Origin of the sequence: Pseudoroseomonas sp. WGS1072 (assembly GCF_049340465.1) — a bacterium.
GTDB lineage: Bacteria > Pseudomonadota > Alphaproteobacteria > Acetobacterales > Acetobacteraceae > Pseudoroseomonas.
The window spans coordinates 3,492,441-3,883,227 of sequence record NZ_JBMPSU010000001.1 but is presented as its reverse complement, the minus strand read 5'-3'; the positions used below and the strand labels follow the sequence as shown (position 1 = coordinate 3,883,227).

General features: G+C 71.6%; 356 protein-coding genes, 6 tRNA genes and 1 riboswitch (1 of these 363 running past the window's edge). Of the genes, 204 read left to right on the top strand and 158 right to left on the bottom strand.

Features of this window, described 5'->3' with window-relative positions; all coding sequences use genetic code 11:
• On the bottom strand, positions 1 to 147 hold a 147-nt coding region (locus ACF3NH_RS18210; protein WP_422924843.1), incomplete at its 3' end, for an S-adenosylmethionine:tRNA ribosyltransferase-isomerase.
• A 148-nt stretch (positions 148 to 295) separates the two neighbouring features.
• Here ACF3NH_RS18210 and ACF3NH_RS18205 point away from each other — a divergent pair.
• From ACF3NH_RS18205 to ACF3NH_RS18195, 3 genes are read left to right on the top strand one after another with little or no spacing between them, the layout of a single operon-like run.
• The gene (locus ACF3NH_RS18205; protein WP_422924685.1) at positions 296 to 1,966 is read left to right on the top strand and encodes a thiamine pyrophosphate-binding protein; all 1,671 of its coding nucleotides are present in this window, start codon (positions 296 to 298) and stop codon (positions 1,964 to 1,966) included.
• A 19-nt stretch (positions 1,967 to 1,985) separates the two neighbouring features.
• Positions 1,986 to 2,948: a 3-hydroxyacyl-CoA dehydrogenase family protein gene (locus ACF3NH_RS18200; protein ID WP_422924683.1), complete on the top strand. Its 963-nt coding sequence runs from the start codon at positions 1,986 to 1,988 to the stop codon at positions 2,946 to 2,948.
• A complete protein-coding gene (locus ACF3NH_RS18195) occupies positions 2,945 to 3,730 on the top strand; it encodes an SDR family NAD(P)-dependent oxidoreductase (RefSeq protein ID WP_422924681.1) in 786 nt (261 codons plus the stop codon). The genes ACF3NH_RS18200 and ACF3NH_RS18195 overlap by 4 nt, the downstream gene beginning before the upstream one ends.
• Positions 3,731 to 3,780: 50 nt before the next feature.
• On the opposite strand, the gene ACF3NH_RS18190 is transcribed toward ACF3NH_RS18195, so the two are convergent.
• Positions 3,781 to 4,161, bottom strand: a complete 381-nt coding sequence (locus tag ACF3NH_RS18190) for a RidA family protein (RefSeq protein WP_422924679.1) — start codon at positions 4,159 to 4,161, stop codon at positions 3,781 to 3,783.
• 116 nt (positions 4,162 to 4,277) lie between these two features.
• On the opposite strand from ACF3NH_RS18190, the gene ACF3NH_RS18185 reads away from it, so the two are divergent.
• Together ACF3NH_RS18185 and ACF3NH_RS18180 are read left to right on the top strand one after the other, a co-directional pair.
• On the top strand, positions 4,278 to 5,486 hold the full coding sequence (locus ACF3NH_RS18185; RefSeq protein ID WP_422924677.1) for a Zn-dependent hydrolase: 1,209 nt from the start codon (positions 4,278 to 4,280) through the stop codon (positions 5,484 to 5,486).
• A gap of 77 nt (positions 5,487 to 5,563) precedes the next feature.
• Entirely contained in the window at positions 5,564 to 7,345 is a 1,782-nt protein-coding gene (locus tag ACF3NH_RS18180; RefSeq protein ID WP_422924675.1) for a glycosyltransferase family 2 protein, read from the top strand.
• A 58-nt stretch (positions 7,346 to 7,403) separates the two neighbouring features.
• Here ACF3NH_RS18180 and ACF3NH_RS18175 read toward each other — a convergent pair whose 3' ends face one another.
• From ACF3NH_RS18175 to ACF3NH_RS18150, 6 genes are all read right to left on the bottom strand, one after another.
• Positions 7,404 to 8,270 (bottom strand): SGNH/GDSL hydrolase family protein, encoded by an 867-nt coding sequence (locus ACF3NH_RS18175; protein ID WP_422924673.1) that lies wholly within the window; start codon positions 8,268 to 8,270, stop codon positions 7,404 to 7,406.
• A complete protein-coding gene (locus ACF3NH_RS18170) occupies positions 8,270 to 9,424 on the bottom strand; it encodes an OpgC family protein (RefSeq protein ID WP_422924671.1) in 1,155 nt (384 codons plus the stop codon). Before ACF3NH_RS18170 ends, ACF3NH_RS18175 begins: the two co-directional genes overlap by 1 nt.
• 138 nt (positions 9,425 to 9,562) lie before the next feature.
• Positions 9,563 to 10,453 (bottom strand): transglutaminase family protein, encoded by an 891-nt coding sequence (locus tag ACF3NH_RS18165; protein ID WP_422924669.1) that lies wholly within the window; start codon positions 10,451 to 10,453, stop codon positions 9,563 to 9,565.
• Complete coding sequence (locus ACF3NH_RS18160) at positions 10,450 to 12,972, bottom strand: circularly permuted type 2 ATP-grasp protein (RefSeq protein ID WP_198364545.1); 2,523 nt, start codon at positions 12,970 to 12,972, stop codon at positions 10,450 to 10,452. Before ACF3NH_RS18160 ends, ACF3NH_RS18165 begins: the two co-directional genes overlap by 4 nt.
• A gap of 13 nt (positions 12,973 to 12,985) precedes the next feature.
• Positions 12,986 to 16,423 carry a transglutaminase family protein gene (locus ACF3NH_RS18155; protein WP_422924667.1) on the bottom strand — a complete coding sequence of 1,146 codons (3,438 nt, stop codon included), beginning with the start codon at positions 16,421 to 16,423 and terminating at the stop codon, positions 12,986 to 12,988.
• 102 nt (positions 16,424 to 16,525) lie between these two features.
• Positions 16,526 to 17,080 (bottom strand): hypothetical protein, encoded by a 555-nt coding sequence (locus ACF3NH_RS18150; RefSeq protein ID WP_198364547.1) that lies wholly within the window; start codon positions 17,078 to 17,080, stop codon positions 16,526 to 16,528.
• A 263-nt stretch (positions 17,081 to 17,343) separates the two neighbouring features.
• On the opposite strand from ACF3NH_RS18150, the gene ACF3NH_RS18145 reads away from it, so the two are divergent.
• From ACF3NH_RS18145 to ACF3NH_RS18135, 3 genes are all read left to right on the top strand, one after another.
• Positions 17,344 to 18,489 (top strand): ATP phosphoribosyltransferase regulatory subunit, encoded by a 1,146-nt coding sequence (locus tag ACF3NH_RS18145; protein WP_198364548.1) that lies wholly within the window; start codon positions 17,344 to 17,346, stop codon positions 18,487 to 18,489.
• Between the two features lie 2 nt (positions 18,490 to 18,491).
• A complete protein-coding gene (locus ACF3NH_RS18140) occupies positions 18,492 to 19,781 on the top strand; it encodes an adenylosuccinate synthase (RefSeq protein ID WP_422924664.1) in 1,290 nt (429 codons plus the stop codon).
• Between the two features lie 197 nt (positions 19,782 to 19,978).
• Entirely contained in the window at positions 19,979 to 20,692 is a 714-nt protein-coding gene (locus ACF3NH_RS18135) for a calcium-binding protein (protein ID WP_422924662.1), read from the top strand.
• 19 nt (positions 20,693 to 20,711) lie between these two features.
• Here ACF3NH_RS18135 and ACF3NH_RS18130 read toward each other — a convergent pair whose 3' ends face one another.
• From ACF3NH_RS18130 to ACF3NH_RS18110, 5 genes are all read right to left on the bottom strand, one after another.
• Positions 20,712 to 21,953: a c-type cytochrome gene (locus ACF3NH_RS18130; RefSeq protein ID WP_232476791.1), complete on the bottom strand. Its 1,242-nt coding sequence runs from the start codon at positions 21,951 to 21,953 to the stop codon at positions 20,712 to 20,714.
• A gap of 2 nt (positions 21,954 to 21,955) precedes the next feature.
• Positions 21,956 to 23,722 carry a GMC family oxidoreductase gene (locus ACF3NH_RS18125; RefSeq protein ID WP_422924660.1) on the bottom strand — a complete coding sequence of 589 codons (1,767 nt, stop codon included), beginning with the start codon at positions 23,720 to 23,722 and terminating at the stop codon, positions 21,956 to 21,958.
• 4 nt (positions 23,723 to 23,726) lie between these two features.
• Positions 23,727 to 24,473, bottom strand: a complete 747-nt coding sequence (locus ACF3NH_RS18120) for a gluconate 2-dehydrogenase subunit 3 family protein (protein ID WP_422924658.1) — start codon at positions 24,471 to 24,473, stop codon at positions 23,727 to 23,729.
• Between the two features lie 151 nt (positions 24,474 to 24,624).
• Positions 24,625 to 25,515: an RNA polymerase sigma factor RpoH gene (gene rpoH, locus ACF3NH_RS18115; protein WP_198364554.1), complete on the bottom strand. Its 891-nt coding sequence runs from the start codon at positions 25,513 to 25,515 to the stop codon at positions 24,625 to 24,627.
• A 243-nt stretch (positions 25,516 to 25,758) separates the two neighbouring features.
• On the bottom strand, positions 25,759 to 26,784 hold the full coding sequence (locus ACF3NH_RS18110; RefSeq protein WP_422924655.1) for an RluA family pseudouridine synthase: 1,026 nt from the start codon (positions 26,782 to 26,784) through the stop codon (positions 25,759 to 25,761).
• On the opposite strand from ACF3NH_RS18110, the gene ACF3NH_RS18105 reads away from it, so the two are divergent.
• Together ACF3NH_RS18105 and ACF3NH_RS18100 are read left to right on the top strand one after the other, a co-directional pair.
• Positions 26,771 to 27,100: a DUF6476 family protein gene (locus tag ACF3NH_RS18105; protein WP_422924653.1), complete on the top strand. Its 330-nt coding sequence runs from the start codon at positions 26,771 to 26,773 to the stop codon at positions 27,098 to 27,100. The genes ACF3NH_RS18110 and ACF3NH_RS18105 overlap by 14 nt on opposite strands.
• Before the next feature lie 75 nt (positions 27,101 to 27,175).
• Positions 27,176 to 27,251: transfer RNA gene (locus tag ACF3NH_RS18100), tRNA-Glu, on the top strand.
• Positions 27,252 to 27,359: 108 nt separating this feature from the next.
• Here the strand turns inward: ACF3NH_RS18100 and ACF3NH_RS18095 are convergent.
• Both ACF3NH_RS18095 and ACF3NH_RS18090 read right to left on the bottom strand, forming a co-directional pair.
• The gene (locus ACF3NH_RS18095) at positions 27,360 to 28,925 is read right to left on the bottom strand and encodes a GMC family oxidoreductase (RefSeq protein WP_422924651.1); all 1,566 of its coding nucleotides are present in this window, start codon (positions 28,923 to 28,925) and stop codon (positions 27,360 to 27,362) included.
• A gap of 1 nt (position 28,926) precedes the next feature.
• On the bottom strand, positions 28,927 to 30,525 hold the full coding sequence (locus ACF3NH_RS18090; RefSeq protein WP_422924649.1) for an ABC transporter substrate-binding protein: 1,599 nt from the start codon (positions 30,523 to 30,525) through the stop codon (positions 28,927 to 28,929).
• A gap of 164 nt (positions 30,526 to 30,689) precedes the next feature.
• Here ACF3NH_RS18090 and ACF3NH_RS18085 point away from each other — a divergent pair, with 164 nt between their 5' ends.
• Positions 30,690 to 31,652, top strand: a complete 963-nt coding sequence (locus ACF3NH_RS18085; RefSeq protein ID WP_198364559.1) for a Bug family tripartite tricarboxylate transporter substrate binding protein — start codon at positions 30,690 to 30,692, stop codon at positions 31,650 to 31,652.
• Positions 31,653 to 31,691: 39 nt separating this feature from the next.
• Here the strand turns inward: ACF3NH_RS18085 and parC are convergent, their stop codons facing one another.
• Entirely contained in the window at positions 31,692 to 33,929 is a 2,238-nt protein-coding gene (gene parC, locus ACF3NH_RS18080) for a DNA topoisomerase IV subunit A (RefSeq protein ID WP_198364560.1), read from the bottom strand.
• A gap of 263 nt (positions 33,930 to 34,192) precedes the next feature.
• Between parC and ACF3NH_RS18075 the strand changes: the two genes are divergently transcribed.
• A complete protein-coding gene (locus ACF3NH_RS18075) occupies positions 34,193 to 35,611 on the top strand; it encodes an Nramp family divalent metal transporter (protein ID WP_232476793.1) in 1,419 nt (472 codons plus the stop codon).
• Positions 35,612 to 35,626: 15 nt separating this feature from the next.
• Here the strand turns inward: ACF3NH_RS18075 and ACF3NH_RS18070 are convergent, their stop codons facing one another.
• The 7 genes from ACF3NH_RS18070 to ACF3NH_RS18040 form a co-directional block, all read right to left on the bottom strand.
• Positions 35,627 to 36,193 carry a DUF1003 domain-containing protein gene (locus tag ACF3NH_RS18070; RefSeq protein ID WP_422924646.1) on the bottom strand — a complete coding sequence of 189 codons (567 nt, stop codon included), beginning with the start codon at positions 36,191 to 36,193 and terminating at the stop codon, positions 35,627 to 35,629.
• Between the two features lie 70 nt (positions 36,194 to 36,263).
• Positions 36,264 to 36,800, bottom strand: a complete 537-nt coding sequence (locus ACF3NH_RS18065) for a mismatch-specific DNA-glycosylase (protein WP_422924644.1) — start codon at positions 36,798 to 36,800, stop codon at positions 36,264 to 36,266.
• Positions 36,784 to 37,545: a DNA repair protein RecO gene (gene recO, locus ACF3NH_RS18060; RefSeq protein WP_198364563.1), complete on the bottom strand. Its 762-nt coding sequence runs from the start codon at positions 37,543 to 37,545 to the stop codon at positions 36,784 to 36,786. Before recO ends, ACF3NH_RS18065 begins: the two co-directional genes overlap by 17 nt.
• A gap of 57 nt (positions 37,546 to 37,602) precedes the next feature.
• Entirely contained in the window at positions 37,603 to 38,610 is a 1,008-nt protein-coding gene (era, locus tag ACF3NH_RS18055; RefSeq protein ID WP_422924641.1) for a GTPase Era, read from the bottom strand.
• Positions 38,607 to 39,332 (bottom strand): ribonuclease III, encoded by a 726-nt coding sequence (gene rnc, locus ACF3NH_RS18050; RefSeq protein WP_198364564.1) that lies wholly within the window; start codon positions 39,330 to 39,332, stop codon positions 38,607 to 38,609. Before rnc ends, era begins: the two co-directional genes overlap by 4 nt.
• A 6-nt stretch (positions 39,333 to 39,338) precedes the next feature.
• A complete protein-coding gene (gene lepB / locus ACF3NH_RS18045) occupies positions 39,339 to 40,082 on the bottom strand; it encodes a signal peptidase I (RefSeq protein WP_422924639.1) in 744 nt (247 codons plus the stop codon).
• A 105-nt stretch (positions 40,083 to 40,187) separates the two neighbouring features.
• Positions 40,188 to 41,273, bottom strand: a complete 1,086-nt coding sequence (locus tag ACF3NH_RS18040; RefSeq protein WP_422924637.1) for an LLM class flavin-dependent oxidoreductase — start codon at positions 41,271 to 41,273, stop codon at positions 40,188 to 40,190.
• A 23-nt stretch (positions 41,274 to 41,296) separates the two neighbouring features.
• Here ACF3NH_RS18040 and ACF3NH_RS18035 point away from each other — a divergent pair, with 23 nt between their 5' ends.
• Entirely contained in the window at positions 41,297 to 41,770 is a 474-nt protein-coding gene (locus ACF3NH_RS18035; protein WP_422924635.1) for a hypothetical protein, read from the top strand.
• Here ACF3NH_RS18035 and ACF3NH_RS18030 read toward each other — a convergent pair.
• Entirely contained in the window at positions 41,767 to 42,837 is a 1,071-nt protein-coding gene (locus tag ACF3NH_RS18030) for a lysine-2,3-aminomutase-like protein (protein ID WP_422924633.1), read from the bottom strand. The two genes, ACF3NH_RS18035 and ACF3NH_RS18030, sit on opposite strands and share 4 nt — an antisense overlap.
• Positions 42,838 to 42,874: 37 nt before the next feature.
• On the opposite strand from ACF3NH_RS18030, the gene epmA reads away from it, so the two are divergent.
• The gene (epmA, locus tag ACF3NH_RS18025; RefSeq protein WP_422924631.1) at positions 42,875 to 43,975 is read left to right on the top strand and encodes an EF-P lysine aminoacylase EpmA; all 1,101 of its coding nucleotides are present in this window, start codon (positions 42,875 to 42,877) and stop codon (positions 43,973 to 43,975) included.
• Here the strand turns inward: epmA and pcaB are convergent.
• The 8 genes from pcaB to ACF3NH_RS17985 form a co-directional block, all read right to left on the bottom strand.
• Positions 43,957 to 45,345 carry a 3-carboxy-cis,cis-muconate cycloisomerase gene (gene pcaB, locus ACF3NH_RS18020; protein WP_422924629.1) on the bottom strand — a complete coding sequence of 463 codons (1,389 nt, stop codon included), beginning with the start codon at positions 45,343 to 45,345 and terminating at the stop codon, positions 43,957 to 43,959. The genes epmA and pcaB overlap by 19 nt on opposite strands.
• Before the next feature lie 31 nt (positions 45,346 to 45,376).
• Positions 45,377 to 46,543, bottom strand: a complete 1,167-nt coding sequence (gene pcaDC / locus ACF3NH_RS18015) for a bifunctional 3-oxoadipate enol-lactonase/4-carboxymuconolactone decarboxylase PcaDC (RefSeq protein ID WP_422924627.1) — start codon at positions 46,541 to 46,543, stop codon at positions 45,377 to 45,379.
• A 71-nt stretch (positions 46,544 to 46,614) separates the two neighbouring features.
• Entirely contained in the window at positions 46,615 to 47,940 is a 1,326-nt protein-coding gene (locus ACF3NH_RS18010) for a TRAP transporter large permease (protein WP_422924625.1), read from the bottom strand.
• Positions 47,941 to 47,950: 10 nt separating this feature from the next.
• On the bottom strand, positions 47,951 to 48,409 hold the full coding sequence (locus ACF3NH_RS18005) for a TRAP transporter small permease (RefSeq protein WP_198364573.1): 459 nt from the start codon (positions 48,407 to 48,409) through the stop codon (positions 47,951 to 47,953).
• 75 nt (positions 48,410 to 48,484) lie between these two features.
• On the bottom strand, positions 48,485 to 49,528 hold the full coding sequence (locus ACF3NH_RS18000) for a TRAP transporter substrate-binding protein (RefSeq protein ID WP_198364574.1): 1,044 nt from the start codon (positions 49,526 to 49,528) through the stop codon (positions 48,485 to 48,487).
• Positions 49,529 to 49,631: 103 nt separating this feature from the next.
• Complete coding sequence (locus ACF3NH_RS17995) at positions 49,632 to 50,210, bottom strand: NMCC_0638 family (lipo)protein (RefSeq protein ID WP_422924622.1); 579 nt, start codon at positions 50,208 to 50,210, stop codon at positions 49,632 to 49,634.
• A gap of 90 nt (positions 50,211 to 50,300) precedes the next feature.
• On the bottom strand, positions 50,301 to 51,170 hold the full coding sequence (locus ACF3NH_RS17990; protein ID WP_198364576.1) for an ABC transporter permease: 870 nt from the start codon (positions 51,168 to 51,170) through the stop codon (positions 50,301 to 50,303).
• On the bottom strand, positions 51,160 to 51,969 hold the full coding sequence (locus tag ACF3NH_RS17985) for an ABC transporter ATP-binding protein (RefSeq protein WP_255528544.1): 810 nt from the start codon (positions 51,967 to 51,969) through the stop codon (positions 51,160 to 51,162). The genes ACF3NH_RS17990 and ACF3NH_RS17985 overlap by 11 nt, the downstream gene beginning before the upstream one ends.
• Before the next feature lie 221 nt (positions 51,970 to 52,190).
• On the opposite strand from ACF3NH_RS17985, the gene ACF3NH_RS17980 reads away from it, so the two are divergent.
• Together ACF3NH_RS17980 and ACF3NH_RS17975 are read left to right on the top strand one after the other, a co-directional pair.
• On the top strand, positions 52,191 to 53,666 hold the full coding sequence (locus ACF3NH_RS17980; RefSeq protein ID WP_422924619.1) for an NAD(P)H-hydrate dehydratase: 1,476 nt from the start codon (positions 52,191 to 52,193) through the stop codon (positions 53,664 to 53,666).
• A 47-nt stretch (positions 53,667 to 53,713) separates the two neighbouring features.
• Positions 53,714 to 55,108 carry a malonyl-CoA decarboxylase gene (locus ACF3NH_RS17975; RefSeq protein WP_422924617.1) on the top strand — a complete coding sequence of 465 codons (1,395 nt, stop codon included), beginning with the start codon at positions 53,714 to 53,716 and terminating at the stop codon, positions 55,106 to 55,108.
• Between the two features lie 16 nt (positions 55,109 to 55,124).
• On the opposite strand, the gene ACF3NH_RS17970 is transcribed toward ACF3NH_RS17975, so the two are convergent.
• Positions 55,125 to 55,886, bottom strand: coding sequence for an EAL domain-containing protein (locus ACF3NH_RS17970; RefSeq protein ID WP_422924615.1), 762 nt, complete (start codon positions 55,884 to 55,886; stop codon positions 55,125 to 55,127).
• A gap of 143 nt (positions 55,887 to 56,029) precedes the next feature.
• Here ACF3NH_RS17970 and ACF3NH_RS17965 point away from each other — a divergent pair, with 143 nt between their 5' ends.
• Positions 56,030 to 58,420: a 1-deoxy-D-xylulose-5-phosphate synthase N-terminal domain-containing protein gene (locus ACF3NH_RS17965; protein WP_422924613.1), complete on the top strand. Its 2,391-nt coding sequence runs from the start codon at positions 56,030 to 56,032 to the stop codon at positions 58,418 to 58,420.
• Positions 58,421 to 58,425: 5 nt separating this feature from the next.
• On the opposite strand, the gene ACF3NH_RS17960 is transcribed toward ACF3NH_RS17965, so the two are convergent.
• Complete coding sequence (locus ACF3NH_RS17960; RefSeq protein WP_198364580.1) at positions 58,426 to 59,382, bottom strand: hypothetical protein; 957 nt, start codon at positions 59,380 to 59,382, stop codon at positions 58,426 to 58,428.
• A 73-nt stretch (positions 59,383 to 59,455) separates the two neighbouring features.
• Positions 59,456 to 60,649: a pyridoxal phosphate-dependent aminotransferase gene (locus tag ACF3NH_RS17955; RefSeq protein ID WP_198364581.1), complete on the bottom strand. Its 1,194-nt coding sequence runs from the start codon at positions 60,647 to 60,649 to the stop codon at positions 59,456 to 59,458.
• A gap of 150 nt (positions 60,650 to 60,799) precedes the next feature.
• Between ACF3NH_RS17955 and ACF3NH_RS17950 the strand changes: the two genes are divergently transcribed.
• The 24 genes from ACF3NH_RS17950 to ACF3NH_RS17835 all read left to right on the top strand — a co-directional run bounded on the left by ACF3NH_RS17950 (position 60,800) and on the right by ACF3NH_RS17835 (position 85,401).
• Positions 60,800 to 60,884, top strand: a tRNA-Leu gene (locus ACF3NH_RS17950).
• A gap of 46 nt (positions 60,885 to 60,930) precedes the next feature.
• Positions 60,931 to 62,268 (top strand): trigger factor, encoded by a 1,338-nt coding sequence (gene tig, locus ACF3NH_RS17945; protein ID WP_198364582.1) that lies wholly within the window; start codon positions 60,931 to 60,933, stop codon positions 62,266 to 62,268.
• A 238-nt stretch (positions 62,269 to 62,506) separates the two neighbouring features.
• Positions 62,507 to 63,148: an ATP-dependent Clp endopeptidase proteolytic subunit ClpP gene (gene clpP, locus ACF3NH_RS17940; RefSeq protein ID WP_198364583.1), complete on the top strand. Its 642-nt coding sequence runs from the start codon at positions 62,507 to 62,509 to the stop codon at positions 63,146 to 63,148.
• Positions 63,149 to 63,353: 205 nt separating this feature from the next.
• Positions 63,354 to 64,610 (top strand): ATP-dependent Clp protease ATP-binding subunit ClpX, encoded by a 1,257-nt coding sequence (gene clpX, locus ACF3NH_RS17935; RefSeq protein ID WP_198364584.1) that lies wholly within the window; start codon positions 63,354 to 63,356, stop codon positions 64,608 to 64,610.
• Positions 64,611 to 64,749: 139 nt separating this feature from the next.
• Positions 64,750 to 67,161, top strand: coding sequence for an endopeptidase La (gene lon / locus ACF3NH_RS17930; RefSeq protein WP_422924610.1), 2,412 nt, complete (start codon positions 64,750 to 64,752; stop codon positions 67,159 to 67,161).
• Positions 67,162 to 67,347: 186 nt separating this feature from the next.
• Complete coding sequence (locus ACF3NH_RS17925) at positions 67,348 to 67,620, top strand: HU family DNA-binding protein (protein ID WP_198364586.1); 273 nt, start codon at positions 67,348 to 67,350, stop codon at positions 67,618 to 67,620.
• A 118-nt stretch (positions 67,621 to 67,738) separates the two neighbouring features.
• Positions 67,739 to 67,810, top strand: a tRNA-Val gene (locus tag ACF3NH_RS17920).
• Positions 67,811 to 67,958: 148 nt separating this feature from the next.
• A tRNA-Asp gene (locus tag ACF3NH_RS17915) sits at positions 67,959 to 68,035 on the top strand.
• 228 nt (positions 68,036 to 68,263) lie between these two features.
• A complete protein-coding gene (locus tag ACF3NH_RS17910) occupies positions 68,264 to 68,632 on the top strand; it encodes an NADH-quinone oxidoreductase subunit A (RefSeq protein WP_198364587.1) in 369 nt (122 codons plus the stop codon).
• 7 nt (positions 68,633 to 68,639) lie between these two features.
• Positions 68,640 to 69,194: a NuoB/complex I 20 kDa subunit family protein gene (locus tag ACF3NH_RS17905; protein WP_422924607.1), complete on the top strand. Its 555-nt coding sequence runs from the start codon at positions 68,640 to 68,642 to the stop codon at positions 69,192 to 69,194.
• The gene (locus ACF3NH_RS17900) at positions 69,187 to 69,855 is read left to right on the top strand and encodes an NADH-quinone oxidoreductase subunit C (protein WP_198364589.1); all 669 of its coding nucleotides are present in this window, start codon (positions 69,187 to 69,189) and stop codon (positions 69,853 to 69,855) included. Before ACF3NH_RS17905 ends, ACF3NH_RS17900 begins: the two co-directional genes overlap by 8 nt.
• Positions 69,852 to 71,069: an NADH-quinone oxidoreductase subunit D gene (locus ACF3NH_RS17895; protein WP_422924604.1), complete on the top strand. Its 1,218-nt coding sequence runs from the start codon at positions 69,852 to 69,854 to the stop codon at positions 71,067 to 71,069. Before ACF3NH_RS17900 ends, ACF3NH_RS17895 begins: the two co-directional genes overlap by 4 nt.
• A complete protein-coding gene (locus tag ACF3NH_RS17890; RefSeq protein ID WP_198364591.1) occupies positions 71,066 to 71,695 on the top strand; it encodes a complex I 24 kDa subunit family protein in 630 nt (209 codons plus the stop codon). Before ACF3NH_RS17895 ends, ACF3NH_RS17890 begins: the two co-directional genes overlap by 4 nt.
• A gap of 4 nt (positions 71,696 to 71,699) precedes the next feature.
• Positions 71,700 to 73,010 carry an NADH-quinone oxidoreductase subunit NuoF gene (nuoF, locus tag ACF3NH_RS17885; protein ID WP_422924602.1) on the top strand — a complete coding sequence of 437 codons (1,311 nt, stop codon included), beginning with the start codon at positions 71,700 to 71,702 and terminating at the stop codon, positions 73,008 to 73,010.
• 6 nt (positions 73,011 to 73,016) lie between these two features.
• Positions 73,017 to 75,083 carry an NADH-quinone oxidoreductase subunit NuoG gene (gene nuoG / locus ACF3NH_RS17880; RefSeq protein WP_198364593.1) on the top strand — a complete coding sequence of 689 codons (2,067 nt, stop codon included), beginning with the start codon at positions 73,017 to 73,019 and terminating at the stop codon, positions 75,081 to 75,083.
• 6 nt (positions 75,084 to 75,089) lie between these two features.
• Positions 75,090 to 76,100 (top strand): NADH-quinone oxidoreductase subunit NuoH, encoded by a 1,011-nt coding sequence (gene nuoH / locus ACF3NH_RS17875; RefSeq protein WP_198364594.1) that lies wholly within the window; start codon positions 75,090 to 75,092, stop codon positions 76,098 to 76,100.
• 53 nt (positions 76,101 to 76,153) lie between these two features.
• Positions 76,154 to 76,642: an NADH-quinone oxidoreductase subunit NuoI gene (nuoI, locus tag ACF3NH_RS17870; protein ID WP_198364595.1), complete on the top strand. Its 489-nt coding sequence runs from the start codon at positions 76,154 to 76,156 to the stop codon at positions 76,640 to 76,642.
• A gap of 127 nt (positions 76,643 to 76,769) precedes the next feature.
• Entirely contained in the window at positions 76,770 to 77,495 is a 726-nt protein-coding gene (locus ACF3NH_RS17865; RefSeq protein WP_422924599.1) for an NADH-quinone oxidoreductase subunit J, read from the top strand.
• 1 nt (position 77,496) lies between these two features.
• Positions 77,497 to 77,808 (top strand): NADH-quinone oxidoreductase subunit NuoK, encoded by a 312-nt coding sequence (gene nuoK / locus ACF3NH_RS17860; protein ID WP_198364997.1) that lies wholly within the window; start codon positions 77,497 to 77,499, stop codon positions 77,806 to 77,808.
• Positions 77,809 to 77,812: 4 nt separating this feature from the next.
• The gene (gene nuoL / locus ACF3NH_RS17855; protein ID WP_422924597.1) at positions 77,813 to 79,729 is read left to right on the top strand and encodes an NADH-quinone oxidoreductase subunit L; all 1,917 of its coding nucleotides are present in this window, start codon (positions 77,813 to 77,815) and stop codon (positions 79,727 to 79,729) included.
• Entirely contained in the window at positions 79,726 to 81,237 is a 1,512-nt protein-coding gene (locus tag ACF3NH_RS17850) for an NADH-quinone oxidoreductase subunit M (protein ID WP_198364598.1), read from the top strand. Before nuoL ends, ACF3NH_RS17850 begins: the two co-directional genes overlap by 4 nt.
• Before the next feature lie 5 nt (positions 81,238 to 81,242).
• The gene (gene nuoN / locus ACF3NH_RS17845; protein ID WP_198364599.1) at positions 81,243 to 82,661 is read left to right on the top strand and encodes an NADH-quinone oxidoreductase subunit NuoN; all 1,419 of its coding nucleotides are present in this window, start codon (positions 81,243 to 81,245) and stop codon (positions 82,659 to 82,661) included.
• A complete protein-coding gene (locus ACF3NH_RS17840) occupies positions 82,658 to 83,425 on the top strand; it encodes a biotin--[acetyl-CoA-carboxylase] ligase (RefSeq protein WP_422924594.1) in 768 nt (255 codons plus the stop codon). The genes nuoN and ACF3NH_RS17840 overlap by 4 nt, the downstream gene beginning before the upstream one ends.
• A gap of 317 nt (positions 83,426 to 83,742) precedes the next feature.
• Positions 83,743 to 85,401, top strand: a complete 1,659-nt coding sequence (locus tag ACF3NH_RS17835; RefSeq protein WP_422924592.1) for a ribonuclease J — start codon at positions 83,743 to 83,745, stop codon at positions 85,399 to 85,401.
• Between the two features lie 24 nt (positions 85,402 to 85,425).
• On the opposite strand, the gene ACF3NH_RS17830 is transcribed toward ACF3NH_RS17835, so the two are convergent.
• Positions 85,426 to 86,544, bottom strand: coding sequence for an acyltransferase family protein (locus ACF3NH_RS17830; RefSeq protein WP_422924590.1), 1,119 nt, complete (start codon positions 86,542 to 86,544; stop codon positions 85,426 to 85,428).
• Between the two features lie 272 nt (positions 86,545 to 86,816).
• Between ACF3NH_RS17830 and ACF3NH_RS17825 the strand changes: the two genes are divergently transcribed.
• The 20 genes from ACF3NH_RS17825 to gloA all read left to right on the top strand — a co-directional run bounded on the left by ACF3NH_RS17825 (position 86,817) and on the right by gloA (position 108,872).
• Positions 86,817 to 87,080 carry a DUF1467 family protein gene (locus ACF3NH_RS17825; RefSeq protein ID WP_198364603.1) on the top strand — a complete coding sequence of 88 codons (264 nt, stop codon included), beginning with the start codon at positions 86,817 to 86,819 and terminating at the stop codon, positions 87,078 to 87,080.
• Between the two features lie 402 nt (positions 87,081 to 87,482).
• On the top strand, positions 87,483 to 88,793 hold the full coding sequence (proS, locus tag ACF3NH_RS17820; protein ID WP_422924587.1) for a proline--tRNA ligase: 1,311 nt from the start codon (positions 87,483 to 87,485) through the stop codon (positions 88,791 to 88,793).
• Between the two features lie 8 nt (positions 88,794 to 88,801).
• Positions 88,802 to 90,055, top strand: coding sequence for a lipoprotein-releasing ABC transporter permease subunit (locus ACF3NH_RS17815; protein ID WP_198364605.1), 1,254 nt, complete (start codon positions 88,802 to 88,804; stop codon positions 90,053 to 90,055).
• Positions 90,048 to 90,728: an ABC transporter ATP-binding protein gene (locus ACF3NH_RS17810; RefSeq protein WP_422924585.1), complete on the top strand. Its 681-nt coding sequence runs from the start codon at positions 90,048 to 90,050 to the stop codon at positions 90,726 to 90,728. The genes ACF3NH_RS17815 and ACF3NH_RS17810 overlap by 8 nt, the downstream gene beginning before the upstream one ends.
• 58 nt (positions 90,729 to 90,786) lie before the next feature.
• Positions 90,787 to 94,236 (top strand): DNA polymerase III subunit alpha, encoded by a 3,450-nt coding sequence (gene dnaE / locus ACF3NH_RS17805; RefSeq protein ID WP_422924583.1) that lies wholly within the window; start codon positions 90,787 to 90,789, stop codon positions 94,234 to 94,236.
• 211 nt (positions 94,237 to 94,447) lie between these two features.
• Positions 94,448 to 95,281 (top strand): 30S ribosomal protein S2, encoded by an 834-nt coding sequence (gene rpsB, locus ACF3NH_RS17800; RefSeq protein ID WP_198364608.1) that lies wholly within the window; start codon positions 94,448 to 94,450, stop codon positions 95,279 to 95,281.
• Positions 95,282 to 95,312: 31 nt separating this feature from the next.
• Entirely contained in the window at positions 95,313 to 96,227 is a 915-nt protein-coding gene (gene tsf, locus ACF3NH_RS17795; protein ID WP_198364609.1) for a translation elongation factor Ts, read from the top strand.
• A 169-nt stretch (positions 96,228 to 96,396) separates the two neighbouring features.
• Positions 96,397 to 97,116: a UMP kinase gene (pyrH, locus tag ACF3NH_RS17790; RefSeq protein ID WP_422924580.1), complete on the top strand. Its 720-nt coding sequence runs from the start codon at positions 96,397 to 96,399 to the stop codon at positions 97,114 to 97,116.
• Between the two features lie 25 nt (positions 97,117 to 97,141).
• Complete coding sequence (frr, locus tag ACF3NH_RS17785) at positions 97,142 to 97,714, top strand: ribosome recycling factor (protein WP_198364611.1); 573 nt, start codon at positions 97,142 to 97,144, stop codon at positions 97,712 to 97,714.
• A gap of 8 nt (positions 97,715 to 97,722) precedes the next feature.
• The gene (locus tag ACF3NH_RS17780; protein ID WP_422924577.1) at positions 97,723 to 98,490 is read left to right on the top strand and encodes an isoprenyl transferase; all 768 of its coding nucleotides are present in this window, start codon (positions 97,723 to 97,725) and stop codon (positions 98,488 to 98,490) included.
• A gap of 3 nt (positions 98,491 to 98,493) precedes the next feature.
• Positions 98,494 to 99,351, top strand: coding sequence for a phosphatidate cytidylyltransferase (locus ACF3NH_RS17775; RefSeq protein WP_198364613.1), 858 nt, complete (start codon positions 98,494 to 98,496; stop codon positions 99,349 to 99,351).
• Positions 99,348 to 100,514 carry a 1-deoxy-D-xylulose-5-phosphate reductoisomerase gene (dxr, locus tag ACF3NH_RS17770; protein WP_422924840.1) on the top strand — a complete coding sequence of 389 codons (1,167 nt, stop codon included), beginning with the start codon at positions 99,348 to 99,350 and terminating at the stop codon, positions 100,512 to 100,514. The genes ACF3NH_RS17775 and dxr overlap by 4 nt, the downstream gene beginning before the upstream one ends.
• A 42-nt stretch (positions 100,515 to 100,556) precedes the next feature.
• Positions 100,557 to 101,666 (top strand): RIP metalloprotease RseP, encoded by a 1,110-nt coding sequence (rseP, locus tag ACF3NH_RS17765; RefSeq protein ID WP_370591907.1) that lies wholly within the window; start codon positions 100,557 to 100,559, stop codon positions 101,664 to 101,666.
• A gap of 199 nt (positions 101,667 to 101,865) precedes the next feature.
• The gene (bamA, locus tag ACF3NH_RS17760) at positions 101,866 to 104,184 is read left to right on the top strand and encodes an outer membrane protein assembly factor BamA (protein WP_422924575.1); all 2,319 of its coding nucleotides are present in this window, start codon (positions 101,866 to 101,868) and stop codon (positions 104,182 to 104,184) included.
• Positions 104,185 to 104,204: 20 nt separating this feature from the next.
• Positions 104,205 to 104,966, top strand: coding sequence for an OmpH/Skp family outer membrane protein (locus ACF3NH_RS17755; RefSeq protein ID WP_422924573.1), 762 nt, complete (start codon positions 104,205 to 104,207; stop codon positions 104,964 to 104,966).
• A 4-nt stretch (positions 104,967 to 104,970) separates the two neighbouring features.
• Positions 104,971 to 106,008, top strand: a complete 1,038-nt coding sequence (lpxD, locus tag ACF3NH_RS17750; protein WP_198364617.1) for a UDP-3-O-(3-hydroxymyristoyl)glucosamine N-acyltransferase — start codon at positions 104,971 to 104,973, stop codon at positions 106,006 to 106,008.
• Positions 106,009 to 106,147: 139 nt separating this feature from the next.
• The gene (fabZ, locus tag ACF3NH_RS17745; RefSeq protein WP_370591908.1) at positions 106,148 to 106,654 is read left to right on the top strand and encodes a 3-hydroxyacyl-ACP dehydratase FabZ; all 507 of its coding nucleotides are present in this window, start codon (positions 106,148 to 106,150) and stop codon (positions 106,652 to 106,654) included.
• Positions 106,655 to 106,659: 5 nt separating this feature from the next.
• Entirely contained in the window at positions 106,660 to 107,523 is an 864-nt protein-coding gene (lpxA, locus tag ACF3NH_RS17740; RefSeq protein WP_422924570.1) for an acyl-ACP--UDP-N-acetylglucosamine O-acyltransferase, read from the top strand.
• Positions 107,524 to 107,584: 61 nt separating this feature from the next.
• A complete protein-coding gene (locus ACF3NH_RS17735) occupies positions 107,585 to 108,445 on the top strand; it encodes an LpxI family protein (RefSeq protein WP_198365000.1) in 861 nt (286 codons plus the stop codon).
• 13 nt (positions 108,446 to 108,458) lie between these two features.
• Complete coding sequence (gene gloA / locus ACF3NH_RS17730; protein ID WP_198364619.1) at positions 108,459 to 108,872, top strand: lactoylglutathione lyase; 414 nt, start codon at positions 108,459 to 108,461, stop codon at positions 108,870 to 108,872.
• 13 nt (positions 108,873 to 108,885) lie between these two features.
• Here gloA and ACF3NH_RS17725 read toward each other — a convergent pair whose 3' ends face one another.
• Positions 108,886 to 109,716, bottom strand: a complete 831-nt coding sequence (locus ACF3NH_RS17725) for an alpha/beta hydrolase (RefSeq protein WP_422924567.1) — start codon at positions 109,714 to 109,716, stop codon at positions 108,886 to 108,888.
• Between the two features lie 142 nt (positions 109,717 to 109,858).
• A complete protein-coding gene (locus ACF3NH_RS17720) occupies positions 109,859 to 110,311 on the bottom strand; it encodes an acyl-CoA thioesterase (protein WP_422924565.1) in 453 nt (150 codons plus the stop codon).
• Positions 110,312 to 110,547: 236 nt separating this feature from the next.
• Between ACF3NH_RS17720 and minC the strand changes: the two genes are divergently transcribed.
• From minC to minE, 3 genes are read left to right on the top strand one after another with little or no spacing between them, the layout of a single operon-like run.
• Positions 110,548 to 111,300: a septum site-determining protein MinC gene (gene minC, locus ACF3NH_RS17715; RefSeq protein WP_422924563.1), complete on the top strand. Its 753-nt coding sequence runs from the start codon at positions 110,548 to 110,550 to the stop codon at positions 111,298 to 111,300.
• A 45-nt stretch (positions 111,301 to 111,345) separates the two neighbouring features.
• The gene (gene minD / locus ACF3NH_RS17710; protein WP_422924561.1) at positions 111,346 to 112,164 is read left to right on the top strand and encodes a septum site-determining protein MinD; all 819 of its coding nucleotides are present in this window, start codon (positions 111,346 to 111,348) and stop codon (positions 112,162 to 112,164) included.
• Positions 112,161 to 112,508 (top strand): cell division topological specificity factor MinE, encoded by a 348-nt coding sequence (gene minE, locus ACF3NH_RS17705; RefSeq protein WP_198364624.1) that lies wholly within the window; start codon positions 112,161 to 112,163, stop codon positions 112,506 to 112,508. The genes minD and minE overlap by 4 nt, the downstream gene beginning before the upstream one ends.
• A 43-nt stretch (positions 112,509 to 112,551) precedes the next feature.
• Here the strand turns inward: minE and ACF3NH_RS17700 are convergent, their stop codons facing one another.
• The 5 genes from ACF3NH_RS17700 to ACF3NH_RS17680 all read right to left on the bottom strand — a co-directional run bounded on the left by ACF3NH_RS17700 (position 112,552) and on the right by ACF3NH_RS17680 (position 120,422).
• On the bottom strand, positions 112,552 to 113,433 hold the full coding sequence (locus tag ACF3NH_RS17700; RefSeq protein WP_198364625.1) for a DMT family transporter: 882 nt from the start codon (positions 113,431 to 113,433) through the stop codon (positions 112,552 to 112,554).
• Between the two features lie 15 nt (positions 113,434 to 113,448).
• Complete coding sequence (locus ACF3NH_RS17695) at positions 113,449 to 113,637, bottom strand: hypothetical protein (RefSeq protein ID WP_198364626.1); 189 nt, start codon at positions 113,635 to 113,637, stop codon at positions 113,449 to 113,451.
• Between the two features lie 467 nt (positions 113,638 to 114,104).
• Positions 114,105 to 114,518 (bottom strand): MarR family winged helix-turn-helix transcriptional regulator, encoded by a 414-nt coding sequence (locus ACF3NH_RS17690; protein ID WP_198364627.1) that lies wholly within the window; start codon positions 114,516 to 114,518, stop codon positions 114,105 to 114,107.
• A gap of 176 nt (positions 114,519 to 114,694) precedes the next feature.
• Positions 114,695 to 118,444 carry a translocation/assembly module TamB domain-containing protein gene (locus ACF3NH_RS17685; protein WP_422924557.1) on the bottom strand — a complete coding sequence of 1,250 codons (3,750 nt, stop codon included), beginning with the start codon at positions 118,442 to 118,444 and terminating at the stop codon, positions 114,695 to 114,697.
• A gap of 67 nt (positions 118,445 to 118,511) precedes the next feature.
• Entirely contained in the window at positions 118,512 to 120,422 is a 1,911-nt protein-coding gene (locus ACF3NH_RS17680; protein ID WP_422924555.1) for an autotransporter assembly complex protein TamA, read from the bottom strand.
• Positions 120,423 to 120,447: 25 nt separating this feature from the next.
• On the opposite strand from ACF3NH_RS17680, the gene ACF3NH_RS17675 reads away from it, so the two are divergent.
• Together ACF3NH_RS17675 and ACF3NH_RS17670 are read left to right on the top strand one after the other, a co-directional pair.
• Positions 120,448 to 121,614, top strand: coding sequence for an amidohydrolase (locus tag ACF3NH_RS17675; protein WP_198364630.1), 1,167 nt, complete (start codon positions 120,448 to 120,450; stop codon positions 121,612 to 121,614).
• Positions 121,615 to 121,746: 132 nt separating this feature from the next.
• Entirely contained in the window at positions 121,747 to 122,601 is an 855-nt protein-coding gene (locus ACF3NH_RS17670) for an aldo/keto reductase (RefSeq protein WP_422924553.1), read from the top strand.
• Between the two features lie 24 nt (positions 122,602 to 122,625).
• On the opposite strand, the gene dnaQ is transcribed toward ACF3NH_RS17670, so the two are convergent.
• Genes dnaQ through ACF3NH_RS17655 form a run of 3 tightly spaced genes read right to left on the bottom strand, consistent with a single transcriptional unit; the run spans position 122,626 to position 124,753 of the window.
• A complete protein-coding gene (dnaQ, locus tag ACF3NH_RS17665) occupies positions 122,626 to 123,333 on the bottom strand; it encodes a DNA polymerase III subunit epsilon (RefSeq protein WP_198364632.1) in 708 nt (235 codons plus the stop codon).
• Positions 123,330 to 123,914: a dephospho-CoA kinase gene (coaE, locus tag ACF3NH_RS17660; RefSeq protein WP_198364633.1), complete on the bottom strand. Its 585-nt coding sequence runs from the start codon at positions 123,912 to 123,914 to the stop codon at positions 123,330 to 123,332. The genes dnaQ and coaE overlap by 4 nt, the downstream gene beginning before the upstream one ends.
• On the bottom strand, positions 123,911 to 124,753 hold the full coding sequence (locus tag ACF3NH_RS17655) for a shikimate dehydrogenase (RefSeq protein WP_422924551.1): 843 nt from the start codon (positions 124,751 to 124,753) through the stop codon (positions 123,911 to 123,913). Before ACF3NH_RS17655 ends, coaE begins: the two co-directional genes overlap by 4 nt.
• A gap of 148 nt (positions 124,754 to 124,901) precedes the next feature.
• Here ACF3NH_RS17655 and gshB point away from each other — a divergent pair, with 148 nt between their 5' ends.
• A complete protein-coding gene (gshB, locus tag ACF3NH_RS17650; RefSeq protein ID WP_422924549.1) occupies positions 124,902 to 125,849 on the top strand; it encodes a glutathione synthase in 948 nt (315 codons plus the stop codon).
• A gap of 33 nt (positions 125,850 to 125,882) precedes the next feature.
• Here the strand turns inward: gshB and ACF3NH_RS17645 are convergent, their stop codons facing one another.
• Complete coding sequence (locus ACF3NH_RS17645; RefSeq protein ID WP_422924547.1) at positions 125,883 to 126,911, bottom strand: YeiH family protein; 1,029 nt, start codon at positions 126,909 to 126,911, stop codon at positions 125,883 to 125,885.
• A gap of 104 nt (positions 126,912 to 127,015) precedes the next feature.
• Here ACF3NH_RS17645 and ACF3NH_RS17640 point away from each other — a divergent pair, with 104 nt between their 5' ends.
• Positions 127,016 to 127,909 (top strand): LysR family transcriptional regulator, encoded by an 894-nt coding sequence (locus tag ACF3NH_RS17640; RefSeq protein WP_422924545.1) that lies wholly within the window; start codon positions 127,016 to 127,018, stop codon positions 127,907 to 127,909.
• On the opposite strand, the gene ACF3NH_RS17635 is transcribed toward ACF3NH_RS17640, so the two are convergent.
• From ACF3NH_RS17635 to ACF3NH_RS17600, 8 genes are all read right to left on the bottom strand, one after another.
• Positions 127,903 to 128,226 carry an FtsB family cell division protein gene (locus tag ACF3NH_RS17635; protein ID WP_198364637.1) on the bottom strand — a complete coding sequence of 108 codons (324 nt, stop codon included), beginning with the start codon at positions 128,224 to 128,226 and terminating at the stop codon, positions 127,903 to 127,905. The genes ACF3NH_RS17640 and ACF3NH_RS17635 overlap by 7 nt on opposite strands.
• 165 nt (positions 128,227 to 128,391) lie before the next feature.
• Positions 128,392 to 129,669, bottom strand: a complete 1,278-nt coding sequence (eno, locus tag ACF3NH_RS17630) for a phosphopyruvate hydratase (protein ID WP_422924533.1) — start codon at positions 129,667 to 129,669, stop codon at positions 128,392 to 128,394.
• A gap of 180 nt (positions 129,670 to 129,849) precedes the next feature.
• The gene (locus ACF3NH_RS17625; RefSeq protein WP_422924531.1) at positions 129,850 to 131,478 is read right to left on the bottom strand and encodes a CTP synthase; all 1,629 of its coding nucleotides are present in this window, start codon (positions 131,476 to 131,478) and stop codon (positions 129,850 to 129,852) included.
• 200 nt (positions 131,479 to 131,678) lie between these two features.
• The gene (gene secG / locus ACF3NH_RS17620; protein ID WP_422924529.1) at positions 131,679 to 132,137 is read right to left on the bottom strand and encodes a preprotein translocase subunit SecG; all 459 of its coding nucleotides are present in this window, start codon (positions 132,135 to 132,137) and stop codon (positions 131,679 to 131,681) included.
• Between the two features lie 75 nt (positions 132,138 to 132,212).
• Positions 132,213 to 133,421 (bottom strand): sensor histidine kinase, encoded by a 1,209-nt coding sequence (locus ACF3NH_RS17615; RefSeq protein WP_422924527.1) that lies wholly within the window; start codon positions 133,419 to 133,421, stop codon positions 132,213 to 132,215.
• Between the two features lie 82 nt (positions 133,422 to 133,503).
• Positions 133,504 to 134,007, bottom strand: a complete 504-nt coding sequence (locus ACF3NH_RS17610) for a CinA family protein (protein WP_422924838.1) — start codon at positions 134,005 to 134,007, stop codon at positions 133,504 to 133,506.
• 5 nt (positions 134,008 to 134,012) lie between these two features.
• Positions 134,013 to 134,531, bottom strand: coding sequence for a phosphatidylglycerophosphatase A family protein (locus tag ACF3NH_RS17605; RefSeq protein WP_422924525.1), 519 nt, complete (start codon positions 134,529 to 134,531; stop codon positions 134,013 to 134,015).
• Position 134,532: 1 nt separating this feature from the next.
• Entirely contained in the window at positions 134,533 to 136,593 is a 2,061-nt protein-coding gene (locus ACF3NH_RS17600; protein WP_422924523.1) for a lytic transglycosylase domain-containing protein, read from the bottom strand.
• 150 nt (positions 136,594 to 136,743) lie between these two features.
• On the opposite strand from ACF3NH_RS17600, the gene dapA reads away from it, so the two are divergent.
• The 3 genes from dapA to ACF3NH_RS17585 all read left to right on the top strand — a co-directional run bounded on the left by dapA (position 136,744) and on the right by ACF3NH_RS17585 (position 138,613).
• A complete protein-coding gene (dapA, locus tag ACF3NH_RS17595) occupies positions 136,744 to 137,622 on the top strand; it encodes a 4-hydroxy-tetrahydrodipicolinate synthase (RefSeq protein ID WP_198364644.1) in 879 nt (292 codons plus the stop codon).
• Positions 137,623 to 137,745: 123 nt separating this feature from the next.
• Positions 137,746 to 138,231, top strand: coding sequence for an SsrA-binding protein SmpB (gene smpB, locus ACF3NH_RS17590; RefSeq protein WP_198364645.1), 486 nt, complete (start codon positions 137,746 to 137,748; stop codon positions 138,229 to 138,231).
• Between the two features lie 118 nt (positions 138,232 to 138,349).
• The gene (locus tag ACF3NH_RS17585; RefSeq protein WP_198364646.1) at positions 138,350 to 138,613 is read left to right on the top strand and encodes a DksA/TraR family C4-type zinc finger protein; all 264 of its coding nucleotides are present in this window, start codon (positions 138,350 to 138,352) and stop codon (positions 138,611 to 138,613) included.
• A 30-nt stretch (positions 138,614 to 138,643) separates the two neighbouring features.
• Here ACF3NH_RS17585 and ACF3NH_RS17580 read toward each other — a convergent pair whose 3' ends face one another.
• Positions 138,644 to 139,936: an AmpG family muropeptide MFS transporter gene (locus ACF3NH_RS17580; protein WP_422924519.1), complete on the bottom strand. Its 1,293-nt coding sequence runs from the start codon at positions 139,934 to 139,936 to the stop codon at positions 138,644 to 138,646.
• 135 nt (positions 139,937 to 140,071) lie between these two features.
• Here ACF3NH_RS17580 and ACF3NH_RS17575 point away from each other — a divergent pair, with 135 nt between their 5' ends.
• Positions 140,072 to 141,289, top strand: coding sequence for an OprO/OprP family phosphate-selective porin (locus ACF3NH_RS17575; RefSeq protein WP_422924517.1), 1,218 nt, complete (start codon positions 140,072 to 140,074; stop codon positions 141,287 to 141,289).
• 39 nt (positions 141,290 to 141,328) lie between these two features.
• Here the strand turns inward: ACF3NH_RS17575 and ACF3NH_RS17570 are convergent, their stop codons facing one another.
• The gene (locus ACF3NH_RS17570) at positions 141,329 to 142,840 is read right to left on the bottom strand and encodes an aldehyde dehydrogenase family protein (RefSeq protein WP_422924515.1); all 1,512 of its coding nucleotides are present in this window, start codon (positions 142,838 to 142,840) and stop codon (positions 141,329 to 141,331) included.
• Positions 142,841 to 143,003: 163 nt separating this feature from the next.
• Between ACF3NH_RS17570 and ACF3NH_RS17565 the strand changes: the two genes are divergently transcribed.
• Positions 143,004 to 144,137 (top strand): alpha/beta hydrolase, encoded by a 1,134-nt coding sequence (locus ACF3NH_RS17565; RefSeq protein ID WP_422924513.1) that lies wholly within the window; start codon positions 143,004 to 143,006, stop codon positions 144,135 to 144,137.
• 72 nt (positions 144,138 to 144,209) lie between these two features.
• On the opposite strand, the gene hemB is transcribed toward ACF3NH_RS17565, so the two are convergent.
• A complete protein-coding gene (gene hemB, locus ACF3NH_RS17560) occupies positions 144,210 to 145,295 on the bottom strand; it encodes a porphobilinogen synthase (RefSeq protein WP_422924511.1) in 1,086 nt (361 codons plus the stop codon).
• Positions 145,296 to 145,512: 217 nt separating this feature from the next.
• Here hemB and rpiB point away from each other — a divergent pair, with 217 nt between their 5' ends.
• The 10 genes from rpiB to thiL all read left to right on the top strand — a co-directional run bounded on the left by rpiB (position 145,513) and on the right by thiL (position 153,258).
• Complete coding sequence (rpiB, locus tag ACF3NH_RS17555) at positions 145,513 to 145,998, top strand: ribose 5-phosphate isomerase B (RefSeq protein WP_198364652.1); 486 nt, start codon at positions 145,513 to 145,515, stop codon at positions 145,996 to 145,998.
• 5 nt (positions 145,999 to 146,003) lie between these two features.
• Complete coding sequence (glyA, locus tag ACF3NH_RS17550) at positions 146,004 to 147,299, top strand: serine hydroxymethyltransferase (protein ID WP_422924509.1); 1,296 nt, start codon at positions 146,004 to 146,006, stop codon at positions 147,297 to 147,299.
• A 24-nt stretch (positions 147,300 to 147,323) separates the two neighbouring features.
• Positions 147,324 to 147,782 (top strand): transcriptional regulator NrdR, encoded by a 459-nt coding sequence (nrdR, locus tag ACF3NH_RS17545; RefSeq protein ID WP_198364654.1) that lies wholly within the window; start codon positions 147,324 to 147,326, stop codon positions 147,780 to 147,782.
• A gap of 7 nt (positions 147,783 to 147,789) precedes the next feature.
• Positions 147,790 to 148,365: a GNAT family N-acetyltransferase gene (locus ACF3NH_RS17540; RefSeq protein WP_198364655.1), complete on the top strand. Its 576-nt coding sequence runs from the start codon at positions 147,790 to 147,792 to the stop codon at positions 148,363 to 148,365.
• Entirely contained in the window at positions 148,362 to 149,489 is a 1,128-nt protein-coding gene (gene ribD / locus ACF3NH_RS17535; protein WP_232476800.1) for a bifunctional diaminohydroxyphosphoribosylaminopyrimidine deaminase/5-amino-6-(5-phosphoribosylamino)uracil reductase RibD, read from the top strand. Before ACF3NH_RS17540 ends, ribD begins: the two co-directional genes overlap by 4 nt.
• Entirely contained in the window at positions 149,490 to 150,107 is a 618-nt protein-coding gene (locus ACF3NH_RS17530; protein ID WP_422924506.1) for a riboflavin synthase, read from the top strand.
• Positions 150,104 to 151,231 carry a 3,4-dihydroxy-2-butanone-4-phosphate synthase gene (gene ribB / locus ACF3NH_RS17525; RefSeq protein ID WP_198364657.1) on the top strand — a complete coding sequence of 376 codons (1,128 nt, stop codon included), beginning with the start codon at positions 150,104 to 150,106 and terminating at the stop codon, positions 151,229 to 151,231. The genes ACF3NH_RS17530 and ribB overlap by 4 nt, the downstream gene beginning before the upstream one ends.
• Positions 151,228 to 151,707, top strand: a complete 480-nt coding sequence (ribH, locus tag ACF3NH_RS17520; RefSeq protein ID WP_422924503.1) for a 6,7-dimethyl-8-ribityllumazine synthase — start codon at positions 151,228 to 151,230, stop codon at positions 151,705 to 151,707. The genes ribB and ribH overlap by 4 nt, the downstream gene beginning before the upstream one ends.
• The gene (gene nusB, locus ACF3NH_RS17515; RefSeq protein ID WP_198364659.1) at positions 151,704 to 152,216 is read left to right on the top strand and encodes a transcription antitermination factor NusB; all 513 of its coding nucleotides are present in this window, start codon (positions 151,704 to 151,706) and stop codon (positions 152,214 to 152,216) included. Before ribH ends, nusB begins: the two co-directional genes overlap by 4 nt.
• A 73-nt stretch (positions 152,217 to 152,289) precedes the next feature.
• Positions 152,290 to 153,258: a thiamine-phosphate kinase gene (gene thiL, locus ACF3NH_RS17510; protein WP_422924501.1), complete on the top strand. Its 969-nt coding sequence runs from the start codon at positions 152,290 to 152,292 to the stop codon at positions 153,256 to 153,258.
• Between the two features lie 33 nt (positions 153,259 to 153,291).
• Here the strand turns inward: thiL and ACF3NH_RS17505 are convergent, their stop codons facing one another.
• Both ACF3NH_RS17505 and ACF3NH_RS17500 read right to left on the bottom strand, forming a co-directional pair.
• A complete protein-coding gene (locus tag ACF3NH_RS17505) occupies positions 153,292 to 154,503 on the bottom strand; it encodes an MFS transporter (protein WP_422924499.1) in 1,212 nt (403 codons plus the stop codon).
• A 118-nt stretch (positions 154,504 to 154,621) separates the two neighbouring features.
• Positions 154,622 to 155,146: an outer membrane protein assembly factor BamE gene (locus tag ACF3NH_RS17500; RefSeq protein WP_198364662.1), complete on the bottom strand. Its 525-nt coding sequence runs from the start codon at positions 155,144 to 155,146 to the stop codon at positions 154,622 to 154,624.
• Positions 155,147 to 155,310: 164 nt separating this feature from the next.
• Between ACF3NH_RS17500 and ACF3NH_RS17495 the strand changes: the two genes are divergently transcribed.
• Positions 155,311 to 155,877 (top strand): ubiquinol-cytochrome C chaperone family protein, encoded by a 567-nt coding sequence (locus ACF3NH_RS17495; RefSeq protein WP_198364663.1) that lies wholly within the window; start codon positions 155,311 to 155,313, stop codon positions 155,875 to 155,877.
• Positions 155,874 to 156,386 carry a YceD family protein gene (locus tag ACF3NH_RS17490; RefSeq protein WP_422924496.1) on the top strand — a complete coding sequence of 171 codons (513 nt, stop codon included), beginning with the start codon at positions 155,874 to 155,876 and terminating at the stop codon, positions 156,384 to 156,386. The genes ACF3NH_RS17495 and ACF3NH_RS17490 overlap by 4 nt, the downstream gene beginning before the upstream one ends.
• Positions 156,387 to 156,584: 198 nt before the next feature.
• On the opposite strand, the gene ACF3NH_RS17485 is transcribed toward ACF3NH_RS17490, so the two are convergent.
• On the bottom strand, positions 156,585 to 157,439 hold the full coding sequence (locus tag ACF3NH_RS17485; protein WP_422924494.1) for a transglutaminase-like domain-containing protein: 855 nt from the start codon (positions 157,437 to 157,439) through the stop codon (positions 156,585 to 156,587).
• Positions 157,440 to 157,635: 196 nt separating this feature from the next.
• On the opposite strand from ACF3NH_RS17485, the gene ACF3NH_RS17480 reads away from it, so the two are divergent.
• From ACF3NH_RS17480 to ACF3NH_RS17470, 3 genes are all read left to right on the top strand, one after another.
• Positions 157,636 to 157,866: a hypothetical protein gene (locus tag ACF3NH_RS17480; protein WP_198364666.1), complete on the top strand. Its 231-nt coding sequence runs from the start codon at positions 157,636 to 157,638 to the stop codon at positions 157,864 to 157,866.
• Positions 157,867 to 157,950: 84 nt separating this feature from the next.
• A complete protein-coding gene (ftsH, locus tag ACF3NH_RS17475) occupies positions 157,951 to 159,771 on the top strand; it encodes an ATP-dependent zinc metalloprotease FtsH (protein WP_422924491.1) in 1,821 nt (606 codons plus the stop codon).
• Positions 159,772 to 159,978: 207 nt separating this feature from the next.
• A complete protein-coding gene (locus ACF3NH_RS17470) occupies positions 159,979 to 161,073 on the top strand; it encodes a hypothetical protein (protein ID WP_422924489.1) in 1,095 nt (364 codons plus the stop codon).
• Positions 161,074 to 161,123: 50 nt separating this feature from the next.
• Here the strand turns inward: ACF3NH_RS17470 and ACF3NH_RS17465 are convergent, their stop codons facing one another.
• From ACF3NH_RS17465 to ACF3NH_RS17445, 5 genes are all read right to left on the bottom strand, one after another.
• A complete protein-coding gene (locus tag ACF3NH_RS17465; RefSeq protein WP_422924487.1) occupies positions 161,124 to 161,804 on the bottom strand; it encodes a hypothetical protein in 681 nt (226 codons plus the stop codon).
• Positions 161,805 to 162,094: 290 nt separating this feature from the next.
• The gene (gene gltA, locus ACF3NH_RS17460) at positions 162,095 to 163,402 is read right to left on the bottom strand and encodes a citrate synthase (RefSeq protein ID WP_198364670.1); all 1,308 of its coding nucleotides are present in this window, start codon (positions 163,400 to 163,402) and stop codon (positions 162,095 to 162,097) included.
• Between the two features lie 188 nt (positions 163,403 to 163,590).
• Entirely contained in the window at positions 163,591 to 164,157 is a 567-nt protein-coding gene (locus ACF3NH_RS17455) for a thermonuclease family protein (protein WP_422924485.1), read from the bottom strand.
• A gap of 63 nt (positions 164,158 to 164,220) precedes the next feature.
• Complete coding sequence (locus ACF3NH_RS17450; RefSeq protein ID WP_422924483.1) at positions 164,221 to 165,711, bottom strand: CYTH and CHAD domain-containing protein; 1,491 nt, start codon at positions 165,709 to 165,711, stop codon at positions 164,221 to 164,223.
• Positions 165,708 to 166,241, bottom strand: coding sequence for a SixA phosphatase family protein (locus ACF3NH_RS17445; RefSeq protein WP_198364673.1), 534 nt, complete (start codon positions 166,239 to 166,241; stop codon positions 165,708 to 165,710). The genes ACF3NH_RS17450 and ACF3NH_RS17445 overlap by 4 nt, the downstream gene beginning before the upstream one ends.
• A 108-nt stretch (positions 166,242 to 166,349) precedes the next feature.
• On the opposite strand from ACF3NH_RS17445, the gene ACF3NH_RS17440 reads away from it, so the two are divergent.
• From ACF3NH_RS17440 to ACF3NH_RS17430, 3 genes are all read left to right on the top strand, one after another.
• The gene (locus ACF3NH_RS17440) at positions 166,350 to 166,973 is read left to right on the top strand and encodes a DUF6134 family protein (protein ID WP_422924481.1); all 624 of its coding nucleotides are present in this window, start codon (positions 166,350 to 166,352) and stop codon (positions 166,971 to 166,973) included.
• 147 nt (positions 166,974 to 167,120) lie between these two features.
• Positions 167,121 to 168,809 carry an aspartate-alanine antiporter gene (gene aspT, locus ACF3NH_RS17435; RefSeq protein WP_422924479.1) on the top strand — a complete coding sequence of 563 codons (1,689 nt, stop codon included), beginning with the start codon at positions 167,121 to 167,123 and terminating at the stop codon, positions 168,807 to 168,809.
• A 24-nt stretch (positions 168,810 to 168,833) separates the two neighbouring features.
• Positions 168,834 to 170,435: a bifunctional aspartate transaminase/aspartate 4-decarboxylase gene (locus ACF3NH_RS17430; protein ID WP_198364676.1), complete on the top strand. Its 1,602-nt coding sequence runs from the start codon at positions 168,834 to 168,836 to the stop codon at positions 170,433 to 170,435.
• Between the two features lie 21 nt (positions 170,436 to 170,456).
• Here ACF3NH_RS17430 and ACF3NH_RS17425 read toward each other — a convergent pair whose 3' ends face one another.
• A complete protein-coding gene (locus ACF3NH_RS17425) occupies positions 170,457 to 171,644 on the bottom strand; it encodes an alpha-hydroxy acid oxidase (RefSeq protein WP_198364677.1) in 1,188 nt (395 codons plus the stop codon).
• 86 nt (positions 171,645 to 171,730) lie between these two features.
• Here ACF3NH_RS17425 and ACF3NH_RS17420 point away from each other — a divergent pair, with 86 nt between their 5' ends.
• The 4 genes from ACF3NH_RS17420 (at position 171,731) to ACF3NH_RS17405 (ending at position 174,889) form a co-directional block, all read left to right on the top strand.
• Positions 171,731 to 172,513 (top strand): FadR/GntR family transcriptional regulator, encoded by a 783-nt coding sequence (locus tag ACF3NH_RS17420; protein ID WP_422924476.1) that lies wholly within the window; start codon positions 171,731 to 171,733, stop codon positions 172,511 to 172,513.
• A gap of 115 nt (positions 172,514 to 172,628) precedes the next feature.
• Complete coding sequence (locus ACF3NH_RS17415; RefSeq protein ID WP_422924474.1) at positions 172,629 to 173,591, top strand: tyrosine-type recombinase/integrase; 963 nt, start codon at positions 172,629 to 172,631, stop codon at positions 173,589 to 173,591.
• A 10-nt stretch (positions 173,592 to 173,601) separates the two neighbouring features.
• The gene (locus tag ACF3NH_RS17410; RefSeq protein ID WP_422924472.1) at positions 173,602 to 174,174 is read left to right on the top strand and encodes a hypothetical protein; all 573 of its coding nucleotides are present in this window, start codon (positions 173,602 to 173,604) and stop codon (positions 174,172 to 174,174) included.
• Positions 174,164 to 174,889: a hypothetical protein gene (locus tag ACF3NH_RS17405; protein WP_422924470.1), complete on the top strand. Its 726-nt coding sequence runs from the start codon at positions 174,164 to 174,166 to the stop codon at positions 174,887 to 174,889. The genes ACF3NH_RS17410 and ACF3NH_RS17405 overlap by 11 nt, the downstream gene beginning before the upstream one ends.
• A 35-nt stretch (positions 174,890 to 174,924) precedes the next feature.
• Here the strand turns inward: ACF3NH_RS17405 and catC are convergent, their stop codons facing one another.
• A complete protein-coding gene (catC, locus tag ACF3NH_RS17400; protein WP_422924468.1) occupies positions 174,925 to 175,203 on the bottom strand; it encodes a muconolactone Delta-isomerase in 279 nt (92 codons plus the stop codon).
• A gap of 156 nt (positions 175,204 to 175,359) precedes the next feature.
• On the opposite strand from catC, the gene ACF3NH_RS17395 reads away from it, so the two are divergent.
• The 13 genes from ACF3NH_RS17395 (at position 175,360) to ACF3NH_RS17335 (ending at position 189,905) form a co-directional block, all read left to right on the top strand.
• Positions 175,360 to 176,592 carry an MFS transporter gene (locus ACF3NH_RS17395; protein ID WP_422924466.1) on the top strand — a complete coding sequence of 411 codons (1,233 nt, stop codon included), beginning with the start codon at positions 175,360 to 175,362 and terminating at the stop codon, positions 176,590 to 176,592.
• Positions 176,589 to 177,896, top strand: a complete 1,308-nt coding sequence (locus ACF3NH_RS17390) for an HdeD family acid-resistance protein (protein ID WP_422924464.1) — start codon at positions 176,589 to 176,591, stop codon at positions 177,894 to 177,896. Before ACF3NH_RS17395 ends, ACF3NH_RS17390 begins: the two co-directional genes overlap by 4 nt.
• A gap of 95 nt (positions 177,897 to 177,991) precedes the next feature.
• Entirely contained in the window at positions 177,992 to 179,020 is a 1,029-nt protein-coding gene (locus ACF3NH_RS17385) for an Lnb N-terminal periplasmic domain-containing protein (protein WP_198364685.1), read from the top strand.
• Positions 179,021 to 179,449: 429 nt separating this feature from the next.
• Entirely contained in the window at positions 179,450 to 180,679 is a 1,230-nt protein-coding gene (locus ACF3NH_RS17380) for an ABC transporter substrate-binding protein (RefSeq protein WP_422924461.1), read from the top strand.
• A gap of 6 nt (positions 180,680 to 180,685) precedes the next feature.
• A complete protein-coding gene (locus ACF3NH_RS17375) occupies positions 180,686 to 181,639 on the top strand; it encodes a branched-chain amino acid ABC transporter permease (protein ID WP_198364687.1) in 954 nt (317 codons plus the stop codon).
• Positions 181,639 to 183,405, top strand: coding sequence for a branched-chain amino acid ABC transporter ATP-binding protein/permease (locus tag ACF3NH_RS17370; protein ID WP_422924459.1), 1,767 nt, complete (start codon positions 181,639 to 181,641; stop codon positions 183,403 to 183,405). The genes ACF3NH_RS17375 and ACF3NH_RS17370 overlap by 1 nt, the downstream gene beginning before the upstream one ends.
• Positions 183,392 to 184,099, top strand: a complete 708-nt coding sequence (locus tag ACF3NH_RS17365; protein WP_422924457.1) for an ABC transporter ATP-binding protein — start codon at positions 183,392 to 183,394, stop codon at positions 184,097 to 184,099. Before ACF3NH_RS17370 ends, ACF3NH_RS17365 begins: the two co-directional genes overlap by 14 nt.
• 9 nt (positions 184,100 to 184,108) lie before the next feature.
• Positions 184,109 to 184,918: an N-acyl homoserine lactonase family protein gene (locus ACF3NH_RS17360; RefSeq protein WP_422924455.1), complete on the top strand. Its 810-nt coding sequence runs from the start codon at positions 184,109 to 184,111 to the stop codon at positions 184,916 to 184,918.
• Positions 184,915 to 185,634, top strand: coding sequence for an SDR family NAD(P)-dependent oxidoreductase (locus tag ACF3NH_RS17355; RefSeq protein WP_422924453.1), 720 nt, complete (start codon positions 184,915 to 184,917; stop codon positions 185,632 to 185,634). The genes ACF3NH_RS17360 and ACF3NH_RS17355 overlap by 4 nt, the downstream gene beginning before the upstream one ends.
• Complete coding sequence (locus ACF3NH_RS17350) at positions 185,634 to 186,995, top strand: MmgE/PrpD family protein (RefSeq protein ID WP_422924451.1); 1,362 nt, start codon at positions 185,634 to 185,636, stop codon at positions 186,993 to 186,995. The genes ACF3NH_RS17355 and ACF3NH_RS17350 overlap by 1 nt, the downstream gene beginning before the upstream one ends.
• Positions 186,996 to 187,278: 283 nt before the next feature.
• Positions 187,279 to 188,808 carry an IS21 family transposase gene (istA, locus tag ACF3NH_RS17345; RefSeq protein ID WP_419900794.1) on the top strand — a complete coding sequence of 510 codons (1,530 nt, stop codon included), beginning with the start codon at positions 187,279 to 187,281 and terminating at the stop codon, positions 188,806 to 188,808.
• Positions 188,798 to 189,580, top strand: coding sequence for an IS21-like element helper ATPase IstB (gene istB / locus ACF3NH_RS17340; protein WP_419900795.1), 783 nt, complete (start codon positions 188,798 to 188,800; stop codon positions 189,578 to 189,580). The genes istA and istB overlap by 11 nt, the downstream gene beginning before the upstream one ends.
• Positions 189,581 to 189,647: 67 nt before the next feature.
• Entirely contained in the window at positions 189,648 to 189,905 is a 258-nt protein-coding gene (locus tag ACF3NH_RS17335; RefSeq protein WP_422924449.1) for an NIPSNAP family protein, read from the top strand.
• 4 nt (positions 189,906 to 189,909) lie between these two features.
• Here the strand turns inward: ACF3NH_RS17335 and ACF3NH_RS17330 are convergent, their stop codons facing one another.
• Positions 189,910 to 190,656, bottom strand: coding sequence for a GntR family transcriptional regulator (locus ACF3NH_RS17330; RefSeq protein ID WP_422924447.1), 747 nt, complete (start codon positions 190,654 to 190,656; stop codon positions 189,910 to 189,912).
• Between the two features lie 164 nt (positions 190,657 to 190,820).
• Here ACF3NH_RS17330 and ACF3NH_RS17325 point away from each other — a divergent pair, with 164 nt between their 5' ends.
• Both ACF3NH_RS17325 and ACF3NH_RS17320 read left to right on the top strand, forming a co-directional pair.
• A complete protein-coding gene (locus tag ACF3NH_RS17325) occupies positions 190,821 to 191,225 on the top strand; it encodes a carboxymuconolactone decarboxylase family protein (RefSeq protein ID WP_198364694.1) in 405 nt (134 codons plus the stop codon).
• Positions 191,222 to 192,148 carry an NAD(P)-dependent oxidoreductase gene (locus ACF3NH_RS17320; RefSeq protein ID WP_422924445.1) on the top strand — a complete coding sequence of 309 codons (927 nt, stop codon included), beginning with the start codon at positions 191,222 to 191,224 and terminating at the stop codon, positions 192,146 to 192,148. The genes ACF3NH_RS17325 and ACF3NH_RS17320 overlap by 4 nt, the downstream gene beginning before the upstream one ends.
• A 69-nt stretch (positions 192,149 to 192,217) precedes the next feature.
• Here ACF3NH_RS17320 and ACF3NH_RS17315 read toward each other — a convergent pair whose 3' ends face one another.
• Together ACF3NH_RS17315 and ACF3NH_RS17310 are read right to left on the bottom strand one after the other, a co-directional pair.
• A complete protein-coding gene (locus ACF3NH_RS17315; RefSeq protein ID WP_198364695.1) occupies positions 192,218 to 193,159 on the bottom strand; it encodes an NAD(P)-dependent oxidoreductase in 942 nt (313 codons plus the stop codon).
• Positions 193,156 to 193,497, bottom strand: coding sequence for a carboxymuconolactone decarboxylase family protein (locus ACF3NH_RS17310; protein WP_198364696.1), 342 nt, complete (start codon positions 193,495 to 193,497; stop codon positions 193,156 to 193,158). The genes ACF3NH_RS17315 and ACF3NH_RS17310 overlap by 4 nt, the downstream gene beginning before the upstream one ends.
• A 209-nt stretch (positions 193,498 to 193,706) precedes the next feature.
• Between ACF3NH_RS17310 and ACF3NH_RS17305 the strand changes: the two genes are divergently transcribed.
• Entirely contained in the window at positions 193,707 to 194,681 is a 975-nt protein-coding gene (locus ACF3NH_RS17305; RefSeq protein ID WP_422924442.1) for a Bug family tripartite tricarboxylate transporter substrate binding protein, read from the top strand.
• 116 nt (positions 194,682 to 194,797) lie between these two features.
• Here ACF3NH_RS17305 and ACF3NH_RS17300 read toward each other — a convergent pair whose 3' ends face one another.
• From ACF3NH_RS17300 to ACF3NH_RS17225, 16 genes are all read right to left on the bottom strand, one after another.
• Positions 194,798 to 195,535, bottom strand: a complete 738-nt coding sequence (locus ACF3NH_RS17300) for a metallophosphoesterase (RefSeq protein WP_198364698.1) — start codon at positions 195,533 to 195,535, stop codon at positions 194,798 to 194,800.
• Positions 195,532 to 196,968, bottom strand: coding sequence for a cryptochrome/photolyase family protein (locus ACF3NH_RS17295; RefSeq protein ID WP_422924439.1), 1,437 nt, complete (start codon positions 196,966 to 196,968; stop codon positions 195,532 to 195,534). Before ACF3NH_RS17295 ends, ACF3NH_RS17300 begins: the two co-directional genes overlap by 4 nt.
• Entirely contained in the window at positions 196,965 to 197,693 is a 729-nt protein-coding gene (gene pdeM / locus ACF3NH_RS17290) for a ligase-associated DNA damage response endonuclease PdeM (protein ID WP_198364700.1), read from the bottom strand. Before pdeM ends, ACF3NH_RS17295 begins: the two co-directional genes overlap by 4 nt.
• 48 nt (positions 197,694 to 197,741) lie before the next feature.
• Positions 197,742 to 200,279: a ligase-associated DNA damage response DEXH box helicase gene (locus ACF3NH_RS17285; RefSeq protein WP_422924437.1), complete on the bottom strand. Its 2,538-nt coding sequence runs from the start codon at positions 200,277 to 200,279 to the stop codon at positions 197,742 to 197,744.
• Between the two features lie 58 nt (positions 200,280 to 200,337).
• On the bottom strand, positions 200,338 to 200,841 hold the full coding sequence (locus ACF3NH_RS17280; protein WP_198364702.1) for a hypothetical protein: 504 nt from the start codon (positions 200,839 to 200,841) through the stop codon (positions 200,338 to 200,340).
• Positions 200,838 to 201,413 carry a hypothetical protein gene (locus ACF3NH_RS17275; RefSeq protein WP_370591910.1) on the bottom strand — a complete coding sequence of 192 codons (576 nt, stop codon included), beginning with the start codon at positions 201,411 to 201,413 and terminating at the stop codon, positions 200,838 to 200,840. Before ACF3NH_RS17275 ends, ACF3NH_RS17280 begins: the two co-directional genes overlap by 4 nt.
• An 85-nt stretch (positions 201,414 to 201,498) precedes the next feature.
• Entirely contained in the window at positions 201,499 to 201,912 is a 414-nt protein-coding gene (acpS, locus tag ACF3NH_RS17270; protein WP_422924434.1) for a holo-ACP synthase, read from the bottom strand.
• A 31-nt stretch (positions 201,913 to 201,943) separates the two neighbouring features.
• Complete coding sequence (locus tag ACF3NH_RS17265; protein WP_422924432.1) at positions 201,944 to 204,235, bottom strand: RelA/SpoT family protein; 2,292 nt, start codon at positions 204,233 to 204,235, stop codon at positions 201,944 to 201,946.
• A gap of 82 nt (positions 204,236 to 204,317) precedes the next feature.
• Complete coding sequence (gene rpoZ, locus ACF3NH_RS17260) at positions 204,318 to 204,713, bottom strand: DNA-directed RNA polymerase subunit omega (RefSeq protein WP_198364705.1); 396 nt, start codon at positions 204,711 to 204,713, stop codon at positions 204,318 to 204,320.
• A 79-nt stretch (positions 204,714 to 204,792) separates the two neighbouring features.
• A complete protein-coding gene (folK, locus tag ACF3NH_RS17255; RefSeq protein WP_422924430.1) occupies positions 204,793 to 205,284 on the bottom strand; it encodes a 2-amino-4-hydroxy-6-hydroxymethyldihydropteridine diphosphokinase in 492 nt (163 codons plus the stop codon).
• Positions 205,281 to 206,969, bottom strand: a complete 1,689-nt coding sequence (locus ACF3NH_RS17250; RefSeq protein ID WP_422924428.1) for an NTP transferase domain-containing protein — start codon at positions 206,967 to 206,969, stop codon at positions 205,281 to 205,283. The genes folK and ACF3NH_RS17250 overlap by 4 nt, the downstream gene beginning before the upstream one ends.
• Positions 206,966 to 207,679, bottom strand: a complete 714-nt coding sequence (locus tag ACF3NH_RS17245; RefSeq protein WP_422924426.1) for an XdhC family protein — start codon at positions 207,677 to 207,679, stop codon at positions 206,966 to 206,968. The genes ACF3NH_RS17250 and ACF3NH_RS17245 overlap by 4 nt, the downstream gene beginning before the upstream one ends.
• Positions 207,676 to 208,005, bottom strand: a complete 330-nt coding sequence (locus tag ACF3NH_RS17240; RefSeq protein WP_198364709.1) for an XdhC family protein — start codon at positions 208,003 to 208,005, stop codon at positions 207,676 to 207,678. Before ACF3NH_RS17240 ends, ACF3NH_RS17245 begins: the two co-directional genes overlap by 4 nt.
• Before the next feature lie 206 nt (positions 208,006 to 208,211).
• Complete coding sequence (locus ACF3NH_RS17235) at positions 208,212 to 209,375, bottom strand: vWA domain-containing protein (RefSeq protein ID WP_422924424.1); 1,164 nt, start codon at positions 209,373 to 209,375, stop codon at positions 208,212 to 208,214.
• A gap of 9 nt (positions 209,376 to 209,384) precedes the next feature.
• Positions 209,385 to 210,335, bottom strand: a complete 951-nt coding sequence (locus ACF3NH_RS17230) for an AAA family ATPase (protein WP_422924422.1) — start codon at positions 210,333 to 210,335, stop codon at positions 209,385 to 209,387.
• A gap of 3 nt (positions 210,336 to 210,338) precedes the next feature.
• On the bottom strand, positions 210,339 to 211,181 hold the full coding sequence (locus ACF3NH_RS17225) for a CoxG family protein (RefSeq protein WP_422924420.1): 843 nt from the start codon (positions 211,179 to 211,181) through the stop codon (positions 210,339 to 210,341).
• 176 nt (positions 211,182 to 211,357) lie between these two features.
• Here ACF3NH_RS17225 and ACF3NH_RS17220 point away from each other — a divergent pair, with 176 nt between their 5' ends.
• The 3 genes from ACF3NH_RS17220 to ACF3NH_RS17210 all read left to right on the top strand — a co-directional run bounded on the left by ACF3NH_RS17220 (position 211,358) and on the right by ACF3NH_RS17210 (position 214,189).
• Complete coding sequence (locus tag ACF3NH_RS17220) at positions 211,358 to 212,713, top strand: O-acetylhomoserine aminocarboxypropyltransferase/cysteine synthase family protein (RefSeq protein WP_422924418.1); 1,356 nt, start codon at positions 211,358 to 211,360, stop codon at positions 212,711 to 212,713.
• Positions 212,714 to 212,730: 17 nt separating this feature from the next.
• A complete protein-coding gene (locus tag ACF3NH_RS17215) occupies positions 212,731 to 213,774 on the top strand; it encodes an isopenicillin N synthase family dioxygenase (protein WP_422924416.1) in 1,044 nt (347 codons plus the stop codon).
• A 109-nt stretch (positions 213,775 to 213,883) separates the two neighbouring features.
• Complete coding sequence (locus tag ACF3NH_RS17210) at positions 213,884 to 214,189, top strand: alkylphosphonate utilization protein (RefSeq protein WP_198364714.1); 306 nt, start codon at positions 213,884 to 213,886, stop codon at positions 214,187 to 214,189.
• Between the two features lie 4 nt (positions 214,190 to 214,193).
• On the opposite strand, the gene ACF3NH_RS17205 is transcribed toward ACF3NH_RS17210, so the two are convergent.
• The 4 genes from ACF3NH_RS17205 to ACF3NH_RS17190 all read right to left on the bottom strand — a co-directional run bounded on the left by ACF3NH_RS17205 (position 214,194) and on the right by ACF3NH_RS17190 (position 217,622).
• The gene (locus ACF3NH_RS17205) at positions 214,194 to 215,006 is read right to left on the bottom strand and encodes a hypothetical protein (protein ID WP_422924414.1); all 813 of its coding nucleotides are present in this window, start codon (positions 215,004 to 215,006) and stop codon (positions 214,194 to 214,196) included.
• Between the two features lie 92 nt (positions 215,007 to 215,098).
• A complete protein-coding gene (locus tag ACF3NH_RS17200) occupies positions 215,099 to 216,121 on the bottom strand; it encodes an ABC transporter substrate-binding protein (protein WP_422924412.1) in 1,023 nt (340 codons plus the stop codon).
• Positions 216,118 to 216,882 (bottom strand): ABC transporter permease, encoded by a 765-nt coding sequence (locus ACF3NH_RS17195; protein WP_198364717.1) that lies wholly within the window; start codon positions 216,880 to 216,882, stop codon positions 216,118 to 216,120. Before ACF3NH_RS17195 ends, ACF3NH_RS17200 begins: the two co-directional genes overlap by 4 nt.
• Positions 216,879 to 217,622, bottom strand: coding sequence for an ABC transporter ATP-binding protein (locus tag ACF3NH_RS17190; protein ID WP_422924410.1), 744 nt, complete (start codon positions 217,620 to 217,622; stop codon positions 216,879 to 216,881). The genes ACF3NH_RS17195 and ACF3NH_RS17190 overlap by 4 nt, the downstream gene beginning before the upstream one ends.
• Positions 217,618 to 217,729, bottom strand: a riboswitch (TPP riboswitch). (Overlaps the previous gene by 5 nt.)
• 107 nt (positions 217,730 to 217,836) lie before the next feature.
• Here ACF3NH_RS17190 and ACF3NH_RS17185 point away from each other — a divergent pair.
• The 3 genes from ACF3NH_RS17185 to ACF3NH_RS17175 are packed head-to-tail and all read left to right on the top strand — an operon-like array spanning position 217,837 to position 219,995.
• Positions 217,837 to 218,976, top strand: a complete 1,140-nt coding sequence (locus ACF3NH_RS17185; protein ID WP_422924408.1) for an acetoin utilization protein AcuC — start codon at positions 217,837 to 217,839, stop codon at positions 218,974 to 218,976.
• Positions 218,977 to 218,983: 7 nt separating this feature from the next.
• Entirely contained in the window at positions 218,984 to 219,472 is a 489-nt protein-coding gene (locus ACF3NH_RS17180; RefSeq protein ID WP_198364720.1) for a DUF192 domain-containing protein, read from the top strand.
• Positions 219,462 to 219,995 (top strand): lysozyme inhibitor LprI family protein, encoded by a 534-nt coding sequence (locus ACF3NH_RS17175; RefSeq protein WP_422924406.1) that lies wholly within the window; start codon positions 219,462 to 219,464, stop codon positions 219,993 to 219,995. The genes ACF3NH_RS17180 and ACF3NH_RS17175 overlap by 11 nt, the downstream gene beginning before the upstream one ends.
• 11 nt (positions 219,996 to 220,006) lie before the next feature.
• Here the strand turns inward: ACF3NH_RS17175 and ACF3NH_RS17170 are convergent, their stop codons facing one another.
• Together ACF3NH_RS17170 and ACF3NH_RS17165 are read right to left on the bottom strand one after the other, a co-directional pair.
• Entirely contained in the window at positions 220,007 to 220,999 is a 993-nt protein-coding gene (locus tag ACF3NH_RS17170; RefSeq protein WP_422924404.1) for an MBL fold metallo-hydrolase, read from the bottom strand.
• Complete coding sequence (locus ACF3NH_RS17165) at positions 220,996 to 221,889, bottom strand: ATP-binding protein (RefSeq protein ID WP_198364722.1); 894 nt, start codon at positions 221,887 to 221,889, stop codon at positions 220,996 to 220,998. The genes ACF3NH_RS17170 and ACF3NH_RS17165 overlap by 4 nt, the downstream gene beginning before the upstream one ends.
• Positions 221,890 to 221,994: 105 nt before the next feature.
• On the opposite strand from ACF3NH_RS17165, the gene yajC reads away from it, so the two are divergent.
• The gene (gene yajC / locus ACF3NH_RS17160; protein ID WP_422924402.1) at positions 221,995 to 222,333 is read left to right on the top strand and encodes a preprotein translocase subunit YajC; all 339 of its coding nucleotides are present in this window, start codon (positions 221,995 to 221,997) and stop codon (positions 222,331 to 222,333) included.
• An 86-nt stretch (positions 222,334 to 222,419) separates the two neighbouring features.
• On the opposite strand, the gene ACF3NH_RS17155 is transcribed toward yajC, so the two are convergent.
• The gene (locus ACF3NH_RS17155; RefSeq protein WP_198364724.1) at positions 222,420 to 223,058 is read right to left on the bottom strand and encodes a superoxide dismutase; all 639 of its coding nucleotides are present in this window, start codon (positions 223,056 to 223,058) and stop codon (positions 222,420 to 222,422) included.
• 200 nt (positions 223,059 to 223,258) lie between these two features.
• Between ACF3NH_RS17155 and ACF3NH_RS17150 the strand changes: the two genes are divergently transcribed.
• A complete protein-coding gene (locus ACF3NH_RS17150; protein WP_422924399.1) occupies positions 223,259 to 224,131 on the top strand; it encodes a phytoene/squalene synthase family protein in 873 nt (290 codons plus the stop codon).
• A gap of 25 nt (positions 224,132 to 224,156) precedes the next feature.
• On the opposite strand, the gene ACF3NH_RS17145 is transcribed toward ACF3NH_RS17150, so the two are convergent.
• The 4 genes from ACF3NH_RS17145 to ACF3NH_RS17130 all read right to left on the bottom strand — a co-directional run bounded on the left by ACF3NH_RS17145 (position 224,157) and on the right by ACF3NH_RS17130 (position 227,917).
• Positions 224,157 to 224,342 carry a hypothetical protein gene (locus tag ACF3NH_RS17145; RefSeq protein WP_422924397.1) on the bottom strand — a complete coding sequence of 62 codons (186 nt, stop codon included), beginning with the start codon at positions 224,340 to 224,342 and terminating at the stop codon, positions 224,157 to 224,159.
• Complete coding sequence (locus ACF3NH_RS17140; protein ID WP_422924395.1) at positions 224,339 to 225,766, bottom strand: amidase; 1,428 nt, start codon at positions 225,764 to 225,766, stop codon at positions 224,339 to 224,341. Before ACF3NH_RS17140 ends, ACF3NH_RS17145 begins: the two co-directional genes overlap by 4 nt.
• Positions 225,763 to 227,373: an ABC transporter substrate-binding protein gene (locus ACF3NH_RS17135; RefSeq protein ID WP_198364728.1), complete on the bottom strand. Its 1,611-nt coding sequence runs from the start codon at positions 227,371 to 227,373 to the stop codon at positions 225,763 to 225,765. Before ACF3NH_RS17135 ends, ACF3NH_RS17140 begins: the two co-directional genes overlap by 4 nt.
• 67 nt (positions 227,374 to 227,440) lie before the next feature.
• Positions 227,441 to 227,917 (bottom strand): Lrp/AsnC family transcriptional regulator, encoded by a 477-nt coding sequence (locus ACF3NH_RS17130; protein ID WP_232476803.1) that lies wholly within the window; start codon positions 227,915 to 227,917, stop codon positions 227,441 to 227,443.
• A 152-nt stretch (positions 227,918 to 228,069) separates the two neighbouring features.
• Between ACF3NH_RS17130 and ACF3NH_RS17125 the strand changes: the two genes are divergently transcribed.
• The 3 genes from ACF3NH_RS17125 to ACF3NH_RS17115 all read left to right on the top strand — a co-directional run bounded on the left by ACF3NH_RS17125 (position 228,070) and on the right by ACF3NH_RS17115 (position 233,205).
• Entirely contained in the window at positions 228,070 to 229,326 is a 1,257-nt protein-coding gene (locus ACF3NH_RS17125; protein WP_198365008.1) for a D-amino acid dehydrogenase, read from the top strand.
• A gap of 163 nt (positions 229,327 to 229,489) precedes the next feature.
• Entirely contained in the window at positions 229,490 to 231,724 is a 2,235-nt protein-coding gene (locus tag ACF3NH_RS17120) for a TonB-dependent siderophore receptor (RefSeq protein ID WP_370591913.1), read from the top strand.
• 59 nt (positions 231,725 to 231,783) lie between these two features.
• Entirely contained in the window at positions 231,784 to 233,205 is a 1,422-nt protein-coding gene (locus ACF3NH_RS17115; RefSeq protein ID WP_422924392.1) for a class I SAM-dependent methyltransferase, read from the top strand.
• Positions 233,206 to 233,211: 6 nt separating this feature from the next.
• Here ACF3NH_RS17115 and ACF3NH_RS17110 read toward each other — a convergent pair whose 3' ends face one another.
• From ACF3NH_RS17110 to ACF3NH_RS17095, 4 genes are all read right to left on the bottom strand, one after another.
• Positions 233,212 to 234,048 (bottom strand): MetQ/NlpA family ABC transporter substrate-binding protein, encoded by an 837-nt coding sequence (locus ACF3NH_RS17110; RefSeq protein ID WP_422924390.1) that lies wholly within the window; start codon positions 234,046 to 234,048, stop codon positions 233,212 to 233,214.
• Between the two features lie 29 nt (positions 234,049 to 234,077).
• On the bottom strand, positions 234,078 to 234,911 hold the full coding sequence (locus tag ACF3NH_RS17105) for a MetQ/NlpA family ABC transporter substrate-binding protein (RefSeq protein ID WP_198364733.1): 834 nt from the start codon (positions 234,909 to 234,911) through the stop codon (positions 234,078 to 234,080).
• 64 nt (positions 234,912 to 234,975) lie between these two features.
• Positions 234,976 to 235,641, bottom strand: coding sequence for a methionine ABC transporter permease (locus ACF3NH_RS17100; protein ID WP_198364734.1), 666 nt, complete (start codon positions 235,639 to 235,641; stop codon positions 234,976 to 234,978).
• Position 235,642: 1 nt separating this feature from the next.
• The gene (locus ACF3NH_RS17095) at positions 235,643 to 236,719 is read right to left on the bottom strand and encodes a methionine ABC transporter ATP-binding protein (RefSeq protein WP_198364735.1); all 1,077 of its coding nucleotides are present in this window, start codon (positions 236,717 to 236,719) and stop codon (positions 235,643 to 235,645) included.
• A gap of 489 nt (positions 236,720 to 237,208) precedes the next feature.
• Here ACF3NH_RS17095 and ACF3NH_RS17090 point away from each other — a divergent pair, with 489 nt between their 5' ends.
• Positions 237,209 to 238,876, top strand: coding sequence for a DEAD/DEAH box helicase (locus tag ACF3NH_RS17090; RefSeq protein ID WP_422924387.1), 1,668 nt, complete (start codon positions 237,209 to 237,211; stop codon positions 238,874 to 238,876).
• 178 nt (positions 238,877 to 239,054) lie between these two features.
• Positions 239,055 to 240,353, top strand: coding sequence for a M20/M25/M40 family metallo-hydrolase (locus ACF3NH_RS17085; protein ID WP_422924385.1), 1,299 nt, complete (start codon positions 239,055 to 239,057; stop codon positions 240,351 to 240,353).
• Positions 240,354 to 240,364: 11 nt separating this feature from the next.
• Here the strand turns inward: ACF3NH_RS17085 and ACF3NH_RS17080 are convergent, their stop codons facing one another.
• The 3 genes from ACF3NH_RS17080 to ACF3NH_RS17070 form a co-directional block, all read right to left on the bottom strand.
• Entirely contained in the window at positions 240,365 to 241,135 is a 771-nt protein-coding gene (locus ACF3NH_RS17080) for a FadR/GntR family transcriptional regulator (RefSeq protein ID WP_422924383.1), read from the bottom strand.
• Positions 241,136 to 241,236: 101 nt separating this feature from the next.
• Positions 241,237 to 242,508: an Nramp family divalent metal transporter gene (locus tag ACF3NH_RS17075; RefSeq protein ID WP_422924381.1), complete on the bottom strand. Its 1,272-nt coding sequence runs from the start codon at positions 242,506 to 242,508 to the stop codon at positions 241,237 to 241,239.
• A gap of 139 nt (positions 242,509 to 242,647) precedes the next feature.
• Positions 242,648 to 244,219 carry an ABC transporter substrate-binding protein gene (locus ACF3NH_RS17070; protein ID WP_422924379.1) on the bottom strand — a complete coding sequence of 524 codons (1,572 nt, stop codon included), beginning with the start codon at positions 244,217 to 244,219 and terminating at the stop codon, positions 242,648 to 242,650.
• Between the two features lie 206 nt (positions 244,220 to 244,425).
• Between ACF3NH_RS17070 and ACF3NH_RS17065 the strand changes: the two genes are divergently transcribed.
• The gene (locus tag ACF3NH_RS17065; protein ID WP_422924377.1) at positions 244,426 to 245,349 is read left to right on the top strand and encodes a nucleoside hydrolase; all 924 of its coding nucleotides are present in this window, start codon (positions 244,426 to 244,428) and stop codon (positions 245,347 to 245,349) included.
• A 13-nt stretch (positions 245,350 to 245,362) separates the two neighbouring features.
• On the opposite strand, the gene ACF3NH_RS17060 is transcribed toward ACF3NH_RS17065, so the two are convergent.
• The 3 genes from ACF3NH_RS17060 to ACF3NH_RS17050 are packed head-to-tail and all read right to left on the bottom strand — an operon-like array spanning position 245,363 to position 249,674.
• A complete protein-coding gene (locus ACF3NH_RS17060; RefSeq protein WP_422924375.1) occupies positions 245,363 to 248,278 on the bottom strand; it encodes an ATP-binding protein in 2,916 nt (971 codons plus the stop codon).
• Position 248,279: 1 nt separating this feature from the next.
• On the bottom strand, positions 248,280 to 249,365 hold the full coding sequence (locus ACF3NH_RS17055) for a TRAP transporter substrate-binding protein (protein WP_422924373.1): 1,086 nt from the start codon (positions 249,363 to 249,365) through the stop codon (positions 248,280 to 248,282).
• Between the two features lie 36 nt (positions 249,366 to 249,401).
• Positions 249,402 to 249,674 carry a hypothetical protein gene (locus ACF3NH_RS17050; protein WP_198364744.1) on the bottom strand — a complete coding sequence of 91 codons (273 nt, stop codon included), beginning with the start codon at positions 249,672 to 249,674 and terminating at the stop codon, positions 249,402 to 249,404.
• 108 nt (positions 249,675 to 249,782) lie between these two features.
• On the opposite strand from ACF3NH_RS17050, the gene ACF3NH_RS17045 reads away from it, so the two are divergent.
• The gene (locus ACF3NH_RS17045) at positions 249,783 to 250,514 is read left to right on the top strand and encodes a glycerophosphodiester phosphodiesterase (RefSeq protein WP_198364745.1); all 732 of its coding nucleotides are present in this window, start codon (positions 249,783 to 249,785) and stop codon (positions 250,512 to 250,514) included.
• A gap of 16 nt (positions 250,515 to 250,530) precedes the next feature.
• On the opposite strand, the gene mepA is transcribed toward ACF3NH_RS17045, so the two are convergent.
• The 5 genes from mepA to ACF3NH_RS17020 form a co-directional block, all read right to left on the bottom strand.
• On the bottom strand, positions 250,531 to 251,397 hold the full coding sequence (gene mepA, locus ACF3NH_RS17040) for a penicillin-insensitive murein endopeptidase (RefSeq protein WP_198364746.1): 867 nt from the start codon (positions 251,395 to 251,397) through the stop codon (positions 250,531 to 250,533).
• A gap of 10 nt (positions 251,398 to 251,407) precedes the next feature.
• Positions 251,408 to 251,695, bottom strand: coding sequence for a hypothetical protein (locus tag ACF3NH_RS17035; protein WP_198364747.1), 288 nt, complete (start codon positions 251,693 to 251,695; stop codon positions 251,408 to 251,410).
• Positions 251,696 to 251,831: 136 nt separating this feature from the next.
• The gene (locus ACF3NH_RS17030; RefSeq protein ID WP_198364748.1) at positions 251,832 to 253,229 is read right to left on the bottom strand and encodes an HlyD family type I secretion periplasmic adaptor subunit; all 1,398 of its coding nucleotides are present in this window, start codon (positions 253,227 to 253,229) and stop codon (positions 251,832 to 251,834) included.
• Entirely contained in the window at positions 253,226 to 255,004 is a 1,779-nt protein-coding gene (locus tag ACF3NH_RS17025; protein WP_198364749.1) for a type I secretion system permease/ATPase, read from the bottom strand. Before ACF3NH_RS17025 ends, ACF3NH_RS17030 begins: the two co-directional genes overlap by 4 nt.
• Before the next feature lie 408 nt (positions 255,005 to 255,412).
• Positions 255,413 to 255,877: a GtrA family protein gene (locus tag ACF3NH_RS17020; RefSeq protein WP_422924370.1), complete on the bottom strand. Its 465-nt coding sequence runs from the start codon at positions 255,875 to 255,877 to the stop codon at positions 255,413 to 255,415.
• A gap of 135 nt (positions 255,878 to 256,012) precedes the next feature.
• On the opposite strand from ACF3NH_RS17020, the gene ACF3NH_RS17015 reads away from it, so the two are divergent.
• The 14 genes from ACF3NH_RS17015 (at position 256,013) to ACF3NH_RS16950 (ending at position 272,976) form a co-directional block, all read left to right on the top strand.
• The gene (locus ACF3NH_RS17015) at positions 256,013 to 257,617 is read left to right on the top strand and encodes an ABC transporter substrate-binding protein (protein ID WP_422924368.1); all 1,605 of its coding nucleotides are present in this window, start codon (positions 256,013 to 256,015) and stop codon (positions 257,615 to 257,617) included.
• 293 nt (positions 257,618 to 257,910) lie between these two features.
• Entirely contained in the window at positions 257,911 to 259,491 is a 1,581-nt protein-coding gene (locus tag ACF3NH_RS17010; RefSeq protein ID WP_422924366.1) for an ABC transporter substrate-binding protein, read from the top strand.
• 129 nt (positions 259,492 to 259,620) lie between these two features.
• A complete protein-coding gene (locus tag ACF3NH_RS17005) occupies positions 259,621 to 261,225 on the top strand; it encodes an ABC transporter substrate-binding protein (RefSeq protein ID WP_198364753.1) in 1,605 nt (534 codons plus the stop codon).
• A 9-nt stretch (positions 261,226 to 261,234) separates the two neighbouring features.
• Complete coding sequence (locus ACF3NH_RS17000) at positions 261,235 to 262,176, top strand: ABC transporter permease (protein WP_198364754.1); 942 nt, start codon at positions 261,235 to 261,237, stop codon at positions 262,174 to 262,176.
• Positions 262,173 to 263,084, top strand: a complete 912-nt coding sequence (locus tag ACF3NH_RS16995) for an ABC transporter permease (protein WP_422924363.1) — start codon at positions 262,173 to 262,175, stop codon at positions 263,082 to 263,084. The genes ACF3NH_RS17000 and ACF3NH_RS16995 overlap by 4 nt, the downstream gene beginning before the upstream one ends.
• Positions 263,085 to 263,088: 4 nt before the next feature.
• Entirely contained in the window at positions 263,089 to 264,081 is a 993-nt protein-coding gene (locus tag ACF3NH_RS16990) for an ABC transporter ATP-binding protein (protein WP_198364755.1), read from the top strand.
• Entirely contained in the window at positions 264,078 to 265,145 is a 1,068-nt protein-coding gene (locus tag ACF3NH_RS16985; RefSeq protein ID WP_198364756.1) for an ABC transporter ATP-binding protein, read from the top strand. The genes ACF3NH_RS16990 and ACF3NH_RS16985 overlap by 4 nt, the downstream gene beginning before the upstream one ends.
• A gap of 192 nt (positions 265,146 to 265,337) precedes the next feature.
• Positions 265,338 to 265,841: a (2Fe-2S)-binding protein gene (locus ACF3NH_RS16980; RefSeq protein ID WP_198364757.1), complete on the top strand. Its 504-nt coding sequence runs from the start codon at positions 265,338 to 265,340 to the stop codon at positions 265,839 to 265,841.
• Between the two features lie 91 nt (positions 265,842 to 265,932).
• Positions 265,933 to 268,356 carry a xanthine dehydrogenase family protein molybdopterin-binding subunit gene (locus tag ACF3NH_RS16975; protein ID WP_422924360.1) on the top strand — a complete coding sequence of 808 codons (2,424 nt, stop codon included), beginning with the start codon at positions 265,933 to 265,935 and terminating at the stop codon, positions 268,354 to 268,356.
• A gap of 14 nt (positions 268,357 to 268,370) precedes the next feature.
• Entirely contained in the window at positions 268,371 to 269,165 is a 795-nt protein-coding gene (locus tag ACF3NH_RS16970; protein ID WP_198364759.1) for an FAD binding domain-containing protein, read from the top strand.
• 86 nt (positions 269,166 to 269,251) lie between these two features.
• On the top strand, positions 269,252 to 269,662 hold the full coding sequence (locus ACF3NH_RS16965; RefSeq protein ID WP_422924358.1) for an AtzH-like domain-containing protein: 411 nt from the start codon (positions 269,252 to 269,254) through the stop codon (positions 269,660 to 269,662).
• A complete protein-coding gene (locus ACF3NH_RS16960) occupies positions 269,659 to 270,924 on the top strand; it encodes an NAD(P)/FAD-dependent oxidoreductase (protein WP_422924356.1) in 1,266 nt (421 codons plus the stop codon). The genes ACF3NH_RS16965 and ACF3NH_RS16960 overlap by 4 nt, the downstream gene beginning before the upstream one ends.
• An 86-nt stretch (positions 270,925 to 271,010) precedes the next feature.
• Positions 271,011 to 271,790, top strand: coding sequence for a cold-shock protein (locus tag ACF3NH_RS16955; protein ID WP_370591915.1), 780 nt, complete (start codon positions 271,011 to 271,013; stop codon positions 271,788 to 271,790).
• Positions 271,791 to 271,983: 193 nt separating this feature from the next.
• Entirely contained in the window at positions 271,984 to 272,976 is a 993-nt protein-coding gene (locus tag ACF3NH_RS16950; protein ID WP_422924354.1) for a Bug family tripartite tricarboxylate transporter substrate binding protein, read from the top strand.
• A gap of 54 nt (positions 272,977 to 273,030) precedes the next feature.
• On the opposite strand, the gene ACF3NH_RS16945 is transcribed toward ACF3NH_RS16950, so the two are convergent.
• Positions 273,031 to 273,780 (bottom strand): SDR family oxidoreductase, encoded by a 750-nt coding sequence (locus ACF3NH_RS16945; RefSeq protein WP_422924352.1) that lies wholly within the window; start codon positions 273,778 to 273,780, stop codon positions 273,031 to 273,033.
• Positions 273,781 to 273,925: 145 nt separating this feature from the next.
• Here ACF3NH_RS16945 and ACF3NH_RS16940 point away from each other — a divergent pair, with 145 nt between their 5' ends.
• The gene (locus ACF3NH_RS16940; RefSeq protein WP_422924350.1) at positions 273,926 to 274,546 is read left to right on the top strand and encodes a hypothetical protein; all 621 of its coding nucleotides are present in this window, start codon (positions 273,926 to 273,928) and stop codon (positions 274,544 to 274,546) included.
• Between the two features lie 22 nt (positions 274,547 to 274,568).
• Here ACF3NH_RS16940 and ACF3NH_RS16935 read toward each other — a convergent pair whose 3' ends face one another.
• From ACF3NH_RS16935 to ACF3NH_RS16910, 6 genes are all read right to left on the bottom strand, one after another.
• Positions 274,569 to 275,312, bottom strand: a complete 744-nt coding sequence (locus ACF3NH_RS16935; RefSeq protein ID WP_422924348.1) for an HD-GYP domain-containing protein — start codon at positions 275,310 to 275,312, stop codon at positions 274,569 to 274,571.
• Between the two features lie 29 nt (positions 275,313 to 275,341).
• Positions 275,342 to 276,028 (bottom strand): response regulator transcription factor, encoded by a 687-nt coding sequence (locus ACF3NH_RS16930; protein ID WP_198364766.1) that lies wholly within the window; start codon positions 276,026 to 276,028, stop codon positions 275,342 to 275,344.
• Between the two features lie 106 nt (positions 276,029 to 276,134).
• Positions 276,135 to 279,011 carry a PAS domain-containing protein gene (locus tag ACF3NH_RS16925; protein ID WP_422924345.1) on the bottom strand — a complete coding sequence of 959 codons (2,877 nt, stop codon included), beginning with the start codon at positions 279,009 to 279,011 and terminating at the stop codon, positions 276,135 to 276,137.
• A gap of 134 nt (positions 279,012 to 279,145) precedes the next feature.
• Positions 279,146 to 280,216, bottom strand: a complete 1,071-nt coding sequence (locus ACF3NH_RS16920) for a glycosyl hydrolase family 8 (RefSeq protein WP_422924835.1) — start codon at positions 280,214 to 280,216, stop codon at positions 279,146 to 279,148.
• 111 nt (positions 280,217 to 280,327) lie between these two features.
• Entirely contained in the window at positions 280,328 to 281,608 is a 1,281-nt protein-coding gene (locus tag ACF3NH_RS16915) for an O-antigen ligase family protein (RefSeq protein WP_422924343.1), read from the bottom strand.
• A gap of 117 nt (positions 281,609 to 281,725) precedes the next feature.
• Entirely contained in the window at positions 281,726 to 282,490 is a 765-nt protein-coding gene (locus tag ACF3NH_RS16910; protein ID WP_422924341.1) for a class II aldolase/adducin family protein, read from the bottom strand.
• Between the two features lie 236 nt (positions 282,491 to 282,726).
• Between ACF3NH_RS16910 and ACF3NH_RS16905 the strand changes: the two genes are divergently transcribed.
• The 9 genes from ACF3NH_RS16905 to ACF3NH_RS16865 all read left to right on the top strand — a co-directional run bounded on the left by ACF3NH_RS16905 (position 282,727) and on the right by ACF3NH_RS16865 (position 293,591).
• The gene (locus ACF3NH_RS16905; RefSeq protein WP_422924339.1) at positions 282,727 to 284,913 is read left to right on the top strand and encodes a N,N-dimethylformamidase beta subunit family domain-containing protein; all 2,187 of its coding nucleotides are present in this window, start codon (positions 282,727 to 282,729) and stop codon (positions 284,911 to 284,913) included.
• Between the two features lie 151 nt (positions 284,914 to 285,064).
• On the top strand, positions 285,065 to 286,639 hold the full coding sequence (locus tag ACF3NH_RS16900) for an ABC transporter substrate-binding protein (RefSeq protein WP_422924337.1): 1,575 nt from the start codon (positions 285,065 to 285,067) through the stop codon (positions 286,637 to 286,639).
• A 37-nt stretch (positions 286,640 to 286,676) separates the two neighbouring features.
• On the top strand, positions 286,677 to 287,621 hold the full coding sequence (locus ACF3NH_RS16895; protein WP_198364773.1) for an ABC transporter permease: 945 nt from the start codon (positions 286,677 to 286,679) through the stop codon (positions 287,619 to 287,621).
• Complete coding sequence (locus tag ACF3NH_RS16890; RefSeq protein ID WP_422924335.1) at positions 287,614 to 288,522, top strand: ABC transporter permease; 909 nt, start codon at positions 287,614 to 287,616, stop codon at positions 288,520 to 288,522. Before ACF3NH_RS16895 ends, ACF3NH_RS16890 begins: the two co-directional genes overlap by 8 nt.
• Complete coding sequence (locus tag ACF3NH_RS16885) at positions 288,519 to 289,496, top strand: ABC transporter ATP-binding protein (RefSeq protein WP_422924333.1); 978 nt, start codon at positions 288,519 to 288,521, stop codon at positions 289,494 to 289,496. The genes ACF3NH_RS16890 and ACF3NH_RS16885 overlap by 4 nt, the downstream gene beginning before the upstream one ends.
• Complete coding sequence (locus ACF3NH_RS16880; RefSeq protein ID WP_198364776.1) at positions 289,493 to 290,509, top strand: ABC transporter ATP-binding protein; 1,017 nt, start codon at positions 289,493 to 289,495, stop codon at positions 290,507 to 290,509. Before ACF3NH_RS16885 ends, ACF3NH_RS16880 begins: the two co-directional genes overlap by 4 nt.
• A 15-nt stretch (positions 290,510 to 290,524) precedes the next feature.
• Positions 290,525 to 291,550 carry a succinylglutamate desuccinylase/aspartoacylase family protein gene (locus tag ACF3NH_RS16875; RefSeq protein ID WP_422924331.1) on the top strand — a complete coding sequence of 342 codons (1,026 nt, stop codon included), beginning with the start codon at positions 290,525 to 290,527 and terminating at the stop codon, positions 291,548 to 291,550.
• A 159-nt stretch (positions 291,551 to 291,709) separates the two neighbouring features.
• Positions 291,710 to 292,573 (top strand): UDP-2,3-diacylglucosamine diphosphatase, encoded by an 864-nt coding sequence (locus tag ACF3NH_RS16870; protein WP_198364778.1) that lies wholly within the window; start codon positions 291,710 to 291,712, stop codon positions 292,571 to 292,573.
• 1 nt (position 292,574) lies between these two features.
• A complete protein-coding gene (locus ACF3NH_RS16865) occupies positions 292,575 to 293,591 on the top strand; it encodes a glycosyltransferase family 4 protein (protein WP_198364779.1) in 1,017 nt (338 codons plus the stop codon).
• Here ACF3NH_RS16865 and ACF3NH_RS16860 read toward each other — a convergent pair.
• On the bottom strand, positions 293,576 to 294,202 hold the full coding sequence (locus ACF3NH_RS16860) for a class I SAM-dependent methyltransferase (protein ID WP_422924328.1): 627 nt from the start codon (positions 294,200 to 294,202) through the stop codon (positions 293,576 to 293,578). The two genes, ACF3NH_RS16865 and ACF3NH_RS16860, sit on opposite strands and share 16 nt — an antisense overlap.
• A gap of 97 nt (positions 294,203 to 294,299) precedes the next feature.
• Positions 294,300 to 294,752, bottom strand: a complete 453-nt coding sequence (locus ACF3NH_RS16855; protein ID WP_422924326.1) for a VOC family protein — start codon at positions 294,750 to 294,752, stop codon at positions 294,300 to 294,302.
• Positions 294,753 to 294,889: 137 nt separating this feature from the next.
• Between ACF3NH_RS16855 and ACF3NH_RS16850 the strand changes: the two genes are divergently transcribed.
• A complete protein-coding gene (locus ACF3NH_RS16850) occupies positions 294,890 to 295,114 on the top strand; it encodes a hypothetical protein (protein ID WP_198364782.1) in 225 nt (74 codons plus the stop codon).
• A 49-nt stretch (positions 295,115 to 295,163) separates the two neighbouring features.
• On the opposite strand, the gene ACF3NH_RS16845 is transcribed toward ACF3NH_RS16850, so the two are convergent.
• Positions 295,164 to 296,495 carry a sensor histidine kinase gene (locus tag ACF3NH_RS16845; RefSeq protein WP_422924324.1) on the bottom strand — a complete coding sequence of 444 codons (1,332 nt, stop codon included), beginning with the start codon at positions 296,493 to 296,495 and terminating at the stop codon, positions 295,164 to 295,166.
• 334 nt (positions 296,496 to 296,829) lie between these two features.
• Here ACF3NH_RS16845 and pstS point away from each other — a divergent pair, with 334 nt between their 5' ends.
• The 6 genes from pstS to phoB all read left to right on the top strand — a co-directional run bounded on the left by pstS (position 296,830) and on the right by phoB (position 302,193).
• Positions 296,830 to 297,879, top strand: coding sequence for a phosphate ABC transporter substrate-binding protein PstS (pstS, locus tag ACF3NH_RS16840; RefSeq protein WP_422924322.1), 1,050 nt, complete (start codon positions 296,830 to 296,832; stop codon positions 297,877 to 297,879).
• 109 nt (positions 297,880 to 297,988) lie between these two features.
• Positions 297,989 to 298,984 (top strand): phosphate ABC transporter permease subunit PstC, encoded by a 996-nt coding sequence (gene pstC, locus ACF3NH_RS16835; protein WP_422924320.1) that lies wholly within the window; start codon positions 297,989 to 297,991, stop codon positions 298,982 to 298,984.
• Between the two features lie 4 nt (positions 298,985 to 298,988).
• Positions 298,989 to 299,888 (top strand): phosphate ABC transporter permease PstA, encoded by a 900-nt coding sequence (gene pstA, locus ACF3NH_RS16830; protein WP_198364786.1) that lies wholly within the window; start codon positions 298,989 to 298,991, stop codon positions 299,886 to 299,888.
• 22 nt (positions 299,889 to 299,910) lie between these two features.
• The gene (pstB, locus tag ACF3NH_RS16825; protein ID WP_422924318.1) at positions 299,911 to 300,723 is read left to right on the top strand and encodes a phosphate ABC transporter ATP-binding protein PstB; all 813 of its coding nucleotides are present in this window, start codon (positions 299,911 to 299,913) and stop codon (positions 300,721 to 300,723) included.
• A gap of 17 nt (positions 300,724 to 300,740) precedes the next feature.
• Complete coding sequence (gene phoU, locus ACF3NH_RS16820) at positions 300,741 to 301,454, top strand: phosphate signaling complex protein PhoU (RefSeq protein WP_198364787.1); 714 nt, start codon at positions 300,741 to 300,743, stop codon at positions 301,452 to 301,454.
• A gap of 22 nt (positions 301,455 to 301,476) precedes the next feature.
• Positions 301,477 to 302,193 (top strand): phosphate regulon transcriptional regulator PhoB, encoded by a 717-nt coding sequence (gene phoB, locus ACF3NH_RS16815; protein ID WP_198364788.1) that lies wholly within the window; start codon positions 301,477 to 301,479, stop codon positions 302,191 to 302,193.
• Positions 302,194 to 302,236: 43 nt separating this feature from the next.
• On the opposite strand, the gene ACF3NH_RS16810 is transcribed toward phoB, so the two are convergent.
• From ACF3NH_RS16810 to ACF3NH_RS16800, 3 genes are all read right to left on the bottom strand, one after another.
• The gene (locus ACF3NH_RS16810) at positions 302,237 to 302,632 is read right to left on the bottom strand and encodes a DoxX family protein (protein WP_198364789.1); all 396 of its coding nucleotides are present in this window, start codon (positions 302,630 to 302,632) and stop codon (positions 302,237 to 302,239) included.
• Positions 302,633 to 302,695: 63 nt separating this feature from the next.
• On the bottom strand, positions 302,696 to 304,354 hold the full coding sequence (locus ACF3NH_RS16805) for an ABC transporter permease (protein WP_422924315.1): 1,659 nt from the start codon (positions 304,352 to 304,354) through the stop codon (positions 302,696 to 302,698).
• Between the two features lie 18 nt (positions 304,355 to 304,372).
• Positions 304,373 to 305,368: an ABC transporter substrate-binding protein gene (locus ACF3NH_RS16800; RefSeq protein ID WP_422924313.1), complete on the bottom strand. Its 996-nt coding sequence runs from the start codon at positions 305,366 to 305,368 to the stop codon at positions 304,373 to 304,375.
• A 203-nt stretch (positions 305,369 to 305,571) separates the two neighbouring features.
• On the opposite strand from ACF3NH_RS16800, the gene ACF3NH_RS16795 reads away from it, so the two are divergent.
• Together ACF3NH_RS16795 and ydiJ are read left to right on the top strand one after the other, a co-directional pair.
• Positions 305,572 to 306,360, top strand: a complete 789-nt coding sequence (locus tag ACF3NH_RS16795) for an enoyl-CoA hydratase/isomerase family protein (RefSeq protein ID WP_198364791.1) — start codon at positions 305,572 to 305,574, stop codon at positions 306,358 to 306,360.
• A gap of 106 nt (positions 306,361 to 306,466) precedes the next feature.
• On the top strand, positions 306,467 to 309,532 hold the full coding sequence (ydiJ, locus tag ACF3NH_RS16790) for a D-2-hydroxyglutarate dehydrogenase YdiJ (RefSeq protein WP_422924311.1): 3,066 nt from the start codon (positions 306,467 to 306,469) through the stop codon (positions 309,530 to 309,532).
• 57 nt (positions 309,533 to 309,589) lie between these two features.
• Here ydiJ and ACF3NH_RS16785 read toward each other — a convergent pair whose 3' ends face one another.
• Together ACF3NH_RS16785 and ACF3NH_RS16780 are read right to left on the bottom strand one after the other, a co-directional pair.
• Positions 309,590 to 310,831, bottom strand: coding sequence for an NAD(P)/FAD-dependent oxidoreductase (locus ACF3NH_RS16785; RefSeq protein ID WP_422924309.1), 1,242 nt, complete (start codon positions 310,829 to 310,831; stop codon positions 309,590 to 309,592).
• A gap of 174 nt (positions 310,832 to 311,005) precedes the next feature.
• Entirely contained in the window at positions 311,006 to 311,872 is an 867-nt protein-coding gene (locus ACF3NH_RS16780; RefSeq protein WP_422924307.1) for a LysR family transcriptional regulator, read from the bottom strand.
• 110 nt (positions 311,873 to 311,982) lie between these two features.
• Here ACF3NH_RS16780 and ACF3NH_RS16775 point away from each other — a divergent pair, with 110 nt between their 5' ends.
• The 3 genes from ACF3NH_RS16775 to ACF3NH_RS16765 are packed head-to-tail and all read left to right on the top strand — an operon-like array spanning position 311,983 to position 314,584.
• Positions 311,983 to 312,771: an SDR family oxidoreductase gene (locus ACF3NH_RS16775; RefSeq protein ID WP_198364795.1), complete on the top strand. Its 789-nt coding sequence runs from the start codon at positions 311,983 to 311,985 to the stop codon at positions 312,769 to 312,771.
• An 11-nt stretch (positions 312,772 to 312,782) separates the two neighbouring features.
• A complete protein-coding gene (locus tag ACF3NH_RS16770; protein WP_422924305.1) occupies positions 312,783 to 313,598 on the top strand; it encodes a ribonuclease activity regulator RraA in 816 nt (271 codons plus the stop codon).
• A complete protein-coding gene (locus tag ACF3NH_RS16765; protein ID WP_422924303.1) occupies positions 313,595 to 314,584 on the top strand; it encodes a tripartite tricarboxylate transporter substrate binding protein in 990 nt (329 codons plus the stop codon). Before ACF3NH_RS16770 ends, ACF3NH_RS16765 begins: the two co-directional genes overlap by 4 nt.
• 34 nt (positions 314,585 to 314,618) lie before the next feature.
• Here the strand turns inward: ACF3NH_RS16765 and ACF3NH_RS16760 are convergent, their stop codons facing one another.
• The gene (locus ACF3NH_RS16760) at positions 314,619 to 315,803 is read right to left on the bottom strand and encodes an aminotransferase (protein ID WP_422924301.1); all 1,185 of its coding nucleotides are present in this window, start codon (positions 315,801 to 315,803) and stop codon (positions 314,619 to 314,621) included.
• A 339-nt stretch (positions 315,804 to 316,142) separates the two neighbouring features.
• On the opposite strand from ACF3NH_RS16760, the gene ACF3NH_RS16755 reads away from it, so the two are divergent.
• Together ACF3NH_RS16755 and glnA are read left to right on the top strand one after the other, a co-directional pair.
• On the top strand, positions 316,143 to 316,481 hold the full coding sequence (locus tag ACF3NH_RS16755; RefSeq protein WP_422924299.1) for a P-II family nitrogen regulator: 339 nt from the start codon (positions 316,143 to 316,145) through the stop codon (positions 316,479 to 316,481).
• Between the two features lie 157 nt (positions 316,482 to 316,638).
• Positions 316,639 to 318,075 (top strand): type I glutamate--ammonia ligase, encoded by a 1,437-nt coding sequence (gene glnA / locus ACF3NH_RS16750; RefSeq protein ID WP_422924297.1) that lies wholly within the window; start codon positions 316,639 to 316,641, stop codon positions 318,073 to 318,075.
• 66 nt (positions 318,076 to 318,141) lie between these two features.
• On the opposite strand, the gene ACF3NH_RS16745 is transcribed toward glnA, so the two are convergent.
• From ACF3NH_RS16745 to ACF3NH_RS16725, 5 genes are all read right to left on the bottom strand, one after another.
• Complete coding sequence (locus tag ACF3NH_RS16745; protein ID WP_198364801.1) at positions 318,142 to 318,543, bottom strand: host attachment family protein; 402 nt, start codon at positions 318,541 to 318,543, stop codon at positions 318,142 to 318,144.
• A gap of 117 nt (positions 318,544 to 318,660) precedes the next feature.
• On the bottom strand, positions 318,661 to 319,788 hold the full coding sequence (locus ACF3NH_RS16740) for an enolase C-terminal domain-like protein (RefSeq protein WP_422924295.1): 1,128 nt from the start codon (positions 319,786 to 319,788) through the stop codon (positions 318,661 to 318,663).
• 6 nt (positions 319,789 to 319,794) lie between these two features.
• Positions 319,795 to 320,565: an amino acid ABC transporter ATP-binding protein gene (locus ACF3NH_RS16735; protein WP_459077146.1), complete on the bottom strand. Its 771-nt coding sequence runs from the start codon at positions 320,563 to 320,565 to the stop codon at positions 319,795 to 319,797.
• Between the two features lie 10 nt (positions 320,566 to 320,575).
• Positions 320,576 to 321,238: an ectoine/hydroxyectoine ABC transporter permease subunit EhuC gene (gene ehuC / locus ACF3NH_RS16730; protein ID WP_198364803.1), complete on the bottom strand. Its 663-nt coding sequence runs from the start codon at positions 321,236 to 321,238 to the stop codon at positions 320,576 to 320,578.
• A 66-nt stretch (positions 321,239 to 321,304) separates the two neighbouring features.
• Positions 321,305 to 322,144, bottom strand: a complete 840-nt coding sequence (locus ACF3NH_RS16725; protein WP_422924293.1) for a transporter substrate-binding domain-containing protein — start codon at positions 322,142 to 322,144, stop codon at positions 321,305 to 321,307.
• A 216-nt stretch (positions 322,145 to 322,360) separates the two neighbouring features.
• On the opposite strand from ACF3NH_RS16725, the gene ACF3NH_RS16720 reads away from it, so the two are divergent.
• Complete coding sequence (locus ACF3NH_RS16720; protein WP_459077145.1) at positions 322,361 to 323,650, top strand: NCS2 family permease; 1,290 nt, start codon at positions 322,361 to 322,363, stop codon at positions 323,648 to 323,650.
• A gap of 56 nt (positions 323,651 to 323,706) precedes the next feature.
• On the opposite strand, the gene ACF3NH_RS16715 is transcribed toward ACF3NH_RS16720, so the two are convergent.
• Positions 323,707 to 324,237, bottom strand: coding sequence for a transglycosylase SLT domain-containing protein (locus ACF3NH_RS16715; RefSeq protein ID WP_370591918.1), 531 nt, complete (start codon positions 324,235 to 324,237; stop codon positions 323,707 to 323,709).
• Positions 324,238 to 324,541: 304 nt separating this feature from the next.
• The gene (locus tag ACF3NH_RS16710) at positions 324,542 to 325,234 is read right to left on the bottom strand and encodes a DUF1194 domain-containing protein (RefSeq protein ID WP_422924291.1); all 693 of its coding nucleotides are present in this window, start codon (positions 325,232 to 325,234) and stop codon (positions 324,542 to 324,544) included.
• A 316-nt stretch (positions 325,235 to 325,550) separates the two neighbouring features.
• Here ACF3NH_RS16710 and ACF3NH_RS16705 point away from each other — a divergent pair, with 316 nt between their 5' ends.
• The 8 genes from ACF3NH_RS16705 to ACF3NH_RS16670 all read left to right on the top strand — a co-directional run bounded on the left by ACF3NH_RS16705 (position 325,551) and on the right by ACF3NH_RS16670 (position 332,753).
• Complete coding sequence (locus ACF3NH_RS16705; RefSeq protein WP_422924829.1) at positions 325,551 to 327,050, top strand: circularly permuted type 2 ATP-grasp protein; 1,500 nt, start codon at positions 325,551 to 325,553, stop codon at positions 327,048 to 327,050.
• Positions 327,051 to 327,053: 3 nt separating this feature from the next.
• On the top strand, positions 327,054 to 328,016 hold the full coding sequence (locus tag ACF3NH_RS16700) for an alpha-E domain-containing protein (protein ID WP_198364807.1): 963 nt from the start codon (positions 327,054 to 327,056) through the stop codon (positions 328,014 to 328,016).
• A 10-nt stretch (positions 328,017 to 328,026) separates the two neighbouring features.
• A complete protein-coding gene (locus ACF3NH_RS16695) occupies positions 328,027 to 328,779 on the top strand; it encodes a proteasome-type protease (RefSeq protein WP_198364808.1) in 753 nt (250 codons plus the stop codon).
• A gap of 62 nt (positions 328,780 to 328,841) precedes the next feature.
• A complete protein-coding gene (locus tag ACF3NH_RS16690) occupies positions 328,842 to 329,900 on the top strand; it encodes a ligase-associated DNA damage response exonuclease (RefSeq protein ID WP_422924288.1) in 1,059 nt (352 codons plus the stop codon).
• Positions 329,897 to 331,501 carry a cisplatin damage response ATP-dependent DNA ligase gene (locus ACF3NH_RS16685; RefSeq protein WP_422924286.1) on the top strand — a complete coding sequence of 535 codons (1,605 nt, stop codon included), beginning with the start codon at positions 329,897 to 329,899 and terminating at the stop codon, positions 331,499 to 331,501. The genes ACF3NH_RS16690 and ACF3NH_RS16685 overlap by 4 nt, the downstream gene beginning before the upstream one ends.
• A 118-nt stretch (positions 331,502 to 331,619) precedes the next feature.
• Complete coding sequence (locus tag ACF3NH_RS16680; RefSeq protein WP_198364811.1) at positions 331,620 to 331,793, top strand: DUF1328 domain-containing protein; 174 nt, start codon at positions 331,620 to 331,622, stop codon at positions 331,791 to 331,793.
• A gap of 94 nt (positions 331,794 to 331,887) precedes the next feature.
• Positions 331,888 to 331,963: transfer RNA gene (locus ACF3NH_RS16675), tRNA-His, on the top strand.
• A 25-nt stretch (positions 331,964 to 331,988) separates the two neighbouring features.
• A complete protein-coding gene (locus ACF3NH_RS16670; protein WP_422924284.1) occupies positions 331,989 to 332,753 on the top strand; it encodes an SDR family oxidoreductase in 765 nt (254 codons plus the stop codon).
• 10 nt (positions 332,754 to 332,763) lie between these two features.
• Here ACF3NH_RS16670 and ACF3NH_RS16665 read toward each other — a convergent pair whose 3' ends face one another.
• A complete protein-coding gene (locus ACF3NH_RS16665; protein ID WP_422924282.1) occupies positions 332,764 to 333,447 on the bottom strand; it encodes a hypothetical protein in 684 nt (227 codons plus the stop codon).
• A 215-nt stretch (positions 333,448 to 333,662) separates the two neighbouring features.
• Complete coding sequence (locus tag ACF3NH_RS16660; RefSeq protein ID WP_422924280.1) at positions 333,663 to 334,841, bottom strand: benzoate/H(+) symporter BenE family transporter; 1,179 nt, start codon at positions 334,839 to 334,841, stop codon at positions 333,663 to 333,665.
• Positions 334,842 to 334,930: 89 nt separating this feature from the next.
• Here ACF3NH_RS16660 and ACF3NH_RS16655 point away from each other — a divergent pair, with 89 nt between their 5' ends.
• From ACF3NH_RS16655 to ACF3NH_RS16635, 5 genes are all read left to right on the top strand, one after another.
• On the top strand, positions 334,931 to 335,635 hold the full coding sequence (locus ACF3NH_RS16655; protein ID WP_232476809.1) for a GntR family transcriptional regulator: 705 nt from the start codon (positions 334,931 to 334,933) through the stop codon (positions 335,633 to 335,635).
• A gap of 82 nt (positions 335,636 to 335,717) precedes the next feature.
• The gene (locus ACF3NH_RS16650; RefSeq protein ID WP_422924278.1) at positions 335,718 to 337,715 is read left to right on the top strand and encodes a PhoX family protein; all 1,998 of its coding nucleotides are present in this window, start codon (positions 335,718 to 335,720) and stop codon (positions 337,713 to 337,715) included.
• 45 nt (positions 337,716 to 337,760) lie between these two features.
• Complete coding sequence (locus ACF3NH_RS16645) at positions 337,761 to 337,949, top strand: hypothetical protein (RefSeq protein WP_198364817.1); 189 nt, start codon at positions 337,761 to 337,763, stop codon at positions 337,947 to 337,949.
• Entirely contained in the window at positions 337,946 to 338,671 is a 726-nt protein-coding gene (locus ACF3NH_RS16640; protein WP_422924276.1) for a hypothetical protein, read from the top strand. Before ACF3NH_RS16645 ends, ACF3NH_RS16640 begins: the two co-directional genes overlap by 4 nt.
• Positions 338,668 to 339,771 carry a toxic anion resistance protein gene (locus tag ACF3NH_RS16635; RefSeq protein ID WP_198364819.1) on the top strand — a complete coding sequence of 368 codons (1,104 nt, stop codon included), beginning with the start codon at positions 338,668 to 338,670 and terminating at the stop codon, positions 339,769 to 339,771. Before ACF3NH_RS16640 ends, ACF3NH_RS16635 begins: the two co-directional genes overlap by 4 nt.
• Positions 339,772 to 339,776: 5 nt before the next feature.
• On the opposite strand, the gene ACF3NH_RS16630 is transcribed toward ACF3NH_RS16635, so the two are convergent.
• The gene (locus ACF3NH_RS16630; RefSeq protein WP_198364820.1) at positions 339,777 to 340,673 is read right to left on the bottom strand and encodes a LysR family transcriptional regulator; all 897 of its coding nucleotides are present in this window, start codon (positions 340,671 to 340,673) and stop codon (positions 339,777 to 339,779) included.
• 170 nt (positions 340,674 to 340,843) lie between these two features.
• On the opposite strand from ACF3NH_RS16630, the gene ACF3NH_RS16625 reads away from it, so the two are divergent.
• From ACF3NH_RS16625 to ACF3NH_RS16590, 8 genes are all read left to right on the top strand, one after another.
• The gene (locus ACF3NH_RS16625) at positions 340,844 to 342,490 is read left to right on the top strand and encodes a flavin-containing monooxygenase (protein ID WP_422924274.1); all 1,647 of its coding nucleotides are present in this window, start codon (positions 340,844 to 340,846) and stop codon (positions 342,488 to 342,490) included.
• Positions 342,491 to 342,564: 74 nt separating this feature from the next.
• Positions 342,565 to 343,509 carry an alpha/beta hydrolase gene (locus ACF3NH_RS16620; RefSeq protein ID WP_422924272.1) on the top strand — a complete coding sequence of 315 codons (945 nt, stop codon included), beginning with the start codon at positions 342,565 to 342,567 and terminating at the stop codon, positions 343,507 to 343,509.
• Positions 343,510 to 343,622: 113 nt separating this feature from the next.
• On the top strand, positions 343,623 to 344,882 hold the full coding sequence (locus ACF3NH_RS16615; RefSeq protein WP_422924270.1) for an ABC transporter substrate-binding protein: 1,260 nt from the start codon (positions 343,623 to 343,625) through the stop codon (positions 344,880 to 344,882).
• A gap of 24 nt (positions 344,883 to 344,906) precedes the next feature.
• Entirely contained in the window at positions 344,907 to 345,809 is a 903-nt protein-coding gene (locus ACF3NH_RS16610; protein ID WP_422924268.1) for a branched-chain amino acid ABC transporter permease, read from the top strand.
• 1 nt (position 345,810) lies between these two features.
• The gene (locus tag ACF3NH_RS16605) at positions 345,811 to 346,839 is read left to right on the top strand and encodes a branched-chain amino acid ABC transporter permease (RefSeq protein ID WP_422924266.1); all 1,029 of its coding nucleotides are present in this window, start codon (positions 345,811 to 345,813) and stop codon (positions 346,837 to 346,839) included.
• 4 nt (positions 346,840 to 346,843) lie between these two features.
• Positions 346,844 to 347,605 carry an ABC transporter ATP-binding protein gene (locus ACF3NH_RS16600; RefSeq protein WP_198364826.1) on the top strand — a complete coding sequence of 254 codons (762 nt, stop codon included), beginning with the start codon at positions 346,844 to 346,846 and terminating at the stop codon, positions 347,603 to 347,605.
• A gap of 3 nt (positions 347,606 to 347,608) precedes the next feature.
• A complete protein-coding gene (locus ACF3NH_RS16595; protein WP_422924263.1) occupies positions 347,609 to 348,322 on the top strand; it encodes an ABC transporter ATP-binding protein in 714 nt (237 codons plus the stop codon).
• A 41-nt stretch (positions 348,323 to 348,363) separates the two neighbouring features.
• Complete coding sequence (locus ACF3NH_RS16590) at positions 348,364 to 349,149, top strand: SDR family NAD(P)-dependent oxidoreductase (RefSeq protein ID WP_422924261.1); 786 nt, start codon at positions 348,364 to 348,366, stop codon at positions 349,147 to 349,149.
• A 15-nt stretch (positions 349,150 to 349,164) separates the two neighbouring features.
• Here ACF3NH_RS16590 and ACF3NH_RS16585 read toward each other — a convergent pair whose 3' ends face one another.
• Together ACF3NH_RS16585 and ACF3NH_RS16580 are read right to left on the bottom strand one after the other, a co-directional pair.
• Positions 349,165 to 349,908 (bottom strand): SDR family NAD(P)-dependent oxidoreductase, encoded by a 744-nt coding sequence (locus ACF3NH_RS16585; RefSeq protein WP_422924259.1) that lies wholly within the window; start codon positions 349,906 to 349,908, stop codon positions 349,165 to 349,167.
• A 187-nt stretch (positions 349,909 to 350,095) separates the two neighbouring features.
• Positions 350,096 to 350,186: transfer RNA gene (locus ACF3NH_RS16580), tRNA-Ser, on the bottom strand.
• 297 nt (positions 350,187 to 350,483) lie between these two features.
• On the opposite strand from ACF3NH_RS16580, the gene speD reads away from it, so the two are divergent.
• Entirely contained in the window at positions 350,484 to 350,942 is a 459-nt protein-coding gene (speD, locus tag ACF3NH_RS16575) for an adenosylmethionine decarboxylase (RefSeq protein WP_198364830.1), read from the top strand.
• 79 nt (positions 350,943 to 351,021) lie between these two features.
• Positions 351,022 to 351,891, top strand: a complete 870-nt coding sequence (speE, locus tag ACF3NH_RS16570) for a polyamine aminopropyltransferase (RefSeq protein ID WP_422924257.1) — start codon at positions 351,022 to 351,024, stop codon at positions 351,889 to 351,891.
• Between the two features lie 6 nt (positions 351,892 to 351,897).
• Here speE and ACF3NH_RS16565 read toward each other — a convergent pair whose 3' ends face one another.
• Positions 351,898 to 352,134, bottom strand: coding sequence for a hypothetical protein (locus ACF3NH_RS16565; RefSeq protein ID WP_422924255.1), 237 nt, complete (start codon positions 352,132 to 352,134; stop codon positions 351,898 to 351,900).
• Between the two features lie 117 nt (positions 352,135 to 352,251).
• Here ACF3NH_RS16565 and ACF3NH_RS16560 point away from each other — a divergent pair, with 117 nt between their 5' ends.
• The 3 genes from ACF3NH_RS16560 to recA all read left to right on the top strand — a co-directional run bounded on the left by ACF3NH_RS16560 (position 352,252) and on the right by recA (position 355,305).
• Positions 352,252 to 352,482, top strand: coding sequence for a hypothetical protein (locus ACF3NH_RS16560; RefSeq protein WP_422924253.1), 231 nt, complete (start codon positions 352,252 to 352,254; stop codon positions 352,480 to 352,482).
• Between the two features lie 31 nt (positions 352,483 to 352,513).
• A complete protein-coding gene (locus ACF3NH_RS16555; protein WP_422924251.1) occupies positions 352,514 to 354,046 on the top strand; it encodes an ATP-binding response regulator in 1,533 nt (510 codons plus the stop codon).
• 218 nt (positions 354,047 to 354,264) lie between these two features.
• A complete protein-coding gene (gene recA / locus ACF3NH_RS16550; RefSeq protein ID WP_198364835.1) occupies positions 354,265 to 355,305 on the top strand; it encodes a recombinase RecA in 1,041 nt (346 codons plus the stop codon).
• 69 nt (positions 355,306 to 355,374) lie between these two features.
• Here the strand turns inward: recA and ACF3NH_RS16545 are convergent, their stop codons facing one another.
• Together ACF3NH_RS16545 and ACF3NH_RS16540 are read right to left on the bottom strand one after the other, a co-directional pair.
• On the bottom strand, positions 355,375 to 357,924 hold the full coding sequence (locus ACF3NH_RS16545) for an AsmA family protein (protein WP_422924248.1): 2,550 nt from the start codon (positions 357,922 to 357,924) through the stop codon (positions 355,375 to 355,377).
• A 3-nt stretch (positions 357,925 to 357,927) separates the two neighbouring features.
• Positions 357,928 to 358,905 carry an RluA family pseudouridine synthase gene (locus ACF3NH_RS16540; RefSeq protein ID WP_422924246.1) on the bottom strand — a complete coding sequence of 326 codons (978 nt, stop codon included), beginning with the start codon at positions 358,903 to 358,905 and terminating at the stop codon, positions 357,928 to 357,930.
• Positions 358,906 to 359,017: 112 nt separating this feature from the next.
• Between ACF3NH_RS16540 and ACF3NH_RS16535 the strand changes: the two genes are divergently transcribed.
• Entirely contained in the window at positions 359,018 to 359,203 is a 186-nt protein-coding gene (locus ACF3NH_RS16535; protein ID WP_422924244.1) for a hypothetical protein, read from the top strand.
• Between the two features lie 136 nt (positions 359,204 to 359,339).
• Here ACF3NH_RS16535 and ACF3NH_RS16530 read toward each other — a convergent pair whose 3' ends face one another.
• Together ACF3NH_RS16530 and ACF3NH_RS16525 are read right to left on the bottom strand one after the other, a co-directional pair.
• Positions 359,340 to 359,744 (bottom strand): fluoride efflux transporter FluC, encoded by a 405-nt coding sequence (locus ACF3NH_RS16530; protein ID WP_422924242.1) that lies wholly within the window; start codon positions 359,742 to 359,744, stop codon positions 359,340 to 359,342.
• 197 nt (positions 359,745 to 359,941) lie between these two features.
• Positions 359,942 to 361,285, bottom strand: coding sequence for a replication-associated recombination protein A (locus ACF3NH_RS16525; protein ID WP_422924240.1), 1,344 nt, complete (start codon positions 361,283 to 361,285; stop codon positions 359,942 to 359,944).
• Positions 361,286 to 361,412: 127 nt separating this feature from the next.
• Here ACF3NH_RS16525 and alaS point away from each other — a divergent pair, with 127 nt between their 5' ends.
• Positions 361,413 to 364,061, top strand: a complete 2,649-nt coding sequence (gene alaS / locus ACF3NH_RS16520; protein WP_422924238.1) for an alanine--tRNA ligase — start codon at positions 361,413 to 361,415, stop codon at positions 364,059 to 364,061.
• A 7-nt stretch (positions 364,062 to 364,068) separates the two neighbouring features.
• The gene (locus ACF3NH_RS16515) at positions 364,069 to 365,145 is read left to right on the top strand and encodes a DmpA family aminopeptidase (protein WP_198364842.1); all 1,077 of its coding nucleotides are present in this window, start codon (positions 364,069 to 364,071) and stop codon (positions 365,143 to 365,145) included.
• A 27-nt stretch (positions 365,146 to 365,172) separates the two neighbouring features.
• Here ACF3NH_RS16515 and ACF3NH_RS16510 read toward each other — a convergent pair whose 3' ends face one another.
• From ACF3NH_RS16510 to ACF3NH_RS16500, 3 genes are read right to left on the bottom strand one after another with little or no spacing between them, the layout of a single operon-like run.
• Positions 365,173 to 367,401, bottom strand: a complete 2,229-nt coding sequence (locus ACF3NH_RS16510) for a glycosyltransferase family 4 protein (RefSeq protein ID WP_422924236.1) — start codon at positions 367,399 to 367,401, stop codon at positions 365,173 to 365,175.
• A gap of 44 nt (positions 367,402 to 367,445) precedes the next feature.
• Positions 367,446 to 368,189 (bottom strand): tRNA1(Val) (adenine(37)-N6)-methyltransferase, encoded by a 744-nt coding sequence (locus ACF3NH_RS16505; protein ID WP_422924234.1) that lies wholly within the window; start codon positions 368,187 to 368,189, stop codon positions 367,446 to 367,448.
• Positions 368,190 to 368,194: 5 nt separating this feature from the next.
• Complete coding sequence (locus ACF3NH_RS16500; RefSeq protein ID WP_198364845.1) at positions 368,195 to 368,410, bottom strand: putative signal transducing protein; 216 nt, start codon at positions 368,408 to 368,410, stop codon at positions 368,195 to 368,197.
• Between the two features lie 157 nt (positions 368,411 to 368,567).
• On the opposite strand from ACF3NH_RS16500, the gene ACF3NH_RS16495 reads away from it, so the two are divergent.
• From ACF3NH_RS16495 to ACF3NH_RS16485, 3 genes are all read left to right on the top strand, one after another.
• Positions 368,568 to 369,593 (top strand): polyprenyl synthetase family protein, encoded by a 1,026-nt coding sequence (locus ACF3NH_RS16495; RefSeq protein WP_198364846.1) that lies wholly within the window; start codon positions 368,568 to 368,570, stop codon positions 369,591 to 369,593.
• 81 nt (positions 369,594 to 369,674) lie between these two features.
• Positions 369,675 to 370,358, top strand: a complete 684-nt coding sequence (locus tag ACF3NH_RS16490; protein WP_198364847.1) for a GntR family transcriptional regulator — start codon at positions 369,675 to 369,677, stop codon at positions 370,356 to 370,358.
• A gap of 13 nt (positions 370,359 to 370,371) precedes the next feature.
• Positions 370,372 to 370,890, top strand: coding sequence for a cysteine dioxygenase family protein (locus ACF3NH_RS16485; protein WP_422924231.1), 519 nt, complete (start codon positions 370,372 to 370,374; stop codon positions 370,888 to 370,890).
• A 36-nt stretch (positions 370,891 to 370,926) separates the two neighbouring features.
• Here ACF3NH_RS16485 and bfr read toward each other — a convergent pair whose 3' ends face one another.
• The 3 genes from bfr to recQ all read right to left on the bottom strand — a co-directional run bounded on the left by bfr (position 370,927) and on the right by recQ (position 373,578).
• Complete coding sequence (gene bfr / locus ACF3NH_RS16480; RefSeq protein ID WP_198364849.1) at positions 370,927 to 371,418, bottom strand: bacterioferritin; 492 nt, start codon at positions 371,416 to 371,418, stop codon at positions 370,927 to 370,929.
• A 102-nt stretch (positions 371,419 to 371,520) separates the two neighbouring features.
• Complete coding sequence (locus ACF3NH_RS16475) at positions 371,521 to 371,709, bottom strand: (2Fe-2S)-binding protein (protein WP_198365014.1); 189 nt, start codon at positions 371,707 to 371,709, stop codon at positions 371,521 to 371,523.
• A gap of 60 nt (positions 371,710 to 371,769) precedes the next feature.
• A complete protein-coding gene (gene recQ / locus ACF3NH_RS16470; RefSeq protein WP_422924228.1) occupies positions 371,770 to 373,578 on the bottom strand; it encodes a DNA helicase RecQ in 1,809 nt (602 codons plus the stop codon).
• A 243-nt stretch (positions 373,579 to 373,821) separates the two neighbouring features.
• Here recQ and ACF3NH_RS16465 point away from each other — a divergent pair, with 243 nt between their 5' ends.
• The 4 genes from ACF3NH_RS16465 (at position 373,822) to ACF3NH_RS16450 (ending at position 378,717) form a co-directional block, all read left to right on the top strand.
• A complete protein-coding gene (locus tag ACF3NH_RS16465; protein ID WP_422924226.1) occupies positions 373,822 to 374,796 on the top strand; it encodes a Gfo/Idh/MocA family protein in 975 nt (324 codons plus the stop codon).
• A gap of 482 nt (positions 374,797 to 375,278) precedes the next feature.
• Positions 375,279 to 375,680, top strand: coding sequence for a MarR family transcriptional regulator (locus ACF3NH_RS16460; protein ID WP_198364852.1), 402 nt, complete (start codon positions 375,279 to 375,281; stop codon positions 375,678 to 375,680).
• Between the two features lie 185 nt (positions 375,681 to 375,865).
• Positions 375,866 to 378,220 (top strand): xanthine dehydrogenase family protein molybdopterin-binding subunit, encoded by a 2,355-nt coding sequence (locus ACF3NH_RS16455; protein WP_422924224.1) that lies wholly within the window; start codon positions 375,866 to 375,868, stop codon positions 378,218 to 378,220.
• Between the two features lie 32 nt (positions 378,221 to 378,252).
• Positions 378,253 to 378,717: a GlcG/HbpS family heme-binding protein gene (locus tag ACF3NH_RS16450; protein ID WP_198364854.1), complete on the top strand. Its 465-nt coding sequence runs from the start codon at positions 378,253 to 378,255 to the stop codon at positions 378,715 to 378,717.
• A gap of 61 nt (positions 378,718 to 378,778) precedes the next feature.
• Here the strand turns inward: ACF3NH_RS16450 and ACF3NH_RS16445 are convergent, their stop codons facing one another.
• The 4 genes from ACF3NH_RS16445 to ACF3NH_RS16430 all read right to left on the bottom strand — a co-directional run bounded on the left by ACF3NH_RS16445 (position 378,779) and on the right by ACF3NH_RS16430 (position 383,893).
• Complete coding sequence (locus tag ACF3NH_RS16445) at positions 378,779 to 379,114, bottom strand: NIPSNAP family protein (RefSeq protein WP_198364855.1); 336 nt, start codon at positions 379,112 to 379,114, stop codon at positions 378,779 to 378,781.
• A 45-nt stretch (positions 379,115 to 379,159) separates the two neighbouring features.
• The gene (locus tag ACF3NH_RS16440) at positions 379,160 to 380,395 is read right to left on the bottom strand and encodes an MFS transporter (RefSeq protein ID WP_422924221.1); all 1,236 of its coding nucleotides are present in this window, start codon (positions 380,393 to 380,395) and stop codon (positions 379,160 to 379,162) included.
• Between the two features lie 79 nt (positions 380,396 to 380,474).
• The gene (locus tag ACF3NH_RS16435) at positions 380,475 to 380,948 is read right to left on the bottom strand and encodes a peroxiredoxin (protein WP_422924219.1); all 474 of its coding nucleotides are present in this window, start codon (positions 380,946 to 380,948) and stop codon (positions 380,475 to 380,477) included.
• Positions 380,945 to 383,893 (bottom strand): bifunctional [glutamine synthetase] adenylyltransferase/[glutamine synthetase]-adenylyl-L-tyrosine phosphorylase, encoded by a 2,949-nt coding sequence (locus tag ACF3NH_RS16430; RefSeq protein WP_198364858.1) that lies wholly within the window; start codon positions 383,891 to 383,893, stop codon positions 380,945 to 380,947. Before ACF3NH_RS16430 ends, ACF3NH_RS16435 begins: the two co-directional genes overlap by 4 nt.
• A gap of 17 nt (positions 383,894 to 383,910) precedes the next feature.
• On the opposite strand from ACF3NH_RS16430, the gene ACF3NH_RS16425 reads away from it, so the two are divergent.
• The gene (locus ACF3NH_RS16425; RefSeq protein WP_422924217.1) at positions 383,911 to 387,135 is read left to right on the top strand and encodes a YhdP family protein; all 3,225 of its coding nucleotides are present in this window, start codon (positions 383,911 to 383,913) and stop codon (positions 387,133 to 387,135) included.
• A 20-nt stretch (positions 387,136 to 387,155) separates the two neighbouring features.
• On the opposite strand, the gene tyrS is transcribed toward ACF3NH_RS16425, so the two are convergent.
• Positions 387,156 to 388,382, bottom strand: coding sequence for a tyrosine--tRNA ligase (gene tyrS / locus ACF3NH_RS16420; protein WP_422924215.1), 1,227 nt, complete (start codon positions 388,380 to 388,382; stop codon positions 387,156 to 387,158).
• A gap of 71 nt (positions 388,383 to 388,453) precedes the next feature.
• Between tyrS and ACF3NH_RS16415 the strand changes: the two genes are divergently transcribed.
• A complete protein-coding gene (locus tag ACF3NH_RS16415; protein WP_422924827.1) occupies positions 388,454 to 389,542 on the top strand; it encodes an anhydro-N-acetylmuramic acid kinase in 1,089 nt (362 codons plus the stop codon).
• Positions 389,543 to 389,602: 60 nt separating this feature from the next.
• On the opposite strand, the gene ACF3NH_RS16410 is transcribed toward ACF3NH_RS16415, so the two are convergent.
• Positions 389,603 to 390,271 (bottom strand): alpha/beta hydrolase, encoded by a 669-nt coding sequence (locus ACF3NH_RS16410; RefSeq protein WP_198364861.1) that lies wholly within the window; start codon positions 390,269 to 390,271, stop codon positions 389,603 to 389,605.
• Between the two features lie 383 nt (positions 390,272 to 390,654).
• Between ACF3NH_RS16410 and ACF3NH_RS16405 the strand changes: the two genes are divergently transcribed.
• A protein-coding gene (locus ACF3NH_RS16405; protein WP_198364862.1) for an Rrf2 family transcriptional regulator crosses the window boundary here: on the top strand, positions 390,655 to 390,787 show its start. The gene runs 368 nt beyond the window's last position; 133 of the gene's 501 nt are visible here — the first part of the coding sequence; its start codon is at positions 390,655 to 390,657; the stop codon falls past the right edge of the window.

Below are 390,787 nucleotides of genomic sequence, written 5' to 3'. Positions count from 1 at the left end.
GCTCCCGTCGCGCAGCCCGTCGGGTGAGGCCACCAGCAGGCGGGCGGCATCGCGCGGGCGGGCGGGGGATTGGGCGATCAGCGCCTCGGGCAGGGCGAAATCGAAATCCTCGGCCCGGAGGGGGGGCAGGGCAGGGTCTGGGGTCATGGCGCTTGCGCGGCGGGCGGTAGCGGAGGGGGGAGGGGAAGGCAAGCGCGGCCTCGACATTTCCACCCCCCGGCCTGCTTCGCCGAGGGTTGCCGGGCCGCCCGGCCAAGGGCAGGCTTGCGCCCAACATGCGAGAGGGAAACGATCCATGAGCCTCAAGGGCGCGGACTGGCTGGCGCGCAGCATCGCGCGATCGGGCCAGAGCCATGTCTTCTTCATCGACGCGGTGTTGCGGCCGACGCTGATGGCGCTGCTGGCCGAGGGCGTGCAGCCGGTGCTGGCGCACTCCGAGAAGGGCGCGGCCTATATGGCCGACGGCTATGCCCGCGTCTCCGGCCGGCCCGGCATCGTCGCCGCCCAGTCGGTCGGCGCGGCGAACCTCGCGGCCGCCCTGCAGGACGCCTATCTCGGCCGCGCGCCGATGATCGCGCTGACCGGCCGCAAGCCCCCCTCCGCCCAGCACCGCAACGCCTATCAGGAGGTGGCGCACGCGCCGCTCTTCGCCCCCGTGACCAAGTGGGCGGCGGCGGTCGAGGAGGCGGCGGACCTGTCGCGCCTGTTCCGCCAGGCCTGGGCGGCGGCCACCAGCGCCCCGCCGCGCCCCGTGCATCTCGACCTGAACGGGCTGATGGGCGAGTTCGTCGAGCAGAGCGTGACCCCGGCCGAGCCCGCGGAGCTGACCGCCTGGACGGCGCCACGCCACCGGCCGGTGGCGGATGCGGCGGAGGTGGAGCGCGCCGCCGCCCGGCTGCGGCAGGCCGGACGCGTCCTCCTCCTCGCCGGCGACGGCGCGGCGCTCTCGGGCTGCGGCGCGGAGATCCTGGCGCTGGCCGAGGCGCTCCGGGCCCCCATCGCCACCAGCCTCGGCGCGCGCGACCTGGTGCCCTCGCGCCATCCGCTGAATGTCGGCGTCGTCGGCAGCTATTCCGCTCCGCCGGCCAACCAGGTGGTGCACGCCGCGGAGCTCGTGCTGATGGTGGGCGCCGATGGCGGCGACCAGCTCACCCATGGCTGGCGCGTGCCGCGCCCCGGCACGCCGGTCATCCAGATCGACGCCGACGCGCTGGAGCTGGACCGGATGCCGGCCGAGATCTCGCTGCACGGCGATCCGCGCGGCACGCTGCGGGCGCTGCTGGAGGCGCTGGGGACCGCGCCGCGCGACGACGGCTTCGCCCGCGAGGCGGCGGCGCTGATGGAGGAGTGGCGCGGCGCCATGGCCGGACGCCTGGCCAGCGGCGAGGCGCCGATCGACCCCGCCCGGCTCTGCGCCGAAATCTCCGCCGCCCTGCCGGAGGATGGCATCCTGGTGGCCGACACCGGCTATTCCGGCATCTGGACCGGCACGCTGGTGGAGTTCAACGGGGCCGGGCAGCGCTATCTGCGCGCCGCCGGCTCGCTCGGCTGGGCCTTCCCGGCCGCGCTCGGCGCCAAATGCGCGGCCGGGGCGCGCAAGGTGGTCTGCTACAGCGGCGACGGCGCGCTCTACTACCACCTGCCGGAGCTGGAGACGGCGAAGCGGCGCGGCATCGCCGTGACGCTGGTGGTCAACAACAACCGCGGCTTCGGCCAGGGCTGGCCGAACCTGCTGCGCGCCACCGGCAACCGGCCGGAGGTGGCGAACACCCTGCTGCGCTTCGGCGAGCACACCGATTTCTGCGCCATCGCGCGCGGCTTCGGCCTGCACGCCATCCGCGTCGAGCACCCCGACCGGATCGGCCCGGCGCTCCGCGAGGCCATGGCGAGCGACGAGACGGTGGTGGTGGAGGTGATGACCGGCATCGAGCACCGCGCGCCCGAGCCCTGGACCCCAGATGCGTGAACCCGGAGGGTTGAGTTCCATGAAGATCGCGATCATCGGCGCCGGGCTGATGGGCCATGCCCTGGCCCTGGTCTTCGCCATCGGCGGCCACCGCGTCAGGCTGACCGACACCAATGCCGAGACCCTGGCCCGCGCGCCGGGCCTCATGGAGACGGCGCGGGCGACGCTGGAGGCGGCGGGCGAGGCGCAGGGCCTGACCGGGGCCGGGCTGCGCGAACGGGTGACGACGCATGGCGCCCTGGCCGAGACGGTGGCCGATGCCGAGCTGGTCATCGAGGCCATCGTCGAGAAGCCGGAGCCGAAGCGGGCGCTCTATGCCGAGCTCGACGCGCTGATGCCGAAGGACTCGATCCTGGCCAGCAACACCTCCTATCTCGACGTCTTCCCGCTGATGCCGCCCGCCCGCCTGCCGCGCGCCATCATCATGCACTGGTATACGCCACCCTATCTGGTCGATCTCGTCGACCTGGTGGGCAGCGAGCAGTGCCCGCCGGCGCTGGTCGAGGAGGGGGCGGCGATGCTGCGCGCCATGGGCAAGGTGCCGCTCGTCATGCGCCGCTTCCTGCCGGGCTACATCGCCAACCGGCTGCAGTCGGCGCTCAGCCTGGAATGCTACCGGCTGATGGACGAGGGCTACGCCACGCCGCAGGAGATCGACGAGGCGATCATCCATGGCCTGGCGCTGCGCCTGCTGCTGCTGGGGCAGATGGCGAAGGGCGACTTCACCGGCCTGCCGCTCTCGGCCCATGCGCTGGCCAACCGGATGTACCAGCCGCCGGAGCCGAAGGGGCATAGCGAGACGCTCGACCGGCTGCTGGCCGAGGGCCGCACCGGCGTCATGTCCGGGCACGGCTTCTATGACTGGGAAGGCTCGCCCGAGGCGCTGTTCGCCGAGCGCGACAACCGCCTCTTCGCCCTGAAGCGCGCCCTGCGCCAGACCGGCCCCATGGCGGGCCTCGCCGCCGACACGAAGAAAGGATGACCGAGCGCATGATCCGCTACGACCTCACCGGCCGCACCGCCCTCGTCACGGGCGGCGCCTCCGGCATCGGCCTCGCGACCGTGAAGCTGCTGGCCGGTGGCGGCGCCCGCGTCGCCATCAACCATCTGGCCGACGATGCGCGCGGCGCGGCGGTGGTGGCCGAGCTGAAGGCGGCCGGGCATGACGTGATCGCCGCGCCCGGCAATGTCGGCGACGCCACGGACGGGCCGCGCATGGTGGAGCAGGCGGTGGCCGACCTCGAGGGCCGGCTCGACTACCTGGTCAACAACGCCGGCACGCCGGGCACCACCAGCCTGATCCCGCCGACAGCGATCGACCGCATCACCGAGGAGCTGTGGCAGACCGTGCTGCAGGTCAACCTGCTCGGCGTCTTCCGCTGCGCCAAGGCGGCGGCCCCGGCCCTGAAGGCGGCGCGTGGCGCCATCGTCAATGTCGCCTCCATCGCCGGGCTCGACAGCCCCGGCAGCTCGATGGCCTATGGCGCCACCAAGGCGGGCGTCGTCAGCCTGACCAAGAACCTGGCGCGCGGCCTGGCGCCGGAGGTGCGGGTCAATGCCGTGGCGCCGGGCGCGGTCGACTCCTCCTGGATGGTGGAATGGACCGAGGAGCGCCGCGCCGCCTCGGCCAGCAAGGCGTTGCTGAAGCGTCGTTGCCAGCCGGAGGATCTGGCCGAGGTGATCGGCTTCCTGCTCGCCGGTGCCGCCATGGTGACGGGACAGACCGTGGTGGTGGACGGTGGGCTGACGCTGGAATCGCGCTGAGGCGCCGCCGGGTCCCGGCCGGGTGACTCGCCTGGCCGGATGCTGCTTCCTCAGTCGATCTCGGCCACGCATTCGATCTCCAGCAGGAATTGCGGCACGGGCAGGGCCGTGACGACCGCGGTGGTGCGGGCCGGCCAGGGCGGGCCGCCGAGCCATTCGGCGTAGAGGCTGTTCATCAGCGGAATGTCCCGCTCCCGCGTCAGCAGGACGTTCACCTTCACGATGCGGTCGCGCGTGGTGCCGGCCTCCGCCAGGACCTTGTCCAACGTGTTCAGCACCGCCCGCATCTGCAGGCCGAAATCCTCCGCCGCCACCTGGAAGTTCTCGTCATGCGGGCCGACACCCGAGACGAAGAGGAGATTTCCGGTGCGCACCGCCATGGACAGCGGCGGCATGCGGCCGGGCTCGGCGGGCGGATAGTGTCGCGGCATGGCGGATTCTCCTCGGTCGATGCCGGAGGGTGGCTTGCCGGCATGCGCCTTGCAAAGCAGGATCGGCGATCCATCAGACACCGCGCCCACGCCACCTCTTCAGCCGGACCATGACGATGATCAAAGCCGATAGCCAGGCCTTCCTCCGCGACCTCCACGAGCTGCGCAAGATCGGCGCCTTCAGGACCGGCGTGCATCGCCCGACCTATTCGCCGCAGGACATGGAATCGCGCCGCTGGCTGATGCGGAAGATGGAGGAGGTCGGCCTGGAGGCCTCGATCGACGGCATCGGCAACGTCTTCGGGCGTCACCGGGGCGAGGGGCCGCACCTGCTGGCCGGCAGCCATATCGAAAGCCAGAACGAGGCCGGCTGGCTGGACGGCGCGCTCGGCGTGGTCGGCGCGCTGGCCATGGCGCGCGCCGGCCTGCCCGTCGATGTCTGCGCCTTCGCCGATGAGGAGGGGCATTTCGAGGGCGGCTTCCTGGGCAGCCGCTCGATCATCGGCGAGCTGTCCGAGGAGGAGATCGACCGCAGCCGCAACCGCACCGACGGCACCCCGCTGCGCGAGGCCCTGAAGGCCGCCGGCCTCGAGGGCCTGCCGCGGACGCGGATCGATCCCGCCCGCTACAAGGGCTTCTTCGAGATGCATATCGAGCAGGGCACGCAGCTCGAGCAGGCCGGCCTGCAGATCGGCGTCGTCACCGGCATCGTGGCCATCTGGCAGTGGCGCCTGGTGATCGAGGGGCAGCAGGACCACGCGGGCGGCACCACCATGGCCGAGCGCCGCGATGCCGGCCTGACGGCGGTGCGCCTGCTGGCGGCCATCGACGCCGAGTTCCCGCGCTTCTGCGGCGAGCGCAGCACCTGGACCACCGGCCGCATCACGCTGGAGCCGGGCGCGCCGAGCATCATTCCCGGCCGGGCGGAGGTGCTGTTCCAGTTCCGCGACGTGTCGATGGACAAGCTGCGCGAGATGGAGGCGGGGCTGCGCCGTCTGGTGCAGGAGAGCAACCGCCGCGAGCGCTGCCGGACGGAGCTCGTCGCTGTCGCCCAGGCCACCCCGGCGCTCTGCGACCCGGCGACCATGCGCGCCCTGCGGGGCGCGGCCGAGGCGCTGGCGCCCGGGAATTGGCAGGACATGCCGAGCGGCGCCGGGCATGACGCGCAGTACATCGCCAAGGTGATGCCGGCCTCGATGCTCTTCGTGCCCTCGATCGGCGGCATCAGCCACCACTGGGCCGAGAACACCTCGGACGAGGACCTGGCGATGGGCGTCTCGGTGCTGGTGGAAGGCGCGCGGCGCTACCTCGCCGGCTCTAACTGATAGGACGGGCGCGCACGGTTGTTGCCTGGCGCCGTTGTGATATGCCCAGGCCCGGATATTCATGAAGGGAGCAGCGCATGGTGCTGGAGCGGCTGATCAGGGCGTTCCGGCGCCCCGCGCCCGAGACGCCCGTCGTGCCCCCCGCGATCGCCTCCGGGCCGCGGCCGCGCATCATGGGCCTCGCGATGGTGAAGAACGAGCAGGACATCATCGAGCCGTTCCTGCGCCACAACGCGCCGCTGCTGGATGCCCTGGTGCTGCTGGACAACGCCTCGCTCGACGAGACCCGGTCCATCGCCCTGGCCTGCGCGCGGGAGTTGGGGAATGTCATCCTCGGCGACAGCGAGGCCTTCGATTACCGCCAGGCGGAGCGGATGACCCGCCTGCTGCACTTCGCGCAGGGCGCCTTCTTCGCCGATTACATCCTTCTGCTGGACGCCGACGAGTTCCTCTCCTGTCCGGATCGCGCGGCGCTGGAAGCCGCCCTGGCCGGCATTCCGCCCGGCGGGGTAGGCTATCTGCCCTGGCGCAGCTTCGTCATCCGCCCGGGTGAGGAGGCGGCCGTGGCGGCCGACCCGCCGCGCGGCTTCACGCATCGCCGCACCGCCGAGGTGCCGCAATTCTTCAAGGTGGTGCTGAGGCTGGACGGCCGCCTGCCGCATGGCCTGCGGCTGGCGCAGGGCAATCATGATGCCCTGCTGGGCGACACGCCGCTGCCGGGCCATCAGATCATGGAATGGCCGCTGCTGCACTTTCCGGTCCGCAGTGGCGCGCAGATCGCCGCCAAGGGCGTGGTGGGCTGGGCCGCCTATCTGGCGCGCAATCCGGCCGCCCGGCAGGAGGATCTCGGCTTCCAATGGCGCGAGGTCTTCGACCGCGTCGCCGCACGGGGCCAGGCCGGGCTGGCGGAGGAACTGGCCGAGACCTCGATGCGCTATGCCCAGACACGGGCGGCCATCGACTGGACGGCCGATGCCGTGCCGGAAGCCGCGCCGGCCGGCTACCGGCGCCGTCATTCCACAGGCGCCTTCGCCGATCCGCTGGCTTTGCTGGCCCGGTCCTGGGAACGCTCGCTGACCGGCGGCGCGCCGCCCGTGCGGCTGGAGCGGCCCGAGGGCCTCTCCGCCACCGAAGGCGTCACCACGACGGCCTTCGACGCCGCCTGGCACTGGGACCATCTCTTCATGGATGTGGCGCCGTTTCGCTACATCGCCGAGAAGTACCAGCCCAGCGCGGTGCTCGATATCGGCTGCGGCATCGGCCAGTATCTGGCCCTGTTCCGCCGCTTCGGCACGGCGGAGGTGTATGGTATCGACGGCGTGCCGCCCGAGGCGGTCCGGGGCGTGCTGGCTCCGGCCGATTATGCCGCCCTCGATCTGGCGGTACCGCTCGATCTCGGCCGGCGCTTCGATCTGGTGGTTTGCGTGGAGGTGGCGGAGCATATGGCGGCGCCGGATGCGCTCGTGCTGCTCGACAGCATCGAACGGCATGCCACGGGCCGCATCGTCTTCTCGGCTGCGGAACCAGGGCAGCCCGGCCATGGCCACATCAACTGCCAGCCGCTTCGCTATTGGCTGGAACATTGGGCGGCCCGCGGCTGGGTGCCGCATCTCGTGGACTCGCTCGGCATGCGCGCCATGGCCACGCTGTCCTGGTTCCGGCGCAACCTCGTGGTGCTGGTCCCTGGTACGCGGGAAGCGGGGGCCGAAGCCATCCAGGCGCTCACCGCCATCGCTGAGCGACCTTACGGATGGTATGGCCAGGCACCCGGCATCCGGGATTTCCCTTTGGGTGAGGAGCCACCGGGGTCGGACGAGGCCTGCTATACTGTCTTGCCCGTTCCGGAAGACGCCGGGTGAAGCGTATCAGGACCGAAGGGCCGGGGCGGCCTGCCGTGCCAGCGGAAAGCCTCCGGCGCTACCTCACCGGTTCCAACTGACGCGCGGCGGCATTGACGGGGCGCGTCACCAGCCGGGCGATGCCGCTGGCCAGCACCTCGGCCATGCACTGGTAGCCGAGGTCGTTCATGTGGAAGCCGTCCTCCGAGAGCATCGGCACCGGCTGCGGCAGGGCCGCCCAGTAGCGCATGATGGCGTAGCGCCGCATCAGCGGCGCGCGCCTCTCCACCGCCACCCGGTCCACGCTCTGCACGAAGGTCATGTAGAGGTCCTGGTGCGGGATGTTCGGGAAGAACTGCGGGTCGATGATCAGCAGATCCCGGCCGCGCTCCTGCACGAAGCCGATCCCGTCCCGCATGACGCGGGAGAAGGCCTCGGCGGTGATGCCCTGCAGGGCATCGTTGGTGCCGAGCTGCCAGATCACGACATCCGGGGCCCAGCTGTCCACGGCACTGCGCAGGCGGAGCAGGGTGGTCGAGGCCACCTCCCCACCGATGCCGTCGTTGCGCACGGTGACGTCAGCGCCGGGCAGCAGCCGCTTCAGCGCCGTCTCCAGCCGCGGCGGATAGGCGCGCTGTGGCGCGCTGGCGCCGATCCCGGCGGTGGAGGAGGAGCCGATGGCCAGGATGCGGACCGGCTGCTTCTCGCGCAGCAGCATCGACAGGCGCGGCATGGCGAAGGCGAGGTCACGCAACTCGTCCGGCACGGTGCAGGCCGTGGGCACGTTGTCGGTGCGCACTTTCGGGAGGTCGGGCGGTTCCGGCGCGGGGGACAGGCGCGGCGGCGGCCCGGCGGGGCGCGTCTCGGTCGGCACCTGCGCGTTGGAGGCGGCCGGGACAGCCAGCAGGGCCAGGCCCAGCAGCAGCGGCGGGAACGGGCGGCGCATCAGCCCGGCCGCATCCGTGCCGGCAGCGCGGCGGGGTTCGGCCCGCGCCGCTTCGCCTTGCTGAGCATCCAGGCCACGGCGACCTGCACCATCACGCCGGCCCCCACATAGGCGAGGTCGAAGGCCATGCCGCCGAAACCGGTCTGTCGCAGCGCCACCCCGGTGATGCTGACCACCAGCCCAGTGCAGAAGACCGGCAGGGAATGGCGGCCCAGCAGCGCCAGCGGATGGTGGGGGGCCAGCCGCTGCGCCCAGCCCTGCAGCGGCGAATGCGCGACGACATAGCAGAGCGCCAGGACGTGCAGCAGCCGGGGCAGGGTCTGAAACTGCTTCTCCGGCACCGTGAGGAAGTCGGGCAGCGGCGCGAGCCATCCGGGCTGCGGCAAGCCGGTGCTGCGCATCGCCACCAGCCCCAGGACCAGATAGGCGAGCGCCGCGTACCAGAGCAGACGGTGATACGGGAAGGCGTGACCGAGCCGGCTGCGGCGCTCGCCCAGCGCGAAGCCGAGCACGAAGAGGAACTGCCAGCAGAGCGGGTTGAAGAACCAGCCGCCCGGCAGCGGGTCCGAGGGCAGGTTGGTGGCGGTGAGCCCGGCCGCGACATAGAGCGCGGCGGACAGGCCGACGGCGGTGGACAGGCTGCGCGCCGCCACCGCCAGCAGCAGTGGCAGGATGCCCACCAGGACGAAGTAGAGCGGCAGGATGTTCAGGAAGCCGGGCTGGTAGCGCAGGGTGACGGCCGCGACCAGGGCCGTCGCCGGGTCCAGGATCAGCGGCTCGAGCGCGATCACCGTGAACAATCCGGCGTCACCGGTGCGGATGACCCCCAGGGAGAACACGGCAGCGCCCATCACCACCAGCGCCAGGTGGGTGATGTAGAGTTTCACCGACCGGCTCATCAGCGCCATCGACACACCGAGGCGGTCGCCATCCGCGTACCTGCGGAAATACGCCGCAGCGGCGGCATAGCCGGCGAAGAGCACGAACAGGTCGGCGGCGTCGGAGAAGCCGAAGTTCTTGTGCGTGAACTGCTCGAGGACATTGCCGGAGACGTGGTTGACGAAGATCGTGACGAGGGCGAGGCCGCGCCAGACATCGACGGCGGTATCGCGCCTGCCGCCGCCTCCCGCCCCTTCGCCCTCGAATGGCGCCATGCCTGCCCCTTGTGCCCTTCCGCCAGAACGCCGCCGGGGATCGCTCCCTGGGGGCGCCCTCGGGGCAGTCGCCTGCGCCTATACACCTTCAACGCCGCAACCGGCGGCGGGTTATCGTGACGAAAGGTTGCCGAAAGTTCAGGAACGGGCCAGCAGGGCGGCCGCCTCATCCGGCGGCAGCAGATCCACGCCGACCTCCAGGCTGTGCCGCCCGCCGCCCAGGATGATGCCGCGGAGCGGCGAGATGTCGCTGAAGTCCCGGCCCCATCCGAGCACGACATGCTCGTCCCGCACGATCAGGTCGTTCGTCGGGTCGAGGTCCACCCAGCCCAGGCCCGGCCCCATCCAGGCGCCGACCCAGGCATGCGACTGGTCCGATCCCAGCCGGCGTTGCTGGCCGGGGGGCGTGAAGGTGCGGATATAGCCCGAGACGTAGCGCGCCGGTAGGCCGAGGCCGCGCAGGCCGCAGATCATCAGATGGGTGAAGTCCTGGCAGACGCCGGCGCGCTGCGCCAGGATCTGCGTCACCGTCGTCGAGATGCCGGTCACGCCGGCGCGGAAGCTGAACTCGCGGCGGATGCGGGCGTTCAGCTCCAGCAGCCCCTCCAGCACCGGCCGGCCAGGCGGGAAGGAAGGGGCGACATAGTCCCGTGCCCCGCCATGCTCCGGCAGCATGGGCGAGGGGTAGGTGAACTCCGCCGCCTCAGGATCGCCCCCCGCCGCCGCCACGACCGCTTCCCAGGCGGGGGTATCGGCCGCCGCCGGCGGGGGCGGGAACTCCACCGCCACCTCGGATTCGGCCACCACCTCGAAGCGGGTATGCGGCCGGTCCAGGAACAGCCAGGTGACGCGGTTGCCGAAATGGTCCGTGGCAGTGGAGATCCGCGTCGGCTCCGGCGTGCAGGCCAGGCTGTCCCAGAGGATGCGCTGGTGCGGCAGCGGGCGCGGCGAGAGATGCAGCTGCTGCGTCGCCAGATCCACCGGCTCGGTATAGCGGTAGAGGGTGGAGTGCCGGACGCGCCAGTTCATGCGGTGCCCCAGAACTGCATGACCGGCTCGGGCTCGGCCATCTCGGGCCCCAGCGTCTGGGCGGGAGGCAGCAGGGCGAAGTAGCGGCGGTAGATGGTGTCGGAGAGGCCGGCGATCTCGCCCTCCATGGCGGCGAGCCGGGGCGCCAGGGCGACGGCCGCGCCGGCACCGTCGCGCGCCGCCAGGATGGCGGGCGGCATGGCCTCGGTCTCGGCCATCAGGGCGCGCACCTGGGGCAGCAGGCTGTCCTCCGGCTCGCCGCCCAGATCCTGCACGAGATGCAGCATGGCCTGGAGCTGGAAGGCCAGGCCGCGCGGATTGCCCGGATCGGCCAGCACCAGGTCGAGCGCCGGGGCAGCCTGCAGCACGCCCATGTAGCGGTTGCGGTAGGTGATGACGGAATCGCAGAGCTCGAGCGCCAGCCGCAGGCCGGTCTCGGCCCGCGCGGCCGGCTGGTCGAGCGCGATGCCGAGCTGCAGGACGATGCCGCGGGCCCGCTCGATGCGGCGGCCGAGGTCGAGGAAGGCATAGCCGCCGGCCCGCACCATGTTCTCGGCGGCGACCCCGGCGACGCCGGCGGAATAGCGCACCGCGCCGCCCAGCGCCTCCTCCAGCCCCTGCAGCCCGCGATGCTGCGCCGCCGCCTGGACCTGGACGGCGCGCAGCGGCAGGGTGAAGAGGCTGTGCATGTCCCCCGTCATGCGGTCGCGCACCGCCTCGACCAGCCGGCTGATCTCCTCGAACAGGTTGCCCAGCGCGCCGCCCTTCTGCAGGGCGCGCCACAGGGCCGGCTGCAGCGCGGCGGGGGCGGCGCCGTTGGGCATGTCCTCGGGCCGGACGAGGCGGGCATGGCGCAGCATGGCGGCGAGGGCGGACAGCTCGGCCATCTCGCGCGGCAGCAGGGGGCCGCGATCCAGCCGCGCCAGGGCGGCGCGCATCAGCCGCGCGCCGCTCTCCATCCGCTCGACATAGCGGCCGAGCCAGAACAGGTTGTCGGCCACCCGGCTGGGCAGGTCGCCGGTGGCGCGGCGGATCGCCAGCGGCGGGTGCGGCAGGGCGGAGGGGCCGAGGATCTGCGCCCCCTCCTCGCTGAGCACCCAGACATCCTTGGCCAGGCCACGCACCGGCAGCGGCGCGGAAAGACTCTCGCCCGGCGCCATCACCCGGGCCAGCCCGCCCGGCATGACCTGCCACTCCTGCCCGTCCTGGATCAGGTAGAGGCGCAACATGACGGGCTGCGGCACCAGCCGCCCCTCCTCGGCCACCGGAGCCTGGGAGGGCTGCACGTCGCGCGAGGCGGCGAAGTCCCGCGGCTGGCGGGCGATCCGCTCGAGCAGGGCCTCGCGCGCGGCGGGCTCCATCCGGTCGGGGTTGCGGCCGGGCCGGGTGGCGTCATGCGCCGAGCGGATCACCCACTCGCCCGGCTCGCGCAGCACCATCGCCCGGGCCTCCCCGTCGATCAGCCAGTGGGTCTCGACCGAGGGCAGCAGCAGCGGTTCGCCGAGCAGCCGCCGGCAGAGGGCGGGCATCAGCGCGGCCAGCGCGGGCGCCTCGGCCAGGCCGCAGCCGGGGGCGTTGAAGACACGCACGGCGCCATGCCGCATGGCGTCCATCAGCCCGGGAACGCCCGGCGCGTGGCCGCCGAATTCCAGCGGATCGAGGTCGCGGCCATCCATGCGGCGCAGCAGGACATCGACCGGCTGCAGGCCCTTCAGGGTCTTGAGGCAGACGCTGCCGCCCCGCAGGGCGAGGTCGCCCGGCTCGGCCAGGGCGCAGGACAGCTCGCGCGCCAGCAGCACATGCTCGAACCACAGCGGATGCCGGACCCCGGGGGTCAGCAGGGCGATATTGGCGTTCTCCCGCCCCGACGGGGCCAGGCGTTGCAGCGCGTCCTGCCAGCGGTCGAAGAAGGGCTGCAACGGCTGCACCTGCTGGGCGCGGAAGAGCTGCGGCAGCACCCGGCCCAGCATGCGCCGGTTCTCCTGCGCGTGGCCGAGGCCGGCGGCCCGGCTGGTGCGGTCCGCCACCACCTGCCAGCCGCCCGCGCCGTCGCGCACCAGGTCGGCGGCATAGGATTGCAGCAGCGGCAGCCGCGGCGGATGCGTGGCGCTGCGGCAGGGGCGCAGGAAATTGGCGTTGGCGAAGACCAGGCCCGGCGGCACCAGGCCCTCGGCCAGCAGATGCTGCGGCCCGTAGAGATCGGCCAGCACCAGTTCCAGCAGGCGGGCCCGCTGGGTCAGGCCGGCGGCCAGCCGGTCGAACTCGGCGGCGGGCAACGGCAGCGGCACCGGATCGCACCGCCAGGACCGGGCGGGCGCCTCGCCGGAGATGCCCGGCAGCATCGAGGTGATGCCCTCATCCTCGGAGGCGCGGTCCAGCCGCCGCCTCGCCTCGATCAGGCCGTTTCCGGCCTGGTCCTGGGGCAGGTCGGCCAGGGCCGAGAGCACGCCGCGCCAGTGCGGGCGGACACGACCATGGCCATCGACCATCTCGTCCGGCGAGGGCGGCAGGGCATTCACCCTGCGGGCGCTATCACGCGAAACGCCGCAGGTCGAGCGTCCTGCGCAGCTCCGGCGAGTCGATCACCACCGGGGCCGGGCTGGTGCCGGCGCTGTGGCCGAAGGGGAAGAAGCGGGCGCGGCGCCGGGCCTCGGCCTCGTTGGCATTGACCGGGAAGCGCTCGTAGTTGCGCCCGCCCGGATGCGCCACATGGTGGGTGAAGCCGCCGAGGGAGCGGCCCGTCCAGCTGTCCCAGAGGTCGAAGATCAGCGGTGTCTGCGCGCCGATCGCCGGATGCAGCGCCGAGGGCGGCGCCCAGGCCTTGAAGCGCACCCCGGCGACGAACTCGCCCGCCCTGCCGGTGGGTGCCATGGGCAGGGCGCGGCCGTTCACCGCCAGCGTGAACCGCTCCGGGGCGAAGCCGGTGGCGCGCAACTGCAGGCGCTCCGTGCTGCTGTCCACGTAGCGCGCCGTGCCGGAGCCGGTGCTCTCCTCGCCCAGCACGTGCCAGGGCTCCAGGGCGTGCCGCAGCTCCAGCCCGACCCCATGCAGCGCGACCTCGCCGACCTGCGGGAAGCGGAAGGCGAAATGCGGGTCGAACCAGGCGGCCTCCAGAGGGGCGCCGAGGCCCCGCAACTCCTCGATGGCATCGGCGAAGTCCTGCCAGGCGTAGTGCGGCAGCATGAAGTCGTCGTGCAGCCGGGTGCCCCAGCGGACCAGCCGCCGCTCATAGGGGTGCTGCCAGAAGGCGGCCACGGCGGCGCGCATCAACAGCATCTGGGCGGCCGACATCTGCGGGGCGGGCGGCATCTCGAAGGCGCGGAACTCGACCAGACCGCGCCGCCCCGCGCTCGAATCCGGTGAATACATCTTGTCGATGCAGAACTCGGTGCGGTGCGTGTTGCCGGTCATGTCGGCCAGGATGTTGCGGAACAGCCGGTCGGTCAGCCAGGGCGGCACCGGCTGGAAAGGCCTGATCTGCTGGAAGGCGATCTCGAGGTCGTTCAGCGAATCCTGCCGCGCCTCGTCGATGCGGGGATGCTGGCTGGTCGGACCGATGAACAGGCCGGAGAAGAGGAAGCTCAGGCTCGGATGGTTGTGCCAGAAGCCGAGCAGGGACTTCAGCAGGTCCGGCCGGCGCAGGAAGGGGCTCTCCGCCGCCGTCTCGCCGCCCATCACCACATGGTTGCCGCCGCCGGTGCCGACATGGCGGCCGTCCAGCATGAACTTCTCGGCCGCCAGCCCTTCCTCGCGCGCCAGGGCATAGAGCTGCTCGGTGCGGGCGACGTGTTCGGGCCAGCTTGTCGAGGGGTGGATGTTCACCTCGATCACGCCGGGATCGGGGGTGACCGAGAAGCTGTTGAGCCGCGGGTCGGAGGGCGGGCCATAGCCCTCCAGGATGACGCGGCGCCGCAGGGCGGCGGCGGTGTCCTCGATGGCGGCGCAGAGGTCGAGCCAGTCCTCCAGCGCGTAGAGCGGCGGGAAGAAGACATGCATCCGCCCCTCCCGCGCCTCGACCGCGAGCGCGGTGCGGACCAGGTCCGGTTCCGGCCGGCCGGCCAGCGGGCGGGCCTCCGGGTAGGGCGCGCGGACGCCGCCCGGCAGCGGGGTGGGGCGGCCCTGGCGCAGGCTGGCGGCGGAGGGCAGGGGGCCGGGCGGCGGGCCGCGCTCGAAGCCCATGCCGGTGTGGCTGACGCGGTCCGCCTCGGTGTCGTGCACCCCCTGGCCGTGCATCGGCACGCCGCCTGCCTCCGTGGCGCGCTGGCGGAAGGACTGCGCCGGCGGCAGGGCCTGGCGCGGCGCGAAGGGATCGACCTCGAACTGCGCCGGGATGCTGGCCGCATCGGCCCAGGGCAGGCTGTCGAGCGGCAGGCGGAAGCCGAGCGGACTGTCGCCGGGGATCAGGAAGATCGGGTCGTCCTCGCGGAAGAACCAGCGGCCCGTCTCCCAGGCCCGGCCGTCGGCGCGGCGGCGCAACGGCAGCACCGAGCCGACGCTGGCCGCCAACCCCTGGCCGAAGACGCGCGCCAGCCGGGCGCGCTCCAGCGGGTCCCGCAGCCTGGAATCCTCGGCGATGACATTCGCCGGGAGCCGGTTCTCCTTCCAGAGATGATAGTGGATGTCCTCATGCGCCGGATGCACGTGGCGCGGATCGAGGCCGAGGCGCAGCGCCAGGGCGGCGGCGAACTCCGCCGCGTCGGCCGCCGTGGCGTCGTCCACATGGTCGTCATCGGCGAGCCAGGCGGGGTCGGTCCAGACCGGCTCGCCATCCTTGCGCCAGAAGGCGTTCAGCGCCCAGCGCGGCAGCTGCTCGCCGGGGTAGTGCTTGCCCATGGCGTATTGCACCACGCCGCCCGGCGCCCAGAGTGGCATCAGCCGGTCGAGCAGCCGCCCGGCCAGCCGGCGCTTGGTCGGGCCGAGGGCGGCGGTGTTCCACTCCTCCCCCTCCTGGTCGGAGGCGGAGACGAAGGTCGGCTCGCCCCCCATGGTGAGGCGGATGCCGCCCCGCTGCAGCTGCGCGTCCACCGTCTCGCCGGCCTGCAGGATCGCCTGCCAGGTCGCATCGGAATAGGGCTTGGTGACGCGCGGCGTCTCGCGCACCCGGGCCACCTCCATGGCGAAGTCGAAGCTGACCTCCGCCTTGGTCATCAGGCCGCTGATCGGCGCGGCGGATTGCGGCTCCGGCGTCGCGGCCAGCGGGATGTGGCCCTCGCCGGCCATCAGCCCCGAGGTGGCATCGAGCCCGACCCAGCCGGCGCCGGGCAGGTAGACCTCGGCCCAGGCGTGCAGGTCGGTGAAATCGGCGGCGGGGCCTTCCGGCCCTTCCAGCGGCTTCTGGTCGGCGACAAGCTGGATCAGGTAGCCGGAGACGAAGCGGGCCGCGAAGCCGAGGTTGCGCAGCAGCTGCACCAGGAGCCAGGCGCTGTCGCGGCAGGAGCCCTTGCCGTTGCCGAGCGTCTCCTCCGCCTCCCAGACGCCGGGCTCCATGCGGACGATGTAGGAGACGCGCTCGCCGATGCGCCGGTTCAGGTCCATCAGCAGGCCGACCGTGCCCTGCTCGCCGCGCGGCACCTCGTCGAGCAGGGCCCGCAGCAGCGGCCCCGGCGCCGGGACCCTGCGGAACGGCGCCAGCTCCTGCTCCAGCACCGGGTCGTAGCTGAAGGGCCAGGTCTCGGCCTCGGGCTCGAGGAAGAAGTCGAAGGGATTGATCGTGGCCATGTCGGCCACGAGGTCCACCGTCACGTCGAAATGCGTCACCGGCTCCGGGAAGACCACGCGGGCCAGGAAGTTGCCCTGCGGGTCCTGCTGCCAGTTCAGGAAATGCGGCTTCGGCGCGATCGTCAGCGCATAGGAGAGGATCGGCGTTCGGGCGTGCGGGGCGGGCCGCAGCCGGATGGTCTGCGGCCCGAGCGTGACCGGACGGTCATAGCGGTAGCTGGTGCGATGGGTCAGCGCGACGTGGATGGACATGCAGGCTCCCGGCAGGACTTCCTGCGATGCAGCATAGGCATGGCCTTGGCGGCGGTGGAACGGTTCCTGTTCCGGAATTCGCCCGGGCGCGCCGATTCCGGCTCAGCGGCGGGGCGAACCGTCCATGCGGCGCAACTCCGCGTTGACCGCGCCTGCCGCCTCCGAGGCACGCGGCAGGCGCGGCAGGGCGGACAGGCGGCGCAGGGTGGCGGCGCCGCCGAGGGTGAAGTCGGGGCCGGAGAGGGCGGCCTCGGCGCTGGCCATGCGGCCGTCGCGCACCGCAGCGGCGGCCTGCCGCAGCGCCGCCATCACCGCCTCCGGCGCCGCGTCGCGTCGGATGCCGAGGTGATCGCGCGCCTGGTCCCGCGCCTGTTGGAGCTGGATCACGACGGTGGGGGAGACCTGGGCGGTGTAGAAGGGGTCGGTCGCCAGCGCCTGGGCCAGGAACTCGATCTGCACCAGGGCCAGCGCCGCCTGGTCCGGCTGGCCCTGCCAACGCGAGAGGTCGCCGAACTGCCGCGGCGCATTGAGCGCGGCGCCGCGGACCGGGTCGCCGAAGCCCCAGAGGTGGCTCCGCGCCGCGTCGTCGGCGCAGGCGGCGAGCAGGGCCAGGGGAAAGGCCAGGGGAAGGGCGGAGAGCAGGGCGCGGCGCTTCATGCCCGCAGGATAGGCCTTTCCACCCTCCGATCCCAACCATGCTTGCGTGACCGCCCGCGCCGGCTGCGGTGCTTCCCTGCGCGATCCGCCCTTGCCCGGCGCGCCCGCCGCTGCCACACAGCCGCCGCCCGTGCATTGCGGCGTGCCGCCCGCGCGGCGCGGTGCTAAAGCCGGGCAGCCGCTCCGGCCGCCGTGCTCCGCGCCCCGGATGCGGCACCTCGCGCAGACCCTCACGGACCCACGGTGCATCCGGCCCAGGACCCATGACCGAAGACCCGCCCAACCCCGCCCTGCTGCCCTCCGGCCTGAACGACCTGCTGCCCCCCGAGGCGGCGCAGGAGGCCACGCTGGTGGAGGCGATGCTCGCGGTCTTCGCCGGCCATGGCTACGAGCGGGTGAAGCCGCCCCTGCTGGAGTTCGAGGATTCCCTCCTGGCCGGATCCGGCGCCGCGATGGCCGAGCAGACCTTCCGGCTGATGGACCCGGCGAGCCACCGCATGATGGGGCTGCGCGCCGACATCACGCCGCAGGTGGCGCGCATCGCCGCCACCCGGCTGGGCGACGTGCCCCGGCCGCTGCGGCTCTCCTATTCCGGGCAGGCGCTGCGGGTCAGCGGCAGCCAGCTCGCGCCGGAGCGGCAGATCCCGCAGGCGGGGATCGAGCTGATCGGCGCCGACAGCGCCGAGGCCGATGCCGAGGTGGCGCTGCTCGGAGTCGAGGCGCTGGCCGCCATCGGCATCGCCGCGCCCAGCCTCGACATCACCCTGCCCACCATGGCGCCCGCCCTGCTGGACGCCGCCGGGGTGGAGGGCGAGGCGCGCCGCCGCCTGGCCCGGGCGCTGGACCGCAAGGACGCCGCCGCCGTCACCGAGCTGGCCGCCATCGCGGGGCCGCCGGCCAATGGCCTGACCGCGCTGCTGACCGCGGCCGGCCCGGCCGACCGCGCGCTCCAGGCCCTGGCCGATGCCGAGCTGCCGCCCGCCGCCCGCGCCATCGCCGACAATGCCGCCGCCATCGTCACCGCCATCCGCGCCCGCGCGCCGGGGCTGCGCATCACCCTCGATCCGGTCGAGTTCCGCGGGCTGCGCTACCATGTCGGCGTCGCCTTCACCCTCTACGGCCCGGGCCGCACCGGCGAGCTGGCGCGCGGCGGCCGCTACCGCAGCGGCGAGGAGCCGGCGACCGGCCTGACCCTCTATCCCGACGCGGTGCGCCGCGCGGCCCCGGCCGCTCCGCCGCCGCCGCGCGTCTTCCTGCCGCTCGGCGCCGATCCGGTTGCGGCGGCGCGGCTCCGGACCCAAGGTTTCATCACGGTGGCGGCGCTGTCGGCCGCCGACACGCCGCAACGTCTGCGCTGCGGCCACATCCTGCGCGGCGGCAGCGCCGCGCCGATCGAGGAGAACGCGTAGCCATGGCCAATGTCGCCATTATCGGCGCCCAGTGGGGTGACGAGGGCAAGGGCAAGGTCGTCGACTGGCTGGCCAGCCGGGCCGATATCGTCGTGCGTTTCCAGGGCGGCCATAACGCCGGCCATACCCTGGTCGTCGGCAACCAGACCTACAAGCTCTCGCTGCTGCCCTCGGGCGTGGTGCGCGGCAAGCTGGGCGTCATCGGCAATGGCGTGGTGCTGGACCCGGAGGCGCTGCTCTCCGAGATCTCCAGGGTGCGCGGCCAGGGCCTCGATGTCGGCCCGCACAACCTGCGCATCGCCGAGAACGTGCCGCTGATCCTGCCGCTGCACCCCGCCATCGACAAGGCGCGCGAGGAGGCCCGCGGCGAGGCCAAGATCGGCACCACCGGGCGGGGCATCGGTCCCGCCTATGAGGACAAGGTGGCGCGCCGCGCCATCCGCCTCTGCGACCTGGCCGAGCCGGAGACGCTGTCGCGGAAGCTCGACGAGCTTCTGCTGCACCACAACACGCTGCTGAAGGGTCTGGGCGCGGCCACCTTCGAGAAGCAGGCGCTGCTGGATGGGCTGGTGGCGCTGGCGCCGAAGCTGCTGCCCTATGCCGAGGCGGTGTGGGAGCGGCTGGACGGGGCGCGCCATGCCAACAAGCGCGTGCTGTTCGAGGGCGCGCAGGCGGTGATGCTGGACGTCGATCACGGCACCTATCCCTTCGTCACCTCCTCCAACACCGTCGCCGGCAATGCCGCCGCGGGGTCGGGCATCGGGCCGCACGGCATCGGCACGGTGCTGGGCATCGCCAAGGCCTATACCACCCGTGTCGGCTCGGGCCCGTTCCCGACCGAGCTGTTCGACGATGTTGGCAAGCGCCTGGGCGAGCGGGGCCGCGAGTTCGGCACCGTCACCGGCCGGCCGCGCCGCTGCGGCTGGTTCGATGCCTGCCTGGTGCGGCAGGCGGTCAAGGTCGGCGGCGTGCAGGGCCTGGCGCTGACCAAGCTCGACGTGCTCGACGGCCTGACGGAGCTGAAGATCTGCACCGGCTATGACATCGACGGCGAGGTGGTGAAGCGCCTGCCGGCCGCGCTCGGCGCCCAGGCCAAGGCGAAGCCGATCTACGAGGTGCTGGAAGGCTGGAGCCAGTCCACCATGGGGGCGCGCTCCTGGGCGGAACTGCCGGCCACCGCCATCAAGTACGTCAAGCGCATCGAGGAGCTGGTGGAGGCGCCGGTGACGCTGCTGTCCACCTCGCCGGAGCGCGACGACACCATCCTGGTGAGCGACCCCTTCGCGGGCTAGGGGAGAGGCCGGCCGGGAAAGAGCCTCCGTCCGGAATCCCGCCAGCGGAACATCTCAATATCGGAACGAAAAAGCACCTCCGGAGATTCTGACAATCTCCGGAGGACACGCCCATGTCACTCCCGATTTGTGAGATTCTGTCGCCCCATGCCGGGCCCTTCCCCATTCGGGGGGAGGCGAAACGGCATGAGGCCCGTATGGCGATCTATCGCGGCACCCTGGGGAACGACGTCATCAACCTGTTCTGGCACCGGGAGGGGGACACCATCTTCGGTGACGACGACGCCGATCCGAACGCTCCGCCGGGCGACAATGTCATCATCGCGGGCCACGGCGCCGATACCATCCATGCCGGCTACGGGCGTGACAGGGTGTCCGGCGGCGCGGGCGACGACCTGATCCATGGCTATGGCCCGGCCGGGCCCAGCGCCGGGGCCGTGGACGCCTTCGCCGCGCGGGACCTGGGCGACCACCTCGACGGAGGTCCGGGCCAGGACGTCATCCTGGGCGGCGGCGGGGCCGATCTCCTCCTGGGCGGCAGCGGCGACGACCAGCTTCGCGGCGGCAGCGGCGACGACATCATCCTGGGCGGCGAGGGGAACGACCTCATCGGCAGCGGCAGCGGCGCCGACCGGCTCTGGGGCGGCGTCGGCGGCGACATCTTCGTCTATGCCTACAGCAGCTTCAGCGAGGAAGCGGCGGATGCCAATGGCGGCATCGACACCATCATGGACTTCCAGCCCGGCGAGGATCGCATCGACCTGCGCGGCTATGGGCTGAGTGAGGCGGCGGTGGCGGTGACGCCGCAGCCCTGGGGGCTGTCCCTCGACTTCACCGCCGTCTACGAGCCCGCCGGGATCCATCTGTATGGTGTCGCCGCCCTGCAGGCGGGGGACATCCTCTTCGCCTGACGGGCGCGGGCGCGCTCCCTCAGCCGCCCGCCGCCGACCGCAGGCCCTCCCGCGTCCGGCGCACCTGCTCGGGCGTCACCGGCGGGGCGGCATTGCCCCAGCTGTTGCGAATGTAGCTCAGCACATCCGCCACCTGCCGGTCGCTCAGCCGCCAGCCCAGGGAGGGCATGGCCGGCGCCGTCGGCGCGCCCGGCGTCGCCACGGGGCGGGAGCCCTCGACCACCATCCGGATCAGGCTGGTCGGATCGGGCGCCTGCACATGGGCGCTGCCGGCCAGCCGCGGGAAGAGCATGGTCACGCCCTGGCCCTGACTGACATGGCAGGCGGAGCAGGTGTCGGCGTAGATGGCGCCGCCGGTGCGCAGGCGTGGGTCCTCCGCCGCCAGCGGCGCGGGCTTGGCGGCGGGGTCGGGCACCTCGCGCAGATAGGCCGCGATGGCGCGCAGATCCTCCTCCCTCATGTGCATGGTGGAGTTCTCCACCACCTCCGCCATCGGGCCCGAGGCCATGGCGTGGCGGTTGGCGCCGGTGCGGAGGTACTGCACGATCTCCTCCGCGCTCCAGCCGCCCAGGCCCTGCCAGGGGTTGCCGGTGATCGGCGGCGCGTACCAGCCCTGCAGCACCGCGCCGCGTAGCGCCTCGTCCGACCTGTCGGCGCCCAGGAAGGTCTTCGGCGTGTGGCAGGTGCCGCAATGGCCGGCGCCCTCCACCAGATAGGCGCCGCGATTCCACTGCTCGGACCGGTTCGGGTCGGGCCGGAAGCGGCCGGGCGAGAAGTTCAGCGTGTTCCACACCCACATCACCGCGCGGATGTTGAACGGGAAGGGAAGCTGATTGGGCTCGATCGCGTTCCGCACCGGCTCGACCGTGCGCAGATAGGCCCAGATGTCGCGCACGTCGCGCTCCGACATCCTGGTGTAGGCGGTGTAGGGCATGGCCGGGTAGAGCCGCTTGCCGCCGGCGGCGATGCCCTCATGCATGGAGCGGAGGAACTCCTCCTCGCTCCAGGCGCCGATGCCGGTCTCGCGATCGGGGGTGATGTTGGGCGCGACCAGCGTGCCGAAGGGCGTCTGCAGTGCCACGCCGCCGGCGAAGGGCGGGCCGCCCCGCAGCGTGTGGCAGCCGGTGCAGTCGCCCTGCGCCGCCAGGTCGCGGCCGCGCTCGATGCGCTCGAAGGAGGGCATCTGCGCGGCGGCCGTGCCGGCCAGGCCGAGGATCAGGCCGAAGGCGAGTCCGGCGAGGCGCCGGGCGGAGGCGTTCATCCTCATGCCGGCACCAGCGGTCCCGGGGCCGCGAGATAGCGCGTCCGGATGGCATCGGCGGCCTTGAAGGCCAGGGCGCCCACCGTGCCGGTCGGATTGTAGCCGGAGTTCTGCGGGAAGGCCGAGGCGCCGACGACGAAGAGGTTCGGCACGTCCCAGCTCTGCAGGTACTTGTTGACCGCGCTGGTCGTCGGATCGGCGCCCATGATCATGCCGCCCACCACATGGGTCGACTGGTAGGGCACGCTGGACCAGTGCCCGTCGCGCACCGTCTCCACCACCTGGCTGGCGCCCATGGCGCGGCCGATCTCCGCCGCCCGTGCGGTGACGTAGCGCGACATGCGCCGGTCGTTCTCCGGGAAGTCGAAGGTGATGCGCAGCAGGGGGCGGCCCAGCCTGTCGGTATAGGTCGGGTCGAGATCGAGGTGGTTGGCCGGGCTGGAATAGGAGCTGGACTCGGCGCTGACGTTCAGGTTGGCCTGGTAGTACTTCACCGTCGCCCGCTTCCAGGCCGAGCCCCAGCGCGGCGTGCCCGGCGGCACCGGCCGCTGCGCGATGGGCGTGGCGCCGACCGGGATGCAGCGCACGCTGCCGCCGCCGAAGAAGCCGAGCCCCCCATGGTCGAAGTTGTCGTTGTTCAGGTCGTCGATGGCCATGCCGATGGCGCCGCCGCCGATGAAGGTGTTGAACACCTTGTCCTCGAAGTAGCACTGCGCGCCATTGCCCATCTGGTACGAGAAGTTGCGCCCGATGGTGCCCCGCCGCGTGCGCGGGTCGTAGGTCTCGCCCACGCCGGAGAGCAGCATCAGCCGCACATTGTCGAGCGTGAAGGCGGTGACGACGACGAGGTCGGCGGGCTGCTCCCATTCCTCTCCGTCGCTGTCGAGGTAGATGACGCTCCGCACCTGTCGGCGGCTGGGGTCGAGACGCAGGCGCAGCACCTCGCAGAGCGTGCGGAGCTCGAAGTTCGGCTTGCGCATCAGCACGGGCAGCACGGCGGTCTGGGCGCTGGCCTTGGAATAGTTGGCACAGCCGTAATTGGTGCAGAAGCCGCAATAGGTGCAGGGCCCCATGGCGATCCCGAGCGTGTTCACATAGCCCTGCGAGAGCAGCGCCGAGGGCGCGGGGAAGACATGGTAGCCCAGGCCGCGCGCCGCCTCGGCGAACAGCGTTGGGCCGTAGGGCTGGCGCATCGGGGGCAGGGGATAGTCCCGCGCGCGCGGCCCCTCGAAGGGGTTGCCCCCCTCCTCGATGCGGCCCTGGATGTTGCCCGCCTTGCCGGAGATGCCGGCCAGATAGTCGAACCTGTCATAGAAGGGCTCCATCTCCTCCCAGTCGGTGCCCCAGTCCTGCACCGAAAGCTCCTCCGGGATGGCGGCGGCCCCGTAGCGTTCCGTCAGGTGGCTGCGCAGGCGGAAATCCGTGGGATGGAAGCGATAGGTGATGCCGGCCCAGTGGATGCCCGCGCCGCCCACCCCGTTGCCGGGATGGAAGCTGCCCCATTCGCGCATCGGCAGCGCGGTCTGGCTGGCGTTGTTGCGGGTGGTGACCGTGACCTGGGCGGGGGAGACCATCAGCTCGCGGCGGCGGGCGAAACGCAGCTCGTCCGGCGCCACCCCGATGTTGAAATCCGCTGCCGTGTCGCGCCAGGGGCCGCGTTCCAGCGCCACCACGTCCAGCCCTTCCTCGGTCAGCTCATTGGCGATGATGGAGCCGGACCAGCCAAGCCCGACCACCACGACATCCCGGCGGGGAAGCAGGCGCGCCACCGCCTCAGCCTTCCCGGATCCAGCCGGCGCGGCCGGCGATGCTGACGGGCGGCAGGTCGAGCTTCTGATTGTGCCGATCGACGAAGTCGCGGAAGTCGTAGCGGGTGCCGGGAAAGCCCAGCATCTTCCAGCTCACCATGTCGCGGTTGCCGCCATGGATCGGGTCGGCGAAGAAGCCCTCCATGGTGTTGCCGAGAAGCTGGTCGAAGAAGAGCTTCTCGTCCACACCCCTGAGGCCGGCCTCGCCCTTCTCCATGGCGGCGAGGAGACGGTCGCGCTCCTCCGGCGGCAATTCGGCGAAGCCACGGCCGCCCAGTCGTTCGCGGCAATGGGTGTCGAGCGACGCCAGGCCGCGGCGATAGGTCATCGCGGGGGTGGTGTTCTGCTGGAAGCCCTGTTCCGGCGTTCCGGCCTGGAACGGCGCGCGCATATAGGCCCGCTCGGCACGGCCATAGGGACCGGCGAGCTGACGGTCGATGAACTCGGCGCAGCCCGCCTCCTTGCCGCTCATGCTGAGCTCGTCGCGCGGGATCAGCCGCTCCACCGCCGCTTCCACGGCCTGCGCCTCCTCCAGGGTGAAGTACTGCCAGGGGCCGGGGCGGAAGGGGCGGGGCGGATCCGCGGCGAAAGGGGTCCAGGGCAGGCCACCCTGGATGCTGCGGCCGAGGGCGCCGCCGGAGGCACCCAGAAGCAGCGCGGCGGAGGCGAGGAGAAAGCGTCGCCTCCCGGGCGACGGAAGCAAGGCGGTCATGGCGGCACCTTGGGCAGGGGCTGCTACCGGAATACCAAGTTGAGGTAAGCCGTTGCGCTACAAGGTGGCCATGATTCTCGCATTCCGGTGAAAACGGAAAAGGCGCGGCCAGCCGGCCGCGCCCCAGTGCAGCGTCGGAAGGGACGGGCGGTCAGTCCACCGCCAGGCGCCGCTCCATGATCTGCGTCTTCATGCTCTTCTGCAGCTTCTCGAAGGCCCGCACCTCGATCTGGCGCACGCGCTCGCGGCTGATGCTGTACTGCTGCGAAAGCTCCTCGAGCGTCGTCGGCTCGTCCTTCAGCCGCCGCTCGATCAGGATGTGGCGCTCGCGCTCGTTCAGCGTCTTCAGCGCCTCGCCCAGAAGCTGGCGGCGGTTGGACATGTCCTGCCGCTCGGCGATCTCGGTTTCCTGGCTCTCGCTGTCATCGACCAGCCAGTCCTGCCACTCGCCCTCGCTGTCGGCGCGGACGGGCGCGTTCAGCGAATTGTCCGGCGAGGCGAGGCGGCGGTTCATCGAGATCACGTCCTGCTCCGGAACCTGGAGCGTGTGCGCGATCTTCTCCACCTGCTCGGGCTTGAGATCGCCCTCCTCGAGCGCGGCCATCTGTCCCTTCAGCCGGCGCAGGTTGAAGAACAGCTTCTTCTGCGCGGCCGTGGTGCCCATCTTCACGAGCGACCAGGAATGCAGGATGTACTCTTGGATCGCGGCGCGGATCCACCACATGGCGTAGGTGGCCAGACGGAAGCCACGGTCGGGATCGAAGCGGCGGACCGCCTGCATCATGCCGACATTGCCTTCGCTGATCAGCTCGCCCACGGGCAGGCCATAGCCGCGATAGCCCATGGCGATCTTGGCGACGAGGCGGAGATGCGACGTGACAAGGCGGTGGGCGGCCTGCTGGTCGCCTTCGTCCTTCCACTTCTTGGCAAGGCGAAACTCCTCCTCGGGGGAGAGCATCGGGAACTTGCGGATCTCCTGCAGATAGCGGGAGAGATTGCCCTCGGGGGCCATGGTCAACATCGAAGAAGTCGTGGAAGCCATAACTGCTTTGCCTCCTGCACCGGCCGGGAGCCCCTGTGACAGCGAACCCCTGGAATGTCCCGCACGGTCGGCGTGCGGTCCGGGTCGTCCTCCGCTCGGGCCCTGACGCGCCCTCCCGCCTGGCGTCACGGGCCAGACAGGTTCGGCGGCCGCGCCATGGCGATGGCACCCGGCGTTGGCGACAGATGAACGCTACCGCGCTGCGAAGAGTTGCGCAAGGAAATCCCGACTGTAATAGTCGGGTTACTCCGGGTTACCGTCCAGCAACGTGATCAGCGCCGCCATGTCGGGCGGCAGGGGGGCGGAGAAGCGCAGCGTCTCGCCCGTCACAGGATGCTGGAATCCCAGCGTTTCCGCATGCAGGGCCTGACGCGGAAAGGCCAGCAGCGTGTCCCGCGCCGGCTGCGGCACCGCCCGCGCGGCGGCCGGAAGCCGGCGGAGATAGACCGGGTCCCCGACAAGGGGATGCCCGATATGCGACAGATGCACGCGAATCTGATGCGTCCGCCCCGTCGCCAGGCGACAGCGCAGGAGGGAACAGCCGGTGCCCCAGGCCCGTTCGGTCTGGTAGCGCGTCAGGGCGGTCTTGCCGCCGCGCGTGACCACCGCCATCCGCTTGCGGTCCATGGGGTGACGGCCGACGGAAGCCTCCACTTCGCCGCGCGGCACGGCGGGCACGCCCCAGGCCAGGGCCAGGTAGGACCGCTCCAGGTCGCGGCTGGCAAAGGCCTCGGATAGGATCTGGTGCGCCCGTTCGCTCTTCGCAACCACCATGACGCCGGAGGTGTCCTTGTCCAGCCGGTGGACGATGCCGGGTCGCCGCTCGCCGCCGATGCCGGTTAGCTCCTCCCCGGCATGGGCAAGCAGGGCGTTGACCAGCGTGCCGTCCTGATTGCCCGGTGCCGGATGGACGACCAGCCCGGCGGGCTTGTCCAGCACGATCAGGTGGCGGTCCTCGAAGAGAATAGTCAGCGGGATCGCCTGGGCTTCCGGCACCGCCGGCGCGGCGGGCGGCGGCGCCACCAGGTAGCGCGCCCTCGGCCGCACGGCCTCGGAGGGATTGTCGACCGGGGCGCCGTCCCGCGTCACGTGCCCGCCCTCGATCAGCGCCTTGACGCGCGAGCGCGAGACGGCGCCTATCGCGCCCGCCAGGAAGCGGTCGAGGCGGAGACCCGCATCCTCCGCCGTGGCGATGACGGGGAAGGGGCCCTCCGGCGTGCTGCCGGCGGGGTCCGTGGTGTTGGGAGGAGGATCGGTGCGCTGGCTCAAGATACTGGTTGGGGTGATGGGGGTCATGATCATCGTCGGCACGGTGGCGCTGGTCGTGGCGCTGGTCCAGCGCATGGGCGAGGCCACCACACGCCTCTCAGCCCCGGAGGTGACCTCCCAGGGCTCCCGCGAGGGCGGCCTGCCCTGGACTAGCACGGATCTCTCCCTGCGGCAGCCGCCAGGAACGCGGATCGGCCAGATCGCCGCGCTGGAGGGGCGGCTCGCGGTCTGGGTCGAACGGCCGGACGGCGCGCGCATCCTGCTGGTCGATCCGCGCTCCGGCCGCATGGCGGGGGAGATCCGTCTGGGCGAGTAGGTTTTTCGCGTTTTTCCGCGGAAGCCCCCTTGCGGAGCCCCGGCCGGGCGGATAGAAGCCCGCCCACGCCATCTAGTCCCCTTCGTCTAGAGGCCTAGGACACCGCCCTCTCACGGCGGCAACAGGGGTTCGAATCCCCTAGGGGACGCCAGGCGCGCTCTTGACCGCGCGCCATGGCCTTGGCTTTTCCGGACATTTCTGCATCCGCCGGCACGAGCCGGAGCGACCGCCGCGAGGGCGGGCGCTCGCGGCCACGCCGTCAGGCCCGCCGCATGCGTCGGGCGAGGTTCTCACCGATCATCACGCAGGTGAAGTGCAGGTTGGCGCGGCAGTCGGTCGGCATGATCGAGGCGTCGGCCACGCGCAGCCCGGCGATCCCCTTCACCGTCAGATCCGGGTTCACCACCCCGCGCGGGTCCTCGAAGGCGGCCATTCGGCAGGTGCCGGCGGCGTGCTGGATGTCGCCGGCCTCCCGCAGCATCAGCGCGTCCAGTTCGTCGTCGGGCAGCGCCGCGGCCTCCGTCATGCCGATCCCGCTGTCGCCGAAGGTGACGGCCTCGCAGAGCCCGGCCACCGCCGGCTGCCGCACGATCCGCGCCAGCCGGCGTACCGCATCGCGCAGGCGCAGCCGGTCGCCCGGGTGGTCGAGCATGTTCTCCTCGACGATCGGATGGGCCTCGGGATCGGCCGAGGTCAGCTCCAGCTGCCCGCGGGAATACGCATCGTAGAGCGCGGCGCCGATCGCCCCTTCCGGCGCCGGACCGGCCTCCGACAGGCCGCGATGGTTGTAGGCGATCATGATCATGTCGCGCTCGCCGCCGCCGGCCAGGCCGCTGCTGTAGGTCAGGCAGCAATTGGTGTGGCGCGCATCCGCGCCGCGCGCCCGATGCTCCGGCCTCAGCTTCAGCGTGGCGCGGAGGATCGGGTGGTCCATCAGGTTCCGCCCGACCATCGGCAGGTCCAGCGCCACCGGGATGCCGAGCGCGCGGAGCGGCGCCGCGGGGCCGATGCCCGAACGCAGCAGGATGGCCGGGCTGTGGATGGCGCCGGCGGAGAGCACGATCTCCCTCGCGCGGATCTCCTCCCAGCCCCCGTCACCGAACCGCACCCGGACACCGACGGCGCGGCCGCCCTCGAGCAGGACGCGGTCCACCAGGGCCTCGCCGCGGATCTCAAGGTTGGGCCGGCCGCGCGCCGGCTCCAGGTAGCCGTCATTGGTGGTGACGCGCCGGCCGTCGCGGCTGTTGATCGGGTTGCAGGAGATGCCCTCCCCGGTGGGCGCGTTGAGATCGGCCTTCCAGGGATAGCCCTCGGCCAGCGCCGCCTCGCGCAGCGCCAGATCGACCGCGCCCCATTCGGCGAGGGGCGCGCGATGGACCGGCAGCGGCCCGCCCCGGCGGATGCCGGGTGCCGTGCCGGTCTCCGCGTCGTCCTCGATCCGGTCGAAGAGCGGCAGCACATCCTCGGCCGACCAGCCCTCGCAGCCGGCCTCGGCCCAGGCGTCGAAGGCGGCCGGCACGCCGCGGATGGCGATCTGCGCGTTCACCGTCGAGGAGCCGCCCATGGTCCTGCCGCGCCAGTAGAACTTCGGTGCCTGGGCGGCGGTGCGGCGGGCCATCAGGCCGGGCCACTGCCACTTCGCCTGGTGCGCCGGGTCATGCATGAAGGGGACGATATTGGCGCTGCGAAGCTCCTGCGGCGCCTCGGCCGAGCGCCAGTCGCGCCCCGCCTCCAGCAGCAGCACACGGCACCGGGGATCCTCGGAAAGGCGGGCTGCGAGGGCGGCGCCGGACGAGCCGGCACCCACCACGATCACGTCGTGCATCTTACTTCTTCTCGATGTTCCAGAACAGGGGAATGGCGGAGGGGATCACGCCCGACAGCACGGCGCGATAGGCCGCCGGCTGGGCGAACTGGCCGAAGGGGATGCCGAGCCCCTGCTCGTAGACGATGGACTGGATCTGGCCCGCCACCTCGCGCTGGGCCTCGCGCGTCGGCGCGCGGGCGAAGGCGTCGAAGAGCGGGACCATCCGCTCATCGCACATGAAGCCGGCGGTGGCGGCGCTGGTGCAGTTGAAGTTGATGACGGAGTTGGTCAGCGGCGAGGCGAGGTCGAGGCCCAGGGCGTGCACGCCATAGACGCTCCAGCCCTGGCGGTTGGTGCGGCGCGCCAGCAGCGTGGCCCAGTCGGTCATCTGCAGGTCGACCTTGAAGCCGGCGCGGGCGAGGCGGTCGGCCAGGATGGTCGAGGCGACGCGCGGTGCCTCCAGGTCGCTCGCCGCCATGACCACCACCGGCGTGCCATCGTAGTTCGTGGCCTTCAGCGCGGCGGCGGCGGCCTCGATCGAGGGATCCTTCAGCGGCGCCGTGCCGGCGGCACTCTCATAGGGCGAGCCGCAGATGAAGAAGGCGGCGCAGCTCTGGCCGTAGCGACTGTCGAGGCCGAGGCCGGCGACCACCTCCTCCTGGTTCACCAGCCGCAACAGCACGCGGCGGATGGCGGGGTCGTTGAAGGGCGGGGAGGCGGTGTTGATGCGGTAGTGGCCGGTGAACATGTGGGCGCCGGCGAAGTTCAGCACCTTGAGGCGCCGGTCCTTCTCCATCGCCGGCAGCAGGTCGAAGGGGGCGTATTGCATGTAGTCGATCTCGCCCTGCTGCAGGGCCGCCGCCGCGGTGGCGCCATCCGGCACGACCCGGATGTCGAGCGCGTCGGCCTTGACCACATGGCCGCCCGCCAGGAAGTCGGCGGGCTCGGGGCGCGGCACATAGGCGGCATTCCTCCGCAGCAGCATGCGGTCGCCGGGCCGGTGATCCGCACGGCTGTAGACGAAGGGCCCGGAACCCATGATCTCGGACACCTGCGTGCTGCCTGGCGTGGTCGCCGCGATGCGCGCCGGCATGATGAACGGCGTCGGCGAGGAGGTGGTGCCGAGTGTGTCGAGCACCAGGCCGTAGGGCTCCTTCAGCTGCAGGCGGAAGCTCTTCGCGCCGGTGGCCTCCAGCGAGGCCGCGACCTTCATCAGCCGGCCGCCGAGCGCGCTGCGCGTGCTCCAGCGCTTCAGCGACGCGACGGCATCCTCGCCGGTGACGGGGGCGCCGTCATGGAAGGCCAGCCCGTCGCGCAGCGTGAAGTCCCAGGTGAGCTGGTCGTCCGAGACGGTCCAGGACTGCACCATCTGCGGTTTCGTGTTGCCCTCGCTGTCCGGAGCGAAGAGCGTGTCGAACACCATGTAGCCGAAGGTGCGCGTGATATAGGCACCGATGTAATGGGGATCGAGCGTGACGATCTCCGCTTCCAGCACCGCGGTGATGGTCTCCGCGCGAGCCTCGCCGGCTCGCGAAGACCCTCCCGCGGGCCATGTGGGCGGCATCCAGGCGGCCAGCATCGCCACGCTGGCCAGGACGCCTCGCCTGATCGTCTTCATCCTCGTGCTTCCCTTTCCGGACAGCCTGCTCTGAGAGCCGCGCCGGAGCCAGTCCGGCGCCGCGGTCGGGCGGACTCTGCAAAGCCTGGGCCAGAGCGGCCGCGCGCCGTGGCACGCGGCTTGCACAGGGCATCGCACCGTCTCCCTGTCGAAGGACCGAATGGATGCGTCGTCGCCCGCTCCTGGCCCTGGGTGGCCTTCTGGCCATGCCCGCCCTCGCGCAACCCTCGGGCTGGAGACCGGCGGCGCCCATCCGCTATGTCGTGCCCTTCCCGCCGGGCTCGGCCATCGATCTCGTCGGCCGCCTGACGGCGGACGCGGCCGGCCCTCTGCTCGGGCAGAGCTTCGTCGTGGAGAACCGGCCGGGCGCCGGCACGCTGCTGGCGGTGCAGGCGGTGAAGGTCCTGCCGCCTGACGGGCAGACCCTGCTGATGGTCGCCAACAGCTTCACCGTGAACCAGACCCTGCACCGGCCCCGGCCCTATGACGCCTCAGCGGACTTCGATCCGTTGGCGCTGCTGGTCGGCACGCCGCATGTGCTGGTCTGCCATCCCTCGGTGGCGCCGGACTTCGCGAGCTTCCTCGCCAAGGCGCGGCAGCCGGGCGCCGGCCTCTCCTTCGGCAGCAATGGCAACGGCACCAGCCAGCACATGGGCCTCGAGCATCTCAAGCAACTCGCGGAGTTGAATGCCGAGCATGTCCCCTATCGCGGCGTCGCGCCCATGCTGACGGACCTGCTGAGCGGCCGCGTGGACTACACCTTCGGCAACCTGCCCGACGTGCTGGAGGCGGTGCGTGACGGCAGGCTGGTGGCGCTGGGCGTCGTGTCCCCTGGTCGGCACCCCTTGCTCGCCGACCTGCCGACCATGGCCGAGCTCGGCTGGCCGCAGCTGGTGAACGACACCTTCTACGGCGTGGTGATGCCGGCCGGGGCCAACCCGGAGACCAGGGCGGCGCTGTCCGACGCGCTGCTGCGGAGCATCGGGCGGCCCGAGGCGCGCGAACGCATGAGGGCGATCGGGCTGGACGTGCTGGCCCAGGGCGGCGCCGATCTGGCGGCCCGCATCCGGCGCGACACGGCGATCTATGCCGAGGTCATCCGCCAGGCCAACCTCACCCCCTCCTGAGCGCGCGCGGCGGTAGGCGCCGGAGCGGGCGGGGCGGGCCTACCCGCCGAAGCGGTTGTTGCGCGGGAAGCCGTTCGGCGGCTGCTTGCCGGCCCCGGCGCGGTTGCCGCGCCAGGTGGTCAGGTCGGTCTCCAGCCGCACCCGCTCGCCGATGCGCCATGTCAGGCCGGCCGTGGCGGTGAAGACCTTCACGTCGGCCAGGCCGCCATCGCGATAGCCCTGCAGCGCCACGCCGCGTCCGCGCATCATCTCCGGCACCTGCTCCAGCGGGAAGACCAGCAGCTTGCGGTTCTCGCCGATGATGGCGACGCTGTCGCCCTCGGCCGGCACGCAGGCGGCGGCCTCGGCCGGCGGATCGACCAGCAGCACCTGCTTGCCGGTGCGCTTCTCGGCCAGCAGGTCGTCGCTGCGGACCACGAAGCCGCGCCCGTCCGTCGCCGCCAGCAGGAACTTCCGTCCCTCCTTCCAGACGAACAGGTCGACCACGTCATCCTCGTTCGTCAGGTCCACCATCAGCCGCACCGGCTGGCCGTCGCCGCGTCCGCGCGGCAGCGCGTCGGCCTTCAGCGTGAAGCACTTGCCATTGGTGGCGAAGAGGCAGAGCCGGTCGGTGGTCTCGGCATGCAGCGCGATGCGCAGCCCGTCGCCCTCCTTGAACTTGTGCTCCGTCTCCATCGGCACATGGCCCTTCAGCGCGCGGATCCAGCCTTTCTGCGACAGGATGACGGTGATCGGCTCGCGCTCGACGAAGGCGCGCTCGTCGATGACCACGGCGGCGGGGGCGGCGTCGATGGCGGTGCGGCGGCGGCCCGCCTCGGTCTCCTCGCCGAAGCGGCGGCGCGTCTCGGCGATCTCGTCGGCGATCCGCTTCCAGCGCAGCTTCTCGCTGCCCAGCAGGGACTGGAGCGACTTCTGCTCGGCGGTGAGCTTCTTGTGCTCCTTGCGGATCTCCATCTCCTCCAGCTTGCGCAGGCTGCGCAGCCGCATGTTGAGGATCGCCTCGGCCTGCACGTCGGTCAGGCCGAAGGTCGAGATCAGCACCGGCTTCGGATGGTCCTCCTCACGGATGATGCGGATCACCTCGTCGAGGTTCAGATAGGCGATGAGGTAGCCGTCGAGGATCTCCAGCCGGCGGGCGATGGCGTCCAGCCGGTGCTGGCTGCGCCGCACCAGCACCTCGTGCCGGTGGTCGAGCCAGCAGCGCAGCACCTCGCGCAGGCCCATGACGCGCGGCGTGCGGCTCGCATCCAGCACGTTCATGTTGAGCGAGACGCGGGATTCCAGCGGCGTCGCGCGGAACAGCGTCTCCATCAGCACGGCGGGATCGACCGCGCGGCTCTTGGGCTCCAGCACGATGCGGACGATATCGGTGCTCTCGTCGCGGATGTCGCCGAGCAGGGGGAGCTTCTTCTCCTCCATGAGCTGCGCGATCTGCTCGATCAGCCGCGACTTCGCCACCTGGTAGGGGATCTCGCTGACGACGATCTGCCAAGCGCCGTTCCTCAGCGCCTCGCGCTCCCAGCGGGCACGGACGCGGAAGCCGCCGCGGCCGGTGGCATAGGCCTCGCGCACCGCCTCTGCGCTCTCGACCAGCACGCCGCCGGTGGGAAAATCCGGGCCCGGCATGTGCCGCAGCAGCTCGTCCACCCCGGCCGCCGGATCGGCGATCAGCGCCAGCGCGGCGGCGCAGAGCTCGCCCGCATTGTGCGGCGGGATCGAGGTCGCCATGCCGACGGCGATGCCATTGGCGCCATTGGCCAGCAGGTTGGGGAAGGCGGCGGGCAGCACGACCGGCTCCCGCTCCTCGCCGTCATAGGTGGCGCGGAAGTCGACCGCGTTCTCCTCGATGCCCTCCAGCATGGCGCTGGCGATGGCGGTGAGGCGGGCCTCGGTGTAGCGCATGGCCGCGGCGTTATCGCCGTCGATATTGCCGAAATTCCCCTGGCCCTCGACCAGTGGGTAGCGGGCCGCGAATTCCTGCGCCAGCCGGACCATGGCGTCGTAGATCGCGGCGTCGCCATGCGGGTGGTACTTGCCCATGACGTCGCCGACGATGCGGGCGCATTTCTTGAAGCCCGCCGCGGGGTCCAGCTTCAATTGGTGCATGGCCCAGAGCAGCCTGCGGTGCACCGGCTTCAGCCCGTCCCGCACATCCGGCAGGGAGCGCGCCGTGATGGTGGACATGGCATAGGCCAGGTAGCGCTCGGAGAGGGCGGCGGAGAGGTTGGTGGGCCGGACGTCGCCGCCTTCGGGCAAGGTGTTCAGGTCGTCGGGCATGGGCAATCCTCCGGGCGGTCGCGGCCGCCCCGGGCTAGCGCAGTGCGCGGTCTGGCGGAAGGGGCGAATGGCCGGCACAGAACATAAGCCGAACATATGCCGGCCACCAGACGCGATCCTCCTCGCCGCCCGCCGCTCACAAACACGGGAGCGAGGGTTCGGGTGGGGCTGACCGGTGGCGTGCTTCCGGCCATAGGGAAGAAGAGGGGTCCAAGACCACGAACAGGCCGTCCCTCGTCTGAATGATCCGGGAGGATGCGCCTTTGAATGCCGACAACCCCGTAGCCACCCCTCGCGACCGGGTGGATGCCGAGGACCCCTATTGCCTGACACCCGAAGGCATTCGTGAACCACCGGTTGGCTGGAAGCACTCGCTGCGGCATCTCGGCCCCGGCCTGATCCTGAGTGCCTCCATCGTCGGATCGGGCGAGCTGATCGTCACCACCACGCTCGGCGCCACGGTCGGTTTCGCGCTGCTTTGGATGGTGATCTTCTCCACCTTCGTGAAGGTGGCGGTGCAGATCGAGCTGGCGCGCTGGACCATCTCCACCGGCCAGCCGGCGCTGACGGGCTACAACAAGGTCGGCCCGCATCTCGGGAAGCTGAGCTGGATCAACCTGCTCTGGGCGCTCATGGCGCTGTCCAAGGTCCTGCAGATGGGCGGCGTGGTCGGCGGCGTGGCGCTGGCGATGAGCATCATGCTGCCGATCGGCGGCGATCCGATGAGCGGGACGTCCCTCGGCCTCTGGACGGTGATCATCGTCCTCGGCAGCATCGCGCTGCTCTATTCCAGCAAGTACAGCCGCATCGAGCACGGCGCCGGGCTGCTGGTGGTGGTCTTCTCCTTCATCACCATCGGCATCGCCCTGGGCCTGCCCTTCACGCCTTACGCCTATTCGATGGAGGACATCGCCAGCGGCCTGTCCCTGGCCATCCCGGCGGGCGCGATCGGCGCCGCCATCGCCATGTTCGGCATCACCGGCGTGGGCGCGGATGAGCTGACCTTCTACACCTACTGGTGCGTCGAGAAGGGCTATGCCCGCTATGTCGGCCCGAACGACGGCAGCGAGGCTTGGCGCCGCCGCGCCCGGGGCTGGATCGCGGTGATGTACAAGGATGCCTTCCTCTCCTGGGTCATCTACACCTTCGGCACCATCGCCTTCTTCGTCATGGGCGCCGCGGTGCTGCATCCGCAGGGGATCGTGCCGCGGGGCAACGAGATGATCACCGCGCTCACCCGCATGTATACCGACACGCTGGGCGAATGGGCGGGGCTGCTCTTCCTGGTCGGCGCCGTGGTGGTGCTGGGCTCCACCCTCTGGGCCGCCATCCCGAGCTGGGCCCGGATGTACACCAACCTGCTGGCGGTGATGGACGTGCTGGACTGGCAGGACAGCCGGCAGCGGCTGCGCTGGATCCGCGGCTTCACCATCGGCCTGCCGGTGGTCTGGGGACTCGCCTATCTCTTCATGCGCTCGCCGGTGCTGATGGTGCAGATCGGCGGCGTCGCCACCGGCATCTTCCTGCTGGCCGTGGTGGTCGCCGTCTGGCACCTGCGGCGGACCGAGACCGACCCGGCGCTCTACGGCAGCCCGGTCTTCAACGCCCTGCTGGTGGTCAGCAGCATCGCCATCGTGCTGCTCGGCCTCTACACCATGCTGAACGTCTTCGGCGCGTTCTGAGCCGGCGCGCGCGCCTCAGCCGGGCGCGCCGCCCCCGCGCTCGGCCAGCAGGCGTGTCAGCAACGCGATCTGCCGCTCCTGCTGGGCCAGCAGGGCGGTGATCTGCTCGGACCGCATGCGGTCGAGCTTCTCGTGCAGCGCCATGATCTCGATCTCAGCCTTGAGATTGACCTCGTAATCATGCGTGGCGTCCAGCCGGTCCTTCGCGGCCTGCCGGTTCTGGCTCATCATGATGATCGGCGCCTGCAGCGCGGCCACCATCGAGAGCAGCAGGTTCAGGAAGATGAAGGGGTAGGGGTCGAAGGGGTGGACCAGCGCCCAGCCATTCACCACGACCCAGCACGCCAGCGCCGCCGTGCAGCCCAGGATGAAGCTCCAGGAACCGCCGAAGGCCGCCACCCGGTCCGCCAGCCGGTCGCCCAGGCTGAGCCGGCCGGAGAAGGCCTCGTTGGTGTCGCGGCTGACCGGCCGCCGCGCCAGCGCATGGCTCAGCGCGCGCTGCTCCGCGTCGCCCAGGGTGTGGCTGGCGCCGAACCAGCGCCGGGCGGCGGTGGCGAAGTCGGGATGCGGCTGGTTCTGCATGGGCGGGGGATCTCGGCTACGGCGGCGCGGGCCTGGGAGCGGCTCGTGGGCCGGACAGTATGGGCCGTGGTCAGGGGGCTGCGCCACCCGGCGGCCGCTCCCGGAACCAGGCCCCGAGCGCCATCCAGGGCCGCACATCCCAGAAGCGGCTGGCCTGGCCGGAGGTGGAGGGCAGGACCCAGACCGGCGGGAAGTCGGCCGGCCCTTCCACCCGCCCATAGGCCAGGGCGGCGGTCGGGCGGCGCAGGAAGGCGGCCGCCGGCGCCTTGGCGGTGAAGGCCAGCATGGCCGGGCGGACGGCGCGGATGCGCGCCGCGAAGCCCTCGGGGTCATAGGCATCGCGCGGCAGCTCGGCATCGTTGCCGGCGGCGTGCTTGGCCATGTCCGTCAGGCCGATGCCGTAGTCCAGCAGCAGCGGATACTCCGCCGGCGCCAGGCGGCGCGGCGTCAGCCCGGCCGCCTGCAGCACCGGCCAGAAACGGTTGCCCGGATGCGCGTAATAGGCGCCGCGGGCCGCCGAGACCGCGCCGGGCGCCGAGCCGCAGAAGACCAGTCGCAGGCCGGGCCGCAACAGATCCGGCAGGATCGGCTCAGCCGGGCGGGGCATCGTCCGGGGGGCCGGGCGGCAGCAGGGTGGCGATGCGCGCCTCCAGCCGCTGTCGCGCCGGGGGCAGGGGGCGGTGCCGGGCGCCGAAGGCGTCGCGGGCCAGGAAATGGCCGGTCAGGCGCAGCCCGGCCAGCCATTGCGCCGGGTCGCGCTCATCCTGCCCGCCGCGCAGGAAGAGCGGCAGGGGCAGCAGCCGGTCGCGATACGGCCCGGCCGCCCCGGCGCTCACCGCCCGGCCGCTGCGGGGCGAGACGAAGGCCAGATCCTCCGCCCCGCCGGTCACGGCGCAGGCGTCGAGGTCGAGGCCATAGCCCAGCGCGTCCAGCAGCAGGGCCTCCCAGCGGATGTAGTCGGCGACCGAGGCCGCCGCGCCGCGGCCGAGATGGGCCATCAGGGTCAGCAGGCCGGAGAAGACGCGCGGCTGCGGCTCGCGTTCCGGCAGGGCCTCGGCGGCCAGCGCGCAGGCGGAATTCAGCAGGGCCAGGGCGAGCGGATCGTCCAGCGCCAGGGCGGCGGTGGGGTGCACCATCTCGCCGCTGAGGGCGCCCAGCTGCTCGGCCAGCCGCCCGACCCAGCGCACCTCGACCAGGTTGCCCGGCTGCCACAGCCCGGCCTGGGCCCGCGAGGTGCCGCCCTTGGCCAGGCCGGCATGGCGCCCGTGTCGCTCGGTCAGCACCGAGACGACGGCGCCACCCTCGCCATGCGGGCGGGCTTCCAGCACGATGGCGGGCGCCTGCCATTCCATGGCCTAGAGGGGGGTGGCCGGTAGCCCCGGCCCGGCGCCCGAGATCACGCCGCCGCCTCAGCCGGCGTCGTCCAGGCCGATGGCGCGCAGTCGGGCGCGCTCCTCGTCCCAGCCCTGGCGCTCCTTGACGTTCAGGAAGAGATGGACCCGGCGCTCCAGCAGCCGCTCCAGCTCGGCGCGGGCCCGCTGGCCGATATCCTTCACCTTGGTCCCGCCGTCGCCGATCAGGATGGCCTTCTGCGAGGCGCGGCCGACATAGATGGTGCAGTCGATCCGGACCGAGCCGTCGCGCCGCTCCTGCCACTGCTCGGTCTCGACCGTGGCATGGTGCGGCACCTCCTCATGCGTCAGCCGCAGGATCTGCTCGCGCACGATCTCGGCCGCCAGCATGCGTTCCGGCAGATCGGAAAGCTCGTCCTCGGGGAAGAGCCAGGGGCCGTAGGGCAGGCGGGAAGCGAGCATCTCCAGCAGACGGTCCAGCCCGTCGCCGCTCTCGGCGCTGACCATCAGCGTCTCCTCGAAGGAGAGCTGCTCGTTCAGGCTGGCCGTCAGCGGCAGCAGGCGCTTGGTGTCGATCAGGTCGGACTTGTTCAGCACCAGCCAGATCGGCACGCGCGAGCGCTTGAGGACCGAGACGATCGACTGCACCGCCTCGGTCATGCCGGCGCGGCTGTCGACGATCAGCAGGGCCAGATCGGCGTCCTGGGCGCCCTCCCAGGCGGCGGCGACCATGGCGCGGTCGAGCCGGCGGCGCGGGGCGAAGATGCCCGGCGTGTCGGTCAGCACGATCTGCGTCTGGCCGCGCATCACCACCGCCCGGATGCGGAAGCGCGTGGTCTGCGGCTTGGGGGAGACGATGCTCACCTTGGTGCCGGCCAGCCGGTTGACCAGGGTGGACTTGCCGGCATTCGGCGCGCCCACCACGGCGACCAGGCCGCAGCGCGTCTGCCCCGGCTCTGGCTGCGTCCGCTCTGGCTGCGTCTGCCCTGGCTGCGTCTGCCCTGGCTGCGTCCGCTCTGGGGCGGCGTCCTGCGGGGGAGGGCCGTGCTCGCTGCTGTCGCTCATGCCTTGCCGCCGGGCTTGCCGGCCTCCGACCTGTCCAGCCGGGCCAGCCAGGCCTCGGCGGCGGCCTGCTCGGCCGCGCGTTTCGATTCGCCCACCCCCTCGGCCACACGCCCGCCGGCGGTCACGGAGACGGTGAAGACCGGCATATGGGAGGGCCCGGCGGTGCTGACCAGCCGGTACTCCGGCAGGCCCTCGGCGCGGCCCAGCGTATGCTCCTGCAGGCGGCTCTTGGCCGACATCGGCGGCGTGGGGTCGGCCTCCATGAAGGCGGCCCATTCACGGCGGACGAAGTCGCGCGCCGGCGGCAGGCCGCCATCCAGGTAGAGCGCGCCGATCAGCGCCTCGGTGGCATCGGCGATGACGGTGTGGCGGCCGCGCAAGCCGGTGCGCCCCTCGGCGGGGGGGATGCGCAGCGCGGCGGGCAGGCCGATGGCCTCGCCCACCTTGGCCAGGCTCTCCGCCGCCACCAGGACGGAGAGGCGCTTGCCGAGCGCGCCCTCGCGCTCGCGGGGGAAGCGCTCGGCCAGCCATTCCGCCATGACGAGGGCCAGCACCCGGTCGCCGAGGAATTCGAGGCGCTCGTTGGAATCGAGCATGCCGCGCCGCGGATCGGCGGCCGAGCGATGCGTCAGCGCCTGTTCCAGCAGGCGGGGATCGGCGAAGCGATGCCCGATCCGCGCCATGAAGCCGGCCTTGGCCCCCTGTCCCGCAGCCTGGGTCATGCGCCGTCAGTTCACTCCCGAGAAGAGCCGCGACCAGCGGATGGCGGAGGGCCAGTTCCAGACCTCGTACCAGGCGGCCGAGCCGTCGACGCTGAAGAAGATCATCTCGGCGCGGCCGACCAGGTTCTCCAGCGGCACGAAGCCCACGGCGTTCATCTCGCGGCTGTCGAGGCTGTTGTCGCGATTGTCGCCAATGGCGAAGACATGCCCGGGGGGGACGAGAAACTCCTGCGTGTTGTCGTAGGGTCCGTCATCCATGGCCTCCAGGATCTCGTGCTGCCGGGTGCCGCCATTGCGCGGCAGGGTCTCCCGGTAGCGCCGCACCGTCATGCGCGGGCCGTCGCCCTCGACCGTGTAGGGGCCGAGGGACTCGCGCGGCACCTCCTGCCCGTTCAGGAACAGCCGGCCGCCGCGCATCTGGATGCGGTCGCCCGGCAGCCCGACGATGCGCTTGATGTAATCGGTGCTGTTGTCGCGCGGGTACTTGAAGACGGCGACATCGCCGCGCTTCGGCAGGGCGCCGAGGATGCGGCCCTCGAAGAGGTTCGGGCTGAACGGGATCGAGTGCCTGGAATAGCCGTAGGCGTATTTCGAGACGAAAAGGTAGTCGCCCACCTGCAGCGTCGGGATCATGCTGCCGGAGGGAATGTTGAAGGGCTCGAAGGCCACGGTACGGATGCCGACGGCGATGAGGACCGCGTAGACCACGGTCTTGATGCTTTCGAGCCAGCCGCCCGTCGTCTTCGTCATCACTGCTCTTCGGTCGTCCGGGAGGGTTGCGAGAGGTCGCACGACATCCGCCACGCCCTCCGCCGCGGCGGCGTGCAGGGGTAGAGCCCGGCGCGGGGCGGGCTGTCAAGGAACGGCCGGCGCGGAGGGGGCAGGGGGGGCGGCGCCGGCTTCCCGCCGGGGCAGGCCGAAGGCCTCGGCCAGCAGCGTGACCGACCGGCGCCGCGCCTCGGGATCGTGCACCGGCGTCAGCACCGCGACCTCGGCGGCGCCGAGCTCCGCCGCCAGCGCCTCGAGCCGCGCCCGCACCCGCTCCGGCGTGCCGATGATCGCGCTCTCGCGCATGCGCGAGAGCTTCTCCCGCTCGGCGGGCGTGTAGGGATGCGCCACCGCCGCCTCCGGGCTCGGCAGGGCGGGGTAGATGCCGCGGTCCCGCGACAGGCGCCAGAGGGCGCGGGAGGAGAAGAGCCGCTCCGCCTCCGCCTCGGTCCCGGCGCAGAGGGCGACCACGGCGAGGGCGGCGTGCGGCGCCGGCAGCCGGCCCGATTCGGGGCGGAAGCTCTCGCGGTAGAGCGCCATCGCCTCGGCGGCGCCGGCCCCGTCGGTGATGAAATATGCGAAACAATAAGGCAGGCCCAGCCAGGCCGCGAGCTGCGCGCCATAGCCCGAACTGCCCAGCATCCAGACCTCCGGCCGGGTCGGGCCCCGGGGCTGGGCGATGACGCTCGCGAAAGGGTGCCCCTCCGGCAGCCCTTCGCCCAGCCATCCCATAAGCTCCTGAACCTGGGCTGGAAAACGGTCGGACTGGGACTGCGCGGCGGCGGGATTCAGGGCATAGGCGGTGCGCCCGTCGCTGCCGGGCGCGCGGCCGACGCCAAGATCGATGCGGCCGGGAGAGATGGCTTCCAGGACACGAAACTGCTCGGCCACTTTCAGCGCGGAATAATGCGGTAGCATTACGCCAGCGGAACCAATACGGATGCGTTGTGTTGTGGCTGCGATGGCGGCGATCAGGATCTCGGGGGCGGCGCCCGCATGGCTGCGGCTGTTGTGATGCTCGGCCAGCCAGTAGCGCGCATAGCCGAGCCGGTCCGCCAGGGCGGCCAGGGCGAGGGTTTCACGGATCGCCTCGTCGGCGCCGCGGCCGGAGGCGATGGTGGACTGATCCAGGATCGAGACAGCGAGCGCCATGCCGGCAGCGTAGCGCGCCATCGGCGAGAAGGAAGGAGCATCTGATGGGGCGGCGCGTGGAGGCCGTTCACGGCCCGGGTGAGACCGGCGGAGGCGCCGCCGGGGATCGCGGCGCGCCAGCCCCCCCCGATGCCGCGAGCGAGGCGGCGGTGGCGGCGCATGTCGCGGTGCTGCGCCGCCAGTACGCCCTGCTCGCCCAGGCGGGGCGGGGCGGCCCGGTGGTGCGCGGCCCGGAGATGCTCTGGTGCTTCCTGGAGGCGGCGCTGGCGCAGAGTCGCGGGGAGCGGCTGACGCACAAGGACCTGCAGGCCCATTGCGCCGGCGCCCTGAGCCCGGCGACCCTCTCCCGCGCCCTGGCCGATGCGGTGGCGCGCGGCTACCTGCTGCAGAGCCCGGCGCCCGAGGACAGCCGCGTGAAGCTCATCACCCCCTCGGAAGGCGGGATGCGCTTCCTGGCCGAGCAGGCGCCGGCCGCCGTCGAGGAACTGCGGCAGATTCTGTCGCCCGCGCGGCGCTAGTCCGAACCGCCGGCCGGATGGCGCCGCGGGCGGCCGTCCAGCGGGCCGTCGACCAGCCAGTCCTCGCCCTCGGCCCGCGCGAAGTCCGGGCCGAGCGGCGCCTTGCCGGCACCCCCCGGCAGGTCCAGCACATAGGCGGGCCAGGCCAGGCCGGTCAGCCGGCCCCGCAGCGCCCGCAGCAGGGCGCGGCCCTCGGCGATCGGCACCTCGAAGCGCGCCGTGCCGGGAGCACGGTCGAGCTGGTGCAGGTAATAGGGCTTGACCCGAGCCGCCAGCATGGCGCGGAACAGGGCCTCCAGCGCCGCCGCGCTGTCGTTCACCCCGCGCAGCAGGACGCTCTGCCCGAGCAGCGCGACACCGCCCAGCGCCAGCCGGCGCAGGGCCGCGCGCGCCGGCGGAGCGAATTCCCGCGCGTGGTTGGCGTGCACGCAGAGGAACAGCGCCTTCTCCGTCTGCAGCGCGGCGACCAGCGCCTCGCCCACCCGCTCCGGCGCCGCCACGGGCACGCGGGAATGCAGGCGGATGATGTCGAGATGCGGGATCGCCGAGAGCCGCGCCACGATATGCGCCAGGCGCCGGGGCGACAGCATCAGGGGGTCGCCGCCGGTGAGCACGGCCTCGCGCACCTGCGGCGTCGCGGCGAACCAGTCCAGCGCCGCCTCCAGCTCCGCCTCCGACAGCAGCCCGCCCTCCGGTCCCACCACCTCGCGCCGGAAGCAGAAGCGGCAATAGACCGGGCAGGCCAGCAGGGGCTTCAGCAGGGCGCGGTCCGGATAGCGGTGCACCACGCCCTTGACCGGCGTGAAGGGCGCGTCGCTGGTCGGGTCGCTCCGCTCGGAGGGGAGGGTGACGGCCTCGGCGGCGTCGGGCACGTATTGCCGGGCGATCGGGTCCGCCGGATCCGCGGGGTCGATCAGCGCCCGCGCCGCCGGCGTGACCGAGATGGCATAGGTCCCGGCCAGGGCGGCGATGCCGGGCAGCTGCGCGGGCGTGATCAGCCCGGCCTCGAGCAGGGCCTGGGCGTCGCGCAGCGTGCGCGGCTTCAAAGGGGGCGTCCCGTCAGGCATGGTCGCGCCGCTTACGCCCGGAGGAGGCCCGCCCGCAATGCCCGAAGACGCGTCCCAGCCCCGCGCCGGCAGGACCGGCCCGCCGCCCCCACCTCATCCCTTCTGGCATCCGGACAGCCTGGCCGCGCGGCTGCCGGCGCTGCGCCGCCGCGCCCGGCTGGTGGCGGAGACGCGCGCCTTCTTCGCCGCGCGCGGCTACTGGGAGGTGGAGACGCCCGCCCTGGTGCCGGCGCCGGGGATGGAGGTGCACCTGGCCGCCTTCCGCAGCGAGTTCCGGCCGATCCTGGACGAGGGGGGCTATCCCCTCTGGCTCCGCACCTCGCCCGAACTGGCCATCAAGCGCCTTCTGGTGGCCGGGAGCGGGCCGGTCTTCGAGCTGGCGCGGGTCTGGCGCAACGGCGAGGTCGGACCGCGCCACGCGCCGGAATTCACCATGCTGGAATGGTACCGCCCCGGCTTCGGCCTGGAGCCGCTGATGGCGGAGACCGGGGCCTATCTGCGGGCGGTGCTGCCGCCCACGGTATCCCATGGCGGCGTGACCACCGACCTGTCCCTTCCCTTCGAGCGGCTGAGCCTGGCCGAGGCCTTCCGCCGCCATTGCGGCGGGCTCGACCTGCTGGCCACGCTCGATGCGGCGGGCGAGGGGGATGCCGCCGCCCTGCGCGCCGCCGCCGCCGCCATCGGCGTCGCCCCGCGCGGCGAGGAAGGCTGGGAGGACCTGTTCTTCCGCCTGCTGCTGGAGCGGGTGGAGCCGCATCTCGGGCGCGGCCGCGCCACCTTCCTGACCCACTGGCCGGCGCCGCAGGCGGCGCTGGCGCGGCGCGACCCGGCCGATCCGCGCGTCGCCCTGCGCTTCGAGCTTTTCGTCGCCGGCCTCGAACTGGCCAATGCCTTCGACGAGCTGACCGACCCGACCGAGCAGGCCGCGCGTTTCGCCCGCGACGTCGCCGAGCGTCGGCGGCTCTATGGCGAGGGCTGGCCGGTGGACGAGGACTTCCTGGCGGCGCTGCGCCACGGCATGCCACCCACCGCCGGCATCGCCCTGGGCTTCGACCGGCTGGCGATGCTGGCGGCGGGCGTCGGGCGGGTCAGCGACACGCTGGCGCTCGGGGGGTGGCCCTACGAGGCGGCCGGCTGAGCCTCGCCGCCGCCAGCGCCCCGTTCCAGCCGCGCCAGCACGCGGTCGATGAAGGCATCGGCGCTGCCGAGGTAGTTCGCCGGGTTCGTCAGCCGGTCGATGCTGGCGCGGCTGAGGGCGGCGCTGACGCAGGCATCGCGTGACAGGGCCTCGGCCAGCGGGATGCGCTCGGCCAGCGCCAGGTCGCAGGCCTGGTGCACCGCGTCATGCGCCGCCCCGCGCCCGATGGCCGGCGCCAGGCCCATCATCACCGCCTCGGCGACGATCAGGCCGCCGGTGGAATCGAGATTGGCGCCCATCCGCTCCGCATCCACCGTCAGCCCCTCGGCGATGGTGATGGCCTGAACCAGCGCGCCATGCGCCAGGGTGAAGGCCTGGGGCAGGACCAGCGGCTCGGTCTGCCAGGGGCCGGTGCCGCGCTCCTGGTCGATCGCCATGGCGCCGAGCATCTGCGGCACCAGCGCCTGCACGCCGCGCGTCTGGGCGAGGATGTACTCACAGGCGATCGGGTTGCGCTTCTGCGGCATGGTGGAGGAGCCGCCGCGGCCCGGCGCGTGCGGCTCGAAGACCTCGGCCACCTCCGTCTGCATCAGCAGCACGATGTCGGTGGCGAACTTGGACAGCGCGCCGGTCAGCAGGCCGAGGAAGCAGACCGCCTCGGCCATGCCGTCCCGCGCCGCGTGCCAGGGCGCGTCGGGCAGGGCGAGGCGGAGCTGCGCGGCCAGCGCCCCGGCCACCGGGATGCCGTCCTCGCCGAGCGAGGCCAGCGTGCCGGCGGCACCGCCGAACTGCACCTTCAGCACGCGCGGCAGCAACTGCTCCAACCGCTCGCGCATCGAGATCAGCGGCGAGAGCCAGATGGCGCATTTGTAGCCGAAGGTGACGGGAAGTGCGTGCTGCAGGTGCGTGCGCCCGGCCATCACCAGGCCGCGGTGCCGCTCCGCCTGCCCGGCCAGGGCGCGGATCAGCCGGTCCAGGTCGGCGCCGATCAGCGCGAAGGCCTCGCGCAGCTGCAGCACGACGGCGGTGTCCATGATGTCCTGGGTGGTGGCGCCCCAGTGCGTCCAGCGCCCGGCCTCGGCACCGGCCAGGGCGGAGAGCTGCTTCACCAGCCCGACCACGGGATAGCCGGTGTTCTGCGTGGCGCGGGCCAGGGCGGGGAGATCGAAGCGGGAGAGGTCGGCCGCCGCCTCGATCGCCGCGGCGGCCTCGGCGGGAATGATGCCGAGCCCGGCCTGCGCCCGGGCCAGCGCCGCCTCTACCTCCAGCATCCTGGCCAGGAAGGCGCGCTCGCCGATGATGTCGCGCATGGCATCGGTGCCGTAGAGCACGGAGAGCACCACGCCGTCGGCGGGATTGACCGAGAGCATCAGCGGCGGCCCCTCGGCGCGGCGGATATCGTCATGGCACGTCCTCCATCTGGCGATAGGTCTCCTTGGCCAGCTTCAGCGCGTGGTTCGCCGCCGGCACGCCGGCATAGGCGCCGAGTTGCAGCAGGACCTCCGCCAGCTCCTCCGGCGTGACGCCGGTCTGCCGCGTCGCGCGGACATGCAGCGCGAACTCGTCGTCGCGGCCGAGGGCCGCCATCATGGCGAGCGTCAGCAGGCTGCGCGTGTGGCGCGGCAGGCCGGGCCGGGTCCAGATCTGCCCCCAGACATTGCGGGCGATGTAGTCCTGGAAGGGTGCGTCGAGCGCCGTGGCGGCGGCGGTGGCGCGGGCGACATGCGCCTCCCCCAGCACCGCCCGGCGCACCGCCATGCCGGCCTCCAGCGGATCGGCGGCGGCGGCGGCTTCCGGCGGCTGCGCCGCGAGATGCGCCAGCATGGCCGCCGTCAGTCCCTCGGCCGCCTCGTAATTCGGGATGTGGCTGGCCGCCGGCAGCACGACCAGCCGCGCGCCCGGAATGCTGTCGCGCAGCGCCTCGGCGGCCGGCAGGGGCGAGGCAGGGTCGTGCTCGCCCATGATCACCGTGGCCGGCGCGCGGATGCGGCCGCGCACATCCTCCGCCCGCGCGTCGCGCAGCGCCGCCGCCGCCGCGGCATAGCCGATCCGGTCGGTGCGCAGCAGCATCCGGCGCAGGCCCTGGGCCGAGGGTGTCGTGGGGTCCACCACCCAGCGCGGCATGACGGCCTCGACCAGCGCCTCGGTGCCATGCTGGCGCACGGCGTCGATCCGCTGCTGCCAGAGCGAGGGCTCGGGGAATTCCAGCGCGGTGTCGATGAGCAGCAGCGACTGCACGCGCTCCGGCGCGTCCGCCGCCAGCTGCTGCGCGATGCGGCCGCCGATCGACAGGCCGGCGACATGCGCGCGCTCGATGCCGAGGGCGTCGAGCAGCGCCACGAGATCCCCCGCCAGCCCCGCCATGGTGTAGTCGCCCGGCGTGACCCCGCTCAGCCCATGGCCGCGCATGTCGGGGCGGATGACGCGGAAGCGGCGCGCCAGGGCCGGGGCCTGCGGGTCCCAGACATGCTGCGTCGTGCCGATGGAATGCAGCAGCAGCAGCGGCGGCGCCTCCGCCTCGCCCTCCACCACGCAATGCACCAGATGGTCCCCGATCTGGACGAACATGCCTCAATCCTGTCCCGATGAAAAAGGTTGGCGGTGGCGCATGGTCACGGCCTGACTCGCCTGGAGCGCGATCATCCTCCGAGCCAGCGCACCAGCGCCAGGGAAACTCCAGGGAAAGCGACGCACAGCAGGAGACGGAGCAGATCCGTCGCCAGGAAGGGCAGCACTCCGCGATAGATGCGAAGGATCGGCACGTCCCGCGCCAGGCCCGAGACCACGAAGACATTCAGCCCGATGGGCGGCGCGGTGAGGCCGATGCCGACCACGGCCAGCACCAGGATGCCGAACCAGAGCGCCGTCTCCTCCGCCGTCAGGCCGAAATCGAGCGCGGTGACGATGGGGAAGAACACCGGCAGGGTGAGCAGGATCATCGCCATCTCGTCCATCACCGCGCCGAGCACGATATAGGCCAGCAGCAGCAGGGCCAGCACGCCATGCGGCGGCAGCGCCAGCGCGACGATCCATTCCGCCAGCAGGTCGGGCGCCTGGGTCAGCGCCAGGAAGGCGTTGAAGACCTCGGCCCCCAGCAGGATGGCGAAGATCATCGCCGTGGTCTCCGCCGTGCCGCGCAGCGCGCCAAGCAGCTCGGCCGGCGCGAGGCTGCGGCGCAGCAGCGCGACCGCCAGGGTGGCGACGACGCCGATGGCGGCGCTCTCGGTGGGCGTGAAGATGCCGCCATAGATGCCGCCCACCACCACCACGGCGATGCTCAGCACCGGCAGGACGCGAAGCATCGCGGCCCGTCGCTCGCCCGGCGCCAGGCGCGGCGCCACCGGCATGACGGCGGGCCTGAACCGCGCCACCAGCGCCGCCGCCAGGATATAGAACAGCGTCGCCATCAGTCCCGGCAGCAGCGCCGCCATGAACAGCTTGGCGATGTTCTGCTCGGTGCTGATGGCATAGATCACCAGGATCACGCTGGGCGGGATCAGGATGCCCATGGTGCCGCCCACGGCGATGGTGCCGCAGGCGAGGCCGGGGTCGTAGCCGTAGCGCCGGAGCTCGGGCAGGGCGGCGCGGCCGAAGGTGGCGGTGGTGGCGACCGAGGAGCCGCAGACCGCACCGAAGGCGGCGCAGGCGCCGATGACGCCGATGGCCAGCCCGCCACGCCGGCCGCCGACCAGCGCCTGGGCGGCGATGAAGAGATCGCGCGCCAGCCCGCCCCGCTCGGCGATCGCTCCCATCAGGATGAAGAGCGGGATCACCGAGAGGGTGTAGCTGGAGAAGAGGTGGTAGGGTGTGGCCTTGAGGTAGTTGCCGAGCGCGCCCCAGCCCAGGATATGCTGATAGCCGAGCGCGCCGGTCAGCAGCATCGCCAGGCCGACCGGCGCGCGCAGCGCGATCAGCAGCAGCAGGACGCCGAAGCCGGCGCCGGCCTGCAGGATCTCCTCGCTCATGGGGTGGGGCTCACAGGGCTGGGCTCACGGGGGCGGAGGTCCGGCCGGCCGGTCCGAGGGCGGCGAGCAGGGCGGCGAGGGCGGTGACGCCGAAGCCCAGCGCGCCGAGCGCGATGGCCCACCAGATCGGCAGGGAGAGCACCATGCTTCGGGTGTCGCTGGCCCAGGCGTCGGCGGCGCCGAGCGCCATGCGCCAGGCCAGCAGTCCGGCGACCAGCGCCCAGACCAGGTTCCAGAAGCTGTCGATGGCGGCCTGCAGCCGGGCCGGCAGCCAGCCGGTGAGGCTGTCCACCATGATGTGGCTGCGGCGCAGCGTGCCCCAGGCGAGGAAGCCGGCGACGGCCAGGCCGCTGCCCATCTGCACCAGCTCGAAATCGCCCGGAATGGGCAGGCCCGCCACCCACCGGCGCAGCACGCTGGCGGTGGTCAGCAGGGCGGTGGCGATCAGCAGCAGGCTGCCCGCCAGCATCAGGGACCCGGCCGCCGCGTCGATCTGGCGCGCCGCGCGGGGCGCTTCGGAGGAGGTGGACAGGAGCGGCGGCCCCTAGCTGGCGAACTGGCGGAACAGGGCCTGCGCGTCGGCGAGCAGCGCCTCGCCGTCGATGCCGCGTCCGCGCATCTGCGCGAGCCAGGCCTCGACCACCGGCTTCGTTGCCTCCCGCCAGCGCGCCGCCTCGGCCGGTTCCAGCTCGATCAGCGTGTTGCCGCGCTTGCGCGCCAGCTCGGAGACGGTGACGGCCTGCTCGTCCAGCGTGGCGCCGACCATGGCGGCGGCCGCGTCGCCCGACTGCGCGTCAAGCGCGCGCCGCAACTCGGCCGGCAGACCCTCGTAGCGCGCCTTGTTCATGGCCAGCACGTTGGTCGCGGTATAGAAGGTCGGGCTGCCAGGGAAGGCGGTGTGGTTCCTCACCAGCTCCTGGAGCTTGATCGACGGCACCACCTCCCACGGCACCACGGCGCCGTCCAGCACACCCTGGGTCAGCGCCTCCGGCACCTGCGGCACCGGCATGCCGATCGGCGCGGCGCCGAGGACGCGCAGCGCCTCGCCGGCCTGCCGCGTCGGGAAGCGCAGCTTCAGCCCGCGCAGATCCTCCAGGGTGCGGACCGGCGTGCGGGAATGGATCAGCCCGGCGTCATGCGCCCAGAAGCAGAGCGGATGCACCTCGCCGAATTCCTGCGCCAGATGCCGCGCGGCGAAAGCCTGGGCGGCGCGGGCATTCGCCACCCCGCCGCGGTCCGCGACGAAGGGCAGCTCCAGCGCCTCGATGCGCGGGAAACGCCCGGCCGTGTAGCCCGGCAGGGTCCAGACGATATCAGCGACGCCATCGCGCGCCTGGTCATAGAGCTGCGGCGGCGCGCCGCCGAGCTGCATGGCGGGAAAGAGCCGGATGCGGAGCTGGCCGTCGGTCGCCGCCTCGACCTTCCTGGCCCATGGCGCCAGGAAGTTGCGGTGGATGTTGGAGCCCGGCGGCAGGAAATGGTGCAGCCGCAGGGTTTCGCCCTGCGCCCGGGCCGGCCGCGGGAGCGCCGGTGCCGCCAGCAGGCCGGCGGCCGCGAGCGAAAGCCGGCGGCGCGAGATCTTGGACATGCTTTCCCTCCTGGCCTTGTGGCCGTGTCGCGGCGCGGCCGCTTCTGCCGCGACTGTAGCAGAGTTCCCGCCGGCGCCATGACGCTTCGCCATGCGAGGCGCCTCAGCCGGGGTGATCCAGCGCGATGAGCAGCGCCGGGCGCCCCTCCGCCACCGGCCGGGCCGAGAGCTCGATGCGGGCCGCCGGCGCCCCGGCCCCGGCCGGCGGGATGCGATAGCTGCGCTGGAGCAGGATGCCCTCCGCCGCCGTCTCTTCCCGCGTCGCGGCGCCGGCGATGCGGGCGAGGTGGCGCGACATCATGGCATCGAAGGCCTGCCCGGCCGCCGCGGCGTCACCGAGCGGGGAGAGCACGGCGCAATCGGCCTGGCCGGGCCGCAGCGTCACGGCGAGCGGCTGTGCCGGATCGGGGCCGATCCAGACCTGCCGGCCCGGCGTGGCGACCTCCTGGCCCTTCCGCACCGCCAGGGCGGCCCGGTAGCCCGCGGCGGTCAGCCAGGCCTCCCGGCGCGCGGCATCCTCCGCCGCCAGGCAGGCCGCCTCGAAGATGGCGATCGCAGTCTCCGCGGCCTGGCGCGCCTGGGCGGGCGAGGGTGGCGGAGGCGTCGGCGCCGGGTCCGGCGCCGTCGCGCAGCCCGCCATCAGCGCCAGCGGCGCGGCCAGGAGCACGGTCGAACGGGGCATGGCATCTCCTGCGATGACGGGGCGGGGGCAGAGGAGGCCCCGATTCGCCGCCGCCGTCCAGTCCGCGCCTCGCCTCAGCCGCCCCGCATCTCAGCCTCCGGGGACGGAGGCAACGCCCTGGTCCGCCTGCCCGCGCATCGCCCATCCGGTGGTGCGCTCCTCGATCGCCACGGCGACGGCGTACATGGCGACGCCCATGATGGCCGTGACCATCAGCCCGGCGAAGACCAGCGGCACGTCGAAGCGGCTGCTGGCCAGCATCATCAACTGGCCGATGCCGCTGTTGGAGCCGACCGTCTCGGCCAGGATCGAGCCGACGAAGGCGACCGTGATGGCGATCTTCAGCGAGGCGAAGAAGTAGGGCATCGCGCGCGGCAGGCCGACCTTGCGGATGATGTCGGTCCGCCGCGCGCCGAGCGCCCGCAGCACGTCGCGCAGCTCCGGCTCGACGGTGGCGATGCCGGTCGCGACATTCACCACGATCGGGAAGAAGCTGATCAGGAAGGCGGTGATGATGGCCGGCACGGTGCCGATGCCGAACCAGATCACCAGGATCGGCACCACCGCCACCTTGGGCACCGAGTTGAAGCCGATCAGCAGCGGGTAGAGCCCATGATAGAGCAGCGCCGAGCTGCCGATGGCGACACCGAGCAGCAGGCCGAAGACGATGGCGAGGCCGAAGCCGATCAGCGTCGTCATCAGCGTCTGCCAGGCGTTCTCCAGCAGCGGCTGCCACCACTGGATCATGCTGGCCAGGATGGCGGAGGGCGCCGGCAGGATGAAGGCGTCGATGGCGAAGCCGCGCACCACCGCCTCCCAGAGCAGGAAGCTGCCCAGGATGACGAGCCAGGGCAGCAGCCGCTGCAGCCGGCGGCGGCGGCGCGCGGCGGTGGCCATGGCCTCGACGCGACGGGCATTGGCCGCGCCGCGCGCCGCCGAGGGTCCGGTCTCAGGCGGCATCCGGTCGTTCCTCCCCCTTGCGGGCGGTGTTGATGTGGTCGCGCAACTCGTGCACCAGGTCCTGGAAGTCCTGCCTGTAGCTATCGTCCAGGCTGCGCGGACGCGGGAAGGGGATGCGCCGCTCGACCAGGATGCGGCCCGGCCGGCCGGACATGACCAGCACGCGGTCGGCCAGGTAGACGGCTTCCTTCAGATCGTGCGTGACCAGGATCACGGTGGGCTTCAGCGTCAGGCAGACCCCCTGCAACTGGCTCCAGAGATCCTCGCGGGTGAAGATGTCGAGGGCGCCGAAGGGCTCGTCCAGCATCAGCAGCTGCGGATCGTGGATCAGCGCGCGGCAGAGGCTGGCGCGCTGCTGCATGCCGCCGGAAAGCTGATAGGGGTGCTTCGCCTCGAAGCCGGCGAGGCCGACCATGGCCAGCAGCCGGCGCGCCTTCTCCTCATAGGCGGCGCGCTCGCCGCGGAGGCGGCGGCGGTGCGGCTCGACCACCTCCAGCGGCAGCATCACATTGGCCAGGATGCTGCGCCACGGCAGCAGGGTCGGGTTCTGGAAGGCCATGCCGACGAGCGGGAGCGGCCGGTCCACCTCGCGCCCGCCGACGATGACGCTGCCGGCGCTGGAGGGCCAGAGGCCGGAGACCAGCTTCATCAGCGTCGACTTGCCACAGCCCGAGGGGCCGACCACGGCGACGAACTCGCCCCGCCCCACGGTGAGCGAGACATCCCGCAGCGCCAGCGTCCCCTCCGCGCCGCCATAGCGCAGGGAGACCCCATCAATCTCGACAAATGGGCGTTCCATCGCCGCCATCCCGCCTCCATCCTCGGGGACCTTCAGCCCGGCCCCCGGGGGACCCTGGAAGCAAGCCCCGGGCCATGCCGGCGCGCCGGGCGGGCGGGCGGGCACGCCCTGGTCTGCCCGGGCCCGGGGCAGGGCGCCCGCGATCCGGGCATCGCGGTCCCTCTCGCGGAGACGGGCGGGGCGGGCGACATTCCCTCCCCATGGCGCCGAGGAGCGTGGAGATGAACGAGTTGCTGACCCCGGAGGAGATGGCACGGGCCGATGCGGCGGCGATCGCCGGGGGCCTGTCCGGCCTAGCCCTGATGCAGGCGGCGGGGCAGGCGGTCGCCCAGGCCATCCGCGCCCGCTTCCGGCCCTGCCGCACCCTGGTCCTGGCCGGGCCGGGCAACAATGGCGGCGATGGCTATGTCGTGGCCCGGCGGCTGGAGCAGGCCGGCTGGCCGGTGGCGGTGGCCGCGCTCGCGCCACCCCGACCAGGCAGCGACGCGGCGCTCGCCGCCGCCGCATGGCGCGGGCCGGTGCTGCCCTTCGCGCCCGGCGAGGCGGCGCGCGCGGCGCTGGTGGTGGATGCCGTGCTCGGCGCCGGCCTGACGCGCGATCTGCCGGCGGAGGTCGCGGCGGTCCTGGGCGCGGCCGGCGGGCCGGTGGTCGCGGTGGATGTGCCCTCGGGCCTGGATGGCGCCACCGGCCAGCCACGCGGCCCCGTGACGCCGGCCGCGCTCACCGTCACCTTCTTCCGCCGCAAGCCGGGCCACCTGCTGCTGCCGGGGCGCGACCTCTGCGGCGAGACGGTGCTGGCGCCGATCGGCCTGCCGGAGGCGGTGCTGCCGGGCCTGGGCGTGCATTGCTTCCACAACGGGCCCTGGCTGTGGACGCTGCCGCGCCGCACATCGGAGAGCCACAAGTTCGCCCAGGGCCATCTGACGATTCCCGCCGGGGCGGAGATGCCGGGGGCGGCGCGGCTGGCGGCGGCGGCGGCGCGGCGCGCGGGGGCCGGGCTGGTCAGCCTCGCCACCGCGGATGCCACCACCGCCGCGCTGTTCCGCGCCGATGAGCCGGGCCATCTGGTAACGGAGTCGCCGCTCCAGGCGCTGTTGGCGGACACGCGGCGCCATGCCTGGCTGGTCGGGCCCGGCCTGCCGCCCTCGGCGGAGACGCTGGCGGTGCTGGCGCGTCTCCTGGCGGCCGGGCGCGCCGTGGTGGCGGATGGCGGGGCGCTCAGCGCGGCCGCCGGCGCGCCGGACCGGCTGCGTGGCGCCGCCATTCTCACGCCGCATGCGGGCGAGTTCGCCCGGGTCTTCGGCCCGCCCGGCGCGGATCGCCTGTCCGCCGCCCGTGGCGCGGCGGCGGCGACCGGCGCCGTGGTGGTCCTGAAGGGCTCCGACAGCATCATCGCAGCCCCCGACGGCCGCGCCGCCATCAACGACAACGCCCCGCCCGCCCTGGCCACCGCCGGCAGCGGCGACGTGCTGGCCGGTCTCGCGGCGGGGCTGTTGGCACAGGGCCTGCCGGCCTTCGAGGCCGCCTGCGCCGCCGTCTGGCTGCACGGCGAGGCGGCCCGCCGCGCGCTCGGGGGGCGCCCTCCGGGGAGCCCGCTGATCGCCGAGGACCTGCTGCCCCACATCGCCGAGAGCTTCGCCTTCGCGCTTTCCCGGCGGGCTGGGATAGGGCAACCTCCTCACCATATATTTCGTTGAATTACAAAGCCCGGCCTGCCGCCGGGCCCGCTACCGAGGAACCCCCCATGTCCGATGTCGCCGTCGCGGAACCAGGCCTTTTTGACCGGGCGCTGAAGCGTGTCGCCCTGCTCTGGCGTGACATGGCCTCCTCCGTCTCGGCCCCGGCGGAGGATGCCTCCTGGGAGACGCGCCTGCGCGCCAGCCTGGAGGCGCCGGGCGGCGAGATCTCGGCGCGGAACCGCGCGGCGAGCCTGGCGCAATCCTACCTGGCCCTCGACCCGGCCGGGCGCATGGCCTTCTTCCGAGCGCTGGCGGGCTTCGATTCCGATCCGGTGGCGGTCGAGGCGGCGATGCGCGAGGTCAGCGCCGCCCGCGACGGCGCCGCGCGGGCGGCCGCCAAGGCGAAGCTGCGCCGCGTGCTGGAGCCGCCGCGCCTGCGCCTGCTGACCCAGTTCACCACCATCCCCGACGGCATGAAGTTCCTGGTCGATCTGCGGGCCGATCTGCTGCGGGTCATGGGCCAGGACCCGATGCTGCTGGCGCTGGACGCCGACCTGCGCGGCCTCTTCGCCAGCTGGTTCGACCTCGGCTTCCTGGAGCTGCGCAGCATCGACTGGCACTCGCCCGCCGCGCTGCTGGAGAAGCTGGTGGGCTATGAGGCGGTGCATCGCATCCGCACCTGGCGCGACCTCAAGAACCGGCTGGATTCCGACCGCCGCTGCTACGCCTTCTTCCACCCCCGCATGCCCGAGGAGCCGCTGATCTTCGTCGAGGTGGCGCTGGTGCAGGGCCTGTCCGGCTCGGTGCAGAAGCTGCTGGACGAGAAGGCGCCGGTGCAGGACCCGCGCAAGGCGGATACCGCGATCTTCTACTCGATCAACAACTGCCAGCGCGGGCTGGATGGCATTTCCTTCGGCAATTTCCTGATCAAGCGGGTGGTCGCGCTGCTGTCCCAGGACCTGCCGAACATCAAGGCCTTCTCGACCCTCTCGCCGATCCCGGGCTTCCGGCGCTGGCTGGAGGAGAGGCTGGCGGCGGAGGAGCCGAAGCTGCTCAGCGAGGAGGAAGCCCGGCAACTGGCGGAGGTTTCCGGCCTGGAGAGCGGCGAGGCCGCGCTGCGCGCCCTGCTGGCCTCGCCGAGGACGCTGCCGGCGCGCTGGGCGCCGAAGGCGGAAGCCATCCTCACCCGGCTCTGCGCCCGCTACCTGGTGCTGGAGACGGGACGGGGCGGCCGCCGGGCGCGCGATCCGGTCGGGCACTTCCATCTCTCGAACGGCGCGCGGGTCGAGCGGATCTGCTGGCGCGGCGACACCTCCGAGAAGGGCATGCGTGAAAGCCTCGGCTTCATGGTGAACTATCTCTACGACCCGGCGAAGATCGAGGACTATCACGAGGCCTATGTCGGCGAGGGCAGCCGGGCGGCGGCGACCAGTCTGCGCAAGCTGGCGCGCAGCGTCTGAGCCGGCCCCGCCCCCGTCAGGCCGCCAGGCCGGGCAGGTGCTCGAAGCCGGGGCGGCCGAAGTAGTAGCCCTGGAAGAGCTGGATGCCGAGGTCGCGCAGGGCCTCGAATTCCGGCCGGGTCTCCACCCCTTCGGCAACCACGGCGATGCCGAGCTCGGCGCACATGGCGGCGAGGTGGCGCAGGATGACGCGGCGCGCCGGATCGGCGTCCACGCCGCGCAGCAGTTCCATGTCGAGCTTCACGATGTCGGGGCGGAAGCGGGTCAGCAGCACCAGGCCCGAGTAGCCGGCGCCGAAATCGTCGATGGCGATGCGGAAGCCCAGGGCGCGGCAGCCGTCCATCAGGGCCTGCAGCTGGGCCGGATGCAGCATCGCCTCCTGCTCGGTCATCTCCAGGATCAGGTGCCGCCGGGACAGGCCGGCGCGCCGCGCGGCGGCCAGGGTGGCGCGGATGCAGGCCTCGGACGCCGTCGCGGCGCCGGGCAGGATGTTCAGCGACAGGGCCGCCCCGGTCCCCGCCAGGCCGAGTTCCGCCGCCAGCTCGATGGCGCGGAGGCGGCAGCACCGGTCGAAGGCAAAGCGGTTGCGGTGGTTCACTTGTGCCATGACGCTGCCGGCGCCCTCCCCGGCGGGGCCGCGCACCAGCGCCTCGAAGCCGAAAAGCTCCCGTCCCGCGCCGCTCCAGCGCAGGATCGGCTGGAAGGCCATGGACAGCGGCGGCAGGGCCGGGCGCGGCTTCTGGCCGCCCCGGCAGGCGAGGGAGAGGTGGTCGGGCACGGGGACGGTCCCTTGGCGCAGGCAGGAGGGAAGTCTGCCTCCACCTGTCCTGCCGGGGCGTTAATGCCGCGACGCTTGGTGGATCGCCGGCCCGTCTGTAGCCTGTTCCGACAAGGTCCCAGGAAGGACGGAAGGGGAGATCCATGAACGCCACGCCCGACCCCCGCGCGCTGCGCCCCGAGCAGGACCCTTCCCGGCGGCTGAAGCTGCTGCAGGCGCTGGAGCGCAAGCTGCTCTGGCTCTCGGCCTGGACCATCCACAACGCCAACCACATCCGCCCCAACCGGGACGGGCTGAAGGTCGGCGGCCACCAGGCCTCCTCGGCCTCGGTCGCCGCCATCATGACGGCGCTCTATTTCGACATCCTGCGGCCGCAGGACCGCATCGCGGTGAAGCCGCATGCCGGGCCGGTGTTCCATGCCGTCAACTATCTGCTCGGCCGGCAGGAGCGGGAGAAGCTCGCGACGCTGCGGCAGTTCGGCGGCATCCAGCCCTATCCGAGCCGGGTGAAGGACGGGGCGGAGGTGGACTTCTCCACCGGCTCGGTCGGGCTCGGCGTGGCGCTGACCAGCTTCGCCGCGCTGGTGCAGGACTATGTCCACCTGCATGGCCTGGCGCGGCCGGGCATGCCCAAGGGCCGCCATGTCGCCATCGTGGGTGATGCGGAGCTGGACGAGGGCAATATCTACGAGGCCCTGCTGGAGGGCTGGAAGCACGACGTCCGCGATGTCTGGTGGGTGATCGACTACAACCGGCAAAGCCTCGATTCCGTGGTGCCGGACCGGCTCTTCGGGCGCATCGAGGGGCTGTTCCGCGACATGGGCTGGAACGTCGTCACGCTGAAGTACGGGCGCAGGCTGGAGGCCGCCTTCGCCCGCGAGGAGGGCGAGCATCTCCGCCGCTGGATCGACGACTGCCCGAACAGCCTCTATGCCGCGCTCACCTTCCAGGGCGGCGCCGCCTGGCGCGCCGCCATCCTGGCCGAGCTCGGCCGCCTCCCCGGCATCCGCGCCATCATCGACCCCCTCACCGACGAGGAGCTGGGCGCGCTGATGACCAATCTCGGCGGGCACGACATCGAGACCCTGACCGAGGCCTTCCGCGCGCAGGAGGCGGCGGGCGACCAGCCGACCTGCTTCATCGCCTATACCGTCAAGGGCATGGGCCTGCCCTTCGCCGGGCACAAGGACAACCACGCCGGGCTGATGACCCGGGAGCAGATGCTCGCCTTCCGCGACGGGATGGGCATCCGGCCGGGCCATGAATGGGACCGTTTCGAGGGGCTCGACATCCCGGAGGCCGAGCTGGAGGCCTTCCTGGCCTCGGTGCCCTTCGCCAGACCCCTGGCGGAGGAGGGGCGCAGCCTGACGGCGCCCGAGGTTCCGGTGCCGGCGGCGCTGGCGCCGCCGCGCCTGCCGCCCAACCGCATGCTCTCGACCCAGGCGGGCTTCGGCGAGATGATGGCCGAGATCGGCCGCGGCGGGCGGGAGCTGGCGCCGATGGCGTCGCGCATCGTCACCACCAGCCCGGACGTCACCGTCTCCACCAGCCTCGGCCCCTGGGTGAACCGGCGCGGTATCTTCGACCGCCACCTGAAGAACGATGTCTTCCGCGACTCCAAGCTGGCCTCGGCGCAGCGCTGGGGGATGTCGCCCAAGGGGCAGCACGTGGAACTCGGCATCGCCGAGCAGAACCTCTTCCTCGTGCTGGGCGCGCTGGGCCTGGCGGACCGGATGCACGGGGCGCGGCTGCTGCCGGTGGGCACGGTCTACGATCCCTTCGTCAACCGCGGCCTCGATGCGCTGATCTATGCCTGCTACCAGGATGCCCGCTTCCTGCTGGTCTCCACCCCCTCGGGCCTGACCCTGGCGCCGGAGGGCGGGCAGCACCAGAGCATCAACACGCCGCTGATCGGCATGGCGCAGGACCGGCTGGCCGCCTACGAGCCGGCGCATACCGACGAGCTGGCCATCCTGCTGCGACATGCCTTCCACCACATGCAGCAGCCGGAGGGCTCGGCGGTCTGGCTGCGGCTCTCCACCCGCGGCATCGTCCAGCCGCAGCGCGACCTCGACCCTGCGGCGGTGATCGCCGGCGGCCACTGGGCCGTGCCGCCGGCGGAGGGGGCGGGGATCGCCATCGCCTATCAGGGGCCGGTGGCGCCGGAGGCGCTCGCCGCCTTCGAGGCGCTGCGCGAGGAGGAGCCGGGGGCCGGGCTGCTCGCCATCACCAGCCCCGACCGGCTGCATGCCGGCTGGCTGGCGGCCCGGCGCGCCGCGCGCCGCGCGCCGGGCGCGGCACCCTCGCATGTGGAACGGCTGCTGGCGCCGCTGGCACCGGATGCGGCCCTGGTCACGGTGCTGGATGGCCATCCCTCCGCCCATGCCTGGCTGGGCGCGGTGCGCGGGCAGCGGGTGGTGCCGCTCGGCGTCGACCATTTCGGGCAGGCGGGCGATATCCCGGACCTCTACCGGGAGTATGGGCTCGACACCGATGCCATCCTGGACGCCTGCGCCCAGGCATTGCTCGGCTGAGGGCTTCAGCCCCGCGCGGGATGCGCGGCGAGGATGGCGTCGAACCGTTCGCGCCGCAGCCGCTCGTAATGCCGGCGGTGATGCGCGTCCACCGCCTCCAGCCGCGCCGGGTCCAGCGGATGGAAGGCGAAGGCCTCCGCCGCGACGATGCGGTGGCGGTCGAAGCCCATGGCGCGGAAATGCGCCGGCGAGAAGGAATTGCCGCGCTCCCCGATGTAGCGTCCGAAGCTGACCGTGGTCAGCACGCGGGAGAGGCCGAGCTCCAGGCAGGCGATGCTCTTGGCCGCGTCCTGGGAGGAGGCCTCGCTGGCAATGCTCAGCCCCTCCCACAGGCGGAAGATCCGCCCGTGGTCACGGTCGTTGTAGTCGCGGCCCTCCAGCAGCGCGTAGTAGGGGGCGAGCCAGTCGGCCATGCGTCGCCAGGCCCGGCGGTAGAGGCCGAAGCCCCAATGGTGCTCCAGAGGGATGTACTTCACCTCCGGCCCCGGATAGTCGCGCCGGTGATCGCCATAGGCGCCGAAATAGGCGATGCGCGGCTCGGCCTCGCTGCGGCGACGGAGCTGCTCCAGCGCCCAGAGGTAATGCGGGCCGGGCTCCAGATCGTCCTCGAAGAAGTAGGCCAGGGGCGCGTCGAGCGTCTCGAAGGCCAGGCGCTCGCCGCGCAGGATGTTGTGGGCCACGCCCAGATTATGCGCGCTGTCCAGCACCTGCCCCGCCGGGAAGGCCTCGCGGAAGACGGCGATGCTGGCCGCGATGGCGGCCGGATCGCCGCGCCGGCGCCCGGTGTGCGGCGAGACGGCGCCGTCCTGCAGCAGCCAGATCCCGGCCGGATCGAGCCGCACGCCCCGCTGCGCCCGCAGGCCGGCGCAGACCCGCCGCAGATAGTCCGGGCGGTCGAAGGAATAGAGGATGACCGGCGCCGCGACTTCGACGGGCTCGTCCTCCGGGCGGATCGCGCGCATGACACCTCCAGACTCGCGACTTCCGGCTGCGGAGGGGCCAGGATAGACAATCGCCGGCCCGGCGCCAGGGAACTCAGCGGCGGCGGAAGAACCCGTCCAGGCGGCGCATCGCCTCCCGCGCCAGCTCGGCATCGATGGCGAAGCAGAGGCGCAGCCGGCCCTGGCCGGCGGGGCCGAAGGCGGTCCCGGGCGCCAGCCCCACCTTGGCCTCGGTCAGCACCCGGCGCGCCAGGGCGCGGGCATCCGCCTCCCCGTCGACGCCGAACATCAGGTAGAAGGCCCCCTCCGGCGGCTGCAGCCGGATGCCGGGGAGGGCGCCCAGCCCCTCGCAGAAGATGCGCCGGCTCTCGGCGCAGCGGCCGACCATGGTGCGGATGAAGTCGTCGCCCTGCTCGAGCGCGGCGATGCAGGCATGCTGCACGAAGGTCGGGATCGAGGTGGTGTTGTACTGGCCGAGATTGTCGAAGACGGGGGCCAGCCCCTCGGGGAAGATCAGCCAGCCGGCGCGCCAGCCGGTCATCGCCCAGTTCTTCGAGAAGGTGTTGCTGACCAGCAGCTTGTCCGTGCCGTCGCAGATCTCCAGGAAGGAGGGGGCGATGGCGTTGCCATAGGTGTAGTGGTTGTAGACCTCGTCCGAGAGCAGCCAGAGGTCCTTCTCGCGCGCCAGGTCGCGGAGCGCCACCATCTCCGCCTTCGGCATCACCCAGCCGGTCGGGTTGGAGGGGGAGTTGATGGCGATGAGGCGGGTGCGCGGGGTGAGGGCGGCGGCGATGTCCTCGAGCGCCAGGGTGAAGCCGCCGCCCTCGCGCTCGCGCAGCGGCACGTCCACCGGCACGCCGCCCAGCAGCTTCACGGTCTCGCCCAAGTTGGGCCAGTGCGGGCCCGGGATGATGACCTCGTCGCCAGGGCGCAGGATGGCCTGCAGTCCCTGCATGATGGCGTTCATGCCGCCGGCGGTGACGGTGAAGCGCCCGGCCGGCACCTCCACCCCCCAGTGGCGGCGGTGATAGTCGGACAGCGCCTGGCGCAGCCGCGGCAGGCCGAGGGCGTAGGTATAGCGGGTCTGGCCGGCCCGCATGGCGGCGGCGGCGGCCTCGGTGACGAAGGCGGGGGTCGGCAGGTCGCCCTCGCCGATCCAGAGCTTGATGACCTCGGGATCCTCCCGCGCCAGATCGGCGATCTCGGCGATCTGGTTGATCTCGATGCCCCGCACGCGCTCCGGGAGGCTTTCCAGGGGCGGGAGGGTGGCGGTGCTGGCCAGGCTCATACGGGTTCTCCGCGTCGTCGCCCTACTCTCTGCCGCCCCGGCGGGCGGGGCGCAAGCCGGCCTCCGGCGGGCGCCGCGACGGCCGCCCTTTCAATAAGGGCGCCGCTGCGCTAAACGCGCCGGCTCATGACAACGCCGGCCTTTGCGTCCGCGGGCGTGGTGGAATTGGCAGACACGCTGGATTTAGGTTCCAGTGGCGCAAGCCGTGGGGGTTCAAGTCCCTCCGCCCGCACCACCGGACCGCCGGCACGGAACTGATCTCAGGAGCGGGTAGAGCGACGATGCAGGTGACCGAGCTGGCAGCCGACGGGCTGAAGCGGGCCTTTACGGTGGTGGTTCCGGCGGCGGATATCGCCGCGGCGCGGGACCAGCGCCTGGCGTCGCTGGCCAAGGACATCCGCCTTCCGGGCTTCCGCCCGGGCAAGGTGCCCCTTGGCGTGGTGAAGCAGCGCTATGGCTCCGCCGTCATGGGCGAGGTGCTGGAGGAGCAGGTGCAGTCCGTCACCAAGACGGTGGTGGACGAGCGCGGCCTGCGCCCGGCCATGCAGCCCAGGATCGAGCTGGTGAAGTTCGAGGACGGCGCCGATCTGGAGTTCAAGATCGAGCTGGAGCAGCTGCCCGAGATCCCGCTGCCCGACTTCTCCGGCATCAGCCTGGAGAAGCCCGTCGCCAAGGTCGGCGACGAGGAGGTGACCAAGGCGCTGGAGGGCATCGCCGCCCGCAACCGCAGCCTGGAGGATGTCACCGAGGAGCGTCCGGCCGCCCAGGGCGACGTGGTGGTGACGGATTTCGTCGGCCGCCTGGTCGAGGGCGACACGGCGGGCGAACCCTTCCAGGGTGGCTCGGGCCAGGACATGCCGGTCGAGATCGGCGGCGCCGGCTTCATCCCGGGCTTCGCCGAGGGCCTCGAGGGCATCAAGGTCGGCGAGACCCGGAATGTCGACGTGACCTTCCCGGCCGAGTACGGGGCGGCCGAGCTGGCCGGCAAGCCGGCGCGCTTCGAGATCACCGCCAAGGCGCTGAAGAAGCCGGTCAGCCCCGCGCTCGACGAGGACTTCGCCAAGAAGCTCGGCCTGGAGAGCCTGGACGAGCTGAAGACGCGGATCACGGAGAGCCTCCAGGGCGAGTACGACCAGCTCTCCCGCCTCAACGTGAAGCGCAAGCTGCTCGACGCCCTGTCGGAGCAGGCCAGCTTCGAGGTGCCGCCCTCCATGGTCGAGGCCGAGTTCGCCCAGATCTGGCAGCGCGTCGAGGCCGACCTGAAGGCGGGCCGCCTGGACGACGAGGACAAGGGCAAGGACGAGGAGACGCTCAAGGCCGACTACCGGGCCATCGCCGAGCGCCGCATCCGCCTCGGCCTGCTGCTCTCCGAGATCGGCCGCAGCAACAACATCCAGGTCTCCAATGACGAGCTGACCCGCGCCATGCGCACCGAGGCCCAGCGTTACCCGGGCCAGGAGCGGCAGGTGCTGGAGTTCTTCCAGAAGAATCCGCAGGCGATCGAGAATCTGCGGGCGCCCCTCTTCGAGGAGAAGGTGGTCGATTTCATGCTGGAACTGGCCCAGGTCAGCGAGAAGGAAGTTCCGGCGGGCGAGCTCTCGGCCGATCCGACGGCCTGATTAACGACTGTTTTTGCTGCTGTTCGGCGGAAATGCGGGGGCTGGGCGCGGGGAGGGTTCCCCGCCCCGGCCCCTGGCCGTTTCGGGCGCCGGGGGGACCCCCTCTTTCCCGCCGCCGCCGGCTGCCCCATGTTAACCTGGAAGCTTTAGGGTGACGGCGGCGGCCAGCAGCCGGAAGGCCATGGACAGGGGGTCCATGGCAGGTCCGGCCGGCTCCGCCACCGCGAGAGGATGCACAATGCGGGACCGCGATCCGGTCGAAATCTACAACAACCTCGTCCCGATGGTCGTCGAGCAGACCGCCCGGGGCGAGCGCGCCTTCGATATCTATTCGCGCCTGCTGAAGGAGCGGATCATCTTCCTGACGGGGCCGATCTACGATCAGATGTCCTCGCTGATCTGCGCCCAGTTGCTGTTCCTGGAGAGCGAGAACCCGAACAAGGACATCGCCTTCTACATTAACAGCCCGGGCGGGGTGGTGACGGCGGGCCTCGCCATGTACGACACCATGCAGTACATCCGCGCCCCCGTCTCGACGGTCTGCCTCGGAATCGCCGCCTCGGCGGGGTCGCTGCTGCTGATGGCGGGCGAGAAGGGCAAGCGCTTCGCGTTGCCGAACAGCCAGGTGATGATCCACCAGCCGTCCGGCGGCGCCCAGGGCCAGGCCACGGACATCGCCATCCAGGCGCGCGAGATCCTCAAGACGCGCGAGCGGCTGAACAAGATCTATGCCCATCACACCGGCCAGTCTCTCGAGGAGATCGAGCGGAAGATGGAGCGCGACACCTATCTGACCGCCGAGGAGGCCCGCGAGTTCGGCCTGATCGACCAGGTGGTGGAGCAGCGCCCGGCCGCGCCGACCGAGGCGCCCAAGGGGTGATCCCCAGCGGGGAGGGCCCGTTCCCGCGGCACCGCCCGGCCCTGGCCGGTGCCGGCTGTGGGAATGTTTCACGGGTCATCCCCCGAATGGCGGGGAAGGAGGGGGGTCAAGCCGCTCCTTTTCCGTTCCGCTTCCCCCTGGATGACAGGGGGGCTACAGTCCCGAAAGATCCGCCGGCCCGATGCCGGGGGGTCCAGGAGCGCTCATGAGCAAGTCCGGCGACTCGAAGAACACCCTTTACTGCTCGTTCTGCGGCAAGTCCCAGCACGAGGTCCGCAAACTCATCGCCGGCCCGACGGTCTTCATCTGCGACGAGTGCGTCGAACTCTGCATGGATATTATCCGCGAGGAGCACAAGACGCATCTGGTGAAGTCCCGCGACGGGGTGCCGACCCCTCGCGAGATCTGCAAGGTGCTGGATGATTACGTGATCGGGCAGGAGCACGCCAAGAAGGTGCTCTCCGTCGCGGTGCACAATCATTACAAGCGCCTGGCCCATGGCGCGAAGGGCGGCGAGGTCGAGATCGCCAAGTCCAATATCATGCTGGTGGGGCCGACCGGCTCGGGCAAGACCCTGCTGGCCCAGACGCTCGCCCGCATCCTGGACGTGCCCTTCACCATGGCCGACGCCACGACGCTGACCGAGGCGGGCTATGTCGGCGAGGATGTGGAGAACATCATCCTCAAGCTGCTGCAGGCGGCCGACTACAACGTCGAGCGGGCGCAGCGCGGCATCGTCTATATCGACGAGGTCGACAAGATCAGCCGCAAGTCCGACAACCCCTCGATCACGCGCGACGTGAGCGGCGAGGGCGTGCAGCAGGCGCTGCTGAAGATCATGGAAGGCACCGTGGCCTCCGTCCCGCCCCAGGGCGGCCGGAAGCACCCGCAGCAGGAATTCCTCCAGGTCGACACCTCCAATATCCTGTTCATCTGCGGCGGCGCCTTCGCCGGGCTGGACAAGATCATCGCCGCCAAGGGCAAGGGCTCCGGCATGGGCTTCGGCGCCGAGGTGCGCGGCCCCGACGAGCGGCGGATGGGGGCCATCCTGCGCGAGGTCGAGCCGGAGGATCTGCTGAAGTTCGGCCTGATCCCCGAGTTCATCGGCCGCCTGCCGGTCGTCGCCACCCTGGAGGATCTGGACGAGAAGGCCCTGGTCGAGATCCTGACCAAGCCGAAGAATGCCCTGGTCAAGCAGTACCAGCGCCTGTTCGAGATGGAGGCCACCAAGCTGACCTTCACCGACGACGCGCTGAAGTCGGTGGCCAACCGCGCCATCCAGCGCAAGACCGGCGCCCGCGGATTGCGCTCCATCATGGAGGGCATCCTGCTCGGCACCATGTTCGACCTTCCCGGCCTCGAGGAGGTCGAGGAGGTCGTGGTCAACAAGGAAGTGGCGGAAGGCCGCGCCGCCCCGCTCTTCATCTATGGTGAACGGGCGGCGGAGCAGTCTTCCGCATGAGGGGGCCGGCCTGGAGTCGGGGCGGCCCCACGGCTTGCCCCGCGACCAGGCCGGTACCATCTCATGGGAGAACCCCGTGGCGTGGGTCCGTGCCGATACGCGGGCGGGCCAGCGCCGACTGTCCTGAGTGAGGTCCCCGATGGCGGATGAGAAACCCGAATTGCTGACTGGCGAACTGCTCCCCGTACTGCCGCTGCGGGACATCGTCGTTTTCCCCCATATGATCGTTCCCCTCTTCGTGGGGCGCGAGAAGAGCGTCCGCGCGCTTGAGGCGGTGATGCGGGAGGACAAGCAGATCCTGCTCGTCGCCCAGCGCAATGCCGCCCAGGACGATCCCGGCGCGGAGGATCTCTATGATGTCGGCACCGTCTCGACGGTGCTGCAGCTGCTGAAGCTCCCCGACGGCACGGTGAAGGTGCTGGTCGAAGGCGGCAAGCGCGCCCGCGTGCTCGGCTTCAAGGAGACCGACCAGTATTTCGAGGCCTATACCGCCCCGATCGAGGAGGCGCCCGCCGAGGCGCCCGAGGTCGAGGCCCTGGCCCGCACGGTCGTTTCCCAGTTCGAGCAGTACATCAAGCTCAACAAGAAGATCGCGCCCGAGGTCCTGGTTTCGATCAACCAGATCGAGGACCCGGCGAAGCTCGCCGACACGGTCGCCAGCCACCTCAACCTGAAGATCAGCGAGAAGCAGGAGCTGCTCGAGATCGCCGGGGTGGCGCAGCGGCTGGAACGGGTCTTCGCTCACATGGAGAGCGAGATCGGCGTCCTGCAGGTGGAGAAGCGCATCCGCAACCGCGTCAAGCGGCAGATGGAGAAGACCCAGCGCGAGTACTACCTGAACGAGCAGCTCAAGGCGATCCAGAAGGAACTGGGCGAGGGCGAGGACGGCAAGGATGAGTCCGCCGAGCTGGAGGCCAAGATCAAGGCCACCAAGCTCTCCTCCGAGGCGCGCGACAAGGCCATGGCCGAGCTGAAGAAGCTCCGTTCCATGTCGCCGATGAGCGCCGAGGCGACGGTGGTCCGCAACTACCTCGACTGGATCCTCTCCATCCCCTGGAAGAAGAAGTCCAAGATCCGCAACGACCTGGCCAAGGCCGAGGAGGTGCTGGACGCGGACCATTACGGGCTGGAGAAGATCAAGGAGCGGATCCTCGAATACCTGGCGGTGCAGTCGCGCAGCCCGAAGATCCGCGGCCCGATCCTCTGCCTCGTCGGACCGCCGGGTGTCGGCAAGACCTCGCTGGGCAAGTCCATCGCCCGGGCGACCAACCGCAACTTCGTCCGCATGTCGCTGGGTGGCGTGCGGGACGAGGCCGAGATCCGTGGCCACCGGCGGACCTATATCGGCTCCATGCCGGGCAAGGTCATCCAGGGCATGAAGAAGGCCAAGACCAGCAATCCGCTGTTCCTGCTGGACGAGATCGACAAGCTCGGCGCCGACTGGCGCGGCGATCCCTCCTCGGCGCTGCTCGAGGTGCTGGATCCCGAGCAGAACGCGACCTTCGCCGATCACTATCTGGAGGTGGACTACGACCTCTCGGACGTGATGTTCGTCACCACCGCCAACAGCCTGCGGATGCCGCAGCCGCTGCTGGATCGCATGGAGATCATCCGCATCCCCGGTTACACCGAGGATGAGAAGGTGCAGATCGCCAAGCGCCACCTGATGCCGAAGGTCACCGAGGCCAACGGGCTGAAGGAGGGCGAGTGGAGCGTGACGGACGAGGCCCTGCTGGACCTGATCCGCTACTACACGCGCGAGGCCGGCGTCCGGAATCTCGAGCGTGAGGTGGGGGGCCTGGCGCGCAAGGCGGTGAAGGAGATCGTCTCCAAGAAGGCCCGGAAGGTCACGATCAACCGGAAGAACCTGGACAAGTACGCCGGCGTCCGGAAGTTCCGCTATGGCGAGGCCGAGGCCGAGGACATGGTGGGTGTCGTCACCGGCCTGGCCTGGACCGAGGTGGGTGGCGAGATCCTGACCATCGAATCCGTCATGGTGCCCGGCAAGGGCAAGGTCCAGACCACCGGCAAGCTCGGCGATGTCATGCAGGAGAGCGTCTCGGCGGCGATCTCCTATGTGCGGAGCCGCTCGGCCAGCTTCGGCATCAAGCCGACCCTGTACGAGCGGCGGGACATCCATGTGCACGTGCCGGAGGGCGCGACGCCGAAGGATGGCCCCTCGGCCGGTATCGCCATGGCGACCAGCATTGTCTCGATCCTGACCGGTATCCCGGTGCGCAAGGATGTCGCCATGACCGGCGAAGTCACGCTGCGCGGCCGTGTGCTGCCGATCGGCGGGCTGAAGGAAAAGCTGCTGGCGGCGCTGCGCGCCGGCATCAAGACGGTCTTCATCCCGAAGGACAACGAGAAGGATCTGGCGGAGATCCCGGACAACGTGAAGCGGGGGCTGAGCATCATCCCCGTGGCGCATGTGGACGAGGTCATCGCCCAGGCGCTGGTGCGCAAGCCCGAGCCGATCGACTGGTCCGAGGAGGAGCCGCCGCCGGCCCCGGACGGCAAGGCGTCACAGCCCGCCACCCTGCCGCACTGAGACTTTCCACGGCCGGAACCCGCGGGTTCCGGCCGTGGCCTTCCGGCATCACTCCGGCAAATAGCCGCCGCCGGGGAAGCTGGCCTGGGCGTAACATTGACGCCGGGACCCCCCCTTGTCTTAGTGTCCTTCCGATGGAGCCGCCGCCGGCGGCTTCCTCGTTCCTGGAACCGGGGGCTTAACCACGTGAATAAGCAAGATCTCGTGACGATTGTCGCGGAGTCCGGCGAACTCTCCAAGGCCAAGGCGGGAGAGGTGCTCGACGCCGTGTTCGATGCCATCAGCCAGTCGCTGAAGAACAAGCAGGAAGTCCGCCTGGTCGGCTTTGGAACCTTCTCCACCTCCCGCCGCAAGGCCGGCAAGGGACGCAATCCGCGCACCGGGGAGGAGATCGAGATCGCCGCCACCACGACCGTCCGCTTCAAGGCCGGCAAGGCGCTGCGCGACGACCTGAACTGACCGCGTGCCGGGGAGAGGGGGTCCATCCGGGTCCCCCGACGCTCCTGGCCAGCTTTCCCCTCCAGTCTCCTTTTGCCGCTGGTCCGGGCGTCGGGGGCAGGGTAAGTCCCGTCGCGACGGGCACTTAGCTCAGCGGTAGAGCGCCTCGCTTACACCGAGGATGCCGGCGGTTCGAATCCGTCAGTGCCCATGTCCCCCTTCAAGACTGTCCATCCCACCAGCGTCATCTGCCGGCCTTACGGGCCTGTTCGGTGCGAGGCCGAATCTATCTCGCGGGAGGCGATTTTCGTCGATTGACAGGGGGCGGCCCGGGCCCTATTTCCCCGCCCACGCCGCAAGCGGGTGTAGCTCAGTTGGTTAGAGCGCCGGCCTGTCACGCCGGAGGTCGCGGGTTCGAGCCCCGTCACTCGCGCCAAGCGCGCTGTCCGAAAACGCCGCCCGGGAGCTTCCCGCGCGGCGTTTTGGCTTTCTGACCTTTTGGTTTTTCAATCTCCTTACGCGGCATCCGGCCTATGGCGATCCTCGGCCTGCGGGGGTAATGTCCGGCCCAGCGTTGCGCTGCGGTAGTTTCGCGGCGTGACGATCCACGCGCTCCCCTGTGCGTGGCGGTGTAGGGCCTTGGGCCCCAAGGGACGGATGCATCATGACCCAGCCCCTGCTGGCGGACTATTTCCCGATCCTGGTCTTCCTGGCCATCGCGGGTGGCATTGCCATCGCCATGGTGGGGGGGAGTGTACTGGCGGCCCGTCAGAAGCCCTATGCGGAGAAGATCTCCGCCTATGAATGCGGCTTCGAGCCCTTCGACGACACGCGGCGGCGCTTCGATGTGCGATTCTACCTGGTCGCCATCCTGTTCATCATCTTCGACCTCGAGGTCGCCTTCCTCTTCCCCTGGGCGGTGGCGCTGGGCGACATCGGCTGGCTGGGCTTCCTCTCGATGATGGCCTTCCTCGCCGTGCTGACGGTCGGCTTCATCTATGAATGGCGCAAGGGCGCCCTGGACTGGGAGTGAGCGGCGAATGAGCGCGAGCAACCAACTGGCCTGGAACAAGCAGGCCCTGCCGCCGGGCGCCGAGCAGGACGCCGTGATGAAGGGCGTGAACGGCGAGATCGAGGACAAGGGCTTCGTCGTCGCCAATCTCGACAAGGTGGTGAACTGGGCGCGCACCGGCAGCCTCTGGCCGATGACCTTCGGTCTCGCCTGCTGCGCGGTGCCGATGATTCACGCCTACATGCCGCGCTACGACCTGGACCGCTTCGGCGTCATCCCGCGCGGCTCGCCGCGGCAGTCGGATGTGATGATCGTCGCCGGCACCCTGACCAACAAGATGGCGCCGGCGCTGCGCAAGGTCTACGACCAGATGGCCGAGCCGCGCTACGTCGTCAGCATGGGCAGCTGCGCCAATGGGGGCGGCTACTACCATTACAGCTATAGCGTGGTGCGCGGCTGCGACCGTGTCGTGCCCGTGGACATCTATGTTCCCGGCTGTCCGCCGACGGCGGAGGCGCTGGTCTACGGTATCCTGCAACTGCAGAAGAAGATCCGCCGGACGGGGAGCATCCTCCGTGGCTGATACGACCCCGACCGAACTGACCGCCGAGGCGCCGCGCGAGCCCACGCCGCAGGAGGCGCTCCTCTCCGCCGTGCTGTCCGGCCTGCCCGCCGGCGTGTCGCTCGAATCCCGTGTGGCGCGCGGCGTCGAGGTGGAGATCCGGGTGCGGCGCGAGGCGCTGCATGCCGTGATGCTGATGCTGCGGGACGACCCGCGCTTCGCCTTCGAGCAGTGCATGGACATCTGCGGTGTCGACTGGCCGGGACGTGCCGAGCGCTTCGACGTGGTCTACAACCTGCTGTCGCTGACGCAGAACCATCGCATCCGCGTCATCATCGCGACCGACGCCGAGCGGCCGGTCGCCAGCGTGCACGACATCTGGCCGAGCGCCACCTGGTTCGAGCGCGAGACCTGGGACATGTACGGCGTCGTCTTCGAGAACCAGCCGGATCTGCGCCGCATCCTGACGGATTACGGCTTCCAGGGGCATCCGCTGCGCAAGGACTTCCCGCTGACCGGCTTCGTCGAGGTCCGTTACGACGCCGAGCGGCAGGCGGTTGTCTACGAGCCGGTGCAGCTGACGCAGGAATTCCGCAACTTCGACTTCCTCTCGCCCTGGGAAGGCATGACCACCCTGCCGGGCGACGAGAAGGTGCACCTCAACCGGATTGGCCGCGAATGAGCCTCAGCACCGAAGACACCCCGGCCGCCGGCGGCACGCGCACGGTCGAGATCGACAGCCACACCATCAACTTCGGCCCGCAGCATCCGGCGGCGCATGGCGTGCTCCGCCTCATCCTGGAGATGCAGGGCGAGGTGGTGGAGCGCGCCGATCCGCATATCGGCCTGCTGCATCGCGGCACCGAGAAGCTGATCGAGTACAAGACCTATCTCCAGGCGCTGCCCTATTTCGACCGCCTGGACTATGTGGCGCCGATGGCGCAGGAGCACGCCTTCGCCCTGGCCACCGAGCGGCTGCTCGGCATCCAGGCGCCGCTGCGCGCCCAGTACATCCGCGTGATGTTCGCCGAGATCAGCCGCGTGCTGAACCACATCCTCAACATCACCACCTACGCGCTCGATGTCGGCGCGACGACGCCCTCGCTCTGGGGCTTCGAGCAGCGCGAGGTGCTGCTGGAGTTCTACGAGGCGGCCTCGGGCTCGCATTACCATGCCAACTACGTGCGGCCGGGCGGCGTCGCCAAGGACATTCCGGCCGGGCTGACCGATCGCATCGCGGCCTGGGCCGAACAGTTCCCGAAGTTCGTCGACGATATCGAGCGGCTGCTGACCGGCAACCGCATCTTCAAGCAGCGGACCGTCGACGTCGGCATCATGATCGCCGAGGAGGCGATGGCCTGGGGCTTCAGCGGCCCCTGCATCCGCGCCTCGGGCTGTGCCTGGGATCTGCGGCGCAGCCAGCCCTACGACATCTACGACCAGCTCGATTTCGAGATCCCGGTCGGCAGCCATGGCGACTGCTACGAGCGCTACCTCGTCCGCATCGCCGAGATGCGCGAGAGCCTCAAGATCATCAAGCAGTGCCTGGCGGCGATGCCGGGCGGCCCGATCAAGGTGCAGGACAGCAAGATCGCGCCGCCGAAGCGGGGCGAGATGAAGCGCTCGATGGAAGCGCTGATCCACCATTTCAAGCTCTATTCCGAGGGCTATCACGTGCCGGCCGGCGCGACCTATACGGCGGTCGAGGCGCCCAAGGGCGAGTTCGGCGTCTATCTCGTGGCCGATGGCGGCAACAAGCCCTATCGCTGCAAGATCCGTGCGCCGGGCTTCGCGCATCTGCAGGCGATGGAGAAGCTGTCCAAGGGCCACATGCTGGCCGATGCGGTGTCCGTCATCGGCAGCCTGGATATCGTGTTCGGAGAGATCGACCGGTGAGCGCGCATCATCACGAGGAGCCGTCGAGCTTCGCCTTCGACGCCGAGAGCGAGGCGCAGATCGCGAAGATCCTGGCGCGGTATCCCGAAGGGAAGCAGGCGAGCGGCGTGATCCCGCTGCTCTATGTCGTGCAGAAGCAGATGGGCCGGCAGACCGGCAGCGCCTGGGTGCCGCGCGTGGCGATGGATCAGGTGGCGCTGCGCCTTAGCATGGCGCCGATCCGCGTCTACGAGGTCGCCACCTTCTACTTCATGTTCAACACCAAGCCGATCGGACGCTTCCACCTGCAGGTCTGCGGCACCACGCCCTGCTGGCTGCGCGGCTCGGACGAGGTGTTGCGCGCCTGCAAGGATGCCGGGCACCTGGCGGGCTATGGCGACACCAGCGAGGACGGGCTGTTCACGCTGAGCGAGGTCGAGTGCCTGGGCGGCTGCGTCAACGCGCCGATCCTGCAGGTCGATGACGACTACTACGAGGATCTCGACTACGACAGCACCGTCCGGTTGATCGAGGCGCTGAAGCGTGGCGAGCGGCCGCGGCCGGGCAGCGCCAAGGGGCGGCTGTGCAGCGCGCCGGAGGGCGGGCCCGAGACCCTGCTCGACATCCCGCTGGTGGAGGAGAAGTGACGCCATGGCGCTGAGCGACAAGGACCGCATCTTCACCAACCTCTACGGCCTGCATCCCTGGGGCCTCAAGGAGGCGCGGCGGCGCGGCAACTGGGACGGCACGGCAGCGATCATCGCCAAGGGGCGCGACTGGATCATCGAGGAGATGAAGCAGTCCGGCCTGCGCGGCCGCGGCGGCGCCGGCTTCCCGACCGGCATGAAGTGGAGCTTCATGCCGAAGGAGAGCCCGGACGGGCGCCCGTCCTATCTCGTGGTCAACTGCGACGAGTCCGAGCCGGGCACCTGCAAGGACCGCGACATCATCCGCAACGATCCGCACACGCTGATCGAGGGCTGCCTGATCGCCGGCGTCGGCATGGGCGCGCATGCGGGCTACATCTACGTGCGCGGCGAGTACTACAACGAGCACGTCGTCCTGCAGGCGGCCATCGACGAGGCCTATGAGGCCGGGCTGCTGGGAAGGAACGCGGCGGGCTCGGGCTGGGACTTCGATCTCTACGTGCATCGCGGCGCGGGTGCCTATATCTGCGGCGAAGAGACGGCGCTGATCGAGAGCCTCGAGGGCAAGAAGGGCATGCCCCGCCTGAAGCCGCCCTTCCCGGCGGCGGTGGGCCTCTATGGCTGCCCGACGACGGTCAACAACGTCGAGACGATCGCGGTGGTGCCGACGATCCTGCGGCGCGGCGCGGCGTGGTTCGCCAGCTTCGGCCGGCCGCGCAATTCCGGCACCAAGGTCTTCTGCATCCAGGGCCATGTGAACAAGCCCTGCAATGTCGAGGCCGAGATGAGCATCCCGATGCGGGAGCTGATCGAGCGCTATGCCGGCGGCGTGCGCGGCGGCTGGGACAACCTTCTCGCCGTCATTCCCGGCGGCTCGTCGACGCCGCTGCTGCCCAAGCACATCTGCGACGACGTGCTGATGGATTTCGACGCGCTGCGCGAGCACAAGTCCGGCCTGGGCACGGCGGGCGTGATCGTGATGGACAAGTCCACCGACATCATCAAAGCGATCGCGCGGCTCGCGGCCTTCTACAAGCATGAGAGCTGCGGCCAATGCACCCCCTGCCGCGAGGGCATGGGCTGGCAGAAGCGCCTGATGGACCGCATGGTCGAGGGGCGCGCCGAGATCGCCGAGATCGATGTGCTGGAAAGCGTCACGCGGCAGATCGAGGGGCATACCATCTGCGCCCTCGCCGATGGCGGCGTCTGGCCGGTGCAGGGGCTGATCCGGCACTTCCGTCCGCTGATGGAAGAGCGCATCGCGGCCTACAAGCAGAAGAAGAGCGGCGGCGCGATGCCGCTGGCGGCGGAGTAAGACGCCATGGCGAAGGTCACGGTTGACGGGATCGAGGTCGAAGTCCCGAACGGCGCCACCGTGCTGCAGGCCTGCGAGGCCGCGGCCAAGGAAATTCCGCGCTTCTGCTACCACGAGCGGCTGAGCGTGGCCGGCAATTGCCGCATGTGCCTGGTCGAGGTGGAGAAGGCGCCGAAGCCGGTGGCCTCCTGCGCCTATCCGGTCGCGGACGGTATGAAGGTGTTCACGGACAGCACCATGGTCCGCAACGCCCGCCGCAACGTCATGGAATTCCTGCTGATCAACCATCCGCTGGACTGCCCGATCTGCGACCAGGGCGGCGAGTGCGATCTGCAGGACCAGGCCACCGCCTATGGCGGCCAGGGCGGCCGCTACGTCGAGGAGAAGCGGGCGGTCAAGGACAAGTACATGGGGCCGCTGGTCAAGACGATCATGACCCGCTGCATCCAGTGCACCCGCTGCATCCGCTTCGCGACCGAGGTGGCCGGTGTGCCGGAGCTCGGCGCCACCGGACGCGGCGAGAACATGCAGATCGGCACCTATGTCGAGAAGGCGCTGACCACCGAGCTTTCCGGCAACCTGATCGACATCTGCCCGGTCGGCGCGCTGACCAGCCGGCCCTATGCCTATGTCTCGCGCCCCTGGGAGCTGCGGAAGACCGACAGCGTCGACGTGCTGGACGCCGTCGGCGCCGCCATCCGCATCGACACGCGCGGGCCCGAGGTGCTGCGCATCCTGCCGCGCGTCAATGAGGACGTGAACGAGGAGTGGATGGCCGATCGCGGTCGCTTCTCCTTCGACGGGCTGAAGCGCAAGCGGCTCGACCGCCCCTGGGTGCGGAAGGACGGCAAGCTGCGCCAGGCCTCCTGGGAGGAGGCGCTGGCCGTGGTGACCGACCGCCTGAAGGCCATCCCCGGTGGCCGCATCGGCGCGGTTGCCGGAGACCTGGTCGATGCGGAGAGCGCCTTCGCCCTGCGCGAGCTGATGATCGGCCTCGGCTCGGCCAATCTCGACTGCCGCCAGGATGGCGCGCGGCTCGATCTGTCGCGGCGCGACTACTACCTGTTCAATTCCGGCATCGCCGGGATCGACGAGGCCGACGCGCTGCTGATCATCGGCAGCGATCCGCGCCGCGAGGCGCCGGTGCTGAACGCCCGCATCCGCAAGCGCTGGTCGAGCGGGGCGCTGAAGGTGGCGACGATCGGCCCGGCCGGGCTGGATCTCACCTACAATGCCGAGCATCTGGGGGAGGGGGCCTCCCTCATCGCCGATCTGGCGGCCGGGCGCGGCGATTTCGCCGAAGTGCTCAAGACGGCGAAGAAGCCGATGATCCTGCTCGGGCGCGCGGCGACGGCCCGGGCGGATGGCGCGGCCGTGCTGGCCGCGGCCTGGGATCTGGCCCGCTCGGTCGGCGCGCTGACCCCGGAATGGCATGGTTTCAACCTGCTGCACCTCTATGGCGGACAGGTCGGCGCCCTGGATGCCGGCTTCTTCCCCGGGCCCGGCGGGCTCGACCTGGCGGCGATGCTGGGCGGCGGGGTGGACGCGCTCTGGCTGCTGGGCGCGGATGGCTTCGAGCCGGGGCTGATCCCGGCCGGCACCTTCGTCATCTACCAGGGCCACCACGGCGACCGCGCCGCATCCCGGGCCGATGTCATCCTGCCGGGCGCCGCCTATCCCGAGAAGGACGGCACCTACGTCAACACCGAGGGGCGGGTGCAGCGCGGCTACAAGGCGATCTTCCCGCCGGGCGAGGCGAAGGAGGACTGGCGCATCATCCGCGCCGCCGGCGCCGCGCTGGAGGTACCGATGGCCTTCGACACGCTGGAGGCGCTGCGTGCCCGCATGGTCGAGGCCAACCCGGTCTTCGGGCTGGTCGAGGGCCGTGTCGAGGGCGGCTGCGGCGACACCGCCGGCCCCGCCGCCGGCGAGGTGGCGCTGGCCGGCGAGGGCTTCACCCTGCCGATCACCAACTACTGGCAGGCGGACACGATCAGCCGGGCCTCGGACACCATGGCCGAATGCGCCCGGATCTACCTGGGCGACACCACGCCCAAGCTGGCGGCGGAGTAACCGGGGATGGAAGCCTTTCTCACCTCGCCGCTCGGCGTGCTGATCATCACGGTGGCGCAGACCCTGGCGATCCTGGTGCCGCTGCTGATCGCGGTCGCCTACATGACCTATGCCGAGCGCAAGATCATGGCCGCCATGCAGATGCGTGTCGGCCCCAACATGGTCGGGCCGCTCGGCCTGCTGCAGCCCTTCGCCGACGCGGCGAAGATGCTGTTGAAGGAGACCATCATCCCGGCCGGCGCCAACCGGGCGCTGTTCATCGTCGGGCCGGTGCTGACCTTCATCCTGGCGATGATCGCCTGGGCGGTGATCCCGGTGAACGAGGGCTGGGCGATCGCCGACATCAATGTGGGCGTGCTGTACCTGCTGGCGATCAGCTCGCTCGGCGTCTATGGCATCGTCATCGCCGGCTGGGCCTCCAACTCCAAGTACGCCTTCCTGGGCGCGCTCCGCTCGGCGGCGCAGATGGTCTCCTACGAGGTCTCGATGGGCCTTGTGATCGTGACCGTGCTGCTCTGCGTCGGCAGCCTGAACCTGACCCAGATCGTTCTGGCGCAGAAGACGGTGTGGTTCTTCATCCCGCTCTTCCCGATGTTCGTCATCTTCTTCATCTCGACCCTGGCCGAGACGAACCGCCCACCCTTCGATCTGGCGGAGGGCGAGTCGGAACTGGTGGCGGGCTTCATGGTGGAATACTCCTCCATGACCTACGCCCTGTTCTTCCTGGGCGAATACGCCAACATGTTCCTGATGTCGGCGATGACCTCCCTGCTCTTCCTGGGAGGGTGGCTGCCGCCGATGGATATCGCGCCCTTCAACTGGGTGCCGGGGCCGCTCTGGTTCATCCTGAAGATCTGCCTGGTCATGTTCACCTTCGTCTGGGTGCGCGCGACCTTTCCCCGCTACCGCTATGACCAGCTGATGCGGCTGGGCTGGAAGGTCTTCCTGCCCTTCAGCCTGGGCTGGCTGATCCTGACGGCTTTCGTGCTCAAGGTGATGGGATGGCTGCCGGCATGAGCGGGCTTGTCGAAATGTTCGGCGCGGGCTACCCCCGCGCGGCGAGGTGAGAGATGGCGACGCTGGACCGCATGGCGCGCACCTTCCTGCTGGCCGAGCTGGCCTCGGGCATGGCGCTGACGCTGAAGTACTTCTTCAGTCCGAAGAGCACGATCAGCTATCCCTTTGAGAAGACCGCGCTCTCGCCGCGCTTCAAGGGCGAGCACGCGCTGCGCCGCTATCCGAACGGCGAGGAGCGCTGCATCGCCTGCAAGCTCTGCGAGGCGGTCTGCCCGGCGCTGGCCATCACCATCGAGGCCGAGCCGCGCGAGGACGGGTCGCGGCGCACCACGCGCTACGACATCGACATGACCAAGTGCATCTATTGCGGCATGTGCGAGGAAGCCTGCCCGGTGGATGCCATCGTCGAGGGGCCGAACTTCGAGTTCGCCACCGAGACGCATGAGGAACTGATCTACGACAAGGCCCGGCTGCTCTCGAATGGCGACCGCTGGGAGCCGGAGATCGCCAAGCGCCTCGAACTCGACGCGCCCTACCGTTGACGACCGCCGCGGGGATGGATCTGGCCGTGACCTCCCCGCTGCCTGACCCTCACGGCCCCGCCCTCCTGCCAGGGCGGCTCTCCCGGAACGGTGCCATGACGCTGCATCAGCACGAGGGCGGGCTGCGATGATCGCCGCACTCGCCTTCTACGTCTTCGCGGCCATCCTGATCGCCTCGGCGGCCATGGTGGTGACCAGCCGCAACCCCGTGCACAGCGTGCTGTTCCTGATCCTGGCGTTCTTCAACGCCGCGGCGCTGTTCCTGATCGCGGGGGCCGAGTTCCTGGCGATGATCCTGGTCATCGTCTATGTGGGCGCGGTCGCGGTCCTGTTCCTGTTCATCGTGATGATGCTGGACATCGACTTCACCCAGCTGCGCGAGGGCTTCCAGCGCTACGCGCCGGTGGGCGCGGTGATCGGCGGCATCCTCTTCCTGGAGCTGCTCTTCGTCTTCGGCAGCTGGCAGTTCGCGCCCGAGGCGACGGCGCTGCGGATCAACCCGATGCCGGCCGATCCGACGCTGACCAACACCGAGGCGCTGGGGCGGCTGCTCTACACGGATTATATCCTGCTCTTCCAGATCGCCGGGCTGATCCTGCTGGTCGCCATGATCGGCGCCATCGTGCTGACGCTGCGCGACAAGCAGCCGAACAGCCGGCGGCAGGACATCGCCGTTCAGGTGGCCCGCGCCGAGGCGGTCAGCCTGACCTCGGTGCCGCCGCGCACCGGCCTCGGCGTGCTGGGCATCCAGCGCCGCAAGCTGCCGGAGCCGCCGAAGCCCAAGTCGCTCGGCCATGCGGGGCATGGCCACGGCCATGACGAGGACGGCCATCATGGCGGGGGGCACCACTGAGATGCTGACCATCGGTCTCGGCCACTACCTGACGGTGGGGGCCATCCTGTTCCTGCTGGGCGTGCTCGGCATCTTCCTGAACCGGAAGAACGTCATCGTCATCCTGATGTCGATCGAGCTGATCCTGCTCTCGGTGAACCTGAACATGGTGGCCTTCTCCGCCGCGTTGCAGGACCTCACCGGCCAGATCTTCACCCTCTTCATCCTGACCGTGGCGGCGGCCGAGGCCGCCATCGGCCTGGCCATCGTTGTCATCTACTTCCGCAACCGCGGCAGCATTGAGGTGGAGGATATCTCCACCCTGAAGGGCTGAACCCATGTATGTCGGTGCGGTTTTCTTCCCCCTGCTCGGAGCCTGCATCTCCGGCTTCTTCGGCCGCTGGATCGGCGACAAGGCGGCGCAGTGGTCGACCGTGGTCTGCATGGCGCTGGCCGCGGCCTGCGGCCTGACCGCCTTCGTCCAGGTGGCGCTGGGCCATGTGCCCGTCACCCTCGAGATCGTCACCTGGCTCGATGTCGGCGGCCTGCAGCTCTCCTGGGCGCTGCGCTACGACACGCTGGCGGCGATGATGGTCGGCATGGTCACGCTGATCTCGACCATGATCCACCTCTACAGCGTCGGCTACATGTCGCATGACGAGACGCAGCCGCGCTTCTTCGCCTATCTCTCGCTCTTCACCTTCATGATGCTGATGCTGGTGACCGCGGACAACCTGCTCCAGCTCTTCTTCGGCTGGGAAGGCGTCGGCCTCGCGAGCTATCTGCTGATCGGCTACTGGTACGAGCGCGAGAGCGCCAACCGCGCCGCGATGAAGGCCTTCATCGTCAATCGCGTGGGCGACCTCTTCTTCATGCTCGGCATGGCGCTGACCTTCTGGACCTTCGGCAGCATCGAGTTCAACACCATCTTCCAGGGTGTCGAGGCGGCGCGTCAGCTCACCTTCGCCGGCCTGCCGGTGCTCGAGGTCATCGCGCTGCTGTTCTTCCTGGGCGCGATGGGCAAGTCGGCGCAGATCGGCCTGCACACCTGGCTGCCGGACGCGATGGAGGGCCCGACCCCGGTCTCGGCCCTGATCCACGCGGCCACCATGGTCACCGCCGGCGTCTTCCTGATGGCGCGCATGTCGCCCCTGGTGGAATACGCGCCGAACGTGCTGGGCTTCGTCACCGTGATCGGCGCGACGACGGCGCTCTTCGCCGCCTCGGTCGGCATGGTGCAGAACGACATCAAGCGGGTCATCGCCTATTCGACCTGCTCGCAGCTCGGCTACATGTTCTTCGCGGTCGGCGTCGGCGCCTATCAGGCGGCGGTGTTCCACCTCTTCACCCATGCCTTCTTCAAGGCGCTGCTCTTCCTGGGCGCGGGCTCGGTGATCCACGCCATGTCGGACGAGCAGGATGTCCGCCGGATGGGCGGGATCTGGAAGAAGATCCCGGTGACCTACGCGATGTTCTGGATCGGCTCCCTGGCGCTGGCGGGCGTGCCCTACTTCGCCGGCTACTACTCCAAGGACATGATCCTCGAGGCGGCCTTCGCCGGTCATGGCTGGACCGCGACCTATGCCTTCGTCTGCGGCATCCTGGCCGCCTTCCTGACCGCCTTCTACTCCTGGCGCCTGATCATCCTGACCTTCCACGGCACGCCGCGCGCGGACCATCACACGATGGAGCATGTGCACGAGAGCCCGCTGGTCATGCTGGTGCCGCTCCTCGTCCTGGCGCTGGGCGCGCTGTTCACCGGCGCCTATTTCTACGACGACTTCGTCGGCCACCACTGGGCCGAGTTCTGGAACGGCGCCATCGTCAACGCGCCGCACAACCACATCATGCACGAGGCGCACGAGGTTCCCTCCTGGGTGCCGCTGGCGCCGACGGTGGTGGGACTGGCCGGCATCGCCCTGGCCTATGCCTTCTACATGTTCATGCCGCAGATGCCGGGGCGGATCGCCGCTGCGGTGCCGGGCCTGTACCGCTTCCTGCTCAACAAGTGGTATTTCGACGAGCTCTATGACCGGATCTTCGTGCGGCCGGCGCGCCGCCTCGCCGTCATGCTGTGGAAGGTCGGGGATGTGAAGATCATCGATGGCATGCCGAACGGCGCGGCGGCGTTGACCGCCCAGGCGTCCGGTCGCGTGGTGCGGCTGCAGTCCGGGCGGGTGGCGAGCTACGCCTTCGCCATGATCATCGGGCTTGTCCTCTTCGTCAGTATCTTCCTGTTCGGGATCGGCCGATGAACGCCGCGGGCTTCCCCCTGCTCTCGCTGCTCACCTTCCTGCCGCTGGTGGGCGCGGGCATCATCCTCTTCATCCGTGGCGAGGAGGCGGTCGTCGCCTCCAACGCCCGCTGGACGGCGCTCTGGACCAGCCTGATCGTCTTCGGCCTGTCGCTGATCCTGTGGTTCCAGTTCGACAAGACGACGGCGGATTTCCAGTTCGTCGAGCAGATCGAGTGGATGCCCGAGTTCGGCCTCGGATACCGCATGGGCGTGGACGGCATCTCCGTCCTCTTCGTCCTGCTCTCCGCCGTGCTGACCCCGCTCTGCATCCTCGCCTCCTGGGAGGCGGTGGAGAAGCGGGTGCGGGAGTACATGATCGCCTTCCTGGTCCTCGAGACCATGATGATCGGCATGTTCTCCGCCCTCGACATCGTCATCTTCTACGTCTTCTTCGAGGGCGTGCTGATCCCGATGTTCCTCATCATCGGCATCTGGGGTGGCGCGCGCCGGGTCTATGCCGCCTACAAGCTCTTCCTCTACACCCTGCTCGGCTCGCTGCTGATGCTGCTGGCGGTCTTCACCTTGTGGTTCGAGGCCGGCACCTCCAGCATCCCGGCGCTGTTCGAGCTGACCATCGCGCCCAATGTCCAGGTCTGGCTGTTCCTGGCCTTCTTCGCCTCCTTCGCGGTGAAGGTGCCGATGTGGCCGGTGCACACCTGGCTGCCGGACGCCCATGTCGAGGCGCCCACGGCGGGCTCGGTCATCCTGGCCGGCGTGCTGCTCAAGATGGGCGCCTATGGCTTCCTGCGCTTCTCCCTGCCGCTGCTGCCGCAGGCGACCGAGTGGTTCGCGCCGCTGATCTTCGCGCTCTCCGTCATCGCCGTGGTCTACACCTCGCTGGTGGCGCTGGCGCAGGAGGACATGAAGAAGCTGATCGCCTATTCCTCGGTCGCCCATATGGGCATCGTGACGATCGGCATCTTCACCCTGAACCACCAGGGCATCTCGGGCGCCATCTTCCAGATGCTGAGCCATGGCGTGGTCTCGGGCGCGCTCTTCCTCTGCGTCGGCGTGCTCTACGACCGGGTGCATTCCCGCGAGATCGCCCGCTATGGCGGCGTCGCCAAGATCATGCCGAGCTACGCCATGGTCTTCATGCTCTTCACCATGGGCTCGATCGCGCTGCCCGGCACCGCGGGTTTCCCTGGCGAGTTCCTGGTGATCGTCGGCGCCTGGCACGCCAACCCCTGGGTCGCCTTCGGGGCCGGCCTCGGCATGATCCTGGGCGCGGGCTACATGCTCTACCTCTATCGCCGCGTCGTCTTCAGCAAGATCACGCGCGAGGACCTGCGGGCGCTGCTCGACCTCAGCCCGCGCGAGTACATCACCTTCGCGCCGCTGATCCTGCTGACCCTCTGGATGGGCGTCTATCCTTCCTCCTTCCTTTCCTTCTTCGAGGCCAGCGTCGCGGCCCTCGTCACGCGGCATGAAGCCGCGATGGCGCTGCCGCGCATGGCCGGGATGTGACCGGCATGAACTGGACCCTCATCCTCCCCGAGCTGGTGCTGGCCCTGGTGGGCCTCGCCGCCCTGGCCGGTGGCGTGCTGCCGAAGCGCGACACGCATTTCGCCGTCAACATGGCGGTGCTGGGCGGGCTCCTGCTCACCGCTGTCCTGGTCGTGGCGCAGCCGGAGGGCGACGCCTTCAACGGGCAGTACGTCGCCGATGCCTTCACCCGCTTCATGAAGCTGCTGGTCCTGGCCGGCGCCGCGCTCGGCCTCCTCCTGGCGATGGACTGGAACGAGAAGGAGGGGTTGGGCAAGTTCGAGTTCCCGGTGCTGCTGCTGTTCAGCAGCCTCGGCATGATGGTCATGGTCTCGGCCAATGACCTCATCGCGCTCTATCTCGGCCTCGAGCTGCTCTCCCTCTCGCTCTATGTCATCGCCGCCTTCAACCGCGACAGCGAGCGCTCGGCCGAGGCCGGGCTGAAGTACTTCATCCTGGGCTCGCTGGCCTCGGGCCTGCTGCTCTACGGCTCCAGCCTGATCTATGGCTTCAGCGGCTCGACCAATTTCGACGCCATCGCCGATGCCCTGACCGGGATGGAGAGCGTTCCTTTCGGCGTGGTGGTGGGTCTGGTCTTCGTGCTCGCGGCCCTGGTCTTCAAGGTCTCGGCCGTGCCCTTCCACATGTGGACGCCGGATGTCTACGAGGGGGCGCCCACCCCGGTGACGGCCTTCTTCGCCTCGGCGCCGAAGGTCGCCGCCGTCGCCCTTCTGACCCGTGTGGCCGCGGGCCCCTTCGGCGACCTGGTCGGCCAGTGGCAGCAGGTGATCATCCTCTGCTCGCTGGGCTCGATGATCCTTGGCGCGCTCGCCGCCATCGGGCAGAAGAACATCAAGCGCCTGATGGCCTATTCCTCGATCGGCCATGTCGGCTATGCCCTGCTGGGCCTCGCCGCCGGCACCGAGTTCGGCGTTCGCGCGCTGCTGCTCTATATGGCGATCTACCTCTTCACCAATGTCGGCGCCTTCGCCGTGCTGGTGGCGATGCGCCGCAACGGCCGCGCGCTGGAGGGGGTGGACGACCTCGCGGGCCTGGGCAAGGCGGACCCGGCCATGGCGCTCGCGATGACCTGCTTCATGCTCTCCATGGCGGGCATTCCGCCGCTGGCCGGCTTCTTCGGCAAGCTCTACGCCATCGGCGCGGTGTGGCAGGAAGGCTTCGTCACCCTCGGCGTGGTCGCGGTGCTCAGCTCCGCCGTCTCGGCCTACTACTACCTGCGCGTCATCAAGGTCATGTACTTCGATGCCGGAGAGGCGCTCGATCCACGCCCGACGAGCCTGTCGGTGGTGCTGACCGGGACCGGCCTCTTCACCGTCTTCTTCTTCGCCTTCCCGGCGCCCTTCATGGCGGCCGCGCAGGCGGCGGTGCTGGCCCTGCTGGGGTGAACCGTCCCGACGCCTCGTGGCGCCTCGCCGTCCATGAGGAACTGGCCAGCACGCAGGATATCGTGCTGGCCGCCGCGGCGGCGGGCGAGCCGGCGGGGTTCGCCGTCCTCGCCCGGCGGCAGACCGCCGGTCGCGGCACCCAGGGGCGCGCCTGGAACTCCTCCGAGGGCAATCTCCACCTCTCCCTGCTGCTGCGCCCCGATGGGCCGCTGCGGAGCGTGCCGCACTGGTCGCTGCTGGCCGCGGTCGCCCTGGCTGAGGCCGTGGCCGCCCATCTGCCTGAGCCGGCTGCGCTGCGGCTGAAATGGCCGAACGACCTGCTGCTGGATGGGGCGAAATGCGCCGGTATCCTGACCCAGGCGGCGCCGGACGGGGCGGGGGGCGCCGGCTGGGTGGTCGTCGGGATAGGGGTGAACCTCCGCCACGCCCCGCATCTCGGGGACCGCGCCGCCATCAGCCTCGCGGCGCGGGGCGGCGCGGTGCCGGAGCCGGTTTCCTTCGCCTGGGAACTTCTCGGCAGGCTCGATCTCTGGCGTGCACGGTATGCCGCCGAGGGCTTCGGTCCGGTGCGGCGGGCCTGGATGGCGAGGGGCCCGCGGCCCGGCAGCACCCTGCGGCTGCGCCAGGCCGGCCGGCTGGTCGAGGGACGCTATGGCGGCCTGGATGGCGACGGGCGGTTGCTGCTGGAACGGGAGGAAGGGCCGCTGGCAATCTCCTCGGGCGAGATCGAGACGCAGGACCCGTCGCCCGTCCGCAATCCGTGATCGCGGGCGGTCTCGTTCCGTCGGTGCAATCGGCTGGCAAGTAAGGCTATGTGGACGGTGTGAGAGGGTATGACGTCCGACTCCGCGCGGGACGGCGCGGCGACATCCAGCGATTCCCGCTGCCTGGGGCCGCGCCGCGGTGGCCCGTGGGCACTGGCGATATTGGCACGGGCCCGTGCCACCCCATCTTTCTTCCACGGAATTCGCCTGACGCGCGCCACGCTCCCGCTGGAGCGGCGCTGACGAAGGCTCTCGAATCTGCCCCCGGATCACCCCTGGGAGTATGACTGCATGAACATCACGACTGGTCAGGATACATGAATCTTTACAATAGCGATCTGGCCTTCATCCCGCTCGGCGGGACGGGGGAGATCGGCCTCAACCTGAATGTCTACCGCTGCGACGGGCAGTTGCTGGCTGTCGACTGCGGCATCGGCTTCGGCGGCGCCGAGCAGCCCGAGGCCGAGGTGATGGTGCCGGACCCGGCCTGGCTGGCCGAGCGGCGCGACAAGCTGCTGGGCCTGGTGATCACCCATGCGCATGAGGACCATATCGGCGCGGTGGCGCCGCTGTGGCCGCAGCTGCGCTGCCCGGTCTATGCCAGCCCCTTCGCCGCCTCCGTGCTCCGGCGCAAGCTGGGCGAGGCCGGCCTGCTCAACCAGGTGAAGATCGTCACCGTCCCGCTCGGGGGCAGCCTGGAGCTTGGCCCTTTCCAGCTGCGCTTCATCCGCGTCACGCATTCGGTGCCGGAGCCGCAGTCCCTGGCCATCCGCACCCCCTACGGCACCGTGCTTCACACCGGGGACTGGAAGCTCGACCCCGATCCGCTGATCGGCGAGGCGGCCGATGAGGCGGCCTTCGCCGAGCTCGGCCGGGAAGGGGTGCTGGCCATGGTCTGCGACAGCACCAATGCGCTGGTCGAGGGGCATTCCGGCAGCGAGGCGGAGGTGCGGCGCAATCTCACCGCGCTGATCCGCCAGCTGAAGGGCCGCGTCGCCGTGACCTGCTTCGCCACCAATGTGGCGCGGGTCGAATCCATCGCCCTGGCGGCCCGGGCGGCCGGGCGTCAGGTGGCGCTGTTCGGGCGCAGCCTGCGCAACGCGGAGGCCTCGGCGCGGGAATGCGGCTATCTCCGGGAGGTGCCGCCCTTCATCCATGAGGATGACGCCGACGACGTGCCGGACGATCAGCTGCTGATCATCTGCACCGGCAGCCAGGGCGAGCCGCGCTCGGCCATGGCCAAGATCGCCGCCGATACCCATCCGCGCATCTCGCTGGGCGAGGGGGACACGGTCATCTTCTCCTCCCGCATGATCCCGGGCAACGAGCGGGCCATCCTGCGGCTGCAGGACGATCTGGCGCGCGGCGGTTGCCGGGTGATGACGGCGGATGACCACATGGTGCATGTCTCCGGCCATCCGGCGCGGGACGAGCTGAAGCGCCTCTATTCCCTGGTGAAGCCGCGCTTCGCCGTGCCGGTGCATGGCGAGTGGCGCCACCTCCAGGAGCACGCCGCCCTGGCGCGGGAGATGGGCTCGACCCCCGTTCTGGTCGAGGATGGCGATGTCCTGCGCCTCGGGCCGCTGTCGGGCAACGCCGTCCCCGACGTGGTGGAAGGCGTGCCGACCGGCCAGCTGGTGCTCGATGGCGACAGGCTGCTCCCCCTGGAGGGCGGCGTGCTGGGCGCCCGGCGCAGGATGCTGTTCAACGGCATCGTCGTGGCGTCGCTGGCGGTGGACCGGGGCGGACGCGTGCTCGGCACGCCCCAGGTTTCGGCGCCGGGCCTCTTCGACATGGCCGACGTCGCTCCGGGACAGATCGCCGAGGAACTGGCGCGCGCGGTGGGCGACCTGCCACCGGCCCTGAAGCAGGAGGACGACATGCTGCGGGACGCCGCCCGCACGGTGCTGCGCAAGGCGCTCGGCCGGCGCCTGCGCAAGCGGCCGAGCGTCGAGGTGCATCTGCTGCGCGTCTGAGAGCGGCGGCGTCCGGCCGGTGGCTTATCCCGGTTGGGTCCGCAGGGCCCCGCCGCGCGGTGGCGGAAGCGTGCGGGCCAGCCGGTGCGCCGGCTGTTCCACGCCATGGTGCAGCGCCAGGGCGAGCGGGAAGGAGAGCGGAACGGCGAGGGCGGCAATGGCCAGCGGCCCCGCCTGATCCCGCAGCGCATGCGTCAGGGTCAGCAGCACCGGCATGTGCGCCAGATACAGGCTGAAGGAGATGCGGCCGAGCCGGAGCAGGCCTGGCCGCCTCAGGATCCGCGCCAGCGCGCCCTCGTGCTGCGCCAGCAGGATGAGCAGAACCGAGCCGGCGATGACACCATAGTCATGCGCCGCCGCCGCCATGACGACCACGGCGATGCCGGCGGCAAGGCGTTGCGTGCCGTCCAGCGAGAGAGGGGGCCGGAGCGCCAGGGCGGCGCCGGCGGCGAAGGCCGGCAGGAAGCCGGCGGAGGCCGCGAAGGTGCGCCCCAGGCTCTCGCCGAGGGAAATATGGCCTTCCGGCATCCCGGCCATTCGCGCCACCGCCGCGCCGAGCATCGCGAGGGCCATCAGCAGGGCGAGCCTGCCGTGGAACAGCAGGGCGAGCGGCAGCAGGAGGGCGATGCGCCACTCATGCACCAGGGACCAGAGGACGGGGTTGAGCTGGAAGCCATCGCCGTGGCTGAGCAGCATCCCCTGCTCCAGGAGGCCGCCCCAGGACCAGGGGGCGCTCCAGGCGGCACCGGCCAGGAGATGCGGCGTCCCTTCCGGCAGCGGGCCATGCCAGACCAGCCTTTGCAACAGTGCCGAGAGCAGCAGCGAGGCCATCACCGGCAGGCCGAGGCGGAAGGCCCGCTGCAAGGCGAAGTGCCACCAGCCGGCGACGCTCAGCACCGAGCCGGGCTGTCGCGCCTCCTGCGCGGCCAGCGCCCGGGTGAGGACAAAGCCGCTGAGCACGAAGAAGAACACCACCGCCTGCCGCCCCGTGGCGAGGGGCCGCAAGGGCGTCTCGGCCAGCAGCCAGGCCAGGGCGGGGGGCACCGAGGGGAGGGTCAGATAGGCATGGTGCAGGACCACGACGAGCGCGGCGAGGCCGCGCAGGGAGTCGAGTTCAACCAGTCTTGCGTTGGAAGCCGTCATGCGTGTCCCGGTTCAGGAGAAGGCCGGGACGCCGGGGCGGAGCCGGGCCATGGACCGCGCCGTGACGCGGATCCGAGGAGGGGCGAAGCGCGGAAGCGGCGCCGGCGCAGGCAAGCGCCAGGATGTGGCAGGCTTGTGGCAGGCGTTTCACAAGGCCGTGGGCCCGCTCCGTCCTGGCCCCTGGTCCCGGCCCCTGGCCGGCGCGCGGCGGCTGGCCTATGTCCCGCGCCAGGTGCCAGCCCACGGCGGCGCCCGGAGGAGGAGTGGCTGGCATGAACCTGTTCACCGGCTTCGTGGTCTATTTCCTGGTCTGGTGGACGGTGCTGTTCGCGGTGCTGCCCATCGGAGTCCGGCCCGAGCCCGAGGGCGATCCCGCCATCGGTGGGTGGCGCGGCACCCCCCGATCGCCAGGGCTGCTGAAGAAGGCTTTGCTGACGACCCTGCTGGCGACCCTCATCTGGCTGGGGATCGAGCTGCTGGTGAGCAGCTCCTGGCTCAGCTTCCGCGAGGGATGGCTGGCGATGCCTACGGAATAGGCTTCTTGGCGGGATTTGAGCAGAAAAAGCTCATCATTCGAGCGCATACGCCTCGGACGCCCGTTTTTTCAACAGGCATCCGAGGTTTTTGCATTGCAGCGTGAAGCCTGGCCAGACACCATGGGTTCAGGAAGAGAGCTGGTTCTCTTCCTGCCGTGTGACTGGCGTTTCCTCCCTAAACTCGGGCCGCACTTCGGTGTGGCCCTTTTTTTTCGTTGTATCCGGCGACACTGCGGGAGTGAAGGAGGTTTGTTCGTCATTCGATGGGGAATTGACGTATTATTTCTATTTCTTGCAGTGCAGCATAATTTTATTGCGGCGCATCATGGCTGGCGGCGGCCTCTGGCATAACGCGCCGCCGGCCCTTACCTTCCGCCGGCCTGATGCTCCGGAGTTCCGACCTTGCGCCTGTCCCGCGCCTTCCTGCCGACCCTGAAGGAAATTCCCGCCGAGGCGGCGATCGCCTCGCACAAGCTGATGCTGCGCGCCGGGATGATCCGGCAGACCAGTGCCGGCCTCTACGCCTGGTTGCCGCTCGGCCTGCGCGTCCTGCAGAAGGTCAGCCAGATCGTGCGCGAGGAGCAGGATGCCGCCGGGGCGCAGGAGATCCTGATGCCGACGATCCAGAGCGCCGACCTCTGGAAGCAGTCCGGCCGCTACGAGGATTACGGCAAGGAGATGCTGCGCATCACCGATCGCCACGAGCGGGAGATGCTCTACGGCCCGACCAATGAGGAGATGGTGACCGACATCTTCCGGTCCTATGCGCGCTCCTACCGCGATCTGCCGCGCAATCTCTATCAGATCCAGTGGAAGTTCCGCGACGAAATCCGCCCCCGCTTCGGCGTCATGCGCGGCCGCGAGTTCCTGATGAAGGACGCCTATTCCTTCGACCTCGACCAGGAGGCGGCGCGGCTCTCCTACAGGAAGATGTTCGTGGCCTATCTGCGCACCTTCGCGCGGATGGGGCTCAAGGCCATCCCGATGCGCGCCGACACCGGCCCGATCGGCGGCGATCTCAGCCATGAGTTCATCATCCTGGCCGAGACCGGCGAGAGCCAGGTCTATCTGCACCGCGACCTGCTGGAGTTCGACGTGCTGGCGCAGACGCCGGACTACGACGGCGACCTCAGCCCGATCGTCGACTTCTGGACCAGCCGCTACGCCGCGACCGAGGAGATGCACGACGAGGCCGCCTGGAACGCCGTGGAGGGCGATGCCCAGGTTTCGGCCCGCGGCATCGAGGTCGGCCACATCTTCTATTTCGGCGAGAAGTACGCGAAGCCCATGGGCCTGACCGTGGCCGGGCCGGACGGCCAGCCGGTGGTGCCGCATATGGGCAGCTACGGCATCGGCGTCTCCCGCCTGCTCGGCGCCATCATCGAGGCCAATCACGATGAGGCCGGCATCAAGTGGCCCGAGCCGGTGGCGCCCTTCCGCTGCGCCATCCTCAACCTCAAGCCTGGCGATCTGGCGACCGACGCGCTCTCCGAGAAGCTCTTTGCCTCGCTGCCGGGCGACGCCGTCTATGACGACCGCAACGAGCGGGCGGGCGTCAAGTTCAACGACGCCGACCTGGCCGGCTACCCCTGGCAGGCCATCATCGGCCCGCGCGGCGCGGCCAATGGCGTCATCGAGCTGAAGCGCCGCGCGACCGGAGAGCGGCAGGAGGTCTCGATCGAGGCGGCCCTGGCGCAGATCCTCGGCCGCTGAGCCGCCACGTGTTCGGAGCCTTCGAGCGCAAGGTCGCGTTCCGCTATCTGCGGGCGCGCAAGGGCGAGCGCTTCGTCTCGGTGATCGCCACCTTCTCCCTGGTCGGCATCGCGCTCGGCGTCGCCACGCTGATCATCGTGATGAGCGTGATGAACGGCTTCCGGCAGGAACTGCTGGGCCGCATCCTCGGGCTGAACGGGCATCTCGGGGTCTATGCCGCCGGGCCGGGCGGCCTGCGCGACTACGACGACATCACCGCGCGCATCCGCCAGCTCGCCGGCATCGATTCCGCCGCGCCCATCGTCGAGGGGCAGGTGCTGCTGACCAGCGAGGCCGGCGGCGCCACCGGTGGCCTGGCGCGCGGCATCCGGCCCGAGGACCTGCGCGCCCGGCCGCTGCTCGCCGGCAATATCCGCGCCGGCAGCCTGGAGGCCTTCCAGGGCGAGGACGCCATCCTGATCGGCACCCGGCTGGCGCAGAAGCTCGGGGTCGGCATCGGCGACAGGGTCACGCTGGTCTCGCCGCAGGGCCGCACCACCGTCATCGGCACCGTGCCGCGACTGCGGGCCTATACGGTGGTGGCGATGTTCGAGGCGGGGATGAACGAATACGATTCGTCCTATGTCTTCCTGCCTCTGCCGGCGGCCCAGATCTACTTCCAGATGCGCGACGCCGCCTCGCAGATCGAGGTCTTCGTGCGCGACCCCGACCGGGTACGGCAGGCGAGCCGGGAGATCGTCGACGCGCTCTCGCCCCGCCCGGTGCGGGTGCTGGACTGGCAGGCCAGCAACAGCAGCTTCTTCGCCGCCGTCCAGGTCGAGCGCAACGTGATGTTCCTGATCCTGACGCTGATCATCATCGTCGCCGCCTTCAACATCGTCTCCTCGCTGATCATGCTGGTGAAGGATAAGGGACGGGATATCGCCATCCTGCGCACCATGGGCGCGACGCGCGGCGCGGTGATGCGGGTCTTCCTGATCTGCGGCACCTCGATCGGCGTGCTCGGCACCGGCATCGGCTTCGCCCTCGGCCTGGTCTTCTGCCTGAACATCGAGAGCATCCGCCAGGCGCTGCAGGCGCTGACCGGCACGCAGCTGTTCAGCCCGGAGGTCTATTTCCTGACCCGGCTGCCGGCGGTGGTGAACCCGCATGAGGTGGCGCAGGTGGTGCTGATGGGCCTCGGCCTGTCGCTGCTGGCGACGCTCTACCCGTCCTGGCGCGCCGCGCGCACCGATCCGGTGGAGGCCCTGCGCAATGAGTGAGGTCCGCCTGCGCCTCGAGCGCGTCGAGCGCCGCTTCCGCACCGAGGCGGGTGAGCTGCCCGTGCTGCGCGGCGCCGAGCTGACCCTGCATGCGGGGGAGATCGTCGCCCTGGTCGCGCCCTCGGGCACCGGCAAGTCCACCCTGCTGCACCTGGCCGGGCTGCTGGAGCGGCCCGATGCGGGGGAGGTGGTGATCGGCGGCCGGCCGGCCGGCACCCTGTCCGACGACGCGCGCAGCGCGCTGCGCGGCCGGGCCATCGGCTTCGTCTACCAGTTCCACCACCTGCTGCCGGAATTCACCGCGCTGGAGAATGTCGTGCTGCCGCAGATGGCGATCGGGACCGGCGAGAAGGAGGCCGCCCGCCGGGCGCGCGAGCTGCTGGCGGGCTTCGGGCTGGAAGGGCGGGAGGCGCACCGGCCCGGTCGCCTCTCGGGCGGCGAGCAGCAGCGCGTGGCCATCGCCCGGGCCCTGGCCAACCGGCCCGGCCTGCTGCTGGCCGATGAACCCACCGGCAACCTCGATGTCGCCACCGCCGAGCAGGTCTTCGCGCAGCTTCTGGCGGCGGTGCGGGGCGCCGGGCTGGCGGCGCTGATCGCGACGCACAATCCCGAGCTGGCGGCGCGGATGGACCGGGTGGTCACCTTGCGGGACGGACAGGTGGTGGTGGCCTGACCGCGCCGACTCCGCGGCGCGGCCTGCCTTCGGCGGCGGCTTCTGCTAAACTGCCGGGATGACCGCCAGCTTCGTCCATCTCCACGCCCACTCCGCCTATTCCCTCGCCGAGGGGGCGATCAAGACGGAGAAGCTGGCCGAGCTGGCCAGGGCACAGGACATGCCGGCCCTGGCGCTGACCGACACCGCCAACATGTTCGGCGCGCTGGAATTCGCCAAGGCCTGCTCGGGCAAGGGCGTGCAGCCCATCATGGGCTGCCAGCTCTTCCTCTCGCGCGGCGCGGCGGACGAGCGGCCCGAGGTGCTGCGCCTGCCGCCCGATCCGGTGGTGGCGCTGGCCATGAACGCGGAAGGGCTGGAGAACGTGCAGCGGCTCTCCTCCCAGGGCTTCCTGCGCGACGATCCCAGCGGCCGGCCGGCGGTCACGCTCGAGCTGCTGAAGCAGCATGCCGCGGGCGTCATCCTGCTCACCGGGCCCAGCACCACCGGTCCGCTGGGCCGCCTCCTGCAGGAAGGGCGGCGGGACGCGGCGCTGCGGCTGCTGCATGCCCTGCGGGAGAGCTTCACGGACGACCGCCTGGTGGTGGAGATGACGCGCCACGGGCTGGAGATCGAGCGCGTTCTCGACCCCGCCCTGCTGGCGCTCGCCGATGCCGCGGACCTGCCGGTCGCCGCCGCCAACGACATCTACTTCGCCCGGCCCGAGATGTACGAGGCGCATGACGCGCTGCTCTGCATCGCCGAGGGGCGCACCCTGGCCGAGACGGACCGCCGCCGCGTGACGCCGGAGCATCACTTCAAGTCCGCCGAGGCGATGCGGGCCCTGTTCCGCGACCTGCCCGAGGCCTGCGACAACACCCTAGCGATCGCGCGGCGCTGCACGGTCATGGCGGAGACGCGCAAGCCCGAGCTGCCGGTCTGCCCCAAGGTCCAGCCCGGCATGACCGAGGCCGAGACGGTGCGCGACATGGCGCGGCGCGGCCTGGAGGTGCGGCTCGATGCGCAGGGCACGCCGCCGGGGGAGAAGGACCGCGCCGCCTATCGCGAGCGGCTGAACTTCGAGCTCGACGTCATCGAGAAGATGGGCTTCTCGGGGTACTTCCTGATCGTCGCCGACTTCATCCAGTGGGCCAAGCAGAACGACATTCCGGTCGGGCCGGGGCGTGGCTCGGGCGCCGGCTCGGTGGCCGCCTGGGCGCTGCTGATCACCGACCTCGACCCGCTGCGCTTCGGCCTGCTCTTCGAGCGCTTCCTGAACCCCGAGCGCGTCTCGATGCCGGATTTCGACATCGACTTCTGCCAGGACCGCCGCGACGAGGTGATCCAGTACGTCCGCCGCGAGTATGGCGAGGACCGGGTGGCGCAGATCATCACCTTCGGCCGGTTGCAGGCCAAGGCGGTGGTGCGGGATGTCGGCCGGGTCATGGGCATGCCCTACGGGCAGGTCAACAAGATCGCCGAGCTGATCCCCTTCAACCCGGCCAAGCCGGTGACGCTGCAGCAGGCCATCGACGGCGAGCCGCGCCTGCAGGAGATGCGCGAGGCGGACGAGACGGTCGCCCGTCTGATGGAGACCGCCCTGGTGCTGGAGGGGCTGTACCGCAACGCCTCCACCCACGCGGCGGGCGTCGTCATCGGGCGCAAGCCGCTGATCGACACCGTGGCGCTCTACCGCGATCCGCGGTCGGACATGCTGGTGACGCAGTACTCGATGAAGTACGTCGAGAATGCGAGCCTGGTGAAGTTCGACTTCCTCGGCCTCAAGACGCTGACGGTGCTCGAGCGCGCGGTGGGGATCCTGCGCGAGGAGGGCGAGACGATCGACCTCGCGAAGATCCCGCTCGACGACCGGAAGACCTACGAGATGCTGGCGCGGGGCGATTCCGCCGGCGTGTTCCAGTTCGAGGGCCAGGGCATGCGCGACTGCCTCCGCATGATGCGCCCCGACCGCTTCGAGGACCTGATCGCCGCCGTCTCGCTCTATCGGCCGGGCCCGATGGCCAATATCCCGGCCTACTGCGCCCGCAAGCATGGCGAGCCCTGGGAGCCGGTGCACCCCTCCATGCGCCATCTGGTGGAGGAGACTTACGGCATCCTGGTCTATCAGGAGCAGGTCATGCAGATCAGCCAGGACGTGGCCGGCTATTCGCTGGGCGGCGCCGACCTGCTGCGCCGCGCCATGGGCAAGAAGATCCGCTCCGAGATGGAGGCCCAGCGCAGGATCTTCGTCGAGGGCGCGGTGCGGAACGGCGTGCCGGAAGGCAAGGCCGGCGAGATCTTCGACCTGATGGAGAAGTTCGCGGAATACGGCTTCAACAAGTCGCACGCGGCCGCCTATGCGCTGGTCGCCTACCAGACCGCATGGCTGAAGGCGAATTATCCGGTCGCCTTCCTGGCCGCCTCCATGACGCTCGACATGGACAAGACCGAGAAGCTCGCCAACCACATGCAGGAGGCCTCGCGGCTCGGCATCCCCGTGCTGCCGCCGGACGTGAACCGCTCGGCGGCCGAGTTCCGCGTCGAGCGCCGGGAGGATGGCGGGCAGGCGATCCGCTTCGCGCTCGCCGCCGTCAAGCGCGTCGGGCTGCAGGCGATGCGGGATCTGGTGCGGGCGCGCGACGCCCGGGGGTCCTTCGCCTCGGTGGCGGAGTTCGCCGGCCGGGTCGATCCCAAGCTGCTCAACAAGATGCAGCTGGAGAATCTGGCGCGGGCCGGCGCCTTCGACAGTCTGGAGAAGAACCGGGCGCGGATGGCGGCCAGCGCCGAGGTCATCCTGCGCCGCGCCCAGGCCAGCGCCGAGGAGCGGGTCTCGAGCCAGATCGGCCTGTTCGGCGGCGGCGACTCCCGGCCCGAGCCGCTGCGCCTGCCGGAGGTGCAGGACTGGCCGGAGCTGGAACGGCTCAGCCAGGAGGCCGAGGCGGTCGGCTTCCACCTCTCGGCCCATCCGCTCGACACCTACCGGGATGTGCTGAGGAAGCTGCGCGCCGTGCCGATCGCCCAGCTGCAGCAGCGCGCCGAGGCGGGGGCGGGGGTCCTCAGGATCGCCGGCACCGTGGTCAACAGCAAGGAGCGCACCACCCGGACCGGCAGTCGCATGGCCTGGCTGCGCCTCTCGGATGCCAGCGGCAGCACCGAGGTGACGCTCTTCTCCGAGGTGCTGCTGAAGAACCGGGCGCTGCTCTCCGAGGGCAACGCCCTTCTGGTCACCGCCGAGGCGCGCATGGAGGGCGAGACGCTGCGCCTGACCGCCCAGGGCCTCGAATCCCTGGATAAGGCGGCGGCGGGGGTGGGGCAGATGCTGCGCCTCAGGATCGAGGCGGCCGAGGCCGTGGCGCCGATCCGCGCCATGCTGGAGAAGGAGGGGCCCGGCCGGGGCCGCGTCGTGCTGGTGCCGCGCCTGGGCCCGGCGCAGGAGGTCGAGGTCGCCCTGCCGGGGCACTGGAACGTCTCGCCCCGCCTGGCCCAGGCGATGAAGGTGGTCCCCGGCGTCGAGGTGCTGCCGGCCTGACGCCGCTATCCGCTGGCGCCCGCGGACCAGGGATTTCTTGCCAGCGGCGGCCCATCCGCCTATATCGCCCCCGCCGGCGCGGGACGTCCCCGCGCCGGCAAATCCGCACGCGGCGCGCCCTTCCACCGGCAGGTGACAGGGTCCGGTCCCCGAAAGGGGCGAAGCGCCGCGGAGGCTCAACCGGACGTGACCTGAAGGAAGGACCGCCACCATGGCGATGCCAGAAGTTTCCCTGCGCCAGCTGCTCGAGGCCGGTGTCCATTTCGGCCACCACACCCGCCGCTGGAACCCGCGCATGGCGCCCTACATCTTCGGCGTGCGCAACCAGGTGCATATCCTGGACCTGCAGCAGACCGTGCCGATGCTGGACCGCGCGCTGCGCACGATCCGCGACGTGGTGGCGGGCGGCGGCCGCGTGCTCTTCGTCGGCACCAAGAAGGCGGCGGCGGAGTATGTGGCGGACGCGGCGACCCGCTGCGGCCAGTACTACGTCAACCACCGCTGGCTCGGCGGCATGCTGACCAACTGGAAGACCATCACCGGCTCCATCAAGCGCCTGAAGCAGATGGACGAGCAGCTCGCCGGCAACACCCAGGGCCTGACCAAGAAGGAGGTCCTGATGCTGACCCGCGAGCGCGAGAAGCTCGACCGCGCGCTGGGCGGCATCCGCGAGATGGGCGGCCTGCCGGACATCATCTTCGTCATCGACGTGGTGAAGGAGAAGCTGGCGATCGAGGAGGCCAACAAGCTCGGCATCCCCGTCGTGGCCGTGGTCGACTCCAACGCCGATCCCGAGGGCGTGGCCTTCCCGATCCCGGGCAATGACGACGCCATCCGCGCCATCAACCTGTATTGCGACCTGGTCGCCGGCGCCGTCTTCGACGGCATCAGCGCCGAGCTGCAGGCCTCCGGCGTCGATCTCGGCGCGTCCGAGGACCTGGGTGCCGAGGAGCTGCCGGTGGTCGAGGGCGTCGAGGGTGCCGCCGTGGCGGAGGCCGAGGCCGCCGTGGGCGGTCCCGATGCTCCGGTCGCGCCGCAGGCCTGACTGATCGATCCGTCCGACAGGAGCGAGTGATATGGCTGAAGTGACGGCCCTGATGGTCCGCGACCTGCGCGAGAAGACCGGCGCGGGCATGATGGACTGCAAGAAGGCCCTGGTCGAGAACAACGGCGACGCCGAGGCGGCCATCGACTGGCTGCGCAAGAAGGGCCTCGCCGCCGCGGCGAAGAAGTCCGGCCGCGTGGCCGCCGAGGGGCTGATCGGCACCGCGACGGGCCCGCAGGTGGCGGGCATGGTCGAGGTCAATGCCGAGACCGACTTCGTGGCGCGCAACGAGATGTTCCAGAACTTCGTCGCCGAGGTGGCCGGGCTGGTCCTCTCGGTGGGCGAGGATGTCGAGCAGCTCAAGGCGGCGACCTATCCCGGCACCACCCATTCGGTGCAGGACGAGCTGACCCGGCTGATCGCCACCATCGGCGAGAACATGTCCATCCGCCGCGCCCGGCGCCTGACGGTGCCCTCGGGCACGGTGGCGACCTATGTCCACTCGGCGGTGAAGCCGGGCCTGGGCAAGATCGGCGTGGTCGTGGCGCTGGAGGCCGCCTCCGAGCTGGAGGCGCTGGAGACGCTGGGTCGCCAGATCGGCATGCATGTCGCGGCCGCCCGCCCGGATGCGCTCGACGTCTCGGCGGTCGATCCCTCGGCGCTGGAGCGAGAGAAGGCGGTGCTGACCGAGCAGGCGCGCGCCTCCGGCAAGCCCGACAACATCATCGAGAAGATGGTCGAGGGCCGGGTCCGCAAGTACTACGAGGAAGTGGTGCTGCTGGAGCAGGTCTGGGTGCATGATGGCGAGAGCCGCGTGAAGTCCATCGTCCAGAAGGCCGGCGCCAAGCTGACGGGCTTCGCCCGCTTCCAGCTCGGCGAGGGCATCGAGAAGGAAAGCAGCGACTTCGCCGCCGAGGTCGCCGCCGCTGCCGGGACCGCTGGCTGAAATGTGAAGGGCGGGAGGGTTCGCCCTCCCGCGCCTCGTCTTATTCGCGTCATATTGTCTGATTTTAAAGGCTGTACCTCCACCGGGCCGGTTCATGGCCTTGCTGCGGGAGTGGCGGCTGCCTATCGTGCCGCGCCCCTTCATGACTCTTGTGCCCGGAACCAGACCCATGTCCGCCCCGACCTACAAGCGCGTCCTCCTCAAGCTGTCGGGTGAGGCTCTGATGGGAGAGCGGGATTACGGGCTGGACACCGGCACCGTCCGGGCGATCGCCGACGACATCAAGGACGTGGTCGATCTCGGCGTCGAGGTCTGCGTCGTGGTGGGCGGCGGCAATATCTTCCGGGGCGTCGCCGGCGCCTCCTCCGGCATGGACCGCACCCAGGCTGATAGCATGGGCATGCTGGCCACCGTGATGAACGCCCTGGCCATGCAGAACGCGCTGGAGAAGATCGGCGTGCCGACGCGGGTGCAGTCGGCGATTCCGATGAGCAGCGTCTGCGAGCCCTTCATCCGCCGCCGCGCCGAGCGGCACATGGAGAAGGGGCGGGTAGTGATCTTCGCCGCCGGCACCGGCAATCCCTTCTTCACGACCGACACCGCCGCCGCCCTCCGCGCCGCCGAGATGGGCTGCCAGGCGCTGCTGAAGGGCACGCAGGTGGACGGGGTCTATTCCGCCGATCCGCGCAAGAATCCGCAGGCCGAGCGCTACACCACCCTGACCTATCTCGACATGCTGGCGCGCGATCTCGCGGTGATGGATGCCGCGGCCATCAGCCTGGCGCGCGAGAACAAGCTGCCGATCGTCGTCTTCAACATCCACGAGCCGGGCGCCTTCACCGCCGTGATGCAGGGCGAGGGCCGCTTCACCACGGTGGTGGACCAATAAGAGCAGAGAGAAGGAGGCACTGGCCATGGCCGCACCTGCCGATCTGAACACGCTGAAGCAGGATCTGACCCGCCGCATGGAGGGTGCCCTGGAGTCGCTGCGCAAGGAGTTCTCCGGCCTGCGCACCGGCCGCGCCTCCCCGGCGCTGCTGGAGCCGATCCGGGTCGAGGTCTATGGCGCCAACCAGCCGCTGGCCCAGGTGGCGAATGTCTCGGTCTCGGGGCCGAGCATGTTGTCCGTCCAGGTCTGGGACCGTTCGGCGGTGAAGGCGGTCGAGATCGCCATTCGTGACTCGGGCCTCGGCCTCAACCCCCAGGCCGAGGGCCAGACCATCCGCGTGCCGCTGCCGCCGCTGAGCCAGGAGCGCCGCAACGATCTCGCCAAGCAGGCGGCGAAGTACGCCGAGGCCGCCAAGGTGGCCGTGCGGGGCGTCCGCCGCGATGGCATGGAACAGATCAAGGGCTGGGAGAAGAAGTCCGAGATCGGCAAGGATGACGCCAAGACCTGGTCCGACGAGGTGCAGAAGCTGACCGACCTGAACATCAAGAAGGTCGATGAGCTGCTCGCCGAGAAGGAAAAGGACATCAAGGCGGTCTGACCAGCAGAATGAGCGCCGCGCCCCTCAATGCCGGCGTCGCCCTGGCGGCGCTGCCGGTGCCGGCGGAGCCTCAGCAGGGCCCGCTGCATATCGGCCTGATCATGGACGGCAACCGCCGCTGGGCGAAGGCCCGCGGCCTGCCGCGCGCGATCGGCCACAAGGCCGGGGTGGACGCGGTGCGCCGGGCCATCCAGGCCACGGCCGATGCCGGCATCCCCTGGCTGACGCTCTTCGCCTTCTCCTCGGAGAACTGGCGCCGCTCGGCCGACGAGGTGCGCGACCTCACCGGCCTGCTGCGCGTCTATCTGCGGCGGGAAGTGGGATCGCTGGCGAAGAATGGCGTGCGCCTTCGGGTCATCGGCGAGCGTGACCGCTTCGGGCCGGAGACGGTCTCAGCGATCGAGGCGGCCGAGGCCGCGACGGCGCACAATACCCGCCTCAACCTCACGGTCGCGCTCTCCTACGGCGCCCGGGCGGAAATCGCCGCCGCCGCCCGCGCCCTGGCGCGCGAGGTCGCCGCCGGGCGGCTCGATCCGGACCAGGTGGACGAGGGGGCCCTGGCGCGGCATCTGGCGACGCGCGACATGCCGGACCCCGACCTGATCATCCGCACCTCGGGCGAGCAGCGCCTGTCCAACTTCCTGCTCTGGCAGGCGGCCTATGCCGAGTTCGTGTTCCTCGACGTGCTCTGGCCGGATTTCGACGCCCCGCATCTGCAACAGGCCCTGGCGGAGTATCGCAGCCGCAACCGCCGCTTCGGCGTCGGCGCCGGCTGAGGCATGACGCCGGAAAGTCCCGCCGCGGCGAAGCGGTGGCGCGACCTGCGCAAGCGCGCCCTCTCGGCCCTGGTGCTCGGCCCCGGGGCCCTGCTCTGCATCTGGCTCGGCGCGCTGGCCTGGACCGGGCTGATGACCATCGCGGTGGCGGTGCTCACCTGGGAATGGGTGCGGCTCTGCGGATTGCGGAGCCATCTCTGGCCCGGCATGGCGGTGCCGGCGGTGGTCTTTCTCGCCTGCGCGCTGGCGGTGTTCCAGTTCAGCCACCTGGCCCTGGCGGTGCTCGTCCTCGGCTCCCTGGCGGTCTGGCTGACGGCGCCGCGGCTGCGCCGCCGGACGGGGCCGCCGCCGCCGGCGAGCTGGCTGGCGCTGGGTGTCCTGTATATCGGCCTGGCCGGCATCGCGCTGATCGAGCTGCGGCACGACAACGAGGCCGGGCGCGGCAATGTCTTCTTCCTCTTCCTGGTGGTCTGGGCGAGCGACATCGGCGCCTATCTCGTCGGCCGGCTTCTCGGGGGGCCGAAGCTCGCCCCGGCGATCTCGCCCGGCAAGACCTGGTCCGGCGCCGCCGGCGGGCTGGCCTCGTCGATGGCGGTCGGCTGGCTGGCGGCCGACTGGCTGGCGCCGGGCAATCCGGATGCCGTCAAGGTGCTGGCCGTGGCCGCCCTGCTCGGCGTCGCGACCCAGTTGGGCGACCTGCTGGAAAGCGCGGTGAAGCGCCGCTTCAAGGTGAAGGATTCCTCGATGCTGATCCCTGGGCATGGCGGGCTGCTCGACCGGCTGGACGGGTTGCTGGCCGCGGCGCCGGTCGCCGCCCTGCTGGCCTTCGGGGTCGGCTATGGCGTGCCGCTGTGGCGATGAGCCCGCGCAGCGTCACCATCCTGGGCAGCACGGGCTCGGTGGGGCGCAGCACCGTCGCCCTGCTCGATGCCGCCGCGCCGGGCCGCTTCACCGTCACCGCCCTGGTCGCCGGCCGTGATGCCGCCGGCCTGGCGGAGCAGGCCCTGCGGCTGCGCCCACGCCTGGCCGTGCTGGCCGATCCGGCCTCTGGCGCCGAACTGGCCGAGCGCCTGAAGGGCAGCGGCATCGCGCATGACTGCGGCCCCGCCGCCGTGGCGGCCGCCGCCTCCCTGCCGGCCGACTGGACCATGGCGGCCATCGTGGGCGCCGCCGGACTGCAGCCGGCCCTGGCGGCGCTGCGGCGCGGCGGCACCCTGGCCCTGGCCAACAAGGAGGCACTGGTCTGTGCCGGCGAGCTGGTGCTGGCCGCCGCGCGGCAGGCCGGCGCCACGCTGCTGCCGGTGGATTCGGAGCACAACGCGATCTTCCAGGCCTTCGACGCCGCCCGGCCCGGCGCGGTGGAGAAGATCATCCTGACCGCCTCGGGCGGCCCCTTCCGCGAGATGGCGCCGGAGCAGATGGCGCGGGTCACGCCGGAGCAGGCGGTCCGGCACCCGGTCTGGTCGATGGGCGCCAAGATCAGCGTCGATTCCGCCAGCATGATGAACAAGGGCCTCGAGCTGATCGAGGCGGCGCGGCTCTTCCCCATCCCGGAGCCGCGCATCGAGGTGCTGGTGCATCCGCAATCGGCGGTGCACGGCCTGGTGCAGTACACGGACGGCTCGCTGCTGGCCCAGCTCGGCACGCCGGACATGCGGACACCGATCGCCCATGCCCTGGCCTGGCCGGAGCGCATGGCGGTGGAGGTGCCCCGGCTGGACCTGGCGGCGCTGGCACGGCTCGATTTCTTCCCGCCCGACCCCGGGCGCTTCCCCTGCCTGCGCCTGGCGCGCGAGGCCTTGCGGGCGGGGGCGGGGGCCACCACCATTCTGAATGCCGCGAACGAGGTCGCCGTCGGCCTTTTCCTGCAGCGCCGGCTCGGCTTCCTCGACATCGCCGTGGTGGTCGAGGAGGCGCTGGAGGCGCTGGGCGCGCCGCAGACACCGGATCTCGATGCCGTGCTGGCGCTGGACGGGCTGGCGCGGCAGGATGCCCTGGCGCGTGCGGCCCGACGCGCCGCCTGAACAGACGCCCGCCGGAGCTTGCCGCGGGCTGGAGACGTGACCTTGGACTTCCTGCCTGAGCCGCTGCGCTCGATCCTCGCCTTCATCGTGGTGCTGGGCGTGCTCGTCTTCATCCATGAGCTCGGCCACTACCTGGCCGCCCGCTGGCGCGGGGTGCATGTGGAGGTCTTCTCGGTCGGCTTCGGCAGGCGCATCCGCAGCTGGACCGACCGTCACGGCACGGAGTGGCGGGTCTCCTGGCTGCCGCTCGGCGGCTTCGTGAAGCTGCACGGGCAGGAAGGGCCGGACGACGCGACGCCGGAGCAGCGCGCCGGATGGAAGCCCGGCCGCACCTTCCACGACAAGCCGGTGAAGGACCGGGCGATCGTCGTCGCCGCCGGGCCCGTGGCCAACTTCCTGCTCGCCGCCGTGCTGTTCGGTGGCCTCTACATGACGGTCGGGCAGCCGCAGCCCAGCGCCATCGTGGGCACGGTGGTCGCCGGCAGCGCCGCCGAGCGGGCCGGCCTCCTGCCGGGCGACCGCATCCTCAGCCTGGACGGCGCGCCGGTGCGCCGCTTCGAGGAGTTGCAGCGCCACATCCAACCGCGCCCGGGGCAGCCGGTGGCGGTGCGAATCCAGCGTGGGGACGAGGAGCGCACCCTGACCGCCATCCCGGAACCGCGGGAGGTGAATGGCGCCAGTGTCGGGATGCTCGGTGTCTCGGGCGGGGCGGCGGAGTTCCGCCGCCTGAACCCGTTCAGCGCCATGGCGGCCGGCGTGACCCAGACCTGGGACGTGACGGTGCAGACCCTGGCGGGGCTCTGGCAGATGATCGCGGGCCAGCGCGGCACGGAGGAGTTGGGCGGCCCCCTGCGCATCGCCCAGCTCTCCGGTCAGGTGGCCGAGCTGGGCCTGCCCAGCCTGATCTCCTTCATGGCCGTGCTGTCGGTGAACCTGGCGCTGATCAACCTCTTCCCGATCCCCATGCTGGATGGCGGCCATCTGCTGTTCTACGCCGCCGAGGCGATCCGCGGCCGGCCTCTGCCGCCGCGCGCCATCGAGTACGGCTTCCGCGCCGGATTCGCCCTGCTGATCGCGTTGTTCATCTTCGCCACCTGGAACGACCTCTCGGGGATGGGCGTGGTCCGCTGGGTCAGCAGCCTGGGCGGCTAGCGGCGCGCCTGGCGGGATATTCAACCCCCGCGCGAGCGGCGGCGGGCCGGATCATGGCAACCGATCAGGCGGGGGTGGCGGGCCACGGTTTTCCCCGCTAGTCTCCCGCCGCCCGAGACGCCTTGTTTTCGGTTGTTTTCCCTTCGCCTATCCGGGGGCCTTTCCATGGGCTCCCATCCACCGGCTCCGGATTCGACCTTTGAACGCTACCCGCGCTCTTCTGCTTGCCGCCACCTGCCTGGTGCCCGCCCTGCTGCCGCCGACGGCCATGGCCCAGCCACGCCGGCCCGGTCCGCCCGCGGCCCAGCCCGCTGGCGGCGTGATCAGCCAGATCGAGATCCAGGGCAATCAGCGCATCGAGGCGGACACGATCCGCTCCTATATGCTGCTGCAGCCGGGCGATGCCTTCGACGGCGAGCGCCAGGATCGCAGCCTGCGCACCCTCTTCGCCACCGGCCTGTTCCGCGACGTGCAGATCAGCCGCGAGGGGGGCCGCATGATCGTGCGGGTTCAGGAGAATCCGAGCGTCAATCAGGTGGCCTTCGAGGGGAACAGCAAGCTCTCCGACGACACGCTGCGCGGCGAGATCCAGCTGCGGCCGCGCGCCGTCTTCACCCCCGCCGCCGCCCAGGCCGACCGGCAGAAGCTGCTCGACCTCTATGCGCGCCGGGGCCGTTTCGCCGCCCGGGTCGAGCCGAAGATCATCGAGCGGGACCAGAACCGCGTCGATGTGGTCTTCGAGATCACCGAGGGCGATGTGGCCCTGATCAGCCGCATCAACTTCGTCGGCAACGAATCCTTTTCGGACAGCCGTCTGAAGGAAGTCGTCTCCTCGCGCGAAGCGGCCTGGTACCGGCCCTTCTCATCCTCCGACACCTATGAGCCGGAGCGGCTGAACTTCGATCGCGAATTGCTGCGCCGCTACTACGAGCGGCAGGGCTATGCCGACGTGAACGTCACCGGCGCCGCCGCCGAGCTCGCGCCCGACCGCAGCGGCTTCTTCGTCACCTTCACCCTGACCGAGGGGCCGCGCTACCGCTTCGGCAAGGTGGAGATCCAGTCCAGCCTGCGCAACGTGACCGCCGAGCGGCTGCAGCGCGTGCTGGAGATCTATTCCGGCGACTGGTACGACGGCAGCGCCGTCGAGCGCATGCAGCAGACGCTGATCGACGAGGCCAACCTGGCCGGCGCGCCTTTCGTCGACGTCGAGCCCCGGATCACCCGCGACCGTGCCGCCAACACCATCGACGTGGTGTTCGACGTCACCGAGGGGCAGCGGGCCTATGTCGAGCGGATCGACATCACCGGCAACACCCGCACCCAGGACCGCGTGATCCGCCGCGAGATGCGCCTCGCCGAGGGCGACGCCTTCAACGCCGCGCAGGTCCGGCGCTCGCGCCAGCGCATCCAGGATCTGGGCTACTTCTCGGCCGTCACCATCACCCCCGTCCCCTCCGGACAGGACCGGGTGGTTCTCGACACCAGGATCGCCGAGCGCGCCACCGGCGAGATCTCGCTGGGCGGCGGCTATTCGACGGATGCCGGCGCGCTGGCCGATGTCGGGTTGCGCGAGCGCAACCTGATGGGCACCGGCATCGACGCACGGATCAACACCACCATCGCCCAGCGCCGCAGCCAGGTCGACCTCTCGGTCACCGACCCGTCCTTCCTGGACCGCAACCTCTCGGTCGGCGGGGATGTCTTCTTCATCCAGCGCGATCTGACCGACTATTCGGGCTATGAGGAGCGCCGCGCCGGCTTCAGCGTGCGCGCCGGCTACGAGTTCAATGAGCGGCTGCGCCAGTCCTGGGCCTATACCCTGTCGCGCCGCAACGTCTTCAACGTGAACGATGACGCCTCGATCTACATCCAGGAGCAGCGGGGCGTCACCTGGCTGTCGCAGATCAGCCAGACGCTGACCTATGACACGCGCGACTCCCGCCTCGATCCGCGCAGCGGCTACGTTGTCCGCCTCGCGACCGATCTCGCCGGCCTTGGCGGCGACGTGAACTACGTCCGCGGCCGCCTGGACGGCACCTATTACATCCCCTTCGAGCGGCTGCTGGGCGATCCCGACTATGTCCTGGCGGTGTCCGGCGGCGTCGCCGGCATGGCCAGCTATGGCGGCAAGGATGAGCGCATCATCGACCGCTTCTTCCTGGGCGGCGAGAACCTGCGCGGCTTCTCCGTCGCGGGCGTCGGCCCGCGCGACATCAACACGCGCGATTCGCTCGGCGGCCGCACCATGTGGACGCAGAGCACGGAGATGCGCTTCCCGCTGCCCGTGCCCTCCGAGCTGGGCCTGATCGGCCGGGCTTTCGTCGATGTCGGCGCGCTGACCGGCATCGACTCCGCCCCCAACATCGTCGACGATTCCGCGCCCCGCGTCGGCGCCGGCGTCGGCATTTCCTGGCGCAGCCCCTTCGGGCTGATCAACATCGACGTGGCCCAGGCCGTGGTGAAGAAGTCCTACGACGAGACGCAGGTCTTCCGCTTCGGCTTCGGGACGCGCTTCTGAGTTTCCACGGAGTTTCCACCATGGCGCGACGCGCATCCTCGGCGCTGGCCGCGGTCCTGTTCTCCTCGAGCCTGATGGCCGGCGGCTCGGCCGTGGCGCAGCAGCAGCAGGAGTGGTTCGTTCCCAACCAGCAGCAGCAACAGCGCCCGGCCCAGGCGCAGCCGCAGCAGCAGCAACGTCCGCCGCAGCAGCGCCCAGCGCAGCCGCCGCGCGCTGTGCAGGCCAATCCCGCGCCGCTGCCTCCGGGCGAGCCGCCGCCGGCCGCCGTCATCGGCATCGTCGATGTGCCGGAGGTGCAGCGCAACTCGACCGCCTTCAACCAGGTGCGGGAGGAGATCGAGAAGCGGCGGCAGAAGCTGAACGACGATCTGCAGCGCGAGCAGAACCGCTGGCGTGAGGAGCAGCAGCAGCTCGCCAATCAGCGCAGCACGCTCTCGCCCGAGGAACTGCGCAACAAGGAGCGTGACCTGCAGGAGAGGGTGACGGACGCGCAGCGCGTCTTCCGCGACCGCAGCCGCAACATCGAGCAGGCGGCGCAGCAGAGCCTGCAGGAGATCGAGCAGGCGCTGGCCATCGTCATCCGGCAGGTCTCGGCCAGCCGCAAGGTCAACCTGGTGCTGCCGCGCCCGCTGGTGATCTTCAACGAGCCGCCCTTCGATCTGACCGGCGAGGTGTCGGCCCAGCTCAACAAGGTCATCAAGAGCGTCAATATCGCGCCGGAGGAGCCGACCCCGGCCTCCACGCCCGCGGCCCGCCAGGGCCAGCCGCAGCGCCGGAACTGACCGCGTGACGGCGGATCCGCGCTTCCACCCGGCAACGGGGCCCCAGCCGCTGTCGCGGCTGGCGGAGGTCGCGGGTCTGCGGTTCGAGGGCGATGGCGGGCGCCTGTTCCAGGGGGTCGCGCCGCTCGCCGAGGCGGGGCCGCGGGATGTCACCTTCCTGGACGGCCGCCGCCACCTGGATGCCCTGCGGGCGAGCGGGGCGGGGGCGGTGATCCTGCCCCAGGATCTCGCCGGCGCCGTGCCCGCGGGCATGGTGGCTCTTGTCACCCCGGCGCCGCATCTGGCCTTCGCCCGAATCGCGGCGCTGTTCCATCCCCGCCCCGCCCCGGCCCCCGGGATCCACCCGACCGCAAGCGTGGCGGCCGATGCGGTGCTGGAGGAGGGGTGCGAGGTCGGCCCCTATGCCGTGATCGGTGCCGGCGCCCGGCTCGGGCCGGGCTGCGTGGTCGGTCCGCATGCGGTGATCGGGCCGGGCTGTGTCTTCGGCGCGGGCGGGCGCATCGGCGCTCATGCCAGCGCCTACTATTGCCTGGCGGGGGATCGGGTGACCCTGCACCAGGGCGCGCGGGTCGGCCAGGAGGGCTTCGGCTTCACGCCGACGCCCGAGGGCCGCTTCGTGACCATCCCGCAGCTGGGCCGCGTGGTCCTGGAGGATGAGGTGGAGATCGGCGCCAATGCCTGCGTCGATCGCGGCGCCATGGGCGACACCGTGCTGGGGCGCGGTACGCGGCTCGACAACCTGGTGCAGATCGGACACAACGTCGTGACCGGGCGGGGCTGCGTGATCGTCGCCCAGGTGGGCATCTCCGGCTCCACGCGGCTGGGCGACTATGTCACCATCGCCGGCCAGGCCGGCTTGACCGGGCATCTGAAGATTGGCAGCAAGGCCCGCATCGGCGCCCAGGCCGGGGTGCAAAGCGACATCCCCGCCGGACAGGACGTGACGGGATCGCCGGCCATGCCGGTCAAGGATGCCTTGCGGGCCGCCCTGTATCTGCGGAAGCTCGGCGCCCGGAAACGGAAGGACGCCGAGGGGAGTTGAGACGTGCGGCGGGGGCGTGCCCGCCGTCAGGTTTCCAGGAGACTCGGAGTGACCGGGATGGCGACGCCATCCCGCGATTTTGGCTTTTGGCAGAACAGAAGGGGCCGCGGATCGCGGCCGGGACAACGGACTGATCGGCATGGACCAGCAAGAACAGGCGGCCCGGGAACAGGGCGTCCCTGGTGACGGTGAGGCGCGGACCGTGATGGAAAGCTGCGACATCGCCCGCATCATGCGGGCCATCCCGCACCGCTATCCCTTCCTGCTGGTCGACCGCATGGTGGACATGGTGCTGGGCGAGAGCGCCATCGGCATCAAGAACGTGACGATCAACGAGCCATTCTTCCAGGGCCATTTCCCCAGTCATCCGGTCATGCCGGGGGTGCTGATCATCGAGGCGATGGCGCAGACCGCCGCTGTCCTCGTGGTGGAGACGCTGGGCCCAAGCGCGCATGGCAAGATCGTCTACTTCATGAGCGTCGAGAACGCCAAGTTCCGCCGCCCCGTTGGCCCGGGGGATCAGCTCCGCATCCACATCGTCAAGGAGCGCCAGCGCGGCGCGGTCTGGAAGTTCAAGGCCGTGGCCCGTGTGGACGGTGTCGCGGTGGCCGAGGCGAGCTATGCCGCCATGATCATGGACCATTGAGCGGGATGCTCGATCGCGTGTTGCAGAAAACCGGCCGGATCGATCCGGCAGCCGAAATCCACCCCACCGCCCTCGTCGCGGAAGGCGCCAGCATCGGGCCGGGCTGCCGCATCGGGCCCTGGTGCCTGGTTGGCGCCGATGCGGTGCTGGGCGAAGGGGTCGTGCTGGCCTCGAATGTCGTGGTCGAGGGCCATGCCGAGATCGGCGACGGCGTGCAGGTCAGCCCCTTCGCCACCATCGGGCTGGCCCCGCAGGACCTGAAGTACAAGGGCGAGCCGACCCGCGTCGTCATCGGGCCGCGGACGTTGATCCGCGAGCATGCCACCATCCACCGCGGCAGCGTCGGCGGCCATGGCGTGACCACCGTGGGTGCCGACTGCCTCATCATGTGCACCGCCCATGTCGGTCATGACTGCACGCTGGATCACCACGTCATCCTGGCCAACAACGTCATGCTCGGCGGCCATGTGCAGATCGCCGACACGGTGTTCGTCGGCGGCGGCGTGGCGATCCACCAGTTCGTCCGCATCGGGCGGCAGGTGGTGATCGGCGGCATGAGCGGCGTCGAGGCGGACGTGATCCCCTTCGGTGCCGTTCTGGGCAACCGCGCGCGGCTGACCGGGCTGAACCTGATCGGGCTGAAGCGGCGCGGCTTCCAGCGGTCGCAGATCCATACGCTGCGCGCCGCCTATCGCAGCCTGTTCCGCACGGCGGGCGTCTTCCAGGACCGTGTCGCGGCCACCGAGAAGGCCTTCGGCGCGGAGCCGGCGGTGCGCGAGATCCTGGCCTTCATCCGGGCCGACAGCCGTCGCGGCCTGTGCCGGGCCGGGCGCGAGCTGCTGGAGGATGAGGACAGCGAGGCCAATTGAGCCGATGGCCGGCCGGATGAACGAAGGCGTGCCGGCGGGCCTCGCGGCCCCGTCACCGCTGATGGCGCCGGGCCAGGGGCCGATCGGCATGATCGTGGGCGGCGGCCAGATGCCGCAGCGCGCCGCGGCTTCCGCCGCCGCGGCGGGGCGCCCGCCGCATGTCGTGGTGCTGGAGGGCTTCGCCCGGCCGGACGACTACGCGACCTATCCGCATATCGTCTGCCGCCTGGGGGCCGCCGGGCGCATGCTGGACTGGCTGAGGGCCGCCGGGGTGCGCGATCTGGTGCTGGCGGGGCAGGTGACGCGCCCGAGCCTGCTTTCCCTGCGCCCCGATTCCGGTGCCGCCCGCCTGCTGCCCCGGATCGGCATGCGGGCCTTCAGCGGGGATGATTCCCTGCTGCGCGCCGTGCTTCAGGTCCTGGTGGAGGAGGGGTTCCGGCCCATGGCGGCGCAAAGCGTGCTCGGCGCCCTGCTGGTGCCGGAACCGGCGGTGCTCACCCACGTGCAGCCGGATGAGGTGGCGCGCCGGGATATCCGCCGCGGGATCGCCGTGGTCCGCGCCCTGGGTGCCGTCGATGTCGGCCAGGGCTGCGTCGTGCAGCAGGGTCTGGTGCTGGCGGTCGAGGCCATCGAGGGCACCGACGCCATGCTGGCTCGGGCCGGGGCCTTGCGGCGCGAGGGGGAGGCCGGGGTCCTGGTCAAGATCCTCAAGCCGGGCCAGGACCGGCGGATCGACCTGCCGACCATCGGCCCCTCCACCGTCGCCGCCGCCGCCGCCGCCGGCCTGCGCGGCATCGCCATCGAGGCCAATGGCACCATCGTGGTGGACCGCGCCGAAACCGTCTCCGCCGCCGACGCCGCCGGACTTTTCCTGTTGGCGATCGATGTCAACGATCCCATCTGGACCGCGCCGCAACCCTGAAGGACATCCGCGCATGAGCAGCTTCCTGCACACCATGATCCGTGTCGGCGACCTGGAGCGCAGCGTCGATTTCTACACCCGCCTGCTGGGCATGAAGGAGTTGCGCCGCAACGACGTGCCGGAGGGCAAGTACACGCTGGTCTTCGTGGGCTATGCGCCGGAGAGCAGCGGCGCCGGCGTGATCGAGCTGACCTACAACTACGGCGTTAATAACTATGAGTTGGGCAACGCTTTTGGCCATTTGGCCATTGGCGTGCCCGATGTTTATGCAACCTGCGAAGCCCTCCGCGCCGCCGGCGCCCGCATCACGCGCGAGCCGGGGCCGGTGAAGTTCGGCACCACCGTGATCGCCTTCGTGGAGGACCCGGACGGCTACAAGATCGAGCTGATCGAGCGCAAGAGCGCCGAGGCCGGCACGCGCGGCTGAGGCGGGCGGCGCCTCAACGCGCGCTTTCCTCGATCAGCACCTGGGCGGTGTGGCAGAGCAGCCCGTCCGGGGCGCAGAGGCTGTCGAGCAGCCCTTCCTGATCGGTGCCCGGCAGGGCGAGCAGCGGGCCGACCCCGCCCTCCGCCCGCCGCCGGGCATGGAAGGCGCGCGACTGCCGCCGCGCCGCCGCCGGCTCCTCCTCGCCGTAGGCGATGGCGAAGGGCTTGCGGACCACCGGCCGGTGCTGCGGCGACAGCACGGCCATTTCCAGCCCGTCCAGTTGCAGCGTCTCTTCCAGCCGCGGGTCGCCCATCGCCGTCAGGTCATAGAGGCCGGAGAGGCCGAGGCCCGCCACCACGCGCGGATGTTCGAGCAGCAGCGCCGCCAGATGCGCGCCGGAGCCCCAGCCGCACACCAGCACCGGCCCCGAGATGCCGTGCTGCGGGCCCTGTGCCATCAGCCAGTCCAGCGCCCGCTGTCCCTGCCGCACGATGCGCGCCAGGCTGGCCTGGGGCGCCGGCGTGTGGCCGGGCAGGGCGGCCGACCAGCCATGGGCCATCACGCCATGTGCCACCGCGCCGGCCTGCGGCCGCCCGTCGGCCTCCCAGCCGCCGCCGTTCAGCAGCACCAGGCAGGGCGCGGAAGGCTCGATGGCTGGGAAGAGATCCCATCGGCACTCCGCCGTCGCGGCATAGGGCAGATCGAGCTTGGAAGGCCGCGCGGCCCGGAGCGCGGCCGAGGCCTCGCGCCGCCGGGCGACGCGCTCCACCAGGGGGAGCGTCCCGCCGGCCGGCCGTGAGCGGGGCAGGGGGGAGGTGCCGCGCGCGGCGTCGGGGCGGATCACCGCCGGGCCGCCATGGGCGACATGCGGAGGCCGTGGTGACGGCACCGGCAGACGAAGGCGGTCGGGGCTGGAGGCATCGGGCGGCTCCCACGGGACGACGTCCCATCGCCTTGCAACCGCCGTGCCGCCGCGCGGCGGGCTGTCAGACCCGCCTGGCGTCCGGCGCCATCAGCGGCGCCAGCGCCTCGCGAAGTTCCGGCGCCACGGGCAGGGGGCGCGCCTGGGTGGCGGCATCGACCTGCACATGGATGAAGTGCCCCTCGGCGCAGGCCGTCTCCTGGCCGGGCCGGAACAGGCCGATCTCGTAGCGGATGGAGCTCTGCCCGATCCGGGCCACGCGCAGCCCGCCGCTCAGCACGTCCGGGAAGAAGGCGGGGGCGTGATGCCGGCAGAGGGTTTCCACCACCACGAAGGTCTCGGCGCGCCCGCCCGCGCCCAGGCGGCCCAGGCCGTGCAGGAACCGCGCCACCAGCGTGTCGAAATAGAAGTAGTAGGCCGCGTTGTTGACGTGGCCCTGGCTGTCCTGGTCGCCCCAGCGGGTGGGCATGTCGAGGAACCAGCGGTACGCGCTGCGGCGGGGCGGGGTCTGGGCCATGGCGGATCTCCTTCAGGAAGGGGCGTCGGCCTGTGGCGAATGGCCCACGCGTGCGGCAAAACCAGGGGACCGGGCGGCGCTTCCTGCGCTATGGGGCTTCGCCCGGAGGGGATGCGCCTGTATAGGTTAAGAATTCCTGGCGAACAGGGTGTGGTCCGATGGCAGAATGACCGGCCGGCCGCGCCTGCCCTGCCGGATTTCCGCAACGCCCGATAGCAGGATGGCCGCCGCCCCCCATGTCAGCCCCCGCCGCAAATCCCCGCCTGGAGCCGTTCCGGCTGCGCGGCGCGAACTTCAACCTGCTGGTGCTCCGGCTGCTGGACCCGAGGCCGGAGGTGATCGTTCCGGCGCTCGCCGATCAGTTCCGCCGTGCGCCCGGCTTCCTGCGTTTCGCGCCGCTGGTGCTGGGGCTGGATGATCTGGACGTGCCGCCGCACGCGGTGGATTTCGGCCGCCTGGCCGCCGAGCTGCGCGCCATCGAGATCATGCCGATCGGCACCACGGGGGGCACGCCGGAGCTGCGCGCCGCCGCCCAGTCCGCCGGCCTGCCGCCGCTGCGCACCGCCGGGGGCAAGGAGGAGGCGGTGAACCTCGCGCCGCCGCCCCCGGAGCCCGCCGCGGCCGCGGAGCCGCCGGCTCCCCTGTCGCCGGGCGGGTCCCGGCCGACCATGGTGATAGATCACGCGGTCCGGGCGGGGCAGCGCATCTGGGCGCAGGGCGCCGATCTGATCGTCAATGGCACGGTCAATCCCGGCGCCGAGGTCATTGCGGACGGCAATGTGCACGTCTATGGCGCGCTGCGGGGGCGGGCGATCGCTGGCGGGGCCGATAATACCGATGCGCGCGTCTTCGCGTTGAATTTCGAGCCGGAGTTGGTTTCCATCGCGGGATACTACGCGGTGCGGGAAGGACTTACGGATGCTCCGATCGGCAAGCCCGTCCAGGTGCGGCTGATCGGCGAGAATATGCGATTCGACCGGCTGGGCTGAACAGGCTGGAACGAACAGGCCCGGGCGGCAGAGAGGAGAGACCTAATGGCGCAAGTGATCGTGGTGACGTCGGGCAAGGGAGGGGTCGGCAAGACCACAAGCTCCGCCGCCTTCGCCACGGGCCTGGCTCAGAGCGGCAAGAAGACGGTGGTCATCGACTTCGACGTCGGTCTGCGCAACCTCGACCTGATCATGGGCGTCGAGCGCCGCGTGGTGTTCGACATTGTCAACGTGATCAGCGGCGAGGCCAAGCTGAGCCAGGCGCTGATCCGCGACAAGCGGATCGACAACCTGTCGATCCTGCCGGCCAGCCAGACCCGTGACAAGGACGCGCTGACCAAGGACGGCGTGGCGACGATCATCGAGGAGCTGTCGAAGGATTTCGACTACATCCTCTGCGACAGCCCGGCGGGCATCGAGAAGGGCGCGCTGCTGGCGCTCTACTTCGCGGACCAGGCCATCGTCGTCACCAATCCGGAAGTCTCCTCCGTCCGGGACAGCGACCGCATCCTCGGCGTGCTGCAGTCGAAGTCGAAGCGGGCCGAGGAGAAGCGGGACCCGGTGAAGGAGCACCTCGTCGTCACGCGCTACGACCCGAACCGGGTCGAGAAGGGCGAGATGCTGAAGCTCGAGGATATCCGCGAGATCCTGGCCATTCCGCTGCTCGGCGTCATCCCCGAGAGCGAGAGCGTGCTGAAGGCCTCCAACACCGGCAATCCGGTGATCCTGGACGAGGCCTCGAATGCCGGCCGGGCCTACAAGGATGCCGTCGCCCGCTTCCTCGGCGAGGACCGCCCGCACCGCTTCCTCGATCCGGAGAAGCGCGGCTTCCTGTCGCGCCTGTTCGGGGGGAGGGCCGCATGAGCTGGCTCGACGTCTTTCGCGGCAAGAGCAAGCCGCCACCCAGCAGTGCCGGCGCGGCCAAGGAGCGGTTGCAGATCGTCCTGGCGCATGAACGCATCAGCCGCAACGGCAACGACTTCCTGCCGCGGCTGCAGAAGGAGTTGATCGAGGTGGTGGCGCGCTATGTCGCCATCGATCCGAAGGCGGTGAACGTCTCGCTCGACCGTGGCGGCGATATGAGCACCCTCGCCATCGAGGTCGAACTGCCGCCCCCGGGCCCGCAGGACCGGGTCAAGACCGCCCAGGGTGCCGCGTCCGCCAGCCCCAAGGCCGATCCGGCGCCCGGCGAGGGCAAGCCCGCCTGAGGCGGCAGATGGGGCCCTGGGGCGGCCGCCGGGCCCGCCGCCCTCAGCCGCCGGGGCGGGCCCGGGCGCGGTCCGAGCGGACTAGGTAGAGCGTGGCGGCCAGCATGGTCAGCGTGCCGGCCACCAGCCCCCAGCCGGGCTGCTCCGAGAAGACGGCCCAGCCGATCATGGCGCTGGCCGGGATCTGCGCATACTCCATCGGCGCCAGGAGCCCGACATCCGCACGCCGCGCCGCGGCCGAGGCGGCCAGGTCGCAGATCAGCGCGAAGAGCGAGCCGAGCACCAGCATGGCCAGGGCCAGGAGGCTCGGCATGCGCCAGACGAACAGGCAGACCGGCCCCCAGAACAGCACCGAGAGCAGCGAGTACCAGGCCACGACACGGGCTGGCGGCTCGGTGCTGGACAGCGCCTTGAAGCAGATCAGTACCAGGGCGCTGCACAGGCCGGCGACCAGCGCCGCCGGCGTGCCCGGCGAGAGATCTCCGCCCGGCTGGGCGATGACCAGCACGCCGAGAAAGCCGATGCCGGCGGCCAGCGCGCGGTCGCGCCGGACCCTCTCGTGCAGCAGCAGGGCGGCCAGCGGCAGCACCCAGAGCGGCCTGGCGCTGACTAGCGCCACCGCATCGGCAAGGGGCAGCCAGAGAATCGCCAGAAGGCTGAGCAGGAAGGAGGTGATGCCGGCCGCGCCACGCGCCAGATGCAGCAACGGGCGCCGGGTGGCGAGCGAATTCAGCCCGCCGCGCAGCATCCAGGGCAGCAGGAAGGCCAGGGTGAGCAGACCGCGAGCGAACGGCACCAGCGGCACGGGCAGGCCATCGCGCAGGGCGGCGCGGTAGCAGGCATTCACCCCGGCGCCGCTGAGCGCGGCGAGCAGCATCAGCCCCAGCCCCGCCAGGGGCGTGGCTGGCAGGCGGAAGGGAGGCATGGGCGGCGGCCCGGCTCAGCGGCGCGGCGCCAGCTCCGTCTCCAGGGCCTTGATCTTGGCGGTCAGGGACTGCCGCAACGTGGCGGCGGCATGCGGCTTCAGCGCGGCCAGGGCTTCCTTCAGCTCCCGGAGCTGACGCTTCTTCTCCTCCTGATTGCGGGAGATCGGACGATTGCCGGAAAGCTGGCCGTCGAAGGCACGCATGTCGTTCATCCTCGAGTCGAAACGTCGCCCGGCTGTCAGGGGCAGGAGAGGCTTTAGAGCGGATCAGCGGGCGGCGATATCGGGCTGGCAAGAAATTCCCGCCATGGGCGACAGGGGAGGGCGGAACTCGCGGCGCCAAGGCTCACCGCCGAGCAGGGTGGGAGCCCTCCTCCCCTCCGGCGGGTCAGCCAGATTGCCCAGCTTTATCCAGACCAGAGGTGTGGTGATCGCGACCGTGGCCCTGGTGTTCGCCATCCTCCGCTTCAGCGCCTAGTCCACCCTCAACCCCCGGCCCCATTGCCTCGGGGCCTTCCCCGCCACGCACCCGGCCGTGCTGCCGTCGCCCGCCCCGCCCTGTGTCCGCAGAACCCGCGCTTCCCAAGGCAGGCTCTCCATGCGCGACGAATTCGCCAAGAACAAAGATTGGCAGGCCAGCCGGGCGCCAGGGCCGCCCACAAATCAACCGATCACACTACTTCCTGCCGCCCGCCTTCAGTAAAGCGGCATGAAGCCGGCGGTGACAGCCGGTTCAGCTTCCGCAGGAGTTGCATCAGGCAATCCCGCTCCGCCGCGGTGAGCGGCGCCGCCAGCCGGCTCTCCATCTCCGCAACCCGTCGCTTGAGGGGGGCCAGAACCTGCTGTCCGGCCTCGCTCAGTTCCAGCGCCTGGGCGCGCCGGTCGCCGCTCACGGCGTGGCGCTCCACCAGACCCCGTTCAGTTAAGCGCTGCATGGCCGGGCTCAGAGTCGACTTGTCCAGCCCGGCGGCGCTGGCCAGAAGGCCCAGCGTGATGCCGGGATTGGCTTCGACCAGGCAGAGCAGGGTGAATTCGCCCGCGGTCACGCCGACATCGGCTGTGTTCTCGGAAAAGTCCAGCAGCATCCTTGTATGGGCTCGCCGCAGCAGATGCCCCAGGAGGTCCGGTAGAGGACCCAGATCAACCCTATCCGACCGGATGCGCATGCTCTCCATGACCGGAGACTAGCGCAGGCGATTCATTTTCGAAACGGTATAGCGGCCGCCCGATGCAGGCCGCCATGTCGCGGGCCCTCCAAGCCTCAGTACTCGAACTCGTAGCTGAGCCCCAGCCGCTCCCCGGACTCGCCGCCGGTGCTGCTCTCGAGCTTCAGGCGTGGCGTCAGCTCCACCTCCACGCCGACGCGCGGCCCCCCCTCGGTGCCCTGCTCGACCCCGACATAGACGCCCGGGCTGCTATAGCCGCCGGCCTGGACGGAAGGGTTGTTGGCGTTGCTGCTGTCCGTGTCGGTGCCGCTGCCGCCGCCGCCCACGCCAAGCCGGTCGAGGCCCAGCCGGTCGGCCAGCCGCCCGAGGAAACCGCGGCCGCCCGTGGGCCCGACGCCCGCCAGGCTGGCGGCGCCGCCGGCCAGCTGCGCGATCTCGAAGGGCGAGAGCCGGTCGACCGAACGGTTGAAGAGCAGCCGCGCCAGCACCTCGTCCTGCGGCAGTTCCGGCTCGGAGCTGAAGGTGATGGTCGGATTGCTCGGCTGTCCGGTGACGGTGATCGTGATGGTGATGGATTGCGAGCGGGTGGTGGCCAGGAAGTCCAGCGCCGGCGTCATCGCGCCATCGAAGGTCAGGTTGCCGCGGTCGAAGGTGATGCGCCGGTCCAGCAGCTGGAAGGTGCCGCGCCGCATGCTGAAGGCGCCGTCGGGCTGCACATTGGCCGCGGTGCCGCCGATATGGAGGTTGCCGCCCAGCTCGGCATCCAGCCCCCGGCCGCGGATCAGCAGCGATTGCGGGGCCTCGATCCGGATGTCGAGGGCGATCGGCGGCGGCGGGCTGGAGGGGGCGGGCGGCGGCGGGGCGTCGCGCCCGCGCTCGTACACCTGGCCCAGCGTGGCGACGCCACCCCCCGGCAGGCTCTGCGGAATGTTCACCGCCACGCGCCGCAACCGCACCGTGCCGCCCAGGGCGGGGCTGGTCTGCAGCGGGCCGGTGAAGCGGAGGTCGGCATCGAGCAGGGCGGTGACCAGCTCGCTCTGCACCGGCGTGGCGTCGCGCGCCGTGATGGCGATGTCCAGCGGGATGCCCGGGGCGAGGGGCTGCGCCGTGCCACTGGCGCTGATGCGGCCTTCGCCGGCGCGGGCGACGAAGTTCTCCAGCACGACCTGGTCGCCGGCGGCGCGCACCCGGCCGGTGATGTTCGTCAGACGCAGGCCGTAGAGCGGGTTGCGCACCTCGCCGCCGGTGAGCGTCGCGGTGCCGTTCAGCACCGGGGCCGCGAGGGTGCCGGTGGCGCCGCCATCGAGGGCGATGCGGCCGACCACGCGATTGGCCCCGCCGCCCAGGCTGGGCGCCAGCAGCGGCTGCAGATTGGCGTTGCCGGTGACGCGGGCCGAAAGCGGCGCCTCGGCGCCCGGACCCTGCGGCAGCCGCGCCTCGGCGTCGAGGGTGAGGAGGTTGCCCATCCGCACCGCGGCGGTGGCCTGGACGGCGCCGGCGCCGCTGCGCCGCGCCTCGACGCGCAAGGTGGCGGCCGGCCAGCCGCGCGACCAGTCGGCCTCGGCGCGGAGGTCGGTGCCGTTCAGCGTCGCCTGCACCTCGGGCGCGCTGGTGGGGCCGGTGACGCGCGCCTCGCCCACCACCGTGCCGGAGAGGCGTGGTTCGGGGGCGAACATATTGACCAGGGAGGCAGGCAGGGCGGCCAGGGCGAGGCGCAGGTCCGCGGTGTCCGGCCCCCAGCGGCCGCTGAGGGTCAGGTTGCCGGCCGGGCGCGCGGCGAGACGCAGGCCGGGGATCTCCACGGCACCCGAGGGCGGCAGCAGGATCGCGCCCGGCGCCGCGAGGCGGATCCCCATATTGCCCTGGGTGACGTCGAAGGCGGCGATATCGAGGCGCTTGCCGGCCTCGCCGCTGCTGAAGCGGCCATGGCCGCTGACATTGGCCTGCGGAAGCTGGCCCCGCGCCGCCCAGTCCAGGGCGGCATCGGTGCCCTTCAGGGTCATCTCGGCGGCGTAGGCCTGGCCTCCCAGCTCGACGCGGCGGATATCGGCGCGGGCATCCACGGCCTGCCGGCCCTCCGGCGTGGCGTTCAGCTCCGCGGTGATGCTGAGCTGGCCGGCGATGGGCTGTCCGGCCAGCTCCGAAAGCGGCCGCAGATCCGGCGCGGCGACATTGGCGCTGCCGTCGAACAGGCCGGTCGCCGTGTTGAAGGCGCCGTCGGCCGTGGCACGGATCGGGCCGAAGGTCGCCTCGCCCTCCGCCAGCCGCACCAGATCGCCCTCCCGGGCGGCGCGCAGCGCCACCGAGATCGGCTGGCCCTCGGCCCGGCCGGTCAGGTGCAGCCGCCCCGCCATGCCGCTGATTGCCGGCACCTCGGCCGAGAGTCGGGGTGCCTCGACCTTGCGGCCCGAAACCACCAGCCCGGGGCTTTCCGCCTGCAGAGTGAAGCCGGGATCGGTGACCGGCCCGGTGACATGCGCGTCGACGGCGATGGGGCCGGAGAGCTCCGGACGGATGACGCCGAGTTCCGGCACCTCCAGCCGCGCCGTGAGGTCCAGCACGTCCCAGCCGGTGCCCTGTGCGGTGAGCCGGGCGCCCGCGCCGCGCAGTTCCAGCCTGTCGATGCGGGTCGGCGTGCCGGTGAAGTCGATCTCCGGCGCCGGACCCAAGGCGCCGCCCAGCGGATCGGGGCCGCGCAGGCCGCGCGGCCGCAGGCTCGCCTCGATCCGCTCGGCCTCGGCGATACGCGCGGTGAGCGAGAGGGCCTCCCAGCCGAAGCCCTCGGGCACCAGCGCGCCGAGCCGGGCGGAATCGGCGACCTCGGCCTGGACGTTCAGCAGCGCCATGTCGCCCTGCGCGGTGACGGTGGCGGCCTGGGTGGCGAGGCGCAGGGCGCGCAGTTCCGGCCGGCCATCCGCCAGCCGCCCGCCCTCCACCGCGAAGTCGATCTGCCGCACCGGCTCCGGCGCCAGCTGGGCCGGCGCGTCCAGCCGTCCCTGCAGCCGCAGGTTGGCGGCGCCGTCCTCCGCCAGCCCGACCCGGCCATCGGCGGTCAGCGCGGCCTCCGTCCCGAGCGAGGCGCGCAGGGCGAGCTCGGCGTCCTGCGCCGGCCCATCGAGCCGCAGGCTGATATCGGCGGGGGCCTGGGGCAGGCCCAGGGCGCTGGCCAGCACGCCACCCGGCGGCTCCTGCCCACGCAGGTCGGCCAGCAGACGGCCCTTGGGGTCCAGCCCCAGATCGAGGTCGAGCTGCCCGGGCGCGTCCAGCCGCCGCACGGCCAGCTTCGCGCGCAGGGCGGCGGCGATCAGGCTGGCCTCGCCGTCCAGCGACAGGGCGACGGGCTGCCCCTCGGCGCCCGCCTCGGCCGGCAGGCCGACAAGGGCGCGGGGCAGCTCGATGCGAGCGGCGTGCAGGCGGTCGAGATGCAGCGAGACCGGCAGGTCCGGCAGGCTGGGAATGGTGGTGGGACCGCTCTCGGGTTCCGCTTCGGGCTCAGGCGCCGGCTCGGGCAGGCGGAGCAGGGCGATGCGCTCGGCGGCAATCTCCTCGATGCGGAACTCGCGCCGCACCAGATCGGCCAGGGCGAGGCCGATGCGGCCGCGCTCGATCTCCAGCCAGGGGCCGGCGGAATCGGCCATCACCAGCCGTTCGAAGCCGGGCGCGCCGGGAATCGGCCCGTGCAGCCCCTGCAGCGTCAGGCCGGGCACGAAGCGTTCCGCGAGGCTGGTGATCATCCTCTGCCCCGGCCCGGTGTTCGCCGCCAGCAGGGCGCCCCCGATCAGGAGGGGAGGCAGGAGAACGAGAACGAGAAGAATGATGAGGAGCCAGCGCAGGAGACGACGCATCAAACCGACAGCCTGTCCTTTCTGGAAGCGTCTGCCAGGGACAGGGCCCTGGAGAGGCGAAGCGGCCTCAGAAGGCCTGTCCGATGCCGATATAGACACCGAAGGCCGAATCCCCCCGTTCCTTGTTCAGCGGAACGGCGATATCGGCGCGGATGGGCCCGATCCCGGTGAGATAACGCAGGCCAAGCCCCGCGCCCACCTTCACATTGTCGAAATCCGGCGTGGGATCCTCGGTGACCGAGCCGGCATCGACGAAGGCGGCCAGGCCCCAGGGGCCGCTGACCCTTTGCCGCAGCTCGATGGACCCTTCCACCAGGGACAGGCCGCCCGCCGGCTCGTTGATCGCCGTGCGCGGGCCGATCGACTGGTAGGTGTAGCCGCGTACCGAGCCGCCGCCGCCGGAATAGAAGCGCTTGTCTGGCGGCACGCCGCCATAGGAGGCGCCGACGATGCTGCCGACCACGCCGCGCACGGCCAGGATGCTGCCCTTGTCGCCCAGCATGTCGAAGTAGGTGCTGCCCTGGGCGCGCAGCCGCGTGAAGACGTTGCTCTCGCCCATGCTGTAGATCGGGTTGACCAGCAGCGAGGCGCGGGTCCCGCGCGAGGGGTTCAGCGGATTGTCCACATCCGCCCAGCGCAACTGGCCCAGAAGGCCGAGCAGCTGGTAATCGGTGGTCACGCCATCCTGGGTGACGCGGCTGAACTCGATCTGCGGGCCGAAGCCGTAGCTCAGCCGGGGCGACCAGGTGCGCTCGAGCAGAGCGCCCAGCGTGAAGGCATCGCGGTCATAGGCATCGGGCCGCTCGCGCAGGGCGGCGATGTCGAAGGTCAGCGTCTGGTTGCGGCCCAGGAACCATGGGGTGCGCAGGCTGGCGCCGATCTTGCCGCCGGTGTCGCTCGTGTCGCCGGTGGTGCCGAGGCGGTTGACCTCCGCCTCCAGGCGCAGGCGCTCGGCGCCGCCGAAGAGGTTGCGGTGCTCCCAGTAGGCGCTCACCGTGGGGCCGTAGCGGGTCTCGTAGGCGGCGCCGAAGCCCACCGCGTGCAGCGGCCGCTCCACCACCGTGAAGGTCATCGGCAGGCGCCCCTCCTCGTCCAGCCGGTCTCCGGCGCGGGCGCGGACGGTGCCGAAGACGCCGAGGCTGAGCAGGTCCTGCCGTGTCTTCTCGATACGTTCCTGGCTGAAGACCTGCCCTTCCAGCGGCTGGACCATGCGGGCGAGCAGCTCGCTGCGGGTCCGTTCCTCCCCGGTGACGCCGGGGCGGGCGAACAGGGCGCGCGGACCCGGCGTCACCAGGAAGGTCACCTCGAGCTTGCGCGTGTCGTGATCGGCGATGACGCGGCGGCCGAGTTCGGCGAAGGGATGGCCGGCATCGCGCAGCGCCTGGTTGATCCGCCCCTGGGCGTCCAGGATCGGCTGCGCCCGGGCCGGCTGCCCCTCGGCGAGCCCGGTCTCGCCCATCGCGCCGAGCGGGAAGCCGGGCGGATCGGTGCGCAGCAGCACCGGGGCCAGGGTGTATTGCGGCCCCTTCTCCACCGTGATGACGACGGGGACCGGCTGGTCCGAGGCGCCGCGCGCCGCCAGCCGGTCGGCCAGGCCGGGCGTGTCCGCCGGGGCGCCATCCACCGTCACGCGGCTGCTGCCGTTGTAGTAGCCCTCCGAACGCAGCGCGTCGCGCATGTTGTTGGCCTCGGCCAGGGCGCGGCTGACCAGGCCGAAGGCGTCGACCGGAGCCCGCTCGCGCAGCTGCTCCAGCGCCGAGGCCCGCGAGATGGCGTCGTCGAGCGCCGAGTCGCCGGTTTCGGGCAGGCTCACGCTGTAGGCCAGGCCCGGCTCCTCGGCATTCTCCTCCGGCGCGGCGCCGGCGGGAGGGGGCTGGGCGGCGGCGTGCAGCATCGCCGCCAGGGGCAGCGCGACGGCCAGGGTGCCAGCCAGCGGCAGGGAGACGGCGAGGGGGAGAAGGCGGGATTTGAGGCGCATGGCTTTAGGGGGTATGCCCTAGCACATGGACGCGACCCTTGCCGAAACACTGACGCGTTGGCGCAGGCATCTCCACGCCAACCCGAGCCTCACCCTTCACGAAGGCCCGACCGCGAGCTTCGTCGTCGAGAAGCTGAGGGAGCTCGGCGTGACGGAGATCGCCACCGGCGTCGGCGGCCATGGCGTCGTCGCCACGCTGCACCGGCCCGGCAGCAACCGCAGCGTCGGCCTGCGCGCCGACATGGATGCGCTGCCGATCGAGGAGGCGGCGCAGGACCTGGAATGGCGCAGCACCAATCCGGGCGTCATGCATGCCTGCGGTCATGACGGCCATACCACGGCCCTGCTCGGCGCCGCGGCCATGCTCCTGCGGGACGAGAGCTGGAGCGGCACGGTGCGGCTGGTGTTCCAGCCGGCCGAGGAGGGCGGCGGCGGCGCCGCCGCCATGGTGAAGGACGGGCTGTTCCGGCGCTTCCCGATGGACCGCATCTTCGGCTGGCACAACTGGCCCGGGCTCGCCGCCGGAACCATCGCCGTGCATGACGGCGCGGTGATGGCCGCCGGGCGGCGCTTCGAGATCGCCATCGAGGGCCATGCGGGCCATGCCGCCCTGCCGCATCTGACGCGCGATCCCATCGTCGCGGCCGGCCATGCCATCGTCGCCTGCCAGTCGATCGTGGCCCGCACCCTGGACCCGATCGATACCGGCGTGGTCAGCCTGACCATGGTGAAGGGTGGCGAGGCGGAGAACCAGATCGCGGCCCGTGTCTCGATCAAGGGCAGCATGCGCTTCCTGCGCCCGGAGGTCGGCCGGCAGATCGAGGAGGGCCTGCGCCGCGTCGCGGAGGGCGTCTCCGCCACCTTCGGCGTGCAGGCCACCAGCCGGATCTGGGGCGGCGTGCCGGTGACCAGCAATCACCCCGAGGAGCGCGATCTGGCCGCCGAGGCCGCGGCCGCCGTGACCGAGCTGCGGCGCGACATCCCGCCGGCGATGACGGGGGAGGACTTCTCGCACTTCCTCAACGAGGTGCCGGGCGCCTTCGTCTGGATCGGCAACGGCTCCTCGGAAGGGGGGCGGGAGCTGCACAACCCGCATTACGACTTCAACGACGCCGTCCTGCCGGTGGCCAGCGGCTTCCTGGCCGAGACGGCGCGGCGCGCCCTGGCACCGGAGGCCGTTTCGAAGGGCTGAGGCGGGACGGAACTCCGGGCGCATGGCGGTGCAACGCCTGCGGCCAAGCCCAAGTTGCAGCAGCCCAGGTTGCAGGGGTCACGCGGGGCGGCATGGTGCCGCCCCGCGGTCGTTCCGCCACGGAGCCGAGACATGACACAGCCCGCCGAGACCCCTGTCGCCATCCCGCTGGCCGAATCCTCGCGCATCGCCATCCCCAAGCTGGGGCTGGGCACCTGGAAGCTGGCGGGGGCGGAAGGGCAGGCGGCGGTGGAGAGCGCCCTGGCGCTCGGCTACCGGCATGTCGACACGGCGGACCGCTACGGCAACGAGGTCGAGGTCGGCGCCGGCCTGGCCGCCGCGGGCGTGGCGCGCGGCGAGATCTTCCTGACCAGCAAGGTCTGGTACGACAATCTCGCCCCGGAGGCGCTGCGCCGCTCGCTGGAAGGCTCACTGCGCAAGCTGACCACACCCTACCTGGATCTTTTCCTGGTGCACTGGCCGGCGCCGGACATGGACCTGCCCGCCGTCGTCGCGGCGCTGGAGGCGGCGCGGTCGGAGGGGCTGATCCGCCGCTGGGGCGTCTCCAACTTCCCCCTCGGCCTGATGCGCCGGCTGGAGGAGATCGGCGCCGCGCCGGCCTGCCTGCAGGTCGAATACCATGCCCTGCTGTCGCAGCGGGCGCTGCTCGAATGGTGCGTGCCGCGCGGCATCGCGCTCACCGCCTATTCGCCGCTCGGCCAGGGCGCGCTGGCGGAGCAGCCGGTGCTGCAGGAGATCGGCCGCAAGCACGGCGCCTCGCCCCTGCAGGTGGCGCTGGCCTGGCTGCTGCGGCAGGAGATGGTGGTGGCCATTCCCAAGGCCGGGCGGCGCGAGAGCCAGCAGGCCAATCTGCGGGCCGTACCACTGGCCGCGAAGCTGGACGCGGCGGATGTCGCGCGGATCGACGCCCTGCCCAAGGACCGGCGGCGGGTGAACCCGGACTTCGCCCCTGATTGGAACGCCTGAGTCGAAGTGGCCGGCGGAGGCGCCTCAGCCGCCTTCCTCGGCCACCGCGATCCGCGACCAGATCGGGTCCTTGATCTTCTTCAGGAACTCCGCATGCGCCTCCAGCTCGGCCGCGGCGGGGCGGATCGGCCGGGGGGCGCGGGTCACCGGCGCGGCATCGAGCGCGATCATCACCGGGGCGGCGACCCGGGGCGCCGAGGCCAGGGCGAGGTCGGGCTGCTTGCCGCCCATCAGCTCCAGATAGACCTGGGCCAGCAGCTGCACGTCGAGCAGGGCGTTGTGCGCGGTGCGCATGGAGTTGTCGATGCCGTAGCGGCGGCAGAGCGCGTCCAGGCTGTTCGGCAGGCCGGGGAAGCGCTTCTTGGCGAGCACCAGGCTGTCCACCATGCGCGCGCGGTCGAGCACCGGATGGCCCGCCTTGCGCAGCTCGAAGTCGAGGAAGCCGAAGTCGAAGGGCGCGTTGTGCGCGACGATCGGGTCATCGCCCAGGAAATCGAGCATGGCCGGGGCGATCTCGGCGAATTTCGGCTTGCCGCGCAGCATGTCCCAGGTGAAGCCGTGCACCTTCGCGGCCTCCTCCGGCACCTCCCGCTCCGGATCGATCAGCACGTGGAAGTGCCGCCCCGTGGGCACCAGGTTGACCAGCTCCACCGCCGCCACCTCCAGCACGCGGTCGCCGGTCTGCGGGTCGAAGCCGGTGGTCTCGGTGTCCAGCACCAGGGTTCGGCTCATCGGTAGTGCTCCAGCAGGCGGCGGATCGAGCGGCGGGCATGGGCCAGGGACAGGCCGGTGCGGATGACATGGTCGGCACGGCGGCGCTTGACGGCGTCGGGGGTCTGGCGGGCCAGGATCGCCTCCAGCCGCTCCGGTGTCATGCCCTTCCGCCGCAGCACGCGGGCGCGCTGAACGGCGGCGGGGGCGGAGACCACCACGACGGCATCGACGCGCGCCTCGCCGCCGGTCTCGAAGAGCAGCGGGATGTCGAGCACCGCCAGGCGCCGGCCCTGGCGGCGGGCGGCCGCGAGGAAGCGTCGCTCCTCCTCGCGCACCAGCGGGTGCACGATGCGCTCCAGCCGGGTCAGCGCCGCCGGATCGCCGAGCACGGCGCGGCGCAGCGCCTCGCGCTCCACGGCGCCGTCGCGGACCGTGCCGGGAAAGGCGGCGCCGATCGCCCTCACCGCGCGGCCGCCGCGGCCCTGCAGCCGGTGCACCGCGGCATCGGCGTCGAAGACCGGCACGCCATGGCGTCGGAAGGTGCTGGCCGCCGTGGACTTGCCCATGCCGATGCCGCCGGTGAGGCCGAGGATCCTCATGCGTGGCGCGGGATGTCGTCGGCCACGAATTCGCGCAGCGCGGCATCGACCGTGGGCGCGGCGCCGAACCACGCCGCGAAGCCCGGCCGCGCCTGATGCAGCAGCATGCCGAGCCCGTCCACGCCGCGCAGGCCGCGGGCCCGGGCGGCGGCCAGCAGCGGCGTCTCCAGCGGGACATAGACGGCATCCGCCACCACAGCATGGGCGGGCAGGGGGGCGAGGTCGATCTCCAGCGGCGGCGCGCCCGTCATGCCGAGGCTGGTGGAATTGACCAGCAGGGCGGCGCCTTCCAGCGGCGGCGCCTCGGCCACGGCGACCGGGCCGCCCAGCGCCCCGGCCAGGGCCTCGGCGCGGGCAGGGCTGCGATTGACCAGCGTGAGGCGCGGGCAGCCGGCATCGAGCAGCGCGGCGGCGATGGCCCGCGCCGCGCCGCCGGCGCCGAGCAGCACCGCCGGACCATCCGCCGCGCACCAGCCCGGCGCCTGCTCGCGCACGCTCTCGAGGAAGCCGAAGCCGTCCGTGTTGCTGCCGTGGATGCGGTCCTGGTCGAAGACCAGCGTGTTCACCGCCCCCGCGCGGTGCGCCGAGGCATCGACTTCGTCGCACAGGGCGAAGGCGGCCTCCTTGTGCGGGATGGTGACATTGGCGCCGCGGAAGCCGAGCGCGACCAGGGCGCGGACGGCGGCGGCGAAATCCTCCGGCCGCACCTGCAGGGGGATGTAGGTGCCGTCGATGCCATGCTGGCGCAGCCAGTAGCCATGCAGCCGCGGGGAGCGGGAATGCGAGGCCGGCCAGCCCAGCACGCCGGCCAGCCTGGCCTTGCCGGAGAGGATCGTCATGCCGCCATCCATCCCCCGCGCGGGCGGGACGGTCAAGGCGCTGCCCGCCGCCCCGCTCCCCCCCCCCCCGGGGTCATCTGACCCCTGGCGTTCCGCCGTCCGCGATGCCACCACTGGCGCCGAGCGAACCGACGGAGTGGAGCACCCCATGACGCGTGCCTTGAAGGTCGCGGTCCAGATGGACCCGATCCAGAGCATCAACATCGACGGCGACAGCACCTTCGTCCTGATGCTGGAGGCCCAGGAGCGGGGCCACCAGCTCTGGCACTACCATGTCCGGGACCTGACGCTGGCCGGCGGCCGGGTGCTGGCCCGGATGCAGCCGGTGACGGTGCGGCGGGAGAAGGGCAACCACCACACGCTGGGCGAGGCGGCGGAGCACGACCTCTCCGCCATGGACGTGGTGCTGATGCGCCAGGACCCGCCCTTCGACATGGCCTATATCACCGCCACCCACATCCTGGAGATGATCCACCCCAAGACCCTGGTGGTGAACGACCCGGCGAGCGTGCGCAACGCGCCGGAGAAGCTCTTCGTCATGCAGTTCCCGGAGCTGATGCCGGACACCATCATCACGCATGATCCGATCGTGGTGCGGAAGTTCCGGCAGAAGCATGGCGACATCATCGTCAAGCCGCTGTTCGGCAATGGCGGCGCCGGCGTCTTCCACCTGCGGCCCGAGGACGGCAACCTCAACGCCCTGCTGGAGCTCTATGCCGAGAAGTCCCGCGAACCGCTGATGATCCAGCAATACGTCCCCGCCGTGCGCTTCGGCGACAAGCGCATCATCCTGGTCGACGGCGAGCCGCTGGGCGCCATCAACCGCGTGCCCGCCGAGGGCGAGAGCCGCAGCAACATGCATGTCGGCGGCCGGCCCGAGGCGGTGGCGCTGACCGAGCGGGACCGCGAGATCTGCGCCCGCATCGGGCCGGAGCTGAAGCGGCGCGGGCTGATCTTCGTCGGCATCGACGTGATCGGGGATTACCTCACCGAGATCAACGTCACCTCGCCGACCGGGCTGCAGGAGCTGGCGCGCTTCGACGGGGTGCATCTGGAGAAGGCCATCTGGGACGCCATCGAGGCGCGTCGCGCCTGACGCGGAGGCCGCCCAGGGGCCTCACCAGGGCCCTTACCCCGGCGGCAGCACCGCGATCAGCCCCAGCGCCGCCAGGCCGAGCAGCAGCAGGGAGAGCACCACGGTCAGCGAGACGCGCAGCCCGGCCCTGGCCACCACCCGCACATCCACACCGAGGCCGAGCGCCGCCATGGCGAGCAGCGTCAGGGCGCCGGTCACGGTGGCGATCGGCCCGAGCAGAACGGGGGGAAGCAGGCCGAGCGACCGCAGCAGGGCCAGGCCGAGGAAGCCCAGGATGAACCAGGGCACCAGCCGCGCCAGGCCGGGCCGCTGGCCCGCCCGCGTGCCGGCCAGCAGGGAGAAGCCGAGCACCACCGGCCCCAGCATCAGCACCCGCACCAGCTTGACCAGCGTGCCCATCTGCACCGCCAGGGCCGAGACCGGCGCCGTCGCCGCCAGGACCTGCGGCACGGCATAGACCGTCAGCCCCGCCAGGGTGCCGTACTGCAGGTCGTTCAGCCCGAGCAGCGGCGCCGCGAGCGGCAGCGCCAGCACCAGGCCAACGCCGAGCACCGCGGTGAAGGCGATGGCCGCCGTCACGTCGCGCGCCTGGGCGCCGATCACCGGCGCCACGGCGGCGATGGCCGAGTTGCCGCAGATCGAATTGCCGCAGGCGACCAGGACGGCCATGCGGCGCGGCAGGCCGAGACCCCGCCCGATGGCATAGCCGCAGAGGATGGACAGCCCCACCACCACGGCGATGCCGAGCGGCAGCCATGGCCCGGCCGCCATCAGCGTGGTGAGGCTGAGCGAGGCGCCCAGCAGCATCACCGCGATCTCCAACAGCGTCCGGGCGCTGAAGGCGATGCCGGGGGCGGTGGCGGCGGGCAGCGGGCGCAGGCTGCGCAGCCCGGTGCCGAGCAGGATGGCCAGCACCAGCGCGTCCAGCCAGGCGCGGCCGAACAGCGCCTGCTGCGCCAGGGCGAGCAGGGCCGCCGCGCCGGCGACGGCGCCGCAGAGCAGCAGGCCGGGTAGCAGGGGCAGGGCGATGCGGGGGCCGGGAAGGGCCGCGGACTGGGACATAGGCACCGGAGCGATGACAGTGGGATGACAGCGATTGTGCCGCCAGCCAATCCATCGATCCAACGCGTTGTTCTTGTGGTTTCGTTCGATTAGACCGAACGGTCATGACCCTGGAGCAACTGCGCATCTTCCTCGCCGTGGCCGAGCGGGAGCATGTCACCCGCGCCGCCGCTGCCCTGCACCTGACGCAATCCGCGGTCAGCGCCGCCATCCGCGCCCTGGAGGCCCGGCATGGCATCACCCTGTTCCATCGCGTCGGCCGCCGGATCGAACTGACCGGGGAGGGCGAGATCTTTCGCGCCGAGGCGGCCGCCGTGCTGGCGCGGGCCGAGGCGGCGGAGCTCGTGCTGTCGGAGCTGGGCGGCAGCCTGCGCGGCACGCTGCGCATCCAGGCCAGCCAGACGGTGGCGAGCTACTGGCTGCCGCCGCTGCTGGTCCGCTTCCGGGCCGCCTGCCCGGAGGTCCGGGTCGAGGTCGGCGCCGGCAACACCACCAGCGTGGCGCTCTCCGTGCTGCAGGGGGTGGCGGAGCTGGGCTTCGTCGAGGGGGAGGTGGAGGAGCCGGCGCTCAGCCAGACCCCGCTGGCGACGGACCAGCTGGTGGTGGTGGTGGGGCCGCGCCATCCCTGGGCCAAGGTCGGACCCATCGCCACGGCGCGGTTGTCCGAGACGCCCTGGATCATGCGGGAGGCCGGCTCCGGCACCCGCGCCGCCTTCGAGGCCCTGCTACGGGGCTGGAACCTGGCGCCCGAGGCGCTGGAGGTGGCGCTGAAGCTGCCCTCGAACGAGGCGGTGCTGGCGGCGGTGGAGGCGGATGGGGGGGCGACGGTGGTCTCCGAGCGGGCCGCGGGACCGCATCTGGCGGCCGGGCTGCTGGTGCGGGCGGGCCTGGACCTGCCGCCCCGCAGCTTCAAGGCCCTGCGGCACCGGGAGCGCTACCAGAGCCGCGCCTCGCGGGCGCTGGTCGCTCTGGCGCTGGACGGCGGAGCCGCTCAGTAGAGGCGCTTGCCCGGCCCGTAGGGCACCACGAGCTCGTCCTTGCCCACCATGTTGAGCAGGGCGCGGGCGCGCTCGTCGAGCTGGTCGCGGTCGATGCGGTCGCCCCGCAGGCCGGCGACGCGCCGTTCCAGCGCGTCCCGCTCGGCTTCCGCCTCGGCCAGGGTGATGCGCGCGGTGGCGATCTCCTGGGCCTTGGCCTCGCGGGCGAGGGAGCCGACGCGCGGGCCATGCACGGCATACCACGAGAAGTGCCAGATCATCCCGGCGAAGACGAGCGGCAGCCAGAGAACCTGGATCGTCCGCTTGATGGCGCGCATGGCCGGAATCCCCCTCGCACGGCGTTTGCTGCGCCAGCTAACCGCAGCACAAAGCCGTTTCGCAAGAGGGGTTTAGCCGAGGCCGTGACATTCGGCCCATAGCGTGACATTCGGACCACAAGCGGCCGGGGCACGACACCCCCCGGCCGCTTCCGGCCCCGGCCCTCAGCGCCGCAGGATGGTGCGGCCGGCATAGCGGCCGGCCGGGCCCAGACCCTGCTCGATGCGGATCAGCTGGTTGTACTTGGCCAGGCGGTCGGAGCGGGAGAGGGAGCCGGTCTTGATCTGCCCGCAATTGGTGGCGACGGCGAGGTCGGCGATGGTGCTGTCCTCGGTCTCGCCCGAACGGTGCGACATGACGGCGGTGTAGCCGGCGCGATGCGCCATCTCGACCGCCTCCAGCGTCTCCGTCAGGGAGCCGATCTGGTTCACCTTCACCAGGATGGAGTTGGCGGTCTTCTTCTCGATGCCCTGGCGCAGGCGCTCGGGATTGGTGACGAAGAGGTCGTCGCCCACCAGCTGCACCTTGTCGCCCAGCTTCTCGGTCAGCAGCTTCCAGCCGTCCCAGTCGTCCTCGGCGCAGCCATCCTCGATCGAGATGATCGGGAACTTGGCGCAGAGCCCGGCCAGGTAGTCCACCATGCCGGCGGCGTCGAGCTTCTTGCCCTCGCCCTCCATGTCGTAGACGCCGCTCTTGAAGAACTCGGTGGAGGCGCAGTCGAGGGCGAACATGATGTCCTCGCCGACGCGGTGACCGGCGGCCTCGCAGGCCTTGCTGATGAAGGCCAGCGCCTCCTCGGCCGACTTCAGGTCGGGGGCGAAGCCGCCCTCGTCGCCGACATTGGTGTTGTGCCCGGCATCGTGCAGCGCCTTCTTGAGGCTGGCGAAGACCTCGGAGCCGATGCGGACCGCATCCGCCTCGGTGCCGGCGGCGACCGGCATGATCATGAATTCCTGGATGTCGATCGGGTTGTCCGCGTGCTGGCCGCCATTGATGATGTTCATCATCGGCACCGGCAGGGTGCGGGCGAAGACGCCGCCGACATAGCGGTAGAGCGGCACGCCGAAATGCTCGGCCGAGGCCTTGGCGGTGGCCAGGCTGACGGCGAGGATGGCGTTGGCGCCGAGGCGCGACTTGTTCGGCGTGCCGTCGAGCGCGATCATCGTCTCGTCGATCTTGACCTGCTCGGTGGCGTCCATGCCGCTGAGCGCGTCGAAGATCTCGCCCTCGACATTGGCCACCGCCTTCTGCACGCCCTTGCCATGGAAGCGCGACTTGTCGCCGTCGCGCAGCTCCACCGCCTCATGCGCGCCGGTGGAGGCGCCGGAGGGGACGATGGCGCGGCCCATGGCGCCGCTCTCCAGGACCACATCCACCTCGACGGTCGGGTTGCCCCGCGAATCGAGGACCTCGCGGGCGATGATGTCGGCGATGGCGGTCATTCCGGAAATCCCTCGTCGTTACGGCCTGGATGCGCCGCGGGCGGCCCACGGTCTGTGGGTCGCCGGCGCGGGCGGCCCTGCGCGGATAGGACGCCGGCGGCGCCAGGGCAAGGCCCCGGCTTCTCCCCCCGGGCCGCGCGCGAAAACGTCAGGATATCGTCACGCGGCGGGGGGCGGGGCTCAGACCAGCCGGGCCTGCTTCACCGCCGCGCCGACGAAGCCCGCGAAGAGCGGATGCGGCTGGAAGGGCTTCGACTTCAGCTCGGGGTGGTACTGCACGCCGATGAACCAGGGATGGTCGGGATACTCGACGATCTCCGGCAGCAGCCCGTCCGGCGACAGGCCGGAGAAGCGCAGTCCCGCCGCCTCCAGCCGCTCGCGGTAGCCGATGTTCACCTCGTAGCGGTGGCGGTGGCGCTCGCTGATCTCGGCCTGGCCATAGACCTGCCGCACCAGGGAGCCCTCGACCAGCTGGGCCGGATAGGCGCCGAGGCGCATGGTGCCGCCGAGATCGCCCTCGGCCGAGCGCTTCTCGCGCTCGTTGCCGCGCAGCCACTCGGTCAGCAGCCCGACCACCGGCTCCTCGGTGGGGCCGAACTCGGTGGAGGAGGCGCGCTCCAGCCCGACCAGGTTCCGCGCCGCCTCGATTACCGCCATCTGCATGCCGAAGCAGATGCCGAGGAAGGGAACCTTGCGCTCACGGGCGAAGCGCACCGCCTCGATCTTGCCCTCGGCGCCGCGCTCGCCGAAGCCGCCGGGCACCAGGATGCCGTGCACCCCCTCCAGCCGCTCCAGCGCGTTCGGCGTCTCGAAGATCTGGCTGTCCACCCAGTCCAGCTTCACCTGCACGCCGTGCTGGATGCCGCCATGGGTCAGCGCCTCGGCCAGCGACTTGTAGGCGTCGAGCAGCGTGATGTACTTGCCGACGACGGCGATCCGCACCTCGCCCTCGGGATGCTCCAGCCGGTGCACGATGCGCTTCCAGTTGGAGAGGTCGGGCTCGCCATAGATCGACAGGCCGAAATGCCGCAGCACCTCGCGGTCCAGGCCTTCCTGGTGATACTGCAGCGGCACGGCATAGATGCTCGAGGCATCCAGCGCCGGGATGACGCTCTCGGGGCGGACATTGCAGAACAGCGCGATCTTGCGCCGCTCGTTCTCGGGAATCGGCCGGTCGCAGCGGCAGAGCAGGATCTGCGGCTGGATGCCGAGGCCCAGCAGTTCCTTGACGCTGTGCTGCGTCGGCTTGGTCTTCAGCTCGCCGGCGGAGGGGATGTAGGGCACCAGGGTCAGGTGCATGAAGAGGCTGTTCTGCGGGCCCAGCTCGTTGTTGAGCTGGCGCAGCGCCTCGAGGAAGGGCAGCGACTCGATGTCACCCACCGTGCCGCCGACCTCGACCAGCACGAAGTCTAGCCCGTCCGTGTCGGCGGTGGCGGCTTCCTTGATGGCGTCGGTGATGTGCGGGATGACCTGGACGGTGCCGCCGAGATAATCGCCCCGCCGCTCCTTGGCGATCACCTCGGCATAGATCCGGCCCGAGGTGTGGCTGTCACCGCGCGTGGCATGCACGCCGGTGAAGCGCTCGTAATGGCCGAGGTCGAGATCGGCCTCGGCGCCGTCGTCGGTGACGAAGACCTCGCCATGCTGATACGGGCTCATCGTGCCCGGATCGACGTTCAGGTAGGGGTCGAGCTTACGGATGCGGACCTTGTAGCCCCGCGCCTGCAGGAGCGCGCCGAGGCTGGCCGCCGCGATGCCCTTGCCGAGGGAGGAAACCACGCCGCCGGTGATGAAAACGAACCGCGTCATGGGCCACCTTTCTAACGCGCCGCGCCGCCGGCGGGAAGCGGCGGCGGGGCAAAGCTGCTGTCTGCTGGAAGCGTGGGTCGCTGTGGCCCGCGCCGGGGTCGCGGGCGCGGCGGATGCCGGCCCTCATAAAAACGGCGTGGGCGCCGCGGGGTCTTCCCGGGCGCCCGTCTCGGCGGAGGCACGGCCCGGAGGCCGGCGGCTCAGTTGGTCGGCACGCCGGCGGGGGGCGGCGGCGCCGGCTGGGCGGGCGCGGCGGGCAGGCCGGCCGGCGCTCCCTGGCTGGACGTCCCTGGGCCGGATGTCCCTGGGCTGGACGTCCCTGGGCCAGATGTCCCCTGGCCGGGCACCGGGGCGGCCGGCCGCGGCTGCAAGGGCTGCTCGCCGGTGACCGAGGGCGGCGGCGGCACGTCCAGGATCGAGCCGCGCTGCGCCGCGCCGCGCCCGAGAAGCGCCATCGCCATGGCCAGGACCATGAACAGCGTGGCCAGCACGGCCGTGCTGCGCGTCAGCAGGTTGGCGGTGCCGCGCCCGCTCATGAAGGAACCCATGCCCTGCGAGGAGCCGATGCCGAGCCCGCCCCCCTCGCTGCGCTGCAGCAGCACGACGCCGATCAGCGCGAGGGTGACGAAGAGATGCAGGACGAGCAGGACGGTCATCATGGCGCAGCGCTCTTAGCCGCATCCCCGGCGGGATGCCAGGGCCAAGCGCGGCATGGCCGGCGATATCGCATGGGCTCATCCGCCGGGCAGGGGCTGTCCGGGCAGGGTGAGCGCGAAGATCAGACCGGGATCGCCGGCCGCCGGGCCCCAGACGAAACTGCCGTTCAGCTTCTGGCTCATGCTCTGGATGATCGTCACGCCCAGGCTGGAGCCGGGATCGAAATCCGGCGGCAGGCCGTCGTCCCGCAGCTCAAGGCTCAGCGCGCCCTGGGCGCCGGGCCCGAAGCGCAGCTGAAGGTCGCCCCCGCCGGCGCGCGCGGCGATGGTCACCAGCTCGGTGACGATCAGCCCGATCGGCACCGCGTCGTCCGCCGGCCAGTCCCGGGAGGCGACGTCGCAATGCAGGCTTCGTCCGCCATCGGTCAGGCCCGAGGCCGCGCGCAATTCGCCGCAGAGCTCGCCCAGGTAATCCGAGACCTCGACCACGCCGATGCGGGCGCTGCGGTGCAGGCGGTCATGCGCCCGGGCGATGGTGGCGACACGCTGCGCCGCCTCCTCGAGCGCCTGGCGGGCGGTGTCCTCGGTGCTGGCGCGAGCCTGGATGGAGAGCATCGAGCGGGTCATGGTCAGGCTGTTCTTCACCCGGTGGTCGATCTCCCGCATCAGCAGGTCCTTCTCGGCCAGCAGGGCGTCGCGCGCCGCCAGGGCCTCCTCCGCCTCGCGGGCGCGCCGCTCGGCCAGGCGGTGCAGCCGCTCCATCTCGCGGCCCGACAGCTCGCGGTCCACCGCGACGCCCAGGGTATTGGCCAGGGCCTGGAGGAAGTGGACGTCGTCGGTGGTGAAATCCTCCCGGTCGCGGCCATCGACCTCCAGCACGCCGAACGGCTCGCCGCTGCCCCGGATGATGACGTTGATCGCCCGCCGCACCCCGTGCTCGGCCAGCAGGCGCGGCGTGCGGAAGCGGGTCTCGTTCTCCAGGTGGTTCGAGATCACCGGCTTGCCGGTGCGGTAGGCGTAGCCGGCGGGGCTTTCCAGGTCGCTGCCGATCCGCGCCCGGCCGACCTCGCCCTCGCGCCAGCCATGACCCGCGCGCAGCAGGAAGTTCCCCTCCTCGGGCAGGTATTGCAGCACCTTGGTGAAATCGCTGCTCAGCCCCCGCCCCGCCAGGCTGGCCGCCATCTCGAGCAGGGGTTGCAGCCCCTCCAGTCGCAGCGCGCTCAGGCCCAGCTCCGCGATGATGGCCTGCTGGTGCAGGCGAAGGGTCAGCTCCCGCGTCTTGTCCATCCTGACCCCTTCTCCTCTGGCAGTCCCGGCATGGATATCGCGCCGCGGGGCCGGGCGCTAATCCCGCGTCCCCGCGGGCCCGTCATGCCCCGCCGCCGAGGCCGGCCTGCGCGCCCAGCAGCCGCAGCGCCAGGACGACGCTGGCGGCGCGCACCGCGTCGCGGTCCCCGGGGAACACCTCGTGCCGCAGCAGGGTGGGCGCGCCCCGCCGGGCGGCGGCGAAATGCACCAGCCCGACCGGCTTGCCCGGCCTGCCGCCGCCGGGACCGGCGATGCCGGTGATGGCCACGGCGAGATCCGCCTCGCAGCCGCGCAGCGCGCCCTCGGCCATGGCCTGGGCCACCGGAGCGCTGACCGCGCCGTGCTCGGCCAGCATCGCCTCCGGCACGCCCAGGATGCGCGCCTTGGCGGTGTTGGAATAGGTGATGAAGCCGGCCAGCAGCGTGGCCGAGGAGCCGGGGATGGCGGTCAGCGTGGCGCCCACCAGCCCGCCGGTGCAGCTCTCCGCGGTGGCCACGGTGAGGCCCCGGGCCTGCAGCTCGCGCAGCAGCGTGGCGGCCTGCTCGCGGGTGCCGGGCAACAGCATCTCGGTCATGGCAGCAGGCCTCCGGCTCGCAGGGCGAGGATGATGGCGCCGGCCAGGGCGCCGGCCAGGATGTCGTCCAGCATCACGCCCGCGGCGCCCTTGCGGCGGTCGGCCCAGCCCACCGGGCCCGGCTTGGTGATGTCGAACAGGCGGAACAGCAGGAAGGCCAGGATGATGCCGGGCGCGCCGGCGCCGGCCGGCAGGGCGGCGAGCGCCAGGGCCTGTCCGGCGCCCTCGTCGATCACCACCCAGGACGGGTCCTGCCGCGCCGCCGGCAGCCGTTCCAGCACCCACCAGCCGAGCAGGCCCAGCAGCGCGGCCAGGATCAGGCAGGCCTCGGGTCCGAGCAGCACGGCGGGCAGCACCGCGGCCGAGCCCCAGGTGCCGGGCGCCGGGCGCAGATGGCCGATGCCGCCCAGGCTGACGACCAGCCGCGGCAGCGGGGCCGCCGACAGGCCCGGAGCGAGGGCGGGGGGCAGGCCGGCCGGGGGGAGCGCCGGTGAGGGCGGAGCAGGCTCGCCCATCTCAGCGCGCCGCGCCGGCCGGCGCCTGGGGCAGCCAGGGCTTCAGCGGATGGTCCAGCTCGCCCTGGCCGCCGAGCGCGCGGTAGATCACCGCGTTCTCGACCACGCGCTGAGCGTAGTTGCGGGTCTCGGAGAAGGGGATCTGCTCCATCCAGTCGATCAGGTCGGTGCCGGGCTGGCGCGGGTCGCCATAGGTGGCGATCCATTCCTCGACGCGGCGGGGGCCGGCGTTGTAGGCGGCGGCGGCCATGGCCAGGTTGCCGAAGCGGCCGAGCTGGTCCGCCAGGTAGCGCGCGCCGAGGCGCAGATTGTGCTCGGGCTGGCTGGTCAGCCAGCCGGTCTGGTGCGCAACGCCCATCTGGCGCGCCACCAGGGTCGCGGTGCCGGGCAGCAGTTGCATCAGCCCGCGCGCATTGGCCGAGGAGACGGCGGCCGGGTCGAAGTTGCTCTCCTGCCGCGCCACGGCGTGCACGAAGGCGGGCTCGATCCCGGCGGCTTCGGGCGGGCTGTAGGGCATGGGCCAGCCCTCGGGCAGCATCATCACCCCGTCGATCCCGGCGCGGCGGGAGACCCAGACGGCATGGTCCTGCCGGCCGATGCTGTTGGCGAGCCGCGCCGCCAGAACCTGTTCGGCCGGGTCCGGCGCGGTCTCCTCCAGCCGCAGCAGGAAGAGGCGGGCCCGGTCGGTGTCGCCGAGGTCGGCCAGCGTCAGCACCGCCTGCGCCAGCTCCTTGTCGAGAAAGGCCGCCGCGGCGTCGGGGGTGGGCTGGGGCGGGCGGGTGGCGAGGATGCGGGCGGCGAGCTGGGGCGCGGTCTCGCCGAGGGCGAGGGCGCCGAGCTGGCCGTAGAAGGCGGTGGGGAAGCCGGCGGCCTCGGCGAAGCCGGCGCGTGCCTCGGCCGCCCGGCCACGCGCCGCCGCCGCCCGGCCCCGCCAATAGGCGCCGCGCGCCTGGGTGATGATGCTGGTGCTGTCGCGCCCCACCCGTTCGAAGTGCGGCGCGGCGCGGGCGGCGTCGTTCAGGGCCCGGAGCGCGATGAAGCCGGCCAGGAACTCGGCCTCCTGCAGATCCGCGCCGCTCCCCTGGCCATTCCCCTGGCCATTCCCCTGGCCATTCCCTTGGCCGTGCCGCGCCGCGACGCGGTAGGCGGCCTCGGCCTGGCCGAGCCGCAGCAGCTTGCGCGCCAGCACCTGCCGCTCGGCCCAGACGGCGCGCGCCGCCTCGGGCGGCAGGTCGCGCTGCAGCGGCTCGGCCTTGCGCCACACCGCCGCCGCCTCCTGGTCGCGCTCCTGGCGGCGGAGGAAGCGGGCCAGCTCCAGGGCCAGGCCGAGATCCTCGCCCAGCCGCGCCTGTGTCCCCGCCTCGGCGCCGGCCTGGTCCGCCGCCATGGCCAGGCGAAGCTCGGCGGCGAGGCGCGTCTCCGGCGGCAGCAGCGGCAGCAGGCGGGCCGCGGCGGCGCCCTGTCGCGCCCAGGCCAGGCGCTGATAGCGCGCCAGATGGTCGGCCGGCGTCAGCACCGTGCCGAAGGCGGCCAGGAAGCCGGCCTCCGCACCGGCGTCCGGCGCGGCGTCCCGCCAGCCCTCGCGCAGCGTGCGGCGGGCGGCCTCCGCCTGGCCCTGGCGCTGCCGCGCCTCCGCGAGCTGGCGCACCGCCACCAGCCCGCGCGGCGGGATGCGGGCGAAGAGCCGCAGCACGATAAAATCCTCCGCCAGCACGGGCAGCGCCTCCTCGCCGCGCAGCGTCAGGGTCTGCAGCGACGGCCAGTGCGGATTGGCCTCGGTGAAGGCCGCCACCTCCGGGGCGGTGGCGAGGCCGCGCACCTGCAGCCGCATCCAGGTGAAGAGCTTGGCGGCCAGCGGGTCCGCGCCCTCCCGGGCGATCGCCTCGGCCTCGCTCCAGCGGCCGGCCTGCGCGGCAACCATGGCGGCGCGGCCGGCGGCACGGGCGGCCTCCGGCGCCCAGGGTTGCGCGGCCGCGGGCGTCGCCGGCAGCAGCAGCAGGGCGGGCAGCAGCGCCAGCGCGAGGGCGCGGCGGCGGGGCGGGCGGGGTGGCGCGGAGCACATGGCCGTGACCCTAGCCGATCGGCGAAACCTCTCCCAGGGGTTGCGCCCCCGCGTCGCCCCTCCGGCGCCGCACCGCTTGTGCCGCGCGGTCGGCGGCCCTAGCTTCCGGCCTTCACGGCAAGCGTCCCCCGGGAAGGAAAGTCAGGGCCGATGTTCAAGGGTTCCCTCGTTGCGTTGATCACGCCGATGACCGAGGACGGCGCGCTGGACCCGAAAGCGTTCCAGGACTTCGTCGCCTGGCAGATCGCCGAGGGCACCCAGGGGCTGGTTCCGGTCGGCACCACGGGCGAGAGCCCGACCCTGTCGCATGACGAGCATCGCCGCGTCGTCGAGCTCTGCGTCGAGGCGGCGGCGGGGCGCGTGCCGGTGATCGCCGGCACCGGCTCCAACAGCACGGCCGAGGCGATCGAGCTGACGCGCCATGCCAAGGAGGCCGGCGCCGACGCCGCCCTGGTGGTGACGCCCTACTACAACAAGCCGACGCAGGAGGGCCTCTACCTCCACTTCACCGCCATCGCCGATGCGGTGGATCTGCCGATCATCATCTACAACATCCCCCCCCGCAGCGTGATCGACATGTCGGTCGAGACCATGGCGCGGCTGGCGAAGCACCCGAACATCGTCGGCGTGAAGGATGCCACCGCCAACCTGACCCGGCCGCTGCACACGCGGCTCAGCTGCGGCACGGAATTCTGCCAGCTCTCCGGCGAGGACCACACGGCGCTCGCCTTCCGCGCCGCCGGCGGGGTGGGCTGCATCAGCGTCAGCGGCAATGTCGCGCCGCGCCTCTGCGCCGAGATGCACGCGGCCTGGGAGGCCGGGCGCATCGAGGAGGCGATGGCGATCCAGGACCGTCTGACGCCGCTGCACGATGCCATGTTCTGCGAGACCTCGCCGGGTCCGGTGAAGTACGCCGCCAGCCTGCTCGCCAAGTCCAGCGCGCATTGCCGCCTGCCGATGGCGCCGGTGGCCGAGAGCACCCGCGCCCGGGTGAAGGCGGCCATGGTGCAGGCCGGCCTGCTGAACTGAGCCGCCGGCCGCGCCCCCGCCCGGGTGGCGCTTCCTGAAACCGCCGCGGGGGAGGGGTGTTTCCCCGGTCCCGCGGGACCGCCGGCAGCGCCAGGCCGCTGCGGGCCGAGAAATGAGACGACCATGGCCGAGCCCCGCAAGAAAGCGCTGATCTCGCACGGCACCGCCGCGCAGAACCGCAAGGCGCGCTTCGACTACAAGATCGGCGAGACCTTCGAGGCCGGCCTGGTCCTGGTGGGGCCGGAGGTGAAGTCGCTGCGCGCCGGCCGCGCCGCCCTGGCCGATGCCTGGGCCGGCGAGCGGGACGGCGAGATCTGGCTGTTCAACAGCTACATCCCGGAATGGCAGGCCGGCAGCTACGTCGCCAAGTTCGAGCCGCGCCGGCCGCGCAAGCTGCTGCTGAAGAAGAAGCAGGTGCGGCAGCTGACCGGGGCGGTGACGCGCGAGGGCGTCACCCTGGTGCCACTCGAGATCCTGTTCAACGAACGCGGCATCGCCAAGGTCGTGATCGGCCTCGGCGAGGGCAAGAACAAGGCCGACAAGCGGCAGAGCATCGCCGCGCGGGACTGGCAGCGCGACAAGGCGCGGCTGATGCGCGAGAAGGGCTAGGCCCCGCCACCCGGCACGCCTTCCTGGACCGACGTGCCTGGACTGGCGCGCCTTCCTTGAAAGGCCCGCGCGCTTCCCCATCTGCACGGCCTTCCCGAGGTCTACCGGAGGCAAGCGGATGGCGAACGGATGGGCTCCGGATGGCGGCGTCCAGGACCAGATCGAGGACACCGTCACGGAGGGCGTGCTGCGGGCCCGGGCGCGCATTCCGGCCGGCCCGGCCCTCGAGCACTGCCTGGAATGCGGCGAGGAGATCCCGGAGGCGCGGCGCCGCGCGCTGCCCGGCGCGCGCACCTGCATCGCCTGCCAGTCGGCGCTGGACCGGCGGCCGCAGAGCTTCGGCATCAACCGTCGCGGCAGCAAGGACAGCCAGCTCCGCTGAGCCTTCTTCCGGGTGGCCTGCAGGGGGAGATCAGGCGGGGTGCCGCTCCGCCACCTCCACCTCCGCCGCGCCGGAGGGGCGCGGTGGCAGCCGCCGCAGCAGGAAGAGCATGATGCCCATGGCCGGCAGGGCCGCCGCCGTGGTCAGCAGGAAGAAGCCGGGCCAGCCCAGCCGCTCGGCCAGGTAGCCGCTGAACACGCCGACCGTCTTGCTCGCCACCGCCGCGAGCGAGGAGAGCAGGGCATACTGCGTGGCGGTGAAGGCGCGGTTGGTCAGCGTCGCCAGATAGGCCAGGAAGGCGCTGTCGGCCATGCCGTCGGTGAAGTTCTCGACGCCGGTCTGCAGATAGAACATCGGCATGTCGTGTCCGGCATAGGCGAGCGCCACATACATGAGGTTGGAGAGCATCTGCGCCAGCCCGGTCAGCACCAGGGCGCGGGCGGTGCCGATCCGCGCCACGATCCAGCCGCCGGCCAGCGCGCCGGCCAGGGTGGCGACCAGCCCGAAGACGCTGCCGACCTGCGCCACCTCGCTCCGGGTGAAGCCGAGCTCCGCCTGGAAGGACGGCACCATGACGCCGGCCAGGGCCTCGCCCAGCTTGAACAGCGCGACGAAGAGCAGGATCGGCAGCCAGTACCGCCGCCGCGTGAAATCGGCGAAGGGATCGATCACGGCCGAGCGCAGGCGCGCCCGCAGGCTGGCGCTGGCGGAGCGGATCCGCTCCTCCGCCCGCGGCCCCAGCCAGGTGGCCAGGAAGCCGACGCCGATCAGCGCCGCCGCATAGGCGAAGCCGCCGCTCCAGCCCCAGTGCTCGGAGAGGGTCAGCACCCCCGCGCCGGTCGCCAGCATGGCCAGGCGATAGCCCCAGACATAGAAGGCGAGGCCGAGGCCCTGGCTGCGCTCGTCGAGCACCTCGATGCGATAGGCATCGACCACGATGTCCTGGCTGGCCGAGAGGAAGGCCACGGCGATGGCCGCCAGCACGGTGGCGGTGGGCGCCACCGCGGGGTCGGTCAGCCCCATCAGCAGGATGGCGGCGGCCAGCAGCGGCTGGATCGTGGCCAGCCAGCCGCGCCGCAATCCCCAGCCGCGGAACAGCGGCGGCGCCGCGTGGTCCAGCAGCGGCGACCAGAGGAACTTCAGCGAGTAGGGCAGGCCGATCAGCGCCGTCAGGCCGATCTCGGTCAGCGAGACGCCGGATTCCGTCATCCAGCGGCGCAGGATGGCCAGGGTGAGCGGCAGCGGGGCGCCGGAGGAGAAGCCGAGCGCCAGCATGATCAGGAAGCGGCGGTCGTGGAGGATCGAGGAGAGGGTCGGGCGCATCGGCGCGCAACCTGACATGCCGGCGCCCGGCTTGAACAGCGGCGCCGGTGGGCCAGGGCCGTCAGATGGATGTCACGCAACCTTTCCGCCACCTGGCGAGCTTCTGCGCCGGATGCGGCGGAGCAGGGGGCGCGGATGATCCGGGGTGGGATGAAGGGCATGGCGGCCGGGCTGGCCTTGCTGGCGGCATCGCCGGCGATGGCGGAGGACGGGCTGGGCTGGCAGGACGGCCTGCCGCGCCTGTCCGCCTTCGGGGGAGGCTTCACGATGCGGCCGAGCCTGCGGCTCGATGCCGATGCGGGCTCCTTTTTCGGCCAGGACGAGCCGGAGGGCTTCCGCAGCGGCGTCAACCTGCGCCGCGCCCGGCTCGGCCTGCGCGGCGCGCTGGGCCAGGCGGTCGAGTACCGCTTCACCTGGGATTTCGGCGGCTCCAGCCCGAACGACTACAGCCAGGTCTATGAGGCACAGCTCGCCTGGAAGGCGCTGGACAGGATGACGGTCCGGGCCGGCGCCTTCCAGCTCCGGCACCTGCCGGAATATGCCGGCAGCTCCTTCGAGACCCTGTTCCTGGAACGGGCGGCGATCAGCAACATCGCCGCTTCCGTGGCCTCCGGCGACACCCGCACCGCCCTCGGGCTGGAGGCGCATGGCGAGCGCTGGGTGGCCTCGGCCTATGGCACGGGCGGCGTGCTCTCGACCCGCAACGACGGGCGCCAGCGCGGGCTGGTGGGACGGGCGGCGTGGCTGGCCTTCGATGCCCCTGTGGGGGCGCTGCAGCTGGGCATGAACGGCGCGCACCAGTTCGAGCCGGGCACCTCGCCCGGGCGCAACAGCATCGGCCTCGACGACTACCCGGAGCTGCGCGTGGACAGCCGTGTCTTTCTCGACACCGGCACCATCCCCGCCGACTCCGCCTCCGCCTGGGGGCCGGAGGCCGCCGGCCGGGCGGGGCCGCTCTATGTCGAGGCGCTGTACCAGCGCGTCACGGTCGATGCCCTGTCCGGCGGTCGGCGCGACTTCTCCGGCTGGTATGTGCAGGCGGCCCTGCCGCTGCTGGGGCCGCCGCGCGAGCGGGAGGCGGACAGCGGAAGCTGGGGCCTCGGGACGGTGCCGGACTTCAACCCCGCCGCCGGAGGGTTCGGCGCGCTGGAACTGGCCGGCCGCTACAGCGAGGCCGACCTGCGGGACGGCGAGACGCGCGGCGGCCGGCAGCGGATCTGGTCGGTCGGGCTGAACTGGTTCCCGGCCGCCTGGCTGCGCCTCTCGGCACAGTACCAGAACGGCCGGATCGGGCTGGACGGGCCGGACCGCGACTTCCAGGCCATCGGCCTGCGGGCGGCCTTCGAGATGTGAGGGCCGCGCCCCGGTCCCTCCCGGCTCAGTTCATGGTCCTCAGGCCATGTTCACCATGATGGTCTTCTTGTGGGTGAAGTGCTCGAGCATGGATTCCAGGCTCGCCTCCTTGCCCAGCCCCGAGGCCTTGACGCCGCCATAGGACAGGTTGGGCTGCACCACGAGGTTCTGGTTCACCTGCACCAGGCCGCTCTCGATGCGGTGGGCGAAATCCAGCGCGATCCTGAGGTTGTTGGTCCAGACGCTGGCGGCCAGGCCGAACTCGGTGTCGTTCGCCGCGGCGAGCACGGCCTCCGCCTCGTCGAAGGGGAACACCACGGTGACGGGGCCGAAGATCTCCTCGCGCACCAGCCGGCTTTCCGTGTCGAGGCCGGTGAAGATGTGCGGCTGGATGAACAGGCCCTTGCGCAGCGCCGGGTCGGAGGGCATGGCGGAGCAGGCGCGGCCGGTGGCGCCGGCCGTGGCCTTCCCCTCCTCGATGAAGCCGCGGACCTTCTCGAACTGGCCGGGGGAGATGATGGTGCCGATATCGGTCTTCTCGTCCAGCGGGTCGCCCATCACCATGGCGTCCACGCGCTTGGCCATCTCGGCGACGAACCTCTCGTAGATCGGCCGCTCGACGAAGATGCGGCTGGCCGCCGTGCAGCTCTGGCCCTGGCGGGTGAAGCGCATCGAGGTCAGCGCGCCCTGCACGGTCTTCTCGAAGTCGCAGTCGGCGAAGACGATCATCGGCGACTTGCCGCCGAGCTCCAGCGTCACCGGGATCAGCTTCTCGGCCGCCGCGCGATAGATGATCTTGCCGGTCTCGACCGAACCGGTGAAGGTCACCTTCTTCACGAGCTTATGCTCGACCAGCGGGGCGCCGCATTCCGGCCCCTGGCCGCTCAGGATGTTGAACACGCCCGCCGGCAGCACGCGGTTCATCAGCTCGACGATGCGCAGCACCGCCAGCGGCGCCTCCTCGGCCGACTTCACGACGATGGTGTTGCCGGCGACGAGGGCGGGGGCCGCCTTCAGCGCCATCAGCATCATCGGGATGTTCCAGGGGATGATGGCGCCGACCACGCCGAGCGGCTCGCGCACGGTGATGTTCAGCACATCCGGCGCGAAGGGCACGGTCTCGCCCTTCAGCTCGCCGCCGAGGCCGCCGAAGAACTCGAAGATATCGGCGACGTTGTTGGCCTCGACCCGGCTCTCGGTGCGCAGCGCCTTGCCGGTCTCGAGCGCCACCAGCCGCGCCAGCTCCTCGACATGCTCGCGGATCAGCGCCGCCGCCTTGTGCACCAGCGCGCCGCGCTTGCGGGCGGGAACCTTCGCCCACTCCTTCTGCGCGCGCGCCGCGTCGGTCACGGCGGCCTCGACATCGGCCGCATCGCCATCGGCCGCGCGCGCCACTTCCTCGCCCGTCGCCGGATTGACCACGGCGAAGGTCCGGCCGGAGCGCGCGGGTGTATAGCGGCCGCCGATGAAGTGGTGGCCGGACAGCGCCTTGGCCAGGGCGAAGGGATCGAGCTGCGGCGCCTCGGGGGCGGTGCTGGGCTTGTCGAGCATGGCGTTGTCTCCCGCGATGGCCGGCTCCCGGGCCGGCGGAGGCCGAGACCATGGGGCGGCGGGACAAGGAGGGCAAGCCCGCCCGGCGAGGCAACCGGGCCGCGATACCCACGTTCCAGCTTCTGAGCCGAGGCCCGGAGGCGTCGGCACGAGGAGATGCCTGATGCCCCTTCTGTCCCGCCGAGCCAGCCTGGCGCTGCCCCTCGGCCTCGCCGGCCTGCTGGCCGCCTGCGCCACCCCGTCCGAACCGCTGCCGCCCGCCGACCCGACCGGCCTGGCCGACCCGGAGATGAGGGCGCTGCTCGAGAGCCTGCAGGCACTGCGGCCGAAGCCGATCGAGACCCTGAACGCGCAGGAGGCGCGGTTGCAGCCGGGCATGGCGGATGCGGTGAAGCACCGGCTTCGCGCCATCGGCCAGACCGCCATGCCGCGGCCGCTGCCGGAGGTGCGCGAGCTGCAGATCCCCGGCCCCGGCGGTCCCCTGCCGGCCCGTCTCTACGTCCCCCTGGAGGCGGCGCGCGCGGGCCAGCCGGCCCGTGGCCCGCTGCCGCTGATCGTCTACTACCACGGCGGCGGCTTCGTCATCGCCGATCTCGACACCTACGACGCCTCGGCGCGCGCCCTGGCGGCGGAGGCCCAGGCGCTGGTCCTGGCCGTGCATTACCGGCAGGGGCCGGAGCACCGGTTCCCCGCCGCGCATGACGACGCCTATGCGGCCTATGCCTGGGCGCTGTCGCATGCCGGGGAGCTGGGCGCCGATCTCTCCCGCGTCGCGGTGGTGGGCGAGAGCGCCGGCGGCAACCTGGCGATCACCACCACCATGGCGGCGCGCGAGGCCCGCATGCCGTTGCCGGTGGCCATGGGCCTGATCTACCCGGTCGCCGGCACCGACCTGACCACGCCCTCCTATCGCGAGATGGCGAACGCAAAGCCGCTGAACGCGGCGATGATGCAGTGGTTCATCCAGCAGTACACCAGCAGCCCGTCCGAGCTGCAGGACACGCGCCTGAACGTCTATGGCCGGGCCGAGCTGCGCGGCCTGCCCAAGGCCGTGATCATCACCGCCGAGATCGACCCGCTGCGCAGCGACGGGCAGATCCTGGGCGAGCGCCTCACCGCGAACAGCGTGCAGGTGGTGGCGCGGGACTATGCGGGCGTGACGCACGAGTTCTTCGGTGCCGACCCGCGGGTGCTGGCCAAGGCCGGGGATGCGCAGCGCTTCATGGCGGGTGAGCTGCGCTCCGCCTTCGCCCTGCCGGCGCCGGCGGTGGTGGTGCCGGTGCGCCGCCGGTCCTGAGGCAAGCGTTCCTGAGGCGAGCGTTCCTGAGGCGGGCGTTCCTGAAGGCGGGGAGGGGGCCGGCGGGTCCCCTCAGCCGGCCCGCAGCCGCCGCGCCGCCTCGACGGCGAAGTAACTCAGCACGCCATTGGCGCCGGCGCGGCGGAAGGCCAGCAGGCTCTCCATCATGGCCTTGTCATGGTCCAGCCAGCCGTTGCGGACGGCCGCCATGATCATCGCGTACTCGCCGCTGACCTGATAGGCGAAGGTGGGCACCGCGAAGCGCTCCTTCACCCGCCGGACGATGTCCAGATAGGGCATGCCGGGCTTCACCATGACCATGTCGGCGCCCTCGGCCAGGTCGAGCGCGACCTCGCGCAGCGCCTCGTCCGAGTTGGCCGGGTCCATCTGGTAGGTCTTCTTGTCGCCCTTCAGCGCCCCGCCGGAGCCCACCGCGTCGCGGAAGGGGCCGTAGAAGGCGGAGGCATACTTGGCGGCGTAGGACATGATGCGGGTGTGGATCAGGCCGGCCTGGTCGAGCCGGGCGCGGATCGCCGCCACCCGGCCATCCATCATGTCCGAGGGGGCGATGACGTCGATCCCGGCCTCGGCCTGGACCAGCGCCTGCCGCGCCAGGATCCCGAGCGAGGCGTCATTGTCCACGTAGCCCTCGCGGATCACGCCATCATGGCCATGGTCGGTATAGGGGTCGAGCGCCACGTCGCCGATCAGGCCGAGATCCGGGAAATCCCGCTTCAGCCGCCGGGCGGCGCGGCACATCAGGTTCTCCGGATTGCCCGACTCCGTGCCTTCCGCGTCCTTCCGCTCCGGCGGCGTCATCGGGAAGAGGGCGACGGCCGGGATGCCGAGCTCGGCGGCGGGCCCGACGTGATCGGCCAGGCGGTCCAGCGTCACCCGCCGGACGCCGGGCATGGAGGCGACCTCCGAGACGCCGCCCTCGCCCTCCATGACGAAGATCGGCCAGATCAGGTTGTCCACCGAGAGCAGGTTCTCGGCCACCAGCCGGCGGGTCCAGGCGTCGTGCCGGTTGCGGCGGGGACGCAGCGCGGGGAAGCCGCCGCCGGGGGAGAAGGGGCCAGGGGAGGACGGACCAGGGGAGGCGGGGCCGGCGTGGTCCTGCTGGGCCGGATCGTACCGGGTGGGATCATGAAGGGCCATGCGCCGTCTCCGCTTCCGCGCCGCCCAGCGTCACGCGGCGGCATCGGCGCAATGAAGCACCAAGGACCCCGGGGGGCCAAGGGCAAGCCGGGACCGGGAGCCGGCCCTGGTGCGGGCGGGGCCGCCTTTCACGTCCCCTTGCGCACATGACCGGGTTGCAGCGGCGCCAGGGCGTTGCGAGTTTTCCTGTTCAACAAGCCGTGGTAACGAGCCCGCCATGAATCCGGCCGAGACCCCCATCGCCATCGGCGCCGACCATGCCGGCGTCGCCCTGAAGGACAGCCTGCGCGCCCGGCTCGAGGCGGCGGGTCATCCCGTGCTGGATTTCGGCACGCAGGGTGAGGCCAGCGTGGACTATCCGGACTTCGCCCGGCAGGTGGCCGAGGCCGTGGCCCAGAACCGCGCCGTCTTCGGCGTGCTGGTCTGCGGCACCGGCATCGGCATGGCGATCGCCGCCAACCGCCACCCCTCGGTCCGCGCCGTGGTGGTGCACGACACGACCGAGGCGCGCCTGACCCGCGCCCACAACAACGCGAACATCGCCTGCTTCGGTGCCCGCACCATGGGGCCCGAGGTGGTCGCCGACGCGCTGCAGGCCTTTCTCACCACCGCCTATGAGGGTGGCCGGCACGACCGCCGCGTCGCCAAGCTCTCCCTTCAGCCGGCCAGTTCCCTGGCCGCCCCCGGGGCCGAGGAGGCCTGACGCCGATGACCGACCTCGCCGCCGCCAGCCGCTTCTTCGCCGCCCCGCTCGCCGAGGCCGATCCCGAGATCGCCGGGCTGATCGGGCGTGAGCTGACCCGCCAGCAGGACGGGATCGAGCTGATCGCTTCCGAGAACATCGTCTCCCGCGCGGTGCTGGAGGCCCAGGGCTCGATCCTCACCAACAAGTACGCCGAGGGCCTGCCCGGCCGCCGCTACTATGGCGGCTGCGAGTTCGTCGACGAGATCGAGACCCTTGCCATCGAGCGCGCGAAGCGGCTGTTCGGCTGCGGCTTCGCCAATGTGCAGCCGCATTCCGGCGCCCAGGCGAACATGGCGGTGTTCTTCGCCCTGATGCAGCCGGGCGACACCTTCATGGGCCTCGACCTCGCCGCCGGCGGCCATCTGACGCATGGCTCGCACGTCAACTATTCGGGCAAGTGGTTCAAGGTCGCCCCCTATACGGTGAACCGCGAGAGCGGCCGCATCGAGATGGAGGAGGTGGCGCGCATCGCGCGCGAAAGCCGGCCGAAGCTGATCGTCGCCGGCGGCTCCGCCTATGCCCGCGCCTGGGATTTCGCCCGCTTCCGCCAGATCGCGGACGAGGTGGGCGCGCTCTTCATGGTGGACATGGCGCATTTCGCCGGCCTGGTGGCCGGCGGCGCGCATGACAGCCCCTTCCCGCATGCCCATGTGGTGACCACCACCACCCACAAGACGCTGCGCGGGCCCCGTGGCGGCATGATCCTGACCAATGACGAGGCGCTGGCGAAGAAGCTGAACAGCGCCGTCTTTCCCGGGCTGCAGGGCGGGCCGCTGGAGCATGTCGTCGCCGCCAAGGCGGTGGCCTTCGGCGAGGCGCTGCGCCCCGATTTCCGCGCCTATGCCAAGGCGGTGGTGGCCAATGCGCGGGCGCTGGCGGAGGAGCTGATGGCGCAGGGCGCCGGCATCGTCACCGGCGGCACCGACAACCACCTGATGCTGGTCGATCTCCGCCCGCTGGCGCTGACCGGCCGCGCGGCCGAGGCGGCGCTGGGCCGCGCCCACCTGACCTGCAACAAGAACGCCATCCCCTTCGACCCCGAGAAGCCGGCGGTCACCTCCGGCATCCGCCTCGGCAGCCCGGCCGGCACCACGCGCGGCCTCGGCGAGGCGGAGTTCCGCGAGATCGGCCGGCTGATCGGCAAGGTGCTGACGGGCCTCTCCCGCAGCAACGATCCCGAGGGCAATACCGCGATCGAGCGCGAGGTGGGCGAGCAGGTGCGCGCGCTCTGCGAGCGCTTCCCGATCTACCGAGGCTGAGCGGGCGGGGCGGGGAGCCGGGCCATGCGCTGTCCCTTCTGCGGCAGCGAGGACACGCAGGTGAAGGACAGCCGCCCGGCCGATGACGGCGCGGCGATCCGGCGCCGCCGCTCCTGCCCCTCCTGCGGTGCCCGCTTCACCACCTTCGAGCGCGTGACGCTGCGCGAGCTGACGGTGGTGAAGTCCGATCAGCGCCGCGCTCCCTTCGACCGGGACAAGCTCGCCCGCTCCATCCGGGTCGCGCTGCGCAAGCGCCCCGTGGACGAGGACCGGGTGGAGAAGATTGTCAACGGCATCCAGCGCCGCCTGGAAGCGGAGGGCGAGAGCGAGATCACCAGCCGCGCCATCGGCGAGATGGTGATGGACACGCTCAAGGAACTCGACCAGGTGGCCTATGTGCGCTTCGCCTCGGTCTATCGCAATTTCGGCGAGGCGAAGGACTTCCAGGCCTTCCTGGGCTCGCTGGACGACAAGAAGGGTTAAGCCGCCAATGGTCAGGCTGTTTCATCCCGCGGCGCTGGCCGCCGGGGCCGGCACGCCGTTCCCGGCGACGCGCGCGCCGGTCCGCATGGCGGGCATCGCCGACCGCCCGGCCCTGGCCGCGCTGGCCTTCGCCGCCTTCAGCCAGGGGCCGGCGCTGCTGCCGGCCGGCGCGCGCGGCCAGATCGACGCGGCCCGCTTCTCGGCCCTGTTCTCCGCCACCGGCCCGTTGCTGGTGGCCGAGATCGGCGATGTGCCCCTGGGCTGCGCCCTGGCCGAGGAGCCGCCGGAGGGCGGCGATGCGGGCGCGGTCGCGCGGCTGACCGGCCTCTGGGTGGCGCCGCAGGCCATGGGGCAGGGGGTCGGCTCCACCCTGCTGGCGGCGATGGAGGAGCTGCTGGCCCTGGAGGGTGCGGCGACGTTGCGCGTGCGGGTGCCGAGCGGGCATCTGCGCGCCCTCGGCCTGTTCCGCCGCCGTGGTTATGTCATGCAGGCGGCCGGCCAGCGGGCCGAGGCGGTCTCGGGCATGCCGCTGCCGCACACCATGATGGCGAAGCGGCTGCCCGCCCTCGCCCAGGTGGCATGAGCCACGCCGGGCCCCCATCCGCGGCGCAGGACGTGGCGCAGATGCGCGCCGCGCTGGCGCTCGCCGCCCGGGGCCTGGGCAACACCTGGCCGAATCCCGCCGTCGGCTGCGTCATCGTGAAGGAGGGCGTGGTGGTCGGCCGGGGCTGGACCGCGCCGGGAGGCCGCCCGCATGCCGAGACCGAGGCGTTGCGCCGGGCCGGCGCGGCGGCGCGCGGCGCCACCGCCTATGTCACGCTGGAGCCCTGCTGCCACTGGGGCCGCACCCCGCCCTGCGCCGATGCACTGATCGCCGCCGGGGTGGCGCGCGTCGTCGTCGCCATGCAGGACCCTGACCCGCGCGTTGATGGCGCCGGGCTGCGGCGGCTGCGCGAGGCCGGCATCGCCGTCGCGTCCGGGGTGCTGGAGGCCGAGGCGCGGGCGCTGAACGCCGGTTTCCTGAAGCGCCTGGCGAGCGGACTGCCGCTGCTGACGCTGAAGCTCGCCACGACGCTGGATGGCCGTATCGCCACGCGGGCGGGCGAGAGCCAGTGGATCACCGGCCCGGCGGCGCGGCGCGCCGCCCATGCGCTGCGCGGCCGGCACGACGCGGTGCTGGTCGGCAGCGGCACGGCGCTCGCCGACGATCCCGATCTGACCTGCCGCCTGCCGGGCTTCGCGCCGGTGCCGACGGTGCGCGTGGTGGCCGATGCGCGGCTGCGGCTCGCCCCCTCGGCGCGGCTGTTCCGCAACCCCGCCCCGGTCTGGATCGCCACGCGGCCCGGCCATGACGAGGCGCGGCTGGCGCCGCTGCGTCAGGCGGGCGCCGCGATCCTGGAGGTTCCGGCGGCCGGGGCGGGGGAGGGGCTCGACGCCGCGGCCCTGCTGCGCGCCCTGGCGGCGCAGGGGCTGACCCGCGTGCTGTCCGAGGGCGGCGCCGGCCTCGCCGCCGCCCTGCTGCGCGCCGGGCTGGTGGACCGGCTGGCCTGGTTCCACGCCCCCGCCATCCTGGGCGGCGACGGCCGCCCGGCCGCGGAGGCGCTGCCATTGGCGCGGCTGGCCGAGATGCCCAGATACCGCCGCATCGCCCTGGAGGAGCTGGGGCCGGATCTGTTGAGCGAGTTCACCAGCGCGGGAGCGGCCTGAATGTTCACCGGCATCATCACCGCCGTCGGCACCGTCGCGGGCCTGGAGCCGATCGGCGCCGGCCAGGACATGCGCCTCCTGATCGAGACGCCGGGGGGCTGGCTGGAGGGGGCGGCGATCGGCGCCTCGATCGCCTGCTCGGGCTGCTGCCTGACCGTTGTGGCGCTGGCGGCCGACCGTTTCACCGTCGAGGTCTCGGGCGAGACCCTGTCGCGGACCACGCTCGGAAGCTGGGCCGAGGGCAGCCGGATCAACCTGGAGCGGGCGCTGCGCATGGGCGACGAGATGGGCGGCCACGTCGTCTCCGGCCATGTCGATGGCGTGGCCGAGATGCTCTCCGTCACGCCGGAGAACGGCTCGCTGCGATGCCTGTTCCAGTTGCCGCCGGAGCTGGCCCGCTTCGTCGCGCCCAAGGGCAGCGTGACCGTGGAGGGCGTCTCCCTCACCGTCAACGAGGTCGAGGGCGCGCGCTTCGGCGTCAACCTGATCCCGCACACCGCCGCCGTCACCACGCTGGGCGACCGCCGGCCGGGAGATGCGGTGAATATCGAGATCGACATGCTGGCCCGCTACGTGGCGCGGCTCAGGCAGTTCAATGTGGCGGAGTTCGAGGCATGACCGTCCTGACCAACCGGACCTCCTACGCGGAGTTTCTCAGCCCGACCGAGGAGCTGCTGGAGGAGGCCCGGCGCGGCCGCATGTTCATCCTGGTCGATGACGAGGATCGCGAGAACGAGGGCGACCTCGTCATCCCCGCCCAGTTCGCCACGCCGGATGCGATCAACTTCATGGCCCGCCACGCGCGCGGCCTGATCTGTCTCGCCATGACCAAGGCACGGGTCGAGCAGCTCGGCCTGCCGCTGATGGCGCAGAGCAACGGCACGCGGCACCAGACCGCCTTCACCGTCTCGATCGAGGCGCGGGAGGGGGTCACCACCGGCATCTCCGCCGCCGACCGCGCCCGCACCGTCGCCGTCGCCATCAACCCGGAATCGCGGCAGGAGGATATCGTCACGCCGGGGCACGTCTTCCCGCTGGTCGCGCGCGAGGGCGGCACGCTGGTGCGCGCCGGCCATACCGAGGCGGCGGTGGACTTCGCCCGCATGGCCGGGCTCAACCCCTCGGGCGTGATCTGCGAGATCATGAACGAGGACGGCACCATGGCCCGGCTGCCGGACCTGGTCAGCTTCGCCCAGCATCACGGCCTCAAGCTCGGCACCATCGCCGACCTGATCGCGCATCGCCGCCGCACCGAGCGGCTGGTGACGCGGATCGAGGAGGGCGTGCTGCCGGACGCCTCCGGCCGGGGCGAGTGGCGTCTGCACGTCTATGCGAACAAGCTCGAATACGGCGAGCATATCGCGCTGGTGAAGGGCGATGTCGCGCGCGGCGGCCCGGTTCTGGTGCGCATGCATGCCGTCAACGTGCTGTCCGACCTGCTCGGCACCGCCGGTCCGCATGACCTGCAACGCTCCATGGCCGAGATCGCCGCCGCCGGACGGGGCGTCGTGGTGATGATCCGCGACGTCAAGCCGACGGCGATCTCGGAGCGCGTCCGCGCCGGGCGCGACCGCACCGCGCCGCCGGAGCTGCGCGACTATGGCATCGGCGCGCAGATCCTGGCCGATCTCGGCGTCCGCGAGATGATCCTGCTCTCCAACCATCCGCGGCCCATCGTCGGTCTCGAAGGCTATGGCCTGACCGTGGCCGAGACCCGCCGCATCGAGGACAGCGTCCCATGAGCACCGTCGACGCGCCGGAGCGCGCCACCCCCGTCATTCCCGGCCCGGCGCCGCGGATCCTGCTGATCCAGGCGCCCTATTACGCCGGCGTCTGCGCCGGCATGCGGCGCGGCGCCGAGCGGGTGCTGGCCGAGGCCGCCGCCTCGCTGCAGGTGGTCGATGTGGCCGGCTCCTTCGAACTGCCCGCCGCGCTGCGCATGGCCATCCGCCAGGGCGGCTGGGACGGCTATCTGCTGCATGGCTGCGTGGTGAAGGGCGAGACCGACCACTATCAGTTCATCTGCGAGGCCGTGTGCCAGGGCGTGATGGACATCGGCGGCGAGACCGGGGTGCCGCTCGGCTTCGGCCTCCTGACGGTCGAGACCCTGGCCCAGGCCGAGGCGCGCAGCGCCGATGACCGGCACAACAAGGGCGCCGAGGCGGCGCAGGCCCTGCTGGGCCAGATCGCCCTGGCGCGGAAGTGGAACACGCGATGACGGCCTCCCCCCCCACGGCCCGCCCCGCCGGCCGGCGCCCCGCCACCCAGGGGCGCCCGCGCACCGGCTCGCGCGTCGCCGCCATCCAGGCCCTGTTCCAGAGCGAGCAGAGCGGCGAATCGGCCGAGACGGTGCTGGACCAGTTCATCCGCCACCGCATCGGCCCCGATGCGGGAGGCTTCGAGGATGGCCGCGTGCCGCTGGCCGACGTGCCGCTCTTCGCCCAGCTGGTGCGCGGCGTGGCCCGCCAGGGCGAGACGCTGGACGGCATCGTCGCGGGGCACCTGGCGGGCGAATGGACGGTGGCGCGGCTCGATCCCGTGCTGCGCGCCCTGCTGCGCGCCGCCGCCTTCGAGCTCTCCTCCGGCGCCGAGCCGCCGGCGCGCGTGGTGATCAACGAGTACATGGACATCGCGCACGGCTTCTTCAGCGGCGAGGAGCCGCGCTTCGCCAATGGCGTGCTCGATGCCATGGCGCGGCACCTGCGCGCCGGCGAGTTCCAGCGCTGAGACGGCGGGCGGGGTCGCCGGCCCCGCCCGCACGGGTCTTTCCCCGGAGGGGCGGCGGGGCGAGAATGGCCGCATGACCCTGCCGCCCGAATTCTCCCTCATCGCCCGGCATTTCCGGCCGCTGGCCGGGCCGGGGGCGCTCGACCTCCTCGACGATGCCGCCGTGCTGGCGCCGCCGCCCGGGCGCGAGCTGGTGCTGGCGGCCGATGCCATGGTCGAGGGCGTGCACTACCTGCCCGACGATCCGCCCGCGACGCTGGGGCGCAAGCTGCTGCGCACCAACCTCTCCGACCTCGCCGCCATGGGCGCGGCGCCGCTCGGCTACCTGATGACCCTGGCGCTGCCGAAGGCGCTGCCGGAGGGCTGGCTGGCCGGCTTCTGCGCTGGGCTGGCGGAGGATCAGGAGACCTTTGCCCTCTCGCTGCTCGGCGGCGATACGGTCTCCATCCCCGGCCCGGCCTGCCTCTCGCTGACCATCCTGGGCCATGTGGCGCCAGGGCGCGCCCTGCGCCGGACGGGCGCGGCCCCGGGGCAGGAGATCTGGGTCTCGGGCAGCATCGGCGACGGGACGCTGGGGCTCGGCGTGCTGCGCGGGGAGTTCCCCGCCGATCCCGGCGGCGTCCTCGCCGGACGCTACAGGCTGCCGCGGCCGCGCCTGGCGCTTGGCCGGTCCCTGGCCGGCCTGGCCAGCGCGGCGATGGATGTCTCGGACGGGCTGGTGCAGGATCTCGGCCATCTCTGCCGGGCGGCGGGCTGCGGCGCGACGATCGAGGCGGCCGCCGTGCCGCTGTCGCCGGAGGCCTCGGCGCTGCTGGCGGCGGAGGCCGTGCTCCTGCCGCGCCTGCTGACCGGGGGCGACGACTACGAGCTGCTGTTCGCCGCGCCGGCCGGGGCGGCGCCGGCCATCCTGGCGGCGGCGGCCGCCGCCGGCACGGCCGTCACGCGCATCGGCCGCTTCCAGGCGGGGGAGGCCAGGGTGGTCGTGCGGGGCGCGGATGGCGGCGTCCTGCCGCTCGGGCAGGGCGGCTGGAGCCACTTCTGAGCGGCCAGCCTCCCTGGAGCCGCGCCGGCCGCCTCAGGCGGGGCGGCGGGCCGGCGCCTCGCGGGCCAGCCAGAGCGTCGCGGCGGCCAGCAGCAGGGGCGGGATCGAGACCCAGCAGACCATGGCCCAGCCGTACCGGTTGAGCAGGCCGCCCGAGGCCAGCGAACCCACCACCATCACGCCGAACACCAGGAAATCGTTCAGGCTCTGGACCTTGGCCCGTTCCTCCGGACGGTGGCTGTCGACCACCATGGTGGAGGCGCCGACGAAGCCGAAGTTCCAGCCGAGGCCAAGCAGGATCAGGCTGAGCCAGAAATGGCCGACGGAGAGCCCGCTCAGCCCGGCCACCGCCGCCAGGGCGGAGAGGAACAGGCCGGCCAGCACCACGCGCGGGGCACCGAAGCGGGCGATCAGGCCACCGGTGAAGAAGGCCGGCCCATACATGGCGATGACATGCCATTGCAGGCCGAGATTGGCATCCCCCTGCGTCAGGCCGCACAGCCGCATGGCCAGCGGCGCCGAGGTCATCAGGAAGTTCATGATCAGGTAGGAGACGGCGCCGGCGGCGACGGCGGCGATGAAGCGCGGCTGCCGCGCGATCTCGGCGAGCGGCCGGCCGCGCGCGGCGCCCGACATCCGCGGCGAGGGCACGCGCACGCTCATCAGCACCAGGGCGCAGAGCACGGCGAGCCCCGCCTGCGCGAGATAGGTGACGGCGAAGAGGTAGGGCGGCCAGAGGTCCATGGTGTGGGTGACGAGCTGCGGGCCCAGCACGCCGGCGAAGACCCCGCCCGCCATGACCAGGGAAATGGCGCGGGCGCGGCGCTGCGGCGGCGCGCAATCAGCCGCGGCGAAACGCAGGCTCATGGCGACCGAGGCATAGGCGCCGCCGAAGAAGGTGGCGCCGCAGAACAGCCAGAAGGAGCCGATCAGCACCGCATAGGCCGAGAGCAGGCCGACCAGCACGCCGCAGGCGGCGCCGAAGAGGAAGCTGGCCCGCCGGCCATAGCGGCTCGCCAGCGCCCCCGAAGGGATGGTGCCGCTGGCCATGCCCAGCACGAAGAGGGTGATGGGCAGGGTGGCGAGGCTCTTGTCCGGCGCCAGCGTGTTCCCCATCACCGCGCCGGTGGCGAAGATGATCGTGGCGTTCGCCCCCGCCAGGGCCTGGGCTATGGCGAGGCGGGTGACGTTCCTCCGCTCTCCCGGCATGGTGGCCGGTGAGGCGTGTTCTTCTGGTTCTGACATGTCACCAGAAGACAGAAAGCCGCCTTTTCCGACAAGTTGCATCCCGCGCAGTGCTGGACTGCGGCGCGGGCATCGCACCCGCGGCCCGGCCAGCGGCGGGCCGCCGGGCGATGGTGGATCAGCGGCCCGGGCCGGTGCCGGGGCCCTGCTCGGCGCCCAGGTTGCCCGCGCCGACGCGGCCGATATTGCCGAAGAGCGATTGCAGCAGCGTGCGTTCCGTGCCGGGCACCGGTGTGGTGCGCTCCACCATGCCGACATCGCGCATGTCGTCCTCGCCCATCTGCCGGATGGTGCGGATAACGCCCTGCTCGTTGAAGTCGATGGCGACCACCCGTTCCCGCTCGCGCCCGTCATGGCTGGCCGGGCGCATCCGCGTGACCGAGCTGATGTAGTACCAGCTGTTGCGGTCGAAGGTGCCGGTGGCGCTCGGCGAGCCCAGCAGCGCCTGGACATCCGCCTGGGTCTGCACGCCCGGCTGAAGCTGCGCCAGCAGGTCCGGGTCGGCGCGGTTGCCGCGCATCACGGGTGCCGCCTGGAAGAAGGAACAGCCGGCCAGGGTCAGGCTGAGCGCCAGGGCGAGGCCGGGCAGGCGGCGCGGGGCGCGGCTGGGCGTCTTGCTGCGGAAGGTGTCGCTGCTGCTCACGGGTGTCCCGATTCCTGTCGGCCAGAAGGTGCGCCCGTCTTCCGGGCGGGCGGCGCCGCATTGACCGGCGCTGGGTTGCGGTCCATCTGCACGGTCGATTGCCACCGCCCCGCACCGGGGTCAACCGGCCTGCCGCCCGGCGGGGCCGAGGAGACGCCACGACCATGGCCCTGTTCGGCCTGTTCCGCCGCAAGCCTCATGAGCGGCAGGGCTTCGAGCTCTATGGCGCCGCCGTGCGCGCGGCGCGGCATCCGGTCTTCTTCGAGGCGCTGGGCGTGCCGGACACTCTCGACGGACGCTTCGACCTGATCGGCCTCCAGACGGCCCTGCTGATCCGCCGCCTGCACCGGGACAGCGACCCCCGCGGCGCGGCCCTGGCGCAGGCCGTGTTCGATGCCATGTTCGCCGACATGGATTTCAACCTGCGGGAAATGGGCGTGGGCGACATGTCCATCGCGCGGCGGGTGAAGAACATGTGGGAAGCCTTCCATGGCCGCGCGCAGGCCTATGAGGCGCCGCTCGCCGCCGGCGACGCCGCGGCCCTGGCCGAGGCGCTGGCCCGCAATGTCTGGCGGGGCGCGGTGCCGGCCACGGCGCCGGGACCGGCACGGCTGGCCGCACTCGCGCTCGAGACGGATGCCCTCCTGGCAGGCCAGGCCATGGAAACCTTGTTGAAGGGGGAGGCGCGCTTTCCTGATCCCGGACACCGGCTGGAGGACCCCCTGGCATGAGCGACGAGAACAGGCTGGAATTTCCCCGCTCCCTGCCCTGGGCGGCGGTGGGCCCGGAGGGGCGGCACCGGCGGCTGGAGGCCACCCCCGCGGAATGCGCCGCCCTGGCGCTGCGCTTCGGCATTCCCGCCATCGAGTCCCTAATCGCAGAGCTCGACCTGAGCAATGAGCCTGGCGGCACCGTGCGGGCGCGCGGCACCCTCGAGGCGCGGGTGGTGCAGACCTGCGTCATCACGCTCGAGCCCTTCGGGGAGCTGGTGCGGGATGAGGTGGACCTCCGTTTCCTCCCCGCCGGGCGGGAGCCCGCGGATGACGCGGAGGGGCCGGACGAGATCCCCACCGAGCATGGCGTCATGGAACTGGGCGAGGCGCTTGCGGAGCAGCTTTCCCTGGCCCTCGACCCCTATCCGCGCGCGCCCGGCGCCAGCCTGCCGGAGGTCGGCGACGACGTGGTGGAGGAACCCCGGAGGCGCAATCCCTTCGCGGTTCTGAAGGGCGGCAAGGCGTAGCGGGGCGGTCCGGGCGGCGGCAAGGGAAGGCGAGCCTGGTTCAGAGAAACCAGGCCCAGGCCATCAGCCCGACCGACGTGCCGAAAAGCAGCGTGGCCGCCGCATATCCCGCGATTTCGCTCATGCGCGGGGGAGTAGACCAGCCGGTCCCGACCGTCATCAAAACAGGGCGTGAAGTCGGGCGCCCCGGGCGCGTCCTCAGAGGGAGGCGAGGCTGATCGCGGCGGTGGTCGAGGGTGCGTCGTCGGATCGGTCGAGGGCGCTGATCCAGACCTTGGGGCTGCCGCAGTCCACCGACCCATAGGGCGAGCAGAAGGCGACCTCCGCGGCGTCCCGCCCGATACCGATGCGCACCAGCCCGTCCGGCGCCGCCATGCGGGTGGCGTCGAAGAGATACCAGGCGCCGCCCTCCGGCCCTTCCAGCCAGGCCTCCATCACGGCATGGAAATCCGGCGGCGACAGCCGCCAGGCATAGGCGCTGACGAAGCGCGCCGGAATGCCGAGGGCGCGGCAGAACGCCATGGAGAGATGCGAGAAGTCCCGGCAGACCCCCTGGCGCTGCAGCAGCGTGTCGCGGGCCGAGGTGTGCTCGTCGCTGCTGCCGGGCACGTAGTCGAGCCGGTCACGGACCCAGTTGCAGATCGCCGTCACCCGCTGATGACCGGGCGGCAGGGCGCCGAACTCCTTCCGGGCGAAGGGTTCCAGCAGGTCCGATTCGACGTAGCGGCTCGGATAGAGGTGGGTCAGCACCTCGAGGGGCAGGCGAGCGGCCGGCATCTCGCCCACCGCCGCCGGGTCGACGCTCTCGGGCGCCAGCTCCACCACCGCCTCGTAGCGGAGGGTCAGGGGGCCGCGCGGGGCCTGAACCCGCAGATAGCGGTTGCCGCTCTCGGGCATCAGGAAGCGGTCCTGCGGCGCCTCGGCCGAGAGCGTCAGCCGCTCCTCCACCACCGCCTGGCGGGCGGTGCGCTGCGCCTCGATATTGAACACCAGCGGCGCGCCTTCCGCCTCCTGGACCTCGTAGCCCAACTCGCATCCCAACCTGTAGCGCATGATGATGTCCCGGCGCCTGTGATCGGCCCCGTTTGGCCGGTGCCGGCGCGAACCTTTCGCGGAGGACTAACCGTTCCGCGACCGGTTGGTTGCTGCGATGCATCATGGCAGCCCTGGAGGCCCGGCAGCCCGGGTCTTAACCATGACGAAACCTGCCGCGTCCTAGGCTGGGCCCAGCAGAAAGCGGACCCTCCCGATGACGCCAAAATGGCTGCACACCCTCACCATGTTCTGCGCCGCCGGCGCCATGCTGGCCGGCATCGCCCTGTTGGACTGGCCGGGGATCGGCCGCCTGGCCGGCGTCCTGCATCTGGAGGAACCCTTGCCGGGGTTCCTGAACACCTCCCGTCTCGCCACGGAGTGCGGGCACCCCGCCTGCCTCGGCCTCACGGCGCAGGGCGGCGTGGCCCGGCTGGGCGGCTCCTGACCGGCCGGGAGCTTTCGCGCCCGCGCCGGACGCGGCATCCTCGCGCCGGAGCCGCGGCAGGCGGCGGAACGGCAAGGTGACAGGATGAAGCCTCAGGCCCGGTTCAATATCAGCTACTGGCTGGCCGCCCTGCTGGGCATCGCCATCATCCAGTACGTGATCGCCGCCCAGCAGGCGGTGGCGCCGATTCCCTACAGCCAGTTCGAGCAGCTGCTGCGCGACGGCAAGGTGGCGCAGATCGGCATCTCGGACCGCTTCATCCAGGGCCGGCTGAAGGAACCGCTGGAGGGCGGGCAGACACGGTTCACCACGACCCGAGTCGACCCGGATTTCGCGCAGGAACTGCAGCGTTACAATGTCGAGTTCACCGGGCAGGTGGAGAGCACCTTCCTGCGCGACCTGCTCTCCTGGATCATCCCCATGGCGTTGTTCATCGGCGTCTGGATGTTCCTGTTGCGCCGCATGGGCCGCGGCATGGGCGGGCTGATGCAGGTCGGCCGCAGCAAGGCCAAGGTCTATGTCGAGACCGACACCCGCGTCCGATTCGAGGATGTGGCGGGGGTGGACGAGGCGAAGGACGAGCTGCGCGAGATCGTCGACTTCCTGCGCAATCCCCAGGAATACGGGCGCCTGGGCGGGCGGATGCCCAAGGGCGTGCTGCTGGTCGGGCCGCCCGGCACCGGCAAGACCCTGCTCGCCAAGGCCGTGGCGGGAGAGGCGAGGGTGCCCTTCTTCTCGATCTCGGGCTCCGAGTTCGTTGAGATGTTCGTGGGCGTCGGCGCCGCCCGGGTGCGCGATCTCTTCACCCAGGCCCGGGAGAAGGCGCCGGCCATCATCTTCATCGACGAGCTGGACGCCATGGGCCGTGCCCGCGGCGTCGGCGGCTTCGGCGGCGGCAATGACGAGAAGGAGCAGACGCTGAACCAGCTCCTGGTGGAACTGGACGGCTTCGATTCCTCGACTGGCCTGGTTCTGCTCGGCGCGACCAACCGGCCGGAGATCCTGGACCCGGCCCTGCTGCGCGCCGGGCGCTTCGACCGGCAGGTGCTGGTGGACCGTCCGGACAAGAAGGGGCGGATCGACATCCTGGCGGTGCATCTTCGCAAGGTGCAACTGGCGCCGGATGTGAGGCCGGAGGAGATTGCCGCGCTGACACCCGGTTTCACCGGGGCCGACCTCGCCAATCTGGTCAACGAGGCGGCGCTGCTGGCGACGCGCAGGCAGGCCGAGGCGGTCGCCATGCAGGACTTCAACAACGCCGTCGAGCGCATCATCGCCGGCCTCGAGAAGCGCAACCGCCTGCTGAACCCGCGCGAGCGGGAGATCGTCGCCTATCACGAGATGGGCCATGCCCTGGTCGCCATGGCGGTGCCGGGCTCCGACCCGGTGCACAAGGTCTCGATCATCCCGCGCGGCGTCGGCGCCCTCGGCTACACCATCCAGCGCCCGACTGAGGACCGCTTCCTGATGACGCGCGAGGAACTGGAAGGGAAGATGGCGGTGCTGCTCGGTGGCCGGGCGGCGGAGTGGATCGTCTTCGGGCACCTCTCCACCGGCGCGGCCGACGACCTGGCGCGCGTGACCGACATCGCCCGCTCGATGGTGACGCGCTACGGCATGACGGATCGCATCGGCCATGTCTCGCTGGAGAAGGACAGCCGCTCCTACCTCGCCCCCACCCTGCCCGGCATGGGCGGGACCGAGCGGAACTACTCGGACGAGACGGCGGCGGCGGTCGATGAGGAGGTGCGCGGCATCGTGCAGCAGGCCTTCGAGAAGACCCTCGCCCTGCTGGGCGAGCGCCGGGAGGTGCTCGAGCGCAGCGCGCGCCAGCTGCTGGAGAAGGAGACGCTGGACGAGGCCGACCTCCGCCGCGTCGCCGGCCCCTCGTCGCCGCCGGGGTGAGGACTGGATGCGGCGGAAGATTGCTCACTATTCAGCAATCGGGAACCCGCGGCGGCCATTTGAAGCGGAAAATCGAGTATTTATCGGAATGATTAATTATTAAGAATTAATCCAAATTATGATCCCGAGCCTCATGGCGGCGGCTATAACCTTCTAGCGGAGGTGGTGCGGTCCTTCGTCAGCACCAGCAAAAGCCGGGAAAATGCAATGTCGCCAGTCGTGGACGTCTCCGAGGACAGGATCTCTCCGGACGAATGGGATGACTTCGCCATGGCGTGCGGAGCATCGTTCCGTTGCGCCTGGCATGCCCTGTGGGCCTGGCAGCTGGATCATCATCGCCTCTTCCGCCTGCGCCGGCTGGAGATCCTGCTCGTCGAGGACGGGCGGCGGACCAAGATCGCGCAATGCGCGGTGGGGATCGGCCGGCGGCGGAGCGTCTTCGCCGATTCCCTGCAGCTCCTGCCCGGCCATGCCCAACGCTGGAGCGAGGTCATGCAGGCGGTCCTGCGGCATCTCGGCCCTGGTGCATACCATTACGGCTCGCAGTGGAATCTGGAGGCTCCGCGCGAGCCGTTGCTGCAGGCGCTGCCCGGCGTCGTCATCACGCAGGTGGAGCCCATCACCCTCGATGTGGTCGACTTCCGCCAGTGGCCGCATTGGGACGGCTATCTGCGCGAGGTCAGCAGCAATGCCAAGCGCAACGCCAAGCGGGCCCGCGAGACGCATCCCGACCTGGCGGTGAGCCTGCGGCATGGCCTGGCGTCGCTGGCCGACTGGGGCGCGCTGAACGGCCTGCGGGCGCAGCTCTCCAGCCGCAAGGCTCTGGGCCTCACGCTCCGGCGCACCCTGCCGCGCTTCCTGCTGCGCCTCGCGGCCCTTGGTCCGCGCAACTTCATCGCCATCGCCCGCGCGGGGGAGAACGGATTGGCCGGCTTCTCCGGCATCGACTTCGGCGCCAACACCTATTTCCTGGAAGCCGGTTCCGGCGCGGTCAATCAGGGGGCGTCCTGGTACCTGATGCTGGGCATGCTGGAGCGCGCCTGGCGCCGTTCGCCCCAGGGCGCCTTCATCATGGGCGCCCAGTACGAGCGGCAGGTCCGCGACGAAGGACTGGCTTTCTCCCGCCGCCAATGCCGGGTGCAACGCCTGCCGACGAGCGAGATCCTGTTCGAGTATGACGGCAGCACGAGGCTCCCGGCCCCGGTCCCGGCCCGTCCCGCCGAATCCCTGCGCGAGGTGGTGGAGGAACTGGCCCTGGCCGCCCGGATCGGGCTGGAGGGTAGCAACAACCTCCCCGCCTGAACCGGGGTCGGCGCCTCCCCGGCGGCAGGGCCGGGGGCGCTGGCCGCCGTTCACGGCAGCCGCATGAAGTTGGCCGCGCCGGAGGCCCGGGCGATCAGCGCCTGCATGGCGGGATTGCTGGCGCCATCGGCATCCGTCAGCGCATCCATCGGGCAGAAGTACTCGTGCGCCTGTGGCATCTGCGTGCGCGCGAAACCGTCATACTGCCGCGTCTTCAGGCCATAGAGCACCCGCACATCGCGTACCGGCAGCACCAGCGGCTCCTCGGGCGCCTGGCGCAACAGCTTGATGCGGCGCCAGCGCGGCAGCGGATCGTCCGCCTGCAAAGGCGCGGTCAGCCAGGCCACCGGGCAGACGGCCAGCAGGGACGTGGTGGACGGCGCAAAGCGCGAGCGCTTGTCCAGCAGATTCTGCAAGGTGGAGCAGGCCTCGATGCAAAGGATGTCGACATAGGCATCCGCCGGATCGGGGCTGAAGTGCAGCCACAACCCATCCGGCACCGTACGAAGGCGATTGGAGCCGGGCAGGCGCAGGAAGGGATGCGTCACCGTGTCAGGCTCGCCGGGACGGGCCCGCATCCAGATGCCCTTTTGCTTCAGCGAATCCAAAGCTCCTGGCGGCTTCTGGGGCCAGCCGCGCAGGCGTCGGCGCACAAGGTCATCCAGCGAGCGATGCTGGAGATCCGCCGTCATCATATCGCCCATTTCAGTAGTTCCACCCGAGATTTTCAACCTACAGGCGTATATCAGCCAATCGCGGTATTGTGATCAAGGTAAATTCATCAAAAATAAAGAGATCCCGGGAGAAAAGGTCTCAGGGAGTTCCGCCTCCAGAGGCTGGCGGCAGACCCAGTACTTCAATGATACTTCCCGTGGCGCGCGGCGGGACAATGGTTTGCCACAAGTTCTTGATATTCTACTTCATGTTGTCCTGCGGCACGAAAAAGCCCGCCACGGCGCTGCCGGGCGGGCTTATTCTGGTCATGGGCGAAGGCGGGCGGCGGGATGCCGCATCCGCGGGTTCAGCCGCGCTGTTCGACCGACACGACGTCGCGCTGCGCGGGGCCGGTGTAGATCTGCCGCGGCCGGCCGATGCGCTGCGCCGGATCCTCGATCATCTCCTTCCACTGGCTCACCCAGCCCACGGTGCGCGCCACCGCGAAGAGGACGGTGAACATGTGGGTGGGGATGCCCATCGCCTTCAGGATGATGCCCGAATAGAAATCGACGTTCGGATAGAGCTTGCGGGAGACGAAATAGTCGTCTTCCAGCGCGATCTTCTCCAGCGCCATGGCGAGATCCAGCAGCGGCTCGTCCTTGATGCCAAGCTCGGCCAGGACCTCATGGCAGGTCGCCTGCATGATCTTCGCGCGCGGGTCGAAGTTCTTGTACACGCGATGGCCGAAGCCCATCAGCTTCACGCCGGAATTCTTGTCCTTCACCTTCTCGATGAAGTCCGGGATGTTCTCGACGCTGCCGATCTCGCCCAGCATCTTGAGCACCGCCTCGTTGGCGCCGCCATGCGCGGGGCCCCAGAGCGCGGCGATGCCGGCGGCGACGCAGGCGAAGGGATTGGCGCCGGTCGAGCCCGCCAGCCGGACGGTGGAGGTGGAGGCGTTCTGCTCGTGATCGGCGTGCAGGACCAGGATGCGGTCCATCGCGCGGCTGAGGATCGGGTTCGGCTTCCATTCCTCGGCCGGCACGGCGTTCAGCATGTAGAGGAAGTTCTCCGCGTAGGAGAGATCGTTCCTCGGATACATGAAGGGCTGGCCGATCGAGTACTTGTAGGCCCAGGCGGCGATGGTCGGCACCTTGGCGATCAGGCGGAAGGCGCTGATCTCGCGCTGCGCCGGATCGTTGATGTCCAGGCTGTCGTGGTAGAAGGCGGAGAGGGCGCCGACCACGCCACAGAGGATCGCCATCGGGTGGGCGTCGCGGCGGAAGCCGTCGAAGAAGCGCCGCAGCTGCTCGTGCACCATGGTGTGCAGCGTCACGCCACGGTCGAAGTCCTTCAGCTGCTGCGCCGTCGGCAGCTCGCCGTTCAGCAGCAGGTAGGAGACCTCGAGGAAGTTCGACTTCTCGGCGAGCTGCTCGATGGGGTAGCCGCGATACAGCAGCACGCCCTCGTCGCCGTCGATGTAGGTGATCTTGCTCTCGCAGGCGGCGGTTCCGCCATAGCCCGGGTCGAAGGTGAAGACGCCCAGTTCACTGTAGAGCTTGCGGATATCGAAAACGTCCGGGCCGATCGAGCCCTGGATCAGCGGCAGGGTGGCGGACTTGTTGGATCCGTCCAGCGCGACGGTGACGGACCCTTTGGCCGTGCTGCTCATGGCGTCTTCCTCATATCGGGGGGCGCGCCGGACCGGCCGGCGGCGTCGATGGTGCGTTGCGACATTAGGCGTCGTGGTGCCGGATTGTCCATCCGGCCGGGGGCCTTGTCGCGGGTATCGCAGGCCCTCGCCGGGCGGGAGGCGGCCCTCCGCCGGCGAAGGGCCGCCGGGCCGCCCGAGGGCCGTCGTCAGGGCCGCTCGCGCCAGGCCCTGGGCGCGCCGGGCAGGTGGGACCAGAGGCCGAGCCGCGCCTGCCGCGCCGCCGCCTCCGCCGCGACCAGCCGGGTGTCGGCCCCGTCCGCCGCCAGGGCCCAGCCGGCGGCGATCAGCGTCGCGTTGGCCTCAGCGCCGCCGGCCTGGCAGACACCCAGCGCCCGCCCGAAACGGTCGCCGCCCCGCACCTGGCACGACACGTCGCGGCCGCGCAGCAGGCGGGCGAGGGCCTCGGCGGCCGCGGCGCCGCAATCGAAGCCGATACCGGCGGCCGTGCCGCAGCTTTCGCCCCGGGCCGGCGAGAGCACGCCCCGCAGCCGGAGGGCACGGTCGCCGAGGAGCAACGTGTCGCCATCGACGATCCGCAGCCGGGCCGCCGTGGCCTGCCACTGCTGCTCGCGGGGCGCGGATCCCAGGAGATGGGCGGGCAGGCCAAGTCCGGCCAGCACGAGCATGGCCAGGGCGCCCCCGCAGGCGAGTAGCGCGCCGCGCCAGCGCCGGGGCTGACGGGCGGGTCGGAAGAGGCGGCGGCGACGGGGCACGGGAGGAATCGTTAAACCACCGATAGGCGCTGTTTCAAGCGCCACACGCAGGCGTGGTCGTGTTTAGCCGCCCTGCCAGAAAGTGTCCTGCCGCTCGAAGCGGCGCCAGGCCTCCAGCGCCGCCGCCCGGCTGTCGCGGGCCGCGGCCAGGGCCCAGCCCTCCGCCAGGCCGCCGGCCCAGGCCGAAGCACCGCCGCCCTCGGCCAGCCCGGCGATCAGATGCCGTGCCGTCACGCTGTCATTCGACAGGCCCAGCGCCTCCTGGAGTTCCGAGAGCCGCTTGAGGAAGCGGCGCGCCGCCTTGCCGGGCCAGAGCGGGGCGAAGAGCTCCGCGGTGTAGCGCAGGCGCTTGGCCTCCAGCCGCAACTCATGCAGCTCGGTGTCGGACAGGGTGTCGATGTGGCGGGCGCGCCGGATCATCTTCCGGCGGCGCCGGTGCAGCAGGTGGCGCGCCTCCGGCCGCAACGGCCGTGCCGGCGCGGCATCGCTCCAGGGCGGCAGCAGGGCGAGACGCGTGGCCTGCCACATCATCCGCCGGAAGGGCGCGTCCTCCAGCATCGTCCGCAGCCTGGCATAGGCGTCCAGGCGGCGGCCCTCGGCCACGCGCAGCAGGCGGGCCCAGCGGCGATCCTGGCCCACCGCCCGGGACAGATCCGAGGCCAGGCCACGCAGGAACACGTCCATCTCCCGCGCGTCGCCGAGCGCGCGGGCGAAGTCGCGCAGGGCGGTGTCGAGCGCGCGCAATTCGGGCCCGTCCAGCAGGGGCCGGAAGGTCTTCAGGCAGGAGCGCAGCCGGCGGGCGGCGACGCGCGACTGATGCACCCCCTCCGGCCCGAGATCGGGGCGGCAGAGCGGCGCCTGCGCCAGGATGGCCTCGGCCAGATGGCCGATGGCGAGCGGCAGGGCGGCCTCGACGGTCTCCACCGCGCCCAGATCCGGCGCGCCGCGCCGTCGCGGCCGGGCCGGGCCGCCCCGGGCGAGGGCGAAGGCCTGCTCGTCCAGACTGGCGCCCGCCGGCAGCAGCGGGAGCGTTTCGGCCAGGGCCTCGACGAGGTCCAGCACCGCCGGCGCCGGCCCGGAGAAGGTCACGCCGCAGAAGGGCGCCTCGGGCGCGGTGGCGGTCGCGGCGCGCAGCCGGCCCTGGCGGAACCGCAGGGCGATGCCGCCCAGGCTGCCGCGCCCGGTGCGCCCGGCATAGCTGGCGCGGGGCAGGAGGATCGCGCCCTCCAGCGCATCCGGCACGGCCTCGGCGGGGAGGGGGTGGGGGGCACCGGCACTCAGGCCGGGGGCCGAGGGGCCTTCCGGCGGCATGAGGGGGCAGAGGTCCCGCGGGCCCCGGAGGCTGGCGCGCAAGGCCAGGCCGGCCTCCGCCAGCCGGCCCTCGGCACTGTCCAGCCAGAGCCATTCCTCCGGCACGGTGCGGGGGCGCCGCAGCCCGGCCAGGGCGGGGTGCCGCCACAAGGCCGCCGCCTGCCCGGCCGGCAGCGTGGCCTCCAGGGTCAGGGAGGGCTGGGCCGGGGGGGAGGCGGGCGCCGGCGCCGGATCGCTGGTCATCCCGCCATCTCTGGAAGGTCGTTGGGAGCGACGAAGCGCACGAGCCGCCCGCCGCCCGCCTCCAGCAGCCGCCAGGGCGCGGCGATGGCGAACTCCGCCAGCGCGCCGGTCGGATATCCTCCCGCCAGCCGCTGCGTGCCGGGAGCCTTGCCCGCCATGCCGGCCGGACCCGCCAGGGCCAGTGCCAGGTCGTGCAGGCCGGGATTGTGGCCGATCAGCAGCAGGCTGCGCGCCGTCTCCGGTGCCTCCCGCAGGGTCTCCATCAGCCGGGGCCAGGGCGCCAGGTAGAGATCGTCCATCGGCTCGACCAGCGGGCTGTCCGGCAGCGGCGAGAGGGCCTCGAGCGTCTGCAGCGTGCGCCGCGCGGAGGAGACGAGCACGATGTCCGGCGCCAGGCCGAGTTCGCGCATCACGCCGGCCATGATGGTGGCGGCGCGTCTGCCCCGCGTGTTCAGGGGCCGGGCGTGGTCCGGCAGGCTTGGATCGTCCCAGGACGACTTCGCATGCCGCAGCAGGAGCAATTGCCGCATGCGGCCAGTTTGGCACGGCACGGCCCGTCTGTCTCGGGGGGGACGGAGGACAGGCTTCCGCTTTCCGCTGGCGGTCCCATCTCTGTCCGCGGGAACGAGGGGCGAAGCATGGCGACAGGGCGACGGATGAGCGGCGGATCGGTGGGCCGGCGGGGCCTTCTGGCGGCCCTGCTGGCGCTGCCCGGCCTTTCCGCCCGCGCCGCCATCCCGCCGGCGGGCTACCGCTTCCGGGTCCTGCGGGGCGACAGCGAGATCGGCACGCATCTCGTCCGCGCCGAGCCGGACGGCACCATCCGGACCGAGGTCGCCCTCGCGGTGACGATGCTCGGCATCACCGTCTACCGCCACGCGCATGACTATTCCGAGCGCTGGCAGGGCGAACGCCTGCTGGGCTTCGCCTCCCGGACGCTGCGGAATGGCCGGGAGACGCGGCTGCGGCTGGTGGCCACGGCGGAGGGCCTCGCCGGCGAGGGGCCGGAGGGCGCGCTGCGGCTGCCGGCGGAGGCCGCGCCACTGTCCTGGTGGGAACCCGGCCGCATGGGGCGGCCCCTGTTCAACGCCCATACCGGCCGCATGCTGGACGGCGCCCCCCGGCGCGACCAGCTCGGGGCGCTGATGCGGTGGCGCTGGCCGGAGGGCGACATGGCCGCGCTCTATGATGCCGCGGGACGCTGGGTCGGTTTCACCATGCGCGGCGATGACGGCAGCGCCATCCGCTACGAGGCGTTCTGATCCGGCCATCCTGCAATCGTGATGACGTCCTCGCGGGGAGAGGGCGCATTAAACCTCGGAGCGGACAGGGCCGGCGGATCGCGCTCCCCTTGTGATGCCCGACGCGGACAGCCCACCGGCTAGACAATTTCTCCTGGAAGCATCGGCATGGCGTCCTGGCTCCACGGCCTTCTGGCCCAGTCCCCCGAGATCGCCATCTTCCTTTCGCTGGCCGGCGGCTACTGGATCGGCAAGTTCCGCTTCGGCAAGTTCCAGCTCGGCGGCGTCGCCGGCTCGCTGCTGGTGGCGGTGCTGATCAGCCAGCTCGGCGTGCATGTCGACAACGGCATCAAGGCGGTGCTCTTCGCGCTGTTCATCTACGCGGTGGGCTTCGAGAGCGGACCGCAGTTCTTCCGCTCCCTCGGCCGCCACTCGGTACGGGAAATCATCCTCGCCGCGGTGCTGGCGATCAGCGGCCTCGTCACCGTCGTCATCCTGGCGCGGATCTTCGGACTGGACAAAGGCATGGCGGCCGGACTCGCCGCCGGCGGGCTGACCCAGTCGGCGATCATCGGCACCGCCGGCGCGGCGATCGAGAAGCTGGGCCTCGCCGCCGATGAAACCCAGCGCCTGCAGGCCAATGTAGCCATCGGCTACGCCGTGACCTACATCTTCGGCTCCTTCGGCGCCATCCTGATCTGCGTCAACGCCCTCGAATGGCTGATGGGCCGCAGCATCCGCGACGACGCCATCAAGGCCGAAACCGCGTTGCTGGCGGGCGCGCCGGTCTATGGGCCAGGGGAGCAGCCCGCCATGCCGCCGCTCGTCGGGCGGCTCTATCGCATCGGCGCCTCGGCCGGGCGGAGCGTCGCCGAGCTGGAGGGCATGGCGGATGACACGGTGAGCGTCGAGCGCGTGCGGCGCGGCAATGCCCTGATCGGCCTGCAGCCGGACCTGCGGCTGGAGAAGGACGACATCGTGCTGATCGTCGGACGGAGGCCCGGCGTGGTCAGCCTGGCATCGCAGGCGGGCGACGAGGTGCAATCGGCCGAGGGCATGGATGTCATCATGCTGACGCGGGACGTCGCCGTGGCGAACCGAGCGTTCATCGGCCATACGGTGGCGGAGATCCGCGATCAGGTGGACGAGGCGGTGCGGCATGGTGTCTATGTCACCGGCCTGACGCGGGCCGGGAAGCCCGTTCCGGTGACGAAGGAGACGCGCGTCGAGGCGGGGGACGTGGCCACCCTCTATGGCTCCGCCAAGGATGTGGAACGGGCCGTGCAACTCGCCGGCACCGCCGTGGTGCCAAGCGACAAGACCGATTTCGTCTTCCACGGTCTCGGCCTCGTCGTCGGCCTGCTGATCGGCCTCCTGGTGCTGCGGATCGGCGCCGTGCCGCTGACGCTTGGCAGCGGCGGCGGCGCGCTGCTCTCGGGCCTCATCTTCGGCTGGTACCGCAGCCGGCACCTGGCCATCGGCAACATGCCCACCGCCGCGTCCACCCTGCTGCGCGACCTGGGCCTGGCCGGCTTCGTCGCCGTGGTCGGGCTGCAATCCGGGCTGCAGGCCGTCAGCACCATAGCCAGCAGCGGGCTCTCGATCTTTCTCCTGGGTGTCGTCGTCACCGTGGTGCCGCTGGTCGTCACCATGCTCGTCGGGCGCTACCTGCTGCGCTACGACAATGCGGCGATCTTCGCCGGCGCGCTGTCAGGGTCGCGCAGCGCCAATCCGGCCTTCGGCGAGGTGCTGGACAAGGCCGGCAACGCCATCCCGACCACGCCCTTCGCCATCACCTATGCCCTGGCCAATGTCTTCCTCACCCTTCTCGGGCCGCTCGTCGTCGCCTTCGCCTGAACCGCCAGCAAGGACAAGACGCCCATGACCGACTACAGCCAGTACGCCAAGCTCAGCCCGTTCGAGCTGAAGGACGAACTCATCCGGCTGGCCTCCGGGCGGGAGAACCGGCTGATGCTGAACGCCGGTCGCGGCAATCCGAACTTCCTGGCCACCCTGCCGCGGCGCGCCTTCTTCCGCCTCGGCCTCTTCGCGACGAACGAGGCGGAGCTTTCCTTCTCCTACATGCCGGATGGCGTCGGCGGCCTGCCGCAGCTGGAGGGGATCGAGGGCCGCTTCGAGCGCTTCACGGCCGAGCATCGCGACCAGCCGGGCGTGCTCTTCCTCAGCCGCGCGCTCAGCTATGTGCGCGATCAGCTCGGGCTTTCGGCCTCGGACTTCCTGCATGAGATGGTCGAGGGCGTTCTCGGCTGCAACTACCCGGTGCCGCCGCGCATGCTGCGCGTCAGCGAGGAGATCGTGCGCAACTACATCGTCAAGGAGATGGTCGGCGGCTATCTCTCGACAGGCGGCGTCGACCTCTTCGCCGTGGAGGGCGGCACCGCCGCCATGGCCTATGTCTTCCACACCCTGCAGCAGAACGGCCTGGTGCGGCGTGGCGACAAGGTGGCGATCGGCCTGCCGGTCTTCACGCCCTATATCGAGATCCCCGAACTCGCGGAGTACGGTCTCGAGGAGGTGGCGATCCACGCCGATCCCGCGCAGAACTGGCAGTATCCGGATTCCGAGCTGGAGAAGCTGAAGGACCCGGCGGTCAAGATCTTCTTCTGCGTCAACCCGAGCAATCCGCCCTCGGTGAAGATGGATGACCGCAGCCTGCAGACCGTGGCGCGCATCGTGGCGCAGGACCGGCCGGACCTCTTCATCCTGACCGATGACGTCTACGGCACCTTCGCCGACGACTTCCGCTCGCTCTTCGCGGTCTGCCCGCGCAACACCATGCTCGTCTATTCCTTCTCCAAGTATTTCGGCGCGACAGGCTGGCGGCTCGGCGTCATCGCCACGCATCGGGACAATGCGCTGGACGCGGCGCTGGCGGCCCTGCCGGAGGCCGAGAAGGCCGATCTCGTCACGCGCTATTCCTCCCTCGTGCCGGATGTCGCGGCACTCCGCTTCATCGACCGGCTCGTCGCCGATAGCCGCGCCGTGGCATTGAACCACACGGCCGGGCTCTCGACGCCGCAGCAGGTGCAGATGGTCCTCTTCTCGCTCTTCGCCCTGATGGATGAGAACGAGGGCTACAAGGCGCAGCTCAAGAAGCTGATCCGCCGCCGCGAGGCGACGCTCTACCGCGAGCTGGGGATGCCGCCGCAATCCGATCCGAACGAGGTAGGCTACTACACCCTGCTCGATCTGGAGCGTATCGCGCGGCACCTCTATGGTGAGGAGTTCGCCGCCTGGATCAAGGAGAAGGCCGGTGCCGGGGACATGCTGTTCCGCATCGCCGACCAGACGGGCATCGTGCTGCTGCCCGGACGCGGCTTCGGCGCCGACCAGCCGGCCGGTCGCGTCTCCCTCGCCAATCTCAACGAATACGAGTATGCGCGGATCGGGCGTGCCCTGCGCGGCATGGCGGAGGAGTACCACGCCGCCTTCGAGAAGGAGAAGGGCGCGCCTCCGGGCTGAAGGCGCGCCGCCGCGGCCGGTTCAGGCGTGCTCCAGCCGCGATCCGGCCGGCCGCACCACATCGCCATGGCGCGCCGCGTGCAGCACCTCCGGCGTGACGTCGCGGACATCCCGGGTGCCGGTCAGCGCCATGCTGACATCCAGCTCCTTGCGGATGATCTGCAGGGCCTGCGTCACGCCCGCCTCGCCACCCGCCGCCAGACCATAGAGCCAGGCCTTGCCGATCATGCAGCCCCTGGCGCCGAGCGCCAGCGCCTTCAGCACGTCCTGGCCCGAGCGCACGCCGCCGTCGAAGAGGATCTCGGTCTTGTCGCCCACCGCCTCGGCGATCGCCGGCAGCACGGAGATCGAGGAGGGCGCGCCGTCGAGCTGCCGTCCGCCGTGGTTGGAGACGACGATAGCATCCGCCCCGGTATCGGCGGCGATCCGCGCGTCATCGATGTCCAGCACGCCCTTCAGGATGAGCTTCCCCGGCCAGATGCTGCGGATCCAGGCGACGTCCTTCCAGGACAGCGAGGGATCGAACTGCCCGGCGATCCAGTGCGACAGGGTGGCCAGGCCCTCCTTCGCGCCCGGCGCCTCGGTCAGGTTGCCGAAGGTCTTGCGCCGGCCGCGCAGCACCTTGAGCGCCCAGGAGGGTTTCGTCATCACGTCGAGCGCGTTCCGCAGCGTCAGCTTGGGCGGCACGGCCAGGCCGTTCTTGATGTCGTTGTGCCGCTGGCCCTGGATCTGCAGGTCGAGCGTCAGCACCAGCGCCGAGCAGTTCGCGGCGATGGCGCGCTCCACCAGGGAGCGGCTGAAGCCCCGGTCGCGCATGACGTAGAGCTGGAACCAGAAGGGCAGCTTGGTCGCCTCCCAGACATCCTCGATCGAGCAGATCGACATGGTCGAGAGGGTGAAGGGGACGCCGAAGGCATGCGCCGCGCGGCGGCCGAGGATCTCGCCATCGGCGTGGAACAGCCCGGTCAGCCCGGTCGGCGCGATGGCCACCGGCATGGAGACCGGCTCGCCCAGCATGGTCGAGGCCAGGTTGCGCTCGGAGACATCGATCATGACCCGCTGGCGCAGCTTCAGCGCCGCCAGATCCTCGCGGTTGGCGCGGTAGGTCGCCTCGTCGTAGGAGCCGCGGTCGGCGTAGTCGAAGATGGCGCGCGGGATGCGGCGGCGGGCGATCCGGCGCAGATCCTCGATATTGGTGACGGTCGGCATGGCGCATCCTCCGGCGGCGGGTCGGTGGCCGGCATTGTCACCCGCACCGCGCTCTTGGTAAAGTCTTTTGACCAGGAGGAGGGAGCATGCCCGACCCGACCCGACCGCCGCCCATCCGACCACAGCCCCTGGCCGGCGCCGTGGCCAGCCATCTGGAGACGCTGATCCTGGAGGGCGTGCTGCGTCCCGGCGAGCGCCTGGCACCGGAGCGCGAGCTGGCGGAGGCCCTCGGCGTCTCGCGCCCTTCGCTGCGCGAGGCGCTGGCGCAGCTGGAGAACAGGGGCCTGCTGACCGGCTCGCGCGCCGGCACGCAGGTGGCGGATTTCCTGGCGCCGCTGAGCGGACCCCTGGCCACGCTCTTCGGCCAGAGCCCGCGGATCGCCCGGGACTACTTCGAGTATCGCAGGCTGATGGAGCCGGAGGCGGCGGCCCTGGCGGCGCGGCGCATTACGGACCCCGAGCGCGTGGCGCTGCGCGAGGCCCTGGCCGCGATGGAGGCGGCGCACCGGCGCGCCGTGCCGGCGGAGGAGGCGGAGGCCGATCTGCGGCTGCACCGGCTGTTGCACGAGGCCAGCCACAACCTGGTGCTGCTGCATGTCCTGCGCGTCCTGGCCGATCTGCTGCGGCGGGGCATCCTGGTCAGCCACGAGCAGTACTGGCGGCGCGACGATCTGCGCGGCGCGATCCTGGCGCAGCATCTGGGAATCGGGGAGGCGGTGCTGGCCGGAGACGCGGCGGCGGCGGCGGAGGCCATGCGCGGCCATATCGACTTCACCGAATCGGCCTTCCAGGCCTTCCGCGCCGGTGAGGAGAGGCTGGCGGAGAGCCTTCGCATGCGGGATCGGCGCGGGCTGGTGGCGGAGGATTAGCCAAGGCCGCCGCCGCTTTGTTCCGGCGCCGGCTGACCCTACACTGCGAGACCGCGTCATCGGTCGGGCGGAGGTGGGGGATATGGCGGAACGACGGCCGGGTGGAGCGGAGGTGATGGACGAGGCCACCGCGCGGCTGCTGGTCGGGCCGGTCGGCGAGGCCATGGCCGAGGCGGCCCGCTATGCCGGGCAGGCCCTCTCCGCCAACACCCTCCGGGCCTATGCCAGCGACTGGCGCGCCTTCCAGGCCTGGTGCGAGGCCGGCGGCGCTCGCGCCCTGCCGGCGGCGCCGGTGGTGGTGGCCGGCCATCTCGCCAGCCTGGCCGGCCGCGTCGGGCGCAGCGCGCTCTGGCGTCGGCTGGCCGCGATCGGTCACATGCACCGCCAGGCCGGCGAGCCCTGGGACCAGCGGCATCCGGCCATCCGCGCCACGCTGCGCGGCATCCTCGGCCAGCATGGCGTGGCGGCGCGGCCGGCGGCGGCGCTGACCTCGGCCGAGGTGAAGCGCCTGCTGAACGCCTGCGGCACCGACATGGCGGGCCTGCGCGACCGGGCGCTGCTGCTGGTCGGTTTCGCCGGCGCGCTGCGCCGCTCCGAGATCACCGGCATCGACCGCGAGCATCTTCGCTTCACCGCCGAGGGCATGACGGTCGGGATTCCACGCGCCAAGGGGGACCAGGAAGGCGAGGGGGCGCGCGTCGGCATCCCGCGCGGGCTCAACCCGCTCACCTGCCCGGTGCGGGCGATGGAGACCTGGCTGCAGCGGGCGCGCATCGAATGGGGGGCGGTGTTTCCCAGCCTGACGCGGGGCGGGCGGCCGCGCGGCCGGCTGAGGCCCGCCGGGGTCTGGTTCATCCTGCGCCGCCGGGCCGAGCGCGCCGGACTGGCCGTGGATGCCGCCGAGCGCCTGTCGCCGCACGGGCTGCGCGCCGGCTGCATCACCGAGGCCTATCTGCGCGGCGCGCTGGACGAGCAGGTGATGCACCATGCCCGGCAGAAGAGCATCGCCACCACCCAGGCCTATCGCCGCCGCGCCCGCATCACCCGCGACAGCCCCGCCCGCCTGCTCGACCTGTGAGGGCCGCCGCATGATCCCGGAGCGGACCGACTGGCTGCGCCACAGCCTCACCGTCACCGGCGCCACGGCGGAGGTGGCGCGGTTCCGTGCCGCGGCGGCAGGGCCGGGGATCATTCCCTGGCGGCGCGACCTGGCGCGGCTGGAGGAGGAATGGTTCCTCGGCCTGGCCGCGCCGCCGGAGGGCGAGCGGGCCATCAGCCTGCGGGGAGCGCGGCTGCTGGCGCGCCGGCTGCGCGACGCCGTGGCCCTGCACGAGGCCCGGGCGCAGGCGCGCGCCATGGCGGAGGATCGTGCCTGTCCCTTCGACCTGCACCGCCTTCTGCCGGTGCCGGCGTCGCTGCTGGCTCTCGGCCCGGACGAGGCGGAGAGCCGGGACTGGCTCTGGCGGCACTGGGGCACCGGCCGCGCCGTGCGGCAGGTGCACGAACTGCCCGTGACGCGGGACCGCCGGTTGCGGCGGACGGACCGTTGGGTCGTGGCCTTCTGGTCGGCCGACTGGTCGCCCTGGCCGGCCCTGCTGCGGCTGCGGCGCGGCTGGCCGGCCCTGCGCCTCGATCTGGCGCCGCATTACGATGACGGCTGACACCGCCCCGCCGCCCGCCATGCCCTGGACTGAGGAGGCGGATCCGGCGGAGCGGCCGGAGCTTCTCACCGAGCTGGGGCGGCTGCCGCTGCTGCCGCTGCTGGAGGCGCTGGCCTCGGCCCTGGCGGCGCGGCGAGCGCCGCTGGAACGCCAGGGCGACTGGGTGTTGCTGGCGAGCGAGCTGGTGCTGCTGCGGTCGCGGCCTCCGCCACCCCGTCGGGCCGGCGGGGCGGCGGAGGCCGCGGCGCGGCACCGGCTGGAACGGCGCGGGGCGCTGCCCCCGGCCCGGGCCGCCGCGGACTGGCTGGCCGCCCGGCCGCAGCTCGGGCAGGCGGTCTGGGGCCACGGGGCACCGCCGCGCGAGGCGGCGGCCGAGAGCCCGGCGGAGCGGCAGCTCGCCTTCTGGGAGGCGTTGCTGGCCGTGCTGGAGCCGCGCCCTGCCGAAGTCATGCCGGACGCCGGACCGCCGGCGGCCCCTCCCGTCCGGCGGGCGTCACGGGCCCTGGCCCGGCTGCGGCGGAGGATGGCCGGTGCCCCGGTGCCCTGCCAGCTCCAGGACGCCCTGCCGCCGCTCGGGGAAGGCGCGGGCGCACGGTCCGTCCGCCTGGCGCTGGCCGACACCTTCCTGGCCGGCCTCGAGCTGGGCCGGGAAGGGGTGCTGCGGCTGGAGCAGTCCACCCCCTTCGGGCCGATCCTGCTGCATCCGGCGGGCTGAACGGCCCAGGCCTCCGCCTCGCCCCCTCCGGGCGTTCAGTCGATGGCCGAAGGGTGCCGCGCGAGGGGCGTGACGGTGATCTCCATGAAGGGAAAGAGCGGCAGGGCGGAGAGGATGCCGTGCAGCTCGTCATGATCCGCCACGTCGAAGACGCTGATATTGGCGTAGCGGCCGGCGACGCGCCAGAGATGCCGCCACCTGCCATCGCGTTGCAACGCCTGCGCCACGGTCTTCTCCTCGGCCTTCAGCCGCTCGAAGGCCTCGCGGTCCATATCCGGCGGAACGCGCACATCCATCTGCACACAATAGAGCATGTCCAGTCCTTTCTCCCTGTTCGCCGCCCGGGCGTCGTCCCGGGTTCCGCCCGGAAACGGCGCGGTCCTGCAATCGGAGGTGGCATTCCGCTTGCCGGACACCGCGCTTCCATCTAGCTCGGAAACTGTCGCCCTGCAGCTTCGGAGCAATGCGGAATGGCCGTCGGACCGCCAGATTGTCCCAGTTCGCCGGCCGCCGGAAGGCAGGCCCGGACAGCGGCGGGGGAGGCCGGCCCGGCGGGGTCCCGCCGCCGCTCCCTCATCGCCGTCATCGGCGCCGCCACCATCTTCGGCCTGACCTACAGCCTGACCGCGCCGCTGGTGGCGCTGAACCTGGCCGAGCGGGGGCTGGGCGAGACGATGATCGGGCTGAACGCCGCCATGCACGCCGTGGGGGTGCTGCTGGTGGCGCCCATCCTGCCGCGGCTCGCCGGGCGGTTCGGGGCGCGGCCGCTGATCCTCTTCGCGCTGCTGCTGACGGCGGTCCTGCTGCCGCTGTTTCCCGCGCTGCCGCTCGTGGCGGTGTGGTTCCTGCTGCGCATCGGCCTCGGCATCGGCGCCGAGATCCTGTTCGTGCTGACCGAGAGCTGGACCAGCGAACTGGCCGACGACGCCACGCGCGGGCGCGTCATGGCGACCTATACCGCGCTGCTGTCGCTGGGCTTCGCCGGCGGGCCGCTGATCCTCTCCGTCACCGGGCCGGACGGGGTGCTGCCCTTCGCGGCCGGCGCCGCGGTGGCGCTGCTGGCGCTGCTGCTGATGCTGCTGCCCGGACTGCGGCAGCCGGCGATGCGGGCGCATGGGCATGGCAATCTGTGGCGCGCCATGCGGCTCGCGCCCGTGGCGATGTCCACCACCGCGCTGAATGCCGGGGTGGAGACCGCCGGCCTCTCCTTCCTCACCCTCTATGCCGTGCGGCTGGGCTGGGAGGAGCAGGCGGGGACGCATCTGATCACGACGCTGATGGTGGGCGCCATCCTGCTGCAACTGCCGGTCGGCTGGCTGTGCGACAAGATGGACCGGCGGCGGCTGATGCTCGGCCTCGGCGCCGTGTCGGCCGCCGGCGCCCTCGCCTGGCCGCTGATGCTGAGCCATGACTGGGTGGCCTATCCGGCGCTGTTCCTGTGGGGTGGGGCGTTCGTCGGCATCTACACCACCATGCTGGCGGTCATCGGCGCGCGCTTCCGCGGCACCGATCTCGTCGGGGTCTATGCCGCGATGGGGCTGCTCTGGGGCGGCGGAGCGCTGCTGGGGCCAAGCCTGGCCGGGCTCGCGCTCGACCTCACCCGGCACGGGCTGCCCCTGTTCGTGGCGCTCGCCTGCGGCCTGTTCACCCTGTTCCTGCTGTTCTGCCGCGAGCCCGGCCGGCCGGAGCGCGGCGCGCCATGATCCGCATCATGCTGCTGCTGCTGGGGCAGGAGGTGATCCGGCGGCGCTGGTGGGTCCTGCTGGCCACCGGGCTGCTCTGGGGCGGTGTCGGGACCTTCCTGCTGATCGATGCGCTGGACGGGCGGACCCTCATCCCGCCGCGCTTCTTCGGCTGGTTCATCCTGCCCGAGGCCGCGCTCAGCCTGCTCGCCGCCCTCGGCAGCCATGGAACGGCGCGGCGGCTGCGTTTGGTCAAAGGGCTGGCGCTGCTCGGCATCGCCCTGCTGCTGCTCAGCGGGTATCACCGTGCCAACTTCATCCTGGCGCTGATCCTCGGCGCCGGCTTCCTCATCGACGGCGGGCTGCGCATCGCCAGCGCGCATGTGGTGCGCTTCAGCGGCTGGCGCGGGGCGCTGGCCGTCGGCGTGTTCGAGATCCTGCTCGCCATCTGGACGCTGCAGCCCTGGCCCACCTGGTACGAGGCGACGGTGGGCTGCAATGTCGGTCTGATCATGGCGGTGACCGGCTTCGGCATGGTGCATCTCGCCCTGCGGCTGCGGCGGCTGCCGCCGGGGGCCTCGATCACCGCCCTGTTCTCGCGCAATCCGCTGGCGCGGATGCTCCTGCCGCTGGCCCCGGAAGGGACAGGGACAGGGACAGGGACAGGGGACATCCCGCCCGGCAGCCTGGTCGTGCATGTCTGGACGCCGACCGGCACGGTCAGCACGCCGCTGCGCCAGCGCGCCGTCAACCGCTACATCGCCGCCGTGGACGCGCAGGGCGTCATCTCCACCGGCCACGCGGCGCTGGAACTGGCACCCGATCTCTACATCAGCCACTACCCGGCGGTGGAGATCGACCGCTCCGGCGCCGACTTCGCCCGCGTCCTGCGGGCCACCGCCGACAATGACGTGCCGGGCCGCTTCCAGCCCAGCTATGCCGAGGAGGCGGCCGGCTGGTGCCCCTCCACCGTGCAGGTGGCGTTCCGGGATTTCGATGCGCGGCGGCTGCGCGGCTTCTGGGCGCGGTACCGGCAGGACCCGACCTACAACCTGACCAGCCGCAACTGTTCCAGCGCCGTCGCCGCCGCGCTGGATGCCGCGCTGGAGGGCGCCTTCGTCAGGCGGCGCCGACCGGTGCTCTCGGCGCTCGGTGCCATCACCAACCCCGAACTCTGGGCCGCCGGGCTGATCCGCCAGCGGGCCGAGAGCATGGCCTGGACGCCGGGGCTGGTGCTCGACTACGCCCGCGCCATGAGCGCGGTGGTGCACCCGCCCGAGACGCTCTGGCACCGGCTGCTGCGGCCGAAGGGACAGGCCCTGTGAGGCGGGGGCCGGGCCTCCGCCGCGCCGGTCCTGCGGGGCTCCCGGCGGGCCCGCCCCTCGCCGGGCGGCTGCGCTGAGGGCGGCGGGGAGGGGGCATGGTCCTCGCGGGCTGCCTGCTGGCCCTGCTGTCGCTGGTCTGGGCCTGCCCGGCGCTGGCCATCCGCGGCCCCGCCGCCGCGCCAGGCTGGCGCCGGGCGATGGCGCTGGGCTGGCTCGGGCTGGGGCTGACCGCGGTGGCCGCCGCCTGGGCCGGCGTGCCCGGGCCCGCGCTCGGCGGCTATGCGCTGGGCTTCGCCGCGCTGCTGCTCTGGTGGTTCACGCTGCGCCCGAGCCATGACCGTGTCTGGGCCGAAGACGTGGCGCGGCTGCTCCGCGCCGAGCGGGCGGGCGAGAGGGTGACACTGCACAACCTGCGCAACTTCACCTGGCGCTCGGCCGCGGATTTCACGCCCCGCTGGGAGAGCCGGAGCTACGATCTCGACGGGCTGGTCAGCGTCGATGCCGTCCTGTCCTACTGGATGGGTCCGGCCATCGCGCACACCCTGGTCTCCTTCGGCTTCCGGGACGGGCGGCACGTCGTTTTCTCCATCGAGATCCGGCGCAAGCGGGGCGAGGCCTTCCATGCGCTGGGCGGGCTGTTCCGGCAGTTCGAGGCCTGCCTGGTGGCGGCCGATGAGCGGGATATCCTGGCGCTCAGGACCAATGCGCGGGGCGAGGACGTTTATCTCTACCGCGTCCTGATGCCACGCGCGGCGATGCGCTCGCTGTTCCTCGCCTATCTCGACACGGCGCGGGCGATCGAGGCGCGGCCGCGCTTCTACAACACGCTGACCGCCAACTGCACGACCATGGTGTATGAGATGGTCCGCCGCATCATCCGGGGCCTGCCGCTCGACTGGCGGCTGCTGTGCTCCGGCTATCTGCCGGACTACCTGCACGCGGTGGGCGGATTGACGCCGGGCCACACGGTGGCGGAGCTGCGGCGCCGCGGGTGCATCACCAGGCGGGCGCGGCGGGCCGGGGAAGCGGAGGATTTCTCCGCCCGCATCCGGCAGGACGTGCCGGGCTATGACGCGGCGGGTACCCCGCTGCCCCTCGGAACGGAAGCCCCCTCAGGGCACTGAGGCCCGGCCGGAAATCGCCCGACAATCTTCCATTTCTTTTGTCAGGAATCCGGGCTGATAACCCCGAATTTAATCTAGGAAATTGATAAAGTTGAATTTCTTATGCGGCAACATTGTCCGATCATGGCTGATGGCGCAAATATTGTCATATTGACGGTCTTCAGGGTGGCGGACTAGGCTCGCCGCAATCCGGAAGGAAGACACCATGTCCAGGCACACGGCCTGGCCGGAGCCATGCTCTCCGGCCCGTTCAGCGGATTTCCCGTCCGCCTGAACCCCGCCTTTCATGTCCGGACCGCGCCGTTGCGCCGGCCGCGTCGGGCAGGGGAAGAGGTCGGGACGCCCTGGACAGCGGGCTCTCTTCACTGAGGATCAGCAGCGCGTGTGATGCAGGAACCGGCGCCAAGTCCGGTCTGGAGGAAGACGTCCATGACGACCATCACCCGGCGGGGCCTGCTCGGCACCGCCCTGGCCATGCCCGCCATCGTTCATGGCACGGCGCGGGCTCAATCGGCGCCCATCAGGCTCGCCCTGCTGGCGCCGCTCTCCGGCCCCTTCGCGCGGCAGGGCGAGCTGATGCGCACCGGCGCCACCCTGGCCGTCGAGGACGTGAACCGCAATGGCGGCATCAAGGCGCTGGGCGGCGCGACGCTGGAGCTGGTGATCGCCGATGCCGGCGCCAACGTCGAGCAGGTGACCTCGGCGGCGCAGCGCCTGGCGGCGGACCGCGAGCTGCTGGCCGGCATGGGCGCCTGGGCCTCCTCCTTCACCCTGGCCGCGACCGAGGTGACGGAGCGCGCCAAGCTGCCCTGGATCACCCTCTCCTGGGCGGACACCATCACCGCCCGCGGTTTCCACTACGTCCTCGCCTCCTCGCCGCCGTCCAGCCGGATCATCCCGGCGGCGCTGGAGCCGCTGCTGGCCCTGGCCGGCAAGGTCGCCGGCAAGAAGCCGTCGACCATCGCCTGCATCAATGACGACACGGCGGTCAACCAGGCCAACATGAAGCCGCTGCGCGAGGGCGGCTTCGAGAAGCTCGGCCTGAAGACGGTGATGGACGAGAACTTCAGCGTTCCGCTCTCGGACGCCACGCCGCTGATCCAGCGCCTGCGCCGCGCGCGGCCGGACCTCGTGCTGCTCGGCACCACCGCCACCTCGGATTCCCGCCTGCTGCTGCAGACGCTGACCGAGTTCGGCCTCGGCCAGGGCAAGGTGCCGGTGATCGCGCCCTCGGCCAATTTCGGTACGCCCGAGATGCTGAAGAACATGGGCGCCAACTACCTGGAAGGCGTCATCGGCGTCGCCGGCAACTGGACCTCGAAGCGGCAGGCGGCGCTCAACGCCGACCTGATGAAGCGCTCGGGCGAGCCCTGGCTGATCCAGGACACGCTCTCGCTCTACGGCCATGTGGCGCTCATCGCCGATGCGCTGGAGCGCGCCGGCAAGGCGGACCGCGACGCGCTGATGGCGGCGCTGCTGGCGACCGACACGACCGGGGGCCCGGCGAGGTTCTTCCTGGGCGAGCGGCTGCGCTTCGAGAAGAACGGTCGCCGCGCCGATGCCGTGCCGGCCGTCTTCCAGTGGAAGAACGGCAAGCCTCTGACCGTGCTGCCCGAGGCGGATGCCGAGGCGGAACTGTCCTGGCCGCGGCCGGGCTGAGCGACGATGGGCTACACGGGTGAGATCGAGGCCCTGCTGCAGATCCTCGCGGCGGGGCTGCTGCTCGGCTGCCTCTACGGGCTGATGTGCGCCGGGCTGGGACTGATCTTCGGCATCATGCGGGTGATCAACTTCGCCCAGGGCGACTTCATGATGCTGGCCATGTATTTCGGCCTGACCGGCGTCGCGCTGTTCGCGCCGGGCCGGTCCTGGGCCTTCGCCACGGCCATGGCGGTGGCCTGCGCGGCGGCGCTGGTCTTCTACGGCCTGGGCGCGCTGACGCACTGGGCGCTGGTCAGCCGCGTCTCCGGCGCGCGCGCGGTGGACACCGCCGATGCCGGCCATACCGGGCAGCTCATCCTGACGCTCGGCCTCTCGCTGGTGCTGCAGAATGGCGGGCTGATGCTGTTCGGCTCCTCCCCCGTCTCGATCCCGAGCGACGCCGGCACGCAGTCCTGGACGCTGGAGCTGCTCGGCGGGGACATCATGCTCTTCATCAACCAGGCGCGCGCGTTCTCGGCGCTGATGGCGGTCGCGGCCGTGCTGCTCGCCATCCTGCTGATGACGCGCACCGGCATCGGGCGGCAGCTGCGCGCCGTGGCCAGCAACCCGATCGCCGCCCTCTACATGGGCGTCAATGTCGACCGCGCCTTCCGCACCGCCTTCGGCATCGGCCTGGCGCTGACCGCCATCGCCGGCGTCTGCGTCGCCACCTTCTATCCGTTCCAGGCCTATAGCGGCTTCGACTTCGTCATCATCATGTATGCCGGGGTGGTGCTGGGCGGCATGGGCAGCGTCGGCGGCGCCTTCCTGGGCGGGCTGATCATCGGGCTGGTGCAGCAGCTCTCGACCCTGGTGCTGCCGGCGCAGCTGCAGAACACGGCGGTGTTCGTCGTCTTCCTGGCGGTGCTGCTGATCCGGCCGCAGGGCCTGTTCGGCCGCAGCGTGGAGCGCGCCTGATGCAGTTCCTGAGCCCTCCCGGCCGCCAGCTCGCGGCGCTGGCCGTGCTGCTGCTCTGCGGCGTGGCCGTGACCTTCACCATCCATGGCTACGAGCTGCTGCTGGTCTGCTTCGTCGGCATCTGGGCCATGCTCGGCCTGTCCTGGAACATCCTGGGCGGCTATGCCGGGCTGGTCAGCTTCGGCCATGCCGCCTTCTTCGGCGGCGGCGCCTACACCGTCGCCATCCTGTCGCACGATCTCGGCATCACGCCCTGGATCGGCATCCCGCTCGGGGCGGTGGTCGGCGCGGCGCTCGGCCTGCTGATCGGCGCCGTCACCTTCCGCCTCAAGGGTCATTACTTCAGCCTGGCCATGCTGGCCTATCCTCTGGCGTTGATCCCGCTCTTCACCTGGGCCGGCTGGTCGGAGGTGGCGCTGCCGCTGGAGCGGGAGCATCCGCTGCGCTACATGCAGTTCTCCGACCCCCGCATCATGCCGCTGATCGTGCTGGCCGCGCTCGGCGCCGCACTCTGGATCTGCCTGCGCATCGAGCGGACGCGGCTCGGGCTGCAGCTCTTCGCCATTCGCCAGAACGAGCTGGCGGCGCAATGCGCGGGCATCGCGACCCTGCGCGTCAAGCTCATCGCCATCGCCATCTCGGGCGGCATGGCGGGGCTGGCGGGCGGGCTCTACGCGACCACGGTGCTGGTGGTCACGCCGCTCTCCGTCTTCGGCATGCTGGCCTCGGCGCAGGCGCTGATCGTCTCCATGTTCGGCGGGCTCGGGGCCGCCTGGGGGCCGCTGATCGGCGCCATCATCCTGGTGCCGGCGGCCGAGCTGCTGAACGCCACCTTCGGCGGCCGCCTGCCGGGCATGCAGGGCGTCATCTTCGGCCTGGCCATCATGGCGGTCATCCTGTTCCGGCCGCAGGGCATCTACTGGGCGGTGCGCGACCATCTCGCGCCCCGCGGGCGCGTCCCGGCCGACCACGGCGCGCCGTCCGAGGAAGCGGCGGTGCCGCATCCCGAGTACAGGGAGGCGCCGGGCGAGCCGCTCCTCGTCGTGCGCGGCATCGACGTCCGCTTCGGCGGCCTGCACGCGCTGTCCGACGTGTCGCTGGAGGTGCGGCGCGGCGAGATCCTCGGCATCATCGGCCCGAACGGCGCCGGCAAGACGACGCTGTTCAACGTGCTGAACGGCATCGTCCGCGCCGCCGCCACGGGTTCGGCGAAGCTGGAGGGCGTGGAGCTGATCGGCCGCGCGCCGCAGGAGGTCAGCGCGCTGGGCGTCGCCCGCACCTTCCAGACGGTGCGTGCCTTCCCGCGCCTCACCCTGTTGGAGAATGTCGTCGTCGGCGCCTTCGGCGCGCATGCCGATGACCGCGCGGCGCTAGAGGCGGCGCGGGCCATGCTGGGTCGAGTCGGCCTCGCCGACCGCGCGCTGGTGCCGGCCTCGCAGCTCACCAACCGCGAGCTGCGGCTGATGGAGCTGGCGCGCGCCCTGGCCTCGAGCCCGAAGCTGATCCTGATGGATGAGAGCTTCGCCGGCCTGTCCAGCGCCGATGTGGAGGTGATGATGCGGCAGATCCGGCGGCTCGCCGCCGAGGGCATGACGGTGGTGATCATCGAGCACACCATGACCGCCATGGTGCGGCTGGCCACGCGCTTCGTCGTGCTGGACCGGGGCCGCAACCTGGCCATGGGGGTGCCGGCGGAGGTGGTGCGCGACCCGGAGGTGGTCTCGGCCTATCTCGGGAAAAGGTGGGTCGAGCATGCTGGCGCTTGAGGGGATCGAGGTCCGGTACGGCGGGCTGGTCGCGCTGCGCGACGTGTCGTTGGAGGTGGCGGCGGGCGAGGTGGTGGCCGTCATCGGCCCGAACGGCGCCGGCAAGACCACGCTGTTCAAGGCGATCTCCGGCGTCGTGCCGCTGGCCGCCGGCAGCATCCGCCTGGAGGGTCAGCCGATCGAGCGTCTCTCCCCGGCCAGGCGCCCGCATCTCGGCCTCGCGCATGTGCCGGAAGGGCGGCAGGTGTTCGGCGACCTGACGGTCGAGGAGAACCTGCAGCTCGGCACCACGGCGCTGCGCGACGGGCGCGAGGCGGGGCGTAGCCTGGAGCGGTGCTACGCGCTGTTTCCCGTGCTGGCGGAGCGGCGGCAGCAGCTCGCCGGATCGCTCTCGGGCGGGCAGCAGCAGATGCTGGCCATCGGGCGCGGCATCGCCTCGCGCCCGCGGCTGCTGATGCTGGACGAGCCCTCGATGGGCCTGGCGCCCACCATCGTCGACACGATCTTCGAATCCGTCCAGCGCCTGAACCGCGAGGAAGGGCTGACGGTGCTGATCGTCGAGCAGCGCGCCATCGAGGCGATCGAGATCTGCGACCGCGGCTATGTGCTCTCCACCGGCGAGGTTGTGATGCGCGGCACGCGCGCCGAGCTGCTGGCCGACAAGACCCTGCGCGAAGCCTATCTGGGGGCATGAGGACAGAGGATGACCGAGCAACCGACCTATGAGGTCTTCGCGCTCCGCTACGCCATGCGCGAGGCGAAGCGCTCCGAGCATTTCATCGGCGGCGATCCGCATGACGGGCCGATGCCGATGGATTACTTCCTGTGGCTGATCCGCGGCGATGGCCGCACCATCGTCGTCGATTCCGGCTTCACCGCCGAGGTGGCGGCCCGTCGCGGGCGCACCCTCCTGCGCGACCCGATCGACAGCCTGAGGCTGCTCGATGTCGAGGTGGACAGCGTGCGCGACGTGGTGCTGACGCATCTGCACTACGACCATGTCGGCAATTTCCACCGCTTTCCCGCCGCGCAGTTCCATCTGCAGGAGGATGAGCTGCACTTCACCTGCGGCCGGCACATGCGCTTCGGCCATCTGCGGCATTCCTTCGAGGTGGAGGACGTGGTCGGCATCGTCCGGCTGAACTTCGCCGAGCGGGTGCGGCTGTACAGGGGGCCGGTGGATCTGGCACCCGGCATCACCCTGCATCCGGCGCCGGGGCATTCGGCGGGGCTGCAGTTCGTCCGCGTCAACACGGCGCGCGGGCCGGTGGTGCTCGCCTCCGACGTCACGCATTTCTATGAGAACATGGAGAAGGGCCGGCCCTTCCCCACCTGCGTCAACGTGGCCGACATGCTGGAGAGCCAGCAGCTGCTCTACGCCGCGGCGCCGAGCCCGGCACATATCGTCCCCGGCCACGACCCGGAGGTGATGCGGCGCTACCCGGCGGTCTCGCCGGCGCTGGAGGGCATCGCCGTCCGGCTTGACGTGCCGCCGAAGGAGAGTGCGGCGTGAGCGGTCGCGCCATCGTCACCGGCGCCGGCAGCGGCATCGGCGCCGCCACGGTCCGCTGCCTCGTCGCCGAGGGCTGGCGCGTCGCCTGCCTCGACCGCAATGCCGAGGCCGCGCGCGCCGTCGCCGGGGACCAGCCCGTCATCGGCGTGGATGTGGCGGACGAGGCGGCGGTGATCCGCGCCATCGCCGAGGCCGAGGCGGCGCTCGGCGGCATCGACGCGCTCGCCACCTGCGCCGGCATCTACGAGACCACCTCCTTCTTCGACAGCACCGCCGAGACCTTCCGCCGGGTCAACGAGGTCAATGTCATCGGCACCTTCCTCTGCCTGCGCGAGGCGGCGAAGCGGATGGTGCGCGGTGCGCGGATCTGCACCGTGGGCAGCGTCGCCGGGATTCGCGGCGGCGGGCTGGCCGGCACCGCCCCCTATGCCACCAGCAAGGGCGCGGTCATCACCCTGACTAAATCCGCCGCGCGCGAGCTGGGTCCGCGCGGCATCGCGGTGAACACCGTGGCGCCGGGCATGATCGACACGCCCTTCGCCGCCGCTCCGCTGGCCGACCCGGCGATCCGGACGCGCATCGAGGGCATGACCAGCCTCGGCCGTCTGGGCACGCCGGAGGAGATCGGCGAGGTCATCGCCTGGCTGCTCTCGCCCCGCGCCTCCTACCTGCATGGCGCGACCATCGTCGCCGATGCCGGCATGGTGATGTACTGATGCGCCCGCCGCTGACCCCGGGCCTCGCCCGCGACCTTCTCGCCGCCCGCCCGCCCGGCGGCGCCACGCCGGCGGTGGAGCTGTGCCTGCTGGATTTCCTGGCCTGCGCCTTCGCGGCGCGCGACAGCCGGCCCAGCCGCGCCGCCCAGGCCATGGCCCTGGCCGAGCCCGGAGAGGCCACGATCCTGGGCCTGTCCCGCCGCGCCGCCCCGGGCGCCGCCGCCTTCGCCAATGCCGCCGCCGGCCACGGGCTGGTGCGGGAGGACATGCATGCCGGCGCCAACAGCCATTTCGGCGTGGTGCTGCTGCCCACCCTGCTGGCCCTGGCGCAGCAGCGCCGGGTGAGCGGCACCGCCTTCATCGAGGCGGCGGCGGTCGGCTACGAGGTCGGTGCCCGGCTGGGCCGGGTGATGGTCAATCCGCGCTTCAGCCGGCAATGGCGGCCGACCGGCTGGACCGGCCCCCTGGCCGCCGTGGCAGCGGGGGCGCGGCTGCTCGGCCTGGCGCCGGAGCAGGCGGCCTCGGCCCTCTCGCTCGCCGCCAACATCGCCGGCGGGCTGAATGAATGGCCGCGTGACGGTGGCGACGAGATGTTCTTCCACCCCGGCTTCGGAGCGCGCAACGCGCTGGTGGTGCTCGCCCTGGCGGCAGGCGGGGCGGAGGGCTCGGCCATGGCGCTGGACGGCCCCGCCGGGCTGATCGCCGCCGCCGGCGCCGAGCCGCCGGCCGGGCTGCCGCTCTTCGACGGCGCCACGGCCGAGGTGGAGCTGGTGTTCCGCAAGGCGCTGCCGCTGTGCAACTTCGCGCAGACCCCGGCCCAGGCGGCGCTGTGCCTGCTGCGGCAGGCGGGGGCTCTCGACCCGGCCTCGATCGCCGGCATCACCGTTCGCGCCTCGGAGGCGGCGGTGCGCTATCCGGGCTGCGACGGCCAGGGGCCGTTCCAGCGCGTGCTGCAGGCCAAGATGAGCATCGCCTTCTGCGTGGCCGCCGCGCTGCTGCACGGTGCCGTGGAGGAGCAACACTTCGCCCTGCCGGCCTCGCCCGAGCTGATGCGCCTCGTCGCGCTGGTCCGGCTCGAGATCGATCCGGCCGCCACGGCCGCCTTCCCGGCCTGCCAGCCCGCGGAGGTGATCGTGACGCTGGCCGATGGCCGCCGCCTCGCCGCCGCCATGCCGGACCTGGAGCCGGCGGATGAGGTCACGGTCCGCCGCCGCTTCGCGGAGGCGGCCGGCGCGGCGCTGGGGGAGGGGCGGGGCGGGCAGCTCGGCGAAGCCCTGGCCGGGCTGCCCGATGTGGCCGATCTCGGCGCGGCGCTGCGGCTGGCTGAGGCGCCTGGCGGCGAGGCCGCGCCGCGCTCATGACCGCGAAGGCGGCGCGGGGGCTGGACGTCCCCTTCATCACGCGGCCCAATGCCCGACCGACATCACGAGGACACGTTCCATGATCCATGAACTGCGAATCTACCACTGCGTCTCGGGCCGTCTGCCGGCCCTGCTGAAGCGCTTCGAGACCATCACCCTCGGCATCTGGCTGTTGATTGCCACTGAGAGCTGACCCGGTTTGGGGTGAAATTGCCACTGAGAGTTGACCCATGTTCGGACGCTAGCCTCAGCCTTTTGGGCGGGGGCAGCGGGAGTGTTGGACATGGCGTTGTTGAGCGTGATCCGGCGCTGGCATTTCCGGGAGCACCTGTCGATCCGCGCGATCGCCCGCCGGACCGGCCTGTCGCGGAACACCATCCGCAAGTACCTGCGGTCCGAGGCGGTGGAGCCTGTGTTCAGGACCCCCGATCGGCCCAGCAAGCTGGATCCTTTTGCCGAGCGGCTGGCCGCCTGGCTGCGGACGGATGGCCGGAGGCCACGTAAACAGAAACGCACCGCGCGGCAGTTCCACACCGAGCTGGCCGGGCTCGGCTACGACGGCTCGTACCGGCGGGTCGCCGCCTTCGTGCGGGCCTGGCGCGACGACTGGCTTCGCCAGCAGCAGACTTCCGGCCGCGGTGTCTTCGTGCCGCTGGCCTTTGGCCCAGGCGAGGCGTTTCAGTTCGACTGGAGCGAGGAGCATGCCGTCATCGGCGGCGAGCGCACCAAGCTGCAGGTCGCCCACCTCAAGCTCTGCCACAGCCGGGCCTTCCTGGTACGAGCCTACCTGCTGCAGACGCACGAGATGCTGTTCGACGCCCACAACCACGGCTTCCGCGTGCTGGGCGGCGTGCCGCAGCGCGGCATCTACGACAACATGCGCACCGCCGTGGACCGGATCGGCCAGAGCCGGGAACGGCAGATCAACGCCCGCTTCCTGGCGATGGCCAGCCACTATCTGTTCGAGCCCGAGTTCTGCAATCCAGCTTCGGGCTGGGAGAAAGGTCAGGTCGAGAAAAACGTTCAGGACACCCGGCACCGGCTGTGGCAGCCGATGCCGCAGGTCGCCAGCCTGGCGGCGCTGAATGCCTGGCTGGAGCAGCGATGCCTTACCCTCTGGCAGGAGATGCCGCACGGGGTGGAGCCCGGCAGCGTCGCTGCAGCTTGGCGGCAGGAGGTGGACTGCCTGATGCCGGTCCGGCGGGTGTTCGACGGCTTCGTCGATGAGACCAAGCGGGTTTCGCCCACCTGCCTCGTGCACTTTGATCGCAACCGCTACAGCGTGCCCGCCTCCTTCGCCAACCGGCCGGTCAGCCTGCGGATCTACCCCGACCGCATCCTGGTGGTGGCCGAGGGGGCCGTCGTCTGCGAGCACCAGCGGATCATCGAGCGGTCGCACCACGGGCAAGGCCGAACCGTCTACGACTGGCGCCACTACCTGGCGGTGGTCCAGCGCAAACCCGGTGCTTTGCGGAACGGCGCCCCCTTCGCCGAACTGCCGGAGGCGTTCCGGCAGCTCCAGCGTCAGCTGCACGGCAGGTCCGGCGGCGACCGGGAGATGGTCGAGATCCTCTCCCTGGTGCTGCAGCACGACGAGCAGGCCGTTCTGGTCGCCGTGGAGATGGCGCTGCAGGCCGGGGTCGCCAGCAAGACCCATATCCTGAACCTGCTGCACCGGCTGACCGATGGCACCGCGTCCCAGGCGCCGCCGATCGAGGCGCCCCAGGCCCTGGTGCTGGAACAGGAGCCCAAGGCCAATGTGGCCCGCTACGACAGCCTGCGCCCGAGGCAGGGAGGCCGCCATGCGTCATGACCCGGCGGCCGCCGCCATCGCCATCATGCTGCGCAGCCTCAAGATGCACGGCATGGCCCAGGCCGCGGCCGAACTGACCGAGCAGGGCGCGCCTGCCTTCCAGAGCGCGATCCCCATCCTGTCGCAGCTGCTCAAGGCCGAGATCGCCGAGCGCGAGGTCCGCTCCATCGCCTACCAGCTCAAGGCTGCCCGGTTCCCTACCTACAAGGACCTGACAGGCTTCGACTTCGCCAGCAGCCACCTCGACGAGGCCCTGGTGCGCCAGCTCCACGCCGGTGCCTTCATGGACAGCGCCGACAATATCGTGCTGGTCGGCGGACCGGGCACCGGCAAGACCCACGTGGCCACCGCGCTCGGCGTCCAGGCGGTCGAGCACCACCGCAAGCGGGTGCGGTTCTTCTCCACGGTGGAGCTGGTCAACATGCTGGAGCAGGAGAAAGCCGCCGGAAGGGCCGGACAGATCGCGGCCCGCCTGCTCCATGCCGACCTGCTGATCCTCGACGAGCTGGGCTACCTGCCGTTCAGCGCCTCAGGCGGTGCCCTGCTGTTTCATCTGCTCAGCAAGCTCTACGAGCAGACCAGCGTCATCATCACCACCAACCTCAGTTTCAGTGAGTGGGCGGCGATCTTCGGAGATGCCAAAATGACCACCGCACTCCTCGACCGGCTCACCCACCACTGCCACATCCTGGAGACCGGCAACGACAGCTTCCGCTTCAGGAACAGCTCCGCCACCCAGGCCCAGCCTGAAAGGAAACCACAGCCGACCTGACGAGATCTGAAAACCCCGCATCCACAACCCGGGTCAGATCTCCGTGGCAACCCCGGGTCAGCTCTCAGTGGCAATCAACAGCATCTGGCAGAAGCACGGCATCCGCCAGGCGGGGTTCTGGACGGTGGCCATCGGCGATTCCAACCAGGATCTCTACTACCTGCTCGAGTGGGAATCCCTGGCGGAGCGGGAGGCGAAGTGGAACGCCTTCCAGGCCGACCCGGAATGGATCGCGAAGCGGGCCGAGACGGAGCGCGACGGCGCCATCGTCGCCAGCATCAGCAACCTGATCCTGCAGCCGACGGGCTTCTCCTCGGTGCGGTGAGGGTTCAGAGGGACCGGCGGCGCGGGATTGGGGCCGGGTGTGGGGCCGGTCCTGGCGCCGGGGCCGGCCGGCTGGTGGCCGCCGCGGCGTGCTCGTTGAGGATGCGGAGCGCGACCTGCGCCGCCTGCATCACATGCTCGCGGCAGGCCTGCCAGGTGCCCTCGCGGTCCCGCCGCTCGACGGCCTCGACGATGCGGCGGATCTCCGCGACGGTGTGCGGCAGGCGCGATGGATCGGACAGGGTGGTGGCCCTGAGCTGCGAATTGCGGTTCAGCAGTTGATCCAGCATCCGCGCCACGTAGGTGTTGCGGCAGCCGCGCAGCAGCACGTCGTAGAAGCGGCGCTTCAGGCCGAGCAGGACCATCCGGTCCGCGCCCGGCGGCGTGGCGGCGATCTCCTCGAAGACGGCGCGCAGCTCGGCGATCTCCTCGGTGGAGGCGCGCTCGGCGAAGCCCTGTCCCGCCAGCGCCTCCAGCACCGAGCGGACCTCGTAGACCTGGGTCGCCTCGGCGGCCGAGAGATAGGCGACGAAGGGGCCGCGGTTGGGCACGACGACGATCAGCCCCTCCGCCTCCAGCAGCCGGACCGCCTCGCGGATCACGCCGCGGCTGACGCCGAAGAGGTCGCAGAGCTTGCGGTCGGAGAGATGCTCGCCCGGCATGAAGCGGCTGGTGATGATGGCGTCGCGCAGGCGCTCCTCCACCTGGCGCCGCACCGGCTGTGGCGTGATCTGCAAAGAATCGTCCGGCATTCCAGTCCCGTATCCTTGCGGAAGCTCCCGCCGCCTCCGCCTTCCGCAATCTGGCGACGCGGGTGCGTGGCGTCCAGCGAAAGACCGGCGGCCGGATAGTATTCTCCATTATTGACAGACAATCATACAGCTATCTACATTCAGGTCATTGAAGGGAGATCACGATGTCCGAGAAAGATCTGTTCGAACGGGGCCTTGAGGTCCGCCGCGCCGTGCTCGGCGCCGAGTATGTCGATGGCAGCATCGCCCGCGCCGACGACTTCATGATGGCGTTCCAGAACATCACCACGGAGTGGTGTTGGGGCTATGCCTGGACCCGGCCCGGCCTCGACCGCAAGCAGCGCTCGATGCTGAACCTCGCCATGCTGACCGCGCTCGGCAAGACGCCGGAGATCAAACTGCATGTGAAGGGCGCGCTGGCCAATGGCCTGACCGTCGAGGAGATCAAGGAGATCCTGCTGCACGCCACGGTCTACTGCGGCATCCCGGCCGGGCTCGATGCCTTCAAGGCGGCGCATGAGGTGCTGGTCAAGGAAGGCGCGCTGACCGGCGAGCCGGCGAAGAAGTGAGCACCCCCGTGCAGGGCGGCGCGCCGCATCGCGTCGCCTTCATCGGCATCGGCAATATGGGCTGGCCGATGGCCGCCCGGCTGGTGGGCGCCGGCTTCCAGGTCGTCGCCTGCGACGTGGCGGCGGAGCGCGCGGCGCGCTTCGCCCAGGAGGTCGGCGGCGAGGCGGCGGCGGACGCGGCGGCCGCCGTGCGCGGCGCCGATGCCGTCATCACCATCCTCCCCACCTCGAAGCATGTCGGCGAGGCCGTCGCGGCGATGCGCGACGCGCTCGCGCCCGGCGCGCTGGTGATCGAGATGAGTTCCGGCGTGCCGACGGCGACGCGCGGCTTCGCCGAGGCGCTGGCGGGGCAGGGCGTCGCGATGATCGACGCCCCGGTCTCGGGCGGCGTGCCACGTGCCGTCAGCGGCGAGCTGGCCATCATGATCGGCGGCGCGGAGGCCGAGGTGAAGCGCGCGGAGCCGTTGCTGCGTGCCATGGGCACGACGCTGACCCATGTCGGCGGCGTCGGCGCCGGCCAGGCGATGAAGGCGCTGAACAACCTGATGGGCGCGGCGGGCTTCCTGATCGGCGTCGAGGCGCTGCTGATCGGCCAGCGCTTCGGCCTCGACCCGGCGCAGATGGTCGATGTGCTGAACAACTCCACCGGCATGAACAACAGCACGCAGAAGAAGTTCAAGCAGTTCGTGCTGTCGCGCCGCTTCGATGCCGGCTTCGGGCTGGAACTGATGGCGAAGGATGTCTCCGTGGCGCTGGAAGTGGCGCGCGACACGGCGACGCCGGCGCCCTTCTCGGCGCTGTGCCGGGAGATGTGGGCCAGCGCGGTGAAGCTGCTGGGGCCGGGGATGGACCACACGGCCATGGCGCAGTTCTCCGAGCGCCTGGCCGGCGAGGCCCTGGGCGGCGGCAACCGCCCGGGCTGAGGCGGCGGAGTCGGGAGGGCGATCCCCCCGCCTCCCTCCCGTCACTGGCCTCCCGTCACTAGCCTCCCGTCACCGGCGCGGCGGCTCCGCGCCATCGGCGTCGATGACCGCCTGCATCTCCGCGCGGTCGACGGCGATCCGCACGCCGGCACGCTCCAGCTCCAGCAGCATGGCGGAGCGGGAATCCCGGTGGCCCCAGCCCCGGTTCAGCGCCTCCGTCATCTCCTCCAGCGTCAGCGCGGCGAAGCGCATCGGCACGCCGACCTCGCGCCCCAGCGCGCAGGCCAGAGACACGTCCTTGTGCGCGAGCCGCAGCTGGAAGGCGGGCGGGTCGTAGCTGTTGGGCAGGAACTGCTCGGTGACGCCGTCATAGGTGCGGCGGCGGCCGTGCACGCCCTGGCGGATGGCGGCGTAGAGCGCCAGCGGCTCCAGCCCGGCCTTGGCACCCATGGCGAAGACCTCGGCCATGATGGCGTTCAGCGCATAGCCGGAGAGGTTGTGCGCCAGCTTGGCGATGCTGCCGGCGCCGATGTCGCCGACCAGGATGGCGCGGTCGCCCATCGCGTCCAGCAGCGGGCGCACGCGGTCAAAAACGTCCCTGTCGCCACCGACGAAGAAGGCGAGCTTGCGGGTGGCGGCGCCGCGCGGGCCGCCGCTGATCGGCGCGTCGAGCACATGCAGCCCGCGCGCCGCCGCCGCCGCGTGCAGCGCCCGCACGGCGGACACGGCGTTGGTGGAGATATCGACGATGACGCCATCCGGCGCCATCGTGGCGATCAGCTCGGCTCCCACCGCCTCGACCTCCTTCGGGCCGGGCAGGGAGGTGAAGACGACCTCGCAGGCGGCGCCGAGGTCGCGCGCCGTCGCGGCCCAGCCCGCGCCGCCTTCCTCCAGCTTCGCCGCCGCCTCGCGCCGCATGTCGTGGACGACAAGCTCGACGCCCGGCGCGCGGGCGAGATTGGCGGCCATGCTGGCACCCATGGTGCCAAGCCCGATGAACCCGACCTTCATGCCGTGGGTCCGCCGCGCTTCTCCAGCACCTCGGTCAGCACCTGCGCCGCCGACATCGCCGCGGGCCAGCCGGCATAGAAGGCGAGATGCGTGATGGCGCCGGCGATCTCCTCCTGTGTCACGCCGTTGTCGAGGGCGCGGCCGATATGCACGCTGAGCTGCTCGGGCCGGTAGGTGGCGGCGAGGGCCGCCACCGTCACCAGGCTGCGGTCGCGCTTGGAGAGATCGGTGCGTTCCCAGAGATCGCTGTAGACCACGCCCTCCGTGTAGGCGACCAGCGCCGGCACCGTCTTACGCACGCGGTCGCGCTGCGCGGATTGCGGGATGGGCTTGCTCATTCCTGGCACTCCTGGCGTCGCCGGCCGCCTTCCGCGTCCGGTCGGTTTCGTCCCGGACCGGAGCTTATGGCCCCTGGAGGCGTCCGGCAATGCTTCGTAAGATTGACAGACAAAATCGGGGTGGGCTACCGGCAATGCACCGGCCGAGGCGGGCGGCCCTCGGGCTTGCCCGACGAAGAAGCCTCGACGACACAGGAAGGAGATTGTCCATGCGACGCAGGTTCTGGATCGCGACGGTCCTGGCGCTGTGCTGCGGCGACGGCGCCGTGGCGCAGGAATTCCCGGCCCGCACCGTCACCATGATCGTGCCCTCCGCCCCCGGCGGCACGCTCGACGCGCTGGGCCGGCTGATGGCGCAGGGCATGGCGGAGACCCTCGGCCAGAACGTGGTCGTCGAGAATGTCAGCGGCGCCGGCAGCATCGTCGGCATGCAGCGCCTGGTGCGCTCGGCGCCCGATGGCTATACCATCGGCTTCGGCAACCTGGGCTCGCTGGCCGCGAATGTCGCGATCACGAAGGAGCTGGGCTTCGACCCCCGCAAGGACCTGACGCCGATCGGCATCGTCGCCAATGTGCCGATGGTGATCGCGGCCAGCAACAAGTCGGGCGCGCGGGATCTCGGCACGCTGCTGGCGCGCATCCGCGAGCGCGGGGACGGCGTGACCTTCGGCACGCCCGGCACCGGCACCACCGGCCATCTGGCGCCCGCCTATCTGCTGTCGCTGACCCGGCTGCAGGCGACCCTGGTGCCCTATCGCGGCGCCGGCCCGGCGATGAGCGACCTGGCCTCCGGCACGGTGGACGCGGTGATCGACCAGACAGTGACGATGATCCCCGCCCATCGGGGCGGCACCGCCCGGGCCCTGGCCGTGACCGGCAGCCAGCGCCTGGCGCAGCTGCCCGATGTGCCCACCTTCGCCGAGGCCGGCGTGCCCGAGTTCGACATGGTGATCTGGAACGCCATCGTCGGGCCCAGGGACATCCCGGCTCCGGCGGCGCGGCGCCTGGGGGAGGCCGTCGAGGCGGCGCTGGCCAGCCCGGCCGTGGCCAGCCGCTTCGCCGAGCTGGCGACGACCGCCCCGGCGCCGGAGGAGCGGGGTCCCGAGGTGCTGCGGCGGCGCATCGCGGCCGATGTCGAGCGCTGGATCCAGGTGGTGAAGGACGCCGGCATCACGCCGCAGTAGAGCGTGATCGCCTGAGGTGGCTTCACCGAAAGGCGTGACTCACGCGATCGAGCTCATGACACAGCGCGTTTGCCGTGAGCCGGTGCGAACGGAGAACGCGATGGGCGCCGGGCTTCCTACCAGGGCAGGTCGATCCAGGAGAGGTGGCCGCCCTTGCCGGCGCCGGTGTCGAGGAAGACGGCGCGCCCCCCCGCGGCGGAGACGGCGACGAAGGGGCGGCCGTTCAGGCTGCGAAGCTCGTGGCCGCAATAGACGGTGATGCCCGAGGGGATGCGGTGCACCCAATTGTGCAGCCGCTCGGGATAGCCGTCCTCCCGCGTCCGGCTTGTCACCTGGCCGAACAGGGCGCGCGGGACCAGCCCTTCCGGCTTCGCCGAGCCGGCATCGGGTGGCGAGGGCTCGCGCAGCATGCGCGGATGAAAGCCACCATGGACGAAGAGCCAGGGGCCGAGACGGATCCAGGCCGGGGCGGCGGCGATGGCCGCGAGCGCCCGCTGCTTCAGCGCCGCGCCGTCCGGGGCCGCCTCGAGCTGCGCCAGGGTGACGCCGAGCCCCTCGGGGTCGGGCCGGACCATGGCGCCGGCCAGCGCGCGGCGCAGCTTGTGGTCGTGATTGCCGAGGATGAAGAGACCCTGCCCGCTGTCCAGCAGGTCGAAGGCCATGCGCAGGGTGGCGGGATTGTCCGGCCCTCGGTCGGTCAGGTCGCCGAGCTGCAGCACGAAGAGCCGCTTCTCGGCCGCGCCCTCGATGGCGCTGGCGAAGGCGCGGGCGTCGCCATGCACGTCGCCCACCACGCGCAGCCCCCTGAAGTCGTGCTTGAGCCGGGTCAGCAGGGCGAAGGACGGTCCGGTCATCTCCCCGCCTTCAACGAACGAAGCGCCGCCAGGGCGCGCGCGCGCCCGCTCTCGTGATCCACCACCGGCGCCGGATAGGTCTCGCCCAGGCGCAGCCCGGCCTGCTCCAGCACCGCCGCCGGGGCCTGCCAGGGGCGGTGCAGCCACCGTGACGGCAGCTTCGCCAGTTCCGGGACGAAGTCCCGCACATAGCTGCCCTCGGGGTCGAACTTCTCGCCCTGCAGCACGGGGTTGAAGACGCGGAAATAGGGCGAGGCATCGCTGCCGCAGCCGGCGATCCACTGCCAGTTGGCGCTGTTGTTGGCGAGGTCGGCATCGACCAGCGTGTCCCAGAACCACGCCTCGCCCTCCCACCAGGGCTGCAGCAGGTGCTTCACCAGCAGGCTGCCGGCGATCATCCGCACGCGGTTGTGCATCCAGCCATGCTTCCAGAGCTGGCGCATCCCGGCATCGACGATGGGATAGCCGGTCAGCCCCCGTTGCCAGGCGCGCAGCAGGCGGCGGTCGGGCTCGTAGGGGAAGTCGCGGTAGGCCGCACGCAACGGCTGCTCCGGCATCTCGGGGCGGTGCCAGAGCAGGCTGTGGTTGAAGTCCCGCCAGAGGATCTCGCGCAGGAAGGTGTCGGCCGCTCCGGCGGGGGCGCCGCCGCCGCGCGTGGCGTGCCAGAGCCGGCGGGGCGAGATCTCGCCCCAGTGCAGGTGGGGGGAGAGGCGGGAGGAGCCGTCCTCGCCCGGCCGGTCGCGGCCCCGGGCGTAGTCGGGCAGGCCGTCCTCCAGGAACTCGCGCAGCCGTGCCTCGGCGCCGGCCTCGCCCGGCGTCCAGTATTCGGGAAAGGCGGCGGCCCAGTCGCCCTCGCGCCGCGGCGGCAGCAGGCCGAGCCGCTCCAGCGCCAGGCCCTTTGGTGGCCGGGCGGGACCGCGCAGCCGGTCCGGGGCCGGCAGGGGCGGCGGCGGCTCGCCCAGGGCCAGGGCCGCGCGGGCGAAGGGGGTGTAGACGGAATAGGGCCTGCCCTGGCCGGTGCGCAGCCGATCGGGCGGCAGCAGGGTGGCGCCGGGATGCCGGTTCAGGCTCCGGCCCTGCCGGGCCAGGGCCGCCTCCACCGCCGCCTCCTGTGCGCGCGCCCAGGGGGCGATGCCGGCACTCACCGCGATGGAGGCGGCGCCGGTTTCCTCGGCCAGCCGGGGCAGGAGCCGCGCCGCCTCGCCCTGGAGCAGCAGCAGCGGCACGCCACGGTCGCGGTAGGCGGCGGAGAGCGCGGCCAGGGAGTGGTGCAGCCACCAGCGCGCCGCGCCACCCGGCGCCCAGCGGCCGGCCGCCGCCTCGTCCAAAACATAAACCGGCAGCACCTGCCCTTCCGCGGCGGCGGCTAGGGCCGGATGGTCGGCCAGCCGCAGGTCGTGCCGCAGCCACAGGAGGGAAAGGGGCTCGCTCATGCGATGGATGTGGGTTCGGGCGCCGGCATGGCCATGGCCGCCGCCAGATGCCGCATCGGCCCCACCGCCGCGCTGAACAGCCGTTCGCGCCCCAGCAGGAAGGCGCGGCCGCCGCGCGGGAAGAGCGCGGCGATGGGCGGGGCGGTGATGGCGAGCCCGCCGGTATAGGCGCCGAAGGCCGGCAGCAGCACGCGCCGCGCATCGGCCAGGAAGCAGGGCCGCGTCACCGGGCCGCAGCGCGTCGGCATGCTGGCCTTGGGGTGGAAATGGCCGCTCAGCTCGAAGCCGGCGCCGCTGCCCGGCACGCCCTGGTGGCGAAACACCAGCGGGCCGAGCCGGAATTCCTCCACCGCCTCGCCCGGCAGGCCGGCCGGCGCCACGGGATCGTGGTTGCCCAGCACCCAGCACACCTGCCGCCCGGCCAGCAGGGCGCCGAGCGCCGCGCGGTCGGCCGTGGCCAGGCGGCCGGCGCCGGCCGCGTCATGGAAGGAATCGCCCAGGAAGACGATCTGCTCCGGCGCGTAGCGGCGCAACGGCGCGGCCAGCCGCGCCAGGGTCTCGCGCGTGTCATAGGGCGGCAGCATCTGGCCCCGCATGGCGAAGTGGCTGCCCTTCTCGAGGTGCAGATCGGCGACGGCGAGCAGCTTGCGGGCGGGCCAGAACAGCACCCCGGCGGGATCGAGGGCCAGGCGCTCGCCGGCGAGGTGGAAGGGCGCGGAAATCATTGCTTCAACTGCGTTACCGGAGGGCGGGGCGGGCGGGAAGGGGGTTCTTCACACGGCGCCGTGGCGCAGGCGGTGGCTGGCGCGGCGCGCCGGGCGGGGGCGGCGCGTGCGGGGCGGGCGCGGTTCCGGCGCTGGCGGATAGAGCATCTCCAGGCCCAGGCTGCCGGTGAAGTGGTCGGCGCCGTCGGTGGCCTCCTCGACCAGCGCCTCGGCCTCGGCCAGCAGCGCGTCCTCGGCGCTGCCGGAGACCCATTCGCGACCCTCCTCGATCAGCGCCGGCACCGCCAGCGGCGAGACGCGGTCGAGCGCGACGTGGCGGATGCGCCCGCGCACCCGCGCCAGCAGCGCGCCGATGCGGCCGACATCGGTCAGGCCCGCCGCCGCCTCGGCGCGCGTGGCGCGCAGCAGGATGTGGTCGGGCTCGTGCCGGCGCAGCACGTCGTAGATCAGGTCGGCCGACATGGTCATCTGCCGGCCGGACTTCTCCTGCCCGGGATGGTTCTTCTCCAGCAGCCCGGCGATGGTGGCGATGTTGCGGAAGGTCCGGCGCAGCATGGAGCTGTCGGCCATCCATTCCTCCAGCTCCTCGCCCAGCAGATCCTCGGCGAAGAGATGGTCGAGGTCGGTGGGCGGGAAGGCCGACCAGGTGGCGATGACATAGTCGGTGGCCAGGAAGCCGAGCGGCGCCTGGCCCATCCGTTCCATCCGCCGGGTCAGCAGCATGCCGAGCGTCTGATGCGCCAGCCGCCCCTCGAAGGCATAGGCGACGAGGAACCAGCGCCCCTCGCGCGGGAAGGTCTCGACCAGCAGCCCCTCGCGATCCGGCAGCTCGGAGGCATGGCGCTGCAGCCGCAGCCACTCCCGCACCGGCTCGGGCAGGGCGCGCCATTGCCGCGGATCGGCCAGGATGGCGCGCACGCGCCGGGCCAGATGGGTCGAGAGCGGCATCCGGCTGCCGGCATAGGCGGGCACGCGCGGCTCGCCCTCGCCACCCGGCGAGACGACGACGGCCATGGGCTCCAGCCGCTCGTAGCGCAGCAGCCGGCCGGCGAAGACGAAGCACTGGCCCGGCTCCAGGGTCGAGACGAACCATTCCTCCACCTCGCCCAGGACCGGGCCGCCGCGCAGCTTCACCTTCATCAGCGGCGTCTCGACGATGGTGCCGAGGTTCATGCGGAACTGCCGCACCACATGGCCGTTGCGCGGGTGCAGCCGGCCCTCGCTGTCGCGGAACAGCTTGCGGAACCGCTCATAGCCGGCGAGCGCGTAGCCGCCATCCTCCACGAAGCGCAGCGTGTCGTCGAAATCGCGGCGGGAGAGGGCGGCATAGGGCGCGGCGCGCGTCACCTCGGCGAAGAGCTCGTCCGGGTGGAAGGGGCCGTGGCAGGCCATGGCCAGCATGTGCTGCGCCAGCACGTCGAGCCCCCCGGGGCGCGGCGGATCGCCATCCACCTCGCCCGCCGCCACGGCCTGGATGGCGGCGCGGCATTCGATCACCTCGAACCGGTTGGCCGGCACCAGCAGGGCGGAGGAGGCCTCGTCCATGCGGTGATTGGCGCGGCCGACCCGTTGCAGCAGCCGCGCCACGCCCTTGGGCGCGCCGACCTGGATCACCTGGTCCACCGCGCCCCAGTCGATGCCGAGATCGAGCGAGGCGGTGGCGACCACGGCGCGCAGCCGCCCCGAGGCCATGGCGGCCTCGACCTTGCGGCGCTGCTCGATGGTGAGCGAGCCGTGGTGGAGCGCGATCGGCAGGTTGTCGTCGTTCAGCTTCCACAGCGCCTGGAAACAAAGTTCGGCCTGGGCGCGGGTGTTGACGAAGACGATGCTGACCGCCGCCCGGCGCAGCCGCTCATAGACATCGGGCATCGAGGCCAGGCCCATATGCCCGCCCCAGGGCAGCTTGCCGGCGGGCAGGATGACATCGAGCGCCGGCGCCGCGCCGCCCGTGGCGCGGACCTGCGCCACGGACCCCGCGCGCGCATCCGGCGCCAGCCAGGCGGCGATGGCCTCCGGATGCGCCACCGTGGCGGAGAGGCCGACACGGCAGGAGCCGGGCGCCAGGGCCGAGAGGCGGGAGAGGCAGAGGGCCAGCTGGTCGCCCCGCTTGGTGCCGGCCAGCGCGTGCACCTCATCCACCACCACCCGCCTGAGCCCGCCGAAGAAGGCCGCCGCATCCGGCAGGGATAGCAGCAGGGTCAGGCTTTCGGGCGTGGTCAGCAGGATCTGCGGCGGGGCCTGCCGCTGCCGGGCGCGGCGATTGGCCGGGGTGTCGCCGGTCCGGGTCTCGACCGTGATGGTGAGGCCCATCTCCTCGATCGGCGCCAGGAGGTTGCGCGCGATGTCCACCGCCAGCGCCTTCAGCGGCGAGATGTAGAGGGTGTGCAGCCGCTCCCCCGCATCGGCCCCGGCCAGTTCGATCAGGCTGGGCAGGAAGCCGGCCAGCGTCTTGCCGCCGCCGGTCGGCGCGACCAGCAGGGCGGAGCGGCCCTGGCGCGCCGCCTCCAGCATCGCCAGCTGGTGCGGGCGGGGCCGCCAGCCGCGGGCGGTGAACCAGCGGGCGAAGGGTTCCGGCAATGTTCCCATGGAGACGCCCGGTATGGCGCCACGGCGCGGCTCTGCCAAGCTTGGCCGTTCAGCGGGGCTACTGCAACGCGCCCCAGCGCTCCACGGCCGGTTCGGCGATGGCCCATTTCCAGCCCTCCGACTGCCGGCAGACGGTGGTGACGAAGATCCCGGCGGGCGGGCCCTCGGGGGTTTCGCCCGCCAGGGTGAACAGCGCCTCGCGGCATTGCGCCAGGGGCGTGTCGAGCAGCCGGACCAGCCGCACCGTTCCCTCGGCGTCCTTGTAGCCGAAGGGCAGGCCATGCCCGGCCTTCCAAGGCCGGACCTCCTCCGGCCCGAGGTCGCCGATGACGGCGGCGATGGCGTCCTGCTCGTCCTGCTGGAGGCCGCGCATCCAGCTCGCCACCATGGCGTCCGTCGCCACCCGCACGCCGAGGCCGACCGCGTAGCCGACGGCCACATTGGTGGTCACGGCGCCGGTCACCAGGCCGCTGGCGCCACCGGCGATGCCGCCGGCGATCTCGCAGCCGCCGAGCAGCGGCAGGGCGAGCAGCAGGGCGCCGGCGCGGAGCGCCAGCCTCATTGCAGGGAGCCCCACCGCTCCGTGGCAGGCTCGGCGCTGGCCCATTTCCAGCGTTCGCCCTGGCGGCAGATGATGGCGGTGTAGAAGTCCTTCTCCGGCGACGGCGCGGCGGCCACTCCGGGGCCGGCCGGCGGTTGCGGCGCGATGGGAGGCACGGCGCTGGCCTGCACCTCGGCCGGCGGCGGCTGGCGCTGGACGGAGAAGACGATCTCGCGGCAGGCCAGCCCCAGGGCGCCGATCTCGCGGCTGACCGTGACCTCGCCCTGGTGGTTGTCGGCGATCGGGATGGCGTGGCTGACCGACCAGCTCGCCACCGCCCCCATGCGGAGCGGCCCGGCCGCCGCCGCGATGCTGTCCTGCTCGGCACGCTGCATCCGCCGCTGCGTGTACTGCAGCCCGGCCCGCGCCACGGTCTGCACGCCGAGGCCGATACCGGCGGCGACCGCGCCATTGTCGGTCACGGCCTTGGAGATCCCGGCGCCGGCAAGACCGGCGAGATCGGCCGTGCCTTCCGTCAGCAGGGCATTGCAACCGGGCAGCAGAAGCAGCCCCAACAGCAGCACGCGCTTCACGGCCCGGCGCCTCCGTGGATTCCCGATCGTTCCGGCATAGCCGTTCGGCCTTCGCGGGTCGAGCCGCCGGCTCCGAAGGCCCGGCTCAGACCGGCGCGATGCGCACCGCGGCGATGATCACCACGGCCTGGGCATAGGGGTATTCGTCCGTCATGGTCAGGCTGATCTGGGCACCGAAGCCGTGCGGCGTGATGGCGTCCAGCCGCTTCGCCGCGCCGCCGGTCAGGCGCAGCGAGGGCTGCCCGGAGGAGAGGTTGACCACGCCGAGGTCGCGCCAGAAGACGCCCTGGCGGAATCCGGTGCCGAGCGCCTTGGCGGCCGCCTCCTTGGCCGCGAAGCGCTTGGCGTAGGTGGCGGCGCGCAGCTTCTCGGTGCGGCTCTCGGCCTTCCGCCGCTCCAGCGGGGTGAAGACGCGCTCCAGGAAGCGCGCGCCGTAGCGTTCGATGGACCGCTCGATGCGGCGGATATCGACGATGTCGTTGCCGAGGCCGATGATCATCCCGGTGGCTTACCGCCGGCGGCGCGCGGCGTCATCCCTTGCTGCGCTCGACCTGGATGATGCCCGGGCAGGCGCGCAGGGAGGCGACGATGTTGGACAGGTGCCGCAGGTCGCTGACCTCCAGATCCACCACCAGCTCGGCGAAGTCGGTGCCGCGATGGGTGAAGCGCAGGTTGTGCAGCTTGCCGCTCTGCTTGGCGATGGCCACCGTCATGGCGGCCACGGCCGCGTCCTCATTGGCGGTGACGACATCGATGCGGCCGAGATGCCCGCCCCCCGAGCCCGCCTCGTAGTCCCAGTCCACGTCGATGAAGCGCTCCGGCGTCGCCGCCAAGGCCTCGAGGTTGTGGCAGTCGCTCTTGTGGATGGTCACGCCCTTGCCGGTGGAGACGATGCCGACGATGCGGTCGCCCGGCACCGGATGGCAGCAGCCCGCGAACTGCACCGCCATGCCGGCGATCAGCCCGGTGATGCCCGAGGCGGCCTCGCGCCGCCGCTCGGTGCGCATGACGGTGGCGCCGGGCTTGCCGCGGGCGCGGGCCAGCGGCAGGTGGTCCATCGGCCGGGGCGGGCCGCGCAGCTCGGGGATGGCGGCGTGCAGCACCTCCCGCGCGCCGAGATTGCCGTTGCCGACGGCGGCGCAGAGATCCTCGAAGCTGGTGTATTTCAGCGCCTTCAGCGCCGGCTCCACCAGCTTCTCGGCGAAGTCGAGGCCCTCCTGGCGGAAGGCCTTGGCGATGGCGCTGCGGCCCTGCTCCTGGAACTCGCTGCGCTGCCGGGCGAGGGCGAAGCGCTTGATCCGCGCCTTGGCCTTGCCGGTGACGACAAAGCGCTCCCAGGCCGGGTTGGGCGTGCCGCCGCGCGCGGTGATGATCTCGACCTGGTCGCCATTCTCGAGCTGGTGCCGGAGCGGCACGATGCGGCCGTTGATCTTGGCGCCGACGCAGGCGTCGCCCACCTGGCTGTGCACCTGGTAGGCGAAGTCGATCGGCGTCGCGCCGCGCGGCAGGGCGATCAGGTCACCCTTGGGCGTGAAGCAGAAGACCTGGTCCTGGTGCAGGGCGAGCTTGGTATGCTCCAGAAAGTCCTGCGGCTCGGCGGCCGTCTCCAGGATCTCCAGCAGCTCCTTGACCCAGGGGTAGCGCCGGCGCTTCGGCCCCTCCGACGCCCCGCCGCCGCCCTGCTTGTACATCCAGTGCGCGGCCACGCCGTACTCGGCGATCTCGTGCATCTCCGGCGTGCGGATCTGCACCTCGATCTTGGCGTTGCGCCGCTCCGGCACGGTGACGCCGGTGTGCAGCGACTGGTAGCCATTGGGCTTGGGTGTCGAGATGTAGTCCTTGAACCGCCCGGGGACCACGCGATAGGCCGAGTGGATGGCGCCCAGCGCGGCGTAGCAGTTCGCCTTGTCCGTCGTGACGATGCGGAAGGCCATGATGTCCGAGAGCTGCTCGAACTCGACCTTCTTCTCGTGCATCTTCAGCCAGATCGAGTAGGGCGACTTCTCGCGCCCCGTCACCTCGATGACCGGGATGCCGGCCTCCTTCAGCTTCGCCCGCAGGTCGGCCGCGACATCGTCGATCAGGTCGGCGCCCTGGCCGCGCAGGAAGGCGAGGCGGGCGGTGATGGTCTGGTAGGCATCGGGCTGCAATTCGCGGAAGGAGAGGGACTGCAGCTCGGTCTTGACCGCGTCCATGCCGATCCGCTCGGCCAGCGGCGCGTAGATCTCCATCGTCTCGCGGGCGATGCGGGCGCGGCTCTCGGGCTTCGGCTTGAAGTGCAGCGTCCGCATGTTGTGCAGGCGGTCGGCGAGCTTGACCAGCAGCACGCGGATATCCTCGCTCATGGCGAGGACGAGCTTGCGGAAGTTCTCGGCCTGCTTGGTGCGCTCGGATTGCAGCTCCAGGCGGGTCAGCTTGGTGACGCCGTCCACCAGCCGGGCGATGTCGCCGCCAAAGCGCCGCTCCAGCTCGGCGAGCGAGATGGTGGTATCCTCCACCACGTCATGCAGCAGGGCGGTGGCGATGGTGGCGGTGTCGAGCCGGTAGCTGGCCAGGATGCCGGCAACGGCGAGAGGATGGGTGATATAGGGCTCGCCATTCTCCCGCGCCTGCGAGGCATGGGCGGTGGCGGCCATGTTGTAGGCCGCCTCCAGCAGCGCCACATCGGCGCGCGGGTCATAGGCCGCGACGCGGCGGGCGAGCTCGGATCCCGGCGTCTCGATGACCGGCTCGGCGGGAGGTGCCACCGTTCCGTTCGGAACCGGGGCAGACGGCACCGGGGCAGACGGCACCGGGGCAGACGGCACCGGGGCGACGCCCATGGCGGGGCCCGGCAACCCCTCGGGTGCGCGCGGCGACGGGTCGTGCGGGAGCCCGTCCGCCGGTTTCAAGCGCGCCCCCGGCTCAGCGGCGCCCGCCGCCCAGCTCGGCGGCGATGGCCGCCTCGATGTCATCCGGCGAGAGATCCTCGCCGCCGGCCTCCGGCAGGGGCTCGTCGTTCACATCCATGACGCCGAAGATGTTCTCGTCGGTGGCGATGAGGTCGATCACCTCCTCCTCCACCGGCTCCGGCTCCGGCGCCCGCAGCAGGGACTTCACCAGGTCCTCGTGCAGCGAGTCGAGCGGCACGGTCTCGTCGGCGATCTCGCGCAGCGCGACGACGGGGTTCTTGTCGTTGTCGCGATCGAGCGTCAGCTCCTCGCCCCGGCTGATGTTGCGGGCGCGCTGGGCGGCGAGCAGAACCAGCTCGAAGCGGTTCGGAATCTTCAGGATGCAGTCTTCGACCGTGACGCGGGCCATGGGGCGGCCTCCAACTCAATACTGTGCTGAACCCCCGAGATAACCACCGCACCCGCGAAAGGCAAGTGTTCCGGCGGACCTACAGCCGGCGCATGCCGGCCTCCGGCAGGCCGGAGAGCAGGGCCGCGACGCCTTGGCCGAGCGCCGGATGCACCCATTCCGGCGCCACCTCCGCGAGCGGTTGCAGCACGAAGCGGCGCAGATGCGCGCGCGGATGCGGCAGGAGCGGGTCCGGCCCCCGCCGCACCGTCCCGTTCAGGTCGATGATGTCGAGATCGAGCGTGCGGGGCGCGTTGGGATAGGGCCGCTCCCGCCCCGCTTCCCGCTCCAGCCCCTGCAGCGCGCGCAGCAGGGCGTCCGGCTCCGGCGCCCCCTCGCAGCGGGCGACGCCGTTCACGTACCACGGCGCGCCCGGCAGCGGCGGCTCCGGCGCGGTCTCCCACCAGCCGGAGAGGGCGACGAGGCGGAGGCCCGCCAGCCCGTCCAGCGCCGCGGCGGCGGCGCGGCAGGTGGCGAGCGGCGCCGCGCCGTCCGGGCCGGGCAGGTTGGCGCCGAGCGCGATCAGGATCATGGGACCTGTCCGGCGGGGTCGGCGGGCGCGAAGTCGGGCGCGGCGCGCAGCGCCTCCGGCGTGTCGAAGTCGCGCAGCACGGCGTCCTCCAGCTCCACCTCGGCGACCTGCTCGGCATGCGCGATCAGCAGGCGGCGGGCGCCCGCGTCGCCGGTCAGGCGCTGCATCTCGGGCAGGAAGCGGCGGGCCCAGAGCACCGGGTTGCCCTGCTGCCCGGCATGGGTCGGCAGCACGATGGCGCGGCCCTCCTCGGGATCGAAGGCCTCGATCAGCCGGTCGAGCATGGCGGTGGTGACCAGCGGCATGTCGCCCAGGCAGACCAGCACGCCCTCCGCCGCCTCCGGCACGGCGGCGAGTCCGGCCCTGAGCGAGGCGGAAAGTCCCGCGGCATAGTCCGGCGCCGCCACCAGGCGCACCGCGCAGCCCGCCAGCGCCGCTTCCACCCGCTCCCGCTCATGGCCGGTGACGACGATCACCGGCCCGGCCCGGCTGGCCAGCAGGGCCTCGACCACCCGCCGCAGCATCGGCTGCCCCTGACGGTCCGGCACCAGCAGCTTGTTGCGCGGCGCCATGCGGCGGGAGAGGCCGGCCGCCAGCACCAGCCCCGCCACCGGCCGCGCCCGCCGCGCCGCCGCCGGAGCGGGGCCCGGAGCGGCGCCGTTTGCGGGCGCGCCGCCGCGCGAGGCGGCCTCGCGCGGCAGCGGACGCAGCTCGATCTCCTTCAGCAGGCCGCCCACCCCCATGCCGGCGATCTCTGCGCGGCCCACCGGCAGGCCGGCGAACAGCCGCTGCAGCACCCAGTCGAAGCCGTTCAGCTTCGGGCTGCGGGCGCAGCCGGGCAGGACCATGGCGGGAACCTCGCCGATCCGGCCGAGGCAGAGCAGGTTGCCCGGATCGACCGGCATGCCGAAATGCAGGATCTCGCCCCCGGCCAGGACGATGCCCGCCGGCCCCACATCGCGCCGGTCCACCACCGCCGAGGCGCCGGCCACCAGCAGCATCTCCGCCCCCCGCTCGCCCAGGCGCCGCAGCGCCGCGGCGATCGCGCCCGCCTCATGCGCGCAGCGCTCGGGCGGCAGCAGCCTGCCGCTCAGGCCGGCGACGCGCTCCGCCGTGGCCTCCACCGCGCCCTCCATGACGCTCTCCTTGAGCCCCGGCAGCTCCGTGAGCACCAGCCCGACCGTGAGCGGCCGGAACGGATGCAGCGCCAGCAGCGGCGCCTCGCGCGCCAGCGCCTCCGCCGCCTCCAGCACCGCGCCCGGCACGGCGAAGGGAATGATCTTGGCGGTCGCCAGCATCTCCCGCGGCGAGACCGGCACATGGCCCGGCAGGGTGGCGAGCGTCAGCCCCTCGTCCAGGGCGTTCAGCCGGTCCACCCGCGCGCGGTCCACCACCAGCAGCCCGGCCGCCCCGGCCAGCAGGTTGACCCGGCCGGTAGCGGCGCGCGTGCGGGTGAGGTGCGGCCCGAGCAGGGCCTCGCCGAGGCGGTGCGCCGCCGCGTCCTCGGCCACGTCGCCCTCCTCCAGTCGGGCGGCGATCACCGCCTCCTCGCCGGCCTCGCAGAGCGCCGCGATGGCGGTGGCGTCCAGCACGGTCCCCTTCTTCAGCACGCGGCCCGGCAGGCGCCGGGTATGCGCCAGCACCGCGCCGAGCGCCTGGTCGAGGCGGGTGGGGCCGAAGATCATGGCGCCGGCGCCGCTTCGCGTGGCTTCCCGATCTCCGCTCCACGGCGGCGGGCCACGATCTCGGCCATGATGGACAGCGCGATCTCCGGCGCCGTCACCGCGCCGATGGCCAGTCCCACGGGGGCGGCGATGCGCGCCGTCTCCGCCTCGCTCAGCCCCGCCTCGGCCAGCCGCGCCAGGCGCTTCGCATGGGTGCGGCGGCTGCCCAGCGCGCCGACATAGAAGGCGGGGGAGCGCAGCGCCACCTCCAGCGCCGGGTCGTCCAGCTTGGGGTCATGGGTCAGGGTGACGACGGCGGTGCGGCTGTCGGGCGCCAGGCCCTGCATGGCCTCGTCCGGCCAGTCGCCGACCAGCGTCACGGCGGCGCCGAAGCGCTCCTCGGTGGCGAAGGCGCGGCGGGGGTCGACCACCGTCACGGCATAGCCGAGCCCGGCCGCCATCGGCACCAGCGCCTGGGCGATGTGCACCGCGCCGACCACGATGAGCCGAAGCGGCGGATTGTAGGGCTGGACGAACCAGGAGACGCCCTCCTCGGTCAGGCTGCGCGCGGCGTCATTGGCCAGGGCCTCGCGCGCTGCCTCGGCCAGGGCAGCGGGCAGCTCGTCCTCGGGGTGGAGGTGCTGGGCGCCATCGCTCAGCCGGGTCAGCACGGCGACCGGGCGGCCCGCCGTCCGCGCCGCCCGCAGGCGCGCCAGGAAGCCGGCCTTCATGCCGCGGCGTCCAGCTTCTCGACGAAGACCTTGAGCTTGCCGCCGCAGGCCAGCCCGACCTCCCAGGCGCGCTCGTCGCTGATGCCGAAGTCGAGCAGCTGCGGCTGGCCGTCGGCCATGCTGCGCCGCGCCGCCTCGGCCACCGCGCCCTCGATGCAGCCGCCGGAGACGCTGCCCGCCAGCCGGCCCGAGGCGGTCACGGCGAGTTGCGAGCCCGCGGGGCGGGGGGAACTCCCCCAGGTCTCCACCACGGTGGCCAGCGCCACCGTCTCCCCGGCCGCCAGCCAGTCCGCGGCGGTCGAGAGAATGTCTTCCTGGTCGCTCATGCCGGTCCTCCGTCCCTGGAGAGTCTCGATCTCGGAAGGCCTGGCGCCCGGCCCGCCGGCTGTCCGGCGTGGGGAGGGGCGGGGCGGCAGGCCCTGGATTCGACTCGGGCAGATCCCGATCCGGCGGAATCACCGGATCGGGTGAAGATGCTCGCAAGACAAGTGGCTGGAGCGTTTGCCGTGAGCCAATGCGAACGGAAAACGCTCTAGCGCCGCGGCGCCGGGGCGGAGAGGGTCCGCACCAGCGCGCGCAGGCTCTCCAGATTGTGGACAGGACGGTGCTCATGCACCAGGGGCAGCATGGTGCGGATGCCCTGGGAGCGTGGCTGGAAGCCCGAGAAGCGCAGCAGCGGGTTCAGCCAGATCAGCCGCCGGCAGGAGTTGCGCAGCCGCTCGGTGGCGGCGGCGAGCTTCGCCAGATCCGCCTCGCCGCCGCGCTCCAGCCCGTCGGTGATCAGCAGCACCACCGCGCCCTGGCCCAGCACGCGGCGCGACCACTGGCGGTTGAACAGCTCCAGCGCCTCGCCGATGCGGGTGCCGCCGGACCAGTCCGGCACCATGTGGCTGACCATCTGGAAGGCGGCCTCGGGGTCCCGGTGGCGCAGCGCGCGGGTGATGTTGGTCAGCCGGGTGCCGAAGAGGAAGCTCGCCACCCGGTCGCGGTCCGAGGTGACGGCGTGCTGGAAATGCATCAGCACCTGGGCGTAGCGCGCCATGCTGCCGGAAATGTCGCAGATGACGACGAGGGGCGGCGGCCGCACCACCCGGCGGATGCGGCGCAGCTCCAGGATCTCGCCCCCCTGGCGCAGGCTGGCGCGGATGGTGGCGCGCAGATCGGCCCGGCGCCCGGCGGGGTCGGGGCGGAAGCGGCGCGTCGGGCGGGCGTCGAGCGGCAGGGTGAGGCGGCGGATCTCCTGCCGGGCGGCGGCGATCTCGGCCGCGCCCATCGCCTCGAAATCCATGGTCTGCAAGGCCTCGCTGGCGCTGACCGTCAGGCTGGCGTCGATCCGCCGCTCCGCCGGCGGGGGCGGCTGCGCCGGGGGCGCGGCGCTGCCCAGCGCCTCGGCCAGGCGGCGGCCGCCCGGCGGCGGCTTCGGCGGTTCCCGGCCCTGCTGCAGCGCCTCCATGGCGGCGGCGTGCCGCCCCGCCTCAGGGTCGCGCCACCAGAGTCGGAAGGCGTGGTCGAAGATCTCGGCATGCTCGTGCCGGTGCACGAGGGTCGCCTGCAGCGCCGCCTGCACCTGGTACCGGTCGCCGATCTCGACGCGCCGCAGCGCCTCCGCCCCGGCCAGCATCTCGCCCGGCCCGATCGGCAGGCCGGCGCGGCGCAGCAGGCGGCCGAAGCCGAGCAGGTTGGCGGCGAGCGACACCGTCCCGCCTCAGAAGGGGATGACGGGCTTGGGCCGGCTGGCCTCCTTCGCCGCCTCGACCAGCCTGGCCGCCTCGGCGCCGCGCAGCTTGGCGATGTCGTCCTGGTACTTGAGCAGGGCGCCGACCGTCTCCTCGACCAGCACCGGCTCCAGCTCCCGCGCGTCCAGGGCGCGCAGCGCGGCGGCCCAGTCGATGGTCTCGGCGACGCCGGGATACTTGAAGAAGTCGCCCGAGCGCAGCGCCTGCACGAAGGCGACGATCTGCGCCGAGAGGGCCACCGGGAGGTCCGGCTGGCGGCTGGCCAGGATGGCGCGCTCCCGTGCCGCGTCCGGGTAGTCCACCCACTGGTAGAGGCAGCGGCGGCGGATGGCGTCGTGCACCTCCCGCGTGCGGTTGCTGGTCAGCACCACGATGGGCGGCGTCTCGGCGCGGATGGTGCCGAGTTCGGGGATGCTCAGCTGGAAATCGGCCAGGATCTCCAGCAGGAAGGCCTCGAAGGGCTCGTCGGCGCGGTCCAGCTCGTCGATCAGCAGCACCGCCGGGCTGCCCGAGAGGGCCGAGAGCAGCGGGCGTTCCTGCAGGAAGCGCCGGTCGTAGATGCCGGCCTCCAGCGCCGCGCGGCCCTCCGTGCTGTGCGCCGCGCCGGAGGCCTCCGCGAGGCGGATCGCCATCAGCTGCCGCGCGTGGTTCCACTCATAGGCGGCGGCCTGGAGGTCGAGCCCGTCATAGCATTGCAGCCGCACCAGCCGCCGGCCGAGGCCGGAGGCCAGCACCTTGGCGATCTCGGTCTTGCCGGTGCCGGGCTCGCCCTCCAGGAACAGCGGCCGGCCCATGGCCAGCGCCAGATGCACGGTGGTGGCCAGCGCCCGGTCGGCGACATAGCCGCCGGCCGCCAGCAGGCGCTCGGTCTCGGCGACCGAGGCGGGAAGGGCCGCCGCCGGCGTGGCGCTGGCGCTCATGCCTCAGCCCAGCACGAAGAGCAGGAAGAGGATCACCACGAAGATCGCCGAACCGCCCCAGAACAGCAGCGGCAGGCCGAAGATCTCGTCCGGCAACAGGGAGAAGATGGAGATCCCGGCGGGCGCGGGGGGTGGCGCGGGCCGCGTCGCCGGCGGCGTCGCGGCGGCGCCGGGCTGCCCGGCATGCGCCTGGCCGCCGGGCGGGGTGCCGCCGGCATGCTCGGTCAGCCCGGCGCCGATGCCGGTCGCGGCACCGAGCCGCTCCACCGGCGAGGCGTCGCCGACCGGCGTGCCCGGCGCGGGGGTCGGGACGGTGCCGGGGGGCAGGGCGGCCTCGGCGGAGGGGCGCGGCGCCGGCGCCTCCGCCGATGCCCCTGCCTCCGCCCTGGCCTCCGCCCCCTGGGGGGCGTTCATCTGGGCGGCGAAGCGGGTGAAGAACTGGTCGGCCATCTGCTTGGCGGTGCTGTCGATCAGCCGCGCGCCGAGCTGCGCCATCTTGCCGCCCACCTGCGCCTTCACGGCATAGCTGAGCAGGGTGACGGCCGGCGCCTCCTCCTTCAGCGAGACATCGGCCCCGCCCTTGGCGAAGCCCATGGCGCCGCCATTGCCCTCGCCCGAGATGGTGTAGGATTCCGGCGGGTTGATGTTGCTGAGCTGCACCTTGCCGGTGAACCTGGCGGCCATCGGGCCGATCTTGATCGAGACGCGCGCCTGGAAGGAATCCTCGCCGGTGCGCTCCACCGATTCGCAGCCGGGGATCGAGGCGCGCAGCACCTCCGGGTCGTTCAGCCCCTCCCAGACGGTCTGGCGCGGCGCCTCGATGCGGCGTTCACCGGTCATTTCCATCGTCAACTCTCCCTGTAACCCGATACGCGAAGCTAGGCCGGGCCGGGGCCGGGGGAAAGGGTGGCTCCGCCGCCTCCGTCACCGAGCCGGCCAGAGGGGGCGGCCGCTTTCTTATTGACTTTATGATTTCGCTGTTTCTGTAATTACCAAAGATAGAATGTGATTTGGGGGACGGCATGAGCCAAGCAGCGGGGGATGGCGAAGTGCAGCAGGGCGCAGCCGCGGCCATTGGGCCGCAGAAGCCGGAGACCCTGGCGCTGCACGCCGGATGGCGGGCCGATCCCGCCACGGGGGCCGTCGCCGTGCCGATCTTCCAGACCACCTCCTACCAGTTTCCCGATGCGGCGCATGCCCAGCAGCTGTTCGCGCTGGAGAAGCTCGGATTTACCTACACCCGGACGGGAAATCCCACCACCGACGTGCTGGAGAAGCGTGTGGCGGCGCTGGAGGGGGGCGTCGGCGCGCTGGCCCTGGCCTCCGGCCAGGCGGCCTTGGCCTTCGCCCTGCTGGCCCTGGCGCGGGCGGGGGACAATGTCGTCGCCAGCACCGACCTCTACGGCGGGACCTGGAACCTGCTGGCGAACACGCTTGGCCGCCAGGGCATCGAGGTCCGCTTCGCCGATCCGGCCGATCCGGAGAATTTCCGCCGCCTGACCGACGAGCGCACCCGGGCCTATTACGGCGAGACCCTGCCGAATCCGAAGCTGACCGTCTTTCCCATCGCCGAGGTCGCGGCGATCGGCCGGCCGCTCGGCATTCCCCTGATCCTGGACAACACCGCCGCGCCGCTGCTGGCCCGGCCGCTCCGGGATGGCGCCGCCGTGGTGGTCTATTCGGCCACCAAGTATCTCGGCGGCCACGGCACCAGCATCGGCGGCATCATCGTCGATGGCGGGCATTTCGACTGGACGGCGCATCCGGCCCGGCAGCCGGCGCTCAACACCCCCGATCCGAGCTATCACGGCGCGGTCTGGACCGAGGTGGCGGCGCGGCACGGCATCGGTGCGTATGTGGCCCTGGTGCGCAGCACGGTGCAGCGCGACCTCGGCGCGCCGATCTCGCCCTTCAACGCCTTCCAGATCCTGCAGGGCATCGAGACCCTGGCGCTGCGCATCGAGCGGCACTCGGCCAATGCCGCCGCCGTGGCCGAGTGGCTGTCCCGGCACCCGCGCGTCAGCCGGGTGATCCACCCGACGCGGCAATCCGGCGCGGCGCGGGCGCGGGCCGAGCGCTACCTTTCCGGCGGCTATGGCGGGCTGGTCGGCTTCGAGCTGGCCGGCGGCGCGGCCGAGGGCGCGCGCTTCATCGACCGGCTGAAGCTGTTCTACCACGTGGCCAATATCGGCGACGCGCGCAGCCTGGCGATCCATCCCGCCACCACCACCCACAGCCAGCTCTCGCCCGAGGAGCAGGCGGCCAGCGGCGTCACGCCGGGCTATGTCCGCCTGTCCATCGGCATCGAGCACATCGACGACATCCTGGCCGATCTGGACCAGGCCCTGGCCGGCGCGCGCCTCGCCGCCGCCGCCTGAACGACGAGGAAACCCGCATGACCGCCCCTGTCGCCGCCGGTATCACCGAACTCCCGCTGCTCGATCTCAGCCGCCTCGACGCCGGCCCGGAGGAGCGCGCCGCCTTTCTCGCCGAACTCCGCGCCACGGCGCGCGACGTCGGCTTCTTCTACCTCGGCGGCCATGGCGTCACCCAGGCCGAGATGGAGGCGGTGCTGGCCATCTCGCGCCGCTTCTTCGCCCTGCCGGAGCCGGACAAGCTCGCCGTCGAGATGATCCATTCGCCGCATTTCCGCGGCTACAACCGCGTCGGCCGCGAGCTGACGCGCGGCCGGCAGGACCAGCGCGAGCAGTTCGACGTGCATGCCGAGCGGGAGGCGCTGGACTGGCGGCCGGGCGATCCGGGCTGGAAGCGGCTGCAGGGGCCGAACCAGTGGCCGGAGGCGCTGCCGGAGCTGAAGCCCGCCCTGCTGCACTGGCAGGCGCGGCTCACCGAGGTCGGCATCCGCCTGCTCCGCGCCTTCTCCGAGGCGCTGGTCGGCCAGCCGGATGCGCTGGAGGCGATCTATGCCGGCCAGCCGAACCAGACGATGAAGATCATCCGCTATCCCGGCCAGGACGGCGCCGGCGACCAGGGCGTCGGCGCGCACAAGGACAGCGGTCTGCTGACCTTCGTGCTGCAGGACAGCCGGCGCGGCCTGCAGGTGCAGAACGAGGCGGGCGCGTGGATCGACGCCGAGCCGCGCCCCGGCACCTTCGTGGTGAATATCGGCGAGCTGCTGGAACTGGCCTCGAACGGCTACCTCAAGGCGACACTGCACCGTGTGGTCAGCCCGGAGGCGGGGGCGGAGCGGATCTCGGTCGCGTTCTTCCTCGGCGCGCGGCTCGATGCCGAGGTGCCGCTGCTCGACCTGCCGCCCCATCTGGCCTCCGAGGCCAAGGGGCCGGCGAGCGACCCGCAGAACCCGCTCTTCCGCTCGGTCGGCCAGAACTACCTGAAGGGCCGGCTGCGCTCGCACCCCGACGTGGCCGAGAAGTACCACGCCGACCTGCTGGCGCAGCCCGCGGCCGTCCCCGCCTGAGCGGAGCCCGCGCGCGCCCTGCCATGCGCCCCCTTGCCATGCGCATCAGGGCGCTTGCGCGAAGCCCGGCCCGGGCGGAGAACCGCCGCGTTCCAGCAGGGAGGCGGCGATGTCCGGCGATGAGGACTATGTCTATGACGAGGCCAGCGGCGAGTGGCGCCCGGCCTCGGAGGTCGCGGCGGCCACCGCCGCGGCGGCCCGGGTGGAGGTGCGCGACGCGGCGGGCAACCTCCTGGCCGATGGCGATTCCGTCACGCTCATCAAGGACCTCAAGGTCAAGGGCGCGAACCAGACCCTGAAGCAGGGGACGGTGATCCGCTCGATCCGCCTGACCGCCGATCCCGAGGAGATCGACTGCCGCCACGACAGCATCAAGGGCCTGGTGCTGCGCACGGAGTTCGTGCGCAAGCGCTGAGGCCTCAGGCGGCGAGCGCGGCCAGCAGCGGCGCGTCCAACCCCTCGCCGGGGAGGCCGAGCTCGGCCCGCAGCGTGGCGATGGCGGCGAGGCTGCGGCGGCCGATGATGCCGTCGATCGAGCCGTCATAGAAGCCGCGCGCCTTCAGCGCCCGCTGCACCGCCCGGAGCCGGGGCAGCGGCAGCGCCTCCGATCCCGCCTCCGGCCAGGGGATGCAGCGCTGCGCCCGTTCCAGCCAGCCGTAGCGGTCCTGCAGTCCGGTCAGGCCGCCATTGATGCGGCGGGTCAGCCCGGCATAGTCGCCGGCATCGCAAAGCGGGTTGAGCCGCTTCCAGGACCAGTAGGCGCAGGCGATGGTCACGGCATGCGCGGGGTCGTCGGCGAGGCCCGGCTCCTCCTCCAGCGGCAGGCCGCAGAGCCGGCCGAGGGCGCGGTAGGTCTCCCGCCCGGTGATCTGGATATAGCCGCGCCCGCGGTAGCGGTAGCCATCGCCCGGCCGGTCGTTGCCCATGCGCCCGCCATAGACGGCCTCGGCCAACGCCTCGGGCGAGAAGGCGAGGCGACGGGCCGCCTCGGGCGTCGGGAAGCGGGAGGGCCAGACCTGCATCAGCCGGGCGGCGGAATAGGCGAGGTTCTCCGTCCGCAACTGCAGCCCGCCCGATTCGTGACCGAGCTGCGCCAGGAAGAAGTGGCAGCGCTGCCGGTTGGCGGCCAGCCCGTGCGCGGGGAGAAGCCGGGCCGCCTCCGCCGCGAAGGCGGTGAGATGGGCGGCCGGGGCCTCCGGGTACAGGGCGCGCAGTTGCGGCAGCGTGAGCATACGGGAACTCCTTCCTGGCCCGATCGGGCATTCGGAAGAAATTCCTATATCAAACGCGACGCTCGCACAAGGGAATTAGGATTTAATTCTCCTCAGGCAGCGGGAAGCTCCACGGCGTACCGCTCCACCGGCGGCACCGCGCCGATCATCGCCTTGTCGTGCAGGAAGCGGGCGAAGCGCTGGTAGCGGTTCGCGTCGAGCGCCGCCGGGGCCAGGGCGAAGCGGTTCAGCGTGTCGCGGAAGGCGCGGCGGTTGAGCTCGTTGTCCAGCTCCTTGCGCGGCCCGGCGATGAACATCTTCCAGGACTCGTCGGGATTGTTGATGAGGAAGGTGGTGGCGCCCTCCAGCGCGTCCATGAAGCGGCGCAGCGCCGGGTCCCGCGCCCGGTCGCGGTGCGCGACATAGATCAGCTCGTCATAGATCGGCATGCCGTGCTGCTCGGGATAGAAGGCGCGGCCGGGCCGGCCCTCGATCTCCAGCTGGTGCAGTTCGAAGTTGCGGAAGCCGCCGAGGATGGCCTCCACCTGCCCGGACATCAGCGCCGAGGACAGGCCGAAATTGACGTTGACCAGCTGCACGTCCCGCACGCCGAGCCCGACCGTGCCCAGGATGGTGCCCACCGCCACCTCCTCGAATCCGGCCGTGCTGAAGCCGATGCGCTTGCCCCTGAGGTCGGCGAGCGAGCGGATGGGGCCGTCGCGCAGCACCGAGAGGGTGGAGAGCGGCGTCGCCACCAGCGTGCCGACGCGGACCAGCGGCAGGCCCTGGTCCACCGCCAGATGCAGGTTCTTCTGGTAATAGACGCCAAGGTCGGCCTGCCGCGCCGCCACCATGCGGGGCGGGTCGTTCGGATCGGCCGGGGCGATGGTCCGCACGGCGAGCCCGGCGCGGCCGAAGAAGCCGGCCTCCTGCGCCACCACGATCGGCGCATGGTCCGGATTGACGAACCAGTCGAGCAGCAGGGTCAGCGAGGCCGGCGCGGCGGTCGGTGCCGGGGACTGAGCCGGCGCCTGGGCCGGCGCCTGGGCCGCGGCGGGGCCGGCGAGCGGCAGGGCCAGGGGCAGTGCCAAACCGGGCAGCGCCCGGCGGGTGATCCCAGGGGTCGTCCCGGTCATGACGGTCTTCCTTTCTCGGTGTCCTCGGAGAGCTGGTCCGGCTGCCAGGGCAGCAGGGCCCGCAGCAGCCGGTCGGTCGCGAACCACAGCGCCATGGCCATGCCGGCCAGGAGGGTCAGGGCGGCGAACATCACGTCGGTCTGGCTGCGGCCATTGGCCTGCAGCATGACGTAGCCAAGCCCCGCCGAGGCGCCGACCCACTCGCCGACCACGGCGCCGATCGGCGCCACGGCGGCGGCGACGCGCAGGCCGGAGGCCAGGCCGGGCAGGGCGGCGGGCACGCGGATGCGCCACAGCGCCGCGCGGCGGGAGGCACCCATGGTGGCGGCAAGGTCGAGCCAGCCAGGCTCCGTCCGGCGCAGCCCGTCATAGAAGGCGGTGGCGACGGGGAAGAAGATGATGATGGTCGCCATGGCGATCTTGCTGCCCAGGCCGAAGCCGAGCCAGAGCGTCAGCAGCGGCGCGATGGCGAAGACCGGGATGGCCTGGCTGGCGACCAGCAGGGGCAGCAGCCAGCGCCGCCCGCCACGCCAGGCGGCGAGCAGCAGCGCCGTCGCGCAGCCGAGCAGCGTGCCGAGGGCGAGGCCGAGCAGGATCTCCGTGCCGGTCGTCACTGCATGCGGCCAGAGGATCTCCCAGCGCCGCCAGAGCACATCCGCGACGCGCAGCGGGGAGGGCAGCAGGAAGGGCGGCACCTCGCTCCAGCGCACGAAGCCTTCCCAGATCAGCAGCAGCCCGAGGGCCGCGAGCAGCGGCCTCACGCCGCCTCCGCCAGCCGCTCGAGCAGCGCCGCCTGCGCGGCCAGCACCGCGGGCTCGTGCGCGGGGCGCAGCGGTTCGCCGGGGGGCATCGGCTGCTCCTCCGCCACGGCGCCATCCGGGGCCGGGCGCAGCACCAGGATGCGGTGCGCCAGGCGCAGCGCCTCCAGCGGGTCGTGCGTCACCAGCAGCACGGTGCGGCCGCGCAGCAGGCCGGCGGCCAACCCCTGCAGCCGGTGCCGGGTGGGGGCGTCCACGGCGCTGAAGGGCTCGTCCATCAGCACGATCGGCCGGTCCTCCATCAGCGTGCGGGCGAGGGCGGCGCGCTGCCGCATGCCGCCGGACAGCTGGGCCGGCCGGGCGCCCTCCCGCCCGGCCAGCCCGACGGCGGCGATGAGCGCGCGGGCGCGGTCGAGATCGGGGCGCTCGCCGCGCAGCCGCGCGCCGAGCGCGACATTGCCGATCAGGTCGAGCCAGGGCAGCAGCAGATCCTGCTGGCCCATCCAGGCGACGCGCCCCTGCAGCGGCCTGCCGTCCCCGGTCGTGACCCGCGCGCCCGGCGGCAACGGCAGCAGGCCGGCGAGCAGACGCAGCAGGGTGGATTTGCCGACGCCGGAAGGGCCGAGCAGGGCGGTCAGCCGCCCGGCGGCGACATCGAGCCGCGCCGCGCCCAGGATCGCGCGGCCGCCCAGCCGGATGGCGGGCAGGGACATATGCAGGGCAAGTCCATCCGAGGATGCCATGGCAGACCACCGATCCCTTCGCCGGCATGACCCGGATCAGGTTCAAGGGGTCGCAGGGCCCATCCCTGCCTCTCAGCCCGCGCGATCGGGCTCCCCCCGGAAGATGACGTCTCTATGCGACAGGCGCGGGCGGGGCGCAAGCCCGGGCGGCCGGAGGCTTCCCATCCGCCGCCGCGGCCCCATCTCCAGGAGCCTCCCTCTCCGCCGTGACCGGATGCCCGCCCCCTCGCCACGCCTCATCGGTTCCGAGATCTACCGGAAGTCCACCTACGGGCCGAAGCACCCGCTGGCCATCCCGCGCGTCTCCACCGCGCTGGACCTGATCCGCGCGCTGCGCTGGCTGCCCGGGGATCGCTACCTCGACAGCCCGCGCGCCACGCCGGCCGAGCTCGCGCGCTTCCATCACCCGGACTACATCGCCGCCCTGATGCGGGCCGAGGCGGAGCAGGCGGTGCCCGCCGAGGTGCGCGAGCGCTTCCACATCGGCGCGCGGGGCAACCCGGTCTATCCCGAGATCTTCCGCCGCCCCGCGACCAGCGCCGGCGGCGTCCTCCTCGCCGCCAGCCTGACGGCGGCGGAGGGCGGCACCCTCCATGTCCCCGGCGGCGGCACGCATCACGGCCGGCCGGACCGCGCCAGCGGCTTCTGCTACCTGAACGACGCGGTGCTCGGCCTGCTGCGCTGGTGCGATCTCGGCCTGACCAACATCCTCTACATCGACATCGACGCCCATCACGGCGACGGTGTGCAGGACGCCTTCCAGGACGACCCGCGCGTCTTCACCCTGTCGATCCACGAGGGCGGGCGCTGGCCCTTCACCGGGGCGCTGGAGGACCGCGCCGGCGGGTATGCCCGCAACATCCCGGTGCCGCCGGGACTGAACGACAACGAGTTCCTCCACCTGCTGCGCCAGGCGGTGCTGCCGGTGGCGCGCCACCTGCGGCCGCAGGCGATCATGCTGCAATGCGGCGCCGATGCGCTGGAGGAGGACCCGCTCGCGCGGCTCTCGCTCTCGAACAACGCCTACTGGGAGGCGGTGCGCGCCATCCGGGGGATGGCGCCGCGGCTGATCGTGCTGGGGGGCGGGGGCTACAATCCCTGGTCGGTGGCGCGCTGCTGGGCCGGGATCTGGGGCGTGCTGGATGGGCGCGAGCCGCCGGAGCGCCTGCCGCCCGAGGCGGAGGCGGTGCTGCGGGCGCTGAGCTTCCATCGCGCCGCCGGCCGCAACCCGCCGGAGCACTGGTTCACCACCCTGCGCGATCCGCCACGGCCGGGACCGGTGCGGGGCGAGATCCGGCATCTGGCCGCCGCCACGCTGGAGGGGCTGCCGGACCCCCTGCGCGGCGTGGCATAAGGGCGTCATGCATCGCCGCTCCCTGCTGGCCCTCGCCGGGCTGGCCGCACTCGCCAACCGCTCCGCCCCGGCCCAGGGCTCCTCCCCCGAGGGGCCGCAGCCGCGCCTGCCCACCGAGCCGCTCGTCATCGTCACGCGCGACGGCCAGCGTCATGCCTTCAACGTCGAGATGGCGCTGACGCCGGAGCAGCAGACGGTGGGGCTGATGTTCCGGCCCGAGGTGAGGCCGGACGAGGGCATGCTCTTCGACTGGGGCCAGCCGCGCGAGAGCGCCATGTGGATGCGCAACACCATCGCCTCGCTCGACATGCTGTTCATCGCCGCCGACGGCCGCATCCACCGTATCGCCGAGCGCACCGTGCCGCGCAGCCTGGCCACCATCGAGAGCCGGGGCGCGGTGCGGGCGGTGCTGGAACTGGCCGCCGGCACGGCGGAGCGGCTGAACCTGCGCCCCGGGGACCGGGTGCTGCAGCGGATCTTCGGCAATGCCGGCTGAGGCCGGCGGCACCGGACCGCGCCGGAGGGCGCCGCTCGCCATCCTCGCCCTGTCGCTCGTGGCGATGCCGCCGGGCGTCGCCGCCGGCGCCAGCTTCGACTGCGGCAAGGCGCGCGGCGCGGTGGAGCGGATGATCTGCGCCGACGACGAACTCTCCGGCCTGGACGAGCGCATGGCCGCCGCCTTCCGCGCCGCCGGCGGACCGGCATCCGGCGCCGCGCTGCGCCAGGAGCAGCGGGCCTGGCTCACCGCCCGCGACCGCTGCGGCGACGCCGCCTGCCTGCGGCGGGCCTATCGCGACCGCATCGCCGCGCTCGAGGCCGCGCCGGCGCCGCCGGTGGGAGCCTGCCGCGCCGAGCGCGGGGCCGCCGCCGCCCGGGAGCTGGTGCGGCGCTGCATCCAGGTCTCGCCCGCCACGCGCCCGCCCTGCCACGACTCCAATCCCTGCGCCATGATCGAGGATGAGATCGCGCGCGGCTGCGGCTTCCTGCCCACGCCGCGGCCGGCCTTCTGCCCGCGCTGAGCCGCCCCGCCTCAGGCCAGCGCGAGCGGCACCAGCACCGTCTCGCCGCAGCCGGGCGCGCGGAAGGCGCTCTCGGGGATTCCCATCGCGGCGCGCGCCGCGGCCAGCCGCCGCTCGGGTTCGTCGATCGGCTCCCGCGTCAGCTGGAAGGTGCCGAAATGCATCGCCAGCGCCCGCCGGGCGCGGAGGTCGCGGAAGGCCCGCACCGCCTCCTCCGGGTCGATATGCACGACGTCCATGAACCAGCGCGGCTCGTAGGCGCCGATCGGGATCAGGGCGAGGTCGAAGGGGCCGAGGCGGCGGCCGATCTCGGCGAAATGCGCGCCCCAGCCGGAATCGCCCATGAAGTAGAGCCGGCCGCCGGCTGCCGTCTCCAGGGCGAAGCCGCCCCAGAGCGTCCGGGCCCGGTCGTGCAGCCCGCGCGCGGCGAAGTGCCGGGCCGGGGTGAAGCGCGCGCCGACGCCGCCGGGCAGGGGCGCCGCCTGCCACCAGTCCAGCTCCACCACGTCGCGCAGGCCGTGCCGGCGCAGGAGCCCGGCATTGCTGAGCCCGGTCAGGATGCGCGGCGTGTCGCGGCGCTGCAGGCGCTTCAGCGTCGGGATGTCGCAATGGTCGTAGTGGTTGTGGCTGAGCAGGACGGCGTCGATGCGCGGGAGTGCCTCGAAGGCGAGGCCGGGCGGCCGCACCCGCTTCGGCCCGAGGAAGGGCAGCGGGCTGCAACGCTCGCTCCAGATCGGGTCGGTGATCAGCGTCGGTCCGCCATGCAGGCGGATCAGGAAGCTGGCATGGCCGAGGAAGGTCACCGCCGCATGACCGGGCGGCGGCGGCTCCGGCGGCGCGAAGGCCGAGCCGGGCGCGGGGCGTGCCCAGCGCGGCGCGCGGGCCTCGCGCATCAGCCGCCAGAGGGCGCGGAAGCTCTGCCCGGCCACGGAGCCGTCGGGGTTGAGGAAGGCCCGCCCCTTCCGCGACGCGCCCCGGGCGCCTTCGAGGTCCGGTGCCGTCACGCCGGGATGGCGACGCCGAGCCGGCCGGCCAGGTCCAGGATGAACTGCCAGGCGACGCGGCCCGAGCGGCCGCCGCGCGTCACCGACCATTCGACCGCCGCGCGGCGCAGATCCTCCGGCGCGATCTCCAGGCCGAGCGCGGCGGCATAGCCCTCCACCATGGCGAAGAAGGTCTGCTGGTCGGCGTTGTGGAAGCCGATCCAGAGGCCGAAGCGGTCGGAGAGCGAGACCTTCTCCTCCACCGCCTCGCCGGGATTGATGGCGGTGCTGCGCTCGTTCTCGATCATGTCGCGCGGCATCAGGTGGCGGCGGTTGCTGGTGGCATAGAACAGCACATTCGCCGGCCGGCCCTCGATGCCGCCATCCAGCACCGACTTCAGCGCCTTGTAGTCCTGGTCCTCGCGCTCGAAGGAGAGGTCGTCGCAGAAGACCAGGCAGCGGCGGGGGCTCTGGCGCAGCAGGTTCAGCAATTCGGGCAGGGTGCGGATGTCCTCGCGCTGGATCTCGATCAGCGCCAGCGCCCCGGACCGGCCCCCGCCGCCCTCCGCGTTGGCGGCGGCATGCGCGGCCTTGACCAGGGAGGACTTGCCCATGCCGCGCGCGCCCCAGAGCATGGCATTGTTGGCCGGCAGGCCGCGCGCGAAGCGCCGGGTGTTCTCCAGCAGCAGGGATTTCTGCCGCTCCACCCCCTGCAGCAGCCCGATCTCCACCGCCGCGACGCGCGGGACGGGCGCCAGCCGGGCCGGGCGGCCCTCCTGCGCCGGGTGCCAGACGAAGGCATCGGCGGCGGAGAGGTCCGGCGCGGCGGCGGGCGGCGGGGCCAGGCGCTCCAGCGCCTCGGCGATGCGGGTCAGGGCGGGCAGCAGGGCGGTGTCGTCGAGGCTGGACAAGCGAAGGCTCCGGGCGGCGGGCCGCGTTACAGGACGGACAGGTTGACGGGCGGCCCAGCGAGGCTAGTTTCGCGCGCCACACACGGCAAGACGGAAGCCCCTTCGATGCTCATCTCCCCCGCCTATGCCCAGGATGCCGCGGCCGCCGGCGCCGCCGGCATCGTCATGCAGCTCGCGCCGCTGATCCTGATCTTCGTCGTCTTCTACTTCCTGCTGATCCGCCCCCAGCAGAAGCGGGCCAAGGAGCACCGCACCATGCTGACGGCGCTCAAGCGTGGCGATCGCATCATCACCGGGGGCGGCCTGATCGGCAGCGTGACCCGGGTGAAGGACGGTTCGGACGAGGTCGAGGTCGAGCTGGCGCCGAATGTGCGGGTGACCGTGGTGCGCAGCACCATCGCCAGCCTGGTGCGCGCCCCGGCGGCGGCGAACGACAGCAAGTAGAACCGCGCCATCGGACGGAAAGCGAGAAGGGCGCCGGGGGGATACCCCGGCGCCCTTTCGCAGTCAGTGTACCGGATGCGCCCGGTTCAGGCGCTCTGGCCGGACTTCAGGCCGCCATTCAGCAGCAGCTCCTCGACCTTCTCCCAGTTCACCAGCTTGTTCAGGAAGTTGTCCAGGTAGCCGGGGCGGACGTTGCGGAAGTCCAGGTAGTAGGCGTGCTCCCACACATCGGCGCCGAGGATCGGCGTGCCCTCGCCGGTGGAGAGCGGGTTGGCGCCGTTCGGCGTCTTGGTGACCTTGAGCTTGCCCGAGCCATCGACGATCAGCCAGGCCCAGCCGGAGCCGAACTGCGTCACGCCGGCCTGCTTGAAGGCCTCCTTGAACTGGGCGAGGCCACCGAAATCCTCGTCGATCTTGGCGCCGATCTTGCCCGGCAGGCTGTCCCCGCCGCCATTCGGCTTCATCACCTGCCAGAACAGGATGTGGTTCCAGTGCTGGCCGGCCTGGTTCAGCACCGGCAGGCCCTCGGCGCCGGCCTTGCCGGCCTCGGCGACGATCTGCTCCAGCGACTTGCCGGCCAGGCCCTTGCTCTCCACCAGGCCGTTCAGCGCGGTGACATAGGCCTGGTGGTGCTTGCCGTGGTGCAGCTCCAGTGTCTCCTGGCACATGCCGGAGCCGGCGAGGGCGGAGGCGTCGTAGGGAAGCGGCGGAAGGCTGAAGGCCATGGTGGCTGAACTCCCGATGAATGACAGGAACCGAGTGGACGATTCCCGGGGCGCCGGGGTTCCGGCGCCGCGGCCCGTCAGAGCTAGGCGTGCCCCCCCTGTGCGTCAACCGGGCCGCCGTTACAATGCCGGTTCCATGAACACCGCACGCCGGCCGCCATCGCCCTTGTGCGGCCCGCTTCCGTGTCCATAACCCCCGCATGGCCGAACCTGCCCCGCCCCCCATCCCTGCCGCCGCCTCTCCGGACGGCCTCTCCCCGCTGGCGGCACTGGCCCGCCAGCACGATCCGGACCGGTTTCTCTGCGCGCTCTTCGCGCCCGCCGCGCGGCGGGAGGAGCTGTTCCTGCTGACCGCCTTCAACCATGAGCTGGCCCGCGCCCGGCTCGCGACCAGCAACCCCATGACGGCGCTGATCCGCCTGCAGTGGTGGCGCGACGCGGTGGCCGAGGCGGTCGAGGGGCGGCCCGCGCGCCGCCACGAGGTGGCCGCGCCGCTGGCCGGGGCGATCCGCGCCGGCCGGCTCGACGCCGCCGATCTCAACGGCATGATCGATGCGCGGGAGGCGGAGACGGAGGAGGAGATGCCGAGCCGGGGCGCGCTGTTCGCCTATCTGCGCGGCACCGCCGGCGGCTTCGCGGTGGCGGCCGGGCGGGCGCTCGGCGCCCCGGCCGAAAGCCTGCCCGGCCTGCAGGCGGTCGGCGCCGCCTATGGCCTGGCGGGGGTGCTGCGCGGCATCCCGGCGCAGGCCCGGCACGGCCGCAGCCTGCTGCCCGCCGATCTCCTGGCCGAGCATGGCCTGACCCCCGCCGACGTGGCGCGCGATCCGCGCCAAGCGGGCGTCGCCGCGGCGGGGCGGGTGCTGGCCGGGGAGGGCCTCGGCCTGCTGCGGGAAGGGCGGTCCCGCCTCTCTGCCCTGCCGCGTGCGGCGGTGGCGGCCGCCCTGCCGGGGCGGCTCGCGGCACGCGACCTGCGGCGGATGCTGGCGCCGGGCTGGGACCCGGCGCAACCGCCGCCGCCGCGCGGGCTGGGCGACCGCCTGGCGGTGATCTGGGGCGGCCTGCGGCGGGGCTAGGGCGAGGCCCCCTCCGCCCGCCCTTTCAGCCGTGGGGCGGCAGGCGGAAGCAGCAGGCCGGCTCCTCGGCATGGTCGCGCGCGACGCGGAGGGTGCGGGCGGCGGCCTCGAGCTCGACGATGGTCTGCATCATCGCCGGCAGCTCCGCCTCCGGCAGCCGCAGGCCGAGCGCCGCGAGGCGCTGACGGAAAGCCTCGATGTCCCGTGTCATGCCACGACCTCCATGCCGCCCATGGCCAGGGCCGGGCGCCGGCCTCGCGTGCCCAGGGCGCGCTCCAGCGCGTCGCCCACCTTCAGCACGAGGTGATCCTCGAAGGGCCGGCCGCCGATCTGGAAGCCGATCGGCAGGCCTTCCGCCGAGAAGCCGTTGCAGACGGAGACGGCGGGGAAGCCGGTGAGATTGAAGGGCCGCGCATAGAACGGCGCGGTGCCGTGCAGCATGCTCTCCTCGCCGAGCGGGCCGGCGGTCTGGCGGGAGGAGGGCATGACCAGAACGTCCACATCCCGCATCGCCGCCGTCATCTCGGCCAGCAGCCGGCCGCGCTGGCGCTGGGCGTTGATGTAGTCCGCCGCCGAGAGGAAGGCGCCGGCCATCAGCCGCCGGCGGCCGTACTCGCCGTAGAGCTCCGGCGTGGCGCGCAGCCATTCGGCATGCAGGGCGAAGGATTCGGCGCGCGAGATCACCATCCCCGCCACGGCATAGTCGCCGAACGGCGAGAGGGTGACGTCGCGCACCGAGGCGCCCAGCGCCCGCAGGGCGGCGAGCGAGGCTTCCGTCGCCGCGTGGACCTCCGGCTCGCAGGGCAGGTCGGTCTCGTAGAAGTGCCGCACCACGCCGACGCGCAGCCCGGCCAGGCCCCGGTCCCGCCCCTCGGCGATGGCGCCGCGGAAATCCGGCGCCGGCACCGCGGCGCTGGCCGGGTCGCGCGGGTCGTGGCCGCAGAGCGCCTCCATCATCAGCGCGCAGTCCTCGGCGGTCCAGGCCATCGGCCCGGCATGGTCGAGGGAGACGGCGAGCGGCAGCACCCCGGCGCGGCTGACCAGCCCGTAGGTCGGCTTGTGCCCGGCGATGCCGCACCAGGCGGCCGGCATGCGGATCGAGCCGCCGGTGTCGGTGCCCATCGTGCCCGGCATCAGCCCGGCGGCGACGGCGACGGCCGAGCCGGTGGAGGAGCCGGTGGGGTCGCGCGAAGGGTCCCAGGGATTGCGCGCCGGCGGCCAGGGGAGGTCGAAGGAGGAGCCGCCGATGGCGAACTCCCAGGTGGCCAGCTTGGCCAGGATGGTGGCGCCGGCCGCGCGCAGCCTGGCCACCGCGGTCGCGTCCCGCGCCGGCACGTGCTCGCGGAACAGCGCGGAATGGCCGGTGGTGGGTATGCCGGCGGTCTCGTAGAGATCCTTCAGCCCGATCGGGATGCCGTGCAGCGCCCCGCGCCGGCGGCCGGCGGCGATCTCCGCCTCGGCGGCGCGGGCCTCGGCCAGCGCCTGCTCCTCCAGCAGCAGGAGGGTGCTGTTGAGCTGCCCGTCCAGCGCCCTGACGCGGGCGATGCAGTGCCGGGCCAGCTCGACCGGTGAGAGCCGCCCGGCCTCGATCAGCCCCGACAGCCCGGCCAGGGTCTCGAAATGCAGCGCGGTCACTTCACGTCGACCCGGGCCAGGTCCTGGAACCAGGATTGCGCGGAGACGAAGCCGGTCACCTTGCCCGACATGGCGCGGGGGTTGAGGTCGTGCACGATGAAGAGCCAGGGCGCGTCGTCGACGATGCGCTCATGCGCCTGTGTCAGCGCCGCCGCGGCCCGCGCCGGATCGGTGGCGGTCTCGACCTCGGCGAAGGCCTTCTCGAAGCCCGGATCGTTCCAGCGCCCGGCATTGGAGCCGTTCGGCGCGGCATTGGCGGCCAGGAACCAGCGCGCCATGGCCGAGGGATCGGAGGAGACGAGCGAGATGTTCAGGGCGTCGGCCCCGAGCCAGGCGGGGCTCTCCGGCGGGTTGCGCAATCCGGCCAGGAGCGTGTTCCACTCGACGGTGCGGAACTCGACCTGCACGCCGCAATGCTCGCGGAGCGACTCCTGCACCAGCTCGTTCATCGGCAGGGGCAGCATCTGGCCCGAGCCGGAGGTGGAGATGCCGACGGTGAGCTTCAGCGGCTTCTGCGCCGTGTATCCGGCATCGGCCAGCAACGCCCTGCCGCGCTCCGGGTCCAGGCGATAGGCGTTGCCCGGCTTGCCGAAGAGCGGGTTGGAGGCGTTGTAGAAGCCCACCGCCGGCTCCGCCGTGCCGTTCAGCAGGGCCACCAGCGCCTCGCGGTCCACGCAGTAGTTCAGCGCCTGCCGCACGCGGACATCGGCGACCGGCGTGCCCTGCTTGCCGGCGGCGAAGACCCAGGGCCAGACATGCGGATAGGAGTTGGTGACGACCTTGAAGCCGGCCTGCTTCAGCGAGGGGATGCCATCCGAGGGCGGCACCTCGATCCAGTCCACCTGCCCGCTGCGCAGGGCGGCGAGGCGGGTGTTCGCCTCCGGAATGGGCAACAGCAGGATGCGGTCGAGCTTCGGCGCGTTCGCCTTGTCCCAGTAGTCCGGGTTGCGCTCCAGCTCGACGCTCTGGCGCGGCGTGAAGCGGGCGATGCGGAAGGGGCCGGTACCGGCGGCGCCGCTCTGCGCCACCTTCGCCCAGTCGCGCCCGGCATCCTCCCAGGACTTCGGCGAGGCGAAGAGGAAGAGCGTGGAGAGATAGGGAAAATAGGAGAGGGGGCGGACCGTCTCGAACTCCACGGTGCGGTCGTCGATCTTGCGGTAGCCCGCCATGCCGGAGACGCGCCCGCGCACGATGGCGGCGCCGGCCGCCTCCATCTGCGGCGCGCCGTCCCGGAAGAAGCGGTCCATGTTCCAGATGACGGCATCGGCATCGAAGGGCGTGCCGTCATGGAAGCGGACACCCTGGCGCAGGGTGAAGCGCCATTTGCGGCCATCCGCCGGGTCCTGCCGCCAGCTCTCGGCCAGGCCCGGGCGCAGCGTGGCCGGCCGGTCGGCGCTGGCGAGATCCCACAGCACCAGCGCCTCGAAGATCGGGTAGCCGAGGAAGCGCAGCCCCTCGAAGCCGTTGTTCGGCATGCCGGTGGTGGTCGGTACGTCGGAGGCGGTCATGGCGATGCGCAGCACCTTCTGGGGTGCCTGCGCCAGGGCGCCGCCGGTTCCGGTCACAACCGATGCCGCCAGGATGACGGCCGCGAGGCGATGCTTCATCACGGAGCTTGAATCCCCTGCCTTGGATGCAACGGAGCTTAAGCAACGGCCGTGCCAGCGCTGGTCCTCAGCCTTCCACCCAGGCCGGGGCGGCGCCATGCACCACGGTGCGGATGGCGAAGGCCGACTGGATACGCGCGACGCCCGGCATGCGGGAGAGCTGCTCCTTGTGGATGCGCTCGTAATCCGCGGCGTCGCGCGCCTCGACACGGAGCTGATAGTCGGCGGCGCCGGTCATCAGGTAGCACTCGCAGACCTCCGGGCAGCGCCGCACCGCCGCCTCGAAGCGGTTGAAGGCCTCCTCGGTCTGCTTCTCCAGGGTGATCTGCACGATGACGACGCTGCGTGCCTGCGGCGCGGGCTCCTCGATGATGGCGGTATAGCCGCGGATGACGCCCGAGGCCTCCAGCATCCGCAACCGCCGCAGGCAGGCCGAGGGCGAAAGGCCGATGGCGGCGGCCAGGGCGGCGTTGCTCATCCGGCCGTCGGCGCGCAGCAGGCGCAGCAGCTTCCGGTCCAGGGCGTCGAGGGCGGAATTCGGCATGATCTTCGAAAGATTCGCAGAAAATTCGAGGGGGACCCGCTGCCTTCGCATCTTCACGCAACCTTAGCAAGCACCTGCCCCGGCTTCCGGCCCTAGCATCGCGCATGGTCGTCATCGCGCCTGCGGCGGTGGCGCGGCGGAGCATGGTCGCGATGAAGGTCCTCGTTCTCGGTGCCGGCGTGGTCGGCGTGACCTCGGCCTATTACCTGGCCAGGGCAGGGCATGAGGTGACGGTGGTGGACCGCCAGCCGGGGGCCGGGCTGGAGACCAGCTTCGCCAATGCCGGCCAGGTCTCCTTCGGTTATTCCTCGCCCTGGGCCGGGCCCGGCATCCCGCTCAAGGCGCTGAAGTGGATGACCATGAAGCACAGCCCGCTGGTGGTCCGGCCGCGCCTCGACCCGGCGCAGTGGTCCTGGATGTGGCAGATGCTGCGCAACTGCACGGAGGCGGCCTACCGCACCAACAAGTCCCGCATGGTGCGCGTCGCCGACTACAGCCGCGATGTCCTGGCCGACCTCCGCGCCGAGACCGGCATCGCCTATGACGGGCGGGAGCGGGGCACGCTGCAGCTCTTCCGGACGCAATCTCAGCTCGACCATATCGGCGGCGACCTGCGCGTGCTGGAGCAGTACGGCGTGCCCTATGAGGTGCTGGACGCCGCCGGCTGCGTCGGCGCCGAGCCGGCGCTCGGGCGGGTGCGGGAGAAGTTCGTGGGCGGGCTGCGGCTGCCGCAGGACGAGACCGGCGACGCGCATCTCTTCACCCAGCGCCTGGCGGCGATCTGCGAGGGACAGGGGGTTGTCTTCCGCTATGGCACGCCGATCGAGCGCCTGGTGACGGAGGGCGGTGACATCACCGGGGTCGTCACCGGCGCCGGCACGTTGACCGCCGACCGCTACCTGCTGGCGCTCGGCAGCTACTCGCCGAAGCTGCTGGCGCCGCTCGGCCTGCGCATCCCGGTCTATCCGGTGAAGGGCTATTCCATCACCCTGCCGGTGGTGGACGATGCCGCGGCGCCGGTCTCGACCGTGATGGACGAGACCTTCAAGATCGCCATCACCCGGCTCGGCGACCGCATCCGCGTCGGCGGCACGGCGGAGATCGCCGGCTACGACACCAGCCTGCACGAGGAGCGGCGGCAGACCCTGCTGCATTCCGTGACCGACCTCTATCCCCAGGGCGGCGACCCGGCACGCGCCATCTTCTGGTGCGGGCTGCGGCCGATGACGCCGGACGGCACGCCGATCATCGGCCCGACCCGCTTCCCGAGCCTGTTCCTCAACACCGGCCATGGCACGCTGGGCTGGACCATGTCCTGCGGCAGCGGCCGGCTGGCGGCGGATCTGGTCAGCGGCCAGCGGCCGAACATCGAGCATGCCGACCTGTCCATGGCGCGTTACGCCGCCTGAAGTGTCTCGCCTCGTTCTCCGGACGGACAGGGCCCCGCCTCAGGCGGGGCTTTTTTTTGCGCCCGGAACGCTTGTGGTGGCGAATAGTTTGCCAAGCCATCTTGCCCGAATATGAAACTCCTGCAATGGTGAGAATGATTATCAATCTTGAATGAGATCAGCCGTGCGCAGACGTTCTTCTCTGGCGGGCTCCGCCTCGCCCTTCGCCCTCCTCGCCGGTGCCGCGCTCCTGGGCCATGCGATCAGCCCCGCCCGCGCCCAGGACAGCGGCGCCATGGCCCTGCCGGAGGTCAATGTCGTGGCCACCGCCGAGCAGGAGCTGAAGCAGGCGCCGGGTGTCTCGGTCATCACCGAGCGCGACATCCGCCTCAGCCCGCCGGTGAACGACATCTCCGAGATCGTCCGCAGGATGCCGGGCGTGAACCTCACCGGGAATTCCTCCTCCGGCCAGTACGGCAACAACCGCCAGATCGACCTGCGCGGCATGGGGCCGGAGAACACGCTGATCCTGATCGACGGCAAGCCGGTCCGCAGCCGCAACTCGACGCGCATGGGCCGCAGCGGCGAGCGCAACACGCGCGGCGATTCGAACTGGGTGCCGGCCGAGGCGATCGAGCGGATCGAGGTCATCCGCGGTCCCGCCGCGGCGCGCTACGGCTCCGGCGCGGCGGGCGGCGTGGTGAACATCATCACCAAGGCCCCGACCGACAAGCTCAGCGGCTCCGTCACCCTCTACACGGAGCAGCCGGAGGACCGTGACGAGGGCGATACCAAGCGCGTCGGCTTCAACCTGGCCGGTCCGCTGATGGAAAACTTCTCCTTCCGCCTCTTCGGCAACTTCAACCGCACCGATGCGGATTCCCTCGATCTGAACCGCGAGGCGGCGATCGGCGCCGGCGCCGCGGCCGATGCGGTGCCGCCGGCGGGCCGGGAAGGTGTCGAGAACCGCGACATCGACGGGCTGCTGCGCTGGGACATCACGCCGCAGCAGGTGCTGGAACTCCAGCTCGGCTACAGCCGCCAGGGCAACATCTATGCCGGCGACCGCGCCGTCAGCGCCTCCGGCTCGGACCTCCTGGAGCGGCTGGCGAATGAGGGCGCCGAGACCAACGTCCTGGAGCGCTACACCAGCTCGCTGACGCATCGCGGCACCTTCGAGAATTTCGACACCCGCCTGATGCTTCTCTACGAGGGCACGCAGAACAAGCGGCTGAACGAGGGCCTGGCGGGATCCAGCGAGGGCAGCATCAGCACGCCCACCGGCCGCTCGACCTCGGTGCTGAACAACTACACGATCAATGGCGAGGTCAATATCCCGCTCGAGCTGCTGTTCCCGCAGCGGCTGACCGTCGGCGCCGAGTACTTCAAGGAGAACCTGAAGGACCCCTGGGCGGTGACGCAGAGCACCGGCACGGGCGGCATCGTGCCGGGCGCCGACACCGGGCCGCGCCGCTCGAGCGCCGAGGCCGACACCTACGCCGTCTTCCTCGAGGACAACATCTACGCCACCAACCGGCTGATCGTGACGCCCGGCGTGCGCTTCGACCACCACAGCGAGTTCGGCTCGAACTGGAGCCCCTCGCTCAACGCCTCCTACGAGCTGTTCACCGGATTCTCCGTGAAGGGCGGCATCGCCCGCGCCTTCAAGGCGCCGAACCTCTACCAGTCCAACCCGAACTATCTCTACTACACCATGGGCAATGGCTGCCCGGTGAACTTCCCCTCGCTCGGCGCCGGCTGCTACGTCGCCGGCAATCCCGACCTGAAGCCCGAGACGAGCCTGAACAAGGAAATCGGCGTCGTCTATGACCAGCATGGCTGGAACGCCAGCCTGACCTATTTCCACAATGACTACGAGGACAAGATCGTCGCCGGCGTGATCCCGCGCGGCGCGACCAACACCAACGGCCGCATCTTCCGCTGGGAGAACACCCCCGAGGCCGTGGTGCAGGGGCTGGAGGGCAACCTGCTGGTGCCGCTGGCCGAGAGCCTGTCCTGGAACACCAACTTCACCTACATGATCGAGAGCAAGGACAAGACCACCGGCGAGCCGCTGTCGATCATCCCGGAATACACCATCAACTCCAGCCTCACCTGGCAGGCGACCCAGGACCTCACCATGCTGCTGCAGTTCACGCATTACGGCCGGCAGGAGGCACGGCTGACGACGCTGACCGGCGCCGCCGCCACCGGCGCGCAGCGCTGGAGCCGCGATCCCTATTCGGTGGTCGATGTCAGCGCCAGCTACATGCTGAACGAGAACACGCGGCTGACCGCCGGCGTCAGCAACATCCTCGACGAGCAGCTGTTCCGCGAGGCCAATTCCAACGGCGCCGGCGCCAACACCTACAACGAGCCGGGCCGGGCCTATTTCGTCAGCCTGACCGCCTTCTTCTGAGGGCGGCCGCCGGCGGGCGGGGGACAGGCCCCGCCCGCCGCTCTCCTGGAGCGGAAGCCTTGAGCCAGGCCTATCCGAACGACATTCCCTATCCGCCGGTCTTTCACCGGGAAATGACACCGGTCTGGATCGATGCCGTGCTGCGCGGCCTCGGCCAGGAAGGGCCCGACCTGGCCGGGGCCTTCCGGTGGTGCGAGCTCGGCTGCGGTCCCGGCCTCAACGCCGTCGTCACCGCCGCGGCGCATCCCGCCGCCCATGTCACCGCGATCGACCTGAACGCGGCGCATCTGGCGCGGGCGCGGGCCTGGGCGGAGGCCGCCGGCCTGCCCAATCTGGAGACGGTGCAGGCCGGCTTCACCGAACTGGCCGAGGCGCCGCCGGACCGCTTCGGACCCTTCGACGTCATCGTCACGCATGGCGTGCTGTCCTGGATCGCGCCCGCCGAGCGGGAGGCCTTGCTGCGCTTCATCGGCCGCTTCCTGCGGCCGGGCGGCGTGGTCTACGCGCATTACATGACCCATCCGGGGATGTCCGCCGCGGCCGCCGGCCAGCGTCTGGCCCGCCGCGTCGCGGCGCGGGCGGAGGGCGGCCCGGTCGAGCGCGCCCGGGCCGCCCTGGCCTTCCAGGCGCGGCTGGCCGCGGGCGGGGCGGGGTTCTTCGTCGCCCATCCGCAGGAGCGCCACCGGCTGGAGGCGTCGCGGCGCCAGGACCCGGCGGCGCTGGCGCATGAGCTGCTGCCGGCGCACTGGGAACCCTTCCACGTCGCGGAGATCATCGAGGTGCTGGGCCGGCAGGGCTGCCGCTACCTGGGCAGCGCCACGCCGCTCGACAATATCGACGCGGTCAGCCTGCCGGCGGGGACCCTTCCGCTGCTGGCCGGGCTGGACGATCCCGCCCTGGCGGAGACGGTGCGCGACATGGCGCGCAACCAGTCCCTCCGTCGCGATCTCTACCGCTCCGGCGGCGCACCCTTGCCGGCCGGGCGGCACTGGCAGGCCCTGGCGGAGCTGCCGCTCGCCCTCCTGCCCGCCGCGCCGCGCCGCGGCCCGCTGCGCTTCGACACGCCGATCGGGCCGGTGCAGGGCGAGGCGGCGCTGTTCGACCCCCTGCTGGCGGCGCTGCGCCGGGGGCCCTGCCGCGTCGGCGATCTGGCGCGCCATGGCGCGCATCCGGCGCAGCTCAACCAGGCGGTGCAGATGCTGATCTGGAGCGGCTGCGCGCATCCGGTGCGCAGCCCGCTGCCGGACCCGCAGGCCGCCTGGCGGCTGAACCGCGCGCTCTGCGCCTCCGGAGTGGGCTGGCTGGCCGCGCCGGCGCTGGGCAGCGCGCTGCCCGTGGCGCCGGAGCTGATGCCGGCGGTGGCGGCGCTGCTGGAGGCGGCGGGGCCGGAGGCCACCGCCCCGGAGCTTGCCACGCCGGAGCGGCTGCGCGACAACCTGCGCGCCTGGCGCGCTTTCGGCGCCCTGCCACCCGAGGGCTGAGGCGCGTCAGGCGCCGACGATCACCGCGCCGCCGAAGGTTCTCTCGACGAAGTCCTTCACCGCGGGGTCGGCATAGGCGCGGGCCAGCCGCTGCGCCCAGGGCCTGTTCTCATCGCCGCGGCGGACGACCACCAGCACGGTATAGGCGCTGTCGGTGCCCTCGACCGCGAGGCCTTCCTTGAGGGGGTTCAGCCCGGCCGGCACGGCGTAGTTGCCGGTGATGGCGGCGGCATCCACGTCGTCCAGCCCGCGCGCGATCGAGGCGGCCTCCAGCTCGAGGATGCGGATGCGCTTCGGATTCGCGGTGATATCGGCCACCGTGGCGCGGTAGTCGGCGCCTTCCCGCAGCGTGAACAGGCCCGCCTTGGCCAGGAGTAGGAGGGCGCGGCCGCCATTGGTCGGGTCGTTCGGGATGGCGATGCGGGCGCCGTCGGGGATATCGCCGATCGTCCTGTGCTTGCGGCTGAACACCCCCATCACTGTCAGCACGGTCTTGCCGACCGGCACGAAGTCGTAGCCGCGCTGCTGCTTCTGCGCCTCCAGGAAGGGCAGGTGCTGATAGGTGTTGATGTCGATCTCGCCGGCCGCCAGCGCCGCGTTGGGCTGGATGAAGTCGGAGAACTCGGTGATGCGGAGGACGAAGCCCTGCTTCGCCAGCACGTCGCGCACCGCCTCCAGCACCTGCGCGTGCACGCCGGCGGTGACGCCGACCCGCAGCGGCCGTGCCGCGGTGCCGATCTCCGCACCCTGCGCCCGGGCCACGGAGGCGCCGGCGGGCAGGCGGAACAGGGCAGGCAGCAGCAGCGTGCCGCCCGCCAGGATCAGGGAACGCCGGTTCAGCATGATCATCCTCTCCCCCGGAAGGCGGGCCATCAGAAGGCCGGCACCACGGAGCCCTGGAAGGTCTCCTCGACGAACTTCTTGATCTCATCGTTCTGGTAGGCGGCGACCAGGCGCTTCACCCAGGGAGCGTCCTTGTTGTCGCGGTGCACGGCGATGAGGTTGGCGTAAGGGCTGTCGGCGCTCTCGATGGCGACGGCGTCGCGCACCGGGTTGAGCCCGGCCGGGATGGCGAAGTTGGTGTTGATCGCCGCCGCCTCGACCTCATCCAGCGCGCGGGGGATCTGCGCCGCCTCCAGCTCGATGATGCGCAGGCGCTTCGGGTTCTCCACAACATCGGCCACGGTGGCGCGGAAATCGGCGCCCTCGGTCAGCCTGAAGGCGCCGTTCGCCGCCAGCAGCGCCAGCGCCCGCCCGCCATTGGTGGGATCGTTCGGGATGGCGACGCGGCCGCCGTTCGGGATGTCGGCGATCTTCCTGTGCTTGCGGGAATAGACGCCCATCGGGAAGACCAGCGTCTTGCCGGCGGCGACCAGGGGCAGGTTGCGGTCGCGCACCGTGGCCTCGAGGAAGGGCTGGTGCTGGTAGCTGTTGGCGTCCAGGTCCTTCGCCGCCAGGGCCGCGTTCGGCGTGATGTAGTCGGTGAAGGGCACGATGCGCAGGATCAGGCCGTCGCGCGCGGCGATCTCCTGCACCTTCTCCAGCACCTGGCTGTGCGGCCCGGCGGTGCCGCCGATGCGCAGCGGCCGCGCGGCGGTGCCGATCTCGGGCCCGCCCTGGGCCCGGGCGGCAGGGGGGGCAGCGGTGGTGGCGAGAGCGGGCAGGGCGAGGCCGCTGCCGAGGAGGGTGCGGCGGGAGAGGGACATGGCGGTTCTCCTGGAGCTTCTTCTGGGGGGGTGTCTTCTGGGGGGCGTCTTCTGGACGGCGGTTTCAGCGGCGGCGCACGCGGCGGACGAGCCAGTCGCCCAGCGATTGCAGCCCCTGCACGAAGAGGATCAGCACGGCGACGACGCTGGCCATCACCTCCGGCATGAAGCGCTGGTAGCCGAAGCGGATGCCGAGGTCGCCGAGCCCGCCGCCGCCGACCGCGCCGGCCATGGCGGAGTAGCCCACCAGGCTGACCAGCGTGACGGTGACGGCAGCGATCAGCCCCGGCATGGCCTCGGGCACCAGCACCTTCCAGAGGATCTGCGGCCGCGTCGCGCCCATCGCCCGCGCCGCCTCGACCACGCCCCGGTCCACCTCGCGGAAGGCGGTCTCGAAGAGGCGGGCGATGAAGGCGGTGGCGGCGAGCGAGAGCGGCACGATGGCCGCGCCGGTGCCGATCGAGGTGCCGGCGACCAGCCGGGTGAAGGGCACGATGGCGACCATCAGGATGATGAAGGGCGTCGAGCGCACGGCGTTGATCAGCAGGCCGAGCGGCCGGTTGACCAGGCCGTTCTGCGCCAGCCCGCCGCGATCCGTCGCGTGCAGCAGCAGGGCGAGCGGCAGGCCGAGGAGGATGGCGATGGCGGCGGCGCCGGCCACCATGGTCAGCGTCTCGAGCGCCGCCTCGACGAAGAGCTGCTCCAGCATCGGGCTGAGCCAGGGGATCATGTCACGCGGCCTCCGCCTGCGGTTCCACGGGGGTGACGACCAGGCCCAGCTCGCCGAACCAGGCGACGGTGGCCTCGATCTGCGCCGCCGGGCCGTAGGCGGCCAGCGCCATCAGCCCGAAGGGCTCGCCGGCGATCTCGTCGATCCGCCCCGAGATGATGTTGAGATCGACGCCGAAGCGCCGCGAGGCCTCGCTGATCGCCGAGCGGGTGCTGTTCGGTCCGGCGAAGAGCACCTGCAGCAGGCGCCGCTCCTCGCCCTCGCGCGGGCCGGGCAGGCGCGCCACCGTGCCGGGCGGGATGGAATGGCCGATGGTGTCGGCGATGAAGCGCCGCGTCGTCGGATGGCGCGGCTGGGTGAAGACATCGAAGACCCGGCCCTCCTCGATCACCTGGCCGCGCTCCATCACCGCGACGCGGTCGCAGATCTCCTTCACCACCGCCATCTCGTGCGTGATCAGCAGCACGGTGAGGTCGAGCTGGTCGCGCAGCCGCCGGATCAGCGCCAGGATCTCCTGGGTCGTCTCGGGATCGAGCGCGCTGGTCGCCTCGTCGCAGAGCAGGATGCGCGGGCGCGGCGCCAGCGCCCGGGCGATGCCGACGCGCTGCTTCTGCCCGCCCGAGAGCTGCGCCGGATAGGCCTCGGCCTTCTCGGCCAGCCCAACCAGCGCCAGCGCCTCGGCCACGCGCGGCGCGCGCTCGGCGGCGGGCACGCCGGCGATCTCCAGCGGGAAGGCGACGTTCTGCGCCACCGTGCGGGAGGAGAGCAGGTTGAAGTGCTGGAACACCATGCCGATGCCGCGCCGCCGCTCGCGCAGCGCCCGGCCGTCGAGCGCCAGCAGGTCCTGGCCGAGCACCGTGACGGCGCCGGAATCCGGCCGTTCCAGCAGGTTGACGCAGCGGATCAGCGTGGATTTCCCGGCCCCCGAGCGGCCGACGATGCCGAAGATCTCGCCCGCCGCCACGTCCAGTGACACCCCGTCGAGCGCCCGCGTCGTCACGCCGCCGCGGCCGGGGAAATGGCGTTTCAGGCCGCGCAGTCGGATGGCGGGGTCGGGAGGCGCGGAGGATACGGGCATGGGCGATCCGGTCGGTCTGGCAACGGCGGGACAAGGCCCGGACGGGCAGGGGAGGGGCGGAGGCCCCGGTGGTCAATCGCGGTGGTCAGTCGCGATGCATTCGGCAGGTCATGGCCACTTCGTGATCCCCCAGATGGTCGGATGATCCACGAAGCTGGCGACGCGCGTCCCCGGCTTCCTGGCGCTTTAGCACTTGGTGTCGCGGCGCAAGCTGCATCCGTCAAATCCCCGCGGGAAGGCTATTCCCCTTCCAGGAGCGGAGAATGGGGAAACCACAGCCGGCATGCAAGCGCCGAAGCGTCACCGGAACCCATGCAACCTCCGCATGGCTCGCACCCAATGGGGAGCTTTTCGTGCAAAATCCGGGGAAAAGCGGTAAGGCGGCGCCAGCCCGGTGCCCCGATGGCCCCCGGCTCCCCTGCAGCGCCCCGTCACCGGGTGCGCCGGAGGACACCGACACCCGAAGACTACGGCGGATTTTTCACAGACATGCCCTTCCCCGCGATGCCCGAAGCGCTGCTGCGCGCCCTGACCGAGCGCGGCTACACCGAGCCAACCTCCGTCCAGGACGCGGTGCTGCAGGCCGAGACCCATGGGCGAGACCTGCTGGTCTCGGCGCAGACCGGCTCGGGCAAGACCGTGGCCTTCGGCCTGGCGGTGGCGGCCGAGGTGATGGGGACGGCCGAGCGCCTGCCGCCGGCCGGCGCGCCGCTGGCGCTGGTGGTGGCACCGACCCGCGAACTGGCGTTGCAGGTCCGCACCGAGCTGTCCTGGCTCTACGCCGCCGCCGGCGGCCGGGTGGTGAGCTGCGTCGGCGGCATGGATCCGCTGGCCGAGCGCCGGGCGCTGTCGCAGGGGGCGCATATCGTCGTCGGCACGCCCGGCCGGCTCTGCGACCACCTGGAGCGCGGCAACCTGCGCCCCGAGGCGCTGCGCGCCGTGGTGCTGGACGAGGCGGACGAGATGCTTGACCTCGGCTTCCGCGAGGAGCTGGAGCGCATCCTGGACGCCGCGCCGGAGGACCGCCGCACGCTGCTGTTCTCGGCCACCGTGCCGCGCGAGATCGCCCGCCTGGCCGAGAGCTTCCAGCGCGACGCGCTGCGCATCGAGGCGAAGGGCGAGGGTGGCCAGCACGGCGACATCGCCTACAAGGCGGCGCTGGTGGCGCCGCAGGATGTCGAGCGCGCCGTGGTCAACCTGCTGCGCGCCTCGGACAGCCCGCGCGCCATCGTCTTCTGCTCGACCCGTGCCGCCGTGGCGCGCCTGCAGGGCAACCTGGCCGAGCGCGGCTTCTCCGCCGTGGCGCTGTCCGGCGAGCTGTCCCAGGCCGAGCGCAGCCGCGCCCTGCACGCGCTGCGCGACGGCAAGGCCCAGGTCTGCGTGGCGACCGACGTGGCGGCGCGCGGCATCGACCTGCCGGATCTCGGCCTCGTCATCCATGCCGAGCTGCCGAAGGAGCCGGAGACCCTGCTGCACCGCTCGGGCCGCACCGGCCGCGCCGGGCGCAAGGGCACCTCGGTGCTGATCGTGCCGCCGAACCGCCGCCGCACGGCCGAGCGCCTGCTGGCCGGCGCGCGCCTGCAGGCCGAATGGGGCCCGCCGCCCGCCGCCGAGGTGATCCAGGCGCGGGATGCCGAGCGCCTCGCCACGCAGGCCACGGCGCTGCTGGCCGAGGAGGCCGAGCCGCGTGACCTCGAGGTGGCGCGGGGCCTGATCGCCGGCGGCGCCTCGGCCGAGGCGGTGGCGACCGCCCTGATCCGGCTGCTGCGCGCGCCGCTGCCGGCCCCGGAGGATCTGGCGCCCTTCGACAGCGCGCCGCGCCGCCCGGCGCGGGAGCGCGGCGCCGCGCCACTCGGCGAGGGCGTCTGGTTCCGCATCAATGTCGGCCGCGACAATCGCGCCGATCCGCGCTGGATCCTGCCCCTCCTGTGCCGCCGCGGCCAGGTGCAGCGGGATGACATCGGCCGCATCCGCATCCTCGGGCGCGAGACGCAGTTCGAGGTGGCGGGTCATGCCGCCGGCCGCTTCGCCGAGGCCGCGCGGCGTCCGGACGCGGACGAGCCGCATATCCGCGTCGAGCCGATGACGGGGGGAAATCGTTTCGTTCCCCATCGACCGGGCGGCATGGAGCGGAGCCGGCGCCCCTATCCCCGGTAATTGGCGAAGCTCCGGTCTTCGCGTCGGTTGGTCAAGTTCCCGTGCGAGCAAGGCAGCGTGACTGCTGCGATCTCCTGACCTTTGATAAGGCAGGTGATAAGGCAGGGTCCGGGAGGGCCCGCCGCCACCATCGGGGATGCAGGCCGCCTTTCCGCGAGCAGGGAATGGGGCGGCCTGGATGCCCTGGGATGACACTACCGACATCCTGACCAACGACAGGAGCATCGACCGCCTGAGTCTCGCCGCGCCCCTGCTCGGCGCCACCGGCTGGATCGACATGCTCTCGCGCCTGGTCGCCGTGGACACCACGCCGGCGGCGGACCGGGGCTGCGAGCTCTTCTGCGACACCCTGCGCGACCTCTTCGCTCCCCTGGGGTTCGGGCTGCGCCGGGTGGAGACGCCGGAGGCGCTCTGCCCGCAGGTCTCTCCGGCGCGCGCGCGGGGCCCCGTCATCAGCCTGCTCGGCGCGCGGCGGACCGGGCATCCCGCCTGCACCATCCACCTGCCCATGGACACCGCGGCGGCCGGCACGGGCTGGACGCGGGAGCCCCTGGCCCTGACGCGGCAGGGGAACCGGCTCTACGGTCTTGGCACCACCCGTTGCAAAGGCGCCATCGCCGCGCTCTGGGCGGCGCTGCGGGCGGCCGATGCCGTCGGTCTCGGGCTGCGCCACGACCTCGTGCTCGCCTTCACCGCCGATCACGGGGAGCAGCGCCATGCCGGGCTGCGGCACATGGCGGGGCAGGGCCTGCTGGAAGGGCACCTGCTCGCCCTGGATGGTCTCGCGGCGCCGCAGATCTGGGCGGGCGCCCTGGGCGCGCTGGAGTACGAGATCCGCATCAGCCCTGAACAGGCCCCAGGGCAGGCCCTTGGCGGTTCCCCGGCCGAGGCGGGGGGGCCGGTGCTCAGCCGGCTGATGGCGCTGCGCGAGGAGGTCGCCGCCCGGCGCTCCGCCATTCCCGCCCCGCCCGAGCGGGAAGGCGAGCCGCTGCTGCGGCCCAGCCTGCGCATCGTTTCCGTGCGCGCCAGCGAGGGCCGGCGCGGCGGCCTGCCATCCTGCACGATCACGGTGCTGCGCCGCTTCACCGCGGAGGAGGGCCATCATGCCGCCCTGGCGGAGCTGAGCGCGGCGCTGCGCGATGCGCCGGCGGGCGTGACGCTGACCGGGCGGGTGCTGCGACACATGGAACCGGTGGCCGAACCCGATCGCGGCGCCCATGCCGGCCGCTGGCAGCAGGCGCTGGGATGGGGCTTCGGCTTCCGGCAGGAGGCTTTCCGGCGCTGGGGCAGCCTCGCTCCCTCGCCCCTGGGCTTCGTCCAGCAGGCGGGCCTGGAAGAGATCCTGATGGGTGGGCTGTCACGACGCGGGCAATTGCCGCGGGCGCCGGATGAATTCACCACCATCGAGGATGTGGAGGCGCTGGGCCGCAGCCTCCTGGCCTATCTGGCCGACCTGCCGGTCATTCCGCGCGACTGACGGTCCGCGCCTCAGCCCGCGGCGGCGGCGAGCTGGCCCGCGAGCTTGGCATAGCGGTCGCGGCTGGCGGTCAGGTGGCGGCGCATCGCCGTGCGCGCCTCGGCGGCCTTGCCGGCGACGATCGCGGCCGTGATGCGCTCATGTTCCTCCCGGACCCGCTGCAGATAGGCGGTGCGGGCCTCGGCATCCTCCAGCTGGGGCCGCACCGTCTGGCGCGGGATGAGCATGGGGCCGAGGAATTCCAGGAAGCGGGGAAAGAAGCTGTTGCCGGTGGCGGCGAAGACGGCCCGGTGGAAGTCGAGGTCCTGGCGCACGGCACCCTCGCCCGCCTCCACCGCGCGGTCGAATGCGGCCGCAGCGGCGATCAGGCGCTCCATCGCTTCCCTGTCCCGCCGCTCGGCGGCGAGGCCCGCGGCCTCCGTCTCGATGGCGATGCGCAGCTCGATCACCTGCAGGATGTCGGTGAGGGAGCGCATCTCGCCCGGATCGATGCGCACCTGGCCACGCGTGGAAGGGTCGGCGACGAAAGCGCCGACGCCCTGGCGGGTCAGCACCAGCCCCTCCGCCCGCAATGCCGCGACGGCCTCGCGGACCACGGTGCGGGAGACGCCGGCCTGGCGCATCAGCGCCTGTTCGGTCGGCAGCCGATCCCCGGGCCGCAGGTGTCCGGCGCGGATCTCGGCGGCCAGCCGGCGGACCAGTTCCGCCGTCAGGTTGGCGGGTGGGGCCAGGGGAGAGAGGGCGATGCCCTGCACCGGCTTGGTTCCGTTCCCCGCATCCATCTCGCTCGGCTCCCTCGCTGACTTCGCGACCCCTCCCGCAGGAGCCCGAACCTCATTGGTCATATTACCAGACGAGGCGACGATCCGCGAGCATGCCGGGATCAGGTGAGGAAGTTCACGATCTCCGTGCCCGCGAGGATCAGGAACAGGATGGCGGACAGCAGCAGCAGGCCATTGCTCAGCCAGCCGTTGCGCCAGGCCTGCGGGACGCGGTGCGAGTTCAGCAGCCAGAGCAGCGTGAGCGCCAGGAAGGGCATGAAGAGGGCGCCGAGCGCGCCGAAGGCGATGACCAGGGCGAAGGGACGGTCGAGGAAGAGCAGCGAGATGGGCGGGAAGGTCAGCCAGAAGAGGTAGGCGCGGAAGGCCCAGCTCCGCTCCAGCTCGGCCTCCTCCGGGTTCTGGCCGCGCACCCGCGCCACGAAGTCCGCGAAGAGTACGCTGACGCCGTGCCAGACGCCCAGGATGGAGGAGAAGGTGGTGGCGGCGAAGCCGATCAGGAACATCGTGGCCACGAAGGGGCCGAGGCGCTCGCGCAGCACGTCGTCGAGGTCGAGCAGGCCGCGGTCACCGCCGCGCAGCGCGATGCCGCTGTTGTAGAGCAGTTCGGCGCCGACGATCATCATGGCGACGACGAAGATGCCGGTGGTGATGTAGCCGATCTGGTTGTCGAAGCGCATCATCGGGATCCAGCCCGGCGTCCGCCAGCCCTTCGCGTTCACCCAGTAGCCATAGGAGGCGAGGGTGATGGTGCCGCCGACCCCGCCGATCAGCCCCAGCGTGTAGATCGCCGCGCCCTCGGGCAACCGCGGGATCAGGCCGGAGAGCGCGTTCGGGATGTTCGGGGCGACCAGCACGGCGAGCGAGACCACGGTGACGAACATCAGGGCGATGAAGAACTTCATCACCCGCTCGAACACCGCATACCGGTTGAGCGCCACGAAGAGGAAGCCGAGCAGGCCGGAGACGATGGCCCAGCCGCGTATATCGAGGACGGGAAACAGCGCCGCCATGGCGAGGCCGGTGGAGGACATCGCCGTGGCGCCGTAGACGAAGCCCCAGATCACGACGTAGAGCAGGAAATAGACCGAGGTCCAGGCGCCGAGGTCGCGCCAGCCCTCGAACAGCGTGCGCCCGGTGGCGAGGTGCCAGCGCCCCACGCCCTCGGCCATGGCGATCTTGACGACGCAGCCGAGCACGGCCGCCCAGAGCAGCGTGTAGCCGAAGCGGTTGCCGGCGATCAGCGTCGCGACCAGGTCGCCGGCGCCCACCCCGGTGACGGCGACGACGACGCCCGGCCCCACCATGCGCCAGCGCGCGAGCCCGGTGGGCGCCACGCCCTCCTCGCCGCGCGCCGCGGCACTGCCCTGGGTCATGATCCTCGCTCCCCTTTCCGCGGTCCCACCCGGCCGGACCGCCCGGCGGGACCGCTTGGCAACACGAGCCGGCCGCCGGGGTTGCCGCCGGGGTTGCGGCCGGGCGGCGAGCGCCGGCCGGGGCCGCTCCGCCCGTCTCTCAGCGCGCCAGGCCGACGCTGGTCGCGAGGGTCATCTCGTCCGTGCGCGCCTCGTAGGTGACGCCCTTCCGCATCGCCCAGGTATTGACCTGGAAGTAGAGCGGGATCAGCGCCGTCTGGTCGCGGATGGCGGCGCGCGTCGCCTGCTGGGTCAGCCGCTCGCGCTCGGCATTGTCCATCGTCTGCCGCGCCTTCTGGATCAGCCCGTCGATGTCGGTGTTGCTGAAGCGGCCGCGATTGGCGGTGCCGAGGCCCAGCGTGGTGTTCCAGCTGTGGATCTGCGTCTCCAGCATGCCGAGCACCTCGGGATTGGGCGAGAAGCCGGCGAGGTTCACCGAGTACCGGAGCTGCGCCGCCTCGGAGAGCCAGACCCCGCGCGGCCGCGTCTCGACCGTCGCCACCAGCCCGAGGCGGGTCCACATCTGCGCGATGGCCTGCACCACCTGCTCGTCGTTGACGAAGCGGTCGTTCGGCCCGTTCACCTGCACGGCGAAGCCCTGCGGATGGCCGGCCTCGGCCAGCAGCCTCCTGGCCCCCTCGAGGTCATAGGGCTGCGGCTTCAGATCCGGCGAGGTGCCGAAATAACCCTCCGGCCCGAGGTCTCCGGCCGGCAGGCCCTGGCCCTGCAGGATGCGGCTCACCAGCGCCTCCCGGTTGATCGCCATCGACAGGGCACGGCGCACGCGGGCGTCGCGCAGCGGATTGGCGATCGGGCCGCCGTCGCGGGCGCGGACATGCGGGCTGTCCTCGCGGTCGCTGTCGAGCGTCAGGAAGAGCAGGCGGTTGGACGGGCTCTGCGCCACGGTGAAGCGGGCATCGGCGGCGAAGGTCCTGTACTGGTCGGGCGGGACGATCTCGATCAGGTCGACATCCCCCGCATTCAGCGCCGCGGTGCGCGCGCCGGCATTGGCGAGCGGCCTGAACTCGACCCGCGACCAGGCCGGGGCGGGGCCGGCGAAGCCGGCGCTGCGCTCCACCACCAGCGGGCTGCCCGGCTGCCACGAGACATGGCGGTAGGGGCCGGTGCCGATCATCGCCTTGCCGGAATTGTAGTCGGCCGTCGTGGCGCCCTCGCCATGCTTCCTCGAGACGACCATGACGAGGGAGAGGTAGTTCGGCAGCAGCGGCGTCGGCTGCGCGGTGCGGATGCGGATCGTCTGCGCGTCCACGGCCTCCACCGCCTGGATGGGACGGGTGTAGACGCGGAAGGAGGAGGGCGAGTTCGGCACGTCGCCGGCGCGGCCCAGGGTGAAGGCCACGTCCTCCGCCGTCACCGGCGCGCCGTCATGGAAGCGGGCGCGCGGGTCGAGCCGGAATTCCCAGGTCAGGTCGTCGACGGCGCGCCATTCGGAGGCGATGGCGGGCCGCAGCGCCTGGCGGTGGTCCTGCTGCACCAGCGGCTGGAAGACATGCCGGCTGTAGGCGATGTTGGTGATGATGCTGGCATAGTGCGGGTCGAGGCTGGTCGGGCCGGATTCCATGCCGATCCGCAGCAGCTCCTGCGCCGGGGCGCCGGTGGCGGGCGTGGCGGCCAGGGCGGCCGCGAGCAGGAGGTTGCGGAGGCGGGGCATCGGTCGGGTCTCTCGCTGCGTCGGGCGGGCGGGCCGGGTGGCCCGGGGCGGGGCAAACTGGCATGCTGCGCCGCCCGCCGCAACGAAGCCGGCCGTTCCGAAGCAGGACCATCCACGCCCATGCCCGAGGCTTCCCTCCCGCTGCTTCCCGCCACGACCGGCCGGCGCCCCGGCGCCATCGCGCCGACCTCGCCCGGGGGCCGGCGGTGAGCCGCGCGGTCCTCATCGACTGCGACCCAGGAACGGACGATGCCGTCGCGCTCTGGCTGGCCCTGGCCTCGCCGGAGCTGGACCTGCGGCTGGTCACGGTGGCGGGTGGCAATGTCGGGCTGGAGCGCACCCTGCCCAACGCGCGCGCAGTGCTTGGCCTCGGCGGCGCCCGCGCGCCGGTCGTCGCGGGGGCCGAGCGGCCGCTGACCGGCGCCTATCGCAGCGAGACGCGGGTGCACGGAACGGACGGGCTGGGTGGCGTGGTCCTGCCCGCGGGGCCGCCCGCCGCGCCCGGCCTGGCGGCGGACGCCATCCGGGATGCGCTGCGCGGCGCGGCGCCGGCCTCGGTGACGCTGGTCGGCCTCGGCCCGGCCACGAACCTGGCCCTGGCGCTGGCCACCGAGCCGCCGCTCCGCGCCGCCGTGGCGGAGATCGTGCTGATGACCGGCGCGGTGGGCGAGGGCAACTGGACGCCGGCGGCGGAATTCAACGCGGCGATGGACCCCGAGGCCCTGGCCGTGCTGCTGGGCTGTGGCTGCCCCGTCACCCTGGTGACGCTGGACCTGACCGCCCAGGCCCTGGTGACACCGGCGCGCGTCGCCGCCCTGCGCGCGGGGCCGGGTGGCCGGTGCCGCGCGGCCTGCGGCGACATCCTGGCGGCCCTGCCGCCCTCGAAGCGGCTGGCCGGACGCGGCGCGCCGCTGCATGACCCCTGCGCCATCGCCTGGCTGGTGGCGCCCGCGCTGTTCACGCACCGTCCCGCCGCCGCGGAGGTGGTGCTGGACGGGCCCGACCGCGGCCGCACCCGGATCGACCGCTGGCAGCGCTCGGACCGGCCGGTGAACATCCGGCTGCTGGAGACGATCGACGCCGAGGGCTTCTTCGCGCTGCTGGGGGAGAGGCTGGCGCGGCTGCCCTGAGCGGGCGCGGCCCTCAGTCCGAGGCGGCGCGGGCCTCCGTGGCCTGCCGGGTGATCCAGCCGCGCAGCAGGGGCAACGCCTCGGCCAGGGCCCGCCGGGCGGCATCGGCGGCTGCGGGCGAGGGCGTCCCGTGGCGGGCCTCGGCCTGCAGCGTCTCGAGGCATTGCGCCAGGGCCTGGGCGCCGATGGTGCGCGCGACGCCGAGGAGGCGGTGCGCCGCGAGGCGGCTCTCCTCCGCCTCCGGCCGCGCGCCCAGCCCGTCCAGCAACTCGGCGCCGCGTTCCAGCTCGTCCAGGAATTCCTGCAGCACCGCCGGCGCCGCGGCGCCCAGATCCGAGGCCAGCGCCTCGGCGGCCTCGAGATCGAGCACGGCGGCGGAGGGCGGCGCGGCCGCGGCCGGCGCGGCGGGCTCCAGCGCGGCCGCGCCCCGCAGCGCATACTGCCGCACCAGCCGCAGCAGCACGTCGCGATCGATGGGTTTCGGCAGGTGGCCGTCCATGCCGGCCGCGCGACAGGCCTCCACCTGCTCCGGCATGGCCGAGGCCGTCACCGCCACCACCGGAACGCGGCCGCGCGGCGGCGGCAGGGCGCGGATGCGGCGCGTCGCCTCCAGTCCGTCCATCACCGGCATCTGCAGGTCCATCAGCACCAGGTCGAAGGCGGTCTGCTGCACCGCCGCCACCGCGACCGAGCCGTCCTCGACGCAGGTGACGTGGTGGCCGGCGCTGGTCAGCATGGCCCGGGCCACCAGCCGGTTCGCCGGAACATCGTCCACCACCAGGATCTGCAAGGGATTGGGGGAGGGCGGGGGGGGTGCCGCGCGCATGTCCTGGCCGGTCAGGGCGATGGGCAGGGTGGAGGGCAAGGGCAGCTCGACCCAGAAGCGCGCGCCGTGCCCGGGCTCGCTGTCGCAGCCGATCGTGCCGCCCATCAGCTGCGCGAGCTGGGCCGCGATGGAAAGGCCGAGGCCGGTCCCGGTGCCCATCTCGGCGGTGCCGGCGCCCGGCGTCGCCAGTTGCACGAAGTCGCGGAACAGCAGATGCCGCTGCTCCTGCGGCACGCCCGGGCCGGTGTCCTCGACCTCGAGCCGGATGCCCTCGCCCTCGCAGGCGGCCCGCGCGCGCAGCGTCACCTGGCCGCCGGTCGGCGTGAACTTCACCGCGTTGGACAGCAGGTTCAGCACCAGCTGGCGCAGGCGGGTCGGATCCACCATGACGAAGTGCGGCGTCCCCGAGGCGACGTCCAGGATGAAGCGCAGCCCCTTGCGCTGGATCTCCGGCCCCAGCAGCGCCGCGCTGCGCTCCAGCAGCAGGGGCAGCTCGGCCGGCTCCGGGTGCAGCTCCAGCCGGCCGGCCGCGATCTTCGACAGGTCGAGCAGGCCGTTCACCAGCTCGAGCAGGTGGCGCGCCGCCTCGTGCAGGGTCCGCAGCTGCTCGCGCTGCTCCGGCACCAGCCGGGGATCGTTGAGCAGCACCTGCGCGAAGCCGAGGATGCCGTTCAGCGGCGTGCGCAGCTCGTGGCTCATCCGCGCCAGGAACTGCGTCTTGGCCTCGCCGGCCGCGGCCGCCTGGTCGCGCGCCACGGCGAGGTCCTCCATGGTGCGCTTCATGGCGGTGATGTCGGTGCGGATGCCGACGGTGCCACCGCCCGGCGTGGCCCGCTCGGTCACCAGCACCCAGCGCCCATCGGGCAGCAGGCGCTCCATGGGGGGGCTGTCGCCCCGGTGCCAGCGGCGCATGTCCTGCAGGAAGGCATCGAGGTCGTCGCCGGCCTGGGGATACTGCCCGCGGAGGAAGCCTTCCCGCATGATGTCGTCGAAATGCGCGCCCGGTTCGATGACCGAGGCGCTGACCCGGTAGAAATCCTTGTAGCGGGCGTTGCAGGCCACCAGCCGGTCGTTGGCGTCCCACATGACGAAGCCGTCGGTCATGCTGTCGAGCGCGTTCTCCAGCATGGCGCGCCAGCGATTGCGCTCGGCCTCCACCTTCTCCCGCTGCCGCATGGCCAGGATCAGCGCCGCCGCCAGGGCGCCCACCAGCGCCGCGAAGGCGATGGAGATAATGAGCGCGCGGAAGCGCTCCTTCTCCCATTCCGCCAGCGCGTCGCTCAGCTTCAGGCTGGCCGAGACGGTGAGGGACGAATAGAGCAGGGGGCGGACCGCGGCGATGACCGGGACGCCTTCGAAGCGGCTCGCGGTCTCCATCAGCACGCCGCTGCTGGCCTCCTGCAACCGCTCCAGCGAGGTCGGCGAGAGCAGGGTGCCGATGCGCGGCTCGTCATGCGGCAGGCTCGCCATCAGCGTGCCGTCATCCCGCTCCAGGGTCAGGCGGAGATTGCTGCCGTCGCCGCCGCTGGCGGCCAGCAGGTTGATCATCACCGGCACCGGCAGCTCCGCCACGGCGAGCAGGGAGCCGAGGTCCGGCAGGCGGATGCGGCGCGCCATGAACAGCGACCACTCGCTGGTCGCCGGGTTGCGGATCGGCCCGGCGATCAGCACGCCGCCGGCCCGCCCGCCCCCCTCGAAGAAGGCGGTGTCGATGGAGAAGGGCAGCGGGCGGCGGCGCGAGACGGGCAGGCCGGTGGCCACCGGCATGCCGTCGGCGCCGATCAGCAGCACGTCGCGGAAGGTGAAGTTCTGGTTGTTCAGCTCGCGCAGGACGCGGTTGGCCAGATTGGCGTCGAGCCGCCCGCCGCTGGCCAGCGGCGTCAGGATCGACGGTAGGCCGGTCAGCATGGCGTCCACCTGCACCAGGCTGCGGTTCACCGAGGCCTCCACCGAGCGCGCCACCCGCAGCACCGTGTCGGCGGAGGCGGACATCGCCGCCTCGCGCGTGCGGCCGACCAGGAGGGAAGTGGTGAACCATTGTCCCAGCAGCAGTGCCACGGCGGCCAGCAGGATGGCGAGGCGGATGCGCCGGAACTGCTGCATCTCAGTCCTCGCGGACCATGATGCCGTTCGCCGGTCCCAGATACCTGTTCCAGGCGGCCGCGCAGTCGCTGCCGCAGCGATCGACCCAGCGCGGCAGCACGGTGTTCACCAGCAACTGGCGCCGCCGCTCATTGTCCGCCGGCGTCACCGGAACCACCGTCATGCTGCCCTTGCGGCCCGTGCTGCAACCCGGCAGGCCGGCGCTGCAGGCCAGGCCCTCGCCGGTCTCCTTCGCCGCGCCGTCCCAGATCGCCGTCTCGAGTTCCCCGAGGCCCTGGCGCAGGCTGTCGCGCACCGACTGGGGCAGCGCCTTCCAGGCTTCCGCATTGGCGCCGAAGATGGAGACGCCCCAGGTCAGCGCCATGCTGTGCACATGCGTGGTCACATCCTGCAGGCCGATGGTGTTGCCCGAGAGCGTGCCGGTCACGGCGCATTCCACCACGCCGGCCTTCATGGCGGTGACGATGTCGGCGAAGGGAATGACGACGGAGGTGGCGCCGAGCGCCTCGAAGACCTCGGCCTGACCGACCGAGGAGGTGCGGACGCGGCGGCCGGCGAGATCGGCCAGGCCGGAGAAGGCGCGGCTGCACCATGTCACCTGCGCCGGATAGGTGTAGATGGAGAGCAGCTCGATGCCGTAGCGCTCGGCCAGCAGCTCCCGCAGATGCGGACGGTAGAGGCGGATGGTCTCGCGGAGCTTCTCGATATCCGGGTTGAGCGCCGGCAGATCGACGGCGTTGAACTCCGGCTCCTCGCTGGAGACAATGGCGACCAGCGCCGTGCCGAAGCTCACCACGCCGAGGCGCATCAGCGGCAGCATCTCCTCGGCGCGAAAGCCGGCGCGGTCGAAGGGCGCGATCTCCGCGGCGACGCGGCCGCCGGTCAGCTCCGGCACGCGCTTCTGCCAGAAGGGCTGCTCGTAGCGGGTGTATTGCGAGACGCCGGCCAGGCCACCCACGATCTTGAGCTGGATGGGTTCGGTCTGCTGCGCCGCCGAGGGGCCGCCTCCCAGGCCGAGCAACGCCGCCAGGGCAAGGCCAGCGCGCCACCATGCCCCTCGCTCCGCCTTGCGGATCAGCCTTTTCATGCCGCTTTCCTTCCCGCCCGTGCCGGGCGCACAGTCTCAGGGCAGCCGGGCGCGGATCCATTCCTCGGCCTCGGGCGAGAGGCCGCTCCAGCTCGGCGCGGCCACCGGAACGACAAGCAGCGTGCCCTGAAGGTCGGCGCGCCGCATGGCGCCCAACAGGTGCTCGTTCAGGTAGCGGGGCGAGACGGCGGTCTCCACCAGCAGGGAGCCGGGCAGCGTCAGATGAGACTCCGCCAGCTGCCAGACCGCATCCTCCAGCGCCAGGGCTCCGTCGGCCGCCTGGTCATGGGCAACCAGTAGAAGGGGCATGTTAGGACCTCGCGCAGAAGTTTATTCGACTTTAAATGGCCTCCGGCGATTCCGCCAGCATCCAGACCCGGCGAGCCTCGCCCAAACATGCCCGAATCGGAACGAACGATGCAAGGAACCGAGATCGCCAGCCATCGCGGGGGCGCCTTCCTGTGGCCCGAGAACAGCCTGGAAGCCTTCCGCAACACGCTCCTGCTTCCGGTGGACCTGGCCGAGTGCGACGTGCAGCTGAGCGCCGATGGCGTGCCGATGGTGTTCCACGACGCGACGCTGGATCGCATGAGCGAGGCCAGCGGCCCGGTCGCGGGGCAGCCGGCGGCCCGGCTGGAACGCATCCGGTTGCGCGGCGCGGGCGGTGGCTGCATCCCGAGCCTGGCGGCGGTGGCGGCGTTGTTCCGTGGCCGTGACACGCGGTTGCAGGTGGAGCTGAAGACCCCGGCGCGGGGGCAGCAGGCGCCCCTGCTGGAGGGCTCCCTGGCGGTGCTGGAGGCAGCGGGCATCCGCGGCCAGTGCCAGATCATCGCCTTCGACGCCGAGCTGGCGGCGGCGGCGGAGGGCGCCGGCGGCCTGGCCGGCGTGGCCTGGCTGTTCGGCCGCGGCCTGCTGCGGCAGATCGGCGCCGGCGGTGTCATCGCCGTCGCCCGCACCCATGGCCTCGGGATGGTGGAGACCGAGATCGAGGCGCTGGATGCCGAGCTGGTCGGCCGCCTGCGCGGTGCCGGGCTGCGGCTGGGCGCCTGGGGCGCCAATCACGCCGAGAGCATCCAGAAGGCCCTGGGCCTGGGCCTCGACCTGATGGCCACGGACGATCCGGTGCTGGCCCTGCGCCTGCGGGGGTGAGGCTGCGCGCCGTGGCTCAGGGCGCCGCCAGGACCGCGGCACAGGCAGCGGGCAGCGATGGGACCGCCGGTGGCGGGGCGGCGGGCGGCGCCGGCGGCTGCCGTGCCTCGGACGTGAACCACCAGGCCAGGCTGGCGTCGCAGCCATCTCCGGGCGGCGGCGGCGCCTGATCCCGGCAGCCGGGCTGATCCGCCGGGCAGCGCAGGCGGATATGGATATGGGAATCGTGCCCGCGCCAGGGGCGGATACGCCGCAGCCAGCCGGCGCCGGGATGGGCCTGGCAGAGCGCCTGCTTGATCGCCGGGTGGACAAAGATCCGGTCCACCCCCGGCTGTCCGGCCGCGAGCCTGAGCAACAGCGCATGCGCGCCGGTGAAGCGGGCCGGATCGACCGCGAGGCCGTCCGGCCGCACGACCGAAGGCACCTCGATCGCCTCCCGGGCCTGGCGGGAGAGGGGCGGGCGCGGGCGCAGATCGAGCCAGACATCGGCATCGAGGCCGATCTGATGGCTGGCATGGCCCCAGGGCATCGGGCCGCCGCGCGGCTGGCCGAGATCGCCGATCAGCAGGTCCGGCAGGCCGGCGGCCCGGGCCTGGCCGGCGAGGCCGCGCAGGGCCGCGATCAGATCGGGATGTCCCCAGATCCGGTTGCGGGACAGCCGCACCGCCTGCCAGCCCGAGCCCTCCGGCGGCAGGGCCTCGGCGCCCGCGAGGCAGCCCAGGCCGTGCGCTCCATGGACCGCCACCGGGCCGGAGGCCGGGCCGGGCACCGTGGCCCAGCCGGCGGTTTGGCCCTCTTTGGCCCGGCCCTCTTTGACCTGGGCCGGCACGGCGAGCAGCGAGACGGCGCAGGCCAGGATGCAGGCGAGCGCGCGCCCGCCCATCGCCGAGGCGTCAGCCGGAGAAGCGGAAGGAGCCCGGAACCTGCTGGGGTGCCTCGGCCGGCGCATCGGCGGAGGATTGCTGCGCCTGCTGGGCCTGCTTCACCCGGCTGTCGATCTGCTTCAGCAGGGCCAGGACACCGTTGGCGAAGGCCGGCAGCTGCACCACCGGGATCGCCAGCTGGCCGCAGGGCACCGGCTTCCCGTCCTGGCCGGTCTGCGCCAGGGTCAGGCGGGCGACGCCGTGATGCACGCTGGCCTCCATGATGCCGTCGGCGAAGAGGGCGGAGGTGTCGGTCATGGGCGTCTCCTGGTCTGCGGGCGGGGCCGCCCGACACCGCGGCTCTCGCGCGGGCGCCGGGCGGACATGGGTCGCTCTAGCGGAAAGCGGTGGCCGGGGCCAGCCGGGCGGTGCCGCCGCCCGGCCGGCGCCGGGGCTACTGCTCGCGGAAGGCGCGGTGGAAGCTGTCGAAGACCGGCTGCAGCATGTAGTGGAAGAAGCTGCGGCTGCCGGTCTGGATCTGCGCCTCGACCGGCATGCCGGCCTTCAGCTCGACATTCTCCAGCTTGGTGAGCTGGTCGGCATCGATCAGAACCTGCACACGGTAATGGCTGGCGCGGGTCCGCTCATCCATCGTCACGTCGCCGGCGACATAGGTGACGTGGCCGTGCAGATAGGGCACCAGCCGCTGCTTGAAGGCGGGCAGGCGGACCTCCGCCTGAAGGCCGGGATAGACCACGTCGATATCGCTCGGCGAGAGCTGCACCTCGGCCACCAGCCGGTCATGCGCCGGCACCAGCTCCATCACCGGCTCGCCGGGGCGGACCACGGCGCCCAGGTTGAAGAACTTGCTGCCGAGGATGGTGCCGTCCTCCGGCGCCACGATCTCGCGCCGGGTGGCGACATCGCGGGCGGCGCGCAGCTTGTCCTCGGCCTCGTTGAGGCGCGTGCGCACCTCGCGCGCCTCGGTCGAGACCTCGGCCAGGCGCTGGTCGCGGGTCTGCCGCATCTGGTTGCGCGCCTCCTCGGCGGAGGCCGCGGCGCGCTCCACCTGGCCGCGCAGATCGACCATGTTGCCCTCGAGGGAGGCGACATTGCGCTGCAGCGCGAGCAGGCGCGGCATGCGCTCCAGCCCCTGCCGGACCAGGGTCTGCACATCCTCCTCCTCGCGCCGGATCAGCGCGAGCTGGCGCTGCTGGCTGGCGATCTGGCCATGGGCGGAGCTGGCGGTCGCCTCGTGCTGGGCGATGCGGGCCTCCAGCACCTGGAGCTGGCTGTTCAGGCTGGTCTGCCGGGCGGCGAACAGCGTCCGCTGGCCGGTCATCACCTCCAGCGCGCGCGGGTCGGTGCTGTCCCGCAGGTCGGCGGGGAAGGCGATCTCGCTGGCGCCGCGCGCCTCGGCGGCGAGGCGGGCCTCCTGCGCCAGCAGCGCCCAGCGCTGCGCCCGCAGCGTCTCCAGCGTGGCGCCGGCCTGCACGTCGTCGAGGCGCATCAGCACCTGGCCGGCCTTCACGCTGTCGCCGTCGCGCGCCAGGATCTCGCGGACGATGCCGCCCTCGAGATGCTGGATGGTGCGGCGATTGCCCTCGCTGCGGATCTGGCCCGGGGCGATCGCCGCCTCGGCCAAAGGCGCCAGGGTGGACCAGGCGGTGAAGCCGCCGACGAAGACCAGCGTCACCACCAGGCCGAAGAGCAGCGTGCCGCGCGTGCGGGGGCGGGGCGCGTCGAGCAGCGGGTCCGGCCGCAGCGGCGGCAGGTTGCCCGGGCGCGGCGCGAGGGCGCCGGGGCCGCCCCCGGCGGGGGGACCGGCGGGGGGAAGGGTCGTGACACTCATGCGGCGCCTCCGGGGGCCAGGCGGGGGGGAGCGGCGGCGGCGGTGACCTCGGCCGGGGCGGCGGGCGGCGCGGCGCGGGGCGTCATGATCCGCTTCAGCACCTCGGCGCGCGGGCCGAAGAGCTCGATGGCGCCGTCCTTCAACAGCATCACCTTGTCCACGCCCTGCACCAGCGCCGGCCGGTGCGAGACCAGGATCACGGTGGTGCCCTGGGCCTTCAGGGCATTGATGGCGCGCTGCAGGGCCGCCTCGGAATCGCCGTCCAGGTTGGAGTTGGGCTCGTCCAGCACCACCAGCTTGGGCCGACCGAAGAGGGCCCGCGCCAGGCCGATCATCTGCCGCTGGCCGCCGGAGAGATGCTGCCCTCCCTCGCCGATCTCGGTGTCGTAGCCCTGTGGCAGGCGCAGGATCATCTCGTGGCAGCCGGCGAGCTGGGCGGCGGCGAAGACCGCCTCCGGCTCGGCCTCGGCCATGCGGGCGATGTTCTGGAAGACCGTGCCGTCGAACAGCTCGACATCCTGCGGCAGGTAGCCGACATGGCGCCCGAAATCCTCGCGCTTCCAGGTGTAGACATCGGCCCCGTCCATGCGGACCGTGCCGGAATTGGGCGCCAGCGTGCCGATCAGCAGGCGGATCAGCGTCGTCTTGCCGGCGGCGGAGGGGCCGATGATGGCCAGGCTCTCACCGGCATCGAGACCGAAGGAGACACCCTTGATGATGGCCGCGTTCTGCCCGGGCAGGCCATAGGCGACGCGCTCGGCCTGGATGCGGCCGGAGGGTTCCGGCAGCGCCAGGCCCGGCGGACGGATGCGCGGCAGGGAGAGGAAGGCGGTGACCCGCTTCAGGGCCTGGCGCGCCTGCACCAGCCCCTTCCAGCCGCCGATCAGCTGCTCCACCGGGGCCAGGGCGCGGCCCATGATGATCGAGCCGGCGATCGAGGCGCCGGCGGTGAGCTGCTGCTGCAGCACCAGATAGGCGCCGACGCCGAGGATGGCGAGCTGCACCGCGAGGCGCAGGAACTTGGTCGTGGAGAGCAGCAGGGCGGCGCGGTCGGCCGCCTTCTCCTGCGGCCCCACCGTCTCGGCCACGCCCTGGCGCCAGCGGTGCATGACGGCGGGCGCCATGCCCATGCTGTCGATCACCTCGGCATTGCGGGCGATGGCGTCGGCGCGGCGCTGGCTGGCCATCATCGACGTGTTCGCCTGCTTCAGCAGGGAGGAGGTGGAATACTCGTTGAACAGGGTGAGCAGGAAGAGCAGCACCGCGCCGCCCAGGGCGATGAAGCCCATCACCGGATGCAGCAGGAAGATGGCGCCGAGATAGATCGGCACCCAGGGCACGTCATAGACCGCCAGCGCGCCGGGCGAGGCCAGCCAGGAACGGCAGAAGCCGAGATCGCGCAGCGCCTCCATGCGGTAGGGGCGGCCACGCAGCTGCGCCTCCAGCGCCCGCTCGAAGCCCTCCGGCGCCACGCGGCTCTCGATCCAGGTCGCGGCGCGCTGCATCACCCGGCTCCGCACCGCCTCCAGCACCGCCAGCAGCAGAAGGGCGGCGACGGCGATGGCGGTGAGGAAGTAGAGCGTGTCCAGGCTGCGGGTGGCCAGCACCCGGTCGAAGACCTGCATCATGTAGATCGACACGGTCAGCTGCAGCAGATTGACCACGCCGCTGAACAGACCGACCGCCAGGAACTCCTTCCGGCAGGTCTCGATCGCGCGGGTCAGGGGCGTATCGCCCGGCTTCTCTGCACCTGGAAGGCGTGGAGCTCGGAACATCAATACAACCTCTCCGTGCAGTCTCGGCCAGTCAACGCCGCCAACTCCCACCAGGATGCAAACGCCGTTTCGATTCCGGATAGTCTCGTCGGCATGTGCCGCTTGCTCCTTGGCATCGTCCCCGGCACCGCCCTTGGGCGACGGGCCGGCGCTGGAAGGCTTCAGTCATCGGGTAAAAGGGCGTGCCTGGCGCGGCCTTTCCCAGTCACGGTGCTTCTAGCACAGCGGATCAAGGCATTGCACGATGAGTTGTATGACTGCTTGTGCATGTCTTCTCCAGGTGGCACGTGGCTCCGGCGTGGCTCTGAAAGCCCTCTGGTTCGCTCCGGCCGGGAGAGAAGGATGGGACAGGCGGCGGACAAGAAACGCTCGGCCGTGCGGAAAAAGAGATACGTCCCGCCGGCCCCTTCATCGGAAGACGAGCTGGCGGCTGAGCAGGAAGTTGCCGGCCATCCCGGCCAGGGCGCCCGCGGCCACGCCCAGCACGGGGTGCGCGGCGGCCGGCGGCCATTGCCCGATCAGCAGCGCGTAGGTGCCGTAGTTCAGGGCGAAGCCCACCAGATTGACCAGCAGGAAGAGCAGCCATTGCCGCCCCGGCCGGTCCCGGGAGGCCCCGCGGAAGGTCCAGATCCGGTTCAGCGCCCAGTTGCCGCTGGCCGCGGCCAGGTAGGAGAGCAGACGGCCGCCATAGAGTCCGGCGCCCAGCCAGAGGGCGGCATAGAGCACCGCGGTGTCGACCAGCACGCCCAGGCCGCCGACCAGGCCGAAGCGCAGTATCTGGCCGGGCAGGGCACCCGGGCCGCGGGACGCGGAGGCTCGGGTTGCGCCAGGGGACGCATCGGGGGGCGCATCGGGCGGCATAAAGCGGGGCATTAGGCCGCGCCCGCCCCGGCTGCCAAGGGGGGGTGGGGGAGGGGCGGGGCGCGATGGCCTCTTGCGCCGGGAGGTGCACTCGGCTTCCCTCCCCCTCCTGAGAGCAGGCCGACCGCTGCGGGAGATCGACCGAACATGTTCCGACGCCAGATGCTGGGTGGTGCCGCCGGCATCGCCGCCATGGGGGCCGCCACGGCCCTGCCGCGCTTCGCGGTCGCCCAGGGCAGCGCCGCCCGGGTGCTGAAGTTCATCCCCCAGGCCGATCTGGCGGTGGCCGACCCGATCGTGACCACCGCCTATGTCAGCCGCAACCACGGCTACATGGTCTGGGACACGCTCTACGGCTTCGACCAGGACTACAGGCCGCAGCCGCAGATGGTGCAGGGGCATGTGGTCGAGGATGAGGGCCGCCGCGTCACCATGACGCTGCGCGAGGGGCTGAAGTTCCATGACGGCGCGCCGGTGCGGGCGCGCGACTGCGTCGCCTCCATCCAGCGCTGGGCGAAGCGCGACGCGCTGGGCCAGGTCATGATGACGGTGGTGGACGAGCTTTCCGCGCCGGATGACAGGACCATCCTGTGGCGGCTCAAGCGGGCCTTCCCGCTGATGTTCGAGGCGCTGGGCAAGCCGGCCACCCCGGTCTGCTTCATCATGCCCGAGCGGCTGGCGCAGACCGATCCCGCCGTGCCGGTGAAGGAGATGATCGGCAGCGGGCCGTTCCGCTACAAGGCCGATGAGCGCGTGCCGGGCGCCCGCATCGTCTATGAACGCTTCGCCGACTACGTGCCGCGCCCCGAGGGCACGCCGACCTGGACGGCCGGCCCGAAGCGCGTGCATTTCGACCGCGTCGAGTGGAACGTCATGCCGGATGCCGCCACGGCAGCCAATGCCATGCAGAACGGCGAGGCCGACTGGTGGGAGCAGCCGCCGGGCGACCTGCAGGAGCTGCTGCGGCGCAACCGCAACCTGACCATGGAGATCCAGGACCCGACCGGGCTGATGGGCATGGCGCGGTTCAACCATCTGCACCCGCCCTTCGACAATCCGGCGATCCGCCGCGCGTTGCTCGGCGCCGTCAGCCAGGCGGACTACATGACGGCCGTCATCGGCACCGACAGGAGCCTCTGGCGGGAGGGCGTGGGCATCTTCACGCCCGAGACGCCGCTGGCCAACGATGCCGGGATGGAGGCGCTGACCAGCCCGCGCGACTATGACAAGGTCAAGCGCGACCTCGCCGCCGCCGGCTACAAGGGCGAGAAGGTGGTGCTGATCGCCGCCACCGATTTCCCCTCGCTTCACGCCCTGGCCATGGTCGGGCACGACATGCTGCAGAAATGCGGCATGAACGTCGATTTCGTCTCGACCGACTGGGGCACCGTGGTGCAGCGGCGCGCCAGCAAGGAGGCCCCCGAGAAGGGCGGCTGGAGCATGTTCTTCACCTTCTGGGCGGGTGTCGACATGGCCAATCCGGGCGTGCAGCAGGCGCTGCGCGGCCACGGCCAGGCGGCCTGGTTCGGCTGGCCCACCGCGCCGCGCCTGGAGGAGCTTCGCAACGCCTGGTTCGAGGCACCCGACCTTGCCGCGCAGCAGGCGATCGCGCGCGACATTCAGTTGCAGGCCCTGCAGCAGGACGTGCCCTACCTGCCCTGCGGCCAGTACTTCCAGGCCTGGGCCTATCGCCGCAACCTGAGCGGCGTGCTGAAGGGGCTGCCCATGTTCTGGAACGTGCAGCGCGGCTGATCCACGACTTGATCCACGACTGATCCACGACTTGATCCCCTGGGAGGGGCCCGGCACCCGCCGGGCCGCTCTTTTTTGCCGCTCCTCACTTGCCCCTGAGGCGCGGGACTGATCCAATCCCCGAAGGAGCGCATGACGGGCCAAGACCAGGCGCCAAGCCTGGCAGCCCATCTTCGGGAGACCATCCAGATGAACCGACACAGCCTTGGTGCTGCTCGTGCGGCGTGCCCGCACATGCCCATCCTCCTTGAACGCCCGCCCGCGACGATCCGCCGTTGAGCGCCGGAGGAACCATGCTCCGCCGCGATCTCCTGGGCGCCGGCCTCGGCCTCTCCGCCGCCGCCCTCGCCCGTCCGACCCTGGCGCAGGGCGCGGCCAAGGTGCTGCGGGTGATCCCGCAGGCCAATCTCACCAGCCTCGATCCGTTCTGGACCACGGCGGTGGTGACGCTGAACCACGGCTATCTGGTCTATGACACGCTGACGGCGGTGAATTCCCGGACCGAGCCACAACCGCAGATGGCGGAAGGCTGGCTGGTGGAGGATGACGGCCGGCGCTGGACCTTCACCTTGCGCGAAGGCCTGTTCTTCCACGACGGCGAGCCGGTGCGGGCCCGCGACTGCACCGCCTCCATCACCCGCTGGGCCAGGCGCGACCCCTTCGGTCAGGTGCTGTGGCGTGCCGTCGACGCGCTGGAGCCGCTCGACGACCGGCGGCTCGTCTTCCGGCTGAAGGAGCCGTTCCCCTTCCTGGCCCTGGCGCTCGGCAAGAGCCCGTCCCCCGCCTTCATCATGCCCGAGCGGCTGGCGCAGGTGGACGCTTTCACCCAGATCCGCGAGGCCGTCGGCTCCGGCCCCTTCCGCTTCCTGCCGGAGGAATGGAACCCCGGGCAGAGGTCGGTCTGGACACGCTTCGACCGCTATGCCCCGCGCCAGGATGCCCCGGACGGGCTGGCCGGCGCCAAGGTGCCGAAGCTGGACCGCGTCGAATGGACGGTGATCAGCGATCCCGCGACCGCCGCCGGCGCCATGCAGACCGGCGAGCAGGACTACTGGGAGTATCCGCTGCACGACCTGCTGCCTGTGATGCGCGCCAATCGTGACCTCGTCGTCGAGCAGAGGCTGACGGAGGGAACCTACGGCTGCATGCGGCTCAATCACCTGCATCCGCCCTTCGACAAGGTGGAGATCCGGCGCGCCGTCGCCATGGCGGTGGACCAGCGCGACTATCTGCGCGCCGTCGCCGGAGAGGCGCCGGAGGGCTGGGGCGTCTGCCCGGGCGTGTTCACCTGCGGCTCGCCGCTGGAAAGCGAGGCCGGCAGCGAGATCCTGAAGACGCACGATGTGGAGAAGGCGCGCGCCGCGCTGAAGGCGGCGGGCTATGCCGGCGAGAAGGTGGTGCTGGTAGCGCCTGGCGATTATCCGCAGATCAACGCGCTGTCCCTGGTCACCGCCGACCTGCTGCGGCGCCTCGGCATGAATGTGGAACTGGTCTCGGTCGACTGGGGCACGCTCGGCCAGCGCCGCGCCTCGCGCGAGCCGGTGGAGCGGGGCGGCTGGAACGTGTTCCACACCACCTCCTCCGGCAACTCCTTGAACATGCCGCCGATCCACCTGATGCTGCGGGCCAATGGCAAGGATGCATGGTTCGGCTGGCCGGACGACCCGGAGATCGAGCGGCTGCGCGCGGCGTGGCTGCGCGCGCCCGATCCGGCCGAGGCCAGGCGCATCGGGGACGCGCTGAATGCCCAGGCCATGCTCAGCATTCCTTATGTCCCGCTCGGCTTCTACTGGCAGCCTTCGGTCTGGCGGCGCAACGTGCGCGGCGTCAGCCGTTCCCCCTCCACGGTTTTCTGGAACATCGAGAAATCCTAGCGGGGCGGCGGCGGGGGTGGCACGGTATGTGCTGGTGCGCCCCCAGTATCCCCGGCGAGCCGGCCGTGGGCAGGCAACGGGGAAGCGGCCGGTCCGGTCGCATGCTGGGAGATCGATGGGGTGACAATCATGGAACGCAGGTCTTTCCTGAAGCTCGCCGCCGGCGCGGCCGCGGTGACGCCGGCGGCGGGTATCCTGCCGGCGCCGGCCCTGGCGCAGGGCGCGGCGGCGCGCACGCTGCGCTTCGTGCCGCAGGCCAACCTGGCCAACTTCGATCCGATCTGGGGCACCCAGTACGTCGTCCGCAACGCCGGCATGCTGGTCTGGGACACGCTCTACGGGCTCGATGCCAAGCTGGAGCCGCGGCGGCAGATGGTGGAGGCCGAGGAGGTCTCCGCCGATGGCCTCACCTGGACCTTCAAGCTGCGCCAGGGCCTGAAGTTCCATGACGGCGCGCCCGTGCTGGCCAAGGATGCGGTGGCCAGCCTGAACCGCTGGGCGGTGCGCGACCCGATGGGCCAGATGATCCGCGCCATCCAGAACGAGCTGGTCGCGGTGGACGACGCGACCTTCCGCTGGTCGCTGAAGAAGCCCTACCCGAAGATGCTGCTGGCCCTGGCGAAGAACAATTCGCCCTGCAGCTTCGTCATGCCGGAACGGATCGCGAAGACCGATCCCTTCCAGCAGATCACGGAGTTCGTCGGCTCGGGCCCGTTCCGCTTCGTGCGCGAGGAATGGGTTCCCGGCGCCAAGGCGGTCTTCGCCAAGTTCGAAGGCTATGTGCCGCGCGATGAGGCACCCGACTGGATGGCGGGCGGCAAGCGGGTGATGGTGGACCGCGTGGAATGGGTGATCATGCCCGACCCGGCGACCGCCGTGGCCGCGCTGCAGAACGGCGAGGTGGACTGGTGGGAGAACCCGATCGCCGACCTGGTGCCCCTGCTCAGGCGCAACCGCAACATCAATGTGGACATCGCCGATCCGCTGGGCAATGTCGGCAGCTTCCGCATGAACCACCTGCACGCGCCCTTCAATGACGTCCGCGCGCGCCGCGCCATCCTGATGGCGCTGAGCCAGGAGGACTACATGCGCGCCCTGGTGGGGGACGAGCAGGAGCTGTGGAAGTCGATGGCCGGCTTCTTCACGCCCGGCACGCCGCTCTACACCGAGGCGGGCGGCGACATCCTGAAGGGCAAGCGCGACTATGAGGGCGCGAAGAAGCTGCTGGCCGAGGCCGGCTACAAGGGCGAGCCGATCACCGTCCTGGTGGCGCAGGACCAGCCGATCACCAAGGCCTTCGGTGATGTCACGGCCGATCTGCTGAAGCGGATCGGCATGAACGTCGATTTCGTCGCCACGGACTGGGGCACGGTGGGCAGCCGGCGCGCCATGAAGAACCCGCCGAGCCAGGGCGGCTGGCACATCTTCCACACCTGGCACGCCGGCGCCGACTGCCTCAACCCGGCCGCCTATAGCGCCATCCGCGCCAATGGCGATGGCGCCTGGTTCGGCTGGCCGAAGGACGACCAGGTCGAGGCCTATCGCGACGAATGGTTCGCGGCGGCCGACCCCGCGGCCGAGAAGGCGGCCATCGACAAGCTGAACACCGAAGCCATGAAGTTCGGCCTCTACGCGCCGACGGGCTTCTTCATGTCCTACCAGGCCTGGCGGAAGAACGTGTCCGGTGTCGTCAAGGCACCGATCCCGTTCTTCTGGGGCGTCACCAAGAGCTGATCAGAGAACATGTTCGCCTACATCGTCCGACGTGTCCTGGCGACCATCCCCGTGATGGCGATCGTCGCCCTGTTTGTCTTCAGCCTGCTCTACATCGCCCCCGGCGATCCGGCGGCGGTCATTGCGGGTGACCAGGCCACGCCGGCCGATGTGGAGCGGATCCGCCAGAGCCTCGGCCTCGACCGCCCCTTCCTGGTGCGGTTCGGTGAATGGGTGTTCCGCATCCTGCAGGGCGACCTCGGGGTCTCCATCTTCACCAACCTGCCGGTGACGCGCATGATCGCGCAGCGCATCGAGCCGACGCTGTCGCTGATGGTGGTGACGCTGGTGCTGGCCGTCGTCATCGCCGTGCCGATGGGCGTCGTCGCCGCGTGGAAGCACGGCTCCTGGATCGACCGCCTGGTGATGGCCTTCGCCGTGCTCGGCTTCTCGGTCCCGGTCTTCGTCGTCGGCTATCTGCTGGCCTACTACTTCGCGCTGCAGCTCGACTGGTTCCCGGTGCAGGGTTACACGCCCTTCTCGGAAGGCTTCGGGCCCTGGTTCCGCAACCTGGTCCTGCCCTCGATCGCGCTCGGCGGCGTCTATATCGCCCTGATCGCCCGCATCACGCGCGCCACCATGCTCGAGGTGCTGCAGCAGGACTACATCCGCACCGCGCGCGCCAAGGGCGCGGGGCAGCGCACCATCCTGTTCCTGCACGCGCTGAAGAACGCGGCGGTGCCGATCGTTACCGTCATCGGCATCGGCGTCGCGCTGCTGATCGGCGGGGCGGTGGTGACGGAGAGCGTCTTCGCCATTCCGGGCCTTGGCCGCCTGACGGTGGACGCCATCCTGCGCCGCGACTATCCGGTGATCCAGGGCGTGATCCTGCTGTTCAGCTTCGTCTACGTGCTGGTCAACCTGCTGATCGACCTGAGCTACACTCTCTTCGACCCGAGGATCCGGTATTGAGCACCACCACACAGCCCCCGCAGGGTGTCGCGGCGGCGACCCCCATGCCGGACATCATGGCCGTCCGGAAGCCGCGCAAGGGCTTCCTCGGCTACCTCATGCGTCATCCGACCATCGGCATCGGCGGCTTCCTGCTGCTGCTGATGGTGGCCGTCGCCATCTTCGCGCCCTGGCTCTGGACCAAGGACCCGACGGCGCTGGCGCCGGTGATGCGCACGCGCAACCCCTCGGCGGCGGCCTGGTTCGGCACCGACATGCTGGGCCGCGACGTCTATTCCCGCGTGCTCTACGGCACCCGCGTGTCGCTGATGGTGGGCTTCGGCGTGGCCATCGCCGCCTCGGTGATCGGCCTGTTCATCGGCCTGGTCTCCGGCTTCGTGCGCTGGGCCGACAGCATCATCATGCGGATCATGGACGGGCTGATGTCCATCCCCTCGATCCTGCTGGCCATCGCGCTCATGGCGCTGACTCGCGGCTCGGTGGGCAATGTCATCCTGGCCATCACCATCGCCGAGATCCCGCGCGTCTCGCGCCTGGTGCGCGGCGTGGTGCTCTCGCTGCGCGAGCAGCCCTATGTCGATGCCGCCATTGCCTCCGGCACGCGCACGCCGGTGATCATCTGGCGCCACATCCTGCCCAACACCCTGGCGCCGATGACCGTGCAGGCGACCTATATCTGCGCCAGCGCCATGATCACCGAGGCCATCCTCTCCTTCATCGGCGCCGGGACGCCGCCGATCATCCCCTCCTGGGGGAACATCATGGCCGAGGGCCGCGCCCTGTGGCAGGTGAAGCCCTATATCGTCTTCTTTCCTGCCATCTTCCTGTCCGTCACCGTGCTGGCGGTGAACCTGCTGGGCGATGGCCTGCGGGATTCGCTCGACCCGCGCCTCGCCAAGCGGGTGTAAAGCCATGGCTCTGCTCGAGATCGAGAATCTTCAGACGCATTTCCGCACCCCCGATGGCGGTGTGAACCGCGCGGTGGACGGGCTGAGCTTCCATGTCGAGGCCGGCGAGACCGTCGCCATCGTGGGCGAATCCGGCTGCGGCAAGTCGGTCACCTCGATGTCCATCCTGCGGCTCATCCCCGAGCCGCCGGGCAAGATCGCCGGCCAGATCCGCTTCAACGGACGCAACCTGCTCGATCTCTCGGACCGCGAGATGCGCGCCATCCGCGGCAACGAGATCAGCATGATCTTCCAGGAGCCGATGACCTCGCTGAACCCGGTGCTCAGCATTGGCAAGCAGATCGGCGAGGCGCTGCGCCTGCATCAGGGCCTGTCCAAATCGGAGGCCGAGGCCAAGGCGGTGGAGATGCTGACGCTTGTCGGCATTCCGGCGCCGGACAAGCGGGTGAAGGAGTATCCGCACCAGCTCTCCGGCGGCATGCGGCAGCGCGTGATGATCGCCATCGCGCTGGCCTGCAATCCGAAGCTGCTGATCGCCGACGAGCCGACCACCGCGCTCGACGTCACCATCCAGGCGCAGATCCTCGACCTGATGCGCGACCTCAAGCACCGCGTCGGTGCCGCCATCGTGCTGATCACCCATGATCTCGGCGTCGTCGCCGAGGTCGCGGAGCGGGTCATCGTCATGTATGCCGGCCGCAAGGTGGAGGAGGCGCGGGTCGAGGACCTCTTCCGCACGCCGCGCCACCCCTATACCCAGGGCCTGCTCGGCGCCGTGCCGAAGCTCGGCTCCTCGCTGGATGGCGAGACCGAGCGCCTGGCCGAGATTCCCGGCCTGGTGCCCAGCCTCAAGGAGAAGATCCAGGGCTGCGTCTTCGCCGGGCGCTGCCCGAAGGTGACGGAGCTTTGCCGCGAGGTCGCGCCGGCCCTGGAGGAGAAGGCGCCGCGCCATGTCGCGGCCTGCCACTACGCGGAGAAGGAGGCCGTGGCCGCATGAGCATGACCATGGGAACCCACCCGCAGCACGGCGCCCCCCAGCGGGGCGGCCGGCCGCTGCTGGAGGTGAACGACCTCAAGAAGCACTTCCCGATCCGGGCGGGCTTCTTCGGCGGCACCACCGGCCATGTCTATGCCGTGGACGGCGTCAGCTTCAACATCGCCAAGGGCGAGACGCTCTCCCTGGTGGGTGAATCGGGCTGCGGCAAGTCGACCGTCGGCAAGGCGCTGCTGCGCCTGTTCCCGCCCACCGCGGGGCAGGTGGTGCTGGACGGCCAGCGCATCGACGACCTCAGCCAGAGCGCGCTGCGCCCGGTGCGCCGGCGCGTCGGCGTGGTCTTCCAGGACCCGTTCAGCAGCCTCAATCCGCGCATGCGGGTGAAGGACCTGCTGGCCGAGCCGATCCGCAACTTCGGCCTGGCCCGGGACGGCAAGGATCTCGATGAGCGGGTGGCCAGGCTGATGGACACCGTGCGCCTCCCGCGCGACGCGGTGAACCGCTGGCCGCATGAGTTCTCCGGCGGCCAGCGGCAACGCATCTGCATCGCCCGCGCGCTGGCCGGCGAGCCGGACCTGATCATCTGCGACGAGGCGGTCTCCGCGCTCGACGTCTCGGTCAAGGCGCAGATCGTCAACCTGTTGCAGGACCTGCAGCGGGAGCTCGGCCTGGCCCTGCTCTTCATCAGCCACGACCTCGCCATCGTCGAGCACATGACGCACCGGGTGGCGGTGATGTATCTCGGCAAGATCGTCGAGATCGGCCCGCGGCGCTCGCTCTTCGCCGCGCCGAAGCATCCCTATACCGAGGCGCTGCTCTCCGCCGTGCCGGTGCCGGAGCCCGGGGCCGGGCGGCAGCGCATCGTCCTGAAGGGCGATGTGCCGAGCCCGATCAACCCGCCGAAGGGCTGCCGCTTCCACACGCGCTGCCCTTATGTCTTCGATCGCTGCCGCAGCGACGAGCCCCTGCTGAAGCAGACCGAGGGCGGGCAGTGGGCCGCCTGCCATCTGCACGACCTGCCGGAGGCCCGCAATCCGCTGGCCCGGAGCGTCGCCGCCGCGGCCTGACGGGGCCGGTGGGGGGGAGAAGGGGCCTCGGCCCCTTTTTCCCGGACAGTACTTGCAAACGCTTCGCATTTGCGTCAGAACGGACGCAGTTTGCCCGCAAGCCCCCGCTTGACGGGCCGTGCATGCTTGGATGACCCTCCTATCCCAAGGACGCCGTGCTGCGCGGCGCCATTGCGGACGGGGAGAGGCGGCATGCCGAATGTCACGCTGACGGTGAACGGCAAGACCCATGCGGTGGAGGTGGAGGGACGGACCCTCCTGGTCGAGGTGCTGCGCGAGAAGCTGCGGCTGACCGGCACCCATGTCGGCTGCGACACCAGCCAGTGCGGGGCCTGCGTGGTGCATATCGGCGGGGACAGCGTGAAGTCCTGCACCATCCTGGCGGTTCAGGCCGACGGCGCCGAGGTCACGACCATCGAGGGCCTGGCGGCGGCGGACGGGACGCTGCATCCGATGCAGGAGGCCTTCCGCGAGCACCACGCGCTGCAATGCGGCTTCTGCACCCCGGGCATGGTGATGAGCGCCATCGACCTGGTGAAGAAGCATCCCGATGGCCTGTCCGAGCAGGAGATCCGCGAGGGGCTGGAGGGCAACATCTGCCGCTGCACCGGCTACCACAATATCGTCAAGGCGATCGCCGCCGCCGCGGATGTGATGCAGGGCCGTGCCACCGAGGTGGCGCGCGCCGCCGAGTAGCTCCTGGCCACGACCGGGCGTCATAAGCCCGGCGCGGTGCGAGACGGCGCCGAGGAAAGCGCCTGGGAGGGCGCGAGGGAGAGCAAGGTCCATGAACGTCACCAAGCCCGTCGGCGCGGCCTTCGAGGGCATCGGCGCCAGTGTCCGTCGCAAGGAGGATCTGCGCTTCCTCCGTGGGCGCGGCCGCTATACCGACGATCTCAGCCGCCCCGGGCAGTTGCAGGCCTGGATCCTGCGCAGCCCGCACGCGCATGCGCGCATCCTCTCCATCGACACCGCGGCCGCGGCGGCCATGCCGGGGGTCCAGGCGGTCCTGACCGCGAAGGAGGCGGAGGCCGACGGTCTCGGTGGCGTGCCCTGCGGCTGGCAGGTGACCGGCAAGGGCGGGCAGGTGATGGCCGAGCCCATGCATCCGGTGCTGGCCAGCGGCAAGGTGCGGCATGTCGGCGACCCGGTGGCGATGGTCGTCGCGGAGACCAAGGCCCAGGCGCGCGATGCCGCCGAGGCGATCCTGGTCGAGTATGCGCCGCTGCCCGCGCTGCCGGACATGGCCGCCGCCCTCGCGCCGGGGGCCGTGGCGCTGCATGACGAGGCGCCGGGCAATCTCTGCTTCGACTGGGAGATCGGCGACAAGGCCGCGACGGACGCCGCCTTCGCTGGGGCGCACAAGGTGGTCCGCTTCGAGACCACGAACAACCGCCTCGTTCCCAACGCCATGGAGCCGCGCGCGGCGCTCGGCGAGTACGATCCGAACGCCGATGAGTACACGCTCACCACCACCAGCCAGAACCCGCATGTCATCCGGCTGCTGATGGGCGCCTTCGTGCTCAAGGTGCCGGAGGCGAAGCTGCGCGTGGTGGCGCCCGATGTCGGCGGCGGCTTCGGCAGCAAGATCTATCATTACGCCGAGGAGGCGCTGGTCACCTGGGCGGCGCGGCGCGTCGGCCGGCCGGTCAAATGGACCTGCGAGCGCAGCGAGAGCTTCCTCTCCGACGCGCATGGCCGCGACCATGTGACCCGGGCGGAGCTGGCGCTCGACGCGGAGGGGCGCTTCCTCGGCCTGCGCGTCGAGACCCTGGCCAATATGGGCGCCTATCTCTCGACCTTCGCCCCCGCCATCCCGACCTACCTCTCCGCGACGCTGCTGGCCGGCTGCTACACCACGCCGGCGATCCACGGGCAGGTGAAGGCGGTCTTCACCTCCACCGTGCCGGTGGACGCCTATCGCGGCGCCGGCCGGCCGGAGACGACCTACCTGCTGGAGCGGCTGGTCGATGTGGCGGCGCGGGAGACCGGCATCGACCGCATCGAGATCCGCCGGCGGAACTTCATCCATCCCGACCAGTTCCCCTACCAGACGCCGGTCGCGCTGCAATACGACAGCGGCGATTACGAGACGACGCTGCGCCTCGCCCTGGAGGCCGCCGACCATGCCGGTTTCGAGCAGCGCCGCGCCGAGGCGAAGGCGCGCGGGAAGCTGCGCGGCATCGGCATCTCCACCTATCTGGAGGCCTGCGGCATCGCGCCCTCGAAGCTGGTCGGCCAGCTCGGCGCCCGGGCGGGGCTCTACGAGGTGGCGAATATCCGCGTGCACCCGACCGGCAGCATCTCGGTCTTCACCGGGACGCACAGCCACGGCCAGGGCCACGAGACCACCTTCGCCCAGCTCGTCGCCGAGCAGCTCGGCGTGCCGCTCGGCTCGGTCGAGATCGTGCACGGCGACACCGGCAAGATCCCCTTCGGCATGGGCACCTACGGCTCGCGCTCCCTGGCCGTGGGCGGCGCCGCCATGGTCAAAGCGATGGACAAGATCATCGCCAAGGGCCGCAGGATCGCGGCGCATCTCCTGGAGGCCTCGGTCGAGGACATCGAGTTCGGCGTGGACGAGGCGGGCGGCCGGTTCCGCGTCGCCGGCACGGACCGGACGAAGTCGCTGGCCGAGATCAGCATGGCCGCCTACGTGCCGCACGACTACCCGATCGAGGAGCTGGAGCCCGGGCTAGAGGAGACCGCCTTCTACGACCCCAAGAACTTCACCTATCCTGGCGGCTGCCATGTCTGCGAGGTGGAGATCGACCCCGAGACGGGCGAGACGCAGGTGGTCAACTTCACCGCCTGCGACGATGTCGGCCGCGTCATCAACCCGATGATCGTCGAGGGGCAGATCCAGGGTGGCCTCGCCCAGGGCATCGGCCAGGCCTTGCTGGAGGGCACGGTGTATGACAGCGAGGGCCAGCTGCTGACCGCCAGCCTCAACGACTACGCCATGCCGCGCGCCACCCAGGTGCCGAGCTTCGGCGTCTCCACCGCCGTCACCCTGTGCACCCACAATCCGCTCGGCGTGAAGGGCTGCGGCGAGGTGGGCGCCATAGGCTCGCCGCCCGCCGTCATCAACGCCGTGGTCGACGCGCTGCGCGAGCTGGGCGTGACGCATGTCGAGATGCCGGCGACACCGTTGAAGATCTGGTCCATCATCCAGGGCAAGGGCGGCGCCCTGTCCGCCGCCACCGCGTAAGGGAGCCTGTCGCGATGTACGATTTCGCCTACCACAAGCCGTCCAGCATCGCGGATGCGGTGAAGCTGCTCACCGACGATCCCGACGCCAAGCCGGTGTCCGGCGGCATGACGCTGCTGCCCGCGCTGAAGCACCGGCTGAACCAGCCGACCGCCCTGGTCGATCTCTCCGGCATCGCCGAGCTGCGCGACGTGCGGCGCGAGGGCGACGCGCTGGTCATCGGCGCGATGGTCCGGCATTACGAAGTGGCGACCGACCCGCAGATCATGGCCGCCATCCCGGCGCTGGCCCGCATGGCCTCAACCATCGGCGACACGCAGGTGCGCAACCGCGGCACGATCGGCGGCAGCATCGCCAACAACGACCCCGCGGCGGATTATCCGGCGGCGGCGCTGGCGCTCGGCGCCACCATCGTCACCGACCGCCGCTCGATCCCGGCCGACGACTTCTTCCTGGGCATGTTCACCACCGCCCTGGAGCCGGGCGAGCTGGTGACGGCCATCTCCTTCCCGATCCCCGAGAAGGCGGGCTATGCCAAGCTGCGCAACCCGGCCAGCCGCTATTCCATGACCGGCGTCTTCGTGGCGCGGGGGCCGAAGGGGGTGGGCGTCGGCGTCAACGGGGCCGGCCCCTGCGCCTTCCGGCAGGCGGAGATGGAGGCGGCGCTCGCCGCCAACTGGTCCGTCGAGGCGGTGGCCGGCGTGAAGCAGGCGCCGGACGACCTCAACAGCGACATTCATGGCAGCGCCGAGTACCGCGCCAACCTGGTCACGGTGATGGCCAAGCGCGCGGTGGCCGACGCCGGCTGAGACCTGTCGCGGGCCGGCCCCTTCCGCCGGCCCGCGCCCTGCGGCACCCTGCGCGCCTCGAGTCCCGGCAGCGGAGGGGTGCGCGCGTGCAGATCGACGATCCGGCGGTGGTTGCGGAAGTCCGGGCGGTGTTCGACCGCTACGAGGACGCGCTGATGAACAACCGCGCGGAGATCCTGGACAGCCTCTTCTGGGCGGACCCGCGCACGGTGCGCTTCGGCATCGGCGAGATCCTCTACGGGCATGAGGCCATCCGCGCCTTCCGCGCCTCGGTGAAAGCCTACGCGCGGCGCGCGCAGAGGAAGGTCCACATCATCGCCTTCGGCCCGGACTTCGCCGCCACCCACCTGGAATACGAGCGCCTCGGCGCCGATGGGATACCAACCGGGCTGATCGGGCGCGAGACCAAGATCATGGCACGGATGCCGGAGGGGTGGCGCGTCGTCTCCGCCCATGTCTCGCTGCTGGCGCGCGATCCGGGGCTGCAATCCCGATGAGCGGCGGGCATGTCGTCGTCATCGGCGCCGGCATCGTGGGCGCCTGCACGGCGCTCGCGCTGCGGCGCGAGGGCTGGGAGGTCACGCTGCTCGACCCGGCCGAGCCGGGGGGCGAGCAGGCGGCCAGCTATGGCAATGGCGCCTGGCTCTCGCCCCATTCCGTGATCCCGCCCGCCACGCCCGGCACCTGGCGCAGGGTCCCGCAGTTCCTCCGCGACCCCCTCGGGCCACTGTCCATCCGCTGGTCCTACCTGCCGCGCGCGACGCCCTGGCTGTTGCGCTACCTCTGGTCCGGCTGGACCGAGGCCAGGGTGCTGCGCGCCGCCCGGGCGCTCCGCCCGCTGCTGGAGGGCGCGCCCGCGCTGCACGCGGCCCTGGCGGAGGCCGCTGGCGTGTCCGGACTGATCCGGCGCGACGGGCTGATGTACATCTACCCCGACCGCGCCGCCTTCGAGGCCGAGGCCCTGGCCTGGCGTGTCCGCTGCCAGGTCGGGCTGACCTGGCGGGAGATCGGGGCCGAGGAGCTGCGCCGGCGCGAGCCGGAGCTCGACCGCCGCTACGGCTTCGCGATCCTGGCCGAGGAGGGGGGGCATTGCCGCGACCCGGGCACCTATGTCGCGGCCCTGGTGGCGCAGGCGGTGCGCGAGGGGGCCCGCCTGCGGCGCGCCGCCGCCACCGGCTTCCGGATCGAGGACGGGCGGCTCAGGGCGGTGGGCACGAAGGCGGGGGAGGTCGCGGCCGACCGCGCGGTCATCGCCGCCGGCATCCGGTCGCGCCCGCTGGCGGCGCTGGCGGGCAACCGCCTGCCGCTGCAGACCGAGCGCGGCTACCACGCCGTCATCGCCGCGCCGGAGGCCGGGCCGCGCGTCCCGCTGATGCCCTCGGACGGCAAGATGGGCGTGACCATGACCGAGGCCGGGCTGCGCGCGGCCGGGCAGGTGGAGATCGCCGCCCTGGAGGATGCGCCGGACTGGCGGCGCGCGGCGATCCTGCGCGACCATCTGCTGCGCAGCTTCCCGGGCCTGCCGCGCGATCTGCCGCCCGAGCGGGTGCGCTTCTGGATGGGCCATCGCCCCAGCATGCCGGACGGCCTGCCCTGCATCGGCCCGGCCCGGCGCAGCCCGGATATTGTTTTTGCCTTCGGCCACGGGCATACCGGCCTGGTCGGCGCGCCACGGACGGCGAAGCTGGCGCTGGACCTCGTCGCGCGCCGGCGCCCGGATCTTGATCCGGCACCGTACAATCCCCTGCGATTCGACTAGCAATCATCGCCCGCCAGTGCGAGGATACCGGTCAGCCGGCCCCGCATCCCGTCGGGCCGCACACTTTTTTACGGATACGAGACGCAGTGTTTCCCGATAACGATTCGCAGGGCGGCACCGGGCCCATCGAGGCTGAGGTCAAGTGGTACAACGGCCGTAAGGGCTTCGGCTTCGTGCTGGGTCCGGATGGCCAGGATGTGTTCTTCCACGCTTCGGCGCTGACCGAGGCCGGAATCGAACCGCCTGAGACCGGCGACAAGCTGGTCTGCGAGATCGGCACGGACCGCCAGGGCCGCCGGCTGGTCACCCGGATCACCGAGCGGAAGCTCGGCCCGGGCGGTGGTGCCGGTGGGGGCGACCGCCCGCGTCGTGACTTCGGCGATCGTCCGCCGCGCCGTGACTTCGGCGCCGGCGGTTTCGGTGACCGTCCGCCGCGCCGCGACTTCGGCGACCGGGGCGGCTTCGGTGGTGGCTTCGGTGACCGTCCGCCGCGCCGCGACTTCGGCGATCGTGGCGGCTTCGGCGGCGGCTTCGGCGACCGTCCGCCGCGTCGTGACTTCGGCGGCGCCGGTGCGGGCGGTGGCTTCGGCGCGCCGCGCAGCTTCGGCGACCGTCCGCCGCGCCGTGACTTCGGCGGCCGCGACGAGGGCGGCCCGACTTATGCCGTGAACGGCACCGTCAAGTGGTTCGACCAGGTGCGCGGCTTCGGCTTCGTCACGCCGGACGATGGCGGCCAGGACGTGTTCCTGCATTCCTCCGTGCTGCAGCGCGCCGGCAAGCAGGACGTGCAGCAGGGCGAGAAGCTGAACCTCGAGGTGCGCGACGGCCAGCGTGGCCGTCAGGCCGTGGTGCTGAAGGGCAGCTGATCCCTCCACCCGTCGTGGGTCTGAAGCCCCTGTCGCCTTCCGGCGGCAGGGGTTTTTTTTGCCTCCGATGGCGGGGGATGCCCGCTTTCCGGGCAGCGGTCTCCTCTCTGGGGAAGAATCCGTTCTCTTCCAGGCTTTCGGGGGGCGGGTGCGACGATTAGCTTTCGGTGAATGTTCAGTAAGGGTTGATCTGATGCGCCGTCATCTTCTGCTCGGTCTGGCGCTGGCTGGGCTTCTCGCTCCCCTGACCGCGTCCCAGGCCCAGGAGGCCAACTGGCCCAACCGCCCGATCACGCTGATGGGCGGTTTCCCCAATGGCTCCGGGGTCGATATCTATCAGCGCAAGCTGGCCGAGCCGCTGTCCAGGGCCCTCGGCGTCACCGTGGTGGTGGACAACCGCACGGGCGCCGGCGGCAATATCGCCAGCGATCTCGTCGCCAAGGCGCGGCCGGATGGCTACACCTTCCTCTTCGGCACCGCCGGCACCCACGCCATCAATGCCACGCTCTACAGCAGCCTGCCCTTCGACGTGGTGAAGGACTTCACGCCCATCACGCATCTGGGCGACGTGCCGAATGTGCTCACCGTGAGCGCCGAGAGGCGGCCGCAGTTCGCCACCTGCCAGGACCTGATCGCCGCCGCCAAGGCGAAGCCCGGCGCGCTGAACTATGCCTCGACCGGAAACGGCGCCTCGACGCATCTGGCCGGGGCGCAGTTCGCGCAGGTGGCCGGGCTGGAGGTCGTGCATGTGCCCTTCCGCGGCCAGCCCGGCGCGCAGACGGCGCTGCTGGCCGGCGACGTGGATTTCTTCTTCAACCAGTCAGGTCCCGCCATCGGCTATATCGGGCAAGGGCAGGTGAAGGGGCTGGCGGTGTCGAGCCGGAAGCGCCTGCCGGCCCTGCCGGAGGTGCCGACCGTGGAGGAGGCCTGTGGCCTTGCGGGCTTCGACAGCAGCACCTGGTACGGCATCTTCGCGCCGGCCGGCCTGCCGCAGCCGATCCAGGCGCGGATGGACGAGGAGATCCGCAAGATCATCAACACGCCGGACTTCAAGGACTGGCTGATCCAGAGTCAGGGCATCACCCCCAGCACGGTGGCCACTCCGGCCGAGTTCCGGGCCGTGCAGGAGCGCGACATCGGCCGCTGGGCCGAGGTCATCCGCCGCTCCGGTGCCAGGGTGGAGTAAGCCGGCTCGTTCGGGCGAAAGGTGAGGGAGGGGCGATCGGCCCCTCCCGGCCCGTCAGCCGCGCCCGACGAAGGGCATCTTCGTGGCCATGATGGTGACGAACTGGACATTGGCGTCGAGCGGCAGCGAGGCCATGTGCAGAATGGTCTCGCCGACATGGCGGACATCCATGCGCGGCTCGGCCAGCATATCGCCATTCGGCTGCGGCACGCCGCGGACCATGCGCTCGGTCATGGGCGTCGCGGCATTGCCGACATCGATCTGGCCGCAGGCGATGTCCCACTTCCGCCCGTCCAGGCTGATCGACTTGGTCAGGCCGGTGATGGCATGCTTGGTGGCGGTGTAGGGCGCCGAACCGGGGCGCGGCGCATGGGCGCTGATGGAGCCGTTGTTGATGATGCGGCCGCCGCGCGGCGACTGCTGCTTCATCACCCGGTAGGCTTCCTGCGCGCAGAGGAAGGCGCCATGCAGGTTGGCGCCGACGACGCCGAACCAGTCCTCTGGCGTGATCTCGTCGAAATCCACCGACGGGCTGCCGCGCCCGGCGTTGTTGAACAGCAGGTCGCAGCGCCCCCAGCGTTCCGTCACCGCGGCGAAGAGCGCCTTGACCGAGGCGGGGTCGCTGACATCCGTCGGCACCGGCAGGCAGTCGCCGGCGCGCCCGCCGGCCTCGGCGCGGGTGGCCTCCAGCGCATCCTGGCGGCGCCCGGCCAGGGCCACCTTCCAGCCGGCGCCGAGCAGCGCCAGCGCGGCGGCGCGGCCGATGCCACTGCCGGCTCCGGTGACGACGGCGATCTTGTCCATGGGGGGTCCTTTCCTCACCTAAGATGGCGCCGTTCCGGGCCTCGCCGAGGCCGGCGGCGCCGATACGCCACAGGGTGCGGCGGCGGCGGACGGCGCGCAAGCACCCGGCCGCCGGCACGCGGCGGGACAGGAAGAGGACACGCGCTTGAGGACTGCACTGACCCGGATCCTGGCCCTGGCGGGCCCGCTTCTGGCCGTTCCGGCGGCGGCACAGGAGACGCCGCGCCTGTTTCCGACGCGGGACGTGGCGGTGCGCTACACCGCCAGCGCCCCGGGGCAGACCGCGCAGCCGGTGGAGGCGGCCTGGCTGGCGGCGCGGCAGCGCTGGCGTATCGAGACGCCGCGCGCGCCGGGCTGGGTGCTGCTCGATGTCCCGGCCCAGCGCGCGCAGATGGTGATGGAGGGGCAGCGCATGGTGGTGACCCTGCCGGGCCGGGGCCAGATCCCCCTGCTCGACGGCCTGCCGGAGGGCGCGAAGGTGAGCCGCGCCGGCTCCGCGCGCGTGGCGGGGCATGACTGCGCCCTGTGGCGCATCGTCAGCAAAGAGGGGAATGGCACGGCCTGCCTGACGCCGGATGGCGTGCTGCTGCGCGCCAGCGGCGAGCGGGAGGGCCGCCGCGGCAGTCTGGAGGCGGAGGAGGTGCGCTATGCGCCGCTGAACGCCGCCCGCTTCGAGGTGCCGCCGGGCCTGATGGCGCTGAACCTGCCGCAGGGCCTCTCGGGCCTGGGCCAGGCCCTTCCCGGGTTGCTGCCGGGCGGCCGCTGACGCCAGGCGCGGCGCCGGGGGGTCACCAGGGGCAGGGCGGCAGCCGGAGGGCGCGTTGCAACAGGTGGGAGGGCAACAGCCCCGCGACCACGGCGCGTCGCTCGCCGGGCACCGTGTCCAGGCCAAGCTCGGCCTGGAAGGTGGGGCCCAGCCCATCGACCAGCAGGGCGGCGAAGCCCGGATCGAACTGCGTCCCGCTGCAGGCCTGCACCTCCAGCAGGGCCTCGGCCACCGTCAGGTGGCGCCGGTAGGCACGGCCGGGCTCGATCATGGCGACGAAGGCATCCGCCACGCAGACGGCGCGAACGAGCGGCATCAGCTCGCGACCCTGGCGGCCCGAGGGATACCCGCCGCCCTGCCAGCGTTCGTGATGATCGCGCGCGGAGAAGACCACGGCTTCCGGATAGCCGAGGGCCGAGAGGGTTTCCGAGCCGGTGCGGGGGTGTTCGCGCACCGCCGCCGTCTCTAGCGGGGTCAGCTGCCGGGCGGCGTCCAGGAGCGAGACGGGAAGGAACAGCTTTCCGAGATCGTGCAGCAGACCGGCGGCGACGATCAGCGCGGCATCGCCAAGCGCCTCGGACCGGCGCGACCACATGGCCAGCAGCACCGTGGCGACGCGGATGGAATGATCCGCCGTGGGCGGGTGATGCCGGCGCAGGGCGGCAAGCAGGCGCAGGCTCTGCCGCGACAGGTCGTCCGGCAGGTTCGGATCCGGCGGCAGCTCGCGCAGATCCTCGGAGAGGGGCGGATGGGTGGCCGTGGACATAACCGCCATGCCGATGTCAGGCCGGGCTTCTACCACACCAGCCGGTAGCCTCGCCCCCGCACCGCCAGCACCTGGATTCGGCCGTCGGAAACCCGCTCCAGCTTCTGCCGCAGGGAGGAGGCGAACTGGTCCACCCCCCGCTGCTGCGGCTTGCGGCGATAGCCCAGGACCCGTTCGGCGATCGCGTCCCGCTCCGCCAGGTGGCCGGGGTTCTGCAGCATCATCGACAGCAGGCCGGCTTCGGCGCCGGTCAGGTGGTGCTCCATGCCGTCCGGCGAGATCAGGCGCTGCCGCGCCGGGTCGAGCTGCACGCCCCAGATGATCTGCACCGCGGGCGCGGCCTCGGTACCGCCAAGCCGGCGCATCAGCGCCTTCAGCCGCGCCACCACCTCGCGCGGCGATGCCGGCAGGGCGAGATGGTCATCGGCGCCGAGTTCCAGCGTGGCGACTCGCTCGCCTTCGGAGGGCCGGCGGCTGAACACCACGAGGCCGCGATCGGGCGCCGAGATATGGCTGACGATCGACAGGCTGTCCCCGCCGATCAGCTCCAGGTCCAGCAGCACGATCCGCGCCGCCTCCTGTTGCAGGGCGCGGCGGAGTTCCGTCTGGCTCTCCACGCGCTGAGGGTTGTAGCCAGCTTCCGCCAGGGCGGCCGCCATGGAGTCTGCCAGGCTGGGCGAGGCCATGCCGAGCAGCAGGGTCGGACGCTCGTTCACACACGACGGCTGGGCCGGCCGGGCGTAGCGAGCGGGCGACTTCTGGGTTGCATGTGTGTCGAGCATTGCTCGTAAGGATAGCAGATACTACGGCAACAACCATAATTTAGTTGAGAGATGAATCGCCTTTCTGAGAGGGATCCACTGGTTCGAGCAGTCTTCGAAGGTGGCGCGCCAAGTCGTTCTGCGAGCATGGTTTGGCCAGCAAAAGATCCTGCGGCCCCAGCCTTTCCTCGCTCAGGGCGTAGCCCGAGATCAGCAGTGCGGGCAGATTGCGCCTGTGCCGGCGCGCCTCGCGCACCAGTTGGCGGCCGCTCATGCCGCCGGGCATGATCATGTCGGTCAGGAGAAGGTCGGCCGGGAAACCCTCCTCCAGCACCTTCAGCGCCTCCGGCCCGGCCTCGACACCCACCACCGTGCACCCCAGGGATTGCAACTGTCGCGTGAGAACGTGGCGGAGCGGCGCCTCGTCCTCGACGAGAAGGATGCGCGCTCCCGCCTCTCCGGTTCTGGGAATGCAGGCCTCCGAGCCGGGCGGCGGCTGGCCGGGGAGAGCCAGCGCCGCGCTGAAGCCGGATGTCGGGCCACGATCCAGCTTCAGGGTGCCGCCAGCCTGATGGACCATCTCCTGCAGGGCGCGCAACTCGCCGCGCGACTCCCCGGGCAGGAAGGGAATGCTCCGCTCGCCGCCCCCCGCATCGGAGGCGCTGATCCGGCAGTGCAGCCATGGATGCGCCGATCCATGCCCGGGCTGCGCTCCGGTCAGGGTGATCTCGACCCGTCCCGCACCGGTCATGAGGTCCCGCGCCTGCAGCACCAGCGCGACCACGGCATTCTCGAACTGCCAGGCGGGCAGGCGCGGGCGGGGCAGGCCGGGCTTCACCACCAGGCGGAGCGTGACGGCTTCGGGCAGGGCGGCGCGGAGCAGGGGCTCGAGGTTGCGCAGCAGGGTCGCCGGATGCGGGTCCGCCTTCCCGGCCGTTGTCAGGCTGGCGAAGTCCAGCATCCTGCCGGCCATCTCGAGCCCGCGGCGCGTCGCCATCAGCGCCGCGGTGCCGTCGCGCAGCAGGCCCGAGGGGGCGCCTCCGGTGATGTCGGCGATGGTGCCGCGCAACTGCTCGATACGCGACTCGGCTTCGCGCAACTCCCGCAGCAGGTCCCGCGCGGCACCGCTGGCGAGCCGGCCGATGACCTCCGTGCGCTGGCTCTCGAACTGCCGTTGCCGCGCCTGCTGCGCGCCGGTGATGTCGCTGAAGAAGATGGCGACGCCATCGCCGGCGGGATGCGCCACCATGCGGAACCAGCGATCCAGCTCCTGCAGGTGGACGGCGAAGTCCTCATGGGCACCGCGCGAGGCGACCAAGTGCAGCAGGGCGAAGGCCTCGTCCTGCAGCAGAGAGGGGAAACGCTCCCAGAGCGTGAGGCCCAGGAGGGCCGGGCTGGCCACGCCGATCATGCCGAGCGCGGCGCCGTTCGCGTAGGTCATGCGCCACTCGGCATCGAGCGCGATGAAGCCGTCGCTGATCGAATCGAGGATGTGCTCGACACGCTCGCGCGCGCCATTCGCCTCGTCGGCCATGCCATGCAGCGCCGTGATCAGACGCCGGTTGCGAATCGCCACCTCGGCGAGGCGGGCGAGCTGGTCCAGCATCGCCTCGCCATCGGCGTTGAAGCCGCCCTCGGGCTCCGCCAGGACCAGCACCGCGAAGGCCCCGCCATCCTCCTCCCTCAGCGGCAGCGCCATGCGGGCCGGCAGATCCTCCCGCGGCGGCAGCCTGCCCTCCGGCACGACGGGCTCCCCGGGCAGGCCGGCGATCCAGCGCCCGAGCGCGGCGAACCGGCCCGGTGCCGGCTCGGTGCCCCGGCTCTCGGCGGGGCGGCGCATCGGCTGGTTCAGCAGCATCAGGGCGGCGAAGGGGGCGCCCGTGGTCTCGCGGGCCAGGCGCGCGACCACCTCCAGCAGCACGGGCAACTCGGCGATCCTGGCGATCTGCGCCGAGCCGCGTGCCAGCCACTCCAGCCGCGCCGTGGCCTGGCCCTGCGCCTCCAGGCGCTGCCGGGCCTCGCGCAGGACCAGCGCCACGCCCGACCCGGCCACGCCGGTGATCAGGAGGGTGAGCAGGACGCCGAGTCCCGCATGGTTGCGCCAAGCTGCAAAGGCGGCCGCCTCGCTCAGCCCCACCGAGACGACGCCCGGCTGCCCCGGCACGGGCACCACGGCGGTGAAATGGCCGCCCCCTTCCTCGGTGCGGCTCAGGCCGGACCAGTTCTCCTGCAGGCGCAGGATCTCGATCGCCCGCACCGCCTGCGCGGCCGGCTGGCCGATCCGGTCCGGGTCGGAGGGCATGCGCGCCAGCAGGCGGCCCTGGCCGTCGATCAGCGCGATCTCGTTGCCCGGCGGCAACAGCAGGCGGTCGTAGAAGCCCTCGAAGAGCCGGAGGGGGAGCAGGGCCAGCACCGCCTCCTGGCCGTCCGGCAGGGGATGCCACAACGGCAGCGCCGGTCCCACCGTGCTGCGCACGGGCGGACCGAAGCGCATGCCGCCCTGCCCGGCGGCCAGCGCGCCGAGCGCCTTCTCGAAGTCGTTCAGGTCGAGGCCGGCGATCCGGCGGCGCCCGGCCTCGCTCGCGAGCAGCAGACGCCCGTCGGACGACAGGATGGCCAGCGTGACGCCCTCGGGCGCCGCGGCCTCCCGGACGGCGAGCGCCTCCAGCGCCTCCTGCGCCTGCTCCGCCCCGGTGCGCCGCGCCACGGCGCCGAGCCCGATCATGGCCTGGTTCAGCGCGTTGAACAGGGCGGAGGCCTGGGCGGCCATGCTCCTGGCCAGCACGCTGGCCTCGGCCAGGCTGCGTTCCGCCGTCTGCCGGCGTTCCGACAGCAGATGCAGCCCGATGCCACCGCCGACCGCGACAAGAATCAGGACGGTAAAGGCCAGTCCGGCGATCCGCCAGGGCCAGAGAAGCCGACGCGGCTGCTGAAGCATCAGGGCCGCATTCGGGCAGCCGTCACCGCCGGAGGGGTGCGCGGCTCAGGAGCGAATTGGATCATGGCGCGCGGGGCAGGCGGCAGGGAATGAAAGGGGAAAGATTCGGAGGCAATGTTAAACCTCCGATTGCGTCACAATGCAAGCTGCGGCCGTTCCGCCACGGCCAGGCGGGAGAGCAGGAGCAGGCTGGCGGCATAATAGCTTCGCGCTTCCGACAGTGGCGGAAAGCGCGGGCCGGGGCGCCGCGTCGCGGTCACCGCCTCGGCCACCGCCTGGATGCCGGCATCCGCCGCATAGGGCGCGACGGCGCGGCCATCGAGATCGGTCCAGGCCGGCCTGCTGCTGGCCTCCCCGCCCCAGAAAAGGCGAGCGGCGGCCAGCGCCGGCTCCTCGGTCAGCCCGGCCCAGGACAGGTACAGCGGCACGCGGACCGCGTCGTAGGAGAAGCGCGGCGCCCAGCCCTGGGCGGGGCGGGGCGCGCCATGCGGCCGGTCGATCTGGATCCAGTCGGCCGGCAGCTGCCAGGGGCCGAACCGCGCCTGCCGCAACAGCCGGCAGCCCTCCGCCGTCAGCTCCTTCCAGGGGCCCGCGGGGCGCAGCCGCGCCAGTTCGGGAAAGGCCGGGAAGACGTAGTAGGAAGGGTTCACCACCACGTGGCGGGGATGATCGAAGCCGAAGGCCGCCGGCAGGAGCAGGGTCCGGCCATCGACCTGACGGATGCAGAGGGCTTCCAGGTCGCGCAGCATCTCGCCGGCGAGCAGGGCGAGGTCCGGGTCCTGCCAGCGCCGCGCGGCCCGGCTCAGGGCCCAGGCGATGAAGATATCGCCGTCCGTGGCGTTGTTGGCGTCCTCCACGGGCCGGGCCCGGCCGGGCTGCCAGCGCCAGGCGTGCAACCGGTCCTGCGGCCGTGCCAGCGCGCGGCGCGTCCAGGCGAGGAGGCGGCGGAAGGTGGCCTGGTCGTCGAAGGCCTCGGCGAAGAGCAGGCCCCATCCCTGGCCCTCGGAATGGGAGATGCCCCCATTGCCGGTGTCCACCACGCGCCCGTCCCCGGTGACGAAGCGGGCGCGGAAACTCTCCCATTCATCGCGGGGCGCCGGCCCTGCGGCATTCCGGTGCTCGGCATGGCCGGGCTGGCGCGGCAGCGACACCAGGACGGCCGCCGTCGCACCCAGGATTGAACGCCGCCCGTGCCCGCGGGCCATCGCCACCAACTCCACGCCTTGCGTTTGCGCGGATCAGCCTACAGGCCGGGGCCAGGGAGGCGAGGGTTGATGGCGCCCCCTCACTTCCCTTTGAAGTTGTGTAATACCTGCTTACGTTTTCGCCCTGGCGGAGGCGGCTCCAGGGAGTCCGCCCGCGCAGGCCAGGGCAAGAGCCGCACTGCACAACCACCAGCTTTGCCAGGCCCCGAAACTCGCCAGAAAGGTGATGAAGGCCGAGCCCAGCGCGCCGGTCATCGCCGCGGCCGCCGGCCCCCGGGCGGCGAAGGCCAGCAGCAGCAGGGCGAGGGCGGCGATCACGACCCCCACCCAGCCGAGTTCCAGCCAGATCTGCAGGGCGCCGTTGTGGGGATGCAGCGGCATCAGCTCGACATGGGGCGCGGCGAACCAGGCGCGCAGCCCGGGCCGCTCGACGCCGAGCCGCGACAGCCGGTCGGACGAGGGGTTGTCCTTGCCGCCGGGCAAGGCGCGCGCGGCCTCCAGCCCCCAGCCCAGCAGCGGCTTCTCCCGCGCCCGCTCCATCCCGAAATCCCAGATCACCAGCCGGTGCACGGCCGAGGGCGGCAGGCTCTGGAAGGAAGGCGGCAGGTGGCGCAGCGCGGGGCCGAGCAGCAGCGGGGTCGCCAGCAGAACCGCCGCCATGCCCAGGCCGAGGAGGCGCGGTGTCCAGGCCGGCGCGCCGGGGCGGAGGCGGCGCTCCAGCGCCGTCAGGGCCACCAGGATCAGCCCCGCGGCGGCCGCCAGCCGGGCGGTGTCGCCACTGACCCAGAGCAGCACGCCGCCCCCAAGGGCCAGGCCGGCCACGCGCCAGCGGCGAGGCAGGGCGGCCGCGGCGACCAGCGGAAGCAGCAGCGCCATGACCGAGGCGGCGGGCTTCAGCCCGAAGGCCAGTTGCGGCGGTATCTCCCGCAGCCCGCGCACGGCGGCACGAAGCCCCGAGCCGGTGAGATGGTCGAGCAGCGCGGCGGCGAGGCCGAGCGCCAGGCCGGCGACGAGCGCCTGGCCGAGCCACGCCCGACGCCCGGGGCTATCCTCGCCCGCCGCGCGATACGCCGCGCCGGCCAGCAGCACGGTGCCGGCGAAGCCCAGCCCGCCCGACAGGGCGCGCCCCGGCTCCGGGGCCCAGAGCGCGGAGGCCGTGCCCCAGAGGCCGAGCGCCAGGCCGGCCCAGAGCGCCGGCCCGCGCGGCCAGGGCCAGCGGCCGGTGGCGCGGCGCGCCTGCACCACGGCGAGGGCCAGCGCCACCAGGGCCAGGGGCGCCATGGCCTTGGATTGCAGCACGGCGACAAAGGGGGCGACGACCAGCGCGGCGGCGAGGGGGGCGGTCGGCGCGCTCCAGGCGAAGGGCGTCCGGCCCGCCGGCGCGCCGCTCATGCGGCCGGGGCCCGGCCGGGCGGGAAGGGGAGGGAGGAGGAGGAGGTCATGCCGCCGCTCCTGCAATCTCCGGGGCGGCGAGGCAAGAGCGGACCGGTGCTTTCTCTGGCGCTTCATCTAGCGGGCGTAGTCGGGTTCCTCGCGGTCGAGGATGCGGCGCCACGCATCGAGGTGCAGCCGGGCGTCCATGCGCTCGCCCCAGGGGCCATGATGATGGCGCCGCAGGCCCTCGGGCAGGCGATGCAGCGGCTGCCCCGTCTGCAGGGCGGTCATCTGATACATGGCGGTACGCTCCGCCATGTAGCATTCGTCGAAGGCATCGGCGACCGTCGGCCCGACCACCGTGACGCCATGGCCGCGCATCACCATGATCGATTTGTCGCCCATCAGGTGGGCGATGCGGTCGCCCTCCTCGTTCACATGCACCGGCTCGTCGCCCTCACGGTCATAGACCATGCGGTCGTTCAGCAGCAGGTTGTTGTGGTGCGACAGGGCGAACTCGGCGTCGCGCAGCAGCGACAGCGCGGTCAGCCAACGTGGATGCACATGCACGACGCAGGCGGCGGCGGGATTCTGCACATGGATGCGGGCATGGATGTGGAAGGCGACCTTGCGCAACTCGCCGCTGCCGCGCAGCACGCGCCCGTCCAGGTCGCAGACGATGAGGTCGCTCGCCTTCAGCTCCTGGAAGAGGTAGCCGCGCGGATTGATGAGGAAGCGCGGCTCCGCCTCGTCCGGCAGCATCAGGCTGTTGTGGTTGCCGATCTGCTCGTTCCAGCCGAGCCGCGCGGCGACGCGGAACACCGCGGCCATGTCGCAGCGCAGCGCCCATTCGCGCTCCTCCGCCGCGCTGCTGGCCAGGGATTGCACCATCGCGCTCATCCGCCCGCTCCGTTCGCCTCGTGCCGCGGCGCAGCTTGCACCGGTCCCGCCGGGAGACCAAGCACTTTCACCGGCCCGTCGCCGACTTCGCTTCCGGGCAAATCGAAGTTCGCGGCCGGCGGAAGGGCTTTGCGGCGGCGGGGCGGCGAGTAGACTTGCCCTTCGTCTCGTCCTGCCGGAGCGAACCGCATGTCCGCATCTCCCCGCCGCGCCGACCAGCCCCGAGGCCACGGCGCATGACGGCGCCACGCGAGCTGCCGATCACCGGCTATCTCGACCGCTTCTCGCGCCGCCCGGGCGAGACCTTCGCGGTCCAGGTGAGCGTCCCCTCCGGCGAGCCCTACCGCGCGCGCCTGCTGCGCGTCATCAGCGGCGATCCGAACCCCGCCGGGCCCGGCCTCCGCTTCGAGGACCTCACGGGCCGGTTCAGCGCCGGCTTCCAGGGCCGGCACCAGCCGGTCCGCTCCGGCTCCTGCGCCGTCATCCCGTCCGGGCCGCGCCGCGGGCCCGGGCCGGTGACCTGGACGGTGCTGGTCTGGGCGGCCGTGCTCCCCGACCGGACCGCGGCGCTGATCAGCGAGGCGCAGGGCGATGTCATGGTGACGCTCGGGCTCGGCGCTCAGGGCGCGGTGGCGCGGTTCCGCCAGGGCGCGACGGTGCGCGAGGTCGCGACCGGCGTGCCGCTGGCCGAGCGCGGCTGGTACCGTCTCTGGCTCAGCCTCGATGCCGATGCCGGCTGCTTCGACCTGGGGCAGGTGCCGCTGGCCGAGGCCTCGGGCGGCGTCGCCGCGCTGCGCGGCGCGCTGGAGGGCTTCCAGCCGTCCGGCGGTGGCGGCCCGGTGGTGATCGCCGCCGAGGACGCGGCGGAGCCCTGCGCGCATTTCACCGGAAAGCTGGAGGAACCGGCGCTGCTGGCCGGGGCGCGGACGAGCTGGCCCGAGCCGCTGCGGCGGCCGGAGCGGGTGCTGGCGCTGTGGGACTTCGCGCGGGGCATTCCCACCCAGAGCGTCAGCGACATCGGCCCGCAGGCCTGCCATGGGAGCCTGCGGAACGTGCCGACGCGCGCCGTGGTGGGCGCGCGCTGGAGCGGCGACGAGATGTGCTGGCGCCATCGGCCGGAGGACTATGCCGCGATCCATTTCCACGCCGACGACCTGGGCGACTGCGGGTGGCGGACCGACTTCCGCTTCACCGTCCCGCCGGATCTGCGCAGCGGCGCCTACGCCCTGCACCTGAGCTGCGGCGCCGGCGAGGACTGGCTGCCCTTCTACGTGCTGCCGCCGCGCGGCGGGCCGACGGCCGACATCGTCTTCCTGGCCTCCACCTTCACCTACCAGGCCTATGCGAACCACGCGCGCGGCAACGCGGATGCCGCCTACCGGGCGCGGGTGGCGGCGTGGGGCGCCTATCCGCACAATCCGGACGACTATCCGGTCTATGGCCGCTCCACCTACAACCGCCACCCGGACCGCAACGGCATCGCCTTCTCCTCCCGGCTGCGGCCGATCCTGACCATGCGTCCCGGCTTCCTCACCTTCAACGACGCGCGCGGCTCCGGCCTGCGGCACTATCCGGCGGACACGCATATCCTCGCCTGGCTGGAGGACAAGGGCTTCTCCTTCGACATCGTCACCGACGAGGATCTGCACGAGGAGGGCGCGGCGCTGCTGGCACCCTACCGCCTGGTGATGACCGGCTCGCATCCCGAGTATCACACGGCGCCGACACTCGACGCCCTGGCGGCCTTCACCGCCGGCGGCGGCCGCATGATGTATCTGGGCGGCAACGGCTTCTACTGGCGCATCGCCTGCGTGCCCGAGCTGCCGGGCATGATCGAGCTGCGCCGCGCCGAGGGCGGCATCCGCGCCTGGGCCGCGGAGCCGGGCGAGTACCACCATCAGCTCGACGGCCAGTATGGCGGGCTCTGGCGCCGCAACCGCCGGCCCCCGCAGGCCCTGGCCGGTGTCGGCTTCTCCGCCCAGGGCCTGTTCGAGGGCACGCGCTACCGGCGCCTTCCGGCCAGCCACGCGCCGGAGCATGCCTGGATCTTCGAGGGTGTCGAGGGAGAGACCTTCGGCGATTACGGGCTTTCGGGCGGCGGCGCCGCGGGCTTCGAGCTGGACCGCGCGGATGCCAGCCTGGGCTCGCCGCCCGGCACGGTCGTGCTGGCGCGCTCGGAGGAGCCGCCGTCCTCCTTCGTCACCGTGCCGGAGGAGCTGCTGTCGCATCTGGCGACGGTCAGCGGCGAGACGCCGGAGGCGCTGAAACGCGGCGAGATCGCCTGGTTCGAGACGCCGGGCGGCGGCGCGGTCTTCGCCGTGGGCTCGATCACCTTCTGCGGCTCGCTCTGGCGGGAGGGTTTCGAAGGGCCGGTCAGCCGGGTGATGGAAAATGTGGTGCGGCGCTTCTCCGCGTCAGGATGATGATTTGACAGGCAAACGGCATCGTTTGCAGGCCGTTCTTGCTGCGATGCGGCAGGAACTGCCCCAGAATGAGGCTTGACGGCCCCAGCCGCTGATTTGAAGCTTCACGGCGAGGCTTCACATCATAACAAGCGAGCGGGGGATCATGCTGATGCAGCGTTCCATCCTGGCGTCCTGCGGGCTGGCGGCGGCCATCGCCCTGCCGCTTTCTCCGGCCGCGGCGGCGCCCTTCTCCTGCCCCAGCCGGGGCGGCGATCTGGTCTTCGGCCAGGAAGCCAATGTGAACAGCCTGGACCAGATGACGTCCAGCACCATCTCCACCCGCAACATCGCGATGAACATCTACGAATCGCTGGTGACGCGCGACGAGAACAACAAGGTCATCGCCGAGCTGGCCGAGAGCGTCGAGGAGGCGCCGGACCGTCTCAGCTACACCTTCAGGCTGCGCCAGGGCATCGGCTTCCACAACGGCAAGCCGATGACCTCGGCCGATGTCGCCGCCTCCTTCGACCGCTACAAGCGCATCGGACTGCAACGCAGCACGCTCGACAACGTGCAGGGCTGGGAGGCGCCGGACGCCGCCACTTTCGTCATCCGGATGGCGCGCGTGCAGCCGACCTTCCTGGAGGCGCTCTCCTCCTTCAGCGTGCCGATCGTCATCATTCCCGCCGAGCACAAGGACGATCCGCCGCAGCAGCTCCGGCCGGTCGGCACCGGCCCCTTCCGCATCGCGGAATTCGTCCCCGGCAGCCATGCGAAGCTGGTGCGGTATGACGGGTACAAGCCGAACACGGCCTATGAGGAGCGCACCGGCTTCGGCGGCTACAAGGCGGCCTGCCTCGACAGCGTGACCTTCCGCATCGTCACCGAGGCTTCGGCCCGCGTCGCTGGGCTGGAGACGGGCGAGTTGCAGGGGGTGGAGGATGTCCCGACAAAATCCGTCGAGGCGCTGAAGAAGGACAGCAACGTCACCATCCTGCCGCTGGAGAACTGGTGGATCCAGATCGCGCTGCCCAACACCGCGCAGGCGCCGACCAGTGACCTGAACTTCCGCAAGGCGGTGCAGGCGGCGATCGGCGCCGAGGACGTGATGGATGCCGCGACCGACGGCAACTACCGGCTCAACGTCGGCTTCCAGTATCCGAACCAGCCGACCTACACGGACGCCGGCAAGGAGACCTACAACATCAGCGACCCCGAGAAGGCCGCGGCGCTGCTGAAGCAGTCCGGCTACAAGGGCGAGCCGATCACCATCCTGACCAATCGCGACTATCCGGCCATGTACAATGCCGCGCTGGTCATGCAGCAGCAACTCCAGGCCGCGGGCATCAACGCGCAGCTCCGCGTGGTGGACTGGCCGACCTCGGTGCAGATGTCGCAGAAGGTCAACAGCACCGAGTGGCACTTCTTCCACAGCGGCTGGGGCACGCAGCCGGCGCTCGGCGCGCTGGCCACGATGCAGTTCCTGGCCTCGCCCGGCGCCAATTACCGCCCGCGCGACGACAAGGGCGATCCGGATGTCGAGGCCGCCTGGCGCGACATGAACGACCTGCCGACCGAGGCCGAGCGCAACGCCGCCTTCGCGCGGATGCAGAAGCTGGTGCTGGAGCGGGCCTATGCCTATCCCTTCGGCTCGCTCACCAAGGTCCAGGCGGTGCGGGCCAACGTGAAGAACTTCAAGCCCTTCCGCATCCCGCGCTTCAGCAACGTCTGGATCGCCAAGTGAGCGGACGCCGCGCCGGGCCGCGCCGGGGCGCCGCGGCATGATCGGCGTCGTGGCGCGGCGGCTGCTCAGCGCGGTGCCGGTGCTCCTCCTGGTCAGCCTCATCACCTTCGGCATGATGCGGCTGATCCCGGGCGATCCGGCCGCCGCCATCGCCGGCCTCTCGGCGACGCCGCAGCAGGTGCAGCAGATCCGCCAGGACCTGGGGCTCGACCAGCCTTTCCTGACGCAGCTGCTCCACTGGTACGGCGGCCTGCTGCAGGGCGATCTGGGCCGCTCGATCCTGCTCGGCCGCGGCGTCTTCGCCTCCGTCATGGAGCGGCTTCCGGTCACGCTCGCGCTCTCCGCCTATGCCCTGGTGCTGACGCTGCTGATCGGCCTGCTGGCGGGCATCCTGGCGGCGCTGAAGCAGAACACGGTGATCGACCAGCTGGCCATGGCCTTCGCCATGATCGGCATCTCGCTGCCGAGCTTCTTCCTCGGCCTGGTCATGATCATCGTCTTCGCGGTGCATCTCGGCTGGCTGCCGACCGGCGGCTACATCCCGCTGACGGAGGACCCCTGGGGCTGGTTCCGCACCTCGACCATGCCGGCCGTCTCGCTGGCGCTGCTGCAGGCGGGGCTGCTCGCCCGCATCACGCGCTCGACCATGCTGGAGGTGATGCGGCAGGACTATATCCGCACGGCGCGCGCCAAGGGGCTGAGCCAGCGCAGCATCATCTTCCGGCACGCGCTGTCCAACGCGATGATCCCGATCACCACCGTCGTCGGTATCATCGTCAGCCTGCTGATCTCGGGCGCCGTGGTGACGGAGGCGATCTTCTCCATCCCCGGCATCGGCCAGCTGCTGACGCAGGCGGTGCTGAACCGGGACTACCCGATGGTGCAGGGCGGGCTGCTGCTGGTCACCGGCTTCCTGGTGCTGGTCAATATCGGCATCGACGTCCTCTATGCCTTCCTGGATCCGAGGGTGCGCTATGAGTGAGACGGGAGCCCTGCCGCTGGAAGTCGATCTCGCCGGGCCGGCGGCGGAGCCGAAGCGCCGCAGCCCGGCCTGGGCTACGCTGCGCCGGCTGTTCCGGCACCGCCTCTTCGTCACCGGCCTGATCCTCTTCGGCATCATCGCGGTGATGGGGGCGCTCGCGCCCTGGATCACCACGGCCAATCCGAACCGGCTGGCGATGCGCAACAAGTTCCTGCCGCCGGGCGGCGACTACATCCTCGGCACCGACAATTTCGGCCGCAGCCTGTGGTCCCGCACCGTCTGGGGGGCGCAGCTCTCCGTCATCATCGGCCTCTCCGTCGTGGCGCTGAACGCAGTCTTTGGCACGCTGATCGGCGCGCTGGCCGGCTATTTCCGCCGCGTCGACAATCTCCTGATGCGCATCAACGACGCGTTGATGGCCTTTCCCGCCATCCTGCTCGCCATCGGCGTCACCGCCATGCTGGGGCCCTCCACCCTCAACGTCATCCTGGCGCTGGGCATCGTCTATGTCCCGCGCACGGCGCGCATCGTCCGCGCCTCGGTCATCGTGCTGCGGGAGATGGAGTATGTGCAGGCGGCGGTGGCGGCGGGCGCCGGGCACTGGCGCATCCTGCGGCATCACATCCTGCCGAACGCCATGGCGCCGATGATCGTGCAGCTCTCCTTCCTCTTCGCCTATGCCGTGCTCTCGGAGGCGACGCTCTCCTTCCTCGGCCTCGGCGCCGTGCCGCCGACGCCGACCTGGGGCAACATCATGGCCGAGGGGCGGGACTTCATGCGCGACGCGCCCTGGATCATCTGCATCCCCGGCGTGGCGCTGATGATCACCGTGCTCGGTCTCAACATGCTGGGCGACGGGCTGCGCGACGTGCTCGACCCCCGGCTCAGGATCCAGCAATGAGCCTCCTTGAGATCAGCAACCTCACCACCGCCTTCGCCACCGAGCGCGGCGAGGTGACGGCGATCGAGGATGTCTCCTTCTCCCTGGAGGAGGGTGAGATCCTCGGCATCGTCGGCGAGTCCGGCAGCGGCAAGAGCGTCACCGCGCTGACCGTGATGGGGCTGCTGCCGCGCCCGCCGGCGCGCATCGTCTCCGGCTCCGTGCGCTTCGCCGGGCAGGAGCTGACCGGCCTGTCGGAGCGGCAGATGCAGAAGGTGCGCGGCCCCGGCATCGCGATGATCTTCCAGGAGCCGATGACCTCGCTGAACCCGGTCTTCCGCATCGGCGAGCAGATCATGGAGACGATCCGCGCGCATGAGCGCCTCTCGCCCCGGGCGCTCCGCGACCGCGCGCTGAGGATGCTGGAGAAGGTCGGCATCCCCTCCGCCGCGCGGCGGATGGACGACTATCCGCATCAGCTCTCGGGCGGGCAGCGGCAGCGCGTGATGATCGCCATGGCGCTGGCCTGCAACCCGAAGCTGCTGATCGCCGACGAGCCGACGACGGCGCTCGACGTGACCATCCAGGCCCAGATCCTCGACCTGCTGATGGATCTGCGCGACGAGTTCGGCATGGCCATCATGATCATCACGCACAACATGGGCGTGGTGGCGGAGACCGCGGACCGGGTCATGGTGATGTATGCCGGCCGCATCGTCGAGCAGTCGCCGGTGACGACGCTCTTCGACCGGCCGCTGCATCCCTATACGCGCGGCCTGCTCGACTGCGTGCCCTCGCTGGAGCAGGACAGGCCCCGGCTGGTCGCGATCCCCGGCAGCCTGCCCGAGCCGGCGCGGCGCCCGAGCGGATGCCGCTTCCGCCCGCGCTGCGGCCATGCGGTGGCCGCCTGCGCCGAGGCCATCCCGCCGCTCGCCGATTATGCGCCCTCGCACCGCGCCGCCTGTATCCGGGTGCCGGAGATCGCCGCCCCATGAGCCTCGCCACCCACCCCTCCGCGGCGACGCGGCCGCTGGTCGAGGCCGCCGGACTGTCCAAGCACTTCCCCCTCAGTGGCGGCTGGCTCGGCCGGCCGACCGGCCTGCTGCGCGCCGTGGACGAGGTCTCGCTCCGCATCATGCCAGGCGAGACCCTGGGCCTGGTCGGCGAGTCCGGCTGCGGCAAGTCCACCCTCGGCCGGCTGCTGATCCGGCTGATGGAGCCCTCCGACGGCCAGGTTCTCTTCGACGGCGCGGATATCAGCGGCCTGCCGCCGCGCGTGCTGCGCGAGAAGCGCCGCTCCATGCAGATCGTCTTCCAGGACCCCTATGGCGCGCTGAACCCGCGCATGACGGTGGAGGACATCGTCATGGAGCCGCTTCTGATCCACGGCGCGAAGGCCGATGCGGCGGCGCGGGCGCGGGTGGGGGAGATGCTGGAGAAGGTCGGCCTGCCGGCCCGCGCGGCGCTGCGCTACCCGCACGAGTTCTCCGGCGGGCAGCGGCAGCGCGTCGGCATCGCCCGCGCCCTGGTGCTGAACCCGAGCTTCATCGTCTGCGACGAGGCGGTCTCGGCGCTGGATGTCTCGGTGCAGGCGCAGATCGTCAATCTGCTGCAGGACCTGCAGCGCGAGATGGGGCTGACCTACCTGTTCATCGCGCATGACCTCTCGGTGGTGCGGCATATCTCGGACCGGGTGGCGGTGATGTACCTCGGCCGCGTCGTCGAACTGGCGCCGAAGGCCGCGATCTATGACACGCCGCTGCATCCCTATACCCAGGCGCTGATCGCCGCCGTGCCGACGCCGCATCCGGCCGGCCGCGCCGCCCGCCGGGCCGGGCGGGCGAAGGTCTCCGGGGACCTGCCGAGCCCGATCAACCCGCCGCCCGGCTGCCGCTTCCACACGCGATGCCCGCACGTCATGGCGGTCTGCCGGCAGGTGTCGCCGCCGCTGGCCGAGATCCGGCCGGGGCATTTCGCCGCCTGCCACCTGCACGCACCGACGCACTGACCTCCCGGGGGAAGCATGTCCGAGACCAGAAAGAGTCGCGTTCTCTGCGATGTGGACTTCGACCGCGACGGGAGGCAGACCGGATTCCTGCGCCTGTTCCACTCCTCGCACGTCTCCGCCTATGGCTTCCTGCCCATCCCGATCGTGGTGCTCCGCAACGGCGAGGGGCCGACGGCGCTCTTCGTCTCGGGCAATCACGGCGACGAGTACGAGGGGCAGCTGGCGCTCTGCGGGCTGGCGCAGTCGCTCGATCCGGAGCGGATCCGCGGCCGCGTCATCATCCTGCCGACGGCGAACTATCCGGCGGCGCTGGCCGGCAACCGCGTCTCGCCGGTGGACAACCTCAACCTCAACCGCATCTTCCCCGGCGATCCCGATGGCAGCGTCACCGAGCAGATCGCCTACTTCATCAGCAGCGAGTTGATCCCGCGCGCCGATCTGGTCTGCGATCTGCACTCCGGCGGCTCCTCGCTGCTCTACACGCCCTGCTCCCTGACCAACCACGTCGCCGATCCGGACCTCTTCCGCCGCCAGATCGCCGCGCTCCGGGCCTTCGGCGCGCCGCTCGGCTATGTGCAGGGAAGGGCGCAGGGGCAGGGCGGCAACCTCACCCTGGGCGGTGTCGCCGAGCGGCGCGGCATCGTCACCCTGGGCACCGAGCTGGGCGGCGCCGGCGCCGTCTCGGCCGAGGGCCTGGCCATCGCCCGGCGCGGCGTGCGCAACCTCCTGGTCCATCTCGGCATCCTGCCGGAGACGGAGCGCGAGCCGGCGGAGGAGACGCGGATCTACGGCCTCGGCGGGCAGGACCATTTCGTCTATGCGCCGGAAGGCGGTGTCTTCGAGCCGCTGGCGGAGCCGGGCGAGACGGTGCGGGCCGGCCAGCCGGCGGCGCGCATCCACACGCCCGAGACGCCCTGGGCGCCGCCGGCCGAGGCCGTCTTCGCGCGCGACGGCTTCGTGCTCTGCAAGCGGCAGCCCGGCCGGACCCTGCGCGGCGACTGCCTCTATGTGCTGGGCGGCCCGTTCACGCCATCCGGTTGAACAGCCTGGCCCGTCGGCTACGCAACGATCGTCAACTCCCTGCAACATTGCGGACACGGTACCGTCGCAGCTCTCGGCTAAGGGCTTCCCGCACGCAACGTTCCTGCTCCCCACGGACTCGCCGCGCGGGGGAAGGGGCCAGCTGAAGGGAAGCCGGCCATGGCACCGATCCCCGCCCCGCGCCGCTACCGCGCGATCTTCCTCTCCGACACGCATCTCGGCATGCGGGGCTGCCGCGCCGACCTGCTGCTGGACTTCCTGCGGCAGGTGGAGTGCGAGCAGCTCTACCTGGTGGGCGATATCGTCGATGGATGGCGCCTGCGCCGCTCCTGGTACTGGGACCCGGTGCATGACCAGGTGATCCGCCGCATCCTGGCCATGGCGCGGAGCGGCACCCGCGTCACCTATATCCCCGGCAATCATGACGAGGTCTTCCGCGACTGGGCCGGGCCGGAATTCGTCATCGCCGGCGTCTCGCTGGTGCGCGAGGCGGTGCACGAGGCGGCCGATGGCCGGCGCTTCCTCGTCATGCACGGCGACGAGTTCGACAGCGTGGTGCGCTACGCGACCCTGCTCGCGCATCTGGGCGACTGGGCCTACGACGCCGCGCTGCGCCTGAACCGCTGGTTCAACGCGGTGCGCCGGCGCCTCGGCTATCCCTACTGGTCGCTGTCGCAATGGCTGAAGCTTCAGGTGAAGGAAGCGGTCAAGGCGATCGATCGGTTCGAGGAGGCACTGGCCGAGGAGGCGCGGCGGCGCGACCTGGACGGCGTCATCTGCGGTCATATCCACCATGCCGAGATGCGGCAGGTGCACGGCGTCACCTACATGAACGATGGCGACTGGGTGGAGAGCTGCACCGCGCTCGCCGAGCATGCGGACGGGCGCTTCGAGCTGATCGACTGGGCCGCCGAACAGCGGCGGCGCCATGCCGCCCCCGTCGTCTCCCCCGTCGCCGCCCCCGTCGCCCTGATCCCGCCGGCGCCCCATCCCCAGGCCTCCCTGCCGGTGGCCGAGGGCTGAGATGCGCCTGCTGATCGTCTCGGATGCCTGGACGCCGCAGGTGAACGGCGTCGTGCGGACGCTCGGCATGGTCAGCGAGGCGCTGCGGCGGCAGGGGGACGTGGTCGAGGTGATCGGCCCGGATCGCTTTCCCAGCTGGCCCGCGCCGGGCGATCCCGCCATCCGGCTGGCGCTGCTGCCGCGCCGCCGCCTGGCCGGCCTGGCGCGCGCGTTCCGGCCGGATGCGGTGCATATCGCGACGGAGGGGCCGCTGGGCTGGGCCATGCGCGCCCTCTGCCGCCGTTGGGGCTGGTCCTTCACCACCGCCTTCCACACCCGCTTCCCGGACTACCTGCGGGCGCGCTTCGGCCTGTCGCCGCGTCTGTCCTGGCCCCTCCTGCGCCGTTTCCATGCCCCCGCCGCGACCACGATGGTGGCGACCGAGGCCTTGCGCCGCGAGCTGAAGACGCAGGGCTTCCGCCATCTCAGCCACTGGTCGCGCGGGGTGGACACGGCGCTGTTCCGCCCCGGCGCGCGGGACGCCTTCCCCGACCTGCCGCGCCCGATCTTCCTCTGCGCCGGCCGGCTGGCCGCGGAGAAGGGGGTGCGCGACTTCCTCGGCCTGGATCTGCCGGGCAGCAAGCTCGTCGTGGGGGACGGGCCGGAGCGCGCGGCGCTGGAGCAGGGCTTCCCGCGGGCGCGCTTCACCGGCTTCCTGCACCGCGAGGCGCTGGCGGCGGCCTATGCCGCGGCCGATGTGCTGGTGTTTCCCTCCCGCACCGACACCTTCGGCCTGGTGCTGCTCGAGGCGCTGGCCTGCGGCACGCCGGTGGCCGCGCTGCCGCAACCCGGCCCGCTCGCCATCCTGCAGGGCGCCGATGGCGTGGTCGGCGCCGTGGCCGAGGATCTGCGCAGCGCCTGCCTGGCGGCGCTGGGCGCCGACCGCGAGGCCTGCCGGCGCCGGGCGGAGGATTTCTCCTGGTCCGCCAGCGCCCGCCAGTTCCGCGCCCAGCTCGCGCCGTTTCAGGCCGGCGCGTAGCGCCAGACGCTGGCCGGGGGAAAGTTCCTCGGCGTCCAGGCCTCCCGCCGCGCCGACAGGCCGAGCTTGCGCCAGGGCAGCGGCGAGGTGATGCAATAGGTATAGAGCAGGAAGCCGCGCCCCGGCGCCACCGCCTCGACGCTCTCCAGGAAGCGGCGCTGCCGTTCCAGCGGCAGCAGCACCAGGGGAATGCCGCAGATCACCGTCCCGATGCGGCCCCGCGCGGCCTCCGGCAGGGCGCCGCGCAGGTCGAAGGCGTCGCCCTCGATCACCGGCACGCCGGGAAGGGTGGCGCGCAGATGCGTGGCCATGGCGGGAACGATCTCGACCGGCAGCAGCCGGTCGGCCGGCAGGCCTTGCTCCAGCAGGGTCCGGGAGAGCACGCCGGTGCCGGCGCCCAGCTCCACCACATACTCCCCCGGCGCCCAGCGGGTCAGCGCCGCGATGCGCCGGCACAGGCTGGGCGAGGACGGCACCACCGACCCCATCTGCAACGGATTGGCCAGCCAGCGGCGCAGGAAGAGACCGGCCCCGGCCGCGCGGGGCGGCGCTCCGGTGCTCTGGCGGTCCGGCGATCCCGTCGTGGTGGAGAGGGGCAGGGCATCGGTCATCGGCACGTTCCTGTGACAGGCCGAGGTCCGCTTAGCCGCCGATCCGGGACAGTAGAATGGCAGGGGAATGACGATCCGGCGAAGGCGCCGGCCCGGCTCAGCGATTCGGCCAGAGGCCCGGGGTGGCGAATTCGATGAGGTGCCCGTCCGGGTCGCGCAGGAAGATGCTGTGCCCGCCGCGCGGCCAGGACACCCGGCCCTCGATGGCGATGTCCCGGCCGGTCAGCCAGTCCTCCCAGCTCCGCAGCGCCTCGCCGGGGACCTGGAAGGCGATGTGCTGCCGGCCCTCGGCATCATGGCCCGGAATGGTGCCGCCCGGCGTCCTGGCCGGCTCCGCGCTTCCGCCCCGCAGGAAGAGGAGCAACACGCCGGGGCCGATCCCCAGGGCGCAGAAGATCGGGCTGGCCAACAGCGGTTGCAGACCGATGATGCTCTCGTAGAAACGCCGCGCCGCCGCCATGTCCTGCACGTAGAGCGCCGTCTCCAGCAGCCGCCCGGGGGGCAGGGGGCGGGCCGCCTTCGTCTCCGCGTCCGGCTGATCGCTTCGCATGGCTGGCCTGTCTCCCTCGGCTCCCCTGGCCCGGCGCGCCGCCGCCGTCCGGAATGCAACCCCGCCGCCCGGGTCGGGTTGCTGGTCCAGGGACCCGGCTCCAGCCGGGCCCGGACAACAGGATGAGGAGATACGCCATGTCGGGATCCAAGCCTTCCGGCGTCGAGCGACCCTCGCCGCCGCCCGGTGACGGGAAGCGCCCCTCCCAGGGCAAGGCGGCCGAGGAGTCGCTGGAGGAGGCCCTGGAAGATACTTTCCCGGCGAGCGATCCGCCGGCCCAGTCCAGCCCGGGCCATTCGGTCGGCTGGGACGCGCCGGAGGGCGACGGGAAGGAGGAGGACGGCAAGGCGAAGACGGGCTGATCCGCCACGCCTCACGCCTCGCCGGACGACCTCGCCGTCCGGCGAGGCCTCAGTCCGGCGGGGAGAGCGCGGCGCGGGGGAAACGGATGGCGAAGCGGCTACGCGGGTGCCGCTCGAGAAGCAACTGGCCGCCCAGCTGCTGGGCGCAGGACTGCACCAGGACCATCCCGATGCCCTGCGCGCCGAGCGCGGCGAATTCGTTGAACGGCGCCCCGTCATTGCAGATCGTGAGGATGCAGTCTCCCTGCTCCTCGGTGAGCGTCACGGTGATCGTGCCCCGCCGTCCCTCGGCGAAGCCGTGGCGCACGGCGTTGTCCAGAATCTGCGTCATCGCCAGGCCCAGCAGCAGCGCCTGGTCCGCCGGTGCCTGACAGGAGCCGATGTCGAGCGTCAGGTGGATCCGCTCGCCCTCTCCCTCGACCGCCTTGCGGGCAACTTCTCCCAGATAGCGGCGGAGATCGACCTTCCCGAGATCGGCATCGCGATAGAGCGCCTCGTGCAGGCTTCCCATCCCCTGGATGCGCTGGGCGGCCCCCTCCAGCGCCCGCCGCAGGGGCGGCGTGGCGCGGCGGGACTGCAGGCGCAGCAGGCTGGTCACCATCTGGAAGTTGCTGCGGACCCGGTAGATCAGCTCGTGATGCAGCCGCTCCTGCCGGTGCTGGGCCAGGCGGGCGGCCTCCTGCGCCTGATGCAGCGCGTCGCGGTCGAGCAGGATGCCCGCCAGCTCGCCCTCCTTCGTCCGCGCGCCGCGCATGCGGAGCCATGGCATGCCCCCGTCGGCCCGGATGACGCGGAATTCCTGATCCAGACGCCCCGCGGGATCGGCCAGGGCGGCGCGCATGGCCTGGCGGAAGCCCTCGACGTCGTCGGGGTGGAGGTGGGTGTGCAGCCAGAGCATGCTGGAAGGCTCCGGCTCGGGCTCCCGGCCGAGCAGGGCCCAGGCGATGGGTGACAGGGTGAGACGATTGGCCTCCTGCGACCACGTCCAGTCCCCGAGATTCCCTAGCGTCCAGGCCCGGTCCCGCTGCTCCCGCAGGGGTGCGGCGCGATCGAGCACCTCGCGGAACTCGCCGCCCAGGGCGGCGGCGAAGCCGCCGGCGAGCAGCGGCGCCACCAGGTTCCGCCATTCCGCGCCTCCGGTTCCCGTCATGGCGAGCCAGGCTTCCTGCAGGGCATAGACGGCAAGTGCCGCCAGCCCGGCGGGGCGCCCCCCGATGACCGCCGCCAGGGCGACGCCCACGACCAGAAGGAGCGGAGCCACGGCCGGCGGATCCGGCCAGACATGCTGCAGAGCGGTGGTTCCCGCCCCGATGGCAAGCCCGGTCAACTGGCTGGCCAGCACGCCGGTGGCGGCGGGAAGGCGGGCGAAAAGGAGAATCAAGGGTGGATTGGTCCGGATCTGTGCCGCTCAGGCAGGAATAGGAGACTTATATCGAAAACAGACCATTTCCGGGAATAATTCCGCGTGATGAGACTGCTCCGCGCGGAGCGCCCAGGCATGACGTTCCGGAGGGGCCAGGGGTTTCCGGATCGTTCCACAGTGCTGCCCGATGCCATCCCATTTCCGCCGCCCCGGTGAAGGCCCGGTTCCGTTGGCCGTGAGGGCTTGCCTGTCATCGAAGCTTCATAAATCTGCAATCCAACGGTCGCAGCCAGCGCCTAGAAGGCGGCCACCGCACCGGCCCCTCCCAATGGGCGCCAAAAGACGGAGATACATGGTGAGCAATCGGCTTCTTGCCCTGGCCGCTGGCCTGGTCGCGACGATCGGCGTGAGCATGGCGGCGAACGCCCAGCAGGCTTCCATCACGGGCGCAGGCGCGAGCTTCCCCAATCCGCTGTACCAGAAATGGGGTGCCGCGGCGCGTGAGGCCATCGGGCTGCAGCTCAACTACCAGTCGGTCGGCTCGGGCGCGGGGCAGACGCAGATCCGCAACCGCACGGTCGATTTCGGCGCCTCCGACGCGCCGATGAAGGCCGAGGAGCTCGCCGAGCACAAGCTGCTGCAGTTCCCCTCCACCATGGGCAGCCTGACCGCGATCGTGAACATCCCGGGCGTCGAGGACCACAAGCTGCGCCTGACCGGCGAGGTGATCTCGGACATCTACCTCGGCAAGATCAGCAAGTGGAACGACCCCCGCCTGGTCGAGCTGAACCCGGGCGTCGAGCTGCCCAACCTCGCCATCGCTCCGGTCTACCGCGCCGACGGCTCCGGCACGACCTATGTCTGGGTCTCCTACCTCTCCGCCGTCTCGCCCGAGTTCAAGGACCGCGTCGGCGTGGGCACCTCGGTGCGCTGGCCGGCCGGCACGGGTGCCCGCGGCAATGAGGGCGTGGCCGGCACGGTGCGCAACGTCCGCGGCGCCATCGGCTATGTCGAGCACGCCTATGCGGCGCAGAACAAGCTCGTCACCACCCAGCTGCGCAACAAGGCCGGCCAGTTCGTGGTGCCGAACAGCGAGGCCTTCGAGGCCGCCGCGTCCAACGCCGACTGGAGCACGCCGAACTTCGCCGCCAACCTGGTGAACACCGAGGGCGAGAAGTCCTGGCCGATCGTCTCGCCGACCTTCATCCTGCTGCCGAAGAACCCGCAGGACGCGACCCGGGCGCAGAACGTGATGAAGTTCTTCGACTGGGCCTATCGCGACGGCGATGCCGCCGCCCGGGAGCTGGACTACATCCCGCTGCCGGAGAAGGTCGAGGAGGCGGTGCGCGCCGCCTGGGCCCAGGTGCAGGTGGACGGCAAGCCGCTCTGGCCGGCGAAGTGACGAACGCGCGGCGCCCGGGCGGTCAGCCCGGGCGTCCTGGCAGGCTGCCCGCGCACCGAACGGCCAGGGCCGCGCGGCGCCGGGCATGCCGAGCTTCCGGAGTCTGATCGTGCAGCAAGCAGCCACCCTTCCCCTCGAGACGGGCGCCGCCCCCGATCCACGTCCCGGCCTGCGCCGCGGAGGTGGATCCGGCGCGACGGGCGACGCCATCTTCGCGATCGCCTGCCGGGCCGCCGGGGTGCTGGTCCTGGTCCTTCTCGGCGCCATCATCCTGGAGCTGTTCTGGGGCGGGCTGCAGGCCTTTCGCGCCTTCGGCGCGGGCTTCGTCACCGGCACGGACTGGGATCCGGTGCAGGAGGTCTTCGGCGCCGGCGTCTCCATCTACGGCACCGTGGTGACCGCGGTGCTGGCCCTGCTGATGGCCGTGCCGCTGGCCTTCGGCGTCGCGTTCTACCTGACCGAGCTGGCGCCGCCCTGGCTCCGCGGCCCGGTGGGCACGGCGGTCGAGCTGCTGGCGGCGGTGCCGTCCATCATCTTCGGCATGTGGGGCTTCTTCCTGATCGTCCCCTTCATGTCGCAGTACGTGCAGCCCTTCGCCATTGACACGCTGGGCGAGCTGCCGCTGATCGGCGCGCTCTTCGCCGGCCCGCCCTTCGGCACCGGCATCCTGACGGCGGCGCTGATCCTGGCCATCATGGTGCTGCCCTTCATCGCGGCGACGATGCGCGACGTCTTCAACACCGTGCCCCCGGTCTACAAGGAGAGCGCCTACGGCCTTGGCTGCACCCAGTGGGAGGTCGTGCGCAACGTCGTGTTGCCCTATACCCGCATCTCGGTGGTCGGCGGCATCATGCTCGGCCTCGGCCGGGCCCTGGGCGAGACGATGGCGGTGACCTTCGTCATCGGCAACGCCAACCGCATCTCCACCAGCCTCTTCGGGCCGGGCAACACCATCGCCTCGCTGATCGCGCTGGAGTTCGGCGAAAGCCAGATGGGCAGCCTGAAGCTCTCCGCCCTGCTCGGGCTCGGCTTCATCCTCTTCGTCATCTCCTTCATCGTGCTGGCCGCCTCGCGCTTCCTGTTGCGTCCGCGGCTGAAGGGTTGAAACCATGAGCGCGTCCAACCCGACCCTGGAGGTTGCCTCCGGCAGCGGCCCGGCCAAGGACATGCGCGTCGCGGAGGCCCTGGGCCGCCGCCGCCGCCGCGTCGCCAAGGCCGTCAAGTACGCCTGCTACGGCGCCACCGGCCTCGGCCTCCTGCTGCTCTTCTCGATCCTGGCCACGCTGTTCTGGAACGGCTTCTCCGCCCTGTCGCTCGGGGTCTTCACCCGCGTCACGGCGCCGCCGGGCTCGGAGGGGGGGCTGCTCAACGCCATCGTCGGCAGCCTGATCCAGACCGTCATCGGCACCGTCATCGGCACGCCCATCGGCCTTCTGGTCGGCACCTACCTGGCGGAGTATTCGAAGTCCTCGCCGCTGGCCAATGCGGTTCGCTTCGTCTCCGACATCCTGCTCTCCGCGCCCTCGATCCTGATCGGCCTCTTCGTCTACCAGATCCTGGTGGTGCCCTTCGGCGGCTTCTCGGGCTGGGCCGGCTCGGTGGCGCTGGCCATCATCGTCATTCCCATCGTCGTCCGCACCACCGAGGATATGCTGCGCCTGCTGCCGGACACGCTGCGCGAGGCCGTGATCGGCCTCGGCGCGCCGAAGTGGAAGATGGTGACCATGGTCTGCTGGCGCGCGGCGGCGAGCGGCATCGTCACCGGCGTGCTGCTGGCGGTGGCGCGGGTGGCGGGCGAGACGGCGCCGCTGCTCTTCACCTCGCTCGGAAACCTGAACTGGTCGCTCAGCCTGTCCGGCCCGATGTCGAGCCTGCCGCTGACCATCTACGCCTATGCCGGCTCGCCCTATCCGGACTGGATCGCGCTGGCCTGGGCCGGCGCCCTCATCATCACGCTCGGCGTGCTCGGGCTCAACATCGTGGCGCGCAGCCTGCTGCGCAGGAAGTGAGGAACCGCATATGAGCGCCTCCATGACCCAGACCCAGACCGAGACCGGCAAGCTGCACGCCCGCTCGCACGCCCCGCTGAACGAGCCCCGCATCGCGGTCCGCAACCTCGATTTCTACTATGGCGCCAACAAGGCGCTGAAGGGGATCGACTTCGACCTGCCCGACCGGCAGGTGACCGGCATGATCGGGCCCTCGGGCTGCGGCAAGTCCACCCTGCTGCGGGTGCTGAACCGCATGTACAGCCTCTATCCGGGCCAGCGCGCCACGGGCGAGGTTCTGCTCGACGGCAAGAACATCCTCGACACCGACATCGATATCAACGCGCTCCGCTCGCGGATCGGCATGGTGTTCCAGAAGCCCACGCCCTTCCCGATGACCATCTACGAGAACATCGCCTTCGGCATCCGCCTGCACGAGAAGCTGTCCCGGTCGCAGATGGATGAGCGGGTGGAATGGGCGCTGACCCGCGCCGCCATCTGGGGTGAGGTCAAGGACCGGCTGAACACCAGCGCCATGGGCCTCTCGGGCGGCCAGCAGCAGCGCCTCTGCATCGCCCGCACCATCGCCGTGCGGCCGGAGGTCATCCTGCTCGACGAGCCGACCTCGGCGCTCGATCCGATCAGCACGTTGAAGATCGAGGAGCTGATCGACGAGCTGAAGCGCGACTTCACCATCGCCATCGTCACGCACAACATGCAGCAGGCGGCGCGCTGCGCCGATCAGGTGGCGTTCTTCTACCTCGGCGAACTCATCGAGGTGGCTCCGGCGGAGGAGATGTTCACCGCGCCGAAGCAGAAGAAGACCCAGGAATACATCACCGGCCGGTTCGGCTGAGCGAGGTCATCAGGACGATGCCCAACGAGCATATCGTGCGATCCTACGAGGAGCAGCTCAAGCGGCTGCGCGAGCTGGTGGCGCGCATGGGCGGCCTGGCCGAGCGCCAGGTCGCGGACGCCGCCTCCGCCCTGATCCGCCGCGATGTGGAGCAGGCCACCACCGTGATCGGCCGGGATGGCGAGATCGACGCGCTGGAGCGCGAGATCGAGAACTTCTGCGTCCGCCTGCTGGCCCTGCGGCAGCCGATGGCGGCCGACCTGCGGCTGATCGTCGCCGCCATGAAGGTCTCGACCGACATCGAGCGCATCGGCGACTACGCCCGCAACGCCGCCAAGCGCGCCATCGTCGTTTCGCAGCAGCCGCAGCTGGGCAGCCTGAACGGCTTCCAGTGGATGGCCAAGCTGGTGCAGGAGAACCTGAAGGAGGCGATCGACGCGCTGGTGAAGGAGGACGCCGCTGCCGCCGAGCGCGTCTGGGCGGCCGACGCGCCGGTGGACGACATCTACAACGGCATCTTCCGCGAGATGCTGACGCACATGATGGAGGATCCGCGCAACATCACCGCGGCCACCCACCTGCTGTTCATCGCCAAGAACTTCGAGCGCATCGGCGACCACGCGACGAACATCGCCGAGACCGTGCACTACGCCGTGCTCGGCCATACCCTGCCGGAGGACCGGCCGAAGTCGGACTCCTCAGCCTACACTGTCGTCCGCCCGCCGGCCTGACAGAGCGAAGAAAGATCTGATCATGGCCGAGCCCAACACCGGCATGGCGCGTCCCACCATCCTGGTGGTCGAGGACGAGGCGCCGCTGCTGACGCTGCTGCGCTACAATCTGGAGAAGCAGGGCTTCCTGGTGGACGAGGCCGCCGATGGCCAGGAGGCGCTGATGCGCGTGGCCGAGGCGCCGCCGGATCTGGTGCTGCTGGACTGGATGCTGCCGGCGCTGTCCGGCCTCGAGGTCTGCCGCCAGCTCCGCCGGCGCCCAGATACGCGCAACATGCCGATCATCATGGTCACCGCCCGCACGGAGGACCAGGACGCGGTGCGGGCGCTCGATACCGGCGCCGACGACTACATCGCCAAGCCCTTCGTGATGGACGCGCTGCTGGCGCGCATCCGGGCGCTGCTGCGCCGCTCCGGCGGCGTCGCCACCAAGGGCATGCTCGCCTGGCACGACATCACGATGGACCAGGATTCCCACCGCGTGACCCGCAACGGGCGGTCGCTGCACCTGGGCCCCACCGAATACCGGCTGCTGGAGTTCTTCCTGCAGCATCCGGGGCGGGTCTTCTCGCGCGAGCAGCTGCTCGATGCCGTCTGGGGCCGCGACATCCATGTCGAGCCGCGCACGGTGGACGTGCATATCCGGCGGCTGCGCAAGGCGGTGAACGGCGAGGGCGAGGCGGACGTGATCCGCACGGTCCGCAGCGCCGGCTACGCGCTGGATCTCGAACTGGCCTGACCGTGGAACATCCCCCCTCGTGCCGGAGGGGGGATGCCGGCCCTCAGCGGCGGTTGCCGTCGAGGCTGAAGGCGCCGGCTCCGGCGAAGACCAGATAGAGGAAGATGAAGCAGAACAGGATGGAGGCATCGCCGCCGTTCAGCGCCGGGAAGAAATTGCGCGGCGCGTGGAAGGCGAAATAGGCATAGGCCATCTGGCCTGAGGCCAGGAAGGCCGCCGGGCGCGTGTAGAGGCCGAGCGCGATCAGCACGCCGGTGACAATCTCGATGATCCCGCCAATCCAGAACAGGCTGAAGGCGGCCGGCATGGGCGAGGAGGGCGGCGGGAAGCCGAGGATCTTCTGCGTGCCATGCGCCAGGAACAGCAGCGCCGCGATGATGCGCAGTGCCGCCAGAGCCGCCGGTGCGTAGCGCTGGAGAGACGAGCCGGAAACAGCCATGGGATTCTCCGTGGATGGATGCTGGCTGTGTAACACCCCCTTTCGCCGGTTGTCCCGCGCGACTTACGGCCGCCAGGGCAGGGTTCCCGGCGGCAGGCGGCGCCCGAGCAGGCTGGCCGCGCCCATCAACCCCGCCACCAGCACCAGGGAGAGGCAGGACACCGCCGCCGCCTGCGGCGTCTGTCCCGCATCCTGCAGATTGAAGACCAGCACGCCGAGCGTGCGGCTGCCCGGCCCGTACAGCAGCGCGCTGACCGTCACCTCGTTCACCGCGAGCAGCGCCACCAGGATGGCGCCCGCCATCAGGGCGGGGGAAAGGGCCGGCAGATGGATGCGCCGGAGCCGCGCCCATCCGCCGGCGCCGAGGCTGCTGGCCGCGCGCTCCAGCATCGGGTCGAGCCGCGCCGCGGCGGCCGCCACGGGCCGCAGCGCCAGTGCCTGGAAGCGCGCCAGATAGGCGAAGAGGATCAGCCCCAGCGTGCCGTAGACGAGACCGCCGCCGGGCAGCGTCAGCACCAGCAGGATGACGGAGACGGCGGTGCAGGCGCCCGGCAGGGCGTAGGACAGGTCGGTGCCGGTGGCCGCCCAGCGCAGCACGGGATGGCGCAGGGCGAGCGCGACGGGAAGCGCGGCGAGGCAGAGGATGGCCGCCGCCCCGCAGGCCAGCAGCAGCGAATGGCCCAGTGCCGCCAGGGTCTGCGCGCCCGGCGCCAGCATCGCCGCGAAGTGCCGCAGGGTCAGGCTCTGGGCGGTGAGCGGAACCCCCATGGCCGGCACCAGCGCCGTGGCCAGCAGCGCGCCCAGCGGCAGCGCCAGGACCAGCAGGAGATAAAGCACGAGCGGCAGCAACGCCACGCGGTGTCCCCGGCCCGCCGGCAGCGGGCGGAAGGCGCGTCCGGCCTCGAAGCCCGACCGGCGCCCGGCCCAGAACTGCGCCGCCAGCCCCGGCACCGCCAGCAGCGCCAGCAGCAGGGAGAGCCAGGACACCTCGGAGAGCGCCGCCGGTCCGGTGGCCGAGAGGCGCTGCCAGATCAGCACGGTCAGCACCGGGTAGCGGCCCGGGATGCCGAGCAGGGCGGCGACGCCGAAATTGCCCAGCGCGGCGACGAAGGCCAGCCCCGCCCCGGCCGCCAGGCCCGGCGCCAGCAGCGGCCAGGCGACGCGGCGCAGCGCCACGCGCGGCGCGGCCCCGAGCCCGCGGGCGGCGACCATCAGCTCGTCCGGCAGCCGCCGCGCCATGGCCGCGACCGCCAGCAGCACCAGCGGCGCGCCCTGGATGCCGAGCAGCAGCATCATGCCGCCCGGCCCGTAGAAGGGGTTCGGCGTGCCGAGCGGCGGCGCCAGCCCAAGGGCCAGCAGCAGCGGCGAGGCGGGGCCGCCCAGCTGGATGAAGGACAGGGCCAGGATCTGCGGCGGCACCAGGAGCGGCAGGATGCAGAGGAAGAGCAGCAGCCGCCGCCCGGGCAGCGCGCGCAGCAGCAGGAGCCCGGCCTGCAGCGTGCCGATGGCGGCGGCCAGCAGCGCCGCGCCGCCCGCCACCAGCAGGCTGCGCCAGACGGCGCGCCAGATGGCGGCATCGGCGAGCAGCGGACGCGGATCGCTGCCCAGCGCCTCGGCGAGCAGGCGGAGCGCCGGCGCCAGGCCGATGGCCGCCAGCCAGGCCAGGCCGAGCCAGGCCAGCGGCGGCAGGCCGGCGAGGCGCCCCGGCGCCGCCGGGCTCACGGCGTTCCCCGGCAAGCCCTACTGGCCGACCAGCCCGCTGAAGCGCTTCAGGTCCTGGCCGCTCTCGGCGGCGGCGCGGGCGCTGTCGAGCGGCAGCAGGGTCAGGCCCTTGCGGTCCGGGAAGCCGGCGGGCGGCGCGACGGCGGGATCGGCCGGCAGGAAGCCCTGGGCGGCCGCCAGCTCCTGGCCCTCGCGGGAGAGCAGGAAGGTGACGAAGGCGATGGCAGCCTCGGGGTTGCGGCTGGACTTCAGGATCGCCGCCGGCTCCGTGATGGCGCTGACCCCGTCCTCCGGCACGATGAAGCGCACCGGCGCGCCCTTCGCCGCCTCGCGGATCGGCATGTAGTCCACCACCATGCCGAAGGCCCGCTCGCCGCTGGCCACGGCCTGCATCACCGCGCCATTGCCGCCGCGCGGCTGCACGCCGGCGCCGGCCAGCTTCTCCCAGAACTCCCAGCCGAGGCCGGGCGCCGCGGCCAGGGCCTGCACATGAATGGCGGCGGCGCCGGAGACGCTGGGCGAGGGCATGGCGGTGAGGCCCCGGGCCTCCGGGCGCAGCAGGTCGGACCAGCGCTTCGGCGTGAAGGGCGCGCGGGTGTTCATGACGATGCCGGTCGTCATCAGCTTGGTGCCGAAATACTGCCGCCCGGTGTCGATCAACTCCGCCGGCACGCCGCCGGTCCCGACCTCGGGGCTGGGGCGCAGCAGCCCCTCCTGCTTCAGCCCCTCGAAGGTCAGGCTGTCGGCCAGCAGCAGCACGTCGGCGCGGGGCGCGCCGGCGGCGAGCTCGGCGCGCAGCCGGGGCATGATCTGGTTGGTGCCGCCCCGGATCCACTCGACCGTCACCTTCGGGTAGTGCCTGCGGAAGGCCTCGGAGGTGCGGGCGGCGTCCTCCTCGAGCTGGCTGGTGTAGAGGACCAGGCTGCCCGCCGGCTCGGCCGCGGCCGGGGCGGCCGGCGACAGGGACGACAGAAGGGCGGAGAGGCCGAGGGCCAGGAAGCCGGCGCGCCGCATGCGGGGGATCTCCTTGGGGAAGGGGCGGTGTCGGGCGAGGGCTGAACTAGCCGGGACGGCGCGCTTCGGGCAGGGGGGTCGAATGAAGTTTCGATGAACGGCCCCGAAAGTGTCGGTTGTTGATTGTTTACACGCCTGCCATGCCATCCTAAGACCGCTGGAAAGGCCGGTCTCCCGCCGGCCGGTCCGAGGAGGCCCGAGGCATGAGCGAGAACGACGATATCCTGTTCGAAAGGCTGGAGGGAGGGATCGCCCGCGTCACCTTCAACCGTCCCCAGGCGCGCAATGCCTTCACCTTCGCCATGTACGAGCGGCTCGGCGCCTTCTGCCAGGAGGTCGCGGAGGACAAGTCGGTCCGCGCCGTCATCCTGACCGGCGCCGGCGACAAGGCCTTCGCCGCCGGCACCGACATCAACCAGTTCCGCGCCTTCAAGACCCCGGAGGACGCGATCCAGTACGAGGAGCGCATCGGCCGCATCGTCGCCACGCTGGAGAGCTGCCCGAAGCCCATCATCGCGGCGATCAACGGCGCCTGCACGGGTGGCGGCGGCGCCATCGCCGCCTCCTGCGACATCCGCGTCGGCGCCGCGCATTCCCGCTTCGGCTTCCCGATCGCGCGCACGCTCGGCAACATCCTCTCCATGGGCGCCTTCTCGCGGCTGGTGGCGCTGATCGGCCCATCCCGCACCAAGGAGATGATCTTCACCGCCCGGCTGCTGGACGCGCAGGAGGCCAAGGAGATCGGCCTGCTGCACGAGGTGGTGCCGGAAGGTGGCGATCTCGCCGCCCGCGCCCTGGAGCTGGCCCGCACCATCGCCGGCAACGCGCCGCTGACCCTGCGCGCCACCAAGGAGGCGATCGCGCGGCTGCGCCCGCAGATCTCCTCCGAGGAGGGCCGCGACCTGGTGCTGATGTGCTACATGAGCCAGGACTTCCGCGAGGGCATGGACGCCTTCCTGAACAAGCGCCAGCCGCAGTGGAAGGGTGAGTAAGGGCCTGGCCCCCTTTCCTTTTCGGCCTTCCGGGGGCAGATGACAGGACCGGGGAGGGGGATCTGCCCCCTGCCTCCCCGGTGCTCCAGGAAAGGCCGCCTGCCCGATGATTCCCCGCCTGACTGACCTGCCGTCCCCGGCCCAGCCTTCCCGGGCCTTCCTGGACGAGTTGCGGCTGCGGGGCTTCGGCGGCGACATCGCGCCCGGCGACGCCGACCGCGTGGTCATGGCGACCGACAACTCCATCTACCAGCGCCTGCCGCAGGCCGTGGTCTATCCGCGCGGGGCGGAGGATCTGCGGCGCATCGCCCGCGTCGCCGCCGATCCGCGCTTCCACGGCGTCGCCCTCGCGCCGCGCGGCGGCGGCACCGGCACCAACGGCCAATCGCTGACCGACGGCATCGTCGTCGATGTCTCGCGCCACATGACGCGCATCCTGGAGGTCAACGCGGCCGAGGGCTGGGTGCGGGTCGAGCCCGGCCTGGTGAAGGACGCGCTGAACGCGGCGCTGAAGCCGCTCGGCCTGTTCTTCGCGCCCGAGTGCTCCACCAGCAACCGCGCCACCATGGGCGGCATGATCTCCACCGACGCCTGCGGCCAGGGCTCCTGCCTCTACGGCAAGACGCGCGACCACGTGCTGTCGCTCACCGTGGTGCTGATGGACGGCACGCTCTGGGAAAGCCGCAAGCTGGCGCCCGAGGAGCTGGCGCGCGTCACGCGGCGGCAGGACATGGTGGGCGCCATCCACCGCGTCGCCGACGGCATCGCGCGGGAGGAGCGCCAGCTCATCGCCGAGCGCTTCCCGCCGCTGAACCGCTGCCTCACCGGCTACGACCTCGCGCATCTGCATGACGCGGAAGGCCGCTTCGACCTGAACGCGCTGCTCTGCGGCTCCGAGGGCACGCTGGCGATGATCGCGGAGGCGAAGATCCGCGTGCTGCCGATCCCCCGGCGCAGCGCGCTCATCAACCTGCGCTACGACAGCTTCGACGCCGCGCTGCGCGACGCGCGGGTGCTGATGGCGCTCGGCGCCGCCTCGGTCGAGACGGTGGATTCCAAGGTGCTCGGCCTGGCGCGCGGCGACATCGTCTGGGAGGGCATCCGGCAGTTCTTCCCCGACGATCCCGAAGGCCCGGCGGCCGGCATCAACCTGATCGAGTTCGTCGGCGACAGCGAGGCCGAGGTGCGGGAGAAGCTCGCCCCGGTCGAGGCGCGCCTCGCCGCCGAGGGCCGCGCCTCCGGCCGGCGCGGCCATACCCTGGCCTGGGACGGCGACGGCGAGCGCATCCAGGGCATGCGGAAGCGCGGCGTCGGCCTGCTCGGCAACATGAAGGGCGAGAGGCGGCCGATTCCCTTCGTCGAGGACACCGCCGTCCCGCCCGAGCACCTCGCCGACTACATCGCCGAGTTCCGCGCCGCGCTGGACCGGCGCGGCCTGGAGTACGGCATGTTCGGTCATGTCGATGCCGGGGTGCTGCATGTCCGCCCGGCGATCGACATGAAGGCCGAGGGCGCCGAGCGGATGATCCGCGAGGTCTCCGACGAGGTCTTCGCGCTCACCCGCAAGTACAACGGCCTGCTCTGGGGCGAGCACGGCAAGGGCGTGCGCTCGGAATACGTCCCCGAGGTCTTCGGCCCGCTCTATCCGAGCCTGCAGGCGATCAAGGCCGCCTTCGATCCGCGCAACCAGCTGAACCCGGGCAAGATCGCCGCCCCCGAGGGCGAGGCGCTGCTGGCCATCGACCGCGTGCCGATGCGCGGCCAGCTCGACCGCACCATCCCCGCCGCCACCCGCGCCGCCTATGACGAGGCGCTGCACTGCAACGGCAACGGCGCCTGCTTCAACTACGACTGGCAGGACGCCATGTGCCCCTCCTTCAAGGCGACCGGGGACCGCCGGCATTCGCCCAAGGGCCGTGCCGGCCTGTTCCGCGAATGGCTGCGCCAGCTCGCCGCCGCCGGGGTCGATCCGGTGGCCGAGGCCGGGCGGCTGCGCGACGCCTCGGCGCTGGGCTTCCTGCGCGCCCTTCCGGAGCGGCTGCGCAACAGCCGCGCGCTGCGGCGCGGCACGCCGGATTTCTCGGCCGAGGTGAAGGCGGCGATGGATGGCTGTCTCGCCTGCAAGTCCTGCACCGGCCAGTGCCCAATCAAGGTCGATGTGCCGAGCTTCCGCGCCAAGTTCCTGGAGATCTATCACGGCCGCTATGCCCGGCCGCTGAAGGACTATCTGCTGGGCGGGCTGGAGCGGATGCTGCCGCTCGGCGCGCGCCTGCCGGGCCTGGCCAATGCGGTGATGGGCAGCCTGCCGGGGCGTGCGCTGGCGGCGAAGGCGGGCCTGGTCGACGCGCCCCTCTTCTCGGGCCTCGACCTCGGGCGGGAGGCGGCCGCGCGCGGTGTCCGCCTGGCCTCCGCCGCCACCCTGACCGCCGTGCCGGAAGCGGAGCGCGAGCGGCATCTCGTCATCGTGCAGGACGCCTTCACCAGCCATTTCGAGACCCGGCTGGTGCTCGACCTGATCGAGGCGCTGAAGCTGATGGGCTTCACGCCCTGGCTGGCGCCCTTCCGCCCGAACGGCAAGCCGTTGCACGTGCACGGCTTCCTCGGCGCCTTCCGCCGGCAGGCCGAGGCCCAGGCCGCCCTGCTGCGCGCGCTGGCCGTGAGCGGCATCGACCTCGTCGGCGTCGATCCGTCGATGACGCTCAGCTACCGCAGCGAGTATCCCGGCATCGGCGTCGAGACGCCGCCGGTGCTGCTGCCGCAGGAATGGCTGGCGCGGCGCCTGCATCTCATCCCGGCGCGCGAGGCCGGGGAGGGCTTCGCCCTGCTGCCGCACTGCACCGAGCGCACCAATGCCCCGGCCGCGGTGAAGGACTGGCAGGGTGTCTTCGCCCGGCTGGGCGCGCCGCTCACCGTGCTGGCCGCGGGCTGCTGCGGCATGGCCGGCACCTTCGGGCACGAGGCGGAGCACCGCGCCGTCTCGGAGCAGCTCTATGGCATGAGCTGGAAGACGCATGTCGCGGCGCGGGGCGAGCGGCTGCTGGCCAGCGGCTATTCCTGCCGCAGTCAGGTGAAGCGCCTCGACGGGGTCACGCTGCGCCACCCGGTGCAGGCGCTGCTGCTGCGGCTGCGCGAGGCGCCGGCGCGGCCGGCGACGCTGCCCGAGGCGGCCTGACGGACAGGCCGGCCCCAGGCGAACAGGTCAATCGGGCGGGGTCATCGAGCAGGCGGGTCAGAACCGCTCCGGCCGGTAGGGCTCCGGGTCGATGAACGGCGCCTCGCCCGCCATCATCGCGGAGAGCAGCCGGCCGGTGGTCGGGCCCAGGGTCAGCCCCTGATGGGCGTGGCCGAAGGCGCACCAGGCTCCCTCCTGCCGCGGCAGCCGCCCGATGATCGGCAGCATGTCCGGCGTGCACGGGCGGACGCCGAACCAGGGCCTCTCCTCCACCTGCTCGCCGAGGGGGAGCAGCGCGCGGGCCGAGGGCGTGGCGCGCTCCAGCTGGATCGGCGTGGGCGGCGCGGCGTCGCCGGCGAATTCCACGCCGGTCGTCAGCCGGATGCCGCGCCGCATCGGGATCAGCCCGTAGCGCAGGTCGGCGTCGAAGATCGGATGGTTCAGCACCGCATTGCCCTGCATCGTGTAGTGCAGGTGGTAGCCGCGCTTGCCGAAGAGCGGCGCGTTGTAGCCGAGCGGCCGCGTCACCTGGCCCGCGGCGGCGCCGAGGGCGATCACCACGTGGCGCGCCTCCACCGGCCCCGTGTCGGTCCGCACCTGCCAGCCCGCGCCCTGGCGGCGGAGCGTCGCCGCGTCGCCGCGCAGCAGCCGGCCGCCCTTCTCCTCGAGAAGCCGGGCATAGGCCGTGGTCAGCCCGTGCGGGTCGCTCACCGAATAGGGGTCGGTCCAGTGGATGGCGCCGGCCTTGCGTTGCAGAAGGTGCGGCTCGGCCTCGGCCAGCGCCTCGCCGTCCAGCAGGCGGTGGCCGACGCCGAACTCGGCCCGGGCCCGTTCCGCCTCCCGCCGGGCCGCTTCCAGCGCGCCCTCCTGGCCGTAGATCTGGATGAAGCCCAGCGGCCGCAGCAGCTCGGTGGCGCCGGCCTCGCGGGCCTGGGCCATGTGGTCCTCGAGGCAGCTCGCCACCAGCCGCGACTGGCCCAGCACGGCCTTCAGGTAGCGCTCCGGCGCCGAGTTCCACCAGTAGCGCAGCAGCGGCGAGGCCAGGCGGGGCATGGCGAGGGGGTGGAAGGAGACATCGACCGAGCGGTTGCGCGCGACGCGGGACAGCTCCGCCAGGGCGCGCGGGAAGGGGTGGGGATAGACCGCCTCCCGCTGGATCAGCCCGGCATTGCCGAAGGAGGCGCCTTCGCCTGGTCCCTGCCGGTCCACCAGCGCCACGTCCCATCCCCGCTGCCGCAGATGCAGCGCCACGGAGACGCCGACCATGCCCGCGCCGAGCACCAGGGCGGTGTCAGCCATCACGACGATCCTTTCCATCCAGTCCGGCGAGGGCGACGACCCTCTGCCCGGAGGGCCGCTGTCCCGCGGCGCGCGGCGTGTCTTCCCGGGCGGGCCGGAAGTCTCGCGCCACCGGTCTCCAGCCCGGCTTTGTACACCCCTGCCCGACCTGCGAAAGGGGGGCGGCGTCGCAAATCAGCCGAGCTCGCGCCCGGCCTGCCAGAAGGCTTCCACCAGCCGGCCGCGGGCGCCGCCGCGGGCCCAGATCAGGCCGATCCGCCGCGGCGGGAAGGGGCGGGGCAGGGGATGCTTGGCGAGGGCGGTCCCGGCCGGCCAGGGCGGCGCCCAGTCGGGCACCAGGGAGACGCCGAGACCGCGATCGACCAGCAGGGCGATGGCGTCCAGCGCGTCCAGCTCGATCCGGTCGCGCGGGCGGATGCGCGCCTCACGCAGATAGCGGTCGGCGAGGCGGCCGCCCCACTGGTTGCGGTCGTAGCGGATGAAGGGCTCCTCGGCGAGCAGGCGGTGAGGGGCGCGACCCGCCAGGGCCGCCGGCGCCAGCACCACCAGGGGCTCCTCGCGCAGCATCCGCCATTCGCAGCTCTTGGGCAGGGCGAATTCGGGCTGCACGATCATCGCCGCGTCGAGGTCGCCGGTCAGGACGGCGCGGTAGAGGTCGGTCGAGATGCCGGGCGAGACATGGATCTCGAGGTTCGGATAGGCGCCGGCCATGCGCGCCATCATGCCCGGCAGCAGGCCGGTCAGCGCGGTGGCGATGGCGCCGAGCCGCAGCTCGCCCGCCAGCCCGCCCCGGGCGGCGCCGTCGCGCAGGTCCCGCACCTCGCGCAGCAGGGCGCGGGCGCGGTCGAGGATGGCCAGCCCCGCCTCGGAGGGGGCCACGGCGCGGCCGGCCCGCAGCAGCAGCGGCGCGCCGAGCTCCGCCTCCAGGGCGCGGATGCGCTGCGCCAGCGCGGCCGGCGTCAGGTGCAGGCGGCGCGCCGCCGCGGCGATCGAGCCTTCCTCCACCACGGTGACGAAGCTGTCCAGGAAGCGCGTGTCCATCGGCCTGCCCACGAGAGAGTGGAAAACCTATCTTCCGAAAGCGGGAATGGAAGGGTTTTTCTTTGCCCTCGCCGGCACCAGACTGGCCGCGAGACGATAGGAGAGCAGCCATGGATCTGGGCCTCAGGAACAAGGTGGCGCTGGTGCTCGGCGCCGGTGGCGGGCTGGGCGGGGCGATCGCCCGCTCCCTCGCCGCCGAGGGCGCGAAGCTGGCGCTGGCCGATATCAGCGCCGAAGGGCTGGCGCGCAGCGCCGAGGCCGCGCGGGCGGCCGGCGCGGCGGCGGTGATGACGCTGGAATGGGATCTGGCCGACCTCGCCGCCATCGACGGACAGGTCTCCCGCATCGAGGCCGAGCTGGGCCCGGTGCAGGTGCTGGTGAACAACACCGGCGGCCCGCCGCCGACCCCCGCCTCCGGCCAGGACCCGGCGCTCTGGGCCAAGCACTTCAACGCCATGGTGCTCTCGGTCATCGCGCTGACCGACCGGGTGCTGCCCGGCATGAAGGCCGCGCGGTGGGGCCGCATCGTCACCAGCACCTCCTCCGGCGTGGTGGCGCCGATCCCCAATCTCGGTGTCTCCAACGCGCTGCGCTCGACGCTCGTCGGCTGGTCGAAGACCCTCTCGCGCGAGGTGGCGCGGGACGGCGTCACCGCCAACATCATCCTGCCCGGCCGCGTCGCCACCGACCGCATCCGCTTCCTCGACGAGCAGAAGGCGAAGCGCGAGGGGCGCAGCGTCGAGGAGGTCGCCGCCGAGAGCACCGGCTCCATTCCCGCCGGGCGCTACGGCCGGCCGGAGGAATACGGCGATGCCGTGGCCTTCCTGGCCTCGGAGCGCGCCTCCTACATCACCGGCTCCGTCATCCGCGTGGATGGCGGGCTGATCGCCAGCATCTGAGGACCACCGCCATGTCCATCGAAGTCGCCCCGCTCGATCCGAGGATCATCGAGACCCTGTCCGGCATCTCCACCGCGACGCTGACCACGGTGCTGCTCAAGAAGGGGCTGCGCAACGTGTGGATGCGCGGCACCCGGCCGCTGAAGCCCGGCCAGCCGCGCCTGGTCGGCCGCGCCTTCACGCTGCGCTTCGTCCCCGCCCGCGAGGATCTGGCGACCCCGGCCTCCTGGTCCAACCCGATCTCGACCCGCAGCGCCATCGAGGCGATGCCGGAAGGGGTCATCGTCATCGCCGACGCCATGGGCGTGACCGATGCCGGCATCTTCGGCGACATCCTCTGCGCCCGGATGGCGAAGCGGAAGGTGGCGGCGCTGATCACCGACGGCGTGGTGCGCGACGGCGCCGGCGTCATCGGCACCGGCCTGCCGGTCTGGTGCCAGGGCAACGCGGCGCCGCCCTCGGTCGCCGGCCTCACCTTCATCAACTGGCAGGAGCCGGTGGGCTGCGGCGGTGTCGCCGTCTTCCCCAACGATGTCGTGGTGGTGGACGATGACGGGGCCGTGCTGATCCCCGCCGCGCTGGTCGATGAGGTGACCGACCTCGCCGCCGAGCAGGAGGCGCAGGAGAGCTGGATCATGGGCGAGGTGGAGCAGGGCGCCGCGCTGCCCGGCCTCTATCCGCCCAACGCCGAGAACAAGGCGCGCTACGAGGCCAGCCGCCGGAAGGGCTCACCGGACGGGCGCCAGCCCCCCGCCGAAGAAGGGGGAGGCGCCGCCCGCGCGCGATATCCCCGCGCGCGTATCAAGGGAAGAAGGACCGAGAGATGACAATGATCCGCCGCCGCGCCCTGGCCGGCCTGGGCGCCGCCGCCCTCGCCGCGCCCTTCGGGGCCCCGCGCCACGCCGCCGCCGCCGCCTGGCCGGCCGAACGCCCGATCCTGGTGGCGGTGCCCTTTCCGCCGGGGGGCGGGGTGGACCAGATGGCGCGCGTCATCCTGCCCTATGTGCAGAAGCACCTGCCGGGGGCGACCTTCGTGGTCGAGAACCGCCCCGGCGCCGGCAGCCAGATCGGCATGGAGTTCGCCTTCACCGCCCGCCCGGATGGCTACACGCTGGGCGCCGTCACCTCGCCGGCGCTGATGACCATCCCCTTCGAGCGGCCGGTGCGCTACAGGGTCGAGGACTTCGTCTATGTCGCGAATGTCGTGGACGACCCGGGCGGGCTCTGGGTCGCGAAGGGCTCGCCGGTCCGCGACATGGCGGATCTGCTGGAGCGGGCGCGGAAGGACCCGGGCGGGCTGAGCTTCGGCACGACGGGCATCGGCTCCGACGACCATCTGGTCATGCTGGAGATCGAGGAGGCGGTGCCGGGCATCCGGTTCAGCCATGTGCCCTTCAACGGCGCCGCGCCGCTGCAGACCGCCGTGCTGGGCGGGCACCTGGATGTCGGCTGCTTCAATGTCAGCGAGGGGGCGCCGGGCTATCGCGACGGGCGCTTCCGCTGCCTGGGTCAGGCGGGCGCGCAGCGCGACCCCGCGCTGCCGGAGGTGCCGACCTTCACCGAGCTCGGCGTCAAGGTGGTGGCGGGCGCGCAGCGCGGCATCGTCGCGCCGCCCGGCATTCCGGAGGAGGTGCGGACCAGGCTGAACGCGGCCTTCGCCGCCGCCCTGGCCGATCCCGAGTTCCTGGCCGACGCGCAGCGGCTGCAACTGCCCGTGAAGGCCATGATCGGCGACGAGTATCGCCAGGCCGTGCTGGGCCTGGACGCGCGGCTGAAGGAGATGTGGGCGCGCAAGCCCTGGCGCGACCAGTAAGGCAAGGGGGGGCTTTGACCCCCCCCCCTTTGCCTCAGCCCGCCGCGGCCAGCGCGCCGCTGCGCTTCCAGGCGCGCAGCCGCTCCAGCGCCTCCTCCAGCACCGATTCGCGCTTGCAGAAGGCGAAGCGGATGAAGTGCCGGGGCGCATCCGGCCCGGCATAGAAAGCCGAAACCGGGATGGCCGTGACCTTGGCCGCCTCGGTCAGGTGCCGGCAGAAGGCCACGTCGTCCCCGGCGAAGCCCAGGGTGGTGAAGTCGCAGGTGATGAAGTAGCTGCCCTGGGTCGGCAGCACGCCGAAGCCCAGCTCGGACAGGCCCCTGGCCAGCAGGTCGCGGCGAGCCTGCAGCTCGGTGGCGATGCCGGTGAAATAGGCGTCCTCCTTCGCCAGCCCGAGCGCCACGGCGCGCTGCAGATTGGGCGCGGTGGTGAAGGTCAGGTTCTGGTGCGCCTTGGCGACATTGGGGGCCAGCGAGCGGTCGGCGGTGATGTAGCCGACCTTCCAGCCGGTCAGGCTGAAGGTCTTGCCGGCCGAGCCGATCCGCATGCAACGCTCGCGCATGCCCGGCAGCGTCATCAGCGGGATATGCTTCCAGCCGTCGAAGGTGAGGTGCTCGTAGACCTCGTCGCAGATGGCGTAGGCGTCGTGCCGCTGCAGCAGATCGGCGATGAAGGCCAGCTCCGCGCCGGTGAAGACCTTGCCGGCCGGGTTCATCGGGCTGTTGAGCAGGATCGCCTTGGTCCTCGGCCCGAAGGCGGCGGCCAGCTCGGCGCGCGGCAGCTCCCACTTCGGCGGCGAGAGGCGCACCAGGCGCGGCACCGCGCCGAGCAGCTTCACCACCGGCAGGTAGGTGTCGTAGAGCGGCTCCAGCAGCACCACCTCGTCGCCCGGATTGAGCACCGCCATCAGGCAGGCGATCAGCGCCTCGGTGGCGCCGGAGGTGACCACCACCTCGGCGTTCGGGTCGATCTCCAGCCCGTAGAATCGGCGATTCGCGGCGGCCACCGCCTGGCGCAGCTCGGGCAGGCCGGTGAGCGGCGGATACTGGTTGCGGTTGTCCAGCAGCGCCTCGGCCGCGGCGCGCACCACGTCTTCCGGCCCTTCGTAGTCCGGGAAGCCCTGGCCGAGGTTGATCGCGCCATGCTGTTGCGCGAGCGCCGACATCACGGTGAAGACGGTGGTGCCGGTGGCGGAGAGCAGGTCGTTCTGCGGCTTCATGCGATGACTGGGTCCCGTGGCAGGCGGCCCGATGCTCGGGGCGCGCGACGACACCCCACGCCCCGGCCCCGGGCGAGCGGCGAATATGCGGATGTGCCGGCGGCCGTGCAACCGTCCACCGCGCATGCCTGCCACTTCGGCGGGCAGGCTGCCGCTTCCGCGGGCGGGACCCTGTCGCGAACCCGGCAAATTCCCGTCTCATGCCATTGCCCCTACGGCCCGGGGCATGCAACACACCACTGCGAGCCGCTTCCCGCCCCTGGGTCACGGGGGCGGGCGCAACCCGGGAGGAAGGAAGGACGGGCCGGCCCTGACCGGCAGGGTCCGTGAATGGAGCCGATGAAGAAGATCGAGGCGATCATCAAGCCCTTCAAGCTCGACGAGGTGAAGGACGCGCTGCACGAGATCGGCCTGCAGGGCCTGACCGTGGTGGAAGCGAAAGGGTTCGGGCGGCAGAAGGGCCACACCGAGCTGTATCGCGGCGCCGAGTACGTCGTCGACTTCCTGCCGAAGGTGAAGATCGAGGTGGTCTGCTCGGATGACCTCGCCGAGCGCGCGATCGAGGCCATCCAGGCCGCGGCGCGCACCGGCCGCATCGGCGATGGCAAGATCTTCATCTCCGATATCCAGGAGGTGATCCGCATCCGCACCGGCGAACGGGGTGAGGACGCGGTCTGAGGATGGAATTCCGGCCGGTGCCGCTCTGGCGCCGGCCTGGCTGAAGGCGGAAGGACGGCGCAGGAGCGCCGGACGCCGCCGGCACGGAAGCAGGCGGAAGCCGCGCCGTGTCGACTGTTACTGTTAGAGCGTCGTTTGGGGAACAGGATCGCACACGATGGCGAAGAAGCCCGCAGCCGCAGCGTCCAACGCTGTTTCCAAGGTCATGGAGATGATCAAGGAGAACAGCGTCGAGTACGTGGACTTCCGGTTCACGGATCCTCGGGGCAAGTGGCAGCACACCGCGCAGCATGTCTCCACCATCGAGGAGGAGGTGTTCACCGACGGCATCATGTTCGACGGCTCCTCGATCGCCGGCTGGAAGGCGATCAACGAGTCCGACATGATCCTGATGCCGGACGCCTCGACGGCCTGCATGGATCCCTTCGCGGCCAAGCCGCAGCTGATCCTGTTCTGCGACATCATCGAGCCCTCGACCGGCCAGGCCTATAGCCGCGACCCGCGCTCGACGGCGAAGAAGGCCGAGGCCTATGTCGCCTCCACCGGCATCGGCGATGCCGCGCTGTTCGGCGCCGAGGCCGAGTTCTTCATCTTCGACAACGTGAAGTTCGGCACCGGCGGCAATTACGGCATCTATCAGCTCGACAGCATCGAGGGGCCGGGCGCCAGCCTGAAGGACTACCCCGAGGGCAACATGGGCCACCGCCCGGTGGTCAAGGGCGGCTACTTCCCGGTGCCGCCGGTCGACAGCGAGACCGACCTGCGTGCCGAGATGCTCTCGACCATGATCGAGATGGGCGTGGCCGGCGAGAAGCACCACCACGAGGTGGCGCAGTCGCAGCACGAGCTGGGCACCCGCTTCGGGCCCCTGGTGCAGCACGCCGATCACATGCAGATCTACAAGTACGTGATCCACAACGTCGCGCACAGCTACGGCAAGACGGCGACCTTCATGCCGAAGCCGGTCTATGGCGACAACGGCTCGGGCATGCATGTGCACCAGTCGATCTGGAAGGGCGGCAAGCCGGTCTTCGCCGGCAATGGCTATGCCGACCTGTCCGACCAGGCGCTGTGGTACATCGGCGGCATCATCAAGCACGCCAAGGCGCTGAACGCCTTCACCAACCCCAGCACCAACTCCTACAAGCGCCTGATCCCGGGCTTCGAGGCGCCCGTGCTGCTGGCCTATTCGGCCCGCAACCGCTCCGCCTCCTGCCGCATCCCCTACGCGACCAGCCCGAAGGCGAAGCGCGTCGAGGTGCGCTTCCCGGATCCGACGGCGAACCCCTACCTGGCCTTCTCCGCCATGCTGATGGCCGGCCTCGACGGCATCAAGAACAAGATCCATCCGGGCGACGCCATGGACAAGGATCTGTACGACCTGCCGCCGGAGGAGCTGAAGGGCATCCCGACGGTCTGCGGCTCGCTGCGCGAGGCGCTGGAAGCGCTGGCCGCCGACCACGACTTCCTGCTTGCCGGGGATGTCTTCTCGAAGGACCAGATCGAGAGCTACATCGAGCTGAAGTGGAACGAGGTGTACAAGTTCGAGCACACCCCGCACCCGGTCGAGTTCGAGATGTACTACTCCGTCTGATCCCTGGCGGATCGGATGCGGATGGCGCCCCGGGGGAGACCCCGGGGCGTTTCGCGTTGAAGCGGCCTATTTCGACAGCGCCTTCTCGATCTCGGCCGTGGTGTGGTTGGTCAGGTCCTTGGCCAGGGACTGCACCACCCGCTCCTCCACCGTCCGCGGCAGCGCGGCGCGGATCTGGCCGAGCGTCTCGGGATCGGCGATCAGCACCAGCGCCTCGAACTGGTTCTGCTGGTGCATCTGCTCCAGCGTCTGGCTGATCCGCTTGGCGAAGGTGGCCTCGGCGGTCTGCTTCGCCGACTGCTCGGGCGGCTGGGCGCCGGACGGGCCCTGGTCGCCCAGCGTGTCGGGGGTGATCCGGCTCACCTCCTGCAGCCGGACCACCGCCTCGGCGCTTGTGTTGCGCAGCAGCATGGCTTTGCCGCCATCGGCGACCAGGACCAGGGCGTTCTTCGGGATTCGATCGGACATGCGGCATCTCCACGGAGCGTGATGGCCGGGCCGCGTGGCCCGGCCGTGGAGGTGCAACGCCCCCGGGGGCGAAAAGGCGTCCGCCGCCGGCGCAAAAAAGCCGCGCTGCGCCGTGGTTCAGGCTTCCGCCAGATGCCGGGCGCCGTCGCGCAGCGAGGCCTCGCTGATGCGGATGCCGAGCCCGGGCGCCTGGGGCACCACCACGGCGCCGCCCTGGTTCGGGATCCGCTCCTCCAGCACGTCCTCGGTCAGCACATGGTGCGGCATGTAGAACTCGCAACCGAGCGAGATGCCGGGCGTCGCCGCGATCAGCTGCGTGCCGGCCGCCAGCGCGATGCCGCCCTCCCACAGCGTGCCGCCATAGCCGGGCAGGCCCGCGGTGTCGGCGATCGCCATCATCGCCTGGGCCTTCAGCAGCCCGCCGCATTTCATCAGCTTGACGCTGATGGCGTCCGCCGCCTGCCGCCGCACCACCTCCAGCAGGTCCGTGGCGTCGAAGCAGCTTTCATCGGCCAGGATCGGCGTGTCCAGCGCGGCCGCGAAGCCCGCCATGGCGTCGAGATGACGGCGCGGCACCGGCTGCTCGATGAAGGTGGGGCGGAAACGGTCCACGTCGCGCAGCACCGTCATGGCGCGGAAGGGCTCCAGCGCCTGGTTGTAGTCGAGGCGGAGATCGACATCCTCGCCGAAGGCGTCGCGGATGGCCTCCAGATGCGCCATGTCCTCGGCATGCCGCTTGACGCCGGTCTTGACCTTGAAGAGCCGGTTGCCGGCCGGGACCATGACCTTCATCCGCTCCAGGTCGGCCGCGAAGTCGGGGTCGGCGATGGAGAAGGAGAGGGGGATGGTGTCGCGCACCCGGCCGCCCAGCAGATCCGCGACGCTGAGGCCGGTGCTCTGGCCCAGGATATCGAGCAGCGCCATCTCGACCGCCACCTTGCTTTCCGGGTGGCCGGTCAGAGCGCGGTCCATCATGGCCATCAGGGCACGCGGGCGGCGCGCGTCGGCGCCGAGGATCAGCGGGCGCAGGTAGCGGTCGAGCGCGGCGAAGGCGCCTTCGGGCGTGCCGGTGAACACCTCCCACGGCGCCGCCTCGCCCCAGCCCACGAGGCCGTCCCGCGTCGTCAGTTGCAGCAGCACGCGCCGCACGCTGCCCTTCACATTGCCGACGCCCTGGGCCCGGGCCATCCTGATCGGGCTCTCCACGAGAAAGACCCGCATGCGGTCGATGATGGGCGGATGCATCGGCTCTCAGCCTTCACGCTGGCGGTGGAAATGCGCGAGGAAGGCGCGCGTCGCCTCCTCGCGCGGGGAATCGATCACCTGCCGCGCCGGCCCGTCCTCGACGATGACGCCGTCGCGCAGGAAGACGACGCGGTCGGCGACCTCGCGGGCGAAGGCGATCTCGTGGGTCACGATCACCATGGTCATGCCCTCCGCGGCGAGGGACTGCATCACGCCCAGCACCTCGCCCACCAGCTCCGGGTCGAGCGCGCTGGTCGCCTCGTCAAACAGCATCACCGCCGGCTGCATGGCCAGCGCGCGGGCGATGGCGACGCGCTGCTTCTGCCCGCCGGACAGGCGCGAGGGATACTGCTCCGCCTTGTCGGCCAGGCCGACCTTGGCGAGCAGGCCGCGCGCCAGCGTCTCGGCCCCGGCGCGCGCCATGCGGCGGACGACGAGCGGCCCCTCCATGACGTTCTCCAGCGCCGTCCGGTGCGGGAAGAGGTTGAACTGCTGGAAGACCATGCCGGTGGCGGCGCGGAAGCCGGCGAGAGCCCGGTTGCCCGGCTGGCTGGCGCCGGCGCCGAAGCGGAAGCTCTTCCCGCCGACCCGCACCGCGCCGCCATCGGGCACCACCAGCAGGTTGAGGCAGCGCAGCAGGGTGGACTTGCCGGAGCCCGAGGGTCCGATCAGCGCCACCACCTCGCCGCGCCCGACCTTCAGGTCGACGCTGCGCAGCACGACATGATCGCCGAATTGCTTCCTCAGCGCCGCGACCTCGATCATGATCTCGCTCATCGGCCCCTCCTCAGTCCGCGCGTGCCAGCCGCCGCTCCAGCCGGCCGACCAGCAGGGTCAGCGGGAAGAGCACGGCGAAGTAGAGGACGGCGATCAGCGTGTAGATCTCGAGCGGCCGGTAGCTGTCATGCGCCGCCGCCTGGCCCTGGTAGAGCAGGTCGGGCACCGCCAGCACCGAGACGAGCGAGGTGTTCTTGAGCTGGATGATCGACTGGTTCATCAGCGGCGGCACCATGCGCTTCAACGCCTGGGGCAGCACGATGCGGCGCATCGACTGCGCCGGCGTCATGCCCAGCGCCAGCGCCGCCTCGGTCTGCCCGCTCTCGATCGAATTGATGCCGCCGCGGATGATCTCGGCGTAGAAGGCGCCGCCATAGAGCGAGAGGGCCAGCACCGCCGCCGTGGTCGCCGTCATCTCGATCCCGGCCAGGATCGGCAGGGCGTAGTAGAACCAGACCAGCTGCACCAGGATCGGCGTGCAGCGGAACACCTCGACATAGGCCTGGCTCAGCCAGCGCAGCGGCGCGATGGAGGAAAGGCGCAGCAGGCCCGAGACCAGCCCGACCACGAGGCCCAGCACGACGATGGCGGCGGTGAAGGCGAGCGTGACCCAGAGTCCGTTCAGGAACAGCCAGCGGTAGCTCCAGAGGATGCTGAAATCCCATTGATACATGCATGCGGTCCTGAATCGGGTCGCGGCGCCCCGCCCCGGGGCGCCCCGCCTGGCCGGTCGGTCAGATCAGAGCGTGACGCCCGGCGGGAAGTCGGCCTCGGAGATGCCCACCAGCTCCATGTTGGAGACGATGGCCGATCGCACCGCGCCGAGTCCCTTGTTGAACTCGATCCAGGTGTTGACGTAGTCGCGCCAGGTCTTGTCCGCCTCGCGCCGGAAGCCGGCATTGGAGGTGGTGGCGAAGACCGGCGTCGGCACCAGCACATCGCCCAGCGTCGGCAGCTTCTTCTTCGCGGTCAGCGCCAGGATCAGCACGAGGCACTGCGCATCGGCGCGGCCGGACTGCACCGCCATCGTCGCCTCATCGGCGCTCTTGAAGCGGGAGACGCTGGCCCTGGGGCAGAGCCGCGTCACCACCTGGTCCTGCGAGGAGCCGGTGTCGACGGCGATCTTCACCTCGGGCCGGTTGAGCTCGTCCCAGGTCCTGGCCTGGAAGCCGCGCCTGGTGACGAAGCTGAAGGCGTTGCTGAAGCAGGGGACCGAGAAGTCGACGACCAGCGCCCGCTTCGGCGTCGGGTTCAGCCCGAAGAAGATGTCGATCTTGTTCGACTGCAGATCGAGGACGGCATTGCCCCAGGTGGTCTCACCGAGCTCCAGCTCGCATTCCAGCTCCTCGGCCAGCATCCTCAGCAGGTCGACATAGAAGCCGCGCCACTGCCCGGTGGCGAGATCCTTGTGATAGTAGGGCGCGCCGCCCACCACCGCCGCCGAGCGCAGCTTCTTGGTGCGGCGGATCCGGTCGAAGGTGGTCTCCGCCGGGCTACCCTGCGCGGCGGCGGGGGCGGCGGTGGCGGCCATGGCGAGCGCCAGTCCGGCGGCGCCACCCATCATGCGGCGTGACAGCATCCTCGATCTCTCCTCAACGCGGCGGGACGTTCCGGCCAGGTGGCCGTTGCCCCGGTACCGCTCCGGCACCCGCGGCGGACCGCGACTTCATGGTGGCCTGCGCCTTCATAGCGACTTCCATGCCACGGCGGGAGATGCCTCGCGATGCCGGGCAATTGTGGAGCCGTCGCAGCCCCTCTTATCCTGGTGCCGACACCAACCGCGGGAGCCTCGACTTTGGAACGTTTCTTCGAGATGGCCGAGCGGGGCACGACGCCGCGCCGCGAGATCATGGCCGGGCTGACCACCTTCCTGACCATGGCCTATATCATCGTGGTCAATCCGGGCATCATGGCGGCCGCCGGCATCGATCATGGCGCCGCCTTCGTCGCCACATGCATCGCCGCCGCCATCGGCTCCGCCATGATGGGGCTGCTGGCCAACTATCCGGTGGCGCTGGCGCCGGGGATGGGGCTGAACGCCTACTTCGCCTTCGTCGTCGTCGGCGCCATGGGCGTGCCCTGGCAGATTGCGCTCGGCGCCGTCTTCCTCTCGGGCCTGATCTTCTTCGCGGTCTCCGTCACCGGCTTCCGGGAATGGCTGATCAACTCCATCCCCCTCTCCCTCAAGCTCGGCATCGCCGCGGGCATCGGCTTCTTCCTCGGCCTGATCGGCCTGCGGGGCATGGGGCTGGTGGTGGACAACCCGGCGACGCTGGTCAGCCTCGGCTCGTTGCGCGAGATCCCGACCGTGCTGTCCTGCCTGGGATTCATCCTCATCGCCGGGCTGGTGGCGCGCGGCGTGACGGGCGGCATCGTCATCGGCATCCTGGTCACGGCGCTGCTCGGCATTCCCTTCGGCCTCACCGAGTTCCACGGCGTCTTCGCCCTGCCGCCCTCCCTGGCGCCGACCTTCCTGCAGATGGACCTGGCCGGCGCCATCGGCTTCGGCCTGGTCGGCATCGTCTTCACCTTCTTTCTGGTGGATCTCCTGGACAATGCCGGCACCCTGATCGCGACCACGCACCGCGCCGGGCTGATGCGTCCGGACGGCTCGGTGCCGCGGCTCGGCCGGGCCCTGCTCTCGGACAGCTGCGGCGCCATGATCGGCGCCATGCTCGGCACCTCCACCACCGTCTCCTATATCGAGAGCGCGGCGGGCGTGCAGGCCGGCGGCCGCACCGGGCTGACGGCGCTGACCGTCGCCGTGCTGTTCCTGCTGGCCCTGTTCCTGGCGCCGCTCGCCACCAGCGTCCCCGCCTTCGCCACCGCGCCGGCCCTGGTCCTGGTGGCCTGCCTGATGGCCCAGGGGCTGCGCGACCTCGATTGGGAGGATGCGACCGACTACCTGCCGGCCATGCTGACGGCGCTCGCCATGCCCTTCACCTTCTCGATCGCGACCGGGATCGGCCTCGGCTTCATCGCCTATGCGCTGGTGAAGCTGATGGCGGGGCGGGGGCGGCAGGTCGGCGGGGGGGTCTGGGTCATCGCCGCCGCCTCCGCCGTGAAGTTCTACCTGCAGAGCTAGAGGGAGGGAGAGGGGGAGGCGCTCCGCCTCCCCCTGCGCGGATCAGTCTGCGCGGATCAGTCCGGCGCCTCCGCCATCTCCAGGAGCGCCCGGCCATCGCGCCGCACGCGGGCGATCTCGGTGTTGCGGCAGCCATTGCCGCTCAGCAGGGCGCTGCCCGGGCTGACCACCTGGAGCTTGGCCTGAACCCGGCAGACCAGCTTGTTGACGGTGCCGGGGGCGGCGCCGTTCCAGCGGCGTAGCGCGTCCGCCCAGTTGCCATAGGTGTCATAGTGCTGGCGGAGATAGCGCGCCGCCCATTCGGTAGCGCGCCGGGGGTCGAGCGGCCAGTCGGCGCCGCCCTTGGCATGCACCTGGGCATTCACCTGCACGCAACCGGCCATGACCGACTGGCCCTGGCTGGACTTGAGCAGGTTGCGCGCCTCGGCGCGGCTGTCCGGGTAGTAGGCCTGGCCGCCGATGTTCAGGGCATGGGCGTGCAGGCCGGATTCGGCCAGCGCGACGGCCACCAGAAGGCCGTCGGGCAGGTCGAACCTCGCCTCGGCGGCCCGGGCGGCCTCGAGGCAGGCATTGCGGGGACCGGCCACGGCCGGACTGCTCATCAAGGCAGGGGCCCCCAGCAGGAAGGCACCCAGGAGTGTCGCCGGCCATGCTTTCCATGGACCTTTGCGCGGGCGACGTGTCTGGCCCCGATCGGGGGGCGGAAAGGCGCTCCGTGCCTGCTGGCACGGGAACGCCGCGGGGCGTGGGCGGCGCGGGGGCACCGCCCTGCTAATCGCGGGCGTCATGGGCCCTGGCTAGCACGCGCGCCGGGGCAGGGGAAGCAAAACGGCCTTCCGCCTCGGGAAAACCCACAATGGATAAGGGAGGTTTCAGCTTTGGCCGCAAAAATTACGCCAGATCCAGAAAGTCTTTCGCCTCCGACGCGATCTCGCGGACCAGCTTCGCCCTGAGGGCGCGCGCGAAATCCTCCCGCCCCGCAGCGCGCATGACGAAGGCGCCCGGTCCTCCGATCACCTCGGCCTCGTAGCGGCGGTCGAGGTCGGCATGGCCGTCCAGGATGGCCAGGGCATTGACCGTCACGCCGGCGGCGACCGCGGCGTCCCGCGCGGCGGCGGCCGGGCGATGGCCACGCATGTCCGGGGCGTCGCCCGACAGATCGATCACCTGCCGCGTGGCCTCGAAGGGCGCCGCCCGCAGCAGGCCGGCGGCGTGGTCCAGCGCATCGCCGATGGCGTTCCAGCTCTGCCGCGAGCGGGGCGCGGCGCGCAGTTCCAGGGCTGTGGCCTCCGCCTCGCCGGCGCCGCCGATGCGCCGCCAGGGCATCACCGTCGCGGCCCCGCCGGGGCTTCCCCATTCCACGAGGGCGAGCGCGATGGCGCCGAGCGGCCCGCCCCGGATGGCTGCCAGCACCGCCGGATGCGTCAGCGCCCCGGCGCAGCCTTCGCGCTGCAGGCGGAACTCCTCGTCCGTGATGCTGCCCGAGGCGTCCACCGCCAGCACCAGCGCCACATCCACCGGCCCGGCGGCGGGGCCTGTGGCGGCCAGCAGGCCGGGCAGGGCGAGGAGACCGCGTCGGTGCATCGGGGGCGCTCCGCCAGGATGGATCACAGGATGGGTGAGGGGCAGCCTCGGCCCCGCCTCCGCCCGCGGTCAAGCGGCAAGGCGCCGCGCCGCTGTGCAGCGGTGGCGCGGAACTGGGCAGCCAGGGGCCAGGGGGCGCGAAACCGGCCGCAAGGTCTCTTGCGCCCGGCCACCCGGCCTTGCTCAATGTGAGCCGACCGTTGTTTCCTGCGCGGAACCTTGCGGGACCAGGACCAACCGCGTAGGCCAACATGCCGCAACCGCCGAGGACGCCGGAACCAACGTGGCCGATCGCCCTGCCTCTGCTTTCGATGAAATGCGCGCCGATGGCGGCATCCGTTCCCCCTATGCCGAGATGGCGCGCTTCCTGGAGGCGACCGGACAGGCCGCCCTGGACCAGAAGCGACGCGAGGCGGAAGTGCTGTTCCGCCGCATCGGTGTCACCTTCGCCGTCTATACGGAGGGCGGGGACCCGGAACGGCTGATCCCCTTCGACGTCATTCCCCGCATCCTCTCGCGCGCCGAATGGGACCGTCTGGCGAGCGGGCTCGAGCAGCGCGTGCGGGCGCTGAATGCCTTCCTGGCCGATGTCTATGGTCCTCAGGAGATCATCCGGGCCGGCCGAATCCCGGCCGAGCTGATCCGCGGCAATGAGGGCTTCCTGCCGCAGATGGTGGGCTTCACCCCGCCCGGCGGGGTCTATACCGTCATCTCCGGCATCGACCTGGTGCGCACCGGGCCCGACGAGTTCTACGTGCTCGAGGACAATTGCCGCACGCCGTCCGGCGTCTCCTACATGCTGGAGAACCGGGAGGCCATGATGCGCCTCTTCCCCGAGGCCTTCACCCGCCACAGCATCGCCCCCGTCAGCCACTACCCGGAGGAGTTGCTGGAGACGCTGAAGAGCCTGGCGCCGGCCGGCTGCAGCGGGCCGCCCACCGTGGTGGTGCTGACGCCGGGCGCCTACAACAGCGCCTATTACGAGCATTCCTTCCTGGCCGACGAGATGGGCGTCGAGCTGGTCGAGGGCGCCGACCTCTTCGTGCGCGACAAGATCGTCTACATGCGGACCACGGCCGGCCCGAGGCGGGTCGATGTCATCTACCGCCGCATCGACGACGACTATCTCGACCCCGAGGCCTTCCGCCCCGACAGCGCGCTCGGCGTGCCCGGGCTGATGGCGGCCTACAAGGCAGGGAATGTCGCCCTGGCCAACGCGCCGGGCGCCGGCATCGCCGATGACAAGGCGGTCTACCCCTACGTGCCGGAGATGGTGCGTTTCTATCTGAAGGAGGAGCCGCTGCTCTCCAACGTGCCGACCTTCATGTGCGAGAGGGATGTCGACCGGGACTACGTGCTGTCCAACCTCGACAAGCTGGTGGTCAAGCTGGCCCGCGGCTCGGGCGGCTATGGCATGCTGGTCGGGCCGCATGCCACGCAGGAGCAGCGCGACGACTTCGCCGCGCGAATCCGCGCCCGGCCCGGCGACTACATCGCCCAGCCGACGCTGGCCCTCTCCACCGTGCCCACGCTCTGCGAAAGCGGCGTCGGGCCACGCCATGTCGATCTGCGTCCCTTCATCCTGTTCGGCCGCTCCATCCGCATGGTGCCCGGCGGGCTGACGCGGGTCGCGCTGCGCGAGGGTTCGCTGGTGGTCAACTCCAGCCAGGGCGGCGGCACCAAGGACACCTGGGTGCTGGACGAGGCGGCGCCGCCCGCCGGCTCCTCTCAGTCTCAGTCCCAGTCCCAGTCCCGGGCGGCCGCCGAGCCTCCACCCAGGCCGCCCGCCAACGATCCCGCCGGCGGGGGGAGCTGAACCATGCTCTCCCGTACCGCCGACAGCCTCTTCTGGCTCGGCCGCTATTCCGAGCGCGCCGGCAATGTGGCGCGCGGCCTGGGTGCCACGCTGCGGATGGCGCTGCTGGCGCATCCGGTGAGCCGGGCCGACAGCGAGTGGCGCGCCCTCATCATCGCCACCGGCTGCGAGCCGGGCTTCCGCGCCCTGGTGGGCGAGACCTCGCAGCCCGGCCTGCAGGACGAGGCGGTCCGCTGGCTGACGCTGGACCCGGCCAATCCCTCCGGCATCGCCGCCTGCGTCGAGGCGGCGCGGCGCAACGGCCGCACGGTGCGCACCGCGCTAACGGTCGATATGTGGGAGGCGATCAACGACACCTGGATCGAGTTCCGCCGCCTGGACTCCAGCGCCATCCGCGGCGACCGGCTGCCGGGCTTCCTCGACTGGGTGCGCTCCCGCACGCTGCTGTTCAACGGCGCCGCCGCCGACACCATGCTGCGCGACGACGCCTGGCGCTTCTGCCACCTCGGCACCATCCTGGAGCGCGCCGACAACACGGCGCGGCTGCTCGACGTGCGGCACGGCGCCTTCGCCCCCGACGCGGCGGCCGATGCGGCCTGCTATGCGCAGTGGCAGGCGGTGCTGCGCTCGGTCTCGGCGCTGCGCGCCTTCCAGCATGTCTATCACGCCCGGCTCGATCCCGCGCGCGTGGCCGAGCTGCTGATCCTGCGCCCCGAGCTGCCGCGCTCCCTGCTCGCTTGCTACCGGCGCGTGGAGAGCACGCTCGATGTCATCGCCGCCGCCAATGGCGGGCAGCGCGGCGAGTGCCACCGGATGGCGGGCGCCATGCATGCGCGGCTGCGCTACGGCCGCATCGAGAGCATCCTCGAGGGGGGGTTGCATGACTTCCTGACGGGCATCATCGACCAGAACATCGCCCTGGGGCAGGAGATCGCCCAGATGTACCTCAGTGGCCGCCAGATGTGAGACGCCGGACATGACCTATTGCGTCGGGCTGCTGCTGCGGGACGGGCTGGTGATGCTGGCCGATACCCGCACCAACGCCGGGGTCGACCATATCTCCACCTATTCCAAGATGTATCCCGTGCTGCAGCCGGGCGAGCGGATGCTCTGCCTGATGGCGGCCGGCAACCTGGCCATCACCCAGGCGGTCTGGAGCCGCCTGCAGGAAGGGCTGGCGCTGGAGGGGGAGGAGCGGCAGACGCTGCGGAGCGTGCCGACCATGTTCCAGGCGGCGCAGCTCGTCGGCGCCGCCATCCGTGCCGTCTTCGCGCAGGACGGGCCGGCGATGAAGGCGCAGGATGTGCGCTTCGACGTCTCGATCATGCTGGGCGGGCAGATCATGGGCGGCCCGCCGAAGCTCTACCTTGTCTACGCCGCCGGCAACTTCATCGAGGCCACGCCGGACACGCCCTTTCTCCAGATCGGCGAGCACAAGTACGGCAAGCCGATCCTCGACCGCGCGCTCTCCCACACCACCGGCCTGGAGGACGGGGTGCTGCTCACCCTGGTCAGCATGGACAGCACGCTGCGCTCCAACCTGACGGTCGGCCTGCCGCTCGACCTGCTGGTCTATGAGCGGGACAGCTTCGCCATCCGCCTGCAGCGGCGCATCACCGAGGAGGACCCCTACTTCCGCCCGCTGCGCGAGGCCTGGTCCGAGGCGCTGCGCGAGGCCTACCGGCGCCTGCCCAGGCCCGGCTGGCTGGACAAGCCCGCGCCGTCCTGAGCGGCGTCCGCAAAATCCCGGCCGGGGGTGCAGCCTTTCGGCCCGCCCGGGATTGATCCCGCATGGCCGCGCCGCACCCGGACCGCTGGATCCGCATCACGCCCCAGGGCCTCTACTGCGAGCCGGGGGATTTCTTCATCGATCCCGTCGCGCCGGTGCCGCGCGCCGTCATCAGCCATGGCCATTCGGACCACGCCCGGCCGGGGCACGATGCCGTCCTGGCCACGCCCGAGACGCTGGCCATCATGGCCGCGCGGCTGGGCGAGGGCCGGGCCGGGCACAGCCAGCAGCCGCTCGGCTACCACCAGCCGCTGACGCAGGGGGGCGTGCGCGTCACCCTGGTGCCGGCCGGGCATGTGCTCGGCTCGGCGCAGGCGGTGCTGGAATGGGAGGGCAGCCGGATCGTCGTCTCCGGGGACTACAAGCGGCAGCCCGACCCCACCTGCGCGCCCTTCGAGCCTGTGCCCTGCGACGTCTTCGTCACCGAGGCGACCTTCGCCCTGCCGGTCTTCCGCCACCCGCCCATCGCGCAGGAGATCGGCCGCCTGCTCGACAGCCTGCGGCTCTTCCCGGAGCGGACGCACCTCGTCGGCTGCTACGCGCTCGGCAAGTGCCAGCGGCTGATCGCGGAGCTGCGCCGCGCCGGCTGGGACCGGCCGATTCATCTGCACGGCGCCCAGGCCGCCATGTGCGCGCTCTACGAGCGCTTCGGCCTCGGGCTCGGCGAACTTCGCCCGGTGCCGCGGCCGGCGCGGCGGGGCGAGACCGTGCTGCCCGGCGAGCTTGTTCTGGCGCCGCCCTCGGCCGAGGCCAGCCCCTGGGCCCGGCGCCTGGCCGATCCGGTGACGGCGCTGGCCTCCGGCTGGATGCGCGTGCGGCAGCGGGCGCGGGCGCGCGGGGTGGAGCTTCCCCTGGTCATCAGCGACCACGCCGACTGGGACGACCTCCTGGCCACCTGCGCCGAGGTCGCGGCGCCGGAGGTCTGGGTCACGCACGGGCGGGAGGAGGCGTTGATCCACGCGCTGGCGGGCCGTGGCGTGCGGGGCCGCGCCCTGCACCTCGTCGGACGGGAGGAGGACGAGGCCGACCCGCTCGACCTGGCGGCGGAACCGGCGGCATGAGCCTGCCCGCCTTCGCCGACCTTCTGGAGCGGCTGGTCTTCACCCCCGGGCGCAACGCCAAGCTGGCCCTGCTGCGGCGCTGGTTCGCCACCCAGCCGGACCCCGATCGCGGCATCGGCCTCGCCGCCATCGCCGGCGAGCTGACCTTCACCGCCGCCAAGCCCTCGCTGGTGCGCGAACTGGTGGCGACGCGCATCGACCCGGTGCTGCTGGCCTGGAGCCACGACTATGTGGGCGACCTGGCGGAGACGGTGGCGCTGATCTGGCCCGCGCCCTCGCCGCCGCCGAACCGGCCGCCGCCCGACCTGGCCGATGTGGTGGAGACGCTGGAGCTGGCGCCCCGGGGCGAGGTGCCGGCGCTGCTGGAGGGCTGGCTGGATGTGCTGGACCCCGGTGGCCGGCTGGCGCTGATCAAGCTGGTCACCGGCGGCCTGCGGGTCGGCGTCTCCGGCCGGCTGGCGCGGCAGGCCCTGGCCGAGTGGTCCGGCCGGCCGGTCGAGGAGATCGAGGAGGTCTGGCACGGCGTGCCGCCGCCCTACCTGCCGCTCTTCGCCTGGCTGGAGGGACGCGGCCCGCGGCCCGACCCGAAGGGCATGCCGGTGTTCCGCTCGCCCATGCTGGCGCATCCGCTGGAGGCGCCGGACATCGCCGCGCTGGACCACACCGCCTTCCGCGCGGAATGGAAATGGGACGGCGTGCGGGTTCAGGCCTCCGCCGGTCCTGGCGGGCGGCGCCTCTGGTCGCGCACCGGCGAGGATATCGGCGGCAGCTTCCCGGAGATCCTGGAGGCCATGGACTTCGACGCCGTCCTGGATGGCGAGCTGCTGGTGATGCGGGACGGCCAGGCGGCGCCCTTCGCCGACCTGCAGCAGCGGCTGAACCGCAAGGTGGTGGGGCCGAAGATGCTGCGCGACTTCCCCACCGGCCTGCGTCTCTACGACATCCTCTTCGAAGGCGGCGAGGACCTGCGGCCCATGCCCTACGACACGCGGCGCGACCGGCTCGAGGCCTGGTTCGCCCGCGCCCGGCCGGACCGCATGGACCTCTCGCCGCAGATCGCCTTCGTCTCCCTCGAGCAGCTCACCGCGCTGCGCGAGGGCGCCCGCGCCGCCGGCATCGAGGGGCTGATGCTGAAGCGCGGCGACGCCCCCTATCTCGCCGGGCGGCCCAAGGGGCTGTGGTGGAAGTGGAAGCGCGCGCCCCTCTCGGTCGATGCCGTGCTGATGTATGCCCAGCGCGGCCATGGCCGGCGCAGCAGCACCTACAGCGACTACACCTTCGGCCTCTGGCGGCCGGACGGGCAGGGGGGGCGGGAACTGGTGCCGGTGGGCAAGGCCTATTCCGGCTATACCGACCAGGAGCTGGTCTGGCTCGACCGCTGGATCCGCAACCACACCACCTCCCGCTTCGGTCCGGTGCGGGAGGTGGAGAAGCATCTCGTGCTGGAGGTGGTGTTCGACGCCGCGCAGCGCTCGGCGCGGCACAAGTCGGGCGTCGCCATGCGCTTCCCCCGCATCGCCCGGCTGCGGCCCGACAAGCCCGCCGCCGAGGCCGACGCGCTGGAGACGCTGATGGCGATGATCGAAGCGGCCTCCGGCTGAACGGTGGCGCGAGCGGCAACCAGGCTTGACCCTGGGCGTTTCTGACCCTGGGCGTTTCTGACCCTGGGCGTTGCAGCCCCGTGGCCGGCGGGGGCCGGCGATGTCTCGGGAGGGCGACATGCTGAAATGGGCGGTGATCTTCCTCGTCATCTCGATCGTCGCCGGGGCGGTCGGCTTCACCGGCGTCTCCGCCGTGGCCGGCCGCATCGCCAAGCTGCTCTTCGGCATCTTCCTGGCGCTCTTCGTCATCGCCCTGCTGCTGGCCCTGCTGGCGGGCGAGCTCATCTTCTGAACGGGCCCTGCGCGAGGCCGGTTGACGCCGGCCCGCGCGCGGCTTATTTCCGCCCACCTCGGCGCCCTTCGCGGTTGCCGGGGACGGTGGTATGGCGGCCTTAGCTCAGTTGGTAGAGCGCCACGTTGTGGTCGTGGATGTCACGGGTTCGAGTCCCGTAGGTCGCCCCACTTTCCCAGCCCGGAAGGGTCCCCCATGCAGCTTTCCATCGAGAATCGCACCGCGCTGATCACCGGCGGGTCGAAGGGCCTCGGCCTCGCGATGGCGCGCACCTTCGCCGAGGCCGGCGCCAGGGTCGCCATCGTCGCGCGTGGCGAGGCGGATCTCCACACCGCCGCCGCGGCCACCGGCGCGGTTCCGATCCGCGCCGATATCGCCACGGCCGAGGGGTGCGAGGCCGCCTTCGGCGAGGCCAGCGCGGTGCTCGGCCGTGTCGACATCCTGGTCAACAACGCCGGGACCAGCCAGCGCGGCGCGTTCCCGCAGGTCACCGACGCGGTCTGGCAACAGGATCTCGACCTCAAGCTCTTCGCCGCCATCCGCCTGACGCGCCTGGCCTGGGCGGGCATGGCGGAGCGACGCTGGGGCCGCGTCCTGAATGTGCTGAATATCGGCGCCAAGGCGCCCCCGGCCGAGGGCGCGCCCACCGCCGTCTCCCGCGCCGCCGGCATGGCGCTGACCAAGGTTCTGGCGAATGAGGGCGCTCCGCTGGGCATCCTGGTGAACGCGCTGCTGGTCGGCATCATCGAGAGCGACCAGTGGGTGCGGCGGCATGCCGCCGATCCGCGCGGCCTCAGCTTCGAGGAATGGAAGGCCGAGGCCGGCCGGCCGGTGCCCCTGGGGCGCATCGGCCGGCCGGAGGAATTCGCCGCCACCGCCCTGTTCCTGGCCAGCGAGGCCGGCGGCTACATCACCGGCACCGCCATCAACGTGGATGGCGGCCGCAGCCCCGTGGTGTGACGGCGCCGCGTCAGGCCGAGAGTCGCCGGGTCAGGGCCAGGTAGTCGTCGCGCATCTCGGTCTCGACCAGCGCGGCGACCAGACGCGGGAAGTCCGGCCGAGGGCAGAGGCCGGCGATCGCCGCCGCGCTGTCGCCCAGGCGGAGGCGCCGCGCCGCGCGCAGCGCCAGCCGGTCGGCGAAGGGATAAAGCTCGGGCCAGAGGAGCTGGATCTCGCGGAAGAAGATATCGGCCGCGACATCGCCGACACCCGGAATGCGCTTCAGCAGGCGGCGCAGCGCCGCCGGGTCCTCGGCCGCCTGCCGGCGCAGCGCGTCGAGATCCCCGCCATGCTCCTCCATCAACAGCCGTGCCATGCCGCCCAGCCGGCGGGCGGCGAGGCTGGCGCAGCGGGCATAGCCGGCGGCGCGCAGCACCGCCTCGCGCGCCGCCTCGTCGCTGCCGGCCAGCCGCGCCGGGCTGGTCCATCCCTCGCGGGCGAGCGCGGCCCCGGCCCGCGCCGCATGGGCCGCCCCCGCCGGCGCCGCGCGCAGCATGGCGCGGCAGAGGCAGAGGAACGGCGTCTCGTCCTCCAGGGCGGCGGCCGCCGCCGGGCGCGCCGCCAGCAGGGCGGGGATGACGCGCTCCGGCCGGCGGTTCGCCGGCAGGTTGGCCTGGTCGGCGGGGGAGGGGCGGGTCAGTGTGGGCATGGTCATGGGCAAGATCTCCCTGTCCTGCGCGGTGCCGGGGCACCGGGCGGAGGGGCAAAGGGCCCGTCGAGGCGGGCGGCGTGGCGTTTGAGGGGCTCCAGATAGAGCAGCCGCCGCGGCGGGCAAGGGCCGCTGCGATCTTTTCGGGCCCACGGGCCGTCTCCGGGGTCACATCCGATGACGGGGTGTTACAGCCGCCCCGGCTGGCGGCCCGTCCCGTGTTAGGCCCGGCGCCAGGCCCGGTCCAGCAGCAGCAGCGCGCCGCCGCCGATCAGCCCCCAGAAGGCCGCGCCGATGCCGAAGATGCTGAGGCCCGAGGCCGTGGTGGCGAAGGTGAGCGCTGCCGGCAGCCGCTCCCGCTCGTTGGCGAGCGCCGAGGTCAGCGCCCCGGCGAGGCTGCCAAGCAGCGCCAGTCCCGCCACCGCCTGGATCAGCAGCGGCGGCGAGGCGGCGATGAAGGCGACCGCGAAGCCCGCCCCGAGCCCCAGAAGGATGTAGCAGAGGCCGCCCACCACGGCGGCGATCCAGCGCCGGGCCGGGTCGGGATGCGCGTCCCGGCCGGCGCAGAGCGCGGCGGTGATGGCGGCGAGATTGACGGACTGCGCGCCGAAGGGCGCGATCAGGGCGCTGACCAGCCCGGTGACGGTGAAGATCGGGCCGGGCGCCGGGTTGTAGCCATTGGCGTGCAGCACGGCCAGGCCGGGAACGTTCTGCGAGGCCATGGTGACCAGGAACAGCGGCAGGGCGATGCCGATGGCGGCCCCGGCGGTTAAGTGCGGCGTCACCGGCAGCAGCGCCGGCAGGCCCTGCGCCAGCGCGCCCTCGGGCAGGGGGGTGGCCAGCAGAATCATCCCGACGGTGACGAGCACTGCGACCGGCACGGCATAGAGGCGCGCGAAGCGCCAGGCGAGGGCCCAGGCCAGGACGATCGGCAGGGCGAGGGCCGGCATGGCGCCGACGGCCCGCATCGGCGCCAGGCAGAGTTCGAGCAGAACCCCGGCCAGCATGGCATTCGCGAGGCTGGGGGGGATCGACGCCACCCGGCGGCCGAAGGGGCGCCACAGCCCGGCCGCCAGGATCAGCAGGCCGGCCAGCATGAAGGCTCCCACCGCCGCGGGAAAGCCGCCCTCCGGCGCGCCGGTCGCCACCAGCAGCGCGGCGCCCGGCGTCGACCAGGCGATCACCACCGGCATGCGGTGGCGCAGGCTCAGCAGGATGGCCAGCACGCCCTGCGCCAGGCAGAGGGCGAGCAGGCCGGAGGTGGCCTCGGCCGGGCTGGCGCCGACGGCGGCGAGGCCAGCCAGCACGACGGTGAAGGAGCTGGCGAAGCCGACCACCGAGGCGAGGGCGCCCGCCACCACCGGCTGAATCGCGTTGCCCCGCTCGTGCTGCTGCGTCATCGCTCGCTGTTCCCGACTCATCGCTGGAAGTCGGATGGCAGACTAACGTAATATTGGATCCAATCAACGACCGGATGTTGGATCCTCCATTGCCGAAGCCGCCATCGCCGCTCGACGCCCTCCGCCCCAGCCTCGCCTTCCGCTGGCGCACCGCGACCGAATTCGTCGAGGCCACGCTGAAGGCGGCAATCCTGGACGGCCGCCTGCCCGGAGGGACGCCGCTGCGGCAGGAGGAACTGGCGGCGCGCTTCGGCCTCAGCCGCATGCCGGTGCGGGAGGCTCTGCGGCAGCTCGAGTCGCAGGCGCTGATCGACGTGCTCCCGCATCGCGGCGCCGTGGTCACCGAGATCTCCGCCGCCGACGCCGCCGATACCTACGCCATCCGCCGCGCCCTGGAGCCGGCGGCGCTGCGCCTCTCCATCCCGCGCCTCTCGGACCACGCCCTGCGCGACGCGGCGGCGCTGATCGACGAGATGGACGCGGAGCAGGAGGCGGGGCGGATGGGCCTGCTCAACCGGCGCTTCCACATGACCCTCTACGCCGCCGCCGGCCATCCGCGCCTGCTGGCGCTGGCCGAGCAGCAGCTCATCGCCTTCGATCGCTACCTGCGCTTCCATCTCGCCAGCCAGGGCCGCGCGCATATGGCGCAGGAGGATCACCGCGCCATGCTGGAGGCCGCCCGCGCGCGGGACACCGGCACGGCCATCGCCGTGCTGGAGCGGCATCTCGATACCGCGGCGGGGACCATCGCGCGCTTCTTCGCCACGCGCGGCGGCGTCACCGAAGCTTCATAAGGCTGTCATCGCTCTGACGCGGAGTCTGGTGTCCTTCCGCGCCGCGGCACTCCTGCGCCGTTCCTGCCAGGAAATTAGAGACATGCCTGACGACCACAAGCCGATCGAGATCGAGGATATCGGCAGCAACCCGGCGCCGCGCGAGCCGATCGGCGCGCTGATCGAGCGCCGCCTCTCGCGCCGCGCGGCGCTGCGCGGACTGCTCGGGGCCGGCGCCGCGGCGACGCTCTCCGACCAACTGCTCGCCGCGGCGGTCCCGGCGGCGGCCCAGCCCGCCCCCGGCGGCGCGGCCTCGCCGTCCAGCCTCGGCTTCCGCGAGATCGCGCACCGGATGGACGAGCGCGACGCGGTGCCGGAAGGCTATGAAATCCAGACCGTGATCCGCTGGGGGGACGCCGTCCTGCCCGACGCGCCGGCCTTCGATCCGCTGCGCCAGACCGCCGCCGCGCAGGCCGCGCAGTTCGGCTACAACAACGACTATGTCGACTTCTTCCCGCTGCCGCGTGGCAGCCGCGGCGCCGAACACGGCCTGCTCGCGGTCAATCACGAGTACACCGATCCGCAGCTGATGTTCGCCGGGCTGCGCGAGGAGAAGGACGGCAAGGCGGTCAGCCTCGGCGAGGGCGCGCGCCGGCGGCTGTCGCGCGAGCAGACGATGATCGAGCTGGCCGCGCACGGCATGAGCATCGTCGAGATCCGCCGGCAGGACGGCCGCTGGGCGCCGGTGCGCGACAGCCGGCTGAACCGCCGCATCACCGGCGAGACGCCGATGCGCGTCAGCGGTCCCGCCGCCGGCCATGCGCGGCTGCGCACCTCGGCCGACGCGGAGGGCCGCCTTGTCCTCGGCACGCTGAACAACTGCGCCGGCGGCAACACGCCCTGGGGCACGGTCATCACCTGCGAGGAGAACTTCAACCAGTATTTCGGCGGCGCGGCGGCCACGACCGGCGCGCAGGCGGCGATGTACAAGCGCTACGGCATCGTCGGCGAGGGCAGCTATGGCTGGAGCCGCCATGTCGATCGCTTCGATCTCGACAAGGAGCCGAACGAGCCGAACCGCTTCGGCTGGGTGGTGGAATACGATCCCTACGATCCGCAGTCGGTTCCGGTGAAGCGCACCGCGCTCGGCCGCTTCAAGCATGAGGGCTGCACGCATGCCATCGCGCCGGATGGCCGCGTCGTCTTCTACATGGGCGATGATGAGCGCTTCGACTATGTCTACAAGTTCGTCACCGCCCGCGCCTGGAACCCGCAGGACCCGGCGGCCAATCGCGACCTGCTCGACGAGGGCACGCTCCATGTCGCGCGCTTCCATGAGGATGGCCGCATGGAATGGCTGCCGCTGGTGCACGGCCAGGGCCCGCTGACCGCCGCCAACGGCTTCGACAGCCAGGCCGAGGTGCTGATCGACACGCGCCGCGCCGCCGACCTGCTGAAGGCGACGCCGATGGACCGGCCGGAGGATGTCCAGGCCAATCCGGCGAACGGCCGCGTCTATGTCATGCTGACCAACAACACCCGCCGCAAGCCGGAGCAGGTGGACCCCGCCAATCCGCGCGCCGCCAATGCCAGCGGGCATGTCATCGAGATGATCCCGCCCGGCGCCGATGCGGGGCAGGCCGACCACGCCGCGCCGGAGGGCCGCTGGGAGATCTTCCTGATCGGCGGCAGGCCGGGCGTCGATGCCGGGGCGCAGTACCATCAGGGCACCAGCCCCGAGGGCTGGCTCTCCTGCCCCGACAACTGCACCTTCGACAGCAAGGGCCGCATCTGGATCGCGACCGACGGCGCGCCCTCGACCCACGGGGTCGCGGATGGCCTCTACGCCGCCGACACGACGGGCGAGGGGCCGGCGCTGACCCGGCTCTTCTACCAGGCGCCGACCGGGGCCGAGGTCTGCGGGCCCTGCCTGACGCCGGACGACACCACGATGTTCCTGGCGATCCAGCATCCGGGCGACGACAAGGGCGCGAGCTTCGAGGAACCCTCGACCCGCTGGCCGGACTTCCAGCCCGGCATGCCGCCGCGCCCGGCGATCATCGCCATCACCCGCAAGGGCGGCGGCGTGATCGGGAGCTGAGCCGGGCGGCTTGATCCGGGGGGGTGGCGGGGCAATCTCATGGTCATGAACCGCCCCGCCACCCCGTCGCGCCCGGCCCCGGCCGGCCCGGTCACGCCCCCCGGCCTCGACGCCCTGCTGCCGAGCGGCCGCGAGACCCTGCGCCGCCTTGGCGGCCTCGGCCTGCTGATCTGCTCGCTCTGGATGGTCGCCGTGCTGGCCTTCATCCGCTCGGTCATCGGACTTTTCACGTGAACGCCCGGACCGACCCGCTGGCCCGGCTGACGCGGCAGTTGCGGCGGCTGCGCGGCACGGTGCTGGTGGTGCTCGCCATGCCGCTGGCGCCGGCCCTGCTGTTCAACCTGCTGGGCGGCGATGAGAGGCGCCTGGTCGGCACGCTTCTCGGCCTCGGCCTGGCCGGGCTCGCGCTGCGCGACCTGCGGCGCGGCCGCATCCGCCGCGCCGCCGTGCTGACCGGCCTCGCCACCGGCCTCGCCGCGCATCTGGCGGCGCTGGTGCCGGGGCTCGGAGCGGTGGTCCTCGGCCTGATGGCGGGCTTCGGCGCGCAGCTGCTCTATGCCGATGCGCCGCCGCCCGAGCCCGTCCTGCCTCCGGCGCCGCCCGCGCCTGATCCGCTGGCGGTTCCTCGCGCGCGGCTGACGGGTCTGCAAGCGTCCGATCCACGCCTGCGGCCGGCGACGCTGGCCCTGGGCGGCCTGCTGGCCGAGCTGGACCGGCGCCCCGGCACCCTGCCCGAGGCGCGCCGCTTCCTCAACCTGCAGCTCGACGGGCTGGAGCGGATCGCCACCCGCCTGCGGGCCGGCGCCACGCCGCCGGAGAGCCTGCCCGCCCTGATCGACGAGATGGCGCGGGGCAGCGGCGCGATGCGCGAGAAGCTGGTCCATGCCGAGAACGAGGCGCTCGAGATTCAGGTCAAGGTGCTGGCCGAGCGCCTGCGCGAGGAAGGTTACGCATGAGCACGACGCGCCCCCCCGAAGTGAGCGAGAGCCGCGCCATCCCCGCCGAGCGCGTCGATAGCCTGGCCGCCGCGATCGACCTCGCCGATCCCGCCACCATCTTGCGCTTCGGCACCGAGGCGCAGAACCGCGCCACCGCCGCGGCCGATGCCATGCTCGGCGCGGCGCGCAATCAGGCGACGGGCGAGGCGGGCGAGGCGTTGTCCGGCCTGCTCTCCACCCTGCGCGGCTTCGACGTGACGCAGCTGTCCGAGAAGCCGGGGCTGATGGGCCGCCTCGCCCGGCTGGCGGGCCGGGGGCAGACCCAGGCGCTCGCCATCGTGCAGCGCTACGAGGGGGTGCGCGGCCAGATCGAGGCGGTGGGCGACCGCCTGGACCAGCACCGCACGCGGCTGCTCGAGGATGTCGAGCGGCTGGAGCGGCTCTACGACGCGACGCTCGACTGGTTCCACGCCCTGGCCGAGCACATCGCCGCCGGCGAGGCCGTGCTGGCGCGCACCGACGCCGAGGCCATCCCCGCCGCCGAGCGCGCCGCCGCCGATCCCGCCGATCCGGTGGCGCCGCAGAAGCTGCGCGACCTGCGTGCCGCGCGGGACGAGCTGGACCGCCGCGTGCACGACCTGCGCCTGACGCGGCAGGTGGCGATGCAGTCCCTGCCGGGGATGCGGCTGATCCAGGAGAACGACAAGGCGCTGGCGGCCAAGATCCATTCGGTGCTGGCCAATACCGTGCCGCTCTGGCGCACCCAGCTGGCCCAGGCCCTGGCCATCCAGAACATGCGCGAGGCCGGCTCCGCGGTCCGCGCCGCCACCGACCTGACCAACCAGCTGCTCACCGCCAACGCCGAGACGCTGCGCCAGGGCAATGCCGAGGCGCGGGTCGAGCTGGAGCGCGGCGTCTTCGACATCGATGCGGTGCAGCGCGCCAATGCCAGCCTGGTGGCGACGCTGGAGGACAGCCTGCGCATCGCCGAGGAAGGCCGCCAGGCGAGGCAGCAGGCGACGCGGGAGCTGGCGAAGGCCGAGGCGGAGATCCGCCGCGCCCTCAGCGCGTCGCGGCCGGGCGGGGGCGCGCCCCCCGGCGCCCCGGCCCGGCGGTAGGCGCCTCACGCGGCCTCGCCGGAGAAGGCGGCCGTCAGGAAGTCCAGGAAGACGCGGACGCGGTGGCTGACATGCCGCTTGCTGTGGTGCACGGCATAGATGCTCTCCTCCATGCGCGCCTCCTCCGCCGGGAAGAGGCGGACGAGGCGGCCCTCGGCCAGCTCGGTGGCGACCTGGAACTCCGCCAGCCGGGCGATGCCGACACCCGCCAGGGCCAGCGCCAGCAGCATCTGCCCCTGATTGGCGGTCACGCTGCCGCTGGCGCGGATGCGCTGCAGCGAGTCCTCGCTGTCGCGGAAGGCCCAGGTGCTCCAGGGCATGCGCTTGTTGAAGTTGAGGCATTCGTGCCGCGCCAGCTCCTCCGGCGCGGCGGGCGCGCCATGCTCGGCGAGGTAGCGCGGCGCGGCGCAGATGACCCAGCGCATGTTGACGATGCGGCGCGCCACCAGGGAGGAATCGGGCAGCTCGCCAATGTAGAGCGCCACATCGACACCGCCTTCCAGCAGGTTGCCGGCCTCGTTGCCGAGGACGAATTCCAGCCGCAGGTTGGGATGCAGCCGCCGGAAGGCGGGGACCAGCGGCGCCAGCCGGTGGATGGCGAAGGTCGGCATGGAGCGAATGCGCAGCACCTCGCCGGGCAATACCCCGGTGAAGGCGATCGCCTCCGCCTCCTCCACCGCCTCGAGGGCGCGCCGGGCGGCAGGGTAGAAGGCCTCGCCCTCGGCGGTCAGGGTCAGGCTGCGCAGCGAGCGGTTGAACAGCACGACACCCAGCCGGTTCTCCAGCCGCGTCATCATCTTGCTGATGGCCGAGGGGCTGAGGGAGAGGCTGCGGCCGGCGGCGGAGAAGCCGCCATCCTCCACCGAGCGGACGAAGGCGACCATCTCGGCGACACGATCCATGGCATTCACCTGTGATGGACGTTCACACCAGTTTGGAAGTCTTGGAAATTGTGCCCCGGGGCGCAAGCCCCCTAGGGTCATGGCCATGCCAGCCGGCCGCCGTCCCGTGACGGTGGTCCGGGCCAAGAACGTCCAACGATGCAACGACAAGATCAGGGAGCAGCGTCCCCATGGCATCTCTCGCGCCAGGACAGAGCAGACCCGCCGCGCCATCGGCGGCGGCGACCTATGATGCGGTGATCATCGGCGCCGGCTTCGCCGGGCTGTACCAGCTGCTGACGCTGCGGGACAAGCTGGGGCTGAAGGCCCGGGTGCTGGAGGCGGGCGATGGCGTCGGCGGCACCTGGTACTGGAACCGCTATCCCGGTGCCCGCTGCGATTCCGAAAGCTACTACTACTCCTATTCCTTCTCGGACGAGGTGCAGCAGGAATGGAGCTGGAGCGAGCGCTATCCGGAGCACGGCGAGATCCGCCGCTACCTCAACTTCGTCGCCGACAAGTTCGATCTGAAGCGCGACATCCAGTTCAACACCCGTGTCGCCAGCGCCGAGTATGATGCGGCGGCGAATCTCTGGCGGCTGCGGACGGAGGCCGGCGAGAGCCTCTCCGCCCGCTTCCTGATCACCGCCGTGGGATGCCTCTCCTCGGCCAATATCCCGAACATCGCGGGCCTCGAGCGGTTCTCCGGCCAGTGGTACCACACCGGCCGCTGGCCGCAGGAGGGCGTCGACTTCACCGGCAAGCGGGTCGGCCTGATCGGCACCGGCTCGACCGGCATCCAGGCGGCGCCGGTGATCGCGGCGCAGGCGGCGCATCTCACCGTGTTCCAGCGCACCGCGAATTACAGCATCCCCGCCCGCAACGGCCCGGTGGGCCCGGAGGAGCTGCGCGAGATCAAGGCCAACTACGCCGCCATCCGGGAGAAGGCCCGCGGCTCCACGAACGGCCATCCTTTCGACATCGCCGAGGATTCCCCGCTCGATCTGGACGAGCCGGCGCGGCTGGCGCGCTATGAGGCGGCGTGGGAGAGGGGCGGGCTGCGCTTCCGGGCCGCCTTCCGCGATCTCCTGACCAACAAGGCGGCCAACGACACGGCCTCCGACTTCATCCGCGCCAAGATCCGCGCCATCGTCCGCGATCCGCGCGTGGCGGAGATGCTGACGCCGAAGGACCATCCCTTCGCCACCAAGCGGCCGCCGATCGACACCGAGTACTTCGAGACCTTCAACCGCGACAACGTCACGCTGGTGGATATCAAGGCGACGCCGATCGAATCGATCACGCCCACCGGCATCCGCACCAGCGAGGCGGAGTATCCGCTCGATATCATCGTCTTCGCCACGGGGTTCGACGCGATGACGGGGCCGCTGCTGGCCATCGACATCCGCGGGCGGGACGGGCTGTCGCTGCGCGAGGCCTGGTCGGCCGGGCCGCGCACCTATCTCGGCCTGCAGGTCGCGGGCTTCCCCAACATGTTCACCATCACCGGGCCCGGCAGCCCTTCGGTGCTGACCAACATGCCCGTCGCGATCGAGCAGCATGTCGACTGGATCACCGCCTGCATCGGGCACATGCGCCGGCAGGGGCTGCAGCGCATCGAGGCGCGGCCGGAGGCGGCGGAACGCTGGGTGGCGCATGTGAACGAGGCCGCCAACGCCACGCTGCTGCCCCTGGCCAACAGCTCCTGGTATCTCGGCGCCAACGTGCCGGGCAAGCCGCGCGTCTTCATGCCTTACGCGGGCGGCATGGCGAACTACGCGCGCCGCTGCGCCGAGGTGGCGGCCAATGACTATGAGGGCTTCGTGCTGGCGCGCTGAGCCGCCGGCGGCACGAGACCTTGGCCGGGAGGCGGCGGCGACCGCCCCCGGCCGTCCATGGGAGGAGGAACCCCATGCCAGCCCTTCATCCGGATGTCCTCGCCGTGCTCCGGGCGGCGCGGGAGGCCGGCAGCAGGCCTTTCGAGACGCAGACGCCGGCGGAAGCGCGCGCCGCCCATCTGCAACGCGCGCGCGTCCTGCAATCGCCGGGCCCATGGCTGCCGGAGGTGAGGGATCTGGTGGCGCGGAGCGGGGAGGGGCCGCCCGTGCCGCTGCGGCTGTACTGGGGTGGCGCGGCGCCGGAGAGCGGGCTCTCGCCCTGCCTGCTGTTTCTCCATGGCGGCGGATGGGTGCTGGGCGGGCTGGAGACGCATGATTCGCTCTGCCGCCAGCTCGCGCACCACCTCGGCGCCTGTGTGCTGGCGGTGGATTACCGGCTGGCGCCGGAGCATCCCTATCCGGCGGCGCTGGAGGATGGTCTGGCGGCGCTGCGCTGGCTGGCGGCGGAGGCCGGGGCCCTCGGCATCGACCGCACGCGCATCGCCGTCGGTGGCGACAGCGCGGGGGGCAATCTGGCCGCCGTGCTGGCCCTGATGGCGCGCGATGGCGATGCGCCGGCGGTCGCCTTCCAGATGCTGCTCTACCCCGCCGTCGACCTCGCCATGACCGGCGAGAGCTACGAGCGCTTCCGCGACGGGCTTCCGCTCACGGCGGCGACGATGCGCTGGTTCATCGACCACTACCTGCCGGCGCCGCTGGACCGCACCGACTGGCGCGCCTCGCCCGCGCGGGCGGCGAGCCTGCGCGGCGCCGCCCCGGCCCTCGTGCTCACCTGCGGCCACGATCCGCTCTGCTCGGAAGGGCAGCTCTATGCGGCGCGGCTGGAGCGGGAGGAGGTGCGTGTCACCGCCCTGCATCTCGCCGACCAGATGCACGCCGTGCTCAGCATGGATCGTGTCATCGCGCCGGTGGGCGAGGTCATCTCCTTCGCGGCGGGGATCCTGAAACGCGCCTGGTGAGAGCGGCGCCGAACATGTTGACGCCATGGAACGGCGACAGCCACCATGACGGAAAATCAACGAAGAAACGACCGAGATGGGCGCGAAGCCCGCCGGCAACAGGGAGAACGGGAATGTTCAAGAGTACAAAGCAGGTGGGGCGGCGCGCCCTGCTCGCCGGCGCGGCGACCGGTGCGGCCGTGCTGGCCTCGCCGCGCATCGCCGGCGCACAGGCCAAGGTGATCCGTGTCGGCATGCCGACGATCCTGTCGGGCCGCGTGGCCATCCTCGGCACGTCCAGCCGCTACGCGGTGCAGTATGCCTTCGCCCGCATCAACGAAGCGGGCGGCCTGGGCGGACGCACGCTGCAACTGGTGGAGCGGGATTCCAAGGGCCGCCCGGACGAGGCCGCCAAGGTGACGCGCGACCTCATCAACAATGACGGCTGCGAGATCATCATCGACGGCGAGGCCTCCTCCGGCGCCTTCGCGGTGCATGAGGTGGTGCGCGAGCTGCCGGTGCTCTGCATCCACACGAACTCCGAGACCTCGTCGCTGACGGCCGATCCCAAGCTGCGGATCGCCACCGCCTTCCGCTGCGCCCGGCAGGGCATCCACGACGCCGTGGCGGGCGGCGTCTATGCCTCCGCCATCTCGAAGCAGCGCGGGCTGAAGCGATGGATGACCTGCTCGCCCGACTATGCCTATGGCCGCGACAACACCGCCGAGTTCCTGGAGTTCGCGCGCATGTACGACCCGTCCATCGAGGTGGTGGACCAGGTCTGGCCGCGCCTCTTCGCGCCGGACTACACGGAGAACATCACGAAGGCGCTGCAGGTGCGGCCGCAGGCGATGTACTCGGCGCTCTGGGGCGGCGACCTGGTCAGCTTCATTGAGCAGAGCAACCTCTACCGCCTCTTCGCCAATATCGCGCTGTTCTCCTCCTCACTGGGCGACCCGCCGGTGCTGACCGCCATCAAGCAGCTGCCGCCCGGCCTGCACACCGCCTATCGCTACAACCGCAACTATCCGGAGAAGCCCAGCAACACGGCCTTCGCCGACGGCTTCACGGGCGTGGCGAAGCATGAGCCGACCAACTGGGCCTGGCAGAACTACGTCGCCTGCCAGTTCATCGCCGAGGCGCTGAAGCGCACCGGCGGCAGGACCGAGGGCGCGGCCCTGGCGGCCGAGCTGAAGGGGATGGCGATCCAGTCGCCGCTCGCCGTCGAGGAGGTGCTGACCCTGCGCGATTCCGACCACACGCTGATCGGCTATCCGACGGCCTGGGGGCGCACGGTTCCCAAGGCGCCGTTCGTGGAGGACTTCGCGACGACCCCCTGGTCCAGGATCCTGGAGATGGAGACCCAGTGGAAGCGGCAGAAGGGCTACGCCTGAGGCACCGCAACAGGAGATCCATCCATGAACCTCGATGTCCTGGCGGGCTGCATGACCACAGCCGCCTGCACCGTCACCCAGGTCTCCACCGGGCTGATCGTGGGCATGCTGCTCTTCCTCGTCGCTTCGGGACTGTCCCTCATCTTCGGTGTTCTCGGCGTGGTCAACTTCGCCCATGGCGTGTTCTACATGTTGGGCGCCTACTTCGCCTTCGTCACCTATGAGCAGACCGGAAGCTTCCTCCTGGCGCTCCTGGCCGGAGCCTCCGGCGCGGGGCTCGCCGGCATCGTCTTCGAACGGTTCTTCATGAGCCGTGTCTATGGCCAGGACCTGCTGATGCAGCTCCTGGTCTGCTATGCCGCCATCCTGATCTGCGACGACCTGGTGAAGATCATCTTCGGCGCGGACTACAAGCTGATGGGCATGCCGGAGAGCTTCGCCACGGCGCCGGTGGAGCTCGCCGGCGGCTTCATCCCCGGCTACTACATCTTCATGCTGGCCATGGCGCTGGGCGTCGGCGCCGCGCTCTGGCTCGGCATCAACCGCACCCGGCTGGGCAAGATCATCCGCGCCCTCGCCATCAATCCGCAGATGGTCGGCGCGCTCGGTATCAACACGCGGCTGCTCTATGCCGGCGTCTTCGGCCTGGGCTGCCTGCTGGCGGGCCTGGCCGGCGCCCTGGCCGCGCCGGTGCGCACCTTGACGCCGGGCATGGGCCTCTCGGTGCTGATCGAGAGCTTCATCGTCACCGTGATCGGCGGCATGGGATCGATCCCCGGCGCGCTGATCGCGGCCATCCTGATCGGGCTGACGCGCGCCTTCGGAGCCATCGGCTTCCCCCTCTTCGTCGACGGGCTGATGTTCGCGCTGATGGGTCTGGTCCTGATCCTGCGGCCCTCGGGCCTGCTGGGCGCGAAGGTCAGCTAGAATGCGGCAGGGCCTGACACGCGACCTCACGCTCGGCCTGCTGGGACTGGCGCTCCTGCTGGTCCTGCCGGCGGTCTTTCCGCATCCCTCGCTGCGGGACTTCCTGATCTATGTCATCGCCTATGGCCTTCTGGCGATGTCGCTGAACCTCCTGGTCGGGTTGACCGGGCTGGTCTCCTTCGGCCACGCCGCCTATTTCGCCACCGGCGCCTATATCTTCGGCCTGCTGATGCAGTCGGGATCGGTCTCGATCCCGCTTGCCATGCTGGCGGCGCTGGCGGGCACGGCGCTGCTCGCCCTGGTCATCGGTGCCATCTGCGTGCGCCTGAAGGAGATCTACTTCTCCTTCATCACCCTGGCGTTCCAGATGTTCATCCACAGCATCATCCTGACCTGGGTCGATCTCACGGGAGGCGACCAGGGGCTGCGCGGCGGCATTCCACGGCCGCCCTTCCTCGGCATCGACCTCGGCCAGCCGGGCACGCTCTACATCTTCTGCGCGGTGGTCTTCGTGCTCTGCCTGCTGCTGATGCGCCAGGTCTGGCAATCGCCCTTCGGCTACACCCTGCGCATGATCCGGGATAATCCGACGCGCGCCAGTTTCCTGGGCGTGAACGTGGTGCGGATGAAGCTCGGCGTCTTCGTGCTGGCGGGCACCATGGCCAGCATGGCCGGCATCATCATGGCGCTGTTCGTCTCCGGCGCCTTTCCCGAGTTCGGCTTCTGGACCACCTCCGGTGAGGCCATCTTCATGATCATGCTGGGCGGCACGCAGGTCTTCCTCGGCCCGGTCATCGGCGCCTTCCTGCTGCAGCTTCTGAACCATTACGTCACCATCTACACCCATCACCACGGGCTGGTGCTGGGCATCCTGATTCTCGCCATCGTGCTCGGCCTGCGGCGTGGCGTGGCGGATTACGTCGCCGACTGGATCTCGGAGCGGAGGCGGGCCGCCGCGCCGCTGGGCCGGGAGGAGGGGGCCGAAACCGCACCGCCGACGCCCCCCGCCGCGCGCAAGATGGTGGGGTGAGCCGATGCTGCAGGTCGAACATCTCTGCAAGTCCTTCGGCGGCGTACAGGCCACGCGTGACGTCTCGCTGAACTTCCCGGCCGGCTCGCTCACCGCCATCATCGGACCGAACGGCGCCGGCAAGACGACCTTCTTCAATCTCATCTCCGGCCAGTTGCGGCCGGATGCCGGCCGTGTCGTCTTCGACGGCGAGGACATGGTGGGTCTCTCCAGCCTCGACGTCGTCCGCCGCGGCATGGCGCGGGCCTTTCAGGTCGCCGCGCTCTTCCCGAGCCTGACGGTGCGGGAAGCGCTCACCGCAGCGGTCACGGCGCATCAGCGCCGCTCCTGGTCGCTGCTCTCCCGCTTTCCTCTGGCGCAAAGCCGCGCGCGGGTCGACGAGATCCTCGACCTCCTGGGGCTCGCGCCGAAGGCGGAGCTGCTGTCGCGGACCCTGTCGCACGGCGACCAGAAGCTGCTCGATATCGGTCTTGCCCTGGCGATGCGGCCCAAGGTGCTCCTGCTCGACGAGCCGACGGCCGGCATGGGTCCCGATGAGCGGTGGCGGATGATCGAGAAGGTGCATCATCTCTGGCGCGCGCAGAGCCTGACGGTCATCTTCATCGAGCACGACATGGACATCGTCTTCAAGTTCGCCGAGGCGGTGCATGTGCTGAAGTACGGCGCCGTCCTGGCGCAGGGCACGCCGGCCGAGATCCGGCGGAACCAGGATGTGATCGACGCCTATCTCGGCACCGATCATCATCTCGCCGTGGCGGAGGGCTGAGATATGGCTTCCCCCATCCTCGAGGTGCGCGGCACGGACGTCTTCTACGGCGCCAGCCAGATCCTGTTCGGCATCGACCTGTCCGTCGGCCGTGGCCAGACCATGGCGCTGCTCGGCCGCAACGGGGCGGGCAAGAGCACCACCTTCAAGGCCATCGCCGGGATCGCGCCGCCGCGCCGCGGGCAGGTGATGCTCTCCGGCACCAGCCTGGCCGGCAAGGCGCCCTACCTCGTGGCGCGAGCCGGCGTCGGCTATGTGCCGGAGGACCGCCAGGTTTTCCCGGAGCACACGGTCGAGGACAATCTGATCGTCGGCGCCAAGGCCGGCCCGCGCGGCGACCGGCACTGGACCACCGAGCGGATCTATGAGGTCTTTCCCATCCTGGCCGGGATGCGCTGGCGCATGGCGGGGCGCCTCTCGGGGGGCGAGCAGCAGATGCTCACCATCGCCCGCACCCTGATGGGCAATCCCGACATCCTGCTGCTCGACGAGCCGAGCGAGGGGCTCGCGCCGCTGATCGTCCAGGCCATCGGAGCCCTCATCCGGCAGCTTCGCGAGATGGGCGTCACCATCCTGATCGCGGAGCAGAACATGCATTTCTGCCTCGGCGTCGCCACCCATGCGGCGGTGATCGACAAGGGGCAGGTGGTCTACAGCGACACGATCGAGGCGCTGCGCGGCGATGATGCCGTCAGGCAGCGCTATCTGGCGGTCTAGGGCGGGCCCATGGACATGCAACACGGGAGAGGCGTCGCAGGATGACACGGGATGAGGGGCGTGGCCGCGTGGCGCTGGTGACCGGCGCGGGAAGCGGGATCGGCCTGGCCACGGCCGGCGTGCTGGCGGCGCGCGGCTGGCGCGTGGTCCTGGCCGATCTCAACATCGGGGCGGCCCGCGCGGCGGCGGAGACACTGGGCGCCGAGGCCGTCGCGCTCGATGTCACCGACGCCGCGGCCACCGAGGCCGTCTTCGCCGATGTCGAGGCGCGGCTCGGGCCGCTGGAGGCGCTGGTGGCCAATGCCGGCCTGATCCAGCCCGGGGATCCGCCGGAGCGGCTGGCGCTGGAGGAGTTCGACCGCGTCATCGCCGTCAATCTGCGCGGCGTCTATGTGTCCTGCGTCGCCGCCGGCCGGCGCATGGCGGCGCGGGGACGGGGCGGGATCGTCGTCACCGGCTCGATCACCGCCAGTCGCACCGCGCCGCTGCACGCCTATGCGCCGTCCAAGGCGGCGGCGGTGCATATGGCGGCCTGCCTGGCCGCGGAATGGGGCCGGTCCGGGGTACGGGTGAACGCGGTCTCGCCAGGCTATGTCGCGACGCCGCCGGTGCAGGCCGCCATCGAGCGCGGCCTGCGCGATCCCGCCCTGCTGGCTGAGGCCTCGGCGCTGGGCCGCATGGTGCGGCCCGAGGAGATCGGCGCGGCCGTCGCCTTCCTCCTCTCGGAGGACGCGGCGGCGATCACGGGCATCAATCTGCCGGTCGATGCCGGCTGGCTGGCGGGGGCGCACCTGGCCACCTATGGCGGCCTGCGCCCCGCCCGCTGAGGCGCCCGCGCGCCGTCAGCGGTAGTGCAGGGCGCCGTTCACGTCGAGGACGGCGCCGGAGACATAGCCGGCGCCCGGGCTGACGAGAAAGGCCGCGGCGGCGGCGATCTCCTCCGGCAGGGCCATGCGTCGCAGCGGGTACTGCTCCGGCCGGTAGTCCCGGCCGGCCGTCATCGGCGTCTCCACCGGGCCCGGGGCAATGGCGTTGACCAGCACGCCCTGCGGCGTCCCGCGCCGTGCCAGCCAGCGCACGAAGGCATGGAGGCCGCCCTTGGAGAAGGCGTAGTGCGGCCCGGAGGCGACGCCTCCCATCCAGCCGGCGATGGAGCCGCAGAGCACGATCCGTCCCCGTCCGCGGGCCGCCATGCCGGGCAGGACGGCGCGCGTCAGGTTGATCGGGCCGCGGACATTGACATCCAGCACACTCTGCAGCGCCGCGTCCCAGTCCTCGTTCATCCAGTCGTCGGCGGGACAGATGGCGGCCATGTCGATCAGCGCGTCGATCTCCCCCGCCTCGCGGACCAGCCGCTCCACCGCGGCACGATCGCTGACATCCAGGCGGTGGCAAGAGAACGGCGCGTCCAGGGCGCCGACGTGGCCGGCGATCCGCTCGAACGATTCCCGGTCCGCCAGCACCAGCCGTCCGGCACCCTGCGCGGCGCAGAGCCGTGCCGTGGCGCCGCCGATGCCACCCGCGGCGCCGGTGATGAGGATGGTCTGGCCATCGAGCGAGAAGGGATGGCTGTCCGGCTTGGTCATGGTGATCGGCTTCCCCCTGTCGCGGGGTTGGTTCCCCGTCCACCCCGCATGGAACCGCCATGCATCGGGCCCGGCCACGCTAGGGCTTCCGCGCTCGGCCTGACCAGAGGGAAGTCACGGAGCCATTCCTCCGGTCTGCGGTGGCAGGCCGGGGCGGTTCGCGAGGATAACGGAGCAGGGCGGGAACTGGCGGATGGGGTGGGATTCGAACCCACGATACCCTTTTGAGGTATACACACTTTCCAGGCGTGCGCCTTCGACCGCTCGGCCACCCATCCAGCGCAGGGCCGGGGGTATAGCAGCCTTTACCCGTCCGACAAGAGGGAAGAGCGCAGGCTCAGACTGGACGGGAGTTTTTCCGCAACCACCCAGCCCTTACGGGGGGCATTTGCGGACCCTCCCCGGGGGTGGCACGAAGAGATACGCGCTGAACGCAGGAAGGACCCGCGATTTTTTCGGCCCGAAAACCCCGATTTTTCTTGCGGCCCGGGCCGCTGTGCCCCATATGCGCCGCCGTTGACCTGATCGACCCCGATCGCCCTGGTCATCTTCTGGTGGGAAGGAGCCCTCAAACCATGGACGCTCTCGTTTCTCCGCTGGGGATGGTTTCGGATAGCAGCCCGAGCGAAGCCCAGTTTGTTGACAGCCCGAACGGCGAGGCGAAGGACTACTTCGTCGAGCGCGACGGCGTGCGCTTTGCCGGCACGCACCTGATCGTCGATCTGTGGGGCGCGACCAATCTCGATGATCCCGCGCACATCGATTCCGTGCTGCGCGAGGCCGCGATCGAGACCGGCGCGACCATCCTGCACGGCCACTTCCACCACTTCTCCCCGAATGGTGGCGTGAGCGGCGTGCTGGTCCTGGCCGAGAGCCACGTCTCGATCCACACCTGGCCCGAGCGGTCCTATGCCGCGCTCGACATCTTCGTCTGCGGCATCTGCAACCCCTACAAGGCGGTGCCGGTGCTGAAGAAGGGCTTCCTGCCCGAGCGCGTTCAGCTCGCCGAGCACAAGCGCGGCCTGATCGGCTGACGCCAGCCTGTCACGTGACGAGGCCGGGGGCGGGATCCTAAGGTCCCGCCCTCTTCGCGTTCCACGAGGATACATCCCCATGCCGACCGATTCCTGGGTGAACGAGACCCTCTATCCCGAATGGGGGCAGCGCTTCCAGGTGAAGCGCGAGCTGGCCCGCGTCCAGAGCGACTTCCAGGACATCATGATTTTCGAGAGCTACACGCATGGCCGCGTGATGCTGCTCGATGGCGTGGTGCAGATCACCGAGAAGGACGAGTTCGTCTATCAGGAGATGCTGGCCCATGTGCCGCTGCTGGCGCATGGCGATGCCCGGCGCGTCCTGATCATCGGTGCCGGTGACGGCGGCGTGCTGAAGCGCGTTCTGCAGCATCGCAACGTCGAGAAGGCCGTGATGGTCGAGATCGACGGCGAGGTGATCCGGCTGTGCAAGGAGCATCTGCCCCACATCGGTGGCGAGGCCTGGAACGACCCGCGGGCCGAGGTGATCGTGGGCGACGGCATCGACTACGTCCGAAAGGCGCCGGCCGGCAGCTTCGACGTGGTGATCGTCGATTCCACCGACCCGATCGGCGTCGGCGAGGTGCTGTTCACCGACGAGTTCTACGCCAACGCGGCGCGGCTGCTGTCCGATCGCGGCCTGATCGTCAACCAGTGCGGCGTGCCGATCATGCAGGCCGAGGAACTGGCCGAGACGTCCGTCCGCCGCGGCAAGGCCTTCCCGGACATCTGGGCCTATGTCGCCGCCGTGCCGACCTATGTCGGCGGCTTCATGACCCTGGGCTGGGCGGCGAAGGATGCCACCCTGCGCCAGGTGGACAGCGCCACCCTCCGCGACCGCGCCGAGGCCGCCGGAATCCTGGGCCGGACGGAGTACTGGACGCCGGAGATCCATGCCGGCGCCTTCAACCTGCCGCCCTATATCAGCCGGCACCTGCCGCAGGGCTGAACCCGCTCACCGCTCCGCCAGCAGCCTCTCCAGGCGGCGGCGGAGACCTTCCAGCGGCGCGCGAACCTCCCCGCGCGCCCGCGCGGGGAGGGCCAGGGCGGCGAGGCACAGGCCACCGACCTCGGCCTCGATCCCGCTGAGGTCGACAGCGCGCCGGCCCTGCCGCAGCCCCTCGGCCAGGGCCAGGGTGGCGTCGAGCGTGGCGAGGCCGGCCAGCACGGCGGGAAGGGCGGGGTCGTTCATGCCGCCATCCTCACCGCGATCCCCTAACACTTCGCTGCGACGGTGCGCCGTGCCTCCTTAACCCTTTCCTTGCCTCCTGCGGCGATCCTGCCACCCGGAAGCCAGGGGGCGGGATGGATGGAACTGACGCGGGCGCTGGAGATCTCGGTCCGCCGACTGCAGTCGGAGCGGCCGCAGTTGCTGGAACGCGCCCGCCGCGCCGCGCGCGAGCAGGGCGCATGGTCGCGGATCGGGCCGGAGGCGCCGGCGTGCGGGCCGGTTTCCCCGCCCGGGCACGCCCGGTCCGTGCGGACCAGCCTGGCCCTGGTCACGGAAGCCCTCGCCCTGCTGGCGGAGGATAGGGACTGACATCACCGCTTCGTGAGGATATCATCCGGTCATGAAGCGCCTTGCCGATCTGTGGCTCCTGGGAGAGCAGCGCCAGGGCGCCTTCGAGGCCCTGTTCGAGGCGCTTCCCGAAGCCGCGCTCCTGCTGGAGCGGTCGGGGCGGGTCCGCGGCGCGAATCCGGCTCTTCGCCGCGCCCTCGGCCCCGCCTATCCGGTGCAGGCCGGCATGGCGCCGGACGCCCTGTTCCAGCCAGAGTCACGATCCCTGCTGACCCAATGGCTGGCCCGGGGCGGCGCGGCGCCGGCGGAGCTGCGTCTGATCGCGCCCGAGGGCATGCCCGGCCTGCCCGTGGCGCCGATCCGCCTCGGCCTGCCCGATGGCGGGGCGGTGCTGCTGCTGCAGGATCTGGCGCAGCGGCAGCTGATGGCGGCGAAGGTGGCCAAGGCCGAGAGGCTGCAGACGCTCGGCACCCTGGCGGGCGGCATCGCGCACGACTTCAACAATATCCTGGCCATCATCCTCGGCGCCGCCGAGGGCGCGGAGCGGCTTTCGGGCCCCGCGGCGGCGGCGGAGCTGCAGCAGATCCGCGAGGCGGCGGAGCGCGGCGGCGGGCTGGTGCGGCAGTTGCTCGCCTATGCCCGGCAGCAGGTCCTGGCGCCACGGCTGGTGCCGCTGAACCAGGCGGTCTCCGGTGTGGCCCGGCTCCTGACGCCGCTGCTGGGGCCGGACATCCGGCTGGAGCTGGCGCTGGAGAAGCCGGAGCGCACGGTGCGGATCGACCCGTCGGAGTTGGACCGGGTTGTCATGAACCTGGCGATGAACGCCCGCCAGGCCATGCCGACGGGTGGCAGGCTGCGACTGGCCACCGGCCGGCAACTGCTGCTGCAGGCCTTGCCGGCGATGCCGGAACCGGTGCCGGCCGGACGATGGACCGTGCTGGAGGTCAGCGACTCCGGTCTGGGCATTCCGCCCGAGATCCTGCCGCGCATCTTCGAACCCTTCTTCACCAGCCGTGCCCAGCAGGGCGGAACCGGCATGGGTCTCGCCACCGTGCATGGCATCGTCCGCCAGTCGGGCGGCTATCTGACCGTGAGCAGCCGGCCAGGAGAGGGGACCTGCTTCCGCATTCTGCTGCCCCGCGTCGAGGAGGCCGCGCCCCAGGCCGTTGCCGATGGTGCGGCGGAAGGCCCGGCGCCATCCTCCCTGATGGCGGCGGGCGGAACGGCGGCACCCTTGCTGCTGGTCGAGGATGAGGGGCTGCTGCGGCAGCTCGCGGAGCGCAGCCTCCGCCGCGCGGGCTGGGAGGTGGTCGCGGCGGAGGATGCCGAGGCGGCGCTGGAGCTGGTGGAAGCCGGGCTCGCGCCTCGCGCCCTGGTATCCGATGTCATCATGCCCGGCATGGACGGCCTGGCGCTCTGCGGCCGGCTGCGGCATCGCTTCCCGGCCCTGCCGGTCCTGCTGACCAGTGGCTATGCGCCGTCCATGGTCGAGACGGGCGTGGAGGGCGAGGGTCTTCGCTTCCTGGCCAAACCTTATGCGCCGGCCCAGCTCGTGGAGGCGGTGAAAGCCCTGCTTCCACGCTGATCCTCTTGCGGAACGAGGCAGAAGCGAACATATAGGGAACTCGAAATCTGGGGCGGCAGAGAATTAAACCTGGGATTGAATAGCTCTCTGGGTTCACTGACGTCACAGGAAAATGATATCCTGGCCCTGCCTTATCGAATGCATCGCGCCGGGATAAGCACTGATCCGGTCAGTGTCTCCGATCCATATAGACAGCCGCTTGGCGAAGGGGTTCCAGAATGGACAAGAACAAGGCGCTCGATGCCGCGCTCAGCCAGATTGAACGGGCCTTCGGCAAGGGCTCGATCATGCGCATGGGGGCCAAGCAGCAGTCGGACGAGATCGAGGTCGTCCCGACCGGCTCGCTCGGCCTCGACCTCGCGCTGGGCATCGGCGGCCTGCCCAAGGGACGCATCGTCGAGATCTACGGGCCGGAAAGCTCGGGCAAGACGACGCTGGCGCTGCACGCCATCGCCGAGGCGCAGAAGCGCGGCGGCACCTGTGCCTTCCTTGATGCCGAGCACGCGCTGGACCCGGGCTATGCCCGCAAGCTCGGTGTCGATGTGGATAACCTGCTGATCAGCCAGCCCGATGCGGGCGAGCAGGCGCTGGAGATTGCCGACACGCTGGTGCGTTCCGGCGCGGTCGATGTGCTGGTGGTCGATTCCGTCGCCGCTCTGGTGCCGCGCGCCGAGCTGGAAGGCGAGATGGGCGACAGCCATGTCGGCCTGCACGCCCGGCTGATGAGCCAGGCGCTGCGCAAGCTGACCGGCTCGGTCTCTCGCTCCAACACGCTGCTGATCTTCCTGAACCAGATCCGCCTCAAGATCGGCGTCATGTTCGGCAACCCCGAGACGACGACGGGCGGCAACGCGTTGAAGTTCTATGCCTCCTGCCGGCTCGAGATCCGCCGCATCGGCCAGATCAAGGACCGCGAGGAAGTCACCGGCAACCAGACCCGCGTGAAGGTGGTGAAGAACAAGATGGCGCCGCCGTTCCGGCAGGTCGAGTTCGACATCATGTATGGCGAGGGCGTGTCCAAGGTCGGCGAGCTGCTGGACCTCGGCGTCAAGGCGGGCGTGGTCGAGAAGTCGGGCGCCTGGTTCAGCTGCGACAGCCAGCGCATCGGTCAGGGGCGGGAGAACGCCAAGCAGTTCCTGCGCGACAATCCGGCCATGGCCGAGAGCATCGAGCAGCGCATCCGCGCGCAGGCCGGCGTCGTCGCCAACAGCATGCTGGCGGGGCCCGAGGAGGAGGGGGACGCTGCGGCCGCCGAGTAGGGCGGAAGCGGCGCCGCCTCACGCAGTGGCGCGAGTCTGATAAGGGGCCCCATGGGGCCCCTTGCCATGTCAGCGGCCCAGCAGGCCGCGCAGAATGTCGACTGGCCCGGGGGCGCGCGGGCGGCCGCCTGACGGCGCGGGGGATTCGGCCGGTACCGGGCCGGAATGGCCACCCCGGGCCACGCTCAGCTGCTGCGCGCAATCCGGCAGGCTTCCGGCGGGCCGGTCCGCCAGTTGCTGCGCCAGCCGCCCCAGGACCGAATCGCCGCTTTCCGCCTGCCGGCTCATCAACTCCCCCAGGATGCCGGCGGCCGCTTCGGGCACCCGCGCGGAATCGAGGCGGTAGCTGGGCGCCGCGAAACTGCCGCCCACCACCACCGGCGCCGTCAGGCCGAGGCCGCCCAGGCGGAGCTGCGGCAGCAGTCGCAACGCCAGCCGCTCCTGGCCCAGATCGATCTCGCCGCTGCCCACCACGTCGGCGAGGCCGGTCTCGATCAGCATGGCCTGCGGCCGGGCGATGCCATCACGCAGCTGCAGGCGGAGCGCCAGGCAGCGCAGCGCCGTTCCCGCCTCCGCCGGGGCGCCCGGCAGCATCAGGCGGCGCAACTCACCGCCCAGACGTTCCAGCAGGCGGTTCTCGATCTGCCCATTGGCCATGGCCAGTGCCAGATGACCGCTCAGCGTTCCGGCCAGGGACCGGAGATCTTCGCCCGCGCCCTGCAGATCCGCCTCCAGCTCCAGCAGGCCGCTGCCCTGGGGCGGCAGGCCATAGCCTTGCAGCAGTGGCCGGAGGTCGAGGCCGCCGCCTTCATGCCGCAGCGCCAGCGAGAGGCGGGGCGGGGCCGCCGCGCCATCGGCGGCCAGGCTGCCGGCCAGACGGCCGCCGGGCAGGCTGAAGGCCAGGGGGGCGATCCGGAGCTGCCCGCCCTCCAGGGCCAGATGGCCCTGGATCTGGCTGTAGGTCACGCCGCGCAGCCTCAGCTCCGCGATGTCCAGGGGTCCCTCGGCATCCAGCCCCCGCAGGCGCGCCAGCGGCAGGGGCAAGGCCGGGATCACGCGGCGCGGCCCGGCCTCGGCGGGCAGGGGCGGGCGGGGCGGAACCGCCGGGGTGCCGCCCGCCGGCTGGGGCGCGGCCGGCTGCGGCGGCGGTGCCGAGAGCAGGGCATCAAGGTCGAGGCGCGGCGCCGAAAGCGCCCATCGCAGGCTCGGACGCGCCGCGCCCGCCTGCCAGCGCAGCGTGCCGCCAAGGGAGGCTTCCCGCGACGACAATCGCAGATCCTCGAGCGACAGCGCCGTGCCGCCGGACCAGTCGAAGGCCGTGGCGAGATGGGCCTCGGTCAGGCGCGGCCCGGGCAGGCCCAGGGCGGTGAGGAGCGGCGCCGTGTCCGCCCCACGGCCCTCGAACCGGCCTCGGGCGCCGAGCGGGGCGGTGCCGCTGAGCGCCCCCTGCAGCCGCGCCTCCAGCCCCGCGGCCCGCAGCGTGGCCTCGAGCGGCCAGGGGCCCGGCGCCGCCAGGGCGGCCAGAGGGGGAAGGCGGGCCTCGCCCTGCCAGGTCAGGCCGCGCCACTGACCGGACAGGCTGGCCTCACCGGGCCCTTCGCCATCGGTGAAGCGGAGGCTGCCGGCGCCCAGCACCAGATCGGGCGCCAGGGGGGCCATCGCGCCGCCGGCAAGGCTGGCGGAGAGGCCGAGCAGGTGCGGCGGCCGCCCCGGCCCCGCATCGCTCAGCGAGGCCTGCACGGCAAGACCTTCCAGCGCCGCGGGCCAGGGCTGCGCGGGCGGCAGGAAAGGCGACAGCCGCCCCAGCCGATCGGCCGAGGCCTCGACCTGCAGGCGCCAGCCCGCCAGGGCCTCCGGCCGGGACAGGCTGCCCTGCACCTGCAGGCGCAGGCCGGGCGATGTCGCGGTCAGTTCGAGCGGCCAGTCCGCCGGCTCGGCGCTGGCACCCGTGAGGCGCGGCAAGGGGCCGGTCGTGCCTTCCACGGCGATCTCGACGCCCCGCAGCGCCAGCTGTCCGCGCAGGCCCAGCGGCGATGCCGGCTCCGGCGCGGTCAGGGCGAGGTCGCGGATCTCCAGCGTCTCGTGCCCCCCGCCGCGCACGTCATGCCAGGTGAGCCGGCCGCCCTCGATGAGGATCTCCGAGACCGAGAAGGCCAGCGGCCGCGCGGCCCGGCCGTCCTGCGCCGCGGGTGCGGGCCCGGGCGCGTCGGCGGCGGGGGGAGGCGGTGGCCGGAAGCGCCAGTTGCCCTCGCCCGCCGCATCGACCTCCAGCAGCACATCCGGCTCGACGAGGCGGATGTGCTCGAAGGCCAGCTGCCGCGAGAGCAGCGGCAGCAGCGCCAGCCGCGCCTCCATGCGCCGGGCGGTCAGCATCTCCGGCCGGCTGCCACCTGGCGCATTGGCCAGCGAAACGCCTTCCAGCGTCACCGTCGGCAGCAGCGAGAGCTTCACGCCCACCGGCCCGCCGAGGGTCAGCCTCCGCCCGGTCGCCTGCTCCACGGCGGCGATGACGCGCGGGCGCAGCACCGAATCCCGCAGCAGCCATTGCGCCGCGCCCCAGACGAGCAGCGGCGCGGCGACGAGGCCGGCGCCCGCAACGATCAGGAGGCGGCGGGCCATGGCTCAGCCCTGCCGCCGGGGCGACGGCGTGCGCGGCTTCTCGAAGCCCAGCGTCTCGAAGCTCTCCAGCATGTGCGGCGGCAGCGGCGCCGTGACCTCCAGCGTGCCGCCCTCGGGATGCGGCACGCGGATGGCGCGGGCGTGCAGGTGCAGGCTGTGCGAGAGATTGTCCAGATGCGCGGCCTGGCCGCCATACTTGCCATCGCCCAGGATCGGGCATTCCAGCGCCGCGGCGCAGTGCACGCGGAGCTGGTGGGTGCGGCCGGTCAGCGGCCGGAGCTCCAGCCAGGTGGCATGCCGCCGCGCCACGTCCACCGTGCTGAACTCGGTGATGGCATGCGCGCCCTCCCGGCCCTCCGCCGGGGCGGTGCGCTCGCCGTGCGGGCCGCCGAGCTTGGCCAGCGGCATGTCGATGCGCCCGGCCTGATATTGCGGCTGCCCGACCACGATCGCCCAGTAGGTCTTCTCCGCGTCCCGCCCCCGGAAGGCGGCGGCGAGCCGGCCGGCCGCGCGAGGGTCGCGCGCCAGCAGGATGACGCCGGAGGTGTCGCGGTCCAGCCGGTGCACCAGCCGCGGCCGCTCCTCATGGCCGAAGCGCAGCGCGTCCAGCATTCCGTCCAGGTGCCGCCGGATGTTCGGGCCGCCCTGCACCGGCAGGCCGTGCGGCTTGTTCAGGGCGATGACGCTGTCGTCGCGGTAGAGGATCATCGTCTCCAGCAGACGCGCATCCGCCTCGCTGACCCCCCGCTCGCGCGGCGCCGCCTCCGGCGCGGGACCCTCGGGCAGGGGAGGGATGCGGATCTCCTGTCCGCGCTCGAGACGGGTATTGGCCTCGGCGCGCTTGCCGTCCACACGGATCTGTCCGGTGCGCAGCAGCTTCTGCAACGCGCCCTGGGTGAGCTGCGGGAAATGGCGGCGGAACCAGCGGTCCAGCCGGGAATCGGCGTCCGCCGCGTGCACGGTGCGGTGCTGGATGGTCATGGGCGGGAAGTAGCCGCCGGCCAGGGCGGCGTCGAGCCAATTCCGCTTGACGAAAAGGAATAAATTCCTTATTCCCTTACTTCCTTACCAGCCTTGGGAGCGTCCGATGCGGATGGCGAAACTGACCAGCAAGAACCAGCTCACCCTGCCCGCATCGGTGGTCGAGGCATTGGGCCGGCCCAGCCACTTCCGCGTGCAGGTTCATGAGGGCGTGCTCCTCCTCTGGCCCGGCCGGTGGGTAGGCGTGGAACTGCCTGGCGATGGCCGTGAGGATAAGGCGGCAGCATCGGCGAAGTAAAGGAAAATATACCCATTGAGGCCCAGGGGATGAAAGCCGCCGCGCTTTCCCGGGTCGCGACGATGCCTCCCCCTCCGCACCGGTCGGAGGAGCGAGGTCCATGGCGGGCCGTTCGCCTGCGGCATGGTGAAAAACGTCAGCCCGCCAGGGCACGGCCAAGTGCATGGCCCAGGCCGAAGGTCATGGCGAAGGCCCCGAGGCCGCCCGCCAGCGTCAGCGCCAGGTAGCCGGCGCCGAGGGCGGGCGAGCGCAGCGCCAGCGTGCCGACATCCAGCGAGAAGGCGGAGAAGGTGGTGAAGCCGCCGAGCAGGCCGGTGATGACGAGGGCGCGGCTCTCGGGCGAGAGATGGACGCCCGCCAGCATCAACCCGCCGAGCAGGCCGATCACGGCGCTGCCGGCGACGTTCACCGCCAGCGTGCCCCAGGGCAGGAAGACCCCGAACCAGCGGGCGAACCAGATGCCGGCGGCGTAGCGGAGCAGCGAGCCCGCCGCGCCCCCCAGGGCCACCAGCGCCAGCAACGACGGGGTGAAGGGCGTCACGCGGCGTCAGCCCGCGGGCAACGGCGGATGCGGCTTCTCCCGCCCGGAGCCAGGGTCGAGCGCCCCGCCCGCCGGGCCGGTGTACCAGGTGGCGTCTTCCGGTGCGGCGGACATGCGGGCCCTCCTGCCTTGCGCGCGCGATCCTGCCAGCCCGGCACGGCCGGCGCCAGCCGCGGAGGACAGCGTCACGCCGGACCTCAGTCGGGCGGGCGGCGGCGCGCCTTCAGGCCGGCCCAGTAATCCAGCCGCCGCTTCACGTCGCGCTCGAAGCCGCGTTCGTTCGGCGCATAGAAGGCGGCCTCTCCAAGCGCCTCCGGCAGGAAGTCCTGGCCGGCATAGGCGTCGGGGTAATCGTGGTCGTAGCGGTAGCCGGCGTGGCGGCCCATCTCCTTCATCAGCCGGGTCGGGGCGTTCAGGATGCGCATCGGCGGCGCCAGGTGGCCGCTGCGCTTCGCCGCCGCCATGGCGGACTCCCAGCCCAGGTAGCTGGCGTTCGATTTCGGCGCGGTCGCCACATAGTTGATCGCCTGGGCCAGGAAGAGCCGCCCCTCCGGCCAGCCGATGCGCTCGAAGGCCTGCCAGGCGGAGAGGACCTGCACCATGGCCTGGGGATCGGCCATGCCGATATCCTCCGAGGCGGCGCAGGCGAGGCGGCGGAACACCGCCTCGGGCGCCTCGCCGGCATGCACCATGCGGGCGGCGTAGTAGAGCGCGGCATGGGGGTCGGAGCCACGCAGCGACTTGTGGAAGGCGCTGAGCAGGTCGTAATGCCCGTCGCCGGCCTTGTCGTGGCTGGGCATGCGCCGCTGCAGAAGCTGGCCCATATCCTCCACCGTGAGGTTCTCGCCCTCCGCCAGCACGAAGATCTGCTCGGCCATGTTCAGCATGTAGCGGCCATCGCCGCCGGCCATGTCGATCAGCGCCTGCCGCGCCTCGGGGACGAGGGGCAGGGCGCGGCCGAGATGCGCCTCCGCCCGCTGCAGCAACAGGCCCAGTGCCTCCGCCCCCAGGGCGTTGAGGATGAAGACGCGGACGCGGGAGAGGATGGCGCCGTTCAGCTCGAAGGAGGGGTTCTCCGTCGTCGCGCCGACCAGGGTGATGGTGCCGTCCTCGATATAGGGCAGGAAGGCGTCCTGCTGGGCGCGGTTGAAGCGGTGGATCTCGTCCACGAAGAGCAGCGTGCCGCGCCCGCCGGCGCGCCGGGCCCGCGCCGCCTCGAAGACCCGGCGGAGGTCGGCGACGCCGCCCTGGATGGCGGAGACCGCCTCGAAGTGGAGATCGGTCGCGCCGGCCAGCAGGCGCGCGATAGTGGTCTTGCCCGTGCCAGGCGGGCCCCAGAGGACCATCGAGGCGATGGCGCGCGCCGCCACCATCCGGGCCAGCGGTCCCTGGGGGCCGAGCAGGTGGTCCTGGCCGGTCACCTCCGTCAGGCTGGCGGGGCGCAGGCGGTCGGCCAGGGGACGATCGACCAGGGGGCGGGGAGCCTGGTCGTCGAACAGGCTCGGCGGGGAACCAGGGGAAGGACCGGAGGAGGTGGGCATCGTCGGCATTATATAGGGCGCGGCGCGCGGGCCTTCCCACCATCCGCCCGCCGCGCTACGTCAGCAGGCATTTTTCCTCCGACCAAACCTCCCCCGGCGGGGCCAAGAGCGGGCGACACAGCGGACGATGACCAGCAGCAACGACATCCGGGCCACCTTCCTCGACTATTTCGCCCGCAATGGCCACACGGTGGTGGATTCCTCGCCCCTGGTGCCGCGCAACGACCCGACGCTGATGTTCACCAACAGCGGCATGGTGCAGTTCAAGAACGTCTTCACCGGACAGGAGCGCCGCCCCTACAGCCGCGCCACCACGGCGCAGAAATGCGTGCGCGCCGGCGGCAAGCACAACGACCTGGACAATGTCGGCTACACCGCCCGCCATCACACCTTCTTCGAGATGCTCGGGAACTTCTCCTTCGGCGACTACTTCAAGGAACAGGCCATCGAGCATGCCTGGACCCTGCTGACGCGCGACTTCGCGCTGCCGAAGGAGAAGCTCCTGGTCACGGTCTTCTCCGAGGACGAGGATGCGGCGGCGCTGTGGCGCAGGATCGCCGGGCTCGGCGACGAGCGGATCATCCGCATCCCGACCAGCGACAACTTCTGGCGCATGGGCGATACCGGCCCCTGCGGCCCCTGCTCCGAGATCTTCTACGACCACGGCCCCTCCATCCCCGGCGGGCCGCCCGGCAGCCCGGACGAGGACGGCGACCGGTTCATCGAGATCTGGAACCTGGTCTTCATGCAGTATCTCGAGGAGCCGGCGGGGACGCGAAACCCGCTGCCGCGCCCCTCGATCGACACCGGCATGGGGCTGGAGCGCTTCGCCGCCATCCTGCAGGGCAAGCACGACAACTACGACACCGACACCTTCCGCGCCCTGATCCTGGCGAGCGCCGAGCTGACCGGGCAGGCGGCGGACGGGCCGTTCAAGGTCAGCCACCGCGTCGTCGCCGATCATCTGCGCTCGGGCGCCTTCCTGATCGCCGATGGCGTCATGCCGTCGAACGAGGGGCGCGGCTACGTGCTGCGCCGCATCCTGCGCCGCGCCATGCGCCACGCCCATCTGATGGGCGCGAAGGAGCCGCTGCTGCACCGCCTGCTGCCGGTGCTGGTGCGGCAGATGGGCGCCGCCTATCCCGAGCTGGTCCGCGCGGAGGCGCTGATCGGCGAGACGCTGAAGCTGGAGGAGACGCGCTTCCGCAGCCTGCTGGAGCGCGGCCTCGGCCTGCTGGCGGAGGAAAGCGCACGACTGGGGGAGAAGGGCACGCTGCCGGGCGATGTCGCCTTCCGCCTCTACGACACCTTCGGCTTCCCGCTCGACCTGACGCAGGACGCGCTGCGCGGCGAGGGCAAGGCGGTGGACGTGGCCGGCTTCGAGGCCGCGATGGCCGAGCAGAGGCAGCGCGCCCGCGCCGCCTGGGCCGGCTCCGGCGAGGCCGCCACCGAGACGCTCTGGTTCGACCTCAAGGAGCAGCTCGGCGGCGCCACCGAGTTCCTGGGCTATTCCACCGAGAAGGCCGAGGGCGAGATCCTGGCGGTGGTGTCCGAGGGCCGGCTCGTCGGGCGCGCGGGTCCGGGCAGCGAGGTCGCGGTGGTGCTGAACCAGACGCCCTTCTATGCCGAGAGCGGCGGCCAGGTGGGCGACAGCGGCGTCATCACCGGCACGGATGGCCTGCGCATCGCCGTGCGCGACACGCAGAAGAAGCTCGGCCTCTTCGTGCATCTCGGCACGGTCGAGGCGGGAGAGGCGGAGCCGGGCCGGGCGGTGGTGGCCGAGGTCGAGCACGGGCGCCGCGGCGCCATTCGCGCCCACCATTCCGCCACCCACCTGCTGCATGAGGCGCTGCGCCGCCGCCTGGGCGACCATGTCGCGCAGAAGGGCAGCCTGAACGCGCCGGACCGCCTGCGCTTCGACGTGTCCCAGCCGACGCCGATCGGGCCGGAGGACCTGGCCTGGGTCGAGGCCGAGGTGAATGGCCGCATCCGCGAGAACGCCGAGGTGGTGACACGGCTGATGACGCCCGAGGCGGCGGTGGCGGCCGGCGCCATGGCCCTGTTCGGCGAGAAGTATGGCGACGAGGTGCGGGTGGTCGGCATGGGTTACGATCCGGAGGCCACGGCCCGGCACGGCGTCTATTCGCTGGAGCTCTGCGGCGGCACGCATGTCCGGCGGACCGGTGATATCGGCCTGTTCAAGATCGTCTCCGAGGGCGGGGTTTCCGCCGGCGTCCGCCGCATCGAGGCGGTGACGGGCGCCACCGCCCTGGCACTCGTGGAGCAGGCCGAGAAGACCCTGCGCGAGGCGGCCGCGACGCTGAAGGTGTCACCGGCCGAGCTGCCGGCGCGGATCGTGGCGCTCACCGAGGAGCGGCGGCGGCTGGAGCGTGATGTCGCCGAGCTTCGCAAGCAGCTGGCCACCGGTGGCGGCGCCGCCGCGGCGGAGGAGGTGGGCGGGCTCAGGCTCGCCGCCCGCAACCTCGGCGACGTGCCGCCGCGCGACCTGAAGGGCCTGGCCGATGCCATCCTGAAGTCCGGCGCGGCCGATGTCGTGGCGCTGGTCTCGACGGCCGAGGGCAAGGCGAGCATCGTGGTGGGCGTGGGCGAGGCGGCCCGGGGGCGCGCGGATGCCGTGGCGCTGGTGCGGGCCGGCAGCGCGGCGGTCGGCGGCAAGGGCGGCGGCGGCCGCCCCGACATGGCGCAGGCCGGCGGCCCCGACGTGGCCCAGGCGGATGCGGCGCTGCAGGCCATCCGCGCCAGCCTGGCCGGCTGAGGGTGCGATGACGGAGCGGTGCCGGGCGCGCGATCTCGGCCTGCGGCCCGGCATCTTTCCGCCCGGGCCGCTCAACGCCATCTCCGACTGCACCGGTGTGCGCGTCGGACAGGTGACGCGGATCGAGGGCGACGGGCTCCGCAGCGGCGTCACCGCCATCCTGCCGCACGGGGGCAATCTCTATCAGGAGCGCGTTCCGGCCGGGCTGTCGGTGATGAATGGCTACGGCAAGCTCGCGGGCGCGACCCAGCTGCGCGAGCTTGGCGAGCTGGAGACGCCGATCGTGCTGACCAATACTCTCGCGGTCGGGCGCGCCGTGGAGGCCGTGGTGGACTGGACGCTGCGTCAGCCGGGCAACGAGGCCGTCCTGTCCGTCAACGCCCTGGTGGGCGAGACCAATGACGGGCGGCTGAACGATATCCGGGCCCGGGGCGTCACGGCTGCCGATGTGTTCGCCGCGCTGGAGTGCGCCGTCGAGGGTCCGGTCGCGGAAGGCAGCGTGGGGGCGGGCACGGGGACCCTGGCCTTCGGCTGGAAGGGCGGCATCGGCACCGCCTCGCGCCGGCTGCCCGGGGCGCTGGGCGGCTTCACCCTGGGCGCGCTGGTGCAGAGCAACTACGGCGGCAACCTGACGATGGACGGCGTGCCCGTCGGGCGCGAACTCGGCCGCTTCTATCTGCGCGACCATGCCGATCGTGGTGACGCCGATGGCTCGGTCATGGTGGTGCTGGCGACCGATGCGCCGCTCTCGGACCGCAATCTCTCCCGCCTGGCGCTGCGCGCCATGGCCGGGCTGGCGCGCACCGGCGCGGCCTTCTCCGACGGCTCGGGCGACTATGCCATCGCCTTCTCGACCCATCCGGAGGTGCGGCGCGGTCAGGAGCGGGTGCCGGACTGGCCCAATGCGCGCATGTCGCCCCTCTTCGTGGGCGCGGCCGAGGCGGTGGAGGAGGCGGTGCTGAATTCCCTGCTGATGGCGACGACCGTGGAGAGCCGCGACCCGCTGAGCGGACGCCGCCGGCGCGGTGAGGCCATCGACCTCACCGCGCTGCGCGAGGTCCTGGCGCGGCACGGACGCCCCTGACGGCGCGGTCTCCCGCGCCTTCCCCTCTCAGGCCTCCGGCTGGGCCGGGGTGTGGCTCTGGCTCTCCAGATAGGCCAGGCGCGCGACCAGGTCGTCGGCGCGGCAGATCATGAAGCCGAGCAGGCAGAAGCTGCGGCCGTCCTCGGCCGCGGCCTCCGTTTCGAACTCCACCTCCAGCAGGCCGCCATCGCGGGTCTCCGGCAGGTCCAGCATGACCGTGACCTGCTCCCCGGGACCGGGCTCGATGGTGAAGCGCCGCGTCACGGCACCGGTGGCGCAGAGAAGGGCGGGCAGGCCGCATCCCGGGGCCGGCTTCAGCTCGAGATAGAGGCGCAGGGCCGCGTCGGAGCCGGCCGGAGCCAGGGGAAGGCGCAGGCCCACCGCCGCATTCCCGGCCCAGGCACCCTCCTCCGACAGCGCATGCCAGCCGGCCCCGCTGAGCGTCGCCGCCGCGCTGGCCAGATGCAGGTCCGGCCGGTCCAGCATGCTGCGGCGGACGGCATAGCGCCGCGCCAGCTCGATCGGGGCGCGCCGGCCGGCTTCCGGGCCGGGCTGGCGCGCCAGGCCGCGGGTGGCGTCGAGGACCTGGTCCTTGATGGCGCTCCAGCTGCGCGGGCGTCCCCTCTCGCGCGCCTTCTCCTCCTGCGCGGCGCGGAACTCGGGATCGAAGATCAGCGCCTCCAGCTTCGACTGGAGGTCCGGCAGGCTCTGCGGCGTGAAGTAGAGGGCGGCCTCGCCGCCGGCCTCGGTCAGGGCGGAATGGCCCGCGGTGAGCACCGCCTTGCCATGCGCCAGCGCCTCGGTGATGGGCAGTCCCCAACCCTCGTAGTGGCTGTTGTAGACCGAGAAGAGGCAGTGCTCGTAGAGCGCGTCCAGCTCCAGGTCGGAGATGCGCGACAGGATCACGACGTGTCGCTGAAGCTCCGGCGCGTTGCGCAGCAGGGCGAGCGCCGCCTCCGCGTGCCATCCCGCCTTGCCGACGCAGACCAGGCGCGGCACGCGGGCGCGGCCGTACTGCCGCAGAAGGGCCAGCCAGGCGTTGAACACCAGGAGGTGGTTCTTCCGGCTCTCGATGGTGGCGACGAAGAGAACGTAGGGCTCGCCGGGCCGCAGGACACGCAGCGCCGGCATCGCCGTGTCGCCACGGGCCGGCATGGCCTCGCGCGGGTCGCCATCCAGCCGGATGACTTGGCCCGGCAGGTCCAGCCCCGGCATCAGCCGCTGCAGCTGGTGCCGCACGTCGCGCAGCGTGTTCTCCGAATTGCAGAGCAGGCCATGCGCGTGCAGGCCCAGCGCGCTGAACCAGCGGGCATAGTCCTGCACCATGGTGTGCAGGCAATGCTCCGGCACGACGAGGGGCACGCAGTCGTGCACGAAGGGGACGTAGCGCACGCCATGGCGCCGCTGGATCTCGCGCAGCGCCCGGAAATAGTCCGGAAAGCCCCAGGAATTGCCCAGATTGACCAGCAGGGTGCCCGCCGGGAAGGCGAGGGCGGGCGCGCGTCCCACGGCCTCGCGCAGCGTGTCCCGCGCCAGGGTCCAGTCCGGGTCCTCGGTGTCGGATCCGCTGGCCGCCAGTTCGCAGAGCGTGGCGAATCGCGCGGGCTCGACAGCGTGCCAGCAATGCTGCGCCGGATCGTAGGAGACGAGGGCGATCTCCACCCCCTCGGGGAGCGGCTCGCCAAGGGCACGGCCGAGAATGCTCATCTGGACGCGCTGGATGCCGGTCGGCGTCCGCGCGCCATTGAAGTAGTCGAGCACGTCCGTGACATCGAAGGCGAGCTGATGGACCTGATCCGACAGGGTCTCGGCCTGTCCGTCGGGCTCCGGCAAGGCGGGGGCGGGCGGCTCCTCGGTCAGCCACTCGGCGCTGGCGGAGGCTTCCTGCCAGGCGTCGGGATTCTCCGGGTCCAGCGAAAGCGCGCGGGCATAGGCCTCGGCGGCCTCGTGCCGGAGGCCGAGCAGCTTGAGCGCGTGGCCGAGCTGCAGATGGAGATCCGCATCCTCGGGCGCCAGCTCCAGCGCCGCCTTGTAGCGCTCCAGCGCCGCCGCGACGCGCCCCGCCTCCTTCAGGCAATGCCCTTCCTGAACGATCAGCGACCAAGCATCCGGCCGCAGCGTGACCACGCGGGCGTAGAGCCCCGCGGCTTCCTCCCAGGCGCCGAGGGCGCGATGGGCGTCGGCGACCGCGAGCAGAGCGTCTGGATCGTCCGATCCGCCAGGGGTGAGCGTCAGCTCGGAGGAAGCATGATCCATACAGTCCTCACCGCGAGAAAGGACGGGAGCCCCACGCTCTCCGATCAACTCCAAGTAACGGGTAAGGCATCTCTCAGCAACCGTTCGGCAGCGGGACTCCAGCCGTCACCCTCATGCAAGGCGATCCCCGGCAGGATACGGTCCGGTCCCCGGCCGAGCCGTCGGCCCTGGACCAGCGCACGCCGCGCGGCCTGCCCGTCGCGGGGCCAGAGCGGCAGCAAGGCCAGGCTCCCGCACCGCGCGCCCCGCAGGGCCTCCGCCCCGGCGAGAGCCTGCTCGGCGGGCAGGACCAGGGTGAGGCTGCCGTCGCGGCGGAGCGGCCGTGCCAGCGCCTGGGTCCAGGCGGCGAGGTCCGGCCCCATGGCCTGATGCGTCGCGCCCGCCCGCAAGGCTCCGGGCGGGATCGTGCCGGCGGGCCAGTAGGGCGGGTTGGCCATGGCGTGATGCACGGGCGGCAGGGCCCGCGTCAGCGCGCGGTCGGCGATATCGCCGGTCAGCACCGTCAGGCGCTCCGCGACGCCATTCAGGGCGGCATTGTCCCGCGCCAGCCCGGCCAGGTCCGGATCCCGCTCGATGGCGTAGACCGTGATGTCCGGTACGCGCGCCATCAGGCAGAGGGCAACGGCGCCGCTGCCGCAACCGCCCTCGAGCACGATGTCCCCGGGTCGCGCGGGGATGGCGGCGGCCAGCAACACCGCGTCCAGCCCGGCGCGCAGCCCGCCGCGCGGCTGGCGCAGCCGGACCCGGCCGTCGAGCAGGCCATCCAGCGTCAGGTCGGCGGCATCCATGAGCCTCAGTCCGCGACCTCTTCGCCCGCCTCGCGCAGGACCCGCCGGGCCCGGCCATAGGCGTCGTCAGCGACAACCAGGCGGCGGGGAAAGGCGCCGATGCCGCCATGCAGCGCGCTGACATGGCCATCCAGCACCAAAACCTCGATGCCGGCATCGCGCAGCAGGGCCGCCAGGAAGGACAGGCGAACGGGATCGGGGCTCTCCGCCAGGACCTGCACGGCGACGGTCTCCCTGTTGCATCCCGCTCCCGCGGCGTGGGCTTCCGGCCGGCGACGGGCCGGCGGGGGGCGGTGCCTTGCTGGGCCCCATCCCCGTAGCTATGGTGCGCGTCCCAGCGAAGAGGTCAATGGTCGCGTGAACTTTCCGGACGCACCGATGCGCAGCCGTACCGAGGCATCCGTCACGCCCGCGACCCGGGATGGCGAGGATGCGCTGACCGCGCTGGTCGGGCTTGTGGGCGAGGATCTGCAGGCGTGCAACCGGCTGATCGTCGAGCGCATGCAGAGCCCGGTGCATCTGATTCCGCAGCTGGCGGCGCATCTCATCGCCGCGGGGGGCAAGCGGCTGCGTCCGCTGCTGACCCTGGCCGCCGCGCGGCTTTGCGGCTACCGGGGCGAGCGGCATATCGGCCTCGCCGCCTGCGTCGAGTTCATCCACACCGCCACGCTGCTGCATGACGACGTGGTGGACGAGAGCGAGCTGCGCCGCGGCCAGGCCAGCGCCAATGCCATCTTCGGCAACAAGGCCAGCGTGCTGGTGGGGGACTTCCTCTTCGCCCGTGCCTTCCAGCTGATGGTGGCCGACGGCTCGCTCGAGATCCTCGACATCCTGTGCAGCGCGGCCGCCACCATCGCCGAGGGCGAGGTGTTGCAGCTCGTCATCCAGAACGACACGGCCTCGACCGAGGCGCAGTATCTCGAGGTGATCGAGGGCAAGACCGCCGCGCTCTTCGCCGCCGCGACCAAGGTGGGCGCCGTGGTGGCCGACCGGCCGCGCCACGAGGTGACGGCGCTGGAGAGCTATGGCCGCAACCTCGGTATCGCCTTCCAGCTGGTGGATGACGCGCTGGACTATTCGGCGCAGCAGGAGCGGCTGGGCAAGACCGTCGGCGACGACTTCCGCGAGGGCAAGATCACCCTGCCCGTGCTGCTCGCCTTCGCGCGGGGCGATGCCGCGGAGCAGGATTTCTGGCGCCGCGTACTGGAGCAGCGGGAGCAGGGCGAGGACGATCTCCGCCACGCCCTGGGCCTGATGCAACGCCATCGCGCCATCGAGGACACCATCGCGCGGGCGCGCCATTATGGCGATCTGGCGCTCGCCGGCCTGGAGCCCTTCGCGGAGGGGGCGGAACGGCGCGCACTGGCGGGCATCGTCGAATTCTGCATCGCGCGGGCGCGCTAAGAGGTCCACCCGACCCTTGCGGCCCTCGGCCGCCTTGTGCGAATGTCACTGACATGTCAGTGACATTTGGATTGATCCGCGATGAGTGTTCTGCCGCCCCTTGAGCCGCCCGCCTCCCTGACCGGGCAGGCGGTGGCGGCCTTGCGCCGCGAGATCCTGACCACACGCCTGCTGCCGGGCGCCAGCCTCAGCGAGGCGAGCGCGGCGCAGATGCTGGGACTGGGCAAGGCGCCCGTGCGCGCCGCCCTGGCGCGGCTGGCCGAGGAGGGGCTGGTGCAGGCGGTGCCGCGGCGTGGCTGGATCGTCTCGCTGGTGACCATCCGCGATATCCACGAGGTCTTCGGCCTGCGGCTGCTGCTGGAGCCGGAGGCGGCGCGGCGGGCGGCGGGGCGGGTGGACGCAGCGCTGCTGCGTCGCCTCGATGCGGTCTGCGCCTGTGGCTACCAGCCGGAGGATGAGGACAGCACGCATGCCTTCCTCGACGCCAACAAGGCCTTCCACGTCACCATTGCCGAGCTCTCCGGCAACGGGCGCCTGGCGCGGCAGGTCGACCGGCTGCTGGACGAGAGCACGCGGATGCTGGCCCTCGGCCTGCGGCGGCGCGACCGCACCGGGGAGATGGCGCATGAGCACCACCAGCTGATCGAGGCGCTCGCCCTGGGTCATGCGGAGGAGGCGGCGCGCATCATGCGCGGGCAGGTCGAGGCCTCACGCCGGATGGTGCTGGATGCGCTGATCGAACCCGATTCCGCCCTGTTCATCTGAGAGGGAGCCGGACATGTCCTACATCTCCAAGGGATCCGCGCTGCGCGCCATGCTGCGCGACATCGCCACCGCCGTCGCGGGCGATCCCGACGGGCGCCCGCGCCGTGTCGCGGAGGCCCTGCGGCCCTTCCTGAACGATCCGCTGCTGCTGGCCGGGCTGGACTGCGCCTCGCGCCCGGAAGGCTATACGCGACATCTGCTGCAGGCCGACCCGGACGGGCGATACGCCGTCGTCGCGCTGAGCTGGCGGCCGGGGCAGATGAGCCCGATCCATGCGCACCGCACATGGTGCAGCTTCGGCGTGCACCGGGGCGTGCTGACGGAGGGATATTATCGCGGCGTGGAGGAGGGGCACCCGGCGCAGACGGCGAGCCTGCTGCACCGCCCGGGCGCCATCGTTCATGGCGCGGCGGACCCGGCCGCGGCGCACCGGCTGGCCAATCTGGATGGAGAGGAGGCCCTCTCCATTCATGTCTACGGCGCGGCCTTCGAGCGCTTCGGCCAGGACGTCAATCTGGTCTACGCCGCCTGACGGAGGGCGGCGCGGCCTGGTCCGTCCTGTGCCGGGTCAGTCCTTGTGCTGGTCGGGCGCCGCGTCGCTGTTGAGCGTGATGTACTTGGGCAGGCCGATCTGCTTGATCAGGTCGAACTGCGTCTCCAGGAAGTCGGCGTGCTTCTCCTCATCCGCCAGGATGCGCAGCAGCAGATCGCGCGAGACGTAGTCGCGCACGCTCTCGCAATGGGCGATGCCATCGCGCAGGTCGTTGATCGCCTTCTCCTCGATCTTCTGGTCGCAGCGCAGCACCTCCTCGACATTCTCGCCGATGAGGATCTGGTTCAGGCGCTGCACATTCGGCAGCCCGCCGAGAAAGAGAATGCGGTTGATGAGGTCATCCGCATGCTTCATCTCCTCGATGGACTCGGCATATTCGTGCTTGCCGAGCTTGGTCACACCCCAGTTATCCAGCATGCGGGCATGCAGGAAATACTGGTTGATGGCCGTCAGCTCGTTGGTGAGCTGAGTATTCAGATACTCGATGACCTTCGGATCGCGCAGCATGACGGAACTCCGTGCCTGGAACTTTCAGGCGCGGAGGTTTAGCGATCCGCTGAACTCAGTCAAGTTGTTGTTTTTGCTTGTGAATGAGACTGAGAGACGATCTCAGTTGCCACCCAGCGCGGATTGTTCCGCGGGCTGATCGCGGAGGATGGAGAGCATGGTGCCTGTGCAGCAGCCGCACTGCGCGTTGCAATTGCAGGCGGCATAGACCTCTTTCGGACGGCGCGCGCCCTCGGCGATGGCGGAGCGGATCCGCGCGTCGGTGAGGCCATTGCAGATGCAGACATACATGAGGCAGGCACCACGGCTGTCGATTTGCAATTGATAGACGCTCGCAAACCGATCTGCAAGTCATTCGCAGTCTCGCAACACCGCCAGAACGGCCTTGCCGTAGCGCTCCAGCTTGGTGGCGCCGACGCCGGGAATGGTCCCGAGCGCGGCCAGATCGGCCGGGCGAAGCGCCGAGATCTCCGCCAGCGTGCGGTCCTGGAAGATGACATAGGCCGGCACGCCCTGGGCGGTCGCGGTCCGGCGGCGCCAGTCGCGCAGCGCGCTGAAGCAGGGATCGGCCGTCATGGCCGGGCCCGCCTGGCTCTTGGTGGCCAGCCGGCCGGCCGGCGGCAGGACCAGCTCCTCCCGGAGCATGATCGAGGCCTCGCCCTTCAGGACGGGGCGGGCGGCCTCGGTCGGCACCAGCTCGCCGTGATTCTCCACCGCGACATCGAGCACGCCCTGCGCGACGAGTTGCCGCGCGACGCCCCGCCAGGTGGCTTCCGGCAGGTCCCGCCCGACGCCGAAGGTGGGCAGCTGGTCGTGCCCGAACTGGGTGACCTTGGCGGTGCTGCGGCCCTGCAGCACATCGACCACATGGCCGAGGCCGAAGCGGCGGCCGGTGCGCAGCACGGCGGAGAGCAGCTTCTGCGCCGCCACCGTGCCGTCGAACAGCCGTGGCGGGGCCTGGCAGATGTCGCACTGGCCGCAGGCTTCCGGCGCGGCCTCCCCGAAGCAGCGCAACAGGATCTGCCGGCGGCAGGTGGCGGCCTCGGCGATGCCCACCATGGCGTCGAGGCGCTGCCGCTCCACCCGTTTCTGCTCGTCGGCGGCGCCGCTTTCGCCGATGCGGTGACGGGCCAGCGCGATGTCGCCCGCGCCGTAGAGGAGGAGGGCCCGGGCCGGCAGCCCGTCGCGTCCGGCGCGGCCGATCTCCTGGTACCAGCTCTCGGGGCTGCGCGGCAGGTCGGTATGGGCGACGTAGCGTACATCGGGCCGGTCGATGCCCATGCCGAAGGCAATGGTCGCCGCCATGATGACCGCATCGCCCCGGGCGAAGCGGCGGTGGGCCTCGCGTTTCTCCCGCGGCTCGAGCCCGGCATGGAACACCAGGGCGTCGTGCCCGTCCTGCCGCAGCCAGTCCGCCGTCTGCTCGGCCTTCCGCCGCGTGCCGCAATAGATCAGCCCGGCGCCGCTGCCGTCGCCGGCGGTGGCGATGAAGCGACGGAGCTGCGTGCGCTCCTGCTCGCGGGGCTGGGCGGCGATGTGGATGTTGGGCCGGTCGAAGCTGGCACGGAAGAGGGGGCTTTGCTCGAGCCGGAGCTGGCGCTGGATGTCCAGCACCGTCCGCGGGTCGGCGGTGGCGGTCAGGGCGAGCCGCGGCACTTCGGGGAAGCGTTCGGCGAGCACCGGCAGGGCGCGATACTCGGGGCGGAAGTGGTGCCCCCATTGGCTGACGCAATGGGCCTCGTCGATGGCGAAGAGCGCGATCCGCATCTCGTCCAGCCGCGCCAGCGTGGCCTCGTTGGTCAGCCGCTCGGGCGAGACGTAGAGCAGCTTCAGCTGGCCACGGTTGAGCTCCCGCCAGACGCCGCGCGCCTCATCGGGATCGAGCTCGGAATGCAGCGCGGCGGCGGCGATGTCCTGCTGGCGCAGCGCCGCGACCTGGTCCTCCATCAGCGCGATGAGCGGCGAAACCACGACGCCGAGGCCCGGGCGGCACAGGGCGGGAACCTGGAAGCAGAGGCTCTTGCCGCCGCCGGTCGGCATCAGCACCAGGCCGGATCCGCCGGCGACGGCGTGGCGCACCACCTCTTCCTGCATGCCCCGGAAGCCGCCATGGCCGAAGACCTGATGCAGGACTTCAAGCGGGTCGCGCGGCGGGGTCATGATGCGGCAGGGGTCCGTTTGGGCATGAGGCGGCGACCGTCACGGCGGGGCTGCGAGAGACCCGGTCAGCCTTGGGGGAGCGGGGGAAGTAGCGGCTGAGGGGGCCAGGGGGCAAGTCCGCACCGCTCCGAAGCGCGCGGCGGGTCGTGCGGACATGACGCAGAAACGCCCTGTTTTGGGGGTGGTGGGCGGCAAGCGTCAGCATTACTGTCCCGCCCCTTTCAGGGAGCTCGCCGCGACGTCATGGGCGCCATCACACTGGGTATCGTCGGTTTCGGGGTCATGGGCGAGCGCCTGGCGGGAGCGGCCCTGTCGCATCCCGATATCCGGATCGCGGGCGGCTGGGACCCCTCGCCGCGGGCGGCCGCGCGCTGGAGGGAGGTGACGGGGGCAGCCCCCTTCCTCCCCGATGCCGATGCGGTGATCGAGGCCTGTGACGTTCTCTATATCGCGACACCGCCGGCCGCGCATATTCCGCTCGCGCGCCGCGCCTTCAAGGCCGGGAAGGCCGTGTTCCTGGAGAAGCCGCTGGCCACCGACCTCGACGAGGCCGCGGCCTTCGTCGCCGAGGCTGAGGAAGGCCGGGCCCGGGCGGCCGTCAACTTCCCCATGGCGTCCTCTCCCGCCGTCGAGCAGGTGAGTCGCTGGCGCCGGGATGGCCATGTTGGCGCGCCCCTGCGGCTCGACATCGTGACGGACTTCGCCCGCTGGCCGCGCCATTGGCAGGCTGCCGCGGCGCCCTGGCTGGCGCGGCGGCAGGAGGGAGGTTTCACGCGGGAGGTGCTGTCCCACTTCCTGTTTCTTGCACTGCGGCAACTCGGCCCTCTCGCCGTCGTTTCGGCAGCGGTAGCATACGGAGATGACGATGCGGCGGAGACCGCCATGGCCGCCGAATTGCGGGCGGGGGAGATCCCTCTCTCCGTCTCGGGCACGGTCGGCCGGATCGCGGAGGACGAGCAGCATTCCTGGACCTTGAGCGGCGAGGCCGGCGCCATCCGCCTTCGGAACTGGTCCCTGGCGGAACGTCTCCAGGATGGGAGCTGGCAACCCGCCGCGGAAGCGCTGTCCAACGCGGAAATGCGACCGCTGGTCCTGCAACGGCAACTGAGCAAGCTGCGGGCGCTCGTCGAAGGCAAGCCGCAGGATCTCGCCACCCTGCGCGAGGCGTTCGAAGTACAGGCGATTGTCGAGCGGATACTGCGAAATGGAGCCATGTGAACCGAAGACGGGTAGTAATCGGTATTTACAATCGGAAAGAAGATTCTTCGGGCCGGGACTGACGGCGTGGAAAGCGGGACAGCATGCTGTTTCCATGAGGATGACGACAACGCCGCATGGAGATCGGCAGACTGCTGTGCTCCACTGGAAGCTGGCGGCGAAGTCCTGATCCGACTCCCTTATCGTAATGATTTCCGAGGGGCGGTTACGTTTCGTCGCTGGACAGTTTGGTTGCCAATATTATTAGATGGACGCGTCGAATGGGCTTTCGATTCCCGTCCTCCGAGCGAGGCGCCGCGCCGCGACGTCTGGCTCCATGAGCAACGGAGCAGAAGCATATCCCGCTGACCGAGACAGGCACCGTTATGGATCTGCCCGGTAGGATTTTTTCACATTCGAGACGACGACACTGCGCGCGAACCGCCGATTTCACATAAAAGTGATGTGGCGGTCCAGTCAGCCAAGAGAAGGAGAAGTGGAACATGGCAGTTCAGAATGCCCCGGAGCAGCTTTTAGGCATCCTGCGGGATACTGTCGTGTCTCTGGTGCGCAGGGACGGTCATGACCTGTCCGCCCGCCAGCTTGGCGTTTTCCTGACCGTCTATCTCTCCGACAATCCGCATACCGTCCGTGGGCTGGCCGCGACCCTCAACGTGTCGAAACCGGCGATCACCCGCGCCCTCGACCGCCTGGGCGAACTCGATCTCGCGCGCCGCAAGACCGATCCGCAGGATCGCCGCAGCGTGTTGATCCAGCGCACCGTCAAGGGTGCCGCCTTCCTGCGGGAGTTGCGAGGCATGATGGTCGAGGCCGACTCCACGGCCCGGACGCTGACCCCCTCCAAGCCGGCCAATTCGGAAGAGCTCGCCCGTAAGGCAGTGTGATGCCAAAATGAGATATACAATCCAGGGTTGTATTCTGATCCTGGATTATCGTGCCGGGGTAGGGATGCCGGGGTCGATCGTCCCGCCCGCACCCCGGCGTGCATTATCCTGCCTTCCGAGGCTCGCGCTGCGGCCCGGATGCTTTTAGGCTCCCTGGCTTCCCGCCCTGCCACGGAGCACGCTGCATGCCGGATTCCCTTCCGCTTTCCCCTTCCGGAATGAAGTTCGGCGTCGGACAGGCGGTGCCGCGGAACGAGGACCCGGTCCTGCTGCGGGGCGAAGGCCGGTACACCGACGATCTGCAGCGGCCGGGCCAGCTCTGGTGCGTCATGGTCCGCAGCCCCTACGCGCACGGCGTGCTGCGTGGGCTGGATGTGGAGGCTGCCCTGGCCACGCCGGGTGTGGTGGCGGTGTATACCGGGCGGGACCTTCAGGCCGCCGGCTTCGGCACGATGCGCTGCACTCTGCCATTGCCCGGCCTGATCAATGTCGAGCGCCCCGCCCTGGCGCTGGATCGTGTCCGCTTCGTGGGCGATCCCATCGCCTGCGTGATCGGCGAGACCCGGGACGCGGCGCGGGACGGCGCCGAGGCGGTGTTGCCGGACATCGACACCCTGCCCGCCGTCACCGAGGCCGCCGCCGCCGCCGCCCCGGAGGCACCGCTGCTCTACGAGCATGTGCCGGGCAACCAGGTTCTCGACTTCCATTTCGGCGACAGGGAAAAGGTGGAGGCGGCCTTCGCGGGCGCGGCGCATGTCACGCGTCTGCATCTGCGCAACAACCGCATCGTGGTCTGTGCGATGGAGCCGCGCAGCGCCATCGGCGAATACGACGAGGCGACCGGCCGGTACACCCTGCATGTCGGCAGCCAGGGCGTCTTCGGCCTTCGCAACCAGATGGCCAACGACCTCCTGAAGGTGCCGACGGAGAAGCTGCGCATCCTGACCGGCAATGTCGGCGGCAGCTTCGGCATGAAGGCCTCCGCCTATCCGGAATATGTCTGCCTGCTGCATGCGGCGCGGCAGCTGGGCCGGCCGGTGAAGTGGACGGATGAGCGCACCGGCAGCTTCCTGTCGGATTGCCACGGCCGGGATCATGAGGTCAGCGCCGAGCTGGCGCTGGATGCCGAGGGCCGCTTCCAGGCGGTGCGCCTGACCACCTTCGCGAATATGGGCGGCTATCTGAGCACCGTCGGCCCGCTGATGGGCACGATGAACTTCGTTCGCAACATCCAGAGCAACTACGCGACGCCGCTGATCGAGGTGGCGACACGCTGCCTGCTGACCAACACCACGCCCGTCTCGGCCTATCGCGGCGCCGGCCGCCCGGAAGGCAACTACTTCATGGAGCGGCTGATCGAGACGGCCGCGGCGGAGATGGGCATCGATGCCATCGAGCTGCGCCGCCGCAACCATATCCGGCCCGAGCAACTGCCCTACAAGGCGGCCTCCGGCTCCAGCTACGACAGCGGCGAGTATACCGCCGTCCTCGACAAGGCGCTGCGGGAAGCGGATTGGGAAGGTTTCGCGGCGCGCAAGGCGGCGAGCGCGGCGCGCGGGCTGCTGCGCGGGCGCGGCATCGGCAACTTCCTCGAATGCACGGCGCCGCCGGCCAAGGAGATGGGTGGGATCCGCTTCGAGGCCGACGGCACCGTCACCATCATCACCGGCACCCTGGACTACGGCCAGGGCCATTGGACGCCCTTCGCCCAGGTGCTGTACCAGGCGCTCGGTATCCCCTTCGAGCGTATCCGGCTGCTGCAGGGCGATTCGGATGAGCTGATCGCGGGCGGCGGCACCGGCGGCTCGAAATCGCTCATGGCGTCCGGCGCGGCGATCATCGAGGCCTCGGCCAAGGTGGTCGAGAAGGCGCGCCGCGCCGCCGCGCATCTGCTCGAGGCGGCCGAGGCCGATATCGAGTTCGAGCCCCATGCCGAGGGCGGCGCGCGCCTGCTGATCGCCGGCACCGACCGCGGCATCAGCCTCATCGACCTGGCCGCGCGCCTGCGGGACGGCGGCGCCCTGCCGGAGGATGTGCCCGGAAGCCTCGATGTGAGGCATGTCTTCGAGGAGGCGCCGATGGCCTATCCGAATGGCTGCCACATCGCCGAGGTGGAGGTGGACCCCGAGACGGGCATGGTGCGGATCGACCATTATGTCACCGTCAACGATTTCGGCGTGGTGGTGAATCCGCTGCTGGTCGAGGGGCAGGCGCATGGCGGCATCGCCCAGGGCATCGGCCAGGCGCTGATGGAACGGACCGCCTATAGCGAGGACGGACAGCTGCTCTCCGGCTCCTACTCGGATTACGCCGTGCCCCGCGCGGGCGATTTGCCGAGCTTCGCCTTCCACAGCCATGCGGTGCCGGCCAAGACCAACCCGCTGGGCGCCAAGGGCTGTGGCGAGGCCGGCTGTGCCGGTTCGCTGCCGGCGGTGATGAATGCGCTGGTGGATGCCTTGTCGGAGCGCGGCGTGCGCCATATCGACATGCCGGCCACGCCCGAGGTGGTGTGGCGCGCGCTCCAGGAAGCGGCGGCCTGATACGCCGCCGCGCAACACGTGGAAGGTAGGACATGCCCAATCCCCCGACCGGCTTCGCGCCCGGCATCGCGCTCGACGTCGCCTCGCGCATCGGCGAGGCGGCGCTGGCCAAGGGCCGCGCCCTCGGCCTCGCGCCCCTCACGGTGGTGGTGCTGGACCAGGCCGCGCAGCTGAAGCTCCTGCTGCGGGAGGATGGCGCCAGCCTGCTGCGCCCCGATATCGCCGCGGGCAAGGCCTTCGGTGCCATGGCGCTGGGCTTCGGCGGGCGTGAGCTGGCGCGCCGCTCGGCCAAGATGCCGGGCTTCATGAACGCCTTCTCCGACCTGTGCGGCGGCCGTGCGGTGCCGGTGCCGGGGGGCGTGCTGGTGCGCGATGCCGGGGGGACGGTCCTCGGCGCGGTCGGCATTTCCGGCGATGCCTCGGACAAGGACGAGGTCTGCGCCGTGGCGGGCATCGAGGCGGCCGGCCTCATCGCCGACACCGGCGACCCGGAGTGACGCGCGCCCCGGCCGCCAGAGGCGGCCGGGACCTCAGCCGCGGCGCGTCCGGCGCCCGGCTTTAGGCGCCCTGCCGCAGGGGCGCGGGCGCGAAGGCCACCGGCGTCATCAGCCGGTTCTCCTGGCTCACCAGATAGCCCGCCTCGGCGCTGAGGCGCAGGTAGTTGATCCAGTCGGGGTCCGCCTGCATGGCCGCGCGCTTTGCCGCGCGGTCGGCGGCGTCGGCATAGGCCCAGATGTGGACATAGGTGTTCACATTGCCCGTCTCCGTCGTCAGATAGGCGACGGGCATGCCGAGATGCCGGGTCTGCGCGGCCCAGCCGTGCTTCTCATAGATCTCGAGATGCTTCTTCAGCGTGCCGGGCCGGCAGACATAGGTGCGGTGGTCGAGGAGCATTCTCGCGGTTCTCCGGAAGCGTAAGTGAAGAGGGGCTTGGCGTCCTCAGGCCGGCCGCGCGAGCGGCTGGATGGCATCCCGCACCGGCAGGTGCACCAGCGCGGCGAAGACGCCGGCCAGGATGCTGATGATCCACATCAGGTCATAGCTGCCCGTCCGGTCGAAGATCACCCCGCCCAGCCATGCGCCGGTGAAGCCGCCCAGCTGGTGGCCGAGGAAGACGAGGCCGTAGATCGTGGCCAGCCAGCGCGTGCCGAAGTTGCGCGCGCAGAGCGCGACGGTGGGCGGCACGGTGGACAGCCAGAGCAGGCCCATGAGGGCGGAGAAGACCAGGATGGTGCCGGTGGTCTTCGGCGCCAGGAAGAACACCACCATCAGCGCCGCGCGCGCGCCGTAGATGCCGACCAGCAACTCCCGCCGCCGCCACTTCTGTGTCAGCTCGCCCGAGATCAGCGAGCCGGCGACGTTGAACAGCCCGATCAGGCTCAGCGCGCCGGCGCCGACATAGAGCGGCAGGTGGCAGCTGGCCACGAAGCCCGGCAGATGCACGGTGAGAAAGCTGACGTGCAGCCCGCAGACGAAGAAGCCGCTGAACAGGCACCAGAAGGAGGTGCTGGTGAAGGCGCGGCGCAGGGCGCGGCCGGCGCCTTCCTCCTCGGCCGCCAGGGCGGCCTGCGGCCTCGCCTTCGGACTGTCCCGCAGCGGCAGGGCCAGCGGCACCATCGCCAGCGAGACGGCGGCCATGACCAACAGCGCCGCCTGCCAGCCCAGGCTGGCGATGCCGACGCTCGCCAGTGGCACCACCAGGAACTGGCCGAAGGAGGAGCCGGCGGTGCCGAGGCCGGTGGCGCGGCCGCGGTGCTGCTCGGGCAGCAGGCGGGTGAGGCTGGCCATGATGACCGGCATCCCCGCGGCCGAGACGGCGACGCCCATGATCAGGCCGGCGAAGACGGTGAAGACCGGCATGCCGTCCGAGAGCGCCATGCCGAGGAGGCCGATCGTGTAGAGCAGCGCGCCGCCCATCACCACCACACGGCCGCCGAAACGGTCGGCCAGCTGGCCGCAGAGCGGCTGCGACAGGCCGTTGACCAGCACCTGGATCGCGATGGCGAAGGCGAAGCCGCTGGCGGTCCAGCCATGCGCCGCCGTCATCGGCGCGAGGAAGAGCCCGAAGGATTGCCGCAGCCCCATGGCCAGGGCGGCGGCCAGCACGGCGCAGAAGATCAGCGCGGGGACGGGGGAGGGGCGGAGGTCCTGGCCGGGCCCCGGCTGTGTCGGCATGGTTGTCCTTCCTCCCTCGCGGGCCAGCATGAACGGGGCGCCGCGCGGCGACAAGAGGCACGTCCGGCGGCGCCGGGCATCAGGGGCGTGGCAGGGCGGCGGCCGCCTCCAGCACCGCCCGGGCATGGCCCGGCACCTTCACCTTGCGCCAGATCCGCGCGATCCGCCCCCCGGCGTCGATGAGGAAGGTGGCGCGATCCATTCCCATGTACCTGCGGCCGTACATGGACTTCTCGATCCAGGTTCCATAGGCGGCGGCTATCTGCTTCTCCGCATCCGAGGCGAGAGGGAAGCTCAGCCCGTACTTCTGGGCGAATTTCTCGATGGGCGGCATGGGATCGGGCGAGACGCCGATCACCTCGAGCCCGCCGCGCTCCAGCGCCGGCAGGGCCTCCTGGAAATCGCAGGCCTGGCGCGTGCAGCCCGAGGTGTCGGCCTTGGGATAGAAGTAGAGCACGAAGGGCCTGCCCCGCATGGCGGCCAGGGAAACGGTCCGTCCGCCACTCGCCGGCAGGGTGAAATCCGGCGCCGGCAGACCTTCCTCGACACTCATCCCGATTCTCCGGTGAGCCGGCCCAGGCGGCGCTCGAAGATGGCCCGCACCTGCCCGGCGTGATCCTGCATCATGTGGCGTAACGCCGGCAGGTCAATCGCGCCCCTGCCGAGCAGTGGCGTGGTGGCGTGCAGCAGGGCCGCGGCCGTCGGCGTCGGCAGTTCCGCCTGGCGCCAGCGTCCGACGGTGAGGCGGAGCAGACCCAGGATGGTGCGCCACAGGCGATCCGCGGCGATCAGCCGCTCCGCCTCCTCCGCCGGCAGCAGGCGGGCCCGGGCGAGGCGGGACAGTGCCTCGACGGTGGTGGGGGAGAGGATGCGCGGATGCTGCGCGGCATGCGCCAGTTGCAGCGCCTGGGCGATGAACTCGACCTCGATCAGGCCGCCGGCCATGGCCTTGACGTCCCAGGGCCCATCGGCGGGCAGATCGCGCAGCATGCGGCGGCGCATGGCCACCGCGTCGGCGATGGCGGCATCCCCCGCATGGGCCAGCACCGCCTGCCGGATCGCCCCGCCGATGCGCCGCCGCAGCGCCACGGGCCCGGCGACGCAACGTGCCCGGGTCAGCGCCATGCGCTCCCAGGTCCAGGCGCTCTCGTCGTGGTAGCGGCGGAAGCTCGACAGCGAGGTGGCGACCGGCCCCTTGTTGCCCGAGGGCCGCAGCCGCATGTCCACCTCATAGAGCTTGCCCTCCGCGCCGGGCGCGGTGACGGCCGCGATGACCTGCTGCGCCAGCCGGCTGAAATAGGTGCTGGCCGGCAGGGAACGGGCGGCGCCGGTGCTGCCCTCGGCCTTTTCCGGATGATCGTAGATCAGCAGCAGGTCGAGATCGGAGGCCGGCAGCATTTCCCGCCCGCCCAGCTTGCCGAGGGCGACCACCGCCAGGGAACCGCCGCGGACGCGGCCGAAGCGCGCCGAGAAATCCGCCACGACATGCGGCAGCAGGGAGGAGATGGCGGCCTCCGCCAGATCGCTGCGGGCGCGCCCGGCGTCGTCCGCGCCGATGGCGCCTTCCAGGGCGGCGGCGTCGATCTCGAACTTGCCTTCCGTCACCAGGCGCCGGGCGCCGTCCAGCGCCTCCTCGACGTGCCGCGCCCCGCCCACCAGCCCCGGCAGCATCGCCGCCGCGCCGCCCGGCCCGCCGCCGCCCAGCAGGCCCTCCAGGGAGGAGGGCGTATAGGCCAGGTGGTCCCCGAGGGCGGGGGCCGCGCCGAGGATGCCGGCGATGCGCTCCAGGAGCGCCGGGTTGCGCTGGAACAGCGACAGCATGTGCACCCCGGCCGTCATGCGCGAGAGCACCATGTCGAAGCGCGAGAGCACCGCGTCGGGCTCGCGCTGCGCCGCGACGGCGTTGACCAGGCCCGGCAGCATGCTCGTCAGCAGTTCCCGCGCGCGCTCGCTGCGGGTCGCGCGCGGACGTCCGAGATGCCAGGCCCGCAGGGTCGCCGCCGCCTTGGCGGGGTCGGAGAAACCGAGTTCCTCCAGGGCATGCAGGGTTTGCGCATCCTCCGGGCCGGCGGTGAAGTCCGGGCCCGCCGCCGCCTCGGCCCGTGGCAGGCTCGGCCGCCGGTCCTCGAACATCTCGGCATAGACATGTTCGACGCCGCGCAGGTGATCGATCAGCGCGGCGCGGAAGGCGTCGGCATCGGGGAAGCCCATGAAGCTGGCGATGCGCGCCAGATTCTCCTCATCCTCCGGCAGCCGTTGGGTCTGCCGGTCGGCCACCATCTGCAGCCGGTGCTCGACATTGCGCAGGAAGACATAGGCATCGGCCAGGCGGGAGGCCGCCCGCCGGTCGATCTTGCCGGCCATCGTCAGGGCGGCGAGGGCACCGAGCGTCGTCGGATCGCGCAGGCCGGGATCGCGGCCGGCCCAGATCAGCTGCAGGACCTGGGCGATGAACTCGATCTCGCGGATGCCGCCGCGGCCGAGCTTCACGTCATGCCCGGCGACCTGCACCTCGGCATGCGCGCCGCGCCCCGCATGGGCGGCGTGGATCTGGCGCTTGATGCCGTGGATATCGGCGATCATCGCGAAATCCAGATGCCGGCGCCAGACGAAGGGGCGGATCTCGGCCAGGAAGGCCTCGCCCAGCGCGCGGTCCCCGCCGACGGGCCGGGCCTTGATCATCGCCGCCCGCTCCCAGTTCTGGCCCATCGATTCGTAGTAGGTGATGGCGGTCGGGATGCTGACCGCGAGCGGCGTGGCCGCCGGGTCGGGGCGCAGGCGAAGGTCGGTGCGGAACACATAGCCTCCCGCCGTCCGCTCCTCCATCAGCGTCACGAGATCACGCGCGATGCGCACGTATAGGGCGCCGGCGCGTTCCTCGTGATAGGCTGCGGCCGTCGGCTCGTAGAGCACCATCAGGTCGATATCGGAGGAATAGTTGAGTTCACGCCCCCCCAGCTTGCCCATGCCGAGGATGACGAGGCCTGAACCGCGCGCGACCTCCCTCGGCTCATGGCGGCGGGCGCGGGGCAGGCGCAGTTCCTGGCGGGCGGCGGCCTCGCGCAGCAGATGGGCGCAGGCGTAATCGATGGCCGCCTCGGCCAGGTCGGAGAGCGCGCCCGTCACCTTGTCGAGCGGCCAGAAGCCCGTGAGGTCGGCCGCCGCGATGACCAGCGCGGCCTGGCGCTTGGCCTGTCGCAGCTGCGCCGAGACGGTGGCCCGCGTCGCGGACGGATCGGCGCGGCGCAGGGGCAGGAGAGCGTGGGCCAGGGCGTTGTCCGGCCCGTCGCGGCCGAATCTGAGCAGGATATCGCTCTCGCGCTCCGCGAGGTCGGCGAGATAGGGGCTGTGGCCTCCCAGCGCCGCCAGCAGGGCGCGGCCGGAGCCGGAGCCGGCGTAGTCACTCTCCGCGGCGCCACGCGCGGCGAAGGCCTCGGTCAGTGCCTCCGCGGCTGGCTTGTCGAAGGCGGGCGGCAGCAGGCTGGATGTCTGGGACATGATGCGGAAGCCAATCCATGCGCCCGCTGACCGGTCAAGTGCTGCGTTGCGGCGGCCTCCTCCTGCGCCTGCTGATGGCTGTCGCGCTGCTCGCCGGGCTGGGGACGGCGGCGCTGGGATGGCGCCTTTCACAGGGGCCGCTGCACCTGCCGGCCCTGGCGCGGGCGCTGGAGCGCGCCGTGCCGCCGCCGGCCGAGGGGCAGACACTGAGCATCGGCGACGCGGCCATCGCCTGGCACGGCTTCCGCGAGGACCGGCAGGCGCCGCTGCAGCTGCGGCTCACGTCGGTCCAGCTGCGCGATGCCGCGGGCTCGGTGCGGCAGGAACTGCCGGATGCGACGGTGAGCCTGGCCCTGGGCGAACTCCTGCGCGGCCGGCTGTCGCTGTTCCGCATCGCCATCCAGGCGCCCAGCATCGTGCTGGAGCGCGACGAGACGGGCGGTATCGCCCTCGCCATGGGACGGCTGCGGCAGGAGGATCCTCAGCCCGCGGAAGCCACGCCGCCGGCAGCGGCGGATGCTCCCGGGGGCGGCCTGCTCGGCGATCTTCTCGATTCCCCGCGGCACGGAGAGCGGGAGACCTGGCTCGGCGCGCTCAGGGAAGTCGATATCCAGGAGGGGCGCCTGACCATCCTGGACCGTCAGCTCGGCCTCGTCTGGCGGCTGGAACAGGTGGACCTGGCGCTGCGGCGCGGGGCCGCCGGGCGCATGACCCTCGGTGGTACGGCCGCCCTGCGCCTGCCGGGCCAGGGGAAGGGCATGGAGGTCCGGCTGAATGGCGCGGTGGAGGGGGCGGGGCCGACGCTCTCCGGTGAGATCCTGATCCCGAGGCTGGAACCGGCCCGACTGGCCGGGCTGATCCCAGCCCTGGCGCCGCTGGCGCTCTTCGATGCGCCCCTCGCCGTCAGCCTGTCCGGCCGTTTCGATGGCGGCGCGCGGGGCGCCGAGCCGCAGCTGCGCCTCCAGGTCGACAGTGAGGGCGGGCGCTTCACCGCGCAGAAGCTCCGCGTCGGCTTCGCCAGCCTCCATCTGGATGCGACCGGGTCGCCGACGGCGTTGCGGCTGGAGAAGCTGCGCCTGGTCCCCGCCGCGGCGGACCCCGGTGCCGCTCGCGCCAGGGGGCGGCCGCCGGTGCTCGAGGCCAGCGGCGAGGCCCGTCTGCAGGACGCGGCCTGGATTGGCTCGCTGATCTTCGGCCTCGACGCGGTGCCGGCGGCGGATCTGGGCGACTACTGGCCCGCGGGGCTGGCCGACGGCGCGCGCAAATGGCTGGTGGAGAACCTCACCGGGGGCGAGCTGCGCGACGGACGCTTCACTCTGCGGGCCGAGGCGGGCGCCGACCTGTCCGGCCTGCGCGTCACCCGGCTCGATGGCACGATGCAGTTGCAGCGCGGCAGGGTCCACTGGCTGCGGCCCATTCCGCCGCTGGAGGAGGTGGAGGCGCGCGCCGAGTTCGGCCTCGACGAGATCCGCATCCAGCTGGCGGGCGCTCGACAATCCGGCACCGCCCTGAGCAGCCCGGGCGCCACCATTCGCCTGCTCAATCTGGACGCCGGCCAGGAACAGGCCGAGATCGAGGCGCAGCTGCGGGGCCCCGTGCCGGATATCGTCGCGCTGATTCGCCATCCCCGCCTCAAGCTGTTCGAGAACCGGCCGCTGGACCTGAAGCAGCCCGGCGGCCAGGTGGAGGGCGTGCTGCGGCTCGGCCTGCCTCTCCTGGCGGACATTCCGAACGAGGCATTGCGCGTGCAGGCGCAGATGCGCATCACCCAGATGCGGCTGTCGGACGTGCTCATGGGCAAGCGGCTGGAGCGCGGCACGGCAGAGCTGACCGTCGACACGGCGCGGCTGAAGGCCAGTGGAGAGGCGCAGCTCGCCGGCATCCCGACACAGCTGAGCCTCGAGATGGACTTCCGGCCCGGCAATGCCGCGCAGGTGGTCGAGCGCTACCGCGCGGAGGCCCGGCCGGATGCCAGCCGCATCGCCGAGTTCGGACTGGACCTCGAGGGCTTCGTCAGCGGCCCGGTGGGCATCCGCGCCCTGGTGGAGCGCCGGCGCAGCGGCGAGAGCCGCGTCAGTATCGATGCCAATCTGCGCGACAGCCGCATGACCCTGTCGCCCTTCGCCTGGCAGAAGGCGCCGGGCACGCCGGCGGCGGCGCAGGCCGAGCTGGTGGTGGATCACGAGAACCTGCGGGCGGTGGACCGGTTCCAGGTCGAGGCACCGCAGCTTCGGGCCAGGGGCAAGGTCGGCTTCTCCGCCGGCAACCGGCTGGAGCGGGTCGATATCGCCGAGGCCCGGGTGCAGGACAGCCGCTTCACGGCCGAGGCGAGGCCGCCGGCGCAGGCGGGCGCGCCCTGGCGCTTCCGCGCCTCCGGCCCGGTGCTGGACCTCGGCCCCGCCCTGGCCGCCAATGCCGCGGCGGATGGCGGCGCGTCCGACACGCCCGCGACCGGACCCTCGGTCTCCGTGGAGGCGCAGTTCGACCGGGTGCTGCTGGGCGGCGGCCGCAGCCTGGCCGGCATTCAGGGCCGGGTGACGGCCGATCCGCGCGGCGTGCTGCGCGAGGCCCGCATCGCCGGCCAGGCCGGGCCGGGGGGGGCCTTCGATGTCACCGTGCTCCCCCAGGGCGGCGGCCGGAGCCTGCTGCTCAACGCCGCCGATGCGGGCGCATTGCTGCGGGCTTTCGACATCCTCGATCAGGTCGAGGGTGGCCGGCTCGCCGTGAACGCCCGATGGGACGGCAACAGGCCGGGCGCCACCCTGACCGGCACCGCCGAAATGGCGGATTTCTCGGTGCGCGAGGCCGAGGGGGTCGGCAAGCTGCTGCAGGCGCTGACGGTCTACGGCATGTTCGACGCGGTGCGCGGGCCGGGCCTGAGCTTCTCCCGCCTGGAAGCGCCCTTCCGCCTGACGCCGCGCAGCCTGATGGTGGATGAGGCGCGCGCCTTCTCGGCCTCCCTGGGTGTCACCGCGCGCGGCACCATTCCGCGCCAGGGCGGCGCGATCGACCTGGAGGGCACCATCGTGCCCGCCTATGTGCTGAACTCGCTGCTGGGGCAGATCCCGCTGCTGGGGCGGCTGTTCAGCCCGGAGCGCGGCGGCGGCCTGCTGGCCGCGACGTGGCAGATGCAAGGGCCGGTGCAGGACCCCTCGGTTTCGGTCAACCCGCTCGCGGCGCTGACGCCCGGCTTCCTGCGGGGCATCTTCGGCGGCGGCACGGCGGGCAACGCGCAGCGCTGACCGGCCCCGCGCCGGGCCGCTCAGCCCGGCGCGCGCACCAGGACGTGCCGCTTGCGGCCGGCGGACAGCTTGGCCGCGCCGTCCCGCAGATCCGCCTCCGTCACCACCAGGGCCTCGTCGGAAACCGGCGCGTCGTTCAGGCGCAGGCCATTCTGCCGGACGAGGCGGCGCGCCTCGCCCTTGCTCGCGGCTAGGCCCGCCTGCACCGCGAGGTCGATCAGGGCGGCCGGCAGGCTGGCGGTGATGCCGGGCAGGGTCGCGGCGGCCTCGCCCTCCTCGAAGGCGCGGCGCGCGGTCTCGGCCGCGGCCTCGGCGACGGGGCGGCCGTGCAGCAGGGCCGTGGCCTCGGTGGCCAGGATCTTCTTGCCCTCATTGATCTCCGCCCCGCCCAGCGCGCCGAGGCGCCGGACCTCCGGCATCGGCAGTTCCGTGAACAGGCCGAGGAAGCGCCCGACATCCGCGTCCTCCGTGTTGCGCCAGAACTGCCAGTAGTCATAGGCCGGCAGGCGGTCGGGATTGAGCCAGACGGCGCCACCCGCGGTCTTGCCCATCTTGGTGCCGGAGGCTGTGGTCAGCAGCGGGGTGGTCAGGCCGAAGACCTCGGCGGCGTCGATGCGCCGGTTCAGCTCGACGCCCATGACGATGTTGCCCCACTGGTCGGAGCCGCCCATCTGCAGCGCCACGCCATGGCGCCGGCGCAGCTCCAGGAAGTCGTAGGACTGCAGCAGCATGTAGTTGAATTCGAGGAAGGAGAGCGGCTGCTCGCGCTCCAGCCGCAGGCGGACGCTGTCCATGGTCAGCATGCGGTTGACGCTGAAGTGGCGGCCGACGTCGCGCAGGAACGGGATGTAGAGCAGGCTGTCGAGCCAGCGCGCATTGTCCAGCATGATGGCGTCGGACGGCCCCTCGCCGAAGCGGAGAAAGGCGTCGAAGGTCTTGCGGATGCCGGCCTTGTTGGTCTCGATCTGCGCGTCCGACAGCAGGGGGCGCGCATCGTCGCGGAAGGAAGGATCGCCGATGCGGGTGGTGCCGCCGCCGAGCAGCGCCACGGGACGGTGGCCCATCCGCTGCAGCAGGCGCAGCATCATGATGGACAGCAGATGGCCGACATGCAGGCTGTCCGCGGTGCAGTCGAAGCCGACATAGGCGGAGAGGGGCCCCTGCTGCATGCGCGCGGCGAGCGCCGCCTCGTCCGTCACCTGGTGGATGTAGCCGCGCTCGCGCGCGGCCTGCAGGAACTCGTCCATCGTCGCTCTTGTCCGTTCTGACCGCCCGGGGGCTTCCGCCCGGGCCCCGGCCCTAGCACAGTGCGGCCATGCTGCGAACCATCGGGCTGATGAGCGGCACCTCGCTGGATGGCGTGGATGCGGCGTGGATCGAGACGGACGGGGAGAGGATCGGGCGATTCGGGCCGAGCCTGACCCTGCCCTATGCGCCGGAGCTGCGGCGGGATCTGCGCCGCCTGCTGGACTTGGCGGGGAGTATCGCGGCGGACGATCCCTTCCTCGCCGCCTGCGTCCGGCGCCTGACGGAGCGCCATGCCGAGGCGGTCCGGCGGCTCGGGGCGGAGGCGGAGCTGATCGGGTTTCATGGCCAGACCATCCTGCACCGGCCGGTGGCGGGACGGCCGGGGGAGGGGCGCACCTGGCAGATCGGCGATGCCGCCCTGCTGGCCCGGCTGACGGGAACGCGGGTCGCGCATGACTTCCGCTCCGCCGATGTGGCGGCGGGCGGGCAGGGCGCGCCGCTGGTGCCGGTGGTGCATGCCGCCCTCGCGGCGGAACTGCCGAAGCCGGTGGCCATCCTGAACCTGGGCGGCGTCGGCAACGTGACCTGGATCGGCCGCGATGGCCGGCTGATCGCCTTCGACACCGGGCCGGCCAATGCGCCGCTGGATGACTGGATGCGGCAGAGGGCCGGGGTGGATTTCGACCGGGATGGAGCGCTGGCTCTCTCGGGACGGCCCGAGGCGCGGGTTCTGGCCGAGCTGATGGCGCACCCCTACTTCGCGGCACCGCCGCCCAAGTCGCTCGACCGCCTCGACTTCCATCACGCCCTGGAACGGGCGGGGCTGGCCGGGCTGGCGCCGGCGGAGGGTGCCGCGACCCTGGTGGAATTCGTCGCACTGTCGGTGGCGGCGGCGGCGGCTCACTGCCCCGAGGCGCCGCATCGATGGCTGGTGACGGGCGGCGGCCGCCGCAACGGCGCCATCATGCAGGCGCTCGCGCGTGTTCTGGCCGCGCCGGTGCAGGCGGTGGAGACGGTCGGTTGGGATGGCGATGCCCTGGAGGCACAGGCCTTCGGCGTCCTTGCCGCGCGGGTCCTGCGGGGCCTCCCGCTGACCTTCCCGGGCACCACCGGAGCGTCCGCGCCCCTCCGCGGCGGCCGTCTGACCGCCCCGCCATAGGAAAGGGGCCTGAGGACAGTCCCCAGGCCCCTTTCGCGGCCATCCGATGGAGGCCGGCGGTCAGTCCGCGGCCATCGCCATGCGGGCCCGGTTGAGCATGGTCCGCACATGATCCTCGGCGGCATCGGCGACACGCGCCGTCTGGTCCGCGGTGAAGACGTGGCCGGCGCCTTCCTGGACGCGGTAGTCGATCTGGATGCCGCGCTGCGTGTTGAGCTTGTCGACCAGCTTGCGGACGGAATTCTCCGGCACCAGCTCGTCCTCGGCGCCATGCAGGATGAGCCCGGAGCATGGACAAGGGGCGAGGAAGCCGAAATCGTAGTGGCTGGCCGGCGCGGCAATGGAGACGAAGCCACCGATCTCCGGACGACGCATCAGCAGCTGCATGCCGACATAGGAGCCGAAGGAATAGCCGGCGACCCAGAGCATGGAGGCATTGGGATTGACCGCCTGCAGGAAGTCCAGTGCGGCCGCGGCATCGGAAATCTCGCCGATGCCGCCATCGTAGCGGCCCTGGCTGCGGCCGACGCCCCGGAAATTAAAGCGGAGAGTGGAAAACCCCATGTCCTGGAAGCGTGTGTACAGCGCGTGGACCACCCGGTTGTTCATCGTCCCGCCATGCAGCGGGTGGGGATGAAGCACCAATGCCACGGGGGCATTGGGCTGTTTCGCGTGGTGGTAACGACCCTCAAGCCGGCCATCCGGCCCGGCGAACATGACCTCGGGCATCGTCCCCTTGCATCCAGTACGGTGGGCGCGGCAGCGCCCGGTTGGGAAACCATGGCCGCTCCGGCGGACTTCCATCCGCCCGAACGCACGAAGACATTCATCGGGGTCCGATGCGGCAACGGCTTCGCCATGCGGCGCGATTGACGCGCCAGCCCATGGCCAATAGCCTTCCGCACCCGCAGCGAGACGAGGCGCCGGCTCCCCCAACTTATGGCGTCGTCATCGCGGGGCAGGCTTCCGCTCCCCGCGACACGGACAATATTATACGCAGCCGCTCCGGGGTTTCACAACGGAAACAGGCATGGCCCCTTTGCCGCAATCTTTTGTCATGGGCGAAAGAGGCTGGGCACGCCCGCTGGCCAGGACAGGGAGAGAAGTGAATTATGCGCCTGTCTACAAGGGGACGTTACGCGGTGATGGCGATGGCGGAGCTCGCCATTCGTATGCGAGACCGTGAATTGTCCAAGGTCAGCCATGCGGTGACGACGGGGGAGGAAGAGGCCTGCCTGACGGAGC

Excerpts from the sequence above, each read along its gene's own strand:
- ACF3NH_RS18205 (WP_422924685.1), top strand. The coding sequence starts at position 296 with ATGAGCCTCAAGGGCGCGGACTGGCTGGCGCGCAGCATCGCGCGATCG.
- ACF3NH_RS18200 (WP_422924683.1), top strand. The coding sequence starts at position 1,986 with ATGAAGATCGCGATCATCGGCGCCGGGCTGATGGGCCATGCCCTGGCC.
- ACF3NH_RS18195 (WP_422924681.1), top strand. The coding sequence starts at position 2,945 with ATGACCGAGCGCATGATCCGCTACGACCTCACCGGCCGCACCGCCCTC.
- ACF3NH_RS18190 (WP_422924679.1), bottom strand. The coding sequence starts at position 4,161 with ATGCCGCGACACTATCCGCCCGCCGAGCCCGGCCGCATGCCGCCGCTG.
- ACF3NH_RS18185 (WP_422924677.1), top strand. The coding sequence starts at position 4,278 with ATGATCAAAGCCGATAGCCAGGCCTTCCTCCGCGACCTCCACGAGCTG.
- ACF3NH_RS18180 (WP_422924675.1), top strand. The coding sequence starts at position 5,564 with ATGGTGCTGGAGCGGCTGATCAGGGCGTTCCGGCGCCCCGCGCCCGAG.
- ACF3NH_RS18175 (WP_422924673.1), bottom strand. The coding sequence starts at position 8,270 with ATGCGCCGCCCGTTCCCGCCGCTGCTGCTGGGCCTGGCCCTGCTGGCT.
- ACF3NH_RS18170 (WP_422924671.1), bottom strand. The coding sequence starts at position 9,424 with ATGGCGCCATTCGAGGGCGAAGGGGCGGGAGGCGGCGGCAGGCGCGAT.
- ACF3NH_RS18165 (WP_422924669.1), bottom strand. The coding sequence starts at position 10,453 with ATGAACTGGCGCGTCCGGCACTCCACCCTCTACCGCTATACCGAGCCG.
- ACF3NH_RS18155 (WP_422924667.1), bottom strand. The coding sequence starts at position 16,423 with ATGTCCATCCACGTCGCGCTGACCCATCGCACCAGCTACCGCTATGAC.
- ACF3NH_RS18150 (WP_198364547.1), bottom strand. The coding sequence starts at position 17,080 with ATGAAGCGCCGCGCCCTGCTCTCCGCCCTTCCCCTGGCCTTTCCCCTG.
- ACF3NH_RS18145 (WP_198364548.1), top strand. The coding sequence starts at position 17,344 with ATGACCGAAGACCCGCCCAACCCCGCCCTGCTGCCCTCCGGCCTGAAC.
- ACF3NH_RS18140 (WP_422924664.1), top strand. The coding sequence starts at position 18,492 with ATGGCCAATGTCGCCATTATCGGCGCCCAGTGGGGTGACGAGGGCAAG.
- ACF3NH_RS18135 (WP_422924662.1), top strand. The coding sequence starts at position 19,979 with ATGGCGATCTATCGCGGCACCCTGGGGAACGACGTCATCAACCTGTTC.
- ACF3NH_RS18130 (WP_232476791.1), bottom strand. The coding sequence starts at position 21,953 with ATGAACGCCTCCGCCCGGCGCCTCGCCGGACTCGCCTTCGGCCTGATC.
- ACF3NH_RS18120 (WP_422924658.1), bottom strand. The coding sequence starts at position 24,473 with ATGACCGCCTTGCTTCCGTCGCCCGGGAGGCGACGCTTTCTCCTCGCC.
- rpoH (WP_198364554.1), bottom strand. The coding sequence starts at position 25,515 with ATGGCTTCCACGACTTCTTCGATGTTGACCATGGCCCCCGAGGGCAAT.
- ACF3NH_RS18095 (WP_422924651.1), bottom strand. The coding sequence starts at position 28,925 with ATGCACGACGTGATCGTGGTGGGTGCCGGCTCGTCCGGCGCCGCCCTC.
- ACF3NH_RS18090 (WP_422924649.1), bottom strand. The coding sequence starts at position 30,525 with ATGAAGACGATCAGGCGAGGCGTCCTGGCCAGCGTGGCGATGCTGGCC.
- ACF3NH_RS18085 (WP_198364559.1), top strand. The coding sequence starts at position 30,690 with ATGCGTCGTCGCCCGCTCCTGGCCCTGGGTGGCCTTCTGGCCATGCCC.
- parC (WP_198364560.1), bottom strand. The coding sequence starts at position 33,929 with ATGCCCGACGACCTGAACACCTTGCCCGAAGGCGGCGACGTCCGGCCC.
- ACF3NH_RS18070 (WP_422924646.1), bottom strand. The coding sequence starts at position 36,193 with ATGCAGAACCAGCCGCATCCCGACTTCGCCACCGCCGCCCGGCGCTGG.
- ACF3NH_RS18065 (WP_422924644.1), bottom strand. The coding sequence starts at position 36,800 with ATGCCCCGCCCGGCTGAGCCGATCCTGCCGGATCTGTTGCGGCCCGGC.
- recO (WP_198364563.1), bottom strand. The coding sequence starts at position 37,545 with ATGGAATGGCAGGCGCCCGCCATCGTGCTGGAAGCCCGCCCGCATGGC.
- era (WP_422924641.1), bottom strand. The coding sequence starts at position 38,610 with ATGAGCGACAGCAGCGAGCACGGCCCTCCCCCGCAGGACGCCGCCCCA.
- rnc (WP_198364564.1), bottom strand. The coding sequence starts at position 39,332 with ATGACCCAGGCTGCGGGACAGGGGGCCAAGGCCGGCTTCATGGCGCGG.
- lepB (WP_422924639.1), bottom strand. The coding sequence starts at position 40,082 with ATGACGAAGACGACGGGCGGCTGGCTCGAAAGCATCAAGACCGTGGTC.
- ACF3NH_RS18040 (WP_422924637.1), bottom strand. The coding sequence starts at position 41,273 with ATGGCGCGCTACGCTGCCGGCATGGCGCTCGCTGTCTCGATCCTGGAT.
- ACF3NH_RS18035 (WP_422924635.1), top strand. The coding sequence starts at position 41,297 with ATGGGGCGGCGCGTGGAGGCCGTTCACGGCCCGGGTGAGACCGGCGGA.
- ACF3NH_RS18030 (WP_422924633.1), bottom strand. The coding sequence starts at position 42,837 with ATGCCTGACGGGACGCCCCCTTTGAAGCCGCGCACGCTGCGCGACGCC.
- epmA (WP_422924631.1), top strand. The coding sequence starts at position 42,875 with ATGCCCGAAGACGCGTCCCAGCCCCGCGCCGGCAGGACCGGCCCGCCG.
- pcaB (WP_422924629.1), bottom strand. The coding sequence starts at position 45,345 with ATGCTCTCGGTCAATCCCGCCGACGGCGTGGTGCTCTCCGTGCTCTAC.
- pcaDC (WP_422924627.1), bottom strand. The coding sequence starts at position 46,543 with ATGTTCGTCCAGATCGGGGACCATCTGGTGCATTGCGTGGTGGAGGGC.
- ACF3NH_RS18010 (WP_422924625.1), bottom strand. The coding sequence starts at position 47,940 with ATGAGCGAGGAGATCCTGCAGGCCGGCGCCGGCTTCGGCGTCCTGCTG.
- ACF3NH_RS18005 (WP_198364573.1), bottom strand. The coding sequence starts at position 48,409 with ATGCTGGCGGGCAGCCTGCTGCTGATCGCCACCGCCCTGCTGACCACC.
- ACF3NH_RS18000 (WP_198364574.1), bottom strand. The coding sequence starts at position 49,528 with ATGTCCAAGATCTCGCGCCGCCGGCTTTCGCTCGCGGCCGCCGGCCTG.
- ACF3NH_RS17995 (WP_422924622.1), bottom strand. The coding sequence starts at position 50,210 with ATGCCCCGTTCGACCGTGCTCCTGGCCGCGCCGCTGGCGCTGATGGCG.
- ACF3NH_RS17990 (WP_198364576.1), bottom strand. The coding sequence starts at position 51,170 with ATGCCGCCTGAGACCGGACCCTCGGCGGCGCGCGGCGCGGCCAATGCC.
- ACF3NH_RS17985 (WP_255528544.1), bottom strand. The coding sequence starts at position 51,969 with ATGGAACGCCCATTTGTCGAGATTGATGGGGTCTCCCTGCGCTATGGC.
- ACF3NH_RS17980 (WP_422924619.1), top strand. The coding sequence starts at position 52,191 with ATGAACGAGTTGCTGACCCCGGAGGAGATGGCACGGGCCGATGCGGCG.
- ACF3NH_RS17975 (WP_422924617.1), top strand. The coding sequence starts at position 53,714 with ATGTCCGATGTCGCCGTCGCGGAACCAGGCCTTTTTGACCGGGCGCTG.
- ACF3NH_RS17965 (WP_422924613.1), top strand. The coding sequence starts at position 56,030 with ATGAACGCCACGCCCGACCCCCGCGCGCTGCGCCCCGAGCAGGACCCT.
- ACF3NH_RS17960 (WP_198364580.1), bottom strand. The coding sequence starts at position 59,382 with ATGCGCGCGATCCGCCCGGAGGACGAGCCCGTCGAAGTCGCGGCGCCG.
- ACF3NH_RS17955 (WP_198364581.1), bottom strand. The coding sequence starts at position 60,649 with ATGAGCCTGGCCAGCACCGCCACCCTCCCGCCCCTGGAAAGCCTCCCG.
- tig (WP_198364582.1), top strand. The coding sequence starts at position 60,931 with ATGCAGGTGACCGAGCTGGCAGCCGACGGGCTGAAGCGGGCCTTTACG.
- clpP (WP_198364583.1), top strand. The coding sequence starts at position 62,507 with ATGCGGGACCGCGATCCGGTCGAAATCTACAACAACCTCGTCCCGATG.
- clpX (WP_198364584.1), top strand. The coding sequence starts at position 63,354 with ATGAGCAAGTCCGGCGACTCGAAGAACACCCTTTACTGCTCGTTCTGC.
- lon (WP_422924610.1), top strand. The coding sequence starts at position 64,750 with ATGGCGGATGAGAAACCCGAATTGCTGACTGGCGAACTGCTCCCCGTA.
- ACF3NH_RS17910 (WP_198364587.1), top strand. The coding sequence starts at position 68,264 with ATGACCCAGCCCCTGCTGGCGGACTATTTCCCGATCCTGGTCTTCCTG.
- ACF3NH_RS17905 (WP_422924607.1), top strand. The coding sequence starts at position 68,640 with ATGAGCGCGAGCAACCAACTGGCCTGGAACAAGCAGGCCCTGCCGCCG.
- ACF3NH_RS17895 (WP_422924604.1), top strand. The coding sequence starts at position 69,852 with ATGAGCCTCAGCACCGAAGACACCCCGGCCGCCGGCGGCACGCGCACG.
- nuoF (WP_422924602.1), top strand. The coding sequence starts at position 71,700 with ATGGCGCTGAGCGACAAGGACCGCATCTTCACCAACCTCTACGGCCTG.
- nuoG (WP_198364593.1), top strand. The coding sequence starts at position 73,017 with ATGGCGAAGGTCACGGTTGACGGGATCGAGGTCGAAGTCCCGAACGGC.
- nuoH (WP_198364594.1), top strand. The coding sequence starts at position 75,090 with ATGGAAGCCTTTCTCACCTCGCCGCTCGGCGTGCTGATCATCACGGTG.
- nuoI (WP_198364595.1), top strand. The coding sequence starts at position 76,154 with ATGGCGACGCTGGACCGCATGGCGCGCACCTTCCTGCTGGCCGAGCTG.
- ACF3NH_RS17865 (WP_422924599.1), top strand. The coding sequence starts at position 76,770 with ATGATCGCCGCACTCGCCTTCTACGTCTTCGCGGCCATCCTGATCGCC.
- nuoK (WP_198364997.1), top strand. The coding sequence starts at position 77,497 with ATGCTGACCATCGGTCTCGGCCACTACCTGACGGTGGGGGCCATCCTG.
- nuoL (WP_422924597.1), top strand. The coding sequence starts at position 77,813 with ATGTATGTCGGTGCGGTTTTCTTCCCCCTGCTCGGAGCCTGCATCTCC.
- ACF3NH_RS17850 (WP_198364598.1), top strand. The coding sequence starts at position 79,726 with ATGAACGCCGCGGGCTTCCCCCTGCTCTCGCTGCTCACCTTCCTGCCG.
- nuoN (WP_198364599.1), top strand. The coding sequence starts at position 81,243 with ATGAACTGGACCCTCATCCTCCCCGAGCTGGTGCTGGCCCTGGTGGGC.
- ACF3NH_RS17835 (WP_422924592.1), top strand. The coding sequence starts at position 83,743 with ATGAATCTTTACAATAGCGATCTGGCCTTCATCCCGCTCGGCGGGACG.
- ACF3NH_RS17830 (WP_422924590.1), bottom strand. The coding sequence starts at position 86,544 with ATGACGGCTTCCAACGCAAGACTGGTTGAACTCGACTCCCTGCGCGGC.
- ACF3NH_RS17825 (WP_198364603.1), top strand. The coding sequence starts at position 86,817 with ATGAACCTGTTCACCGGCTTCGTGGTCTATTTCCTGGTCTGGTGGACG.
- ACF3NH_RS17810 (WP_422924585.1), top strand. The coding sequence starts at position 90,048 with ATGAGTGAGGTCCGCCTGCGCCTCGAGCGCGTCGAGCGCCGCTTCCGC.
- dnaE (WP_422924583.1), top strand. The coding sequence starts at position 90,787 with ATGACCGCCAGCTTCGTCCATCTCCACGCCCACTCCGCCTATTCCCTC.
- rpsB (WP_198364608.1), top strand. The coding sequence starts at position 94,448 with ATGGCGATGCCAGAAGTTTCCCTGCGCCAGCTGCTCGAGGCCGGTGTC.
- tsf (WP_198364609.1), top strand. The coding sequence starts at position 95,313 with ATGGCTGAAGTGACGGCCCTGATGGTCCGCGACCTGCGCGAGAAGACC.
- pyrH (WP_422924580.1), top strand. The coding sequence starts at position 96,397 with ATGTCCGCCCCGACCTACAAGCGCGTCCTCCTCAAGCTGTCGGGTGAG.
- frr (WP_198364611.1), top strand. The coding sequence starts at position 97,142 with ATGGCCGCACCTGCCGATCTGAACACGCTGAAGCAGGATCTGACCCGC.
- ACF3NH_RS17780 (WP_422924577.1), top strand. The coding sequence starts at position 97,723 with ATGAGCGCCGCGCCCCTCAATGCCGGCGTCGCCCTGGCGGCGCTGCCG.
- ACF3NH_RS17775 (WP_198364613.1), top strand. The coding sequence starts at position 98,494 with ATGACGCCGGAAAGTCCCGCCGCGGCGAAGCGGTGGCGCGACCTGCGC.
- dxr (WP_422924840.1), top strand. The coding sequence starts at position 99,348 with ATGAGCCCGCGCAGCGTCACCATCCTGGGCAGCACGGGCTCGGTGGGG.
- ACF3NH_RS17755 (WP_422924573.1), top strand. The coding sequence starts at position 104,205 with ATGGCGCGACGCGCATCCTCGGCGCTGGCCGCGGTCCTGTTCTCCTCG.
- fabZ (WP_370591908.1), top strand. The coding sequence starts at position 106,148 with ATGGACCAGCAAGAACAGGCGGCCCGGGAACAGGGCGTCCCTGGTGAC.
- lpxA (WP_422924570.1), top strand. The coding sequence starts at position 106,660 with ATGCTCGATCGCGTGTTGCAGAAAACCGGCCGGATCGATCCGGCAGCC.
- ACF3NH_RS17735 (WP_198365000.1), top strand. The coding sequence starts at position 107,585 with ATGGCGCCGGGCCAGGGGCCGATCGGCATGATCGTGGGCGGCGGCCAG.
- gloA (WP_198364619.1), top strand. The coding sequence starts at position 108,459 with ATGAGCAGCTTCCTGCACACCATGATCCGTGTCGGCGACCTGGAGCGC.
- ACF3NH_RS17720 (WP_422924565.1), bottom strand. The coding sequence starts at position 110,311 with ATGGCCCAGACCCCGCCCCGCCGCAGCGCGTACCGCTGGTTCCTCGAC.
- minC (WP_422924563.1), top strand. The coding sequence starts at position 110,548 with ATGTCAGCCCCCGCCGCAAATCCCCGCCTGGAGCCGTTCCGGCTGCGC.
- minD (WP_422924561.1), top strand. The coding sequence starts at position 111,346 with ATGGCGCAAGTGATCGTGGTGACGTCGGGCAAGGGAGGGGTCGGCAAG.
- minE (WP_198364624.1), top strand. The coding sequence starts at position 112,161 with ATGAGCTGGCTCGACGTCTTTCGCGGCAAGAGCAAGCCGCCACCCAGC.
- ACF3NH_RS17700 (WP_198364625.1), bottom strand. The coding sequence starts at position 113,433 with ATGCCTCCCTTCCGCCTGCCAGCCACGCCCCTGGCGGGGCTGGGGCTG.
- ACF3NH_RS17695 (WP_198364626.1), bottom strand. The coding sequence starts at position 113,637 with ATGCGTGCCTTCGACGGCCAGCTTTCCGGCAATCGTCCGATCTCCCGC.
- ACF3NH_RS17690 (WP_198364627.1), bottom strand. The coding sequence starts at position 114,518 with ATGCTGCTGGACTTTTCCGAGAACACAGCCGATGTCGGCGTGACCGCG.
- ACF3NH_RS17685 (WP_422924557.1), bottom strand. The coding sequence starts at position 118,444 with ATGCGTCGTCTCCTGCGCTGGCTCCTCATCATTCTTCTCGTTCTCGTT.
- ACF3NH_RS17680 (WP_422924555.1), bottom strand. The coding sequence starts at position 120,422 with ATGCGCCTCAAATCCCGCCTTCTCCCCCTCGCCGTCTCCCTGCCGCTG.
- ACF3NH_RS17675 (WP_198364630.1), top strand. The coding sequence starts at position 120,448 with ATGGACGCGACCCTTGCCGAAACACTGACGCGTTGGCGCAGGCATCTC.
- ACF3NH_RS17670 (WP_422924553.1), top strand. The coding sequence starts at position 121,747 with ATGACACAGCCCGCCGAGACCCCTGTCGCCATCCCGCTGGCCGAATCC.
- dnaQ (WP_198364632.1), bottom strand. The coding sequence starts at position 123,333 with ATGAGCCGAACCCTGGTGCTGGACACCGAGACCACCGGCTTCGACCCG.
- coaE (WP_198364633.1), bottom strand. The coding sequence starts at position 123,914 with ATGAGGATCCTCGGCCTCACCGGCGGCATCGGCATGGGCAAGTCCACG.
- ACF3NH_RS17655 (WP_422924551.1), bottom strand. The coding sequence starts at position 124,753 with ATGACGATCCTCTCCGGCAAGGCCAGGCTGGCCGGCGTGCTGGGCTGG.
- gshB (WP_422924549.1), top strand. The coding sequence starts at position 124,902 with ATGACGCGTGCCTTGAAGGTCGCGGTCCAGATGGACCCGATCCAGAGC.
- ACF3NH_RS17645 (WP_422924547.1), bottom strand. The coding sequence starts at position 126,911 with ATGTCCCAGTCCGCGGCCCTTCCCGGCCCCCGCATCGCCCTGCCCCTG.
- ACF3NH_RS17640 (WP_422924545.1), top strand. The coding sequence starts at position 127,016 with ATGACCCTGGAGCAACTGCGCATCTTCCTCGCCGTGGCCGAGCGGGAG.
- ACF3NH_RS17635 (WP_198364637.1), bottom strand. The coding sequence starts at position 128,226 with ATGCGCGCCATCAAGCGGACGATCCAGGTTCTCTGGCTGCCGCTCGTC.
- eno (WP_422924533.1), bottom strand. The coding sequence starts at position 129,669 with ATGACCGCCATCGCCGACATCATCGCCCGCGAGGTCCTCGATTCGCGG.
- ACF3NH_RS17625 (WP_422924531.1), bottom strand. The coding sequence starts at position 131,478 with ATGACGCGGTTCGTTTTCATCACCGGCGGCGTGGTTTCCTCCCTCGGC.
- secG (WP_422924529.1), bottom strand. The coding sequence starts at position 132,137 with ATGATGACCGTCCTGCTCGTCCTGCATCTCTTCGTCACCCTCGCGCTG.
- ACF3NH_RS17615 (WP_422924527.1), bottom strand. The coding sequence starts at position 133,421 with ATGGACAAGACGCGGGAGCTGACCCTTCGCCTGCACCAGCAGGCCATC.
- ACF3NH_RS17610 (WP_422924838.1), bottom strand. The coding sequence starts at position 134,007 with ATGCTGTTGCCCGGCACCCGCGAGCAGGCCGCCACGCTGCTGCGCGAG.
- ACF3NH_RS17605 (WP_422924525.1), bottom strand. The coding sequence starts at position 134,531 with ATGGGCGAGCCTGCTCCGCCCTCACCGGCGCTCCCCCCGGCCGGCCTG.
- ACF3NH_RS17600 (WP_422924523.1), bottom strand. The coding sequence starts at position 136,593 with ATGTGCTCCGCGCCACCCCGCCCGCCCCGCCGCCGCGCCCTCGCGCTG.
- dapA (WP_198364644.1), top strand. The coding sequence starts at position 136,744 with ATGTTCAAGGGTTCCCTCGTTGCGTTGATCACGCCGATGACCGAGGAC.
- smpB (WP_198364645.1), top strand. The coding sequence starts at position 137,746 with ATGGCCGAGCCCCGCAAGAAAGCGCTGATCTCGCACGGCACCGCCGCG.
- ACF3NH_RS17585 (WP_198364646.1), top strand. The coding sequence starts at position 138,350 with ATGGCGAACGGATGGGCTCCGGATGGCGGCGTCCAGGACCAGATCGAG.
- ACF3NH_RS17580 (WP_422924519.1), bottom strand. The coding sequence starts at position 139,936 with ATGCGCCCGACCCTCTCCTCGATCCTCCACGACCGCCGCTTCCTGATC.
- ACF3NH_RS17575 (WP_422924517.1), top strand. The coding sequence starts at position 140,072 with ATGATCCGGGGTGGGATGAAGGGCATGGCGGCCGGGCTGGCCTTGCTG.
- ACF3NH_RS17570 (WP_422924515.1), bottom strand. The coding sequence starts at position 142,840 with ATGCTCGACAAGCCCAGCACCGCCCCCGAGGCGCCGCAGCTCGATCCC.
- ACF3NH_RS17565 (WP_422924513.1), top strand. The coding sequence starts at position 143,004 with ATGCCCCTTCTGTCCCGCCGAGCCAGCCTGGCGCTGCCCCTCGGCCTC.
- hemB (WP_422924511.1), bottom strand. The coding sequence starts at position 145,295 with ATGGCCCTTCATGATCCCACCCGGTACGATCCGGCCCAGCAGGACCAC.
- rpiB (WP_198364652.1), top strand. The coding sequence starts at position 145,513 with ATGAATCCGGCCGAGACCCCCATCGCCATCGGCGCCGACCATGCCGGC.
- glyA (WP_422924509.1), top strand. The coding sequence starts at position 146,004 with ATGACCGACCTCGCCGCCGCCAGCCGCTTCTTCGCCGCCCCGCTCGCC.
- nrdR (WP_198364654.1), top strand. The coding sequence starts at position 147,324 with ATGCGCTGTCCCTTCTGCGGCAGCGAGGACACGCAGGTGAAGGACAGC.
- ACF3NH_RS17540 (WP_198364655.1), top strand. The coding sequence starts at position 147,790 with ATGGTCAGGCTGTTTCATCCCGCGGCGCTGGCCGCCGGGGCCGGCACG.
- ribD (WP_232476800.1), top strand. The coding sequence starts at position 148,362 with ATGAGCCACGCCGGGCCCCCATCCGCGGCGCAGGACGTGGCGCAGATG.
- ACF3NH_RS17530 (WP_422924506.1), top strand. The coding sequence starts at position 149,490 with ATGTTCACCGGCATCATCACCGCCGTCGGCACCGTCGCGGGCCTGGAG.
- ribB (WP_198364657.1), top strand. The coding sequence starts at position 150,104 with ATGACCGTCCTGACCAACCGGACCTCCTACGCGGAGTTTCTCAGCCCG.
- ribH (WP_422924503.1), top strand. The coding sequence starts at position 151,228 with ATGAGCACCGTCGACGCGCCGGAGCGCGCCACCCCCGTCATTCCCGGC.
- nusB (WP_198364659.1), top strand. The coding sequence starts at position 151,704 with ATGACGGCCTCCCCCCCCACGGCCCGCCCCGCCGGCCGGCGCCCCGCC.
- thiL (WP_422924501.1), top strand. The coding sequence starts at position 152,290 with ATGACCCTGCCGCCCGAATTCTCCCTCATCGCCCGGCATTTCCGGCCG.
- ACF3NH_RS17505 (WP_422924499.1), bottom strand. The coding sequence starts at position 154,503 with ATGTCAGAACCAGAAGAACACGCCTCACCGGCCACCATGCCGGGAGAG.
- ACF3NH_RS17495 (WP_198364663.1), top strand. The coding sequence starts at position 155,311 with ATGGCCCTGTTCGGCCTGTTCCGCCGCAAGCCTCATGAGCGGCAGGGC.
- ACF3NH_RS17490 (WP_422924496.1), top strand. The coding sequence starts at position 155,874 with ATGAGCGACGAGAACAGGCTGGAATTTCCCCGCTCCCTGCCCTGGGCG.
- ACF3NH_RS17485 (WP_422924494.1), bottom strand. The coding sequence starts at position 157,439 with ATGCGCTACAGGTTGGGATGCGAGTTGGGCTACGAGGTCCAGGAGGCG.
- ACF3NH_RS17480 (WP_198364666.1), top strand. The coding sequence starts at position 157,636 with ATGACGCCAAAATGGCTGCACACCCTCACCATGTTCTGCGCCGCCGGC.
- ftsH (WP_422924491.1), top strand. The coding sequence starts at position 157,951 with ATGAAGCCTCAGGCCCGGTTCAATATCAGCTACTGGCTGGCCGCCCTG.
- ACF3NH_RS17470 (WP_422924489.1), top strand. The coding sequence starts at position 159,979 with ATGTCGCCAGTCGTGGACGTCTCCGAGGACAGGATCTCTCCGGACGAA.
- gltA (WP_198364670.1), bottom strand. The coding sequence starts at position 163,402 with ATGAGCAGCACGGCCAAAGGGTCCGTCACCGTCGCGCTGGACGGATCC.
- ACF3NH_RS17450 (WP_422924483.1), bottom strand. The coding sequence starts at position 165,711 with ATGACCAGCGATCCGGCGCCGGCGCCCGCCTCCCCCCCGGCCCAGCCC.
- ACF3NH_RS17445 (WP_198364673.1), bottom strand. The coding sequence starts at position 166,241 with ATGCGGCAATTGCTCCTGCTGCGGCATGCGAAGTCGTCCTGGGACGAT.
- ACF3NH_RS17440 (WP_422924481.1), top strand. The coding sequence starts at position 166,350 with ATGGCGACAGGGCGACGGATGAGCGGCGGATCGGTGGGCCGGCGGGGC.
- aspT (WP_422924479.1), top strand. The coding sequence starts at position 167,121 with ATGGCGTCCTGGCTCCACGGCCTTCTGGCCCAGTCCCCCGAGATCGCC.
- ACF3NH_RS17430 (WP_198364676.1), top strand. The coding sequence starts at position 168,834 with ATGACCGACTACAGCCAGTACGCCAAGCTCAGCCCGTTCGAGCTGAAG.
- ACF3NH_RS17425 (WP_198364677.1), bottom strand. The coding sequence starts at position 171,644 with ATGCCGACCGTCACCAATATCGAGGATCTGCGCCGGATCGCCCGCCGC.
- ACF3NH_RS17420 (WP_422924476.1), top strand. The coding sequence starts at position 171,731 with ATGCCCGACCCGACCCGACCGCCGCCCATCCGACCACAGCCCCTGGCC.
- ACF3NH_RS17415 (WP_422924474.1), top strand. The coding sequence starts at position 172,629 with ATGGACGAGGCCACCGCGCGGCTGCTGGTCGGGCCGGTCGGCGAGGCC.
- ACF3NH_RS17410 (WP_422924472.1), top strand. The coding sequence starts at position 173,602 with ATGATCCCGGAGCGGACCGACTGGCTGCGCCACAGCCTCACCGTCACC.
- ACF3NH_RS17405 (WP_422924470.1), top strand. The coding sequence starts at position 174,164 with ATGACGGCTGACACCGCCCCGCCGCCCGCCATGCCCTGGACTGAGGAG.
- catC (WP_422924468.1), bottom strand. The coding sequence starts at position 175,203 with ATGCTCTATTGTGTGCAGATGGATGTGCGCGTTCCGCCGGATATGGAC.
- ACF3NH_RS17395 (WP_422924466.1), top strand. The coding sequence starts at position 175,360 with ATGGCCGTCGGACCGCCAGATTGTCCCAGTTCGCCGGCCGCCGGAAGG.
- ACF3NH_RS17390 (WP_422924464.1), top strand. The coding sequence starts at position 176,589 with ATGATCCGCATCATGCTGCTGCTGCTGGGGCAGGAGGTGATCCGGCGG.
- ACF3NH_RS17385 (WP_198364685.1), top strand. The coding sequence starts at position 177,992 with ATGGTCCTCGCGGGCTGCCTGCTGGCCCTGCTGTCGCTGGTCTGGGCC.
- ACF3NH_RS17380 (WP_422924461.1), top strand. The coding sequence starts at position 179,450 with ATGACGACCATCACCCGGCGGGGCCTGCTCGGCACCGCCCTGGCCATG.
- ACF3NH_RS17375 (WP_198364687.1), top strand. The coding sequence starts at position 180,686 with ATGGGCTACACGGGTGAGATCGAGGCCCTGCTGCAGATCCTCGCGGCG.
- ACF3NH_RS17370 (WP_422924459.1), top strand. The coding sequence starts at position 181,639 with ATGCAGTTCCTGAGCCCTCCCGGCCGCCAGCTCGCGGCGCTGGCCGTG.
- ACF3NH_RS17365 (WP_422924457.1), top strand. The coding sequence starts at position 183,392 with ATGCTGGCGCTTGAGGGGATCGAGGTCCGGTACGGCGGGCTGGTCGCG.
- ACF3NH_RS17360 (WP_422924455.1), top strand. The coding sequence starts at position 184,109 with ATGACCGAGCAACCGACCTATGAGGTCTTCGCGCTCCGCTACGCCATG.
- ACF3NH_RS17350 (WP_422924451.1), top strand. The coding sequence starts at position 185,634 with ATGCGCCCGCCGCTGACCCCGGGCCTCGCCCGCGACCTTCTCGCCGCC.
- istA (WP_419900794.1), top strand. The coding sequence starts at position 187,279 with ATGGCGTTGTTGAGCGTGATCCGGCGCTGGCATTTCCGGGAGCACCTG.
- istB (WP_419900795.1), top strand. The coding sequence starts at position 188,798 with ATGCGTCATGACCCGGCGGCCGCCGCCATCGCCATCATGCTGCGCAGC.
- ACF3NH_RS17330 (WP_422924447.1), bottom strand. The coding sequence starts at position 190,656 with ATGCCGGACGATTCTTTGCAGATCACGCCACAGCCGGTGCGGCGCCAG.
- ACF3NH_RS17325 (WP_198364694.1), top strand. The coding sequence starts at position 190,821 with ATGTCCGAGAAAGATCTGTTCGAACGGGGCCTTGAGGTCCGCCGCGCC.
- ACF3NH_RS17315 (WP_198364695.1), bottom strand. The coding sequence starts at position 193,159 with ATGAAGGTCGGGTTCATCGGGCTTGGCACCATGGGTGCCAGCATGGCC.
- ACF3NH_RS17310 (WP_198364696.1), bottom strand. The coding sequence starts at position 193,497 with ATGAGCAAGCCCATCCCGCAATCCGCGCAGCGCGACCGCGTGCGTAAG.
- ACF3NH_RS17305 (WP_422924442.1), top strand. The coding sequence starts at position 193,707 with ATGCGACGCAGGTTCTGGATCGCGACGGTCCTGGCGCTGTGCTGCGGC.
- ACF3NH_RS17300 (WP_198364698.1), bottom strand. The coding sequence starts at position 195,535 with ATGACCGGACCGTCCTTCGCCCTGCTGACCCGGCTCAAGCACGACTTC.
- ACF3NH_RS17295 (WP_422924439.1), bottom strand. The coding sequence starts at position 196,968 with ATGAGCGAGCCCCTTTCCCTCCTGTGGCTGCGGCACGACCTGCGGCTG.
- pdeM (WP_198364700.1), bottom strand. The coding sequence starts at position 197,693 with ATGATTTCCGCGCCCTTCCACCTCGCCGGCGAGCGCCTGGCCCTCGAT.
- ACF3NH_RS17285 (WP_422924437.1), bottom strand. The coding sequence starts at position 200,279 with ATGGGAACATTGCCGGAACCCTTCGCCCGCTGGTTCACCGCCCGCGGC.
- ACF3NH_RS17280 (WP_198364702.1), bottom strand. The coding sequence starts at position 200,841 with ATGAGGCTGGCGCTCCGCGCCGGCGCCCTGCTGCTCGCCCTGCCGCTG.
- acpS (WP_422924434.1), bottom strand. The coding sequence starts at position 201,912 with ATGATCATCGGCCTCGGCAACGACATCGTCGATATCCGCCGCATCGAG.
- ACF3NH_RS17265 (WP_422924432.1), bottom strand. The coding sequence starts at position 204,235 with ATGGGCGTCGCCCCGGTGCCGTCTGCCCCGGTGCCGTCTGCCCCGGTG.
- rpoZ (WP_198364705.1), bottom strand. The coding sequence starts at position 204,713 with ATGGCCCGCGTCACGGTCGAAGACTGCATCCTGAAGATTCCGAACCGC.
- folK (WP_422924430.1), bottom strand. The coding sequence starts at position 205,284 with ATGATCCTGATCGCGCTCGGCGCCAACCTGCCCGGCCCGGACGGCGCG.
- ACF3NH_RS17250 (WP_422924428.1), bottom strand. The coding sequence starts at position 206,969 with ATGATCTTCGGCCCCACCCGCCTCGACCAGGCGCTCGGCGCGGTGCTG.
- ACF3NH_RS17245 (WP_422924426.1), bottom strand. The coding sequence starts at position 207,679 with ATGAAGGCCGGCTTCCTGGCGCGCCTGCGGGCGGCGCGGACGGCGGGC.
- ACF3NH_RS17240 (WP_198364709.1), bottom strand. The coding sequence starts at position 208,005 with ATGAGCGACCAGGAAGACATTCTCTCGACCGCCGCGGACTGGCTGGCG.
- ACF3NH_RS17230 (WP_422924422.1), bottom strand. The coding sequence starts at position 210,335 with ATGAGCGCCAGCGCCACGCCGGCGGCGGCCCTTCCCGCCTCGGTCGCC.
- ACF3NH_RS17225 (WP_422924420.1), bottom strand. The coding sequence starts at position 211,181 with ATGGAAATGACCGGTGAACGCCGCATCGAGGCGCCGCGCCAGACCGTC.
- ACF3NH_RS17220 (WP_422924418.1), top strand. The coding sequence starts at position 211,358 with ATGAGCCAAGCAGCGGGGGATGGCGAAGTGCAGCAGGGCGCAGCCGCG.
- ACF3NH_RS17215 (WP_422924416.1), top strand. The coding sequence starts at position 212,731 with ATGACCGCCCCTGTCGCCGCCGGTATCACCGAACTCCCGCTGCTCGAT.
- ACF3NH_RS17210 (WP_198364714.1), top strand. The coding sequence starts at position 213,884 with ATGTCCGGCGATGAGGACTATGTCTATGACGAGGCCAGCGGCGAGTGG.
- ACF3NH_RS17205 (WP_422924414.1), bottom strand. The coding sequence starts at position 215,006 with ATGCTCACGCTGCCGCAACTGCGCGCCCTGTACCCGGAGGCCCCGGCC.
- ACF3NH_RS17200 (WP_422924412.1), bottom strand. The coding sequence starts at position 216,121 with ATGACCGGGACGACCCCTGGGATCACCCGCCGGGCGCTGCCCGGTTTG.
- ACF3NH_RS17190 (WP_422924410.1), bottom strand. The coding sequence starts at position 217,622 with ATGGCATCCTCGGATGGACTTGCCCTGCATATGTCCCTGCCCGCCATC.
- ACF3NH_RS17185 (WP_422924408.1), top strand. The coding sequence starts at position 217,837 with ATGCCCGCCCCCTCGCCACGCCTCATCGGTTCCGAGATCTACCGGAAG.
- ACF3NH_RS17180 (WP_198364720.1), top strand. The coding sequence starts at position 218,984 with ATGCATCGCCGCTCCCTGCTGGCCCTCGCCGGGCTGGCCGCACTCGCC.
- ACF3NH_RS17175 (WP_422924406.1), top strand. The coding sequence starts at position 219,462 with ATGCCGGCTGAGGCCGGCGGCACCGGACCGCGCCGGAGGGCGCCGCTC.
- yajC (WP_422924402.1), top strand. The coding sequence starts at position 221,995 with ATGCTCATCTCCCCCGCCTATGCCCAGGATGCCGCGGCCGCCGGCGCC.
- ACF3NH_RS17155 (WP_198364724.1), bottom strand. The coding sequence starts at position 223,058 with ATGGCCTTCAGCCTTCCGCCGCTTCCCTACGACGCCTCCGCCCTCGCC.
- ACF3NH_RS17150 (WP_422924399.1), top strand. The coding sequence starts at position 223,259 with ATGGCCGAACCTGCCCCGCCCCCCATCCCTGCCGCCGCCTCTCCGGAC.
- ACF3NH_RS17145 (WP_422924397.1), bottom strand. The coding sequence starts at position 224,342 with ATGACACGGGACATCGAGGCTTTCCGTCAGCGCCTCGCGGCGCTCGGC.
- ACF3NH_RS17135 (WP_198364728.1), bottom strand. The coding sequence starts at position 227,373 with ATGAAGCATCGCCTCGCGGCCGTCATCCTGGCGGCATCGGTTGTGACC.
- ACF3NH_RS17130 (WP_232476803.1), bottom strand. The coding sequence starts at position 227,917 with ATGCCGAATTCCGCCCTCGACGCCCTGGACCGGAAGCTGCTGCGCCTG.
- ACF3NH_RS17125 (WP_198365008.1), top strand. The coding sequence starts at position 228,070 with ATGAAGGTCCTCGTTCTCGGTGCCGGCGTGGTCGGCGTGACCTCGGCC.
- ACF3NH_RS17110 (WP_422924390.1), bottom strand. The coding sequence starts at position 234,048 with ATGCTGAACCGGCGTTCCCTGATCCTGGCGGGCGGCACGCTGCTGCTG.
- ACF3NH_RS17105 (WP_198364733.1), bottom strand. The coding sequence starts at position 234,911 with ATGTCCCTCTCCCGCCGCACCCTCCTCGGCAGCGGCCTCGCCCTGCCC.
- ACF3NH_RS17100 (WP_198364734.1), bottom strand. The coding sequence starts at position 235,641 with ATGATCCCCTGGCTCAGCCCGATGCTGGAGCAGCTCTTCGTCGAGGCG.
- ACF3NH_RS17095 (WP_198364735.1), bottom strand. The coding sequence starts at position 236,719 with ATGCCCGTATCCTCCGCGCCTCCCGACCCCGCCATCCGACTGCGCGGC.
- ACF3NH_RS17090 (WP_422924387.1), top strand. The coding sequence starts at position 237,209 with ATGCCCTTCCCCGCGATGCCCGAAGCGCTGCTGCGCGCCCTGACCGAG.
- ACF3NH_RS17085 (WP_422924385.1), top strand. The coding sequence starts at position 239,055 with ATGCCCTGGGATGACACTACCGACATCCTGACCAACGACAGGAGCATC.
- ACF3NH_RS17080 (WP_422924383.1), bottom strand. The coding sequence starts at position 241,135 with ATGGATGCGGGGAACGGAACCAAGCCGGTGCAGGGCATCGCCCTCTCT.
- ACF3NH_RS17075 (WP_422924381.1), bottom strand. The coding sequence starts at position 242,508 with ATGACCCAGGGCAGTGCCGCGGCGCGCGGCGAGGAGGGCGTGGCGCCC.
- ACF3NH_RS17070 (WP_422924379.1), bottom strand. The coding sequence starts at position 244,219 with ATGCCCCGCCTCCGCAACCTCCTGCTCGCGGCCGCCCTGGCCGCCACG.
- ACF3NH_RS17060 (WP_422924375.1), bottom strand. The coding sequence starts at position 248,278 with ATGCAGCAGTTCCGGCGCATCCGCCTCGCCATCCTGCTGGCCGCCGTG.
- ACF3NH_RS17055 (WP_422924373.1), bottom strand. The coding sequence starts at position 249,365 with ATGAAAAGGCTGATCCGCAAGGCGGAGCGAGGGGCATGGTGGCGCGCT.
- ACF3NH_RS17050 (WP_198364744.1), bottom strand. The coding sequence starts at position 249,674 with ATGCCCCTTCTACTGGTTGCCCATGACCAGGCGGCCGACGGAGCCCTG.
- ACF3NH_RS17045 (WP_198364745.1), top strand. The coding sequence starts at position 249,783 with ATGCAAGGAACCGAGATCGCCAGCCATCGCGGGGGCGCCTTCCTGTGG.
- mepA (WP_198364746.1), bottom strand. The coding sequence starts at position 251,397 with ATGGGCGGGCGCGCGCTCGCCTGCATCCTGGCCTGCGCCGTCTCGCTG.
- ACF3NH_RS17035 (WP_198364747.1), bottom strand. The coding sequence starts at position 251,695 with ATGACCGACACCTCCGCCCTCTTCGCCGACGGCATCATGGAGGCCAGC.
- ACF3NH_RS17030 (WP_198364748.1), bottom strand. The coding sequence starts at position 253,229 with ATGAGTGTCACGACCCTTCCCCCCGCCGGTCCCCCCGCCGGGGGCGGC.
- ACF3NH_RS17025 (WP_198364749.1), bottom strand. The coding sequence starts at position 255,004 with ATGTTCCGAGCTCCACGCCTTCCAGGTGCAGAGAAGCCGGGCGATACG.
- ACF3NH_RS17020 (WP_422924370.1), bottom strand. The coding sequence starts at position 255,877 with ATGCCCCGCTTTATGCCGCCCGATGCGCCCCCCGATGCGTCCCCTGGC.
- ACF3NH_RS17015 (WP_422924368.1), top strand. The coding sequence starts at position 256,013 with ATGTTCCGACGCCAGATGCTGGGTGGTGCCGCCGGCATCGCCGCCATG.
- ACF3NH_RS17010 (WP_422924366.1), top strand. The coding sequence starts at position 257,911 with ATGCTCCGCCGCGATCTCCTGGGCGCCGGCCTCGGCCTCTCCGCCGCC.
- ACF3NH_RS17005 (WP_198364753.1), top strand. The coding sequence starts at position 259,621 with ATGGAACGCAGGTCTTTCCTGAAGCTCGCCGCCGGCGCGGCCGCGGTG.
- ACF3NH_RS17000 (WP_198364754.1), top strand. The coding sequence starts at position 261,235 with ATGTTCGCCTACATCGTCCGACGTGTCCTGGCGACCATCCCCGTGATG.
- ACF3NH_RS16990 (WP_198364755.1), top strand. The coding sequence starts at position 263,089 with ATGGCTCTGCTCGAGATCGAGAATCTTCAGACGCATTTCCGCACCCCC.
- ACF3NH_RS16985 (WP_198364756.1), top strand. The coding sequence starts at position 264,078 with ATGAGCATGACCATGGGAACCCACCCGCAGCACGGCGCCCCCCAGCGG.
- ACF3NH_RS16980 (WP_198364757.1), top strand. The coding sequence starts at position 265,338 with ATGCCGAATGTCACGCTGACGGTGAACGGCAAGACCCATGCGGTGGAG.
- ACF3NH_RS16975 (WP_422924360.1), top strand. The coding sequence starts at position 265,933 with ATGAACGTCACCAAGCCCGTCGGCGCGGCCTTCGAGGGCATCGGCGCC.
- ACF3NH_RS16970 (WP_198364759.1), top strand. The coding sequence starts at position 268,371 with ATGTACGATTTCGCCTACCACAAGCCGTCCAGCATCGCGGATGCGGTG.
- ACF3NH_RS16960 (WP_422924356.1), top strand. The coding sequence starts at position 269,659 with ATGAGCGGCGGGCATGTCGTCGTCATCGGCGCCGGCATCGTGGGCGCC.
- ACF3NH_RS16950 (WP_422924354.1), top strand. The coding sequence starts at position 271,984 with ATGCGCCGTCATCTTCTGCTCGGTCTGGCGCTGGCTGGGCTTCTCGCT.
- ACF3NH_RS16945 (WP_422924352.1), bottom strand. The coding sequence starts at position 273,780 with ATGGACAAGATCGCCGTCGTCACCGGAGCCGGCAGTGGCATCGGCCGC.
- ACF3NH_RS16935 (WP_422924348.1), bottom strand. The coding sequence starts at position 275,312 with ATGTCCACGGCCACCCATCCGCCCCTCTCCGAGGATCTGCGCGAGCTG.
- ACF3NH_RS16925 (WP_422924345.1), bottom strand. The coding sequence starts at position 279,011 with ATGCTTCAGCAGCCGCGTCGGCTTCTCTGGCCCTGGCGGATCGCCGGA.
- ACF3NH_RS16920 (WP_422924835.1), bottom strand. The coding sequence starts at position 280,216 with ATGGCCCGCGGGCACGGGCGGCGTTCAATCCTGGGTGCGACGGCGGCC.
- ACF3NH_RS16915 (WP_422924343.1), bottom strand. The coding sequence starts at position 281,608 with ATGAGCGGCGCGCCGGCGGGCCGGACGCCCTTCGCCTGGAGCGCGCCG.
- ACF3NH_RS16910 (WP_422924341.1), bottom strand. The coding sequence starts at position 282,490 with ATGAGCGCGATGGTGCAATCCCTGGCCAGCAGCGCGGCGGAGGAGCGC.
- ACF3NH_RS16905 (WP_422924339.1), top strand. The coding sequence starts at position 282,727 with ATGACGGCGCCACGCGAGCTGCCGATCACCGGCTATCTCGACCGCTTC.
- ACF3NH_RS16900 (WP_422924337.1), top strand. The coding sequence starts at position 285,065 with ATGCAGCGTTCCATCCTGGCGTCCTGCGGGCTGGCGGCGGCCATCGCC.
- ACF3NH_RS16895 (WP_198364773.1), top strand. The coding sequence starts at position 286,677 with ATGATCGGCGTCGTGGCGCGGCGGCTGCTCAGCGCGGTGCCGGTGCTC.
- ACF3NH_RS16890 (WP_422924335.1), top strand. The coding sequence starts at position 287,614 with ATGAGTGAGACGGGAGCCCTGCCGCTGGAAGTCGATCTCGCCGGGCCG.
- ACF3NH_RS16885 (WP_422924333.1), top strand. The coding sequence starts at position 288,519 with ATGAGCCTCCTTGAGATCAGCAACCTCACCACCGCCTTCGCCACCGAG.
- ACF3NH_RS16880 (WP_198364776.1), top strand. The coding sequence starts at position 289,493 with ATGAGCCTCGCCACCCACCCCTCCGCGGCGACGCGGCCGCTGGTCGAG.
- ACF3NH_RS16875 (WP_422924331.1), top strand. The coding sequence starts at position 290,525 with ATGTCCGAGACCAGAAAGAGTCGCGTTCTCTGCGATGTGGACTTCGAC.
- ACF3NH_RS16870 (WP_198364778.1), top strand. The coding sequence starts at position 291,710 with ATGGCACCGATCCCCGCCCCGCGCCGCTACCGCGCGATCTTCCTCTCC.
- ACF3NH_RS16865 (WP_198364779.1), top strand. The coding sequence starts at position 292,575 with ATGCGCCTGCTGATCGTCTCGGATGCCTGGACGCCGCAGGTGAACGGC.
- ACF3NH_RS16860 (WP_422924328.1), bottom strand. The coding sequence starts at position 294,202 with ATGACCGATGCCCTGCCCCTCTCCACCACGACGGGATCGCCGGACCGC.
- ACF3NH_RS16855 (WP_422924326.1), bottom strand. The coding sequence starts at position 294,752 with ATGCGAAGCGATCAGCCGGACGCGGAGACGAAGGCGGCCCGCCCCCTG.
- ACF3NH_RS16850 (WP_198364782.1), top strand. The coding sequence starts at position 294,890 with ATGTCGGGATCCAAGCCTTCCGGCGTCGAGCGACCCTCGCCGCCGCCC.
- pstS (WP_422924322.1), top strand. The coding sequence starts at position 296,830 with ATGGTGAGCAATCGGCTTCTTGCCCTGGCCGCTGGCCTGGTCGCGACG.
- pstA (WP_198364786.1), top strand. The coding sequence starts at position 298,989 with ATGAGCGCGTCCAACCCGACCCTGGAGGTTGCCTCCGGCAGCGGCCCG.
- pstB (WP_422924318.1), top strand. The coding sequence starts at position 299,911 with ATGACCCAGACCCAGACCGAGACCGGCAAGCTGCACGCCCGCTCGCAC.
- phoU (WP_198364787.1), top strand. The coding sequence starts at position 300,741 with ATGCCCAACGAGCATATCGTGCGATCCTACGAGGAGCAGCTCAAGCGG.
- phoB (WP_198364788.1), top strand. The coding sequence starts at position 301,477 with ATGGCCGAGCCCAACACCGGCATGGCGCGTCCCACCATCCTGGTGGTC.
- ACF3NH_RS16810 (WP_198364789.1), bottom strand. The coding sequence starts at position 302,632 with ATGGCTGTTTCCGGCTCGTCTCTCCAGCGCTACGCACCGGCGGCTCTG.
- ACF3NH_RS16800 (WP_422924313.1), bottom strand. The coding sequence starts at position 305,368 with ATGCGGCGCGCCGGCTTCCTGGCCCTCGGCCTCTCCGCCCTTCTGTCG.
- ACF3NH_RS16795 (WP_198364791.1), top strand. The coding sequence starts at position 305,572 with ATGAGCGAGAACGACGATATCCTGTTCGAAAGGCTGGAGGGAGGGATC.
- ydiJ (WP_422924311.1), top strand. The coding sequence starts at position 306,467 with ATGATTCCCCGCCTGACTGACCTGCCGTCCCCGGCCCAGCCTTCCCGG.
- ACF3NH_RS16785 (WP_422924309.1), bottom strand. The coding sequence starts at position 310,831 with ATGGCTGACACCGCCCTGGTGCTCGGCGCGGGCATGGTCGGCGTCTCC.
- ACF3NH_RS16780 (WP_422924307.1), bottom strand. The coding sequence starts at position 311,872 with ATGGACACGCGCTTCCTGGACAGCTTCGTCACCGTGGTGGAGGAAGGC.
- ACF3NH_RS16775 (WP_198364795.1), top strand. The coding sequence starts at position 311,983 with ATGGATCTGGGCCTCAGGAACAAGGTGGCGCTGGTGCTCGGCGCCGGT.
- ACF3NH_RS16770 (WP_422924305.1), top strand. The coding sequence starts at position 312,783 with ATGTCCATCGAAGTCGCCCCGCTCGATCCGAGGATCATCGAGACCCTG.
- ACF3NH_RS16765 (WP_422924303.1), top strand. The coding sequence starts at position 313,595 with ATGACAATGATCCGCCGCCGCGCCCTGGCCGGCCTGGGCGCCGCCGCC.
- ACF3NH_RS16760 (WP_422924301.1), bottom strand. The coding sequence starts at position 315,803 with ATGAAGCCGCAGAACGACCTGCTCTCCGCCACCGGCACCACCGTCTTC.
- ACF3NH_RS16755 (WP_422924299.1), top strand. The coding sequence starts at position 316,143 with ATGAAGAAGATCGAGGCGATCATCAAGCCCTTCAAGCTCGACGAGGTG.
- glnA (WP_422924297.1), top strand. The coding sequence starts at position 316,639 with ATGGCGAAGAAGCCCGCAGCCGCAGCGTCCAACGCTGTTTCCAAGGTC.
- ACF3NH_RS16745 (WP_198364801.1), bottom strand. The coding sequence starts at position 318,543 with ATGTCCGATCGAATCCCGAAGAACGCCCTGGTCCTGGTCGCCGATGGC.
- ACF3NH_RS16740 (WP_422924295.1), bottom strand. The coding sequence starts at position 319,788 with ATGCATCCGCCCATCATCGACCGCATGCGGGTCTTTCTCGTGGAGAGC.
- ACF3NH_RS16735 (WP_459077146.1), bottom strand. The coding sequence starts at position 320,565 with ATGAGCGAGATCATGATCGAGGTCGCGGCGCTGAGGAAGCAATTCGGC.
- ehuC (WP_198364803.1), bottom strand. The coding sequence starts at position 321,238 with ATGTATCAATGGGATTTCAGCATCCTCTGGAGCTACCGCTGGCTGTTC.
- ACF3NH_RS16725 (WP_422924293.1), bottom strand. The coding sequence starts at position 322,144 with ATGCTGTCACGCCGCATGATGGGTGGCGCCGCCGGACTGGCGCTCGCC.
- ACF3NH_RS16710 (WP_422924291.1), bottom strand. The coding sequence starts at position 325,234 with ATGCACCGACGCGGTCTCCTCGCCCTGCCCGGCCTGCTGGCCGCCACA.
- ACF3NH_RS16705 (WP_422924829.1), top strand. The coding sequence starts at position 325,551 with ATGCGCGCCGATGGCGGCATCCGTTCCCCCTATGCCGAGATGGCGCGC.
- ACF3NH_RS16700 (WP_198364807.1), top strand. The coding sequence starts at position 327,054 with ATGCTCTCCCGTACCGCCGACAGCCTCTTCTGGCTCGGCCGCTATTCC.
- ACF3NH_RS16695 (WP_198364808.1), top strand. The coding sequence starts at position 328,027 with ATGACCTATTGCGTCGGGCTGCTGCTGCGGGACGGGCTGGTGATGCTG.
- ACF3NH_RS16690 (WP_422924288.1), top strand. The coding sequence starts at position 328,842 with ATGGCCGCGCCGCACCCGGACCGCTGGATCCGCATCACGCCCCAGGGC.
- ACF3NH_RS16685 (WP_422924286.1), top strand. The coding sequence starts at position 329,897 with ATGAGCCTGCCCGCCTTCGCCGACCTTCTGGAGCGGCTGGTCTTCACC.
- ACF3NH_RS16680 (WP_198364811.1), top strand. The coding sequence starts at position 331,620 with ATGCTGAAATGGGCGGTGATCTTCCTCGTCATCTCGATCGTCGCCGGG.
- ACF3NH_RS16670 (WP_422924284.1), top strand. The coding sequence starts at position 331,989 with ATGCAGCTTTCCATCGAGAATCGCACCGCGCTGATCACCGGCGGGTCG.
- ACF3NH_RS16665 (WP_422924282.1), bottom strand. The coding sequence starts at position 333,447 with ATGACCATGCCCACACTGACCCGCCCCTCCCCCGCCGACCAGGCCAAC.
- ACF3NH_RS16660 (WP_422924280.1), bottom strand. The coding sequence starts at position 334,841 with ATGACGCAGCAGCACGAGCGGGGCAACGCGATTCAGCCGGTGGTGGCG.
- ACF3NH_RS16650 (WP_422924278.1), top strand. The coding sequence starts at position 335,718 with ATGCCTGACGACCACAAGCCGATCGAGATCGAGGATATCGGCAGCAAC.
- ACF3NH_RS16645 (WP_198364817.1), top strand. The coding sequence starts at position 337,761 with ATGAACCGCCCCGCCACCCCGTCGCGCCCGGCCCCGGCCGGCCCGGTC.
- ACF3NH_RS16635 (WP_198364819.1), top strand. The coding sequence starts at position 338,668 with ATGAGCACGACGCGCCCCCCCGAAGTGAGCGAGAGCCGCGCCATCCCC.
- ACF3NH_RS16630 (WP_198364820.1), bottom strand. The coding sequence starts at position 340,673 with ATGGATCGTGTCGCCGAGATGGTCGCCTTCGTCCGCTCGGTGGAGGAT.
- ACF3NH_RS16625 (WP_422924274.1), top strand. The coding sequence starts at position 340,844 with ATGGCATCTCTCGCGCCAGGACAGAGCAGACCCGCCGCGCCATCGGCG.
- ACF3NH_RS16620 (WP_422924272.1), top strand. The coding sequence starts at position 342,565 with ATGCCAGCCCTTCATCCGGATGTCCTCGCCGTGCTCCGGGCGGCGCGG.
- ACF3NH_RS16615 (WP_422924270.1), top strand. The coding sequence starts at position 343,623 with ATGTTCAAGAGTACAAAGCAGGTGGGGCGGCGCGCCCTGCTCGCCGGC.
- ACF3NH_RS16610 (WP_422924268.1), top strand. The coding sequence starts at position 344,907 with ATGAACCTCGATGTCCTGGCGGGCTGCATGACCACAGCCGCCTGCACC.
- ACF3NH_RS16605 (WP_422924266.1), top strand. The coding sequence starts at position 345,811 with ATGCGGCAGGGCCTGACACGCGACCTCACGCTCGGCCTGCTGGGACTG.
- ACF3NH_RS16600 (WP_198364826.1), top strand. The coding sequence starts at position 346,844 with ATGCTGCAGGTCGAACATCTCTGCAAGTCCTTCGGCGGCGTACAGGCC.
- ACF3NH_RS16595 (WP_422924263.1), top strand. The coding sequence starts at position 347,609 with ATGGCTTCCCCCATCCTCGAGGTGCGCGGCACGGACGTCTTCTACGGC.
- ACF3NH_RS16590 (WP_422924261.1), top strand. The coding sequence starts at position 348,364 with ATGACACGGGATGAGGGGCGTGGCCGCGTGGCGCTGGTGACCGGCGCG.
- ACF3NH_RS16585 (WP_422924259.1), bottom strand. The coding sequence starts at position 349,908 with ATGACCAAGCCGGACAGCCATCCCTTCTCGCTCGATGGCCAGACCATC.
- speD (WP_198364830.1), top strand. The coding sequence starts at position 350,484 with ATGGACGCTCTCGTTTCTCCGCTGGGGATGGTTTCGGATAGCAGCCCG.
- speE (WP_422924257.1), top strand. The coding sequence starts at position 351,022 with ATGCCGACCGATTCCTGGGTGAACGAGACCCTCTATCCCGAATGGGGG.
- ACF3NH_RS16565 (WP_422924255.1), bottom strand. The coding sequence starts at position 352,134 with ATGAACGACCCCGCCCTTCCCGCCGTGCTGGCCGGCCTCGCCACGCTC.
- ACF3NH_RS16560 (WP_422924253.1), top strand. The coding sequence starts at position 352,252 with ATGGAACTGACGCGGGCGCTGGAGATCTCGGTCCGCCGACTGCAGTCG.
- ACF3NH_RS16555 (WP_422924251.1), top strand. The coding sequence starts at position 352,514 with ATGAAGCGCCTTGCCGATCTGTGGCTCCTGGGAGAGCAGCGCCAGGGC.
- recA (WP_198364835.1), top strand. The coding sequence starts at position 354,265 with ATGGACAAGAACAAGGCGCTCGATGCCGCGCTCAGCCAGATTGAACGG.
- ACF3NH_RS16545 (WP_422924248.1), bottom strand. The coding sequence starts at position 357,924 with ATGGCCCGCCGCCTCCTGATCGTTGCGGGCGCCGGCCTCGTCGCCGCG.
- ACF3NH_RS16540 (WP_422924246.1), bottom strand. The coding sequence starts at position 358,905 with ATGACCATCCAGCACCGCACCGTGCACGCGGCGGACGCCGATTCCCGG.
- ACF3NH_RS16535 (WP_422924244.1), top strand. The coding sequence starts at position 359,018 with ATGGCGAAACTGACCAGCAAGAACCAGCTCACCCTGCCCGCATCGGTG.
- ACF3NH_RS16525 (WP_422924240.1), bottom strand. The coding sequence starts at position 361,285 with ATGCCCACCTCCTCCGGTCCTTCCCCTGGTTCCCCGCCGAGCCTGTTC.
- alaS (WP_422924238.1), top strand. The coding sequence starts at position 361,413 with ATGACCAGCAGCAACGACATCCGGGCCACCTTCCTCGACTATTTCGCC.
- ACF3NH_RS16515 (WP_198364842.1), top strand. The coding sequence starts at position 364,069 with ATGACGGAGCGGTGCCGGGCGCGCGATCTCGGCCTGCGGCCCGGCATC.
- ACF3NH_RS16510 (WP_422924236.1), bottom strand. The coding sequence starts at position 367,401 with ATGGATCATGCTTCCTCCGAGCTGACGCTCACCCCTGGCGGATCGGAC.
- ACF3NH_RS16505 (WP_422924234.1), bottom strand. The coding sequence starts at position 368,189 with ATGGATGCCGCCGACCTGACGCTGGATGGCCTGCTCGACGGCCGGGTC.
- ACF3NH_RS16495 (WP_198364846.1), top strand. The coding sequence starts at position 368,568 with ATGCGCAGCCGTACCGAGGCATCCGTCACGCCCGCGACCCGGGATGGC.
- ACF3NH_RS16490 (WP_198364847.1), top strand. The coding sequence starts at position 369,675 with ATGAGTGTTCTGCCGCCCCTTGAGCCGCCCGCCTCCCTGACCGGGCAG.
- ACF3NH_RS16485 (WP_422924231.1), top strand. The coding sequence starts at position 370,372 with ATGTCCTACATCTCCAAGGGATCCGCGCTGCGCGCCATGCTGCGCGAC.
- bfr (WP_198364849.1), bottom strand. The coding sequence starts at position 371,418 with ATGCTGCGCGATCCGAAGGTCATCGAGTATCTGAATACTCAGCTCACC.
- ACF3NH_RS16475 (WP_198365014.1), bottom strand. The coding sequence starts at position 371,709 with ATGTATGTCTGCATCTGCAATGGCCTCACCGACGCGCGGATCCGCTCC.
- recQ (WP_422924228.1), bottom strand. The coding sequence starts at position 373,578 with ATGACCCCGCCGCGCGACCCGCTTGAAGTCCTGCATCAGGTCTTCGGC.
- ACF3NH_RS16465 (WP_422924226.1), top strand. The coding sequence starts at position 373,822 with ATGGGCGCCATCACACTGGGTATCGTCGGTTTCGGGGTCATGGGCGAG.
- ACF3NH_RS16460 (WP_198364852.1), top strand. The coding sequence starts at position 375,279 with ATGGCAGTTCAGAATGCCCCGGAGCAGCTTTTAGGCATCCTGCGGGAT.
- ACF3NH_RS16455 (WP_422924224.1), top strand. The coding sequence starts at position 375,866 with ATGCCGGATTCCCTTCCGCTTTCCCCTTCCGGAATGAAGTTCGGCGTC.
- ACF3NH_RS16450 (WP_198364854.1), top strand. The coding sequence starts at position 378,253 with ATGCCCAATCCCCCGACCGGCTTCGCGCCCGGCATCGCGCTCGACGTC.
- ACF3NH_RS16445 (WP_198364855.1), bottom strand. The coding sequence starts at position 379,114 with ATGCTCCTCGACCACCGCACCTATGTCTGCCGGCCCGGCACGCTGAAG.
- ACF3NH_RS16440 (WP_422924221.1), bottom strand. The coding sequence starts at position 380,395 with ATGCCGACACAGCCGGGGCCCGGCCAGGACCTCCGCCCCTCCCCCGTC.
- ACF3NH_RS16435 (WP_422924219.1), bottom strand. The coding sequence starts at position 380,948 with ATGAGTGTCGAGGAAGGTCTGCCGGCGCCGGATTTCACCCTGCCGGCG.
- ACF3NH_RS16430 (WP_198364858.1), bottom strand. The coding sequence starts at position 383,893 with ATGTCCCAGACATCCAGCCTGCTGCCGCCCGCCTTCGACAAGCCAGCC.
- ACF3NH_RS16425 (WP_422924217.1), top strand. The coding sequence starts at position 383,911 with ATGCGCCCGCTGACCGGTCAAGTGCTGCGTTGCGGCGGCCTCCTCCTG.
- tyrS (WP_422924215.1), bottom strand. The coding sequence starts at position 388,382 with ATGGACGAGTTCCTGCAGGCCGCGCGCGAGCGCGGCTACATCCACCAG.
- ACF3NH_RS16410 (WP_198364861.1), bottom strand. The coding sequence starts at position 390,271 with ATGCCCGAGGTCATGTTCGCCGGGCCGGATGGCCGGCTTGAGGGTCGT.